The sequence below is a fragment of the Thermophagus sp. OGC60D27 genome, assembly GCF_052400625.1.
Taxonomy (GTDB): Bacteria; Bacteroidota; Bacteroidia; order Bacteroidales; family Marinilabiliaceae; genus Thermophagus.
Genome location: NZ_JBQTGH010000002.1, coordinates 222,837 through 571,341 on the forward strand (window position 1 = coordinate 222,837; position 348,505 = coordinate 571,341).

A 348,505-nucleotide genomic window follows, 5' to 3' on the forward strand; every position below is an offset into this window, starting at 1 on the left:
AAGTCAAACAGAGTGAGGCCAACTGGAAAATGTCACAAAGTGAACTGGAAGCCGCCCAAAATGATTTAGCGCTTAACATCACCGCTTATTATTTACAGGTGCTCTTCGACCGGGAATTGCTTGAAGTAGCAACGCAACAATATAAGGTTGCCCAAGAACAGGTGGATAATACCCAAAAACTAGTAGATGCGGGAAGGGTCTCCGAAAGCAATTTGTTGGAAATTAAGTCCCAGGCCGCACGCGAAGCCCTGAATGTCACTCAGATGGAAAACAACCTAAATCTTTCGCTCCTCAATCTGGCTCAAGCCCTCGATCTCGAAAATCCGGATGATTTTGATATTGCCATCCCCGTAATACCAGAGTTACAAAAACAGCAACTGACGCCTCCTCCCGAGCTTTTTAATACGGCAGTAGATATTATGCCTCGTATTCAGGCCTATCGGTATAATCTGGAAAGTAATTCTTATGCTTTAAAAACCGCCAAAGGGGCTCTTTATCCCTCTCTAACGCTGGATGCCGGTTGGAGCACCAATATTGCCAAAGCCAAAAGCACCCAGAACTTCGACTTTGGTCAAAGTTTCCGGGATAATGCCACGCAATACATCGGCTTAACACTTAGAATACCTGTTTTCAATCACCTGTCGGCCCGTTACAATGTCAAAAACGCAAAATTAGGCATTCAAAGCGCCGATCTGGACCTATTGCAGGAAAAACAAAATCTCAGGAAGGAAATCCAGCAGGCTTATGCCGATGCTGAGGCCGCTTTTCAAAAGTTTTTATCGGCCAAAACAGCCGTTCAGGCTTTTGAAGAATCCCTTAGATATTCCGAAAAAAAATATGCATTGGGACTTGTAAGCCCGGTCGACTATAGCGTTGCACGTGCCGACTATCTTAAAGCCCAATCGGATTTTTTACAAGCCAAATATGAATATGTGCTTCGTACAAAAATCCTGGATTTCTATCAAGGTGAAGAGTTGGCATTAGACTAGTTAAATACCCTCTTGTTTATTTCAATTTAGCCGAAAGGGGATGTCCTTAAAGAAAAAGGACATCCCCTTTTTTGAGCGATTACATTTCACATCCCGGATTGGCGGATTTTGGCATCCTAGTCTTTTTTAATTGATTGCGTATAGGCCAAAATCCCATACTCAAATCGTGTCGTTAAGTCATTTTTCAAATGGCAACAAAAAAGAGACTGCCTTTTTGGACAGTCCCTTTTTCATTCCTAACAAAAGAGAAAAAATATGCTTCTGACGTTTTTATTACGATTATTCAAATATTACTTCAAACTCAAGATCAAAATCATCATAAATTAGATTATCTCCCAAATTATCAAAAAATGATCCGGAGCCATAGCGAACATCGTATTTTGAACGATCAACCGTCAGCTTACCTTTAAAGACCTTGCCATCGGCCTTGGCTTCAAAACTCACAGGATTGGTATGACCTTTAATTGTCATCTTTCCGGCAAATTGATAGGTGCCATCCGATACCATTTCACCACTCTCAATAACAAGGGTGGCGGTGGGATATTTATCCACACTAAAAAAATCATCCGATTTTAGATGACCAATGAGTTTGGCACGCATCTCTTCATCTTCCAGGTCAGTGTCGCTCAAACTGGTCATATCGGCAACAATCTTACCCGCCACAAACCGATCGCCCGATTTGGTAAGATAGCCTGATAATATCTGGATATGACCGGTATGCGAACCGCCTACTTTTTTCCCGGTCCAAACAATTTTGCTTTTGGCAACATTCAATTTCATCTTTTGACCAAAAGCTGAAGGCGCTGTAAAAAACAGCATGACCGAAAGCATTGAAATCACAATTTTTTTCATGATTGTCTCTTATTTAAATTGGTTTCAAACAAGAAACAAACCTCCATTAAAATTGTTCGCCTAATAGCCTCATCTCGGCCCCATTTAACGCCGTCCTATGTCAAATCACCTTCAACTCTTTACCAATCTTAACAAACGCTTCGATGGCTTTATCCAGGTGTGCTTTCTCATGGGCAGCAGAAAGCTGAATACGAATTCGGGCTTGACCTTTTGGTACTACGGGGTAATAAAATCCTGTAACATAGATCCCTTCGTGAAGCAATTTGGCCGCAAATTCCTGCGATAATCGGGCATCATAGAGCATCAATGCCACAATGGCCGAATTGGTAGGTTTAATGTCGAACCCTGCCGCCTGAATTTTATGCTTAAAATAGTCCGCATTGTCCATAAGCTTATCGCGAAGACCTGTAGATTCACTCAACATATCAAACACTTCGGAGGCAGCACCTACAATGACGGGAGCCAGGGAATTACTAAATAGATATGGACGGGAACGCTGCCGAAGCATATCAATAATTTCCTTTTTTCCGGTGGTGAAACCACCCATCGCACCGCCTAAAGCTTTTCCCAGAGTCCCTGTAATAATGTCCACCCGATCCATCACATTGTGGTATTCAGGTGTACCTCTCCCTGTTTTTCCGATGAATCCGGAGGCATGACTGTCATCGACCATCACCAGCGCATCATAACGTTCGGCCAGATCACAAATCTTATCCAGAGGTGCAATGTCTCCATCCATGGAGAAGACACCATCAGTAACGATGATCCTAAAGCGCTGAGCCTGCGAATCTTTTAGCTTTGCCTCCAGGTCACCCATATTCGCATGCTTATATCTATACCTTGCTGCCTTACAAAGCCTTACCCCATCAATAATGCTGGCATGGTTCAATTCGTCGGAAATGATTGCATCCTCATCGGTAAATAAGGGCTCAAAAACACCTCCGTTGGCATCAAAACAAGCGGCATACAAAATAGTATCCTCCATGCCAAAAAAACGGGCAATTTTTTCTTCCAGGGCCCGGTGAATGTCTTGTGTCCCACAAATAAAACGAACCGAAGACATGCCGTATCCATGGGTTTCAAGGGCTTTTCGTGCACCTTCAATCACTCGGGGATGAGAAGAAAGCCCCAAATAATTATTGGCGCAAAAATTCAGAACCGTTTCGCCGGTGGCCACTTTAATTTCTGCACCCTGAGGAGTGGTAATCAGCCGTTCCTCTTTATAAAGACCGGATGCTTTAATACCATCCAGTTCCTTCTGCAGGTGTTCTTTATATCTTCCGTACATATCAAATATTTTATTGGTGGTTAACAAAGTTAAAAGAGAGAGATTGCAAAAAAAATGACAAAAGATGCCATCAGTTATAAAAGCCTAAGATCTTCAACTTTTCACTCCATCAACCTTTTAGTTGACATATCTCATTACCTGGCGGTTTATTTCTTCCCAAACCTGATCGTCGATTTTGGGACCAATTACTTCAATCACTTTTCCGGCCAGCAGCGAACCAATTTCGCCACACTTATCCATGGGCAGGCCATGGATAAGTCCAAAGAGAAAACCGGATGCATACAAATCACCGGCCCCGGTAGTGTCCCTGCTCACCGACTTGGTAGCAGCTACTTTCACCACACGATCATGGTGCTTAATGACCGATCCCCTGCTCCCCAGCTTCAGAACGGCCAGGTCACAGAACTCGGACAATCGATCTAAGGCGGCATCCTCTTTCAGTCCCGTAAAAGCCTTGGCTTCTTCTTCATTGGCAAAGAGGATGTCCACATAATTTTGTGCCATTTCATGAAGAAAGTCCAAATTTTCTTCCACAACATTAAAGCTGGCCAGATCAAGGGATACCTTCAAGCCTTTCTGTTTAGCTAATTGAAGTGCATGGCGAATCAAAGGTCTGTTCTGAACCAGATAACCTTCTATATGAAGGATATGGTACTCTTCAAATAAATGCTCTGCAACATCTTGCGGTTCCAGTTCGATGGCTGCTCCCAAATAGGTGGCAAAGGTCCGCTCAGCATCGGGGCTGATCAAAGCAAAGGCTCGTCCCGACTCTTGCGTTCCTTCCCGCAACAAGGGCTTGATATTTCTTTTTTCCAGATCGGCACGGAAAAAACCGCCCCATTCATCTTTCCCCACTTTCCCGATAAAGGCAGTATCAATTCCCAGACCGGCCAATCCGTGAATGGTATTGGCTGCCGAACCTCCCGAAGCCTGACGTCGAGGAAACGTAGCAGTAGCATTTAATACCCGCTGTATTTCTTCGCGTTCCACCAATTGCATCGATCCTTTTGGCAATGCCAGGTCCGACAAAACATTATCGTCCTCAAGCTGCGTTAAAATATCGACCAGGGCATTGCCCATCCCTATTACTTTATTCATCCGTATAAAATTAGGTTAAATCATTGGTCGGATAGAACTCGCATGACTATTTGTTAATACATGTTCTTGTTGTGAAAATCTCACATTGCCATGTTCGTTACATCCGTATAAATTATCTTTAAGTTATTGATTATGCTGAATTCGCATGGCTCACCATTTGGGATCAACATTGCCATGCTCATTTCATTTCCACTAGTTTTGTTTCATTCTTTAACCCACCAAGAACCCCGAAATGTTGGGGCAAACAAGAAGATTCCCCCAACAGGGTTTATACCCCATCGTATACGGGAACCCAACCTATCAAGGTTAAGATCGATCCATCCTGCAGTCCTTCTATTAATTAAAACGCAAAGATGATCAATTTTACCGAATCTCGTAACCAAAAGGGGTTAATGCCAGACGAGCCAGCTTAAAATGTTGGCGTCCAAACGGAATCCCAATAATGGTAATAAACAACACAACGCCAAAGATCAGATGGGAAAAGCAAATCAACAATCCCCCGGTAAGGATCCATATCACATTCATTATTGTATAAATGCAACCACTGCCACCCCGTATCGGCTCCACTCTTTTTCCAAAAGGCCAGAGCGCCAGAATTCCCAACTTCATGGTCTGAAGCCCGAAAGGAATACCGATGATGGTAATAAACATCACAAAGCTAGATATAAAGTATTCAATGGCGATGAAAAGGCCTCCAAAAATCAACCAAATAATGTTTCCTAGTAGTGACATAAGTGTTTTGTTTAAATGAATAAATCAGTTATTAAAACGGGGTTTTGTGATCGATTCGTTTAAATCACATTCATGGGAGGAAGAAAGGTTATTGTTTTTGCCGTTAAAGTACAAAATAGTTGACAAACCTACGAAAAAACAGAAAAAGACCTTTGGAAGATTCCTCCCCAAAGGCCTTTAAATTATTTCAGTCAGATCGTTCTACTAAAGCATCCATTTATCGCCTAATCCAGATTCAACATTACGCCGATGGAATAAGGATACAACTCAGGGCCCTCGCCATCCTTGAACATAGGCTTAGGGTAATAGGTTCCATAAATCGAGAAACTACCGAAACCGGCTTTGGCCATAAATCCATACCGAAACAGAGGAAGCCCCAAATCATCCCTTTTTTTCTTTTTCTCACTGTGATTGTTTTTTCTATAAACCAGCTTGGTATGTGTTTGAAGACGGACGCCACCAACGACTCCTCCCGAGATATAAAGATTATTGCTATTTTCTCCGTTACGCATTTGAATTTCTACCATTACCGGCACATTCAGATGCATCATCATTAGCTTGCTTTTGGATATAGGAGTCTCTTCCGGATCCAAAACAGGGAACCATTCTCTGCCATTCTCGGGAATATCAGAATAGGACTCCAACTTAAAACGATAATTATTGTATTGCACGCCCAGGCCGGTGGTGAGACCGAACCAATCTCCTAACAAACGAACATTTTCTTCCCAGGGATAAAAGACCACCTCCAGCGACTTTCTCTGATCCAGCTCCATAAATTCATATCCTGCAGGAAGTTCCTCATGTCCTTCGTTATCAAGATATCCATTCAATGCCAACCCGATGCCTGCCAAATGTCCACGAAAATGCTTCGACTTCTTCTTAATCTTTTTATTTTCAATCTGAATACCTTCTCCATCGTGGAAGATTTCCACCTTGTTATCCCCCAAATAAATGAAGGGATGATTTGATCTTATGACCGTTCTTTCATCGGACTCCTCATCTTCCGTTCCGTGCACGGGAAAATTCTTAGCGGATTGTGGATCCAAGGTCTCTATGATGTTACCGTTCTTGTCTATTTTGAAATAGTCGCCGTCAATCACCGCCATTGCTTCACCCTCTTCAAAAGGCCACACCTGATCATAAATGGCGGGAACGACTTCATTTCCCTGATCGTTGACATATCCCATCTTGCCGTCGCGAACCACACGGGCCATTCCCTCCTCAAAATCCCAGATGTGCTGATAAACCACCGGAATCACCATTTCACCTGTTTTCTTAATATATCCGGTCAATCCATCCTTCATCACCTTTATTAAACCGTTGCGGGGCGACCAAACATGCTGGTACTCGCAAGGCACCACAATGCGACCATCCATGTCGGCAAACCCAAACTTGCGATTTTTCATCACCTTGGCCAGGCCATTATCATATTCCCATATCTGATCATACTCAGCGGGAAGAATAATCCCTTTCTTCAAATGGTACAAGCCCGTTTTCATGTTGAGTAAAACCCGAATATATTGATCTTTGGTGGGGGTCCAAACCTGATCGAAACGGCACGGGACAATTTCCCTTCCCCGGCTATCAACCACCCCGATGTGATGATTCTTCATGACACGATAAAGGCCCGGCGTCATTTCCCAGAAATGGTCATATTTCTGCAGGACCGAATCCAGCGACCCCTCTTGAGCTACAGCAAGCCCCTCCACTGCCATAAACAAAATAATCAGACCTGTTTTAAAAGCTTGTTTTAACATTTTATATCCGCATAAAATTAAAATCCAATAAAATAAAAACACTCATGCCATACATCTGCAGTCTGACACTCAAAGACCGGTCACCTCATCACTTTTCAGATTCCACATTGTCTTTCCCGTCTCCCTTTTCCTTCGTTCTTCCTTCTATTCATCAACATCACCCCACGCCCTGTGTCCCACGCTTCAAATCCACTTAAAATTGCAATAGCGTCAGCCCCACGGTCCAGGGATAAACTTCCGGTCCACGATCCTTTTCAAACAAGGGGGTAAAATCCCATTTGGCATATAGCTTAATCCATTTATAGCCGGCCCGCACCATGGCGCCATATTTAAATGCATTAAGGTTCAAATCTTCCCGACTTTTTTCCTTATCACGCCCCCCGCCTTCGTTGTACACCACCTTCAGGTGTGATCCCAATCTGAAGCTACCGTAAAGCCCCGCTGAAATAAAGATGCCCGACTCCCTGTCATGGCTTGGAAACTGATATTCGAAAAGTAAAGGCACGGTGGCAAAACTGGTCACTAGCTTACTCTTTTCGATGGAACGAGTGGATTCGAAGTAAGACGTCATTCCTGCTTCATCTCTATAAGGCACAAATTGAGAATCGAACCGATAGTTATTAATAATCCATCCCAGTCCGGTAACCAGTCCCATATTATTTCTGTTTTTCTGAAGACCTATGTTATACTGAAAGATATTCATTCCAACGGCCACCGATTTTCCTGAGTTCAGGTCGAGCCACGATGCCCCTTGAGGCAACTCACCACTAAAGGGTGCGTCCGAGATATTGGTCAATCCAATATCAAATCCGGCCCAATGCCCTTTGAAGTTCTTTCTTGCTGTTTTAACGACCTGAACGCTGGTATGCTGTCCGGGTCTATCAATTATCAGGTATTGCCGTCGTCCCACGGTAATTCTGGTAATGGTATCGCTTCTTTCGTCCACCACCACCTTTCCGCCGGGGAAAGTGACCCTGGTCCCGTCAACATCTTCCTCAACCGTAACAATATTTCTGATCCGCTCAGATGATTTAGCTTGGATGGTGTCATTCTGAGAATAAACTTCAATGGGAAGAATCAGAATGATGCCCAGCATAACTGTTCCTAATAGGATTCTCTTTCTCATCACAAATAAATTAGATTAAACTACTTTTTTATCAACAATTGTGATGGTGTGACGATTCAATTGGAAAGTTTGTTACAAGACAAAAACTAACAATTTTATCTTCCTTTTATTTTATGATATATATTTTTCACCTCTCCTATCTCTTCTTTTCGAATATGCCCCGTCAGGAACAACGAAAGAATAAAAAGCAGCAATAATAATACTTTGATGGCCCATGCTAGGGGCAAATAATAATCGAAAAATGGCATGCCGCCAAAGGCCAGTGCACCCCAGATAACCAACAAAAGGAAATTCCGCCCCAGTGAGAAGCGAACCGGTTCGGTTTTTCTCACTTCCACATAAAACCAAACCACGGCAAAAAGCTGAGCCGCCACGGTGGATACCGAGGCGCCCATTTTCCCCAGCACCGGCACCAACAAAAAGTTACCACCAATATTGATCACTGCACTTAACACCAATATCAAAGATATCCGCCGCGTCCGTTTATGTTTGTTCAATGGCAACATAAACATCTGCCGTAATCCCGAAAAAAGCATTCCAATCATCAATACCGGCACAATAACCACCGACGACTGGAAAAACTCCCGACCCATGGATACCACATATATTATCTCCGGTGAAAAAAGGACAACGCCCAGTCCGCCAAAAGATATAAAGACCACGAAATAACGAAGGATCTTCTCATAAAACGAGAGGCTCCCCTTTTCATGCAGGGTCTTGAAGTAATAGTTGGAATAGCCCGTAATGAACGAAGAAACTATTACCATTTGTAGAAGGTTAGAAACCTTAAAACCCATACTATAACCGGCCACTTCGCTCAAATTCTGATATTGGTTGATGATATGACGGTCGCTGAGTGTCAGTACCGTTGTCAGAATATTGCTTACAGCCAACGGAAAACCATAATGAAGCATCTCTTTCAGCACCCCCACATTAAACTTCGGAACTGAATGCTTGACCATCATGGGCAAAAGGGCCAAAAAGGTTAAGGAATGAGCAACCATCTGTCCCAGATAGATACCTCTTAACCCCATTCTTTTGACTTCCATAAAATAGAACGTGGTGCCTATCAGCAATACCATATTTAAGAACACCCACCATGTTTGAGCAACAGCTTTCTGTTCTATCTTTAACAAATAATAAGGCATCTCCATCATCAACCGGAAAAAAGTCCCCGCAAGAAAAAAAAACAGAATCGATGAAGAAATGTGATATTGGAATATCTCCTGTGAGTACATAAAGACAACCGCTCCCACGGCACCAACGGTGAGCGTAGTGGTCATGAGATTAAACATGACGGTGGTATAAAACAGTTGCTTCTTGTCACGCCGGCTCTTCATTTCATGATACCAGCGCATAAAGCCGCCCCGGGCACCAAATCCCGATAAGATCAGGCTAAACTGAAAAATGGTTTCGAACAAAGCCACGATGCCGAACTCCTCCTCATTGATATAACGCAGATATAATGGAATGAGGATGACACCGCTAAGCTTGACCAACACATTTCCGATACCGTAAATAACTCCCTGACGGAATATAAACCGTGTCTGGTTCTGCATGTTCTGAATAGTTTGCAACAAAAATAACAGGAATGAAGAGATAAAACAGGAAAGCCATCAAAATTTTAGCCTTTCCCTTCCGATCTCTGTTTTCGAACAATTATTGAAAGCATTTAAAATTTCCCGGTTACTCATGTTTGTCCTTAGCTGATAAAGGAGGGTAAAAAAACCACTCAAAAGCTTCCGAAAGCCCCAGCAGGGCGTTAGAATTTAAGCAGGGAGGGTAAAATTTAAGCAGGACAACGTCAACTTAAGCAGGGCCATAAGAATTTAACCAGGAACGCTTCCAACTCAAGCAGGACCATGTCATTTTAAGCAGGACCATGAAAATTTAAGCAGGACGGGGAGAATTTAAGCAGGGAAGCCAATTTTCAACCTGGGAAGGCTCTTCTTTGATTGGATGAAACCAGCATGGCATTGAAGGTTGGTCATAAAAGAGGATGTATCAACCATTCGTCATTCAAGTTCCATCAGGCCAATGGCTTAACCCAATTTCATACAGGTGAAAAAAATGGTATGCCGGGGAGGGAAAAACCAATTTTCCGCGATGCCCCTCTCCATTCTTTAACCATTAAATCAGGCCATCATTCTGCAATATCCAAAAAAACTTATAAGTTTGCCTTCTACGACCCGGCCGGGGCACTACCAAGCTGCAATGTCCCCATTGGCGGATCCCTCGGGAGGTTTCCTCTCTAATCAGACAGTTTGTTATACATCCTCATATCTATGGCGTTGAGATTTCTTAAAATATCCAGCTATTACAGGGATTTCCTGAATCATTACTACCGGCAAAATCCCCTAATCGTTTCGGCCGGCTACGATGAACAATACCGCCACCTAATGGATCAATATTTTGCGTGGTCGGACAATTACGGTCGTATCCTTGCTGAAAAAGGAATGGAAACCATGGAAATTGTGGCCAATGCGTCTCCTCTGCAAAAGGCGTGGGCCAAAGAAAACGAAGTATCTCCCGATTTACCTGCCGATTCCATTCTGATGCAACAAATTCGGCAATTCCGGCCCAATGTCATTTATTTTCAGGACTCGGTAACCTACAACGGCAGTTTCATAAAAAAACTAAAGGCCGAGCACCCTCAATTGAAACTTTGCATCGGCAATGTTTGTGCTCCCTTTTCGTCGGCGCAGACAGAAGCATTTCGTGCTTTCGACTACTTCACGGTTTGTTCGCCTTTTTTTCAGACATTGTTAAAAAAATATGGTATTCCTTCGGTCAACATACCGCATGCCTTCGACCCACGCATTTTAAATAAAATCCACTCGGACAACCCCTACCCCCAGACCTCCTTGGCCTTCATGGGCTCTATCTTTGCCGGGGAGGGGATGCACAGCACCCGTCGGCAAATTCTTGAACAACTGGTGAATGAGGGGATCTCCTTCACTTTCTATGGCAATTTGCCCGACCGCAGTCTCATTGGATTACTAAAAAAACAAGCCTCCTATCTGGCGGCCCACACACTGGATGGTCTGGGAATGAAAGGGCTCACCGATGCCATCGCCCCCATCCGTAAAGGGCGCGCCCACGACCGGATGCCACAAAGATTATCCCTTTCCAAAAAACTTTACAAGATGGCTCTTCCTCCCGTTTTCGGACTCGAAATGTTTAAAGCCTTATCAAAAGCGGCCATTGGCTTTAACAACCATGGCGACTGTGTGGGTGATTATGCGGCCAACATGCGCCTCTTTGAAACCACCGGCGTCGGAACCTGCCTGATTACAGATTACAAAAGCAATATTTCCGACTTTTTCAAAGTGGACGATGAGATTGTCACCTACCGTTCGGCCGACGAGTGCGTCGAAAAAATCAGATGGTTGATTCATCATCCGGAAGAGTGCCGACAAATGGCTTTAAGGGGGCAACAAAGAACATTAAAAGACCATAACATAGCATCGCGTGTTGAGTTGTTTTACCTTTATTTAATGGAATATCTTAAAAAATAGCGTATCCGAAAAAAAAGAACCCTTTACGGTAAGATAGTTCCCAATGTTTTGGATATTGCACAACACATCAATGCCTAAAATTGTAACTTTGAAAGTTTCAAAATCATATTTTTCATGAGAAAGACAGATACTTCACGTCGTAAAAAAGTTGATTTTCTGGTTATAGGTTCCGGAATTGCAGGACTCAGTTTTGCATTAAAAGTAGCAGACAAAGGTAAGGTTTGCATCATCAGCAAAACCCGAATCGATGAAACCAATACTTCGTACGCGCAGGGAGGTATCTCGTCGGTAACCTATGCGCCCGATAACTTTGAAAAACATATTGAAGATACGCTCACGGCCGGCGCAGGCATTTGCGACAAGACAGTGGTTCGGAAAGTGGTGGAAGAAGCGCCCAAACAAATTAAAGAACTCCTCAAATGGGGCGTACAGTTTGACAAAGATGAATCGGGAAAATTTGACCTGCACCGCGAAGGAGGACATTCCGAAAAAAGAATTCTGCACCACAAAGATCAAACGGGATATGAAATTCAAAGGGGACTGGTGGAATCTGCCAAAAAACATCCCAATATCGAGATTCTGGAAAACCATTTTGCGGTGGAAATCATCACCCAGCACCATTTGGGAGAGTTGGTGCATCGATGGAGACGCGATATTGAGTGTTACGGCGCCTATGTTCTCAACCGCAGAACCAACAGTGTGGAAACCATTCTATCCAAGGTAACCATGATTGCCACCGGCGGCGTGGGTAGCGTTTATCAAACGACCACCAACCCGGTGATTGCCACAGGTGACGGCATTGCCATGGTTTACCGCGCAAAAGGCATCGTTGAAAACATGGAATTTATTCAGTTTCACCCCACTTCACTCTATAATCCGAAGGAGCGGCCTTCTTTTCTGATCACGGAAGCCATGCGTGGCTTTGGAGGGATTCTTCGACGACGAGATGGCAAGAAATTCATGCATAAATATGATGAACGGGAATGTCTGGCGCCACGAGATATTGTGGCGCGGGCCATCGATCATGAATTAAAAACCACTGGCGATGATTACGTATATCTGGATGTGACCCACAAGCCGGCCGAGGAAATAAAGAAACATTTTCCCGGCATATATGACAAATGTTTATCGTTGGGTATCGACATCACCAAAGACTACATACCGGTGGTTCCGGCTGCCCATTTTTCTTGTGGGGGTATAAAAGTGGATCTTCAATCCCGCACCAGCATAGCGCGCTTATATGCTGCGGGAGAATGTAGCTGCACGGGCCTTCATGGCGCTAACCGACTGGCGTCCAACTCACTGCTCGAAGCCACTGTATTTGCCAATGCTGCCGCTAAGGATGCCTCAAAAAATTTTCAACATTATACCTTTTGCAATGAGGTTCCCGAATGGAATGATGAGGGAACATCCCATCCCGAAGAGATGGTCTTGATTACGCAAAGCCAGAAGGAGTTAGAACAGATCATGAGTTACTATGTGGGAATAGTTCGTTCCAATTTGCGATTGAAACGGGCCCTGGACCGACTGGAAATACTTTACCACGAAACGGAAGATCTTTATCAGCGATCTACCGTCTCACAACAACTTTGTGAACTGCGAAATACCATTCAGGTGGGCTATCTGATCATTAAGATGGCACGTCAGAGGAAGGAGAGCAGAGGCTTGCATTACAACAGCGATTATCCTGAGACCATTGACCTCAAACACCATGAGCATCATTGAGTTTTAATTGCCACAAACAATTGGAGACTCTTCAACCGCAAGATTTTTTCGGTCGAAACAAAATTTTTTCGTTAACTCGAAAGTCTGAGGAACACTTCCTCTTGTGAGCCCAATCAGGAAACGGGTGTCTGAAAACTCTGTGAAACAAATAATCATTCAGCGTTTCACAAAGTTTTTAAACACCCATTTTATTTATTAGTTGCTTTCCAGAATGTTCAAGATTTGATCGAGCCGGGGCGTAAGAATGATTTCTGTTCTTCTGTTTTTTCTCTTTCCTTCCGGCGTATCATTGGCGACCAACGGAACGTAGGGGCCTCTTCCGGCAGCGATCACTCTCGAAGGATCGATGCCTGAATTTTCAAGCAGGAGGCGGGTGACGGAGGTGGCCCGTTTTACACTCAAGTCCCAGTTGTCCAGCAATACGCCACTACGATAGGGCACGGGATCGGTATGCCCTTCTACCATGATATTTATATCCTTATTTTCAGCCAAAACCCTTGCTACTTGACGCACGGCCGAAGCCCCTTCGGCACTTACCTGATAACTTCCCGATCCGAAGAGCAACTTCTCTTCCATGGAGACATAAACCTTTCCGTTCTTCATGTGAACGTTGAGCTGGCTTTGGTCAAATCCGGTGAGGGCATCGGCAATGGCTTTTCGCAAAGCATGACTGGCACTGTCTTTTTTGGCAAGCGCCTGTTCCAACTCAAAGAGTCTTTGATTCTTAGCTTCCAGATCGTTCTGGGCAGCTTTTAAACGGGCCATGGCATCATTGAGTTCCTCTTTTCTTAATTTAAGATCCCGTTCGGCCTCAATAAGTGCATCTTCTCGGTTTTGAAGCTCTTCCTGCAATTTTTGCAGATAGGCCAGTAATTCTTCGGTGTCTCCTGCCCCTGTTTGGTTACGCAACTGTGCCAACAAATCATCATACTCTTTTCTCAGCTTATTGAGGTCGTTTCTGCAAATTCTGGCATCCCGCCCCTTTCGGAGGGTGTCGGCAGCCAATTCGGCAACTTGTTTTTTCAGGCGATCGGCAAGCTCTTTCAATTCATTGGTGCGCCCCACTAAAATTTCGTTTTCACTACTCAAACTCTCCACCTTATCGTTCAACTGACGATTGGATTCTTCCAGCTCACGAAACTGATTTAAGGGGACACAGGCGGCAAAAAATAGACTTAGGCCAACGCCGGCAAAATAATATCGGGTTACTCTCATTATTGATAAGTTTTCCTGGTTATTCTTGATGAATTATAAAAGAATCTCTTCTCTCTACTTCCTTGAAAGTAACGAAGGTTCATTCAGATTATTTTACAAATATAAAAAGCAGCGTGCATCTATCATAGTCAAAATATTAACAAACTTCTATCTTTGCAGAAATAAAATGCAAAAGAAGTGCGTTAGATCGTTATATTTCCCCGACAATTCAGACTAAGAGATCTGTTTGATTTCTTAACCTTTGAAAACAATTAGAATCGTTGGGCCTGAATATGTAAGTATTGTCAATCAATTGTCCCGGTAGGTTACCCGACAATTTAAAGAATCATTCAACCAAAAATTAAGGAACACTGGAATGGGAGTTGAAGCAACCCAACTATTAAAAACCATAAACAATCCGGAAGATCTCCGGAAGCTGCCCCCCAAAGACCTGATAAAGGTGTGCAATGAACTGCGGAACTTCATTATTTCCTCTGTGTCGTGCAACCCGGGTCATTTTGGTGCCAGTCTGGGAGTAGTGGAGTTGACGGTAGCACTCCATTATGTTTTTAATACTCCCTATGATAAGATAATATGGGACGTAGGTCACCAGGCCTATGGTCACAAAATTCTGACGGGCCGACGCGACCGTTTCCATACCAATCGGAAATACAAAGGATTAAGTGGTTTTCCCAATATTTTTGAAAGCGAATACGATGCTTTTGGGGTAGGCCACTCCTCCACATCTATTTCTGCAGCCCTTGGTATGGCCATTGCGGCCAGCCGAAAAGGTGAAGATCGCCAAACAGTAGCGGTCATCGGTGACGGAGCCATGACGGCCGGATTGGCTTTCGAAGGCTTAAACAATCTGGCAGCCAGCAAAGCTAATGTTTTGGTGGTCTTAAACGACAACAACATGGCCATCGACCCCAACGTGGGAGGTTTTAGCGAATATCTGGTCGACATCGCCACCAGCCGCACATACAACAAGCTGAGAAAAGAGGTTTTCAAAGCATTGAAAAAATTTAACATTGGCGGTTCCCGATCTCGCGATATGATCATAAAAATCAACAACAGCATCAAAACTTTACTGACGCGACAAACCAACATTTTTGAAGGCTTTAACATACGTTACTTTGGACCGGTTGATGGACACGACGTGGAACGCCTGACCAATGTTCTTAAAGATTTAAAAGAGATTAAAGGCCCTAAAGTACTGCATATCATCACAAAGAAAGGAAAGGGTTTTAAGTTTGCAGAAGAGAACCAGACGGCCTGGCATGCCACCGGCGGAAAATTCGATCCGGCCACCGGACGCCTTCTGGATCCGCCTTCCAACCAACCCCGTCCACCTAAATTCCAGGAAGTATTTGGTCATACCATTATCGAACTGGCTCGTCAAAATGAGAAAATTGTGGGGGTCACCCCTGCCATGCCTACCGGCTGCAGCCTGAATCTCATGATGGAACAGATGCCAGACCGAGCCTTTGATGTGGGCATCGCCGAACAACATGCCGTTACTTTTTCGGCGGGCATGGCCATTTCGGGGCTAGTACCCTTTTGCAACATCTATTCCACCTTTATGCAAAGGGCCTATGATCAGGTGATTCATGATGTTGCACTCCAAAAACTCAATGTGGTTTTTTGCCTTGACAGAGGAGGTCTGGTGGGGTCGGATGGTCCGACTCACCACGGAGCTTATGATCTTGCCTATTTTCGGTGTATTCCCAATATGATCGTCTCCTCACCCATGGATGAATCGGAATTACGAAATCTAATGTATACGGCACAACTTCCTGACATGGGCCCCTTCTCCATACGTTATCCCCGAGGTAGAGGAAGCCTCATCGACTGGCAAACTCCTTTTGAAAAAATTGAACCCGGCACAGGTCGAAAACTTTCGGAAGGCAATGACCTGGTTTTTCTTACCATCGGACCGGTGGGGACGAAAGTGGCCCGTATTGTTGACGAATTGAAACAAGAAGGAATCTCAGCGGGACACTATGACATGCGTTTTATCAAACCACTGGACGAAGTATTACTTCATGAAACATTTACTAAATATCAAAAAATAATAACCATAGAGGACGGTGCCATCATCGGTGGTCTGGGCTCTGCCGTATTGGAATTTATGGCTGAGAACAACTATCGGGCCACCGTAACACGTTTGGGCATTCCCGACCGTTTTATCGATCAGGGCACCCAACCCGAATTGGCCCGCGATTGCGGATTCGACATGGACAATATCCGAAACACGGCGAGAAAAATGGTATCGGGGCAATAAATCCCCAAAAATTAAACTGACTCCCCATTAAAAGAACCACTTCAACCTCAAAGCCCCCTGAAGCGCCACAATTTTTGTCCTATTATCCTGCTGAGCCAGAAACAAATTGAAAAAAGTTGACAAGTAAAGATTCGGTTTCAGGGAATATTCCAAAGTGGGTCCAAGGTAAAAAGCTGTGGAAGGCGGAAAAGCCATCACCGAGAAGCTCCCGGTAAAAAGAGGCGTAAAGGGATACTGTGCAGAAGCGAACACACTGTATTTTGAAAAGCTAAGCTCACGGACAGAGGACTGATCACTAAATAAAGAGGCCCGGCTTCCCACAAACTGTATAAAATTTTCGCCCTCATCCGAAAGATTACTGCTGTATAATCCTTCTATCTGAAGCAGTAAAGAGTTTTTAAAGGTATAATTCATGCCTGCCGAAGCAATATAGGTTGCATTATCCCCGTTAGGAAAAAGCAGGGTGTTTTCACCGTAAAAGGCGGCATCGCCAATCTGTCCGGACCATCCCATTCCCGCCACCCACTCCTGGTCATTTAATCGTCCCCCCAGAAATTGCCAGTCATAGCTCCCGGCATTAAAGCGGTAACGGGCTGCCCACGTTTTCTGCCTTACTCGATTGATTTTTACCACGCCCTCTACTTGTGACGCAACACCGGTATAAAGCTGGAGCCTTACACCATCGATGCCGGGTCTTTCGGGGTAATCGAAGTCAAAATAGGAATAGGCATTAAAGATATCATTGGGGTTCCACACCATTGCCTGGCCCCAGTTAATTCGCTGTCGACCTGCCCTTATCTGCAATTTTCCAACATAGAAATCCAACCACAATCGATCCACCGTTATGTTCATCACCGATGAAGTCCCTGAAGCCAGATTAAATGACATATCCAGAAAACCCGGATCCTTCTCTATCAACCCCGGATAACCGCTTATTTTGTTGACTGTTTCCCCAGAAATATATCGATTTCGAAATTGAAGCACCCCCAAGACCGAAGGTGAAAAGTCATAACTTAAATTCAAACGGTTATGCAATACATTTTCCCACATCTTCAAATCCTGTTGATCAAGGTAGTAAACCGATGGCATCATGCCAATATACCCATCTGCCTTAACTTGAGCTTTTACCTGGATACTAAAGAATACAAACGCAAAAAAAACCAATCGCTTCATTGGCAAACAATTTATTAATTTAAGTTGAATGAAATTCGCATGATCAAATTTTAGACAGACGCCATTGTGACCATCTTAATTACTCATGCTCGTTTCATCATTTTTAACTTTGCCGTCCTGAAGGGTTATCACCCTTCGTGCTTTTTTAACCACCCGCTCGTCATGGGTTGAAAAAATAAAAGTGGTGCTTTGCTGTTGATTGAGCTCATGCATGATGGACAACAAGTTTTCGGCCGAAGTACTATCCAGGTTCGCAGTAGGCTCATCTGCCAACACAAACCGGGGATTGGACGCCAGCGCCCGTGCTACGGCAACTCTCTGTTGCTGACCTCCCGACAACTGACGAGGTCGTACGTCCGCCTTTTCAGGTATACCCACCGCTTCCAGCAACCGGAGACTCCTTTTCTTTCTTTCCGCTTTGGGAATGCCCTGCAATTCGAGGATAAATTCCACATTTTCACGAGCCGTAAGAACCGGAATAAGGTTATAGGCCTGGAAAATAAAGCCAATGTGGTTCAGTCGAAATTTAATCTTTTCATTGCCCGACAGCTTATTAACAAAGACCTCATCAATAATCACATCGCCCCGGTCGGGATCATCCAGACCTCCTAGAACATTTAACAGTGTTGTTTTCCCCGACCCCGAAGGTCCAACAATGGCTGTAAATTCACCCTCTTCAAAAGCCAAATCAATACCATTCAGGGCATGGACAGGGACCTGACGGCTGTTATAGGTCTTATAAATCTTATTTAAAGTTATTATTGACATATTGATTTCTTTTTTACTGTTTATCAATATTTTTAAAGATGAATGTATGAAAATTTATTAAATCACCCTGACCGCTTCGGAAGGTTTTAGTTTCAACGCTTTCCATGCCGGATAAAGAGAGGCCAAAATACCGGTTAGAACCACCAGCATAGCGATATTAAAGACCAATGCGGCATCCCATTCAGGATAAACAATCGGATCAAATCCCATCTCTGTAAGTCCTGTGCTCCAAACGGATAAATCAATTCCTGTAATACTTAGACGCCATACTGCAACCATCCCCAGAAAGATGCCTGATAATCCACCGGCTGAAGACAACATTACTGTTTCAACCATAATCATAAAGAAGATACGGCGACGACTCATGCCTACCGACATCAGCATCCCTATTTCTCTGACCCTTTCCAGAACGACCATAAGCATGGTATTAATGATGCCAAACCCCAACGCCAAAAGGATAATAATCACAAAAAGATACAGATAGGTATTTCCCAACTCGGTCATATATCCCAATTCGGGGCTAAGTTCTTTCCATGGCACCACTTCTTCATCCGAAAGTTGCTTTTGCAGCTCCCCTGCTACTTTAATGGCTCCATCGGCATCCACGAGGCGTACCACCATGGAATGACAGTTATCGGAAGATATTCCCAGCAACTGCGCCAGGCTCTCTTTCTTCACCCACACATTGCTGCCATCAAAGGCGGCATTATTGGTTTTGAAAATACCGGCCACTCTAAAAGCACCACCGGTAATATTGCCTTCCACGTCCTGAAAGCGAAGGATGATTCGCGATTTCAACTTCAATTGCAACTGTTTGGCCAACTTCTCCCCCATGATGATCGGCCGCTTATAAGGTGATTCAAACCAGTTCCCATCAATGATCTTCTCATGAAGATTAAGCACCGCCTTTTCCGCATCAGCATCAACGCCATACACTTTCACCCCTCGTGCAGTCTCGGAGGAGGCCGCCATCCCCTGAACCATCAACCGGGATGACACGCCTTGTACCTTAGGATTTTCTACTACCACCGAATCAAGACGAGCATTAAAATAACGATCCACTTCCGGATGTTTCCGATAACCGTCACGAAAAATCTGAATGTGACCGGTCTCGGTCTCAACCCCATCGTGCAGTCGCTGCATCATCCACCCATTAATAAATGTGGCAGAAAAAATACCGGCAAACATCCCCACGGTTAAAGCAGCAATGATGATCCAGCTTCGAACCGGACTCCGCCAGATGTTACGCCAGGCAATTTTTAATAACATAGTGTTTTCCTATTTAGTCCGTTAAAATCAATTGGTTGTAAAACCCTTCTATTCCAACCACGAAATGATCATTTCTTTATTGCCATTGTGCATTCGTCAAATCAGAACATTCAATTTACACCCGTGACAAAACATTAATAATTAAACTTTAAAGCATCATCATTTAACATGAACCTTAAAAATATTTAGATGAATTCTATTGAACCTACTTTTTCCACCCCCAACCAACTGGTCAATTTTTTTCTCCTATTACAGGGGAAACTTTGAATGCTCTTAAAACCGGATAGAAAGAGATCAGCGTTGTCAGCAGCAATACTGCCACAACCTGTTGAATAAAAACACCCATATCCCAGGCAAAGAACATAAAAGGTTCAAATCCGAGATTCTTCATCCACTCCCCCGCCTGACCAGTAATGGGTAAAGGGTGATAAACAAACCAACTGATCACCGGCATAGTGCCTACAAAACCGGCGATCACCCCCAACAGGCCTATCCACAGTATTTCCATCCATAACATCAGAGCAAGCCTGGACCGAAACATCCCCACGGCCACCATAACACTGAACTCAGCTCTGCGCTCAGCCATCATCATCACCACCGTGCCCAAAATTCCAAAGCCAATCACCACATAAAGAATCATCTTCATGATCAGTGCGGTGGCCCTGTCACTCTCAATTTGCTGAAGAACGGCCGGAAACATTTCCTGCCAGGTACGAATCACCAGCCCACCATCAACCTCTTGCCTTAAGTTGGGAAGAATGTTATCCATTTCGTGCTGTGAATGCCCGGTCAAAGCAAGCGATGTAACCCTTCCAAAAGCCTGAAAAAAGTATTGTGCCTCATCCAGCGTAAGGTAAACCAAACGTCGGTTCAATTCCGGATTAGGATGCTGAATGATTCCTGCCACCCGGTATTGCCCAAAAGCACTCACGCCGTGAAATCCCTGACTTATCATTACCAGGGTATCCCCCACTTCCAGACCAAGATTAGTCGCCAAATCAGCTCCCACCAAAGCGCCACTCGTTTCAAGATAAGTGCCGCTCACCACCTTTTTCGCCAGGGCAGTCATCCGGTCTTCCTTTTCAGGATCGATGCCCATAACCAGTATGCCTTCCGTCTGCTCACCCGATGATGCCAAAGCAAAGCTTTCGAGACGGGGAACAACCATGTCCAGTTGAGAATGCCGGTTGAGTTTCGCCAGTAGTGAGTCGGATGGCACAAAGGAGTTGTTAATGGATTGATGATCGGGATAGTCTCGGTGCTGGATCTGCGCATGACCGGCATAAAACTTGACCACATTTTCGATCATTTTCTGATAGGAGCCTTCCTGCATAGACCCCATCAGGGCAGAAAAAATGACGCCAAAAAATATGGAAGAGACGGTAATGAAGGTCCGACGTTTATTTCGCCACAGATTGCGCCAGGCAATTTTAATAAGACCCGATTTTCCTGCTATAAGGCCCTTCCGGGATGTGGAATAAGGCAGCTTTTTAGATGTCGTCATTGATCGTTGGAATAATTGGTTGGAAAAATCATTATCAGCGCATCTGCTTCATATTCCTAATTGAGAAAAAGGCATCGTCAACCTCAATCTCAAACTTTATTTTTTGAAACTTCAGAGAGGTTTTATATCCCTCCTTATCTACCGGAATCATGGTATACCGTGTAGGAATGGTACGGTCGCCCACATCTTCAATCTCATCAAGAATCTCCTCATTTACCAGTTCCTCGGTTTCGTCATAATACTCATTTCTGAGGGTGATAAACCCATCCTTTGAAATCCAGGACAGCACTTTCCCCCATACCACGGGGGCATCTTCGTGTGGCACCATCTTAATGACATAGCAATCGTATCCTCGCAGCGTCTCGGTGCGCAAAACTTCATGATCATAATCATTAACAATAGATGCGGCATTTACCAGATCATCATTGGTGAGGTCGGAACCCATCCACGACTGCATCATCATGCTTGGCGGAATTTTAATCATCCGATCGATGGCAGGAACGTAGTTCCACATTTCACGCTCCCGCTTCAGAAACCTTTGTCCTTTTTCGCGAGGAGGATGATCTATATAAACCAATGAGAAATCATCCCCTTTTGCCCATGCTCTGAAACGCAAGGTTCGGGTCCAGGAAGGACGGATAATCTGCATCTCCATCTCCGAATAATTGCTTTTCCCTTGCATCAAATCATTTGCCCGTTTTACAATATCGGTGGCAGAAAGCTGCTGGGAAGAGACACTTGAAGAGAGAAGTAAAAGCAAAAGCAAAACTGAAAGGTAATAAATTTTAAACCCTGATTTGGAGTTATTCATAGCATTCCTTTTTTATCTGTTTAAGGCATCATCTTTCAGAAGCCCCTTATAATATTTTATCAACCGATCTACTGCATGATCCAACGGGAAATTGTGAGGATCGACCACATAGTTAACACTTATGCCGTCGAGCATTGCAAAGAAAAACCGGACTTCAGCAATTGGGTTGCCGAAACCATGATGAATAAAAAAATCCTCTGCTTTTTTCATATGAGGTTCGAGGATTTGCCAAAGCTCATTTTCCAATAGCTTATTGACTTTTGGATGTGTTACCGTTGAATAATAGAGAATCAAAAATTCTCTGTTCTCCACCAACCATTTTTTACTTTTTCGGATCATTTCAAAAAATTCACCTTCAGTGATGACTCCGTCATGGTTGGGATCCATCCAATCTACGGCTTCGAGAATGGTGTCAAAAACCACAGCCCGTATAATGGCTTCTTTGCTTTCAAAATAATTATACACCGATCCTTTCGCCACTCCGGCCGCCTTGGCAATCGCTTCGATAGTGGTGGCATGAAATCCTTTGGTGGCAAACAGGGTTAACGCTTCTTTTAATATTCGCTCTCGTTTAATCTCTTTCATCTCAAAAATGACTGACCAGTCAGTCAAAAGTATAAAAAGCTGTTCTATTTAACAAGCAATTTTACATATAATAACAACGACAACTCTCAAACAGAATTGTACAAACACCTTCAAAGGCCCAATTTAAAGACCAGGAACTCATCTGCCCCAAAAGCTTATAGCCTACGAAAAAACAATCAATGATCGTAACAAAAATATACCCGAAGGAGCAAAATCAGCCTTCGGGTATAACCTATTGTAAAAAAGATAATTTCGTTATTTCACTTCAAACCGGCTATCCTCAATGCCGGAATTAATCTCAACAGATTTAACCTGAATTTCAAACATCTGAGGTCCCATTGTCTGCTTCAAAACAGATGGAAAAAGAATCCCATTTACTTCTTCATACTTTTCAAAAATAGTGGCAATAGTGCCCTGAATAGTCTGAGAAACTTCTTTATATTTTAACCCATCCTCCACGCCGAAGAACAAACTTGATTTCATGCCGGAAGGTTTGGTAACGACCACCTTATAGGCATCCACCCCGTTGATGGATTCAATCCCTTCAATTTCAAGCCGGGCGTTATCATTGAGATAATCAAGCTCAGGAAAGAGCCTGGCACTCTCTTTCATATTGGTCAAAGCTTCTCCTTCAAGCATTTGTTCTCCCATCGGCGTTTTCACCTTTCCTTTTTCGCCATCAAATACCTGCATCGATACCACATTCCCATTCATCAAAGTCTCTTGACACAATTTGTTAGGCTTCTTTTGATAAAAATTAATTTCAATCGGCATCCCCTGCATCTCCATTGCCATCTTCATTTTCAAATCATTCACCTGATCCAAAACCTGCTTTCCTCCAACAGCATCAATGTAGGCGGCTATTACTTCCGAAGCATCCACCTTATCACTCACCGCCTTTTTCTCTACCAGGTTACCGTAGTAATCATATTCCTCAACAACTTTCGAGGGACTAAACTTTTCCATTTTATTTTTGATTGAAGCAGCATCTCCCACAGCGAGAATAACCGCCCGCTCCGGCTTGAGGTATTTCATTGCCATTTCACGAACATCTTCTTTGGTGACCTGTTCCACCCTCTGAAGATACTTTTCGTAATAGTCTCGTGGCAAATTGTAACGTTGAATATTGAGGGCAAAGCGAGCAACGGTTTGCGGATCTTCCAGCGATCTTCCGAATTGACCGGAAATGATGTTTTTCACCAATTGGAGTTCTTCATCGGTCACCAACTCATCACGCATTCTCTCCATCTCCTTAAGGATCTCTGTGATAGCACTGTCAGTGACAGAGGTACGCACTTCTGCAGACGCAGTAAAGCGACCAACACGCTCATCGGACTCCAGTTGAGAGTAGGCACCGTAAGTAAATGCTTTATCTTCACGCAGATTTTGGAATAAACGGGCATTAAAGGATCCACCTCCTAAAATGGCATTCATAACACGGGCTTTAACAGCATCGGGATGACCGGGAGTAAGCATCACTTCATGCGTCACCATAACCATGGATTGATTGGCTCCTTCCTTATTGGCAATCACCACCTTAGGCTCATCATAACAATTGGGATAAGGGAACAAGTTTTGGGGGACCGGTGCGTTTTTCCATTTTCCAAAGTACTGTTTTGCTTGTTTTTTGGCTTCTTTCACAGAAATGTCTCCCACCACCACAAGATAGGCTTTGCTCGGACGGAAATAGGAGTCATAATAATTTTTGCAAAGATCAGGGGTAATGTTGTCCAAAGTCTCTTCAGTCATCATCTCCCCATAGGGATCATCTTTGCCGTAAATAAGAACACTGGCCACATTCTCAGCAATGGCACGGGGCTCCTCTTTATTGGCCTGAATAGAGGTTTTATATTGAGTAACCAGTTTATCCAATTCATCCTTTGGGAAAGTAGGATTTAAAAGAACATCCGACATCACATTCAAAAGTTCCTCACTGTGTTTACTTAAGGAACGGGCGTAAATACCCTTGGAATAAGTTTGTAAAGTGGCACCTATAAAGTCTACAGCTTCATCAATTTCTGCTTTGGAACGATTCGTTGTTCCGGCACGCAGCAATTCTCCGGCCAATTGAATGTATCCGGTAGCCTGGCCTTCACGAGGCAATGTGACATCAAACGAAAGAGAATAAGAAACTACCGGCACTTTGTGGTTTTCAACCACAATTACAGTCAATCCGTTGGGGAGTTTAAAAGTTTTATAATCTCCAATTTGTACTTCAGGTGCCGGGCCGGGAACTGGCGGCGTAGAGCGATCGATCTGAGCACTCACGACAGACACCATTAAAACCAAAAGAAGAATGATTGAAATATATCGTTTCATTTTATCAGTTTTTTATTTTGACACTTTTCGTATTTTTCCGGAATCTTCTTAATTCCTTTGACTCTTAGGCAAATAATACAACACTACACGATTATCCTTGGTGAAATACTTTTGGGCAACCCTTTTTATATCTTCACGGGTAACGGCCATGTATTTTTCAAGCTCCGTATTAATTAAGTTCGTATTACCGAAATAAGTATAATACCTTGCCAGATTATTGGCTCTTGTAGAAATCCTTGTATTGCTGTTTATAAAATCGTTTTCAAATTTGTTTTGAAGCTTTTGAAATTCACGTTCATCGATCAAGTTGTTTTTAACTTTCTCTATTTCATCAATCATAGCCTGCTCAAGTTCGGCAACATCTTTTCCCATATTAGGTAGTGCAAGAGTGATGCTGACACTGGGATCACGAAAGGGAAGCGGGAATGAACCAACCTGCATGGCAATTTGCTGTTCATCCACCAATGCTTTATATAAACGAGAGCTGTGACCATCAGAAAGCAGGGTACTTAACATATCCAACGCATAAAAGTCTTCCGTTCCCATTGCCGGTGTACGATAAGCATGTAAAACCAACGGCAACTGAATGTTATCAAAAATGGTATCACGAATTTCGCCATTGAGCGGGGGCTCTACAACCGTAGGACGGAAAATCTCTTCTTTCCCGGATGGGATATCACCAAAATACTTTTCTACCAGATGGCGGGCATTTTCGATTTCAATATCTCCTGCAATTACCAGAACAGCATTGTTCGGAACATAAAACTGATCGTAGAAATGTTGGAACTCTTCATCCTTGGCAGCCCTGATATGATCGGGATCTCCTATGGTAGTCCAACGATATGGATGCTTTTTAAACGCCCGTTTCATCACTTCAATAAGAATGGAACCATAGGGACGGTTATCATAGCTTTGTTTCTTTTCTTCAATAACCACTTTCTTCTGGGTGGCTATTCCGATACTGTCTACCCTCGCATGCAGCATCCGCTCTGATTCGAGCCAAAGTCCCATTTCTAACTGATTTGAAGGAAGGACTTCATAATAATAGGTCCGATCGACCGAGGTGTTGGCATTAAGTGTCCCCCCAGCCTTTTCAACAAATTTAGCATATTCACCTCTGGGGATATTTTTTGTTCCTTCAAACATCAAATGCTCAAAAAAGTGTGCAAATCCTGTGCGGTTGGGCTGTTCATTCTTGGAGCCCACGTGATACATTACACTAACCGACACAATCGGGGTGGAATGATCTTCATGAAGTATCACATGCAGCCCGTTGGTGAGATCAAATTCGGTAAACTCAATCCTCTGTTGCTGCGCTATCATTACGCTTCCTGAAAGCATCAAGACCAACAGAGTTAATAAACTTTTCTTTGTTTTTTTCATATTACATTGCTTTAATAGTTAAGGTTTTGCCTAAAGACCAGGCTGTCAAAACTCAAGATTTTAAAATGTTAAAAAGTTTTTTTGGACTTTGATCGTTTGAAATTTGTTTTCCCTGCTCACAAGCAAGTTATACGGAAGGAGACAAATTCAACATTCGGACCAAACCATTTAACCAACAGTTTTTAAACTGTTTACACAAGCCTAATGCAACATCACAGTCATTAAATCGCACGTTAACGAACATGTTTGTGCACGCTAATGAACACCAAAAAATCACTTTATTTTCTACCTTTGTGCAAAGACAAGCAAACATTAAAATCAAACTTGGTGAAGATCAGATAATCTGAAACCAAATGCAACGGACATAATCATTAGAATTTATCCGGACTTTTTTGGGAAAAATAAATGATTCAATCGAAGTCATGCTAGTTTCCTTAGACCAATATCTAAAATATGAAATTTGTAAACTATTTATTCTTTGCACTAATCATTCTTTTGGCAGTCGTAGCTTGCAATGATGATGAGGCTTGCCTGTCCAATCAGCATTCGGTTCAAGCTAATTTGCTTTCGGCCTGGTGGGCAGAAGACACTGACACAACCCTTACAGAAGTCTCAATAATAGGCCTAAATATGGCCGACAGTATTTATAAAAATGAATCTCTTTCAGATCTGTTTTTGCCTTTAAGTTTTCAATCAGATACTTCTTCTTTTATTATTTCGTCCAAAACGTTGAAAGACACTCTTCATATCATATCAACGAAAGAACTCGATTTCATCTCCGGTGAATGTGGATATATCTTTACATTTGATCTGGACACCGTAATTCATACCAATGCATTCATAGATTCCGTCTCTATCATTTATCCAAAAGTAAAATATGGCGAAACTACAGAGAATATCAAACTATATATTTATTAGTTTCTTGCTTATCTCTTCTGCGGCAAAAGGACAAAACAAGGATCAAAGCCTTTTTCCCATTAATGAAAAGGTTCGAAGGGGACTGACTTTGGGGGTCAACCTGGAAGGTCCTATTGGACACTTATTCGACAACGACAAATCAGCGTTTTCTTTTGTAACGCATATTAACCTGTCGTCCAATTGGTTTTTCCGGGGTGAAGCAGGATTTGAAAACTTAACCTTCTCAGAAAGTCATGCCAAAGAAAGAAACTATCAATATCAGAGCAATGGTTCCTTCCTTAAGGCAGGTATTTTATACGACTTTTTTAATGTGGACGAAAGAGGAAATAACGACAACATCTTTATTGGATTAAATTATGGCTATGCCTTGCAGCAGCATGGCAGTAACAGCCTCACAATACAGAATGGCTATTGGGATGACTACCAGGCATCTATGGACGACTATTTTCTTCAGACCCACTGGTTTGAACTGTTAGCCGGACCGAGAACAGAGTTGCTTAAAAATCTTTACATGGGGTGGACCCTGAATATCCGGGTAAAAGTATTTCAGGATAATTCAAAACCACTTAAACCCTATTCTGTTCCGGGCTTCGGAAATGGTAACAATACCATTAACATAGGTTTCTCATATCTCATTGAGTATTTTATCCCATGGCAAAGTAAGAAACACAGATAACCGTTATGAAACAAAAAAAATTTTTCTTTTAGGGTATGATTTTTAACTACATAACCCATCATAATCCCCCATCTTCAACTCATCATTTTTAAGCTTCAATCATGAATCAAAAAAAGAATATTGCAGTCTTTTGTGCTTCCAGTCCTTTGGTGCCTCGAAAATACTTTGATGCTGCGACCAAAGCATCTTCAGCCCTGATAAACGCCGGATACGGCATCATCTATGGCGGAGGCAGCAATGGTCTTATGGGTGCGGTTGCCGATGAAGCACTCAAACACAACGCTCCCGTAACAGGAGTAATTCCCCGTTTTATGGTTGAAGTGGAATGGCAGCATAAAAAGGTTGATGACATGGTCTTGGTAGATACCATGCACCAGCGGAAAGAGTTAATGGTGAAAAACAGTTCTGGTATTCTGGCCCTACCCGGTGGTATAGGAACGCTGGAGGAACTTTTCGAAGTACTATCCCTTAAAAAACTGGGGCAATACCCACACCCTGTGATTATACTCAACACGGACGGTTACTTTGATGGATTAACCCAACTTTTTCATAAAATGACAGATGAAAGCTTTATGCGTCCAATCCACCAAGAAATGTGGAGCATGGTGCAAAGTCCGGATGAGATAGTCCCGGCCTTGAAAAATTCCAAGCCTTGGGGAAAGGATGCCATCAGTTTTGCAGCCCTTTAGGAAAAGTTTTATTTTTGTTTACCAATCTTGATCTGTATGAACAGCCAAACACACCCTGCAAATCATTCGTCCGTAGCAGCGCAGGATAGCTCTGCACAAATCATCCGTCCGGCTGTTGAAATCCCGAAAAAAATAGAGATTAAAGTAGACAGGCCGGAAATAAAACTACTGCCTTTGGAGCCTGATTCTTCATCCAGTCAACGCAGGAACCTTATCGTTTCTAAAAAAGGAAAAGTGCAGGCAGATACGAATACCCAACAAACCGAAGAAGATGTATTGACAAGGGCTACCGTTCCTGATACACTGGACAATATACTCATATCAGATTGGAAATCAACAGGATTCAAGAAGCAGCTTTGGTCATCTGAAACCAACGACTCTCTTTGTATTGTCCCCCTATTCAAAAACAAAAAAAAGAAGCTCGAAACGAAAATAGATTCTATACCATCCCACAAGGAAAATGTAGAGGAAGTTAAATCAAATTACTATACCGAAGAAGAACCCGGTCCCCAATTCGAATATCACAGCGAATTGCGGACCGACCCCTGGTTCATAAGTACCTTGCTGTTTTTTGTGGCCATAACAGGAATAGTCCGCTTAAAATGGCAAAAATATTTGAATCAAGTTTTCCATGCCATAATTTTTTCTAATCTGGCCATAAAACTCCAAACCTCATCTGAGAATAGTCAAAAACCGGCATCCATACTACTAAACCTTTTGTTTTACGGAAATTTCTCAATCTTTCTTTATGAATTTATGCTATTGAGACAACGCACATTTTTTGATCTCTATGGTTGGAAGTTGTGGCTGGTTATTTTGGGTTTTCTTTTGGTCGTTTTCAATTCAAAAATGATCGTTTACCGATTTGTAGGATGGATATTCAGGATCCAAGATCGAACGACCGATTACCTGTTTCGTTCGGCTGTTATGAACAAATCTTTTGGCGTGATCCTGATGCCGTTAATCGTTTTATTCCCATTCATCACCCCTGATGCACGTCATTTGGTACCTAAAATTGGTTTCTTGATTTTTATATTACTGTATTTAACACAGATAACAAGAGGAATTGTAGCAAATTTAAGGGATACGCTTTCAGGTTATTACATTATTTTGTACCTTTGTGCCCTGGAAATATTACCCTTGTCAATACTATACAAGGTACTGTTTAATTGACCTGATTACTGAAATGGTTTCTGGTTTTGTTGAACTAAAACTTAAGTAAATTGAAGATCAAAAAAATTCTGGTTTCACAACCTAAACCGTCAACGCCAAAATCCCCTTATTTTGAGCTGTCTGAAAAAAATAATGTAAAAATTGATTTCAGACCCTTCATTCAGGTAGAAGGGGTATCATCTAAAGAATTCAGACAACAGAAAATCAATATTCTTGAGCACACAGCGGTGATTTTCACCAGCCGAACGGCAATTGACCATTTTTTCAGAATTTGTGAAGAAACCCGCGTGACCGTTCCTGATGACATGAAGTACTTCTGCATTTCTGAAGCGACAGCCTTTTATCTGCAAAAGTACATTGTATACCGAAAACGAAAAATTTTTCATTCTACCGGGAAATTTCCGGATTTAATTGAGGTCATTAAAAAACACAAACAGGAAAAGTTTTTGGTGCCCCTCTCTGATATTCATAAACCGGAAATTCCGAACCTGCTGACAAAAGCAAAGGTTAAATTTACCAAGGCTATTTTGTATCGTACCGTAAGCAGCGATCTAAGTGACTTAAAAGATATTAACTACGATGTTTTGGTCTTTTTTAGTCCTTCAGGAATAAAATCGCTTCTACAGAATTTCCCGGATTTTAAGCAGAACGACACTCTGATTGCCTCATTTGGCCCGGCAACAGCCAAGGCCGTAAAAGAAGCCGGTCTGCGTCTTGACATTCAAGCCCCCATGCCACAAGCTCCATCCATGACGGCTGCTCTGGAAATGTACATCAAAAAATATAACAAAAAATAAGTTTTTCTAAATTCAAACCTGCCCCTTAATTGGGGCAGGTTTATTTTCCGGCTTGCGACCCATCACTAACCCCGCAAACAATAGGCAATAAGCCAAAACCACTTGCTGAATATTTCCGATAATTCAAAAAGAATTAAACTAGAAAAACAATTCGGATCAAGTGGATTAAAAACAAGCAAAAAAACTACGAATCTCCTGATTATTCTTTTTTGTCAAAAATGAAACGAATCATCCAACAACCCGCTTATTTATTGATCAACGGGGGAGGAGAATTTAGGACAACCAACCAATGCATCGACCAGGATTCACGCTCGGAAAACCGGAAAAGCTCTGTCGTCGAAAAGTAATAGATCAGCTTTTCAATAAGGGGAAGTCATTTCTGGTCTTTCCTTTCCGGGTTCAGTATTTGCCCGTTACCCTTCCTGAGGATGTTTCTGTTCAGGTATTATTTTCGGTATCAAAACGACGCTTCAAACGAGCTGTTAAACGCAATCTACTTAAACGGCGAATGCGGGAAGCCTATCGGTTAAACAAATACCCTCTGTACAACGTTGTCAATGATAGTTCACTTCAGGTGGCGGTCGCGTTTGTTTATATTGGAGATAAAGAACTTGACTATAAAACCATTGAAAAAGGAATGAAAAAAGCTTTGCTCAAACTTTCCGATGAAATAGGAAAAAATGAAATTTATCAGAAAAATATATGACGGAATAATAAAAGTACTGGTTTATATTTTAATCATACCGGTCAAATTTTATCAAATGGTCATCTCGCCTATGACAGGCCCTTCTTGTCGATACACGCCCACCTGTTCTGTTTATTCCATTCAGGCATTAAAAAAACATGGGCCCTTCAAAGGGTTATGGTTGGCCATAAAACGCATTTTATCATGTAATCCCTGGGGAGGCAGCGGATACGATCCAGTACCTTAAAATGTTTTATCTTTATCTCCAAAATGTTTCCCTGTGAATGTCCTTCATATAAATAAATCGGATCAAAATGGAGGTGCTGCTTTGGCATCTGTCAGATTACTCAATGCCCTTAGAGAAAACGGCACAGAGGCACAAATGCTCGTATTGCAGAACCAATCTCTGCATCCGGGTATCAGTCCATTGGCAAAGACACGACGAGATCTTCTTTTTCAGAATCTGAAATTTATGGCTGAAATAGCCTACTTTACAAGACATGAAAAAAATCGCCAACATCGGTTTTCCTTTTCCACTGCCTGTGCAGGAACCGACATCAGTGGTCATCCAATGGTAAAAAAGGCGGATATTTTACATCTTCATTGGATCAACCAAGGTTTTTTATCCCTGAAAGATCTAAAAAAACTTATCGCAACAAGGAAACCCATAGTATGGACCTTACACGATCTTTGGCCTGTTACAGGTGGCTGTCACTATCCGGGAGGCTGTGATGCGTTTTCAGCATCTTGCGGCTTTTGTCCTCTGCTTAAAAGACCCGGAAAAAAAGATTTATCGGCCCGTCAGTTCTCACAAAAACAAAACATCTATTCCGATGCATCCATCACCTTTGTAGGGTGTAGTAATTGGATAAAAAAAATGGCAGAACATAGTTCTCTGGCAAAAACAATTCAGCGTCCGATATATCAGATTTTTAATCCAATTGACATCTCCCTTTTTTCTCCGAAAAAAAAAGAAAAGATAAGACAACAACTAGGTCTTCCATTAAATAAAAAATTGATTCTTTTTGGGGCTGCAAATATTTCTGATCCTAGAAAAGGAACTAACCTATTGCTCAAAGCCCTTCAAAATATGGCATCCATTCAACCGGATTTGAAGCAAAAGGTAGAATTAATCGCTTTCGGAAAAAATACCAATGACTTTCAACACAAATTGAATTTCTACCTGCATAATATCGGCATAGTGAACAGCCAGAAAAAAATGGCAAGTCTTTATCAGGCCGCCGATGCTTTTGTATTGCCTTCCCTACAGGACAATCTGCCCAATACAGTTGTTGAATCACTATCATGCGGCACTCCTGTTGTTGCCTTCAAGATCGGAGGTGTCCCGGAAATGATCCGTCACAAAGAAAACGGTTTTTTAGCTGCCTCAGGAAACTGGGAAGAGCTTTCCATGGGTATTCTTCATGTTTTGAAAGATAATGGAGCCATGTCCTCCAACGCCAGAACATTTGCATTAAATCATTTTTCACCTGAGATAATAGCCGAAAAATACCAAACACTATATCAGTCATTGTCTGGATAGCCATTTTTTCATCTTCTATCTAGGCTAAAAAGCTAACAATAAATTGCGTAAACCATAGGCATCAATTTTCTGAAAAGCTCACGTAAAAGCTCATATAATAATTTCTAATGCATACTAATTTTGACAGAATCGTTTTAAACAAAAACAATTTTCGTAATGCATCATCCTACCGTTAGCATTATTACCGTAGTATATAATGGAGTCGACACTCTGGAATACACGATCAAAGCGGTACTAGCGCTCACATATCCTCATACCGAATTCATTATTATTGATGGCGGCAGCTCTGACGGCACCATTAATATCATAAAAAAATACGAAAAGAAAATCTCCAGATGGACAAGCGGCCCCGATGCAGGTTTATATGATGCCATGAACAAAGGGATGGAACTAGCAACTGGCGATTATTTTTGGTTTATTAACTCCGGTGATGCCCCAGCATCCTCAGATATACTTGAAAAGGTCTTCTCCGGTGATGTTTTCGCCGATATTTACTATGGCGAAACTGTTATCATTGATGCAGCCGGAAAGGAAATAGGGCCCCGACGCCTTTCCCCTCCAAAAAAATTAAAATGGAAAGATTTCAGGATGGGGATGCTTGTCAGTCATCAATCATTCATTGCTTCTCGAAGAATAACTAAAAAATACAATTTACAATACAAATTTTCCGCTGACTACGATTGGTGCCTTCATGCTTTAAAAAAAGCAAAAAAGGTGCGCAATACGCATCTCATTTTATCACTATTTCGAGATGGAGGCCTTACCAAACAAAATATTATCCCAGGCCTAAAAGAACGTTTCCAAATAATGACCAAGAATTATGGATTGATCTCAACCATTCTGGCCCATTTCATTATTGCCCCCAAATTCTTTTGGTATTTGATAAATAACAAACGTTATTAATGGGCATGATATTTAGCAAAATCAAGATGCTTTTTGAAATTTAATAGGACCCAACAAAACCTCTTTTGAGAAAGATCTGGATTCAACTATTCTTTTTTGCAATTTCGGAAGGTCGAAATATATATACCACCCCATATTCGGATGCCTTTTCTCGCTTTTTATCCGGTTCCAAATGGCTATAGAAAGCTTCTACCTCATTCCAGATATTAAGAATCAAATTATCAGCAGTCTCTCTTTCCTGCGCCACTTTTACCTGCATTTTTTGTGAAGTTTTCACCAAATCTTTGTGAACATTATAATTCTCCACAAATTTCTCGAAATGTACTTTCACCATTGCAATTGTAGGATTGAAGACCCTTGACCCCCCTTGAGCCATTCTTTCTTCCTCTCCTTTTATAACCCTCATGCCCCATTGAAGAAGTTGTTGTTCTGTATTGATCTCGGGAAGTGTTTTGTCGATTTCAGAAAGACCGTAAAAAGTCCGCACATTAGGTTTTAATTCTCCCCGAGTTATGGCCATATTAACAACCTGAAGAAAGTGAGAAAGATACATTCGTGCTACCCTGAAATTTTCAGTCAGCTTTTTACCGAAATTTGTTTGTCGATCTTTGCTAAACTGATATTGTCTAATTGCTTGTTCAAACTGGGGAACAAAGACTTTTACATCAAACAGCAATTTGGGAGAAAAGGCGAGATCTTTGGGTTCTGTCTGAACGCCTTTGTTTTGCGCTGTTTTCAATGCTCTCAACCTAGCCTGATCTGTATTTGGAAGTCGTCGGTATGGCATGGGTTCATCTTTTCCTGCGCCTTGAAGATAGAAAAAGTTCAACCAATTACAAAACAAAGAGATAATCCTATTCACAAAGATGGTTAAGAAAAACAAAATCCCGGACCATAAAATTGGCACCGGGATTGTGTTTTATTAATCATTTTGCGTTTATTACTCCTGAAGTTTAGCCTTTAGAAATTCACGATTCAAACGCGCGATATTAGCCAAAGAAATACCTTTAGGACACTCAACTTCACAGGCTCCGGTATTGGTACAATTTCCAAAGCCTAATTCATCCATTTTAGCGACCATATTACGGGCTCGACGAGCAGCTTCGACACGTCCCTGAGGAAGCAATGCAAGATGGCTTACCTTAGCCGACACAAACAACATGGCAGAACCATTCTTACATGCTGCGACACATGCGCCACAACCGATACATGAGGCTGAGTCCATAGCTTCATCTGCGGCATCCTTAGGAATCGGAATGGCATTAGCATCGGGAACACCTCCTGTGCTCACAGAAACATAACCTCCTGCGGCAATAATCTTATCAAATGCACTACGATCAACAATTAAGTCTTTAATGATCGGAAATCCGGCAGAACGCCAAGGCTCTACAGTGATGGTTTCTCCGTCTTTAAATTTACGCATGTGCAACTGACAGGTGGTTACATCATCGTCGGGACCATGAGGACGGCCGTTGATATAAAGTGAACACATACCGCAAATTCCTTCACGACAATCATGATCAAAAGCAACCGGCTCCTTTCCTTCATTAATAAGTTCTTCATTGAGAATGTCCATCATCTCCAAAAAAGAGCTGTCGATGGAAATGTCTTTAAGTTCATAAGTTTCGAACCGGCCTTTGGCTTTAGGACCTGCCTGGCGCCAAACTCTCAGTTTTATATTTATTGTTTTTTCCATGATAAATACTCATTAATATTTACATCCCGGTTATTTATAGTTGCGTTGAACCAGTTTTACCACTTCAAACTTCAATTCCTCTTTATGCAATTCCGGTTCCTGATCTTCCCCTTTGTAAAGCCAGCAGGAAGTATAAGAGAACTTATCATCCTGACGAAGAGCTTCTCCTTCTTCCGTCTGATACTCTTCTCTGAAGTGACCACCGCAGGATTCTTCCCGTTGTAAAGCATCCCTGGCCATAAGTTCACCAATTTCGATGAAATCAGCTAAACGAGAAGCTTTCTCCAACTCTACGTTCATCCCTTCAGCAGAACCGGGAATTCGGACATTGGTCCAAAACTCTTTTTTGATACTCTGAATCTTATCAATGGCTTGCTGCAAACCTTCCTTGTTTCTGGCCATTCCAACAAAATCCCACATTATCAATCCAAGCTCCTTGTGAATGCTGTCAACCGAACGTTTTCCCTGAATGCCCATAATCTTGTTAAACCGTTTTTTAGCGGCTTTTTCGGCTTCCTCGAATTCTTTCTCCTTCGTTGACATACGGGGGGTGGAAATATCGTCAGCCAAATAATTCTGAACGGTATATGGTAACACAAAATAGCCATCTGCAAGTCCCTGCATCAGGGCTGAAGCTCCCAGACGGTTGGCTCCGTGATCAGAGAAGTTGGCCTCACCAGCGGCAAACAATCCCGGAACAGTTGTTTGCAGTTCATAATCGACCCAAAGTCCCCCCATGGTATAATGGATCGCCGGATAAATCATCATTGGGGTTTCGTAAGGATTCTCATCCACAATTTTTTCATACATCTGGAAAAGGTTACCATAACGTGCTTCAATGGCATCGCGTCCCAGACGCTCAATGGCAGATTTAAAATCAAGATAAACCGCCAAACCTGTTGATCCAACACCATATCCTGCATCACAACGCTCTTTAGCAGCACGAGAAGCTACATCCCTCGGGACCAAGTTCCCAAATGCAGGATAGCGACGTTCTAAGTAGTAATCACGATCTTCCTCCGGAATATCCACTGGCTTCAATTTTCCGGCCCGAATAGCTTCTGCATCTTCCTTCTTTTTTGGTACCCATATACGACCATCATTCCGAAGAGATTCGGACATCAAAGTCAATTTACTCTGGAATTTACCATGGACAGGAATACAGGTGGGATGGATCTGAGCAAAACAAGGGTTCGCAAACATAGCCCCTTTTTGGTAGGCCCTCCAAGCAGCTGATCCATTCGAACCCATTGCATTGGTTGAAAGAAAGAATGTATTCCCATAACCACCAGTAGCTAACACCACTGCATGACCAAAGTAACGTTCAAGTTCTCCGGTTACCAAATTACGGGCGATAATTCCTCTTGCTTTACCATCGACCATTACAATTTCAACCATTTCGGTCCGGGTATGCAACTCTACACTTCCCTCATGAACCTGACGCATAAGTGCCTGATAAGCGCCCAAAAGTAATTGCTGGCCGGTTTGACCTTTTGCATAAAAAGTACGACTAACCTGAGCTCCACCAAAAGAACGGTTATCGAGCAATCCTCCATATTCACGGGCAAAGGGAACACCTTGTGCAACACACTGATCAATGATATTATTACTCACCTGTGCCAATCGGTAAACATTGGCCTCGCGTGCTCTGTAGTCCCCACCTTTTACAGTATCATAAAATAGACGATAAACAGAATCTCCATCATTGGGATAATTTTTTGCAGCATTAATACCTCCCTGAGCCGCGATGGAATGGGCCCGTCGAGGCGAATCCTGAATAGTAAATACTTTTACGTTAAATCCCATTTCTCCAAACGAAGCAGCAGCCGATGCTCCTGCCAACCCCGTTCCTACAACAATAATATCTAGTTTTCTTTTATTGGCGGGGTTAACCAGTTTTTGATTAGCTTTATAATTGTCCCATTTTTGAGCAAGAGGCCCTTCGGGAATCTTTGCATCTAATTTTACCATGATCTCTCCGTATTTATTTAGTTAGGCTGATAGAACAAGTATTGAAGAATGGCAATGGAAGAAAATCCAATTCCAATAATCCAGGCAAAAATATTTCCCAGAACATTGAGTCTTTTTCTCCATATTTGATTACTGAAACCAATGGTTTGAAATGCAGACCAAACACCATGAGTAAGGTGAATAGCAAGTCCCACTGATCCAATAACATAAACCACAACAATCCACAGGTATCCAAAGGTGGTATTAACCAATGCATAAGCATTTTCAACCTGAGTTGGAACACCTGCAATTTCAACAGTGGTGTGTTCCAAGGTAGGATCGCCTGTGATTTTCATCTTCACCCAAAAATTGGCAATATGAAGTACCAGAAAAGCAGCTATCGTAATACCAAGCACCAACATGTTTTGTGAAGCCCAAGTAACGCCTGAAGTCTTCTTGCCAGAGGCATAGCGCTCGGGACCTCGTGCCCTACGATTCTCAAGAGTCAGCTTTATGCCATAAAGAATATGGACAATAAAGCCCAGAGCCAACAATGGCTCTATTACTCGGATAGCCGGATTGGTGGCCATAAAATGGGCACCCGCATTAAACAGATCTCCTCCATCGGGGACCAACAAGAATGAGTTCACAGTAAGGTGAACTACAAGGAACAGAATCAGAAAAAGCCCTGATATGCTCATCAACAGCTTTTTCCCAATTGAAGAACCTAGTGTACTGCTCATAAATCAATTTGTTTTATTTGTATCTCGATTGTATTAATTAACCTGTTCGACACTTTATAAACGCAAAGGTAGATGCTACATTCTTTATTCCCCAATAAAATTAAAGAAATTGTTCTTTATTTATATCTAATCTAATTTGCAATCCATCTTACCTCTAAAATAAAAGAATAATTTTAGATATTATTATCCTATTTAACAAATCAGGACAAAAGTAGTATAAAATCAGGTATTTGTAATAAAATGGGTCTAAAAAAATTGGGCTCCTAAAATTACTGGCATTTAATTTCCAAGTAGCCATATTTTCAACATGAAGAACAATCATAAATAAAAATTTCTACTCAAACAAGACACCCAACTCCTATCTCCAATATCGTTTATCAACGGGCAAATAAAAGCCATTATTATCATACCTCTTTCGAATTGTACTAAAGTTTTATATTTTTGTTCACAATTAATCTAAAATCAAACATTAACCAATTGATTTTTGCCATGGAAGATGATGTTCAAATACTGATCGAAAGCGCTGAGGAAAAGATGCAAAAGACCATTAATCATCTTGACCGTGAGCTCGGGAAAATACGGGCCGGAAAAGCAGATCCTCGCATCCTGGAAGGGGTAATGGTGGAATATTACGGAAATATGACCCCTCTAAATCAAGTCGCCAGCATTAACACCCCAGATCCCCGTACAATAGCCATTCAACCCTGGGAAAAAGGAATGATTGCTTCTATCGAAAAGGCAATCATGAATGCCAATCTTGGGCTCAATCCTGACAATAACGGAGATATTATTCGTATTAACATCCCGCCCCTTACCGAAGAGAGACGACACAACCTGGTTAAACAGGTAAAAAAAGAAGGGGAAGAAGCACGTATCAGTATTCGGAGCATTAGAAGAGAAACCAATGATGAACTTAAAAAACTGAAAAAAGAGGGACTGCCCGAAGACATTGAAAAAAATGCTGAAGATGACGTGCAAAAATTAACGGATAAATATGCCAAGAAGATTGACACAATGCTAGAAGAAAAAGAGAAGGATATTTTAACTGTCTGACACGCTCTCTATAAAAGAAACAAATTAAAACCCGAGCATCAAACTGCAAACTGCAAAAGATGTTCGGGTTTTTAATGAAATTTATGGAGAATATGAAAATCTTATATCTTTTCAGAAAGTTTCTTTCTTACATATTCTTCGGTATATTCTATTCGGTTTTGTCGTTCAATATCCATTAGCTCCATCTCACTCTTATTTTGGTCTTTCAAGACCATCAGCGTGCGCACCATTAAATCAATGTTTCCTAGAATCTGATTTATTCTTGAACGCATTTTCTTGGTTTTGGATTCAACCAACCAGTCCTGCATTAAATCACTTATCAAGCCTGGCACAAAATGATCTGCCAACTTGTTAAGGATCAAAATATCCCGTGAGGGAAAAAATGGTTCTACTATAACTGCAAAACATTTTATCTGACTTGCCAAAGATGGTATCATTCCATAAACTTGATCTATTTCACTTGGAGGAATAGCATCATATTTTATTTTTCTGGAGAAAAACATTTCCCAGGAGCCCCAACTCTTTTCGTTTTTAAGATTTTTTACAGCATCCGCCAGTTTCAACTGGATTTCCTTACCCATTTCAAGCGCCTGATCCAAAATCACTTTCCGTGCTTTCACTTCTCCGGCTTTCCCAACAAGATGGAGCATTGAAGAAACTTCCTGATAATAATATTTATCTAATGTGGACTGTTTTATGTTTTTCACAAGTACTCTCAAGCTTCGCGTCTCTCTTTTAGATTTCATCACTGGCGTAATTTTTTCCAGTTCGTCGGAGAATACCTGAATACTATCGGAAAAAGAATTGAGCAACAAATAAGTTACAATAAATCGACGTCTCTTCAGATCCTTTTCATTTTCCTGTTTCTCAAAAACAACATAGAAAAACGACCTTAGACCAGGAATTTGATCCAGATTTCGTGAAGATAAATGAGACAAAACAAGTTTTGAAAATGCCGTATTGGTTTTTTTCTCATTTCTGATCTGCTCCTTCCGGTATTTGGTCAGCATTTCATAATAATTCTGTAGCGCTTCTTGTTTGAATATTTCTCTTTGAGCTTCCTTTATCTGATCTGCAATCCCCTGAAACATGATTTTTTATTTTTTAAGGTTTAAAGTTAACTCTTCGGATCGGGCTATCTAATGGGATCGGGCTACGAAATTGAGAAACCTGAATACATCAATTTTTATATTTCTTCCTTTAAAAAGACAATTGGGAAATACACTGTTTTTTTCAAAAACATCACAATTAAAACCTATACTGACAACAGTCACTGCCTACTTATGTAACATAAATTTTAAAGGGTGTTCTTTGAGACTATAAATATAAACAATTAAACAATTCGTCAAATATTATTTTTGATTAATATGGTTTATGAATTCTTGACCATAAAGATGTTTCAATCTAATATTTCTCTAGAATCAATATATTGAAAGCCTTATAGAATCACGACAAACAGAACGTCTGCAAATAATCTTCAATGACAAACGATTTGGAGAAAAATACTTATTCTCGAAAAATTAAGTTTCCAAATCGCACATTGACTTCTCTATTCTTCCACACCCAATTTTTCGACAATTCATACATAATTAAAATTGACTACTCCTCATGAGCGTACTACTTTTATAAAACTGCCAAAAAAAGAAAATCATCCCCACAATGGCCGGAACAGAAAAAAGCCAAGGGATTGACAACTCATCAGGAGAAGGCTGAAGCGGATTAATTTCAGGATTTGAATACCGGTAATAATAGAACAATATCAACGATAAAAAATTATTTGCAAAATGTCCGACAATAGGGTACCATAAGTTCTCACCCCAAATCATCAGATAACCCAAAGCCAATCCAAGAAAAAATCGAGGTAGAAATGTATAAAACTGCAAGTGTATAGCACTAAAAAGAAACGCTGTTACAAAAACAGCCACATGTGCGTTTCTAAACCATTCTCTGAATATAGGTTGCAAAACGCCCCTAAATAACATCTCCTCTCCCAGTGCCGGCAATACTGCGATCATCAAAACATTCACCAGAAGCAGCCCTAAATGATCGGTATTAAGAAACTGGTATATTAAATCAACAGCGCTCTCCTCCGATTGATGCATCCATCTCTCTATTCCACTCAAAGATTCCGGTAATTGCAGACTACTGTTCCATAATCCAAGATAGTTAACAGCTGGTTGTGATAATACTATGATCAGGAAACTTAATGCAACCATTCTACCATTAGGCCTCCAAAGACCTATTCCCCTCGTATAGTGTCCCCAAAACAAGAAACTCGCCAGTAATGAGGGAATAATAAACAATGAAATACTTTGAACTATTTGAAAATAACGCAACAATCCCGTGGTCAATAAACCATCAATCGATCCCGTATCAAAAAATGAAAAGCCCTCCACAAAAGGAAGTGCCAACAACATAGCCAAAAAAGAAAAAACCATAAAGCTGGTAACTACCAGCAATATGGCCATTACTAATTTGCCAAATCCTCCAAGATGATTCCAAATAGCCTTCATGAAATAGGATTATTCCGCTATGATCAAATAATAGTTTTTCTTACCCTTTTGCACCAAAATATATTTATCATTCAAAAGATCGGAAAGATCAACGGTTATCTCCTCTGACCCTACTTTTTCTTTATTAATTCCGACTCCACCTCCTTTGATGGTCCTCCGGGCTTCACCCTTTGAAGGGAAGATACCGGTCTTTTCAGCCACCAGGTCAATAATTCCAATACCACTATTCAATTCCTGACGATTAATGTTAAAGGTTGGCACCCCCTCAAAAACCGACAGCAGAGTCTTTTCATCCAGCTTTCGCAATGTATCTGTAACATTCTTTCCAAACAATATTTGCGAAGCATCCATAGCCATCTGCAAAGCATCATCTCCATGCACCAAACGAGTGACCGTTTCTGCAAGTCGCTTCTGCAGCAACCGCTGATGAGGCGCTTCAGCATGACGCGTTATAAGATCCTCTATTTCTTCACGTTCTATTCGCGTAAATATTTTGATGTATTTTTCAGCATCACTATCCGATGTGTTAAGCCAAAACTGATAAAATGAATAGGGACTAGTCCGTTCAGGATCTAACCAAACATTCCCGGATTCCGTTTTCCCAAATTTTCCACCATCAGCTTTGGTAATGAGCGGGCAGGTCAGTGCGAAAGCCTCTCCTCCTGATTTTCTTCGAATAAGCTCTGTACCTGTGGTAATATTACCCCATTGATCCGAGCCTCCCATTTGTAATTTACAACCATACTCCTGATATAAATGAAAGAAATCATACCCTTGCACCAACTGATATGTAAACTCGGTAAACGATAATCCCTCTCGCGTTTCATTACTGAGTCGCTTTTTTACCGAATCCTTGGCCATCATGTAATTAACGGTAATATGTTTCCCTACATCCCGAATAAACTCCAAAAAGGAAAATTTTTTCATCCAGTCGTAGTTATTCACCAGAAGAGCACTGTTCTCATTCTCTGAATCAAAATCCAAAAAACGTGATAATTGCTTCTTGATACATTCTTGATTGTGATGCAGGGTCGCTTCATCCAGCAGGTTTCTCTCCTGCGATTTCATAGATGGATCTCCAATCATTCCCGTTGCACCCCCAACAAGAACTATGGGTCGGTGACCAAATGCCTGAAAGTGGCGAAGCATCATAACACCCACCAAATGGCCAATGTGTAACGAATCGGCAGTAGGATCGATCCCCACATAGGCCGTTGTCATCTCCTTTTCCAATTGTTCTTCGGTCCCGGGCATGATGTCGTGAATCATCCCCCTCCATCTTAGTTCTTCTACAAAATTCATAGCTATAATATTCTCTTTCTTATTTAGGAAGCCCAAAATTAAGAATTATTACCAAACCCCATCAAACAGTTACCGAACTTTGATCGGACGCATCCGGTCTCAATAAATGATCCAAATCTTCTTCCATTAAATCAAAAAAATATGGCGCTGCTCTTTTTATGGGTTTATATAAATTCGATCGTTGTTGTTCCGAGGGGGGTATTATACTGGATTCTATTCCAAAAGCATCTAACCCCAGTAGGATGATGCTCAAAATAAACCCAGCCTTCAATACGCCAAAAACTAATCCAAGCAGTCGATTAAACAATCCTAGTGCAATGGCATTTATTAGGGTATGCATCAATCCGGCTATCAAATGAACCATCACTACCACAACTCCAAATGTAACCAGAAAGGCAATAATCCCCATATATTGGGAATGAAAAAAGCCGGACAGAAATCGTCCCGTAACGTCAGAAAACTGGACCGCAAAAATGATCCCCAAGATCAGCGCAGCGAGGCCTGCCAATTCTTTAATAAAGCCGTTTTTCAAACCTTTCAAAGCAGACAGTATTAGTATGATACCTGCAATAATATCAAAATAACTCATACCTATAGATTTTTAGTCCCGCCTATCGGAAAATTAATGCCATTATTCCTCTTTAGGGAATGAATAATATCGAAAAACACGCAGGACAAATATGTGCCCCATCTAAATTTAACCAACATTTGTATACCAAAATCAGGCACATCCATGTACCCCTATCTTACTCATAAAGTGAGAAAAAACAGAAAAAAGATTGCATGAGAAATCTTCACCTGCAATAGCCGAAACAACCTCCTACATCCTTATTTCAGTCAATCTATTGAGCAAAATATTTGACCTACTCGAGACAAAATTATTTATATTTACAAGCAAAACAACAATTAAAATATCATATTTTTGAGTTTCCAGAAAATCAGATAATAAACAATACCTTTAATCTGTTCTGCATTCATTTATTCTTTATTGTCCGGAATTAATTATACAGTTAACATTATGAGCCAATTAATATGTGTGTATCATCATTTGCTGTGCGCAAAAGTAGACAGTCAGACTAAATTAGGAGTGTGAGAATAAGCTGAAAACTAACCTCATCCCTTTTCGTCAGATTTTCAACGAAATTACTAATGCAAAACTCATCATCAAAGCAATAATTATATGCCACTAATATCCAGCATAATCGGTCTATTCAATACGCGTCGTCTTTCACAAATCGATCTTTTCAGAAAAGCTCCAATGGAAGTTCAGGAATCGGTATTCTTTTCTCTCATTGAAGAAGCACAAAACACCGAGTGGGGGAAAAAATATGATTTTTCCTCCATTCGCAAAATCTCACAATTTCAGGAACGAGTACCGGTTCAAGACTATGAGGGCTTTGAACCTTTTGTTCATAGACTCCGAAATGGAGAAAAGAATGTGCTATGGCCTGGTGTTACTCGATGGTTTGCCAAATCCTCCGGCACGACTTCTTCCAAAAGTAAGTTCATCCCCGTCACTAAGGAGGCGTTGGAATCTTGTCACTTCCGAGGAGGACGCGACGTCTTGGCCATTTACCACGACAACTATCCCGATAATGGGGTCTTCTCCGGAAAAACACTGACACTAGGTGGAAGTCATCAAATCAACAACTTCAGCAACGACTCCTTCTATGGCGACCTTTCTGCAATATTAATCGAAAACCTTCCCTTCTGGACGCAGTTTTTCAAAACACCTGGACAGGATGTTGCCCTTATGGAAGAATGGGAAGAGAAGCTGAAAAAGATTACTCAGGTAACCATAGAAGAAAATGTAACCTCTCTGGCCGGAGTCCCTTCATGGTTTCTGGTACTTATCAAGCATATTCTAAAAACGACTAATAAAAACAACTTGTTGGAAGTATGGCCTAACCTTGAACTCTTTATTCATGGGGGTATCAATTTTACGCCTTACCGTAAACAATATCAGGAGATCATCCCTTCCGATCAAATGCATTACATGGAAACCTACAATGCTTCTGAAGGGTTTTTTGGCATTCAAGATGACCCGTCCTCTTCATCCATGCTTTTAATGCTTGATTACGGAGTCTTTTTTGAATTTATGCCGATGAGTCAATTAGGGAAAGATCATCCTAAAACACTTCTATTGGATGAAGTAGAGCTCGATAAAGATTATGCTATGGTGATCTCTACCAATGGCGGCTTATGGCGATACCTCATCGGGGATACCATCCGATTCACAAATCGGTATCCCTTTAAATTCATTATTTCGGGACGCACAAAACATTTTATTAACGCCTTTGGAGAAGAAGTCATCGTCGACAACGCCATTAAAGCAATCAATGCGGCTTGCAACGCCACAGGCGCCGTCATCAAGGATTATACTGCCGGACCTTTATATATGAGTGCAGGAAACAAAGGCGCCCACCAGTGGATCATTGAGTTTGAAAAGAATCCCGATTCATTAGAAAAATTCAAAGAAGTTTTGGACAAAACCCTTCAAAGCGTAAACAGCGATTACGAAGCCAAACGTTATAAAAACATTACCCTCGATCCTCCTGATCTGATCGTGGCTCGCAAAGGATTGTTTTTCGACTGGATGAAATCAAGAAATAAACTGGGTGGGCAAAATAAAGTTCCAAGACTATCCAATAATCGAGATTACTTGGATCCTCTTCTGAAATTAAACCATTAAAACCTTGTAATTATGCACATTGCTATTGCTGGAAACATAGGATCGGGCAAAACAACGCTGGCAGGATTACTGGCCCGTCATTACGGATGGGAAGTCCACTATGAAGAAGTGGACCAAAACCCATATCTGGCTGATTTCTATAATGATATGAAACGATGGGCATTCAATTTACAAATTTACTTTCTCAAAAGCCGATTTTCTCACATCGTCAAAATCAGAGAATCAAAAAGCAATGTCATCCAGGACCGAACAATCTATGAAGATTCGGTAATTTTCGCTGCGAACCTTTTTGATATGGGTTTGATGAGTCCCCGCGATTACGATAACTACACCGGACTCTTCAATCTTATGAGCCGCTTGATTGCCCCTCCCGACTTACTCATTTACCTACGGGCTTCGGTACCTACACTGGTTCGACATATTCAAATGCGGGGTCGCCCCTACGAATCTTCTATCCGTCTTGATTATCTAAAACGTCTCAACGAACGATACGAAGATTGGATCTGTGATTACCAAGCATCCGATTTGCTCATAATAGATGTGGACAAAAACGATTTTATTAAAGATAACGGCAATCTCAGTGCTGTTATTGACAAGGTGGACAGTAAAATAAACGGACTCTTTTAGTATATTTCTGTGAACGAAGCCATAAAAAAATATCCTTTTAAAAAGAGCTTGAAAATGGAATTTGAGATTCTTGAACTACCCCAAATTCTCAGTTCCAAGAAGACTGCGATGACCATTCCTCATCGCGCCCAGTTCTATCATATTCTATGGATCGAAAAAGGGTTCGGCACCCACATGGTCGATTTTAAACCAATCAAAATGGAAGACCATACGGTTATCTTCATCCCACAAAACTGTGTCAACCTATTTGATCCCAAGGGATCCTACCAAGGAAAAGTAATTCTTTTTACCGACCACTTCTTTTCTCAAAACGAAGAAGATCACAGATTTTTAGCTTCATCCATTTTGTTTAGCGACTTATACACTACGGCCCAAATCAATTGGAACACCCCTTCCTCCCGATTAAAAATGTACCTGCAAGCGATGGAAGATGAATGCAGTACTAATTACGACAATGGCCAACCACAAATCTTACATAATCTGCTGCATATTTTTCTCCTTCAAGCCGAACGGGAAATACGAAAACAGGGTTTCAGCGAACTGAAACCCTGTCCTGATCTTGACTATCTAATCGAATTTAAAGAGGTACTGGAACAAACTTTCCGAATTGAAAAATCTGTAAAAAAGTATGCCTTAAAGATGGGACTCTCTGAAAAACATCTAAATAAAATCACAAAGGCATTCTTAGATAAAACCCCTAAGCAAATAATCGACGAACGAGTGATACTGGAAGCCAAGCGGCTACTCATCCACACCAATTTATCCGTCAAAGAAATTGCCTATCAAACCGGGTTTGAAGATCCTACCAACTTTGTGAAATATTTCAAAAAGCATACCTCCCACACCCCCGTTCGGTTCAGAGAACAGTTTTAATCTTCCATTACACCAGTGCATCAACACCAGCTGCCTGCAGCATATAGTTGTGAAGATCAATATTGCGAACGAGCGGTGGCAAAGCTTCTGTCTCTACTCCGTACATTGCCAGCGCCACAAAATCTGCCGAATGATTCATCCCTGACCAAAAGATAGATATATACTTCTCCTGTATCTCTGCAAATTGACGGAACGGCAACTTATAAGCGTTATAAAGCCCCTCATTATCCAGTGCATGATATTCTTTTAACAGAATCTGTGCCTCTTCCCTGGTGATGGTGTAGCCATGTGCATCATTAATACGTTCAATAACATCAGCAGGCGAATCGTTCCGCGTAATTTGGTTCAGAATCCACTCATTGGTATGTTTAAAGTTCTTCAGCAAGTCAAATTTGGCATCGACCTTGGAACTTTTTATCAGTCCTGGGTTGGAATTTCCATGATCAGTGGTGATGATAACCAAGGTGTCGTTCCGGTTCTCCGCGAACTTAATGGCAACATCTACAGCCCCGTCAAAAGCTATCTGATCATACAATAAAGCGCCGGCATCATTGCCATGGGCAGCCCAGTCAACTTTTCCTCCTTCCACTTGCAATACGAAGCCATTGGAATTGGCCGACATCAGAGAAATAGCTTTAGAGGTCATTTCGGCAAGTGTCGGAACCTTTTGCTGCAAATCCTTGTCCGCATTTTGATCAAGTGTATAAGGCAAACCGCTTTCGGAGAAAACGCCAAGCGTTGGTTTTCCGGGCTCAACCAATTCCATTTCACTCCTGGTCTGAACAACATTAAATCCACGACTTTTAAAATCGTCAAATATATTTTTACCGTCTTCCCGTTTGGATCCGTCAAAATATTCACGACCTCCTCCCATCATCACATCAAACTGAAGCTCCAAATACTTATCGGCAATTTTATCCTGCATGTTACGATGCTTCATATTTACGCAGAATCCGGCAGGGGTGGCATGCGTTATAGGAACTGTCGTAACACACCCCACGGCTTTACCAGCCTCCTTGAACTTTTGAAGAATAGGTTTATGTTCCTGACCATTAGGACCGACATTCAATGATCCGTTTTTTACTCGGATACCACCACCCCATGATGAACTGGCAGCCGCAGAATCGGTCACCAATGAATCTGCTGAGGCCGTATCCATCAAGGCATGTTTCACTTTATTCTGACGATACAAAGACATCCACCGACTTTCTCTCCCTTCCTTGCGTTGCAAGAGCAAATCTGCCATGGTAGGAGTACCAATACTCATTCCATCACTCACAAGAAAAATTATATTCTTTGCTTTTCCTTTAAAACCTTTTTTTTCACTGGAATAAACCTGGGTACACCCTGAAGATGCAAAGGCTCCACCCAACGCCGCCAGCATCCCGGCATTTAGAAAATCTCTACGTTTCATAAGTAAAAAGTTTTTTTCATTGACTAAATAGGACTCTTATGATTTCACTTTTAACACTTCCTTACTCTCAAAAGGTAGGAACTTGCTGTGGTAACACAACTTACCAGACTCGTTATGTTTGCAGAAAATTTATTGGATCACTTACCTTCCCCGAAGCATCTATAACTTGATAGGCAGATTTGCCCGGCTGAACATATAATGGTCCTACAGCAACAATCTTTACCACTCCATTTATTTCGTAAATATAATTAATTCAAACAAAATCAAAAGAGATAACCAGCCAGGGATATACTGACACCGGAAGACTACCCGCACCCAAACACATCTGCTTCAATACATTAATTCCATATAATTTGATCCACTCATAAATTGGAGCACTTACACTTACTTTATCGCTTTCGGAAGAAAAATAAATCTTGACCATAGATTAATCCCATAATATATTTTCAATTTTCCGCAGCCATGACCAATTTCTGATGAATTCTTAAGGTATTCCTCCAATCCATTTATCCTGCCCCTTCGGCTCAAAGCCGGCTGAGCAACGATCTGTTCAACGACTAAAAAAGCCATAACTTTGTGTTTCATATTCGAAACACAAATTAATTGTTTAATTTAACCCTCTGCAAAAAGTAGGAATATTTACCTTCTAAATAACTCTATTCTGAATTATGAGAAGATCTTTCATCTTAGACACATTATTTTTTAGTTTGATTTTATTATTGGGATGCCAGACCAGCGAAAAGGCTCCTCATTCTCCGTTTCATCCGGCGATAAGCGCTTTCACCTCCGGACAAATTTCGGTACAATCTCCCATCATGATTGAATTGGCCTCACCTGTTCCCCAAGCGCTGGCCGGTGAACTAGTACCGGATAAGGTCATTTCCTTTTCGCCCTCCATAAAAGGGAGTGCCACATGGTCAGACAATCGAACCATTCTTTTTAAACCATCCGGGATGCTGCCCTCAGGGCAATCCTTCAAATGTGAAGTTAATCTCCCCCGCTTATTACCGGACGAAGACGAATCTTTTTTCTTTACCTTTCAAACCATCCCTCAAAATGTCTGGATAACAACAGAACTGCTAGGGCCTAAATCCGTCAATGACAATAAACAATACGAGGCTATTTTTAATGTCGTTCTGGCCGATGCTGCGGACAACAAAATGGTAGAACGTTTTATTAATATCGATCTTGAAGGGAAAAAACTGACCCCCAACTGGACTCATATTGATGGACGCAATCATCGTCTGGCTGTTGATGGAATAGACCGCAAAAAAAAGGAACAAACCCTGACCGTTACAGTAGAAAAAGGAGAATTATCCTCCCAACAAAAAAAACAACATTCAGTCATTATTCCTTCAATTGATACTTTCAAAATCCTTTCAGCCCGCTTCAGTGCTTCCCCACGAAAAATCATCTCAGTGACGTTCAGTGACCCGGTAGATCCTGCGCAAAATATTTCAGGACTTTTCCGACTTTCTGACCAAGACCTGAATTGGAGCATTGATAAGAACATTGTTGAGCTATATCCCGATGAGAATATGGCCGGAGAGCAAACCCTGGTCATTTCTCCTGATATAAAAAGTCTTTCCGGTCAAAAATTGAACGGAAGAGGTGAATTTACCTTCTCTTTTTCAACCGACAAACCCGCTGTTGAAATTATTGGCGATGGCACCATTATTCCGGGTTCCGATGGATGGTTTCTTCCTTTCAGGGCGGTAAGCCTCAAAGCTGTCAGAATTCGCATCATCAAAATATACGAACACAATATTGGTCATTTCCTGCAAATCAACCGGCTCAATGGAGAAAACCAACTCAAGCGGGCAGGACGACTTGTCCATAAACAAACCATTTTGTTGGACACCGACCCCACTCGAAACCTCCTAAACTGGAACACTTTCTCGTTGGATCTGTCGCGTTTTATTCAGCCTGATCCGGGTGCTATCTATCGAGTAGAACTGGGATTCAAAAAATCCGATGCCATTCTGCCTTGTAATGACAACACAGAAACATCAAAAGGAGATACGGACCCTCAAGATCCCGAAGAAGGATTTTGGGATGATGCAGACAATTACTACGCCGTCTATCCCTACTATTACGGACCTAATTACAGATGGACCGAACGCAATGATCCCTGTTCCGAATCATACTATACCCGCGAGCGATGGGTGGCACGAAATGTTCTGGCTTCTAATTTGGGACTCATGGTCAAAGCCGGGACCAACCGGCAACTACTGGTTACCGCCACCGATTTAATAACCGCCGGTCCTCTGCAAAAGGTCGATATCGACGTTTTCAATTTACAAATGGTGAAAATAGGAGGTGGTACCACCGGAAAAGATGGACAAGTATGGGTCGAAACCGAAGGCATTCCTTTTTTACTGGTGGCCAAACAAGGGAAACAAAGAGGCTACCTCCGGCTGGATGAAGGCCAGGCTCTTCCCAACGATCGGTTTGATGTATCGGGAGAAGCGGTAAAAAAAGGCTTAAGAGGATTTATCTTTGGTGAGCGTGGAGTATGGAGACCCGGTGATTCTATTTTTATCTCATTCATGCCTCTGGAAAGTGAACCGGGAACATTGCCTGCTGGCCATCCTGTGACTTTCGAACTCACAGACCCACGAGGCCGGCTGGTACATCGACAAACACAAGCACAACCCAACAACCGGCTTTATACCTTTCGCACCAAGACCGACAATGATTCACCTACAGGTTTCTGGCTGGCACGAATCCTTGTGGGTGGGATAACCTTTGAAAAAAGCCTGCGCATCGAAACCTTTCGTCCCAACCGCCTAAAAGTGCAACTTATCACTCCCGATGGCATTCTTAATTCCGGAACCACCAGCAAATTTAAAATCAACTCAGCCTGGTTGCACGGATCTCCTGCCAAAGGACTGAAAACGGACGTACACCTTCATCTCCGTAAGGCTAAAACTCTTTTTGAAAATTACAATGACTTCCTTTTCGATGACCCCACACGAACAGTCAACGAATCGGAACTGACCATCTTTGAAGGAACCCTCGACGCCAAAGGGCAAACCGACTTTGAATACCAAATACCCCGAATCAACCGCGCCCCGGGAATGCTCAACGGCATTTTCTCTATGCGCGTATTTGAGAAAAGCGGCGCCTTCAGTGTCGGCTCTAAACCGGTAATCATTTCTCCCTATGAAATCTATACCGGAATTCGTCCTCCCAAAGGAGATGAGAGGGGGATGCTGTTAACCGATCAGGACCATAAGATCGAGGTAGTAACCCTGGATGAGATGGGACAATCCGTTGGTCAACAACAACTCCAATACACCATCTATAAAATTAACTGGCGTTGGTGGTGGGAAAAAACTGACGAAGACCTTGGACGTTACATCTCATCCAACAGCCGTAATATTATTGCCAGAGGAACCGTAACAACCAACAGCAACGGAACCGGTCACTTTAACTTTCGTATCAACCAGCCCGATTGGGGCAGATATCTGATACGTCTGATAAACCCTGCTTCGGGACACTCTACCGCTGCCACCATTCAGGTCGATTGGCCGGGATGGGCCAGAGAATCTCGTGGTGGCGACGGAGCATCACAACTGCTGTTTTCTGCCGACAAGTCAGCTTACCAAGTAGGGGAACAAATCACCGTTACTTTCCCATCGACGGAGGCAGGACGTGCTTTGGTTTCCATCGAATCGGGCAGTAAAATCCTTAAAACTTGGTGGGTAGACCCCCAACCCAAGGAGACCACCTTCTCTTTCGAGGCATCTCCTGAAATGGTCCCCAATATCTATGTAAACATCACTCTGATTCAACCTTTCGGACAAACTGCAAACGATCGACCCCTGCGACTATACGGAATTATTCCCATCATGGTGAATGATCCGGACACGCGTCTGGAACCCACTCTCAAAACCTCTGTCTCCTGGCAGCCGGGCGAGGAGGCCGTCATAGAAGTCAGCGAAGCAAAAAACAGAGAAATGTCTTACGTTCTGGCAGTCGTGGATGAAGGATTACTCGACATCACCAACCACGCCACCCCCGATCCATGGGTTCGCTTCAATGCCCGTCAGGCTCTGGGGGTGAAAACATGGGACTTGTTCGATGACGTTCTAGGGGCTTTCGGAGGTAAAATAGAACAAATATTTAGTGTAGGTGGCGACCTCTCTCTCATTGGCGATAAGGGCAAAAGGACCACTCAACGGTTTGAACCCATGGTCAAATTCTTTGGGCCTTACCAATTGCGCAAGAAAGGGAAAATGAAGCATCAGTTCAAAGTTCCGTCCTATACCGGTTCGGTAAGGGTAATGTTGATCGCAACAAACGGAAAAGCAACAGGAAGTACCGACGCCGTAGTAACAGTGAAAAAGCCTCTTATGGTATGGGCGGCCATGCCTCGTTTAATGGGTCCTGACGAAAAACTGTCTCTGCCCGTAACCATCTTTGTCTCCGACAACAACATAAAAGACGTAACAGTTGCTGTTTCCGGATCCAATCACTTTTCGGTGGGAAACAATGGAAAACAAAGGGTCTCGTTTGATACGCCAGGTGAAAAAACACTCTTTTTTGAGGTTTCCACCAATTCTGCCATCGGGGCATCTCAACTAGTTATTGAAGCCTCTGCAAAAGGTTTTAAGGATCGAATAATTAAGCAGCTGGATATTCGGTTGCCCAACCCGCCGGTAACCCAAACTTTATTTGAAGTGATCAAACCCGGAACGACCAAAAACTTGCCTTATAACCTTCCGGGAATGAAAGGAACAAACACGTTGAAGCTAGAGGCCGGCAACATCCCCGCCATGAACCTGGCGGAGCGCCTGAACTTCCTGATCCAATACCCACACGGATGCCTTGAACAAATTGTTTCCGGTGCATTCCCCCAATTGTATTTAAGCAAGATCACCGATCTTAGCGATACGCTTCAGAAACAAACCCGTACAAACATTGCATCTGTCCTCGGGCGATTGGCCACCTACCAAACAACAGTGGGCGGATTGGCTTATTGGCCCGGACAGTCTCAACCCAATGATTGGGCATCCAGCTATGCCGGCCATTTCATGCTCGAAGCCGAAAAAGAAGGATATCCTGTCCAACCTCGGCTTAAAAAGGCCTGGCTCAAATGGCAAAGAGAGAGAGCTTCCCTCTGGCTGCCACGACCCGAAACACCCGCCTATCCTTCGGAACAAATGATACAAGCCTATCGTCTGTTCACTCTTGCACTGGCCGGAGAACCTGCCACTGCAGCCATGAACCGTCTGCGTCAACAGGACAACCTCATCCCGCAGGCGCGTTGGCTACTTGCTGATGCCTACGCCCTTTCCGGCATGTCTGAAGTGGCCCAAACAATCATTGATCAGGCTCCTAAGATCTCCTCAATCGATATTTTTCCTCAAACCTATGGATCTTCTTTAAGGGATAAAGCAATTTTAATTTATACGCTCAACCTTCTCAACCGTAAAGAGGAAGCTCTTCCTCTGGTACAAGAGACAGCACGCGCCCTCAGCTCTGAACATTGGTACAGCACCCAGACCACCGCCTGGTCGCTCATGAGTGTAATCGCTTTTGCCGGTAATCATACCAGGGAATCTTCGCTTCAATTCTCCTATTCTATCAATGGAGGAGAAACCATTTCTATTGGGTCGGACAAACCACTGTCGCAACGAGACCTCCTCTTCAATTCTGTCCTAAATGGAAACATTGAGGTCTCCAACCTTTCCGATAAAGAACTCTTTGTGACTCTAATGATGAATGGAACTCCCGGTGGTATTGATACAGCCGAATGGTCAGAAAATCTCATCATTGAACGACGTTTTGTTACCCTCGACAATCAACCCGTCAATCCTCTTCGAATCGAACAGGGAACCGATATTAAATATATTGTAAGGGTGACCAATCCCGGCTCGGCAGGAGATGCCTCTCACCTTGCCTTAACCAGCATGATGCCTTCCGGATGGGAAATTCGGAATACACGCCTGGAAGGGATTCATTTAACAGACGATGATCTGCCTGACTACCGAGACATCCGCGACGACAGAGTCCTCACCTATTTCAATTTACCCGCCGGACAGAGTAAACAGTTTGTCGTGGTGGTCCATGCCGCCTTTCCCGGAACCTTCTATCTTCCACCTGTTTCGGTAGAAGATATGTACAATCACACCATTCGAGCCAGAACCCAGGGGGCCACAACAACGGTTGTTGCACCATGACAAAAATCATAAAAATATAATCTTTACTCAAAAAAAAAGGTTCAACAATATATCTCATAGGGTCGTAGGTGGAAAATTCCACCTACCCCTTTATACTTTTTTCTATCTTTGAGAAGGTTAGAAGGGTTTTTTGTCGAAAAATGGAATGTTGGAAAAGTCTGCCCGGGATTAATTGAAAATGGCGAAGCTTTCCACACCCAATGTCCCAACTATTCGGGAATAAGAATAGGTTTTCACTCCGCCGTGCCAATCCCATTCGGCCAATCAATCAAACGAAGTTTTAATCGACACAAACGAGCATGGCAACAAGGCTTTCCACATTTAATAAAAACAAGTGCCTATTAAAGCCATGCGAGTTCCTTCAGACCAATGAATTAACCTAATTTTATACGGATGAAACGAGCATGGCGGCTTTTGCCACAAAAGGACATGTATAAATTTGATTCAGACATGCGAGTTCCATTCGACCAATGACTTAAATAAATTATATACGAATGAAATACATAAATTTTCATACCCACTTCCCTCCTGCCGATACCGAACCGGAAATTGCTATTGTCAGTTGTGTGGCGCCCGAACCTTTGCAGCAATGTCCCTCCAATATCTGGTTGTCCTATGGTATCCATCCTTGGTACATTCACAACACCGACACAAAGAATCTGCTTGAGAAAGTGAAAGAGACCGCCCATAACGAGCAAGTAATTGCCATTGGAGAAGCAGGACTGGATAAAGTAAAAGGTCCGGCACTGGAACTTCAGAAACAGATTTTCTGTCAACAAATCGACATCTCCGAAACTTTTAAGAAACCCCTGATCATTCACTCCGTAAAAGCCAACAACGAAGTGCTGAGCTTACGAAAAAAACGGAAACCTCAGCAACCTTGGATTATTCATGGATTCAACGGAAATAACATGGAGATGGAACAATTAATTAGGGAAGGCTTTTACCTCTCCTTCGGTCCCAGAATCCTTTACCCCGACAGTAAAGCTGCTGAGTCACTGAGAGACATTCCTATTGATCGTCTCTTTTTGGAAACCGACCATACCAATAAATCTATTTCAGCCATCTACATCAGAGCTGCTGAGATCAGAGGGACGTCGGTTAAAAAGTTGGAACATGCTATTAAGAATAATTTCAAACACCTTTTTGGAGACATAGTTGAATAGATTTTTTATGGAGTGGTTGGAACGTACCGAACTGATAATTGGAAAAGACAATCTTAAAAAACTGGAACAATCTCACGTACTAGTAGCCGGCCTGGGAGGCGTGGGATCCTGGTGTGCAGAAATGCTGGCCCGCTCCGGCATCGGACAACTCACCCTGATCGACGGAGACGTGGTGATGCCTTCCAATCGCAACCGACAACTGCCGGCTCTGGTCTCCACTCAAGGCATCGCCAAAACTGAGGTGATGGCGGCCCGCCTGCGAGACATCAATCCCGACATCATCCTTCATCTGCTTCCTCACTTTCATACGGGGGATGATTTTAATGTGCTGATGAATCAATCCTTCGATTATGTGGTGGATGCCATAGACTCGCTCCATCCCAAAGTGTCACTTATTGTTGCGGCCATGCGCCAAAATCACCGTTTAATCTCCTCTATGGGTGCCGGAGGTAAAATCAATCCAGATAAGGTTCAAATTGCCGACATCAGCCGGTCATACCAATGTAAGCTGGCACGTATGGTTCGTAAACGGCTCACCAAGTTTAATATCAAAAAAGGGTTTGACGTAGTGTTCAGCCCCGAGCCCGTTCCAAAGTCGGCCGTGGTATTCACTCAAGCGGAACGAAACAAAAAAACAACAGTAGGAACCATCTCTTACATGCCGGCACTGTTTGGGCTTATGGCGGCCTCTAAAGTGATCAGAGATCTAACAGAAAAAAATCTGCAAAATGCTTCTGCTCATTCGGAGGTTTTCTCTTGAATATTTAGTTATTGCCCGTCAATCCTGTTTCCATTCGTATGGAGTTAATTAAAGGGATTGATCGGACGGAACTTCGCATGATATAAAGTTTGCTACCTACTCTTTGGTGATCCTCCCTACTGAGTATGCTCATTTCAGGCTCCGTTTATTCTGCCTCTTTTTTTGTTTCTTTGCAACATGATAGAATCAATAATAAACCCTTTACATACCGACTGGACGACCTGGTTGGCCACTTTAGTCAGCGCATTGCTGGTGGGGTTGTCCAAAAGTGGGCTGAAAGGCATTGCCATGGTCACCATCCCTTTACTGGCCCATTTTTACGGGGGCATGGCATCAGCAGGGCTACTGGTAACCTTTCTGGTTTTTGGCGACTTGTTTGCCATCCGCTACTATTACAAAAATTTGAGGTGGGAACATATTAAAAAACTTTACCCCTATGCATTGGCAGGCATTATTCTGGCGTTGATAGTGGGCGAAATGATCACCGACAATCAGTTCCGCAATGTCATTGGCATTTCTGTTCTGGCATGTCTGGCTTTAATCTTTTACCGTGACTACTCAGGTGGCCCGGATGGGTTTACCCGCAAAAACTGGTTTGCCCGCATCTTGGGTGTTACGGGTGGTTTTGCCACCATGATCGGCAATGCCGCCGGCCCTATCTTTAACCTCTATCTCCTGTCGATGCGCCTGCCAAAAAATAGTTTTATTGCTACCGGAGCAGTATTCTATTTGAGCATGAACCTGCTTAAAATTCCACTTCATTTCTTTGTGTGGAAATCCATTTCAATGGAAACCTTTCAGCTGAATTTTGTGATGTTGCCCGCCGTATGGATCGGTTCCGTTACCGGTAAATATCTGGTACGCTTCATCCCCGAACGAGAATTCAGAATTTTTGTCACCGTGGTTATTGCAGCCTCGGCCCTCCTGCTCTTCTTCAAATAGAAGTGGAAGCGGCCATTGCTTTTCCCACGCCAAACTCATTTCACCGCACATAAAGCAATCAAAATAATTGGTGCATTCTATCTCCCATTACCATGAGACTAGGTTTCCCCCTCTTATGGGAAACAGATTCCCCCGGTAATGGGAAACGAATTCCCCCGGCAATGGGAAATGAATTCCCTTGTCCTTAGAAATTCTTTTCAACAATATAAAACGGGATTGCGCTCTCTTGAATGGGTGCCCTCTGTCTTTTTCCAACAAAGATGAGACAACATCAATAACTACCTTTGGTTTTTTTAACCCACTGACGTAAAAAATGATCCACACCTAATAATCCCAAAATGAGAAAAGCTATGTAAAAGTAGAACAAGAAGAAATCTTTGTTTTTCAGAGAAAAGAAATTAAAAGATATGAGTTCACCAACATTAAATGAGTAGAGCTCTTTTAATAAGAAAAAGATGCCTGCCAACATCCCCAAAGAGATAATACTTATCAGCAGCAGATTAAGAACATAACTACGTCGTTCCTTCCTCCTGGCTTCAATAAATACCTTTTCCATCACCCTTGCCTCAAACCCTGCCGGTAAAGTCTCAACCTGATTTTTCAGGGCCTGTTCTATTGCTTTATCCTTCTTCATCTCCATATTTATTGATTAAGGCTACCACTTTTTTGCGGATGCGGTATAACTTTACTTTGACATTATCGGTGGTGTAGCCGGTTATTTCCGCCACATCGGCAACCGGTTTGTCCTCGAAATAATACAACGACAAAAATAATCTTTCTTCGGGATTTAATTCCCCTATTGCTTTTTCGAGCTGTGCAATCAGATGTTCATTCTGCTCCTTATTCAGCAGCTCATCAACCGATTCATCCGGAATAGATGCAAACAGTCGGTCATCATCCACCGAAACGACAATTTTTCTTTTGCGAGCATGCGAGATGGCCGAATTCCAGGCTATGCGATAAATCCATGTTGACAGTTTTGATTGTCCTCTGAAGGTGTTCAGCTTTTTATAAACTTTCAGGAATACATCCTGAGTCAACTCCTCCGCTTCTTCTTTGGATGAGACAATCTGGACAATTAATGAAAAAACCGGCTTCTGATAATACCTGACGATGGATGAAAATGCCTGCACATCTCCTTCCAGAACCCGTTTTATCACGATTGTCTCATTCGTTTCTTCCATCTTGCTTTTTTTGACGCATCCAATGGCTTTTGGTTACAGAAACCACATAAAAGCTTTTTCATCCCATTCCGGTTGTAACCAATCGATGTTACCGGCGTCAAAACGGGCAAAGAATCGATTTATTCACTTTTAATCTTATGCTATTATGGATTTTATTATGATTCCTTTGATTGTGGGAATGATCACCCTGGGCATTTACAAATTGTTCGAACTGTTTGTACGACGGAAAGAACGTTTAAAGATCATTGATAAAATGGATGGTAACTTCAATGCCGAGTTATGGCAGAAAAATTACCTGTCTACCGTCCCGCACAACCATTCTTATAACACGCTGAAAATTGCCTGTCTGCTTTTGGGTGTTGGCTTAGGATTGTTGACCGGATTTTATATTCTGGGCTCCTGGGGCAATGATATTCTATTCAATGATTCATGGCAGGCAAGAGAAACGAAAAGCATTGTTTATGGTGCTACCGTTCTCCTCTTTGGCGGCTTGGGGTTATTAATTGCTTTTTTATTGGAGCAGCGCAACGAAAAAAACAAGAAGTAAAGAGACCCTTACAAAATAAATCTTACCGGGCTTCCGGCATCATAGAGAAGACCCGGTAAGATAATTGTTTGAACTAACTCCCGGACGCATAAAAACAAAAAACGTTGCGCGGGATATTTTTCCACGAACCGCAGGCAACCTTATATTTCTGTTTCACGACTCCATTCAATCCCGCTAATATCGGTCAAGACCACTCTGTATTTGCCTTCCGGCACCTCCTTCAGCCGGGAATCCTTAATGGTCAGGATGGCTCTCGCTCCAAGAGGAATAATGAGACTGTGTTTCCCCGGCTTCACTTTGGTGACATATTGATTGGTGATACTCTCTTCCGGAAACGAAGCTAATGCATCGCCATCCAGCTTCAACACCACTTCTCCGTTTTCATCTTCCAACCTGATGCCGATCAGAAAGGATCCGTAAACATCCACCCCTTGCGAGCGGAAAACCTCAAAAGAAAGGGTATTCGCCTCTATCTTTGCATTCGCAATTTCAACCAGGGGTTTCACCGATTTATTATGCAACGAACCCCATACTCCCCCATGAAAGTACTGATTGGTAAAAAGCGTAATGAATATAATTACCAGAGATCCCGTAAGAACCATTTTGCTCAGCAAGGAATGGTTTAAGGGCAGCGAGCCGGACCCTAACCACTTAAACCACCTTTGGCTGCCAATTCCCGGCTTGTTTTTCAGCAGCCAATAATCCAGGGAATATTTGTCACTTCCGGTGAAAAAGATGGTAAAGCCGGCAGCTATGCCCAATACCCCAATCTGCCATTCGTCCAGGCAGGTGGTGCCAAGCCACCCCGATCCCATTAAAATGCCGGTGGCCAGACTCAAAACACCGATACTCATCAAGCGCGTCAGGATGCCAAACATAAAAAGCAACCCTACCACCCCTTCAATAACTGTAAAAACGACCATGGCCCACCACAACAGGTCGGGATGCGTCACCAGATATTCGATGATCGGCTTTATCCCCAATGCATTGGGCAAAAAATGGTTAAACTTCTCCCCGATATACCCTGCCGCTTCAGGGTTTAATTTGTCCGCCAAAATCAATCTTCTCCAAAAGGCTGAGAAATAGGTCCACCCTACCACCAGTCGTAAGGCCAGGATATACAAACCTCCGTTTTCGTTCAATGGTTGATTTTTATTGGTATTCATACTCATAATAGTTTGATTGTGTCAACGCTTTTTTCGAAACTGAACGTCCTCCCTATGGCAACAAGTCTTAGGGAAACAGCTTCGATTCAATTATTTAAAGCATTCTAAAACAAAAAGATTACACTTGAAGTCACAACTTAATTATTCTTGATAAATTGGGAAATAGCACCTGCTGAAACGCCTCCATCAGATATCCTCTTTCCACGCCCGGAAACCACCGATATCTACCACCTATTAAAGGCTGGCTGCAGGCCCATTAAATGGTCGTGAAGAGAAGGATTAAATCCAATCTTTTATCTTTTTAAAAAGAATATAGACCGGTATTTTCAAGGACAGCGGCCATCCCTGAGACGGGTAAAACAGCGGAATGGCAGATGGATAGTCGGGTGAAGAATATTCAACTTCGGCGGTTACAGAAGTCAACAAAGAGGTATCAACGCTCGGTTGTTCTAACGAATGATAACCAACCCGCATTTCATCCAGGCTGCAATGTGCCCCGGTATGAATGGTCGCCCTGGAGGGATTAAGCAGTTTAATAAAAGGCAGATCCAGCTCGTAACTGATAAACTTACGCACCGTACAGGAGGAAAGCACCACCAGAAAGACCATCCCCGCCACCAGAGCAAGGAGCTTTCTATCCTTTAATATGTTTTGATCCTTAGTGTCCATTATTATGGTACGCCAAGTTAAATACTGGCTTTAAGTTTTCTTTCGCTTCAATGAATCGAGCCTAACAAAAAAGATTGTCCCATCAGGAACGTGCATAATCGTGTCTTGCCAATTCCTTCAGCCCATTACTTAGATCCGTCCACTTTGCAAAAATCTCTGTCAAATTTAGCATTTTGGTTCGAATCCAATCCAAACACCAACGAAAAAACCGACAGGCTTTTCGCTTATCGCTGCTCCTTCAAGGAGTCTGGTAAATAAGCTAAAACCACACTACCTACCAAAAAGTTCCCACTTAATCTTTCAAAATGTAAAGCAATATTTTAAACAGCGTATGAACAACCAAAAGGAATATTAAGCGATTCTCTCATTTTCTTACTATTTTAGGCAACCATTATTAACGCAATTTATTTAATCTTTGAAAATGACCTCATTTAAAACTAAGTACCCGAATAAGTTGGGTAAATTTCTACTTCTATTGGTTCCCCATTTTTTATTCCAGACATTCATTGCCAATGCACAATTTACCGATTGGAAAGCAAATTGGATCTGGACATCTCAAAAAGGTCCGAATAATACCTGGGTGGATATCAGGAAAAAAATACATCTGGACTCACAGCCCTCAACCGCCATTGCTCGCATTGCTGCAGAGAATAAATACTGGTTGTTTATCAATGATTCATTAGTGGTTAATGATGGTGGATTGGAAGTACGTCCCGACTTAAACAATACTTATTATGACGAAATAGATCTGGCGCCGTTTCTTCATGCCGGAGAAAATATCATTTGCGCATTGGTATGGCATAAAGGAGGTCCGGAATGCTACACCCAAAGGATGTTGGCAGACGGTGGGTTTCTCTTCGACATGCAGTTAACAGGCACCAAGCCACAACGAGTCGTCTCCGATAAAACATGGAAAATACGGGTCGATTCAGCCTTTCTTAGAGGCGCTTTTCGATATAAATACAATGTTACTGGCTCCATCCTGTTTTCCAATGATCCTTTTGGTGGCGACCCTACGGCCGGTGTGGAAAAAGCCGGCTACCACAAACCCGCCGGAAGCACCGGGCCATGGATCCGGTGTGCGAGAGAGAATGAAACTTTTACCCTTTCACAACCCAGTGATGTCGCCTATGGCAATTCTGAAGAACCCTTAAAACAGTGGAACGACAATAAATGGCTGGCTTATCCCGTCACCTTTGATGCAAGAATTGGGAATTCGGACTGGCATCAGTTAAGCTTTGATGATTCAGAGTGGTCGTTCGCCTCCGAAAAAGGAGTTCCTCCGGTGGCGCCATGGAATCAACTCAAGCACAGAACAATTCCTTTCTTTAAAGACCATGGACTTAAGCCCTTTTTAAATGAAGCGGCCTTTCCAACCCATATAACTAAGGATACCGTTATTGTTGGCAAACTGGCTCTTAACATTCAAGGAACACCCTACCTAAAAGTGAAGGCACCGGCAGGTGTTAACATCAGAATGACCTTGAATGACTTTTATTATCAGGATTATATCACCCGAGAAGGTCTTCAGGCTTTTGAATGCCTGGCATGGCAAAACTCCAGTCAGCACAAAGTGGAATACCATTTCACCAATGTCACCGACGAAGTGGAAATTATCGAATTAAAGTTCAGACAGACTTCATATAATACGGAATTCATTGGTTCTTTTCATTCCAACGATGAAAATCTGAACACCCTTTGGGAGAAGTGCAGAAACACCTCTCTGGTCTGCATGCGGGATTATTTTTACGATTGTCCTGACCGAGAGCGTGGCCAGTGGTGGGGCGATGTCTCAGAACAGATTTTGTATTCATTCTATCTCTATGATCAGGAAAGCACCAAAATGGCCAAAAAGGCTTATCGCGAACTCATGTACACCCAAAAAGAGGATGGATCGCTTTATACTACAGCACCGGGAAAAGCCTTTAATCTCCCTGATCAAAACATTGCAGCAGTGGCTTTATTCTGGAAATATTATCTCTATACCGGCGACAAAGCCCTAATTGAAGAATTGTATCCCTATGCCAAAAAGTTTGTCCAAAAGTGTGCTTCCACCGCCAATGAGGATGGCATGTTAATCCTGGAAAAATCGGCAGGTTGGAATCTGTGGAACTGGATTGACTGGGGCAACAATCGGGATGTTCAGGATGGGAGTGCAAACACCATTTGCAACGCCATGTATATTCATCTTTTGTCGAGTATGATAAATATAGCAGAGGTCATTGGGAAAACCTCAGACATCAACTATTATGAGGCCCTCAGACAAAAGGTACAAGCCAATTTCGACCGCTATTTTTGGCGTCCGGAGGGTTATGTGTTTGGCAACAAAGATGGCATCCAGTCAGAGGTTATAGATGACCGCAGCAATGCCTGGGCGGTTATTGCCAATATGGTTGGTCCGGATAAAAAAGAGAAGGTATTGGAGGTTTTAAAAACGAAATACAATGCAAGTCCCTATCAGGAAATGTACGTCGAATTGGCCATGATTGAGCTGGATGCTACCGAAACCTTACATAGAATCAGGAACCGCTTTTCGGAAATGATTTCCAGCTGGTCCTCTACTTTATGGGAAGAATTCCCCGCCAAAAACAGCAACAATCATGCTTGGTCGGCCGGACCGGTTTACCTTTTGGGCGGTTATTATTTAGGCATTAAACCAATAAAACCCGGCTATTTAGAATTTGAATTTATGCCCAACCCGGGCGATTTAACCTCTATATCCGGAAGCGTCCCTTCGCCTCAGGGAAAAATTACTGCCGGTATCGAAGTTGCCGAAAATGGGCAACCGATTGCCCAGCATATCATCGTCCCCAACAATTCAGTTTGTATAATGGGCATTCCCAAATCCATAGGCAAAGACAACATCTCGTTGGAGAATATTAGGGTCAATTCAAAAAAATTCCTGAAAAAACGAAAAGCTTTTGCTAAAAAGGGAGTGCAGTTCTATGAAGAAACAGATGCGTATATAAAATTCAAATTACTGCCCGGAGATTGGAGTTTTAGCGTAAACAACCCAAAAGGAAAGTAGATTTTGTCAATCAATCAAAAAAACGATTCGAATGCATATCATGGAAGGGCGGAACAGTTGGGTCAATGACCGGGCTTGATCACCTTTTCACCCTTCGTTAGTTTCATGCAGCGCCACAATTCAAAGGTTCTCAACCATTCTTGTTTGCGCTTTCAATGATTTACTAATATCCCACCTGCCCGAAAGTGACATCCCCAACCGGGGGTGACACTTCGGGCAGATGGGAATAAATTTAAAAGCAGCCATCGGTAATCCTATTGGTGCAAAAGGGCCAATTCGATGCGATAGGCGTTTTTTTGCCGGGATGACATCACGTATCAATGATTCACCTTTATTATTGGTTCTCCTCTCAAATCAACACAGTTTCCATCCTCCTTTATGAATCACTAATAATACAATCTTTCCCAAAATAAATTTTCCCGAACCTAACAATCCTCATGTACCATTACGGAAAAATCCTTAACTTTAAGCTCTCTAAATACGGATAGTAAAGTAATTTATCATGAATATAGACTGGTCAAATTTATCATTCAGTTATCTGGATACCGACTACAATGTTCGGTGTTATTATCGCAACGGAAAATGGGGCGAGTTGGAAGTCTCATCGTCTTCTCAGATCAACATTCACATGGCGGCCACGGCGCTGCACTACGGACAGGAAGCGTTTGAAGGCCTTAAAGCCTTTAGGGGAAAAGACGGCAGGATCAGAATTTTCAGGATAGAAGATAATGCACGTCGTTTGTTATCCTCGTCAGACGGCATCATGATGGCCGAGGTGCCGGAAGAGCTGTTTGTCAAAGCGGTGAAGAAAGTGGTAAAGCTCAACGCGCATTTTGTCCCGCCCTATGAATCGGGAGCATCGCTTTATATCCGTCCTCTGTTGATTGGTAGCGGTCCCAAAGTGGGGGTTCAGCCGGCCGATGAATATCTGTTTCTGGTGTTTGTTACTCCGGTAGGTCCCTATTTTAAAGAAGGATTTAAGCTCACCAACATTGCGGTGATGCGGGAATATGACCGTGCAGCACCCCAAGGTACCGGAAACATCAAAGTGGGTGGTAACTATGCAGCCAGTCTGAGAGCCGGTATGCTGGCCAAAGAAAAAGGCTATTCAGCGGTATTGTATCTCGACAGTCGCGAGAAAAAATACATTGATGAGTGCGGACCTGCCAACTTCTTTGGCATCAAAAACAACACCTATATCACCCCTGAATCGCGTTCCATATTGCCGTCCATCACCAACAAAAGTCTGATTCAGATGGCGCAGGATATGGGCCTGAAAACCGAACGGCGTCCTATTCCTTTCGAAGAAATAGGCACCTTTGAGGAAGTGGGACAATGCGGAACCGCAGCGGTAATTAGTCCGGTGGGTAAAATCGACGACCTGGACAACAACAAATCTTACAGTTTCTCCAAAGACGGCAAACCCGGACCCATCAGCACAAAGCTGTATCATAAATTAAGAGCCATTCAGTATGGTGATGAGCCCGATCCGTATGGTTGGGTAACCATTCTCGAATAAAACTCAAAAGGAGGAAAATAAAATTGTTTTCCTCCTTTTTCTTTTCGTCACAAACACAACTGCACCACTCGAATCTGGTTGCAGCGCTCCAATTTGTCCTTTTCGAACAAAAAATTCGTGCCCATCGTCCGGCAGTTTCATGCCCATCATTTGTCCAAATGATGCGCATCATTTTATAATTTCATGCGCATCAAATTCCCGTTCCATAAGCATCTTTTTCGTAATCCTTGCGCATGAACCGGGCATAACGAAGCAAGGTTGTGATAAAAATGAAGGCATAAAGGCTTAAAACCCTTGCATACCCGTTACTTTAAACCCGAATAATGCATTAGAATTTCGTCGTGAGAATTAAAAGTGCAATCAATCAAGAACTTGTTGAAATGAGGCATAGCACCGCTATGGTGAATTGAAACAAGTTAGCTTGCGACTTGATTGGCAGCGATTTTAATTCGTAATAGATTTTCTAATGCATTTTTCGGGTTAACCCTTTTAGCCATAGGAGCCTTTTTGACAAGGGTATTCTGAATGAGGAAAAAAGTTCTGGTGAATTAATACAAAAAGTCCCACCCAAAATGATGGGTAGGACTCAAATCTTTCCTTCAACGAAAAATATTTCTACTTATTCAATCTCCTCGTAATCCACATATTCACCTTTGGGGCCTTTATTTTGAGATGTTTTGGAGCTGCCGGGGGTGTACTCGATGGTTACTTTACCCTCTTCTTTTTTTCGTTGATTAACGAAATCTTTTTGTGCCCTCTCCTGTCTGTTTTGCATATTTCGCACCTGTCGCGAAATAAAGAAAGGAAACAGATACCGAACAATCAGTTTGATCAGGTAATAAATTAGTATGGTATATATAATAACTCGAAACAACATTCCTCTCACAATTTAAATTAACATCAGGAGCCTTTAATACCTACCGATCCGGCTCCGTTTCCCCAATTCCTCATCTACAAGGCAGCGGCAGGGCTGACTTCAGCCTCATCTGCCGGATCCTCTACTGTATGTAAAATAGAATCTCTCACCCCGCTTTTTATCACTTCCAAAGCTTTATTCAACACCTCATCCTGCTCTCTGATGATGGGATAAAAACCTTCATTGTCCAGGATGTTTCGGGCAATGTAGGCCTTGGTCTCATTGACGATGAGTTTTTTGGATATCTGATATTGTGCCGCATTGAATTTCACCTTTTCTTTCTTTGCAAAAGCCACTAATAAATCGCCTATGGGTTGGCTGTCGAGATAAGCCTTCAACTCATCAACGGTTTCAAACCTGGATAGTTCGTTCCGGTTGCGGTCGGAATAATCGAGCGCAAATTTGTAGATAGATCCCGACTCCCGGAGGTTGAAATAGTAGTCGGTGAAATGGGTGGTATCTCTTCCCACAAAAACATCCGGCATGATACCGCCACCCCCGTAAACAATACGTCCGCCCAAAGTTTTGTAGACCAGTGAATCATTAACGGTGATGCTGTCTCTGTTGAAGAATTCGCCATGTTCGTAGCGATAGAAAATGTCTTTATAGTAATCTTCTATGCCTTTGGTATAAGGCTTCTGGATGCAACGCCCACTGGGGGTGTAATATCTGGCCACGGTAAGTCTGAGGGCCCCACCATCGGGCAAGGGAAACTGCTGCTGTACCAGTCCTTTTCCAAACGATCGGCGACCGATGACCAACCCACGGTCGTTATCCTGCATGGCGCCTGCAAAGATTTCGCTGGCCGAAGCACTGAATTCATCGATCAACACCGTCACGTCCATATCTTTACAGGAACCGCTGCCGTTGGCATGCACTTCCTGTCTTGGGCTGTGGACTCCTTCGGTGTAAACAATCATATTGCCCCTATCCAAAAATTCATTGACCATGCTGATGGCAATGTCCAGATACCCCCCCGAGTTTCCTCTCAGGTCAACGATAACATGACTGCAACTGTGAGCTTTCAGTTTTGCCAGGGCCCCTAACAGTTCCTGATAAGTGTTCCGTGCAAAACGATTGATTTTCACATAGCCGATGGAATCATCGATCATATAGGAGACATCCACGCTGTATAACGGAATACTGCCTCTGGTAATCTCAAAATTGATGAGTTTATTTCTGTTTTTTCTTTTTATTCCGACATTTACTTTGGTTCCAATATCACCTCTCAGCATCCCCACGACATCGTTGGTCGGCATGCTTACGCCGGCAATTACCGAGTCGTTAACCGTAATGATGCGATCGCCGGGCAGGATTCCCACTTTTTCGGAGGGGCCACCCGACACCACGCTAATAACCATGACGGTATCGTTCTGCATGCTGAACTCCACGCCGATACCTCCGAATTTACCTTCCAGTTCCTGGTTGGCGGCTTGCAGATCTTTGGGAGGAATGTAAACAGAGTGGGGGTCAAGGTTTTTGAGCACTTCAGGAATAACCTTTTCTTCAAGATTATCCACATTAATACTATCCACATATTGCTCTTTGATCAGGTCAATGATGGACTGAATCTTACCCGATTGCGGATACAGCAAGAGTCGCCGTCCGGGATCGCCTGCGCCGGCAGGCATGGTGATGCGGCCCACCCACATTCCCAAAACCAGAACGATGGCCAGTATGATAGGATAATAAATTTGTCTGGAAGTGTTTTTTTTCTGTTCTGTCATCTTATTTCTTCTATTATGATTTGTTGCTACCCGTCAGGATGGTGGGATAAGGTTCTGTTGGTCAACAATGGCACAAGGTTACCGTCTGTAAATATCAGAGACAACCCGCGCGTCAGGGGCTTCAACCGATACTCCCGACACGGCAATGACCTTTTTTCTTATCAAATATTATACCCAAAACAGCGTCGAGGTGATCATCCTTCTTCCTCTACCTGCACCACTTCGATATGGGCCCGTTTCAAAAGGTTGATGCCGTCTTCTACCCGATATTTTTCGGAAAAGACCACCCTTCTGATGCCGGCCTGGATGATGAGCTTGGCACATTCGATACAAGGCGAAGAGGTCACATAGAGAGTGGCGCCATCGGAGCTATTGCCCGATCGTGCCACTTTGGTGATGGCATTGGCTTCAGCATGTAATACGTAAGGCTTTGTCTTGTTGTTGTGGTCCTCACAGTCGTTTTCGAAGCCTGAGGGTGTCCCGTTATATCCGTCGCTGATAATCATTTTGTCGCGTACCAGCAGAGCCCCCACCTGCCGGCGGCGGCAGTAGCTGTTTTGTGCCCATATTCTGGCCATGGCCAGATATCGTCGATCGAGCAGCTCCTGCTTGGTAACATTTTCCGGTTTTTCTGAGATTCCCATAATAATCATTAAAAGGTAGTGCCACAAAAATAACAAAGAAAGTGACTTGCGGTTGTATGTTGAGATAAGTTTTTCATCTTCAAGAGAAAGAAAACCGCCATGGTCCATGCCCTAATGCCGGAAAAAGAAAAATATAATGACGATAAAAAATGACCGTTTTAACCCGAATAATGCATTGGAACTTCGTCATGAGAATTAAAAGAGCAATCAATCAAGAACTTGTTGAAATGAGGCATAGCATCGCTATGGTGAATGGAAACAAGTTAGCTTGCGACTTGATTGGCAGCAATTTTATTTCGTAATAGATTTTCTAATGCATTTTTCGGGTTTAACTTATTAAATCACAAAGTTATCATCGATATATCCCTGTACTCTTTCTTTATATTGCTCACTGATGGGGATCCGAACCTCGTCAAAGATAATCTGAGATCGTTCAATCATTGTTATTTTATTAAGATTCACGACATAAGACCGATGTACCCGGGCAAAAGAATCAGGCGGAAGGATGCTTTCGATCTTTTTCATGCTCAGCAAGGTCATCACCGGCTTGGCATTTTCAAGAAAGAACCGCAGATAGCCTCTGTTGCCTTCGATGTATCGGATTTTATCCAGTTCAATGCGAATTATTTTATACTCCGACTTAATGAAGATGTGGCTGGGGGTAGAGTTCAGTTTTTCCTCCAAATGTTTCTGTTTAAAATGGGAAAGGGCTTTATTGGCAGCCTTAACGAACGAAGCATAGTCGATGGGTTTCAGGATGTAATCCAGTGCATCCAGCTTAAAGCCATCAATGGCATAATCGCTGTAAGCTGTGGTAAAGATGATGTCCGGGCGGGGCGACAAAGCCTTAACCAGTTCAATGCCGTTGATTTTAGGCATTTGGATATCCACAAACATAAGATCAACCTCATGGTTACTCAAATATTCCATGGCCTCCATGGCATTTTCGAAGGCTCCGGCCAATTCCAGAAACGGGGTTTCATGGATATACTCTGTTATTTGCCGCAGGGCCAGAGGCTCATCATCTATGGCGATACACTTAATCATGACTTAACGGAATTTTCAGGATAACGCCAAATTCCCTTTGGCCATCGGAAATATCCAACGAATAATTGTTCTGGTAAAGCAACATCAGCTGTTTTTTGAGGTTCGTCAACCCCACCCCTGTTTTCCCGGGCGATGGCTGATTAGGCGCCAATTTACTGTTCTTTACTTCGAAAATCAATGTATTCTCCATTACTTGTGCTGAGATGGAGACAAAGCAAGGCACGGAAGAATCGACCCCATGCTTGAAGGCATTCTCCACCAGCGAAACAAAAAGTAAAGATGGAATGGTTTTATGTTTTTCGTTAACATCAAGGGAAACATCCATGTGCACCTTATCCGAATAGCGGATTCGCATTAGGTCGACATACGATTTCAGGAATTCAAATTCTTTCCCGATGGTTGAAGTCCCGCTTTTGGACTCATTCAGCAAATGTCGCATCAGCGTGGATAACTGAACAACCGATTTCTGCGCCTGGTCGGCATCGAACCGGATTAAAGCATGAATGTTATTCAAGGTGTTCATGAAAAAGTGGGGACTGATTTGATTCCTCAAAAAGGAAAGTTCGGTTTGCAGATGCATATTGTCTTTCTGCTCCCGTATTTTTTCTTCCTTTTCTCGTTGAATCAAGAGTTTTATGGCATTATTAAATCCCACCACCAGGAAAGAAATAAGCACATTGGTCGCCAGCCGGTATTCGGCCGACAAGCCCGGCAATCGACGGGGAAACGCCGGCGGGGCCTGGCCAAGCCACTTAAAAACAAGTCCCTGGAATATCTTCAGGTAGGGACTGGCCAAGGCAACTCCTGCCACTAAAAGAGAAACCGAAAGGAAATAAATCAACGTTCTCTTTTTCAGTAACAGTTGTGGAACCAACAAACTGTTGTTGATTAAAAAAACCACGAGAAAAGGGACCAGCCGAATCCATTCCATGTAAACTCTTGAGCTGCTAAAATCACGTGCTCCCTGAAGTGTAAACACCGGCAAAAACATCACAAATAGCCAAATCATGGCATAGATTATATTTTCCCGGTGGTTTTTCAACAATATTCTACCAATGCTTTTCAATAATCTTATTGTTCTAAAATTGCAAATTAATGGATTGTTGGAACTTAGATTTAAAACAAAAGCGAACTATGACAAAAATTTCACCATTAGGACATAGTCACCGCTTTTTTATTCATCGATATTCCTAACGCACCGCACAAAGTTATAAACATATCGGATATCGCCCTGCGGACCAAAATATTGAGGGTAATCCTCCGGGTCTCCACTCTTGGGATCGCTGCGCTGACACCCTGCACCATGCACATCCATAACACTACCGTTCATCTCCCCGAGTCCTTCCCCAAAAGCAACATAGACTGCACTTGAATAGGGATTGACCCCATCCTGATGGGTTGTACTGGTCCAGAAAAACGGGTAATGGCCTCCACTCCCATCAGGATAATTTATTTCGGTGGTTTCAAAAACCGGATCAATGGCAGGGAAATTGGTTGTTTGCGGCGAACGGGAATAATCGACAATACTTTGCAGCTCCTTGGCATTGGGTAAACGCCAGTCGGTATATCCGGCCAACTCCAGGGTTTCGGCATACGCCAACGCTTCCTGCCAGTTCCGTGGCTGACCATCATCGGCCTTTTGCCACATCAATCCCGTAGCCAAATCACTCACCGTTCCATCGCCATTGTCCACAAGGTTGTTTTGTCCGTATTGGGTATTGCCGCGAACCATGCGAAAATACATTTTATTGGGGTCCCCTGTCGCGGGGGAATATTTGGGATACCCTTTAATCCTTCCATCGATAAAGTTGACGCCAAAAACGGTTTCATCGTTTTTCATGGTTCGTCCGACATATTGAGTAGCCGACCATGTTTGAGCATCGATTTCCCGTTCACCTATTGACACATCGCCCAAAGGTTGTTCAAAATAGTTGGTATCAATAAACAACTCCACAGCTTTTTCTCCATTAACCCTCCCACTGAACAAGATGAGTGAATATAACTCTTTAATGGTTGGAACCCGCCAGTCGGTATAGCCGGCAAGCGTAGAACTTTCTGCCTTCTCAATAGCTTCGGCAAAAGATATTTTTTCACCCATCGACAGTTCCCACATCAAACCGGTAACGTTGTCGGTAATGGTTCCGTCGCCGTTGTCGGTATAGTTGGGTTTATTACCTGCATATTGAGCATCTTGCCCGAAAAAGGACTCTCCAGCTTCGGGACAGTCAATCAGCGATGAATTGTCGGAACAAAATTCCTGTTGTGTATCCACTATTGGATAGGTTAAACCGGTGATAGGTCCGGTGGTTCCGAAATGATCTGTGTTCTCTTTATCATCTGTAGGATCCGTATCATCAATACTCTCATTAGAACAGCCCACCAATGAAGCCATTACTATTAAAGCACTGAATGAAAAAGCGCTCAATGATTTTAATTTGTTTTCCAGGTTCATAAGTATCAAGTTTTCTAAAACATCAGTTCGCTCAATCTGTCAAAACAGAGGGCGCCACATCTATTTAATATCCCGAACCATTCTGACGAAATTATAGATTCGGATAACATCTCCCTGCGGGCCATGTCCCTGAGGAAAATCGTCGGGATTACCGGCTTTGGGGTCACTTCGCTGAGCCCCTGCACCATGTACATCCATGAGCTGAACGTTATTGTTCCGTCTGGTTTTCATAAATCCCATTGCCTCACCGAAACAGAAGTATACCGCATTGCGGCCCCCTCTCTGCCCCACATGGGTTGTAGAGGTCCAATAAAAGGGGACGTTGTCTCCGTTACCTTCATCTTTAATTTTAGTCACCTCAAAAACAGGATTAATGGCAGGCTGTGAGTCCACCCGCTGCGAAACGGAATAATCCACCAAACTATGTAGTTCCTTCGCATTGGGAAGTCGCCAGTCACTGTATCCCAAATAGTTTTGCTCATTCATTTGCTGAACCCATGCCAATGCCTCTTCCCAGTTCATCCCTTTCCTGCTATCCTCTTTCGTCCACATCAAACCTGTGGCCACATCGGATATGGTGGCGTCACCGTTATCGACGAAGTTATTTTTACCAAAATCGTGATTCCCTCTGACAAAGCGAACGGTAAACATCTTATCTCCTCTCGGGGAAGTGACGGGATATCCTTTGATGCGCCCGTCGGCAAAGTTGACGCCAAAGACCGTAGTGTTGCGCCCCATGGTTTTACCTGTGTAAAGGGTTGATGACAACATTTGAGTGTCGATAACACGATCGCCGTTGGCACCATATTCAAAATCAAAATAATTGGTATCAATAAAGGGAATTGCCAGAGGGGGTAGCTTCGACATATCCCTGGCACTGACATCTACCCCACTGAAAAGAATTAAAGAATAAGCTTCTTTAATGGTAGGAATCCTCCAGTCGGTATAATTGGCCTGATTAAAGGATCTGACCTTTTCCACCGCTTCGGCATACGTCATCACCTCAAAACCTTTTTGCCACATTAGTCCGGTCACATTGTCGGTGATAGTCCCATCACCATTGTCGGTGTAGGAAGGTTGCAGACCATCGAACTGCGCATCCTGACCATAAAATGCTTCTCCTTTTACCGGTGCGGTAATCTCTGTTTGATTGTTATAACATTTTTTCTGGCCGGTATCCACGATGGGGTACTGACCTATAGCCTCAGTGGTTTGTGCTTCAGCAGGCATTAAACAGCCCCAAAGCACCATTGAGAAAGATAATATTTGACGTCTCATTCGCGTATATTTTTTTATTGGTTTGTTTTAAAGCCTTTTATGTCGAAATCTGAAGAAAAATGCCATCCCGCAACACTGAAATTTTTTTAAATCCCCTTCTGCCTGTGCACGATGATGCAGTTTCTTGTTATGCCAAACTTAAGTTGATCATGGAAAGCCTCTCCAAATTATTTTAGCATAAACACCTTTCCATCGACAGAAACTGTAAGGAAGTCTCCTGCAATAATGACCTCTCCCTTAAACTGTTCCGCAATTTTCGCTTTGGTAGCTGCCTGGTCGATTTCTACGTTGGGAAGATGGGTGATGACCAGTGTTTTAACCTCTGCTTCGGCAGCCATCCTGGCACCTTCTTCAATGGTTGCATGGACACTGTTTCCGGGCCGGCTTTTGGCGGCGGCCAAATTTTCTCGTCGAAAGGTCCTGCTGGCATTTCCTTGTTGAGCACTCGTTCTCGAAACACTTTGCGTTTGTGCTCCATTGCCTCTTTTTCGGATGACCTGGCAGTCGAGTACCAGCACATCCGCCCCTTTGGCGAGTTTTGGCAGGTTGGAGCTATAGGTCAAATCGCCGGATATCACAATCGACTTTCCATTGGCATCGAATCGATAAGCCAGCGTATAAATGGAATGCGGAACTTCGGTGGTGGTAATCTGAACACCCTTATAGGTAAAAGAATGGTCGCCCTCAAGCTCTTTGAGGACCGCATTCATATTGTTTGCATCGAACGATTGCCCTTTGTTGCTCATGCGGTATTCGAGATCTTCCCGATAAAATTCAACGACATAATCGGTCATCTTCCGTATAGGCGGAGGGCCCGTAATCAGGAAGCTCTTCCCGGCCATTAACTGTTGATGGACCATCGGGATAAACTCCTCGTTATGATCTAAATGGTGATGAGTGATCAGCAGCGCATCAGGTCCGTATCGGCGCGTCAATGCCAGTTTTTCAAGTTGGGACCTTGTGCCATTGCCCATATCCACAAGAAATGTGGTACCGTTAAACTGTACCAGAGCCGAGGGTCCCGATCGTTCGGGATTGTAAAGAGGATTCCCCGAACCTATAATGGTAACACTAAAATCGGCGCCTTTGAAGAGCTCTTTCGAATCGTTCCGTTCCGCGGCAGACATGAAACCGGATGGCTCACAGTCCTTCTTCTCTTGGGCATTGACGGGCATAATCAAAAAACACCCCAGTACCCAAAACAATAATTTTCTCATGGCAATAAGTTTTAACCTGATAAGCTACAAACTAACCATTTATTGCCTCGAGAAAAAAAAGGAATTGATGTACCGGGGTATTTTATCTACGTTTAGGTCTATTTCAGCCATCCCTGTGCGATGGGATAGCTTTATCGGCGATGAAGAGTTATCGTTTCATCTTTTTGAGGAAGGCAGTTATTTCAGTGGGCTCGGCACGATTTCGATAGTCGGCATCCAGAAAGGCATACTCAATTACTCCATCTGAATTTATGATATAGGTAGCCGCCAATGGCAGTTCGTTGGATGTATCACCGTTGTAACTGTTTAGGTCAAATTTCTCATTGTAAATTCTGGCTACCTCATCAGTAAGTTTATAGACCACGCCATACTCTCTGGCCACATGGTTGCCCACATCACTCAATACTTCAAAGTCGAGCTGATGTTTTTCACTTGTGGAAATGGACTGGTCGGGCAACTCGGGCGTTAAGGCAATCAAGGTTGCCCCCTGCGCCTTTATGTTGGGTAACTCATCCTGCAGAAACCGCAGATTAATGTTGCAATAGGGGCACCATCCGCCACGATACCATACCAACACAACAGGGCCCTTCGCCAGATAGTCCTGAAGCGAGACCTCTTCTCCTGTCGCATTTTTAAGGGTAAAATCGGGGGCCTTGTCTCCCACATTTTTGGCAGCCTCCACAACTCCGCTCTGTGCCACGGCCATTAATCCTTCGCCGTAAATCTTCTTGATCTTTTCATCAGCGCTCTTCTCAAAGTCACTTTTACGCCCCATCAGAGCCTCGGTCTGAGTAATAATACTTTTATCTTTCATTGCATTTTCTTTTTCTTTCGTTGACCGGTTGCCCGGCTTGGTATTACATGCTGATGCCAACACCAACATACATAAGAGTAAGCTTTTCATTTTCTCCATTTCAACTTTTTTTATTCATGATAAATCTGCCTCCTAAGATTCCAAAGGGCATGATAACAACACTATTAACAAACCAATCAACTTCTTTGTTGCAGAAACCTCTAAACTTACAGCAATCCATAACTTCCCAATTCTTTCCGGACACAACTCATGAGCATTAGCGCATCTATTATGACAAATAGAAGAACTCAAATGGTGTAATAATTCCATCCAATACAAAACAAATTATTTACATATATATTAATTCCATAAGAGTTCAAATACCCTGTTATCCCCTTGAACATTTTCTATATACATGTGTTTTTAACACTTTAAATCATAATCTCTAATCACAAATTATATTTCTTATGAAAAACTATTTACTACTATTTATCGTGCTTTTTTGTTTGTCAAAAACCGCTAATGCGAAAAGCATAGGCATTTACCCTAACCTGTTAAGTGCTTCTTCGGAAGAATCCATTAACCCCTTTACCGGTTCCCCCAACTACTTAATACCCGAAAAATCCGAACTGAAATCAAGTGAGGATACCGGCAGCCGAGAAACCGACTCGCTGGCCCTGGTGGCTTTATATAACCAAAATGGAGGTGAAAGCTGGACCAACAAAGAAAACTGGCTGACAGGTCCGCTGAATACCTGGGAAAACATTACCGTTGAAGATGGACGAGTGACGGCTCTCAAACTTAGCAATAATAATCTATCCGGTGAAATCACATCCGAAATAGGTAGCCTCACGAAATTGGAGCATTTGTCAATACCTGGAAACAACCTGACAGGAACCGTTCCCGAATCCATAAAAAATTTAACCTCCCTTCGAGTAATCAATATGTCAAAAAATAACTTAAGCGGAACATTTCCAAGCATAAGCAATCTCAATGATTTGTTATATTTATATTTGCCCGACAACAATTTTACGGACCTATTATTCTTTCCTGATTCTCTGGAATCGATTAAATATATCTCTTTAAAAAACAATTACCTCTCTTTTGAGGATCTGGAGCCGATTATGAGCTACGCCCCTTCTTTCTCCATTTTCACATACCATCCGCAAAAAACAAAGGATGAAGATACAACAATCGTAGTGGGAGTCGGCCAACCTCTTCAGCTGGATTTCCTGCTCGGAGGATCTCAGAACAAATATGTATGGTATCGGAATGACATCAAGATAGACAGCGCGGGTCACTCTCTTTTCTTTGAAAATGCAGATACTTCCACAGTAGGAGATTACTATTGTGAGGCAACCAGCGAACTGGTACCGGACCTATCCATCCGTTCCAGAACTTTTTCGGTATTTGTTGAATATCCTGCCAACCCCGTCGATTCAATGGCTTTAGTGGCCCTGTATAATCAAAATGGCGGAGAAAACTGGAAAGCTAAAGGAAACTGGCTCTCCGGGCCTATGAAAACCTGGGAAAACGTCACCGTTGAATTTGGTCGTGTGGTGGAACTCAAATTAATGAACAACAGACTTTCCGGTGAATGGTGTGCAGAATTAACCAACCTAACAGAATTGAAAAAACTCAATTTATCCATCAATGATATTTCAGGAAGTATTCCTTCAGACATTGACAAATTGACTAAATTGGAAGAACTCAATTTGAGTTGGACCGACATGACGGGAGAAATACCGACGGCAATCACTAACCTGTCGCAACTAAGGAATCTCAATTTGTCCAATAATCAATTTTCCGGAGAGATACCTGCTAACATTGGCCTCCTAAACCAATTGGAAAATCTTAATCTATTCAAGACTAACCTAACAGGAGAAATCCCGGCTGAAATAGGGAATCTCACCAACCTCAAATTTCTTGACCTGAGCGGCAATGACCTTTCCGGAACCGTACCGCCGACCATTAACAACCTGACGTCTCTGAACAATATGGATCTTTCATCCAACAATTTAAACGGCACATTCCCTGATATCAGCGATATCAGCAATTTGTTGACTCTGGATATCGGAAATAATAATTTCTCTGATATTTCTTCCCTATCCGAATCTTTAGATCAATTAAAATACGTATTTCTACCGAACAATTACCTCGATTTTGAAGATTTAGAACCATTAATGGACAAAGCTTCTTCGCTTTATGCCTTCCAATACTCACCTCAAAAAACCGCAGGTAAGGATACTTCCATTCTTTTATTGCCGGAAGAACCTCTGCAACTGGAATTCTTTGTTGGAGGATCTCAAAACAAATACATCTGGTACCGTGATGACATCAAAATCGACAGCACCGGATATTCTCTGATCATTAACAATGCAGACACCTCCACATCAGGTGTTTACCGTTGCGAGGTTACCAACAATCTGGTGCCTGATTTAACATTTAAATCCGGGAATTTTACAGTTTTCGTCAGATACCCTGCCAATACTACCGATTCGTTAGCCTTAGTGGCTTTATACAATCAAAACGGAGGGGAAACCTGGAAGGCCAAAGAAAACTGGCTCTCAGGCCCACTGGATACATGGGAAAACGTCACGGTTGAAAATGGTCGGGTAACAGAATTGAATCTAAAAAGTAATAACCTGTCCGGTGAATGGTGTCCGGAATTAGATAATTTGTCGAAGCTTAAAACCTTAAATTTAGCATCAAACGATATTTCAGGGAGCCTGCCTGCAGAAATCCACCAACTGACTGAATTGGAAACGTTGGATTTAAGCTGGAATGAATTGGAGGGAACTATCCCGGGTGAAATAACCAATCTGAAAAATCTTAATAGCTTAAACCTGAATCAAAATGATTTTTCCGGAGAATTACCTGCCAACATTGACAATCTCACTCAGTTGGAATATCTGGATCTTTCATGGAACAAATTATCCGGAACCATTCCGGAAAATATTGGGAATTTATCCAACCTTTATTCTCTGAAGTTAAACGCCAATGACCTTTCAGGAGAAATCCCGGAAACCATTGGGAATCTCACCAATCTTAAAGAGCTGTCTTTAAGCTCAAATGATTTACACGGCCCAATTCCCAATTCAATTAATAACCTTTTGTTTCTTTCAAGGTTAGAACTTGCATTTAATCAGTTGAGCGGAAACTTCCCGGACATCAGCAATTTAACTAATCTTTACTACCTTAAACTGGACGAAAATGAGCTTACCGGCATACCACACCTGCCGGAATCCCTTGAATCAATAAGAATCCTTTATTTACAGTATAATTACCTCTCTTTTGCTGATCTGGAACCATTAATGGAAGAATCCTTTTCAATATTCAGATATTCTCCGCAAAGGACTTATGACAAGGATTCATCTGTTGTTGTTTATTCCGGCGATCCACTTAAACTGGTTTTCCCTACCGGAGGAACGCAAACCAATTATGTCTGGTATAAAGACAATAACCAACTAGACATCAGCAACTCTGTTCTATATATCGAAAATACTGACTTATCCCACGAGGGGGTTTACTATTGTGAAGCCACCAATGATCTGGTGTCGAACTTAACCCTATCCTCATGGAAATTCAACGTTTCTGTGCATTTCCGCGCCAATACCACCGATTCTCTGGCTCTGGTCGCCCTATATAACCAATGCGGCGGCGAAAACTGGACCGCTCAAGAGAACTGGCTGACCGGGCCTATGAATACCTGGGAAAACGTGACCACCCAAAATGGCAGAGTAACCGAACTAAACCTGAAGAATGTTGGCCTGTCGGGTAAACTTTGTCCTGAGCTCTCCGACCTCACGGCCTTACAAGTATTGGATTTGTCAGAAAATTACCTAACAGGCGATTTGCCTGATGATATGAATAATCTAACCGAATTAAAATTCCTGGATATTTCAGGAAATGAACTGACGGGACTTTCCAATCTTTCTTCCGTAACAGGCCTCACAAACCTGTTTGTGTCCGACAACTATCTAACCTTTGAAGACCTCGAACCATTAATGGGTCAGGTCTCTTCAATGGACAATTTGGTTTATGCTCCCCAAAAAACGCCGGAAGATACTACCATCAATGTGGTGATAGGCAAAACACTCAATCTGGACTTCTCCATTGGTGGTTCCCAGAACACGTACACCTGGTACAAGGACGATGCCCTACTCGACAACCCCTACCGTTCTTTGGTGGTAGAAACCGCAGTGGAGACGGATGCCGGAACCTACTATTGCGAAGTTTCCAACGATTTGGTCCCCGATCTGACCATCCGTTCGCGAAAATATATTGTAACCGTTTCACCCGACACGTATGTATCGTCGATTGAAGAATATGGTATCCGCATCGCACCTAATCCGTCTACTGGTCGTTTTACGTTGTATAACATCCAGGAAATTCGTGAAATTGCCATTTTCAACATTAAAGGAGAGCAAATCTTCTTTACCCAAAACAGCGACGGATCGGAAAAAATAACGATCCATCTTAACCACAAAGGCCTGTTCATTCTTCACCTTAAAACGGTGAGCGGGGTAATACTGACCGATAAGATTGTGGTTCGTTAAAAGGAGCACAAAAAAGAAAAGGGGGCTGTCTCGTTACATGGAAACGGCCCTTTTTTATTTCCCGATTGCATGAATCGTTTCCCCCAATATAGCCGGTACAAACCGAACTGAAATCATTAATTCCCCATGTACTGATTGTGGATATTTTAAATCGCTATGGCGAGAAAAAAATATTTTTTTCATTTTGAATAAAATTGATACTTTTGCAGCCGTTTTCTCATATGCGCCATAATGCATATAACTGTTAAAACGGGAAAAATGGACGATTATATCAAAACATTTAAGGCTTTGTCGGATATGACAAGGTTGAAAATAATATGGTTGCTTACCAACATCGATGAAAAGATATGTGTTTCGGAGATTGTGGAAGTGTTGGGAGAGCGACAGTATAATGTTTCGCGACACTTGAAAATTTTAAAGGATGCAGGTATGATACGTGAGGTTAAAGAAGGAAAATGGGTTTACTATTACCTCACGCCCATCAACGATAAATTTGGCCATTTGATACAAAGCGCCATCAGCGTTATACCGGAGGCCCAAATGTCGCACGAAAAAGCGAAATGTGAAATGTTGCTGGATCAACGAAAACACCATAACGACTAAATTGAAAACAGATAAAATCAACCGAACAACTAGACTCAACCCCTATTAATATTTCTAAGAATCAGCTCCCAACGCCATCCTGAACGACGGAGGCAGTCAGGAGCACAAGCCAATCACCGTTGATTTAAGTTTTGGTTCCTAACATGCAGGGACAAGCATTAGAGTATTGAACATGTTGTAATATTTTGTCCAAACATATGCGTTTTTGCACATATATTAAATCATAATCAAAAAAACCAGTAATTTATGAACGAAAAACTTAGTTTAGCCTTAAATGAATTTATTCACGTAGGAGTTGCTTTAATTCTGATTATCACCCTTGTATCCATCCTAACAGGAATGGTTCGAACATTTATTCCTCAGGAAAAGCTTCAAAAAAGATTATCAAAGACGGGGAAATACAGCAGTTTGATGGGCGCATTAATTGGCATTCCCACCCCCTTCTGCAGTGCTTCCATGGTCCCTGTTTCCATGGGAATGGTTGAAATGGGCGCCCCTTTCTCCATGGTATTTTCCTTTTTGCTTTCTGCCCCACTGGCCAATTTTGTTGTGGTCGGTTTCATTTTCGGCGTCTTCGGCTGGAAAGTGGCATTGGTTTATTTTGCCATTGTTTTTATCGGTTCCGTTTTAATGGGCGCCCTGGCAGGAAAGACATCGTTAAAACACGAAGTCAAAAGAATTAATCTAAATTCCGGAAAACCTGGTTCAACCTGCACCCCACAACCGGTGACTGGCTGTGATGCTACTTCCGGTAATACAAGCCGGCAAAGTTGCTCAGCAGTATCACAGCCGGTTCAATCCTCGTGCGCCACAATAACAGCGACATCCACCTGCGGGCAGACCGCATCAACCAACTCAAAACTCAAAGAAGCCTTTGCCTTTGGATGGGCCTTGTTCAAGCGCATTTTCCCTTACGTACTGGTAGGCGCACTCATCAGTGCCATATCAGCCATCTTTGTTCCCGACACCTGGGTTCAAAAACATCTGGGAAATGATAGTCCCTGGGCCATCCCCATTGCTGCAATCATTGGCGTTCCGCTATATTTACGTATAGAAATGGCGATTCCCATATTAAAAGCCCTTATCGTGAAAGGCATGAGCATGGGCGCGGCCATGTCGCTCATTATTGGGGGGACAGGTGCCAGTTTGCCGGAGATCGCAATCATCTCTTCGCTGCTAAAACCTAAAGCCATTATAGCCTTCATCATTTCGGTAATGATCATGGCCGTGGTGGGTGGTTTCATCTTCTACTTTTTCTTTTAACGGTCACTCTCTTGTCAACCCGGCATGTTGTGGCCAGCACCACGCAGCGCCTGGTCAAACTCAGTTTCAAAGAGAGAAGGTCAGCAAGACGATACCAGATTTAAAACCGTCTCACAAAACAGAATAGTTATCCCGAAGGAAAACGGGAATTGTCATTCAAAACAAAGAAGGAGGAAACCACAACGTTTCCTCCTTCTTTGTTTTCCTGCCTCTTGAGCGTAGCTAAAAAATCTCCGAAAATCATTCATCCATAAAACAAGAAAGCCTGACAGATGAACTGTCAGGCTTTCTTATGTACCCAGGGCCGGGATCGAACCGGCACGGTATTGCTACCACTGGTGTTTGAGACCAGCGCGTCTACCAATTCCGCCACCTGGGCATTGCTGGTCGCAATGTTTCTTTTGCGGATGCAAATATAAAACATTCTTGTATGGAAACAAACAATTTTTTTTTGAATTGGATCATTTCGATCAGTTATATTTGCACCCGGTAAGTATTTCTGAAATATGAGCAGCCTGATAAAAACCGATGGCATCGTACTGGATCATGTCCTTTATCGGGAGACCAGTGCCATTGTACATATTTATACCCGTGAGCTGGGACGACAAAACTATATGGTCAACCGGGTTCGCGGAAGCAGGAAAAACAAAAAGACCATCCTGCTTCAACCCCTCAACCGACTTTCGATGGAGGTCTATCATTCCAGTAAAAAAGATCTGCACCGAATTAAGGAATTCACCTTAAAAAGTCCTATGAAGCTCATTCCCTATTTTCAGGACACCAGGGCTCAGGCTTTTTTTCTGACCGAGTTGTTCTCGCACATCCTCACGCTTCAGGAAAAGTCTGAAGCGTTGTACGATTTTCTGAACGGCTCTGTGGATTTGCTCGATTCAGAGGTGGAGGGGAGGGAAAATCTCCATTTATATGTCATGTTCGGGTTAACCCGATATTTGGGTTTTCATCCGGAGCCCAACCATGTGGGATCAAATGCATGGTTTGATATAAAAAATGGTACTTTTGTCCCGTACGAACCGGTTCACCCTTTATTTTTAAATCCGGAAAAGGCAGCCCTCTTTAGCCGGTTGTTCGAGGCCGATGTCTTTTCGTTAAAAAAAATAGCTGAAAATATTCGCGAACGTCGAATTCTTCTCAATACCCTTCTCGATTATTTTAATGTTCATGCCCATGGATTTAGTCCTTTAAAAAGTCTTGATGTTTTGAAGCATATGCTACATTCCTGATGGCATAAACCAACACTACCCACCTATTAGTAGTCAATAAAAACAGCCCTTCGGTCAAATAGAGGTTGATAAAGACCTTTAATTGTACTGAAATTTAAGAAATTATCAATAATAAAAGCAGTACTGCGTTTGCCGCTGCTTGCCCTATACCCGGGAATTCAATAACTTAAGTAAATATTTATCAAATGAATCAAACATTGCCAGAAGACCAAACAAAACAAGTTCAGATAGTACCTGAGACATGCGAATACCATTCAACCAAGGAGTTAAATAAATTTTATACTGATGAACCATAAAAGACCACCATAAAACCACCCTTCTCAATGCACAAATATCAATGGAAAATTGTTATAAGAAATACTTCTGATGTTGAAAAAAAGAACATTTTTGCAGGAAATAATAACGTATATTCAGTTCGCCAATGCAGGCCGGAAGGCTTTTGGACAATACCATCAACCGAATCCGCTTAAGAACTATTCCTAAGCCATAAAACCTTAACCGGTAACACCAAAATTTATTTAAACAACACATTAACCATATATCATGATCGCACCAAAACTTATTACCTTGGAGAGCAGTATCGTCAATGCTATGACAGAGTTAGGCAACAGCAATAATGCCATCAACATGGCAGCGGGTTACACCGACTTTCACTGTTCACCCAGGTTGATAGAACTGGTTCAAAAACATATTTCTCAAGGCATTAATGAACTGGCCCCGGCCTACGGAGTTATGCCCTTACGGGAAAAAATTTCTGAAAAAATTGAAACTCTTTACGGACACCATTACAATCCGGAAACCGAAATCACCATTACGGCCGGTGCCACGCAGGCTCTTTTCACCACCATTACGGCGCTGATACGGGAAGGCGACGAAGTAGTCATCTTCGAACCTGCCTGCGACAGCTATGTCTCGGCCATCGAGATCAACGGCGGAAGACCGGTCTTTGTGACTTTAAAAGACGACGATTTCCATATTGACTGGGAAGAAGTACAGAAAATTATTACATCCAACACCCGAATGATCATCATCAATACCCCTCACAGTCCTACGGGGATGGTCTTATCGGAGCTGGACATGCTGCGACTGCAAAAAATCATTAACGGCACACGAATCATTGTTCTCTCGGATGAAATCTTTGAACACATGGTATTTAACGGCTACTCTCACCAAAGCGTGGCACTCTATCCCAAATTGGCCGAACAAAGTGTTATCATCAGCTCATTTGGAGAAACCTATCATGTTTCCGGATGGCAAATCGGATATTGTGCCGGACCGGCCAAAGTCATGGCCGAACTCAGAAAAGTTCAACAGGTGATGATGCAAAGCGTATCTTCCCCATTCCAATGGGCTCTGTCGGAATTTCTTGACTACAAAGAAGAATACCTCCACCTTTCTGACTTTTACGTAAAGAAACGCGATCGCTTTAACGAATTGATGGCAGCCACCAGATTCAAACCCATTTTATCACGGGGATCTTTTTATCAGCTTTTTAGTTATGAAGAAATCTCCGATGAAAACGATAAAGATTTTGCCATCAGATTGGTCAAAGAGGCCAAAGTGGCCACCGTACCCATTAGCGCTTTCTATCATGAAAAATCAAAAAAGTATCTGCTGCGCTTTAACTATGCCCGCACCGACGAGCATCTGGAAATGGTCGCCAAAAGGCTTTCAACCTGGTAGAAACAGTGCGATGCATACGGCCCCGGAGAATGGGATGGTCGGGAAAAACATGCAACTATTAGCAGAATATAAATGAAATCCGTTTTCCAAATACCGGGGAATTTTCTATTTTTGCCCCATCTTTCAACCATAAGGGTGGCCTGTTTCATTAGGCCAAAGGGTTAGAATAATTTGATTCGAATCCAAGACAAAGCCTTATAAACTCTATTGAGAGCCCCATAGTTCAAGGGATAGAACGCGAGTTTCCTAAACTTGAAATCCAGGTTCGAGTCCTGGTGGGGCTACAAAGCACTTTTCCAAAAAGTGCTTTTTTTATATACGTAAGTTTAAAAACAAAGCACTCTATCCATAGAGACATTAGGCCAGAAAAAATCACAACTTTTAAATCCCCTTTCATCTCCATCCTCATTACCAAACTTTTCCTGTTTCTCTGTTTAATTATTTTTATTTTTGTTTACCGAAGTTTTCTAAAATAGATTTATTTCCAAACAAACAATAAAAATGTTAATTTTTTTGCAATAAATTAACCTATAGCTTAATTTTGTCCATGAAGCGCAAAGCAACAATCATCAAATCCTCAAAGGATGGGAAACGAAATATAGCAATTGATAAAGAGAATTATAATGTCTTAATGGAGTTTTTGACTCAAGATAAAAGGCACAAAAGTAAGTTTATTGATATATGCAATATTATACTTAACGGATTAAGAAACTCCCAACTCTACGACAAAGAAGCCATCAACAAGAAATGCAGACACGTTACAGCAATGAAATTCTTTAAAGGACAGGAAAATGCCCGAATTTATTGCCAGGAAGTAACGAGGAAAGACAAAACCTTTGTTGTTGTCGCCTCTGAATTGATAGAAAGAAAAAAATCCGCAAAACTAACTCACAAAGAAAAAAATCTCATTGAAAAAGTCGCAGGCTATGAATTCATCATTGAATAAATCGGAGATAATAAAAGATGCTTTTAATAAGCTTTTTAATGAAAGAACTCCTGAAGAACATCTGGCATCCGAAGCCAGACTTCTAAGCTTCAGATTTCTGGATATCATCGAGCGTAAATATAAACAAGAAGGATTGAGCCGGAAGGAGCTCGCCATGAAGGTGGGAACTTCCCCGTCATACATAACACAACTTTTCAGAGGAGATAAACTTCTTAACCTTCCCATGCTGGCCAGGTTAAAACAAGCGCTCAATATTGAATTTGAAATCAAAGAGGAAGCCTCTTATGAAGACCAAGTAAAAAATTACCAAACACCGGTCTCCGATGGAAAAGGCTTTTGGGTTTATAAACCTTTTTCAACTCCAAACTACAATGAAGCGGAAAAAATTCCGAATTGCTTTCATGACGAAGAATGTGTTGCTTAAAAAAACAGGAATATGTTAGCAAAACCATCAGAAATCCAATTGCAAAATTTTGCGGTGTTGCAATCCCATTTCAACTACACACCCCCAAAGAAATTTCCAAAATATTTGAAAAAACTCTTTGATGATTATGAAATTGATATTGATTTTGCCCACCACCCAATAGAGAATGGAGCCATACAGGTGTTTACGAAAATTTCTATCAATAATGGAGGTAATACCCTTCCCGGTTATAGTCTTTTTATTGAAGGTGCAGGAATATTTTTTATTGAAGAAAAAGAAGGTATTGAGATCAGTGAAAGAAATAATCTGAAATTTTATTCAACTGTAAGTATTTTGATAGGTTACCTACGAAATTCGTTATCCAATATGACCGCCTCAGCCCCTCTTGGACCATATCTATTACCACCAATTGACCTAAAAAATTTATTTAAGCAAAAGAACCAAACCACCCAATTATAACAAAGTAGGAAATTCATATTCTCTCATTACGATCAGGAATGAATTAATCCATAAGAAAGGAATGTTTCGCCAACGGTTTCTTGAGAGTACTTATAAGGTGAATTAAAGCCGGGAAACAGTAAAGGACTATCGGAATTTGAAAGCTTTTCCCCGTCATTTCAACCCCCACCCCGGCTATCGAGCCTCACTCCTGCTTGTCTTTCGCCCGTCCTGGCGTTATATTACCTGTCCTGGCGCGCTTTGACCCGAGCTGGCGAGTAATAAAGGTGCGCTGGCGAAGGAGGTCCCCTTCCTGCCAATGAGATGGTTGTCCTGCCGGGGTGTGGAGCCGTCCTGCCGAACCATTACCCCTTCCTGCCGGGGTGGTGAGGTGCGCTGGCGGGCAGGAAGGGGCAACATCCTGCCAGTGCCACCCCATGCACCGGCAGGAGAGCACAATGTACTGGCAGGAACACCCACCACATGGCCGGAGGGTGCCAGACTACTGCCAGCGCCTGCTAAAGGATCGGCAGGAACACCCCCTATTCTGACAGCCCATGTTGAGGCCATCCCCGCCTCATCAGAGACGCACCGGGAGAAGATGCACCCCATCTTGCCCAAAACCAAAAAAGAAGGGGAAGACGACCTTTTCGTCATCTTCCCCTTCAGAGAACCCTTCTTTCCCCCAAATGAACGCTGCTTATTTCCGATTGTAACGACTATAATACCCCTGCAGTCGCTTCTTATCCTTTCGGAAGAGATACTTACCGCATGCTTTCACCTCATCCACATCCCGCTTCAGGAGGGTATACATGCGATCACGCATCCGCTTGTTCTGATTTTCCTCAAATTTCTCTCCATTGGCCCGTGCCCTTAAATCGGCCATCTCATCAGAAAGAAGGGCGCCCTTTTCCCAAAAAGATTCATCTTTGCCAATCGCTCTGATTAACGTTTCATTTTCTCTTGCCAGAACAGCGGCATCATTCAGGTCCTGAATCATATCGGCATGTCCGTATCCTTCTGCAATCATTGAGACCTTTTCCAACAGATCATCGCGTTGGCGAAACGCATAGCGCATAGTTGCCAGCATTTCGTCGCGATACTCATACGCCTCGGGCGATCTTTCTTTCCATTCCAGTTCGGCCTCATCCCGTTCCCTCATCTCTTTCATCCAGATGGATTGGGCTTCCCGCAAGGCCCCGGCTTTGGATGGAATACCCTCAATGATCCCTTCGGGCAATCCGGCTGCCAACAGTTTTTCTTTGTCTTTTTCGGCCCATTTGGCCAGATCTTCGGCTTCCTGAATATAAATGCCCACCGGCATGTAGGGAACCTTAACATCTGCATCATTAATGGCTAAGGCATCCTCTTTGTGCAAGTCAAAATCAGTACTGTGAGGCATACGCGAAAATTTTTTTGAAAAACCTCAATCCTGCCGACGCATTCTAACAGAATTGAAATCTAAATTTTCACCCGGCATAAAAAAGCTGAGTTCCGGAATGGGTCTGCAGGTTTTCGGTTTTCTGGTTAGACATTGGTTTTTACAGATGAACGGAACTCAATCCAATGAAACGATGCATTCAACAGTCCCGATGGACCGGAACACGTTTGTAGTCCAAATTTAATATCAATACAATATTAATGTCAAGTATTTTTTGTCAAAAAAATTCATACTACTGATAAGCAGATCATGCAAAGTGCTACTTTACTGCAATCGCCTACAAGAATATCATCAACATTATGGAGTTATCCCCACTCGACAACATCAAATAGCGGTGATCACAATACCGATTCCGAAAAGGGCAAGAGCCAGTGCATACCAGAAACGAACCTTATCTTCGAACCGGTCGGTTTTGACGCGGGCCAAACGACGAGGCCCCAGGAGTGCTCCCAATAGGGTTCCGCCGGTGAGAAATAAAATAAGGGTCATGTCAATTCGGCCAACCAAGAGGTGTGCACCAAGGGCAGAAAAGGTATTGGTCGTAACCACAAGCAGAGACGTCCCTGCCACAATTTTCAAGGGCAACTGAAGCGCCAGGAGCCCTGCCAGTACGGGAGCCGTTCCGCTGGTTCCAAACATGCCGGTGACAATACCTGCCAGAAAGCCGTACACAGCGCTCTGAGCCCTCTTGCCCTGGAAGAAACTTTTCGTCTCACTCTTTTGGGTGTTTCGTTTTTGACGATGGCGAATATAAAGCATTTGCAATGCCAGGATAAGACAATAAAACCCAAATATTGCCTGAAACAACGAAGAGGATACAAGGTTGGTCAGCCATGCTCCCACCAACGAGCCGGCGATCCCCGTCAGGATAAAGACCAGCGCAATCTGAAGATCGATATTTTTTTGTCGATAATGACTCCATGACCCGGCCAGACATACCGGTATGGTGGCGGCCAACGAGGTGGTAACGGCGATGGGGCCCGGAACATGAAACATCAGAATTAAAACGGGTAAAATGAAAAAACCACCGCCACCCCCGGTTACAGAAGCTCCGAACCCTATAATGAAACCGATCAGAGGCAGCCAAAGAAAACTCCATTCAAAGGCAGAGTAAAATATCATATAGCTCTTTTTAACGGCCCGCACCGGGCGATTTATCCTTTTGTCTCAATGCTTCTTTCAAAACCCAGTACAAACCTTTTACATCCGACTGCATTTCCGGGATGATGGCCTGAATGGCCATATGTTCCAGAGAAGCTAAAATACCCCAAATCACCATGAAATAGTAGTAGGGCTCCATAAAATGTTTCGTAAAAAGTAAAATAAAGAAAACGCCTTCAATATATCCGCCTGCTTTGGTGGAATAAAGATGAAAACTGGGTAACCGTCCAAATTTTATCAATGATAATAAAATCGGGAGAACCAGGAAAATCACAAAAATAATGAAGCTCTCCAAATGCGGGATCATCACTTCTTGCTTAAAGACGAAAATTCCCAATATGGCCAGCGTATAGGTTAGGTCATCAGCGGCAGAATCGAGGCGGGCTCCCAGTTCGGTTCTTTGTTTCAGGATTCGCGCCAGAAGTCCGTCAAGGATATCGGTAACCAGATTGATAACCAAAAAAACGCCAAATAATGCTTCTTTCCTTGTGACAATCAGATACAAAATCCATGGAAAAGCCAATAAACGGTATAAACTTAAAAGGTTCGGAATCGTAAAAATTTTCTCTTTATTCATGACTTCTCAGATTTTCTGACAAACCGGTCGGTAAAGACGCCTTTTTCTGATCCCCGTTGAAACAGAATTGACTAAAATAGACAATTTTCCTGTTCAGAACAACATGCTTTTGAGAGTCACCCAGAAGAATAAAGTTACTTCAACACCCGAAAGTTACGACTTAAACGATTCCCATCCGGATCGACAATGGTCAGTTGATGGGTCCCGACAGTTGGTGCTATTTCGATTTCATGATTAGCTTGGGTAGATCCGATATAGTGTCCGTCGAGATGCCAGTATATCAGGGCTTCGGGATCTCTGTGTACGGCTTTCAGCACAATATTTTGCCGGTCCCCATCCAGGTCCACCGGCCGAATGAGGGAAGTGCCGCCTTCGGGATAAATGAAGTCCATGGGCATATTTTCTTCATCCATACATCCGGGTTTCAGCGGAGGCAAAGCCTGATATTCGGGATGGCGCCGACTGTAGTACCAGGCCATTACCGGGGGCAAAACAAACCAAGGTTGAGAAAGGATTTGTCCCTCCGGTTCGCCCATGATGGTGGTCCGATAGCGTCTGTCCGGTGTCAGGTGAACTCTGGTATGCCAGGGACAAATGCCGGCATCTTTAACGGTATAGGGTATTGCCATGATCACCGTGTCGGGACAGTTGGGTCCGGCTCTGAAGCCGGACTTTCGGCAGACAGGCACCTCCTTCAGATCGTCGTGCGGTGTTGGGTACCACTGCCCATGAGGCAACAGGCTGAAGAGTTGAAACATCAGCGGGGCGGCAGCCGTTCCCCCCAGCAGGCCGGGGCGTCCTTCTCCGGAAGCATTTCCCACCCACACTGCCACCACATACCGGCCATTGAGGCCCACACTCCAGGCATCACGAAAGCCAAAGCTGGTACCGGTTTTCCAGGCGATGGTTTGTTGAGAGGTAAAGTTCTCCCACCCTTTCTCCTCGGGAGGCCTCACCAGGCTTTCCATGGCTTTAAAGGTCCACCAGATGGCTCCGGCCGACAAAACAGGCGGATAAGCCGTAAAAGCAGTGTCATGTGCCGGCACCGGCATCAACGTCAGAGGATGAAAATCATGGGACCGGTAGCGGCTGTTTTCCCTTGTAAAATGGTTCAGGGTCCGCCCCATGGAAGCATAGCTGCCGGCCAGATCCCAAAGCGTGACCTCCCCACCCCCCAGAATGAGACTCAACCCATAGTGATCAAAGCCTTTATTTAACGTGGTAATGCCGGCATCCGACAGTTTTTTCAGGAATTTATCGCCGCCATATTGTTTCAGAAGTCTCACAAATGGGACGTTAAGGGAACGAGAGAGCGCCTCTCCGGCAGGGACGGCACCGTCGTAGGCGGGATAAAAATTTTCGGGGTTATAACTCCCAAATCGGGTGGGGACGTCCGGGAGGAGCGACTGCGGCAAGATGAGTCCATCCTGAAGAGATGCTGCATAAAGAAAGGGCTTCAATATGCTTCCGGAGCTTCTTTCTGCTCTGATCATATCCACCTGATGGCCGGCTTTAGAGACCAAGGGTTTGCTGTTTCCCACATAGGCCAGCACCTGTCCTGTTTCCACCTCTGCGATTAGGGCGGCAGCATGGCGTATGTGGTTGGCCGCAAGAGATGCGGAATGTCGCTGCAGGGCTTCAGCGGCTCTCATCTGGAGATCCTTGTCAATGGTTGTAAGGATTCTGCTGCCGGGATTGCTCAGAAAGAAATAGTCGACCAAATGGGCCGCATTTTGGGGCAATTTTCGGGTTCCGGAAGGCAACGGTTCGGCAATCGACAATTGTAGTTCTGTGGCCGAGATATACCCTTTTTCAAAGAGTTTTTGCAGCAGTCGATCTCTTTTTTCCTTCAAACCGCTCTGATTGTATCCGGGCCGCAGTAGCCCCGGCGCATTGGGCAGTACCGCCAGACAAGCGGCTTCGGCCCAGGTAAGGTTTTCGGGAGGACGTTTAAAGTATTGCCAGGCCGCGGCATCAAAACCCACAACATTTCCTCCGAAAGGGGCATTGGCAGCATACATCAAAAGGATCTCTTCTTTGCTCTCGGCCAGTTCCAACCTTAACGCCCCCATCATCTCCCACCATTTATTCATCAGGGTTCTGGGCGCCTTTCGTGCCATTCGGGCCACCTGCATGGTTATGGTGCTGCCACCACTTACAACGCGGCCGGAACGAAAATTCTGGACGGCAGCCCTAAAAAGAGATAGTGGATTAACACCGGGATGATAATAGAAATATTCGTCTTCAAAAAGCAGCAAAGCGGTCTTGTACTTCTCCGGCAATTTCTCGGGAGCCGGAAACCGCCATTGTCCGTCGGCAGCAATACGAGCCCCCAAAAGAAGCCCTTCCCGGTCCATAACAACCGTCGAAAAGGGCGAAGCAATACGAGGTGCCGGGATCAGCAGAAAAAGGAAAAAAACAGCCAAAACAGCCCCCCAATAAAGTCCTCGATGTTGAAAATATTTCCCGATCGCCAAAAAGAATCTCCGGGATTGACTTCCGGCGGAGCCATCTCTTTCCATCCCGGCCATCGTCTGTTTGTTGGGGTTCGTTACCACCTAATTATTGCCTTATTTCGTTTCGGTTTGCTTTTTACTGCGGATAATACATTTCAAATTTAAACAAAATCTTGCGTCCGAACTCAGTCTTAACCCACTGCCACAGCATGGATCCTCCCTAATTTCAGGATCGTCTATGTACAGCACCCCAATCTGCTAAAAGAGAGAGAGCAGTTGAGTAAAAATAATCAACAAGACCATTGCTACGGGATAAACAGTGGCATAGGCAATGGCCGGCGCATTGGTTTTGGTCATGGGATCGACGGCAGCCAGCCCCGGAGTGCTTGTCATAGAGCCTGTGATTCCACCCAAAAGGGTCAGGATGTCCATATTTTTCATAAACCGCGCAGCAATCACTGCTAAAATCATGGGCAGCAAAGTAATGGCACCGCCAATAAGGAAGAGCTGATAGCCATACTCTGAGTAGGTATCCACCAGTTGGGCGCCGGCTTGGGTTCCCACTTCCGCCAGGAAGAACATCAGGCCTATCTGTCTCAAAAACTGGGTAGCAGCGCCCGACATACTCCAAATCACCGGGCCGGTTCGTCCGATGCGGCTTAATATCATGGCCACAGCCAATATTCCTCCGGTAAGGCCCAGGTTAAAGGACATATTCCCGAAAGACAATGAAAATTTCCCCACTAAAATGCCCAGGACAATACCTGCGGCCACGGGAAAGAAATCAGTATCGGAGAGTTTTTTATCATCATTCCCAAAGATGCGCATCACCTGTTTCATATTTTCTCGGCTACACGCCACGGTAAGCTTATCTCCCAAATGCAGTCGCATGGATGGCGAGGGGGCAATGTCGATGCCGCTTCGTCGAAGCCGAGTAACGGTCGCCTGATAATTGGTCCACAGATTAAAGGTCCCCAAAGACTGGTTGACGGCTTCTTTATTGGTGACCAGGATAGACTGCACCTCATAAGACTTGTGCAAAGGGATTTCTTCATCGGTTTCGCGGCCTATGAGCAATCTGAAACGACGGAGGGCATCTTCGGTTCCCACCGCCTTCACCAGATCTCCTTTAAAAAGAATGGCTTCGGGCGATGGCACTACCGCCTCCCCCTGATGAAGGATTCGGGAGATCACGGCTTTAGTCATCGACCGAATGCGCAAATCGGAGATGGATTTTCCGTTAACATTTTCATTTTCCACCCGAAAAGTTTTACTCTTAATTTCCGGGAAACCCGATTCATTAATTTTCTCGTATTCTTTTTCCGCCTTTTTGATATCTGCTTTAACAATTTTGGGATAGAGCCGAACAAAAAGGATAACACCAATAACCCCAAAGGGATAGGCGATACCATAACCGATGGATGCCAATGGGGAGGAAGTAGCGTCAATGGCTGCTGCCAACCCCGGCGTGCTGGTGAGGGCACCCGTAAGCAACCCTATGGCCACCGGCATTTCAATACCTGTCAGGTAAAATGCTGCAAGAGTTACGATAGCCCCCGATCCCACAATGATCGTTGCCAACACCGCCAGGTTTCTACCCTGCTTCTGGAACGACTCAAAAAAACCCGGACCGGCTTGCATCCCGATGGTATATATAAACAATACCAATCCCAGCTTTCCGATAATAGAGGGCATGGTGATCCCAAAATGCCCAAAAACCAAAGCAACAAAAATGATCGCTGAAATATCGAGTGAAATGCCTTTAATTCTTATGCTTCCAAGGATAAATCCCAAACAGATGATAACGAAAAGACCAAAATACTCCGTTGTTAATACTTCCATTGATTTAGTTATTAATTAGTTGCCGACAAAGGTACGTCAAAACCTTTTGTAGAAATGTGAGACCACGTTAAATTTTATTAAGCTGCCGATGAAACGAGCATGATCCGAAAAGAAAATCACCAAGGAAGATGAATAAACACTTGTCGTACGAGATCCTTTAGACCCATGAGTTGAATTATTATTGTACGAATATATAATGAAAGTCAAAGCAACAGAAAAGCATTATCTGCATTTATATATTATCTTTGTTAGGATCGGATTTTAAAATTCGTAAAGCACCTCATAATAAACTCATAATTTAAACATGCCATAAATAACCATGCATTGTTCCACATCCATGCAGCTGTTCATTGTACTCCAGTCAGAACATCTGATCATCCGTAATTCTATAAGGTTCATCCTCTGAAGAGAAAATTTTCCAACTCAACCGATAATTCAAATAAAATCATGCATCTTTCTGAAAACAAAATAAATTATGTGTTTCATCATCTGTGGCATCATCTATCAGTCCCCACGCTGAAATCCCATGAGATGGTCATCTTAAAAGAACGCTATCATCCGGCATTGGGCATCAAAAACAAACTCATTTTCCAATTGTCTTCAGATGAAAAACCGCAACCGGTCATAGTCCATTATCAAGGAGCGCCAATTCCCATTTTATTTGGCCTAGAAAAAAAAGACGCTACACTTTTTCAACCCGACCAACAAGGCAATATTATTTTCAATCACGACTTACTCTCTTCGGCTTTCTATCTTCTGTCGGGCCAGCAGGAAACCGAAACCGATCAAAAAGATCAATACGGAAGGTATCCTTATGAATTATCGATCCAAAAACAACTGGATTGCGCTCACCTACCTTTGGTGAACTACTATTTTGACATAATCACCAAAGGAATAGAGGCATATGCCAAAACACATAATAAAAAGGTTGAACACCACCGATTGTTTAATGATTTCGGATTTTTTCTGAGCCATGATGTGGATCGGGTGGCCTACTATCATCCTCTCTACATTTTGTATAGAATTAAGCAATTCTTAGGTTTAGCTCCATCCACCTTTAGTAAACCTAAAATTATTCGTTTATTCTTTCAAGGGGTCTTCCATCACCTAAATCCTTTTAGAGGCCAAGACCCATGGTGGAACTTCGACTGGATGATGAAAATGGAAAAGCAACTAGGAATACGATCCACCTTTTACTTTTTAAAACAGGAAGACCGACTCAACAACGCTCTCTACAAATACCATCATAAAAAGATAAAACACTTAATTACAAGATTACATGAATCAGGTTTTGAAGTAGGGCTTCATGGCACAATGAGATCAGCCACCGAGAAGGAAACGCTGCTCCGACAAAAGGGCGAATTTGAAAAAGCGACCGGCCTTCAACCGGCCGGTATCCGTCAACACTATTTACGTTTTTCGCTTCCTCTGACTTTCAAAAATCACGAAGCCGCAGGTTTACGATACGACACCTCGCTATCCTTTGCGGAGCGTGACGGTTTTCGCAACGGATATTGCTGGCCCTTTCATCCCTACGATTTTGATTCGGACGAAATGATGCAAATCTGGGAAATACCGCTTGTTATGATGGAAGTGTCGGCACTGAACTATCGACAAACAGGATTTTCCGGGTTGCAAAAAGCCGCAGAACAACATATTCTGGAAGCCAAAAAATTTGGCGGGATCTTTAGTCTGCTATGGCACAACTGCCGGATTAACGACATCGAAGTAGCCGGTGTATCTGCTTTTTACAAACTACTACTTAAATTCATCGTTAACCAGGGAGCTGAATCCGCAAGAGGCATAGATATTTGTAACAGGATCACCGCATTGGAGGCCCAACACCCACCAACCTACCCGGAAGTCAGCAAATAGAATAGATCTTTTGTCGGGACTCCGCTCCGGAGCAAAAATCAAAAAAAACAAGCCCCTGCCGGGATTGTTGAAATCACGCGACAGCGGCTTGTTTTTACAACCTATAAATTTTTATGATTCAAATCCTATAAGCAAGCTATCTAAACAAGGGTTTTCAGCAGTTCTTTCATGCTCACCTTCTTGGTAATAATATCGTAAAGGTCTGAGATCTTCACTCTTTCCTGCGCCATGGTATCACGATAACGGATGGTAACGGTATCGTCCTTCACGGTTTGATGATCTATGGTAATACAGTATGGGGTTCCAATGGCATCTTGTCTGCGATATCGTTTTCCGATGGAATCTTTTTCTTCGTACCGGCAGTTGAAGTCGAATTTAAATTGATCGACAATTTGCAGCGCTTTTTCGGGCAGGCCGTCTTTGCGCACCAGAGGCAACACCGCCAGTTTGACAGGCGCCAGGACAGGAGGCAATTTTAACACAACCCTGGACTCAGAAGGTTTACCATCCTTCCCTGGTACTTCCTCTTCGGTATAAGCACCGGCCAGGATGCTCAGGAACATACGATCGACCCCGATAGAGGTTTCGATGACATAGGGCACATAGCTTTTGTTGAGTTCGGGGTCAAAATACTGCATTTTTTTACCCGAGAATTCCTGATGCTGTGACAAATCAAAGTCGGTCCGAGAATGGATCCCTTCCACTTCCTTAAATCCGAAAGGCATTTCAAACTCCACATCGGTGGCTGCATTGGCGTAGTGGGCCAGCTTGTCATGATCATGGAATCGGTATTTGGTGTCACCCATACCGAGCGATTGATGCCATTTCATCCGCATATTTTTCCAGTATTCGAACCATTTCATCTCTTCCCCCGGTCGCACAAAAAATTGCATTTCCATTTGCTCAAATTCGCGCATGCGGAAGATAAACTGCCGGGCCACGATTTCGTTTCTGAAGGCCTTCCCGATCTGCGCAATTCCGAAGGGAAGCTTCATTCTTCCTGTCTTCTGAACATTGAGGAAGTTAACGAAGATGCCTTGAGCCGTTTCGGGGCGCAGATAAATTTTTGAAGCTCCTTCGGCAGTGGAACCTACCTCGGTGGAGAACATCAGGTTGAACTGGCGGACATCGGTCCAATTCTTAGACCCGGAAACAGGACAAACCACATCATAATCGATGATAATTTGTCGCAACTCCTGAAGATCATTGTCATTTAATGCCTTAACAAACCGAGCGTGCACCTCATCCCGTTTTTCCCGGTTGGCTTTCACCCGTGGATTGGTTTCTCTGAACTTGGCCTCATCAAAGTCATCGCCAAATTTTTTCCGGGCTTTATCGATCTCCTTATCAATTTTGGCATCAAATTTCGCCATGAGGTCCTCAATGAGAACATCGGCCCGATATCTCTTTTTGCTGTCTTTATTATCGATAAGGGGGTCATTAAACGCATCCACATGACCGGAAGCTTTCCATGTGGTGGGATGCATAAAAATGGCGGAATCGAGTCCTACCACATTTTCATGAAGCAATACCATGGAATCCCACCAGTATTTTTTGATATTATTCTTCAATTCCACACCGTTCTGACCATAGTCATAAACAGCGCCTAGGCCATCATATATTTCACTAGAAGGAAATACAAAGCCATATTCTTTGCAATGGGCTACTAATTTTTTAAACACATCTTCCCGGGCCATAAACAATCCTTTTATTTTCCGTTATTAAATATCGTCGTTATAAAAACTAATTTTCACAGTCGAATGGACCTCGCATGAACAGGCTATCCTCCATGTCTTTTCCCAAACGGGAAGGAGCAAGTAGCGACAACCATTCTCCGCGCCTAAGACTTTGGCATGACTCTCATCCGGACAGCACAGCGTGCGATTTAAGCTGCCATGACCAGATTTCCGGAATCCGAGCTATTGCAAAACCTTATTGAACGGATGTTTTGTAAACGCCACAAAAATAAGCTAAAAAAATTTCAGATGAACAATTAATTGACTCAATCTTGGAAATCCCTCCTTTTTAGAAGGAAATCATTTTCGCTACAGCTCCCTTGGCAAGCAGGTCTGTAATGTCCGATGGCTAAAACACCCTTCTCACCTTTAGTCCAGTAACGGTTTGTCACGATTTCCGTGTCGACCGAAAATAAGGTTGAGCCCGAAGGAGATGTTCAGATCTTTTTGCCGGTATGCCATGGGGATAGCATCCTCCTCCTCATCGAAATAGACATCGGCATAGTGCAATGGGATGTAATTGGCTGCCAGAAAAAACTGAAGGGGCCCGAACAAAAAGGCGGTGGTCATCCCAAGGCCATTTTCTCCTTTAATGCGCTTACTGTAATTGAAGTTGAGGGCCATAAAAGAATAGGGCTGAAGGTTGGCAGAAAGACAAAAGTCTTGACGAAACCCGTTTTTCTGGAAAACACTTCCAGACAGCAGACCAAATGAAACAGCCGGAGTCCATTGATAAGAAGCCCCCACGTATAAAGAAGAAGTCAACGGAATATTAAATTTTTCATGGGTAACATCATAGTCAATAATGGTCTTGATAGAATCTCCAATATCTTCAAAAGCCTGCTCTATTTCATCGCCATCAGTCCCTTCCGCATTGATACCGTCAAACGAATAGGTGCCCTTAAAAGAAAGAGAATTTAGGTCATCCTTAAACTTAACATATCCTAAATCGTTCAATGCCACCGAGAAAGTCCAGCTGTTATTAAGCTGATATTCTGCACCGAAGTCAAAGGCAATGCCAGTATTACTTAATGAGCTTAAATAGTCGGCCATTTCATCATCTGACAAATCTCTGGCCTCGACCGACTCGGGGAAGTCGCCAGGGGTCCCTTCCTCCACGTCGAAGGGTGCCGAAGTATGCATGGCACCGGCCACCATTAAATCCCATTGGTTTCTCGATGTATTTAACCGCAATCGATCGATATCTGTCACGCCACCAATGATTCCGAAAAGGGGTTTAATTTTAATACCGAGCGTCAGGTGTTGGTTCCAGTGCCGGCTGCATCCGAAAGCCAGCTGATGGAATACGGCCTGCTTGATACGGGTTGGTGAGAAATCAAAACTCTCCCCGTCGGGAAAGCCCATCTCTACCATTTTAAACAGATCGGCGGCAATACTGCTTTGCATCACACTTCTAATACCCATAGAAAAAGTAAAATAGTCTTTGCCCGAACGAAATCCGAAGCCCATAAGATCCACATTCAAATATTGATTAAAATTGGCGGCATTTCCAATAACATTGTAGAGCTCAGAATAATCGAACTGTTGGCTCAGGGGTGTAACCCATTGGTTGCCTTTTTCCTGAAAGATATCGTTAAATGCCACATCGCTTTGGGTCATTAAGTTGACCGAAGGAAGAGCAAAAAAACCGTTGGCCCTGGGTTGAAATGCCGGATTGAGCTGTTGTGACTGGGGAATGGTTTCCATAAAATAAAGCCCCATTAGATTTTGGCTCTTGAGTGGCATCGTAAAAACAAAAGAAACAATGAACAAGATTAAAAAAATATATAAAGTCGTCTTCATTTCACTGGCAGTTTATGGTATAAAATATTGAAAATTAGAAAGAGGGTATTCCACCATTGATTTTAAAAGAAACCACTCCTCTGAAGTCCATATCTTCATAGATTCGGATATAATTCTTTTCCGGGGTATCGTTCTCGGGCGTATCAAAATGGGATTCCAAGACGATTTCCATGGCATTCCGATCCAGATATTCATCAATTTGATCACCGGAAAGAGATACCGAAAAAGTTGATAGTTCCGGTTCGGTAACATAGCCCGTTTGGCCGTCCGGTTCTCCGGCTATAATGACATTTGTGACATCCAGCAAATCGTTAATCTTGTTTCCCTGGTCGTCAATCACCCATGCCCCGGCAGTGATATCCACCGGAATGCGACTATAAAAGTCGAAAAAGATGGTGACCTCATCTATTTCCCTGGCATCGTCTTCATCCTCACCCAAAATATCATGGATATCAAAATTGATGGTATCCAGACGACTGTATTCATCGGTTTTGAACCATGCAGGCAGGATTATTTTCAGGGTCCCTTTCAGGGTATTATCGGGTCCCATAAAATTGGCAAGGGCGGTCTCTCCTTCAGGATTGGAAAAAGAGGTGACATCGAAATGTACCCGTTCGGGATAACAATTCACTATATCGACCATGTTACCGGAAGTATCTCTGTCAAGAGTTAACGTGGTAATGGAATTCACAATGGGGTTACCGTAAGTGGCCGGTTCCATAAAAAGATTAACAACGGTCTCATTGTTTTCTCCAACGAGCAATGTTCCACAAGGGTTGCCCTCATTTTTAAAGAACTGAATATCCTGAACTCTCACATCAAAGGGGACTCCGATACCGCTTTCTACTTCCATCTCAATTTTTAAGTCGTAGAATTTTATTTTTTCCACATCCTCCAAATCATCAAAAACCTCAAAAGAGAGGTCCTGCTCTGTCTTGGTCGCCTCCTGCTGCCCAAAATATCCAAATGTCAGCCCCGGATGCATGTCTGTTAAAGAAAAATCGAGAACCACATTTCCCAGTTCGGCATTGTCGAGATTAACCGTGGTAACAATAGAAAGATAACTGGAATCCTGAGCCTGGGAGGGAATTGTTCTCATTCCAGCCAAATCCTCATCGATCGTAAAAGAATGAGAAGAACCATTCACCGGAAAAGTATATTGCAAAGCTTGACCATTGTTCAAAATTTCCGGTATAATGACAGAAATATCTCCCGAAGTACCATTGGGGACCTCTAACTGAATCTGCAAATGGCCTCCATTCATATAAATCGTATCCAGCCGGATATCGTCCCGATTATTAAGCCTCACCTTTTCTTTAAATTGGCCTGAAGCTGCCACTTTGAGCCCTGGTGAAAGCGAAAGACTCAAAGGAGAATAAACCCATGTTTCAGAAAAATCACTCAGTGTGATCAATGACTCCCATTCAATATCAATATCCTGCGAGAAACGGGCATTGACCAAACCATCTTCATCCACAAAAACATATTCATTGTCAATTTCTTCCAGAAAGTCTGACACTTTATATGTTATCTCCCCCAGCGGGGCTGCTATTTCCAGCTTGCGATTATCCTCATTGTCGGTCTCGACATGAATATCATCACCCTGGCATCTGACAAAAAGAAAACACGATGCCAAAAACAAAAACGTCCCTAATCCTTTAATATTCATAATAAAAAAATTTTCAATCTTTAGTCAATCACTTTAATTTCAACTCTTCGGTTTTGGGCTCTCCCCTCTTCTGTGGCATTAGAAGCAATCGGGTGTTCATAGCCATATCCCACATATTGTATGCGATCGCCCGGTATCCCCTGCGATTCCAGGTATCGTTTCACGGCAAAGGCCCGTTCACGAGACAGGCGTTTATTCAGGGAGGCAGACCCGGTATTGTCGGTATGTCCTGAGACTTCAATTTTCACCGAAGGATTTTCTTTCAGCAAGCGCACCAGCCTGTTGAGCGACTCATAAGAGGCGGCTCTCAGAGTGGCTCTGCCGGAGGTAAACAGAATATTATCAACCACGATGGATGCCCCGGTAGACATGGGTCTCAGTTCAAAATTGGATACCTTAAGGGTGGTATCGGGATGAAACAGAAGAGGCATATTCATGAAAAAATAACCATCCGCATTAACCTCAAGCAGGAAGGGGCCCGGTTCATAGACCGTCAAGGAATATTTTCCTGAAACGGTGTCGGCATAACAAGCCATAAACGGCTGATCCTCGCCGGGTCTGGAAAGATCCAATACGGCGGGTACGGCAAGCCTTGAGTTCTCTTGTGTTACCACCCCGGACAAAGTGTAGGCAGTAACATTTTTTCTGAGCTTAATATTTTTCACTTCCGACAGTCCCATTGTTTTTCGCAAAAGCAAGGAAGATTCCTGCTCGTAATAGTTTTCGGCGGACACCGTCATCTGAACATCTATTTTATCCTCAAAAGTAAAGGAATACATTCCGGTTTCGGGATCGGAAAAAATACGGCTTACCACAGCGTCAGATTTAAGGGCGGTAAAAATAATTTCTGCCTGAACCGGTTCATCGGTCTCCTCATCAGAGATGCGTCCTTTGACCGTATAAGGATGCTTCAGCGGTTTTAATTGTACATCCAGAAAGATCACGCCCTTTCTTTTATGCGGATGAGGGACGGCACTTCTCATCATGGCGAACCCTTCGGCTGCGACTTGCAAAACGTAGGCGGCCGTGTCTTCAACCGATAAATGGTAATTACCGGAAACGGAATCGGTCTGTCCTGAAAAAACCTGAACATTATTTAAGGTATCCACTAAAGAAATCTGAGCCAACAGCGGTCTGCCGTTTTCCTCATTAATCACCTTTCCTTCCAAAGAAAAGGGGCAACGTGTATCTTTGACGATTTTTAAGATGTCTAAGCCACCGAAACCACCCGGTCTGGATGATGAAATAAACGTCGTCAGCGAATCGGAGGAAGAAGGAAAAAAGAACAAATCGTCATACGGTGAATTGTACGGTTGCCCGATATTTTTCGGGGTAGTCCATTCCCCATCTTCATTTAGTTCGCTCTTAAAAATGTCAAAGCCGCCAAATCCGGGATGTCCATTGGATGCAAAAAACAGTGTTTTTCCGTCTGAAGTAAGGTAAACGGCGACCTCATCCCCCGGCGTATTAATCTCAGAACCGGCATTTCGTAGCTTTTTAAAACCTCCGTTCTTTTTTCTTTTAACCTGCCAAATATCTTTTCCCCCCCGACTTTTTTTAATTCGGTCCGAGACGAAAAATACGGTTCCATCGGTTGATTCTGTAAATGAAGTTTCTCTATCGTTTTTGCGATCTATCCGATGGCTGATGGCCAGAGACCTTCTGATTTTATTACGGGAGAGATCCGTCAATCGTATTTGTCCATTTCGCTTTTTCCCCCGGTAAATGAACAGGATGCTTTCATCGGGCGATATCCCTGCAACAGCGGTATTGAACCTTTTATTCAGGGAATTCACTTCCAGCCCTTCCTCTGCCGATTCCCCGTCATAAACAGCCATTAAAATCTGTTCTTTAAAGAGATCCCTTTTGGGGGGTTCTTCCATCAGCCGTTGAGGTCTTTTAGAAGTATAAAAAATTCTTTGACTCTTATGATTTTCCACCGCCGCATAATCGTCATAATAGCTGTTTACGGCCGGTCCCATATTAAAAACAAAGGCAGGAATAGAATCTGCGCTGTTTTTGATTCCATATTCACAATCTCTGATCACCCGGTTAAAGGTGGTCCTGAATTGCCTTTTCCCGGTTTTTGATAACGAATTAAAATACTTTTCAAAAGCCTCTTTTGCCTGTTCATACTTGAGCACGGCCTGCAAGGCAAATCCCAGATGAAGATAATAATCATCGGCTATTTCGGGGTTGCTTTTAAGTAAGTACTCTGCGGCTTCATCCGGATGGTCGCCCAGTAAAGCGCAAATTCCGGTTTTATAATTCAACGAGGGCAACTCATCTGTAATAGCAACCAATTGTAGATACGCTTTATATGCCGGCTGATAATAGCCTTTTTTATACAATGCATCCGCCTCACCTAGCTTTTTTACAATAAAAGCTTCGCCCAGATATTCGGATCGCGAAACAATTTCTCCAGCATCAACAACCGGATTCTCCTGAGCCCAGGCAACAGAAGAAAACAAGATAACCCAGAGACTTACGGACAAAAATGTCTTAACTACCGGAAATGAAGGCAGATAGTCAGAAACAACAATTATCTTTCCTGCCTTAACGGTAATTGTTTTCCATAGTTCCTTCATTCGTAAAAATTTTAAGTTAATCAATATACCCCCAAATCTACCTCGACTGTTTCCATAAAAACCTCATCTATCACCAGATGGGATATTTACATGCCAGCCTGTTGGTTCCACAAATCGGCTGGTCCATTCCTAATATATTCTGCATAATTAGCACAGGAATACCAAGGCTTCGTGAAACCTCAATAAAAAACGGGATAACAAAAAGTCAGGAAAAGAGTCCCAAAAACCTGGGACAGGTAGGGAGTCCCCATCATTAAAATGAACGGGGCATATGGAAAATGCACTGAGGCTTTTTTTCGAAATATGATATAAAATAATCCAGGTAATTAATAAAAATAAAAAACTTGTTTTACTTAACAACAACCCAAAAACTTTTCAAAAACAGCAAATAAAAATATACGGTAAAAACCTCAAAAAGTTCGTTCTGCCGGAACAAAAACCAGTGAAAAGCCCCAAAAGGTTCATCCTGCCGGAACAAAAAACCGGGATATACAAAGGTACATCCCGGTAAAACATTATTATTGAAAGGCTATTTATCTGCGCAAACGATCTCCGGCATGGCTAAGCACAGAGCCGGTCAAAATGCCATGGTATTGGGCGTCATCATTGATAATATCCATAGTTTTTTTAAGGACCTTGTCATCTTTCAGGGCATACTTAATCGCTCCTTCCTGATAGTAGAATCGCTTCAGCAATTCATTCCCCAGAAGATCATCCACTTCATCTCTGAAGTGTCCCAGATCAAAAGAGACATCTACATTGAGTTTCTCTTCCAACGCCATAAATTCTTTTTTATGAAGCTCATAATAACCTTCACCTTTGGCAGCCTCAACCAGCTTTTTGAAGCGTTCCCGGCTGGCAGAGGTATATTTGAAATCGTCGAGTGAAAGCACATAGCCGGTAAAATCGTTATAAATCTCATCGGTCACACTAAATTCCTCGGGAGTAGGAATCGATGTATGTTGGGAACAAAATACATTAGCATACCGAAAGATGGTTTGCTGAGCGATCAATGCATAGGCAATGTTGCTGAAGGTGTCGCGGGGAACCACCACGTCAGGAGAAATTCCTCCACCATCAAACACTGTACGTCCGTTATTGGTTTGATATTCAGAAATGAGGGAATCCGGCACAAACCCGACGCTGCCATCTTCATTTCTGTGTGAATAATCCAAAGCCTGAATACATCTCCCACTGGGAATATAATATTTAGCGGTGGTAATTTTCAGCTTGGTGTTGTAGGGCAGGTTACGAGTGGTTTGTACCAATCCTTTGCCAAAAGATCGGCTGCCTACAATTACCCCTCTATCCAGATCTTGAATCGCTCCAGCCACAATTTCAGAAGCAGAAGCAGACCCTCTGTTAACCATAACCGCCAACGGAATCACAGTATCTACCGGCGCTTTTGTGGCTCGGTAAATCTTATCCCATTGTTTGATTTTTCCACGGGTGCTAACCACTTCGGAACCGCGAGGCACAAAGAGATTCACAACTTTAACCGCTTCATCCAGCAAACCACCCGGATTACCTCTTAAATCAAGAATGATTTTTTCGGCCCCTTGATCTTTAAGCTTCTTAAGCGCTTTTTCGACCTGAGCGGAACAGTTATGCGTGAAGTTACTGAGAATAATAATACCCGTATTATTCTCCACCATTCCATAATAGGGCACCGGATTGATCTGAATATTTTTTCTCACAATGGCCATCTCCAGAGGTTTATCCACCCCATATCTTTCAACTTTGACCTTTACTTCGGTATTGGCCGGACCTTTGAGTTTAATGCTGACCTCTTCAGAATTTTTACCTTTCATATCCTGACCGTCAATAGCGACAATTTTATCGCCTGCTTTCAGGCCAGCTTCATCGGCAGGAAACCCCTTATAAGGCTGGGAAATATAAACATAATCATCCATCTGGGTAATGAGGGCTCCAATACCAGCATACTCCCCTGTGGTCATAAAATTGAAATCATCCATCTCGGTTTCCGGGATGTAGGTGGTATAAGGATCCAGCGATTCCAACATGGCATTAATGGCTTTTTCAATCAACTCGCCCGGATCGGTTTTGTCCACATAGTATGTATTCAACTCACGAAATAGGGAATAGAAAACATCCAAATTTTTAACGATGGAAAAATTTCTCTCTTCATTACCGGCTGATACAAACCCCAGAGAAACAATAAGACCGATCGCAATCCCTGAGGTCCATCCCAACCATTTTTTTCCTTTAAATTTCTTCATTGCTTTTAGTATTGATATCGAAAAACGAATATTCTACAAATCACATTACAACGGTTTCACACCCTAACAAATCGGTAAAACCACCCATCGTAGGGATAAAAAACGATTCATGAACAAGACAGAAATCATGCCAGGGTATGCTCATTCGGCTCTTTAGTATTCCCGCATTGTTGTTTCTTTTTCCAAATCAGGAAGAGCGCCAATATCACCAGCAATCCACCTCCGATAAAAGCCATTGTGTTGGCCAGATGAACCGAAGAGGGTTCAAACCGTAATTCAATCGTATGTTCTCCATCGGGCACCATAATGGCCCGAAGCAAATAGTTCACTCTCTTAATTTCTGTTTTTGTGCCGTCCACATAGGCATTCCATCCCGCCGGATAGTATATTTCACTGAAAACAGCCACCTTATCACCGACGACCTTGGCATGATACACCAGCTTATCCGGCGCATAGTCAATTAACTGAACAGCCCCTTCCCCATTATTGTTTTGGTAATTGCTCCATAGGTCATCTAATCTCTCCGTTCTTATCACCGCCGTTTTATGCAAATCCACATTTTTAAGGCTTGAAATTTCTTCTTCCGCAGATGAAACGGTTTTAAGGTTATCGACCAACCAGGCCTCTCCAAAATTGTGGGTATTAACCAACGGTTCCTGGCCGGGATTGTAAATGATATATTTGGTATTCAACATATTTAAAACCGGCATTCGGGCCAATAAGTCTAGCGCTCCTTGTGGATTACCACCGTTTCTGAAATGTCCCAAAAGAATTTGCCAGTTGTTTTGCAGGTAATAATCAATAATATCCTGGTAAATGCGCAATTTTGCACCATGATAACCTCCAATGGAATGGTGATAATAGGAGGTATTCACCTCTGTAAACGGGTTACGGTAGATGGAAAAAACCCTGAAGTAAGGATCCTCATCTTTCAAAATAAATTTATCCGCAGTCGTTTTTTCAAACTGATTTTCAACCTGTCTTGGCGGCACAAAATCATCACTGCTCAAATAGCGTTTATCCACAGCCCAAAGATCAATCAAGACCAGAATGGTGAGACCGGGGAGAATATATTTTTTTGAAATTCGGTTGGTGGCATACAACCACAGAGAGCCACTACCCAATAAAATAAAAAAGAAAGATCTCAAGGCATCCGATTTAAGCAGCGTCATTCTGGCACTTTGCATATTCTGAATTACCAAATCTATTACCGCTGCCTGATCCGGCAGATTCCTTTTTTGTTGAGCCAGGGCCTTGGCCTCTTCCGAACTAATAAATTTGAAAAATAAATCGGGAAAGAGATACAGGAACAGCGCCACACCCCCGGTTAACCCGAATGCTGCCAGAAACTTACCGCTTTGTTCGCGAATAAAAGCGGGGTTATCAACCAGCTTTTTAAGTCCAAGGAGTCCAAGAAGCGGAATGGTAACGGAAGCGATCACGAGGGTCATCTCCACAGTCCGAAACTTATTATAAAGCGGAAAATAATCGAACATAAAATAGTTAAACCATTCCAGATTCTTTCCCCATGCCAAAAGGATGGAAAGAATGGTGGCAGCCACCAACCACCACTTTTCTGGACCATTGTAAAAAAAGAGCGCCAACACGAAGAAAAAGCAGATGAGAGCTCCCACATAAACCGGTCCGGAAGTAAAAGGCTTACTGCCCCAGTATTGCGATTGCCCGCCAACGATATCCTTCAGTCTGGGGTCCACCTCTTCCATTGCCCGTGCACTCTTAGAAAGGGCTTCGGATGCACCGCCCATCACGTTAGGAATCATCAGGCTCAGGGTCTCCCCTTTTCCATAGCTCCATGCGAAGGCATAATCCCTGTCCAAACCCTTAGTGTTATATTCTTTTTCTCCGGAGGTCGTTTTGAGTTCCGAAGGACCTCTGATACTAAATTTGCCATACTCATAGGTAGGCAATAAGTGTGGAAGGTTAGGAAGTATGGCCAGAATCGCCGCACCGACCAATATCAATGCCCTGTAAAGGAAATCGTTAAGCTGACCATTTTTGATGGCATAAATGAAGCGGCTGATCATTAGGACCAAAACCAAAATAAAGAGATAATAAGTTATTTGCACATGATTATAGGCAATATGCAACCCCAGTGTCACAGCAGTGAAGAGTGCCCCGATCCATTTATTGACGTTAAGGGTATATAAAATTCCTGCAATCACCGGTGCCATCAAAGCTATGGCATAAGCCTTGGTAATATGCCCCGCAATAATGATTATAATATTATAGGATCCAAAAGCAAAGGCAACCGCCCCTAAAAGAGATAACCAACGTCCCGCCTTCAGACTGCGAAGCAATACAAAAAAGCCCAAAAGGTAGAGGAATAATATGGCCACCGTATAAAATGGTAGTCCAACTCGAAAAACGCGGTTTAAATAACTAAAAATATTGGCTGAAGAATCTCCTTTGATCTGATAGGCAGGCATCCCCCCGAACATGGAATTGGTCCAAAAGGAATGGTGTCCGGTTGTTTTTTCATATTCAATAAGTTCCTTTGACATCCCTAAAGCATGAAGATTGTCCATCTGTGGCAACTCATAACCTTTAAGCACCGGACTGAAATAGGCAAAACTCAGCACAACAAATAGTACAATAACACCCGCAAAATTTAGTAACGGCTTAAACCTTTGAAAATTCATTAGTATATAATTTATCTAAAACATTAGTCGAATGGACCCGGTATGATCCTATTTTTTACAATGTCTTTACCAAAAGGAACGTGACAAGCAGAGATAACCACTATGGTCATGCTCGTTTCATTCGTACAATACTTTATGATTTTAAATCGTGAAATATACACAAAAGTTTATGAAGAGATTTCGCCTCAAACATAAACTTTAAATCCGGAACAATCATACTTTTTCGGGCAAACAAAAATTTACCAGACTTCAAAATACTCACCCCAAAATCACTTAACAAGCGGCCATTACGAACTGATTGAATTAAAAATCACTACAATGGCGTATCCTAAACCGCGTATAACCAAATACCGGTATTTTTTGAACTATAAAGTCGTCAATACGAGCATGTAATGATCCTCTGCGACAGGCTGCCAAAAATCTATCCAACTGCATTTCATCCCCCTCTGCATCAATTTCCACATTCTCGCCCGGTAAATTTTTAACATACCCCTTAATCCCAAAATGAAGCGCCTTCTCCTGCACAAAATACCTAAATCCTACCCCTTGGACTCTCCCACTAATGATCACTCTGACACGTTTCATCAATATAAAATTTATCTAATTCATTGGTCGGAAGGAACTCGCATGACCATGAGTTTATACATGTTCTTGCTGTGGCAAACTTAGTGGGTCACGCTCGTTTCATTCGTATAAAATTTATCCATTAATGCTCCTCGCAAACAGGTCTTTATTATATGGCTCTCCCCCGAAAAGAAAAGGCAACTCCCTATAATTCCCGGGCAAGAAACAAAAAGTATTACCATAGCGTTCAAGTCGCAAATGATTGAAGCGACTGATGCAACGAAAACGTCTCAACTCCCCCTGAAAAAGTACTAGAATGAAAATGAGATTGAAAAAATAAACTGCAATAATTCCGGTCTAAAGGCCATCGCATCATCACAAGCAGCCATTATCAGCCAGCACATCATAAAGTCAGCAAACAATTGAATTATTGCAGGCAATTAATATTTCAGGGTCACCGCTTATGCAGTCCGCACTCTTTACTTTCGGGATTTTCCCACCACCATCTACCGGCACGGACATCTTCTCCCGGTTCAATGGCACGGGTACACGGCAAGCAACCGATGCTTGGGAAGCCCTTATCGTGCAACGGATTATAAGGGACTTTATTTTCTTTAATATAGTCCCAAACCTCTTTTTCAGACCAGTGAGCCAAAGGATTAACTTTAATTAATCCATTGTTATCATCCCATTCCACCACCCGAATGTTTTGTCGGGTAACTGCCTGTCCAGCACGCAATCCGCAAATCCATGCGTCCAGTGTTTGGAACACACGCTTTAGAGGTTCAATCTTCCGGATATGACAACATTGTTTTCGATTTTCAATGCTTTCATAGAAAAGATTGATCCCCTTATTATTTACCATCTCTTCCACCTGCTTAAAGTCCGGAAAGAGCACTTCAATTTTAACATTGTATTTTTTATTGGTTCGATCAATCAAATCATAGGTTTCCGGGAACAATCTTCCGGTATCCAATGTAAAGATGCGTGCATCGGATTTTATTTTGAGAACCATATCGGTGAGCACCTGATCCTCAGCTCCCAAGCTGGAAGATAGTGCCACCTTGTTATCATACTCATTTAAAAACCAAGCTATGACGTCCTCAGGTTTTTGATTCTGAAATCGATTATTCAATTCGTCAAGTTTCGATTTATCCATGTAACAAAAAATCGTTTTATAATTAAAAAATCAGGAAATATTTGCGATGAATAATTGGATACGGGAAAAACAATAGACCTATTGTTACCTCTGCATATACCACCTAAACAGATCATCGAAAGATACAGATAAAAGACAAATGTAAAGATTCCCGTTAAAAGGGACAGTTGGTGGAAACTTTATTTTTCTCCAAAACAGACCCCCATGTGCCGTGCTTTCGCCACTAAGCCGTTTTTGGGATCTACCAGGCGAAGGCGACCACCTACTTCTTCGAGAGGAACTCCAACGATTTCATTGCCTCGGATTCCCACCATCTGTCCAAAACTTCCCTTATTAATCAATTCAACGGCATACGCACCATATCGGGTGGCCAATATTCTATCGGAGGGTGTTGGACTTCCTCCCCGCTGGATATACCCAAGAACGGTTTCCCGAGTTTCCAGTCCGGTCATTTTTCTAATTTTTTTAGCAATATAAGCCCCTGCATTTTTTTTCTTTTTGCCGGTTTTAATTCCTTCGGCGACCACCACAATGGAATAAGGCTTCTTTTTTCGACTTCTGTCAATAAGACAATTCGCTACAGACTCCAAATCATATTCTATCTCGGGTATGAGGATAACATCTCCGCCTCCAGCGATTCCGGAATAGAGCGCAATCCAACCGGCATGATGCCCCATAACTTCAATGACCATAACTCTTTTGTGAGAGTTGGCGGTAGTATGCAAACGATCGATGGCTTCAGTGGCAATATGCAAAGCGGTATCAAAACCAAACGTTACATCGGTTCCCCAAACATCATTATCGATGGTTTTGGGAATCCCCACGATATTGAGACCTTCCTTGCTAAGAAGGCTTGCCGTTTCCTGGGTTCCGTTACCACCAATACAAACCAAAGCATCGAGCCCCAGTTCCTTATAGTTTTGTTTTATAAGCTGTGGTTTGTCTGAAACAAGATCCCCTTCCTGGTGCTTAAAAGGTTTCATTCTGGAAGTTCCCAGGATCGTACCTCCCAAGGTGAGAATTCCGGAGAGTAGCTGTTCGTTTAAAGGAATAACATCTTTTTCGAGCAGGCCACTGAATCCATTGGCAATTCCAAGTACTTCCATTCCATATTCAACGATGGCCGTTTTTCCTATCCCTCTGATCGTTGCGTTAATACCAGGGCAATCGCCTCCTGCAGAAAGAATTCCTATTTTCATTTTTTTCGTTCCCATGTTTCGTACTTTAAGTTCCTTCTAAAAATCAATTTTGGGGCATAATTTTGGACGATCTTACCGACCCCCTAATAACCTTAGGGGTGAAATACCAATAAAGGAATATCGGTATGAAATAATATTTTCCTCGTTATTTCGGGGCTAAATAGTTGAGCAATCATATTCCTTTTTCTTTTTGTCATTGCAATCAAATCAATGCCGTTATTGACCACATACTTTTCTAGATCCGGAATAAACTGTTTGCTTATTTCATAATTAAAAATCATCTTCTGGCGGGGGTAGGTAGCCTTACAATAATCCTTGAAATGTTCAAGTTTAAGTAAATCCTCATTATCGGGTTTGTTATGAACAAACCTGATACCGTGAATGACAGAATTGAAAGGGGTAATTAATCGTACCAGTTTATGAATAGAAAGGTAGTCTTTTTCATTGAATTCGGTAATAAATAAAACCTTACTCAACTTTTCAAGATCCACTGCCGAATTTGCCGGGACCGCCAGCACTGGAGCTTCGGCACTTTTCATTACATCGCTGGTAATGCTTCCCAACAGTTCTTTAATGGTTTCTCCTTTACTTTTAGTCCCCATAATAACCACATCGGAATTAAGCTCTTTACAAACGTCAACGATGACTTCCTCGGGATAGCCGAATTCAAATCTGCTTTGCAAGTCGATCTTCTGGGACTGAATATTGGACACCTTTTTAACAGCAGCCTGGCAAAGACGGTTAAGGCGGTCTCTTGCCTCTTTTTCTCTACGTTGAATGCTCTCTTCCGAATTGGGCATCTCAGGAAGCGCATCTTCCTCAATATCCACATATTCTGAAAAACTATGTAGAATGGTGACCTTTGAAGGGAAACGTAATGCCAGTGTCAAAGCATAGGTAAGCGCATTGACAGAGTAATCGGTAAACGTTACAGGAACCAGGATGTTTATCATAGCTCAAAAGGGGTTTAATAAATTACCTGTTTGGGCTTCAAAAGGTACAAAAAAATTAAAAAACCCACATTCTGAAAAAGAGAATGTGGGTCTTTTTTAATTGCAATGGCTATACAATAAGCATTGCATCCCCATAGGTTCCAAACCGATATTTTTCCTTAACAGCCGTTTTATATGCTTTCATGATCAGATCATATCCCCCGAATGCGGCAACCATCATAAGTAAAGTGGAATAGGGCAAATGGAAATTGGAAACCATCGCGTCCGCCACATTGAAATCATAGGGTGGGAAAATAAATTTATTGGTCCACCCTTCAAAAGGGTTCACATGACCATTCGTAGAGACTGAACTTTCAATGGTTCTCATAACAGTCGTCCCCACTGCACAAATTCGTCGACGCTCATCTTTGGCCCGATTAATAATTTTGGTAGCCTCTTCCGGAATAATAATCTGCTCCGAATCCATTTTGTGTTTGGTCAGATCTTCCACATCTACCGACCGGAAACTTCCCAGACCCACATGCAGTGTAATATATGAAAAATCAACCCCTTTAATTTCGAAGCGCTTCAAAAGCTCGCGGCTAAAGTGCATTCCAGCAGTAGGAGCTGCCACAGCCCCTTCATGTTTGGCAAAAATAGTCTGATAGCGTTCCCGATCTTCCGGTTCCACTTTTCGATTAATAAACTTGGGTAAAGGCGTTTCACCCAGGCTATAAAGCGTTTTTTTAAATTCTTCATAAGAGCCATCAAACAAAAAACGCAGGGTACGCCCTCTGGAAGTGGTGTTATCAATGACTTCGGCCACCAATTCATCGTTTTCGCCAAAATAGAGTTTATTGCCAATTCTTATTTTTCTGGCCGGATCAACCAACACATCCCATAAGCGTTGATCTTTATTCAGTTCACGAAGCAAAAACACTTCAATTTCGGCACCGGTTTTTTCTTTTTTTCCATACAATCGGGCAGGAAAGACCTTTGTATTGTTAAAAATCAAAACATCTTTCTCATCGAAATAATTTATGATGTCTTTAAATATTTTATGCTCAATTTTACCGGTGTTTTTATGGACGACCATGAGCCTCGATTCATCACGGTTGGATGCCGGATGCAGCGCGATTAATTCTTCCGGTAATTTGTATTTAAACTTTGACAATTTCATAATGCTGCCTTGATTTTTTGTATGGTTTATAATGTGGTTTCAGGATAAAATAAAGCGTCTGTTATACGTAACAAATAGTGCATTGTTTCGTAGAAGGCATTTTTTATGCATTTTTAAAAGATTAATACACTCGTTTTATTTACAAGTAATTACAATTCTCATTCACCGAACCAATTGGAAAGCCTTTTTTAATCCATCGCTTTACCGTATTGAATAATACCTTTTTCAGCCCATCTCTTTCTCAACTCATCACATTGATTATCGAAATCTTCGATTTTCATCGCCTCATTAACGCTGTACTTACCTATTCCTGTACGTCTTAAGTCGGTTAAATGCGCTCCAGAGTCCAAAGCTTGTCCCAAATCCCGTGCAAAAGACCGAATATAAGTTCCCTTGCTGCACCGGATAAATACATCAGCCTCCACATCCTGAAAATTCATCATATTAATTTCATGAAAAACCACAGTTCTGGCATTCAAACTTATTTCTTCTCCTTTCCGGGCCTTCTGATACGCTCGTTTTCCATCAACCTTAACTGCCGAAAAAACAGGCGGTATCTGTTCCTGCTCACCGTAAAACTGGCCTAAAGTTTGTTTTATAAGGTCTTCATGGATATGGTCAACAGGATATTGACGATCTATTTCCGTTTCCAAATCGAAAGAAGGTGTCGTAGCCCCAAATTTGATCCGGGCAATATATTGTTTCTCATCAGCCATAAAAGTATTAATACTCTTGGTCGCTTTCCCAATACAAACAATTACCAACCCGGTTGCTAGTGGATCCAAAGTTCCTGCATGCCCCACCTTCAATTTTCTGATATTCAAAATCTGCCTAATCCGCGAACGAATCTTATTGACAACATCAAAAGATGTCCACCCAATGGGTTTGTCCACCAAAATAACCATTCCATCCAAAAATTCATTGGGATGTGAAAGGATGGAAAAATCTGAAACAATCTTTTTTTCAAACATAAATAGATCTTCTTTCCCTTAAGGAACAAACTACCACATATAACCAGCAATGGCCAACGATCCTGCAATAACACAATATAATGCAAAATAGATCAGTTTTCCCTTTTTTACAATCTCAATCATCCATTTACAGGCCATTAATCCGCTGATAAAAGCGGCCAAAAAACCGATTAAAAGAATTCCCGGTGCAATAGCAGAGGAGGCCGAGGTTGAAGGAAGATCACTTTTTAAAACGGAAAGGATATTCTCTCCGATAATAGGGACCAGAACCATCAAAAAAGAAAACCGCGCCACTTCACTGCGTTTGTTCCCCAACAGCAAACCCGTTGCAATTGTAGATCCGGAACGAGAGATTCCAGGGATAACAGCAATAGTCTGGGCCACACCAATGATCAATGCATCCCAATAGCCAATATCTCGCTTTCCGGTCTTTCTAAAATAGGAAAAAGCCAGCAAGGATGCAGTGACCAGCAGCATCACCCCCACTACCAGTAATATTTTTTCTGAATCAAATAATTCTTCTACATAATCTTTGAAAAACAAACCAACCACTGCAATTGGAAGCATGGACAATATGATCAATGAAATATATTTGGTCTCTTCATTCCACTGAAATTTAAAAAATCCACCTAATAAATGGATAATATCCTTCCGAAAAACCACCAGTGTACTTAATACCGTAGCACCATGCACCACAACCGTAAAACGTAAATTGTCGGTTGTTTCAACGCCGAGCAAATGTCGTCCAATCTCAAGATGGCCACTACTACTCACCGGCAAAAATTCTGTTAATCCCTGTATTAATCCCAATAATAAAGCTTCAAACCACAGCATCTCTTTTCAATTTACAATCCGTAAAAACGTTAAAATGCCTGCCTTGCGGCAGACATTATCTGCATAACCTTAAAAAACCAAACTATCTGTTTGACTACCGTTATTTCTTTTTTTCGTCCGCAGATGGTTTCTTCAATATCGCATAGATGCCAAACAGGAAACCAAAAAGGACAACCACCGGCGCAAGAGTGATACGGCGAAAACTATATATATCCTCATTAAACACAGTGGGATCATCATTACTTGAACCTGTCATCAGCAAAAAGCCAATAACGACAATTATGAAAGCAATGGCCAACAATCGATAATTTCCTTTGTCAAGAGCCATTTCAAATTTTTTTTTGTCTGTTATTTTTTTTGACATGCCTATAAATTGTAATAATTAGATGAAAAGATTGATATTTTTCAGTTAAAAAATGATTCCTGATCATTTCAGAGTTGATTGTAAACTAAAGATGCTTTTCAATGACAACAAAAACGTTTAAAGACATCAGAACTTTTCAATCATCTCCTAATAATAAAGATCATCTGCATTGAGCCGCAAATATTTATTCACTGCAAAAAAGGTGGATATCAAAGTAATCAAAATCCCCAACAGAATAACTATGGCAAAAAGGGTTCCAACCAACCATATGTTATCAAAACCTATCATGCCTTCCAGTTCCTTTGTTAATCCATAAATTAAAGCGGAAAGCAGAATTAATGCCACCGTTGCTCCTGCAAGTCCATGTAATACTCCTTTCACAAGAAAGGGTTTCCTAATGAACCCTCTGGTGGCTCCAACCAATTGCATGGTTTTAATCAAAAAACGTCTGGAATAGACCGACAACCGAATGGTATTATTAATCAAAGCAATGGCTATTATCATCAATAAAATGACAAATCCCCCCAGAACAATCGTAATTTTTTCAATGTTATCGTTAACCGCATGAAGCAAATTTTTCTGGTAATAAACCTCCTTCACCTGCGGAAAATTCAAAATCTGATTTTCAATTACAGCCATACTGTCCGGATTGGCGTATTGTGCATAAACCTTAACCTCAATACTCGACAACAAAGGATTATATCCTAAAAATTCAATAAAATCTTCGCCCAACTCCTCTTTCATTAAAGCAGCTGCATCCTCTTTACTAACATAAGCCGCCCCTCTCACATAGGGAGAGGCATTCAGAATCTTTTGAAGTCGCTGCACTTCGGCTTCTCTGGAATTATCGTTTATTAAAATTGTAAATCCTAGGTTTTCCCGAACGTAGGTAGATAACCTCTGAGCATTCAGAATTAAAAGGCCAATTATGCCCAAAAGAAAAAGTACCAGTGATATACTTATCACGGTTGTTACATAAGAGCTTCTAAGTTTTCGTTTGGCTGCTGAGTTGCTCATAAATTTTCAACATTATTCCGCATAAAATGCAAATATAACAGAATTTAGTGCCAACCCATTAATTATGACGAAGAATTGTCGCACGGTCAAAATGAAAAATGCCGGCACCATATTATTCTATGTGCCGGCACAAGATGCATCTTGAGGTCAATAGATGTCCACTATTCTGAGAACAAAAATCTTGCGGTTAAGCCACCTACTGACACTTCAAATTCACCGGGTTCGGCAATTGTTTGAAGATCAGAATTCACAAAGGTCAGATCATTGGCTGTCAATGTAAAGGAAATGGTTTTACTTTCTCCCGGCTGAAGAAAAACTTTTTTGAAACGTCGAAGCCTTTTCACATCGGGTGTAATGGAAGCATATAAATCGGAAGTATACAACTGCACAACTTCTTTCCCTGCCCGATCCCCGCTATTGGAAATGTTAAATGTCACAGTAAGCTCTCCATTGGGTGTTAACTTATTGGTACTTAAAGAAAGATCACTATACTCAAACTCAGTATAACTCAACCCAAACCCAAAGGGGTATTGAATGGCAAAATCGGATTCATAATCATACATTCCTGCCATTCGTGCCTGATGTTCTGAGGGTTTATGATCATATGTAACCAATGTATTGACATACATCGGGTATGTATAAGGGAGTTTACCACTCGGATTTACATCTCCAAATATAACATTAGCAACAGCCTCTCCTCCAAAATTACCGGGTAGATAAGCCTGGATAATACCTTTCAATTGCGGAACAATCTCTCGAATGATTCGGGGACGTCCTTCATTCAATATGGCAATCACCGGTTTTCCGGTACTGATGACCGCATTTGCCAGTTCTATTTGATTTTTAGAAAGAGACAAATCATGCAAATCGCCCGGCTTTTCAGTATAAGAGTTTTCCCCTATAGCCAAAATGATGTAGTCAACCTTTTCGGCTGCCCGGACGACTTCATCCAAATTGCCGGGAATTTCTTCCCAATATTTCCCTTCCAAATTATACTCTACTCCGGGAAGATAAACAACGTTTTCTTTACCAATCTCATTCTGAACAGCTTCCAAAATGGTAGAATATTGCTGGGCAAACTGGTCCGTACGATTCCCTTGCCATGTGTAGCTCCAGCCACCATTCAATGGCCGCATGCTATTGGCATTCGGTCCTGTGACCAATACCTTGACATCCTTATCCAACGGCAAAATATCATTTTCGTTTTTTAACAAGGTGATTGATTCTTCTGCACACAGACGAGCAACATTTTCAAATTCTTTGCTTCCAAACAAGGGGTAATCCTGATAATTGGTAACAGGTGTATCAAAGAGTCCCAATTCATATTTCAAATTAAGGATACGTCGAACAGCATCATCGATTCTATCCATGGACACCTCGCCCTCCCGGACCAGCTCTGTTAAATAGTCGCAAAACTCAAAATTATAAGGAATCATAGACATATCTATCCCTGCATTGACAGCCAGTTTTACTGCCTCTTTCTGTGTTGTGGCCACCCGATCTCGATCGTGAAGATTTTCGATATCTTTCCAGTCGGTAACCACAACACCCTTGAACCCAAGTTCTTCTTTTAAAATCTCTGTCAAAATTTTATAACTGGCATGAACCGGCACCCCGTTAATCAACCCGGAATTTACCATGACAGAATGAGCTCCGGCGTCTATTGCAGCCTTAAAGGGAGGAAGATGACGCTCACGTAATTCAATATCCGGGATCAAAGCGGGGGTACGATCCTTCCCCGATACTGGAGTTCCGTATCCCACATAGTGCTTAAGGCATGCTGCCACATGTTTTGGATCGTGCACCTCATTTTCCGCTCCTTCATATCCTTTTACCAATTCAATGCCCATTTGAGAAGTGAGATAAACGTCTTCGCCAAATGTCTCCCACATACGTGGCCACCGAGGATCACGCCCCATATCCAAAACGGGTGAAAAATTCCAGGGGATAGAAGATGCTCTGGTTTCATATGCCGTTATTTCACCTACTTGTCGAACCAGCTCGCGATTCCAGGTAGCGGCCTGACCAATTTGTTGCGGAAAAAATGTTGCTCCATCCGTATAGGAGACGCCATGAATGGCATCAACTCCATAAAGCACAGGAATTCCCAACCGAGTTTCCTTAGTGGCCATATTTTGAATGGTACTAATAACGTCATTCCACTCTTTAAGGGTTCTTGCCTTACCATTGGGTGTATTCAAAACAGAGCCTATTTTGTATTCCACAATGGCTTTGCGAAGCATTTCCTTATCTAGCTTTAAAGGCTCGGCGGTGTGGTAAACACTATTGCCAACTGTCAGAACATCGATGGTCACCTGTGCCATTTGACCAACTTTTTCCTCAAGTGTCATTTTGTTCAGTAATTTTTCCACTTGGGGAATTCTTTTTACCTCCCCCTTCTGGGCTTCAACCGGGATTCCCAGCAACAAAAAGCCGGCAAGTAAAATCATCATTGGTTTCCATTTGCTTTTCATATCTATAATTTTATGGTTAGTAACTCAACAAAACGTCGGATCCAATTTTCACCAATCCACCTCATTGTGTATTTATAACACTTTCTAATATCAAAGTTAAATTATTCTGTTCATTGATAGAATGTTTTTATAAAAATTATTCCCAAATAATTTCCTATTTAATTGAAGTATAACTTGAGAAGAAATGGTAAAAACATATAAATTAAAGTCTACTCCCAATTTTTTTATACTAAAAAGACTAACTTTTCCGAAATATGAACAGAAAAGGCGTTTGGAAGCCTCCGCTTCCGGACCAATCCTCTTATCTCCTTGGAATGAAATTCAAGTAAATCATTGGTTGAATGAACTTAATGTCAAACTATTTATACATATTCTTGCAAGGAAAACTTTTTTTCTATGTTTAATTTCTTTGTGAAGTCATTGCCAAAATCATAAATGGCATTCCAAGTTTGCAAAAGTCGTGTACTACTATGTATCTTTGAATAGCTTTTTTAAAGCTGCTCATAATTACAAATCCACTAACCATACAACTGAAAACGGCAATCCGTATTCGGCTTTAAAACTTAAGAAACTCATGTATAAATACATTTTTGGTCCGGTACCATCCAGACGTCTAGGCATGTCACTAGGTATTGACCTTGTTCCCCGCAAAGTATGTTCTCTCAACTGCGTCTACTGTGAAGTTGGAGAAACCACCAAACTCACCACAGATCGGAAAGAGTATGTCCTGTGTCACAAAGTGATAGAGGAACTAACTTCTTATCTTGAAAATAATCCCGCGCCCGACTTTATAACCTTTTCAGGCTACGGAGAGCCAACATTAAATTTAAAGATTGGCGAAGTATTACAATTTATCAAAGAGAATTATCCCGATATAAAGATAGCAGTGTTAACCAACGGAACGTTGTTTTACGATCGGCATATAAGGCAAGAACTGATGAATGCAGATGTTGTGTTGCCATCTCTTGATGCTGCGACGGATCAGGCTTTCCAGAAAATTAACCGACCCGACATTCATTTATCTGTTGATAAACAAGTTGAAGGACTTATTGACTTTAGAAATAAGTTTAAAGGTGAAATATGGCTTGAAATATTTATTCTGCCAGGATATAACGACCACGAAAAGGAAATTGATTCTCTTAAAGTACTAGTAAAAAAGATCAATCCTGATCGCTTACAATTAAACACTTTGGATCGACCAGGGGCCATCGAAGGGATTAGACCTGCAACAAGAGAAGAATTGGAAAAAATTGGATTAAAACTTGACTATCCAAATGTGGAAATTATCGCGTCTGCTTTGTCCAGAAAAACCACAAAAGTGTACCGTGATGATACCGAAAGTACGATTATGGAAACTATTGCCAGACGTCCATGTACCGTCTATGATTTACGCAGTATACTTGGACTTCATGTCAACGAAATAAACAAATACCTAGGTGTATTGGAGGAAAGTGGTAAAATTACATCAGAAATGGGTGAGCGGGGGATCTTTTACAAAACCACTTAGGCCCAATTAACGTCTAATTTTTTGTGCCATTTCAATGGAACCTGCCTTAAAATTATAGGCTATAAAGTTACCTTCATCGTCATATACAGGCTGAAACTGTATTAATTTACCACCCACTTTATCAAAAAGCTGAAGGCCCTTAAATAGAATTCCTTCATCATTCTGCTTATCCACAGGATTATCTGTTTGCGCCATTAGGACCAGCCGATTATTGTGGATATCAAGATACATAGGCATCATATGCCTAAGTCCTGCCTCATAAGCATTTGGAATATTTACAACAAACTCTTTGATATCTTTTTTAAGGGAAATAGGCTCTAATAACACCAGATCCTCCCCTTTCGCAATTAATAGGTTTTCAGCTCCACTCCCCCTCTTTTCACCCGAAATGCCCCTATGTAATTTGAAATTTTCTGGATGTTTCGTATTTGCATCTTCAGCTCCTTCAAATGTTTTAGCTTCCTCAACAAATAGCTGATCATCCATTCCAACTTCCGGTAATTGAATATTGGTTAGTGGTTTCATCGAAACCATAGGCATTTGTCTTTGGTTAACATCCCAAATGTTCAAAAAACGGTATCCCCAAAATAACATTATCAAAATTACAGCTGCAGCAACCGATCGAATAAACAACTTAAAATGCGGTAAAATCTGTTTCCTCAATAAATTTTCTTTCCAGGGATATGGAATTGGTTGAACAGAAAGACGAGTATTATGAAATTGCAGTCCCTTTTTTATTAGACGATCATCCCTAACAACCAGTTTGTCCAAATCCTTTTTCTCTGATTCGGAAAGACCATCCTCCATTTGCTTAATCAGCAAAAAATCAGAATAAGGAATTTCCATCAAGTCCGCCTCACATTTCAACAAGCTGTCTGACTGCTGAAATGCGAGTCTTTCGGGCTTCAACCGAATATTCCTCACTTGGTTTAATTCTTCAGCCAAATCGGGATTTTTCTCAAGGAACGCAAACAACCCCCGCTTGGATTGATCATCCAGCTTTCCGTCAAGAAAATCGACAAACCACAATTCATAATTATCTCGCGTAATTTCCATCACACCACCACCTCCATCTTAACAATGTATTTTCTTAAAAAAAGACGAGCTCTATATATGTAAACTTTCACCTGACTTTCACTCAACCCCGTCATTTCACCAATTTCCTGATAAGCATACCCTTCATAATCTCTCAACATCAACACCATCTTCTGGTCCGCAGGCAATTGCTCTATTGCTTTATGCAAAATTTCCTGCAAATCGGAATATTGTCGAAAATGGACATGGTCTTTCAGGTCGGCTTCCTCCATCCTGACCGAATGTTTTTCTCTGCGTACAAAATCAATCAGAACATGGTATGCCGTAGAGAAAAGATAACTTTTCCCTTTTCTGGCATCCACATTTTTGTGATGTCTCCACATCTTTTCATAGGCGTCCTGAACAATATCTGCCGCTTTATCCTCATCATGTATATTTTTGAGAATAAATCGATAAACATTATCGGCATGTCGTCTTACACATTCGTTATACTCTTCTAAAGTCATCAGTATGGGTAAAATTGATATGGATGTGACGCATTAAGGATCTCAAAAGTTACAGCAAAAAAATTCCTGGGTCAAGAATCCGATGCATTGATGGATTTTCTTCATAAAAAAACAATCCATCTCCTCCCACACTTTGACATTTTGAAGGAAATCAATGGGCTTCCAACCAGTTTTGCCCGATTCCAATTTCTACTTCAAGTGGTACTTTCAATGATACCGCCGATTCCATCTCTTTCTTAACAATTTCTTTTACCCGATCAACTTCAGTTTTTTCAACTTCAAAGTTCAGTTCATCATGGACCTGCAGAACCATTCTGCTTTTAAGATTTTCCGATTCAAAAACTTTAGCCACAGCTACCATAGCCTTTTTTATGATATCAGCCGCCGTCCCCTGAATCGGAGCATTCACGGCATTTCGCTCTGCAACTCCCCGGACCACGCTGTTGCGACTATTGATATCGGGCAAATAACGACGACGACCAAATAGTGTTTCCACGTATCCAAGCTGTCTGGCCTGTTCAATAGCCCGGTTCATATAATCCTTAACGCCCGGAAAATTTTCGAAATATTCATCGATGATTTCTTTAGCTTCTTTTCGAGAAATATTCAATCGTTCTGAAAGTCCGAACGCCGAAATTCCGTAAATTATTCCAAAATTAGCAGTCTTAGCTTTCCTTCGCATGTCAGAGGTGACCTCCTCTAAATTAACTTTAAAAATTCTGGCAGCAGTAGCTGTATGAATATCTTTGCCATTGATAAATGCATCCAGCAGATGCGCATCACCACTAAGATGGGCCATCAGACGCAATTCAACCTGTGAATAGTCGGCACTCAAAAACAAATGATCATCGTCGGGTACGACAAAAACTCGACGCATCTCTCTGCCTTCCTCTTCGCGAATTGGGATATTCTGAAGATTGGGATTGGAGCTGCTAAGTCTTCCTGTTACCACAACAGCTTGGTTAAACGAAGTGTGCAAACGCCCGGTTTCTTTATTTATCAGTTTAGGTAAAGCTTCCACATAGGTGTTTAACAACTTTTTAATGCCTCTATATTCTAATATATGCTCAATAATAGGATGCCGCTCCTTAAGCCGCTGCAAGATCTCCTCATTAGTACTGTATTGCCCTGACTTGGTCTTTTTAGCCTTGGGATCCAACTTCATTTTATCAAAAAGGACTTCTCCTACCTGTTTCGGACTGGAAACATTAAAATCGGAACCTGCCTCTTCTTTGATCTCCAATTCCAGTTTATCGATGCGAGACTGCAATTTTTGGGCAAATGATTTCAACGCTTCTATATCCAAGCAGACACCTGCATACTCCATTTCGGCCAAAACCTTTAGCAATGGCATTTCAACATCCCAAAAAAGCGACGCAAGGTTATACTTTTCCAGTTCCTTGAGTAATGGATCTTTGAGCTGAAGGGTAATATCGGCATCTTCTCCGGCATATTCGGCAACAACATGCTTATCCACCTCTTGCATACTCTTCTGGTTCTTTCCTTTCGCACCAATCAACTCTTCAATCGATACCGGCGTGTAATTAAGATAGGTTTCTGCCAGAAAATCCATATTGTGTTTAAGGCCGGGTTGAACCAAATGATGGGCAACCATAGTGTCAAAAAAAGGCCCCTGCATCTCCACGCCATAGCGCTTCAACATCAGATAGTCGTATTTCAAGTTTTGTCCGATCTTTAATATTCTCTTATCCTTTAATACACGACTAAACCTCCCAACGATTTTTTGAGCCTCTTCTTGTTTTTTAGGTACAGGCACATAATAAGCCTCCCCTTTTTTAAAGCTAAAAGAGAGTCCCACCAATTCATTATTCCATACATCAAGCGCAGAAGTCTCGGTGTCTATGCAAAACTCTTTCTGGACACTCAGGTCAGCAGCCAAAGAATCAAGGGCTTGCTGCGATTCAACCAAATAGTATTGATGTCTGATGTCCTTAATGGTCGCATTGTTGGTACGTGATGGAATATGTGCAGACGTTTCATTGTCACTTTCGAAGAGAGTCGGCTGTACAGCATTCTTGATCGTTTTGCCAGCAATCTTTTCCCACAGGGTCTTAAACTCGAGTTCTTCAAAAACGGGCTGCAATTTTTCCAGATCGGGATCCCCCTTACTAAATAGTTTTTCATCAAATTGAACCGGCACATCGGTTCTAATTGTTACCAACCTTTTAGACAATTCCACCTGCTCTTTGAAACGGATCAAATTCTCCTTCTGCTTTCCTGAAAATTCATCAATATGTTCATACACATTTTCGACAGAACCATAACGGCCAATGATATCTTTGGCTCTTTTTTCTCCAATCCCCGGACAACCGGGAATATTATCAGCACTATCACCCCACAGAGCTAAAAGGTCAATCACCTGTTCCGGGCTATCCACCGCAAATTTTTTCTTAACCTCTTCCACCCCCATTTTTTCAATCTGATTGCCTCCTGTTTTGGGTTTATACATCAAAGTGTCTTCCGTTACCAATTGTGCATAATCCTTGTCTGGAGTCACCATAAATGTTTTAAATCCTTCTTCCGAAGCCTTCCTGGACAATGTACCCACCACATCATCTGCTTCAAAGCCCTCCACCTCCACCACTGGAATATTAAAAGCTTCAAGAATTTGCTTAATGTAAGGAACAGCCTTTTTTATATCTTCTGGAGTAGCCTCTCTATTTGCCTTGTATTCCTTGTACAATTCATTCCGAAAGGTGGGACCGGAAGGATCAAAAGCTACGGCAATATGTGTAGGATTTTCTTTGTTGAGGACATCAAGCAAAGAATTAGTGAATCCAAAAATAGCAGAAGTATTTAGCCCTTTTGAATTGATTCTAGGATTACGGATAAATGCATAATAAGCCCTGAAGATTAAGGCATAAGCATCCAAAAGAAAGAGTTTCTTTGTGTTTTCTGACATGATTGTTCGGGTTTAATTCCGAAAAATAAGAAAAAAAACCCGGTATTGCCCACAACCAACGAATGAAGGAGTGGCATGAAAAGGACGTTATTCATTATCCTCAGCATACCATTCGGCAAAGGAATTAGCTGTTTCATGAAGTTTTAAACTGAAAAGAGAAACCTCTTCCGGAAGGCGCGCCCTTATTCTCTCAGCAAAATCTACCAAAAGGTTTTCACAGGTTGGCTGGTAAGGAACGATATGAATGCGATCAAACAACTGGGGAACATTAATAAAATTTTTGTAATCTGCTACCCTGTTAAGAACGATAGAATGGTCCATTTTATCCACGATCTCATCCTTAACAATTCTTTTTAAATCACCGAAATCCATGACCATCCCCAATTTCGGATCAGTTTCATTACGGCAAGGTTCTCCAATAACCGTAACCTGCAAAATATAGGAATGTCCATGAATATTTTTACATAACCCGTTATAGTTCCACAAGGCATGAGCCATTTCGAAACGGAACTCCTTGGTTAACCTTATTTTTGCCATTATTCGTTTTCCTTTCAATAAGAAATGAGCACTTTAAAGTCAGGGAATGGATAAAAAAAAGATTACGGGCAATGAACCAGTAGAAATCTTTGCCTGAACCTATGCTATCAACTGATATTAGTCGATAGAACAACGACTGACACATTCCAGAATATTACGCAAACTCTCATGTTTCAAAAAATAGTAGGTATTCTTACCTTCCCTTTTGGATGCCAACACACCTTTGTCCTTCAGAATTCCTAAATGATGAGAAGTAGTGCTTTGCTCAATATTCAATAATTTATGTATTTCCGTAACGGTCAACTTCTTACCATCTTCCAAATGACTTATTATAGCAATTCTCATTGGGTGCGCGATGGCTTTAAGCATGCCGACAGCTCTTTCAAGCTGATTGGCATTAAGGTCTTTAATTTTTATCGTCTGTACTTCCATTTTCAAAACTTTACAATCCTATTATATGGAAAATCTAAGGAACTATTTTCCCGCTACATTTTAATAATAAAATATTCATTTAAGTAATTGGTCTATTGAAACATACAAATAGTGGTCCTGTATATTACCATTTGTGACACTCTCTCTTGCCTTGCTCATGCTTAAAAAGTCAGGCAATGATGCTCCTGTTTATCATCAATTATGCAAATTATAAATCAACACTTTAGCATCAATTGATATAAGTCGATAATCTATATAACTCTACTTTGCCATAACCGTAGATCATTGCCCCCACAACTTCTTTATCCTTCGCCTCCATCCAGTTGAGCGCAAAGATAATGAAGATATTTTGATTGTTAGATATTTGATTTTTTAAAATATGCAAATATTTAGATGATATTAATATTTAAGTTCATGGGCAACACAAATACATATCAAATTGTTATTTTTGAAAATTCTATGCAGTCATAAGAAACGGATGCATAAAAAGCGGCCATAAATGCCAACAGATCCCCATCCCATTGCATAGAGTTTTTTGCACTGGATACGATACCGAAAACCCATATTATATCACCTTAACCTACATCATTTTTAATAAATTAGAATGACCTATTATATTAAAAGATAAGGATATATAATGAAGATATCGTCCAAAATAATTTCGCCGATAGCGGAAGAAATGAAGAAGTTTGGCCCCTATTACAAGAAAAACTTCGACACTAATTATGCCCTTCTTAACGTCATAACCAACTATCTGATACGCAGAAAAGGTAAGCAAATGCGTCCCATGCTGGTTTTTTTGGCGGCCAAACTGAATGGAGAGGTTAGCAAGGCCACATACACTGCGGCGGGATTAATAGAACTCCTTCATAATGCCACCTTAATACATGATGATGTAGTGGATGAAACCTATCAACGGCGAGGATTCTTTTCCATTAATGCTCTGTGGAAATCTAAAATTGCCGTTCTGGTAGGTGACTATTTTCTAGCCATGGGACTCATCAAGTCATTGGAAGAAAACCAGACCGATCTGCTTCATATCATCTCCACAGCTGTGAAAGAAATGAGCGAAGGAGAACTTCTTCAATTTGAAAAATCCAGAAATCTAAGTATTAATGAAGAAGTTTATTACGAAATAATTCGGAAAAAAACAGCAACCCTTATAGCAGCCTGTACTTCGGCCGGAGCTCATTCTGTCGGTGCATCTAAAGAAAACAGAGCCAAGATGCATGAATTCGGAATGAATTTGGGCATAGCTTTTCAGATTCGTGATGATTTACTTGACTATGAACAAACCAATTTTGCGGGAAAACCCACAGGTAACGATTTAAAGGAAAAGAAAATGACCCTTCCTCTCATCTATGTTCTTTCCAAACAGTCGTCTAAGGATAGAAAACAAATTATAAGGACCATCCGAAAACACCACAAAAACGAAAAGAAAATTGCACCGATCCTTGAATTTGTTAAACAACAGGGCGGTATTGATTATGCCAGACAGAAAATGACAGAATATCGTAATAAAGCACTGGACATCCTCAATACCTATCCCGAGAGTGATGCAAGGGAAGGGTTAAAAGAACTGGTTATCTTTACCACCACCCGAAAAGGTTAAAAGCTGAAATCAAAGTCCTTTCCTTCCAGTTTGCCCAGGTCGCCCAGCAGATTATTGGCCAATCGGCTGGCACCGATTCTGAATCGATCAGGGATACACCATTCATTCCCCAAAATTTGCTTAACAATTCCAAAATAGAGTAGTGCATCATCGGTAGTAGAGATTCCACCAGCTGCTTTCAATCCCACAATGCGCCCTGTATTCTCCGACCACGCTTTAATGGCGTGACTCATAACCCAGACCGCTTCAGGCGTCGCGGCAGGATTGATTTTACCGGTGGAAGTTTTAATAAAATCGGCACCCGCTGCCATGGATATTATGGCCGCATCCCAGATATTTTGACTATTAACTAAGGCACCTGTCTCAAGAATAACTTTCAAATGGACATCTCCAATAGCTGATTTTATGGTTTTTATTTCTTCCATTACCACTTCATAATTCCCTTCTAGAAACTCTCCCACCGATAAAACAATATCAATTTCGTTAGCCCCCAGATCCAGTGCTTTTAGCGTTTCTTTAACTTTAAGATCCAAAAAAGTTTGTGCAGAAGGAAAGCCTGCCGAAACCACCGCACGTTTAACGTCAAGCTTGCTCAGCCTGGATTTTAAAACACTTGCAAAAACAGGATAGACGCATACGGCACTCACCAATGGCATCTCGGGATAGAGCTGATGAAAAGAATTAAGCTTTTCGCAAAAATCCTCTACTGAATTGGCGCTATCGGTGGTTTTTAAGGTTGTCAGGTCGATACAAGAAAAAATCGTTTTAAGATCTTCAGGCGTCCTATAATTTTCAAGGTTGGTTGGACGCTTAAATTCAGGCATTTTCTGGTAATGCTCTCTAAACTTTTCAAGTAATTCTTCCATTATCATTTTAGTTTTGGATTGTATTTGTGTCGCAATTTGTCTCGTTTTGTTTTTTTGGCTAGCGATTTATTAAACGCAGCGGTAAGGTCTACCCCTGTCTGATTGGCCAGACAAATCAATACCCAAAGGATATCGGCCATCTCTTCTTCAGCATTCAGTGTCTCTCCTTCTTTTACCGATTGGTCACCATATTGACGTGCTATCACCCGAGCCAACTCCCCGACTTCTTCCGATAAGATGGCCATATTGGTTAATTCACTGAAATATCTCACGCCATGCTCATGGATCCAGTCATCCACAATTTTTTGTGCTTCTTTTAACTCCATTATCACCTTTTGTTTTTCGTATCAATAATAATTGTTACAGGTCCATCATTTACAAGGTCTATAGCCATAGAAGCTCCAAATTCCCCTGAGACGACAGGTTTCCCCAACACTTCCGCCATAGACGCTTTAAAGGCTTCATATAAAGGAATAGAGATCTCGGGTGCAGCTGCATCAACATAGGAAGGACGATTCCCCTTTTTTGTCCGGGCATGCAAGGTAAATTGACTAACCACCATTACGTCACCATTAATGTCTTTAACCGAACAATTCATGATGCCTTGATCATCATCAAAGATACGTAAATTGACAATCTTTTTTACGAGCCAATCAATATCCTCCATCTCATCATCATGGACAATTCCTAACAAAACCATTAATCCTTTTTGAATGGATCTAGTCTCTTTTCCATTAATGGTCACCGATGCCCGGCTTACTCTTTGTATAACTACCTTCATTGATAAAAAATTTTTGTTAGCCTAAGGATTGGTGAAACAAACATCTCCCGCCTGCCATCTATTATTTTCCCATTCCGCAGGCAAGTTTCGGAAAAATATCTGAGAGATGGAATCTGTCAACAACAGAATTGCCAGCCCCAATGAGCTGATATTTTTACAACATGGTCATTGAATCCCTTAGCCATTTTTTTTAATGAACCAAAATTAAGAACTAAAAATTAAAACCATTTACTAAAACCATTGTTTGGCAAGAGTGGATATAGAAAAAGCATACATTCAAAAGCAAAGAAATCTGTTGATGGCTGCTATTTTTGCTATATTGCTTTTTTCAAACTCAAATAGACCCATTTCCGGTTAAAGAGTAAAAATTTTGGATCAGAGCGATAATAAAAATAAATGAAACCAACATATAAAAAGACGACTATTCACAACTCTACATAAATAGATAAAAAAAATTTAAACCCATTTCGTTTCCCAAACGTCGGGAAAAGCCTAAAACAAAAATTTGAAGGGACAACGAAAAGCTTATAAAAATATTTTTTAACTATTTATTTTACAGTCTTTTTATTAGTTTATTTCATCTATTAATTTAATTTTTAAGTGCGCTATTTTTTCATATAAATTTGTTCACCGGTATATGGATAGAAATACTCTTTACATTTTAAGTAAAACGGATGATCCGTCATTCAATTTGGCCACCGAAGAATTATTGTTACGCCATTATAAGGAAAATATAATTTTCCTTTATATAAACAAACCATCGGTCATTGTCGGGAAGCATCAAAATACCCTTTCCGAAATCAATTTATCTTTTTTGGAACAAAATCACATTCCGGTCTATCGACGTCTATCGGGAGGAGGTACCGTTTACCACGATCATGGCAATATAAACTATTGCATCATAGAGAATGGCCAGCCGGGGCAATTGGTCGATTTTGTGAGAGCCTCTACGCCGGTTGTGGAAGCTTTAAAAAGTATGGGTATTGATGCCAGACACGGGAAAAGAAATGATCTTCTTTGTGGTTATAAAAAAATATCCGGTAATGCCTGCCATGTATACAAATCTCGATCGATGCACCATGGGACGCTTCTCTACAAAGCCAATATCCGGCAACTAACAGAATGTTTAAAAACAAACGGATTAAACTTTAAGGATCGATCCGTAAAGTCAGTTAGAAGTGAAGTTATAAATATTTCAAGTTTAATGGAATCCGATAAAAGTCCTTCTGAATTCATGGAAGAAATTGGTGCACACCTAAAACAAAGATACAAGGCCTCTCCCCTAACTTTATCTAAAGCTGATATAAGACAAATAGAACAACTCAAAAAAGAAAAATACGATACCTGGGAATGGAATTATGGATACAGCCCTATTTATGAATTTAAAAAGAGAAGTAAAATAAATGATTACACCTTTTCGTCTAAAATAAAAGTTGAAAAAGGAATCATTACTCAAATAAATATTCGCAGTAATTTCCCTGACAAGGATAAAATTCATGCAGCTGAAACGACCATACATTCGGCAAATCATGACAAAAAACAAATTCAATCCTTATTATCGGATTTCCCAAAAGATATTACTGAAGGAATCATCAATACCCTCTTTTAATGTGATATTTAAACTGCGTATTAAACTTATCAATTAAACCCGAAAAATGCATTAGATAATCTATGACGAACTTATAGTGCATTATTCGCGTTAAAATCATTTCCCAATAAAGTGAAACAACGATTTTCAAATCGTTACGACAAACAGATTCCCTTCTTATGCAGGGAATCCATTGGATTTTTCCCATACAGCATAATGATATGTCCTTGGTCGACTCTCTCGATTGCAGGCAAACGACTGAGTCGACTGTCGGCAAACGACTGAGTCGACTGTGGGAAACTGTTGAAAATAGACTTTTAAATAAAATCAATTATGTCTGTGGAGGCTTTAGAAAAGTGGAAATCTTAAGAGCCCGACTCTCTCCCACCACCTTTTTCAATTGTTCAAAGGAAGCTTGCTCAACCCCCTTGATCGATTTAAAATGACTCAACAATTGTTTAATGTTTTTAGGGCCTACACCAGGTATTTGCTCCAATTTGGATTTCAAAAAAGCATTACTTCTTTTGTTTCGGTGAAAAGTAATACCAAACCGGTGGGCTTCATTCCGCAAATGTTGAATAAGTTTAAGAGAAGGAGAATTTTTGTCGATGTATAATGGAACGGGATCGCCGGGAAAAAAGATCTCTTCCAACCGTTTGGCAATACCAATAACGGTGATCCGATCTAACAGCTCCAGTTCACGTAATATTTTAACTGCAGACCCCAACTGTCCTTTACCTCCGTCGATTACGACCAGTTGAGGCAGAGGCTGACCTTCATTTTTCAGGCGACTATAGCGTCTGTAAACCACCTCCTCCATAGAGGCAAAATCATTAGGTCCTTCAACGGTTTTAATATTAAAATGTCGATAATCTTTTTTTGAAGGTTTCCCATTTTTAAAGACGACACAGGCGGCCACAGGATAATGCCCCTGAATATTGGAGTTGTCAAAACACTCAATATGGACGGGTTTTGTTTTGAGCCGTAAATCTTTTCGCACGGTTTCAAGCAAAACATCTTCTCTGGTAGCTTTGGAACGACTGGCCTGCTGCTTTAACTTTTCAAGTCTGTAATATTTAACGTTTCTTTCTGATAGCTCCAAAAGCTTCTTTTTATCGCCAATTTTTGGAATCAGAAATCTAGCATTTCGTAATTCCACGCTGGGTTTAAAAGGAACAATGATTTCCGGCGAACGACTATGCAGTCGTTCGCGTATATCCACCACCGCCAGGGCCAGCAAGGATTTTATATCTTCATCCATCTTCTTTTTATATTCGATGGTATGTGCCTGAATAATGGCTCCATTTACGACCTTTAAAAAATTTACATAGGCCGATTTATCATCATCGATTATAGAAAAAACATCCACATTATTAATTTTAGGATTAACAATAGTGGATTTGCTTTGATATCCTTCCAGCGTTTCCAGTTTCCGTTTTATCTCATCTGCTTCTTCAAACTTGTAGCTATCGGCCAATTTCATCATGGTTTCCTTCATATACTTGACTACGGAAGAGATATTCCCCTTAAGTATGTTTTTCACTTCAGAGATGTGTTGCAGATACTCCTTTTCAGGCTGGAGTCCTTCACAAGGTCCTTTGCAATTTCCAAGATGGTATTCCAGACAAACTTTAAATTTACCTTCAGAAATATTTTCAGGGGTTAAGGCATAGCGACAAGTCCTTAAAGAATAAAGCTGCCGAAACAGCCCAATTAAAGTTTTCACCATAACGACACTGGTATAAGGACCGAAATATTCACTCCCATCCTTTATCACTTGACGGGTAGAAAAAACTCTGGGAAAGGGTTCATTTTTAACCACAATCCAAGGAAAACTTTTATCATCCTTAAGAAGTACATTATATCGCGGCTGGTATTTTTTAATCAGATTATTTTCGAGCAGAAGCGCATCCTCTTCGGTATCTACGACGATATGCCGAATGTCGTAAATTTTCCGGACCAAAATTCTGGTTTTGGCATTATCGGGTGTTTTATAGAAGTAGGAAGAGACCCTTCTCTTTAGGTTTTTAGCTTTTCCAACATAAATTATTTTTCCTGATTCATCCAGATACTGATATACACCGGGATCCTCAGGCAGGACCTGAAGCAAGCCTTTTAAATAATCGAGTCTGTTACTATTAACCTCATTCATTTAAACCGTTTCGAAAAGTGAAATAAATTCAAATTTTTCCCCATCAAAGATGCCTTTATCCCCTATTTTAAGTTTTGGGATTACCAATAACGACATAAAAGAAAGAGTCATAAACGGTGCTTTAAGCGCGCAACCAAGATTAATTACCTGTTTTTCTATTTCCGAATAGGCAGATGCAACTTCGTAACCATCCCGATCACTCATAATTCCTCCTACGGGTAAAGGAAGAATCTTCGAATCAATATCCGAGACGAAAGATAGCCCACCCTTTTCATTCATAACATTATTAATGGCATGAACAATATGATGATCTTCAACGCCCACAGCCACCACATTATGGCTGTCATGAGCAACGGAAGAAGCGATAGCTCCACTTGTCAATCCAAAGCCCTTAATAAATCCTACAGAAACCGGTTTGTACTGATATCTGTCCACTACAACAATCTTCAACAGATCATTATCAATATTCGATTTCAATATTTTACTATCCCATGGTTTGACGGAAATTTTTTCTGTTACCAAGGAACCGTCAAAACATTGGATAACATTAACCTTTTGCGCTTTCTCCGGAACCGAAACTTCAATATCTGTTTGGTTAAGCACATGCGGAATAAAATGATTCACCACTTCAACATCTTTTTTATCAAAAAGAACGCCTTTGGTATGGTCGAACACTTTTTCTCCATTAATATAGGATTCCAAAACATTAAAAGAAGAAGGATCATCGATAACAATAAAATCGGCAGGATCTCCTTCTCTAAGTAATCCAACCGGAAGCTTATAGTATTCAACCGGAATCAAAGAAGCCGCTCTTAATAGCTTAAAAACATCTATTCCCTTTTCAATACCGATCTTTATTAACTTATCAATATGTCCATCCTTTATCAATTCATGAGGATGGGAATCGTCGGTACATAACATTAGAACATCGGGATGAGAATCAAACAAGGGCGCTAAAGCATCAAAGTTTTTGGCAGCACTCCCTTGCCTTATTTGTATTTTCATGCCATTTTTAATCTTCTCCAAAGCCTCTTTGAGGGTAAAACATTCATGATCGGTGGATATCCCTGCCGAGGCATACTTTTTCAGATCTTCACCCATAATTCCCGGAACATGTCCATCCACCGGGAGATGCCGATCGAGTGCCGATTCAATTTTTCTCCACACATCCTTATCTTTATGAACAACGCCCACATAATTCATCATCTCACTTAAAAGATAAATTTCTTTTTTATCCAGAAGATATTCCACCTCCTCAGGACCAATAACGGCACCAGAAGACTCCAGATTGGTAGCTGGAACACATGAAGGAGCTCCAAAAAAAACCTTCAAAGGTGTATTTTTAGCTTCCTCAATCATATATTCTACCCCCTTCACCCCTAGTACATTTCCAATTTCATGTGGATCTGTTACAACACCAATTGTTCCACGTGGAACAACCAATCTGGAAAATCCAGATGGAACCAACATACTACTTTCAATATGAACATGAGCATCGATCAATCCTGGCAGAATAAAAGGTCCATCCGAAAAAGAAATAGGCCTAATCTTATTTATTCCCTTTGCAGAAAAACACACCTCTCCAGGATAAATTTCAAAATTATGAATATCAATAATGTTACCAGAAATTTTATTCATCCCATTATCTTTTTCAAAAATTACCAGACTAAAACAAAGTAAAATTACATAGAAAAATTACATCACCCTTTAAAAACTATTACAAATATGGTTTAAAAATTTCCAAATAAAAGAACGAGAATTTTATTTAAAATTTAGAAATTTCTAAAACTCAATTGGTATAGGGCAAAAGAATTTAAAAAAACTCGATCGTAGAGAATTCCACAAATAAAAGAAAAAATTAGATCCTTAAGGAAGGTGATTAAAAGAAATAAAAAACATAATGAATAAACCTCAAAATTAATGTTCCACGTGGAACATTATCTACCCATAAGAACCAAAAGAACATTAATGTCGCTCGGAGATACACCACTAATTCTGGAGGCTTGTCCTATCGTTTCAGGATCAATTTTTTCTAATTTTTGTCTCCCTTCGGTAGAAATATTTCCTATAGAGCTATAATTAAACTTTCCCTTAATTTTAAGATTTTCCAACCTTTTCAATTTTTCTGCAATAACCTTTTCCCTGGCAATATATCCCTCATACTTAATGGAGATTTCTACACTATCCAAAATTTCCAGTTTGCGGTTTTCAGGTAAATTAAGACAAATTTCCTTTAAAGGTTTGATATGCTCAACCAAATCAATAAGCTTAATCTGGGGCCGAGTCATCAAGTCTTTAACCTTTATTTTTTGCCTAAGCACAGAAGTATTGCAACTTTCCAGATACTTATTAATTTCATTTGGTGAAACACTATAGGTTTTTAAAAAACTAAATATTCTATCTCTCCACTCCACTTTCTCAGAAAATAACCTATATCGATGATCATCAACCAACCCTATATTTCTTCCTTTAGGTGTTAATCGTAAATCAGCATCATCCTGCCGTAATAATATCCTATACTCAGCTCTAGAAGTAAACATACGATAAGGTTCGTCTACACCCTTTGTAACAAGGTCGTCAATTAAAACCCCAATATAAGCTTCATCTCTTTTCAAAATAAAAGGTTCTTTATCTTTAAGACTTATCGCAGCATTAATTCCTGCCATTAAACCTTGCGCAGCAGCTTCTTCATAGCCAGTAGTACCATTTATTTGCCCTGCAAAATACAATCCAGGAACCATTTTAGTCTCTAAAGAGTGATATAACTGTGTAGGATCAAAAAAATCATATTCAATAGCGTATCCGGGCCGAAAAATAAACGCATTTTCTAACCCTGGAATAGACTTCAAAGCTTCCAGCTGCGTTTCTAAAGGCAAGGAACTACTAAAACCATTTAAATAAAACTCAATTGTATCTTCACCTTCAGGTTCAAGATGTAATTGGTGTTGATCCCTATTTTCAAAAGTAACAATTTTGGTTTCTATACTAGGACAATATCTTGGTCCAATACTTTTTATGGTTCCATTATATAAGGGACTATCCCCAAGTTTGGCCTTAATAGCATTGTGCACCTCAGTATTGGTATAAGTTAGATAGCAACTTCTTTGTTTCAATTTTTTATTCGAAATAGGCAAAAAAGAAAACTTATAAAAATCATTATCACCTGGTTGTTCCTTTAAATGAGAAAAATCTACCGTACGCCCATCAACTCTAACAGGAGTACCGGTTTTCATCCGCCCTGTAATAAACCCTTTTTTGAATAATTTGTCAGATAATCCTTTGGAGGAAGGTTCTGAAATTCTACCACCTTCCATCTGAACTTTACCGATGTGCATCAATCCATTTAAAAACGTACCTGTAGTTAAAATAACTTTTTTGGAATGAAATCGTACATTTTGTGATGTAAAAACAATAAATTCATCAGGTTTAGAAAAATCTATATCAATAACTTTATCCTGCCAAAAGTAAAGATTTTCAGTTTTCTCTAAAATCTTTCTCCACTCAGAAGAAAAAACCATTCGGTCACATTGAGATCGCGGGCTCCACATTGCCGGTCCTTTTGACCTATTAAGCATACGGAATTGAATACTAGACAAATCAGTAACAATCCCCATTTGTCCTCCCAAAGCATCTATCTCACGAACAATCTGCCCTTTGGCAATTCCACCAACAGCAGGATTACAGCTCATTTGAGCTAATTTATTAAGGTCCATTGTAATCAATAATGTTTTGGAGCCCAAATTAGCAGCCGCCGCACTAGCCTCACATCCGGCATGACCACCCCCAACAACGATAACATCATACGTAAAATCCATAATCTAAATAAAAAAATGAATGGTCAAAGAAAATAAACAGTTCTACCGAAAATTTGTTTCAAAAAAAAGAAGTGAAAGATTTTCAGCTGCTCTCATCTCATTCTTTTCCTGATCTGTTTTATCCTTATAACCCATTAAATGAAGTACACCATGAATTAAAACGCGAAGGAGTTCCTGGAAAAAAGGTACATTATACCTTTCTGCATTCATACTAACAGTAGGTATACTAATCAAAATATCCCCGGCAATAAGGCCTTTGGAAGTATAATCAAAAGTAATGATATCGGTTGTATAATTGTGAGAAAGAAATTGACGATTATTTTTTAAAATATATTCGTCAGAACAAAAAAAATAATTAATCTCTCCTACTTTAAAATCTTTATTTTCAATAACTTGCTGAATCCAACTCCGTATATCCTCTTTATTATCGAGTGTATAGTCAATATCAATAGAATGAAATGAAATAGCCACCTTAATTACGTTAAATAAAACCCAATTTTAACTTCATTACCTTTATCATTAAATTCAACCTCATCGGCCAAGTGTTTCATAAGAAAAATTCCTCTACCATGGGTTTTCTCAAGATTTTCAGGTTTGGTTGGATCCGGCAAATTTTGATAATCAAATCCGTTTCCACAATCGGTAATGATAAATTCAATTTTTTCTTTGGTAACTTCATATTGCAAAACTACGATCTTCTCTTTTTCTAATTTATTCCCATGAACAATTGCATTATTAACACTCTCCACAACGGCAAGTAATAACTTACCATAAATATCAGAATGCAAATTATATTTGAAAGATATATCATCAATCAACCTTTCAACAAGGCTAATATTTTTGATTTCGGATTTAAAAATAACTTTATTCACAATATAGCGTTTAAAAACAGCCCTTATTTCATTATCAGACTAAATTACACCAATTTATACTGTTAACAGAAAAAAGAGTTTCCAAAATGCTAGCTTTTTTTTCCGTTAACGTATTAACCAATGCTCTGGATCAAGCTTTTTACTCTCTTCCCAAATTTCAAAATGCAATATTTTTTCATTGTTTCCATTTCCTTTAAAAATTTTCCCCAAATTCTGACCAGCTGAAACAAGATCGCCCTTTTTAACGAAAACTTCAACTAAATTACCATAAACGGTTAAATATTTCCCATGTCTGATAATAACTGTTTTATTAAGACCTGGGATAGCCACAACAGTAGAAACGGTTCCAGAATGAACACAATAAACCTTGTCATGATTAATCAACTGAATATCTACCCCATTATTTTTAATGGTAACATTTTTTAAAACAGGATGAGCGTGTTCTCCAAAAGCGTTAACAATAACACCATCTTCGACTGGCCAAGCCAATTTACCTTTAACATCTTGAAACCCAATAGATTCTTCATGACTAATATTTGAAGATTTTTCGGCTTCAATCAAAGCGCGAATCTTTCTCTCTAACTCATTAGCTGCTTGCTCTTTTTTCTTGAGACTTTGCTGAAGCCATCGCTGTTCTTTTTGCAAATTTTGAACTAAAGTTGTCTGCCTTCTTTTGTTAAGTTCAAGACGATTCAGTTCACCTTCAATTTCATTTAAAACAGTTTGCTTTTCCTCTTTCTGAACTCTAATTTCGCTTAATAGACCTTTAACCTTGTTTTGTGATTCAATAAGCTTTTCTCCCTGTCTTTTTCTATAACCGCTATATTCTTTAAAAAGTCGATATTTATTATACAAATTACTAAAAGATTCAGCACTAAAAAGAAACATTAATTGATTAAGCCTTCCTTTTTGTTTAAATGCATATTGAATTAATCTGGAATATTCTTTTTTTAATTCATTAATATCATCTTCCAAATCATTAATCAACATTTGATTAACTTCAATCTGATTATCCAACTGCGAAATCTCGTTCTTAAAATTATCAATAAGCTTTTGTCTATTTTTAATTTCTCGACCCAAAAGACTTAACTCACGTAAATAATCCTGTCGAGATTCTCGTTTCTTTTCAATCAAACGATGAATATCGGAAATTTCCTTTAAAATGGTTTCCCTTTCATTTCTAAGACCTTCAAGGGTTTGACCATACAAACTTCCGCAGACAAAAAACAAAAAAAATATTCTAACGATAAATTTTATCATATTTCTGAGGTATACTAAAGGAAATCTGTTGATCACCATTAAAAACAATATCCGAAATAACTAAATTACAGTGAAAATTTCGTTCTGCATAATTCCCTTCAATATTCATCACCATTGGAAACAAAAAAGAAGAAAAATCACGTTTGAAATCATCATAATCAATAGTAAGAGCTAAATCCCCTTCCTTAAAATAAAAGTAGTTCTTTTTTAGATTAAAAGATTCTGGCATTAACCAAAACTGATGATAACTAAAATCGTTAAGTAATTGGTTATCCTTCAACTTCTTGATTCTCTTCTCTTTCATAGAGGAGTATTTATACATCCTATTATTGATACCACAGTAAAAATAATCCTCTAAACCTAAATTCATATTCTCGTAAAAACTAAAAGAGCGATTCAACAAAAAATTTTGAAGAAGAAAAAAATCAATATCTAAATGAAATTTCCGGTACAATTCTTCAAAATCGGTATAAATAATTTTCCTATTAATTCGATCAATAACAGTAACTTTTTCAGGCTCAAAAGAAATCCTTGCTACTTCTATACCCACAGGACCTAACACACTAATTCTAATAAAACTATCGACATCTAAAAACAATCGACATTTAAAACTCTTTGTACTATTAGAAGATTTAAAGGTGAAAAAAGCTTTTTTGAAAAAGATGTTTTCAATATCTCTTTTTTCATCTAATTCATTTATCATTCCCACAATTTTTTCCCCACTTAGGGGGGCTATATAATCACCCTCCTTTACTTTTTCAACAGTCCGACAACCAAATAGAAAAGCAATGAAAAATAAAATAGTAAAATATTTTCTATTCATCAATATATTCCCTTTTTTCAATTTTCAGTTTTAACAATTTAGAATGTTCTCCAAAATCCAAAGCCTTATTCCATTGTTCCAAGGCCCCATCCAAATTACCTGTTTTAAAAAGGATATCGCCATAGTGTTCATAAATAACACCATTAGGCTGCTCCAAATTTTCTATAGCTCTTTCAATTATAAATTTAGCTTCGGTATATCTTTTCTTTTTAAACAGAATCCAAGCATATGTATCTAAATAGGTAGAATTTCCAGGTTCTAGCTCAACCGTTTTTGCACTCATCTTTTCGGCTCTGTCCAATTCCTTACCTTCCAAAGCTAAGTAATAACTATAATTATTAAGAACAATAACGTTGTTTTCATCGATTTTTAAGGACTCTTCATAATGGTGGAATGATTGATCAATAATATCCATAGAATGAAAAATATCGCCTAAATAAGCGTGAAATTGGGATTTTAAGGAAGGATTCTGTTTCACTTTTTCCAATCCCAAACCTTTTTCCAAAGTTACAGTGGCTTTTTGGTATTCCTCCAACTGAAATAAAGAAACTCCATGAAACAAATAAAAAACAGGTTCATCAGGAAAGAAAGATATAGCCACTTCCGATCGAGAAACTAATTCTGAATTTTCCCCTAATTGAGATAATAAAAATAAGTAATCTTGCCATAAATTAGCTTGAGATCCGTCTAAATCAAGACCAGTCCGAAAAACATCACGTGCCTTTTTCTCTTTTTTAATACTAATTAAAAAATTACCATAACTGTGATAAATATCCCCTTGATATGGATGCAACTCAATCAATATTTCATAAATACCAATAATATCATTTTCATCCAAGAAACTCTGACCTTCACTAAACTGACCTAAAACCGGCAAGAATCTTCTAAACTTGTTTTCAAACCCTACTGATTTAGACCTAAATCCCTTAAAAAGTTGTTCCTTATAGGAAAGAGAATCACCCTGATTAAAAAAATAATTAGCCAGAGAAAAATAAACATTTCCATTGTCGGGTTGAACTTGAAGCACTTTATCATATTCAGAAAAGGCCTTTTTATATTGATTATTTTCTAAGTAAAAATCCCCAAGCAAAACCCTATAATCACCATAAGTCGGAAACCGATTGATCAATTTAATTAAGGCCCCTTCGGCTCCTTTTAAATCCTTATTTTCTAAATAAAGTTGATAAATCTCAAAAGAAAGACCTTCCTTAATGCCTATTATTTTTTCTATCTTCTCCAAATTGGAAATAGCATCCTCATACAATCCATTTTGAGATTGTAGTTGAGCTACAAAATATAAATCTTCGACTGAAGGCGATTCTGACAAGAAAATTAATTTCTCAGCAGTTTTTACAGCACCAACACTATTTCCTTGATTTTGGTAAATTCTCGACAAAAGAAAAATATAATATCGATTAACAGGATCATATTTTACAGCCCTTTCCATTAATACTTGAGCATCTTCTACTTTATTATTAGCTAATAAAATTCTTGATAATTCATAAGCACAAGCAGCACAAGTAGAATCTATCTTCAATGCTTCGGCGAAATACATAAAACTTTTATTCACCTCATCAATGGCCTTATACCTATTTCCCTCTAAAAAATAATAATCAAATTTTCTCTGATCATTATCACTCAGAATTATGCTTTTAGAATTGGATAATTCTATATTTTCTAAATCATCCTTTCCTGGCACCTCCTTTATAGAAGAACATGATGAAAAGAAAAATATCACTAAGGAAATAAGACCAAAATATTTCATCCCTAAAAAAATTTAAAAATCATGACAACCCAGTATACAAAACCATTCTTGAAATAAACCGATATCTACTAAATACCAGTGTGTCCGAAACCACCGTTTCCTCTGGTCGTATCACCAAGCTGCTCACTAAAATACCACTCAAATCGCTCAAATTTATGAATCACCATCTGACATATCCGATCACCGCTATTAACTACAAACTCATCGTTAGACAAATTAATTAGAACAACTTTAATTTCACCCCGGTAATCGCAATCAATAGTACCTGGAGAATTAAGAACAGTAATACCATATTTAGCCGCTAAACCACTTCTAGGCCTTATTTGTGCTTCCGTACCTTGAGGAAGTTCAATGTACAAACCTGTGGGAATAACCACTCTTTCAAAAGGTTTAATAACAACAGATTCTTCTAAAAAAGCCTTCAAATCAACACCAGCAGCTCCTTCAGTAGCAAATTCAGGTGCACTATTATTACTCTTATTTATCAACTTTACTTTTATCATATCTCTGCATTACAAAAAATGAACCAATAAAAACGACAAATATACTCCCTTTAAAGAGATACAGAAAAAAAACCGACTCAATGGAAATCATTCTATCAACAAAATAGAAAAAACCACCTAAAATAAAATAAATAAGGTATTTATCCGGACGATAAGGAACAGGATAATAATGCTGTCCTAAACCCCATGAAATAATCATAATAAAAAAATACCCACATAAAAGTGCCAATGCAGATCCAATTATACCAATTTGGGGGACTAATAAAATATTTAATGCAACAGTTAAGATGGCACCTATTCCTCCCATTAGGGCACCAATCCATGTTTTATCGGTTAACTTGTACCATAAAGACAAATTAAAGTAAATACCATAAAACAATAAAGCTAAAAGAATAATAGGTATTATAAGATTTCCGCTAACATAAATATCCGTTAATAAAATATTTAAAAAATCAATAAAAAGAGTCACGCCCAAAAAAATACATAAGCCGAAAAATATAAAGTAATCCATTACTTTAGCATATGCTTCTTTTCCCTTTTCACGATTCTTAAAGAAAAAAGGTTCAAAGGCAAACCTAAAGGATTGTGCGAAAAGACTCATCAAAACACCAATTTTAAAATTTGCACCATAAATAGCAAGCTGACTAAATCCATCACCCCCCAACAAAGTTGGGAGTAAAATTTTATCTATATTTTGTGTTATCATGCCCGTAATCCCTACAAACAAAATTGGTAAAGAATAAAGCAATACGGGTTTAAAAATGGAAAATTTAATCCTGTTAGGGTGCAATTTTATAAAAGGAATAAGCAACAATAGAGTAACAAAACTGCTCAACACATTGCTAAAAAAAACATAAAATACCTTATCGAACAGACCATAAATATAAACCCACCGATCTGATAAATAGTTACCCTTAATTAAAAAAGGAATAAATAATAAAAAAGAAAGATTGAAAAATATATTTACTCCAATATTCACTAGTTTTATTACTCCAAATCTAATGGGCCGATTTTCAAGACGAAGCTGTGCGAAAGGAAGGGCTACAAACGAATCAATTGCAAGTATAATAAAAACTAAAAGAATAGTAATATCTTGACGCCCCCCATAATAGGCAGAACTGACATCATCATATAGAAAAAAACCCAAAATCAAAAATAAAAAACTGGTGATTCCCAATAAGGAAAGCAAACTATCGTAAACAACATGCTGATCTTTAGTTTTACCTGCAAACCGAAAAAAACCGGTTTCCAATCCATAAGTAAGAATTACAAGCAGTACGGAAATAACCCCATAAAGATTAACAACAACTCCATATTCATAAGTAGACAACGTCCTGATATAGAAAGGCATTAACAACCAATTTAAAAGGCGTCCTATCATTGTGGACGCCCCATAAATGATTGTTTCACCGGCTAACTTTTTTAAACTTAATAACATTAACTGGTTAAATTATTATTGAATAGTATTTAATTAAAAACCACGTAAATAAAAATTTTTTTAAAAGAAAGAGGTATAAATAATCAAAAACTTAAAAAAAAGATGATTGAGTTGTATCAGGCGTCCTTCCAAAGTGCTGCAATGCTAAAGGTGTAGCAACTCTTCCCCTAGGAGTTCGTTTTAAAAAACCCTCCTTGATCAAAAAAGGTTCATACACTTCTTCAAGTGTTCCTGTATCTTCACCAATAGCAGTAGCAATAGTAGAAATCCCAACGGGTCCTCCATTAAACTTATCAATGAGCGTTAACAATATTTTATGATCCATTTGATCCAAACCGTAATGATCAATGTTTAAAGCTTCCAAACTAATTTTAGTAATATCCATATCGATAGTTCCATTCCCTTTAACCAGTGCAAAATCTCGAACCCTACGCAGTAAAGCATTAGCAATCCTTGGAGTTCCTCTACTTCTACGGGATATTTCACCGGCAGCTTCATCTTCAATAGGAATATTCAATATTTTAGAGGAACGCTTAACAATCCCCTTCAATACATCTGTATCATAATATTCAAGATGGCAATTAATGCCAAATCTAGCTCTAAGAGGACTTGTAAGTAACCCACTTCTTGTAGTGGCCCCTATAAGTGTAAAGGGATTTAGTTCAATTTGAATACTTTTTGCACCAGGACCTTTATCAATGACAATATCAATTCTAAAATCCTCCATAGCCGAATAAAGATACTCTTCAACAATCGGACTTAATCGATGAATCTCATCAATAAACAAAACATCCATTGGTTCCAAAGAAGTAAGAATCCCGGCAAGATCTCCTGGTTTATCCAAAACAGGACCGCTAGTTAATTTAAAACCTACACCTAATTCGTGTGAAATAATATGAGAAAGTGTTGTTTTTCCCAATCCAGGTGGACCATGCAACAAAACATGATCTAAAGCTTCCTCACGCATTAGGGCAGCTTTAACAAATATTTCGAGATTCTCAACAACTTTAAATTGACCTCTAAAATCAGAAAAAGAAAGTGGTCTAAGTTTCTGTTCAAATTCGGGCTCTCTGGATTGCTCTAAATCCGTATCGTGAATATCAAAATCCATTATCAGTTAAACCATACTCATTTTAAATCCAAAACTACTAACAATCTGGTTAAATTGTTCTATATCAAATGGCTTAGCCATATATTCATCCATACCTCCATTAATACATTTATCCCTGTCTGCATCATAGGTGTTGGCAGTCAATCCTATAATTAAATTCTTTTGTCCCCATTCCCTTTCTCTCTGTCTTATTATTCGAGTAGCCTCTAGCCCATCCATAACAGGCATCATAAGATCCATAAGAATAATATCATATCTTTTATTTTTAACTTTATCCACAGCTTCTTTTCCATTATTAGCTACATCAATTTGAAATCCATATTTGGATAGAGTTAAAAAAATAAGCTTCTGATTCAAAACATTATCTTCTACTAATAATAATTTAATATCATTCATGGAAAATTCATTTTTTATCCGGAACTGAAATTTATGGATTTTAAGAAGATAAAGTTAAAAAATAAAGCCCAAACTCACTCTAAAAAAATTTTATTACATAAAAATATAAAACCAGCTTATAAAGGAATTAATCCATAATTCATGATACAAACAGAAATAAAGTTATCCATATCCTCTACTACACTAGAAATCATAACACTTATAGAAAAATCCCCTTCAAATAATTCAAATAATAATTTCTTAAAAAATTTCTCATCCTTGCAAGAATCCTAATCCTTTTTATTCAAAAGTGAACCGGACAATTCAAACATTCTCTGAATTGGTTTAATCGCTTTCAAACGGATATCTTCTTTTACTTGAACTTCAGGAAATTCGTATTTTAGGGTAAGATAAATTTTTTCCAAAGTATTAAGCCGCATAAATTCACAATCATTACATCCACAAGTCGAATCACTAGGTGGAGCGGCTATAAATGTTTTATCGGGTGAAGATTGTTGCATTTGATGCAATATTCCCGACTCTGTAGCCACAATAAATTTTTTGGAAGAAGATTGCTGGGTATATTTCAACAAATTGGCGGTGCTACCAATAAAGTCGGCGATAGTTAAAACAGGCTTTTTACACTCAGGATGCGCTAATATTAACGCATCAGAATGATCTTCCTTAAGTTGAACAATTTTTTCAACCGAAAATTTTTCATGTACATGACAAGCACCATCCCAAATAACCATTTCCCTTCCTGATATACTCTCCAAGTAATTTCCAAGATTTCTATCAGGACCAAAAATAATTTTCTGATCCTTAGGGATACTATTAATAATTTTTACTGCATTTGTAGAAGTAACAACTATATCAGAAAGAGCTTTTACTTCGGCTGAAGTATTCACATAGGTAATAACTATATGGTTCGGATGCTTTTTTATAAATTGCCGAAAATCTTCTTCTGGACAGCTGTCGGCTAGCGAACACCCCGCATTAAAATCAGGAACCAAAACCTTTTTATCGGGAGATAGAATTTTTGCAGTTTCACCCATAAACAAAACCCCAGATAACAAAATAATACTGGCATCCGTTTTTGATGCTTCCCAAGCAAGAGCTAAACTGTCGCCCACGAAATCAGCAATATCTTGAATTTCATTCTTCTGATAATAATGAGCCATAATTAAGGCATTTTTTTTCTCTCTAAGAGAAATAATCTCACTTACCAAGTCCACTCCTTTCGGGATGAGTTCATCCACAAAACCTTTTTTCAACCAATCATTATACATACTAATAAATTTTAAAAGAATAAATAATGATGATAATAGGCTGTCGAAAGTGTTTAAAAGATTTTAGGATATCCCTTGACTTTAATTGTAATGAATACTTTCCTTGCCTTTATCAACGGTTTATTATACTCTTATATTTTTATTATTCAATTTTTTAAAGACTATTATCAACAACTGTTAATACCTGACAAATTTAAAAAATAATTAATGGCTTGTTGTTAATGATGATTGTTTAATCTGTGAAAAACTAAATGGTAAAATCATGCTGTTTTAAGTCGAGAGTTCCAAATGTTCTGGTTAATGCATAAATTTCTTAGTTTGTCAAGAATATTTTATCAGAAATTTATCACAGAAAGACAACATGTTTTCAACATCATATAAAATGGACAAATGAGACCGATTATTTATTATCTTTGAAATCAAAAAAATATGCTGTTCAAGACGATAGGATTAGGTAGTGATCATGCAGGTTTTAACCTTAAAACTTTTATTAAAGGAGAGTTAATTAAGAAAGGAATAGTAGTGATTGACTTTGGTACCGATTCTGATGATAGTACCGATTATCCAGATTATGCGCATCCTTTGGCTAAAGCTGTTGAAAATGGAGAATGTGAAATTGGTATTGCTATATGTGGAAGCGGTAATGGTATTAACATGACTGTTAACAAACATCAGGGTATTCGCTCTGCTTTATGCTGGAATACTGAGATTGCCTATCTTGCCAGGCTTCATAATGATGCTAATATTTGTGCTTTGCCAGGAAGATTTTTGAAACAACAGGAAGCTTTGAAAATTGTTAATGCATTTTTAACCACTGGCTTCGAAGGTGGTAGACATCTGCGGAGAATTAATAAAATTCCTTGTAAATAATACTATCGTAATGGGGGGTACAGAAAATAGAAATTTTTTAAAAGATTCGGAAAGAGTTGCTTTTGATTATAAACATCGAGCCACAATTCGTTTTAATATTTCAAAGTATGATGCAGCAGTAAATAAAGGAAGGCTCCGCTATAAAGATTTGGAATTGGCAAAACAAAAGGCTGCTATCCTGAAAAGAAAGGTACTAAAAGAACTTCCATTCTATTTGCAACAATTTGAAAAAAATGCTAAAGCTAATGGTTGTGAAGTAAAATGGGCTGTTGACAGTGATCAAGCATTGGATATTATTTACGATATTGTTAAGGATTGTGGGGCCAAACTTATTGTGAAGAGTAAATCTATGACCACCGAGGAGGTAGATTTAAATCTTCACATGCAAAAGAACGGAATTCAATCCATAGAAACCGATCTGGGAGAATTTATTGTTCAGGTTGCTGGCGAAAAACCCTATCATATCGTTACCCCGGCCATGCATAAATCAAAAAAAGATATTGCATCTCTTTTTCATGATAAATTTAATCTTTCAGAGGATTCTTCACCTGAAGAGATGACTCGATTTGTTCGTGGAAAACTGAGAAATGCGTTCAAAACTGCAGGTGTTGGCATTACCGGTGCAAACTTCCTTTTGGCGGAAGAAGGTGGTATTGCGCTAACAGAAAATGAAGGAAACGGGATGCTTTCATTTTCATTACCCAAAATTCATATTGTATTGGCAGGAATTGAAAAATTATTGCCTTCCTATAAAGATTTAGATCTGATGTGGCCTTTGCTGGCGGTCCATGGCACCGGCCAGAAAGTAACTGTTTATAATTCGGTGGTTTTTGGCCCGGCAAATAAGGAAGAGAGGGGTGGACCAGAGCGAATGATTGTCATATTGCTGGATAATGGCCGCAGCGATCTCTATAACACAGTTGATCAATCAGAAGCGTTGGCTTGTATAAGATGTGGCGCTTGCCTGAATGCGTGTCCAATTTATAAAAATGTGGGTGGGTATACCTATAATTCCGTTTACAGCGGACCAATTGGATCCGTCATTACACCTCATCTTAAAGGATTAAAAGAATTTCAGCATCTTAGTTTTGCAAGCTCACTTTGTGGTAAATGTGGTGAAGTCTGTCCAGTTAAAATACCTTTGCCTGATCTGCTGTTGAAAAATCGTCGAGATGCAGTGGATAAAGGATTGAGACCCATATCGGAGAAATTGGTAATGAAGGGTATGGGAAAAGGATTAAGTTCTAGAACAATGATGGATTTGACCAAAGGAACATTTAAAAATTTTCTGGTTCGTTTATCAGGTGCTGGTTCATTGGTAGGGAAAAAACGTATGTTTCCTCAATTTGCACCATCCTCTTTTAGCAATCAATGGAAAAAAAGAAAACATAAACATTAAACAGAAAGTCATTATGTTGTCGACCACATGTAAATATGCAGTAAGGGCAATAATTTTTATTGGTATGAAGGGAAGTGAAGAAAACCGAGCCAATGCGCGTATTATTGCTTCTGAATTAGGAATTCCAATGCAATTTTTAAGTAAAATATTGCAGATATTTGTTCGTAAAGGGCTGCTTAAAAGTGTGAAAGGCCCCACAGGAGGATTCTATCTCGCTAAGAATGCGAACGAAATTACTTTGTGTGATATTGTAGAGATTATTGACGGAAAAGATTTTTTTGAAACCTGTTTGATTGGTACAGGGCCTTGTCAGAGTTCTTCACATAAAAAGGAAAAATGTCCGGTACACGATCGCTATAGTGAAATTAGGGAGCAGGTTTTCCAATATTTTAAAAGTGAAACTATAGAGGGGATTATTAAACGTATGGGTCACGACGAAAATATTTTGTTGAAGCTGTAAATTTTTCGCAATACCAGAAAACCTATATAAGCCATAATAATTCCCGAAGTGTTGGCTAAAAAATCCCATATGTCTTGATTTCGATCAGAGAGAATAGGTTGTACTACTTCTATGATTCCGCCGATGATGAAAATCCAAAGAACATAATACCATCTCGTTTGTTTAGTTTTGACTTTAATTTTTAAAAAATGAGTTCTTTCCATCAGGTAAACAAAAGTTAGAAAACCATACATTAAAAAATGAATGACCTTATCGGCATTTTCAAAAGTTAAAAAACGTGGCTTGTGGATATCTTCGCTCGATGACAAACTTAAAAATATAATAATACCTACTGTTGTAATGGTAAATTTATAGTTCTCAAATAGTTTGAGTGTTGTTTTCATTTTAATGAGATTGTTAATAAACTATGAATATTTGTTGATAACTTATTGTTTTAAAGTGTTTCACGTGGAACATTTTAAGTTTAAATGCGGATTGGAAAGGTATTTTTTGTCCTCTCATTTTTTTTATCCATTGTCCTCTATTGTTAAGTGTGAAATATGGCCGGAATTTATATACATATCCCTTTTTGTAAAACACGTTGCTATTATTGCGATTTTTTCAAAAGTACAAAGCTTAATTTAAGAGAACAATTTATTGAAAAGCTTTTTGAAGAGATAGTTGAAAGAAGATCTTTTTTTGAAAATACAGAAAAATCTATTTCCACTATTTATTTTGGAGGGGGTACTCCCAGTCTTTTTTCTGAAAAATATTTTAATGACGTATTAAATCGAATTTCGACCCACTATTCGCTGGAAAATAATGTGGAAATAACCATTGAAGTGAATCCGGATGATTTAAATCTGGAATATTTAAAATCTCTTTATTCAATAGGAATTAATAGACTTAGTATTGGGGTCCAGAGTTTTTATGATGTTGATCTAAAAAAAATGGGACGCAGGCATGATGCTGCCCAAAGTCGTCAAGTCCTTGAATGGGCCTTTCAATCCGGATTTCAAAATGTGGGAGCGGATTTGATTTATGGTCTTCCCTGGTCTAATGCAGCCACTTTCCTTTCCAATCTTGATATTTTAAAGGAGTATCCCGTTAAACATCTTTCGGCTTACCATCTCACTATCGAACAAGGAACCTATTTTGGTAGGTTAAAGCGAAATAACAAACTTGTCGAAATTGATGATTCGGAAAGTGAAGCACTTTTTTGGAAGTTGCATGATAAAACTATCCATATGGGATTTGAGCATTATGAGATTTCTAATTTTTGTAAAGATGGTTTGTATTCTAAACACAATACCGCTTATTGGAATGATGAACCCTACCTTGGTCTTGGTCCAGGAGCTCATTCATTTGACGGAAAAAAAAGATATTGGAATAAGTCGGACTTGCAACAATATATTAAGAACGGGTTTTCTGATGGATTAGCCTCCGAAACATTGGATGGTTATGATCGTTTTAATGAATTTCTTATGTTGAGGTTAAGAACCGCAAGAGGAATTTGTATTAAGCAGGTAGAAAACTGTTTTGAAAACGGGTGGAAAAAAATTGAGACTAAAATAAGAAAATGGGTTAATGATGGTTTTCTGGAAGTCAATGATGGTTTTATTTATGGTTCCAGAAAAGGTTGGTTCGTTATTGATGGTATTATTAAGGATCTTTTTATTGTAGAATAGTATGGTGAAAAGAGTACGAGCAATTAAGGTTGTCACAATAAAGATAGGTATAATACATGTGTCATGAGAGTTCCATTAGACCAATGAATTAACCAAATTTTATACTGATGAATAAGTGGATGCTTTTTTTGATGTTTTTTTTTGTCTGTGTTTTGGGATCCTCTCAATCCTATTTATCTTGCAGTGATTTTTTTGTTATGATGGATACTTGCGATAATGCAGCAATCTTGGATGTTAGAACTAAAAGCGAATATATTAAGGAAAGGATTCCCGGAGCGTTCTTTGTAGGTGAAAAGAAACTGTTGTTACAATTGGTAGACACTTTTGACAAGCAAAGACCTATTTTGATTTATTGCGAGTATGGTAAACGGTCTGAAAGCGTTTACAATATTCTTCATGATAATGGATTTACTAACTTGTATCAATTAAAGAGGGGATTGCATCAATGGAAAAAGAAAGGATATCCCGTTGATCAGGTTCTCGTTGAGAAAAATTAAATATGGCGAATTCTAAGAAGGGAATAATAGCCACTTGGGTTTCTATTATTTTAAATATTGCCTTGTTTATTCTAAAATATTGGGCAGGTTTACTTTCTCATTCCGTTGCGCTGATAGCTGATGCTTGGCACACCCTTTTCGATTCTGTTTCTTCAATGGCAGTTTTATTGGGGTTGAAGTTTTCCAATAAGCCGGCTGATCATCGACATCCCTATGGTCATGGAAGAGCTGAATTGATAGCTTCCCTTATTGTGGGTATTTTACTTGCTGTGGTTGGATTTAATTTTTTGGCCGAATCATTAATAAAATTCAAAGAACAGGCCCCTTTTAATTTTGGTTCTGTGGCAATTTGGGTAACAGTGGTATCTGTGGTTGTCAAGGAAACTATGGCCAGATATTCCATAATTATAGGAAAGAATATTCAATCCAATTCCTTAAAGGCAGATGGTTGGCATCACCGTTCCGATGCCATTTCTAGTGTAGTGATCCTTATTGGAATATTTTTAGGTGGAAGAATATGGTGGATTGACAGTGTAATGGGTATTTTTGTCTCTTTCATGATTTTTTATACGACCTATGGTATTATGAAAGATACCATTAGTATTTTACTCGGTGAAAATATTGAAACGGATATGAAAGAAGAGATAAAAATTATTGGTTCAGGTATCAAAGAAAATTTGTTCCTTGACCCACATGATTTTAAAATTCATCATTATGGGAATCATTCTGAGTTGGTTTTTCATATCCGATTACCTGGTGATTTTAGTCTTTCAAAAGCGCATTCCATTGCCAGTGAATATGAGGCACGAATTGTGGATAAATACAGGATCGGTGTGACTATCCATATTGATCCTGTGGCGGAGGAATAGAAAATGATGGGAATGAATATAAGTACATTTCCTCACTGATAATTGAAAAGTCCAGCATTTAATTACCTTAAATATTCTAAGGTTTATAAATTGCTAAAGACACTGGTTTTATTCAAAAAAATCGATTTGATATTATTTTTGAAGTGATTTTCTAATTTCAGGAACAACTTTTAAACCGTACATCTCAATAGTTTTCATTAATTGTGAATGAGAAGGACCTCCAACATCTATATGTGCAATGAATCTGGTGAGTCCAAACATTTCGATCGTTTGTAGGGTCTTGTCAATGACTTCCGAGGGAGAACCCATATATAAAGCTCCATCAGGTTTTAGTCCATTCAAAAACTGGTTTTTTGTATATGCAGGCCAACCACGATCTTTACCAATCCGATTCATTTGAGCCGAATAATCCGGGAAATAATTTTCCAAAAGGTCGTTACGCGATTCACTTATAAATGAGTGTACATGTACACCGATTTGCATTCGAGTCTTGTCGTGACCCTGTTTTAGGTATTCTTCTTTGTAATATTCGATGAGAGGTAAGAACTGTTTTGGACGTCCTCCGATAATAGCAAAAATGACTGGCAATCCTACAAGTGCAGCCCGAAAAACCGATTCTGGTGTACCTCCAACACCAATCCATATGGGTAATTTTCTTTCCGATATAGGGTAAACAATTTGTTTTTCAAGTGGTGATCTGAATTTTCCTTTCCAGGTGACAGGTGTAGGTGATTCTCTGTTTAACTTTATAAGTAATTCCAGCTTTTCTTCAAACAATTCGTGATAATCATGTATGTTGAAGCCATATAGAGGAAACGACTCTATAAAGCTGCCTCGACCTGCAATAATTTCGGCTCGATGGTTGGAAAGTAAATCTAAAGTTACAAAATCCTGATAGACTTTTACCGGGTCAGATGAACTCAATACTGTTACTCCACTGGCTAATTTGATGCTTTTCGTCACAGATGACAACGCAGATAATACAACTTCAGTTGAAGATACTGCATAATCAGGACGATGATGCTCTCCAAGCAAAAAAATATCAAGCCCTAGATCATCCGCCAGTTTTACTTGTTCTATCATCTCTTTCAATCGATTACTGGCAGACTGAAATTTTTTGTTGTGATTATCAAAGGTGAGATCACCAAACATTCCAATACCTAATTCCATTCTATCTGTTTATCAGGTTTTATCATTTAGAACCTGAGACAATGCAAAAATGTTTAACGAATTAGATTGTTGTCAATAGAATTATCTTTTTATCAGCAGATGGATCAATCATCTTCTTCTTTTAGGTCCGCGTATGGCCTTTTCTTTCCATGGGTCATCTGGCCATACATGTTTGGGATACCTGTTTTTGAGTTCATTCCGTACTTCAAAATAGGTGTTATTCCAGAAACTTCGCAGATCTGATGTGATCTGTACCGGTTTGAATCCCGGTGAGAGTAAATGAAGCAGCACAGGAATTTTCCCTTCGTTAACCCTAGGGGTATCTTTCATTCCAAAAACTTCCTGAAGACGAACCGCTAATACTGGACTGGAACCATCGGGATAATACTTAAGCTTTAATTTTGATCCACTTGGAACCTCCATTATTCTTGGGGCTAGAAGATCCAGTGATTTTTGCTTTTCAGTTGGCAAATGATAGTGTAGAACTTCTAAAAGATTGATTTTTTTTAAGTCTTCATTCCGCTTAATCCCCGTTAGGTAAGGCATTAACCACTTTTCACAATACTCAAGAAGTGTAGTTGTAGAAACATCCGGCCAGTTTTCTTCCGGTCTCCAATGGCGTAAACTGAGTACCCTATTCTGCCATTGTTCCACTTCATCGTTAAAATCCAACAGTTTTTTACCCTCTTTTTTCAATACCTCGCATAAGGATTTAACGACCAATTCCGGATCAGGATTTTCTTTCGGAACGGTTTTTAATACAATGCTTCCAATACATAGATTTTTAACGGCTACCAAACCGCCACTTTTGATATCCCACGCGACAATGTCTGTGGTTTTTGCCATAGATTTTAAATCTCCCGGATCTAAAGGAGATGCCAAAAATATTTTGCCCAATCCATTTCTGGCATCCATATGAGCCACAGAAAGCCATGGTTCATGTGCCAAATCGTCCTCATGTGATGCCATAACATAACTGCCATTGGAAAGTTGAAAACGAGCCCCATTACCGGGTCGTGCAAAGGCAATCCTTTCGGGATAGGCATTAACAAGCAGAAAACCGGTATCATAAGGATCGAATGGACCATTTTCGGGTCGTTTTCCAAACATGTTGGTGTAAAATTCAGCAAGTCGTATAATCTGTTGCCAGCGTTTGATGTGACGTCCTTCTCGTCGTAATCGCCTTAGCATTGCAATTCGAAGGTTTATGTCAATGCCAGTATCTCGTGGCATGGGATCACGTTCTTGGAGTATTGCGGCCAGGTCGGCGGCCAGGGTGAGTTGCCCCATCGTCTCTGCCATCAGCAACATATGAGCAATTCGGGGATGACAGGCTAACTTAGCCATCTCCTTCCCGTGAGTAGTAATTCTATTATTTTCAAGGGCTCCAATGTTTTGTAATGTTTCTATGGACTCCTTTATGTGATTTAATGGAGGCGGTGTTGGCCAATTCAACTCATAGGGATCGGAAATACCCCAAAGTGCTAAATCTAGCATTAGTGATGCTAAATCCGACTCTTCGATTTCCGGAATACGGTGTGACCCCATACGATGTTCATCGGCTGCTGTCCATAAACGATAGCATTTTCCCCGTCCCAGACGACCTGCCCGACCCGCTCGTTGATCAGCTACATCAAGCGTAATTTCTATGGTAGTTAGTCGGGAAAGACCGGTGCCTGGATCATAACGAAGCGTACGGCCAAATCCACTGTCAATCACCACTGAGATACCCTCGATGGTCAGACTGGTTTCGGCAATGGAGGTAGATAAAACTACTTTTCTTCTTCCTTTTGAATGCGGCATGATGGCCGCTAGCTGAGCTTTTTGTGGGAGTTGCCCATAGAGCGGATGTATCGATATTTCTTTAGTTTTAGTTTTTAATATTTCTTCGCATCGACGTATTTCACTTTCCCCGGGAAGGAAAGCCAGAACGTCTCCTTCATCTCTTTTTAATGAATCTAATATGGTATGCGCTACATTTTCTGGAATGGATGCTATATCTCTTGGACCTCTGTGTATTATTTCGATTGGATACTGTTTCCCTTTGCTTTCAATAACTGGGATATTCAATATTTTTTTCAGCTGTGGAATGTTTAAAGTGGCTGACATAATTACCAGTCTCAAATCAGGTCGAAGCACCTGTTGCGATTCTAATGAAAGAACTAGTGACACATCAGCGAAAAGGCTGCGCTCATGATATTCATCGAAAATGATCATTCCAACATCTTCTAATGCATTGTCGGATTGTAACATTCGGGTTAATATTCCTTCTGTGACCACTTCAATACGTGTGATGTTACTAATCCTTTTTTCGAAGCGAATACGATAACCAACTCTTTCTCCGATCTCTTCGTGAAGAAGTGATGACATTCGGTAGGCGATGCTTCTGGCAGCAAGACGACGCGGTTCAAGCATGAGGATCTTTTTGCTACCGAGCCAGGGCTCATTCATGAGTGCTAGAGGAAGAAGAGTACTTTTCCCTGCACCAGGAGGAGCACTTATCATTAACTTGTTTTCCTTCGTCAGCCGTTTTCTGACTTCTGGTATTATTTCTTTTACCGGTAAATTTACCTCTAGGATTTCTAAAATATCAAATGCCATCTTTTTTCTGTCAGAGCGCTAAGATACCAACATCAGGGCAGTTTTTTCTTATTCTTTTATTGACTATTCATTTCTGCCTGTTTTTCCATCCTCTTTGTTGCCTGCGTCCCAATCCTCGACCTTCTCCCCGACCTTGTCCCCGACGATATTGACTTAATTCGGAAATGACTTCCTGAAATCGCTTTTGTTGCTCTGGGGTACATATACTTTTAATTTGAATGAAGTGCTCTGCCGTTGCCTTTTTTAGTGCATATTGCATTTTACCAGACTGTTGGGCAAGAGAATCAAGTTTCTTTAGATCCGGAATTTCCTTTTTTACTTCATTTAGGATGGCCATATCTATTGTGTCTAGTCGAGCAAGATAGATTGCCAATCTTTCACGATATTGAACTTCCATTTGCGAAAATTTACTTATTTGTTCGGCTGATAAATCTAAACTTCGTATCATTTGTCCTAATCCCGATCTTGATTGCACAGTTTCTTTGTTAAAATTATTTCCGTCAGAAGTTGTATTGTTATTATCGCGTTCATTTTCATATTTTGGAAATATATTGCCATAGCGGTATATCCCCCATCCTGCAATGAAAGCCAACATTAAAATGATAATCGTAACAATATTCTTTTTATTATTCATACCTCGTATGTATATAGTTCATTAAACTTTTATGATGACTCCTGGTAGGTGTGCTTGTTAGTTGTTCTTAATGGATATATCAATCAGTATTTTATGGGTTTTGTATCGATAAATCGATCATTCAAATGAATAAGTACTTAGCCAAATTTTTTCTAACTGTGAACCAGGATTATCAGATAAATAGTATTCTGATGCAATGGTTTCTATAGGATCGGTTGTTATCATCTTAGGTGCTGAAATTTTTCTTGCTGATAAAAAACCCAACATTATGAAAAATACAGACATCACTGATATCAAAGAGGTTTTCGTTTGCCATACTCTTTGCTCAGAACTTTTAATTTCTCCTAATATTCGCGTATTGATGAAAGGCGATACCTTTTCTGATTTTTCCTCCAACACTGTTTTGAATAAGTTAAGAAGTTTGGCATGCATTTCTTTGCAAGAAGCACAAACGTCAATGTGATCTCGCATTTCCCGCGTCAGATGATCCACCTCTTTTATTGATGCTAGACGATTGTTGAATTCTTTGCAATTCATGTTATAAATTTTTTCTAATTAATTTGATTTACTTTATCCTGCTCGTTGAATTAAAAAAAGGACAATACTAAGGTCTATTTTAGCCTAAAACTTCCCATTCAATAGCTACTCTTCTTTTATCATGATTGGCGTGACAACACCTTTTGTAATTTTTTCCTAGCTCTAAACACTAAACTTTCAGCCGCTTTGGGGGATATTTTCATCACTGAGGCTACTTCTCTCATGCTTAATTCTTGGTAATAGAACAATATAAATGCTTTTCTTTGATTGGTTTTTAACTGGTTGATGGCTTGCCTGATTTGCTTTTTTTGCTCTTGATTAACTAATTGTGTTTCGGCATTATCTAATGTATAGTTCGAATTTTTGACTTCATTATTAAGTCCAATAAATGACTTTAATTTGTTTTTTCTTACCTCATTAATGGCTCGATTTACTGCAATGCGATATAGCCATGTACTAAAGGAGGATCGCTGGTCGAAGCTTTTTATAGAACGCCAAACCTTTACAAATATGTCCTGTGTCAAATCTTCCGCATCCTCAACATTATGCAAAAAACCCATGCTGGTCTGAAATACTTTTTGTCGATATTTATCAACCAGCTTGGAAAAGGCTTCCATATTGCCTTCCTTGGATTGTTGTACTAATTCCTGGTCGGTTGGTAATAACTGCATCCAGTTGGTTTATAAAAAGTTTTTTTTAATGCATTGGTACGGTTTTCTAAAATTTGTAGCAGAGGAATTTTGTAGGACCCCTGCTACAAATTTTCTATGAGATTGATTGGGCCAAATTTACACTAATTATTATTTTGGCCATTTCCTTTTCCGCTACCGTCTTGTAAAACTTGAGGTCCTGTCCCATTTTCAATACGATCGCATAATCCGTTGTTATTGCTATCGACAAAATTCCCATATCTGATACCTTGTCTGTTATTGATTTTTCCTGAGCCATTTCTCAAACCGATGTGGCCCTTTCTGCCGTGTCCCTGATGGTTTTTACGTACGAGGCCTTTCCCGTTGATCCTGCCTTGTCCATAACCATGACCGGGTCCTAGGCCCTGGCCTGAACGATTACCGTCATAATTGTCGCAAATACCGTCTCCATTGTTGTCAATAAACCCTGTCCGGACGGTTTGACTGGTTTGTTCCTGTGACGAATTGATACCATTGTTTTGAGCCGAAAGGTTTTTTGTGGAAAGAGTAAATCCCACAATCATAGCTAATGTGAATATTAACTTTTTCATAACTGTTAGTTTTTTGTTGTTTATACCTTTTTGACACCGTAATGAGAAAAATCATTCGTTTTTTCAAAAAAAAATCATTAAACTATTTGTAATTTGGATAAAGATGTCCATATTTGCATGCATAACAGTACGAATGAAGAACACTGTATCAAATATTATCCATCCGGTTGCCGCAACAAATACTATTTGCGGAATCTTCTTCACTACCACCACAGGTATGATGATGGGACGAATGTCTATGGCATAAGTCTCGTTGACGCATCATATCTGTATATCACATTATCCAAAAAAGTTTTTTAGTTCAAATTAAATCAGATACCGGTGCGTCAACGCAACCGGAAAGATTGATCTTTTATTTATTAACCTATAAATTTTTAAAAACTATGTCTGATTTTAAATTTGAAACTCTGCAGTTGCATGCCGGACAGGAGGTGGACCCTACAACCAAATCGAGGGCCGTACCCATTTATCAAACTACATCCTACGTTTTCAATGATTCGGAGCATGCCTCCAATCTTTTTGGTTTAAAGGAATTTGGCAATATTTATACCCGTATAATGAATCCCACCACCGATGTGTTCGAAAAACGAATCGCAGCTCTGGAGGGTGGTGTTGCGGCAGTGGCTGTGGCTTCAGGACAAGCTGCTCAGTTTATTGCTATCACCAACTTATTACAGACGGGTGATAATTTTGTGTCTACTTCTAACTTGTATGGAGGTACTTTTAATCAGTTCAAAGTACAATTTAAACGGCTGGGAATTGACGTGAAGTTTGTGGAAACAGAAGATCCGGCTGACTTTGAAGCCAAAATTGATGAAAAGACAAAGGCTATTTATGTTGAAACCATTGGTAATCCCCGATTTAATATTCCCGATTTTGAAAAACTGGGGCAAATTGCTGCCAAACATGGTATTCCTCTGATTGTCGATAATACTTTTGGGGCAGGTGGATATCTCTTCCGTCCCCTTGAGCATGGGGCAAATGTGGTTGTGGAATCCGCTACTAAGTGGATCGGAGGACATGGAACTTCCATCGGTGGTGTTATTGTCGATGGTGGTAATTTCAACTGGGGGAATGGAAAATTTCCGGCCTTCTCTGAACCTTCTGAAGGCTATCATGGGCTTAAGTTCTGGGAAGTGTTCGGTGCTGACGGACCTTTTGGTAATATTGCCTTTTCTATCCGTGCTAGGGTCGAAGGACTGCGTGATTTCGGCCCTGCCCTGAGTCCTTTTAATGCCTTTTTACTTTTGCAAGGTCTCGAGACGCTCTCCCTTAGAGTTGAACGTACTGTCCAAAATGCCCTTGAATTGGCTAAATGGCTGGAAAATCATCCTCAAGTGGAATACGTTAATTATCCGGGATTGCCTTCTAGTCCTTACCATGAGTTGGCAAAAAAATATCTGAAACGAGGATTCGGAGGCGTCTTCTCTTTCAAAATCAAAGGACCTGATGATACAGCGGACAAATTTATTAACAATTTATCATTGGTAAGTCATCTGGCAAATGTGGGCGATGCCAAAACACTGATTATTCATCCTAGTTCCACCACGCACGAACAGCTCTCCCCAGAGGAGCAAAAGGCTGCTGGAGTTGAACCCGGTTTACTTAGGGTATCGGTAGGCATCGAACATATTGATGATATTAAGGCCGATTTTTCCGCCGCTTTTGAAAAAGCCGGAAAGAAATGACCAACATTTACTTATTTTTGAAGCCCCTTATATGGCCCGTGAAGGTTTATAAGGGGCTATTGTTATTTCACTTCCTCATGGCTCAAAAAATTTAAGTAATGTCAAGACAAAGGTTAAATATTGGATTATTTGGATTCGGGGTTGTCGGACAAGGACTTTACGATGTTCTTCAGAAAAGCCCCGCTCAGGATGTTAAGATTATTAAAATTTGCGTCCGTAGAAAAATAAATAGATCTCTTCCTGATAATATGTTCTGCTACAATCCGGATGAGATTCTTGAAAATGAAGATATCAATACCATTGTTGAGCTGATTGATAATGCCGATGATGCTTATCATATTGTTAAAAAGGCTCTTCAGTATGGTAAAAATGTGGTCTCAGCCAATAAAAAAATGTTGGCTGAAAATCTTTCCGAATTGGTGAAGTTGGCCAAAGAAATGAATGTCTCTTTGCTTTATGAGGCTTCAGCTTGCGGAAGCATTCCGGTTATTCGAAATTTAGAAGAATATTACGACAATGACCTATTGCTATCTGTGACTGGCATCTTAAACGGTTCGTCAAACTACATTCTTTCCAAAATTTTTGATCACAATCAGAATTATCAGGAGGCACTCTTAGAAGCTCAAAAATTGGGGTTCGCGGAATCTGATCCTACTTTTGATGTGGATGGGTTTGATTCTTTGTATAAATTGATTATTCTAACAATGCATAGTTTTGGCGTTATTGTGAAACCTGACGAGGTACTCAACTATGGTATTTCCAATATATCAGAGTTTGATATTAATTATGCTAGGGAAAAGGGATACAAAATTAAACTGGTTGGACAGGTGGAGCGATTACAAAATAAAAAAATTACTCTGTTTGTTTTACCACGATTCGTTACCAAAGATAAATATATTTATAGTGTGGAAGATGAGTTTAATGGAGTAGTGATTAAAGGTCTGGCTTACGATAAACAGTTTATGTTTGGAAAGGGGGCCGGAGGACACCCTACCGGATCGGCTGTATTATCCGATATTACTGCACTTGGACATTTTTACCGTTACGAATATAAAAAGGCTACCTATTTTGGAGGATTTCAATATTTTAAAGAAGGGGCTATAGAAGTTTACTTGCGATACAGAAATCCGGATGTGTTACAAAATTTTGAATTTTCTTCCGTCTCAGAAGAATATCATGGTCCTGAGTATCATTACAAAATAGGTTTTATGCCATTGGATAAATTGATAGCCATTAAAGAGAAGTTGCGTACATTGGATATTTTTCTGGCTGCCACAGGTAAAACATTAAACTATTGAGAAAAATTGCGATTAACCTGCAGAATATCCAATGGTTAGTACCGATATTTTTATTCCGGGAACTTCATAAAGAGTATTGCATAATGCTTCAATTGTGGAGCCGGTGGTGACGACATCATCAAGGACAAGGATATGTTTATTTCTGAGTCGTTCATGATCGATTACTTTAAAAATGTTTTTTACATTTTGCCATCGTTCGAATCGCTTGCGACGAGTTTGGCTTTCGCTATGGATGGTTCGAATTACCGTCTCTTTTTCTATTTTTACCTGGATGATATCGCTAATTCCCTGAGCAAGGAGTTCTGATTGATTATATCCTCTGATTCTTTGTTTTCGCGTGTGAAGGGGAACGGGAACCAAGGCATCAATCCCAACGATCATATTGGTTCTTATTAGTATTTTACCGGCTAATCTTCCTAAGTAGAGGCCGGTTTCTTTTCCACCATGATATTTCAAATGGTGTATTAGTTTTTGGAGTAGCTCCCCTTTCCGGTAATAATATAGAGATGCTGCATTTTCTAGGGGAACCCTACCCCAGAACATTTGTGCAACCGGGTTGTCAGACGTGTCACAAAAATTTGTTTTTGGAAGTTTGGATTCACAGGAGCGACAGATAACTTCGCGGGTACTTCCAAGCACAGTTCCGCAACCTTTGCATATGGATGGAAAGAGTAATGCCCAAAAACCCGAGAGATAGTGATTTAGCAATCCTGACATTATATTTCCTTTTTAAGCAATGCTACAATTACGTCTCCTCATGCTTAGGGACTCCCCTTTTAAACCCTGATACAATTTTAGGATTCAAAAAAATTTTTCATTGATTTTACCAAATTGACTGAGTAGAGTATCAGGTTGCGGGTTTCTCCCAGAAATTCCAAATAAAGAATATTAATTCGGGTTTTTCCAGCGCCCAATCGTATCTTTCTTATATGGTGAAGCCGGAAATTTTCGATGAGACTAAATAAGGCTTCCTGGCGTTGAATGAGCTCCGGAAAATGCACGTATTTTTTGTCCTTTTCCAAATGAACCATGTAGTTAAAAAAGGTTGTAGTTTCATCTAACAACGTATTTAAATCTTCTTTTTGGTAGTTGGTTAATCCCTTGTGTTGATTTTTAAAATGAATATAGGCAGGATCTACTAGGGCTGTTAGTGTATTTCCTAATTCAGTAAGATAATCCAGAGCCTGAATGAAAAATTGTCCAGAGTCCTGAGTCTCTTCAGGAATTTGGGCCATAATTGAAAAAAAATCGGTTTTGGCTTCTTGTATCGCTCTTTTCAATTGTCCCGCTTTCTGTGAAATGGCAATCAGTTCCGACTCTTCTTCTTCAAGAACACCTTTTACTAACAGCATATATATTTTGGAGGATTCTAGAATTAATTTTCGGACAGTATCACTCCCATTCTTTCTGAGCCATTCGATATTCTGTGCCTTTTTGTTGGAAATTTTCTGTTTATATTGTTCTTGCTCTTGATGCCTTGTTTTATGATATTGAGTGCTTTTTATTAGATAGATTACCGTCAGAGCAATGGACACAGTGATGGAAACCCAGGTACCCCACCAGATCAAAAGGGTTAGAAAAAAGGCCCCAAGGAAACCCAGAAATGCTGTGATAAACCAGCCACCCAATATGGACAGAACTCCGGATATACGGTATACTGCACTTTCCCTACCCCAGGCTTGATCCGCCAATGAGGTTCCCATGGCCACCATAAATACCACAAATGTAGTGGACAACGGTACGGACCAATAGGTGCCGATACTGATTAGAATACTGGCAACAATTAGGTTTACCGTGGCTCGGATCGTATCAAAATATATCACCTGATCCTCCGAATTGGGCTCGGTTTGCTTATATCGACTCGAAATAAAACGGTGCAGCAACTTGGGTAACTTATTGTCTATCTTATTGAATAGAATAAGGAAGTTCCTGACAATGGTTCGTGATAATTGGGATGGTTCAAAATGTTCCTGACCTACTTGTTGACGTCCCAGATAGACTTCCGTTTCGGTAACGGTGCGCACTTTTTTCGAATAAAAGAGGGTGAGAACCATTACGATACCTGATAGAAGAAAAAAGGCGGCGTAAATACTATCACCAAATCGGTGATTACGCAACCACTCGTTGGTTAAAAAATCTAACCCAAACTGCTCGGCAACATTGCCTCCATCTGAAATTAAAAAGGCTTTAAAACTCTCTATCCCTGCTAGGGGAATGCCAATAAAGTTGACCAAATCATTGGCAGCAAAAGAGAGTGCTAGTGCAAAGGTCCCCGTCATTACTACTATTTGGGGAAGATCTGCCTGGAATAGCATTCTGGAAAATAATAGCAACAAAAGGGTGATTGCAAAAACCAAGAAGAAAAGTTTCTCGGAATAAAAATTTATCTGGTATAATATATCCAAATCTAAGGTTGGCCAGGCTTCTAATCCTTTTTTTATTATTATGTACAGTATCAAGGAAATGGACAGAGCACCAAAGATTAAAAACACAATGCCGGAATGGCCTCGTTTGTTGAATCCAAATAGCAATCGCGTTATAAATTGTACTCCCGCGCCAATTATAAATGAGACGATTATGGAAACCAAAATTCCCGAAAATATCATAAACACGCGGCCGGTATTGATGAAATCGGTAAGAATTATTTCGTCTGGAACAGAATGTTTACTCTTGATTATCGCCATGGCTAATGCTGCACCCGTGAGTTCAAAAACCACCGCTATGGTCGTGGAGGTGGGAAATCCTATGGTGTTATAAATATCGATTAAAATGATATCTATAATCATCACGGCCAAAAAAATGACCATTAGCTCCGTTAAATAAAAATGGTGGGGATATATAACTCCTTGCCTCGCAACCTCCATCATTCCAGCAGAAAAAAAAGTTCCAACTATTATGCCGGACCCTGCTACCCAATATATGGCCCGACGAGGGGCGACTCTGCTCCCAATGGCTGAATTAAGAAAATTCACTGCATCGTTGGAAACTCCTACCACCAAATCTACTATGGCAAGTAAAGAAAGCAATATGGCAATGATCCAGACTAACGTCATATTCCCGTTTATTTCGATTCATTACAAAAATAGCAGCATATTACCTGACTTCTCAGATTCGTATGTTAAGTTTTTGTTAGATTTATTCGTTTTATTTTCTCAAATTTACTCCTAATAAATTTAATCTCAGTAAGCTTATGGACTTAACCTTTAATTAACAATGCATCGAGCTTACCTTTTCGGTGCCTACATCTCTTTTTCATTTATATTTGTGTCCCATGCAGTTGGGAATTGTCTAATTGAGTTTTATGAAGTCTGTTGCCCCTCAACGAATTGTAGGTTTTTTAGCGGTTACCTTTATGGTACTGGCGCTACTCTTTTTTCTGATTAATTTTTTTAGTCCCAGTTTGATGGTTTCTCTCTTAATTACCATCCCTCTATTTTCGGGAATTGCTTTTTCAGCAATCAATTATTTTATTAATTTATTTATCTACGCCAAAATAAAACCCATCTACAAAACCATTTACAACTTTAAACCGGACAACAAAAAATCTTCCCAAAACGAGGATGATATCTTTTATCAGGTAAATAGGGAAGTGGAACAATGGATGAAGGGTAAAACCATGGAAATTCAGCAGCTGAGACAGCTCGAAAAATATCGTAAAGAGTTTTTGGGCAATGTCTCGCATGAACTGAAAACGCCCATATTCAATATACAAGGTTATATTCTCACACTCCTTGAAGGCGGTATTGATGACCCCGATATTAATATGTTATATCTTAAAAGGACAGAACGAAGTATTGACCGGATGATTTCCATTATTGATGACTTGGAAGCCATCTCAAAACTTGAATCGGGGGAGCTTAAACTGAATTTTTCCCGATTTAATATATATCAGCTGGTAGAAGAAGTTTTCGACTTACAGGAAGTTAGAGCTTCCAAACGAAAGATTAAGCTTGTGTTTGGACGAAATGCAGATCGTAATATTTTCGTTTTTGCAGATAAACCCAGAATTTTTCAAGTAGTTAGTAATCTGGTGGTGAATTCTATCAATTATGGAAAAGAGGGCGGGCAAACAACTGTCAGCTTTTACGACTTGGATAACCTGGTATTGCTGGAGATCAGAGACAATGGAATTGGGATCGCGTCTAAAGACCTTCCTCGTATTTTCGAACGGTTTTACCGTGTCGACAAAAGTCGTTCAAGAGATCAGGGAGGAACCGGTCTCGGACTGGCCATCGTGAAACACATTATTGAGGCTCATAAACAAACCATTAATGTCAATAGTAAGCAAGGTAAAGGTACTTCCTTTACATTTACTCTGGAGAAAAAGTAAAGGATCGACTTTCTTGGTATTTTTTGTATCACAATTAGATTTATTATGAGTGAAAAAACAGATTACAAGATTCTTTTAGTAGATGATGAACCGGACATTTTAGAGTTTGTCGGCTATAACCTAAGAAAGGAGGGGTTCCATGTGGAAACAGCTAACAATGGTTCACAAGCCCTTCAAAAGGCCCAATCTTTTAGCCCACATTTGATTATACTGGATGTCATGATGCCGGGAATGGATGGTATAGAAACCTGTGAAGAAATACGAAAATTATCTTCCTTTAAGGAAACTCTGGTTGTTTTTCTGACTGCTCGTGGTGAAGATTATTCACAAATTGCAGGGTTTGATGCCGGTGCCGACGATTATATTACAAAACCGGTTAAACCTAAAGTGTTGATTTCGAGGATTAAGGCTTTGCTTAAACGCCATAAGTACGGAAGTTATCGCGCCCCCGATGGGGAGGAAACGAGAATTTCGGTCGGTGATGTGGTCATTGATCGTGAAAAATATGTGGTTTTTAGAGGGGACCAGGAACTCGTTTTACCAAAAAAAGAGTTTGAATTATTGCTCTTGCTGGCTTCTAAACCCGACCGCGTCTTTTCACGTAATGAAATTTATTCTTCAGTGTGGGGCGATAATATCATTGTGGGTGACCGTACTATTGATGTTCATATCAGAAAATTAAGAGAAAAGATTGGACAAGATCATATCAAAACCATTAAGGGCGTTGGTTACAAATTTGTGGATTGATTTTTTTTAGTTTAGTCACATAGTTATTTTATTTGTAAATTTGTTTTGTAAATTGCAGTCAGAAAGCAATATTTTGACTTTTTTGCCATTCAAATTGCATTATTATGAATAAAATTCTGCTGGTTATTGCCGCTTTTTTATTTTTTGGCGTTGCCTGTAAAAACAAGAAAGAACAGACCAAACCCGTACCCGCTAAACAGGAAATTTCCAAACCTGCTCCAACGGATACTCTTGCTCAGGATGTTGAAGTGGAAGAAACGGTTCCGGAACCCGTAGTTGAACCGGACAAGTATTTCCTCATTGCCGGAAGTTTTGCCAACTCTTCCAATGCCGAATCCTTTAAAAAAGAATTGACTCAACAGGGATTCGATGCCCAGGTCATCATTCGGGAAGGAGGCATCAACAGTGAATTCTACAAAGTTTCATACATGGGCTTTAAAAATAAAAAGGAGGCCATCTCCCGAATGGTGAAAGAGCGTCAATCTCCAGGAAAAGAAGACGTATGGGTACTGGTTAAAAAGTAACGGATTAAAAGGCCGCAAATAATTTTGGTAGGTCCATGTCTGGAGTTACTTGAAGAGTGCGTATTCCAAGTTGTTTTGCAGATTCAATATTTTCAGGTAAATCGTCCGCAAATAGGGTTTCTGAAGGTTGAAGGTGGTTTTGACTTAACACACGGAGGTATAACTCTTGCTGCGGCTTTCGTAATCCTTCCACATGTGAATAGTATATCCTCTTAAATACCTGATCTGGTTCTATGATGCCTGATATGTTTTGTTCGAAATAATCGGCATGAAGTTCATTGGTGTTGCTCAACAGAAACAACTGATAGCGTGCCTGTAATTGGGTCAGCATTTGAGCATGAACCATTGGAAATTCTCCCAGAATTTGATTCCAGGCTTTCGAAAAATCTTCAATAGTTACTTCAGATTTAAAATAGGGCTTTAGACTCTCAAAAAAACGCCTCGTTGAGATTTTGCCCGTTTCATACTGGGTGAAACTATCCAATTGACTCAGTTTTAAGGGATCCGTTATTCCTGTGTGATCCGATATTAGTTTGCGAAACGCCTTGCCTGCTTGTTCCATTTGCAGTGGAATGAGTACGTTTCCCAAATCAAAGATGATATTTTTTATGCCTTCAGGTTTAAGATTGTTCATTGCTGTTAAATTTGTCTTGGTTCTTAGTTTCTGTAAGAGAGGGAAAGCTCCACGAATTACTCTTTTACCATCCCATTTTCTGGTTGATGCTTGTCTTGACACACAAAATCGATTCACCTTCTGCAAAAGTAATTAATTATTTTGGGAGGTAATATTTCCTTAATAAAACGTTAATAATAAAATTTTTAACGTTGGAATTTTTTCCATTGATAGTTTAGGTCAGTTTATAATTTTAAAAAAAATAATGACAATCTAAATAAAATATGGAAGTCTTAAAATGCGGTAGAACAGTATTATATGACTCCTCTCCGATTCTTCATGTCCTGATCTGTTTATCTCTTGATAAAATGGGGTTTGAAAATTACCTTCCTTTTTGTAATTTTGCATCCGCTTGGCAAAAGCCATTTTGACATGTGTCGGGCCCATAGCTCAGTTGGTTAGAGCACCTGACTCATAATCAGGGAGTCGCAGGTTCAAGCCCTGCTGGGCCCACATAGATAATAAGCCACTTATAGACGTTATGCTGTAAGTGGCTTTTTTATTTACTACACATTCTTCTTTTTGCCCCAATATGTCGAAATAACTTTACTGTGCGTAACCCTGACTCCACACCGGCAGATGAGGTACGAAATGATATTTTATATGGACAACATCTGTCCAGAACAAATCATTTGTCTTTTGATATTCAAAAATCTTTCGATCTATTGTATATTTGAAAATTGTTAAGAAAAATTAATTTTTCAAGCTGTAACATTTATGTCCATTTCTTTGAGAAGCAGTGATGAAACTCGATTTAAAGAACTGCTGGATAAATACTTTGTGAGACTGAAAATGTTTGCCATCTCCTTTTTGAAAGAGGATGTTTTGGCCGAAGAAGTGGTGATGGATGTTTTTTTAAAGCTTTGGGAAAGTCGGAAAAAAATCGATCATATCGATAACCTTACGACCTATTTGTTTGTCGCTGTACGAAATACCTGTTATAATTACCTTCGGAAGGAAGTCCCCAATTTTGTTAAATCTTATGATGACCTGGAGGTAGAACTTGCCAGGTATGAAGCTACTCCCGAAGATAAAATGATTTCAGACGAAATGTTGGACAAGCTTAATTCTGTCGTACAGGAGTTACCGCCCAAATGCAAATTGGTATTCAAATTACTTAGAGAAGAGGGCCTTTCACGAAAAGAAACCGCAAAAGTAATGGGTATCTCGGTAAATACAGTTGATAACCAGGTGGCCATTGCTGTCAGAAAAATTGGGGATGCTCTCGGTATTGATCTTACCCTAAAAAGAAATGTCACCCGACTCAGAACTTTCCTGTTGTGTCTGTAATTATATGGTAGTAGGATGTGGCAGATCTTTGTTTTGATTTATCGTACGATTAGGATAGGAAGCTTTTCCCGCTGTGCTTTGTTGAAATGACCAATGGCACTTTCCCCGGGTTTTAACCTTTTTCCCTTTAAACAATTCATCGTCAGGAGCATCTTTATAGTGGTGTTATAACTATGGAACAATGTTTTTGACCTTGTTTTAATTGTCAGTACAAATTCAACGATACATTAAAAAAAATTTCACTTTTGATTGGTAACTTTTTTGAAATAGTGTGTCCTTGTTCTAAAGGCACTTTTGTGTAGAAAATTATTACATAAACAGAATTGTAATAGCTTATAAATAAAACAGTATTGAAAAGAGAGAAAGACATTTCCAAAATAATTGCTCGTCATTTGATGTTTGCCGCCTCCGAGGATGAAAAGAAATTCCTGCGTTCGTGGAGAAACGGCAATGATAAAAATGAGAGAGGCTACCAGATCATGAAGTGGTTACTCCGTGGAGACAGTTTTTCTAAAAGTAGCTCCCAACACAAAGTTCCAGTGGAGGCTTTTTTTCATCGGACCCGCTTCGTTGATAGAAATCATAAAACCATTGGATGGTGGAAAATTGCTGCTTCAATAGCCGTTATTCTGGCATTGGGATCTTTGGCCTCACAATTCCTCTATTTTTTCGACGATACTCATGTTACTTTGGTCGCCGATTCAGGGCAACGTACCCAGGCCATTCTTCCCGATGGATCAAAAGTATGGCTTAACAACTGTTCCCAGCTGGAATATACCCATCGTCCGGGACGTAAACGATATGTGGTGCTTAAAGGAGAAGCCTATTTTGAAGTGGCCAAAGATGCTACCAGACCTTTTTTTGTACATACAGACCACATGGAAGTGAGGGTTACAGGAACGCAATTTAATGTTCGGAATTACGATGATGAATCCAAGGCAGAGGTCGCCTTGGTGGAAGGGTCCGTTAAAGTAATGCCAAAGAATGGTCCTTCTTCCATGCTGGAACCCGGACAATTGCTTACACTGACCAAAAAGACTGGGAGTGTCATTAAAAACAAATCCAATGTGACGGATAGGAGTGCCTGGAGAAACGGTATTCTGCTCATTGAAAATGCCAGCTTCGACGAATTGATCGCACGTTTGGAACGCTGGTATGATATCAGAATTGAATACAAGCCTGAAGACTTTAAAAATATTCATTACACTGGCACCATTCGGAAACTAAGGCTGGATCAGGTTTTTGACTTTATCAATTTAACCGTTCCGGTGGAGGTGCAAATGAATGAAAATCATATTGTTTTAACAAAAAAATAAATGCTTTATGGGTGTATTATTGGAATGATCTAATGTGTAATACATACGGGGAATGCGCCAACATCCCCCGTTAAATTTGGCTTCTCACGCTGCTACTACAGTGTGGAAGATCGTTTTAATTGTGAACTAAAACATTGTAAATCTATGAAAAAAATGTGGATTTGCATAGGGTATGATTCCTATGCCTTTAATCGAATTCTTCGAATTATGAAATTATCCCTCTTCTTTGCTTTGGTTGTGACGATGCAGATCTCGGCGGTGACAACCTGGTCGCAAAATGAAACACTGACACTGAAAATGGAAAATGCTTCCATCGTTGAGGTATTAAAATCCATCGAAAATCAAACCGGACTGAGCTTCTTTTACCAAAATGAACAGTTGAGAGGGGCCGATCGCTTGAATGTCAATGTTCAGGGGGAAACGGTGGAGAGTGTGCTCACAAGAATATTGAGTAAATCCGACTTGGATTTTAGGATTGTCGACAAACATGTGGTGATTTTCCCAAGTCTGAATAAAAAGGAAAATACCCCTCAAGAACAGACCAATGAATTAATTATCCGTGGTATAGTTACCGACGTGGATGGTAACCCCATCCCTGGCGTTACCGTCCAGGTGAAGGACACTCAGTCCGGAACCATTACCGATATGGATGGCCATTATTCATTAACTGTCCCGGATGATGCTCAAAGCATCATTTTCTCTTTTGTCGGAATGCAAACTCAACACATTACTTTAAACGGAAGCACCATTATCAATGTTACGATGCAGGAAAAGGTTCTTGGGTTGGATGAGGTCGTTGTCGTGGGTTACGGAACCATGCAGAAAAAAGATCTTACCGGATCGGTGGCCTCCCTTAATGAAGACGATATTGCATCCCTCTCTGTCCCAAGTGTCAGTGATGCACTGCAAGGAAAAGCATCTGGTGTGCAGGTGATCTCAAACGGGGCTCCCGGTAGTGATGCAACCATTCGCGTAAGAGGTATTGGCACCATTAACACAAGTGACCCCTTGTTGGTGATTGACGGAGTGCCTACAATGTCCGGCCTTAATTTGCTGAATAAAGACAATATTGAATCCATTCAAATATTGAAAGATGCTTCCGCTACAGCCATATACGGGTCCAGAGGGGCCAATGGCGTGGTGATGATTACAACCAAGAGAGGGAACAGCGATCAGAGTAATATTAATGTGAAATATTCCTTTACTACTCAGAAAGCTACAAATATGCTGGATATGTTGAATGCTTCTCAGTTTGCCTCATTGCATAACGAAATAATGGCCAATGCAGGAAGAGAATTGAACCCTGATTTTTCTAACCCCGCTTTGTTGGGGGTTGGAACCGATTGGCAAGAGGAACTTTTCGATATAGCACCAATGCACGATATTTCGGTAGCCTATTCCGGCGGTAATGAGAAAGCTTCTTTTTTCGTTTCCGGAAACTTCCTCGATCAGGAAGGGATCGTTATGAACACCGGATTTAAACGTTACAATCTGCAATTTAATTCTGATACCAAAGTTTTTGAAAACGTAAAATTTGGTAATTCACTCACTTTAACACACGACAATAAATACAGCGGAGCCTATGATATTGGGTCAACCCTGAGAGCGCTTCCTACTCAATCCGTCTTTTACGATGATGGAACATACGCCGGGCCGGTGGGACGCCCCGAATGGGTTGGGGACATCCGAAATCCTGTTGGTGCTGCATCGCTGATCCATAATAGCACAAAAGGATACAATGTTATCGGTTCTGTGTTCACTGAAATTGAAATATTTAATGATTTTACCTTTAAATCAACAGCAGGATTGGAAGCCAAATTCTGGTTCGATCGGACCTGGTCCCCGGCATACGATTGGGATCCCGAACCCGAGGAAGACTCTTACCTTTATCAGTCTTCCAATAGAAGTATTACTTGGCTGTGGGATAATATCCTGACCTATAAAAAATCCATTCATGAAATTCATGACTTTACTCTTATGCTCGGTTCCAGTGCTCAGCAGAATCGATTTGATTTCATGAACGGTTCTATTAAAGAGTTTGCTAGTGATAAAACGCAACAGCTCGACAGTGGAAATGATGAACAGGAAATAGGTGGAAACGCTTCAGAATGGGCATTGATGTCATATATGGGACGGGTTAATTATGGATATAACGATAAGTATCTGGTTACCGCAACCATACGTCGAGATGGATCATCTCGTTTCGGTTCCGGAAACAAATGGGGAATTTTCCCCTCCGGATCTGTGGCCTGGAGAATTTCACAGGAGGATTTCTTCAGCAATATCGATTTTGTGGATGATCTGAAATTGAGGGCAGGTATTGGCTATACCGGTAATCAGGAAATCGGAAACTATGCCTTTGCTTCCAATCTGACCATTGTTAAATACAATTTTAATAACAATGTCGTCCCTGCCGTTGTTCCTCTTATTATGCCTAACCCCAATGTACAATGGGAATCTCAGAAACAAATAAATGTTGGTTTTGACGCCACGATCCTGAATCAGAGAATGAATATCACCGTGGATGCCTACCAAAAAAATACCAGCGATATGTTGGTACCCATGTCGGTGCCTATCTCTACCGGTTATTCCGATGTGGTCGTCCCTGATATTAATGCCGGGGAGATGAAAAATAAAGGGATAGAATTGTCTGTTAGCTCCAGAAATATACAAGGGGATTTTTCTTGGGATACCGATTTCAACATTTCTTACAATAAAAATGAGGTAACCAGCCTCAACGATTCGGTTCCTATGGCCTCCGGCTATCTCGGGTTCGACTTTCAACCTTCTCGTATCGCCGAAGGACATGCAGTCAATGAATTCTACGGGTATGTTACCGATGGGATCTTCCAAAATCAGCCAGAGGTAGATAATCATGCCGTTCAGGTGCCGGGAAATGATCCTTATAATCGTACCTCTCCGGGCGACATCCGGTTCAAAGACTTAAACAGCGACGGAGTCATCGATGATGCAGACCGTACCTACCTCGGAAATCCTAGTCCCGACCTTATCTTTTCTATGAATAATAAGTTTTCTTGGAAGGGGTTCGATTTGTCCATTTTCCTGCAAGGCGTTCAGGGAAATGAAATCCTCAATGCCAACCGTATTTGGAGTGAAGGAATGGCCGTCGCCGTTAACCAGACCACTGCTACGCTGGACCGATGGAAGAAGGAAGGTGACATGACCGATATCCCAAGAGCTGTTTTCAACGATCCCAACAAAAACACCAGAGCCTCCGACCGATGGATTGAAGATGGCTCTTATCTGCGGATTAAGAACATCGTCCTGGGATATCATCTGCCCAATCGATGGATTAATAAATGGGGATTGAAACAGGCCAGAGTCTTTTTCTCTGGAACAAACATATATACGTTTACCAATTACAAAGGTGTGGACCCCGAAGTTGGGGCAGATGGAATCGACAATGGTCTGTACCCCGTTACGCGTACATTGAGCTTTGGTGCTAACATTACTTTCTAATAATTAATGAGCTAATTGAATGAAACGAACATGATTTTGCTGGTTTGTCTCAATACGAACATGTTGAAAGAAGCCTTTTCATGGGAGTCTCATTGGATCAAAATATTTAGATAAATTCTATAATCATGAAAAAATATCTGTTCATAATAACCATATTTCTTGGGTTGGTCGCTTGCGGTGAGGACTTCCTGACCAAAGCCCCCCTGGATTCCATAAATACGGGAAATTTCTTTGAAACAGAAGATGATGCTATATATGCCATTAATGGTGCTTACCAACCGCTACAATGGCCTAAGCTTTATAATATGCGGATGTGGACCACCGATATCATGGCCGGTAATAGTATCGTTGGCGCCGGAGGTGGGGATGATGGACGTGAAACCCAGGATTTGGCAAATTTCGTTACTACCGCCGATAATCCGGGGGTTTTAGACCTGTATCGTGGCCCTTCTCCCGGTATTCTTAGGTGTAATACCGTCATTAAGAATGTCCCTGGCATGGAGATCGATGAAACTTTAAAAAATCGAATTGTGGGTGAAGCCAAATTCCTAAGGGCTCATTACTACTTTATTATGGTACGTTTCTTCGGTGATGTCCCATTAATCCTTGAACCTCAGGAACCGGGTGATGACCTGCGTCCTTTTAGAGATGATAAAGCGCTGGTTTATCAGCAAATCATTGCTGACTTAGGGGATGCGAAAAAAGTGTTGCCTACAAAGTCAGAATATTCTGATGCTGATATGGGAAGGGCTACCAAAGGGGCTGCTGCAGGTCTTCTGGCTAAAGTATATCTTTCCCTTGGCGAGTGGCAAAATGTGGTCGATTTGTGTGAAGAGGTAGCTGCTTTGGGCTATGAACTGAATGATAATTACGCTGATAATTTTAGTGTGAACACCGAAAATTCCAAAGAATCGTTGTTTGAAGTTCAATATGTCGGTGGGGCAGGAGAGGACTTCTGGGCCAACGAAAATCAGGCTTCATGGTTAAGTACTTTCACTGGTCCTCGTAATTCCGGAATGGTGGCCGGTGGGTGGGGGTGGAATCAACCTACTCAGGAGTTTGTGGATGCCTATGAAGATGGAGATCTTAGAAAAGATGTTACGGTCCTATACGATGGCTGTCCCCAATTCGACGGAATGGAATATGATCCTTCTTATTCCGTTACTGGATATAATTTGAGAAAATTCCTCGTTTCTAAATCCATCGCGGATGCCTATGATAACAGTCCCCTTAACTTTCCCGTTCTTCGCTATGCCGATGTTTTGTTGATGAAAGCTGAGGCTTTAAATGAGTTGGGACGAACGACTGAGGCTGAAGCACCCCTTAACGAGGTACGCAACCGGGCCGGTCTCGACGATGTGGCTTCAGGACTTTCCAAAGAGGCGTTCAGAGAAATTGTCTTGCATGAGAGACGTATGGAACTGGCTTTTGAAGGACAACGGTGGTTTGATCTCATTAGAGTGGATAACGGTCAGTGGGGGCTGCAATTCCTCCAATCTATTGGTCGGGTTAATGCGACTGAAAAGCATTTGTTGCTCCCCATTCCTCAGAAAGAGATCGATGCCAATCCCAATCTGGAACAAAACCCCGGATACTAAGTGATCATTTTATTTTTGAATTCGCTGGGCGGGCGGGTACTTCCTGCTTGCCATACCAAACATCAAAAACAGATTATTATGCATACAATTAAGATAAATACCTTTAGGGAATGGAGCATCTTTCAACTTCCTGTCTCCCTGGTGGCACTCTTTTTAGGATGTTTTGTCCTGAGCTGCTCCGACGATTTTGATAAGGTAGATATTACCACTGGGGAAACCGTATCTCTGGATGCGTCGAAAAGTGAAATTGATCTGACCCAAAAACAAGCCGATTCCGAAGCGCTCAGTTTTGTCTGGACGACAGGGACCAATATGGGAACCGGTAGTTCTATCAGTTACAACCTCGAGATTGATAGGGAAGGTAATAATTTCGATTCTGCCATGAATTATAATATGGGAAAGGCCGTTTATATAAAAAGCTTTTCTCATCAGGAACTTAACGCTTTGTTGTTGGAGCATCTTGGAGTGACTGGTGGTGAACAAGTTGTCCTGGATGTCCGAATCACGGCCAATGTAACAGATGAAAATGTTGATGCGCAAACGGATGTTATACAAGTTAAGGTTACTCCCTACGAGCCGGTATCGGAAACCCTCTACATGATTGGAGATGCAACCCCCAACGGTTGGAGTGCCGATAATGCGACGATGCTTACCCCCGATATTTCTGATCCGACGACCTTTACTTATAAAGGGGCCTTGTCTGAAGGGGAGTTAAAATTTATCACTGATATTGGACAGTTCTTACCCTCCTACAATAAAGGCGCTGACGACAATACTTTGGTTTTCCGTACCGATGATGCGCAGCCCGACGATAAATTCAAGATTGAGGAAGCGGGGATTTATGCCATTAAACTTAATTTGGTGGACTTAACCATCTCATTTGAAAAACAGAATGGCCCCGCCTACGAGGTGCTTTATTTGTTTGGGGATGCCACTCCAAATGGTTGGGATATTGCCAATGCCGTCGAAATGACACAAGATCCGGATAACTTATTTTTATTTACCTGGGAAGGCTTCCTTAACCCCGGTGAATTTAAGATCCCGGTTAACAGAAATACCGATTTTGGACAGGACATGTTCATGCCTGATCCGGAGGATCCTTCTCAAGTCTATTTGCATAACGGAGGAGATGAAGATGATAATAAATGGCAAATTGAAAACGGTAACTATTACTATATATCTCTTGATATTTCTCGAATGACAATTTCTATTGAACCTTTCGAACTTTATATGGTGGGGTCTGCCACACCTGTTGGCTGGGATATCGGAAATGCCATTCAGCTTAACCAAGACCCCGAAAACTGGTATATTTTTTCCTATCAAGGTGCTTTAAATGCCGGGGAGTTCAAATTCCCCGTAAACCGTAACAGTGACTGGGGACAAGATATGTACATGCCCGACCCGGATGATCACACAAAAATGTATCGTCATATCGGTGGCGATCCCGATGATAATAAATGGGTCATCCCCGAAGGTGAAGATGGTGATTATCTGGTTACTCTGAATATGCAGGATTTGTCCATTAATATTCAAAAACTTTAGACCGTTCTTTTCATTGGATATTCATTTCCGGACCATCCATAAAACGATGGCCCGGAACTTTCCTTTAATACCCATATTAAACCATTTAAGCTGATTGAATGAACCGGATAAACCATACTGCACTTGTTCTGCTCTTTTTGTTCTTTTACGGATGTGGAGACGATAACGGAGATCTTTCTGGCAACTCGGATTATGATAACGCTGCCGATTCGAATGGGGCCGTTTCCATTTCTACCAATAAAGCACGTTACCTGCCCGGGGAAGTCGTGGAATTCCATGCCAATAGGAATTTGAACGGCCAGGTGTGGGTGCGATATCGTCATTTGAACGAAACCATCGACGAAAAACCTTTTGAGGAGAAAAGTTGGTCCTGGACTTTGCCCAACCAAGACTTCAAAGGTTATTTGGTGGATGTTTACGAAAGAATTGATGACCGGGAAGTCGTTTATGGCAGCGTGGCTGTTGATGCTTCATCCAACTGGACCGTTTTCCCGCGGTACGGATTTTTGTCGGATTTTTCATCGGAGGTTACGTCCGATCAAATGGAACAGCGATTGGCATTCCTAAATCAATGTCATATCAACGCGATCCAATATTACGACTGGCTCTATAAACACCATAGCCCTTTAAAAATGAAGGGGATTGGCCGGCTGATTCATGGTCCGATATTGCCCAAAGGGAGGTCGCATTTAATACGGTGAAGACTTATATCCAAAATGCCAAAGAGATGAATATCGCTTCCATGCAATATAATCTGCTGTATGGTGCCTGGGAAAACTTCCAAAACGACGGTGTCTCTACCCAATGGATGATTTTTAACGACCCTAATCATCAATATATAAATAAGCACGACCTCGATGATAACTGGGCTTTGAGCGATATCTATCTGGCCAACCCCGACAACATCAATTGGCAGAAGTATATTTTTGATAAAACTGCCCTGATCTACGAATTCCTCGATTTTGATGGCTGGCACATTGACCAGTTGGGAGAACGGGGTAACATTTATGATTTCTTTGGTGCGGAGGTAGTCCTCACAGAAGGGTTTCACTCGTTTCTGAACAATTTGAAAGAAAGGTTCCCAAACAAAAAAATGGTGCTTAATGCCGTCGATCAATACGGACAGGAGGAGATTTTAAACGCTCCGACCGACTTTGCCTATTCCGAAGTTTGGTCTTTTAAAAGCTTTGATGCCCTCGCTCAGGTCATTCGTAACAACTATGACATGGGGGGAGATACAAAAAAAACCGTCCTCGCGGCTTATATGAATTATGGCTTGTCCAATTCCTCAGGCTATTTTAATACCCCGGCCGTATTGCTTACCGATGCTGTCATCTTTGCATTCGGAGGGGCACATCTGGAATTGGGTGAACACATGTTGGCCAACGAATACTTCCCAAACAACAATCTGCTGATGCGTTCCGACCTGAAAGATGCCATCGTCAATTATTATGACTTCCTTGTGGCGTATCAAAACCTATTGCGAGACGGAGGTGAATTTTTTAAACCCGTCATCTCTTCGCTCGACGGTCAGATAAGTATTCAAAACTGGCCGCCTCAAGTCGGGGCCATTGCAGTCGTCGCAAAAACAGTGGATCAAAAACAGGTGCTGCACCTCATAAATTTTAATAATGCGTCATCTCTCCTGTGGCGAGATGACAGCGGATCACAGCCCTATCCTGATCAAATCCGGAACTTAAAAGTTCAGATCCTTACCGACAAGGTGGTCAATAAGGTTTGGTTTGCATCTCCCGATAGTAAGGATGGGGTGGCTCAATCGCTGGATTTTACCTTGATAGGAAACAAATTAACGCTTGAAATCCCCGATATGCACTATTGGGGTATGATCGTCATGGAATAATAAGTTGCTTACGTAAGTTTAATTTAGAAGAAGAATGTCTCACCTCTGGGTGATGGCCATATAAAGCCGTAAAATTCTGATTCTTTTGTGTTGAGTTTTTTTTTCGCTCTGAAGATTTTTGGCGCGATAAAACCTGCGTCTTTTTTTTAAACTAATTGTCACTATGAAGAGAATAGTCGTTTTTGCCGCACTCTTAATGGGAACTCTGCTTTTCCCCTTTTCCCATGCTTTCGGGAACTCTCTTGGGAAAATTGTAGCGTATGAAGTGGAAAACAATAAGGTGAAATTTTCATTGTCTGATGGTTCCGGAATGATCGTGGAACTTTTCAGCCAGGACATCGTCAAAATTTGGATCGATCCCGATGGTTCTTTTGTGCGAAACAATCCTTCTTATGCAGTTATTAATAATACACCCCTGTTGAGGCCCAATGTGTCAGAAACACCTCAGGGGTATGAAATCTATACCGCTGCCTTAATTATACGGATCAGTAAATCTCCGTTTCGGATTCGGTTTTTCGACAAGTATCAAAAATTGTTGTTGGACGATTACCAAAATAAAGGCTTTGAAATATCGGAAAATGGAATGTCCGTTTCCAAAACCCTTAGACCTGATGAAAACATTTATGGACTTGGTGAAAAAGCTGGTCCCCTCAATCGAAGAGGGCGATATTATAAAATGTGGAACAGCGATAAACCTTGCTATGGCATCTATGAAGATCCGCTTTATAAAAGTATCCCCTTTTTCATGAGTAATTATGGGTACGGGATTTTTGTCGATAACACCTTTAAAACAACCTTTGATTTTGGATCGGAAAATGAAAACTATTTTACTTTTAATGCTCCTGGTGGTGAAATGGTTTACTATTTCATTTTCGGTCCCACCTTTAAGGAAATCATTTCCCGGTATATTGAACTGACAGGAAAGCCTATTTTACCACCCAAATGGGCCTTTGGCTTTTCTCAAAGCAGGGGAATGCTTACCAATGAAAAACTGACCCGAGACATCGCTGAAGGATTCCGCAAAAGAAATATCCCATGCGATATGATTTATCAGGATATCGGATGGACTCGATATCTTCAGGATTTTGTCTGGAATACCAACAATTACCAAAACCCCGTAAAGATGTTGGATGACTTGGAAAAACAAGGTTTTAAAGTGATTGTTTCGCAGGATCCTGTCGTCGCACAAAACAATGTTGTACAATGGAATCAAGCCGATTCAGCCGGATTCTTTGTCAAGGATATAAGAACAGGAAAATCATACGATATGCCTTGGCCTTGGGGTGGTAACTGTGGAGTCGTGGATTTCACCAATCCAAAAGTCGGCGACTGGTGGGGCGATTATCAGCAAATGGTCATCGACCAGGGCGTTAAGGGTTTCTGGACCGACATGGGTGAACCCGCATGGAGCAATGAAGAAAATACCGACCGGCTGTTTATGAAACACCATGACGGAATGCATGAGGAAATTCACAACGTTTACGGGCTTACTTGGAACAAGGTCGTCACTGAACAGTTTGAAAAACACAACCCGAATATCCGCATTTTCCAGATGACTCGTTCCTCCTTCGCAGGAATGCAGAGATATACTTTTGGTTGGTCCGGGGATGCCGGTAACGGCTACAATGTCAATGAGGGGTGGAAACAGCTGGCCAATCAGATCCCTGTGGGCCTTTCTGCCGGAATGGGGGGAATTCCCTTCTGGAGTTGCGATATCTCAGGGTATTGCGGCGATATCAATGATTACGAGGCCTTTGCTGAACTCTATGCACGTTGGATGCAGTTCGGCGTTTTTAATCCTTTGAGTCGGGCACATCATGAAGGCAATAACGCCGTTGAACCATGGTTGTTTGGTCAACGAGTAGAAGCCGTTTGTAAAGATGCCATAGAACTGAAATATGCGTTATTCCCCTATATCTATTCCTATGCACGTGAAGCTCACGATACAGGCTTGCCGCTGATGAGGGCCATGTTTCTGGAATATCCCGACGACCCTGAAACACAAAACCTCCAAACTCAGTTCATGTTTGGAAAGGAACTGCTTGTGGCCCCCGTCCTGGAAGAAGCCGCTTCCGTAAAACGCGTCTATCTGCCCCAAGGGAAATGGTTCGATTATCATGATCCACGCATTAGTTATGATGGAGAACAATGGATCGACTTCCCTGTAACCCTCGAGTCAATCCCTTTATTTGTTAGACAAGGCGCGGTGATCCCTACCATGCCGGTAATGCAATACATTCATGAAGATCCGCATTATCCATTAATTTATAATGTGTTTCCGGCAACCGTCAATCGTTCCGCCTCTTTCGATGTCTATGAAGACGATGGGGAAACCAATAATTACAAACAAAATCTATTTTTGTATCGCACTTTGAAGTGCAAAACCTTACCAAACCAATACGAGATCGCATTTAAGGTCAACGCCAATAATGGATATAATTTAACCGATAGAAAATCCATTATTCGTTTGCATACCGATAAAAAGCCGACACGTGTGACCAATGGCAAGGGCAATAAACTCAAGAGGGGAAAACGATTCATCCAAAATGAACGTCTTGCCTGGTTCTACGATAATGATATGAAAGTCTGTGTGATACATATTCCCAAAGGTGAGGATATTAAACATCTGGTGGTGACGTTTTAAATTTGATTGGTGCAGGTTAACTTTTGATTGTTTATAGATGCATTTTGATAACAACTTTATAAATACCCATTAAAAATCATGAAACCATTCCGAAATATTTTTTTCTTCCCGCTGATGGTGATGTCACTTTTGGCGTGTAGTGATTTGGATCAACCGTTATATGAATCGGATGCTTTTACCATCTACCCCAATAGGGTGGAACAAGCCGAATTTAAAGCCGTTGCATTAAGTGACCAACAGCTGGCCAGTGATTATCAAAGTCCCGAAAGTCGCTTTTTTTCCCCTCTTATTCAATTTAAATTCAGTATTAATGGACGGGATAATGAAATGCCTTTCAATATCAATCACAGCGTCAATATTTTTCCGCAAGAGGGTGACTCCCTGATCGTGGTCAATACAACCTTTGGAGTACAGGCCAATTTAAGAAGTAATCTTCCCCACAATAAAAGCCTGCCTAAAAATACAAAAGTGCTTTTCAGACTGGATTTCAGTCCGGTACTAATGGCCTTCAAAGATAAAGGGTTTTATGTCGATACATGGGGGAATAAAATCTATAAAGATGATTTCAAAGGTGTTTATATTGCCGGTAGTGCCTATCCGCTTAGCTGGGATTTCGAAAATCTGGCCAATAACCCCAATGCCCAAATGACCGATGACAATGACGACGGAATCTATGAAATCTTGCTCAATTTCAATGAGTACGATCCTTCTGCTCAGCTCTCTTCACAATGGACATTGACCAATAACATTTCTAAATACCCTCGATTCTCCGGCGATAAACCCCTCCTCAATGCCATTTACAACATGTCTCTCGACGAAATGGTGATGCTTCAGGAAGAGGATGGAACCTTTAGAACCGGTAAAGAGTGGGCTGGCGTATGGACGCGCGATATCAGTTACAGTGTCTTTTTGTCTCTGGCATTGCTCGAACCTCAGATCTGTATGAATTCGCTGATGCGTAAAGTAAAAAATAACCGCATCATCCAGGATACCGGGACCGGTGGCGCATGGCCCGTCTCTTCCGATCGGGTGGTCTGGGCACTGGCAGCTTGGGAAGTGTATCAATATACCGGCGACAGAAAATGGCTGGCCAATGCCTATGAAATTATCAGCAACTCCATAACAGATGATGAAAAGACCGTTTTCAACCCTCAATATGGACTCTTCTCGGGTGAGTCCTCATTCCTCGACTGGCGAAAACAGACCTATCCCTTATGGATGGAACCAACCGATATTTTTTCCTCCTTCAATCTCGGCACCAACGTGGTGTTCTACCAAACCTTAAACATCCTGGATAAAATGGCCGGAGAACTCCACTTAAAAGAAACCAATTGGAAGGAGAAGGCACAAAATCTTAAAACAAAAATCAACGACCTTTTATGGATCCCTCAGAATGGATATTATGGTCAGTATCTGTATGGCGATCGCTTTTTGTCACTGTCCTCTAAATCTGAAACGCTGGGGGAAGCCTTGAGCATCCTTTTCGAGGTGGCCGATGATGAAAATCAGGCCCAAATATTGGCGAATGTCCCCAATCTTCCATTTGGTACCCCTTGTATTTACCCTCAAATACCTAATATCCCGCCTTATCACAATAACGGAATATGGCCTTTTGTGCAGACTTACTGGACTTTGGCTGCGGCCAAAGGAGGAAATACCGATCTCGTGCAATTCGGGTATGCCTCCATTTTAAGGCAAGCAGCGTTGTTTCTTACCAACAAGGAGAATTTTGTGGCCCAAAACGGCGATTTTGCAGGTACCGAAATCAATTCCGATCGTCAATTGTGGAGCGTGGCCGGGCAATTGGCCATGAATTTCAGGGTTTTGTTCGGAATACAATTGCAAACCAATGGGCTGGCTTTCCATCCTGTAATTCCTGAAAGTTTTGACGGTAAATATCACCTGAAAGGATTCAAATACCGGGATGCCATCCTTAATATTTCGGTTGAAGGATTTGGAAATGGAGTAAAAGAATGCTATCTCGATGGACAGCGGTTGAACCAATCTTTCATTTCAGCCCATCTAAAAGGGGAACATGACATTCGAATGGTTATGAATCGTCGTGTGAGCGATATGCCGTTTAATCGGGCAAAATTCATGGTTAGCCCCGAAACGCCGGTTGTGGCCGTTGGAGGTGATGCCCTTAGGTGGAAAAGGGTGAATGGGGCCGTACGATATAATGTTGTTCGCAACGGAAAATTATTGGCAGAAACTAACGATACTCTTTTCTTATTGGACAAAAAGAATCCCCAGGGCGAATATCAGGTTATGGCCATCGATCAGGAGCAGAACCGGTCCTTTTTAAGTGAACCTCTCGTGGTGGATGGATACCATAAAATCATCCTGGAAGCTGAAAACTTTAATCTGAAAAAAGAGAATAAACACCCCGGATATAGCGGGTCAGGATATGTTGACTTTCATAAATCAGTGAATTTACCATTGACTGCCACAGTCTTTATTCCCGAGTCAGGTCGATGGTTGCTCTCGTTCAGATATGCCAATGGCAGTGGCCCTGTCAATACCGATAATAAGTGCGCCATTCGATCCCTGTCGGTCAATGGTGATTTTGTTGCATCCATCGTTTTCCCTCAAAGAGGAACCAATGAATGGGCCAACTGGGGGGTGACCAATAACCTCCCCCTGATGTTGGAGAAAGGGGCCTGTCAATTGAATATTGATTTTAATCCCTTTAATGAAAATATGAACGGGGAGGTTAACCGCTTCCTGATGGACCAAATTATTTTGGAAAAATGGTAGTTGGTGTTATGCTTGGAATACCATCTGACTAATTAATTCTTTCAAGCTTAATATCGTCCGAAATCACTTGTGTATAATATCTTCATTGGGAAAACCGGATTTGCATGGTATATCTGCGATCTTTTGGTTTTCCCAATTCCAAACATCTATTATCCCCCAATTTTTTGGTCTCTTTAATGCCTGACCTAATATTTCCTCCAAATTGCCTCCTCCAACAGTGAAAATCCGCTTTGAATTAGGCACAACAACACGAGAACTCCGGAAAAGCAACGCCCCAGTAAATGGAAGCAATGCCTGTGCAACCCGAAGCAACGTCCCCGTAAATAAAAGCAATGCCTGTGCATTCCGAAGCAACGTTCCTGTAACTCGAAGCAATATCTGTGCAACCCGAAGCAACGCCCCAGTAAATGGAAGCAATGCCTGTGCAGCCCGAAGCAACGCCCCAGTAAATGGAAGCAATGCCTGTGCATTCCGAAGCAACGCTCCTGTAACTCGAAGCAGTCCCATTGCAACTCGAAGCAATGCCTCTGTAAATGGAAGCAGTCCCTAAGCAATTCGAAGCAACGCTTGGGAAACCCGAAGCAAACCATGAGAAACGTGAAGCAACGTTCGGGAAACGAGAAGCAACGTTCGGGAAACATGAAGCAACGCATGGGAAACATGAAGCAACGCTCGGGAAACCCGAAGCAAACCATGAGAAATGTGAAGCAATTCTCGGAAAACGTGAAGCAAACCTTGGGAAACATGAAGCAAGGGAGTGTTCAGGGAGTGTTCATCAAACTGTGTCCTGATTAATTTCTCCCCATAGAAGGATATACCAAAGCAACCCGCCATCATTGCTCAAAATCGGGAAAAACGATTGATGACTCAACCATTGAACGGAAAGAAAGCCTGTCGTTCAATGCGCCTGACCGGGATAAAAAGTTAATAAAAACCGATTTCCTTTCAAATTGAACGTTACCTCTGGTAATGACCAGCATGTAACGCCACGGGTGGATTTCACCGGCTTTAGAGATCTCTATTCGGCCTTTTTTTTACTTTTGGAATATTTTCTTGGGGTAAAAAGATAAAAAAGAGTCGCCTCTCCATACCGAATTGCGCTTATTGCTTTATCCGGAATGTATGGAGTGCTGAGTGTTCTTTTCATTGGTGATCGGGAAAGCCGCTGGATTTTGCCGGATACGCCTAATATAATGATGTATGAATCTTGTGACATTTTTCCACTAATTTAAATTTCTATAATATGAAACAATTATTTTTTCTATTGGCATCCATCTTAATGCTGACCGGCTGCGTTTCATCCGGGCGTAAATCAGACAATAAAAATGTTGAAAACAGGGACGCCGTCGACAAATCATCTAGCGTCAATGTAGCAATGGCGGTGAATGTGGATCAATTGATGGATAAAGCGACTGACAACGTCGACAAAGAAGTAACGGTTAAAGGTGTGGTGACTCATGTTTGTAAACATTCCGGTAAACGTTGTTTCCTGAAAGATGAAAGCGGAAAAACCTCTATTCGCGTGGAAGCTAAAGGTGAAATAGGAGGTTTTAATTCTGAGCTTAATGGCACCCGGATGGTGGTGAAAGGCTTCGTGCGAGAAAAACGTCTTTCCGAAGAATACATTAATCAGTGGGAACAAAAAACCATTGAGCAAAAAGAAAAGGCCGAAATCGATGAAAATCAGTGTAGTGCCGAGTTGGCCAACATTGAGGAAATGCGTGACTGGATGAAAGCCAACAACAAAAATTTCTATTCAATTTTTTATTTGGATGGGATAAATTACGAGGTGATAGATTAAATAATATGTTGGCAAAAAATAAAATTCGTTTATGGCTGCGTCGCATTCACCGCGACGCAGGCTATTTCGTGGTAGGAATTACTTTGGTTTATGCCCTTTCGGGTATTTTTCTTCATCACAAGATGGGGGTCAAAACCATAAAGGAGTCGCTTCAATTGTCATCCGGTTTATCCGCCGATCGACTTAAAACTGAATGGACATCCATTGCCGACGGTAAAGAGATTACCTATCTGGAAGAACGTCCCGATCAAGTGGTTTTTTACTTCCCCGGAGGAATGGGTGAGTACAATCAAAACACAGGGATCACCAATTTTGAAACCTATAAAGATCGGCCACTGGTGATTTTCATGAGCCGACTACACGAAAACCAGATTAAAGGATGGGGATTCATCGCCGACATCTATGCCGTGATTTTAATATTCCTGGCAATCTCGGGACTTTTTATGGTGCCCGGGAAAAATGGCTTCTTCCGGCGGGGCGTTTGGTGGTTCCTGGCCGGGGTCATCCTGGTGGTGATGTTCGGGTTTTTGTAATCTGTTTTTTATAGTAAGGGATGTTGCAGAAAAGGAGAACTTTCTTTTTCCAACATCCCTGTTTTTTGTTGGTCTACCTCCTCTCTTTTATATCATCATCCCGTTTTTTGATCATGTTATCGAGTCGTAATTTTTTATCGGGGCAGATATTTTTTCGCCCATAGAAGAAAAGTTGTCTGCAAAAATTTTTTTTACGGTGTTTTCGTGAAGCTTATATTTAGGAATATAAAGGAGAAAGTACTAAATTGTTAAGCGTTATTACCCGAACACTATATTTCGACAAAATAAGGTGCTGATCCGCTCAAAAACACGCATGCGGAGTTTGTGACGTCAGTTTCACGCGTGGGCTTTGATAACCCGGCACCATCGTATTTGTGGGAAATTGTTCTGTGCCAATCAGCAAATCCTGAAATTGAAACAACAGATGACCGTATTATTCAACTCATATGATGCAAAATACCGGAATATCGGATAAACGAAGATGGTTTGAAATCAATGCTGTCATACTTACCGGAGTATTGAAATACATTCTGGTTGACTGGCTGGAATTCCGACTCTTCTATATTAGCAGTGCTGTTTTATTTTGGGTTTGGTATATTTTGTCAAGTTACCAAGCCAATCGGCAAATTTTAATAAACTGGGGTTTTAGAAGAGAAGGTTTTTTTGAAACGTTTAAATATTGTTTCCCTTTTACACTTTTTGCTTTCCTTGTTATTGGATTTTATGAGGTGAGGTATGGAGAAGATGGATTTTTAAGGTGGAGCCTCCTGCCCGTATTGGTGCTCTATCCCATTTGGGGACTTATTCAGCAATTTTTGATGATTGGGATTATTGCCGGAAACCTACGAGACATTAAATCCTTAAAGTTCAGAGAAAACCAGAGTATAATAATTGTGTCCATATTGTTTTCTTTTGCCCACTTCCCCGATCTACTCCTGATGGGCTTTACTCTGGTGATGGAGCTGTTTTTTATTTCCGCCTATTTCCAGTGGAAGAATCTATGGTCCTTAGGAATCCTGCACGGATGGCTGGGTGGTCTGTTCCTGTATCTGGTGTCGCACAGGGATTTGTGGCTTGAATTGTGGGTGGTCTTTTAGATGTGGAAAAAACGTCTCAAATCGGTAACCTTCTTCAGCCTGTAATGAATATATAGCAGAAGGAGCGCAATAAATACGGCCGCGGCAATAACGATGAGGCTCCATCCCAAAAGAAATGGGTCCTTGTGATAAAAAGAAATAATCCCGTCCACGAAAAGACAGAAAACACCTGAACCCAGTATGGCATAAGCAATTATGTTTAGCCCCTTTTGTGGGGTTTTAGCAATTATTTTGCAAATGGAAAATATCAATACATAAGAGGACAGAAGTAAGGGAATGCCCAGGCTTAGACCCCAGCCCGTGGAACCGGTAAAACTGTCCAATATTAATAAAAGCCCCGAAAGAGACAGAAAACTTAATAGCATCCATAGCTGAGCACGGCCTGATATAAGTGATGTTATTATGATATTAAACAACAGGATCGGTGCTATCGCTAACGGATATTGGGACCAGCTGATCGTATTGTTCATGATCAAGTCAATGATCATCGTGATGAGCATGCCTGAGAATAGAATTATGGCTGTTATTTTGTTAAATATCTTTCTCTTTTGTGAAACGGATAATTTTTGATAGTCGGACATTAATTTCTCTTCACTGCTCTTTTTCCGCGACTGCAAGGCCACTTGGTTTTCCTGCTCCTTGGCATTGAATGGTTCACCGCATAAGGAACAATAGTTGGCATTCTCTTCCAACTCTACACCGCAATATGAACATCTTTTCATCCCTATAAATTATAGTTAAGTTATTGGTTCGATGGAACTCGCATGACTCCGGGGTTTTTCCATCTTCTTGGGTGACAACCCTACATTGTCAGGCTCGTTTCATTTTTTGCTGTCTGAGTAAATCGTTTCTATGGAAATATTTTGTGATTTTAAAAAGTTCAGGAAATTTTGTTCAAATTCCCAAGAGGTGGTGATGTTACCAAAGCTAAGAGTCAGTTTATCCTTAAAACCGATGGCGGCACAACTAATTTTTAACAATTTGTTGGGAGGCGGCGCTGTCAATATAAAGTAATCAACCATATTGCCGGTTTCTGGGGGTAAATCTACTTTCCCCAAATTGGTTACAACCCCGCTATATTGGCTGGTACCCAGTGAATTGAATTTTAATTTAAGGATCAGGCTCTTGATAAACAAGGGAATGCTCCTTACATAAATGCTTTTTTCACTGCCCACGTTGCGCGAAATGTTTTTGTTGAGTAGTTTCTCGTCTGTTTCCAGTTGCATTTGATGATATACCGTTTTAAGGATCTCTTCAAATGTGTAATGTCCCAGCCGAAGATCTATCTCCGGCATCACAAACAATGAAAAATTGCGCATCGTACCTGAGGGAAGAATGTTCCTTAAATTGATGGGGACCTGTACGCGAAGAATTTTATGGCGGGACAGTCGCTTTAAGGGATTTAGCTTTTCAAAAATTTCCTGAAGAATATATAAATACACAGCTACCAGATATACTGTGATACTTACTCCCTTTTCTTTGGAGATTCGTTTAATGTCTTCCATCGATACCACCACATTCATTCGTTGAAAGCGCGGTGAAGGCCTAACCGAAAAAGGAACATGAAAAGCTTTCGATCGCTTCACGATTGGGGGTATCTCTTCCTTAAAGTATCGTTTATAGGAATCTTCATATTCCTCTTCCGGGATCTCTTCTCCCGGAGATTTAAATGGATAGTCTTTGGGGATGGTGGCACCACACTCCTGAGAGTAGAGCGTAAGTACCGTTTTGAAAAATTCATACGCACCTGCTCCGTCGGTCAATGCATGGAAAACTTCAAGGCTCACTGAGTTGTGCCAAACCAAAAATCTCAACAATAATTCCCCTCCCGAAAATTTCCTGCTGCATTCCCCATCATCCACTTCGATGGGAATATGTTGAGGTAGATGTTCCAGATAATACCAGAAAAAGCCCCTGCGCAGTTGGACCAAAAAATAGGGATAGCGTTTTTCAGCCTGTAATACTGCCCGCCGGAAGGGCTCCATTTTTAGCGGTTCCTTAAGGATTACGGTGAGACGGATGACTGCTGTTACTTCCTTAGTCGCAATGGCCGGGAATATCTTTGCAGCATTGTCCAGAGGTAACCAGAATTTATTTTTTGGATTAATATTTTGTTGGCTTTTGTTGACCATAAAAGGTATTTTTATGGGCTGAATAGTAATTATCTTGCAATAATCACAAATTTATTAATATTTCCGGAACAGGGGATGTCAATGACAGATTTTGTTCCCTCCGCTTGTGGATGAAGCATTGATTCGTGTGTAGATCTGGAACATGATAAGGTTTAAATAATTTAAATAGAATTGTTTATGAAAAAGTTAAGAATAGGCATTTTGGGAACTTCAAACCATTTCCTGAAACGGATTGTACTGCCATTGATGGAGACTCAATTTTGTGAGGCCTACGCCATTGGATCGCGTAACATTGAAAAATCGGCCGCTATGGCCAAAGAATTTGGAATCCCTTTATGGTATGGTTCGTATGAGGCGGTCTTAAGCGACCCCGAGGTGGATATGGTTTACATTCCCCTACCCAACCATTTGCATCGGGAATGGGTGGAAAAAAGTATTGAAGCAGGAAAGCCGGTGCTTTGTGAAAAGCCTCTTGGCATGAATGCCGATGAGGCTGAAGCCATGATCCAAAAAGCTCAGGATGCCGGGGTCCCGATAATGGAAGGTTTTATGTATCGATTCCATCCCATGTGGGAAAGAGTATGGAATATTGTGCGAACCAATCAGATTGGAGCAATCCAGTATGTCCATACTTCTTTTTCCTACAATAATCCTTCTGCATCAAATATTAGAAACAAGCCTGAATGTGGAGGGGGAGCTTTAATGGATATAGGATGCTATGCCATATCTGTGGCCCGATTTATTTTTGGTAGGGAACCCCAACGCTTAATGGCATTGCAGACCGCTCATCCCGACTTCGGAACCGATATGCATTCGTCAGCCATCATGGATTTTGGAGGTCCTCGGGCCACCTTTACCGTTTCTACCACGTCCCAGCCGTTCCAGAAGGTGGATATTGTGGGTACAGCAGGCAGTATCACCGTTCATATCCCTTTTAATACCTTTGTGGATGTGCCCGCCAAATTCACGGTTGTGGATGGAGTTGGATCCAGAGAGGTGGAATTTCCCGCTTCAAATGCCTATGGGATCATGTTTGATGCTTTTGCAAAAGCGGTGATGGAAGGTTCTTCTTTACCCCTTCCCGCCATTGACGCTATTAATAACATGAAAGTGATCGATGCCGTGCGACACTCGGCAGAAAAAGGGGAATGGGTAATTCTTTAATGGAGTCCCTATCCATCCCCTTCGGGGCTTGGAGGGAAAGGTCCTTCCTTGCAAAAGCCTTCGACCTTTCTTCAGACTTTCGCTCCTTGGGGGCTAAGAATGATTGATTAGCAGGATTGGTCACCCGCCCCAAAGGGGCGTTATGGAGAATCCTTACCTCCTACCTCATAAAAAAAGAGAGACCCCCGCGACGAACGCTAAGAGGCCTCTCCCGACTTCAACAAACGGATGGATTTTGAATAATTTAAAAACGATGACTTATGCCAATGCTCAATTCCCTGCCGGGATGATGTATGCTATAAGGTTGATTTTCCGCTTTATACGATTTAAAGAAACTTTCTCTGGTCTGATCCAGAATATTCGATACTTTGAAATCTATTTTGGTCTTTTTATTCTTTCCCAGCTTCTTGTTTAGGGAAAAATTGAGACTATGAAAACGTTCCGTATAAATGTCCGGAAACACGCCACCGCCTACAATGGAAAGGGTCGATCCCTTTACGTTATAAAACAATCCCGTGGCCCAACCTTCCTCATAATTGTTATAACTGAAGCCGGCATTGATCACATAAGGTGATTGCCCTGCCATATCCCTGTTTTGATCAATGGTTTCTCCGTTTTTTTCGAACTTTTTTCTTGACAAATATTCCGAATTGGTCATTTCAATTTGGGAGCGTGTAAGGGTGACGTTTCCGGAAATATTGAAGTTTTTGACAATAGGTGATATGAAATCCAGGTTCTTACTGAATTCTAATTCAAAGCCATAGAGTTGTCCGTCACCCACATTTCTTGGTTGATATTCGGTACTGGTGAAGGATGAGGTTAGCCTTACAAGTTCTATGGGGTCATCAAATTGTTTATAAAAAACACTGGCAGAGATGTTCTGACCTTTTTCCCCAAACACTTCCCATCGAAGGTCAAAGTTATTTATATAAGTTTCGTGCAGTTCTCCGTCCCAGTCGTCCACAGCATACAATCCACCATTGAAAATGGTGTTGCTGATGGGATCAATAATCTGGGCAAAGGATAATTCTTTAAATGATGGTCTGGCCACCGTTTTGGAATATCCTCCTCTGATGTTTTGATGGTCAGTCACCTCATAAATCAAGTTAATGCTGGGAAACAGATTTGACGATTCCAATACTTTTTCGTTGTTCAGAACTCGTGATCCGTTTTGATCTTGGCCGGTGTGTCTCATACCATAATTTTCCATCCGAATCCCGAGAATGGTTTTTAGCTTTTTTATGGGGTAAAATTCATTGGAAATATAAAATGCAGTATTGTTTACGTTGGAGTTATAACTGTTTGAAGGACTTTTTTCCGGCAAAATGTAAGTGTTTCCGTCGCCATAGCCATAGATGTTTCCCGGTAGAAGAACCAAAGAAGCATCCGGTTCGTCGAACGAGAGATTTAGGTCGGTAAACTGATATCCCATTTTGGTGATGTCATAGTCGCGTGATTTATAGTTATGAGCGGCACCCACTTTTATTATGGCCTCATGATTAAAGATGTTGTATTTTTTGGACAGATCGATTTTTGCCGACACATTGAATTCGCTTAGCTCCCTCCAAATTCTTGATGGAAAACCGGCGGCTCCCGCACTAAAAAGATATTCTCCCCCTTCGTGCGTAAAAGCTGTTTTACGTATGTCGGGATCATCTGAAGTGGAAAAAGTTGGGGAAAAGCGCCAGTCAAGTTTCCATTTATTTTTCTCGAACAGATGGTTGCCATGTAACAGAATGTTAGTCAGAGACCGTTGGTTATAATTTAACTGATCGGAAGTGGCATGATAGCCCGATTGGCCAACGGCCGAACTGTTGTTATTGAGAGAAAATTTTCCGGCGCTGCTGATGCTGTTCTGCAGCCGCATGGCGGTTAATTGAATTTTATGGAGTTTGTTTTTGTAGGCGATGCCCCCTAATAATCCGATTAAATGATGTCTTTCTCCCACCGCACCCGACTGGCGGGTAGAATAAATCATCTCAAAATTATCATCGCCGAGCGTTTTTTGATAATCGGCATATAGAACGTCATCGTCATATTTGTATTTCGATTTGTAGGAAAGCGAGAAGATATATCCCAGTCGCGGCGATTTTCCGCCATTCCCCTTCATCTCAATTTGGTTTCCAAAAGAAAGTGAGGCACTGTAATCCATGAGGCTGTTTCGACGGTTGGCAGCAAGAGTCGGCGAAAATTGGTTGACAAATTGATTGACGGTTGTGGCATTTGAGCTTGATGGAACCAGTTGGTTGGTGGGCGGTATGTAGTCGGGCATCGCACGTGTTCCGTCATCAAACCCTAGAAAATCGGTGCTGCCCCCATCGTAGCTTAGATATTTGGAATTGAAATGAACATTGGGGTTATAGGCGGTGCTGACCGATAAGCTGAAGATCTTTTTATCCGGAAAATCTTTGGTCGTAACATTCATCAGTCCCCCCGTGAAATCGGCCGGTAGGTCGGCTGTGAAGTTTTTGCTCACCACCATATTGTCCATGATGCTGGTGGGAAAAATATCCATCTGAAGAGTGTTGCGGTCGGGATCCAGACCGGGGATATCCATGTTGTTGAGGGTGGTTTTGGAATAGCGGTCGCCCAGACCACGAACGTACACATATTTGCCCTCTTCAATGGAAACTCCTGTTACCCTTTTGGCTGCTTCTACCGCTGTTCCGTCACCGATGAGTTCGATTTTGGCCGCCGAGATGCCGTCCAGTATTACCGACGACTTGGCTTTCATGGTGTTCAGGGCCGCCTCTGTATTCCGGATAACCTTGGCGGTTACTACCACGTCCTTTAGTTCCACGGTACTTTGGGATAATGTAAGGTTGTTTAGCAGGGTTATTTCTCCTTGCCTTACAACCACATCTTTGATGATAAGAGGTTGGAAGGAGATGAAGGATAATTGTAATTGATAGGTTCCCGGAGCAATATCCAGTGAAAATTTACCATCCAAATCGGTGGCCGTGCCGGTGAAGGGATCTTTGATTACGACACTCACTCCTACCAACGTTTCGCCCGTGGATCCGTCAAATACTGTTCCTCTGATGGTCCCTTTCTGTTGGGCGTATGAAGTAAAGGTTAGGATCAATAACAGTGCAGCAATAATAAATGGTTTCATCTTGTACATCCGTTTGTTTTGTTGAATTCTATTTTTATTGCAATAAAACAACAGACTTGCATGTCCGAAGGTGGAAGCAAGTCTGTTTGATACCATTTTATTTAAGATTGATTACCAGGAGATGATTGAATTTTCTGACCAGGTCCATCCGTCGAATACTGAAAGGTCAATGTCGCCGGGTGCGGCGGGAGCTGTACCGGCACTAATGCCTTCAACTGTTCCGTCGATGTGAGGCGTAACATCTGTTACGTTCAAAACAACATTGGTAAATTGGGTGGCAACACCGGCAAGGAAGTCATCCGGCATTGTATATTCGGCAATAACATTGTCGTTGTCATCTTCTTTATCCTGAAGGTTGATCTTTTGTCCATTCTGAACCACATTGAAGAATACATTTTCGAACTGGACAGATGTTTCGGGATCAAGATTCACCAGATCTTTGGAGGTAGCATCATTGGTTTTGGCAATCACATAACCGTTTTTGAAGGTATGAAATCCAAAGGCTTCAATAACCGATTGACTGCTTTTATCTCCTTCAATACCATCCAATTCAAAAACGTGACCCGCAGGCGAAATCACCACAAAATTATCGCAGGTTCCGTTCCATCCCTGGTCGGTATCCAGTCCATCGTCTCCCACGTTCCATACCACCACGTTTTTTATGTTTACGGTTCCTCCAAAGAATTCAATGCCATCGTCCTGGTTAGCGACGATCTCTATGTTTTCGATTTCGGTGGCATCCCCTACTCCACCCAGAGAGAGACCGTTGATTTCGTTGCCTTCGCCAATGTTGGCACCACCGTGACGGATAGAAACATACTTGAACTTTCCTGAATTGTCGTTGGGATCGTCACCACCATATTGACCATTGGTGTCGGTGCTGGGGATACCTTCTATTTGAGCGGTCGTACTTCCGGAAACAGAAATAGGGGCATTTCCCAGAATGATAACACCTCCCCACAATCCGTTGGCATCCGGATCAAGGTTGGGACTGGTGTAATCACCATTGGCAACACTTTCGTAATCGATTTCGTCGGCCACGGATGTAAAAATGATGGGATTATCAGAAGTGCCAACAGCTTCGATTTGTGATCCTTTGGCAATTAACAATGCGGAAGCATTGGCGCCGGTCCCTACTTCCCCTTTGATAATGGTTCCTTCTTCAATGGTGAGCTTGGCCCCGTTGGTAACGGCAATTCTGCCTCCCAATTGATAGATTTTGTCGTTGGTCCAGGTGGTGTTGGTGGTAATGTTTTTAGTTATTATTTCAACGTCATTGCTATTGTTGTTGTCATCTACGTTGCTGTCGTTATCCTCGCTGCAGGAGCTGAATGAAACGACGACTCCTAAGATTAGGAGTAAACTCATGTTTTTGAAACGATTTTTCATGGTCATTTTGGTTTTTAGTTTGTTCGTTTGTTTTGTCTTATCTTATCCTTTTTCAGACAGTACAAAAGAACAATGCTATTATTGCCTGTACCTTAAGCCGTTTTTAATAAACTGTTAAGAATATTTGCCGGACTTAATATTCGGTTAACCTTAAAAATATTTAGGCATAAAGGGTGAGGGAGATAATGGGATGATTACCCCTTTATTTTATTTAAAACAACTATAAATTAAGTGTTTGTCAGTGTAAATGTGCCCTCTTGTGTTTATATTTATACCTCAATATTTTCCATTGATTGGTTGATCTAATATTAATCACAAAGGAGGTTCTTATGAAGCGAAGAGATTTTTTACTTAAAAGTGCAGGCGTTGGGGTCGCAAGCCTGTTGCTTCCGGATTTTGGTGGATTGAATGCCATGGGGTTGTCGGCCGAAGAGGGAGAATACGATCTGGCGGCCGTTAGGGGTGGTGAAGCACCCGATATGTTTGATAAAGCCATGGAAGCTTTGGGCGGAATGAAACGGTTTGTAAAAGCCGGGCAGAAAGTTTTGGTTAAACCCAACATTGGCTGGGATGTCCCCCCCGAAAGAGCTGCCAATACCAATCCGCATTTGATCTCTCGGATTGTTAAGAGTTGTTTGGATGCCGGTGCTTCCGAGGTGGTGGTGTTCGACCATACCTGTGACCAATGGGACCGTTGCTATCGAAACAGTCAGATTGAACCAATGGCCAGAGAGGCGGGGGCCAAAGTGGTTCCGGGTAACACGGAATCTTTTTATCGTGATATTTCTGTTCCCGGAGGACGCCGGTTGAAAAAAGCTAAAATTCACCGCGATCTTCTGGATGCCGATGTTTTCATTAATGTTCCTATCCTTAAGCATCATGGTTCCACAACGGTTTCGCTGGCCATGAAAAATCTGATGGGGGTTATCTGGGATCGTCGCTTTTACCATGGGAATGACTTGAGTCAATGTATCGCGGATTTTTTGACCTATCGTAAACCGGACCTGAATATTGTGGATGGATATCGGATGTTGACACGGAAAGGACCAAGAGGCGTTTCTGAATCAGATGTGGCCGACTTAAAGGCACTCATCGCCGGCAGAGATATCGTGGCAGTGGATGCTGCAGCGACCCTGATGTTTGGTGAAAAACCCGAAAATATTAAACACATCGCCATCGCCAATGAAATGGGGCTGGGAACCATGAATCTTGAACAGCTCTCGATTAAGAGAATTAAAATGTGAGGATATTTTTTTGAGGACGATGGGTAGGGGTATTGCCTGTTTTGACTTTCCTGAAACGAGCTTTTAAAATTGAAGAAATTTGTGCCCAACAGATAATTAACCGATAAATATGCTTTTATATAAGATCTTGAAAAGGAGCCGTGTTATCATTGCTCTGGCGGTACTGATTTTGATCACATCATTGTTTGTTGATATCTATGGATGGATCCCTAATATGGGATTCGACAAAATCACCTACTTGCAGTTTCTGCCTTCAGTGTTGCATTTTCTTGCAGTATTTTCCTTGGTGTCAGCCGGTGGATTTCTGGTGATAATGCTATTGACATTAATAACGGGTCGCATTTACTGTTCTGCCATCTGTCCGTTGGGCATCTTTCAGGATATTGTGAATCATTTTGGCAGAAGGAAATCCAAAAAGAAACGTTTTTTCAAGTTCCACAAAGCAAAGCCGGTTTTAAGGTATTCGTTTCTGGGGATAACCACTATTGCAATTATGGTGGGTGCCGGTTGGTTGGTTACCTGGCTCGATCCTTATAGCATCATAGCGCGTGGCTTTACTTATCTGATGAAACCGGTGGTGATTTGGTTTAATAATGGCATAATGGCCCCTGTTTTGCAGAAATTTGAGGTCTATTCCTTTTACCATCAAAATTTGATGGTGGCAAGTATCTTACCGGCCATTCTCACCTTGGTAGTAATATCTGCCATTGGCTATTTTGCGTGGAAACGTGGAAGACTTTTTTGTAATACCCTCTGTCCGGTTGGAACTTTGTTGGGTGAAATTTCCCGTTTTTCTTTTTTTAAGGTTCAATTCGACCGGGATGCCTGTACCCGATGTGGTAAATGTGCAGGGGTATGTAAAAGTGAATGCATCGATATTAAAAATTATACCGTTGATACAACTCGATGTGTGACGTGTTTTAATTGTCTGGTTACCTGTCCCGAATCGGCTCTTTCCCTGCGGCCCGCCATTAAAGGTGCAACACCTAATACGGTTGCTTCTTCTGATGATACAGGGCGGGATGAAGTAAAGCATGACTCTACTCGCCGGAAATTGTTGATGACCGGCCTTGCCGTAATTAGCGGAAGTAGAATTTATGCTCTGAAAAAAGAAAAACTTCCTGATCATCAAAAAAAACTGGCCAGAAATAAAAAAGATCACCCTGTAGCGCCTCCCGGTTCTGTGAGCATCAAGCGGTTCAATGATATTTGTACCGGATGTTCCTTGTGCATTGCTGCCTGTCCCACCGGCGTTCTTCAACCCGCATTGACGGAATATGGTCTTTCGGGGTTCATGCAGCCACACATGGACTATTCTACCCATTTTTGTAATTACGACTGCAATAAATGCGGAGAGGTTTGCCCCACCGGCGCCATTTTACCGTTGCCGCTAGAAGAAAAACAGGTTACCCAGATGGGGAAAGCTGTGTTTGTTCAACAAAATTGTGTGGTTTATACCGATGGCACTGTTTGCGGTGCTTGCTCCGAGCATTGTCCCACCAAGGCGGTAACCATGGTGCCTTATAAAGATGGGTTGCGGATTCCTCATGTGGATCAGTCGATTTGTATCGGTTGCGGCGCCTGCGAATACCCCTGTCCTGTACCGGCGCCTTTTAAGGCCATCTATGTAAACGGCAATGCGGTTCAACAAAAGGCGGAACAACCTTATGATGAGGGGAAGCAGGAGAGCATCCCTGAGGATGATTTTCCTTTCTAAAAGGTTTTTATCCTGTTTTTTATGTATAAATGGACAAATCGATATTTGCGTATCGGGGTTTATTCATGCTGAGCTTTGTCGTCCATATTTGGGGTAAATTATGACCTTCATGGATAGAGATGTAGGGTCCCTGCTTAAAATCTTGCCGTCCTTCCTGAATTGGACCTTTCCTGCTTAAGGTTGAGCCATTCCTGCTTGAATTCTTGGTCTCCTGCTTAAAATCTTGTCGTCCTGCTTAAATTGAAGTGCCCCTGCTTAAAATGGTGTGCTCCTGCTTAAATTCTTGTGCCCTGCTGCGGGTTTCAGAGGGCTTGCAACCAATAGGAAGCATTAAAATGCAGAAGTTGGAATCAATTCTTGGAAGGTAATGGTGATATTGTCGGAATGATCTTAGGTGAAGATCTATTTTCTGATTATTACCTCAAATATGTTACTTTTGCAGGTTATATTTTATAAAACAATGATTTAAAGATGAAGCGGTTTTTATACTCCTTTTTGCGGAATTATCTGTTTTGGCTGGTTTTCTTCGCTTTTTTCAGGACGGTTTTCATAATTGTCAATTATTCATTTGCTAATGATACGCCTTTGTCGGCCATATTAGCGAGCTATGGACCGGGTTTTCGGATGGATTTATCTTTTTCGGGGTATCTGATGCTGCTTCTCATCGTTTTTCAATTAATTGCTTTACCGGTAACGAAGAGCTTTTGCCATGGATGTATCCGGTGGCTTCACTATTTTCTAATTCCCGTATCGGTAGGTTTGGTGTTGGGTGATATCAATTTGTTTCGTTACTGGGGCGGACATTTGAACCGGGAGGCTCTTTCATTCTTAAAAACACCCGACATTATTTTTAATTCTATCCACTGGAGCGAGGCTCTTTTATTTTTTGCTGTGTGGGGTATTGCATCATGGCTGGTGATATGGATTTTCCAAAATGTTGTTATCAAATATCGGTTTCAGGAAAAATTTCAAGGTAAAAAACTGGCCGTTAACTGGGCGTTTACTTTATTGATTGGCGGATTGATGATTCTGCCCATCCGGGGAAGTTTCAGTGTGGCACCAATAAATACGGGGGTGGCCTATTTTTCCAATTACCTGTTTGCCAATAATGCGGCTGTAAATCCTATTTGGAATCTGGCCTATTCCATGAAGAGGAGTGCCGTAAAAGATGGTGAATACCATTTTATGGATGAACAAACGGCTCAGGATCAGTTTAACGTTTTAATGCATCAGTCAGGGAAATTTCCTAAAATATTAAATACTGACAAACCGGATGTTGTTATCATTCTTCTGGAAAGTTTCTCGGCCCAGGCCATCGAAATACTGGGAGGAGAAAGTGTAACCCCTCATTTTAATAAGCTGATAAAAGAGGGGGTTTTCTTTAACCATACATATGCCACCAGCTTTAGGTCGGATTACGGAATTGTTGGCGTGCTCACCGGTTATCCGGGCATCCCCGGATATTCCATCATGCAGTATCCGGAAAAGTCGCGCCATCTAAATTTTATTCCCCAAAAACTTAAGGAAATAGGATATGACGACCTTAACTTTATGTATGGTGGGGATATGAAATTTAAGAACATGAAATCGTTGATTACCTTGGCAGGGTTTAACCACGTAACGAGTATCGACGATTTTCCTGCCGAATATAGGGGGAAGAAATGGGGCGTGCACGATCAATATACCTTTGAACGCTTATTAACCATTTTGGAAGCGTCTAAAAGGCCTTCTTTTAGTTTTTTCTTTACCCTAAGCAGTCATGAACCTTTTGATGTTCCCATGGAACGTGTGGAGGAGGACGACTATCTTAATTCGGTGCATTACACCGATCGTTGTTTGGGACACTTCTTTGATGAGGTAAAAGCTCGCGGGCTATGGGATAATACGTTGTTTATCTTAGTGGCCGATCATGGGGTTGTGGGTCCTGAAAAATTGGGATATACACAATCCAGAAGATACCGTATTCCTATGTTGTGGACGGGGGGTGCCCTGTCGGTGAAGGATACCATTGTTGATACTTTTGCGTCACAAATTGATGTGGCAGCCACGCTTCTTAATCAATTGGGGGCGGATGTTTCAGATTATAAATTCAGTAAGAATGTTTTGGATGAGGAGGTGAAGGGTTTTTCCTTTTTGCACTATCCCGATGGCTTTGGATTTATTGATGATACCATCTATGAAATGTACGATAAAACCAACTTTAGCCTAATGGAAATGAGGGGCTCCAAGACGCAAGAGGATAGCCTGAAAGCGAAAGTTTTGATGCAAATAATAGCGAAAGATTTTAAGGAAAGATTGAGTAATGGCAGAAAAGAGATTGAAAAATAGTGATTTTGAAGTGATGGCTCCGGTGGGTTCTTATGAATCTCTCATGGCAGCTATTCAGGGAGGAGCCGATTCGGTTTATTTTGGTGCAGAAAAGCTAAATATGAGGTCGCGGTCATCGGCCAATTTTACCACCGATGATTTGCGACAAATTGTTGACATTGCGAGAAAGCACCATGTTAAAACATATCTTACCGTAAATACGGTGTTGTATGACGATGACCTGCCTGTGATGAGGGCGCTTATTGATGCGGCCAAAGAGAGTGGGATATCTGCTATTATTGCTTCCGATCAGGCGGCCATTCATTATGCCAACAGTAAGGGGGTCGAAGTCCATATTTCTACTCAGGTCAATATATCCAATGTGGAGGCGCTTAAATTTTACAGTCGGTTTGCGGATGTGGTTGTTCTGGCTCGTGAATTGAACCTGAATCAGGTAAAAGGCATCCATAAAGCCATCGAGGAAGAGCAAATCAAAGGTCCTTCCGGTGAGCTTATCCGCATTGAAATGTTTTCGCATGGTGCTTTATGTATGGCCATATCAGGGAAATGTTATCTGAGTTTGCACCAAATGAATTCTTCTGCTAATAGGGGAGGATGTCTTCAGTCTTGCAGACGAAGCTATATCGTCACCGAAAAAGAAACAGGGAAGGAGCTGGAGGTGGATAACGAATACATCATGTCGCCCAAAGATCTTAAGACCATCCATTTTTTGAATAAGATGATAGATGCCGGGGTTCGGGTATTTAAAATCGAAGGACGTGCCAGGGGACCGGAATATGTGAAGACGGTGGTGTCATGCTATCGCGAAGCCATCAATTCGGTGTTGGATGAATCCTATTCGCAGGAGAAGATAGCGCAGTGGAATCAACGGCTGGCATCGGTTTTTAACCGTGGCTTCTGGGATGGCTATTATTTGGGTCAGAAACTTGGGGAATGGAGTGCCAATTACGGATCTCTGGCCACCAGAAAGAAAGTTTATATCGGTAAAGGGACCAACTATTTCCCTAAAATCGGAGTCGCTGAATTTTTGTTGGAAACAAAAAATCTAAAAGTAGGCGATGAAATATTAATTACCGGTCCTACCACCGGGGTGGTGGAAATGAAAGTGCCGGAATTAAGACTTGATCTTAACCCTGTTGAAGAGGTTCAAAAAGGGGATCGCTTTTCCATGCCTGTAGGGGTAAAAATCAGAAGGTCGGATAAGCTGTATAAATGGGTTACCGTCCCGAAAAAAGAGCTATCATAATTTTTGTTCAATAGTATTTCCGGTCTTTCCCTTGTTATAAGAAATGCGTATATTGAGATTTTAGAATTTGAAAATTTCATTGTTATGCAAAACCAAGAGAATAAGATAAAGAAAACAAAGAAATCTGCCGGAGCATGGACGATAGGTTGGGGATGGTTTATTGCGGTGCCTGCTCTGTGGTGGTTATCCAAAAAGGCCAAAAGAGTATTGCAAGATGATGAAGACCAACTTTCACCTCTTGCCATCATAAAAAAACGATATGCAAAAGGTGAAATTGACCGTAAGGAATACGAAGAGAAGTTGAAAGATTTGTCTCTGGATTCTATGGGATCCTAATAATATCTTTTTAGTATTGACGCTGGCTTATCAGATTGCCCTTTTCGTCACGAATGGACCACACGCCCGTTTTGGCGCCCCCCGAGTATTCCATTTCGTACCGCAAGGTGCCGTTTTCATCCCAAATCAACCATTTGCCATCTTTTTGGCCATTGTTATATCGGGCTTCAGCCTTTTTGTTGCCGTTCTCGTCCCATGTAATCCAAGTGCCATCCATTAGATTGGCCTTGAAAAAACGAACTTCCTTTTTTTGGCCGTTTGGATAAAAATAAGTGGTTGGTCCGTCTTTTTTGCCATTCAGGAGAGTCATTTCCAGGTGTATAGTCCCGTCTGGGAAATATTCAATGTAAGTTCCGGAATAGGGATGATTGTTGGAATCGAAGTATATTCCATCTTTTTCAACAAGCTGGGCCTGCATCATGGAGGTAGCAGCGACCATTGTAAGCAATAGAATTAATTTTTTCATGGCTTTCTTATTTTTATGATTTTCAAAAGCCTCCCAACTTGTTCCTGTTTGTGTGTTGATGTAAAATTACGATTAAAGTTATAAAATCAAAACCTTGATAAAAAAAAAGGAAGACGATACCGATCGCCTTCCCTGCTATAATATAGATAAGAAATTAATTTATCTGGTAGTAACTGGCTCCAGCTCTATCTTTAGGGCGTGTATTTCGCCGGTGTTTACTTTAATTTTCCGGGTCACCGGTTCATAGGATATGATGGTTGCTTCCACGGAATAATCGCCTGGTTTAATCCGATTGAAAGAAAACTGACCTTCAAAATCGGTGTAGGTTTTGATATCAGTTCCGCAGAGTTTAACCTCCACACCGGTTAATATTTCACCTGAAAGCTCATCTATGATGGAGCCCGAAATGGTGCTATTTACAGCCACTTCTTGAGCGGGGTTTTCTTTTTTGTTTCCGGAAGCTGCATCCATGGTTTGGATGGCAAAGAATCCCAGTAAAATAATTGATAAAATGGTTTTCATGATTTTCTGTATTTATTGACTTCAGCGTGGTTAAATTCTTTGCATCAAAAATACAGTTGTCATGTTAATACAATATTAAATGGGTATTATGGGATAATTAAATTCCGACCTCTTCTACCGCTTCCGATACATTAATCACATAATCAGCGAGTTTTTCACATTCGGAGAAAAGATCATTAAAAATGATGCCTGCTTCATAGGAATAAACTTTATTGGCCAGATTCTCCAGGTGTTCACTTTTTAACTGATTGCGGTAGTTATTGATTTGTCTTTCCAGAAGCCTTGCTTTTGCCAAAGAGACCGCCATTTCGTCTTGCTGAAGGTTTTCTCTCATGACCGAAAGGGCTTCTTCCACCAGGTTAAACATGAGTTCCAGTTTGTCCAAAGCAGAATTTTTGAATTTGATATTTTTTTCCCGCATTCGGTTAACCGTTCTGGCCAGATTAAAATTGCTGTCGGCCACACTTTCCAGATCTCCGGCCATCTTAAGCATAGACCTCAGACGTTTCCGACCGATCTCACTGAGTTTGTATTGTGAAATTTGTGCCAGGTAGTTGGTTATTTCCACTTCCACATTGTCGCTGATGCCTTCATATTTTTGAACCTTTGAAAACTGTTTGTTAAATTTTTTATCCCGATCTTCATTCATCATTTTTCTTACGAAGCCGAACATTTTGGTCGTGTGTTTGGCATAAAATTGAATTTCTTTTTTGGCTTGAAGAAGAGAAAGCTCGGAGGTGGATAGCATCCCAGTGGTAATGTATTTTAATCTAAATTCCTCGTCTGTTTCATTGTCTTTGTAAGGCACCAGATATTCTACAGCTTTTTGTATGAGAGGAGTAAACCAAACAAAGATGAGAACATTTATGATGTTAAAGGCAGAATGGAATATAGACAGAGCAGTAGGAATAGCGGCCGGAGAATCGTTGGGAGAAGCACCTCCGTTGCGGGTCATAAAAGAGTCTATCAGCCCCGTGAATTGGTTAAACACTATCAACATCCAGATGACTCCTAAAAGGTTAAATATTAAGTGGGCTCTTGCCGCTCGTTTTGCGCTGATATTACCAATGGCTGCAGCCAGGTTCGCGGTAATTGTGGTTCCGATGTTTTCGCCCAAGATCATGGCAGCAGCCTGGCTGAATTCAATCCATCCTTCGTTACACATGACAAAGGTCAAAGCTAAGGTGGCCGAAGATGATTGAACAACGATCGTTAAAAGCGTTCCTATGATTAAAAAGAGGAGGGTGGTCCAAATGCCATGGTCTGTATATTGATGTAAAAAGCTAAGAACTTCCGGATTTCCCTGAATATTGGGAACGGATCCTTTCAAATACTCCAACCCCATAAACAGCAGAGCAAAGCCTATCAACAATTCGCCATATGAGCGTCTGGTTCCCGATTTTGAAAAGATAAAAGGCAAGCCTAAACCAATAAGGGGAAGCGAATAGGCGCTGATCTTGACTTTAAATCCGAAAAGGGTAATGATCCAGCCGGTGACAGTTGTCCCAATGTTGGCCCCCATGATGACTCCAATGGATTCTTTCAGGGTTATAAGCCCGGCATTGACAAAACTCACCACCATCACGGTAGTGGCCGATGAAGATTGAATGATAGCCGTTACCATAAAACCTGTAAAAATGCCAAGAAAGCGATTTGAAGTCATGGCCGAAAGAATCGTCCGTAATTTGTTTCCGGCGACTTTTTGTAAGGCTTCACTCATGATCTTCATGCCATAAAGGAACAGACCCAGTGAGCCGATTAATGAGAGAAAATCAAAAAAAGAATACTGCATTGCGTTTTTCTTCTGAAAATCGTTGGTTTAATAATTTTTTGTGAAAATTGGATTGCCAGGATGGTACCTGGTTACAGGGTTGTTCGGACAAGTTCTCATTTACTAGTCTCAGGGCCATTAGTGATCATTATCTTCTTTCATCATAGATAATTTATAAATGTTTACGGGAGTGAAGCGTTATTCCACTCGATAATTGTAAATAAAATTATTTTCACCTCCTGTTATCAGATTAAATCTGTAGGCAGAAGATTTTAAAAATCCTATAGAAAACCGTGTTGTACCTTTTAACGGAAATCCTTTATATAGCGTTGCATCATTGTTGAATAGGTAGATCTTGCGATTGGTTTCGGAAACAAGACCAATCTTAAAATCAGAAGATGAAAATTTATAAATGTCGGCGAACACTTTTATCGGCTGATCAAATGCTTTGTTGACCACTGATCGCAATGAGGTGTTGTATATGTGTAATTGATTGGGGGTTACCAGTATGTATTGTGGATTGTTTTCATGCAGAAGAGTGAAATAGTGTTCACTGTTTTCCACTTTGGTTTCAGATCTTAGTATGGTTTTTCCGGTGGGCAACATTATTTTGGCCAGGGAACCATCAGATGCAGTGGTGATAAGTGCAGATTTATCTGAATTGGGGTATTCCAGATAAAAGGGACTTAGGTTATTTCTGATAAAGACTTTATTCGGTGTAATTCTTGTATTGCCTCTGCGATCCAGAATGTAATTTCGATACTGATCACTGAAAACAATATAATCTTTGCCGCTGTTTCTGAAAAACTGGACTGGTTGTCTGACAATTCCTTCGGTTTGAGGAATATTCCACCCCGGAATTCGGGCTCCGGATTTATCAAAAAGATATATTTTCCTGTCGTTGAGTGCCAGGAAGATTCGGTAATTCCTAGTGTTGTCATAATCAAAGACGGACAAACCATTGGTTGCCTTTGACGGAAGGGTATAGGGAAATCTGGCGACATGATTGCCGTTTCGGTCTAAAAGATATAGCTTCTTCTCCGTATTAAAGAGGTATTGCAGTTTTTTGTTGCGGTAATAGTCAATTTGGAAAATTTCACTTTTGATGGGGCCGTCCAGTGGTTTTTTCCATAAAATACGGCCCATATTATTGATAAGGTATAAATTGTTGGCTTGGTCCTGAACCATGATTTCTTTTTCTCGGGTGTAATGGTTTTCGACTAAAGCCGGTTTCATAATAACGGTGGAATCGAGCCTGCTTTGCCAAATGGTGCGGGGTTCTTTATCGCGATGAGGGGTGTAATCGGCACAGGCAGTAATGTAGTTGAGGCCGGCGCTATGCGACAATTGAAATCCAGCACCATAAAAGTTAAATAGTTCTCTGTTCTGTTCTTTTGTAGGATGGAACTTTTCGGGGTTAAGATGAGGACCAATAAATGAATAGAGGTGGGGAATTTCGGCGAAGAGAAAGAGGTTTTCCTCATAAGCAAAGTTTTCCATGAATGAGGAAAAGTAGGGGTGAGATTGCAAAGTCCGGTTTAAGACGTTATTATATAAAAACGATTGCAGAGATTTCTGACTATCCCCAAAAATCAAATAGTTTCGATAAAACGAAAAGTATTGCAACGGGGTATCCGGAAATAAATGTCCCAATACTTGTTTTACCAATTGTTTTGGAAAACCACGGTAGATGGGGAATGAAGTAGATTCATCCACCTTATATCTGGCAACGGGGGCAGATGCAATTCCGAAATATTCCTGCATCTCTTTAAGCTTTGGAAGCGAAGTGGCCTGTCCTTTTGTTCTGAAAATAAGGAACCGTCCTTCTTTGGGATTGCTTGCATTGAGATTGGAAAAAGCCATGGCAAACTCGCCATCTACCAAATTAAAAAACGCATCGATAAAATGTTGGCCTGTGGCATTTTTAAATTGCTGATTGAAAGTTTCAAAATTGTCCGGATTTTCTGAGTGTGAAATGTGACGTTTCAGGTTTTTGATGAAACGGATATTATCGGAAAAATTATAGCTCAGAAAAAGCTTTATATCAGATGGAAGAACTTCTGCCAGGGTTGGCTTTCGGGATTTAACTCCTTCGAATAGTGAAATAAATTTTGAGGATTCACTGTCCGAAAGAAATCCGTTTAATGTCAGTCGGTCTTTTTTTAGTTGAAGGTCAATGGCCCCCCAGGAACTTATTTGACCGAAAAAGGAGGCATTGTTTTTGGAATCGGATGAAAAAAATGGCTCTAAAAATTCAGGCAAGATTGAGAAATTGATGAAAAGGGAGCCTATTGCACCGGGATTGGTGGTTTTGTTGAGCTTTACAAATTGGTCGTTGCTTCTTAGTGATTTACCGGTTTGCTGCTGACGGATGGATGCCTCCACCATGAGTGGGGAAGGACTTACTGTCAATACTCCGTTTTGAAGGGTCGCAAAAATATTGCTCTCTTTTGAATGCGAGAAGGAAATTTGATAAATGGAGAATCCGGTGTAAATACGCTGATTGGATTGGTGACGATCGATCCAGGATTTTAGTTCGTTTTGATGCGCTTGATTCTGAACTGCAAAATGCAAACTCCATTCAAAAGAGTTTTTCCCTATTTTATGGAATGAGATATAGACCGGGAACTTAAGAAGATCACTGACAGCCCCTGAAGAAAACAGAGATGCAGTGTCAGCAAAGTTGAGAAATTGGAATACCGAAGATAAGCTTTCAAACGTTTCCAACTCCTTCCGATAATTGATTTTGTCACGAAGGTTACCGATCAGATTATTGGCCGAGTTGATTCTCAGAACCATTGGCGAATTCGCCGGCACTGCGTCAAGTGTCCTTTCGGTATTAAAACTTTGATGCCGGTATAAATTCCAAAAGATTGCAGTGATTATCACCAGGAAAATGAAAATAATTCCAATAATGCTCAAATTTCGTTTGGTCATCAACAGCATCTTTTATTACGTTATAACAATCATCTGATTATCGCAACTTTTGCAGTTCCATTTTGCATTCCATCCGGAGATGCCAAAAATATAATATATATACCGGAATTTACTTTTTCTCCCTTAAGATTTTTTCCATTCCAGAGAGCATTGCCCCCAATAGAAGTGGTTTCATATACCAGATTTCCTTGAGTATCTGTAATTTTGACAATTGTTTGATCCATCAATCCGGTAATGGTTATGGGATCATTATATCCGGGTTTAACAGGATTTGGATATACATATATGTTGCTGAAACTTTCTTTTCCATCGATGGCTTCGCCTCTATAAGATATCAATCCCTGATCGGTTGAGAAATAAACGTCACCGGTTTGTCCATCTATTTCAATGTCAAAAATATTGTTGGATGGCATGGGACTATTGTCTGTGGTGAAATGGCTGACAGTTTGTGTCCCGTCTTCAGATAATAAGTAAACACCATTTCCTTCTGTTCCAATGTATTTTCTGTTTGCTCCATCTACTGCGATGGCAGTCACTTTCTCTCCTTCCAGAAGGTAATCGGCCAGTCCGCTGCCATCATTTCTTGGAACTTTTATTCTGGAAAATATTGGTTTTGGATCATCAAAAATTTTTCCCGGGTTATACTGAACGATAACTCCATTCTCGGTGCCAAACCACAAATATCCGTTTTTATCTTTATCAATGCATAAGGCTCCATGGATGGATACCTCGCCATATTCATCCCAAAATTCCAGTAATCCTGCATTTCTATTATCCGTATCCTGATCATTGGTTAATGGGCCTCGGTATCTGTCGTCAGAAAAATTGTCAATGGTGCCGTTATCATCAAAAACAAAAATGCCTTTGTAGCTTTGCAAGATCGGCGCCCATTTGAAACCGTTGTTGTCTATTGTAATTTCACCCACGATAGGGGCAAGGAGTGCCATTGTTCCATAATTGAAGTGATGCCAGATGTTCTCGTATGTATCATAAGCAATAAAGACGTTTGTATTATCCGAATGGGTCATGAAGAGATGGCCCCTTTCATCAAAGGTCAAGCCCCAAATTTTAACATTCGGGTCATTAGAAGAGGGTGAAGTTGAATTATTGAAGTCAACATTGTTTTCTGTGTAGTGATTTTTCAGGTATATGTTGTTGTCATTGTCTTTATCAAATTCGAACACCCCATACCCCCATGAGGAGACGAAGACATTGTCAGGGTTTTGGGGATTGGCTTCAACATTAACCAAATCATAGACGTCTCCAAATTCAGGCGTATTGAAACTATCGAAGTAAATCCATTCTCCATCCTTAAGTATTGAGACGCTGGCAGGTGTCAAAGTGTTTTCGTAAAAGGTTCCAAATCCGCCCGGTATAACCCACAATTCATTTCCAATTTTCTTGGACTTATAAACCGAGTTGGAATAAGGCCCCCCCGGCAGAATCTGTTGGTATTGTTGGTGATTTGTACTGAGGAAAAGTCCGTTTTTCCAGTCGGCAATCCAATGTTTTTGATTCTTGTCTATCATATATCCTCTGAAGGATGGGTGGTATACATTTCCGGTGTTATCTATAATTGTTTCTTGTGAAGAGGAAATATTTAGCAGAAAATCGGAGAAGAGAATTCTGTCCTGTGTGGTAATAATATAGCCCTTGTCAATGGGGGTGGTGCCGTAATATCCTTCAATGGTTGAAAGGTCTGATGTTCCCTGATGGTTAAATAATGTCAGATGACAGTTTGCCCCTCGATAACCCCGGGCTGCTAATATACCGGAGGGATGTGCGATTAAATCACAATATTCTGCATGGTCTTCAGATAGATGTTCCCAGTTTTTATAGTACAAAAGAACTTTGTTCATATCGGCCATTAATAGACCGGCTGAGGTTGCGGCATAAATGGTGTCATTAAGTATAAGGGTTTTATTGACTTTTAGGAAGGATGCATCATCCCCTATTATTAATGTTGAAACTATTTCGTCTTTTTCAATATTCAGTTCTATGACGCCAAAATCAGTGCTGCAAAAGACTCTTCCGTTATGGTATAGGAAATGATTGATTGATTTGCTTTGGCTCATCTGTTCATTTTTCAGGTCCGGAATATTATTTACCCGGTCATCACGAAGGATGTCGATATTTCCGTTTTCATAGCCAACCAGAATCCAGTTTTTGTTGTAGACAGTGGCAATGGCTGAAATGTTCGAATCTGATAGTCCATTGGATTTATTTCTGGTAAAAAGTGATTGGGTTTCCTTATGATATAATATTAATCCCAGCTTGGTGGCTCCAATTACGAATTGGCTATTCTCAGTAATATCGAAACACTCTTTGTAGGAGTAATGGGTTGTCCATTGGTTTTGAGTTTGCCCTGAAAAACAAAATATGAAGAAGAATAATAGAACCAATGTTGTTTTATTTAAGGCATTCATGTGACAATTACAACCAAATATGCCTGAATTTGTTGTCTTTCTGGGCTGTAAATAGTACCGATGGACAGGACCATATCTGCCCCATCTATTGTTCGATAAGAGAACTTCTTCCGCAAAGGGAATTTTTGATAAGGCTTTGGCCCGTTTCATAATGGTCAAATGAACTTTGAAATTCGCATAAAATCCACCAACTGTTGTAGCGCAAACGCTCTGTGGCTCATCTTGTTTTTTTCGGCCATAGACATTTCTGCAAATGATAGGTCATATCCGTCCGGCTGAAATATGGGATCGTATCCAAATCCGCTTAACCCTCTGGGCTCTTCTAGTATTACCCCGTTGACTGTACCCTCAAATAACATCTCTTTATTGTCGAATATTAAGGCTATGATTGTCCTGAAACGAGCTTTTCTATTTTGGGTATTTTTAAGTTCAAGGAGCACCTTTTGCATATTTTTTTTGCTGTTCTTATCCGATCCGGCATATCGTGCCGAAAAAACACCGGGTGCCCCGTTGAGTGCTTCAATTTCAAGGCCTGTGTCATCAGCAAAGCAATTTATACCTAACTGTTTGTATATATATCGAGCTTTTTGCAAAGCATTTTCTTCGAGGGTTCTGCCGGTTTCCGGGAGCTCTTCTTCAATTCCTAATTCTGAAAGAGATTTTACAGCCTTGTCATTGCCAAGAAGACTGTTTATTTCCAGAATTTTATGTTTGTTTTTAGTGGCAAATACGAAATTCATATTTCTCTGTCTAAATTCGATTGCGAAAATACAAAAAATTAATGCCTTGGCAGAGAAATTTGATGAAGTAGAAGAAGAAGGCGGTTTCTGAATTGAATAAAATAGTATAATTTCAAAACATTGACGTATGCTTAAATAAGGGTATAATTCTCGCGAGGAGAAGTATACCCATGCACCTCTGGTATGGATGGTCTAACAATAAGGCCGATCAATATAATGATTTATCAGAAGCTTCCGCCGTAGCCATATTTCATTAAATCGGTTCTGGGATTAATAACCATCACCGGAACTTTTGCACTATTGGCAATAATATCCTGTTCCTGAACGCCCAGAAAATAATCATGAAAAGCGATGTCGCGTGTTGTCATGATAATGATTAAATCGGCTTGGTTCTCTTTGGCAAAATCAATGGTTTCCTGAGAAAATGAAGCTTTGTGCTTGGCAAGAACCAATTCGTAATCAATTTTTTTCTCTTCCAGAAAATTTTTGCAGAAAACCACATTGGCTTTGGTACGTCCGTCTAAAACACCCTCTTTGGAGACGGAAGAGAATAAATATATTTTAGTTTTGAAATAGAGGGACATATATTCCGCCCATCTGAGTTTTTCTTTGTTTTCCGATTTAAAGTCAACGGGGAAAACAATTTTCGTGTAGTCATTTTTTTGTGGGGGTTCCTGCACAACCAAAAAGGGAACTCTGGAACCAACAATCACTTTTAGAGCCCAACTCCCGGTAAGCTTTTGCATTCCTCGCATCCCATGGGTTATCATAACAACCATGGCGCATTCTAGTTCTTCGGATACTTCATTGATGGTTTTAAAAATTGTACCTTCTTTTACCAGAATTTCGAGCTTTATATGAAGTTTCTGTTCTATTTTGTCAGCATCTTGTCGAAGTTTATTTTCCGATGCTTTTATTTCCGATTGTCGTTTAACGATATGCAGTAAAGTGATTTTGGTGTTGAGTACCCGGGAAAGATTTACTGCATGTTGGACTGCATAAATAACAGTATCCGAAAAATCATAAGGCACCAGAATGCTATGCATTAAGCTTTCCATATTTGTTGAATTGGTTGTATTTAACAGGTTAAAGATAGCATTTTTGCATTTACAAACATTAAAGAAATTAAGCCATTTTTTTAAAAGGCCACAAATGATTGACGAATAAAGGATTTTACAAGACTTTATTTTATATTGCAATCATTATTCATTTTAATTGTCAAAGTAATGACTGCGGGAGTTTCTTTAAATATATTTCTGATCTTGTTGGTAATTGTTATTTTGACCTTTACGATTTTCATCTGGATAAGAAATTATATTCTTCAAAAGGTAGAAAAGCTTACTGCAGAGAGACTAGAGTTGGCTTTAAGGGTAAAAGAAAAAGCTCACCGAATTCAGGCACAATATGATAGTGATTCTATCGTTTATACTCATCAGGGACCCAAAAAGAAATCTAGGAAATATCAGAAAGTTACTGTTCTTTTTGCCGATATTCAGGGATTTACCAGAATTGTAGAACAGCTTAACCCGGAGGTGTTGATCGATGAACTGGACCAGCTTTTTTTTTATTTCGATTCAGTTGCTGAAGAATATGGCATCGAAAAAATAAAAACAATAGGTGATGCCTATATGTGCGCCGGCGGCCTCCCCATAAAAAATAGCACAAACCCTGTCGAAGTGGTTTTGGCTGCGCTGGAGATGCAGCGGTTTATGAAAGCGATGCGTCGCGTTAAAGTGATTGAACACAAGGACTATTGGGAGTTGCGAATTGGGATTCATACCGGTCCGGTAATTTCTGGAATGGTGGGTCGCAAGAAGATTTCCTTTGATATATGGGGAGATACGGTAAATACTGCCAGCCGTATGGAATCCTCGGGTATGGCCGGCGAGATCAATGTTTCCGGCACCACATGGCAGTTGGTAAAAGAGTTTTTTATTTCGGAATACAGAGGCAAAATGCCCATTAAATATAAAGGCGAAACAGATATGTATTTCATTAAAGGGATTATTCCCGAATTGTCGGTGGATGGGCTGGGCCAGGAGCCTAATGAGTTATTCCGGATAAAATTGCAGCACATTCGATTTGCAGATGTAGAAGAGGCTGTTCTGAATCGACTCGAAAATGAGTTATCGAAGGATTTGTCTTATCATAATATGAAGCATACTATTGATGTCGTTACTCAGGTTGAAATTATTGGGAGGGGGGAAGGCATCAATGACGAAGAAATGCTTTTGATAAAAACAGCTGCGCTTTTCCATGATCTTGGGTTCCTTATTTCTTATAAAAATCATGAAGATTTCAGTATTGAACTGGCTGAAGAAATTTTACAGATGTATGGCTATTCGGAAGACCAGATAGAAGAAATTAAAGGATTGATCAACGTCACCAGAAAGGATGCCAAGCCACGGAATCATCTTGAGGCTATCCTTAAAGATGCAGACTTGGACTACCTTGGACGTCCCGATTTTATTCCGGTTTCTCAAAATTTGTATGAAGAAATTCAAAAGTTTAATGGGAAAATGACTTTAAAAGAATGGAATAAACGACAAATTAATTTTATTACGCATCACAAGTATTACACCAAAACTGCCCGAAATCTCAGGCAGGTAAATAAAGAGCAACAGCTTAAAGCATTAAAGGAATTACTGAAAGTCCAGTAATTATTGGGTTTTTCTTTTTAATTTTGTAGATCAATTATTTCAGATAGGACAGGAGGTGGGAGAAAAGTAGTATCATGGCTTTTCCGTTGCCAATGCTTAAGATAAATTGTATTATTATTTAAATAGAAGTTCGTAATTATAACCTAAATAAACGTTAATGGACATGGCAAAAAACTTTGAACCAGAAAGCAAGCTGCCGAACATCATTGGACCTGGAACAAAAATAGTGGGTGATATTGAAACCAATGGAGATATTCGAATTGACGGCCAAATTGAAGGAAATATCAATTCCAAAGGTAAGGTTGTTATTGGATCCAATGGTATGATCAAGGGTGAAGTATTCTGTAATAATGCAGAACTATCTGGGTCTCTTGTCGGAAAAATCAGTGTTAGTGAGCTGCTGTCTCTGAAGGCAAGTTCAAAAGTTAGTGGTGATATTAAAACCGGTAAACTCAATATCGAGCCGGGTGCAGTCTTTACCGGAACCTGTAATATGGGAAATCAGCCGGGAAATGATGTTTCTCAAAGTAATTCCAAAGACAACAAAAAATAGATTGATTTATGGCTCCACTTCCGTTTTTGGCATATAAAGTGTTGCTGATCAAAGAGATTTTTTATGGCCTGCTGTTCAAGGGAGTAGCGGGTCTTATTGTTTTTATTGAAGCAGGACATATTCCCAAAAACTGGTTTTATTTGGCCTTAATCATCGTTGTTTTGTTTCCGTTAACAACCTCTATTCTGAAATTTTTCAAAGAGGTTTGGCCTGACTCATCAGGAATGGTTTTAGTAACTATGTCGGTGGTCAAGATATTTTTGATTCCATTGCTGGTGATGCTTTTCTTTGATAAAGAACATGAGGACATTGAGGCATTTGTCATTCCTACAATTATTAGTTATCTTATTCTTTTAACACTGGATACGAAGTGGAAAATTCAGTGGTTGTCAAAGCAGAAATTTTGAAATATGCCTGTTTAAGTATTACCCACTGAAACATCTCTTCTTCTATGCTCGTATAGAAGATTCTATTTAAGATTACTCGCGTTTTTAGAATAGCCAAAGAGAGGATCGAAACTTGAAATATTATATTGTCATATTTTTATTGCTGGTGGGGAATATGACCGCACTATCCGAAGAAGTTCTTTCAGAGGAGGAAGAATCTTTCGATGTTATAGAAGTGGTGATGGAGCACATTAGTGATGCCCACCAATGGCATATCTTGGATTATACCAATCGTCATGGGGACAAAGTTCATTTATCGATGCCATTACCTGTGATTCTTTGGCATGGAGGCCGATTGTGGTTTTATTCTTCTGATCGTTTTTATCATTCTTCTCACCCGGTTCCTATTGGAAATGATTTTGTGATTTTACATCATGAGCATTTTTATTTGACGGATGCTGAAGGGACACTACATTTTGACCAAGAAGGTCATGTGACCAATATTGCACCTTCCGATTTTTCCATTACACAAAATGTGGCCAGCATGTTTTTATCGGTGACCATCATTTTGCTGATGTTTCTTTCGGCCGGACGAGCCTATGCGCGTCATGGAATGGCGCCGCCAAAAGGTTTTCGTGCCGTATTGGAACCGATCATTTTATTTGTGAGGGATGATATTGCCAGAGCCCAGATCAATAAAGAAACGGCCGATAAATTTGTACCCTTTCTTTTGACGGTTTTTTTCTTTATCTGGATTAATAATCTTATTGGAATTGTACCCTTTTTTCCTGGTGGTAGTAATTTGTCGGGAAATATTAGTTTTACAGCTACTCTTGCAGTTTTTGCCTTTTTTGCCATTAATCTCTTTGGATCTGGGTCGTACTGGAAACACACCTTTACAGCACCGGGGATTCCCCTTCCCGTGAAGTTTATTTTAGTACCTTTGGAAATTATAGGCATTTTTACTAAGCCCTTTGCTCTAATGATCAGGTTATTTGCCAATATTACTGCAGGGCATATTATTATCTTAAGTCTTATTTCGATCATTTTTATCCTAAAATCGATATATATCGCCCCGATGTCGGTGGTTTTATCATTGGTAATGTATTTATTGGAATTATTGGTGGCTGTTTTGCAAGCTTATATTTTTACATTGTTAACAGCTTTATTTATAGGAATGAGTACAAGTCAATCGGAACATTAATCTATTAAATTTATAAAAATATGGAGACGATTTCTTTTACAGCTTTAGGGTTAGGCTTAATTGTACTGGGAGCCGGAATCGGTATTGGGAGAATAGGACAATCTGCTCTGGAAGCCATGAGCCGTCAGCCTGAAATGGGTTCCAAAATCCAAACGTTAATGATCGTGGCAGCAGCGTTAATAGAGGGGATTGCGCTCTTCGGAATTGTTGTTGCATGGTTAGTCGGTTAATCAATACCTTTTGTTTCGACCGATTTTTTTAATATAAAAAAATGTCAGAATGGAATTATTAACGCCAAACCCGGGACTGGTTTTCTGGACAACGCTGACGTTTATCTTTTTGTTGATGGTATTGAGAAAGTACGCATTACCATCTATTCTTCGTGCATTGAAGGTTCGTGAGGAAACTATTTCTTTTGCTCTTGAAGATGCCCGGAAAGCACGGGAGGAAGTGGAACATCTTGAGCAAAAAAGAAAAAAAATTCTTGGAGAGGCCAGTAAAGAGAGAGATCAAATCTTGTCGGAGGCCAGAGAGTTGAAAAATAGGATGATAGAAGAGGCCAAAGCCGCCGCTAGAGACGAAAGTCGAAAAGTAATGGAGAAAGTGCAAGCCGACATAAGAAAGCAAAAGGAGGATGCCCTTAACGAAATTAAAGATACAATCGGTAAGTTATCGCTTGAAATTGCAGAAAAGGTTTTGAAAGAAGAGCTTACCGATCAGGAAAAACAGAAAAAGGTAATCAATACTTATCTCAACGAGATGAATCTTAATTAATACAGGACGATTATTATTTATTAAAAATGAATAGAGGACCCGTTACAGTGAGGTATGCCAAAGCTTTGTTTGAGCTTGGTCAGGACAGGGGAATTTTGGAACGACTCTATGCCGATTCCAAAATGCTCCTTGAGCACTGTCGGTCTGTAAAAGATTTTTGCATTTTTCTGGAAAACCCAGTCCTGAAAGGATCTCAAAAGAAAAAGGTACTTAAAAAGGTGCTTTCCGAAGAACAACATCCGATAATGATCCGTTTTCTCGATTTAATTATTGATAAAAGTAGAGAATATCTTTTGTACGATATTATCTTATACTTTGATCACCTTTATAAAAAATACAAAGGAATAAAAAGTATTAAGGTGATTACGGCAGTAGAAATGGATAAGGATTATCAGGATGACTTCCAGTCATTTCTTGAGGAAAAATTTAAATGCCCTATTGAAATGGAAATGCAGGTAAAACCTGATATTATAGGGGGAGTTATACTCGTTGTTGATGAAAAGATTATTGACAACAGTATTTTACATCAAATGAAGACTCTCAGAAAAAAACTATTGAGCTAAAGAATGCCGGTATGGAACAAATACGTCCGTCGGAAGTTTCCGAAATTATAAGAAAAGAAATAGAAGGATTCCAATCTTCCACAGAATTAGAAGAGGTTGGTACTGTATTGCAGATTGGTGATGGTATAGCTCGGGTATATGGGCTCTCAAATGTTCAATCCAATGAATTGGTTGAGTTTGATAATTGTATGGGAGTTGTTTTGAACCTCGAATCGGATAGTGTGGGAGTAGTTTTGTTTGGCGACTCTCAGCTAGTTTCAGAGGGTGATATTGTTCGCAGAACCAACCGGATTGCCTCTGTTAAAGTAGGGGATGGCATGATTGGACGAGTGGTGAACACATTAGGAGAACCTATCGACGGGAAAGGGCCTATTCAGGGTGATAGGTTAGAAATGCCTTTGGAGCGTAAAGCACCAGAAGTGATCTTCCGTCAACCGGTGAAAGAGCCCTTGCAAACCGGACTGAAAGCGATTGATGCCATGACCCCCATTGGGAGAGGACAACGTGAATTAATTATTGGAGACCGGCAAACCGGGAAAACCGCTATCGCAATCGATACTATTATTAATCAAAGAAGGTTTTTTGAAGAAGGGAATCCGGTTTATTGCATTTATGTGGCGATTGGCCAAAAGGGATCTACCGTTGCGCAGATTGTCAATACATTGCAAAAACATGGTGCTATGGATTATACCATAGTCGTATCTGCAACAGCCTCAGATCCTGCTGCTATGCAGTTTTACGCTCCTTTTTCCGGCACTTCTATCGGTGAATACTTCAGAGATACAGGGCGACATGCACTGATTGTTTATGACGACCTTTCTAAACAGGCTATTTCTTATCGTGAAGTTTCTCTTTTGTTGCGGCGTCCACCCGGACGGGAAGCCTTTCCCGGTGATATCTTTTATCTGCATTCCCGTTTATTGGAAAGAGCGGCCAAAATAATTGAATCGGATGAGGTAGCGGCACAAATGAATGATGTGCCAGAATCCTTAAAAGGGAAAGTTAAAGGGGGTGGTTCTCTAACTGCACTTCCTATTATTGAAACACAGGCAGGAGATGTCTCTGCTTATATTCCAACTAATGTGATTTCTATTACGGATGGGCAGATTTTTTTGGAGCACAATCTTTTTAATGCCAGTATTCGTCCTGCCATTAATGTGGGTATTTCTGTTTCTAGGGTAGGTGGTAATGCACAGATTAAACCAATGAAAAAAGTGGCCGGAACACTAAAGCTTGATCAGGCCCAGTATAGGGAACTTGAAGCATTTTCAAGGTTTGGATCCGACTTGGATCCGGCAACAATGAACGTTTTGGATAAAGGAAGAAAAAATGTTGAATTGTTGAAACAACCTCAGTACAGACCCATGTTGGTAGAGCATCAGGTTGCAGTTATTTATTGCGGATCTAAAGGCTTGTTGAAAGAAGTGCCTGTGGATAAAGTGAAAAAATTTGAACAGGAATTTATTGATAATTTGAGCCTGAGATATCCAGATGTTTTTGAATCTATTTTGGGTGGAAATCTGGATGATGAGGTGGCCCGAAAAATTGAAGAGGTTGCCCACGATGTGGCTGCCCATTTTAAAGTTAATGAGGAGGAATAGCATTTAATGGCAAATTTAAGGGACATACGAACAAGAATCAGTGCTGTGAAAACGACCATGCAGGTAACCAGTGCTATGAAGATGATTTCTGCTGCCAGATTAAAAAAGGCACAGGATGATGTGGATCATATTCGTCCCTATACTTCTCATCTTATTGGTATTATCAATGATTTGGTTTCTACCTATCCTGATGTGAAGATTAATTATACTTTTCCGGGTAAAGGTGAAAAGATTGTCCTTTTTGTTTTAGCCTCTGATCGCGGTCTTTGTGGTGCTTTTAACGCTAATGTGGTCAAAGCGGTTCAGAAACTTTTAAAAGGTGAATTAAAAGACGACTATAAAAATGGGAATGTTGAAATACGGGTTATGGGAAAGCAAGCATGGAAAATGCTTCGATCCAGGAATATCAATCCACGTATTTTAGAAGAAGGTCAATTGAGTGATCCCGCTTATTCCAAAATCTCTATGCTTGCCGATGAATTAATTGATGAATACGATTTAGGAATTCTGAAAAAGGCTATCGTTGTTTATAACAGTTTTATTAATGCTGCGGTACAAGAAGTTCAGGTTCAGCAATTTTTGCCTGTAAGCATTCCCGAGATTAAGCCAAACAAAGCCATCTCTGAATATATCCTTGAACCTAACCAGCAAACCATCGTGAACAGTCTTATGCCTAAAGCGCTTCGTTCCCTTTTTTATCAAGTGGTGTTGGAGTCTATAGCATCTGAGCATGGCGCCAGAATGACTTCCATGCATAAGGCTACTGATAATGCAGATGCGCTTACCAAAGAATTGCAATTGTTGTATAATAAAGCCAGACAATCGACGATCACAAATGAATTGATTGAAATTACCTCCGGTGCTGAAGCACTGAAAAAGTAATTTCGCTTTTTCTACTTCAGCATAGTAAAATAAAATGAAGGTGTCCTTAAACGACGCCCTCATTTTATTTTCGGTTTAAATTTTATTTTTCGTTTATCGCTTTACGAATGACTTCTTCACCCGGGAATCCTGTGTATCGGGCAGTCTGCACACCCTCTTTATTAAAAATCATAAAAGTTGGGACACCTTCAATTTGGAATGCTTTATACCAATATTTCCATTGAGCATCACTTACTCTGAAATGGTGTCCGTGTATGTCGGGAATCATTTTGTTCCAGGCGCCGATGGGAGAGGTTTCGCCTGTGAGGTACAGAAATACTACCTCTTTATCTTTCATCTCTTCTTTTAGGGGTTTCATCGCTTCAATGGCTCGGCGGCAAGGACCGCACCAAGTAGCCCAAAAATCAACAACCACAACTTTTCCTTTAAATTGTGAGAGGATGGTTTCAAACATTTTGCTCTGAGGAACATCCGGCGTTTCGTGAATGACAAATCCTTTTCCGGAACTTGCTTTGTTGCTTTCAATGATGTTTTTTAATTGGTCGTTTTCCTGAATTAGTTTGTTGGCCAAGGCCTCATTCGAAAAAAATGTTTTTAACGCTTGTTTGTCTTTATCCGTGAAGAAATGTAGCTGTTGCAGCTCGTGGTTTAATATTTGTGCCTTGGCAATATCTAATATCAAGTGGTTATTAATGCCCAGTAATTGTTCCATCTGTTGGGTGACGGCATGGGCCATTGCAATGCCCGATTTATCCTTACCTGCCTCCTGAATGAATGGCAGATTAATAACTTTTTTTATAGTGGAGTAGAAATTGGTAGAATATGCTAGTTCATCGGTAAGCATTTCTTTTAGGAAAGAATAGTAGTTTTTATCCGGGTTGTCCACATTATATTTTGTTTGACGCCATTGCTCCCGTGGAATGTTATTAGCCTTAAAATATGCTTGAGTTTTTATGCTACTATAAGAGAGGAGATAATTCATAACATTACTCTTGGAAAATGCGGTTAGAATTGTTTTTGAGGAGGGGTCCGGATATTCTTCTTCGATTTTCATTTTTGTTTCCCGCCAATGATCCATAAAGTACTTTTTGTAACTCTCTGGATCCATGTCGACAATATTTTTAAAAATCATGTCTCTTTTGATATAAGAGTTACCTGTATTGTATATTCGAAGAATATTATTAGGTGTTATGTGGCTGCCGGAGGCAAATACAAATATAGAATCGTCCGGTTCTTTATCGGTTCGGTAGCGTGAATCATAGCGTGCTTTCTTTTTCAAATCCAAATAAAGTTTTGTTTCCTTTCCCGGAATCAGAAAAAGGACACCCATCTTATCGGAAAAAACAGTGGTGGGCTGGCAAATAGGTATTTCATCATTAAAAGATCCATCTTCGGCAACTGTAACTTTTGTTTCTTTGAAGGAGGCTGAAAGAAGATCGGGATGATAAAAGGTAATTGTGTAGGGAAGCATGTCATTATTAAATCCCAATATTTTTCCGGATACGATTGCCGGATTGGAGCTGAAGTCTGGTTCAGGAAGAGCTGTTGCTTCTTCGTTTTGTAGCGACAGCGATTTGGAATCTATGTTGATTGATGCTCCGGGAAGAAGAGAAATACCCCAAATTTTGAAACAGGTTTCACAATCACTTTCAATAAAATCAATATTTGTGACCGATGGATTTAACGGGGGAAAGAATAATTGAAATGAAGCTTTTCCGGAGTCAGGCATGAAGAACTTTTCGCCCGGAGTAATCCCAACGGCTTTTGTTAGCATGAGTTTGTTGTCGGTGCCACTTTCTTTAATGTAGGTGTCAGGAGAGATTAATATCCACCACTTAGGCCGGTAAAAAGCATCCATGTGCAGTATGGTGGCGGTGTCCAGTATTTCTATTTTGTCTATTTCCAGGGTGTTGCTGTTCCTTGTCTCAAAAACAGGCCTGTTAACTAAAGCCGGTCTTTTGGGCTGGCACCCCATAATGATCACAATAAGTAGAATAATGAAAGTAGTGTTCTTCATTTGTGTAAATTTTTAAAGTTACGGTTTAAATGGAATATGCTATGTTTGACAATGATTAATACCTTCTTTTTGTGGTAATCCTGCATGGTCATGCTTGTTTTATTTGGCCGCTTAATGGATTATGATATTGGTTCAGAAGAGTATAAAATTAAGAGATTAAATCAAAAGTCATTGTTTTTGGACCTATTTTTTAGCATTATGTTTAAATGATGGCGTTTTGGGGGATAAATTATGGGTGGGTGTGAATGAAATATTTTATGTATTGATTCTAAACTCTGCCTTGGAAAAATTGATGAAAATTGCATGACAATGTGAGATTGTCGCAAAAGAATATGTACAAAACCCTTTGTCATGCGAGTTCCATCAGACCAATGAATTAAACTAATTTTATACTGATGAAAACATCCTTTATTTCATAATGTGATGTACCTTTGTGGCTTCCATTCATACACTAATCGATGAATCACCGTATTAAAGTTTTTGCAGCCCTGACGGGCGCCATGCTTTTTTGGGCCTTTTCATTTGTATGGACCAAAGTGGCTTTTACCGTGTTTACTCCTGTTTCCACCATCTGGCTTCGGTTGGTAATCAGTTCGGTTTTTATTTTTGGATATTTGTTTCTAAGTGGTCGGTATCAGCCATTGCGTAAGAAAGATCTGAAGGGGATGATTGCTCTTTCATTTTTTCAGCCCTTTCTTTATTTTATGGGTGAAAGCAATGGCTTGAATTACCTTTCTTCGACGATGGGGTCGGTTCTTGTATGTACTATACCGTTATTTTCACCTATCCCGGGGATGTTATTTATGAAAGAGCGGTTCTCACCACTTAATTTGTTGGGCCTGGTGATTTCATTTATTGGAGTGGCCTTGATATTGTTTGAGAATGGGTTTGAACTTTCAGCCCCCGTAGAAGGACTTCTTTTTATGGGGTTGGCTATTTTTGCTGCCTTGTCGGCGTCGGTGTTGATAAAGAAGATGGCGACACGGTATTCGCCTGTAAACCTTACTGCTTGGCAAAATTTATTCGGCATAGGCTTTTTCTTTCCTTTCTTCTATTTGAAGGAGTGGGATGGACTTGTTTCCATGCCTGTTAGTAGGGAGGCCATAACAGCCCTTTTATTACTTGCTCTTTTTGCCTCTTCATTTGCCTTTATATTTTTTGCTTATGGAATATCGCAGGTTGGGATAACGCGCGCCAATGTGTTTACCAATATGATTCCGGTTTTTACCGCTGTTTTTGCCTGGATGGTATTGGACGAAATGCTTTCGGTCAGAAAAATTGTCGGTATTGGTATTGTTATCGGGGGGCTCTTTATCTCTCAGTGGCGGTCTCGAAAGCGGGGTAATTGAAATCTCGTGTATTCGGTTTAGGTTTCTTTTTGCGTAGGAATACTTGTATTACTTCAGGTATGTTTTTTGAAGGATCGCACTATCAAAGCTGACAATACTATCTTTGCACTTTTGTCGCTGTTTACGCATTAAGATATGGATTTGGGAAAATTTAAAGCAACGTCGCGAAGCCGATCTGCAGAAAACAAAGCCTTTTTAAAAAAAGTGGGTCGCCGAAAACCGAAGGATTTGGATGAAGTAGTGCATCGACTGCATGAGGAAACCTTTCAGGAAGTTAATTGTCTGGAATGTGCCAACTGTTGCAAGACAACCAGTCCGATTATCATCGATAGAGATATTGATCGTATTGCCAAACATTTGAAAATAAAGCCCTCCGAACTAATACATCAATATCTGAAACTGGATGAAGAGGGGGATTATGTTTTTCGGGAGGCACCCTGCCCCTTTTTAATGGACGACAACTATTGCTTGATCTATGATGTACGCCCCCGTGCGTGTCGCGAATACCCGCATACCGATCGGAAGCGGTTTCACCAGATACTGAATCTTACCTGGAGAAACACCTTGGTTTGTCCTGCTGTGCTTGATATTGTGGAGCGGTTGAAAAAAGAATATTAGTAATACATCTTATTCTTTTTCCAGTACCAACACTACTTTGTTAAAGTCGGCCGCAGCGTTTACCACATTTTTAAATCCTTCGAACTGATCCTTGTCGGCAAAAATACGTTTGTAATACTCATCAATGGTTACTTTATAGCTGTTTCCGGAATAGGAATAATCAGACTTAAAGAGAAAGACGATCTCATCATCTATTTTTTGCGAAACATTTAAAACTGTGCTTTCGGGATTGGCAATTTTATAACCATCGGGTACTTTAAAGAAAATTTCACGATAGTAGGAGCGATTGAATTCGGTTTCTACTCTTGCTTTTCTATCCTGTTCAAAATACATCTGGGCCTGAAGTCCAATGACCAATCCAACTTTTAACAATAGTTTATCGCCTGCCAGTTCCAGATAAGAAGAAGGGCTGACCTTTGAATGTATAATGAATTCTGCATCCTTCATCCGGGAATGAGAATGGCTATCTGACAGCTCAATAAGATTGATTTCAGAATCCGGGATTTCGGACGGCAAAAAGCTTCGCAGCATTTTGGTTTTTGTCTCTTTGTCTACCATTCTGTAATAATATTTCATAAATCCGCCGTTTAAGCCTTTTAGCCCCTGGTAGTTTTCTATATTGACAATGTTGCTGTTCGGATCGACCGATATGTCGATGACCATGTTGTGATAATTGTCTTTGTGGGAAGAAGGTGGAATGTACTTTATCTTACCAATGGCCGAATGGAAATCTCCAATTTGAACCGGTTCAACAAAAAGACCGTCGGTGGCAGTTAATGTCCCACTGACGCAACCCAAACGAAAAGCGATGTTTCCGGGATCTAAATATGTGTCGATATCGGGCAGAAAAATTAAATAATTATTCAGGAAATTCCAGGACTGGAAATCCTTGTCGAACTTAATTTTACTGCGATCGGAGGTAAGGACTAACTGATGCTTAATTCCATGTTTTTTAAAAAGGTTGGCATACAACTTCACGATCCCTTTCTCACTGGTCACTTTGTTTTCCAGAATAAAGGACAAATCACTGAATTGGGGAATATGATAATCCTGAATATAAATGTTGGTTTTCAGGTATTCTTCAATTTGTGCGGCTTTTTCGCGAATTGTGCCGGTAATCGGTCCCACTTCTTTATGCCATTTTTCAATTCCCTTTTGATTTACATTCAGATAAATATCTTCATAAAATGTCTGAGCGGCATCGTCCCAGGTAAGAATTTGGCTTCGTCCTCTGGCATAGTTGTAATCAAGCCGGTATTCAATGCGTGCCTTCCGTGGATTGAGGAATGAATATTTTTCCTCTTTTATCAAGGGGATATCTGTCATACTGCAATAAAACCGGTTGCGTTCATCATTCAGTACGGCATGGGAGGCATCGGGAAAACCGTTGTAACCTTTCACATCGTAAATGAGGTTGGGAGGCGAAATAATTTCAAATGAGGCCGAAAGCATCGGGTAATCGAACTGGAAATAGGTTCTTCCAAAGGAAGAGGGATGTATTTTCCTTACAAAGTAGAATTCCACCTCATCGCCCAGCTCTATGCCATCGATGGCAAAAATGCGAAGGGCCTCACCTTCTTTTTCATCTTTTACTTCCTTCAAATTGTTTTGATCAAAATTTACGATGCGACCATCAGGTTTGATAGCCCGGGCACCGATATCCATCAACTCAATGACATTGTTCATGGAGAAGGATATCTTATTGAATTTATTAATGGCTTGATCGTTATTTAATCTTATTTTACGGTGCAAGACATGGGTGGCTTCAAGGACGTCATAGTCGTTATAGTAAAAACTTATCGATTCGTCGTAGTTAATGCCAATGATCTTTTCTTTGGCGTATTTGTCGGGTATTTCCGAATATACAGGATTTTTTTCCCATGAGAACACGGTTTCATTGTTCTTGGCAAATGTTGTTATAAACAAACCTGAGAAGATAATAGAAAGTAAAGGCTTCATTTTTTTTCTGTCTTTGAAGTTAGGTTATTGGTTCTTTTTCAGGACGATGGTTGATCGGTACTGTTGATTCAGGAATCGAATCAAGTCGTTCCAGAGAGATATCTGGTCATTTGTCAAAACAAAAATACTGAATGTCAGCTGTTGTTTTAACACAATGGCATTGTCCTCTTTAGAGTAATTGAAAACGGCAGTGAAAATGTCACTTTCAAACTTTGCGTTGTCCGGGATATAGGACATCTCATAATTTTCGGGTATTTCAAAACGGGTAATGAAGGTTTCGGTGCAATAAAAGTCATTTTCGATAGGAGTTACAATGCCTGTTGTATCGATTGATAGATTTTGATACTTTTTCAAGAGGTTAAGGTTGACAAATAGTTCATCTCCTATTTGTCGGACATAATCGTGCAGGACGAATTGGTAATCTATTTCGGCAGGCTTTTCAAATTCGAATAGGTTATGAATGTGATGATCCTCAACCCTAAATTTATCGTTTCCTTTTTTCAGTATTCGGGACAGGTTGTTATTGAAATTTTCTTCTTTAACGCCATCCATGGCCTGGGCCAACTCTATTTTGTTGAATCCGGTATGAATAACATTGCCGTCACCTTTGATCAGACCATTTTGTAATGTTATGGAAACAGAGTCGGTAATGGAGCTGAAATTAGCGGGCGAAACAGGAACCTTAAAAATTTCATATTGCTTTTGGTTCTTGGTAATTAGCACTTCTTTGCCTTGAATATGATAGGGGAAAACGCCGTAATCGAGATAATTGAAGGTGCAGTCTAACAGGTATTTTTTTCCGTTGCCGGCGTGGTGAATGACGACCATGTGATTGTCGGCCATAGGTAAAGGCAGCTGTTCATAAGTATAGGGAATATGTCGGGTTCCTACCCATGCCAGGGATGCATTGAGTCCCGCCTGCCGCATCATGCAACATAAAAGGCTGGACATTCCTTTACAATCGCCAAATCGTTTTGTGAAGACCTCATTTGCCGATGCCGGTTTTAACCCCCAATACCCTTGTTCATAAGCTACGTATTTAATGTTGCGTTGAACCCAGTAATAGATGGCTTTAGCCTTTTCTTCCTCCGGTAGGCCGTGGGTCAGATGTTTTACAAGTTCTTTTAGTTCGGGGCTGCATGAGCTGTTCAGATCGGAAATAAATCCTTGGTAATACCGAAACAAGTCATCAATCTTGCCAAAGTATTTTTCAGTATTACCGTTAATATTGGTTGATTTAAGATACAAAATTACATGAGGGCTGAAATGTCTGATGTTAAAGCTTGGTGAGCTGACGTATTTATAAGGAGGTACATCTGTTACTATCCACTCGTGGTAGGTATATTTCCCTTTTGAGTATTGATTGTAGTTTATGTTTAAACCTTCAACATTAAAGAGTTTATAACCTATTTGGACATCACGGTGTACTCTGGCTGTTACTTTTGCCTTTAAAATGGGAATATGTGATTGTAGAAAGCTTTTACGGATAAATCGGGGATCTGTGTAAAACAGTGTATATTCCAGGTTGGTAATGGCGCCCTCTTGCAGCGAAGGATAAGAGAAGCGAATACTTTTTGAATCATCATAAAAAATGTCATCGTTTATGCTGCTGGCTTCATGAAAAACCTGAACATCTTTTTTTTGGTATTTTTCCCCTTGCGGGACAAGGGTATAGGCTTTATGCTTCCCTAACACCGCAAAGGAGTTAAAAAATATTTCGTCATTTGTGAATGCCCTGGCATGGTGGTTTAAAATGGTCGTCTGTGTCTTTTCGGAAAAAGAAACCTTTAAAGAATCTTTAACTACATTAAAATCATAATAATACTCTGTGTTTGTGATAACCGCATTGTAATTGCCATATATATTCTTAAGATGATTAATACCGGGTTTTTCTTCAGCTTCGACAGTGTGTAAGGTTAGTGCGAAAAGAAGAATCAATACAGCTCTCATCTTACAATTCTTTAAGTCCGTTAAATTCACCATTGCGATAAATTTCTATTCTTTCAACTTTTCCGTTTTTTTTGTAAAGCACACGTTCTCCGTCAATTTCATCAGCTTTATAAGAAGTTTCCCGTTTAGGTTTTCCGTTTTTGTAGTATTCAATGAATTCTCCATGATACAGGCCAGCTTTTGCGGTAAACACCTTCTTTGGGGTCCCGTCTAAAAAGTATTCTTTACATTCGCCTTCCATCAGGCCGTTTTGGTAATGATATTCGGAAGCAATCTGACCATTTGGATAGTATTTAACTTTTTTCCCATGCGGGAGGTAATTTTGAAATTGCATTTCAAAACTTTTTTGGCCGTTATTGTAAAATGCTTCGACGGTTTGATTGCCATCGGTTAATTTAATGGTGTCGCATAAAGTTCCATTTAACATATATTGGTAAGCAATAAGCTCATCTGCCGAATAAATTAATTTTACCATTTGTTCCCCACTCTCGTCAAAAAGGATAACATCCCCTTCCAGTATTCCTGAATGGTATTGTGCCACTTCCCGAATATTTCCGTTTTGGTAATATTCGAAGCAAAGAGAATCTTTCTGGTCATTTAAATAGTGATTTACGTATTCCACTTCTCCCGTTTCATAATAAGTTACCCATTTCCCAATCTTGTTATTACTAAGGTATTGTCCCTGTGTAAGAATTTGTCCGTTATCGTAATATCTGAAAAGGTCACCTTCTGCCATATCGTTATAAAAATTCTTTGCAACGATAACGTTGCCTCTTGAACCATACCACTTCATGGGGCCATAAATTACTCCCCCTGTGATTGGAGCGCTGGCTATCACAGTACCATGATCATTGACGATTTGGAAAAGAGAGTCTCGTGTAAAGTCGTTATCAGAGATTATATTACCATTTGAATCGAATTCAATTATTCTGAAAGTCCTTCCATCGATGTTTTTAATTCTGGTACTAAGAGTTCCGTCGACAGCATAATAATTTTGCCATCCAAAAGGAACTCCTTTAAGGAAGTAATTTTCAGTTTCAAGTTCTCCTGTAGGCCGGTAATTATCCCATGCTCCGTCCTGTTGTCCATCTTTATAGTATCCCCGGCTTTTAATATTTCCGTTTTTGTAATATTCTTCATATAAGCCATCCAATAAACCTTCATTATTGTAGTGATATACCGCCTTTATGGTTTCATTGGGGAAATAGACTGTTTGTTTGCCAACAATCTGTCCATCGTTAAAAATACTTTCCTGACTGACATTACCGTTTTTATAGAAGAACACCCATTTGCCGGTCCTTTTTCCGTTTGAATAAGCCCCCCTGGCTAATTTTCGTACATCCGGACCGAAAAGAGTAACTTCAAAAGAACCATCGGGCGAACCGGCTTTATTGATAATCTCTCCCAGTCTGTTAAATGAGGATACAGCCACTAACTTTCCGTTTTCGTAAGTCTCTTCCAGGTAGAAATCACCCTTTGGTGTGAAATATTTATAAGAGCCATTGAGTTCCCCTTCGGAATTGAAATGATATTCTGCTTCAACCTGTCCATTACTATAAAACTGTTGAAATTTACCGATCGGTTTTCCGTTTTGATAATTCTCAATCGTTTTGATATTTCCGTTAGGGTAATAAAACCGCCACTCTCCGGTTTTATTGTCGGCATCATAATGACCACGAACGGATAGTTTTCCATTGGAGAAGGATTCAAGATATTCACCGGATAGTTGGCCTTCGCTAAAATACTGTTTGGAGAGGAGGGTTCCATTGGGGTGGAAACTTTGATATTCTCCATCAGGACTACCATTAGAGTTGATGTACTTGCCTTTTAGCCCATTGTTAGGGTAGAAAATTTTTACCGGGCCATTGTAATTATTGTCTTTAAAGGCTAATTGTTCCGAAATCAGTCCGAAAGGATCAAACCATTTGACGTCACCGATGATATTTCCGTTGGTATAGTTTACTTCGAGTTTTTTGTTGCCATTTTCATGGAAAGAATAGTAAGTGCCATGGAGATTTCCATTTTGGTAGGTTTCAGATTCTTTTATTTGGCCATTCCGATAAAAATATTCCCATTTACCATCTTTTTCGCCGTTAACAAACACTCCTTTTGCCATCATCTCCCCATTGTTGTGAAAATAAATCCACAACCCTTCTTCTTTTTTCTCTTGGTTAAAATTTCCGATGGAATATATATTTCCTTCGTCATAATATTGGCAACTGTAGATTTTCTCTTCACCTTCAAGATTTAATTTTCGGAAATCCTTTATCTTTCCCAAGAATTGTCCTGTCTGGAAAAATTCCTTCAGCTCCTTCCTGTTTTTATTATGGTATTTAATTATTTTATCATTGCCCGACGAGATCAGTATTGTATTGAGGAACGGGACCAGATGTTCACCTTCCTTCACCTGTTTAAAAAAGGGGAAATATAATTGAGCCCAAAAGTCGTCGGTATTGGTTTCGAAAGGTAATACATCCAATAACATTTTGGTTTGCTTTGCCAACGATGCGTCGAAGTCGACAGGAGATTTAAAACGAGGTGTTAATACCATGCCCGATTTCAGGTAATGGTCCGTTTCTTTAAAGAGTCTGTTTTCAAGAACTGGTTCAATGGCTTGTCCGTAAGCAGTATCCAGATAATTATTGGCGATGTTTTCGAGGAAGACCAGTGTTTTATTGCTTCTGTCACTATTGGGTTCCAGAGCCAGGAATGTCTCAAGAGATAAGAATGCTCTGGTATATTGTTTCTGACGTGCCATAAGAATTCCTAATTGGAGGTGGCTGGAGGCATGAAAGGGGTTACACCTTAAAGCTTCCTGGAGGGCCTGGATGGCATCGGCATATTGTTCTTGTCTTAAAAAAGTAATCGCAAGATTAAAATGCAGTAAATAAATAAATGGATACTTTTCTATAGCGTGTTTGAAAACACGTATTGATTCTGAGGGCTTTCCTGCATAGTCCAAAGCCGTTGCTTTTGTCCGAAAAAGGTGAGATTTGTGTACAGATGGTTTGGTCAGTCCTAAATCGGCCATTACAACAGCGCTGTCGTATTTCCCCATTTGTAAATATGTCAGTGCCAGTTCCGACAACATCCAGACATAATTGGAATCATTTTCATTGATTTGATGGTATTGTTGAACTGCTTCCTGATATTTCCCTTCATCATGAAGTTTAATACCTTTTTCGATTATTTCTTCTGAGGATTGTTGTTGGGCATTAGTAGGTTGTGTGAATATGAGCAATACCAATAGGACAGGAAAGATTTTCATAGACAAAGAAAGAAAGGTTTAATTTTAGTGGAAAATTGTTTTGAAGATAACAACTTTTTTAAGCTATTCAAAAACAAACTGAATAACATAACATATAATTTTCTTTATCTCATTTTATTGCTGTAATTGTGGGTGATAAATACTATTCTTTAGATGTAAGAGAAAAAATATTAATATTTTTATACACGAGTGTTCAGAAGTTATGTTTTGAGAAGTGTCGATAAATGTTCCAGTTATTTTGGGTTATTATGTCATACAAATAATATGGCGACATTTTTTTGAGGGGTCTTTCTAAAAAAGTAATCCAAGCGAATTCCTGTTCGGCAATTTATTTAATGAACCTAATTGCGAATAGAGAGTGCTGTTCATAAAGGAGGTCTGTCCCTTTAGCATTACTGTAGTCATCCGGTTATTATTCTTTTTCTTTACTGTTTTATAGTAACTTTGCCGGCAATAAGGCCAATATACAGAGCGTTTATTTTTCAGTGATATCTTAAAAACGGTTGAATGCAGATAAAAAAAATAATCTGTTTTTTCTTGTTCGTATTATTATTCCCATTGTTGTCTTTAGCACAGGTGGGCGGAGAGTCGGTTTTTGGCATTTTATACCTGACGCCCTCTGCTCATATGAATGCTTTGGGAGGTTATCAGGTCGGCCTTTATGACAAGGATCCTTCACTGGCGCTGTTTAATCCTGCTATGGCAGATTCTTCGGTTCACCAATATGCTACCCTAGGTGTTTCTTCTTATATTGCCGACATCAATTTTGGATATGCAGCATTTGCTTGGCATCAGAAGGATCTGGGGACGTTTTTTGGTGGTCTCAATCATCTGGGCTATGGAAATATGATTATGGCCGATCAGGATGGCGTTATCAACGGACGTTTTAGTGCTTCCGAAACAGTTATGTTTTTGGGCTATTCTAAGCGGTTGTCGCCTCGATTTTCAGCAGGTGTAACCTTTAAACCAGTCTCTAGCTCTATTGAAACCTATAATTCCTGGGGAATAGCTGTCGATGCGGGGATACACTTCAAAGATCGTAACGGTCATTTCCAAGCTGGCCTATTGTTGCGTAATGTGGGCCGGCAGCTTAGTTCATATAGTGATAGCCCTACCGAATTTTTATCACCAGACTTGATGGTGGGAGCAACTCTAAAACTTGCGCATGCCCCATTTCGATTTTCGGTAACAGCAAAGGATTTACTTACAGGATCTTTGGATTTCGAAATTCCCGATAATGAATATGGAATTACGGTCTCACAATCCGAAAGCGTCAATGCCGGTATTGGGGATCTTCTCTTGAGACATCTTGTCTTTGGTGTTGAGTTTGTCCCTTCCAGGAGTTTTTATGTTGGTGCCGGATTAAACCCACGGAGGAGACAGGAGCTTAAAGTTGATTCAAAAGTTTCCACAGTAGGTTATTCCTGGGGGTTTGGATTTCGGATTTATAAGTTTCGATTTGGATACAGCTCGGCACGTTATCATTTGGCTTCATCTTCCAACCATTTTTCCATCACCACCAATATTTCCGATTTTTAAACAGGAAGGTTAATGCCTTTCATTATCTTTGCCTAAAACTTCTATGCAAAAAGATATTCGTTCCATAATAATAGCTATAGATGGTCATTCCTCGTGCGGAAAAAGTACCGTGGCACGAGATCTGGCAAAGTTGCTTAATATTGCCTATATCGATACAGGGGCAATGTACAGGGCCGTTACTTTGTTTGCATTGCGTCGCAATATGATCATTGATGGGAAAATTAACGAAGAACAATTGCTGGAAAGTATTGGGAATATTGTAATTGACTTTCGTGCAAACCCCGACAAAAAGGTGAATGAAACTTATTTGAATGGCGAAAAGGTCGAAGACGAAATCAGGAGTTTGGAGGTTAGTAACAATGTAAGTCCTGTAAGTGCTCTTGGCTTCGTTCGAAAGCACCTCGTTGCATTACAGAGGCTGATGGGAGAAAAGGGGGGCGTTGTATTGGATGGACGAGATATTGGTACAGTGGTGTTTCCCAATGCTGATTTGAAAATATTCATGACAGCATCTCCTGAGGTTCGAGCTAAAAGAAGATATGACGAGATGATTGCAAAAGGATTTTCTCCTTCTTTTGAAGAAATCCTAAATAACGTTGAAGAACGAGACAGGATAGATAGTACTCGTTTGGAGAGTCCTTTGAAAAAAGCAGATGACGCAGTTGTCCTTGATAATAGCCATATGACCCGCCAGGAACAATTGGAGTGGATATTGGACAAAATAAAGGAGTTGTAAATGGGTAAAATAATAATTCTTGATTTCAGTTTTTTATTGTGTTGATAAATGAGTTTTTTAACTGAAAGTCATAAGAAGAACAGGCCTCTGCACGTGGAGATCGATGATAAGTCCGGCTTTTGTTTCGGCGTTATTCGTGCAATTGCTAAAGCAGAAGAAGAGCTGGACAGAGGAAGTTTAATTTATTCTTTGGGAGATATTGTGCATAATGATCTGGAGGTTGATCGACTTAATTCAATGGGCCTGAAAGGGATCGATCATCAGGCTTTTGGTCAATTGCAGGAAGGCACGGTTCTGTTCCGCGCCCATGGCGAACCACCGGAATCATATCGTATCATCCGAAACAATAAACTTAAGCTTATTGATGCCACGTGTCCCGTGGTGCTTCAACTTCAAAAAAAAGTTAAGAGTGCATGGGTGGAAATGAAGGAGAAAGGAGGACAGATAGCGATTTACGGGAAAAAGGGACATGCAGAAGTAAGAGGTTTGGCGGGCCAGACCAATTATGAAGCCATAATATTGGAAGGCGAAGAAGATGTTAAATTTGTTGACCCGGAACATCCTGTAGCCCTTTTCTCGCAGACGACCAAAAGCCCCGTCATATTTCATAAAATTGCGGAAGCCTTAAAGAATAGGGCTAAAAATGGTGTTGAGGTAAAGATTCATGATACCATTTGTCGCCAGGTGTCTAATCGTGCTCCTCATTTACAAGAGTTTGCCCAAAGGCATCAAGTTGTGATTTTTGTGGGAGGAACCAAAAGTAGTAATGCCAGATCACTTTATCAGGCGTGTGTTTCGGTTAATCCGAAAACTTTTTTTATTATAGGTCCTGAAGAGCTTCAGACCTCTTGGTTTGAAAGGCGGCCGGCAAGTATAGGCGTTTGTGGTGCGACCTCTACTCCCCAATGGCTAATGGAGAAAGTGGCCGAAAAAATAAGGTCTTTTTAATAATAGATAAAAATAGATTTTACAGATTTGGACCTAAAATTTTTACTATGAGTTCAATTAAATGTGTAGGAGTACTAACTTCGGGAGGTGATGCTCCCGGCATGAATGCCGCTATTCGTGCGGTAGTAAGAGGTTGTATCTATAACAATTTGAAAGTATTTGGTATTAAAAAGGGTTATCAGGGGTTGATAAACGACGAAATGGAGGAGATGTTCTCCAAATCGGTGAGTAATATCATTCAGACTGGTGGTACTATTTTAAAATCGGCCCGTAGTATGGACTTCAAAACCGAGGAGGGAAGAAAGAAAGCGTATGAAAACCTTCAGAATAGAGGTGTTGATGCGCTGGTGGTAATAGGCGGTGATGGGACATTTACTGGTGCCAGGATATTTGGTCAGGAATATGATATTCCTATAGTTGGAATCCCCGGAACCATTGATAATGATCTTTATGGTACCGATTATACTATTGGCTATGATACAGCCCTGAATACCGTAGTAGAAGCTGTTGATAAGATCCGCGATACCGCAACTGCACATAGTCGATTGTTTTTTATTGAAGTGATGGGACGTGATGCCGGGTTTCTGGCTTTGAGGAGCGGTATTGCCTCGGGAGCGGAAGCTATTCTGGTTCCGGAAATCAAAACAGACTATACTCAACTGGACAGTTTTTTACATAATGAATACCGAAAAACAAAATCCAGCAGTATTGTTCTTGTAGCCGAAGGAGATGAAATCGGTGGTGCCATAAAAATTGCTGAAAGAGTTGGCAAAGATCACCCTGAATATGACGTTCGTGTTACCATTCTTGGACATATTCAAAGAGGTGGATCCCCTTCTGCCTTCGATCGGGTTGTTGCCAGTCAGCTTGGTGTTGCTGCCGTCGCTGCACTTCTGGATGATCAGCGCAATATTATGGTTGGTTTATCCGAAAGAAAAGTGGTACATACCCCTTTCAATCAAGCTTTGAAAAACAAAAAGGCGTTGAATCCTCAATTGTTGGAATTGACTAATATTCTTTCTATTTAAGCTATCATTTGCCGGCTTTTCTTATTAATGCTGATTGAGCAGGAGATTAACCGCTGAAATTGTCGCAACTATTACTTTTTAAGCATTGGCTATGCGAGTTCCATTCGACCAATGAGTTAAATAAATTTGATACGAATGAACTATTTGGCACATCTTTATTTGTCAGGAAAAGATCAGGGACTGCTTGTTGGCAATTTTATTGGGGATTATGTGAAAGGCCGGCAATTTACCAGATATTCTGGGACCATTCAGACCGGTATTCTTCTGCATCGTCATATAGATGGCTTTACCGATAGTCATCCGGAATTTTTGAAAAGTGCTTCATTTTTCAAAGAAGGGTATCATCGCTATGCAGGGGTCGTTTGTGATATTGTTTATGATCATTTTCTGGCAGCCTACTGGTCCGGCTATTCAGATATTTCCTTGAATGAATTTGTTAGTCGTGCCCATCGAATATTAATAAAGCATTATTTTTCTCTTCCCCTAAAGGTTAAACAGTTTCTTCCGTTTTTAATTAAAAGCAGAAGACTTGAAAACTATCAGTTTCTGGATGGTGTGGAAAAAACTTTGCGTATCATGTCTTCCCATTCATCTTTGCCGGATAATACAGCATATGCCCTTCGGCAATTAGAGAAGAATTATGGTGCCCTTTGGCAACAGTTCTCGCGTTTTATGCCCGAGATGGAGGCCTCGGTTAGAGGTTTTTTGGAATCACCCCAACGGTTTATCAGCTTTGATCATACGGCACTTTCCGGATAGGTCTTCACGCAATTCAATATTTCTGAATCCGTTTTGGATCAAAAGGGCTTGAATTTCTTCCCCAAAAGCGCTGTTTATTTCAAAAAATAGGTTGCCATTTTTTTTTAGTTGGGTTTTGGCATAAAGGGCTATGGCCCGATAAAATATTAATGGGTCTGAGTCTTTAACAAACAGAGCTAGATGGGGTTCGTATTCCAAAACGTGAGGTTGAATATGTTTTTTTTCCGAATCTCTTACATAAGGAGGATTGCTTACAATAATATCCATTGATGGATCATTGCGGGTGGATGTGCTATTTAATATATCCTTTATTTCAAAATTTATTTTTACTTGGTTGTTTTTAGCATTTTTTGCTGCAGTTTGCAATGCTTTTTCAGAAATATCACAGGCGTGTATTTGGGCATTTGGTAATGTTTTAGCCAGAGCAATAGCAATACATCCACTTCCGGTACCGATATCCAGGATGTCGGCTGACCTTTGTTTGGATGTTGTTTGGATGACCCATTCTACCAATTCTTCTGTTTCCGGTCTGGGAATGAGTACTGAAGGGTTGACCTGGATAGGTAGGCCAAAAAACTCTGTCTCGCCCAGAATATATTGAATGGGTTCATGCTTTTTTAATCTTTCCAGTGTTTTTTGAACAAATAAGTGGTCCGAATCGGTTAATTTTGTGTGATCATGAAGCATCAAATCCGTTTTTGACCAACCGTATAGATGTTCAAAGATGAGCCATGCCATTTGAAAAGCTTCGTGGGAAGGATATATTTCGGACAGTTCATTTCTTATGGTTTGTACTATATCTTTTACTGTTGATGGCATAGATACATTTTTTAAAGCTGTAAAATTAGTGACATGGAACAACAACACCAAGATGAATTGTATATGAAACGATGCCTTCAATTGGCCCGCAAAGCTCAGGGCAATACCTATCCCAATCCAATGGTAGGTGCTGTTATTGTGCACAACGGGGTCATTATAGGAGAAGGATATCATCTTAAAGCAGGGGCCCCTCATGCGGAGGTAAATGCCATTAATGCAGTGAAGAATCCTGCCCTTTTGGAAAAGTCAACCTTATATGTGAATCTTGAGCCTTGTGCTCACTACGGGAAAACCCCACCCTGTTCACTCTTGATTTGTCAGAAAAAAATCCCTCGTGTCGTTATTGGATGCAAAGATACCTTTTCAAAGGTTGCTGGCAAGGGCATTGAAATATTGCGTGCTGCCGGTGCTGAGGTAATAGTGGGGGTGTTGGAAAAAGAAAGTCGGGAACTTAACCGTCGTTTTTTTACATTTCACGAAAAAAAGCGTCCCTTTATTTTATTAAAATGGGCGCAGACCCGTGATGGCTTTCTGGATATTGACCGATCGACCGAGGCGGAACCCAGACCTACGTGGATAACCGATGAATGGGCAAGAAGGATAGTACATCAATGGAGGAGCATGGAACAGTCTATCTTAGTGGGGACCATGACAGCCTTGCGGGATAATCCTTCCTTGACGGTTCGCGATTGGTCAGGGCCTGACCCTTTGAGACTGGTGGTGGATAGGCATGGGAAACTGCCTCATACCCTATCTCTTTTCAAGGGGGAAACCCCAACATTGGTGTTTACAGAAAAGAAGGATATGACTTTAGAAGGTGTCGAAACGGTATTGCTTTCTCCGGGATCAAATACTCTTTCCTGTATTTTGGAGGAGTTGTATCGCCGTGATATTCAGTCGGTGATGGTAGAAGGAGGAAGCATTTTACTGAAAGCTTTCTTAGATGCAGGACTATGGGATGAGGCAAGGGTTTTTGTAGGAGAGAAATGGTTTGTGGCTGGAGTGAAGGCGCCATTGATTCCACAGCAGCCAGTCTCTGAAGAAAAATTCGGAAACAGCCGGTTGTTTGTTTTCCAGAACAAATAATTAACTTAAACACAAAATGAGATGTTTTGTTTTCTATTCAAAGCTATGATGTTTTTCTGGCACATCGTTACTCGCAGTAGCAAGAAGGAAGAACATTGACAGGTAGATATAACAAACCAGGGTTTTAATTATTTCAGAGATGGATTTAGTTAACGGTATTTTTTCCAGTCAGTTGTTGCCTTATGTTTTGCTAGGATATGCCATAAGCATACTTGTGGTGGTGATATTGATTGTATTGGAAAATAGAAGTCCGTTGAAGACCATTTCATGGGTTTTGGTTTTACTTCTTTTACCTGGCTTGGGATTCCTTTTTTATATTTTCTTCGGACAGAATTTCAGAAAGGAAAAAATTATTGCCCGGAAGGGGATGCGCAATCATCATCGTTTAAATTACCTAGCCCATTCTCAGATTATTCAATTAACCGATGGAAGTCTTAAAGGGAATAACATTGCCTCAGACCCAACAGGTATTGTGAGGCTCCTACTTAACAACAGCAGTTCTGTGGTGACTTCCGGCAATGAAGTGACTTTTCTTAACAACGGGAAAGCAAAGTTCAAGGCCCTTTTGCGAGAGCTAGAGAATGCCAAAAGGTTTATTCATTTAGAATATTATATTTTTGAAGAAGACAAAATAGGAAAACAAGTTAAAGAAATTTTGAAGGAGAAAGCCAGGGAAGGTGTTGAAGTTCGATTAATTGTGGATGATGTAGGAAGCTGGAAATTGAAGCGTTCATTCTTTGATGAAATGAGAAGTGCCGGAATTCAAGCGTATTCCTTCCTGCAGGTGCGGTTTCCTTTGCTTACCAGTAAAGTAAACTATCGGAATCATAGAAAAATTGTGGTTATTGATGGTCGTGTTGGCTTTATTGGAGGATATAATATTGCGGACCGATACAAAGATGGGAATCCGAAAAATTATGGAATCTGGCGGGATACTCACATCATGATCCGAGGGAATGCGGTTAATTCTCTTCAATCTATATTTTTGACCGACTGGTATTTTGTTAGTCAGACAGAGCTAACCGACGCTCGATATTTTCCGGCTGCTGAACCCGTAAGTGACAAAGTTATCCAGATTGTTGCAAGTGGACCCGATTCAGACTGGCCGGCGATTATGATGGGTATTTTTCAAATTATCGTCAGTGCTCGTGATTACCTGTATATTGCTACGCCATATTTTATGCCCAGTGAAAGTGTATTGTTTGCCCTTAAAACGGCTGCTTTGAGTGGAGTGGATGTACGTATTATCATCCCTAAAAAGAGCGATGCCTTTATTACATTGCTTTGTTCAAAATCTTATATAAAGGAAATGTTGGAGGCGGGTGTACAGGTCTATTTTTATCAAAAGGGTTTTCTTCATGCGAAAACCCTTGTGGCTGATGATAAGATCAGTATTGTTGGTTCGGCGAATATGGATTTTAGAAGTTTTGAACAAAATTTTGAAGCAACAGCCTTTATCTATGATAAAACTGTTGCACACGAAATGAAAGAAACCTTTTTAAAAGATCAACGAGAGAGCGAAATCGTTCTTTTGCCGGAATGGATTGATCGTCCTTATGTTGAAAAGGTCAAAGAATCTTTTGCCCGGTTGTTTAGTCCTCTCCTTTAGTGATACGATTGAAGTTTTTTTCTGAGATATTTCCTCCACTAATGATGATGCCAACTTTTTTTCCTTTAAAAAGCCTTTTGTTTTCTTCTATGGCGGCCAGAGGAACTGCTGATGAGGGTTCAGCCATTATACCTGTATGCTTAATTAAAAGAACCATGGCTTCCCGAATCGATCGTTCTGATACAGTTAGGATTTGATCGACATATTGTTGGATAATTTGAAAGTTGAGTGTCCCCAGAGATGTTTTAAGTCCATCTGCAATGGTGTTGGGATTGTGAGAAGGAATGATGTGACCTGCTTCAAAAGAACGGTAAGCATCATCGGCATTGGCAGGTTCCCCGGCAATGACTTTTACGTAAGGGATCATGTGTTTCGCTACTATAGCAGTTCCGCTGAGGAGTCCGCCACCTCCAACAGGTGTCATTATAATGTCAAAAGGGCCAAAGTCTTCAATCATTTCCATTGCGGCAGTGCCTTGCCCGCAGATAACATCTTTATAATCGTAGGGATGAATAGTCGTTGCTCCGGTTTGTTTGATAACTTTTTCCAAGCCTTCTTCACGCGCTTCGAGGGTGGGTTCGCAAAAGGTAATCTTCCCTCCATATCTTTTTACATTTTCAATTTTTACTTTGGGTGCATCCTTGGGCATGACAATGTAGGCAGGAATATTTTTGTTGTATGCAGCCAAAGACAATGCTGCCGCATGGTTGCCTGAAGAATGGGTGGCTACCCCCTTTATTGCTTCCTTGCTCGTCAGATTTTGTACGGCATTGGTGGCACCTCTGAATTTAAACGCACCGCTTTTCTGCAGGTTTTCGCATTTGAAAAATAGTTGGGCTTCCAATAGTTCGTTTAAAGTGTCACTCGTCTTTACGGGAGTGTGGTTAATGAAGGTGTGAATGCGCTGGGAGGCCTCTTGTATATTTTGAAAGGTAATAGTGGCTTGCATGAAGAAGCTTTAATTGATATTGGGTCATAAATTTTTGTCGGTCCGAAATAGACACGATAAAAATATTAACATATTCCTTTTGGGTTCGATGGATAATAAAATATAACGGTGTCGCATCTTCCTTTATGTTATTTGTCTGTCCAAAATGAAACAGATAAACGTGGGAAAGTGCGACACCGATTTTTTTAAAAGTTATTTAAAACAAAGAAAAGGCAACGGTAAGACCGGCCATTACAACAGATACCATAGACATCAGTTTGATCAGAATATTGAGTGATGGTCCTGATGTATCTTTAAAGGGGTCACCAACCGTATCTCCAACTACTGCGGCGCGGTGAGCATCACTGTTTTTCCCGCCATGATTCCCTTTTTCAATGAATTTTTTGGCATTATCCCATGCGCCACCAGCGTTGTTGAGCATTATAGCTAGGGTAAATCCGGCGGTTAATCCACCGGCCAAAAGGCCTACAACGCCAGGAACTCCAAATACAACTCCGACAATCACGGGAACGGCAATTGCCAAAAGGGATGGCAAGATCATTTCACGCTGTGCTCCTTTGGTGGATATTTCCACGCAGCGGGCATAATCCGGCTTGCTTTTGCGTTCCATAATGCCGGGTATTTCTTTGAATTGGCGACGCACCTCATCAACCATTTTACTGGCGGCACGGCCCACTGCTTTCATGGTCATAGAGCTGAAAACGAAGGCCATCATGGCTCCAATGAAAAGGCCTGCCAGCAATAACGGATTAAAGAGAGACAGATCGTAGGCCGAGGAAAAGTCTCGAATGGTTGCTGCGGATATCTCTACCGCTTTTTGTCCTTTTTCCACTACGGGTTCAGGTTGATCCGCCAGATAGAATACGTAATTCCCAATTTGCTGGATCCCATCGACAGAGGCTTTGGCCAGTTTGCCCAACCATAAACGAATTTCTTCCATATAGGCCGCCAAAAGAGCCATGGCGGTGAGAGCTGCCGACCCGATGGCAAAGCCTTTACCTGTGGCGGCAGTGGTGTTGCCCAACATGTCCAAAGCGTCGGTGCGTTCTCGTACTTCGTGCGGTAATTCTGACATTTCGGCATTTCCCCCGGCATTGTCAGCAATGGGACCAAACGCATCGGTAGCCAGAGTAATACCCAGCGTGGAAAGCATTCCCACTGCAGCGAAACCGATTCCGTAAACTCCCATGGCAAAATCGGAAAATCCACCGGCAAAACCAAAGGATCCAACAATGCCGGCTACGATGGTTACTACCGGTATCCACGTTGAAAACATACCTACAGAAATGCCTTCAATAATGGTTGTGGCAGGGCCTTGTAAGCCTTGCTTCGCAATCCCTTTGGTGGGGTTGTACTCATCAGAGGTGAAATATTCGGTTCCCTGACCGATAATGACTCCTGCAAGTAAGCCAACTACCACGGAACCAAATAGGCCCCAAGTGATCCAGTCAAAATAGGCAAGTACTGCTAGAGCTACCAATATCAGAAATGAACTACCTCCGGTGCCAAGTAATAAGGAAGTGAGCAAGTTTTTTTGTGTGGCCGACTCTTTGGCTCGAACAAAGAAAATACCTGCAATGGATAGTAATATGCCGACAGCTGCGACGATCATAGGTGCCAAGACTACCTGCATCTGCTCCGTTCCGGTGAGGGCGGGGAGCGAAGCCCCCAACGCGGCTGTAGCAAGGATTGAGCCGCAATAGGATTCATAAAGGTCAGCCCCCATACCGGCAACATCGCCTACATTATCACCCACATTATCGGCAATGGTGGCAGGATTACGGGGATCATCCTCGGGAATTCCGGCTTCTACTTTACCTACAAGGTCGGCGCCCACATCGGCTGCTTTCGTGAAAATGCCGCCACCTACACGGGCGAATAAAGCCTGAGTGGAAGCTCCCATGCCAAAGGTCAGCATCGTAACCGTTATTTCTACCATCTTTTCTCTTTCGGAAATGCCCGGATGGACAAAGGTGAGGCCGGCAAATTCAAGTCCGTTTTGCATGTTTTCCGGCGTGAAAACCCATTCGTTAAGGACGTAAAACCACATGGCAATGTCGAGAAGACCAAAGCCAACCACCACGAGTCCCATCACAGCACCGCTGCGAAAGGCGATTTTCAATCCCTGATTCAAGGATTGAGATGCTCCCTGAGCAGTTCGGGCCGAGGCATAAGTGGCGGTTTTCATGCCCAGATAACCGCATAACCCAGAGAAAAAACCTCCGGTGAGGAATGCCAAGGGAACAAAAGGATTTTGAACATTAAAATAAGCCAGAATGGCCAGCAGAATGACCAACACTACAAAAACCTTACCTACCACCTTGTACTGACTGCGTAAATAAGCATTCGCACCTTCACGCACATGGCGGGCTATTTCTTTCATGGTATCATTGCCTTCCGAGTTCTTCATCATCTGCTTGAAGAAGAACCAGGCAAAAAACAGCGCTATCATTGAAGCGACCGGAACAAACCAAAATACTGGATTTAGCATAGTTCTAAGATTTACTGGTTATTATATTAATACTGATTCTTGTCTTTTGGCCGAAAAGATGAACCCTTTTCCCGCTGTAATTATATTTACTATCCTCCTCTATTCGCCTCAGGTATTCTTGTTTTATTGGGTGATTGGCTTCAAAAAAAGCCAAAACAGCCACAAGATAAAAAATTTTGTCGGTTTGTTATCTTTGGTTGAAAGAGAAAATTTTTTGCCGACAGGATAAGATTGCGGTCTTTCCCGGGAAAGATTAAAGGCCTTTAAATCGACATTGGGGACGCTCAAAATGATTGCAGAAGGTGTGCGGAATGTTAAAGAGTTGTTGGTTTTTCTCTGCATGTGGTAAAATCGCATCGGAGCATGCGATTGAGTCGCATCGGAGCATGTGATGGAGTCGCATCGAAGCATGTGATGGAGTCGCATCGAAGCATGCGATAAGCCGGTCGTATGCTATGATAGTGTTGTACTTTTGTCTATTAATCAGAGAATTTTCAATGGGCGGTTGTATGATATTCGGTTCGTGACAGAGAAAAAAAGTTGACCTGAGAATGGGGTCAACTTTTCAAGATTATGAGTAGTTTTTTGCCCCGGTTAAGCTTCTGATTTAAACTGTTCTAAGAATCGAATATCGTTTTCAAAGAAGAGTCGAATGTCATTAATCTGATATTTCAACATGGCAATCCGTTCAATCCCCATTCCGAAAGCAAAGCCGGTGTATTCGTGTGGATCAATTCTGCAGTTGGTTAGTACCGCGGGGTCGACCATTCCGCAACCTAATATTTCTACCCATCCGGTGTGTTTACAGATATTACATCCTTTGCCTCCGCAAAGAGTACATGAAATATCCATTTCGGCGGATGGTTCGGTAAAGGGGAAGTAAGAAGGACGCAAACGAATCCGAGTGTCCTGACCAAACATTTCTTTAGCAAAATAGAGGAGCGTTTGTCGTAAATCCGCGAATGAAACATCTTTGTCAATGTATAACCCTTCTACCTGATGGAAAATACAATGGGCCCGGGCCGATATGGCTTCGTTGCGAAACACTCTTCCCGGGAAAATGGCTCGGATGGGTGGCTTTTGTTGTTCCATGGTCCGGATTTGAACCGAAGAGGTATGCGTTCTTAGTAAGATGTCAGGATCCTGTGTGATGAAAAAGGTATCCTGCATGTCACGGGCTGGGTGTTCCGGTGGAAAGTTTAGGGCCTCAAATACATGCCAGTCGTCTTCTATCTCCGGTCCTTCAGCGACAGAAAAGCCGATACGTCCGAATATTTCCGCAATCTGGTTACGGATGATGGACAAGGGGTGACGACTACCCAGAGGCATGCTTGTTCCCGGAAGTGTTAAGTCGGAAATTTCTGTTGTTGGCCCCGATTGTTCAAATTGTTCCTTCAGGTGATTAATTTTTTCTTGTGCAATGCTTTTTAGCTGGTTGATGGCCTGACCTACTGCTTTTTTCTGCTCGTTGGGAACATTCTTAAATTCATTGAAGAGGCCGGGAATTATGCCTTTTTTACTGAGATATTTGATGCGCAGTTGTTCGGCTTCTTCTGCTGAAGATGCAGCCAAATCTTTAACCTCGTTCAGTAATTCATGGATTTTATCAAGCATTGTATTGTATTTTTGGAACAATCTGATTTTAGATTGTCTTTTATCAAATTAATAAAATTGTGTGACTGACAAAAGTAATAAATTTTTTGGGGCCAATCTTCACTGATTCTTTTTAGAAGCCATGTTTTAGCCATTTGTTGTTGAACAATGATTAAAAAATCAGTGAATTTTTTTCATGGGATGTTGCGCAAACCCAGACGTTTCTACTCTACCAGTGTCATTGTTATTGAACCCTGAAATACGATACCATTTCTTTCATATGGTGCACCTGTCCAGAAAGTTCCTCAGAACCGGAAGCCAATTCTTCAGATGCTGCGGCATTTTGTTGAATTACCTGATTCAGTAGTTGAATGGCGCTGTTGATTTGGTCGGCCCCTGATTGCTGTTCCAAACCAGAAACAGCAATTTCTTGAACTAGGTTTGCGGTTTTTTCGATATTGGGAACAATAGCGCTTAATTGTTTACTGGCTTCTTCCGAAATGACTACACCTTGTTTTGCCAATTGATCAATTTTATTGGCAGCAATACGGCTTTTTTCGGCCAGATTTCGAATTTCTTTGGCAATAACCGTAAAGCCTTGTGCTTGTTCACCGGCATGTGCAGCCTCTACTGCGGCATTGAGAGCCAGGATGTTGGTTTTAAGGGCGATGTCTTCGATTATAGAAACGTTGGCGGCGATTTCTTGCATGGCATTGGTGGCTGATGCGGAACTTTTGTTTGCTTTTCTGATTTCTTCGGAGGCTTGAGTCGCCATATTCTTGGTCTCTATGGCGTTTTCTGTGTTTTGTTGGATATTTGCCACCATTTCTTCCATGGAAGAAGATATCTCTTCTGCCGAAGAAGCCTGCTCACTGGCACCTTGGGATAATTGTTGTGAGCTTAAGCTCATCTCCTGACCGGCGCCGGAGATGCTTTCGGAACTGTTAATTATATCGCTAATGATTTTCTTCAGTTGATTTACCATATTTTGGAGGGCATTTGCCAGTTGTCCCACTTCATCTTTTTGATTAAGGATATTGCTTGATAAATCTACTGAGAGATTACCTTCTGCTATCCTTTGCGCTAAAGCTACTCCTTGTCCAAGACCCCGGGTGATACTTCTGGTAATGAGAAAGGACAGAATGAAGGATATTGACATTCCTACAATGATGGTGAAGATAATAAGAAGCATGTTAGAATTGAAGGTTTGGGTTCCTTTGCTTTTTTCCGTTCGTACGTAATTTGTGTTAAAGCTTTTTAGTTGTGTGAAACTGTGGTTGAATTTTTTGTATTGGCTTCCCATTTCATTTTCAGAAATTTCAATGATTTGGTTTAAAATCTTCTGAGACTTCTTAATGCCATTTTCGATTTCATAAAATGAATTGAATAATTTTTGAGCGATAGGAATCATTAATTTATTGTAGTGGTCCCTTGCTTCTTGAAATTGTCCTTTTTTCAATAGACTTTTAATTTTGTAAACTGCATTATGGAAGCTGTTATGATAGGGTTTTATTTGTTCTAGATAAGATGACATAATGGTATCTGTCGTGTCAAATGTTGTAAACCACTGGGCAAATTGACAGGTTTTAGACGATTCTCCATCAACGAATTGTCTTTTATTTTCAAGGGAATGCGATACTTTTAATTGGAGATCATAATGGTCTTTCATGAATTCTTCTATTTGCCCTTTCGTTTTAGTGGGATTCATGATGCCTAGTTGCATGAATGCGGTATTCAACTCAAGGATTTGTTGGTCTATCTTTCGCCATTCCTTTAAATCATTGGTTAAATTATCGTACATTTTTTTTTCTTCGTCAGCAATATCTAATCGGGAGAATTTTTTCATTGTTGTTTGCAAACCTTCTCGAAACAACTCAATATCCTTTACCACTTGCTCTCTCTGAAGGCGGGTTAGATTGGGATTGCTTAAGTCCAAAAAGCTTTCATATATTTTTGTTATGGAATGTTCCATATCTCCCATGTAGTAAACGGAAGGAAGACTTTTATTGGCAACGGAATTGAAAGAATCATCCAAGTTGGCCATGGCTGTGATTCCGGATATACCTATTGTTAATCCCATAATGCCCGCAAAAATGTAACCGACGATAATTTTCTGACCAATTTTCAAATTTTTAAAGTTCATATTTAACAATTAAAAAGTTTTTCTTTAGCATCCCGATGAGTAGCCCAGTGGTCTCCATTGTTTGTTCTGTTCAATCGAAGATCTAAATCTGCATGATGTGTTACGGCTAATCTTCTTTTAAATGAACTTTTGGAAAGGAGAAGACGTTTCTTTTTGTTTTCCGGAATTAGCTGAAAATTAAATAGTAATCGTGTTGATTGATATTCAAGATGAAAGGTTCGGATTAAAAATTGCGACTGAAAGTGTACGTTTTAGATGGAAGTTTAGATGTTTAATTTGGGATGATTCTAAGTAATTAAGAAAGTAAAATTTGTCTTTTCATAAGATGAGAAAAGCCTTTTTATTAGGTGATAAGAATCACCCTGTTTTCTTGGAAAAGCTTTTTAATAAATAGTTCTTTTGACGCCATTTGCGATAATTACAAAAGGGAAAGGCGTCGACATCTAAGTTGGGAGGTGTTGAGCATAGTTTTTGATTTATTTAGGTTTGTGATTATCGATGGTTCGTTTTGAGTTGATTTCCCACATTGTTTCCCGATAATCGGTGTCTGCTCAAGGTTTTGATGAAAATTATTGCATTTCCGTGTTGCTTAAATTTGAATAGAAGTGTTGGTTCATACAGAAAACGAAAAGAAAGATGTTCTTTTGTGTTCCCGTTTTTCAAAATATTTATCCGGTGAAGATAAAGAGTTGTTCGAAAGAAATATCGAGATCGTATATTTCAACAGGGGAGAAGTAATATTCAGGGAGGGGACTCCCTTAACCCATTTTATTTGGATAGAAGATGGTATTGTCAAAATTTATTACCGGAATCAAAATGGGAAAGATATTTTAGTTACGTTAAGAAAGGGACTGGAATTTATGAATCTGCTTTCGCTGGCTGATCATCATTTTAATTATTCTTCAAACGCGCTTACGTCTGCAAAAGTGTGCTATGTGGAAAAGAATTTAATGAATGATTTAATGCTTCGAAATCCTGATTTTGCCATTTATTTATTTAAAGAGTCTTCGCGTCAAAGTGTATCCTTATTGCGACAGGTAATTTCACGAAGTAATAAACATGTGACCGGCAGAGTTGCGGAACTTATATTGTTTTTTTATAGTTTTCTGGAAGTTAGGGATGGGTATTTTGAGTTGCCATTGACACGAAAAGAGTTTGCCCAGCTCGCATCCACTTCTAAAGAAAACCTGATTCGAACTTTAAGCGAGTTTAAAAAAGATGGAATTATTGATTTAAACCTGAGACGGATTAAAATAAACAGCATGGAAATCATAGAAAAACTGAGTCGGCTCGGTTAATCGGAAATGATTTAAAAGCCGTTTCTTCCATAGGGCACTATTTCAATGTTTCGTTTATTTTTCCCCATACTCTGAATGTAGTTTGGGTCTTAATTTTATTTTTTGATAATTTCAATTGTCTTGATTCTGATATCGTTTACAGGGCGGTTTTCCCCATAAGTTTTTACTGCAGCAATTTTGTCGACGATTTCCATGCCCCGAATTACTTCTCCAAAAACTGTATAATCCCCATCAAGGTAGGGAGCCCCTCCGACGGTGGTGTATATTTTACGTTGTGAAGGTGTGAATTTAAATCCTTTCTCTTTTTCAATATCGTCCAACTCTTCGTGGGTGAAAATCCTGCCGGATATGATATAGAATTGGGAACCGTCAGAACGATTTCGTGGGTTTCTATCGGCCGGACGTTTGGATGCGGCCATAGCGCCTCTTTTATGAAAACGGGAAGGTACAATTCGCGTAGGAAGATCATATCCTGGGCCCTGCCAGCCTACCACATCGTCTCTTTTTGCATATTTGGAATCAGCCGCTCCCGTCTGTATCAAAAAATCTTTCAGTACCCGGTGTACCAGGAGGCTATCGTAGAAATGATCACTTACCAGTTTAATAAAGTTGTCCCGGAATGTTGGGGTGTCGTTGTAGAGGCGTATGGCAATATTGCCCATTGTTGTCTTGATTCGAAAGCCTGCTATCTTTTTGTATGAGAGGTATTTCTTGTTGGTTTTTGTGCGTAAATCCCAGATTGATTTAGGGTGAGTGTTTTGTCGTCCTGTAAGACGGGTGATATATTGAGTCGGCAAAACAACCTTTTGAATCGTATCTCTGACTTTTCTTTCTTGAACGATCCCATAAACTTCATGATTGAGAGTGAAAACCGGCTTCCCGGGTTTGAAGGCTATAGGTGCCTCCCTGAAGCTGACGCTATCCTGATCATGATATGGGCCAATTTTCCCTTTACGAATATAGAGGTTTCGGGATGGTCTTTTTAATGTGTAAACAGAATCGGGTATCGAAGGGTTATTTGATAGGTTTAAATGTTTGGGATTGTTTCTTTTAACTTTCAGGAGAAGAAGGTCAAGATTATGGTCATAGGCAGTGTACCCTCTTACGTCTCGAAAATCTTTTGTGCCCGGAGGAGCAATTTTTGCTTTGTATGAACCTTTGATCCAATTCAGATTGGTAATCACCAGATCGCGATCGATGAAGAATCCGAATCCTTTTTTCCCTGGACGGTTGTATTGGTCGAAAGTGTGAATCTCAACCATCCCTTTTATGTTTTCCTGAAAAGATCCACGGGAGGAATGTGCAGTCACTTTTTTCTTTGGTGTGGTTTGGCAGGAGGGAAGCATCAATGCCCCAAGAACAATTAGAAAAAGGAAGATTAAATGTTTGGATGTGAGATTGGAGAATGGGTTCATTCGGATAATCTTAGTCGGGTTCATTACTCTAATGGTACTCGAAGAAAACGGGTATGTCATGAGGGTTTGTTTTAACCTGATTTTTCATGTTGCTCTTATTGTGATATTTCCTGAATTTTAATTACAACATCGGTATAGGGGCGGTCGTTTTTATCGGTTTTGAGATTGGCAATTTTATCGATGACATCAAGGCCTTCCACAACCTCTCCAAAAACCGTGTATTCGCCGTCCAGATCGGGGAGTCCTCCTACTGTGGTGTAAGCCTTTCTTTGTTGGTCTGTAAATTTGAGGTAATCGGACAATGAATATTCAAAGTTGATTTTTTCTTTGATTTGCCGAAGAAGTTTATTGAATGCCTTCGGATCCTCTTGTTTAAGCTTTGCCAGTTCTTCTTTGCGAGGCAGATAGTATTTTCGTTTCAGTTCGTTTTTGATAGGGATGTTGTGATTTTTTTCGATTATATTCAGTTCTTCATTGGTCCAAACTCTGCCCTGAACAATATAAAACTGAGAAATGTCCGACATTTTAAATTGATTGATGTTTTCGGGTTGTCGCGGAGCACAAAGTGCCCCTTTTTTATGAAAATGGTTGTCCCGGTATTCGGCATCAATATTAGCTGCAGATGTTCCATAACCGATGTGTTTTCCACGTGGAGCATTTCTTGAATCGGAAGAACCTCCTTGAATGACAAAGTTTTTTATTACTCTGTAAAATAGTGTTCCATCAAAATGGTCGTTGTTCACCAGTTTGAGAAATTCATTACGGTGATTGGGGGTGTCGTTGTATAGCTTTACCTTCATGTTGCCCATGTTGGTTTTTATGAGAACATAGTGCGTGTATTGCTGAGCTGCCAACGATTGGGTCAGAAGAAACAGTGTTATGACATACCGTATGAGTAAAAGCTTTTGCATTTAAATGAAATGGACTTCTGATTGTTGTTTATTCTTAGTTTTAAGAATCGAGTTTGTTAGAACGGTAACCTCCCGGACACGAATCCGGGAGGTTTAAATATATGTGGGTTAATGAATGATGTCTGTTAATGGTTATTCTTCAATGATTTCCATGGTCATTTCCATGTCATCCACCGGACGGTCCATGGCGCCGGTGGCTACTGAAGCAATGGAGTCGATGACGTCCAGGCCTTCTATCACCTCACCAAAAACGGTGTATTCACCATCCAGGAATGGTGTGCCACCAACCGATGTGTAAGCCTCACGCACCTGATCGGGGAAACTAAAACTGGCTGAATCGCCCAACGCTTCTTTGGCTCTTTGCTCAATCTGGGAGATGAGTGCTTCAAAGCCTTCGCGGTCATTTTTTTGTCTCATGGCCATCAGAGTATCTTGGTAGGGCGTGAGCATTTCATACATTTTGGACTGAAGACGACGCTGTGCCAATTGCTCTTCCATTGAACTAAGTTCCTCATTTGAATAGGATTTACCCTGGACAATATAGAATTGGGATCCTGAAGATTTTTTCTCGGGATTAACCTGGTCTCCTTGCCTGGCTGCAGCGAGGGCTCCTTTTTTATGAAAATGGGTGGGATAGTTAATTTCTGCAGGGAGGGTATAACCCGGACCGCCACTTCCTAAACGGGCATCTTTGGCGGCATCCTTTGACTCGGGATCTCCTCCCTGTATCATAAAACCATTAATTACCCGATGAAATAAAAGTTGGTCATAAAACCCTTCTTCTACAAGTTTGAGAAAATTGTCTCGGTGTTTGGGCGTATCATCATACAGTTTTACCTTCATGTTTCCGTATGGGGTTTTTATAAGGACTTTTTTCTCAGGTTTATTATCGCATTGGACAAGAATAAGTCCCAAAAAGACAATTAATAGTGGCAATAGTGACTTTTTTAGCTTTACAATTAAGGTCATAATAAAGAATTTAAAGATTTAGTTGTTGTTTGAGGTATTCGAATGCAGACTTCTTAAGTAAGTGGTTTGTCAGAGAAGGTGTTAAGGATTTTAGAGGCTTAATTTCTTTAAATTTTGGCCACCCATCGTCATCCTTTCCGTTGGGTTCAAGATAGCCTTCGTAAGATAAAAGGGTGCATTTCCCCAAATTGATGAGGTCCATTTTCTCTTGTCGTGAATAGGTGCGCATTCCCTGTCCTAGCTCCTGAATGCCGATTAGAAATAGCATAAAATCAAAATCGGCCGTTACTTTAAAACGTTTACTTAGTTCCAGTACCAACCGGTCCCAATTCTCCTCGTTATATGTCATTTCCATCGATTCTCTTTTGGTTTGGATGATGAGGTAGCTAAAATTTCTTTGTGAAAATCCAAAAATAATAAAAGTTACACATATTCAATAGATCGGTATGTTTTTCCCTGCGTCTCTCGTTTTTCGAGTAGGATTATAGCTTGAGAGCTTTGTGGCTTAACTTTCTTGGACGGTCAGGAGTAGCCAGAATTATTATTCGGAATGATTTGAATTATTTTTTATTGCATTAAAAAAACCGGCCAGAATTATTCTGCCGGTTTTGTGTGGGTTGTACTGGATTCGAACCAGTGACCCCTACCCTGTCAAGGTAATGCTCTAAACCAACTGAGCTAACAACCCGTTATTTCACGGTGCAAAAATATAAAAAATCACCTATTCCCATCAACAGATGATTAGATTTTTAATTTTTCCCTATTGGACTCTATATTAAATTTTGCAACAGAATGGCTGCCGGAAGGCCTCGTTATTAGCGTTAAAATGTATCGGGGGATGATTTTCCAGGGGAAAGAAAAGTTGCATGTCCGCAGACAACGAATTGTTTAATAATTATTATAATGATTCCGAAATAAAAACAAAAAAGGTTCGATTCACATCGAACCTTTTTTTGGATTTTTTCTGATTTAAGGGAAAGGCTGAACTTTCTGTTTGCAAATATAGACAAAAATTAACACATGCAATATTTATCAAGAAATTTTTTTGCAAAAAATAATTATTGCTGGAACTGAACTATAGGAAAATTGATAATTCTTGAAATTGATGGGGGATAGGAGTTAATATGGTATTTTCTTGAATTTTCCATAGTCATTCAAATTGTTAATTACAAATTGGTACAATATTTATTTAGCCCGGACCATAAGTGTTATTAAAATTGTCGGGTGCAAGGGTCCATGACACTTTTTTACATATTATTGAGTTTTTTTCCGATGTAGAATACATATCCATAATAAGCCTTGTACAAATCATATAATTGTGCTTCATGTTGTTGATAAGTCACTAATTCTTCTGCCTTCTTATTGCCTGCATATTTTTTCAGGAAGATATTTTGAGACTTAACCTGAGGAATATAAAAATGGTCTGTCCAACACTCTTCAGGAAGGATAAACGAAGCTATTGGAATATACCCTGCTTTTTGCATCTGGGCAATTTTGTTTGGAATGGTGTCAATTTCCGGATATGCATCCATCCAGAATTTATGGATTTCAGAGGGGCGCTCCTCGGTCAACCATGATGCCTCTGTAACGGCAATATATCCTCCGTTTTTCAGAAATTTACGCCATTCTTCCAATCCTCTTTTATAGCCAATATTATAGATGGCCCCTTCCGACCAAATAAGGTCTAATTCTTCCTCTTCAAAGGGGAGATTTTCCATCGACCCGGAGATGCCTTTTACCCGATCATTCAGGCCCAACCGGGTTGCGTTTTTATTGAAACGGTCAATGAAGGCAGGAAAGAGATCAAGGCCGGTAATGTGACCTGTTACGTGCTTGGCCAGTACCATTGTTTGGCCTCCTGTACCACAGCCTATATCGGCAATTCGCGATTGAGTGTCTAAATTTTCAATAAAACTTAATGCTTTAAGTGTCATGGCGGGGCTCCCGGGACCTTGCCTTTGTAGGATTGAAAAATAATCGCAGATTAGAGAAATGTCATGGTCATGGATTAATGTATTTTCGTTTTTCATGATGTTTAAATTTTAAAATTGGAGACTTGATCAGGGAAGATCTGATCCCATAATCGGGGTGTTCAATTTGTTATAAAGGTAATTTATAGAACAAATAATTTTACTCCGGCCAGAGTTGACCAGGGTATAAGAAAAGTTAACCTTTGGAAAGAGTGCAAAGGTTAATTATATTACCAGATCCAAAATTAATTTAAACATCCAATGGTTTTTAGTTATAACAAAGATAGTTAAATATTTGAATGGAATTCCTTTGGTGACATGCCAAATTTTGCTTTAAAACTTTTAGAAAAGCTTGATAAACTGGTAAATCCGACAGCATACATTACTTCCGTGATATTGCCATCCTTGTTTTTGAGCATGTTGGCAGCTTTTTGCATTCGATAGTTGTTGAGTATATCTCGTGTCGATTGTCCGGTGATGGATTTTAGTTTTCGATAGAGATGGGTGGTGCTTATGCCCAATGTTTTACTGATCACTTCCACTGAAAAGTCGGGATTTGCAATGTTGCGCTCGATGAGGGATATTACTTTTTTCACGAATAGTTTGTCCGGATCTTCCTTTTGATCCTCTTTTTGCGGAGAAAGTAACAATCGAGTTTCAATATACCGGGTAAGCTGTTCTTCTCTTCGGAAGATGCTTTTTATACTTGACCGGAGATATTCTAGGTCAAATGGTTTGGTGATATACATGTCGGCACCTTTTTTCATACCTTCGGTTTTGTCAATGTCGAGGCTTTTAGCGGTTAATAAAATGACAGGAATGTGGGCGGTTGCCGATGTGGTTTTCAAGATGCTGCATAATTCAGTTCCGCTCATCACTGGCATCATCACATCTGAGATAACTAGATCGGGGAATGTTTTTTGTGCTCGGTCGAGGCCATCGGCACCGTCATCTGCAAATTCCAAGTGATAGTCTTGCCCCAGGTTTATTTTTAGGTATTCCAAAAAATCCGGGTTGTCATCGACGATCAGGATTTTTTTTGCATTCGGAGGTGCTGTTGGCAATTTATCGGTGTTGTCAGCGAGTTTCTTTTGGAAAGAGTTTCTAATTTCGGTTTTGAAATATTTGGCCGAAGCGTTAACAAATGGAATTTGCAGAATGAATCTGCTCCCTTTCCCGAGTTCGCTTTTCAGGTTAATATTGCCACCATGTAATCGCGCATACTCCATGGACATAGTGAGTCCTATACCCGAACCAGATTCAGAAACTTTTCTGGCAGGGGATTGATAAAACAGCTCGAAGATCTTTTTTTGATCTACTTCAGATACCCCCATACCTGTGTCGGAAACACTTAATTCAATCGTTTTTTGTCCGGCATCGATGGTTGTTATCTCCAGACCAACGATTATTTCCCCACCTTCAGGCGTAAATTTAAAGGCATTGGAAAGAAGGTTAAAGAGAATGGTCTCTACCTTTTCTCGATCAACACTACAATTGAGAGTAGGTACTTCTGATTGGAACTGATAGGCTATCTTGTGCCTGGAAGCCAAATCGTCAAAAGATTCAAAAATTGACTTTGCAAAACTGACTAATTCCGTATCCTGGAGATGAATTTGTAGTTCTGATGATTCTATTTTTCTAAAATCAAGAAGTTGGTTAATGAGTTTATAGAGTCTCCCAGCATTGCGATGTGCCAATTCGATCATATGTTGCAATTTGGGATCACTGATTCCTGCATTTACCAATTGTTTTAGGGGGGCTAGAATCAAACCGAGGGGTGTCCGGAATTCATGAGAAATATTGGTGAAGAACTGGATCTTTGCCTGGTAGAGGGCTTCGCTGTGTTGCTTTTCAATCTTTACGATTTGTAATTCATTTCGTAACTTTTGGCGATAACTGAAGACCCTGAACACAAAATAGGTCATGGCAACAATGAGCAACAGATAAATTGCCAGGAATCCTTTGCTGAGCCAAATAGACGGGGAAATAATAATTTTTAGCTCTGTGGTGTCGCTCCAAATTCCCAGGTGGTTGGTCCCTTGAACCTGAAAAAGGTACTCTCCTGGTTTTACATTAGCAAAGACTGCAAAATTATTGTTGCCGCTGTTGTAAATCCATTGATTCTGTGCCGGTGTTAGTCTATACCTGAACTGTCCTTTATCCGGAGAAAGGTAATCCAGCGTTGAAAATTCAAAGGTTAAAGAATTCTGGTAATGTTTTAGTTTTAACGTATTGGCATAGGCGATATCGGTTTGCAATATGGGGGTCCGGAAAGGAAGGATGTTTTGATTATTGATCCTTAAGCCCGTAATATGAACTTGAGAGTTTATTTTGGGAAGGTCTATTCGTTTGGGATTAATCTCCACAAAAGCATTATCTCCTCCAAATAAAATGGTTCCGCTTTGAGTTAGAGCGCTGCAACCAGAATAAAAGCCCTTGAATGGCGAGACCTGATTTATAGGAATGGAGATCATTTCATTGTGTAAAACATCAACTCGAAAAATGGCATTTTGGGTGGTGCCCCAAATATTTCCTTCCGGATCTTTTTCCAGGTTTAAAATTTTTTGGGGCGGTGTCAGATTCACATGTATTTGTGTTGCACTATCAGAATGGAGGTCATATTTAAAAAGTAGTTCTTCAGCTGCAAGCCAAAGGTCTTGGGATTCTCCCGAGAGCAAAGCTGTGATGCTTTTCTCCTCCATCAACTGATTAATGATAGGCAATGGTTTTTTTTGGAGTGAAAATCTGTCCATTTTCCATAACCGATCGCCTATGCCATAATAGATATCTCCGTTGTGAGAGAGCAATAGGCCATTGCCTTCCTTGTCCATCAATTTAAATTTCATTTTCTCAGGGATGACGTTCATGTCTATTACCTTAAAAAGGCCTCCTTCCCAGGCGCTTATCCAAAAATTGCCTTTATAATCCTTGGCAAAACCACTGATATAGTTTGAGGTCAATCCGTTTTCCTGGCCCACCGTGACAGAATGCATTTTTTTATTGACCGGATCCCAGATGTTTATGCCCCCGGCTGTGCCAATCCAAATTCGTCCGTAGTCATCTTCATCAAGGGCATAAACATTATCCAGAAGTAATCGTTTGGAAGGGGCAGATGTGGTGGAAAAAGTCTCTCTTCGTCCTGAGGGGTGTCGTTGTACCACTCCGTGAATCGTTGCTAGCCAGATATTGCCGTGATGGTCCGTTAAAATATTACGTATCTGGTTTCCGATCCGTGGTTCCTGAAATCTGAAAAATTCTTCATGTAAATGATAATAGGGGTCACCTCTGTCTGCCAAACTGACACCGCCCGATGTGATGAGCCAGAGTCGGTTCTGCCGGTCTTCATAGATTTCCCATACTACGTTGTTGGCAATGGTATTGTTCACCATGGGGTCGTGGAAAAAAGTGGTTACCACTCCGGATGAGGTATTAAAAATATCCAGTCCGAAGTCGGTCCCAAGCCATAAGAGGGTATCGTTTTGTATGTATATGGTTTTGATTACCTCGTTGCTGAATTCCGTATTGGAAGCATTGAACAGTTCATATTGTCCGGTATATGTGTTGAAACGAGCCAGCCCCGTTTCAGTGCCAACCCATAATAAAGAGTCCTTTGTTTGGGGACAACCATTGATGGAAACGATGAGATTGTTTTTTAACAGTGGTTTATAGTTCCCTTTAACATCAAAAGCAATAATAGTATCGTTGCGATAGCGGTTAAGTCCGTCATAGGTGCCGATCCAGAGATCTCCATTTTGGGCTTCATAGAAAGAGCGGATGGTATTATGCGATAATCCTGAATTGGAAGTGTTATAAAAAGTGTAGACATTGCGTTTTTCGTTATACTTCAATAAACCACTAGCCGTCCCAATCCATACATTTTCCGATCGATCGATATACAATGTACGGATGATCCGATTTTCGCCTACATTGATTTGTTTGACCTGAAAGGTTCTGACATTAATGGTGTAAAGTCCATCCCAGGTTCCTACCCATAAAATATCGTTGTTGCAGGTAAGGGCTGAAATTTCATCCGATGGAAGAGAACCAGGTGTTGCTGACTTTTGGAAAGCAATCATTTTAAAGCCATCATAACGGCATAGCCCTTCTGCGGTTCCTATCCAAATAAAACCATACGGATCTTGTACAATTGAGTTGGTCGTATTTGAAGGTAAACCATGTTCAATGGTTAGGTTTGAGAAATAGAGAGGATGCAATGATTGACTTTTTGTGGCAAAGGGGAGCAACCCTAGAAAAATCAAGGTCAATGGAAATAGGAAAATGTTATCGATTAGAAAGCTTGAAAACAGAGTGATATTTCTATTTAACATTGATGGATGTTTTTGTCTTTCCGAATTAAGAATCGGTTTCACAGAAAATCAAAAATAGAAATATTTTAACAACAATTGTTGGATAGGATTGATTTGAACCAATTTTTGTAAGAATTAGACAATGTTTGTAATCCGCTTTTAAACAAGTTGGTATGGATTGTTGAACTGCGAAATGCGCTATGATGTAAGAAATGAACAAATTTAGGGCAGATAAAGACAAATACACTTTTTAAGGCTTTTTTATATTTGGTCTTGTTTATAAAAAGCTAAATAGAATGAGTAAGCCATCACTTTTTTTCATTGGATTTTCACTGGTGACCATCCTTTCGTATGCTTGTTCGGGAAATGAGCAACCCGCCCCCCCGGAACAAGAAGAACCGAATACGGCGCTCAAGCCATATATTATGGGCGTAGATCTTTCTTATGTCAATCAGATAGAAGATCACGGAGGTATTTATAAAATGGATAATAGGCCGGAAGATCCGTACCAACTTCTGGCAGCTAAGGGTGCCAATCTTGCCCGAGTGAGGATATGGCATAGTCCCAATTGGATAAAAGATATTTATGGTGAAGGAACCGTGATTTATAGTGGACCCAAGGATGTGGCTAAGACCATAAAGAGAGCACATGAAGCCGGAATGTCAGCACTGCTCGATTTTCATTATTCCGACACCTGGGCCGATCCGGGCTACCAGAAAGTGCCTCAGGCCTGGGAAAATATTTCCGACATAGGAATACTCAAAGATTCAGTTTATAATTATACCTATAGTATTTTGGCTTGGTTGAATGATCAGGATGTGCTTCCCGAAATGGTGCAGGTCGGTAACGAAACCAATTGTGGTATGATGATTACCAATACCAGTACCGGATTCCCGGCATTGAATGTTTGTGAAGGAAACTGGAGTAATTTTGGGGAGATCGTTAATGCTGGCATTCATGCTGTGCGTGATATTGAAAGCGAAACCGGCCGATCAATAAAGATCGCTCTTCATGTTGCCGACCCCAAAAATATGGACTGGTGGGTGAAAGATGCCATTGGCAAGGGAAAAATTACGGATTTCGATATTATCGGCTTCTCTTTTTATCCGTTATGGCATACCGATATTGCTTTTGATGATCTGCCTCAAGTGGTTTCAACAATAAAAGAGAGATACAACAAAGACGTAATGATACTGGAAACCGCTTACCCCTTCACCACCGAGAATAATGATCACTACGGAAATCTTTGGTCTGACCAGCATCCGCCCCTTGAAGGTTACCCTTACACTATTGAGGGGCAGAAAAACTTCCTTATCGATTTAAATCATAAAATGGCAGCTGCCGGTGCTTCCGGCATTGTTTACTGGGAACCGGCATGGATAACCAGTGCCTTGCAAGATTTGTGGGGAACCGGATCCAGCTGGGAAAACTGTGCATTGTTCGACTTTCAGGCCAATATTACTGAGGCAGCTGATTATTTGAGTGAAAAATATATAAAGTAAACCGAAAGAGATAGAAAAACTATGCAAAAAAACATTACCGTTTTTCTGAGTGTCCTGTTATTGATCTCGTGCGGGAGATACAGAAACCAGAAAGGAGAATTTCAGCGCGAAAAGTTATTCAATCAAAACTGGGAATTTGTTAAAGATCTGACTACAGAGGATATTAATGAGCTTTCTTCGTTGTCGTCTTCATTCAAGTGGGAAAAAGTATCCTTGCCTCATACGGCTCATATTGAACCTTTGGTGATTAAGGATCAGCAATGGCAGGGCAATTGTTTTTACCGGAAAGTTTTTAAACTTCCCGAGACCCATAGGGGAAAGCACATAGCATTAAAGTTTGAAGGGGCCATGCAGGTTGCGGAAGTCTTTCTTAACGGTGAAAAAATTACCACTCACTATGGCGGTTACCTTCCTTTTTATGTGGTCGTTAGTGATAAAATAAAGTATGACAGGGAAAATATCCTTGTTGTTAAGCTGAACAACGAAAACAACCCACGGGTACCACCGGGAAAGCCTATCGATAATCTTGATTTTAATTGGTTTAGCGGACTGTACAGAAACGTATGGCTAATTGTAAAAGATCCTGTACATATCTCAGATCCCATAGGTGCCGATAGGGTGGCGGCAGGTGGTATTTTTGTTCGCTATCAGGATATAACGAAAGAGCAGGCCACTCTATTGGTTCAGGCAGATGTCAATAACGAAACGACCCAATCGGTTTCCACCAGAATTGAAGTTCAGCTGTTCGATGAGGATGGCAACAAGGTCGCTGAACAAATCTCTAAAATCCAGAAAACCGAACCAGAGACCAATACGATTTTTCAGGTTCCGATAAAAGTGAAGAAGCCCAGACTGTGGTCTCCTGATTTTCCCAATTTGTATGAACTTAGGGTTACTTTGTATCAGGGTAATAAAGCGTTGGATCGTGAGGTGGAAAAAATAGGTATCAGAACCTTCCGTTGGGAGGCGGGGCAGTTTTATCTGAATGGTGAACCATTGTATTTGAGAGGCACCAACCGTCATCAGGAATATCCTTATATCGGATATGCTTTGTCGGATAATGCCAACTATAGGGATGCCTACAAAATAAAACAGGGTGGATTCAATTTTGTGAGATTGTCGCACTATCCTCAATCCAAGTCTTTTATGAGAGCCTGTGACGAGTTGGGGTTACTTACCATGAATGCCATACCCGGCTGGCAGTTTTTCGGTGATAAGATGTTCCAAGACAATGCCATCCAGGATGTCCGCAACATGGTACGTCGCGATCGTAACCATCCTTCGGTGGTAGTGTGGGAAGCCTCATTAAACGAATCGGGCATGTCAAGGGAGTTTATGCAGCAGGCACACAATGCTGTGCATGAGGAATATCCTGGTGATGACGTTTATACTTGTGGTTGGATTGACGATGTTTATGATGTGTTTATCCCGGCCCGGCAGCACAGTAAGCCGCCTTACTATTGGAACCGGTATAAAAAAGATAAACCGCTGTTTATTGCAGAATATGGTGATTGGGAATATTATGCTCAGAATGCCGGATTTAATCAAAAAGCTTTTAGGGATCTTACCTCTGAAGAACGAAATTCTCGTCAACTGAGAGGATACGGACAGAAACGTCTGGCTCAACAAGCCCTTAATTATCAGGAAGCCCACAACAGTAATCTGCAGGGACCTGCCTGCGGCGATGCCAACTGGCTTATGTATGATTATAATCGAGGATATGCCCCTGATATTGAGGCTTCAGGTATAATGGACATTTTTAGATTGCCAAAGTTTGCCTATTTTTTTTATAAAAGTCAGGCTGACATTAAGCCCGATGTAAGCGACGTATTCTACAAACCCTTTATTGAAATTGCCAACTATTATAATGATCCCTCTTTTTCCGAGGTGAAAGTGTACAGTAATTGCGAGGAGGTGGAACTGTTGGTGAATGGACGGTCCTTAGGGAAGCAAAAACCGGACAGCAATCGCATCAGCACTCACCTGAATCATCCTCCCTTTACGTTTCATTTAAAGGCTTTTGAGCCGGGGGAGTTAACTGCTAAAGGATATGTGGAGGATCGGATGGTGGCCTCTGCAGTTCAGCGAACTCCGGGGGAAGCTGCCAATCTGAAAGTTTGGATCGATGAAAGCGGAAAACCTTTGCAAAAAGAAGTGAATGACGTGGTGTTTTTGTATGCTGCTGTCACAGATAAGGACGGGACCATTGTTCCGGATGCCACGCAAAGTGTCACCTTCAAAGTTGATGGTGACGCTGAACTTATTGGAAATAATCCTGTCAATGCCGAAGCCGGGATTGCCTCCATACTGTTGAGGGCCGGTGATCTTGGCGGCCATTTGGCCATTTCTGCCAGTTCGAAAGGACTGAAAACCGGTCAGCTTGAAGTGATTGTTAGTCCCTGATAAGGGATAAGTTACATGGTAAGTTTGCCAATTTGAAAAGATATTAAACGCAATACCAAATTGAAATCTTATGAAGAAGATAACAGCAAAAATAATGTCACCGGGCATATTGATACTATTTTGGTGTTTTACCACCATGGTCAATGCCCAGCAATTGACCGTCGGCGGAACGGTCAGGGATGCAGAAACCGGGGAAACAATTCCCGGTGCCACCGTTCTTATTAAAGGAACGTCCCAAGGAACGATTACCGATATGAACGGTACATTTTCCCTTACCCTGAATGAGGGGAATGTATTGAGGATTTCCTACATCGGGTATAAAACGCTGGAAATACCGGTGGAAGGACAAAGAAACCTGCTTCTGGAGCTGGTCCCGGATATGATCAGTTTCGACGAAGTGGTCGTCATTGGATACGGTCAGCAGCGCAGGGGCGACCTTACCGGATCGATAGCCAATGTGAATAGTAAAGATTTCAAAAAAGGAATCATCAGCACACCAGAGCAATTGATCAGTGGTAAGGTCTCGGGCGTACAGATCATGTCGAACAGTGGTTCCCCCACTGCTGGAAGCTCCATTCGAATCAGAGGGGGCGCCTCCCTCAATGCCAGCAATGATCCGCTGATTGTTTTGGATGGAGTTCCGCTTGAACCGGGAGGTATCAGTGGCAACAGCGGTAATTTTCTAAGTCTGATTAATCCCAATGATATTGAAAGTATGACGGTTCTAAAAGATGCTTCCTCCACCGCCATTTATGGTTCCAGGGCTTCTAATGGCGTCATCCTTATCACGACAAAAAAAGGCTCTGGTGGTGCGTTAAGGATCAACGCAAGTACGACCCATTCTTTGCAAGTGAAAACCAAACTTGCAGAGATGCTTTCTTTCGAGGAGTTTCGTAATGTAGTTGAAAGTCAGGGGTCAGATGCGCAAAAAGCTTTATTAGGCGGTTATAATACAGATTGGAACGATGAAATCTTTAAAGTCGCATATGGGACCGACAACAACTTCAGCATTTCAGGGACTTTAAAGGATATTCCTTTCCGCTTTTCTACGGGGTATTATAATCAGGATGGAATATTGAAAACCGACAATGCTCAAAGGATGACCGGGAACCTGTCGGTTTCCCCTACTTTTTTTGATGACGACTTGAAACTGTCTGTTGGGATTAAGGGCTCTTTGAATAAAAACCGTTTTGCAAATACTGATGCCATCTGGGGCGGGGCTACCTACAACCCAACCATCCCGGTTTATTCGGGGGATAGTGATTTTGGCGGATACAATGAAGCTATAGACAGTAATGGCGTTCCCGTTACCAGGGCTGTTCTAAATCCGGTGGGATTGTTGAATCAGTATGAGTCCACAAGTAGGGTTAGCAGAATTATTGGGAACTTTGATGTGGACTATAAAATGCCTTTCCTTCCCGAATTAAAATTTCATTCAACAATAGGATATGATTATGCCCGGGGAGAAGGTGAAGTATATGTTCCGGAAACGGCTGCTCAGTTCTACCTTTCAGACGGACGCGATTATGAGTACGGACCTGAGAAAAAGGAAAACAGATTGTTGACCACCTATCTGAATTACAATAAAAATCTGGAAAGTATAAACAGTACTTTGGACGTAACAGCCGGATATGATTATCAATACTGGAAGAGAACGAATTCCTATTACGAAGAGTTGAATGTGTTTGGGGAAGTCCAAAACTCATCAGCGGCCACGGACGAACGACATGCTTTAATTTCCTACTACGGACGACTTAATTACGCACTGGCATCGAAGTATATGGTGACGGCCACCATTCGTCGTGACGGAACGTCCCGTTTCAGTGAAGACCAACGGTGGGGAACATTCCCTTCGGTAGCCTTGGCCTGGCGGCTTTCGGAAGAAGCATTTCTGCGCGACATGGATGTTCTTTCCAATTTAAAGATCCGGGCAAGCTACGGAGTTACCGGTCAGCAGGAAGGAATAGGAAACTATAATTATATCCCGGTGTATACCATCAGTCAAACCGGTGCACAATATATTTTCGGTCCGGATATTCTCAATACTTATCGGCCCGAAGCGTATGTTTCCGACCTGAAATGGGAAACGACTAAAGCATGGAATTATGGCCTTGATTTTGGATTCTTGAATAATCGTTTTTCGGGATCCGTCGACTATTATACTCGTCAGACCGAAGATTTGCTGGCAACGGTGCCTTCACCGGCAGGAACCAACTTCGACAAAAATATTCTGACCAATGTGGGGAATGTGGATAGTGAAGGTCTTGAGGTGTCCGTCAATGCGGTTGCGGTCGATAATAATGACTGGACCTGGGAAGTTAGCTTTAATGCGGCCTGGCAAAAACAAAAAATCAAAAATCTATCCCTCTCTGAAGAGGCTGAAATAACGAATACGTCTGTCGGTCCAACCATTGACAGTTATTATTTTCAAGTGCTGACAGAAGGGTATGAACCCTATATGTTCTATGTTTATCATCAGTTGTATGATGAAAGCGAAAAACCCATTGAAGGAGCTTTTGCCGATGTTAATAAAGATGGACTTATAAACTCCAAAGATTTGTATCGTTACCATTCCCCGGCTCCTGATTACATTCTGGGGTTCAGCACTTCAATTCGTTATAAAGATTGGACCTTAAGCACAAATCTTCGGGCTAATATCGGGAATTATGTCTATAACGGTATGGCCATGAACACCGGTGCTTTCGGAACCATGTCTTATAATGCTTTTCAGCTCAGCAATCTGCATGCTAGCTATCTGGAAACAGGGTTCCAGAGCAGACAATACCTTTCGGACTATTATGTGGAGAATGCCTCCTTCCTGAAAATGGACAACCTGGTTTTAGATTATAATTTGGGAGAGATATTCCCGGGATTTAATGTGAATGCTTCTGCTATGGTTCAAAATGTTTTTACCATCACCGAATACACTGGCGTCGATCCTGAAGTCCCTAATGGGATGGACCTCTCTTTTTATCCGCGTCCAAGGATATTCTCTTTAAGTCTTGGGTTGCAGTTTTAACCGAATAAAAAGGAATTTAAAATGAGAAAGTTAATTTATATCATATTGGGAATAACGCTGGGGATTGCAGGAGGTTGCACCGATGATCTGGATCAATATCCAAAGATTCAGGAGACATCCCAATCGGTTTATTCCGACCCCGGCAATTATGTATCCGCTTTGGCAAAATGTTATGCTTCTTACGTTACCGCCGGCCAGGAAAAAGGCGGTGGAAATGCCGACTTGTCCAGTAATAATGGCTACGACTACATGCGCTGTTATTTTAATATGCAGGAGGCCGGAACCGATGAAATTGGTTCTACCTGGATAGAGGGTGATAATACCGCAGATCTCACTTTCCTGACCTGGGATGCCAACGACCCTTGGGTGGCGGATATGTACTATCGCTCTTATTATACCATTTCGTTGTGTAACGAATTTCTGAAGAATTCTACAGATGCGAAAATCGCAGGATTTACGGAACAAGAACAGGCCGAGATAAAAACTTATCGTGCAGAAGCAAGATTTTTAAGGGCATTGGCTTATTATCATGCGCTTGACCTCTTTGGCGATATCCCTTTTGCGGATGAGGAATATATTGGCAGTTCCAAACTGCCCGAACAATGGGACGCGTCGGAGGTGTTTGAATTCATAGAGTCCGAATTGCTTGAATGCAGCCAAAATATGCTTAGTGCCGAAAATACCGTTTATGGCAGAGCGCCCAGAGCGGCTGCTTGGATGTTGCTGGCACGACTCTACCTGAATGCAGAAACCTATAATGCCGGAGGTCATTACGAAGAATGTATGACCTACAGTCAGAAAGTGATGGATGAAGGTTATGCCCTGGAGCCGGAGTATGCCAAATTGTTCAATGCCGATAATCATAATAGGGTTGGTGTCGGCAATGAAATCATCTTTCCGTTGGTTGTGGACAGTCGGTATGTGGTATCCTGGGGCGCTACCACCTATCTGGTTTGCGGAGAGGTGGATACCGATTACGGCGCACCGGCCGATAGTGTGGGCTGCGCCAGTGCCTGGAGTATGTTCCGCATCAGGGGAGAAGTACCGGCATTATTTGATATGGAAAATGATGACCGGGCCATGTTTTACACCGAAGGACAAAACCAGTACATGGATGGAGGAGTGGATGATCGAACAGGTGGTTATTTTGTGTTGAAGTGGAGTAACCTGACCGACGACGGTGCTGTCGCCTCCAATACCAATAACGATGGCGTGGATACTGACTTTCCTTTGTTCCGCCTGGCAGATGCCTATCTGATGTATGCCGAGGCGGCCGTGCGTTCGGGTAATGATATCGATGGGGCGCTTCAATATGTGAATGAATTGCGAAGACATCGTAATGCCGCCGAAGTTACAGAAAGTGAAATAACGGCTACCGTGGATGGCATACCCTATAAGTTCTTTCTTGACGAAAGAGCTCGAGAGTTATACTGGGAAGGGGTTCGACGTACCGACCTCATACGGTTCGACGCCTTTACCACCGATAAATATGTCTGGCAATGGAAAGGCGGTATTAAGGACGGCAAGGCCGTTGACGATAAATATAATCGCTACCCGATTCCGGCAACTGAGTTGTCGGCCAATCCCAATTTGTCCAATCAAAACTATTAAACCGATAGATTTATGAAGCGTATCAAGCAATATATGATCATGCTGATGGCTGTTCTGGCCCTATCGTCCTGTGAAAAAGATGGGGATATGATCATCCTTAAGGGACATGAAGCATCAGAACTGACAGCATCCGAAACCGCGGTGGTTCTTTCCAAAGATAATGATGATGAACCTGTTCTCTCTTTGAGTTGGTCGGGAAGTAGCCTCTCGGCAACCGATGAATCCATGGGTGTTCCGTCCGGTGTCCCGGTATTCCGGCTGCAGGCTTCTGCTTCCGAAGATTTTCAATCGGTTGTTGAACTTGAACCGGACTTCTCATACTATACCTTTAGCGGGGCAAAACTTAATACCTGGGCAAAGGATGCCGGTTTGGAACCCGATGTCTCTTCTCCCCTTTATTTCAGGATTCAATCTCAGCTTGGTGAAAACATTGCGCCCAAATACAGCAATGTGATTTCGGTACATGTCACTCCTTATGTGATTGACATGTCACGACTCTTCTTAATTAGTGCCGACAAGGCCGATACGTTGGGCATATTATATTCTCCGGACTGGAATGGCGAGTATCGTGGCTTTGTTCAGGCTTCTTCGTGGATGAATTTCTACTTTCTGGAAGGTGATGATACTTTGTGGGGTAACGATTCGGATCCGGGAACTCCTTTTGAATTATCCAACGATCAAGAATCCATGTGGAATTGCTGGTTCCCAGGGAATGGGGGTGCATATTTTGTTACCATGAGTACCAACGATTTCTCTTGGAGTGCCACCTGGCTGCCCGAAATAGTGGCTACGGGTGATCTGGTCGAAAACGATACCCTCTCATTTTATAAATCGTTTGATCAATGGGCCGGACTCCTGAATCCTTCAACAGAAAATGCGCAAATAGCTTTGCACAGCGATGCGTTGCTCTACAACGTTTCAACCGGCGATAGTGATGACGGGGCCATTGCCACGACCTTGTATTTTGAAGATGCAGGAAATGGAGTGGTAACTTTTGCTGAATCGCCAGGGTCTTTTACCATTCCAACGGCCAATACGCATACTTTTATATTGGATTTCAGCGATCCAACCCAATGGGCCTATTCCCTTGTGGAAGGAAACCATCTGCCTCAGGAAGAGGAAGAAATCCCTTATCTCTATTTGCCGGGGTCTAAGGATGGTGAAACCGGTGGGGGATGGACCTTCGACAATTATATTTCGCAGGTCAACGATACGATCTATGCCGGCGTGGTTTATGTGAACTCACAATGGGGATTCCAGATGTTTACCGCCAACGATTGGGGTGCTGAATATTATACCATTGGCGAAACCGAAGGTTCATTGGTGAAAAACGGGGATGGAAATATCCCGGCTCCGGAACCGGGTTTCTTCCTGATTACTGCCGATTTAAAGAACCTTTCCTATGCCCTTATCCCACTGGGAGATGAGATCTATCTTTCAGGCGTGAATGATGTCTGGGATTTTAATACAACCATATCGAAAACCGGGGATGGGGTATATTCCGGAAACATAGTGGTCTCGACCCCTTCGGCTTACGGATTCAGAATCTACCCTGAGAAAGATAACTGGAATGATTATTTTGGTGGGGCAGACGGAAGCCTCTATTTCCTGGGAAGTAGTTTAACCGACGATTCGCAGGCCGGAACTTATACCATCACCCTCGATCTAATCAATATGACCTACCAGATGACCTTGAATTGAGTTATGGTTGACTTACAGTAAGGATTGTAGTGTTTTTCTCAAACAATAACCCCTGACATCCCAACCTTTTTGTCAGGGGTTTTATAATCTTCTAAAAGATTATCCTCATGCGAACTAAACTTTTTGTATTGATTTTGATTTGGAATGGTTTCACTTTTTTTTCTCTCCTTGCTCAAAATAATAGCCACGCCTTTGTGGATGGAAAAGGCATCCTGCGATGGAGTAACGACAGTTCGGAAATCCATGGCTTCGGTATCAATTATACGGTCCCCTTTGCACATTCTTTTCGTATGGCCAAGCGGATGGGGATTTCGCATGAAGAAGCGATCAGACAGGATGTTTATCACTTTGCCCGTCTGGACCTGGATCTTTTTAGGGTGCATGTGTGGGATACCGAAATCTCCGATTCCGTTGGCAATCTTTTGGAGAATGAACATCTACGCCTCTTTGATTTTGCCATAAAGGAGATGAAAAAACGGGGAATGAAATTTATTATTACGCCAATTGCTTTTTGGGGGAATGGCTGGCCGGAGCCCGATGAGGAGACCCCCGGTTTTTCCCACCGGTACGGGAAAGCGGCCTGCTTGACCAATCCCGATGCCATAATTGCTCAGCAACGTTATCTGAAACAATTTATTAACCATGTGAATCCCTATACCGAATTGGCTTATAAAGAGGATCCTGATGTGATTGCCTTCGAAATTTCCAATGAGCCCCATCACAATCAACCGAAAGAGGCGGTTCGGGAATACATAAATAAAATGGTGCAGGCCATGAGACATACCGGCACACAAAAACCGATTTTCTATAACATGAGCCACAGTATCCATTTGGTGGATGCCTATCTGGAAGCCGATATTCAGGGTGGAACATTCCAGTGGTATCCTTCCGGGTTGGTGGCCGGTCATGCACTTAGGGGAAACTTTCTTCCCTATGTCGATAAATATGTTCTTCCTTTTGCCGGACATCGCGGATTTCAAAACAAGGCCAAAATAATTTACGAATTTGATCCGGCCGATGTGGCCGGTAATTATATCTATCCCGCAATGGCGAGGAGCTTTAGGGTGGCGGGGTTTCAACTGGCCACTCAGTTTGCCTACGATGCCATGTTTTTGGCACCTTATAACACCAACTACGGAACCCATTTTATGAGCTTGCCTTATGCGCCACAAAAGGCCATTAGTCTGAAAATTGCTTCAGCCGTATTTCATGAAGTGCCTATGAAGAAGGATTTTGGTAGCTATCCCGAAAACACGCGATTTGAGGGCTTCAGGGTCAATTATGAAGCGGATCTGGCGGAATATTTGTCGGAAACCCGTTTTTTCTATTCCAACCACACCCATTCCGAACCTCCTGCGCCCGACCATCTGAAGGAAATTGCCGGATTTGGATGCTCACCACTGGTTCAATATACCGGGACGGGCGCCTATTTCCTTGATAAATTGGAGGACGGCGTTTGGCGACTCGAGGTTATGCCCGATGCTTACTGGTTGGACGATCCTTATTCTCCGGTTAGTCCGAATCATCCAAAAGCCGCGGTGAATCATTCCTTACATGAGATGCAAATTATACTTCCCGATTTGGGCGAAAACTTTTCGGCTCAGAAATTGGCACCTTCCGCCAATAATGAATGGAAAAGCGTCAATGGAAAATGGATGATTTCACCGGGCGTATTCATCCTTAAAGCAAAGAAGGCAAACAGGAAGATTGATCCGACCGATTCCTACAAAAACATTCTCATCAAGGAGTTTGTGGCGCCTGATACCAACCTTGACACGATCATCATAAAAAACCTGACGCCATCCAAGGCAATGGTGGCAGATTCTGTATGCATATCCTTTGAAATTATTGCCTCACCATTGCCGAAACAGGTGAAGGTTTTTATTCAACGTCGCTGGCGTCCCTTCGAAATTTCGGCTTTCAAAACAGGAGGCAACACCTTTCAGGCACTGATACCGGCAGAATTGACCCATGCAGGAAGGTTAGACTATTTTATCTCAATAAAAACAGAAGAGAATCGTTGGTTGACTTACCCTTCGAACTTGGCCGGTCAACCGGATGATTGGGATTTTGTTGCGAAGAATACCTTTCATATAGATTTTTTGCCGGCCACCACGCCAATTCTCCTTTGGAAAGCTGGAACGCATTGGTCTCGAACCCTTTCTGACGGCGTGGGGAACGTCGACCTGAAACCCTCATTTGACGAAGATTATCTCCTATACCAAATAGCATGGCCTGAAACACAGGGGAAGGATGACTTGCCGCTTCATACCTTTAAATATTATTTTGGCGACGACATAAAGGGCTTCAGACATCTTCTAAATGAAAAAGGTTATTTGATGGTTGAAGGACAGAACCTGGGGGACGATCAGCCCGAATTGGAAATTTCCTTGATAACACGAAGCGGTTCCGTTAGAAGTAAAAGGATTAAACTGGATCGTTCAGATCAGAAATACAAAATCCCCCTTCAAACCATGCAGCCCGGGAAACTGGCGCTGGTGCCTCGTGCTTTTCCGACCTTTCTTCCCTACTTTGCAGACGTGGACCATGGTTTGTCTTTTGATTTTAATGACATTGAATGCGTTCAAGTTTCGCTCAAAAACAGGGAAGCTTCAAACCTAAAATTCCGATTGGATAAGATCTGGCTTGAGTAACTTTGAACAAAAGAACCAGTTTTTAGTTTTTTTGTAGCATTACATTTTAAAAACATATCTATGAGAACCATATTTAAACAAGAAAAAGACTTGGCCGCCCTGGTATTGCGCCTGGGCTTTGGATTTTTTATCGCTTTTGGGCATGGATTGGGTAAGCTTCAAATGCTTTTATCGGGGAATATTCAGTTTCCTGCGCTCTTCGGAATAAGCCCCACCATTAATCTGGTATTGGCCATTCTGGCCGAGTTTGTGGCCGGAATTATGGTACTCATTGGGCTGAGGACCCGTCTGGCCTCCATTCCGTTAATGATTACCATGGCCACTGCTGCTTTTCTTGTCCATTCGGCCGATCCATTATTTGCCGCAACGGGAGGGGCCAGCAAAGAGTTTGCGTTAATCTTCCTCTTCGGCTTTGCAGGAACTTTTTTCCTGGGCTCCGGAAAATATTCGGTGGATGCCATTGCCGGCCGAAGGTAAGAAGACTGTATGAGTGATTTAAACCCTGTCAATGGGTTATCTGATATTTTGTAGATGACTTTTGTGAGAATTAATCCAATGACTTTTTGGGAATCTTTTCGGTTAAATTAATGCGATACGATTAGGAACAGGTTCTCCGGAAAATTTCCGGGCAACCTGTTTTTTTTATGTTTATATTATGTATCTTGTAAAATTGCAATGGTCCGATTGGTATTATATGGTCTCATTTTTATGGTTGTAGGGCAATTTGAATTTTAAACCAAATAATTCAATAATCCATAAAGGGCTATTACTCTATAGGCTTTTTGGAGAATCCAATTAAAAAAAGATATCTTTGCCCGCTGAATTTAGAATTGGTAATTCCGTTTTGGTGCAGAATAAAAAAATATACTTTGCTTCTGATGTCCATCTTGGGGCACCAACCATTAAAGATTTTCGTGAACACGAAAAAAGGTTTGTTGCATGGCTCGACCAAATAAAAGGAGATGCCGGTGAGATTTACCTCATGGGCGATATCTTTGATTTCTGGTTCGAGTATCGACATGTTATTCCCAAAGGAAATACCCGTTTTTTAGGAAAGCTTTGTGAATTGACAGATGCCGGTATCACGGTTCATTTTTTTACCGGCAACCACGATATCTGGGTTTTTGATTATTTGCCGCGTGAAACCGGGGTCGTTGTTCATACCAAACCTTATGTCACAACGCTCTACGGAAAAAAATTCTTCTTGGCCCATGGAGATGGCTTAACTCCAGATGAAAAAGGCTACCAACGCCTGAAAGCTGTTTTTACCAATCGTACTGCCCAACGATTGTTTCGTTGGCTGCATCCCGACTGGGGAGTCGCTCTGGCCCGTTTTTGGTCGCGCAAAAGCAGAGAGAGTAACCAGGATTCAGAGATGGCCAAATTTCAGGGTGAAGAAGGGGAATGGCTGGTGAAATTTTCCAAAGAGAAGCTGAAAAATGAACATTTCGACTTTTTTGTTTTCGGTCATCGACACGTGGCCATCGATCTGCCCATTGGGGAACGCAGTCGGGTCTGTTATTTGGGCGATTGGGTGCGTCTATTTACCTATGCCGTATGGGATGGGGAGACATTCGGGTTGAAACATTTCCATTATTAACATTAAGCAATCAATTATGAGACCTTCAAAGATATATTCGGTAATTAAAGGTTCGGGAAGTTATGTGCCACCTTTATCAGTGCCTAACAGTGCTTTTGTGGATCGATTGTTTTTGAATGAAGATGGAACACCGATCCAAAGTTCCGGTGAAGAGATTGTTACTAAGTTCGAGCAAATTACCGATATCTCCGAACGACGACTGGCCGAATCAACGCATACCGCCTCTGATCTGGGGGCTTTTGCTGCTGAAGAAGCCATTAAAGATGCCGGTTATGACCGTGAGAAAATTGATTATATCATCGTTGCCCATAATATGGGTGATATGGAAAGCGGTAGTCTTTATCCCGATATCATGCCCACGTTGGCCTCACGCATTAAGAAAAAACTGGGGATTAAGAATCCCGGAACAGTGGCTTACGATATCACCTTCGGGTGCCCGGGCTGGACGCAGGCCATGATTCAGGCCAATTATTTCCTGAAATCGGGAGATGCAACAAGTGCTCTGGTGATAGGAACCGATACGCTCAGCAGGGCCATGGACCCCCATGATCGGGATGCCATGATTTTTGCCGACGGGGCCGGGGCCGTATTGCTCGAGGCCGTAGAGAGTTCCGAGCCCGTGGGGATCCTGAAGCATGTGTCCAGAACCGATACTGAAGAACACCTTGATCTGTTAACCGTAGGCGACTCTTACAATCCGGAATTGAAGCACGGAATGAAATATGTGAAGATGCTGGGACGAAAGGTCTATAATTACGGGCTTACCTATGTCCCGCTCGTGGCTCAGGAATGCCTCGAAAGTAACAATCTCCATTTATCGCAGGTGAAAAAGATCTTGATTCATCAGGCCAACGCCAAGATGGATGAGGCCATCCTGAAACGTATCTTCAGATTGTATGGCACTAAGGAAGTGGATTACAGCATTATGCCCATGACCATTCGTACTTTCGGAAACAGCAGCGTGGCCACCGTCCCAACCCTATATGATCTTGTGGTAAAAGGAAATATGGAAGGCCACCACATCAACTCGGGGGATTATGTGATGATGACTTCCGTGGGGGCTGGAATGAATATTAATGCCTTTATCTACCGGATGCCCTGATAAAGCATTATGCCAATAAAGCTTCCGCTACCTTTAGATCCAGAGGAGAGGTGATTTTTATGTTTTCACGATTCCCTTCCACCAGGGAGATTTCATGTCCGGCCGCTTCAACCACCGAAGCATCATCGGTAAAGTGCGGATTAAAGGGGAGCTCATAAGCTTCCCGGAGAATTGAGGCCCGGAATACCTGTGGCGTTTGGACGGTCCTGTAGAGGGATCGTTCCAGACTGATGCTTTGGGTCGGATTGTTTTTATCTGTTTTTCGTAGTGACTCCACCACCTCTAAAGCCGGAATGGCAGCTCCTTCTTTTTCGGCAGTATTGAAACAACGTTCAATGGTTTGGTGCGAAACAAACGGACGCACACCGTCGTGAATGGCGATAAGCCCGGAATCGCCAACATGTCTCAGGCCATTTTTTACACTTTGATATCTGGTATCTCCTCCCGGAGCCAGATGGTATTTTACTGTGAAGTTATATTCCCGACACAGAGATTCCCAATAGGGAAAATGATCTTCCGGAAGTACCAGCACCACCTTTATGTCTTGCTTCCAATTCAGAAAGTTCTCGATCGTATGCATCAATATTGGTTTTCCGGCTACGATCATAAACTGCTTGGGAATGTCTGCTCCCATCCTGAGACCTCGGCCTCCCGCGACGAATATAACACACTGCTTTAACGACATTAAGAATAGCTATAAGGTGTGCAAAGATGAACCCGATTCGGATCGTTGATTGAATTCAGTATTTTTTTATTTCGAGAAATGAACTTACCCGTTTTCCCCCATGAGTGGATTAATAACTGGACAGGGCATTTCTCAAATCTTCGAACCGGGATTCATAATCTTTGATCGATAATTTAATGACTTCTCTGGCTTCTTCCGCATTGTAAACATGGGTGATCTCCGATTCCCTGTTCATGCCCGGCATATCCTTGTAGGTGAGGAAGTAATGTTTTAACCGGCGAAGCACCAGCTCCGGAAGATCCGAAATGTCAGAGAAGTTTCCATACACCACATCCCCTTTCAGCACCGAGATGATCTTGTCATCGGCGGCAGTGCCGTCAATCATTCTTAGGCCTCCAATGGGGATTGCCTCCGCAATGATGTCGCCATGGGTGATGTCTTTCTCGGTGAGGACGCAGATGTCCAGCGGATCACCATCTCCTTTGATCTCTTTTTTGCCGGTTTTCTCAGCGCAGTGCTTGCCCACCAGATTGCCGCAATAGGTCTGGGGAATAAATCCATAAAGGGTGGGTACTACATTGGAATATTTTTGGGGACGATCGATCCGCAGATAACCACTTACCTTATCGATCTCATATTTGATGGTATCGGTGGGTACCACCTCGATAAAGCAGTTGACAATATCGGGCGCTTTTTCGCCGATATCGATCCCGTGCCACGGATGTGATTTGTATCTTAGTCCCATAAGTCTTCCTATTGGATCCATTAAGCTGTTTGCCGACATAATTCGATCAGTTTTTTTTCTGGTCATAACTCTATTGAGAAAAGGTGTCCTCTGTTTGCCGAAGGTAAATAAATTAAAAAACTATCCGGCATTTTTGTTTTAAAAGTGACAAAGTTAATAAAAGAGTCTTATCCGCCCCATGATGAACGGTCAAGATTTCGATATTGAACTGCTTCCGCTACATGATGAGCTTCAATGTTTTCACATCCTTCCAGATCGGCTATGGTGCGCGACACTTTCAAGATGCGGTCGTAGGCTCTGGCCGACAAGTCGAGTTTTTCCATGGCATTTTTTAAGATGGCCTGTCCGCTCTCGTCCGGAGTGGCATATTGGCTCAGCAGTCGGGTATTCATTTGGGCGTTGCAATGAACATTTTTAATTTTTTTGAACCGTTCCGACTGGATCTCTCTGGCTCTTATGACCCGCCTTCGGATGGTGTTACTGTCTTCCGCCCTATGCAGGTCCGCCAGCTGGTCGAACGGAACGGGCACCACTTCAATGTGGAGGTCTATCCGATCGAGGAGGGGCCCCGAAATGCGACTCAGATATTTTTGAACCACTCCCGGACTACAAACGCATTTTTTTTCGGGATGGTTGTAATAGCCGCAGGGGCAGGGATTCATGCTGGCCACCAGCATGAAACTGGCGGGGTAGTCGACACTGAAACGGGCCCGAGAGATGGAAATGGTGCGATCTTCCAATGGCTGACGCATGACTTCCAGAACGCTTCTTTTAAACTCCGGCAGCTCATCCAGAAACAACACCCCGTTGTGGGCCAAAGAAATTTCGCCCGGCTGGGGATAGGAACCGCCCCCTACCAGTGCCACATCTGAAACGGAATGGTGGGGCGACCGAAAAGGACGACGGGTGAGCAAGGAGACGTGTCCGCCCAGCTTTCCCGCCACCGAATGGATCTTAGTGGTCTCCAGGGCCTCATCCAGAGAAAGAGGCGGGAGAATGGTGGGCAGGCGCTTGGCCAACATGGACTTGCCGGAGCCGGGTGGACCTACCATCAGCACATTGTGCCCACCGGCCGCTGCTACTTCCAGCGCTCTTTTGACCGTATCCTGTCCCTTGACATCCGCAAAATCAACTTCACTGCGGGCCTGGTCGGTGAGAAATTCGGCGTTGGGATCCACCACCTCCGGATTGAGCGATTGGCGCCCCGCAAGAAAATCCACTACTTCGCTGAATGATTCCACCCCATAAACTTCAAGGCCTTCTACTACCGCTGCTTCACGGGCATTGGCCTGCGGAACGATAAAGCCTTTGAAACCCTCCGCCTTGGCCTGGAGCGCAATGGGTAAGGCGCCTTTTATCGGATGAACAGAGCCGTCGAGAGAGAGCTCGCCCATCATCATATAGGCACCGATGCGGGAAGATGGGATTTGTTCATCTGCTGCCAGTATGCCCACCGCGATGGGCAAATCATAGGCAGAACCCTCCTTGCGGGTGTCGGCAGGTGCCATGTTTACAACAATTCTTTTCCCCGGCCACTTATAGCCCGTCTCTTTGAATACGGATTCTATTCGCTGTTGACTTTCTTTTACCGCATTGTCGGGCAATCCAACCAGGAAAAAACGGATGCCGCGGGTCACATTGACTTCAATGGTGATGGTGATGGCATCAATACCTGTTACAGCAGCTCCAAAAGTTTTAACAAGCATGGTCCGAGTTTTTTAAACAGAAAGTTAATTAAAAATTATCGACTAGGAAAAGTGGCGAGGGAAGAATTTTGAGGCCCCTCCTTTTACCCCTTCCATTTTTCTGGACTAAGATAATGGCCCCTCCAATGGTTGTTTTTTAGTTTCGCAATTGTGCCCGTGTGTCTAACAGCGGATGGATTGACTAAACAACTATGTATTTGGGCGATTTAATCCATTTTTCTTACTCTGTCAGCCGTCTTTTCTTCATCGCAATAGCTCTTTTTAACGCCACAACTGACAGGGTTTCAGCCGCGGGGGATCTTTTTAACCCGACAGGTGACAAGGTTTCAGTCGCGGGCGATCTTTCTAACTCGGTAACTGACAGGGTTTCAGTCGCGGGTGATCTTTTTAACCCGACAGGTGACAAGGTTTCAGTCGCAGGTGATCTTTTTAACTCTGCAACTGACAGGGTTTCAGATGTGGGTGATCTTTTTAACTCTGCAGATGACAAGGTTTCAGTTGCAGGCAATCTTTTTAACTCGGCAGGTGACAAGAGTTCAGTTTTAAATCGCATTTTTAACGCGGCAACTGACTTTTTGTTAGTTTGAGGTCTGTTTGTAGGCTTCGCAAGCGACTTATTACCGTATGAGGGTGCATGGCTGCACTTGTGATGGCTGCTTTTGGGTGTTGAAGAAAGTCGGGGGAGATTTTAACCTGCTCTTCCGGAATATTTAAGGGGATGGATGCGGTTGGCGAAGCCCCGGGGGCTGCCCGTAAGCGATTGGGAAGGGGGCGATCCACCCTTTATTGTAGGGTGATGTTATGAGTTGAAGGTGAGATGATAAAATGTTGATTTGTCTGCGATGTTGTCGCATGGCAGAATCAATTTTCTCCTTTAATCACATTGAATGATGAAAGAGGAAAGGATTTATTACTTTTGTAAGACAAAAGCGCAATTTATGAGATTTATATTTTTTAAACTTCCCAATCACCGGAAATTCCAATATGACCCGATCTATTATAATGCAGAAAAGGAGAAGCGGGAAGAAAGAGAGCGGCGAATACGTCAAGAAATGGGGCTTTCATCCGAAGAGGATAAAGAGACCCGGAGGTATGGCGACCTGATCCGAGGAGGAATGCGTCGACGTATTAAATCGCATTTCGAGGTGACGCGAAGCCAACGAAAAAAGTCTAATTTGCGGCTGATCATTATCCTTATCTTTTTATTTGTTTTGTTTTACTATTTGATGGATTCGGCCAGGGAATGGTATGATCAGTTTCTCATGTAGCCCTTTCTTTTTTTATTGGATGGTTTGAAAATGAACCGGCAAAGTTGAGTGGAAAAACATATTCAGAGAAGAAAATCCCATGTCAGATATAATACAATTACTACCCGATTCTGTTGCCAATCAGATCGCTGCGGGAGAGGTTATTCAACGGCCGGCCTCCGTCGTTAAAGAGTTGGTCGAAAATGCCGTGGATGCCGGCAGCACCGAAATAGCAGTGATTGTCAAAGATGCCGGACGCACCTTGGTCCAAATCATAGACAATGGCCGTGGCATGACCGAAACAGATGCCCGGATGGCCTTTGAACGGCATGCCACTTCCAAAATACGTCATGCCAACGACCTCTTCTCCATCCGAACCATGGGGTTCCGGGGAGAGGCGCTGGCGTCCATTGCGGCGGTGGCTCAGGTAGAGCTCAAAACCCGTCCTCATGAGCAGGAACTGGGAACCAGAATTCTCATTGCCGCTTCAGAAGTGGAAAGCCAGGAACCCGTGACCTGTGCCCCCGGAAGTAATTTTATGGTGAAGAATCTCTTTTTTAATGTACCTGCACGGCGAAGATTCTTGAAAACCAATGCCACCGAATTGAGACATATCGTCAATGAGTTTCAACGAATCGCGCTGGCCAACCCTTCCATTGCGTTTTCATTGGTTCATAACGATCAGACGATTTTTAACCTGCCGCCATCCAATCTGCTTCAGCGCATTTTGGGCGTCATAGGGATGCATTTCAATGCCCAGTTGCTGCCGGTGGAGACGGATGCCTCCTTTATTCAGATTAAGGGCTTTGTCGGGAAACCACGGTCGGCCCGAAAAACAATGGGCGATCAGTACTTTTTTGTCAACAATCGGTATATGCGGAGTCCCTATCTTCATAAAGCGGTGATGGTGGCCTATGAAAACCTGGTGCCGGCAGATCATTGCCCGCCCTATTTCTTGTTTTTTGAAGTGGATCCCGAACTGATTGATGTAAACATTCATCCCACCAAGACTGAGATCAAATTTGAAGACGAGCGAGCCGTATGGAAGATCGTTGTGGCGGCCGTACGGGAAGCATTGGGAAAATTTAATATGGTGCCGTCCATCGATTTTGATGATGCAGGAGACGTTCAGATCCCCACAGTAAAGAAAGACGGACCGATTGCAGAACCGGCAGTTCATATTAATCCCGATTACAACCCCTTCGAAGCCGAGGGGGGATATCGTTCGTCGGACAACAGAAATCCTTCCATGCCGTCCGACTGGCAGTTGCTCTACGAAGGCTTTGAAGGCGATACCGACAACCACAGCGGCGAAAATGTGGATGCTTTGATTCTTCCTTCCAAAGAAAATGCCGATGACGATGGACTCGATGATACCGATGCTCCCGAGATTGGGGAAAACAGCGAGTCCGGGACGTTGTATTTTCAGGTGAAAAATAAATATATCATCACCTCGGTGAAATCGGGCATTATGATCATCGATCAGAGACGCGCCCATGAACGTATTTTGTATGAGGGTTTTTTGAAAAATATTAATGCAGAAGCTTCTGCCTCTCAACACTCTTTGTTTCCGGAGGAGGTCTCTTTCAGTGAGGATGATGCCATCCTGTTGAGAGATATCGTTGACGATTTACGCGTGTTTGGTTTCGATCTTCAAGAAAAGGAGGAGCGCACTTTTGCCATTTTAGGACAACCTTCTTTATTGAGAAATGTTAGTACCGCTAAGGTGATAGATGCTTTGCTGAATGCATTCAAAGGAGGCGAGGTGGATCCTCAACAGGAAATAAAAGAGCAAATAGCCGTTGTGATGGCTAAAAATGCCTGTATGCCGGTGGGAGAAGTTTTGAGTCAGATTGAGATGGCAGAATTGATTAATAAGTTGTTTCTTTGCAATGCTCCTAACTACACACCTGACGGGAAACCGGTTTTCTCCATCCTGGACAATGAGGAGTTGGAAAAACGATTCCGGTGAATCGGCTCGCAATACCGGCATGGTGGCATCGAAAAGGTGCATGGAGGGAGTATTTAATTTGTTAATGTTGACGAAAATAGCATGAATTTAGGCGGATCTTCTTTTGGCGGTATGACCCCCGCTGTGAAAAATCTTATCATTATTAATGCGATCTTTTATGTGGCCAGTCTGGTGTTTTACAGTACTTTTGGCTTAGCCATAGAAGATTATCTGGGGCTTCACTTACCATCGGCCGAAGCCTTTAATCCTTTTCAGCTGGTAACTTACATGTTTTTGCATGCCTATTTTTCACCTGCGGAAGGCATTATCTTTTTCCATTTGTTTTTCAATATGTTTGCCCTGTTTATGTTTGGCCGGATGCTGGAAATGGTATGGGGGACCAAACGCTTCTTAATCTATTATTTTGTGACGGGTATCGGGGCAGCCGTGGTTCATATTTTCACTCAGTATATAGAGGTGATGCCGATGACCAATGCCATCACCGACTATTTGAACCATGCATCGCCCGAAGCCTTAAAGGTATTTTTGAATGAGCATCTTCAGATTCGCTCGTATGAGATGAAGCAACAATATGACCAATTTGCCGAGGCCTATAATCAGGTGGTCAATACCAATCAGGGGAAAGCAATTGCACTTTCCAAAGAATATCTTTTTCAATATCGGGAAGCTTATCTCAACAGTTTTGTAACGGTGGGTGCCTCCGGGGCCGTTTTTGGCATCTTGCTGGCTTTTGGCATGTTGTTCCCCAATACACAGCTCATGCTGTTGTTTCCGCCGATTCCTATCCGAGCCAAATATTTTGTGATTATCTACGGATTGATCGAGCTGTTTATGGGCGTCCGCAATTTTTCCATGGACAATGTGGCCCACTGGGCCCACTTGGGCGGTATGTTGTTTGGCTTTATTCTTATCAAATACTGGAAAAACAAAGGAAATTTTTATTAATTAGCTGATATGAGCATTATAAATGAGATAAAGGCTTCTTTTCGGGAGGGAAATGTCCTAACCAAACTCATCTATGTTAATGTCGGTGTGTTTGTGGTGATAAAATTGCTGCAGCTGACGTTCATGCTTTTTGGTGCCGGATCAGCTTTCGTTCAGATCTTAATAGGATGGTTATCGGTTCCGTCGAATCCTCTCGCTTTGATGTGGCGGCCATGGACCCTTATATCGTACATGTTTTTGCATTACGATTTTTTTCACCTGCTTTTTAATGTGCTTTATCTATATTGGTTTGGGCGCTTATTCGTGGAGCTTGTGGATACCGGAAAATTATTGACTGTTTATATTTGGGGCGGCCTGGGGGGTGCAGCCTTTTATCTTTTGGCCTTTAACCTGTTGCCGGCATTCTATCCGGGAGCGGGGGGGGCTATATTATTGGGGGCCTCGGCGTCTGTTATGGCCATTCTTTTTGCGGTGGCCAGGATCCATCCCAATCATGTGGTTTATCTGTTTTTAATCGGCCCGGTAAAACTAAAATATCTGGCATTGGGCGCTTTTTTGGTGGACTTAATTAGTATTCCGGGGATGGCCAATGCAGGAGGACACCTGGCGCATATTGGCGGAGCGCTTGTGGGCCTTTACTATGGATGGAGATTGACCGAAGGAAAAATTAAAGGAAACTTTTTCGATAAAGTAGCCTACCGCGCGGGAGCTCTTTTTGAAAGGCGTTCTAAAATGAAAGTGACTTACAAACGTCCTCTTACCGATATGGAATATAACGCTCAGAAAGTGAGACGGCAGAAAGAACTGGATCGCATCCTTGAAAAGATAAAACACAGCGGATACGACAGTTTATCCAAAGAGGAGAAAGAGTTGCTTTTTAAAGCCAGTCAGGAGAATTAAATAGTTACAGTTTGAAACGGTTTTTTAAGTCTATATCATTCTTTATAACCCTCGCAATAGCGGTATTTTTGATCGTTTCGGTGGCACCCGTTTATATTAGTCCCGGAAAAATCAACATTCTGGCATTGGTGGGTTTTCTGTTTCCGGCATTGTGGATTTTAAATTTTTTGATGCTGATTATCCACATTTTTCGGAAAAGTGTCTATCTGGTCATTCCCCTGACTGTATTGGTCCTGACGTGGAATCATTGGTGCAATGTATTTCAGGTAAGGGGTGAAGAGCTTCCCAATGGAAGTAAGAACATGGTGAAGGTGATGACCTTCAATGTACGCATGTTCGACTTTTATGAGTTTTCCCATCTCCCCGGCATGCCGTACCGCCTATATGATTTTATTGAAGAGGTTAACCCGGACATCCTTTGCATCCAGGAATTTTTTACCAGCAGACGAAAAGAAGGGTATTTGCCTAATTTTTTAAGAGCGCGATTGGGAATGTACGGTTATACCCATCAGGAGTACCGGGATTATTCCGGTCAGAATATAGGATATGGTATCGCCACTTTTTCGAAATTTCCCATCATCAACAAGGGGAAGCTCAGTTTTGAAGAAAGTAAAAATATGGCGATTTTTACGGATGTGAATATCGAGGGAACCGTTGTCAGGGTGTTTAACAACCATTTGGAATCGATAGGCTTTCAGTCGCAGGATTTTAACGTGATCGATAGCCTGACGTTGGAGCTTGATCAAAGACAGAAGGATGGCCTGAAGGAAATCATGCGGAAAATGTCCCGGGCTTTCAAACAGCGTTCTTCGCAGGCCGACAGAATAGCGAATCATATCAAAAATTCCCCATATCCGGTGGTTGTTTGTGGCGATTTTAATGATATTCCTATTTCATATGTATACCGAAGAATGAGAGGCCATTTAAAAGATGCCTTTCGGGAGTCGGGATCCGGCTTTGGGGGAACCTATAATGGACGGCTCCCTTCCTTGAGAATTGATTATATTTTTCACGATCCCGGTTATGCCTCTTATGAATTTAAGCGATATAAGGTTGAATTCTCTGATCATTACCCCATATCCACAATAATTCGTGTTGATGGGAACGAATAAGACGCGCCACGAAGTGCATTTGGATGGTTTATTAAAAGGATCATCACCGGTGCCGGCATATTTGGAGAAAAGATAGGGATAAACGAATGATCATGCGAGTTCCATCAGACCAATGATTTAACCTAATTTTATACGGATGAAACAATATAAAGAGCTCTTGAAAAGAGTCCTTGACGAGGGCATAGAAAAGAAAGACCGCACAGGAACGGGTACCATTAGTGTATTTGGCCATCAGATGAGGTTTAATTTGCAGGAGGGATTCCCGTTGCTGACCACCAAAAAGATGCATCTTAAATCCATTATTCACGAGCTTTTGTGGTTTATTAAGGGAAGTACCAATGTTCAGTATTTGCAGGAAAATGGGGTTCGTATCTGGAATGAATGGGCCGATGAGGATGGTGGTTTAGGACCCATTTATGGATATCAATGGCGGTCATGGCCCGATTATCAGGGCGGTCATATTGATCAGTTGCAACAGGTGATTGACTCTGTTCAGAATAATCCCGATTCGCGCAGACATATTGTAAGTGCCTGGAATGTGGGACAATTGGATGAGATGAATCTGCCTCCCTGTCATATTCTGTTCCAGTTTTATGTGGCCAATGGCCGGTTGAGTTGTCAGCTTTATCAAAGAAGTGCCGATATTTTTCTTGGCGTGCCTTTTAATATTGCCTCCTATGCGCTTTTAACCATGATGATAGCGCAAGTAGCTCATCTTGAACCGGGCGATTTTGTGCATACCCTGGGTGATGCTCACATCTATCTGAATCACATTGAGCAGGTGAAGCTTCAGCTTACGCGTGAGCCCCGATCACTTCCCGTCATGGCCTTGAATCCCTCGGTTCGCAAGATCGACGACTTTGTGTATGAAGATTTTACCCTCAGCAATTATAATCCGCATCCGCACATTAAAGGAGAAATATCCGTTTGAATATGATTTTGTCTTTGATCGTTGCCGCTGATGAAAATAATGGCATAGGCATTAATGGTAATCAGCCTGCTTTTATCAGTGCGGACCTGAAAAGGTTCAAAAGTATTACGCAGGGGAATACCATTGTTATGGGACGAAAAACCTTTGAAGCCCTGCCCAAAGGCGCCCTGCCCAATAGGCGGAATATCGTTCTAACCCGTCAGCATGATTTTAGGGCTGACCATTGCGAAGTGATTCATTCGCCCGGGGAGATCGATAATATTTGTCAACCCGGAGAAAAGGTCTTTGTGATCGGTGGGGGAGAAATTTACCGCCACTTTTTGACGCGGGCGGGCCATATTTATCAGACATTGATTCACCACACCTTCTCAGAGATCGATACCTGGTTTCCGGAAATTAGTGAAGAAGAGTGGACGGTGGAGGGGCGTGAAGGCCCCTTCCGGGATGTGAAGTCCGGATATTCTTTTAGCTATATTGACTGGGTGAGGATTTAAATGGAACATTATAGCCCCACTTGAAAGTGGCTGGCCACATGGGCATATTCAACTTTGTCCGGAAATTGGTTGTAAAATCTCATGAATGCCGGAAGACCGGTGCAATGGCATAAACCAAAATGGTTAACCTTGAGCGATTCAAAGGCTTTTACAGTTTGTTGAATCCTTTCTTTAGAGGCATTTTTGAGATGGGTGCCGCCTAACACCAACTGAATTTGATCCTTCTTTGTTTCTTGCATTGCCGTGCGACATATATTGGCTATCCCGTTGTGGGCGCAGCCGGCAAATAGGACCATGCCATCATGGTGATCGTACACCATAAAAAGCTCATCTTCAAAAGTGTCGGTTTGTTCTTTCCCCTCTGCATGCACAATCATTGAGGACGATGGTTGCTCAAAAGGATAGAAATGATTGATTTTGGTGATGATCTTTAATCCCGGAGCAATTTCCCGGTTTGCTTCAATGGTTTTGAATCTGGAGCGGTACTTGCTGACCATCTTTTTATCTATCCCGATATATCTGGAACGCCCCGTTGAAAGAGAAAATTTATCTTCCAGAGCTTGCGGTTTCAGATAGACAGGGGCATGGTTATTCACTTCGAAAAAAGCTTCCAGACCACCGGTATGATCATAGTGTCCATGACTAATAACGACCATATCAATGGATGCAAGGTCGATGTTCAGTGTTTTGGCATTCTCGATCAATAAACCGGACTGACCCGTATCAAAAAGAATCTGCTTTCGGTCTGTTTCGATCAGAAATGATAGTCCGTGTTCGCCTTTTGTCCCCTGCCGATAGGCCAGGTTTTCCACCAATGTTACAATTTTCATGATGCCTTGAATTCCATGAATGATCTACCTTTGTTCAAAGGTACGATTCTATTTTGGGAAAGAACATCCTGTTCATGCTTTTTTGTGGCGGATGCAACACACGTTCTTGATTAAGCCCGGCTACATGTATTTGTACCGTTTAATGCTTTTCTTGGGTGTTTTTTCAAATTCCTCGGGGAACAGAACTATTTTTGAGATATTCATAAAGGCCGGGAGTTCCTTGTTTACCTCACTCTTTATGTTCTGAAGAATTTTTTCGAGGTCGTCATTGTTTAGTTTTTGAGCATCTGCGGCTTCATAGTCGGGATAAACCAGAGCTTCAAGTTTCCCGTTGTCGTAACGAACCAGACACTCCTGGACATATTCTTTATTGTTGATGGCCGCCTCTATTTCTTCGGGGTAGATGTTTTGTCCGGACGGCCCGAGAATCATATTCTTGCTACGACCTTTGATGAAGATGAAATTATCTTTGTCGAGGATTCCCAGATCACCGGTGTGCAACCACCCGTCATCATCCAGTATTTCTTTGGTGGCCTGCTTATTTTTGTAATAACCGGTCATGACGTTATCTCCTTTGACGAGGATTTCCCCAACCGTATTATAAGGATCATTGGAGTCGATGCGGACTTCCATCCGGTGGACGATTCGTCCGGCAGAGTGCTGTTTGGTTTCATCCCAATGCGCATAGCTGATCAGGGGCCCGCACTCAGTCATCCCATAACCGACGGTGAGTGGGAATCCGATCTTTCGTAAAAAGATCTCCACATCTTTGTTTAATGCTGCACCACCAATGACTATTTCTCGGAATTCACCACCAAATACTTCCACCAACTTGGCTTTTATCTTTCCAAGAATTAGTTTATTGACAACCGGTACCTTGAGTAAGGTTTTGACCGTGCCTTTTTCAAGCTTGGGAAGTATTTGCTTCTTGAATATTTTTTCAAGAATTAATGGTACGGAAAGAATTAAGTTGGGCTTTACTTTTCTGAAGGCTTCGGTGATTATCTGAGGCGAAGGTGTTCGGGAAAGGAACGTTACATGACACCCTTCGGTAAAGGGCCAAAGAAATTCGAAAAGGCAGCCATAAGTATGAGCCAGAGGCAGGAATGAAACAATACGTTCACCGGGTATAATGTCAAAGGTGTCGCGAGCATATTGAACGTTCGACCAGATGCTTCTGTGGGGAAGCAGTACCCCCTTTGAAAAACCTGAAGTCCCGGAGGTATAAGACAATACCATTAAATCGTCGGGCTTTGGATTAAAGAAGGTTAACTTGTTAATGTCGAAATTGTTGCTTCCGGGCTTTACTTCTTCCCGGGCCTTGTCAAGGGCTTTTTGTACTTTCCCTTTATTGTCGACCAGAACAGACAAATCGTTGACCGAAATGATGCCTTTCAATGCCGGCATTTTAGTTTCATCAATTTTGTCGAATATTTGATCGGTCGTGAAGAGCAGCTCCGATTCAGAATGATTTACAATATGATTGATATCTGCAGGACTAAAATCGGGTAATATGGGGACGACTATTGCGCCGTAGGTAATGGTGCCCAAATAGGCCAGAGCCCAGTTGGTTGAATTCCGCCCGATGAGCGCTACCTTGTCTCCCGGTTTGATTCCCAGTGCTTTAAAAACACGATGACATCGATAGATCGATTGTCCTACTTCCCGAAAGGTAATGGTCTTTCCTTTAAAGTCACTGAAGGCGGGTAAATCGGTGTAATTTTCCAATGCCGATTTTACCAATCCTATGTATCCATATTTTTCCATAGTTCCTAATTATGATTTGTCTGAAAAAACAGATTCAGCATTTTGATCCCTCTGAAATGTCTGTTTCGAGTCAGAGTTTTTCTAAAACCTGCTTATTTATCATGAATTCGGTTATGTCATAGATTTTGTATTGGTGCAAAATCGATAAATGAAATGACCGGGATCTTTACGCAGGTTTCGCGAAATGTTGTGGGTCAGGAGAGTTGCTTTTTGAAATTGATCTCAATTCGCGTTGTGAAATTATTACTTTAATTTTAAAAATGTTTTATCCAATATGATTGTTCAGGAGGCAAAAGTCAAATTTTTTTTTATAACAACCAAACATTAACCGGATAGGGATCATAAAATTTTAACCGAATCGGATCTTTTTGTGAAGCGTTGACGTCAGTATCGCGACTCTGCAGTGTAGATGTTAAATGGTCTTAAAGCTTCTTTTTTCCCGGCCGATGATGGAATCTCTTTTCTTCAATATTACGATTTGGGGTTGACTCCATTAAAAACAGGAAAGACCGCTTTTCAAGGTGATGATAACTTAACACACAAGAATTTGGCTGTCATATCATCGCTTTTTCAAAGTCCCGATATGAAAGTTCTTGTTTCAAAGGTTTACATATCGTCTAAAAAAACTATTGATAAGGGAAGGTTAAGGAAAATGGTGCTGACAAGGTTTAATTGTCTTACAGAAAAAAGGGATTACACATAAACATTGCCAATTTTAATGAGTTTGGGAATGTCTAAAAGTTTTATTTTACGACCATGCAGTTCGATCAGATTATCTGATTTAAATTCTGAAAGAAGCCGGATAACGGATTCAGTTGCTGTACCAACCATATTGGCCAGTTCTTCTCTTGTGAGCGTAATTCGAAGGGTGTTGTCTTCGTCTAGATCAAAAGTATCCATTAAGAGTAAAAGCACTTCAGCCAGTCTTTCCCGAACCGTCTTTTGCGCGATGTCTGTCAGATATTTATTGGATTCGCCCAACTCTCTGCAACTGAGACGCATGAGCGACATGGCGAATTCAGGGTTGGCTTTGATGAATCCGGTCATGACGTCACCGGGGAAATAGCATAGAACGGCGTCTTGGATAACTTTTGCCGTAGTACATGCCAGCTCTTCACTTATAATAGAACGAAAGCCTATTAGATCACCCTCTTTGGCAAACCGTATGATTTGTTCTTTCCCGTCGAAACCGGTTTTATAGATTTTCAGAATACCACTGGTTACAATGTAAGAACCATTAATCCGACTCCCTTCGTTATAGATGATGGAACCTCTTTTATGGGTGTTACAGACCAGATTTTGATGGAGCAGGTCCAGTTCTGAGTCGTTTAGTCCTTTGAAAATTTCAAATGACCGTAAATTAATGTTTTCGGGATTATAAATTTCCTGGGATTTCTTCATAGTACATAATTAAAAGATAGAACATTAGGGAATGACTTCTTTCTTGGATTCTTTAATACAAATATAAAAAGAAAGATTATATTTGCATTATTAACATACAAATTTAGATATGTGTATATCTGTCGTCGTATCTCTCTTTTATATCTCAATGAATATGCCAGATGTGATTAACACTATTGGATGATGTATCATATTGATCAGTCAGGATTTAAAGAGGGATATCAGCCGATATGAGTTTTAATAACTGTTTTTGTCATTTCTGAAAATCTTTTTAGCATGAAATCAACACTAGATCTGAATTGGACAGGGAAAATGTCATTTGAAGCAGACCTGAATGGTCATAAAGTGATTCTTGATGCCGACCCATCGGTAGGGGGCGACAATAAAGGTGTTCGGCCTAAACCATTAATGCTTTTGGCGTTGGCAGGATGCACCGGAATGGATGTTGTCTCTATTCTCCGAAAAATGCGTGTGGAGGTTGAGGATTTTAGGATCAAAGTGGAAGCTGACATGACGGATGACCATCCTAAGCAATACAATCGGATGCATGTGATATACATTTTTAAAGGCAAGGATTTGCCCATTGAAAAAATTGAGAAGGCGGTGAATCTGTCGGATGAGAAATATTGTGGGGTGTCTGCCGTTTACAAAAAAGCTTTGAAGTTGACACATGAGATAAGAATCGAAGAGTAAAAGGTTTTGCTTCGGCGAAGGGCCTAATACTGATACGAAAAAAAACCGGATGGGAATTAAGTTTTCCCGTCCGGTTTTTTTGTGTATACGATTTTGTTAGAAATGTTAACTTGCTTTGAGTCGTCTCAAGTTGGTATGCTCGATCTTTTCTACGGCAAAATCGAGTGTGATAGTAAGCGTTTTCGTGTTCTTTGAAGGGGTGTGAAACATATGGTCGATCATGATGGTTTCACAAATGGATCTTAACCCTCTGGCGCCAAGCTTGAATTCAATGGCTTTATCCACGATGTAATCCAATACTTCTTCGGTAAATTTTAGCTCGATACCATCAATCTCAAACAGCTTTTTGTATTGCCGGATTATGGAGTTTTTAGGCTCTACCAGAATACGTCTCAAAGCATCTCTGTCCAATGGATCCAGATACGTTAATATGGGAAGCCGTCCGATGATTTCCGGTATTAGTCCGAAAGCTTTCAAATCCTGAGGAGAAATGTATTGAAGGAGGTTGTTTTCATCGATGTGCTCGATATCTCTGTTGGCCGAATAACCCACAACTTTGGTGTTGAGCCTACGGGCAATTTTCTGTTCAACTCCGTCAAATGCGCCACCGCAAATAAACAGTATGTTCTTGGTATTTACCGGGATCATTTTTTGGTCGGGGTGTTTACGTCCCCCTTGAGGCGGTACATTAACGACAGATCCTTCCAGAAGTTTTAACAACCCTTGTTGAACTCCTTCACCCGATACATCCCTGGTGATGGAAGGATTATCACTTTTTCTGGCAATTTTATCTATTTCATCGATGAATACGATGCCTTTTTCGGCAGCCTCTGTGTTGTAATCGGCGGCCTGAAGGAGCCGACTCAGGATACTTTCAATATCTTCCCCCACATAACCGGCCTCGGTAAGTACCGTAGCATCCACGATGGTAAAGGGCACATGCAGCATCCGTGCAATGGTTCTTGCCAAAAGCGTTTTGCCGGTTCCCGTTTCGCCGACCAGAATGATGTTGGACTTTTCTATTTCTACTTCATCTCCGGAGTCTTTCTGCATTAACCGTTTATAATGGTTATAAACAGCTACGGAAAGGTATTTCTTTGCTTCTTCCTGGCCAATAACATATTGGTCAAGAAAAGCTTTTATTTCAGCGGGCTTTAATAGTTGTATCTCTTCAACATTGAAGGCACTTTTTTTCTTCATTTCTTCTTCCAGAATGGAGTGTGCCTGTTCGATACAACTATCACAGATATGACCAGAAATTCCGGCAATAAGCAGGTTGGTGTCTTTTCTGGGACGTCCGCAAAATGAACATTTATCCATATACTAATCTTTTCTTTCTATCAGAATTGGTCTGAGGCCCTATGGGGCCGTTTTTTTATTATTCCTGCTTGTCTTTTTTTGTCCGAACAAGAACTTCATCAATCATCCCATATTTTTTGGCTTCTTCGGCGGTCATCCAGTAATCGCGGTCCGAGTCTTTTTCCACTTTTTTGAAGGTGTTGCCGGTGTGTTCGGCAATAATTTCATAAAGCTCTTTTCTAAGTTTGAGGATTTCTCTCGCTGTTATTTCAATATCGGTAGCTTGTCCCTGGGCTCCCCCCATCGGCTGGTGAATCATTATTCTGGAATGTTTCAGGGCCGAACGTTTCCCCTTGGTACCGGCAGTTAACAAAACGGCGCCCATGGAAGCTGCCATCCCCGTACAGATGGTTTGAATATCCGACGAAATAAACTGCATGGTGTCATAAATTCCAAGGCCGGAGTGAACCGAACCGCCAGGGGTGTTAAAGTAGATGCTGATATCTTTGGTAGGATCTACCGAATCAAGATAGAGCAACTGTGCCTGGATGATGTTGGCGACATAATCGTCGATGGGTACCCCTAAAAAGATGATACGATCCATCATCAGCCGCGAGAAAACATCCATGCTGGCAACATTTAATTGCCTCTCTTCAATGATGGTAGGGGAGATATAACTGCTCGTAATGGCAGTGTATTGGTCCAGCACCAAACTGTTAATACCCCTGTGTTTGGTTGCATATTTCTGAAAGTCTTTTGGATCGATCATAGTTAAATGGTATTTGTAATGTAATTACCTGCTAAGGTAGAAATAATTTGATCTGATTGGGACTTATGATTACATTTTAACCTGAAAACATAACCATTGACGAAATTAAAAGTTTTCACCAATCGGGAATATTTTCAGGTTAATTTGAAAATTAGTCTTTTAACGGACCCTCTCTGTTTGTTTTTCTTTTGGTCGCTTTATGGTTGGAAAGAGCGATTACTTCTTTTTACTTTCCAATAGTTTGTTGAACTCTTCGCGAGATATTTCTTTGGTTTCAACTTTTAAAGCACCCTTGATATACTCCATGACCTTGTCATTGATAGCACCTTCGGCAAAATTACGCCGTTGCTCTTCGTTGTTGAGCATGTCCATGGCGTAGCTCTCAATATGTTCGTCAGGTACATTGTTGAGACCGTATTGCATAAACTGCAGACGGGCCGATTTTTTAGCAAAGTTTAAAACGTCGTCCTGTTCAACCTTAAGCTCATTATCTTTAATCAACTTGTTGCGGATAATTTGCCACTTAAGATCTTCCAGGAAGCCCGGCATATCTTTGTCAACTTGTTCTTCTGTGAGTGGATGTTCGTCTTTCCCCTGGTAGCTTGCCAAGAGCCAACGTTTCAGGAATTCTTCGGGGAGTTTTATGTCCACTTTCCCCATTAGTTTATCTCTGGCGTCCACCGAGAATTTATACTCGGATTCCATTTTAAGGGTATTCTCAAGGTCTTGTTTAACCTGGGCAGCGAACTCCTCTTCATTGGTTACTTTGCCGGGGCCAAAAATCTTGTCAAACAACTCCTGATTTAATTCAGGGTCAACATACTTGGTGATTTCGTTAATCTTGAAACTGAAATTCCCTTTTACGTTTTGTGCTTCTTCTTTGGAAATTTTTAATAAGTATGAAAGTTCGGTTTCATTGGGGAACGCCTTTTGCGGATCCAAAACGATTTCATCTCCCACTTTTGCACCCAGAACTTTTTTCTTTTCTTTCTCTTCCTTTATAATTGTTGTGGATAATACGGCATCTTCTGTTTTGATTCCATCTTCCAGTTCTTTACCGTCTTTATCGAGCTGAACAAAATTTCCTTTGAGGAGGCAGTTTTCATCAGCTTCTTCACATTTTTCGGCAGTTGCAAAACGACCGGTAATATTTTTTTTCTGGCCCTCTAACATATCATCTGTTACTTCGATGACATAGTAGGGGAGTTTTTCCCGTTTGGAAAGTTTCACCTCTATTTCGGGACTTAAACCCATATCAAAAGAAAACTTAAACTGTTCTTCATTTTCCAGATCTATGGGTTGATGTTTTTCTGAGGGGAGTGGTTCGCCCAGGATGTCCAGTTTGTTTTCGCTGATATATTTTGATAAGTTTTCCGAAACCAGCTTGTTGACTTCTTCAGCCAGAATTGCCTTTCCATACATTTTTTTTACCAAGCTTGCCGGTACTTTTCCGGGACGGAATCCCGGCATGTTGATCTTTTTACGGTAGTCCTTCAGGACTTTTTCAACGCGTGGTTCATAGTCGTCTTTCTGGACCGTGATGTGTACCACTGCATTCAAATCATCAATTTGCTCTTTTTCAATGTTCATGTGAAAACTTTTTGTTTGTTAGGCCATTTATGGTCCCTTTTTGAGGGCCTATACCGCGTCGAACTTTTAGTTAGTTTGGTGTTTGACACCATTGCTCAATTCTATGCTTCAAAATATGCTTTGATCAGGTGTCTTGTAATCTCTGTTGGTAAAAACGATTGCAAAGATAATGAAGCATTTACAAGTTGCCAAAAAGTTGATTCATGCAATACCCGATTTTGAGAAAATTAACGTCTTTTTTCATTCATCGGGGTGCATAAAAAACCGCCAAAGGGATTAATCCCCGAGGCGGTTTCTTGTGCGGACGGAGGGACTCGAACCCACACGCCTTTCGGCACTAGATCCTAAATCTAGCGCGGCTACCAATTACGCCACGTCCGCTTTTTGCGGATGCGAATTTCAGGAAAATTTTTTCCTTTTCCAAAAATATGGTTAAAAAAATTAGGAATTTTGCGTTTGGTCGAAATTCCTTCGTCGCAGTTCGAAGTCATCTCCCAGGTATACTCTTCTAACATCCGGATCTTCGGCCAGCTCTTCTGCGGTCCCTGCCTTCAGTATATTTCCTTCGAAAAGCAGGTAGGCTCGGTCGGTTATGGAAAGCGTTTCGTGAACATTATGGTCTGTAATCAAAATGCCAATATTTTTGTACTTCAATTTGGCGACAATTTCCTGAATATCCCTTACTGCAATGGGGTCTACTCCTGCGAAGGGCTCATCCAGTAGAATAAACTTGGGATTAATGGCGAGGGCCCGGGCTATCTCGGTTCTCCGTCTCTCTCCACCGGACAATTGGATGCCCATGCTTTTACGGATATGTCCCAACCCGAATTCATTGATCAATTCTTCGAGTCTTTGCTTTTGGTATTCTTTGCTATAATTGGTCATTTGTAATACAGACCTGATATTGTCTTCAACGCTGAGTTTTCTGAAGACGCTTGCCTCTTGTGCCAAATAGCCAATCCCCTTTTGTGCTCTCCGGTAGACCGGTTCATTGGTGATTAAATCCTGATCCAGATAAATTTCTCCACCGTTAGGTTTAATCAATCCGACAATCATGTAAAAAGTGGTGGTTTTCCCGGCTCCGTTGGGGCCTAGCAAACCGACAATTTCGCCCTGCTTTACTTCCACAGAAACGCCCTTTACTACCGTACGGTTACGGTATTTTTTAATTAGTGTGTCTGTATATAATCGCATTCTTTGTTCCGCCATGATCTTAAAATCTAATTCAATTATAAACCTTTGAAAAAGTATCAGGAATATAATTCTTGGTTTTATGTGAATTTTGCCGTTCTCTTATGGAAGTAAGAGAACTTGTTTCCATGTCTTATCCCCAAAAGCTCTGACCGTTTTAGTGTTTTTGTACTTGCTTCATTCAATCTTTTAATCACTAATAGCTAAAATCAATAGAATAACCATGATGATTTATGACTGTTGAAGGATGGTTATTTAAGTTTTAAAGCTTTTTCTTTGCGTGCTTCAACACCTCTTGCAATAATAATGCCTGCTTCATATAAAAGAATCAGGGGCAGACAAACCAGAATTTGACTAATAACATCCGGTGGGGTGATGATGGCCGCAAGAGCCAAAGTGACAACAATTGAATGACGACGATATTTTTTTAATGTGTCTGCAGTGACTAAACCAACTTTGCTTAAAAAATAGATGAACATGGGTAGTTCGAACAATATCCCGCTTGCCAGAATTATTGATGATACGGTACTGATATAAGATCCGAGGTTCACAATGTTGTCTACCTGTTCACTTACTTTATAATTGCCCAGAAAATGAACAGACAAAGGACATATAATATAATAGGCGAACAATATTCCTATCGTGAATAGAATGGATGCAAAAAAGATGGCACCGCGACTCTGTTCAATTTCTTCTTTATATAAAGCCGGTTTAATAAAACGCCAAAATTCCCAGAAAATTAGAGGAAAGGCAGCAATAATTCCTGCGAGGAATGAGATCCATAAATGCGTAGTGAACTGCCCTGTCATGTTGATATTTTGCAGAGAAAGAGGTGTTTGGTTGATGCATAGAGCAGACATCCCGAGATTATTTCCAACCTTACACAGAAAACTATTGGTGAAAAACTCCGGCTTGCTGGGCCCTAATAATATAACATCAAATACAATGTTTTTGGAAATAAATGCCAAAACTGCAAAAACGAAAATATATAATAACGATCTGACCAAATGCCAGCGCAGCTCCTCTAGGTGTTCAAGAAATGACATTTCAGCCTGGCTCTTCTTACTCATATCCGGATAGCTACATTTGAATATTTATTGACCCAATCCTAAACCTTTTTGATCGTACGAAGATAAAAACACTTTCCCAATTATTTGTTTTTACCCGGGCGATTTTATATCTTCAATATGTTTTTATTGAATAATCCGTCCCAATAGGCTTGATTCCTGAATAATGAAATCCCCTAGATGAAATTTTTGGACCGATTAAATGTTATTGAACTCTTTCACTGACTCGCACTAACCATTATTTACCCACCTTTTGAAAATGTTATACATTTTTAAAATGACAAAATGTTATACGGTATTTATAAATATCTATTAATTTTGTTGGTTTTGATGGTCAAGAAGGAAATGAAAAATAACAGTCTGATATTGTGAAGGATATTGTGAAATAGTTAGATTTTGTTATGACTAAACAGGTTGACCTTAAAAGGTATTTAAAAAAGCACTTTGGTTTCGACACATTTAAGGGAAACCAAGAAGACATTATCAAAAATGTTCTTAATGGTAACGATACTTTTGTATTGATGCCAACAGGAGGTGGAAAGTCGCTTTGCTATCAGTTACCGGCATTGATACTGGATGGTACAGCCATCGTCATCTCTCCCTTAATTGCCTTGATGAAGAATCAGGTAGATGCAATGCGGAATTTTAGTGAAGATGATGGAATTGCTCACTTTTTAAATTCTTCTTTGACAAAATCTGCTATTCAACAGGTTAAGGATGATGTGGTTGCCGGGAGAACAAGGCTGTTGTATGTTGCGCCGGAATCGCTGACCAAAGAAGAGAACATTCAATTTCTTAAGCAAGTAAAGATCTCATTCTATGCTGTGGATGAGGCCCATTGTATTTCTGAATGGGGACATGACTTCCGGCCGGAATACAGAAGAATTCGGCCGATTATTAATGAGATTGGAGAAGCTCCTGTCATCGCTTTAACGGCTACGGCTACACCTAAAGTGCAACATGATATTCAGAAAAATCTCGGCATGTTGGATGCTAAGGTTTTTAAGTCATCTTTTAATCGCCCTAACCTCTACTATGAGGTACAGCCAAAGGTTAATGCTACGAGGGAGATTATTAAGATTTTGAAGGATAATCAAGGGAAGTCGGCTATTATTTATTGCTTGAGTAGAAAGAAAGTGGAGGAGCTGGCCGAAACGCTTGTCGTAAACGGAATTAAGGCTCTTCCCTATCATGCAGGGATGGATGCAGGTACCAGAAGCAAAAATCAGGATAAATTTCTGATGGAGGAGATCGATGTCATTGTTGCAACCATCGCTTTCGGAATGGGAATTGACAAACCGGATGTCCGTTTGGTTATTCACTATGACATACCCAAAAGTTTGGAAGGCTATTATCAGGAAACCGGAAGGGCAGGACGCGATGGTGGGGAAGGTAAGTGCATTGCTTTTTACAGCTATAAGGACATCCAAAAACTCGAAAAATTTATGCAGGGTAAACCCCTTGCAGAACAGGAGATTGGGAAGCAATTGTTGCTTGAAACAGTGGCTTATGCCGAATCTTCCTTATGTCGAAGAAAAACCTTATTGCATTACTTTGGCGAAGATTATACCGTTGAAAATTGTGGTGCTTGTGACAATTGTCTTAATCCTAAAGAACAGTTCGAAGGAAAAGATTATATTGTGAAGCTGCTGAAAGTTGTGCATGAACTTAAGGAAAAGTTTAAAACCGAATATGTTGTTGATGTTCTGATCGGGAAGGTCACTAGCGTGGTTAAGTCGTACCATCATCATGAACTGGATATTTTTGGTTGTGGAGATGATGAGGATGAAAAATTCTGGCTGGCTGTGGTTCGACAATCACTTGTGGCTGGTTTGCTGTCGAAAGATATTGAAAACTACGGGCTTCTTAAATTAACCGATAAGGGGCATGAGTATATCAAAAAACCTTATAGCATCCGTCTTGCCAAGGATCATGATTTCGACGAGATGGAGCAGGAGTCTCTTTCTGCTGGAGGAACGGCAGCTCTCGATAGCGCTCTTTTTTCGATGCTGAAAGATCTTCGTAAGAAAATTTCTAAGAAGAAAAATCTGCCACCATTTGTAATCTTTCAGGATACTTCTCTGGAAGCAATGGCGACCTACTATCCCATTACCGTTGAGGAGCTGCAGAATATGCCTGGAGTAGGGGCCGGAAAAGCTAAAAGGTACGGATCAGATTTTATTAAACTGATCCAGAAACATGTTGAAGAGAATGAGATTGAGCGACCTATGGATATGGTCGTCAAAACAGTGGCCAATAAGAGTAAATTAAAGGTTTCCATTATACAAAGTATTGATCGTCAAATTTCTTTGGATGATATTGCAGAATCTAAAGGAATTGATCTTCTTGATTTGCTGAAAGAGATTGAGTCTATTGTTTATTCCGGAACACGCGTGAATATTGATTATTACATTAATCAGGTAATGGATGAAGAACATCGGGATGATATTTTTTATTATTTCAAAGAGGATGCAGAAACTGATGATATCGGCGTGGCCCTCGATGAGTTGGGAGAAGATGAATACTCGGAGGAGGATGTAAGAATGGTGCGGATTAAATTTATCTCTGAAGTTGGAAATTAAGGCAGTTGGAAAAGAACTTTTTTATTCATTCTGTTTAGTGGAAGGCAGTCTCATCCCAATGGCAGTCGGAATTTTCCGTCTTGTTGGGATGCATTAAAGCTATAGAAGAAGATTATATATCCCCTTTTTTTATTTAGAATTTAATTCTTAACTGTAGCGTAAGGTTTGTTTTTTTGTTGGAAAGAATTTGCTGATAGCCACTTCCGATAATATCTCTGTCGTAAAAATGCCACCTGGCCCATCGGAACCATACGTGGGCATTTTTTGTCATTTTGTAATTGAGTAGCAACAGAAAACGGCTGCCTTTTCCTGCATAGGCCGGTACTGAAAGTGAATATAAAACGTCCGGTTCATAGGCATAAATTCGGGTGGCATAATTCGAAGTACTAAATAGTGCATATCGAGACGTTAGGGTGAGTTTCTTTTGGAGGGTTATCCATTTTATGTCTTGTGAAATCAGATGGCCTTCTTCTCTTTGATCTTCGCAACTGATGTATTGCCATTGTAGAAGAGTTGTAAATTGTAATTGCTCTGACAGTTGCTGGCGATATTGTCCTTTTAACTGGTCAATATTTTGGTAGGTTATGGCATTTTCATTATTGGAAACAATGTTTTTCTGTTTTTCTCTGTGACGGAATTTTATGTAGAGGGTCCTGTCTTGGCCAAAGGATTTTTCAATATGTGTCATCCAGTCGAATCCTGAAGAGGGAGCATCTATTTCATATTGAAGCCAGTCAAATCGAAAATAATCAAAATAGGAGGATAATGTGAAGAAAGGAAGTTCCCAGCTTATTCCGGTATAAATTCCCGTTTCGCCGGAAAATTTGCTGCTTTCTGTCAACGGACCTGCCAATGGCGCTTGGTATTTGACAGGAATTTTTCTTTGAGTTATGGCCAATGAAAATCCCGAAGCCGCATTCCAGGTGAAACCATTGTAAAAGGCAGAGTAAGAAAAATTATCAAATGCTGCTTCACCAAAAAAAAGGATGTTTTTTGAAGTTATTATATAAGAGATCCAACTATTTTGGTTTTGTTTTCCTTCAAATGAAAACTGGCTATAGGGGACTTTATTTGGGCATAATGGGTGGTTGAGATTATAGTATAAATGACCGGCTTCCAGTTTAAACCTTTTTCCAGAATAAGAAAGTCTCCCTCCCGAAACAACCTCTTTTGTATTATGTCTTTGTTCAAGTTCTGTTTTGGTGCGATGTAAGCCATCTTCACGCAAACTGGTAATGCAGCTGTCCGAACTGTTCCTTCCGTCTCTTTTTCGTATTGAAAAAAAAGGGGAGAAAGATAGATTCTCTTTTTTTAGGGTAAGAAAACCTCCGTTCAACCCGGATGTTTCTGATGTTGATAAGGAAGGACGAAAAGGCGATTGGCGGTTTCGAATAGAAAGGCTTAATGAGCTTTTTCTAAGGGGAATTCCGGATTGAACGGCTAATCCCTGTCCGGCACTCATTTGAAAACGCCCCATTCCCACTTCTTTGATCCAACTGTTTTTTGGTTTGTAGTAGACATAACCGGAAAGCAAGTCGAAAGTCTTAATCTCTTTGCTGAATATTGGTTCGCCTTCATCTTTTTCAGCGATTAATCCGGCACTTATACCTTTGTTTGTATTTATTTCGAGCCTGTTGAGCCATTTTAGCCGATTGCCGGCGTATGGTGTTTCGCCTTCCTCATTGGGAATGAATCCTTTTGCTTTTTCAGGTTGAAGGAGACCGCGAATAAAGAGATCGCCCCATATTGTTAATGATGAAGGTTCTTTGTCTGGAGGACCAAAAAATATGAGTGGTTCAAGGTATTTGATTGTTTCTATTTTCAACCCTTCCACGGCTTGTAATTCGTAGATAGAAAGATATGGGCCGTTTACATACCTTTGGAAAAGAATGTTTTCTATCTGCTTGTCTGATAAGAAAAAGATGCGTTCCAGCTCTTCCCGATCGGCGGTGTTGATATTGAGGGGGTTTTTAGCTAGAAATAGCAGCTCTTCAATTAACGGAGTAATGTTTTCTTCATCGATTTCTGCGCCATAATCGGAGGCAATGTTTTCAGCCCATTGCTGCAGATCAATTGGGTTTTGTGCATTTAAAATCCCATTGAGCCCACCTATTAGAATTGAAAGGGTTAGCAGTAACGTTTTTTCCAAGCGGATCATAGTTTCTCTCCTTTCTACTTACAAGCTAAATAGAGCATGTTTTTGTTTTCATTAGTAAGGTATTGGGTAAAAGAAGCCATGTTGTTTTTTATTGCTAGCGTCAACTTTCCGGGAGACAAAAACTTTGATAAAGCCAATAAGAAGTTGTTGTGCGATCTCCATTGAATTGGTTACTTATGCGATTTTTTTGTGAATGAATAAATGATCCCCGCTGTAGAGCTCATTCCTAGTTGATCATGGTGATTGGCTGCAAACCGGAATTCAATGTTATTCCAGCCTATATTTGCGCCAACAGCAATCCGGATGGGCTTTGCTGAAATGGCTCCGCATAATTCGACCATTTTATGAGTTCGTGCATTCAGAGCAAATGAATATACCGGTTCAGCGTAGTCGGACCGGTGAAGAATATCTATAGTCAACAGCAATGATGGTGAGATTTTCGTTATACATGCTGCTGATAAAGACGAAGGTATAGGTTGGTTGTTAAAGTCTCCTGAGAAACTTTGTCGTGCAGGATTGTTAATGGAAATAGCAATGTCTGTGTTTCTTAATGCATGATACCTGAAACCGGCATCCACAACCAGAATTCCTAATGTCCGGTCATTTTGGATTTGCCTCATCAGATATTCAAATCGACATCCAAGCTTTAAATTTGGAGAAATAGATCTGGCTGTCGTAACATTTATATATTGGATATTAAAAAGATTGTCACCATACCGGGAATAGGCCAGCCCGACATTGATCAATGGGAATGGAAAAATGGAGAATATAGTTTGTGTGCTTAAGGCGTTTAATCCAAACGCATTGTGGTAGCCCGCCCCTGTAACCGGCCTGCGAATAGTGGATATCCCTGAAGGATTGGTGAATACGGACCAAACTGTAGTGTCGCTGGCTCCCGAAAGTCCTAATGCTGAAGTCGCCGGGGACGGAAAATCATATGTCTGGGCATTTAAACAGAGTGTATTTACAACCAGGAGCCCATAGAAATAAATATTCCTGAACATCTCGGTTTAAAATACTGTTTTGGTTAGTTTGAAATTATTTTGACAAGTTAATGATCTTGCATAAAAGATGCAACTACAGTAATTTATAGGGTAATTAATATCCCTGAGGTAACAACAATTATTCCGGTTAGATAGCCAACATATACCTGACTCGGTGAATGGGCATTTAAATAAAGTCGTGCTGTGGATATTATTCCTGAAATAATAATTATTAGCGAAAGTAAATAAAACAGGTCGAGACTTTGTCCAAACATGATTGCAATGACAAGCCCTGTTATACCACCGGCGGCGAGTGCATGAAGGCTTATCTTCCAATAGTATGAAATGGCGGCGGCCACCATTATTGCAAAAAGAGATGCCAACTGGAATGATTCAACTAAAGTGGAAATATTTAGACGCGAAAGAATGTAGTAGCCTAAGAAATAAAAAACGGCCGAGGCCAGTGCAGGAAAAATCCGTTCTCGAGAAGTCTTCATTTCAAAACTTTTGATGAGTTTGACTTGAAGAAATAAAGGCAAAAGAGACAAGGGCAACAGGCAAGTAGAAGTAAATACTATAATATAAAGCAGTCTTTTTACCGCAAAGGGCAGAAGGGTGTGATGAGGAATGCTGTTCAGTATGAAAAATGTTCCAAGAGTGGGCATTAGCATCGGATGAAACAAAAAGGATAATATTTTACTGAAAAGCTTCATTGGTGTAAGTTTTTCTAAATTGTTGATTGCTTTGGGTTGTCAGGTGAATATTTGAAATTTTAAAGGCAATCTAAAGAAAAAAATCCGAATCCGGATAAATAAATAATTCGGATTTTAGGTCTTACCATTGTTTGCGAAGACGGGCGACAGGAATATTCAGTTGTTCCCGGTATTTAGCTACCGTACGCCGCGCGATATTATAGGATTTTTCTTGTAATATTTTTGCGAGTTTATCATCCGTCAGCGGTTTACGCTTATCCTCATTTTCAATACAATCTTGAAGTATTCTTTTTATTTCGCGGGTTGAAACTTCTTCTCCGGAATCGGTTTGCAAGCCTTCTGAGAAGAAATATTTGAGTGGGAATATTCCAAAGTGTGTTTGAATATACTTACTGTTTGAAACCCTCGAAATGGTGGAAATATCTAGGTTTGTTCTGTCAGCAATATCTTTCAGAATCATTGGTTTTAACTTGGTTTCATCACCTTCCAGAAAGTATTCTTGCTGATAGTCCAGAATGGCCTGCATTACGGTCATAAGGGTTTGTTGGCGTTGTTTGATGGCATCAATAAACCATTTGGCCGAATCCAGTTTTTGTTTGACAAACATCAGAGCCTCTTTTTGTTCTTTGCTTTGGTTTTTTTTATTGGCCTGATAATCCTCAAACATTTCTGAATAAGTATTGCTGATTCTAAGTTCAGGTACATTACGATTATTTAGGGTCAATCTGGGTTTACCTTCTTCCATCTCAAGGATGAAGTCAGGAATAATATGCTGAACCGTTTTTGTTACCGGATTACTATATGAACTTCCCGGCTTTGGGTTGAGTTTCAGTATTTCATCCAGTATCTCTTTGAGCTCCCCCTCTTCCAGATGCATTCGTTTTTCAATCTTATCATAATGTTTACGGGTGAACTCTTCGAAATGGTTTTTTATAAGGTGATAAGCTTTCTGGATGGTGGGATTGTTCTGATCTTTTTTCTTTAACTGAAGCATTAAACATTCTCTTAAATCGCGAGCCCCAACCCCTGGAGGGTCAAAGTCATGAACAATTTCAAGGACTTCTAGTGCTTCAACCTCTTCTATTTCTATGTTTTGGGAAAAGGCTATGTCGTCAATGATTTCATCGATCTCTCTTCTGAGATACCCGTCTTCATCAATGTTTCCAATAATATATTCTGCAATTAATGCCTGCCGGTCGTTTAGAATGCGCAAGCCCATCTGGCTGATAAGATTCTCGTGGAAGGTAGTTCCCGAGGAAAAAGGGATGTCTTCTTGTTTATCATCCTTAGAAAAATTACGGGCACTTAGTTTGTAGGCGGGAATGTCTTCATTTTGGATGTAAGCATCGATAGACATTTCATCCTTTTCATTGTCGTTTTCCGAAACAGGTTCTTCTTCATCATCAGGATCACGAGACTCCCCTTCCAACTCGAGCACCGGATTTTTTTCAAGTTCTTCCTTTATGCGCTGCTCGAGTTGGGTGGTTGGAATCTCCAACAATTTGATCACCTGTATTTGAAGAGGTGAAAGCTTTTGTAAAAGCTTTTGCTGTAAACTCTGTTTTAGCATTCTCTTTTCCTGTTTTATTTGCGGAAGAGATGATTTTTAACCTGTCGGGTTACTACAAAAATACAGTAAATTGGGTAATTCAGAAAACAACAATTTGTATTTAAACCTCTAAATGATCCTTGTTTGCTGATTTTATTCTTTGAGCCGCCCCTGTTTGTTTAAGGAACAGAGTGTTTGGCATCAGAGAATTATTAAAATTCTGCATTTTTGGGCGTTCTGGGGAAAGGTATGACATCCCGAATGTTGGTCATGCCAGTTACAAATAGCATTAACCGTTCAAAACCTAATCCAAAGCCGCTGTGAGGAACTGACCCAAATCGGCGGGTATCCAAGAACCACCACATCTCTTCTTCCGGAATGTTCATCTCCTGCATTCTTTTGACCAACTTCTCATAATCTTCCTCTCTTTGCGACCCACCAATGATCTCGCCAATTTGAGGGAAAAGTACATCCATCGCCCGGACCGTACTGTTATCCTCGTTTAATTTCATGTAAAAGGCTTTAATCTCTTTGGGATAATCGGTAAGAATCACCGGTTTTTTAAAATGTTTTTCCACAAGGTAACGTTCATGTTCTGATTGCAAATCGGTTCCGAAACCTTGAATCGGGTATTGGAATTTTCCTTTTTTATTGGGTTTTGAATTTTCCAATATTTTAATGGCTTCCGAGTAGGTAAGCCTGACAAAACTATTTTCCAGAACAAATCGAAGCTTTTCAATTAATTCAATGGAACGGTCAGCTTCTTTTTTATTCTTCTCTTCATCCTGTTGACGTTTGCTTAAGAACAAAAGATCATCCATACAATGATCAAGTGCGTATTGGATAAGGTATTTCAGGAATTCTTCAGCCAGATCCATATTGTCGTTCAAGTCATAGAAGGCCATTTCTGGCTCAATCATCCAGAATTCAGACAAATGACGGGAGGTATTAGAGTTTTCAGCGCGGAAAGTTGGTCCAAAAGTGTAGATTTCTGACATGGCTAGGGCTGCCAGTTCACCTTCCAGCTGACCTGAAACGGTAAGGTTGGTTGGTTTTCCGAAGAAGTCTTTGGAATAGTCAATTTTATCTTTTTCATCCCTAGGGAGATTGTCCAGATCCAGTGTTGTTACCTGGAACATTTCGCCTGCTCCTTCTGCATCTGATCCCGTAATGATGGGCGTATGAATATTGTAAAATCCTTTTTTGTTGAAGAATTCATGAACGGCAAAGATCATGGCATGCCGCACTCTCGTGATGGCCCCAAATGTGTTGGTCCGAAATCTGAGATGAGCAATTTCTCTCAAAAATTCCAAGGAATGTTTTTTGGGCTGTAAGGGGTATTTTTCGGGATCACAGTCGCCAAGGATTTCTATTTTCTTTGCTAATATTTCAACTTTCTGCGCGGAGCCTTGTGATTCTTGCAATTCTCCTTCAACCGATAATGCAGCCCCGGTGGTGATGCGACGAATTAAGGATTCGTCAAATTGGTTCATGTCAACCACAATTTGAAGATTATTGATCCCCGAACCGTCATTCAAGGCTACAAAATTAACCTGTTTGTTGCCTCTGCGGGTGCGCACCCAGCCTTTGACTGTAAATGTTTTTCCAATTTCATTTGACCGTAGAAGGTCTGCAATTTTTATTCTTTGCATCAGCTTAATTATTTTAGTCCCGAAGTGCACAAAATTAATGATTTGTTTTTAGCCAGACCCATTTCTTGGGATTAATAATCGTTCATTGCCTTTTTAATGGGAGTAAAAAGTTTCAGGGGTTGTATGGTAAATAATGCTTTTCTGGATGATCTGAAGTGTTTTTTTGGGAAAAAACAGAGAGAATGGAAATCATTTGGAAAATAATGAAGGGAGCGGGTGGAGATGGAGTAGATTTTGTTGTTGCTCTCTTAATTTAATTGTTTAATAGATATCTTTTCTTCTTATTTTGAGGAATGCTTTGCCGTGGATGTTATAATTTTGCGATAGAGAACTGCGATATGAAGGAGATAAATTATTTCATTGGGGGGAGATGAAAAGGTTCAGACTTGCCAGAAAGATAAAAAGTTACTATTTTTGCAACCCGAAATATCCGAATGGGTAAAAAAGAGATTCTCGTGTGGAGATCCACCTGTCGGAGAGAACCTTAAAATTTATAGTTCGATGTATGCAATTGTAGCCATTGGAGGTCAGCAATTCAAAGTAGAGAAGGACAGAAAAATCTTTGTGAATCGCCTCAATGCAGAAGAAGGATCTTCAATTGATTTCGATCAGGTGTTAATGATTGATAATGATGGAGACGTTAAAATTGGAACACCTGTCCTTGAAGGAGCTAAAGTTACTGCTAAAGTGCTCTCTCACCTGAAAGGTGATAAAGTAATTGTTTTTAAGAAAAAACGTCGGAAAGGATACCGTAAGAAAAACGGCCATCGACAGTATTTGAGTCAGATTCAAATTGAAAACATTGAAGGTTAACCACGAAAACATTATTTAGATATGGCACATAAGAAAGGTGTAGGTAGTTCCAGAAACGGACGCGAATCAGAAAGTAAACGTTTGGGTGTCAAAATTTTTGGTGGCCAAACTGCTAAAGCCGGAAATATCATTGTTCGGCAACGTGGTACACAGCATCACCCCGGCGATAATGTCGGAATGGGAAAAGATCATACCCTTTTTGCATTGACAGATGGGAAAGTGGTCTTTCGAAAGAAAAAAAACAATCGCTCATATGTTTCGGTTGAACCTTTAGTTTCAGAATAAACTAACGGTTAAAAGATTTCTCAATCTCCTGTATTTGTTACTTTTGTAATAAATACAGGGGATTTTTTTGTTTTTATTTAAAATTAAATACAAGAATATTGACCTTTAAATAGGAGTATTTATTAAACTTGCACGATCCTACAGATCAAGAAAACTTGTAAATGTTTATTCCTCATTTAAATTTTCTAAGGCTTGCAGCGTTTGATATTCTTCTCGGAGATATATTTTAGAGTTAGTATTAAATTTGTTGCCTTTAAGGTTTAAGATGGAATGAATTATTCCCGCTTTTAATAATTAATTTATACCGAAAATATGCTTACACTTAAGTACATTCAGGACCATCAGGACGAAGTGATAGAACGGTTGAAAATTAAGAATTTTGATGCTAAAGAGATTATTGCACAAATTGTAAGCGCTGATAATGAGCGTCGAAGCATTCAAAATGAAGCCGACAAAAAGCAAAATGAATTAAATACCTTGTCAAGGTCTATTGGACAATTATTTAAATCCGGAAAGACCGAGGAAGCCAATGAGGCGCGTGCTAAAACCGGTGATCTTAAAAGTGAAATTCGCGACCTGAATGTTAAACTAGGTGAAGCTGAAAAGAAGATCCAGGAGTTGTTGGTATTGGTGCCTAATCTTCCTCATATTTCTGTTCCAAAGGGCAAAGGAGAGGAAGATAATGAAGTTGTACGTTCGGGTGGGGAAATGCCTGTACTGGAAGATGCTCTTCCGCACTGGGAACTGGCTTCAAAATATGACCTTATTGATTTTGAACTTGGAAATAAAATTACTGGGGCAGGGTTTCCTGTTTATAAAGGTTGGGGTGCTAAGTTGCAACGTGCGCTGATCAATTTTTTCCTGGAGGAAGCCATTGCTGCAGGTTATAACGAGGTTCAGCCCCCGTTGTTAATCAATGAGGATTCGGGGTTCGGAACCGGACAGTTGCCCGATAAAGAAGGGCAAATGTACCATGTTGGGGCAGATAATCTTTATTTGATACCTACTGCCGAAGTACCTGTGACCAATATTTTTCGAGATGAAATACTTGACGAGAAGGATCTTCCAATAAAACAATGTGCTTACTCTGCCTGTTTTCGGAGGGAAGCTGGATCTTGGGGAAGTCATGTGCGGGGATTGAATAGATTGCATCAGTTTGACAAAGTGGAAATTGTCCAAGTGGCGCATCCCGATCATTCTTATGAAGTGCTTGAGCAAATGATTGCCCATGTCCAGACTTTGGTTGAGAAACTGCAATTGCCTTGGCGAATTCTTAAACTGTGTGGGGGCGATTTGAGTTTTACATCGGCTTTAACTTTTGATTTTGAAGTTTTTTCTGCAGCTCAAAAGCGATGGCTTGAAGTTAGCTCTGTCTCTAATTTTGAGTCTTATCAGGCCAACAGGTTGAAGGTGCGTTTTAAGAAGTCGGGGGAAAAGAAAACACAGCTGGCACATACCCTTAACGGCAGTGCCTTGGCTTTGCCTCGCATTGTGGCTGCCATTTTGGAAAATAATCAAACTCCTCAGGGGATAAAAGTCCCTGATGTTTTGGTGCCATTTATGGGAACCGATTTGATAAAGTAAAGCTTTATTGAACGCCCTGAATCTTTAAATCAGAAATATGCAGGCTAAGGGATATATTTTTAACGTTTCGTTTTACGTTGATCCGGACCAATATTCCCGATGGAGAGATTGGCTTGATAAGGTACTTTTTCCTTTTGTGGAGAAAATTTTACCAGGTAACCGACCTCAAGTATTTGAAGTATTGTCAGAAGGTAATCAGGGAATTATGGTGTTCTCCGTTCAGTTTCAATGTTCCGATAAGGTGCAGCTGGAACGCATTCAGGAGGAAACTTTGCCTGTGTTTGATTTATTTAAAAGAGAATTTGGTGAGCAGGTGACTCATTTTAACTCAGTTCTAAGCAGAATCCAATAATCAGTTTTTTATGCAGAATGCCGTAGCGGAAAGAATTATTCTTGGAATTGATCCGGGAACCACCATCATGGGCTACGGCTTAATTGAGGTCAAAGGGAATAGCCCAAAATTAATTACATTGGGGGTTTTAGAATTGTCAAAATATAATGATCATTATTTAAAACTTAGGAAAATATTCGAAAGGGTGGTGGGGTTAATTGATGCTTACCACCCTGACGAACTGGCTATTGAAGCACCATTTTATGGAAAAAATGTTCAATCCATGCTGAAATTGGGAAGAGCTCAAGGTGTGGCTATGGCTGCTGCTCTTTCGAGATCATTACCTGTCTTTGAATATGCTCCGCTTCGGATTAAACAGGCTATTACTGGCCGTGGAAACGCCTCTAAAGAACAGGTGGCTTTGTTTCTTAAGCAATACCTTAATATTGATGAAATACCGGTTCATCTCGATGCAACCGATGGGTTAGCCGCTGCTGTTTGTCACTTCTTTCAAAAGCAAAATCTCGCTAACCAGAGTAGTGGGGCAAAATCGTGGAAAGAGTTTATTCGTAAGAATCCCGGGAGAGTAAAGTAGAACTATTTATTGCTTTATAATGGTTTTTTCCTTCCTTGATTGAGGAGGCCTCTGTTTGTATTATTGGTGGAATTATTTTCTTTATTAAAAAGGAAGAAGCTTTCCCAAAACAATGAATATTGCGTTATTCCTAAAACCAAAACTCACTATTCAGTTCAATGTATAGGAACTTGTCGTTCTGATTTTTCTTTTGCGGCGAGATGATAAAACCGAAAAAGTCTAAAAAGGAAGTCTATTCATTTTCTTTAGGAAAGCTCCTTCGTGGAAGTTTGTTTCTTCTTATACTATTGCATCCAGTTTTGAAGCCAGTGTGGCTTTAGGAACTGCGCCTACTTGTTTGTCAACAACTTCACCATTTTTAAAGAATAAAATTGTTGGTATGTTCCGAATACCAAATTTAACCGAGGTATCCGGGTTGCTGTCCACATCCATTTTTGCAACAACGGCTTTGTCTTTATATTCTTCAGCCAATTCGGCAACAATAGGTCCTACCATGCGACAGGGACCACACCATTCGGCCCAAAAATCTACCAATACCGGCTTGTCTGATTTTAATACTACTTCTTCAAAATTTGAATCTGTTACTTCAATTGCCATAATTTCAATGATTTATAAAATTTCAATAATTTAATTTTAACGTACTCTTAAAAAAGCTTCTTGTTTGATGCGTAATCATTTCTTACAAACATCTCTGGTTTGAGCTTGTTCAAAGATAGATATTTTTTTTACAACCTGTTTTTTCACGATAAGTGGATCTGTAAATCTGCATGCTCGTTAAAGAATTGAAGAACATCTTTTTGTGATAAGTCAATCCGAGCTGTTCTCGATAATAATTGAACACTGTTGTGCTCATTTACGGGGTCAAAAACATGGAATCTCAACGCCACTTTACCGCGATTATCAAGCATTACACTGGCCAGCTCATTAACCAGCTCTTCTGTGATTTTATCTACCGGGATATGTAACGAAAGATTACGGACTTCATTTTCTAGTACTTCATCCAAAAATGAAATGGAGTTAATTTTGATTTCCAGTTCTTGTGGTTTGTATTTTTTGGGTTGTACTCTCCCCTTTATCATTAAAAAGATGCTTCCATCGTCAGGTACTGCATGGAATTTACTGAAGTCTTTATAGTCACGACCAAACAATGCAAAATCAAATGACCCTGAATAGTCCTCAAGGGTGATGATGGCATAGGGATTCTCTTTTACTCTCGTTACTCCCCGCCGGATGCCGGTAACCATTCCCCCCACCACTATGCTTCTTCCATTAAGGTCCGACAAATCATTCAATTCGCTTAGTTCTGTGTTGCAAAAGTATTTGAGTTCCAGTCGGAATCGGTCAAGGGGATGGGCCGAAAGGTAAATACCAATCAGTTCTTTCTCCCGGTTCAGTTTTTCAACGCTTGTGAATTCCGGTACATTGGGCGCCGATGGTCTTTTTACCGCATCTGTCATGTCTGAAACTCCAAACAGAGATGTTTGGTTGCTCGCTTTGTCTGCCTGATATCGGTTGCCATAACGCAATAAACGCTCGATGAAGCTTCCTTCTTCTCCATCAATGGTGGCGAAAAACTGAGCTCTGTTTAGCCCTCCAAAACTGTCAAAGGCCCCTGCCGCTGCCAAGGCTTCCAGGTTCTTTTTATTAACAGTTTGCAGGTTCACACGCTCCACAAAGTCGAAAATGTCTTTGAAGTGTCCACCTTCCTCCCGCTTGCGAATAATTTCTTCCACAGCACCGGCACCAACACCTTTTATTCCTGCCATGCCAAAACGTATGGCACCTTCGGCATTTACCGTAAATTTTCTGAAACTTTCGTTGACGTCGGGGCCAAGAACCTCCAATCCCATACGACGACACTCTTCCATAAAGGTGGTGATCTTGGTAATATCGTTCAGGTTGCGGCTCAAAACCCCTGCCATAAATTCAGCAGGATAATGGGCCTTTAGATAGCCCGTTTGATAGGCTACATAAGCATAACAAACCGAATGCGATTTATTGAATGCATAACTGGCAAAGGCTTCCCAGTCTTTCCATATTTTTTCGATAAGTTGGTCGGGATCACTTTTTACTTTTTTACATCCTTCCAGAAATTCCTCATTCTTTTTACAACCCTCGTAAAACTTAATTTTAAGTTTGGCCATTAGGTCGAATAGCTTTTTCCCCATCGCTTTTCTGAGGGTGTCCGATTCACCTCTGGTAAAACCTGCCAGGGCTCGAGAGAGAAGCATCACCTGTTCCTGAAAGACGGTGATACCATAGGTGTCTTTCAGATAAGGTTCCATCATGGGGTGATCATAGATGGTCTCCTGCTTCCCGTGCTTACGGGCAATGTATTGTGGGATGTACTCCATCGGGCCGGGGCGATATAGGGCATTCATGGCGACCAGGTCTTCAAACCGGTTGGGTTGAAGTGCTCTCAAATGCTTTTTCATCCCCGGTGATTCAAACTGAAAGATAGCGGTGGTATCCCCACGGCTGAATAGCTCAAAAGTTGTTGAATCATCTTGTGGAATTTTATCCACATCGAGATCGATATTTTTCGACAACTTGATGTTTTCAAGAGTCTCCTTGATGATCGACAAAGTTTTCAGGCCCAGAAAGTCCATTTTTAACAACCCGATAGCTTCCACAAACCGGCCATCGTATTGGGTGGTCATGAGATTTTCATCCTTTGTGGGAATCAATGGGATATGATGATCCAGAGGATCTCTTCCGATGAGGACTCCGCAGGCATGGACCCCTGTTTGGCGAACTGAGCCTTCCAGTGTGCAGGCCAGTTTCAGGGTTTTTAAGACCTTTTCTTCGTTATTGTTCCTTGCTTCCCTGATGCGTTCGGCAAATATTTTATAAACTTCAAGTTTGCTTTCTTCTTTTCCTTTGCCGGCACTCCTGGCTGCTTTCAGTTCATGGTCGATTTTTTTGATCGCCTCATCAAGACTTCCGGTATCCCTTTCCCGCTTTAAGACCTCTTCATAAGCATTGGCCAGTTTGGTGCCGGGACGTTCCGGTATTAGTTTGGCCAACTTGTCGGTATCCGGAAGGGGTAGCTTTAGTACCCGTCCCACATCACGAATGGCCAAACGAGCAGCCATGGTACCAAAAGTACATATATGGGCTACCTTGTCTTGTCCATATTTTTTTGTTACCCATTCCAGAACCAACTGCCGACCATCATCATCAAAGTCAATATCCACATCAGGCATTGAAATTCGATCGGGATTGAGAAACCTCTCAAACAGAAGGTCGTGCTTAATGGGGTCTATGTTGGTAATTCCTACGCAATAGGAGACGGCAGCTCCCGCCGCTGATCCTCGTCCCGGACCTACCAGCACACCCATGTTCCGGGCCGCATTGATAAAATCCTGGACAATTAGGAAGTACCCTGGAAAACCCATGCTCTTGATGGTGTTCAGCTCAAAATCGAGACGTTCTTTTACATGCTCAGGAATCGGTTCACCATATCGAGCTGGATCTTTTGCCCCCTGATACGTGAGATGGGTAAGATAATCCGATTCCAGTTTTATTCGTAGCAGATTTTCGTATTCCCCTCCCAGGGCATCGTATCTCACTCCAAATTCCTGACGTAAAGCCTCTTCTGTGTACTTCTCTTTATATCCTTCCAGAGTGCCAAATTCGGAGGGAATAGGAAAGAACGGCATAATGGGTGAGGAGTTCAATTCATACACCTCCACCTTTTCTGCAATTTCCATGGTGTTTTGCAATGCCTCCGGCACATCACTGAACAACTCGTTCATCTCCTCGGTGGTTTTAAACCATTCCTGCCGGGTATAGCGCATCCGGTTCTCATCATCATAGTCTTTGCCGGTATTGAGGCAAATCAGCAAGTCATGTGCTTCGGCATCTTCCGCATTGGTGAAATGAACGTCATTGGTGGCAATTAATTTAACACCCAGTTCTTTTGAAAAAGCTAGAAGCGCTTTGTTTACTTTTATTTGGTTTTCATATACCTCTTGTCTCGATTTGGGGTCTTCGGCCGGATGGCGTTGCAATTCCAGATAAAAGTCGTCACCAAATATGCGCTTAAACCAAAGAATGGTTTCTCTGGCTCCTTCCATATCGCCGGCCATGATCTTTTGCGGAATCTCTCCCCCTATACATGCACTGGAAACAATTAATCCTTCGTGGTGCTGCTCCAGCAGTGCTTTGTCAATTCGAGGTTTGTAGTAAAACCCTTCCACATTAGCTATGGATATGAGCTTGAGTAAGTTCTTGTATCCGGTGCGGTTTTTCGCCAATAATATTAAGTGATCACCCCGCCCGTCCAGTTTGCTGTCCGTCTTGTCATGAACGGAACGTGCTGCGACATATGTTTCACATCCCAAAATGGGTTTTATGTCATTTTTACGACAGGTGTCGAAAAACTCTTTAATGCCGAACATGGTACCATGATCGGTTAGTGCCAGAGCTTTCATCCCGTCTTGCTTGGCTTTGGAAACCAATGCTCCTACTGCAGCGGCTCCATCAAGAATTGAATATTGCGAGTGAACATGAAGATGAGTAAATGGTATTAGTCCCATGGTGTCTCCTTCCGATATCTGTTTGAAACGACAAAATTATCCAAAATTGTGGTGGAATTCATTTTTTGGATAAAAGTAAATTTTAAATTTCTTGCAAGTTGATTGTTGTCAAATGTTTAAGTGCTGTTTTGGAGGCAGGTTGAGGGAGTCGGCTCCTGTGGATGCGCCCTCACAACGATCATATTCCGGATCTCATCTGCCATCTTTGTATCTGGTTATAATTATATTGTTAGCATTCCCCGAGAGTGGTTTGTTTATTTGTTTCGATAAGCCTAAAAAAGGAACACATTTTTTTGCGAAAGGTTTGTTGATGAAACGAAAATTATTGAACTGTTTTCAATTTCCGAAATGATGATTTTCGGGGTGTATGAATAATTTACCGCGGCTTCGTAAACCGCCTTGAATGATCTGTTTCGCCTTGTCATTATCCGGATGAAGGTAAAAATGGGAAAAATGTGACGGAAAAGGATAAAGAAATTTCATAAACCGATAAAACACTGTATATTTGCACTCGCAAAATTGTAGGTTGTTTAATGTAATTTATTTAAAAACATGCCCGTAAAAATCAGATTAGCAAGACACGGACGCAAAAGGTATGCTTACTACCATATAGTAGTAGCAGATAGCAGGGCGCCACGAGATGGTAAATACATCGAGCGGATTGGTTCATACAATCCCAACACAAATCCTGCTACGATTGAACTTGATTTCGAGAAAGCCATGGAATGGCTTGGAAAAGGCGCTCAACCTACGGACACTGCCCGTGCAATTTTGAGTTACAAAGGTGTACTCATGAAAAAACACCTGCTTGATGGCGTTAAAAAAGGTGCTTTTGATGAAGCCGAAGCTGAACGTCGATTCCAAAAATGGATGGAAGAGAAAGAAGCTAAAATTCAGGCTAAAAAAGATCGCCTCTCGTCTGAAAGCGAACAAGAACGCAAAGCTCGCCTTGAGCATGAAGCTAAAATCAATGCTGAGAGAGCTGAAAAACTGGCTAAGCGTGCCGCCGAATTGGCCGCAGAGGCTGAGGCACAGCAAAAAGAAGAAGGTGCCGAAGAAGCCGGTGCTGAAGAAGCTGCTTCCGAAGAAACAACGACTGAACAAGCAGCTGCTCCTTCTGAAGAAGAAACTAAAAAAGAAGAATAGATTTTTTACTTCTTTAAAAACACAAAAAGCCGCTCGAAAGGGCGGCTTTTTGTGTTTTTATGCCTCGCTGCTTTATGATTTTTCTCCTTTTAGAATCCTCATTTGCTGCCAACCATCCTCCATCCTGCCTCCGGCATGCCGATAAAAAGAACCCCCACCGTTTGACCGGCAGGGGTAATGAAAAAGAAAATTAATTCAGATGGTCTATTCTTCTTCACTCTGAAGCAATAGTTTCAGAATATCTATGGCGGCCCGTGATACGGAGGATCCGGGGCCGAAGATTCCTACAACCCCGCAATCATACAGGAATTGATAATCCTGATGAGGAATCACACCACCGGCAATCACCATGATGTCTTCACGACCCAGTTTTTTCAACTCTTCAATCACCTGAGGCACCAGAGTTTTATGTCCGGCGGCCAGAGATGAAACACCCAGTACATGCACGTCGTTTTCAACAGCCTGGCGAGCGGTTTCAGCAGGGGTCTGGAACAAGGGGCCCATATCCACGTCGAAGCCGATGTCGGCATATCCTGTGGCTACCACTTTGGCTCCACGGTCGTGACCGTCCTGACCCATTTTGGCAATCATAATACGAGGCTGACGGCCTTCTTTTTCGGCAAATTCTTTGGCCAGGGCACGGGCTTGTTCAAACTCGCTGTCACTGCCGGCCTCTGATGAATAGACTCCGTTTATTGAATGTATCACAGCTTTATATCTTCCAACTACTTTCTCACAAGCATACGAAATTTCTCCCAAAGAAGCACGTTTTTTGGCAGCATCTACAGCCAGTTCCAGAAGATTACCTTCTCCTGTTTCTACGGCTTTGGTGATCGCTGCCAAGGCTGCCTGTACTTCCTCTTCATTACGTTCGGCACGTAATTTTTTGAGACGCTCAATCTGAGCATTACGCACTGCTGTGTTGTCGATCTCAAGGATGTCGATGGGATCTTCTTTTTCCAGACGATAACGGTTGGTACCAACGATCACCTGTTTTCCACTGTCAATTTTGGCTTGTGTACGGGCTGCAGCTTCTTCGATACGCATTTTGGGAAGACCTGTTTCGATGGCTTTGGCCATTCCACCCATCTCTTCGATTTCCTGAATGTGTGCCCAAGCCTTTTCAGCCAATTCTTTGGTCAGCGCTTCTACATAATAGGAACCTGCCCATGGATCTACTGCCTTAGTGATACCGGTCTCTTCCTGAATGTAGATCTGAGTGTTTCGGGCAATACGTGCCGAGAAGTCGGTAGGCAGTGCAATGGCTTCGTCCAGAGCATTGGTGTGCAGCGACTGGGTATGTCCCAGTGCGGCAGCCATGGCCTCGATACAGGTACGGCCTACGTTGTTAAAAGGATCCTGTTCCTGCAATGACCAACCCGATGTTTGTGAGTGGGTACGCAATGCCATTGACTTGGGATTTTTAGGGTTAAACTGCTTCACGATTTTTGCCCAGAGCATACGTGCTGCACGCATCTTGGCAATCTCCATGAAGTGATTCATCCCAATAGCCCAGAAGAACGACAGTCGGGGGGCAAATGCATCGATATTCAACCCTGACTGAACGCCTGTTCGCAGGTATTCCAACCCGTCGGCAAGGGTATATCCCAGCTCCAGGTCGGCAGTTGCACCTGCTTCCTGCATGTGGTATCCCGAAATGGATATGCTGTTAAATTTGGGCATGTTCTTCGATGTGTATTCGAATATATCGGCAATGATACGCATCGAAAATTCGGGTGGATAAATATAGGTGTTACGAACCATGAACTCCTTAAGAATATCGTTTTGAATGGTTCCACTCAGCTCTTCCAGCTTAGCTCCCTGTTCCAGCCCCGCAACAATATAAAAGGCCATGATGGGCAGTACCGCACCGTTCATGGTCATGGATACCGACATCTTATTTAATGGAATACCATCAAACAGAACCTCCATATCCAAAATGGAGTCGATGGCCACACCGGCTTTCCCCACATCACCAACCACACGTTCATGGTCTGAGTCATATCCTCGGTGTGTGGCCAAGTCGAAGGCTACAGAAAGACCTTTCTGGCCTGCCGCCAGGTTACGACGATAAAAGGCATTGGACTCCTCGGCAGTGGAAAATCCGGCATATTGCCGAATGGTCCATGGACGCATGGCATACATGGCCGAATAGGGACCCCGAAGATAGGGAGGAAGACCTGCTGCATAGTTCAGATGTTCCATGCCTTCCAGGTCCTCTTTTGAATATACGGGCTTCACGGGAATCTGCTCCGGTGTTACCCAATCCTTTTTAATGGAATGCTGTTGCTCCCAGGCTTTGGCATCAAACGAAAGCCGGTCGCTTTTGTAATCTATTTTTGAAAAATCTGGTCTCATGGTAGTAGATTTTTAGATTATTAGATGTAAGATTTAAGATTCAAGATGATCAGGAAAGTCTCTTCTGAAAGGAATAAATCATTTTTTCCAATTCGATACACTTTTCATTTATGTCGTTTAAGACCTCGGTGGTGATATATCCCAAGTCATTGGGTAATATCATTAGGGTTTGTAATTCAAAAAGAGACCCGCGGGCGACATTTAAAAAGTGATTGAAATCTTTTTTTGTTCCTTTCCCTGAACCTTCTGCAATATTTGCAACAATAGAAACAGCAGCCCTGCGAGATTGTCCTTGTAATCCATAAGTTTCTGTTGGCGGGAAAGCTTGGGACACGGTGTAGATAATTTTAACCAGCGCTCTCGCTTTTTGCCAGATTATTAAATCTCTATACTTATGGGGTTTCATTACAGTGAAAATCTGCAGTTTTTAAATCTAATAATCTTACATCTATAAATCTTATATCTTAATTATTATTGAATTTTCAACATTTTATTAAACATCTGCAATGTCTCCAGCAAGTTGGAACGTACATTTATGAAGTACTCAATGCCCTGAGCTTTCAGGTCATCGGAACAGGCGGGGGCGCCTGCCACCACAAAGATGGCTTCTCCGTTCAATGCTTTAAAGGCTGCGGGGGCTGCTTCGGCATATTCATCATCTGATGAGCAAAGCACCACGATGTCGGCTTTTGCTTCTTTTGCTGCCTCTACACCTTTTTCTACCGTGTCGAAACCAAGGTTGTCGATGATTTCATACCCGGCACAACCAAAGAAGTTGCCCGAAAACTGAGAGCGTGCCAGGCGCATGGCCAGATTGCCATAGGTCAGCATAAACACTTTCGGTCGGTTGGGGGCTTTTTCGGTGGCCAAACGGAGAGCTTCAAACTCTTCTGCGCCACGATACAACCGAATGGGTTCGATGTCGCCCGCTTCCGGTGTAGCAGAAAAGGCCTGTTCTTCATTGATCTCAGATGCCACAGATTCCAGATTGTTGGGATATTGATTGGTTCCAAGGAACACTTCTTTGCGGCGGGCCAGATCTTTTTGTCGCTTCCCGGAGATTTCTTTCACCTTCGACTGAATAAATCCGGCTTTCAGGGCTTCCAGATAACCTCCTTTGTTTTCTACCTCAAGGAAGAGCGTCCAGGCTTCATGGGCGATGCTGTCGGTGAGGTTTTCAATGTAGTAGCTTCCTGCCGAGGGATCCACAATCTTTCCGAAATAAGCTTCTTCCTTAAGCAGCAACTGTTGGTTGCGGGCAATACGCTCGCTGAAGTCACCTGTTGGACGGAACACTTTGTCGAACGGTGTTACCGTCAGAGAGTCGGTACCGCCGATGGTGGCGCTCATGGCTTCCGTCTGAGTGCGAAGCATATTCACGTAAGGATCGTAAATAGTCTTGTTCCATTCCGATGTTTCGCAATGTGTGTGCATTTTGTTGGCGCCCTTGTCGGAAGGCTTGTAAGCATCTACGATCTTGGCCCAAAGCAGGCGTCCGGCACGCAGTTTGGCGATCTCCATAAAGTAGTTGCTTCCAATGCCAAAATTGAACCGAATGCTGCGGGCTGCATCGTCGGCGCTAATGCCTTTACCGGTAAGTTGTGCCATGTATTCATTGGCCATTGCCAGCCCAAAGCCCAGCTCCTGAACAATGCTCGAACCGGCATTGGTGAAATGTTTGGCATTAACGGTCAATGGTTGGAACCGGGGCAATTCACCGCCTTCTTTTACCAACTCGGCAGCATTGTCGTAGAGTTCTTCTACCGAAACACATGCCTTGCCGTTAATGGTCAGATTTCCCAGGGGATCAAAATTGAGTGATCCTTTTACCGCTTTTAAATCGGCGTGGGTTTCGTTGAGCCACTCTTTTAAGATTGAAAAGAGTTTTTTGTTGCCGTGGGCAGTGGAAAAGTTAAGCTCCACCTTTGCCGGGTCAATGTCTTTAAGCAGCTCAGATATATTCTCTTTAGTAATCAGTGCATCACTCCCGAAGATGAAACCAAGGGCGTTAACCCCTTTATTCAGGATGTCCTGTGCTTTTGAGTGCGCCGCCTTCACGTCGTCGACTTTTATGTCCTGACGCACCAGCCACTGGTTGTCGGTTTTGGTTCCGCGAACATAAGGATATTCACCGGGAAGAGTGTTCAAGTAATCCAACCCTTTCAAGTCCTCCTCTCTGTAGAAAGGACGAACGTTAAATCCTTCATTGGTTTTCCAAACGAGCTTTCGGTCAAAGTCCGCTCCTTTGAGATCCGCTGTTATTTTCGCCATCCATTCCTCGGTAGAAACAGGTGGAAAGTCGTTAAACAACGGCTGATTTGATTTATCTGCCATAATGTAACTATTTTTTTGTGCAAGTTATCAATGGGCAAAATTAACGAAATTATTCTGGAATAGGGAACAAAGCCGTTGGGTTTGTGGAATGTTATTGAGCAGGTGGAATGAGCTCATTGATCTAATGTGCGTCTCTGGTTCTTATTCGGGAAGGATAAATGTGTGCTATAGGATGATCTTATGGATTGTCATTGTATACCGATACGTCAAATGGGAACATGCATTGCATGATCGTTCACCCCAAACAAAGAGAAATGAACCTATACCATGCGCTTCGCCCAATCAGAATTTATGACCCAGCGGGTTCCATGAATGAGTAATAGGTGAGGTAGAACAATGGAACGCTAGTTCCTCAACTTTAATTTAAGAATGCTTAGAACAGTCGATTGCTTTTGGCATAATAAACCGCCTCCGAAGTGTTCGTTACTTTCAGTTTCCTGAAGATGTTGTGTTTGTGCTGTTTTATGGTCGAGAGTGAGAGTTTTAGCTTTTCTGCAATTTCCGAATTGGTCGCTCCCTGGGTGCTTAAAAACAGTATCTCCTTTTCACGTTCTGTCAATAGGTTGTAATCTCTCAGCTCGAATCGGCGTGTGGTGGGGTTTAACCGGTATTGAATCGGCTTATTCAAATTTTGAATGAGGGCATTTCCCGACAACGAGGCATGAGAAGGCGAAACAAAACAGACGCCGGTTGTCATCCTGTTATTTTCGGTCATCTCCATCGGAACACATTTGTGGTTGATTCGTATGTTTTTCCCATCAGGTTGCTTAATTCTAAAATCGAAGGATAAATAACAGTTCTTCTTCCACTCTAATGAGGGTTTTTCATAAAAAAAGCGGAAGCCTATCTCGTTGATTTTTCTAAACAGAGGCATATCTTCCGGGGCAATGATCTTCTCATAATACGAGAATCCCATTTCCATTACTTCGTCGGGTGGATGGCCGCATAAAAATAATGGATGGTTTGAGACATATAAAAACTTCCCCTTGGTGAAATCCGCAACATAAATGCTTTGATTCATCATCTGGGAGAATATTTCGAAGATGGTCCTAATATCGGTCTTTTCTATTGTCCGGATTCCGGCCATGTTGGCACTCCCTACCGATTTAATAAGATGTTTTACAAAGGTCATAAAAAAACTACAAAAGTTTATTTCAGTGTTTAGAAGTGTCTTGATCAATAAATGAACAAAATTATTGAAAAGCAAAATAGTAAAAACTATACTAAAGTACTATTGATTTGCTTCTAAATAATGAATAACATTGCATTCGTGCTTCCAATGAGCGAATTAAAAATTTTTACCTACCCCGTTTTTTAACCAATTATGTTTGGTGTTCGGATACCCGGGGAAAAATTATGAACCCTTATTTTTTACATTCCCGGGTATCTTCTTTCTTCTGTGTGCACTGACTACTGTTGCATTGTTTTTATTTCTCCGATGTTCAGTTTTAACTTCCCGAAAATTTTTTCCGTTTCGGAGATTAATACAATACCCGATAAGTTTGTTGGTGGAAGTGAAACTTCTCCCCTTCCATTCTCTTTAGATCTTCCGGTGGTGATGTTCTTCTCGATCAACCAGGGAATTCGTTGGTTTTTGCGGGGTCATTATGGATCTGCGGCCTACGAAAAGGGCCTCCCCACCGGATCCTATTGACACGTTTTGGTTGGATTGTTATTATTGTATTGACGTTTATTTGATGTTTAACCCTTTAAAACTATTTTATTATGGTATCTTCTGTATTTCATAGTTTAAAGGTAAAGTTGTATCCCAATAATCTGTCGAATGATTCCAATGATTTTTATGCCAGAGTTGATACTGAAAAAACACTTTACACACGCGATGTCTGCCTCGCGGCAGTGACCCGTGGGGGGGCCGATTCCACGCCTGAAATGATGGAGAAAAATGTGTTGGCCTTTTTAAAGGAAATGGGCTATCAACTTTGCAACGGTTTTTCGATCAGCACCGGATATTTCTATGCTTCTACCGGCATAAGAGGACGCTTTAAAAGTGAGATGGATGCTTACGACCCGGAAAGACACTTGATTTATTTTCAGTTCAATCAGGGACCGCTTTTACGGGAGGAGAGTAAAAACATTAATGTGGAAATTGTGGGGGTGGCGGATACCGGATGCCAAATTGTGGAAATTGTAGATATCAAGAGTGGTTCGGTCAATGATTTGGTAACACCCGGCTGCAATCTTAGAATTAAAGGTTCTCGACTGAAAATTGCGGGCGACCTTGAGGAGGTGGGAATCCGGTTTATTAACGCCGACAGTGGTGAAATATTTGCTGTAGAACCCGTCGATATTATTACCAATATGCCTTCCGAAATTGTTATCCTCACCCCCAAACTGCCCGGCGGCTCTTACCGGTTGGAGTTGGGAACGCAATTTTCCGGCAATACCTCTATCCTTCTGAAAAAGCCCAAGAAAGTAACCTTCGAAGGTCGCCTGACGGTTCGATAGTTCGATGCATCTCCTCAACCTATTCCTTTGTCCTTCTTCATTATTTGGAAAGGGGCTGTTCCATTACTGGGAAAATTATGGTTCCGTTAGATGGAAAAGCACCTTTCCATTGGTCGGAAAGGAACGATTCCGTCGGGAGGAAAGACTTTATTCCGTTGGATGGAAACAGCCCATTCCAATAATCGGAATAGTGGGGTTCCGCTGAATGGAACGGAACTATTCCGTCCTTTGTCGACGAGTTACTTCGTTGATGGGTGGCCTCTGTAGGGAAGGGAAGGGGAGGGTGGTGTCGGCTGTTTTATTATTGCTTCAATGGCACAATGGTCCGACAGATCCATGGTGTGGATTCCTGCCTGTTCAAAGGATTGATAGGTGACGGATGCCGACTGTACCGGATTGAGGTTGCTGAAAATGTAATCGAGCTTGCGGTTCCAGAAGTGTTGAGATGAAGTGGAATGGGTGAAAAACGCCCGGTTGTTGCGTTGGTAAGCAGACAGAGGGATGGCCGGCGAAAAACGGTTATAAAATGGTTGCATCCACTCTTCTTCGCCCGAATAGTCGTCGGCCTCAAACTCTCCCTGGCAGGCTGAGTCGGGAAAGTCTTTAACCTTCATCGTCGCCGGTGGTAAGGTGTTGAAATCCCCTCCTATTACGAATGAGGCGCCGTAACGATCCAGCGAATCGAGGTGTTGAAACACCAGGTCGAGCTGTTTCTTCTTGGTGCCGTCGGTCGAATAGGCAGATAGGTGCGTGTTTAACAGGTGAATGGTGTCGCCGCCTATCACCGTGCAAACATCCAGCAGGTGGCGACGCAGATAGAAATAGCGTACCCAAAAGTGTTGTTCTTCGATCAGCGGCAAACCAATCCTTTGGGCATGGAATAATGGAGTGACCGAGAATATGGCGTTCCCCGAGTTCATTCGTCCTAATCCGTTGGAAGGGATGAGGTCGGCCCTCCATTGAGGGGCATAAACAGCGTAGTGAAAGTGTGTTTTGGAAAGAATCCATTCCACTTGATCAATAAAAGCACTTCGCTTACTGTTGACATCGATCTCCTGAACAAACAAAATATGGGGTTGTGTGGCACGGATGAAGTCAGCTATTCTATTAAGGTGGGTTATGACTTCCGAGGAGTCCATGATGACTCGATCGCCATGACAATCGAAAAAGAAGTCGATGCGTCCTCCACCAAACTTAATATTCCAGGTCATCACTTGGAGTGAGTCCCTCTTGGGGTTAGTCAGCGTATTTTCCCCTGCATCGGCGGTTAAGTAATAACGCACATCCGTTTCATCCAGTACGGTGTGAAAAGGATCGCACCCTGTACAGACGATTACAAGGATAGAAATGAAAGGGATTAATTGTTTCATCGCTGAATTAAAAAGATACCCAATATCAGCATCAGAATGCCGGCAATGCGGCTTAGAGAGACAGGATGAACCGCTACGTTGAAAAAGCCGTAGTGGTCGATCACCGCTGCCACAATCAACTGACCGGCGATGGAGGCGGCCAACATGGTCGTAACCCCAATTCTTGGGATCAGTAGAACTACCGAAGTGACAAACATGGCACCAATGGCACCGCCCAGAAATAAGTACCAGGGGATCGATTTCACCTCGTGAAGAGATGGGATGGAGGTGCGCAGGAAGATATTCAGGAAAATAAGGACAACAGAACCAACCATGAAGTTGGTGAGAGAGGCCTGTAACGGATGCTTCAGATAGGAGGAAAGCTGTGCGTTAATGCTGCCTTGAATAGAGAGAAAACCACCTATGAGCAAAGCTGTTAAAACAAGTACATACTTGGTCATGAACCTGAAATTTTATTTGTATGGGCGCAATTTACAACCAAGCATTCAAACGGACAAATATCACTTTTTTAAAAAGAAGGACATTTGATTGTCGAAGTTTAAATAGTATTCCCCTTTGTTCAGTCCGGCAATGTTGACCGTGTCGTTAATCCCTTTAAATACGATTCGGCCATATATATCATATATCTCGTAAAGGGTTGATCGGGTGAAGACCAGTTGTTCGCTCACTTTGTTGGAGATCAATTCGACGGGTGGTTCGTTGTTGGTAATTACAACCTCGGGAGATAGCTTTCGATTATTGAAAGAATCGGTTTGGCGCACCCTGAATCGATTTTCGCCCGAATGGAGTCGCACGGGAATTTCGTAATGGTGCTGCCCGGGGATGCCCTGGCCTGCCACTTCACCCACCTGAACCCATTTGTTCCATCGGTATTGTTCCACAATAAAAGGGAGTATTCCGGCTTCTTTGGTGGTGCTCCATCTTAAACGATTGTCTTCAACCGTGATATTAATGATTTCGAAGGTAGCTTTTGCCGCAATAACATCGGGATTCACGACCATGGGTTGGCAGCCGTCTTTGTGTTTTAATACAATATGGACAGGTGCGCCAATGGCGAAATTGTATCTTGTTAGGTCTATTTCGAAGGAACTGGAGTTGATTTCATCGGTGGTTGTCATGCCATTGACCATCACCTCATATACACAAAAACCAACCCCCGAGTCAACATACGGATTTTTGACATACAAATTATCGCCCTGGTAGGTGCCTCTCAGCTCAATTTCTCCAGCCAAACAGACCAGAGGAGAAAGACAAAAAACAAGGAACAGGCGGAATGATTTCATGGGACTGGATATGATTATTTTGACTTAACCGACTAACGCTTTGATCAGTGCAAGTTAACCAATATATGCACTACCTGCAAAATGGCAGCAGGTCTACATCCCATGTTTTACACGTTTGTCGTTATTTTTTTGACCAACAGATGTTTTTATTCAACGGGATCAATCCAGTCGCCGTATGATTTGATGAGGTCGACCAATTCGTTTACTGCTTGATCTTCGGGGATGCTTTTCCTTATCAATTCACGGTTGCGGAAGAGAGAGATTCTGCCGGGTCCGGCTCCTACATAACCATAGTCGGCATCGGCCATTTCGCCTATCCCGTTAACGATGCATCCCATAATGGCAATTTTTAATCCTTTGAGATGGCTGGTTTTTTCACGGATCTGCTGAGAGGTTTTTTGTATGTCGAACAGGGTACGACCGCATCCCGGGCAAGAGATGAATTCAGTTTTTGAGAACCGTACTCTGGATGCCTGGAGGATCCCTAATGAGGTTTGCACGACTTGATCCGGTTCTATCTGCGATGCCGCCAGTGATAGACCATCGCCATAGCCATCCAGAAAGAGAAGACCTTTGTCTGTTGCTGCTTTCAATTGGAAGTCGTCGCTGCTTTTATCTTCGTAATGTCCGTGTATAATTACCGGGTGGGTTAGCCCCAGGTTTTGCATAGCCATGAAAAAGGCTCTCTGCTCTGCTGTTGAGTTAAGGTTGTTGGATTTTAGAATTAGAACAATGTTATTTTTCGTCCGTAGGCGCATCACATTGTCATCGGTCAAGTCGGGATAGGTGATTTCAACAAATGCCGGTTCGTGGATTTGATGCCAGTCATCATTGATTGAGCATAGAGGCGCAACCTTTTGGTTAAGGTCTGTCGAACAGGACCGGTGGTCCAGTAATTTTATGGCGTTGGACAAGTTATCGGGTAAGAGATTCAACTGGTCGGGAGTGCAAACAACAATTTCAGGTGGGGTTGTGAACCGGATGTTTTTAGGTTCAGTTCCTCTGAGGTCGCTCATGACAGCTACGGCATTGTCACCGCCAATGCCCATAACGGGATGGGATTGCCGTTTCACATACGAACATGGAGAATAGTGTTGCGGATTTGTCTCGGCAATAGGGGAATGGTTGGCTTTTTCACCCATGTAATGCACCAGCATGCCGGCAACGGGGATCTCATTTTCGGGGGGTTCGGTAAGAGATACACGTATGGTGTCGCCTATTCCGTCGATGAGCAAAGCGCCGATACCAACTGCTGATTTTAACCGACCATCTTCACCGCTTCCGGCTTCCGTAACTCCCAAGTGCAAGGGGAAATGCATATTCTCCTCCCTCATCCGGTGTACCAGCAGTCGGACTGTGTGTACCATGACCCTGGTGTTGCTGGATTTTATGCTTAGAACTACATCATTAAATTGTTCTTCACGACAAATACGCAGGTACTCCATGCACGACTCTACCATTCCTTGAGGTGTGTCGCCATATTTAGACATGATACGATCGGAAAGGCTACCATGGTTCACCCCAATACGAATGGCGGTGTAGTGTTTTTTGCATTGATTGATGAACGGGATCAGCTTTTGCCGAATTTGGTCCATCCCGGCCCGATCTTCTTCACTGTCGGCTTCTATTTGTCTGAACTTTTTGGCTCCACCGGTGAAATTGCCGGGGTTGATGCGAACCTTTTCGATCAGTTGTGCCGCAATATCTGCTGCCGAAGGATTGAAATGGACATCTGCTACCAGTGGCACCTCACAACCGGAACGGGTCAAAGACTCTTTGATGCTTTTTAGATTTATGGCTTCACGGCGTCCCTGCGTAGTAATACGTACCAGCTCACCTCCGGCCTGCGCAATCTTGATCGATTGGTTAACCGTTGCATCGGTGTCCAGTGTATTCGTGGTGGTCATCGATTGAATTCTTATGGGAGAATCACCCCCAATGGTAATATTGCCAACTTTGACCGGCACCGTTTTGTTGCGTCGGTATTGGAAATAGGAATCGCAGAAATGATATTTTTGACTTTGCATCAAAGATGTATTATTATCAGGTTGACAAAATTAATAACTTTGTCGGGATTCGGGGGTAGTTTAGAGAGGTTAGTTTATTCTCGAGTGTTGTTGAAGAATATGGTGTAGAAATTTTATTGATTGAAAAACGAGGAAAGATGTCGATTGTAGTATCAGGAGTAACTAAAAATTACGGGAATCAAAAGGCACTGGATAATGTTAGCTTTGAGGTACCCGACGGACAGATCGTCGGTTTTCTGGGGCCTAATGGGGCAGGAAAATCGACAATGATGAAGATTATTACAGGATATTTACCCGTTACATCGGGGACGGTAAGTGTTTGCGGACTTGAAGTAGGGAAAAATAATTCAGAGGTGCGAAAAAAGATCGGATATCTTCCGGAACATAATCCTTTGTATGTGGATATGTATATTATGGAGTACCTCATGTTTGTGGCAGATATCTATAAGTTGAGCGAGAAGAAGAAACGAGTGGAAGAGATTATTGAACTTACCGGTCTTACTGCCGAACGTCAAAAAAAAATTGGCTCTCTTTCTAAAGGGTATCGCCAGCGGGTAGGATTGGCGCAGGCGCTGCTGCCCGATCCGGATGTGTTGATTTTGGATGAACCTACTACCGGTCTTGACCCCAACCAGATTGTAGAGGTGAGGAACCTTATCCGCCATTTGGGAAAAGAAAAAACGGTTCTTCTCTCAACACATATCATGCAAGAGGTTCAGGCCATTTGCGAAAGGGTCATTATCATAAATCGAGGGCAGTTGGTGGCGAATGAGGAAGCATCTGACCTGGAACAGAGGTTAAAGCATAACCAACAGAAAGTGTTTGTGGAATACGACCGGGAAGTAGCACCCGAAAAGATTAATGCCATTGCCGGAGTTGTGTCGGTTTATCCCAGAGGGAACGGATGGTTGGTAACCGCCAAAGCCAATCAGGATGTGCGTCCGGCGCTTTTTAAGCTGGCTGTGGATAATGACCTGATCATGTTGACACTAAACGTGGAGCATGAATCTCTGGAGGAGGTGTTTCATTCTCTTACGTCATGATGCGAAATAGGAAAGATCTGTTCTTTTAAAATGCCGGCGGGAAAACATACGGAATGGTAGTCTATTTCTCCTGACCGGAATGGGTCCTTCCTTTGTCTTTCTAGGCAGAGATCAGGGAGCCAATCTTCTAACAATCCAACCGTCTTGGGTGAGAGAATATTCAAAACGGTCGTGCATCCTGTTGGCGCCTCCCTGCCAAAATTCTATTCGATGGGGAGTAAACAGGTATCCTCCCCAATGGGGTGGACGGGGAACGGGCTGTCCTTGAAAGCGGGTTTCCAGTTCATTAAACTGTTCTTCCAGTACTTTTCGGTTACTAACCATTTCACTTTGAGGGGATGCCCATGCCCCGATTTGACTTTCACGGGGACGGGTGCTGAAATATTCGTCCGACCGGGTTGCAGGAAGCTTTTCCACAATCCCCTCCATCCTGACCTGTCGTTCCATTAGAGGCCAGAAAAAGAGCACTGAAGCTTTGGGATGGTGCTGAAAATGATTTCCCTTGCGGCTATGGTAGTTGGTGTAAAAAGAAATTCCTCTTTCTGTTATCCCTTTCATCAGAACAATGCGTTGTGAGGGTTGTCCTGATGCATCAACACTGGCCAGTGACATGGCGGTGGGTTCGGTTTGTTCTGATTCCACCGCCTCATTCATCCATTTCATCAACTGTTTCATAGGTAATGGATGCAAATGGTCTCTGTCCAGTGAATATCGGCCGTAATTTTTACGGATATGTTGAAACTTGCTTTGCAAAATCGAAATTAATTAATTGGTTTTGTATTCGAATTTTACCGCCGCCAGCTCTTGGTTGGCCTTTTCAATCTTTTTGGCAAGAGAGGATTTATAGGCAACCATCTTTTGATGAATTTCTTCATTGCCAGTCCCCAGTATTTGAACTGCCAGGATGCCGGCATTTTGTGCACCGTCAAGACCAACAGTGGCTACCGGTATTCCGGGAGGCATCTGAAGAATGGAAAGAATAGAGTCCCATCCATCGATGGAGATAGATGCTTTAATAGGCACGCCAATGACAGGGATCGGTGCGAGGGCGGCAATAACTCCGGGCAAATGGGCGGCTCCCCCGGCCCCGGCAATAATGACCCGAATTCCTCGATCATAAGCTTCGCGGGCAAATTGCATAACCTGATCGGGAGTCCGGTGAGCCGAAAGCGCATTGATTTCAAAAGGGATTTGAAAGTCGTCAAGCACCTTGGCTGCTTTTTCCATCACTGGAAGATCGGAAGTGCTTCCCATAATAATACTCACTAATGGCTTCATTGGTATATTGGTTTTAAGTTAATGGCTTGTGAATTGCACCAATTTAGAATGAGTTCGTTTCCTTTTAAGGGGCTGAGTGAGTTGCTAAAACTCATTCTTAAAGGTCGGGACAATGGTCTGTGATCAAAGGTGAAATTATTTATTACCTTACAAAACTACGAACATTAACATTAATTACCCTGATCTGTTCAAATTTTTATACTTTTGCATCTTTTCAATGCGGCTTATATTAACGTTGCAGAAACAACATGGCGGTTAGGAATGAAGGGATTGGGACTGATAGACGCTACTAATGCAAAGGTTGTTGTAGCTCGTTTGAAATGTTGAAGTGTTATATTTGGTGGCGGGATGAGACTGAGAGAAATGGCAACAAGCCATTTTAGAATAAATTGAAATTGTGAAAATTCCCAAGTTATGGGAGCCGGTCGCCCACATGAATTCCATTTTTCCACTAAGTATGACAAGCTTTAAAAGAAATTGAGTATTTTATAATAGAGTATTAAGAGGCTTTCACCAGTAAATTGAAGCCTAATGAGCGGATCATTAATTTTGAAATTAAATAACACCTAATGAAGCGTATCCAACTGTTAGATAAAGAGTTTGTCCTTTCTATCCCTGCCAGTGACATCAAAAAAGCAATTTGGGAAATGGCCATGAAAATCAATCAGGATCTTCATGATAAAAACCCATTGATGATATGTATCCTTAACGGGTCTTTCATGTTTTCTGCCGATTTGATGAAACTTATTGAATTTCCATGTGAAATCAGCTTTGTAAAGCTCTCTTCCTATCAGGGAATGGGAAGTACCGGAGAGGTTAAACATCTCATTGGTCTTAATGAGAAGGTTGAAGGTCGTACGGTTGTTCTGCTGGAAGATATTGTTGACACGGGTGTGACCATTGAAAATCTGGTGGGACAGCTTGAAAGTCAGAATCCGGCAGATGTGAGAATTGCCACTCTCTTATTTAAGCCGGAAGCATGTACCCGAGATATAAAACTGGACTATGTAGGGATGGAAATCCCCAACGATTTTATTGTTGGATATGGTCTTGACTATGACGGTTATGGCCGTAACTTACCCGATATTTATACTGTTGTAAAATAAAAATATATCGATTACCATGTTAAATGTTGTGATTTTCGGACCTCCGGGTTCAGGAAAAGGAACGCAAAGTGAAAAGATCATCGCAAAATATGGGTTTGCCCACATCTCAACAGGTGATATTTTGCGTCAGGAGATTAAAGAACAGACGGAACTTGGAAAACAAGCCAAAGCCTTTATTGATAAAGGAGAGCTGGTGCCAGATGCGACCATTATAGATATGCTTGAGAAAAAGCTGGAATCATTGACCACTGCTCAGGGAGTCATCTTTGACGGATTCCCGCGCACTGTGGATCAGGCCGGCGCATTGAAAAAAATGCTTCGAAAAAGAGGTGAGGATGTAAATGTAATGCTCAATCTGGAGGTACAGAGAGAAGAGCTTATTCAGCGCTTGCTTAAACGAGGAGAGGTGTCCGGACGTTCCGATGATAATCTGGAGACCATAGAAAAACGTATTCGTGTTTACGAAGAACAGACAGCTCCGGTCATTGAGTTTTACAAGGCTGAGGGGAGCTACCATGCCATACTTGGCGAGGGAGCTATTGACGATATCTTTGGACGGATTAGCAGCGCCATCGAAAATGCCCAATAAATAAAACAAGAATAACATGTCGGGATCGAACTTTGTTGACTATGTAAAGATATTCTGCCGTTCCGGGAAAGGCGGGGCAGGGTCGCGACATTTGCGGCGCGAGAAGTTCGTGGCCAAAGGAGGTCCCGACGGAGGTGACGGAGGCCGCGGCGGACATATTATCCTGCGCGGCAACCGAAACACCTGGACGTTGCTTCACCTGAAATACCAACGACATGTTTTTGCCGGGCATGGTGAGTCGGGAGGTAAACAAACCTCTACGGGTGCCAATGGTAAAGATGTGTACATTGAGGTTCCGCCCGGCACAGTAGCCAAAGATGGTGAAACCGGTGAAGTGCTGTTCGAAATCACGCAGGATAAGGAAGAACGCATATTGGTGCAAGGGGGTAGAGGTGGCTTGGGAAATGCTCATTTTAAAACAGCCACCAATCAAACACCCCGTTATGCTCAGCCCGGAGAACCGGGGATAGAAAGAACTGTTATTCTGGAATTAAAAGTGCTGGCCGATGTCGGTCTGGTAGGTTTTCCTAATGCAGGCAAGTCAACTCTTTTGTCGGTGGTCAGTGCTGCCAAACCGGAAATTGCCAATTATCCTTTTACCACTCTGGTCCCCAATTTGGGAATTGTAAAATATCGCGATCATCGTTCCTTTGTTATGGCTGATATCCCGGGGATTATTGAAGGAGCGCATGAAGGGAAAGGGTTGGGCCTGCGTTTTCTGCGACATATTGAACGAAATTCGGTACTCTTGTTTATGGTGCCGGCCGATAGTGATGATATTCATCAGGAGTATAAAGTCCTTCTCAATGAACTGCGACAATATAACCCCGAACTGCTTGACAAGAAACGTTTACTTGCCATCACCAAATCCGATTTGATTGATGATGAACTGCAGGCCGAAATAGAGGAGGATTTGCCGGAAATCCCGAGGGTTTTTGTTTCTTCTGTTACTCAAAAAGGTCTTTCAGAGCTTAAAGATATGCTCTGGAGAGAACTGGAACATTGATATTTGTGATTGGTCATTAGTGAATCGTTGAGAGTGGATTAGGAAGAATACCAAAGGTGTTTTTACTTTCCTGTTTTCAAAAGGTTAGTCCTATAAGAGAATCTATAAAACTTAGCGATGCGAATTCCATTCGGCCAATAGCTTAAATGAAATTTGCGAATGAAACGAGCATGGCAACAATTGCCGCAAGAAGACCATGCATAAAAGGCTGTGCCATGCTGATTCCATTCGATCAATAGTTTAGGTATTTCAATCAGGCTTCTTCCTGACGACGTCTTTTTTCGAGTTCTGTCATTATTTCTTTCATTTTGGTGTCGCTTAGTTGATAAAAAATCATAATCACCCCAGAAATTAGGGCTGCAATTGCCGGGAAGAAACTAATCATATATCTGATTCCTATTAAGGTTTCGGGTGTTTGTTCCATATTGGCCCTAAATCCAAAAAAGGCCAGGAGCCACATGGTAACCGCACCGCCCAAGGTCCAACCTAGTTTTTGCGACATGCTGGAGGCTGAAAAGATCAGTCCGGTGGCTCTACGCCCGGTCTTGTATTGTGAGTAGTCAGCCGCATCAGCATACATTGACCACATTAATGGGAAAATGATGCCAGCACAAAAGCTGATCAATGCCTGAAGAAGATAGATTAAAAGATAGTTTTCGCGATTACAGAAATAAAACAAAGCACTGAAGAAGGCCGCCATAAACATGGCATAAATAAAAGTTCTTTTTTTCCCGATGCTTGCCGAAACCGGTTTGGCCATCATTACTCCTATCATATTGGCTGCCTGGCCCAGAAAAAAGTATAGTGTGCTATAGGTAAAGGTTGCTGATGAGATGGATAGGGCCGTTTCATCGATAATATAGTACTTGAAGTAGTACATGGCCACTCCGTCGCGGACAGAATTAAAAATCAAAGTCATTACTCCTGCGCCCAGAACGATAAACCATGGAATATTACCAAAAAGGTTTTTTAGGTCTTCTTTTAGGCTGTTTTTCTGGTTTTTGGGAGGGGTTATTCGCTCTCTGGTCCAGGAAAAAGTCATTAGAAAGAAAATTACAGCAATAAGGCCGATAATGGTCATGGTAAGTTGATAGGCAACTTCGGTATTGACGTTAATGGTTTTGTCGAAGAAGTCGACCAACGGTTGATAGATGGCAACCACCAGAAGACTACCGGCAAATGCGAAGACCATGCGATAGGAGGCAAAGGTGGTCCGTTGGTCGGGGTCGGCGGTCATGACCCCCAGTAGACTTGCATAAGGGACGTTGATAGCGGTATAAGCCATCATCATGAGGGTATAGGTAATATAAGCATAGGCAATCTTACCGTTTACACTGAAATCAGGGGCTGAAAATAAGAGAACCCCGATAAGGGCAAAAGGTGCGGCCATCCAGAGAAGCCAGGGACGGAACTTGCCCCAACGGGTATTGGTACGATCTCCAATAATACCCATGATGGGGTCGTTGGCAGTATCCCATATACGAGTGACCAGAAACATTGTGCCTACTGCGGCAGCGGGGATTCCGAAAACATCGGTGTAAAAGATGGCCAAATAAAAAGTAAATATTTTCCAATACATGGATGAGGCAGCATCACCAAAGCCGTACCCGATTTTTTCTCTCAATCTGATGATAGAAGGGTTCATATTTTATAAATCTTTTGAATCTTACTTGCTTAAATTGACAGCGATGGGGTCCGATGCATAAATGCGTCTTAATCGCTGAATACTCTCTATTAACGATCTGGTATTATGATAGGGACATTTCCAAAATCCCGCCTTTATTTCGGAAGGGATTGCAAGACCTCTATCGTTGATTAACTCATGCCATTCACCCTGTTCATGGTCAATCACATTCTGTTGGATGTATTGCCATATTTTCAGAAAAAGGTTAAAATAATCTTGAATTTCGGAGTGTTCAAAAGCATCCAGCAGTCCAACCATCGCCTCGGCCTGTACCCACCAATGGCGCTCTCTGATCCATTGGTTATCTTGGGGGATATATTCATAATAGATTGAAAAATCAGAGGCTAAACCTTCTCTTACAACTGCATTCACCATTTGTAATGTTTTCTGACGGGATTCGGCCATTAGTTCTTTATTCCCTATCAATTTTGCTGCCTCATTTATGAGCCAAGCGCCTTCAATATCGTGTCCGAAAGAAACAATGTTGGACTCTACCTTCCAGTCATGGTTGAAAAACAGATTAAAATGACAGGATTGGTGATCTAATATCTTGTCGAGAAATATTCTTACCAGATCTGTCATTTTATTTTTTAATTCAATGGTGGGCCAAACCTTGAATAGGTTGGAATAAGGCTCCAAAAGGTGGAGATGGGTATTCATACTTTTAGGGGAATTGGCATCTTTTGAGCTTAATCTCATATCTTTCAACGGTTCCCATTCGCGCGAAAGTGCTTCCAGATATCCACCATATTGGGGGTCAAAACTGTATTTTTCAATTAAATCGAACAACTGGATGGCCATATCCAGACTTTCACGTTGGCCGGAAGCTTTAAAATATTCAGAAAAAGCATAGATGCCAAACCCTTGGCCATAAATCTGTTTGCGGGGATGAACCACTTGGCCTTTGAAATCAACGGACCAAAACAGACCACCATGTTTTTTGTCCAAAAAATGATGGATCAGGTAATCGTACGCACGATGTGCCAGCTCCAGATAATGGCGATCACCCAAGAAATTGTAAGCAGCTGAAAAGGTCCATAGAATACGGGCATTCAAAACCAGACTTTTATCAGTGCCTTCCACCATGTTCCCATTGGCATCCACTGTTCCTGCAAAGCCTCCAAAGTGATGGTCGATTGTGTGGGTTTGCCAGAAATGAAGAATGTTTTTTAACTCCTCGTTAAGCTCGTTGAGTAATTGTTCTTTTTCTACCATCATAGTTACTTGCTTTGGGATTTTAAAAAGGCCTTATTTCTGTCTATCAGGTTGTTGATGGTTTCAACAGAACCGGCACTGTGATATTTGTCCTGAGGGGTGTGGATGCAATAATCGACCAGTTGATCGATGGTAGAAGTAGCCACATGTAGCCGCGTATCGGACGAGGCATAATAGATGAAAACTGTTCCATCTTCATCGGCAATCCATCCGCTGGAAAAAAGAACGTTAGAAACGTCGCCGATACGTTCTTCTTTGAGGGGGCTCATAAAATGTCCTGCAGGTTTGTGCGTGACGATCCAAGGTTTTTCCAAATCGGTCATAAAGAGGTAAAGGGTATATCTCAACCCGGCGGCTGTATATCGGACACCATGAGCCAGTTGAAGCCATCCTTTATCAGTTTTGAGGGGAGCCGGTCCTAAACCGTTTTTCATTTCATATATTGTGTGATACCGTTTGGGGTCAACAATAATCTCTTCTTTAATGGCAGCCTGTTCAATGTTGTCGGCCAATCCAAAGCCAATGCCGCCGCCCTTCCCGGTGTCAATAAAGCCATCCTGAGGCCGGGTATAAAAGGCATATTTGCCATCGATTTTGTGAGGGAATAATACCACGTTACGTTGCTGACCACTGGTTGAGATGAGGTCGGGGAGACGTTCCCATGTAACCAGATCGAGGGTTCTGGCAATACCGGCCGATGCCACCGCACTGCTTGTGTCGCCTTCCGGTGCGTTGGGGTCTTTTCGCTCAGTGCAAAATACACCGTAAATAAATCCGTCATCATGACGGGTAAGACGCATGTCGTAAACGTTTATGTCCGGATCTTCATTTTGAGGTAAGGTGATGGGGCGATCCCAAAAGCGGAAATTATCAATGCCATTGGGACTTTCGGCTATGGCAAAAAATGATTTGCGGTCGTTTCCCTCAACTCTTACTGCCAGTAGGTACTTATCTTTCCATTTGATGGCGCCGGCATTAAAGGTCGCATTGAACCCGATGCGTTCCATAAAAAAGGGATTGGTGTCGGGGTTCATATCAAATCGCCAGTGAAGGGGGATGTGATCTCTGGTCAGCACCGGATATTTATATCGATTGTATATGCCATTGGTACTAAACAAGGGTTCATTTGATCTGGCAAGAAGTTTTCCAAGTTCCAGTGATATTGTCTCAAATCGTTCATTAAACAGTTTATTCTTCACAGCCATACAATTTGTAGATGGATATATGATTAGATGTTAGAAATAAGATTATAAGGGGTTCGAGAAGGATATTTGCAGCACGAGTGCCGCTGTTTTTTCATATTGATTAAAATACTTGATCAAATCTTTTCTGTTTTTCCACCAGGCGTAATGAGGTTAATCAAGGTTGTTTTTTTGTTTAAATTGATTCCAATCCTTCAGTAACCATACCTTTTCATTGCGAACAAATGCTTTGAAATCGGTGGCGGAAGGGTGTTCCGGGTAAGTGCTAAAAAAGTGGGTGGTGTCGGCATTTCTCCAAAGCATTACGTAGGCTATTTTACCGGCTTCTTTTCCGGAAAAGATTGATCTCCCAAGTTTTTGTGTGAACCACTTCAAATCGGTCATTTTATCCAGGCCGGATTCGGTAAATGCAGCCACTTTGCCGGTTTTTTCGGCGTATCTGACCACAATTTCAAGTTTGTGACTGGCGGCTTCGATATTTTCCGTGCCGACACGAAAATCTCCGTAATTATCCACGCCGATAATGTCCACCACATCGTTTCCGGGATACCAGGTCAGGTATTCTTCTTCTGTGTTGAAGCGGTTGTCTGGTGAGTAGGCCGATAGGAAATCAAGTCCTTTTTGGTTGCGTAGGTATTCTATGGTAAATCGGAACAGTTGTTTAAACTCTTCGGGCGAACACAAAGAACTTCCCCACCAGAACCAGTCACCATCCATTTCGTGCCATGGGCGGAAAATGAAAGGAACGGGAATGCCTTCGTTGGTTTGAAGTGAGGCCAGAAAGTCGGCGACCCTATCAAGATATTGTTTAAAAATTTGATGATGACTGCCACCGGGAAGAATATGCTTTACAACTTCGGTATCGGTGGTCCATGCATTTTTTGTGGAGTCGAGCGGGCTGAAAGGGTGCCAGCTGAAGGTTAGGACACCTCCCATATTATAACCTTTAACAGCGAGATGCCGCATTAAATGGAAAGGTATGCTATCCAAATTTACAGGCCTGTCAAGTTCTATTCCTCCCAGCTCCCATCCAAAGAGAGCCGGATAATCACCGGCCGTTTCGTAAGTGTCGGACCGTCCTTCTTCATATTTCCAGCCAATGCCATAGGCCAGATCGTCCTGATGCCCAAATAGGACACCATTGTTGCCAATGGATTTTAATTGTTCATATAAAGTGGCTGCAGCGTGTTTTTTTGCTTCGGAAGATTTTCCGGCACCACAGGCAAGCATTAAGCTCCCGGTCAATAATGTAATGATAATTCTTTTCATCCGTATAAAATTTATCTAAGATGTTGCTCTAAAGAAATTCACATGACACAGTCTCATTCAATTTCTTTTATAATAAGCCTACATTGTCATGCTCGTGTCATCTATTTTTTCATCCGTATAAAATTAATTTAACTCATTGGCCGAATGGAACTCGCATGACCTCAGCTTATACATGTTCTTGTTGTGACGACTCTACGTTGTCATGCTCGTTTCATTTATATTCCCTTAGAATAACTTGCCAATAAATATTTCTGCCAGCTAAAATGATCACAGATCCAAACTGGAGTGAATATGTGATATTGATCGGTCTATTCCGTTTTAATCAATAGATAAAAAGGATTTGATCTTTATTTCAATGGGGTTAGTCTCAGCATAATAACATCATGTGGAGGCACCGTCGCATTGAACGCCTTTTTTGTTTTGCCAATATTTTTTTTAGTCCATAGATTACGTATGCTATAGGGTTTTTCATTAAATGCGGTTTCGAAACCAAAGATTTCATCCACTACATTCTCCTTTTTCCATTCAAATTCTATCACTGCCGGTTGATCCCTTCTGTTAAGGAAGCAAACGGCCCATTCATCATGGCTTAATGGTTTGAACCAGACTTCCAGACTGTCAAGGTTATTATATTTGAACCCCTGAATTCCAAGAGAATCTTGATTTACTGCAATAACTTCCTGATTGGTTAGAATTTCTATGGTCTCTTTCGACATATTTCTCAGATCGTTACCGGCAATTAGCGGTGCCGCCAACATGGCCCACATGGAAAAGTGCGCACGATCTTCATTTACCGACAAACCGTTACCTACTTCCAGCATATCCGGATCGTTCCAATGTCCCGGTCCGGCATATTGGCGTAATCCATCCTGCATGTCCAGAATTTTCATGACACCCCAGGAGTACCATCCGCCGTGGTCATGTTTACAATCCCAGCAAACAAAGATATCTCCTGTGGTTCGCCACATGTGGGCAATGTCATTGGCCCACTTCCATGGTTTGCTGGTGCCCCATTCACACATACTGAAAAGAACGGGGCGACCTGCTTTGTAAAGAGCATCTCTCATGGTAGAATAAGCCCCGATGGGATTGATGTTTTCCGTATTGCACCAGTCATACTTTAAGTAATCAATACCCCATTGGGCATACTGAAGCGCATCCTGATATTCGAAACCCCTACTACCCGGATATCCGGCACATGTTTTTGTCCCTGCATCGGAGTATATACCCAGTTTCAATCCTTTACGATGAACGTAGTCGGCAAGTGCTTTCATCCCGTTTGGGAATTTGGAGGAATCGGGATAAATGAACCCCTGGCTGTCGCGACCTCCATGCCAGCAGTCGTCTATCACTATATATTCATAGCCGGCATCTTTCATGCCGCTTTCTACCATGGCATCTGCAATGCTACGAATCAATGCTTCGTTCACCTGGCAGCCAAATTTATTCCAGCTATTCCAGCCCATCGGAGGAGTAAGTGCCAACTCCTCAAATTTTTGGGCTTGAATGAAGAATCCGGATAGAAAGATTAGGATTCCAAGTTTGCTCGTTTTTGAAATCATATTGCAGAAATTTTATTAAAAAGACGGAACCTTCGAAATGACGGTCCACTAAATACAGGACTTTTATTTTTTGTCACAAGTACGATTTTTCCATTTGTTTATATTATTTATCGGTTTCGCGTTTTTTCGAGGGAATTCCTTGTTATTTTGGGCGAAGCGACAGAGAAATTTTTCTGACTGTCATACCTCGATCCAAAAGGTGTAAGATTCAGGACATGAACTATAGCCAATACTGTTTTATCCCTTTACTGTTATTTTAAGTTAGGCATTTCATCTCTGGAAATTACAGCATCATGATTGAAAGCATTTTGCCACCATGCGATATCGGCAAATTCATGATCCGTCTCGTTAAATTTTGCACCATTGGGATCATTGGTCCGCTCATAATCGTACCATGGCATAAACCATGACCATTTGGCCATAGCTGCCCATTGGTCAGAGATGTCCGGTACGCCTCCCATTTCACTTAACGTTATGATTTTATTGGGGAAAGCGGTTTGAATGGATTCAAATTGTGAGGTTATAAACGAAGCATCAGATTCATTGTAAATATCTCTGCCGATGATATCTACATAGTCATCGCCGGGATAAAAAGCCTCATCGTTGGTTTGTGTAGTCCAAACCCAGATGAGATTGTTCAATCCCTGCTCTTCAAAGAACTCAAACATATAGATCCATAAGTTTTTAAAAGCCTCTGCGCCGTCATATCCCCACCAAAACCAGGCAGTACCGCCATCATATTCATAAATATTTCCGGACGCTTCATGAAGAGGGCGCCAGATTATCGGTATGTTCTTGTCTCTGAGAAGTTTTAAGTACCCGGCAATTTTGTTTAGGTCGGCTTTTACCACATCGTTTTCCCATGTTCCATTAACAGTGGCATTGGCTGCACGGAAAGACGTTTCGGCGGAACGATAGGTATATTCCGTGGCACCTTCAGTTTTGGGTACCAACCAGTGCCAGCAGGCACCTACCAGACCATTGTTTTGCCACCACTCTTCCACGACAGTCGTGTTGGAGTAATCAATCCAATTGGCTGGTGAATAAGGTAAATGGATATAATCAAAGTTGGCCATGGCGGGATATTTCCCTGTGTGTAATCTTACCCATTCTGCTTCATTAATGTTCCAATTCACGTTGGCCATAGTGGAAGAAATAAGGGATATCCCATAACTTGCTTTAAGGAAATTGTAAACATTTTGGGCTTCGGGAGAAGGGCTCGTGACAGAAAGTGTCGGGGTTATCGTCACTTCTTGTTTTTCACCCGTTACAAATGAAATGACGATTTCCTCACTATTGACCCCTCCATTGACTGTTTTAATCGCTAGTGGTTGAATGAGAAGCTGATATTCAGTTTCAGGCGTTAGTGAATTCACCTCGATGGTTAACGTGTTGCCATCCACGCTGGCATTGGAGACGCCTTCTTCGTTCAACAAAATTCTCGAAGCTTTAATTAGGAGTATGTCACGATCAAAATACAGTTTAAGAAATTGTAGTTTGTAATCCACATCTTTTTCCTGATCTGAAGGGATAGATGAGGTTAATGCTGGAGCTTCTGTTGTGTCTTTATCAACGTTTTCATTGTTATCCTCTCCGCACCCGGACAAAAAGAATAATAAAAATGTGCAAAAAATCAGAACCCACTTTACCATAAGAAGAATTTTTGTTTAAGCTGTTGTTCCCACAGTATTTTAATACTTGTGAAAGGTGGGGGAATCGCATTGTTGAGCTTGTATCCACTTTCCCTGATGCCAATAGGACAAGGTTTGGTGCATTTGAAAATTACGAAGTTCTTATTATATGCTCAAAAAGCATTTTAGTATGTAAGTTCCGATTGGCATGTCCGTCGGACAGCCAACCGGTAACCAATTGTATCATCTTGTTGATTTTTTCGGAGGTTTAATGCCGTTATCCTGTAACAACTGGGTAGCACCACCGGCATGGCGATACTTATTCCGTTTTTTCGGTTTCTTCCCGATATTCCTTTAATACTTACGGACCAGCCTGATTACGGCACAGGCATTCTATTTAAGGTCGAACCTTAGATTGTCAAAGGAAACACCGGCCGGGACAGGACCTCCGAATAAACCATTGGTGCCGGAAGACATATCTAGTGTGCCCGTAAGGCCAAATATATCAACAGGTATTGAAATGGTCATCCATTGCCCACCGGTAGAAGCTGGTAGTAACCCTTCCCCATACCAGTTCCATTGATCGCCAAAGATAAACTGGAAAGCGCCATTTTCAGCACCGGTCACTCCATCTTCGATTTTTACATCCAGTTTCAATACATAATTTTCAATGTTGTTGATAACAGGGGCGGGGGCACCATTGCTCTGATGATTACAGTTGATAATCCATGAATCAGCACCCAGATTGTCGGTGACTCGCAGGTAACTGTTTCCATCTTCTTCCACTATTTCGGTATTGCCGCTCCAACTGAGGTCCCAGCTTGCATCATGTTCCCCATGGGGTTCATAGTCATTAACAATAATAGTTGAAGGAAGGATTGGATCCGGACCACTGTTGATAACATCCAGAGATACTGTTACGATGCCGTCATCAGAAGTTAATTTTAGATCGAGAATCCCAATGGATACGTTTGAGGGAATAACCAGAAACAGCGTTTCACCACTGCTACTTACTGCGTATTCGCAGGCAGTATTCCCCAATGTTATGCCTGTTAGGGTTACAAAATTTCTTCCTTCAATAGTAAGGGTTGATCCCGGTTCTGTGGAAGCGTCCATTTTGGTTATATAGGCTAATGTTGTTTCTGTGACATCGATGGAAGCGACCGGAAAAGAGGTTCCGTTAATATTTGTAAATGAGATATCCAATCCCATGCCGAATAAATCATAGGGAACCATCACTTCAATGGCTGATTCGGATTGGGAAAGAATATTGACACTTTCATTCCCAATCGCAACGTCAGAAACCAGATCCAGATGCGTTCCATTTATTAGCAGCATATTTCCGGAAACGATAGTCGTTGGATTCAATGAAACAACTTCCGGTTTAACAAAGGTAACTGCTTCCGTTTCGATTGTTTTTGCGGTACTCAGGTGAATGGTTATTGGTCCGTCAACCACCTCATCCGGAACTTTAACTGTAATGCTTTCCAGATCTTCTGAAACATAGGTGAATTCAGAAACAGGTTCTGCGCCAAAAAATTCCACAGAAGTTACGATTTCCAAATCGTTTCCTTTAATGATTACATTTAATCCTGATTTAAATATGGTTTCAGGCTCAACGGAAGTAATAATAGGTAAGGTGGTGGTAATACTTTCTGAGCTCTCAATGGTAATCGATGAATAGGAAATTACAGAGACGGTCCCATCCTGAATTTCTAAAGGGGTTGGTATAGTTACTTTATCCTGTAGAATATCCACAAAATCATCGACAGAGACAGAAGCACCTCCTGAAAAAACAACTGTTTGTACCAAATCAAGGTTTTCTCCTTCAATTTCCAGATTTTTTCCGGCCTTTATTTCACTATGTACAAATCTGCTGATTGTAGGCAGCGCTACTGACAATTCATCATCGGAATATAATTGATTTCCTTCTGCATCCTGAACAATGATTTTTCCCGATCTGGCTTCCTGAGGAAGAGATAATACAATTTCTTCCCTGGATTGAGATATAAAAGAGGCCGAATCAACTACCACATCCATTGGAAAAATGACAGAAACAATGTTGTTGAGATAATCTCCTTTTATGGAAATTTCTTCTCCCGGCCTGACAGTTCGGTCAGCGGGTGAGACCGAAGTTATTTCATAAGGTTCGGAAAATCCAAGAAGCGTTTTGGTTGTAATGCTTCCACCATCGTAATTGAGAATGATTTTTCCTACCTCGGCATTCTGAGGTACAGTTATTTTTATCTCAGAAGAACTGATTACTTCAATGTCGGTGATTTCAATGTTATTGGGGATAATAATGGAGTTAATCCGATTCAAATTTGCCCCAATAAAACTAATGTCGCTTCCCCTGAGCACAGGGGTTGGCCCGAAGGCATCAAGTCTGACAACACCTGATTCATCGTTGTCATCACAGGATGATAAAAGTATCCCTGATAAGGCGACCCAGGTGAGTGCAATGATAATTGGGTATAATATTTTTCTTCTCATGAGTCCAAATTTTAATGGTATTGGCAATTAATCCCTAATGTTTTGTTTAAGGTATAGTTATTTAATCAATTTTTACCAGTCGAATATTGTCGATCCAGACTTTCAATCCGAATTCAGTGGTCGTCTCATCGACTGCTCCGAACCACATTAAGTTGAAATCAACCAGATCATTTATACTCCCGATTTTTCGGGTATCGGTAGATTCTTCCTTATCATATTTAAAGTCAGATAATGGTAACGTTACCGTAATCCATCCATCTGTGGTATAATTTGAGGCAACTCCATTTGTTAAATAAGGTTTCCAATGGTATTGCGCATAGTCGCCGTCCACATTATGGTCGCCAAACCACATTAGGAGGGGAGTATCATGCCACTCGAAAGAAATAAATTCAAATTTCAAAGCGTAATCATCTACTTCTCCTTCCGACACAAGTGGTTCACCGGTAGGATTAATATAGAATAGCTGCAATGCATTTGCCGGCCAAGCCCATGATCCGGTGGTTCCTTCAAACTTGAGATAGGTCCCGTCAATTCCATTCTCAGTTCCAAAATCGGACAAGTTCCATCCGTTCCACTCCGTTGGGTTTTCTCCATTGATAAAAATTCCTGTGTCATCCTTGTAAATAAATTCCGATCTTCCTGTTCCAAAATCATTGGTTACGGTAATTGATCCTTTTACCACTCCGGATGGAACTGTGAATATTATGCCCTCAGAGTCAAATTCCAACACATCGGCCTGAATATTTCCGGGGAACACGACGTTTATCGAACCATCTGCTGTGGGGAAAAAATAAGATCCGTATAGTGTTGCAACGCTTCCTTCAGGAGCCCACTCGCAAGAGATGGATGAAATTTGAGGAGAGGGAATACTTATCTCGAAATCATAAACCACCTGATTGCCCGAAGATGTGAGAAAAGTAATGCTGTTGCTTATCTCTTCAGGGATGGTGCTCGGGATCGTGACAATAATAGACTGATCTGTTACATAGACGGGATTAAGTTTGGCTTCAACATCATTAAATATGATGGTTACTACTTGTTCCAGATCACTGCCAATGATGGCAATAGTTTGGCCCATTGAGGCAGATGCGAGCAAAGAATCTGATTTTAGGGCATCAACAGGACGAATGTATTTTATTTTCGGCACCTTATTGTTGTCATCGTTTTCGCAGGAAACACAGACAATGACGGATATAAATGCAAATATGATTATCCTGATAATATTTTTCATGGCAATTCTATTTTATTCGTTATAATAGTTCACTGCGGGTTCTAGCAATATGGGCGCTTTGGTTGTTACCTCAGCTGGCAAACTCAGATACATAGAAGCATGAGAAAATGAGATATTTTCAACGCGTTCTCCATCCCATTCTCCGTTTTCAGTAGTTTCCCAACCGAATACATAACTGTCGCGTGAATTTTCAAGTTCATATCTTTCTTCGATGCTTACTTCATCCAAATTGTAAGTGTTGTAATCAAACCGGTAAACGCGATCCCGCTCCATGTCATTCAGATATTGCAATGCAGCATCGGGATCCCGATAGTAATATCGTTTTATGTCGTACCATGAAGATCCTTCGAAGGCAAATTCTTTTCTACGTTCTTTAAGCAGGTCTAAATATGAAAGCGGCGCCTCAACTTCATATCCGGCATTTCCTCTTGCCAGCACTTGGTTGATAAATTCAAGAGCTTTAGAATCGGAAGTTTCATTGTTGAGTCCCATGGTGGCCTCTGCATAGAGGAAATATACATCGGACAGTCGAAGGATGTAAACATCATTTGCAGCATCCTGGTTTTGTCCTACTTGTCCTCCATTGTCAGAGGCTTTGCCAATGATATATTTTTTTATATGAGCCAGCATTTCGTTGGGGCTTTCCACCTGAGTTTCCAGATCGTCAGGATCTCTGTAGGAAAACTGATATGTGTATCCACCTTCGTCGACAGCAAGATTGGGATAATAATCGCCGTTGGTCATGTAAACCCATTTCCTTCTGTCATCATTGGGATGTTCTTCATAAAGTTGCTGTAGTGAAATGGTTGGGCCCTTCCCTGCACCCCAAGTCTGGTCTGCAATTCTGGCGCTCCTGCTCCAATTCACATTTCTTGAATTTCCATCTCCATATTCTCCAACCATACATTGGATTGAGAACAAGGATTCGTCACTATTGTCCGCAACAACATCAAACATGGTAGAATAATCGCTGTAGAGTTCCAGCCCTGAATCCTCAATTACCTGGCGGGCATATTCTTTAGCTTTGGTAAAGTATTCAGAGCTAGATTCATAAGCACCTCTCGTGATATACACTTTGGCCAACATACCCAGTGCAGACCATTTGGTGACGCGGCCTGGATCAGGATCTTCTGCGGGCAGAACTGAGGCCGCAAATTCCAAGTCTTCACAAATGAATCGGTAAAGGTTGGATTGGGTGTTTTTATTTACATATATGTCCTGCGGATTATCCGAAGTTATCAGATCAGTTGCATTTTCAATGATAGGGGCTTCACCCCAGTTTTCTGCAATGTAATAATAGGCGACGCCACGCATGAAGTGTGCTTCGCCCAAAGCTTTCTGTATCACATCTTCAGAAATTCCATTGTCTCTTGAAGGTCCGGGCATGTCATTGATTATGGAGTTTGCAAAGGAAACCACACGATAGAGTCCATTCCATCCACTATTATTAAAAGTATTTCCGGCACCTACTGAGTTGTAATAAAACTGTCCTTCTGCGTCATAAGTGTAATACAAATCACCAGCTAATTGATCACCGGTTAGCCACATAAACTGACTTTGAAAGTCCCACCAAGCTTTCCCATAAAGGGATGCCGTATTGGCTCTTACTCTTGCCTCGCTGATATAGTAATTTTCAGCTACCAGGGAATCCTGCGGATCAACTGTGAGAAAGTCCTCACAAGCGAATATGGCCGGTAAAAATCCCAGAAGCAATAATGTCTTTGCTATATTTTTCATGTGTCTGGATTTTAAATTTTGGTAATTACATGGAAATTTGCCTGTAATCTAGTAATCGGTATTTTAAAAACTGTTTTGTGATGCTTTGTTCATTTTTGCTTAGAATCCAATATTGACTCCGAATGTGTATATCCTTGGAGACGGATAGCGTCCCATATCAATATTTTGATATAAAGAAGACTGATTGTAAGCACCTACTTCCGGATCATAACCGGAATAATTGGTCCAGGTATAAATGTTTTGTAGTGTTATATAAACCTTTGCACTTCTAATTCCCATAAAGCCAGTAATATGGGATGGAATGTTATATCCAAGCTTGATGTTTGAAATTCTCAGATAGCTTCCATCTTCAATCCATCGGTCACTCATTCTGTTGTTGCGGTTAAAATCATTTGTTGCAGGCCGTGGAATTGTAGTTTGAGGATTGGTCAGATAAGCATTGCCTTCACTATCCTTTCCGACAATGGCCCTTTGGGTCACTCTTTTAGCCTGATTATCCCAGATTGAAGTCATGGATTCAGTTCTGAATCGGGAAAAATTAAGAATGTCGCTTCCGTATGAACCATTAATTCCAATGGCTAATTCAATGTTTTTATAGCTGAAAGTATTGTTGATGCCGAAGGTGAAGTCAGGGTTGGGATCTCCGATAACGGTTTGGTCCTTGTCATTGACATATCCATCGCCATTTAGGTCTTTGAATTTTATATCGCCTACATAAACCCCTGTTTTTTGGTTGTAAAGATTTACTTTGGGTGTTGACGGGTCTTCCACCTGAACAGGAGCTTCCAGTATGTCCTGTTCACTTGTGAATAAGCGATCTACCTTGTACCCATAGTAAACGCCCATCGACTTGCCAACCATAATGGCTGTGGCCGTTTGGAATTCGCTCCACCAATCTAGATTTCCGAAAATAATCTGACTGTCATCATTCAATTCAACAACCTCATTTTTGTTGACAGAGATGATAAAGTCTGACATCCAGCGGAATGAAGGCCTTTCAAAGTTTACCGTATTTACAGAAATATCAAAACCTTTGTTTCTCGTTTTACCAATATTTACAAAGGGGGCAGCGATTCCGTTGTAAGAATCCTGGTCGCCCAGGTAAGAGGGTATGGAAACCTGCATTAAGAGGTCTTCGCTCTCTTTCTGATAAAGGTCAACAGTCAAACTAATTCTTCCACCCCAGAGCCCCAGGTCAATCCCTGCATTATACTGTTCGGAAGCTTCCCACTTAAGGTTGGGATTAGGAATGTTGGACAATCGATAGGCTGTCCCCATGGGTGTTGACATTGTGTACATGGTTGAGCCATAGCGATAAGTTCCGATATTACTATTCCCAACTTTACCATATCCCAATCTGAGTTTAAGATTGGAGACGACACTTAAATCTTCCATAAACGCTTCCTGAGATACTCGCCATGCCACTGCCGCTGAAGGAAAATACCCCCATTTGTTGTTGGAGCCAAATTTGGAAGAACCATCGGCTCGAAGGGTTCCTGTCACTAAATAGCGTTCATCAAAATTGTAGTTTAATCGTCCGAATACAGAGGCGGTTGTTGCTTCGTCTTTCCAACCGGAATTGGAAACAAAGTCGCCGTCTGTGGTCATTACATAAATATCATCTGTAGAAAAGTTTTGTTTTATCAGTTGGTTGCCGTCCCAGGCACTTTTTGAAGTTTCTGCCCCGGCCATAAGATTGATGCTGTGTTTTTCGGCGAAAGTGTGGGTGTAGGTGAGGAAGTTTTTCCATAACCAAAAAATGGAATGGTCCTCTCTTTGAAGCATTTTATTTAGGTCCGATGAAATCAGTCCAAAATCGTAGGTAGGGATGAAACTCAAATTCTTATTGTTGGAAATATCGTATCCAAATTCTGTTCTAAAGTTTAAATCAGGCAAGATGTCCAAGTCCAGAAATAAATTTCCCATAGTGCGGTTTCTGACCAAGGTGTTATTTTGCATTTTGGCGAGCCAGACGGGATTATACTGAGAGGCGCCATTCACATCATTTGGTCCTGCATAGGTCCCGTCGAAATTGTAAACGGGGATGGATGGCTGCATTGTTAGGGCCTGCATAATTACTCCGTCGGTTCCATCCTGACGAGTTATTATTTCATCTGTATGAGAGAAAGCGATGGTTCCACCCATCGAAATCCAGTCATTAACCTTTCCTTCTGCTTTTAATCTGGTATTGTAACGTTTAAATCCAGATCCAAAGATAATACCGTCTTGATTCAGATATCCACCACTTGCTGCAAACCGAAGGTTATCACTGCCCCCAGATATGGAGATTTGATGCGATTGCATAGGGGCTTCTCTGAATATTTCATCCTGCCAGTCGGTTCCTGTTCCCAGAATGGATGGATCTTTGTAATATTCATCCACTTCAGTGCCTGTAAATTCACTTAATTCATTCTGGTACTGAGCATACTGGCGCAAATTCATCATGTCTAACTTTTTGGCCAGTTTCTGGATAGCGTAATATCCGTTATAGTTTATTTTGACAGACCCCTTTTCTCCTTGCCTAGTGTTTATGATGACGACGCCATTGGCACCAGCCGCGCCGTAAATGGCTGTTGCCGACGCGTCTTTCAATACATCCATTGAGATAATATCTGAAGGGGAAATGGTAGATAGCGGATTCACCTTGTTTTGACCATTAGAGCCGCCGGCCCAGCTGAAACCTCCAATTTCGTCACCATCCCCATTAAAGCGAACTCCATCAATGATGTATAACGGCTCGTTGGAGCTGTTTATCGATGATGCACCCCGAATACGAATAGAGGCAGCTCCTCCGGGGGCACCTGAATTCTGAGTTACCTGAACACCAGCCAGACGCCCTTGCAACATTTGATCGACATTGGATGCTGCAATCTCCTTTAAATCTTCTACCGAAACAGAACTTACCGAACCTGTTACATCACTTTTCCGCATTGTGCCGTAGCCGATAACCACTACTTCATCGATGGCCCTGGTTTGAGGTACCATCTGAATGTTGAGCTCGGTTTGGTTACCTACTTCTATTATTTGATTTTTAAATCCAATAAATGAAAACCTAAGGATATTCTGGTCTTCTTTCAATCTTATGGTGAAATGACCATTCATATCGGTAACCGTCCCTGAGGTTGTACCCTGTATTACTATTGAAACACCCGGTAATGGTGTCCCTGTTTCATCAATAACATTTCCCGTTACGAGCTTTTCTTGCCCAAAAGCAATAAGTTGAAAGGCAAAAAGAAACATCGCTAGAAATAATTGTAGATTCCTTTTCATAAGAAGTATATTAATAATTCAACTAACATATGTGTGCATAATACACTTAAAATATGTATACAAAAATATGCTAATAAATACAATTCGGCTAGTACTATTTTGTCATTTTCTTTTGCTTTTTGATAATTTTTTATTTTATGTGATTTTTTTTTGATGAAGTTGTGTTTTTGTAAAATGAATTAAAAGACTGAAAAAACAGTTTGGTAAAGTGATATGGAAAATGCGTTTTTCAACCGATCAATAGGAATTATTTAATGATATAATTTTAGCAATGTAGTTTTCGATTTCGAATCGAATGTGAAAAAATGTAATGTAAGAACCTTTCTTTAAGTTTGAGTAATGTTTTTTTTATGTTTTGGGTTTAAACCATTAAACTGGACACTTAATGGTTGGCTGTTGGTGTGGTTACGAGTTAAAAGTATTTATCAATTAGTAAAAATCAATCACGAGTGTCCAAAAGATTTTTTATAGAACCTTTTTAAGTTGTTAATATGTAGTTTATTATAAGCAGAAAAGTCA

At 41.4% G+C, this 348,505-nt stretch carries 272 protein-coding genes, 5 tRNA genes and 1 pseudogene; 117 read left to right on the top strand and 161 right to left on the bottom strand.

Annotation, left to right across the window (positions count from 1 at the left end):
* The coding region (locus ACT29H_RS03105; protein ID WP_444820132.1) for a TolC family protein at positions 1–989 on the top strand (989 nt) is incomplete at its 5' end.
* A gap of 279 nt (positions 990–1,268) precedes the next feature.
* Here the strand turns inward: ACT29H_RS03105 and ACT29H_RS03110 are convergent.
* The 7 genes from ACT29H_RS03110 to ACT29H_RS03140 form a co-directional block, all read right to left on the bottom strand.
* Positions 1,269–1,841 (bottom strand): YceI family protein, encoded by a 573-nt coding sequence (locus ACT29H_RS03110; RefSeq protein WP_444820133.1) that lies wholly within the window; start codon positions 1,839–1,841, stop codon positions 1,269–1,271.
* A 100-nt stretch (positions 1,842–1,941) separates the two neighbouring features.
* The gene (gene kbl, locus ACT29H_RS03115) at positions 1,942–3,129 is read right to left on the bottom strand and encodes a glycine C-acetyltransferase (protein WP_444820134.1); all 1,188 of its coding nucleotides are present in this window, start codon (positions 3,127–3,129) and stop codon (positions 1,942–1,944) included.
* Between the two features lie 117 nt (positions 3,130–3,246).
* Complete coding sequence (locus ACT29H_RS03120) at positions 3,247–4,227, bottom strand: adenosine kinase (protein ID WP_444820135.1); 981 nt, start codon at positions 4,225–4,227, stop codon at positions 3,247–3,249.
* A gap of 363 nt (positions 4,228–4,590) precedes the next feature.
* On the bottom strand, positions 4,591–4,959 hold the full coding sequence (locus tag ACT29H_RS03125; RefSeq protein ID WP_444820136.1) for a YccF domain-containing protein: 369 nt from the start codon (positions 4,957–4,959) through the stop codon (positions 4,591–4,593).
* Positions 4,960–5,183: 224 nt separating this feature from the next.
* The gene (locus ACT29H_RS03130) at positions 5,184–6,716 is read right to left on the bottom strand and encodes a WG repeat-containing protein (RefSeq protein ID WP_444820137.1); all 1,533 of its coding nucleotides are present in this window, start codon (positions 6,714–6,716) and stop codon (positions 5,184–5,186) included.
* A 193-nt stretch (positions 6,717–6,909) separates the two neighbouring features.
* A complete protein-coding gene (locus ACT29H_RS03135) occupies positions 6,910–7,842 on the bottom strand; it encodes a PorT family protein (protein WP_444820138.1) in 933 nt (310 codons plus the stop codon).
* Positions 7,843–7,937: 95 nt separating this feature from the next.
* Positions 7,938–9,401 (bottom strand): lipopolysaccharide biosynthesis protein, encoded by a 1,464-nt coding sequence (locus ACT29H_RS03140; RefSeq protein ID WP_444820139.1) that lies wholly within the window; start codon positions 9,399–9,401, stop codon positions 7,938–7,940.
* 726 nt (positions 9,402–10,127) lie between these two features.
* Between ACT29H_RS03140 and ACT29H_RS03145 the strand changes: the two genes are divergently transcribed.
* Positions 10,128–11,360, top strand: a complete 1,233-nt coding sequence (locus ACT29H_RS03145) for a glycosyltransferase family protein (RefSeq protein ID WP_444820140.1) — start codon at positions 10,128–10,130, stop codon at positions 11,358–11,360.
* Positions 11,361–11,474: 114 nt separating this feature from the next.
* Positions 11,475–13,085: an L-aspartate oxidase gene (gene nadB / locus ACT29H_RS03150; protein ID WP_444820141.1), complete on the top strand. Its 1,611-nt coding sequence runs from the start codon at positions 11,475–11,477 to the stop codon at positions 13,083–13,085.
* 195 nt (positions 13,086–13,280) lie between these two features.
* Here nadB and ACT29H_RS03155 read toward each other — a convergent pair whose 3' ends face one another.
* Complete coding sequence (locus tag ACT29H_RS03155) at positions 13,281–14,300, bottom strand: OmpA family protein (RefSeq protein WP_444820142.1); 1,020 nt, start codon at positions 14,298–14,300, stop codon at positions 13,281–13,283.
* 355 nt (positions 14,301–14,655) lie between these two features.
* Here ACT29H_RS03155 and dxs point away from each other — a divergent pair, with 355 nt between their 5' ends.
* Positions 14,656–16,563: a 1-deoxy-D-xylulose-5-phosphate synthase gene (gene dxs / locus ACT29H_RS03160; protein ID WP_444820143.1), complete on the top strand. Its 1,908-nt coding sequence runs from the start codon at positions 14,656–14,658 to the stop codon at positions 16,561–16,563.
* Positions 16,564–16,590: 27 nt separating this feature from the next.
* On the opposite strand, the gene ACT29H_RS03165 is transcribed toward dxs, so the two are convergent.
* The 8 genes from ACT29H_RS03165 to ACT29H_RS03200 all read right to left on the bottom strand — a co-directional run bounded on the left by ACT29H_RS03165 (position 16,591) and on the right by ACT29H_RS03200 (position 26,375).
* Positions 16,591–17,736, bottom strand: a complete 1,146-nt coding sequence (locus tag ACT29H_RS03165; protein ID WP_444820144.1) for a hypothetical protein — start codon at positions 17,734–17,736, stop codon at positions 16,591–16,593.
* 75 nt (positions 17,737–17,811) lie between these two features.
* Positions 17,812–18,504: an ABC transporter ATP-binding protein gene (locus ACT29H_RS03170; RefSeq protein ID WP_444820145.1), complete on the bottom strand. Its 693-nt coding sequence runs from the start codon at positions 18,502–18,504 to the stop codon at positions 17,812–17,814.
* A gap of 57 nt (positions 18,505–18,561) precedes the next feature.
* On the bottom strand, positions 18,562–19,773 hold the full coding sequence (locus ACT29H_RS03175) for an ABC transporter permease (RefSeq protein WP_444820146.1): 1,212 nt from the start codon (positions 19,771–19,773) through the stop codon (positions 18,562–18,564).
* 232 nt (positions 19,774–20,005) lie between these two features.
* Positions 20,006–21,277: an ABC transporter permease gene (locus ACT29H_RS03180; protein WP_444820147.1), complete on the bottom strand. Its 1,272-nt coding sequence runs from the start codon at positions 21,275–21,277 to the stop codon at positions 20,006–20,008.
* Positions 21,278–21,311: 34 nt separating this feature from the next.
* Entirely contained in the window at positions 21,312–22,088 is a 777-nt protein-coding gene (locus ACT29H_RS03185; RefSeq protein ID WP_444820148.1) for an outer membrane lipoprotein-sorting protein, read from the bottom strand.
* Positions 22,089–22,100: 12 nt separating this feature from the next.
* Complete coding sequence (locus ACT29H_RS03190; protein WP_444820149.1) at positions 22,101–22,673, bottom strand: TetR/AcrR family transcriptional regulator; 573 nt, start codon at positions 22,671–22,673, stop codon at positions 22,101–22,103.
* Between the two features lie 255 nt (positions 22,674–22,928).
* Positions 22,929–24,992 carry a M16 family metallopeptidase gene (locus ACT29H_RS03195; protein WP_444820150.1) on the bottom strand — a complete coding sequence of 688 codons (2,064 nt, stop codon included), beginning with the start codon at positions 24,990–24,992 and terminating at the stop codon, positions 22,929–22,931.
* A 48-nt stretch (positions 24,993–25,040) separates the two neighbouring features.
* Positions 25,041–26,375: a M16 family metallopeptidase gene (locus tag ACT29H_RS03200; RefSeq protein WP_444820151.1), complete on the bottom strand. Its 1,335-nt coding sequence runs from the start codon at positions 26,373–26,375 to the stop codon at positions 25,041–25,043.
* A gap of 453 nt (positions 26,376–26,828) precedes the next feature.
* Here ACT29H_RS03200 and ACT29H_RS03205 point away from each other — a divergent pair, with 453 nt between their 5' ends.
* From ACT29H_RS03205 to ACT29H_RS03245, 9 genes are all read left to right on the top strand, one after another.
* Complete coding sequence (locus ACT29H_RS03205; RefSeq protein ID WP_444820152.1) at positions 26,829–27,293, top strand: DUF6452 family protein; 465 nt, start codon at positions 26,829–26,831, stop codon at positions 27,291–27,293.
* Positions 27,253–27,969 carry a DUF6048 family protein gene (locus ACT29H_RS03210; protein WP_444820153.1) on the top strand — a complete coding sequence of 239 codons (717 nt, stop codon included), beginning with the start codon at positions 27,253–27,255 and terminating at the stop codon, positions 27,967–27,969. The genes ACT29H_RS03205 and ACT29H_RS03210 overlap by 41 nt, the downstream gene beginning before the upstream one ends.
* Before the next feature lie 101 nt (positions 27,970–28,070).
* Positions 28,071–28,658, top strand: coding sequence for an LOG family protein (locus ACT29H_RS03215; protein ID WP_444820154.1), 588 nt, complete (start codon positions 28,071–28,073; stop codon positions 28,656–28,658).
* Positions 28,659–28,694: 36 nt separating this feature from the next.
* A complete protein-coding gene (locus ACT29H_RS03220) occupies positions 28,695–29,831 on the top strand; it encodes a DUF4271 domain-containing protein (RefSeq protein WP_444820155.1) in 1,137 nt (378 codons plus the stop codon).
* A 50-nt stretch (positions 29,832–29,881) separates the two neighbouring features.
* Positions 29,882–30,628, top strand: coding sequence for a uroporphyrinogen-III synthase (locus tag ACT29H_RS03225; protein ID WP_444820156.1), 747 nt, complete (start codon positions 29,882–29,884; stop codon positions 30,626–30,628).
* A 289-nt stretch (positions 30,629–30,917) separates the two neighbouring features.
* On the top strand, positions 30,918–31,334 hold the full coding sequence (rnpA, locus tag ACT29H_RS03230) for a ribonuclease P protein component (RefSeq protein ID WP_444820157.1): 417 nt from the start codon (positions 30,918–30,920) through the stop codon (positions 31,332–31,334).
* A complete protein-coding gene (gene yidD / locus ACT29H_RS03235; protein ID WP_444820158.1) occupies positions 31,309–31,560 on the top strand; it encodes a membrane protein insertion efficiency factor YidD in 252 nt (83 codons plus the stop codon). Before rnpA ends, yidD begins: the two co-directional genes overlap by 26 nt.
* 33 nt (positions 31,561–31,593) lie before the next feature.
* Positions 31,594–32,856 carry a glycosyltransferase family 4 protein gene (locus ACT29H_RS03240; protein WP_444820159.1) on the top strand — a complete coding sequence of 421 codons (1,263 nt, stop codon included), beginning with the start codon at positions 31,594–31,596 and terminating at the stop codon, positions 32,854–32,856.
* A gap of 156 nt (positions 32,857–33,012) precedes the next feature.
* Complete coding sequence (locus ACT29H_RS03245) at positions 33,013–33,759, top strand: glycosyltransferase family 2 protein (RefSeq protein WP_444820160.1); 747 nt, start codon at positions 33,013–33,015, stop codon at positions 33,757–33,759.
* An 82-nt stretch (positions 33,760–33,841) separates the two neighbouring features.
* On the opposite strand, the gene ACT29H_RS03250 is transcribed toward ACT29H_RS03245, so the two are convergent.
* The 4 genes from ACT29H_RS03250 to ACT29H_RS03265 form a co-directional block, all read right to left on the bottom strand.
* A complete protein-coding gene (locus ACT29H_RS03250; protein WP_444820161.1) occupies positions 33,842–34,546 on the bottom strand; it encodes a hypothetical protein in 705 nt (234 codons plus the stop codon).
* 153 nt (positions 34,547–34,699) lie between these two features.
* Positions 34,700–35,455 (bottom strand): succinate dehydrogenase/fumarate reductase iron-sulfur subunit, encoded by a 756-nt coding sequence (locus ACT29H_RS03255; RefSeq protein ID WP_444820162.1) that lies wholly within the window; start codon positions 35,453–35,455, stop codon positions 34,700–34,702.
* 30 nt (positions 35,456–35,485) lie between these two features.
* Complete coding sequence (locus ACT29H_RS03260; RefSeq protein ID WP_444820163.1) at positions 35,486–37,426, bottom strand: fumarate reductase/succinate dehydrogenase flavoprotein subunit; 1,941 nt, start codon at positions 37,424–37,426, stop codon at positions 35,486–35,488.
* Between the two features lie 17 nt (positions 37,427–37,443).
* On the bottom strand, positions 37,444–38,148 hold the full coding sequence (locus ACT29H_RS03265) for a succinate dehydrogenase cytochrome b subunit (protein ID WP_444820164.1): 705 nt from the start codon (positions 38,146–38,148) through the stop codon (positions 37,444–37,446).
* Between the two features lie 477 nt (positions 38,149–38,625).
* Between ACT29H_RS03265 and frr the strand changes: the two genes are divergently transcribed.
* A complete protein-coding gene (frr, locus tag ACT29H_RS03270) occupies positions 38,626–39,201 on the top strand; it encodes a ribosome recycling factor (RefSeq protein WP_444820165.1) in 576 nt (191 codons plus the stop codon).
* 101 nt (positions 39,202–39,302) lie between these two features.
* Here the strand turns inward: frr and ACT29H_RS03275 are convergent, their stop codons facing one another.
* From ACT29H_RS03275 to ACT29H_RS03290, 4 genes are all read right to left on the bottom strand, one after another.
* On the bottom strand, positions 39,303–40,292 hold the full coding sequence (locus ACT29H_RS03275; protein ID WP_444820166.1) for a hypothetical protein: 990 nt from the start codon (positions 40,290–40,292) through the stop codon (positions 39,303–39,305).
* A gap of 498 nt (positions 40,293–40,790) precedes the next feature.
* On the bottom strand, positions 40,791–41,714 hold the full coding sequence (locus tag ACT29H_RS03280) for a lysostaphin resistance A-like protein (protein ID WP_444820167.1): 924 nt from the start codon (positions 41,712–41,714) through the stop codon (positions 40,791–40,793).
* 9 nt (positions 41,715–41,723) lie between these two features.
* The gene (tyrS, locus tag ACT29H_RS03285; RefSeq protein ID WP_444820168.1) at positions 41,724–43,016 is read right to left on the bottom strand and encodes a tyrosine--tRNA ligase; all 1,293 of its coding nucleotides are present in this window, start codon (positions 43,014–43,016) and stop codon (positions 41,724–41,726) included.
* Between the two features lie 61 nt (positions 43,017–43,077).
* Positions 43,078–43,605, bottom strand: a complete 528-nt coding sequence (locus ACT29H_RS03290; protein WP_444820169.1) for a CvpA family protein — start codon at positions 43,603–43,605, stop codon at positions 43,078–43,080.
* A 591-nt stretch (positions 43,606–44,196) separates the two neighbouring features.
* On the opposite strand from ACT29H_RS03290, the gene ACT29H_RS03295 reads away from it, so the two are divergent.
* Genes ACT29H_RS03295 through ACT29H_RS03305 form a run of 3 tightly spaced genes read left to right on the top strand, consistent with a single transcriptional unit; the run spans position 44,197 to position 47,208 of the window.
* Entirely contained in the window at positions 44,197–45,708 is a 1,512-nt protein-coding gene (locus tag ACT29H_RS03295; RefSeq protein WP_444820170.1) for a GH3 auxin-responsive promoter family protein, read from the top strand.
* 12 nt (positions 45,709–45,720) lie between these two features.
* Positions 45,721–46,335, top strand: a complete 615-nt coding sequence (locus ACT29H_RS03300) for a deoxynucleoside kinase (protein ID WP_444820171.1) — start codon at positions 45,721–45,723, stop codon at positions 46,333–46,335.
* A 54-nt stretch (positions 46,336–46,389) separates the two neighbouring features.
* Positions 46,390–47,208 (top strand): AraC family transcriptional regulator, encoded by an 819-nt coding sequence (locus ACT29H_RS03305; protein ID WP_444820172.1) that lies wholly within the window; start codon positions 46,390–46,392, stop codon positions 47,206–47,208.
* A gap of 7 nt (positions 47,209–47,215) precedes the next feature.
* Here ACT29H_RS03305 and ACT29H_RS03310 read toward each other — a convergent pair whose 3' ends face one another.
* The gene (locus ACT29H_RS03310; protein ID WP_444820173.1) at positions 47,216–48,622 is read right to left on the bottom strand and encodes an alkaline phosphatase; all 1,407 of its coding nucleotides are present in this window, start codon (positions 48,620–48,622) and stop codon (positions 47,216–47,218) included.
* A 253-nt stretch (positions 48,623–48,875) separates the two neighbouring features.
* Positions 48,876–49,046, bottom strand: coding sequence for a hypothetical protein (locus ACT29H_RS03315; RefSeq protein ID WP_444820174.1), 171 nt, complete (start codon positions 49,044–49,046; stop codon positions 48,876–48,878).
* Between the two features lie 244 nt (positions 49,047–49,290).
* Here ACT29H_RS03315 and ACT29H_RS03320 point away from each other — a divergent pair, with 244 nt between their 5' ends.
* The 4 genes from ACT29H_RS03320 (at position 49,291) to ACT29H_RS03335 (ending at position 57,678) form a co-directional block, all read left to right on the top strand.
* Complete coding sequence (locus ACT29H_RS03320; RefSeq protein WP_444820175.1) at positions 49,291–54,810, top strand: MG2 domain-containing protein; 5,520 nt, start codon at positions 49,291–49,293, stop codon at positions 54,808–54,810.
* Between the two features lie 494 nt (positions 54,811–55,304).
* Positions 55,305–55,976, top strand: coding sequence for a TatD family hydrolase (locus ACT29H_RS03325; protein ID WP_444820176.1), 672 nt, complete (start codon positions 55,305–55,307; stop codon positions 55,974–55,976).
* Positions 55,977–55,983: 7 nt separating this feature from the next.
* Positions 55,984–56,736, top strand: coding sequence for a tRNA threonylcarbamoyladenosine dehydratase (locus tag ACT29H_RS03330; protein WP_444820177.1), 753 nt, complete (start codon positions 55,984–55,986; stop codon positions 56,734–56,736).
* 177 nt (positions 56,737–56,913) lie between these two features.
* Positions 56,914–57,678, top strand: coding sequence for a sulfite exporter TauE/SafE family protein (locus tag ACT29H_RS03335; RefSeq protein WP_444820178.1), 765 nt, complete (start codon positions 56,914–56,916; stop codon positions 57,676–57,678).
* Positions 57,679–57,949: 271 nt separating this feature from the next.
* Here ACT29H_RS03335 and ACT29H_RS03340 read toward each other — a convergent pair whose 3' ends face one another.
* Positions 57,950–58,312 carry a hypothetical protein gene (locus tag ACT29H_RS03340; RefSeq protein WP_444820179.1) on the bottom strand — a complete coding sequence of 121 codons (363 nt, stop codon included), beginning with the start codon at positions 58,310–58,312 and terminating at the stop codon, positions 57,950–57,952.
* Positions 58,299–58,862: an RNA polymerase sigma factor gene (locus tag ACT29H_RS03345; RefSeq protein WP_444820180.1), complete on the bottom strand. Its 564-nt coding sequence runs from the start codon at positions 58,860–58,862 to the stop codon at positions 58,299–58,301. Before ACT29H_RS03345 ends, ACT29H_RS03340 begins: the two co-directional genes overlap by 14 nt.
* A 145-nt stretch (positions 58,863–59,007) precedes the next feature.
* Between ACT29H_RS03345 and ACT29H_RS03350 the strand changes: the two genes are divergently transcribed.
* A complete protein-coding gene (locus ACT29H_RS03350; protein WP_444820181.1) occupies positions 59,008–59,409 on the top strand; it encodes a DUF6249 domain-containing protein in 402 nt (133 codons plus the stop codon).
* A 140-nt stretch (positions 59,410–59,549) separates the two neighbouring features.
* Here ACT29H_RS03350 and ACT29H_RS03355 read toward each other — a convergent pair whose 3' ends face one another.
* Positions 59,550–60,575 carry a TQO small subunit DoxD gene (locus ACT29H_RS03355; RefSeq protein WP_444820182.1) on the bottom strand — a complete coding sequence of 342 codons (1,026 nt, stop codon included), beginning with the start codon at positions 60,573–60,575 and terminating at the stop codon, positions 59,550–59,552.
* Between the two features lie 279 nt (positions 60,576–60,854).
* Positions 60,855–61,244: a hypothetical protein gene (locus ACT29H_RS03360; RefSeq protein ID WP_444820183.1), complete on the bottom strand. Its 390-nt coding sequence runs from the start codon at positions 61,242–61,244 to the stop codon at positions 60,855–60,857.
* Positions 61,245–61,665: 421 nt separating this feature from the next.
* On the opposite strand from ACT29H_RS03360, the gene ACT29H_RS03365 reads away from it, so the two are divergent.
* A complete protein-coding gene (locus ACT29H_RS03365; protein WP_444820184.1) occupies positions 61,666–64,272 on the top strand; it encodes an alpha-L-rhamnosidase-related protein in 2,607 nt (868 codons plus the stop codon).
* A gap of 502 nt (positions 64,273–64,774) precedes the next feature.
* Positions 64,775–65,791 carry a branched-chain amino acid aminotransferase gene (locus tag ACT29H_RS03370; protein WP_444820185.1) on the top strand — a complete coding sequence of 339 codons (1,017 nt, stop codon included), beginning with the start codon at positions 64,775–64,777 and terminating at the stop codon, positions 65,789–65,791.
* Between the two features lie 619 nt (positions 65,792–66,410).
* On the opposite strand, the gene ACT29H_RS03375 is transcribed toward ACT29H_RS03370, so the two are convergent.
* The 9 genes from ACT29H_RS03375 to ACT29H_RS03415 all read right to left on the bottom strand — a co-directional run bounded on the left by ACT29H_RS03375 (position 66,411) and on the right by ACT29H_RS03415 (position 75,985).
* Positions 66,411–66,668, bottom strand: a complete 258-nt coding sequence (locus ACT29H_RS03375) for a DUF4834 family protein (RefSeq protein WP_444820186.1) — start codon at positions 66,666–66,668, stop codon at positions 66,411–66,413.
* 74 nt (positions 66,669–66,742) lie between these two features.
* Positions 66,743–68,434 carry a S41 family peptidase gene (locus tag ACT29H_RS03380; protein ID WP_444820187.1) on the bottom strand — a complete coding sequence of 564 codons (1,692 nt, stop codon included), beginning with the start codon at positions 68,432–68,434 and terminating at the stop codon, positions 66,743–66,745.
* Between the two features lie 194 nt (positions 68,435–68,628).
* Complete coding sequence (locus tag ACT29H_RS03385) at positions 68,629–69,078, bottom strand: deoxycytidylate deaminase (RefSeq protein ID WP_444820188.1); 450 nt, start codon at positions 69,076–69,078, stop codon at positions 68,629–68,631.
* A 336-nt stretch (positions 69,079–69,414) separates the two neighbouring features.
* Positions 69,415–70,125, bottom strand: a complete 711-nt coding sequence (locus ACT29H_RS03390; protein WP_444820189.1) for a LytR/AlgR family response regulator transcription factor — start codon at positions 70,123–70,125, stop codon at positions 69,415–69,417.
* Positions 70,118–71,134 (bottom strand): sensor histidine kinase, encoded by a 1,017-nt coding sequence (locus ACT29H_RS03395; RefSeq protein ID WP_444820190.1) that lies wholly within the window; start codon positions 71,132–71,134, stop codon positions 70,118–70,120. The genes ACT29H_RS03390 and ACT29H_RS03395 overlap by 8 nt, the downstream gene beginning before the upstream one ends.
* Positions 71,135–71,299: 165 nt before the next feature.
* Entirely contained in the window at positions 71,300–72,577 is a 1,278-nt protein-coding gene (locus tag ACT29H_RS03400; RefSeq protein ID WP_444820191.1) for an Lcl C-terminal domain-containing protein, read from the bottom strand.
* Positions 72,578–72,637: 60 nt separating this feature from the next.
* A complete protein-coding gene (locus ACT29H_RS03405) occupies positions 72,638–73,855 on the bottom strand; it encodes an Lcl C-terminal domain-containing protein (protein ID WP_444820192.1) in 1,218 nt (405 codons plus the stop codon).
* Between the two features lie 167 nt (positions 73,856–74,022).
* A complete protein-coding gene (locus ACT29H_RS03410; RefSeq protein ID WP_444820193.1) occupies positions 74,023–75,072 on the bottom strand; it encodes an MBL fold metallo-hydrolase in 1,050 nt (349 codons plus the stop codon).
* A 148-nt stretch (positions 75,073–75,220) separates the two neighbouring features.
* A complete protein-coding gene (locus tag ACT29H_RS03415; protein ID WP_444820194.1) occupies positions 75,221–75,985 on the bottom strand; it encodes a peroxiredoxin-like family protein in 765 nt (254 codons plus the stop codon).
* A 347-nt stretch (positions 75,986–76,332) separates the two neighbouring features.
* Here ACT29H_RS03415 and ACT29H_RS03420 point away from each other — a divergent pair, with 347 nt between their 5' ends.
* The 3 genes from ACT29H_RS03420 (at position 76,333) to ACT29H_RS03430 (ending at position 82,290) form a co-directional block, all read left to right on the top strand.
* Entirely contained in the window at positions 76,333–80,424 is a 4,092-nt protein-coding gene (locus tag ACT29H_RS03420; protein ID WP_444820195.1) for a leucine-rich repeat domain-containing protein, read from the top strand.
* Positions 80,425–80,682: 258 nt separating this feature from the next.
* Entirely contained in the window at positions 80,683–81,027 is a 345-nt protein-coding gene (locus ACT29H_RS03425; protein ID WP_444820196.1) for an ArsR/SmtB family transcription factor, read from the top strand.
* A gap of 246 nt (positions 81,028–81,273) precedes the next feature.
* Positions 81,274–82,290: a permease gene (locus ACT29H_RS03430; protein WP_444820197.1), complete on the top strand. Its 1,017-nt coding sequence runs from the start codon at positions 81,274–81,276 to the stop codon at positions 82,288–82,290.
* Between the two features lie 295 nt (positions 82,291–82,585).
* Here the strand turns inward: ACT29H_RS03430 and ACT29H_RS03435 are convergent.
* Positions 82,586–82,669: transfer RNA gene (locus ACT29H_RS03435), tRNA-Leu, on the bottom strand.
* A 127-nt stretch (positions 82,670–82,796) separates the two neighbouring features.
* Here ACT29H_RS03435 and recO point away from each other — a divergent pair.
* The 6 genes from recO (at position 82,797) to ACT29H_RS03465 (ending at position 87,043) form a co-directional block, all read left to right on the top strand.
* A complete protein-coding gene (gene recO / locus ACT29H_RS03440; RefSeq protein ID WP_444820198.1) occupies positions 82,797–83,531 on the top strand; it encodes a DNA repair protein RecO in 735 nt (244 codons plus the stop codon).
* A 543-nt stretch (positions 83,532–84,074) separates the two neighbouring features.
* Positions 84,075–85,214, top strand: coding sequence for a methionine aminotransferase (locus ACT29H_RS03445; RefSeq protein ID WP_444820199.1), 1,140 nt, complete (start codon positions 84,075–84,077; stop codon positions 85,212–85,214).
* A 212-nt stretch (positions 85,215–85,426) separates the two neighbouring features.
* Positions 85,427–85,498: transfer RNA gene (locus tag ACT29H_RS03450), tRNA-Arg, on the top strand.
* Between the two features lie 263 nt (positions 85,499–85,761).
* Positions 85,762–86,160 carry a hypothetical protein gene (locus tag ACT29H_RS03455; protein WP_444820200.1) on the top strand — a complete coding sequence of 133 codons (399 nt, stop codon included), beginning with the start codon at positions 85,762–85,764 and terminating at the stop codon, positions 86,158–86,160.
* Entirely contained in the window at positions 86,141–86,584 is a 444-nt protein-coding gene (locus ACT29H_RS03460) for a helix-turn-helix domain-containing protein (protein WP_444820201.1), read from the top strand. The genes ACT29H_RS03455 and ACT29H_RS03460 overlap by 20 nt, the downstream gene beginning before the upstream one ends.
* A 12-nt stretch (positions 86,585–86,596) precedes the next feature.
* Positions 86,597–87,043 carry a protein-export chaperone SecB gene (locus tag ACT29H_RS03465; protein ID WP_444820202.1) on the top strand — a complete coding sequence of 149 codons (447 nt, stop codon included), beginning with the start codon at positions 86,597–86,599 and terminating at the stop codon, positions 87,041–87,043.
* A gap of 216 nt (positions 87,044–87,259) precedes the next feature.
* Here ACT29H_RS03465 and ACT29H_RS03470 read toward each other — a convergent pair whose 3' ends face one another.
* The 6 genes from ACT29H_RS03470 to ACT29H_RS03495 all read right to left on the bottom strand — a co-directional run bounded on the left by ACT29H_RS03470 (position 87,260) and on the right by ACT29H_RS03495 (position 94,499).
* Complete coding sequence (locus ACT29H_RS03470) at positions 87,260–87,679, bottom strand: hypothetical protein (protein ID WP_444820203.1); 420 nt, start codon at positions 87,677–87,679, stop codon at positions 87,260–87,262.
* A gap of 43 nt (positions 87,680–87,722) precedes the next feature.
* Entirely contained in the window at positions 87,723–88,424 is a 702-nt protein-coding gene (locus tag ACT29H_RS03475; protein WP_444820204.1) for a hypothetical protein, read from the bottom strand.
* Between the two features lie 363 nt (positions 88,425–88,787).
* Positions 88,788–89,585: a sulfite exporter TauE/SafE family protein gene (locus ACT29H_RS03480; RefSeq protein ID WP_444820205.1), complete on the bottom strand. Its 798-nt coding sequence runs from the start codon at positions 89,583–89,585 to the stop codon at positions 88,788–88,790.
* Between the two features lie 10 nt (positions 89,586–89,595).
* Positions 89,596–90,201 (bottom strand): CDP-alcohol phosphatidyltransferase family protein, encoded by a 606-nt coding sequence (locus tag ACT29H_RS03485; protein WP_444820206.1) that lies wholly within the window; start codon positions 90,199–90,201, stop codon positions 89,596–89,598.
* Between the two features lie 134 nt (positions 90,202–90,335).
* The gene (pbpC, locus tag ACT29H_RS03490; RefSeq protein WP_444820207.1) at positions 90,336–92,759 is read right to left on the bottom strand and encodes a penicillin-binding protein 1C; all 2,424 of its coding nucleotides are present in this window, start codon (positions 92,757–92,759) and stop codon (positions 90,336–90,338) included.
* Positions 92,760–92,915: 156 nt separating this feature from the next.
* On the bottom strand, positions 92,916–94,499 hold the full coding sequence (locus ACT29H_RS03495; protein ID WP_444820208.1) for an aspartate:alanine exchanger family transporter: 1,584 nt from the start codon (positions 94,497–94,499) through the stop codon (positions 92,916–92,918).
* 447 nt (positions 94,500–94,946) lie between these two features.
* Between ACT29H_RS03495 and ACT29H_RS03500 the strand changes: the two genes are divergently transcribed.
* Complete coding sequence (locus ACT29H_RS03500) at positions 94,947–96,374, top strand: polysaccharide deacetylase family protein (RefSeq protein WP_444820209.1); 1,428 nt, start codon at positions 94,947–94,949, stop codon at positions 96,372–96,374.
* 140 nt (positions 96,375–96,514) lie between these two features.
* Here the strand turns inward: ACT29H_RS03500 and ACT29H_RS03505 are convergent, their stop codons facing one another.
* The 16 genes from ACT29H_RS03505 to ACT29H_RS03580 all read right to left on the bottom strand — a co-directional run bounded on the left by ACT29H_RS03505 (position 96,515) and on the right by ACT29H_RS03580 (position 119,764).
* Positions 96,515–98,071, bottom strand: coding sequence for a glycine--tRNA ligase (locus tag ACT29H_RS03505; protein ID WP_444820210.1), 1,557 nt, complete (start codon positions 98,069–98,071; stop codon positions 96,515–96,517).
* Positions 98,072–98,479: 408 nt separating this feature from the next.
* Complete coding sequence (locus ACT29H_RS03510) at positions 98,480–99,913, bottom strand: DUF5723 family protein (RefSeq protein WP_444820211.1); 1,434 nt, start codon at positions 99,911–99,913, stop codon at positions 98,480–98,482.
* A 34-nt stretch (positions 99,914–99,947) separates the two neighbouring features.
* Positions 99,948–101,582 carry a hypothetical protein gene (locus tag ACT29H_RS03515; protein WP_444820212.1) on the bottom strand — a complete coding sequence of 545 codons (1,635 nt, stop codon included), beginning with the start codon at positions 101,580–101,582 and terminating at the stop codon, positions 99,948–99,950.
* A 20-nt stretch (positions 101,583–101,602) separates the two neighbouring features.
* Positions 101,603–104,170, bottom strand: coding sequence for an OmpA family protein (locus ACT29H_RS03520; RefSeq protein ID WP_444820213.1), 2,568 nt, complete (start codon positions 104,168–104,170; stop codon positions 101,603–101,605).
* Positions 104,171–104,703: 533 nt separating this feature from the next.
* The gene (locus ACT29H_RS03525; RefSeq protein ID WP_444820214.1) at positions 104,704–106,410 is read right to left on the bottom strand and encodes a S41 family peptidase; all 1,707 of its coding nucleotides are present in this window, start codon (positions 106,408–106,410) and stop codon (positions 104,704–104,706) included.
* 125 nt (positions 106,411–106,535) lie between these two features.
* Positions 106,536–109,070, bottom strand: coding sequence for a YfhO family protein (locus ACT29H_RS03530; protein WP_444820215.1), 2,535 nt, complete (start codon positions 109,068–109,070; stop codon positions 106,536–106,538).
* A 303-nt stretch (positions 109,071–109,373) separates the two neighbouring features.
* Positions 109,374–109,655 (bottom strand): acylphosphatase, encoded by a 282-nt coding sequence (locus ACT29H_RS03535; protein ID WP_444820216.1) that lies wholly within the window; start codon positions 109,653–109,655, stop codon positions 109,374–109,376.
* 433 nt (positions 109,656–110,088) lie between these two features.
* A complete protein-coding gene (locus tag ACT29H_RS03540) occupies positions 110,089–110,793 on the bottom strand; it encodes a phosphoadenylyl-sulfate reductase (protein WP_444820217.1) in 705 nt (234 codons plus the stop codon).
* Between the two features lie 179 nt (positions 110,794–110,972).
* Positions 110,973–112,007 carry an ATP-dependent 6-phosphofructokinase gene (locus tag ACT29H_RS03545; protein WP_444820218.1) on the bottom strand — a complete coding sequence of 345 codons (1,035 nt, stop codon included), beginning with the start codon at positions 112,005–112,007 and terminating at the stop codon, positions 110,973–110,975.
* Between the two features lie 77 nt (positions 112,008–112,084).
* Positions 112,085–112,945, bottom strand: a complete 861-nt coding sequence (locus ACT29H_RS03550) for a universal stress protein (protein ID WP_444820219.1) — start codon at positions 112,943–112,945, stop codon at positions 112,085–112,087.
* A 109-nt stretch (positions 112,946–113,054) separates the two neighbouring features.
* Positions 113,055–114,104, bottom strand: a complete 1,050-nt coding sequence (gene queA / locus ACT29H_RS03555; protein WP_444820220.1) for a tRNA preQ1(34) S-adenosylmethionine ribosyltransferase-isomerase QueA — start codon at positions 114,102–114,104, stop codon at positions 113,055–113,057.
* A 188-nt stretch (positions 114,105–114,292) separates the two neighbouring features.
* Positions 114,293–115,075 carry a tRNA pseudouridine(55) synthase TruB gene (truB, locus tag ACT29H_RS03560; RefSeq protein WP_444820221.1) on the bottom strand — a complete coding sequence of 261 codons (783 nt, stop codon included), beginning with the start codon at positions 115,073–115,075 and terminating at the stop codon, positions 114,293–114,295.
* 30 nt (positions 115,076–115,105) lie between these two features.
* Entirely contained in the window at positions 115,106–115,909 is an 804-nt protein-coding gene (locus ACT29H_RS03565) for an undecaprenyl-diphosphate phosphatase (protein WP_444820222.1), read from the bottom strand.
* 100 nt (positions 115,910–116,009) lie between these two features.
* Entirely contained in the window at positions 116,010–116,273 is a 264-nt protein-coding gene (locus ACT29H_RS03570) for a DUF3098 domain-containing protein (RefSeq protein WP_444820223.1), read from the bottom strand.
* Positions 116,274–116,420: 147 nt separating this feature from the next.
* Positions 116,421–117,290 (bottom strand): cell division protein FtsX, encoded by an 870-nt coding sequence (locus tag ACT29H_RS03575; RefSeq protein WP_444820224.1) that lies wholly within the window; start codon positions 117,288–117,290, stop codon positions 116,421–116,423.
* Between the two features lie 161 nt (positions 117,291–117,451).
* Positions 117,452–119,764 (bottom strand): glycoside hydrolase family 3 N-terminal domain-containing protein, encoded by a 2,313-nt coding sequence (locus ACT29H_RS03580; RefSeq protein WP_444820225.1) that lies wholly within the window; start codon positions 119,762–119,764, stop codon positions 117,452–117,454.
* Positions 119,765–120,338: 574 nt separating this feature from the next.
* Between ACT29H_RS03580 and ACT29H_RS03585 the strand changes: the two genes are divergently transcribed.
* On the top strand, positions 120,339–121,271 hold the full coding sequence (locus ACT29H_RS03585) for a radical SAM protein (protein WP_444820226.1): 933 nt from the start codon (positions 120,339–120,341) through the stop codon (positions 121,269–121,271).
* A gap of 6 nt (positions 121,272–121,277) precedes the next feature.
* Here ACT29H_RS03585 and ACT29H_RS03590 read toward each other — a convergent pair whose 3' ends face one another.
* From ACT29H_RS03590 to ACT29H_RS03610, 5 genes are all read right to left on the bottom strand, one after another.
* On the bottom strand, positions 121,278–122,216 hold the full coding sequence (locus tag ACT29H_RS03590; protein WP_444820227.1) for a hypothetical protein: 939 nt from the start codon (positions 122,214–122,216) through the stop codon (positions 121,278–121,280).
* A 110-nt stretch (positions 122,217–122,326) separates the two neighbouring features.
* Positions 122,327–122,812 carry an RNA polymerase sigma factor gene (locus ACT29H_RS03595; RefSeq protein ID WP_444820228.1) on the bottom strand — a complete coding sequence of 162 codons (486 nt, stop codon included), beginning with the start codon at positions 122,810–122,812 and terminating at the stop codon, positions 122,327–122,329.
* A 151-nt stretch (positions 122,813–122,963) separates the two neighbouring features.
* The gene (gene polA / locus ACT29H_RS03600; protein ID WP_444820229.1) at positions 122,964–125,735 is read right to left on the bottom strand and encodes a DNA polymerase I; all 2,772 of its coding nucleotides are present in this window, start codon (positions 125,733–125,735) and stop codon (positions 122,964–122,966) included.
* 87 nt (positions 125,736–125,822) lie between these two features.
* Positions 125,823–126,272: a 6-pyruvoyl trahydropterin synthase family protein gene (locus ACT29H_RS03605; RefSeq protein ID WP_444820230.1), complete on the bottom strand. Its 450-nt coding sequence runs from the start codon at positions 126,270–126,272 to the stop codon at positions 125,823–125,825.
* A gap of 117 nt (positions 126,273–126,389) precedes the next feature.
* A complete protein-coding gene (locus ACT29H_RS03610; RefSeq protein WP_444820231.1) occupies positions 126,390–126,704 on the bottom strand; it encodes an ArsR/SmtB family transcription factor in 315 nt (104 codons plus the stop codon).
* Positions 126,705–127,341: 637 nt separating this feature from the next.
* Here ACT29H_RS03610 and ACT29H_RS03615 point away from each other — a divergent pair.
* Positions 127,342–128,316 carry a polyprenyl synthetase family protein gene (locus tag ACT29H_RS03615; protein WP_444820232.1) on the top strand — a complete coding sequence of 325 codons (975 nt, stop codon included), beginning with the start codon at positions 127,342–127,344 and terminating at the stop codon, positions 128,314–128,316.
* Here ACT29H_RS03615 and deoC read toward each other — a convergent pair.
* From deoC to dtd, 3 genes are read right to left on the bottom strand one after another with little or no spacing between them, the layout of a single operon-like run.
* Positions 128,313–129,182 carry a deoxyribose-phosphate aldolase gene (gene deoC, locus ACT29H_RS03620; protein WP_444820233.1) on the bottom strand — a complete coding sequence of 290 codons (870 nt, stop codon included), beginning with the start codon at positions 129,180–129,182 and terminating at the stop codon, positions 128,313–128,315. The genes ACT29H_RS03615 and deoC overlap by 4 nt on opposite strands.
* A gap of 2 nt (positions 129,183–129,184) precedes the next feature.
* Complete coding sequence (locus ACT29H_RS03625) at positions 129,185–129,508, bottom strand: nucleotide pyrophosphohydrolase (RefSeq protein WP_444820234.1); 324 nt, start codon at positions 129,506–129,508, stop codon at positions 129,185–129,187.
* Between the two features lie 2 nt (positions 129,509–129,510).
* Entirely contained in the window at positions 129,511–129,963 is a 453-nt protein-coding gene (gene dtd / locus ACT29H_RS03630; protein ID WP_444820235.1) for a D-aminoacyl-tRNA deacylase, read from the bottom strand.
* A gap of 637 nt (positions 129,964–130,600) precedes the next feature.
* Here dtd and ACT29H_RS03635 point away from each other — a divergent pair.
* Entirely contained in the window at positions 130,601–131,572 is a 972-nt protein-coding gene (locus ACT29H_RS03635) for a lipoate--protein ligase family protein (protein WP_444820236.1), read from the top strand.
* Between the two features lie 310 nt (positions 131,573–131,882).
* Here the strand turns inward: ACT29H_RS03635 and uvrC are convergent, their stop codons facing one another.
* The 13 genes from uvrC to nadA all read right to left on the bottom strand — a co-directional run bounded on the left by uvrC (position 131,883) and on the right by nadA (position 146,954).
* Complete coding sequence (gene uvrC, locus ACT29H_RS03640; RefSeq protein WP_444820237.1) at positions 131,883–133,703, bottom strand: excinuclease ABC subunit UvrC; 1,821 nt, start codon at positions 133,701–133,703, stop codon at positions 131,883–131,885.
* Positions 133,704–135,341 (bottom strand): adenine deaminase, encoded by a 1,638-nt coding sequence (ade, locus tag ACT29H_RS03645; protein WP_444820238.1) that lies wholly within the window; start codon positions 135,339–135,341, stop codon positions 133,704–133,706.
* 299 nt (positions 135,342–135,640) lie between these two features.
* Positions 135,641–137,518: a tRNA uridine-5-carboxymethylaminomethyl(34) synthesis enzyme MnmG gene (mnmG, locus tag ACT29H_RS03650; RefSeq protein WP_444820239.1), complete on the bottom strand. Its 1,878-nt coding sequence runs from the start codon at positions 137,516–137,518 to the stop codon at positions 135,641–135,643.
* A gap of 42 nt (positions 137,519–137,560) precedes the next feature.
* The gene (gene ybeY / locus ACT29H_RS03655) at positions 137,561–137,989 is read right to left on the bottom strand and encodes an rRNA maturation RNase YbeY (protein ID WP_444820240.1); all 429 of its coding nucleotides are present in this window, start codon (positions 137,987–137,989) and stop codon (positions 137,561–137,563) included.
* A gap of 5 nt (positions 137,990–137,994) precedes the next feature.
* Complete coding sequence (locus ACT29H_RS03660; protein ID WP_444820241.1) at positions 137,995–138,390, bottom strand: ATP-binding protein; 396 nt, start codon at positions 138,388–138,390, stop codon at positions 137,995–137,997.
* A 105-nt stretch (positions 138,391–138,495) separates the two neighbouring features.
* Entirely contained in the window at positions 138,496–139,650 is a 1,155-nt protein-coding gene (locus ACT29H_RS03665; RefSeq protein ID WP_444820242.1) for a murein hydrolase activator EnvC family protein, read from the bottom strand.
* Complete coding sequence (locus tag ACT29H_RS03670) at positions 139,631–140,473, bottom strand: DUF4292 domain-containing protein (RefSeq protein WP_444820243.1); 843 nt, start codon at positions 140,471–140,473, stop codon at positions 139,631–139,633. The genes ACT29H_RS03665 and ACT29H_RS03670 overlap by 20 nt, the downstream gene beginning before the upstream one ends.
* A complete protein-coding gene (locus ACT29H_RS03675; RefSeq protein ID WP_444820244.1) occupies positions 140,466–142,238 on the bottom strand; it encodes a tetratricopeptide repeat protein in 1,773 nt (590 codons plus the stop codon). The genes ACT29H_RS03670 and ACT29H_RS03675 overlap by 8 nt, the downstream gene beginning before the upstream one ends.
* Before the next feature lie 68 nt (positions 142,239–142,306).
* Positions 142,307–142,741, bottom strand: a complete 435-nt coding sequence (dut, locus tag ACT29H_RS03680; protein WP_444820245.1) for a dUTP diphosphatase — start codon at positions 142,739–142,741, stop codon at positions 142,307–142,309.
* Positions 142,716–144,179: an oligosaccharide flippase family protein gene (locus tag ACT29H_RS03685; protein ID WP_444820246.1), complete on the bottom strand. Its 1,464-nt coding sequence runs from the start codon at positions 144,177–144,179 to the stop codon at positions 142,716–142,718. The genes dut and ACT29H_RS03685 overlap by 26 nt, the downstream gene beginning before the upstream one ends.
* A gap of 91 nt (positions 144,180–144,270) precedes the next feature.
* Complete coding sequence (gene ruvB / locus ACT29H_RS03690) at positions 144,271–145,290, bottom strand: Holliday junction branch migration DNA helicase RuvB (RefSeq protein WP_444820247.1); 1,020 nt, start codon at positions 145,288–145,290, stop codon at positions 144,271–144,273.
* Between the two features lie 6 nt (positions 145,291–145,296).
* Entirely contained in the window at positions 145,297–145,686 is a 390-nt protein-coding gene (locus tag ACT29H_RS03695; RefSeq protein WP_444820248.1) for a response regulator, read from the bottom strand.
* 269 nt (positions 145,687–145,955) lie between these two features.
* Positions 145,956–146,954, bottom strand: a complete 999-nt coding sequence (nadA, locus tag ACT29H_RS03700) for a quinolinate synthase NadA (protein ID WP_444820249.1) — start codon at positions 146,952–146,954, stop codon at positions 145,956–145,958.
* Positions 146,955–147,383: 429 nt separating this feature from the next.
* Between nadA and rpiB the strand changes: the two genes are divergently transcribed.
* Genes rpiB through ACT29H_RS03715 form a run of 3 tightly spaced genes read left to right on the top strand, consistent with a single transcriptional unit; the run spans position 147,384 to position 149,683 of the window.
* Positions 147,384–147,824: a ribose 5-phosphate isomerase B gene (gene rpiB / locus ACT29H_RS03705; RefSeq protein WP_444820250.1), complete on the top strand. Its 441-nt coding sequence runs from the start codon at positions 147,384–147,386 to the stop codon at positions 147,822–147,824.
* Between the two features lie 10 nt (positions 147,825–147,834).
* Positions 147,835–149,223, top strand: a complete 1,389-nt coding sequence (locus ACT29H_RS03710) for a lactate utilization protein B (RefSeq protein WP_444820251.1) — start codon at positions 147,835–147,837, stop codon at positions 149,221–149,223.
* Between the two features lie 13 nt (positions 149,224–149,236).
* Positions 149,237–149,683, top strand: coding sequence for an RrF2 family transcriptional regulator (locus ACT29H_RS03715; RefSeq protein WP_444820252.1), 447 nt, complete (start codon positions 149,237–149,239; stop codon positions 149,681–149,683).
* On the opposite strand, the gene ACT29H_RS03720 is transcribed toward ACT29H_RS03715, so the two are convergent.
* Entirely contained in the window at positions 149,653–150,066 is a 414-nt protein-coding gene (locus tag ACT29H_RS03720) for a VanZ family protein (RefSeq protein ID WP_444820253.1), read from the bottom strand. The two genes, ACT29H_RS03715 and ACT29H_RS03720, sit on opposite strands and share 31 nt — an antisense overlap.
* A gap of 156 nt (positions 150,067–150,222) precedes the next feature.
* Between ACT29H_RS03720 and hemW the strand changes: the two genes are divergently transcribed.
* The 3 genes from hemW to ACT29H_RS03735 all read left to right on the top strand — a co-directional run bounded on the left by hemW (position 150,223) and on the right by ACT29H_RS03735 (position 152,716).
* Complete coding sequence (gene hemW, locus ACT29H_RS03725; RefSeq protein WP_444820254.1) at positions 150,223–151,350, top strand: radical SAM family heme chaperone HemW; 1,128 nt, start codon at positions 150,223–150,225, stop codon at positions 151,348–151,350.
* A gap of 107 nt (positions 151,351–151,457) precedes the next feature.
* On the top strand, positions 151,458–151,847 hold the full coding sequence (locus ACT29H_RS03730) for a rhodanese-like domain-containing protein (protein ID WP_444820255.1): 390 nt from the start codon (positions 151,458–151,460) through the stop codon (positions 151,845–151,847).
* Between the two features lie 2 nt (positions 151,848–151,849).
* The gene (locus ACT29H_RS03735; RefSeq protein WP_444820256.1) at positions 151,850–152,716 is read left to right on the top strand and encodes a cation diffusion facilitator family transporter; all 867 of its coding nucleotides are present in this window, start codon (positions 151,850–151,852) and stop codon (positions 152,714–152,716) included.
* A 132-nt stretch (positions 152,717–152,848) separates the two neighbouring features.
* Here ACT29H_RS03735 and ACT29H_RS03740 read toward each other — a convergent pair whose 3' ends face one another.
* The 6 genes from ACT29H_RS03740 to ACT29H_RS03765 all read right to left on the bottom strand — a co-directional run bounded on the left by ACT29H_RS03740 (position 152,849) and on the right by ACT29H_RS03765 (position 158,898).
* Complete coding sequence (locus ACT29H_RS03740) at positions 152,849–153,886, bottom strand: LLM class flavin-dependent oxidoreductase (RefSeq protein WP_444820257.1); 1,038 nt, start codon at positions 153,884–153,886, stop codon at positions 152,849–152,851.
* A 108-nt stretch (positions 153,887–153,994) separates the two neighbouring features.
* Positions 153,995–156,487, bottom strand: coding sequence for an ATP-dependent helicase HrpB (gene hrpB / locus ACT29H_RS03745; protein ID WP_444820258.1), 2,493 nt, complete (start codon positions 156,485–156,487; stop codon positions 153,995–153,997).
* Positions 156,488–156,554: 67 nt separating this feature from the next.
* A complete protein-coding gene (locus ACT29H_RS03750; RefSeq protein ID WP_444820259.1) occupies positions 156,555–157,121 on the bottom strand; it encodes a Spy/CpxP family protein refolding chaperone in 567 nt (188 codons plus the stop codon).
* Positions 157,122–157,238: 117 nt separating this feature from the next.
* Positions 157,239–157,658 carry a hypothetical protein gene (locus tag ACT29H_RS03755; protein ID WP_444820260.1) on the bottom strand — a complete coding sequence of 140 codons (420 nt, stop codon included), beginning with the start codon at positions 157,656–157,658 and terminating at the stop codon, positions 157,239–157,241.
* Between the two features lie 119 nt (positions 157,659–157,777).
* On the bottom strand, positions 157,778–158,329 hold the full coding sequence (locus ACT29H_RS03760) for an RNA polymerase sigma factor (protein WP_444820261.1): 552 nt from the start codon (positions 158,327–158,329) through the stop codon (positions 157,778–157,780).
* A gap of 122 nt (positions 158,330–158,451) precedes the next feature.
* Entirely contained in the window at positions 158,452–158,898 is a 447-nt protein-coding gene (locus ACT29H_RS03765; RefSeq protein WP_444820262.1) for a hypothetical protein, read from the bottom strand.
* 383 nt (positions 158,899–159,281) lie between these two features.
* On the opposite strand from ACT29H_RS03765, the gene ACT29H_RS03770 reads away from it, so the two are divergent.
* Together ACT29H_RS03770 and ACT29H_RS03775 are read left to right on the top strand one after the other, a co-directional pair.
* Positions 159,282–160,586 (top strand): O-acetylhomoserine aminocarboxypropyltransferase/cysteine synthase family protein, encoded by a 1,305-nt coding sequence (locus tag ACT29H_RS03770; RefSeq protein WP_444820263.1) that lies wholly within the window; start codon positions 159,282–159,284, stop codon positions 160,584–160,586.
* Between the two features lie 98 nt (positions 160,587–160,684).
* The gene (locus ACT29H_RS03775; RefSeq protein WP_444820264.1) at positions 160,685–161,884 is read left to right on the top strand and encodes a homoserine dehydrogenase; all 1,200 of its coding nucleotides are present in this window, start codon (positions 160,685–160,687) and stop codon (positions 161,882–161,884) included.
* 12 nt (positions 161,885–161,896) lie between these two features.
* Here the strand turns inward: ACT29H_RS03775 and ACT29H_RS03780 are convergent, their stop codons facing one another.
* Complete coding sequence (locus ACT29H_RS03780; RefSeq protein WP_444820265.1) at positions 161,897–162,601, bottom strand: ComF family protein; 705 nt, start codon at positions 162,599–162,601, stop codon at positions 161,897–161,899.
* 77 nt (positions 162,602–162,678) lie between these two features.
* The gene (locus ACT29H_RS03785) at positions 162,679–164,937 is read right to left on the bottom strand and encodes an inorganic phosphate transporter (RefSeq protein ID WP_444820266.1); all 2,259 of its coding nucleotides are present in this window, start codon (positions 164,935–164,937) and stop codon (positions 162,679–162,681) included.
* 248 nt (positions 164,938–165,185) lie between these two features.
* On the opposite strand from ACT29H_RS03785, the gene ACT29H_RS03790 reads away from it, so the two are divergent.
* From ACT29H_RS03790 to ACT29H_RS03800, 3 genes are all read left to right on the top strand, one after another.
* Positions 165,186–166,214: a sensor histidine kinase gene (locus ACT29H_RS03790; RefSeq protein WP_444820267.1), complete on the top strand. Its 1,029-nt coding sequence runs from the start codon at positions 165,186–165,188 to the stop codon at positions 166,212–166,214.
* A 45-nt stretch (positions 166,215–166,259) separates the two neighbouring features.
* On the top strand, positions 166,260–166,961 hold the full coding sequence (locus ACT29H_RS03795) for a response regulator transcription factor (RefSeq protein WP_444820268.1): 702 nt from the start codon (positions 166,260–166,262) through the stop codon (positions 166,959–166,961).
* A gap of 104 nt (positions 166,962–167,065) precedes the next feature.
* Positions 167,066–167,485, top strand: a complete 420-nt coding sequence (locus tag ACT29H_RS03800) for an SPOR domain-containing protein (protein ID WP_444820269.1) — start codon at positions 167,066–167,068, stop codon at positions 167,483–167,485.
* A gap of 4 nt (positions 167,486–167,489) precedes the next feature.
* On the opposite strand, the gene ACT29H_RS03805 is transcribed toward ACT29H_RS03800, so the two are convergent.
* Entirely contained in the window at positions 167,490–168,119 is a 630-nt protein-coding gene (locus ACT29H_RS03805) for an HAD family hydrolase (RefSeq protein WP_444820270.1), read from the bottom strand.
* A gap of 418 nt (positions 168,120–168,537) precedes the next feature.
* On the opposite strand from ACT29H_RS03805, the gene ACT29H_RS03810 reads away from it, so the two are divergent.
* From ACT29H_RS03810 to ACT29H_RS03850, 9 genes and pseudogenes are all read left to right on the top strand, one after another.
* Positions 168,538–168,611 (top strand) — tRNA-Ile (locus ACT29H_RS03810).
* Positions 168,612–168,875: 264 nt separating this feature from the next.
* A complete protein-coding gene (locus tag ACT29H_RS03815; protein WP_444820271.1) occupies positions 168,876–169,448 on the top strand; it encodes an RNA polymerase sigma-70 factor in 573 nt (190 codons plus the stop codon).
* A 350-nt stretch (positions 169,449–169,798) separates the two neighbouring features.
* Complete coding sequence (locus ACT29H_RS03820; protein ID WP_444820272.1) at positions 169,799–170,764, top strand: FecR family protein; 966 nt, start codon at positions 169,799–169,801, stop codon at positions 170,762–170,764.
* Between the two features lie 144 nt (positions 170,765–170,908).
* Positions 170,909–174,244, top strand: coding sequence for a TonB-dependent receptor (locus ACT29H_RS03825; RefSeq protein WP_444820273.1), 3,336 nt, complete (start codon positions 170,909–170,911; stop codon positions 174,242–174,244).
* Between the two features lie 125 nt (positions 174,245–174,369).
* On the top strand, positions 174,370–175,842 hold the full coding sequence (locus tag ACT29H_RS03830; RefSeq protein ID WP_444820274.1) for a RagB/SusD family nutrient uptake outer membrane protein: 1,473 nt from the start codon (positions 174,370–174,372) through the stop codon (positions 175,840–175,842).
* A 78-nt stretch (positions 175,843–175,920) separates the two neighbouring features.
* Positions 175,921–177,384, top strand: a complete 1,464-nt coding sequence (locus ACT29H_RS03835) for a SusF/SusE family outer membrane protein (RefSeq protein WP_444820275.1) — start codon at positions 175,921–175,923, stop codon at positions 177,382–177,384.
* 98 nt (positions 177,385–177,482) lie between these two features.
* Positions 177,483–179,245: pseudogene (locus tag ACT29H_RS03840) on the top strand (glycoside hydrolase family 66 protein).
* A gap of 163 nt (positions 179,246–179,408) precedes the next feature.
* On the top strand, positions 179,409–181,889 hold the full coding sequence (locus ACT29H_RS03845) for a glycoside hydrolase family 31 protein (RefSeq protein WP_444820276.1): 2,481 nt from the start codon (positions 179,409–179,411) through the stop codon (positions 181,887–181,889).
* A gap of 78 nt (positions 181,890–181,967) precedes the next feature.
* Positions 181,968–184,646 (top strand): alpha-L-rhamnosidase-related protein, encoded by a 2,679-nt coding sequence (locus tag ACT29H_RS03850; protein ID WP_444820277.1) that lies wholly within the window; start codon positions 181,968–181,970, stop codon positions 184,644–184,646.
* A 63-nt stretch (positions 184,647–184,709) separates the two neighbouring features.
* On the opposite strand, the gene ACT29H_RS03855 is transcribed toward ACT29H_RS03850, so the two are convergent.
* A complete protein-coding gene (locus tag ACT29H_RS03855; RefSeq protein ID WP_444820278.1) occupies positions 184,710–185,168 on the bottom strand; it encodes a hypothetical protein in 459 nt (152 codons plus the stop codon).
* Between the two features lie 11 nt (positions 185,169–185,179).
* Between ACT29H_RS03855 and ACT29H_RS03860 the strand changes: the two genes are divergently transcribed.
* The 4 genes from ACT29H_RS03860 (at position 185,180) to ACT29H_RS03875 (ending at position 188,077) form a co-directional block, all read left to right on the top strand.
* Positions 185,180–185,437, top strand: coding sequence for a hypothetical protein (locus ACT29H_RS03860; protein WP_444820279.1), 258 nt, complete (start codon positions 185,180–185,182; stop codon positions 185,435–185,437).
* Between the two features lie 452 nt (positions 185,438–185,889).
* Complete coding sequence (locus ACT29H_RS03865; RefSeq protein ID WP_444820280.1) at positions 185,890–186,447, top strand: OB-fold nucleic acid binding domain-containing protein; 558 nt, start codon at positions 185,890–185,892, stop codon at positions 186,445–186,447.
* A gap of 5 nt (positions 186,448–186,452) precedes the next feature.
* Positions 186,453–186,980, top strand: coding sequence for a PepSY-associated TM helix domain-containing protein (locus ACT29H_RS03870; protein WP_444820281.1), 528 nt, complete (start codon positions 186,453–186,455; stop codon positions 186,978–186,980).
* Positions 186,981–187,426: 446 nt separating this feature from the next.
* On the top strand, positions 187,427–188,077 hold the full coding sequence (locus ACT29H_RS03875) for a CPBP family glutamic-type intramembrane protease (protein ID WP_444820282.1): 651 nt from the start codon (positions 187,427–187,429) through the stop codon (positions 188,075–188,077).
* Here ACT29H_RS03875 and ACT29H_RS03880 read toward each other — a convergent pair.
* On the bottom strand, positions 188,074–188,799 hold the full coding sequence (locus ACT29H_RS03880; protein WP_444820283.1) for a DUF6320 domain-containing protein: 726 nt from the start codon (positions 188,797–188,799) through the stop codon (positions 188,074–188,076). The genes ACT29H_RS03875 and ACT29H_RS03880 overlap by 4 nt on opposite strands.
* A gap of 99 nt (positions 188,800–188,898) precedes the next feature.
* Positions 188,899–190,209, bottom strand: a complete 1,311-nt coding sequence (locus ACT29H_RS03885; protein ID WP_444820284.1) for a hypothetical protein — start codon at positions 190,207–190,209, stop codon at positions 188,899–188,901.
* A 177-nt stretch (positions 190,210–190,386) separates the two neighbouring features.
* Between ACT29H_RS03885 and ACT29H_RS03890 the strand changes: the two genes are divergently transcribed.
* Complete coding sequence (locus ACT29H_RS03890) at positions 190,387–191,373, top strand: Gfo/Idh/MocA family protein (protein ID WP_444820285.1); 987 nt, start codon at positions 190,387–190,389, stop codon at positions 191,371–191,373.
* A gap of 244 nt (positions 191,374–191,617) precedes the next feature.
* Here ACT29H_RS03890 and ACT29H_RS03895 read toward each other — a convergent pair whose 3' ends face one another.
* Together ACT29H_RS03895 and ACT29H_RS03900 are read right to left on the bottom strand one after the other, a co-directional pair.
* A complete protein-coding gene (locus tag ACT29H_RS03895; protein ID WP_444820286.1) occupies positions 191,618–194,584 on the bottom strand; it encodes a TonB-dependent receptor domain-containing protein in 2,967 nt (988 codons plus the stop codon).
* Between the two features lie 15 nt (positions 194,585–194,599).
* Positions 194,600–195,877 (bottom strand): hypothetical protein, encoded by a 1,278-nt coding sequence (locus tag ACT29H_RS03900; protein ID WP_444820287.1) that lies wholly within the window; start codon positions 195,875–195,877, stop codon positions 194,600–194,602.
* Between the two features lie 329 nt (positions 195,878–196,206).
* On the opposite strand from ACT29H_RS03900, the gene ACT29H_RS03905 reads away from it, so the two are divergent.
* From ACT29H_RS03905 to ACT29H_RS03925, 5 genes are all read left to right on the top strand, one after another.
* Positions 196,207–197,121, top strand: coding sequence for a DUF362 domain-containing protein (locus tag ACT29H_RS03905; protein ID WP_444820288.1), 915 nt, complete (start codon positions 196,207–196,209; stop codon positions 197,119–197,121).
* Between the two features lie 109 nt (positions 197,122–197,230).
* Entirely contained in the window at positions 197,231–198,838 is a 1,608-nt protein-coding gene (locus ACT29H_RS03910) for a 4Fe-4S dicluster domain-containing protein (protein ID WP_444820289.1), read from the top strand.
* A gap of 471 nt (positions 198,839–199,309) precedes the next feature.
* Positions 199,310–201,166, top strand: a complete 1,857-nt coding sequence (locus ACT29H_RS03915) for an LTA synthase family protein (RefSeq protein ID WP_444820290.1) — start codon at positions 199,310–199,312, stop codon at positions 201,164–201,166.
* The gene (locus tag ACT29H_RS03920) at positions 201,141–202,412 is read left to right on the top strand and encodes a peptidase U32 family protein (protein WP_444820291.1); all 1,272 of its coding nucleotides are present in this window, start codon (positions 201,141–201,143) and stop codon (positions 202,410–202,412) included. The genes ACT29H_RS03915 and ACT29H_RS03920 overlap by 26 nt, the downstream gene beginning before the upstream one ends.
* A gap of 84 nt (positions 202,413–202,496) precedes the next feature.
* Positions 202,497–202,748: an SHOCT domain-containing protein gene (locus ACT29H_RS03925; RefSeq protein WP_444820292.1), complete on the top strand. Its 252-nt coding sequence runs from the start codon at positions 202,497–202,499 to the stop codon at positions 202,746–202,748.
* A 10-nt stretch (positions 202,749–202,758) separates the two neighbouring features.
* Here the strand turns inward: ACT29H_RS03925 and ACT29H_RS03930 are convergent, their stop codons facing one another.
* The 7 genes from ACT29H_RS03930 to ACT29H_RS03960 form a co-directional block, all read right to left on the bottom strand.
* Positions 202,759–203,214 carry a toxin-antitoxin system YwqK family antitoxin gene (locus tag ACT29H_RS03930; protein WP_444820293.1) on the bottom strand — a complete coding sequence of 152 codons (456 nt, stop codon included), beginning with the start codon at positions 203,212–203,214 and terminating at the stop codon, positions 202,759–202,761.
* 159 nt (positions 203,215–203,373) lie between these two features.
* Positions 203,374–203,736 carry a carboxypeptidase-like regulatory domain-containing protein gene (locus tag ACT29H_RS03935; RefSeq protein WP_444820294.1) on the bottom strand — a complete coding sequence of 121 codons (363 nt, stop codon included), beginning with the start codon at positions 203,734–203,736 and terminating at the stop codon, positions 203,374–203,376.
* A gap of 97 nt (positions 203,737–203,833) precedes the next feature.
* Positions 203,834–205,528, bottom strand: coding sequence for a Na/Pi cotransporter family protein (locus ACT29H_RS03940; RefSeq protein WP_444820295.1), 1,695 nt, complete (start codon positions 205,526–205,528; stop codon positions 203,834–203,836).
* 177 nt (positions 205,529–205,705) lie between these two features.
* A complete protein-coding gene (locus ACT29H_RS03945) occupies positions 205,706–208,444 on the bottom strand; it encodes a DUF3352 domain-containing protein (RefSeq protein WP_444820296.1) in 2,739 nt (912 codons plus the stop codon).
* A 29-nt stretch (positions 208,445–208,473) separates the two neighbouring features.
* A complete protein-coding gene (porZ, locus tag ACT29H_RS03950; RefSeq protein WP_444820297.1) occupies positions 208,474–211,020 on the bottom strand; it encodes a type IX secretion system anionic LPS delivery protein PorZ in 2,547 nt (848 codons plus the stop codon).
* Positions 211,021–211,025: 5 nt separating this feature from the next.
* Positions 211,026–211,610, bottom strand: a complete 585-nt coding sequence (locus ACT29H_RS03955) for a non-canonical purine NTP diphosphatase (protein ID WP_444820298.1) — start codon at positions 211,608–211,610, stop codon at positions 211,026–211,028.
* Positions 211,611–211,834: 224 nt separating this feature from the next.
* Positions 211,835–212,668 carry a universal stress protein gene (locus tag ACT29H_RS03960; RefSeq protein ID WP_444820299.1) on the bottom strand — a complete coding sequence of 278 codons (834 nt, stop codon included), beginning with the start codon at positions 212,666–212,668 and terminating at the stop codon, positions 211,835–211,837.
* A gap of 168 nt (positions 212,669–212,836) precedes the next feature.
* Between ACT29H_RS03960 and ACT29H_RS03965 the strand changes: the two genes are divergently transcribed.
* The 9 genes from ACT29H_RS03965 to atpG all read left to right on the top strand — a co-directional run bounded on the left by ACT29H_RS03965 (position 212,837) and on the right by atpG (position 220,233).
* On the top strand, positions 212,837–214,270 hold the full coding sequence (locus ACT29H_RS03965; RefSeq protein WP_444820300.1) for an adenylate/guanylate cyclase domain-containing protein: 1,434 nt from the start codon (positions 212,837–212,839) through the stop codon (positions 214,268–214,270).
* Between the two features lie 163 nt (positions 214,271–214,433).
* Positions 214,434–214,823 carry a bactofilin family protein gene (locus tag ACT29H_RS03970; RefSeq protein WP_444820301.1) on the top strand — a complete coding sequence of 130 codons (390 nt, stop codon included), beginning with the start codon at positions 214,434–214,436 and terminating at the stop codon, positions 214,821–214,823.
* 8 nt (positions 214,824–214,831) lie between these two features.
* Positions 214,832–215,230: a hypothetical protein gene (locus tag ACT29H_RS03975; protein WP_444820302.1), complete on the top strand. Its 399-nt coding sequence runs from the start codon at positions 214,832–214,834 to the stop codon at positions 215,228–215,230.
* 112 nt (positions 215,231–215,342) lie between these two features.
* The gene (atpB, locus tag ACT29H_RS03980) at positions 215,343–216,413 is read left to right on the top strand and encodes a F0F1 ATP synthase subunit A (protein ID WP_444820303.1); all 1,071 of its coding nucleotides are present in this window, start codon (positions 215,343–215,345) and stop codon (positions 216,411–216,413) included.
* 20 nt (positions 216,414–216,433) lie between these two features.
* The gene (atpE, locus tag ACT29H_RS03985; protein ID WP_444820304.1) at positions 216,434–216,643 is read left to right on the top strand and encodes an ATP synthase F0 subunit C; all 210 of its coding nucleotides are present in this window, start codon (positions 216,434–216,436) and stop codon (positions 216,641–216,643) included.
* Between the two features lie 49 nt (positions 216,644–216,692).
* On the top strand, positions 216,693–217,187 hold the full coding sequence (atpF, locus tag ACT29H_RS03990; protein ID WP_444820305.1) for a F0F1 ATP synthase subunit B: 495 nt from the start codon (positions 216,693–216,695) through the stop codon (positions 217,185–217,187).
* Positions 217,188–217,213: 26 nt separating this feature from the next.
* The gene (gene atpH, locus ACT29H_RS03995; protein ID WP_444820306.1) at positions 217,214–217,750 is read left to right on the top strand and encodes an ATP synthase F1 subunit delta; all 537 of its coding nucleotides are present in this window, start codon (positions 217,214–217,216) and stop codon (positions 217,748–217,750) included.
* 11 nt (positions 217,751–217,761) lie between these two features.
* Positions 217,762–219,351 carry a F0F1 ATP synthase subunit alpha gene (atpA, locus tag ACT29H_RS04000; protein ID WP_444820307.1) on the top strand — a complete coding sequence of 530 codons (1,590 nt, stop codon included), beginning with the start codon at positions 217,762–217,764 and terminating at the stop codon, positions 219,349–219,351.
* A gap of 6 nt (positions 219,352–219,357) precedes the next feature.
* The gene (gene atpG, locus ACT29H_RS04005) at positions 219,358–220,233 is read left to right on the top strand and encodes an ATP synthase F1 subunit gamma (RefSeq protein WP_444820308.1); all 876 of its coding nucleotides are present in this window, start codon (positions 219,358–219,360) and stop codon (positions 220,231–220,233) included.
* 82 nt (positions 220,234–220,315) lie between these two features.
* On the opposite strand, the gene ACT29H_RS04010 is transcribed toward atpG, so the two are convergent.
* Positions 220,316–222,250 carry a thioredoxin domain-containing protein gene (locus ACT29H_RS04010; RefSeq protein WP_444820309.1) on the bottom strand — a complete coding sequence of 645 codons (1,935 nt, stop codon included), beginning with the start codon at positions 222,248–222,250 and terminating at the stop codon, positions 220,316–220,318.
* A gap of 458 nt (positions 222,251–222,708) precedes the next feature.
* Between ACT29H_RS04010 and ACT29H_RS04015 the strand changes: the two genes are divergently transcribed.
* A complete protein-coding gene (locus tag ACT29H_RS04015; RefSeq protein ID WP_444820310.1) occupies positions 222,709–223,599 on the top strand; it encodes a DMT family transporter in 891 nt (296 codons plus the stop codon).
* A 135-nt stretch (positions 223,600–223,734) separates the two neighbouring features.
* On the top strand, positions 223,735–224,217 hold the full coding sequence (locus ACT29H_RS04020; RefSeq protein WP_444820311.1) for a YkgJ family cysteine cluster protein: 483 nt from the start codon (positions 223,735–223,737) through the stop codon (positions 224,215–224,217).
* A gap of 9 nt (positions 224,218–224,226) precedes the next feature.
* Here ACT29H_RS04020 and ACT29H_RS04025 read toward each other — a convergent pair whose 3' ends face one another.
* Genes ACT29H_RS04025 through ACT29H_RS04035 form a run of 3 tightly spaced genes read right to left on the bottom strand, consistent with a single transcriptional unit; the run spans position 224,227 to position 231,394 of the window.
* A complete protein-coding gene (locus ACT29H_RS04025; RefSeq protein ID WP_444820312.1) occupies positions 224,227–226,176 on the bottom strand; it encodes a DUF3857 domain-containing protein in 1,950 nt (649 codons plus the stop codon).
* Positions 226,177–226,200: 24 nt separating this feature from the next.
* Complete coding sequence (locus ACT29H_RS04030; RefSeq protein WP_444820313.1) at positions 226,201–228,126, bottom strand: DUF3857 domain-containing protein; 1,926 nt, start codon at positions 228,124–228,126, stop codon at positions 226,201–226,203.
* Position 228,127: 1 nt separating this feature from the next.
* Positions 228,128–231,394, bottom strand: a complete 3,267-nt coding sequence (locus ACT29H_RS04035) for a tetratricopeptide repeat protein (protein WP_444820406.1) — start codon at positions 231,392–231,394, stop codon at positions 228,128–228,130.
* Between the two features lie 507 nt (positions 231,395–231,901).
* On the opposite strand from ACT29H_RS04035, the gene porQ reads away from it, so the two are divergent.
* From porQ to ACT29H_RS04060, 5 genes are all read left to right on the top strand, one after another.
* Positions 231,902–232,933 (top strand): type IX secretion system protein PorQ, encoded by a 1,032-nt coding sequence (gene porQ, locus ACT29H_RS04040; protein WP_444820314.1) that lies wholly within the window; start codon positions 231,902–231,904, stop codon positions 232,931–232,933.
* Between the two features lie 43 nt (positions 232,934–232,976).
* On the top strand, positions 232,977–233,669 hold the full coding sequence (gene cmk, locus ACT29H_RS04045) for a (d)CMP kinase (protein WP_444820315.1): 693 nt from the start codon (positions 232,977–232,979) through the stop codon (positions 233,667–233,669).
* 48 nt (positions 233,670–233,717) lie between these two features.
* The gene (locus ACT29H_RS04050) at positions 233,718–234,617 is read left to right on the top strand and encodes a 4-hydroxy-3-methylbut-2-enyl diphosphate reductase (protein ID WP_444820316.1); all 900 of its coding nucleotides are present in this window, start codon (positions 233,718–233,720) and stop codon (positions 234,615–234,617) included.
* A gap of 47 nt (positions 234,618–234,664) precedes the next feature.
* On the top strand, positions 234,665–235,645 hold the full coding sequence (pfkA, locus tag ACT29H_RS04055) for a 6-phosphofructokinase (RefSeq protein WP_444820317.1): 981 nt from the start codon (positions 234,665–234,667) through the stop codon (positions 235,643–235,645).
* Positions 235,646–235,780: 135 nt separating this feature from the next.
* The gene (locus ACT29H_RS04060; RefSeq protein WP_444820318.1) at positions 235,781–236,404 is read left to right on the top strand and encodes an acyl carrier protein phosphodiesterase; all 624 of its coding nucleotides are present in this window, start codon (positions 235,781–235,783) and stop codon (positions 236,402–236,404) included.
* On the opposite strand, the gene prmC is transcribed toward ACT29H_RS04060, so the two are convergent.
* Positions 236,357–237,223 carry a peptide chain release factor N(5)-glutamine methyltransferase gene (prmC, locus tag ACT29H_RS04065; RefSeq protein WP_444820319.1) on the bottom strand — a complete coding sequence of 289 codons (867 nt, stop codon included), beginning with the start codon at positions 237,221–237,223 and terminating at the stop codon, positions 236,357–236,359. The two genes, ACT29H_RS04060 and prmC, sit on opposite strands and share 48 nt — an antisense overlap.
* A gap of 33 nt (positions 237,224–237,256) precedes the next feature.
* Here prmC and ribD point away from each other — a divergent pair, with 33 nt between their 5' ends.
* Both ribD and cls read left to right on the top strand, forming a co-directional pair.
* Positions 237,257–238,309, top strand: a complete 1,053-nt coding sequence (gene ribD / locus ACT29H_RS04070; RefSeq protein WP_444820320.1) for a bifunctional diaminohydroxyphosphoribosylaminopyrimidine deaminase/5-amino-6-(5-phosphoribosylamino)uracil reductase RibD — start codon at positions 237,257–237,259, stop codon at positions 238,307–238,309.
* Positions 238,310–238,448: 139 nt separating this feature from the next.
* A complete protein-coding gene (cls, locus tag ACT29H_RS04075) occupies positions 238,449–239,918 on the top strand; it encodes a cardiolipin synthase (RefSeq protein ID WP_444820321.1) in 1,470 nt (489 codons plus the stop codon).
* Here the strand turns inward: cls and ACT29H_RS04080 are convergent.
* The 4 genes from ACT29H_RS04080 to ACT29H_RS04095 all read right to left on the bottom strand — a co-directional run bounded on the left by ACT29H_RS04080 (position 239,902) and on the right by ACT29H_RS04095 (position 247,094).
* Positions 239,902–240,867 carry a pyridoxal-phosphate dependent enzyme gene (locus ACT29H_RS04080; RefSeq protein WP_444820322.1) on the bottom strand — a complete coding sequence of 322 codons (966 nt, stop codon included), beginning with the start codon at positions 240,865–240,867 and terminating at the stop codon, positions 239,902–239,904. The two genes, cls and ACT29H_RS04080, sit on opposite strands and share 17 nt — an antisense overlap.
* A gap of 196 nt (positions 240,868–241,063) precedes the next feature.
* Positions 241,064–243,358 carry a sodium-translocating pyrophosphatase gene (locus tag ACT29H_RS04085; protein ID WP_444820323.1) on the bottom strand — a complete coding sequence of 765 codons (2,295 nt, stop codon included), beginning with the start codon at positions 243,356–243,358 and terminating at the stop codon, positions 241,064–241,066.
* A 594-nt stretch (positions 243,359–243,952) separates the two neighbouring features.
* Positions 243,953–244,972 carry a phenylalanine--tRNA ligase subunit alpha gene (gene pheS, locus ACT29H_RS04090; RefSeq protein ID WP_444820324.1) on the bottom strand — a complete coding sequence of 340 codons (1,020 nt, stop codon included), beginning with the start codon at positions 244,970–244,972 and terminating at the stop codon, positions 243,953–243,955.
* A 223-nt stretch (positions 244,973–245,195) separates the two neighbouring features.
* Positions 245,196–247,094: a methyl-accepting chemotaxis protein gene (locus ACT29H_RS04095; protein ID WP_444820325.1), complete on the bottom strand. Its 1,899-nt coding sequence runs from the start codon at positions 247,092–247,094 to the stop codon at positions 245,196–245,198.
* 605 nt (positions 247,095–247,699) lie between these two features.
* On the opposite strand from ACT29H_RS04095, the gene ACT29H_RS04100 reads away from it, so the two are divergent.
* Positions 247,700–248,392, top strand: coding sequence for a Crp/Fnr family transcriptional regulator (locus ACT29H_RS04100; RefSeq protein WP_444820326.1), 693 nt, complete (start codon positions 247,700–247,702; stop codon positions 248,390–248,392).
* A gap of 95 nt (positions 248,393–248,487) precedes the next feature.
* Here the strand turns inward: ACT29H_RS04100 and ACT29H_RS04105 are convergent, their stop codons facing one another.
* From ACT29H_RS04105 to ACT29H_RS04135, 7 genes are all read right to left on the bottom strand, one after another.
* Positions 248,488–249,867 (bottom strand): peptidylprolyl isomerase, encoded by a 1,380-nt coding sequence (locus ACT29H_RS04105; protein WP_444820327.1) that lies wholly within the window; start codon positions 249,865–249,867, stop codon positions 248,488–248,490.
* 35 nt (positions 249,868–249,902) lie between these two features.
* Positions 249,903–250,718, bottom strand: coding sequence for a peptidylprolyl isomerase (locus ACT29H_RS04110; RefSeq protein ID WP_444820328.1), 816 nt, complete (start codon positions 250,716–250,718; stop codon positions 249,903–249,905).
* A gap of 132 nt (positions 250,719–250,850) precedes the next feature.
* Complete coding sequence (locus ACT29H_RS04115) at positions 250,851–251,687, bottom strand: peptidylprolyl isomerase (protein ID WP_444820329.1); 837 nt, start codon at positions 251,685–251,687, stop codon at positions 250,851–250,853.
* 10 nt (positions 251,688–251,697) lie between these two features.
* Positions 251,698–252,042, bottom strand: a complete 345-nt coding sequence (locus tag ACT29H_RS04120; RefSeq protein ID WP_444820330.1) for a hypothetical protein — start codon at positions 252,040–252,042, stop codon at positions 251,698–251,700.
* Positions 252,043–252,300: 258 nt separating this feature from the next.
* Positions 252,301–252,375: transfer RNA gene (locus ACT29H_RS04125), tRNA-Val, on the bottom strand.
* A 559-nt stretch (positions 252,376–252,934) separates the two neighbouring features.
* The gene (locus ACT29H_RS04130; protein WP_444820331.1) at positions 252,935–253,717 is read right to left on the bottom strand and encodes a class I SAM-dependent methyltransferase; all 783 of its coding nucleotides are present in this window, start codon (positions 253,715–253,717) and stop codon (positions 252,935–252,937) included.
* Between the two features lie 227 nt (positions 253,718–253,944).
* Positions 253,945–257,985 carry a hybrid sensor histidine kinase/response regulator transcription factor gene (locus ACT29H_RS04135; RefSeq protein WP_444820332.1) on the bottom strand — a complete coding sequence of 1,347 codons (4,041 nt, stop codon included), beginning with the start codon at positions 257,983–257,985 and terminating at the stop codon, positions 253,945–253,947.
* 275 nt (positions 257,986–258,260) lie between these two features.
* Here ACT29H_RS04135 and ACT29H_RS04140 point away from each other — a divergent pair, with 275 nt between their 5' ends.
* From ACT29H_RS04140 to ACT29H_RS04180, 9 genes are all read left to right on the top strand, one after another.
* Positions 258,261–259,466 carry a glycoside hydrolase family 53 protein gene (locus ACT29H_RS04140; protein WP_444820333.1) on the top strand — a complete coding sequence of 402 codons (1,206 nt, stop codon included), beginning with the start codon at positions 258,261–258,263 and terminating at the stop codon, positions 259,464–259,466.
* A gap of 21 nt (positions 259,467–259,487) precedes the next feature.
* On the top strand, positions 259,488–261,869 hold the full coding sequence (locus ACT29H_RS04145; RefSeq protein WP_444820334.1) for a glycoside hydrolase family 2 protein: 2,382 nt from the start codon (positions 259,488–259,490) through the stop codon (positions 261,867–261,869).
* 70 nt (positions 261,870–261,939) lie between these two features.
* Complete coding sequence (locus ACT29H_RS04150) at positions 261,940–264,888, top strand: SusC/RagA family TonB-linked outer membrane protein (RefSeq protein ID WP_444820335.1); 2,949 nt, start codon at positions 261,940–261,942, stop codon at positions 264,886–264,888.
* Positions 264,889–264,909: 21 nt separating this feature from the next.
* Entirely contained in the window at positions 264,910–266,499 is a 1,590-nt protein-coding gene (locus ACT29H_RS04155) for a RagB/SusD family nutrient uptake outer membrane protein (RefSeq protein WP_444820336.1), read from the top strand.
* A 12-nt stretch (positions 266,500–266,511) separates the two neighbouring features.
* The gene (locus ACT29H_RS04160; RefSeq protein ID WP_444820337.1) at positions 266,512–268,200 is read left to right on the top strand and encodes a DUF5114 domain-containing protein; all 1,689 of its coding nucleotides are present in this window, start codon (positions 266,512–266,514) and stop codon (positions 268,198–268,200) included.
* Positions 268,201–268,307: 107 nt separating this feature from the next.
* Complete coding sequence (locus ACT29H_RS04165; RefSeq protein WP_444820338.1) at positions 268,308–270,854, top strand: cellulase family glycosylhydrolase; 2,547 nt, start codon at positions 268,308–268,310, stop codon at positions 270,852–270,854.
* Positions 270,855–270,914: 60 nt separating this feature from the next.
* Entirely contained in the window at positions 270,915–271,331 is a 417-nt protein-coding gene (locus ACT29H_RS04170) for a DoxX family protein (RefSeq protein WP_444820339.1), read from the top strand.
* 334 nt (positions 271,332–271,665) lie between these two features.
* Positions 271,666–272,454, top strand: coding sequence for a UDP-2,3-diacylglucosamine diphosphatase (locus tag ACT29H_RS04175; protein ID WP_444820340.1), 789 nt, complete (start codon positions 271,666–271,668; stop codon positions 272,452–272,454).
* Between the two features lie 16 nt (positions 272,455–272,470).
* A complete protein-coding gene (locus ACT29H_RS04180) occupies positions 272,471–273,556 on the top strand; it encodes a 3-oxoacyl-ACP synthase III family protein (protein ID WP_444820341.1) in 1,086 nt (361 codons plus the stop codon).
* 7 nt (positions 273,557–273,563) lie between these two features.
* On the opposite strand, the gene ACT29H_RS04185 is transcribed toward ACT29H_RS04180, so the two are convergent.
* The 3 genes from ACT29H_RS04185 to ACT29H_RS04195 all read right to left on the bottom strand — a co-directional run bounded on the left by ACT29H_RS04185 (position 273,564) and on the right by ACT29H_RS04195 (position 276,692).
* A complete protein-coding gene (locus tag ACT29H_RS04185; protein ID WP_444820342.1) occupies positions 273,564–274,241 on the bottom strand; it encodes a 2-C-methyl-D-erythritol 4-phosphate cytidylyltransferase in 678 nt (225 codons plus the stop codon).
* Between the two features lie 109 nt (positions 274,242–274,350).
* Positions 274,351–275,025, bottom strand: a complete 675-nt coding sequence (locus ACT29H_RS04190; RefSeq protein WP_444820343.1) for an inorganic pyrophosphatase — start codon at positions 275,023–275,025, stop codon at positions 274,351–274,353.
* Positions 275,026–275,153: 128 nt separating this feature from the next.
* A complete protein-coding gene (locus tag ACT29H_RS04195; RefSeq protein ID WP_444820344.1) occupies positions 275,154–276,692 on the bottom strand; it encodes a YifB family Mg chelatase-like AAA ATPase in 1,539 nt (512 codons plus the stop codon).
* 197 nt (positions 276,693–276,889) lie between these two features.
* Between ACT29H_RS04195 and ACT29H_RS04200 the strand changes: the two genes are divergently transcribed.
* Entirely contained in the window at positions 276,890–277,279 is a 390-nt protein-coding gene (locus ACT29H_RS04200; RefSeq protein WP_444820345.1) for a hypothetical protein, read from the top strand.
* Here the strand turns inward: ACT29H_RS04200 and ACT29H_RS04205 are convergent.
* Positions 277,248–277,472, bottom strand: coding sequence for a hypothetical protein (locus tag ACT29H_RS04205; protein ID WP_444820346.1), 225 nt, complete (start codon positions 277,470–277,472; stop codon positions 277,248–277,250). The genes ACT29H_RS04200 and ACT29H_RS04205 overlap by 32 nt on opposite strands.
* A 158-nt stretch (positions 277,473–277,630) precedes the next feature.
* Between ACT29H_RS04205 and ACT29H_RS04210 the strand changes: the two genes are divergently transcribed.
* From ACT29H_RS04210 to ACT29H_RS04240, 7 genes are all read left to right on the top strand, one after another.
* A complete protein-coding gene (locus tag ACT29H_RS04210) occupies positions 277,631–277,960 on the top strand; it encodes a hypothetical protein (protein ID WP_444820347.1) in 330 nt (109 codons plus the stop codon).
* A gap of 79 nt (positions 277,961–278,039) precedes the next feature.
* A complete protein-coding gene (gene mutL, locus ACT29H_RS04215; protein WP_444820348.1) occupies positions 278,040–279,911 on the top strand; it encodes a DNA mismatch repair endonuclease MutL in 1,872 nt (623 codons plus the stop codon).
* Positions 279,912–279,992: 81 nt separating this feature from the next.
* A complete protein-coding gene (locus tag ACT29H_RS04220) occupies positions 279,993–280,856 on the top strand; it encodes a rhomboid family intramembrane serine protease (protein ID WP_444820349.1) in 864 nt (287 codons plus the stop codon).
* 9 nt (positions 280,857–280,865) lie between these two features.
* Positions 280,866–281,756: a rhomboid family intramembrane serine protease gene (locus ACT29H_RS04225; protein WP_444820350.1), complete on the top strand. Its 891-nt coding sequence runs from the start codon at positions 280,866–280,868 to the stop codon at positions 281,754–281,756.
* 11 nt (positions 281,757–281,767) lie between these two features.
* Positions 281,768–282,868, top strand: coding sequence for an endonuclease/exonuclease/phosphatase family protein (locus ACT29H_RS04230; RefSeq protein WP_444820351.1), 1,101 nt, complete (start codon positions 281,768–281,770; stop codon positions 282,866–282,868).
* Positions 282,869–283,004: 136 nt separating this feature from the next.
* Complete coding sequence (locus ACT29H_RS04235) at positions 283,005–283,799, top strand: thymidylate synthase (protein ID WP_444820352.1); 795 nt, start codon at positions 283,005–283,007, stop codon at positions 283,797–283,799.
* A gap of 2 nt (positions 283,800–283,801) precedes the next feature.
* Positions 283,802–284,293 (top strand): dihydrofolate reductase, encoded by a 492-nt coding sequence (locus ACT29H_RS04240; protein ID WP_444820353.1) that lies wholly within the window; start codon positions 283,802–283,804, stop codon positions 284,291–284,293.
* A gap of 8 nt (positions 284,294–284,301) precedes the next feature.
* Here the strand turns inward: ACT29H_RS04240 and ACT29H_RS04245 are convergent, their stop codons facing one another.
* From ACT29H_RS04245 to ACT29H_RS04255, 3 genes are all read right to left on the bottom strand, one after another.
* The gene (locus tag ACT29H_RS04245; protein ID WP_444820354.1) at positions 284,302–285,123 is read right to left on the bottom strand and encodes an MBL fold metallo-hydrolase; all 822 of its coding nucleotides are present in this window, start codon (positions 285,121–285,123) and stop codon (positions 284,302–284,304) included.
* A gap of 120 nt (positions 285,124–285,243) precedes the next feature.
* Positions 285,244–286,890: an AMP-binding protein gene (locus tag ACT29H_RS04250; protein WP_444820355.1), complete on the bottom strand. Its 1,647-nt coding sequence runs from the start codon at positions 286,888–286,890 to the stop codon at positions 285,244–285,246.
* 693 nt (positions 286,891–287,583) lie between these two features.
* Positions 287,584–288,291: a Crp/Fnr family transcriptional regulator gene (locus ACT29H_RS04255; RefSeq protein ID WP_444820356.1), complete on the bottom strand. Its 708-nt coding sequence runs from the start codon at positions 288,289–288,291 to the stop codon at positions 287,584–287,586.
* 276 nt (positions 288,292–288,567) lie between these two features.
* Here ACT29H_RS04255 and ACT29H_RS04260 point away from each other — a divergent pair, with 276 nt between their 5' ends.
* A complete protein-coding gene (locus ACT29H_RS04260; RefSeq protein ID WP_444820357.1) occupies positions 288,568–288,984 on the top strand; it encodes an OsmC family protein in 417 nt (138 codons plus the stop codon).
* Positions 288,985–289,089: 105 nt separating this feature from the next.
* Here the strand turns inward: ACT29H_RS04260 and clpX are convergent, their stop codons facing one another.
* The 6 genes from clpX to tatC all read right to left on the bottom strand — a co-directional run bounded on the left by clpX (position 289,090) and on the right by tatC (position 294,903).
* Positions 289,090–290,304, bottom strand: a complete 1,215-nt coding sequence (clpX, locus tag ACT29H_RS04265; protein WP_444820358.1) for an ATP-dependent Clp protease ATP-binding subunit ClpX — start codon at positions 290,302–290,304, stop codon at positions 289,090–289,092.
* Positions 290,305–290,362: 58 nt separating this feature from the next.
* Positions 290,363–291,052: an ATP-dependent Clp endopeptidase proteolytic subunit ClpP gene (gene clpP / locus ACT29H_RS04270; protein WP_444820359.1), complete on the bottom strand. Its 690-nt coding sequence runs from the start codon at positions 291,050–291,052 to the stop codon at positions 290,363–290,365.
* A 216-nt stretch (positions 291,053–291,268) separates the two neighbouring features.
* Complete coding sequence (gene tig, locus ACT29H_RS04275) at positions 291,269–292,642, bottom strand: trigger factor (protein WP_444820360.1); 1,374 nt, start codon at positions 292,640–292,642, stop codon at positions 291,269–291,271.
* Between the two features lie 299 nt (positions 292,643–292,941).
* Positions 292,942–293,023: transfer RNA gene (locus tag ACT29H_RS04280), tRNA-Leu, on the bottom strand.
* 60 nt (positions 293,024–293,083) lie between these two features.
* Positions 293,084–293,851 carry an LPS export ABC transporter ATP-binding protein gene (gene lptB, locus ACT29H_RS04285; RefSeq protein WP_444820361.1) on the bottom strand — a complete coding sequence of 256 codons (768 nt, stop codon included), beginning with the start codon at positions 293,849–293,851 and terminating at the stop codon, positions 293,084–293,086.
* Positions 293,852–294,084: 233 nt separating this feature from the next.
* On the bottom strand, positions 294,085–294,903 hold the full coding sequence (gene tatC, locus ACT29H_RS04290) for a twin-arginine translocase subunit TatC (RefSeq protein ID WP_444820362.1): 819 nt from the start codon (positions 294,901–294,903) through the stop codon (positions 294,085–294,087).
* A gap of 398 nt (positions 294,904–295,301) precedes the next feature.
* On the opposite strand from tatC, the gene recQ reads away from it, so the two are divergent.
* Positions 295,302–297,482, top strand: coding sequence for a DNA helicase RecQ (recQ, locus tag ACT29H_RS04295; protein WP_444820363.1), 2,181 nt, complete (start codon positions 295,302–295,304; stop codon positions 297,480–297,482).
* A 133-nt stretch (positions 297,483–297,615) separates the two neighbouring features.
* Here recQ and ACT29H_RS04300 read toward each other — a convergent pair whose 3' ends face one another.
* The 5 genes from ACT29H_RS04300 to asnS form a co-directional block, all read right to left on the bottom strand.
* The gene (locus tag ACT29H_RS04300) at positions 297,616–299,640 is read right to left on the bottom strand and encodes a ComEA family DNA-binding protein (RefSeq protein WP_444820364.1); all 2,025 of its coding nucleotides are present in this window, start codon (positions 299,638–299,640) and stop codon (positions 297,616–297,618) included.
* Between the two features lie 170 nt (positions 299,641–299,810).
* Positions 299,811–300,644 carry a hypothetical protein gene (locus ACT29H_RS04305; protein WP_444820365.1) on the bottom strand — a complete coding sequence of 278 codons (834 nt, stop codon included), beginning with the start codon at positions 300,642–300,644 and terminating at the stop codon, positions 299,811–299,813.
* An 83-nt stretch (positions 300,645–300,727) separates the two neighbouring features.
* Positions 300,728–301,336 carry a PAP2 family protein gene (locus tag ACT29H_RS04310; protein ID WP_444820366.1) on the bottom strand — a complete coding sequence of 203 codons (609 nt, stop codon included), beginning with the start codon at positions 301,334–301,336 and terminating at the stop codon, positions 300,728–300,730.
* Positions 301,337–301,457: 121 nt separating this feature from the next.
* Positions 301,458–302,906 (bottom strand): RNA polymerase factor sigma-54, encoded by a 1,449-nt coding sequence (rpoN, locus tag ACT29H_RS04315; protein WP_444820367.1) that lies wholly within the window; start codon positions 302,904–302,906, stop codon positions 301,458–301,460.
* Between the two features lie 191 nt (positions 302,907–303,097).
* Positions 303,098–304,537 (bottom strand): asparagine--tRNA ligase, encoded by a 1,440-nt coding sequence (asnS, locus tag ACT29H_RS04320; protein ID WP_444820368.1) that lies wholly within the window; start codon positions 304,535–304,537, stop codon positions 303,098–303,100.
* A 501-nt stretch (positions 304,538–305,038) separates the two neighbouring features.
* Here asnS and rplU point away from each other — a divergent pair.
* From rplU to ruvC, 5 genes are all read left to right on the top strand, one after another.
* Positions 305,039–305,350, top strand: a complete 312-nt coding sequence (gene rplU, locus ACT29H_RS04325; RefSeq protein WP_444820369.1) for a 50S ribosomal protein L21 — start codon at positions 305,039–305,041, stop codon at positions 305,348–305,350.
* A gap of 21 nt (positions 305,351–305,371) precedes the next feature.
* Positions 305,372–305,635 (top strand): 50S ribosomal protein L27, encoded by a 264-nt coding sequence (rpmA, locus tag ACT29H_RS04330; RefSeq protein ID WP_444820370.1) that lies wholly within the window; start codon positions 305,372–305,374, stop codon positions 305,633–305,635.
* 312 nt (positions 305,636–305,947) lie between these two features.
* On the top strand, positions 305,948–307,219 hold the full coding sequence (gene serS / locus ACT29H_RS04335; RefSeq protein WP_444820371.1) for a serine--tRNA ligase: 1,272 nt from the start codon (positions 305,948–305,950) through the stop codon (positions 307,217–307,219).
* Between the two features lie 37 nt (positions 307,220–307,256).
* Positions 307,257–307,571, top strand: coding sequence for a DUF4286 family protein (locus tag ACT29H_RS04340; RefSeq protein WP_444820372.1), 315 nt, complete (start codon positions 307,257–307,259; stop codon positions 307,569–307,571).
* A 10-nt stretch (positions 307,572–307,581) separates the two neighbouring features.
* Positions 307,582–308,145 carry a crossover junction endodeoxyribonuclease RuvC gene (gene ruvC / locus ACT29H_RS04345; RefSeq protein WP_444820373.1) on the top strand — a complete coding sequence of 188 codons (564 nt, stop codon included), beginning with the start codon at positions 307,582–307,584 and terminating at the stop codon, positions 308,143–308,145.
* Positions 308,146–308,424: 279 nt separating this feature from the next.
* On the opposite strand, the gene trxA is transcribed toward ruvC, so the two are convergent.
* Both trxA and dnaE read right to left on the bottom strand, forming a co-directional pair.
* Entirely contained in the window at positions 308,425–308,742 is a 318-nt protein-coding gene (gene trxA, locus ACT29H_RS04350; RefSeq protein ID WP_444820374.1) for a thioredoxin, read from the bottom strand.
* 143 nt (positions 308,743–308,885) lie between these two features.
* Positions 308,886–312,686, bottom strand: coding sequence for a DNA polymerase III subunit alpha (gene dnaE, locus ACT29H_RS04355; protein WP_444820375.1), 3,801 nt, complete (start codon positions 312,684–312,686; stop codon positions 308,886–308,888).
* A gap of 552 nt (positions 312,687–313,238) precedes the next feature.
* Here dnaE and ACT29H_RS04360 point away from each other — a divergent pair.
* Positions 313,239–313,832 (top strand): 30S ribosomal protein S16, encoded by a 594-nt coding sequence (locus ACT29H_RS04360; protein ID WP_444820376.1) that lies wholly within the window; start codon positions 313,239–313,241, stop codon positions 313,830–313,832.
* Positions 313,833–314,036: 204 nt separating this feature from the next.
* Here the strand turns inward: ACT29H_RS04360 and scpA are convergent, their stop codons facing one another.
* The 4 genes from scpA to ACT29H_RS04380 all read right to left on the bottom strand — a co-directional run bounded on the left by scpA (position 314,037) and on the right by ACT29H_RS04380 (position 319,656).
* Positions 314,037–316,190 carry a methylmalonyl-CoA mutase gene (gene scpA, locus ACT29H_RS04365; protein WP_444820377.1) on the bottom strand — a complete coding sequence of 718 codons (2,154 nt, stop codon included), beginning with the start codon at positions 316,188–316,190 and terminating at the stop codon, positions 314,037–314,039.
* Positions 316,191–316,239: 49 nt separating this feature from the next.
* Positions 316,240–316,596 (bottom strand): four helix bundle protein, encoded by a 357-nt coding sequence (locus tag ACT29H_RS04370; RefSeq protein ID WP_444820378.1) that lies wholly within the window; start codon positions 316,594–316,596, stop codon positions 316,240–316,242.
* A gap of 65 nt (positions 316,597–316,661) precedes the next feature.
* Entirely contained in the window at positions 316,662–318,524 is a 1,863-nt protein-coding gene (gene mutA / locus ACT29H_RS04375; RefSeq protein ID WP_444820379.1) for a methylmalonyl-CoA mutase small subunit, read from the bottom strand.
* A 373-nt stretch (positions 318,525–318,897) separates the two neighbouring features.
* On the bottom strand, positions 318,898–319,656 hold the full coding sequence (locus tag ACT29H_RS04380) for a response regulator transcription factor (protein ID WP_444820380.1): 759 nt from the start codon (positions 319,654–319,656) through the stop codon (positions 318,898–318,900).
* Between the two features lie 593 nt (positions 319,657–320,249).
* On the opposite strand from ACT29H_RS04380, the gene ACT29H_RS04385 reads away from it, so the two are divergent.
* Both ACT29H_RS04385 and ACT29H_RS04390 read left to right on the top strand, forming a co-directional pair.
* Complete coding sequence (locus tag ACT29H_RS04385) at positions 320,250–320,990, top strand: DNA-binding domain-containing protein (protein WP_444820381.1); 741 nt, start codon at positions 320,250–320,252, stop codon at positions 320,988–320,990.
* Between the two features lie 90 nt (positions 320,991–321,080).
* Complete coding sequence (locus ACT29H_RS04390; protein WP_444820382.1) at positions 321,081–321,257, top strand: hypothetical protein; 177 nt, start codon at positions 321,081–321,083, stop codon at positions 321,255–321,257.
* On the opposite strand, the gene ACT29H_RS04395 is transcribed toward ACT29H_RS04390, so the two are convergent.
* The 4 genes from ACT29H_RS04395 to ispG all read right to left on the bottom strand — a co-directional run bounded on the left by ACT29H_RS04395 (position 321,230) and on the right by ispG (position 325,670).
* Positions 321,230–322,360, bottom strand: a complete 1,131-nt coding sequence (locus ACT29H_RS04395) for an endonuclease/exonuclease/phosphatase family protein (RefSeq protein ID WP_444820383.1) — start codon at positions 322,358–322,360, stop codon at positions 321,230–321,232. The genes ACT29H_RS04390 and ACT29H_RS04395 overlap by 28 nt on opposite strands.
* Entirely contained in the window at positions 322,357–322,800 is a 444-nt protein-coding gene (locus tag ACT29H_RS04400) for a DMT family transporter (RefSeq protein WP_444820384.1), read from the bottom strand. Before ACT29H_RS04400 ends, ACT29H_RS04395 begins: the two co-directional genes overlap by 4 nt.
* Before the next feature lie 60 nt (positions 322,801–322,860).
* Positions 322,861–323,643: a hypothetical protein gene (locus tag ACT29H_RS04405; RefSeq protein ID WP_444820385.1), complete on the bottom strand. Its 783-nt coding sequence runs from the start codon at positions 323,641–323,643 to the stop codon at positions 322,861–322,863.
* A gap of 146 nt (positions 323,644–323,789) precedes the next feature.
* Positions 323,790–325,670 (bottom strand): (E)-4-hydroxy-3-methylbut-2-enyl-diphosphate synthase, encoded by a 1,881-nt coding sequence (gene ispG / locus ACT29H_RS04410; protein ID WP_444820386.1) that lies wholly within the window; start codon positions 325,668–325,670, stop codon positions 323,790–323,792.
* 137 nt (positions 325,671–325,807) lie between these two features.
* On the opposite strand from ispG, the gene gldA reads away from it, so the two are divergent.
* Positions 325,808–326,713 carry a gliding motility-associated ABC transporter ATP-binding subunit GldA gene (gldA, locus tag ACT29H_RS04415; RefSeq protein ID WP_444820387.1) on the top strand — a complete coding sequence of 302 codons (906 nt, stop codon included), beginning with the start codon at positions 325,808–325,810 and terminating at the stop codon, positions 326,711–326,713.
* A 111-nt stretch (positions 326,714–326,824) separates the two neighbouring features.
* Here gldA and pdxH read toward each other — a convergent pair whose 3' ends face one another.
* Positions 326,825–327,466 carry a pyridoxamine 5'-phosphate oxidase gene (gene pdxH, locus ACT29H_RS04420; RefSeq protein ID WP_444820388.1) on the bottom strand — a complete coding sequence of 214 codons (642 nt, stop codon included), beginning with the start codon at positions 327,464–327,466 and terminating at the stop codon, positions 326,825–326,827.
* Positions 327,467–327,478: 12 nt separating this feature from the next.
* A complete protein-coding gene (gene purE / locus ACT29H_RS04425; protein ID WP_444820389.1) occupies positions 327,479–327,991 on the bottom strand; it encodes a 5-(carboxyamino)imidazole ribonucleotide mutase in 513 nt (170 codons plus the stop codon).
* 569 nt (positions 327,992–328,560) lie between these two features.
* On the opposite strand from purE, the gene hpt reads away from it, so the two are divergent.
* Genes hpt through obgE form a run of 3 tightly spaced genes read left to right on the top strand, consistent with a single transcriptional unit; the run spans position 328,561 to position 330,692 of the window.
* Complete coding sequence (gene hpt, locus ACT29H_RS04430) at positions 328,561–329,097, top strand: hypoxanthine phosphoribosyltransferase (RefSeq protein WP_444820390.1); 537 nt, start codon at positions 328,561–328,563, stop codon at positions 329,095–329,097.
* A gap of 16 nt (positions 329,098–329,113) precedes the next feature.
* Positions 329,114–329,686, top strand: coding sequence for an adenylate kinase (locus tag ACT29H_RS04435; protein WP_444820391.1), 573 nt, complete (start codon positions 329,114–329,116; stop codon positions 329,684–329,686).
* Positions 329,687–329,702: 16 nt separating this feature from the next.
* Positions 329,703–330,692, top strand: a complete 990-nt coding sequence (gene obgE, locus ACT29H_RS04440) for a GTPase ObgE (protein ID WP_444820392.1) — start codon at positions 329,703–329,705, stop codon at positions 330,690–330,692.
* Positions 330,693–330,945: 253 nt separating this feature from the next.
* Here obgE and ACT29H_RS04445 read toward each other — a convergent pair whose 3' ends face one another.
* The 10 genes from ACT29H_RS04445 to ACT29H_RS04490 all read right to left on the bottom strand — a co-directional run bounded on the left by ACT29H_RS04445 (position 330,946) and on the right by ACT29H_RS04490 (position 347,986).
* Complete coding sequence (locus ACT29H_RS04445) at positions 330,946–332,337, bottom strand: MFS transporter (protein ID WP_444820393.1); 1,392 nt, start codon at positions 332,335–332,337, stop codon at positions 330,946–330,948.
* Between the two features lie 21 nt (positions 332,338–332,358).
* Positions 332,359–333,594 (bottom strand): AGE family epimerase/isomerase, encoded by a 1,236-nt coding sequence (locus tag ACT29H_RS04450; protein WP_444820394.1) that lies wholly within the window; start codon positions 333,592–333,594, stop codon positions 332,359–332,361.
* Positions 333,595–333,596: 2 nt separating this feature from the next.
* Positions 333,597–334,796: a glycoside hydrolase family 130 protein gene (locus tag ACT29H_RS04455; RefSeq protein ID WP_444820395.1), complete on the bottom strand. Its 1,200-nt coding sequence runs from the start codon at positions 334,794–334,796 to the stop codon at positions 333,597–333,599.
* Between the two features lie 150 nt (positions 334,797–334,946).
* Complete coding sequence (locus tag ACT29H_RS04460; protein ID WP_444820396.1) at positions 334,947–336,062, bottom strand: glycoside hydrolase family 26 protein; 1,116 nt, start codon at positions 336,060–336,062, stop codon at positions 334,947–334,949.
* Positions 336,063–336,409: 347 nt separating this feature from the next.
* Positions 336,410–337,624 (bottom strand): glycoside hydrolase family 27 protein, encoded by a 1,215-nt coding sequence (locus tag ACT29H_RS04465; RefSeq protein ID WP_444820397.1) that lies wholly within the window; start codon positions 337,622–337,624, stop codon positions 336,410–336,412.
* 251 nt (positions 337,625–337,875) lie between these two features.
* A complete protein-coding gene (locus ACT29H_RS04470; RefSeq protein ID WP_444820398.1) occupies positions 337,876–339,276 on the bottom strand; it encodes a glycosyl hydrolase in 1,401 nt (466 codons plus the stop codon).
* Between the two features lie 372 nt (positions 339,277–339,648).
* Positions 339,649–341,748 carry a glycan-binding surface protein gene (locus tag ACT29H_RS04475; protein ID WP_444820399.1) on the bottom strand — a complete coding sequence of 700 codons (2,100 nt, stop codon included), beginning with the start codon at positions 341,746–341,748 and terminating at the stop codon, positions 339,649–339,651.
* Positions 341,749–341,809: 61 nt separating this feature from the next.
* The gene (locus ACT29H_RS04480) at positions 341,810–342,979 is read right to left on the bottom strand and encodes a glycan-binding surface protein (protein WP_444820400.1); all 1,170 of its coding nucleotides are present in this window, start codon (positions 342,977–342,979) and stop codon (positions 341,810–341,812) included.
* A gap of 12 nt (positions 342,980–342,991) precedes the next feature.
* A complete protein-coding gene (locus ACT29H_RS04485; RefSeq protein WP_444820401.1) occupies positions 342,992–344,716 on the bottom strand; it encodes a RagB/SusD family nutrient uptake outer membrane protein in 1,725 nt (574 codons plus the stop codon).
* A gap of 99 nt (positions 344,717–344,815) precedes the next feature.
* Positions 344,816–347,986, bottom strand: coding sequence for a SusC/RagA family TonB-linked outer membrane protein (locus ACT29H_RS04490; RefSeq protein ID WP_444820402.1), 3,171 nt, complete (start codon positions 347,984–347,986; stop codon positions 344,816–344,818).
* Positions 347,987–348,505: the final 519 nt, after the last annotated feature.

Excerpts from the sequence above, each read along its gene's own strand:
- ACT29H_RS04155 (WP_444820336.1), top strand. The coding sequence starts at position 264,910 with ATGAGAAAGTTAATTTATATCATATTGGGAATAACGCTGGGGATTGCA.
- ACT29H_RS03525 (WP_444820214.1), bottom strand. The coding sequence starts at position 106,410 with ATGAAGAAATTTAAAGGAAAAAAATGGTTGGGATGGACCTCAGGGATT.
- ACT29H_RS03675 (WP_444820244.1), bottom strand. The coding sequence starts at position 142,238 with ATGAAATATTTTGGTCTTATTTCCTTAGTGATATTTTTCTTTTCATCA.
- porQ (WP_444820314.1), top strand. The coding sequence starts at position 231,902 with ATGCAGATAAAAAAAATAATCTGTTTTTTCTTGTTCGTATTATTATTC.
- ACT29H_RS03510 (WP_444820211.1), bottom strand. The coding sequence starts at position 99,913 with ATGAAGACGACTTTATATATTTTTTTAATCTTGTTCATTGTTTCTTTT.
- ACT29H_RS03860 (WP_444820279.1), top strand. The coding sequence starts at position 185,180 with ATGGAAGCAGTCCCTAAGCAATTCGAAGCAACGCTTGGGAAACCCGAA.
- gldA (WP_444820387.1), top strand. The coding sequence starts at position 325,808 with ATGTCGATTGTAGTATCAGGAGTAACTAAAAATTACGGGAATCAAAAG.
- ACT29H_RS03210 (WP_444820153.1), top strand. The coding sequence starts at position 27,253 with ATGGCGAAACTACAGAGAATATCAAACTATATATTTATTAGTTTCTTG.
- ACT29H_RS04010 (WP_444820309.1), bottom strand. The coding sequence starts at position 222,250 with ATGAAGAACACTACTTTCATTATTCTACTTATTGTGATCATTATGGGG.
- dxs (WP_444820143.1), top strand. The coding sequence starts at position 14,656 with ATGGGAGTTGAAGCAACCCAACTATTAAAAACCATAAACAATCCGGAA.
- ACT29H_RS03320 (WP_444820175.1), top strand. The coding sequence starts at position 49,291 with ATGAGAAGATCTTTCATCTTAGACACATTATTTTTTAGTTTGATTTTA.
- tig (WP_444820360.1), bottom strand. The coding sequence starts at position 292,642 with ATGAACATTGAAAAAGAGCAAATTGATGATTTGAATGCAGTGGTACAC.
- ACT29H_RS04145 (WP_444820334.1), top strand. The coding sequence starts at position 259,488 with ATGCAAAAAAACATTACCGTTTTTCTGAGTGTCCTGTTATTGATCTCG.
- recO (WP_444820198.1), top strand. The coding sequence starts at position 82,797 with ATGAGCAGCCTGATAAAAACCGATGGCATCGTACTGGATCATGTCCTT.
- serS (WP_444820371.1), top strand. The coding sequence starts at position 305,948 with ATGCTTACACTTAAGTACATTCAGGACCATCAGGACGAAGTGATAGAA.
- ACT29H_RS03460 (WP_444820201.1), top strand. The coding sequence starts at position 86,141 with ATGAATTCATCATTGAATAAATCGGAGATAATAAAAGATGCTTTTAAT.
- ACT29H_RS03125 (WP_444820136.1), bottom strand. The coding sequence starts at position 4,959 with ATGTCACTACTAGGAAACATTATTTGGTTGATTTTTGGAGGCCTTTTC.
- ACT29H_RS03385 (WP_444820188.1), bottom strand. The coding sequence starts at position 69,078 with ATGGGAATCTCAGAAAAACCGGAAAATGTTACCAAGCAGGAGCTGCTC.
- ACT29H_RS03200 (WP_444820151.1), bottom strand. The coding sequence starts at position 26,375 with ATGAAAAAAACAAAGAAAAGTTTATTAACTCTGTTGGTCTTGATGCTT.
- mutA (WP_444820379.1), bottom strand. The coding sequence starts at position 318,524 with ATGGCAGATAAATCAAATCAGCCGTTGTTTAACGACTTTCCACCTGTT.
- ACT29H_RS03350 (WP_444820181.1), top strand. The coding sequence starts at position 59,008 with ATGGATTTTATTATGATTCCTTTGATTGTGGGAATGATCACCCTGGGC.
- ACT29H_RS03195 (WP_444820150.1), bottom strand. The coding sequence starts at position 24,992 with ATGAAACGATATATTTCAATCATTCTTCTTTTGGTTTTAATGGTGTCT.
- ACT29H_RS03960 (WP_444820299.1), bottom strand. The coding sequence starts at position 212,668 with ATGGAAAGCTTAATGCATAGCATTCTGGTGCCTTATGATTTTTCGGAT.
- ACT29H_RS04130 (WP_444820331.1), bottom strand. The coding sequence starts at position 253,717 with ATGAAAAACGAAAATACATTAATCCATGACCATGACATTTCTCTAATC.
- ACT29H_RS03415 (WP_444820194.1), bottom strand. The coding sequence starts at position 75,985 with ATGGAGAAAATGAAAAGCTTACTCTTATGTATGTTGGTGTTGGCATCA.
- prmC (WP_444820319.1), bottom strand. The coding sequence starts at position 237,223 with ATGCCATCAACAGTAAAAGATATAGTACAAACCATAAGAAATGAACTG.
- ispG (WP_444820386.1), bottom strand. The coding sequence starts at position 325,670 with ATGCAAAGTCAAAAATATCATTTCTGCGATTCCTATTTCCAATACCGA.
- ACT29H_RS03635 (WP_444820236.1), top strand. The coding sequence starts at position 130,601 with ATGGATAGAAATACTCTTTACATTTTAAGTAAAACGGATGATCCGTCA.
- ACT29H_RS03395 (WP_444820190.1), bottom strand. The coding sequence starts at position 71,134 with ATGATTTGGCTATTTGTGATGTTTTTGCCGGTGTTTACACTTCAGGGA.
- ACT29H_RS03130 (WP_444820137.1), bottom strand. The coding sequence starts at position 6,716 with ATGTTAAAACAAGCTTTTAAAACAGGTCTGATTATTTTGTTTATGGCA.
- ACT29H_RS03175 (WP_444820146.1), bottom strand. The coding sequence starts at position 19,773 with ATGTTATTAAAAATTGCCTGGCGTAACATCTGGCGGAGTCCGGTTCGA.
- ACT29H_RS03425 (WP_444820196.1), top strand. The coding sequence starts at position 80,683 with ATGGACGATTATATCAAAACATTTAAGGCTTTGTCGGATATGACAAGG.
- ACT29H_RS04305 (WP_444820365.1), bottom strand. The coding sequence starts at position 300,644 with ATGTTCAGGAATATTTATTTCTATGGGCTCCTGGTTGTAAATACACTC.
- ACT29H_RS04250 (WP_444820355.1), bottom strand. The coding sequence starts at position 286,890 with ATGGAAAAATATGGATACATAGGATTGGTAAAATCGGCATTGGAAAAT.
- ruvB (WP_444820247.1), bottom strand. The coding sequence starts at position 145,290 with ATGGATTTTGATATTCACGATACGGATTTAGAGCAATCCAGAGAGCCC.
- ACT29H_RS03545 (WP_444820218.1), bottom strand. The coding sequence starts at position 112,007 with ATGGGAACGAAAAAAATGAAAATAGGAATTCTTTCTGCAGGAGGCGAT.
- kbl (WP_444820134.1), bottom strand. The coding sequence starts at position 3,129 with ATGTACGGAAGATATAAAGAACACCTGCAGAAGGAACTGGATGGTATT.
- ACT29H_RS03925 (WP_444820292.1), top strand. The coding sequence starts at position 202,497 with ATGCAAAACCAAGAGAATAAGATAAAGAAAACAAAGAAATCTGCCGGA.
- ACT29H_RS04455 (WP_444820395.1), bottom strand. The coding sequence starts at position 334,796 with ATGGCTGTGAAGAATAAACTGTTTAATGAACGATTTGAGACAATATCA.
- ACT29H_RS04185 (WP_444820342.1), bottom strand. The coding sequence starts at position 274,241 with ATGTCGTTAAAGCAGTGTGTTATATTCGTCGCGGGAGGCCGAGGTCTC.
- mnmG (WP_444820239.1), bottom strand. The coding sequence starts at position 137,518 with ATGGATTTTACGTATGATGTTATCGTTGTTGGGGGTGGTCATGCCGGA.
- ACT29H_RS03505 (WP_444820210.1), bottom strand. The coding sequence starts at position 98,071 with ATGGCCCGGGAAGATGTGTTTAAAAAATTAGTAGCCCATTGCAAAGAA.
- ACT29H_RS03830 (WP_444820274.1), top strand. The coding sequence starts at position 174,370 with ATGAAAAAATATCTGTTCATAATAACCATATTTCTTGGGTTGGTCGCT.
- ACT29H_RS03135 (WP_444820138.1), bottom strand. The coding sequence starts at position 7,842 with ATGAGAAAGAGAATCCTATTAGGAACAGTTATGCTGGGCATCATTCTG.
- ACT29H_RS03790 (WP_444820267.1), top strand. The coding sequence starts at position 165,186 with ATGAAGTCTGTTGCCCCTCAACGAATTGTAGGTTTTTTAGCGGTTACC.
- ACT29H_RS03500 (WP_444820209.1), top strand. The coding sequence starts at position 94,947 with ATGCATCTTTCTGAAAACAAAATAAATTATGTGTTTCATCATCTGTGG.
- atpE (WP_444820304.1), top strand. The coding sequence starts at position 216,434 with ATGGAGACGATTTCTTTTACAGCTTTAGGGTTAGGCTTAATTGTACTG.
- ACT29H_RS03405 (WP_444820192.1), bottom strand. The coding sequence starts at position 73,855 with ATGAGACGTCAAATATTATCTTTCTCAATGGTGCTTTGGGGCTGTTTA.
- ACT29H_RS03815 (WP_444820271.1), top strand. The coding sequence starts at position 168,876 with ATGTCCATTTCTTTGAGAAGCAGTGATGAAACTCGATTTAAAGAACTG.
- ACT29H_RS04105 (WP_444820327.1), bottom strand. The coding sequence starts at position 249,867 with ATGACATACCCGTTTTCTTCGAGTACCATTAGAGTAATGAACCCGACT.
- ACT29H_RS03580 (WP_444820225.1), bottom strand. The coding sequence starts at position 119,764 with ATGAAAAGCAAATGGAAACCAATGATGATTTTACTTGCCGGCTTTTTG.
- ACT29H_RS03715 (WP_444820252.1), top strand. The coding sequence starts at position 149,237 with ATGTTGTCGACCACATGTAAATATGCAGTAAGGGCAATAATTTTTATT.
- ade (WP_444820238.1), bottom strand. The coding sequence starts at position 135,341 with ATGAATAAAATTTCTGGTAACATTATTGATATTCATAATTTTGAAATT.
- ACT29H_RS03370 (WP_444820185.1), top strand. The coding sequence starts at position 64,775 with ATGAATATAGACTGGTCAAATTTATCATTCAGTTATCTGGATACCGAC.
- ACT29H_RS04020 (WP_444820311.1), top strand. The coding sequence starts at position 223,735 with ATGGATTTGGGAAAATTTAAAGCAACGTCGCGAAGCCGATCTGCAGAA.
- ACT29H_RS03480 (WP_444820205.1), bottom strand. The coding sequence starts at position 89,585 with ATGATATTTTACTCTGCCTTTGAATGGAGTTTTCTTTGGCTGCCTCTG.
- ACT29H_RS03315 (WP_444820174.1), bottom strand. The coding sequence starts at position 49,046 with ATGGTCAAGATTTATTTTTCTTCCGAAAGCGATAAAGTAAGTGTAAGT.
- ACT29H_RS04095 (WP_444820325.1), bottom strand. The coding sequence starts at position 247,094 with ATGAACTTTAAAAATTTGAAAATTGGTCAGAAAATTATCGTCGGTTAC.
- ACT29H_RS04470 (WP_444820398.1), bottom strand. The coding sequence starts at position 339,276 with ATGGTAAAGTGGGTTCTGATTTTTTGCACATTTTTATTATTCTTTTTG.
- ACT29H_RS04165 (WP_444820338.1), top strand. The coding sequence starts at position 268,308 with ATGCGAACTAAACTTTTTGTATTGATTTTGATTTGGAATGGTTTCACT.
- ACT29H_RS04255 (WP_444820356.1), bottom strand. The coding sequence starts at position 288,291 with ATGAAGAAATCCCAGGAAATTTATAATCCCGAAAACATTAATTTACGG.
- ACT29H_RS04170 (WP_444820339.1), top strand. The coding sequence starts at position 270,915 with ATGAGAACCATATTTAAACAAGAAAAAGACTTGGCCGCCCTGGTATTG.
- ACT29H_RS03420 (WP_444820195.1), top strand. The coding sequence starts at position 76,333 with ATGAAAAACTATTTACTACTATTTATCGTGCTTTTTTGTTTGTCAAAA.
- ACT29H_RS03940 (WP_444820295.1), bottom strand. The coding sequence starts at position 205,528 with ATGCAGTATTCTTTTTTTGATTTTCTCTCATTAATCGGCTCACTGGGT.
- ACT29H_RS03475 (WP_444820204.1), bottom strand. The coding sequence starts at position 88,424 with ATGCCTCACAGTACTGATTTTGACTTGCACAAAGAGGATGCCTTAGCC.
- ACT29H_RS03310 (WP_444820173.1), bottom strand. The coding sequence starts at position 48,622 with ATGAAACGTAGAGATTTTCTAAATGCCGGGATGCTGGCGGCGTTGGGT.
- ACT29H_RS03755 (WP_444820260.1), bottom strand. The coding sequence starts at position 157,658 with ATGAATTGCAAAGAATTCAACAATCGTCTAGCATCAATAAAAGAGGTG.
- polA (WP_444820229.1), bottom strand. The coding sequence starts at position 125,735 with ATGTCAGAAAACACAAAGAAACTCTTTCTTTTGGATGCTTATGCCTTA.
- ACT29H_RS03615 (WP_444820232.1), top strand. The coding sequence starts at position 127,342 with ATGAAGATATCGTCCAAAATAATTTCGCCGATAGCGGAAGAAATGAAG.
- cmk (WP_444820315.1), top strand. The coding sequence starts at position 232,977 with ATGCAAAAAGATATTCGTTCCATAATAATAGCTATAGATGGTCATTCC.
- ACT29H_RS03375 (WP_444820186.1), bottom strand. The coding sequence starts at position 66,668 with ATGTTGTTTCGAGTTATTATATATACCATACTAATTTATTACCTGATC.
- ACT29H_RS03220 (WP_444820155.1), top strand. The coding sequence starts at position 28,695 with ATGAACAGCCAAACACACCCTGCAAATCATTCGTCCGTAGCAGCGCAG.
- ACT29H_RS03145 (WP_444820140.1), top strand. The coding sequence starts at position 10,128 with ATGGCGTTGAGATTTCTTAAAATATCCAGCTATTACAGGGATTTCCTG.
- ACT29H_RS03340 (WP_444820179.1), bottom strand. The coding sequence starts at position 58,312 with ATGAAGAAGGATAAAGCAATAGAACAGGCCCTGAAAAATCAGGTTGAG.
- ACT29H_RS04475 (WP_444820399.1), bottom strand. The coding sequence starts at position 341,748 with ATGAGAAGAAAAATATTATACCCAATTATCATTGCACTCACCTGGGTC.
- ACT29H_RS03165 (WP_444820144.1), bottom strand. The coding sequence starts at position 17,736 with ATGAAGCGATTGGTTTTTTTTGCGTTTGTATTCTTTAGTATCCAGGTA.
- ACT29H_RS03550 (WP_444820219.1), bottom strand. The coding sequence starts at position 112,945 with ATGATAAACATCCTGGTTCCTGTAACGTTTACCGATTACTCTGTCAAT.
- ACT29H_RS04465 (WP_444820397.1), bottom strand. The coding sequence starts at position 337,624 with ATGATTTCAAAAACGAGCAAACTTGGAATCCTAATCTTTCTATCCGGA.
- mutL (WP_444820348.1), top strand. The coding sequence starts at position 278,040 with ATGTCAGATATAATACAATTACTACCCGATTCTGTTGCCAATCAGATC.
- ACT29H_RS03730 (WP_444820255.1), top strand. The coding sequence starts at position 151,458 with ATGAATAAGTGGATGCTTTTTTTGATGTTTTTTTTTGTCTGTGTTTTG.
- ACT29H_RS03885 (WP_444820284.1), bottom strand. The coding sequence starts at position 190,209 with ATGGTCAACAAAAGCCAACAAAATATTAATCCAAAAAATAAATTCTGG.
- ACT29H_RS03585 (WP_444820226.1), top strand. The coding sequence starts at position 120,339 with ATGTATAAATACATTTTTGGTCCGGTACCATCCAGACGTCTAGGCATG.
- ACT29H_RS03260 (WP_444820163.1), bottom strand. The coding sequence starts at position 37,426 with ATGGTAAAATTAGATGCAAAGATTCCCGAAGGGCCTCTTGCTCAAAAA.
- ACT29H_RS03530 (WP_444820215.1), bottom strand. The coding sequence starts at position 109,070 with ATGAATTTTCAAAGGTTTAAGCCGTTACTAAATTTTGCGGGTGTTATT.
- ACT29H_RS03390 (WP_444820189.1), bottom strand. The coding sequence starts at position 70,125 with ATGATTAAGTGTATCGCCATAGATGATGAGCCTCTGGCCCTGCGGCAA.
- ACT29H_RS04390 (WP_444820382.1), top strand. The coding sequence starts at position 321,081 with ATGGAAAAGCACCTTTCCATTGGTCGGAAAGGAACGATTCCGTCGGGA.
- rpmA (WP_444820370.1), top strand. The coding sequence starts at position 305,372 with ATGGCACATAAGAAAGGTGTAGGTAGTTCCAGAAACGGACGCGAATCA.
- ACT29H_RS04385 (WP_444820381.1), top strand. The coding sequence starts at position 320,250 with ATGGTATCTTCTGTATTTCATAGTTTAAAGGTAAAGTTGTATCCCAAT.
- deoC (WP_444820233.1), bottom strand. The coding sequence starts at position 129,182 with ATGGAAGAATTACTTGAAAAGTTTAGAGAGCATTACCAGAAAATGCCT.
- ACT29H_RS03485 (WP_444820206.1), bottom strand. The coding sequence starts at position 90,201 with ATGAATAAAGAGAAAATTTTTACGATTCCGAACCTTTTAAGTTTATAC.
- hrpB (WP_444820258.1), bottom strand. The coding sequence starts at position 156,487 with ATGGCATTTGATATTTTAGAAATCCTAGAGGTAAATTTACCGGTAAAA.
- ACT29H_RS03410 (WP_444820193.1), bottom strand. The coding sequence starts at position 75,072 with ATGAGAAAATTATTGTTTTGGGTACTGGGGTGTTTTTTGATTATGCCC.
- trxA (WP_444820374.1), bottom strand. The coding sequence starts at position 308,742 with ATGGCAATTGAAGTAACAGATTCAAATTTTGAAGAAGTAGTATTAAAA.
- ACT29H_RS04235 (WP_444820352.1), top strand. The coding sequence starts at position 283,005 with ATGAAACAATATAAAGAGCTCTTGAAAAGAGTCCTTGACGAGGGCATA.
- ACT29H_RS04160 (WP_444820337.1), top strand. The coding sequence starts at position 266,512 with ATGAAGCGTATCAAGCAATATATGATCATGCTGATGGCTGTTCTGGCC.
- ACT29H_RS03910 (WP_444820289.1), top strand. The coding sequence starts at position 197,231 with ATGCTTTTATATAAGATCTTGAAAAGGAGCCGTGTTATCATTGCTCTG.
- tatC (WP_444820362.1), bottom strand. The coding sequence starts at position 294,903 with ATGAGTAAGAAGAGCCAGGCTGAAATGTCATTTCTTGAACACCTAGAG.
- ACT29H_RS03945 (WP_444820296.1), bottom strand. The coding sequence starts at position 208,444 with ATGACCAAACGAAATTTGAGCATTATTGGAATTATTTTCATTTTCCTG.
- lptB (WP_444820361.1), bottom strand. The coding sequence starts at position 293,851 with ATGGCGGAACAAAGAATGCGATTATATACAGACACACTAATTAAAAAA.
- ACT29H_RS03295 (WP_444820170.1), top strand. The coding sequence starts at position 44,197 with ATGCCACTAATATCCAGCATAATCGGTCTATTCAATACGCGTCGTCTT.
- ACT29H_RS04190 (WP_444820343.1), bottom strand. The coding sequence starts at position 275,025 with ATGTCGGCAAACAGCTTAATGGATCCAATAGGAAGACTTATGGGACTA.
- ACT29H_RS03445 (WP_444820199.1), top strand. The coding sequence starts at position 84,075 with ATGATCGCACCAAAACTTATTACCTTGGAGAGCAGTATCGTCAATGCT.
- ACT29H_RS04435 (WP_444820391.1), top strand. The coding sequence starts at position 329,114 with ATGTTAAATGTTGTGATTTTCGGACCTCCGGGTTCAGGAAAAGGAACG.
- ACT29H_RS03465 (WP_444820202.1), top strand. The coding sequence starts at position 86,597 with ATGTTAGCAAAACCATCAGAAATCCAATTGCAAAATTTTGCGGTGTTG.
- ACT29H_RS03290 (WP_444820169.1), bottom strand. The coding sequence starts at position 43,605 with ATGAGTTATTTTGATATTATTGCAGGTATCATACTAATACTGTCTGCT.
- ACT29H_RS04245 (WP_444820354.1), bottom strand. The coding sequence starts at position 285,123 with ATGAAAATTGTAACATTGGTGGAAAACCTGGCCTATCGGCAGGGGACA.
- ACT29H_RS04450 (WP_444820394.1), bottom strand. The coding sequence starts at position 333,594 with ATGATGGTAGAAAAAGAACAATTACTCAACGAGCTTAACGAGGAGTTA.
- obgE (WP_444820392.1), top strand. The coding sequence starts at position 329,703 with ATGTCGGGATCGAACTTTGTTGACTATGTAAAGATATTCTGCCGTTCC.
- ACT29H_RS03595 (WP_444820228.1), bottom strand. The coding sequence starts at position 122,812 with ATGACTTTAGAAGAGTATAACGAATGTGTAAGACGACATGCCGATAAT.
- ACT29H_RS04380 (WP_444820380.1), bottom strand. The coding sequence starts at position 319,656 with ATGACCTTTGTAAAACATCTTATTAAATCGGTAGGGAGTGCCAACATG.
- ACT29H_RS03400 (WP_444820191.1), bottom strand. The coding sequence starts at position 72,577 with ATGAACCTGGAAAACAAATTAAAATCATTGAGCGCTTTTTCATTCAGT.
- ACT29H_RS03895 (WP_444820286.1), bottom strand. The coding sequence starts at position 194,584 with ATGGTATCAAACAGACTTGCTTCCACCTTCGGACATGCAAGTCTGTTG.
- ACT29H_RS03205 (WP_444820152.1), top strand. The coding sequence starts at position 26,829 with ATGAAATTTGTAAACTATTTATTCTTTGCACTAATCATTCTTTTGGCA.
- atpG (WP_444820308.1), top strand. The coding sequence starts at position 219,358 with ATGGCAAATTTAAGGGACATACGAACAAGAATCAGTGCTGTGAAAACG.
- clpX (WP_444820358.1), bottom strand. The coding sequence starts at position 290,304 with ATGGATAAATGTTCATTTTGCGGACGTCCCAGAAAAGACACCAACCTG.
- ACT29H_RS03800 (WP_444820269.1), top strand. The coding sequence starts at position 167,066 with ATGAATAAAATTCTGCTGGTTATTGCCGCTTTTTTATTTTTTGGCGTT.
- rnpA (WP_444820157.1), top strand. The coding sequence starts at position 30,918 with ATGCATCGACCAGGATTCACGCTCGGAAAACCGGAAAAGCTCTGTCGT.
- ACT29H_RS03720 (WP_444820253.1), bottom strand. The coding sequence starts at position 150,066 with ATGAAAACAACACTCAAACTATTTGAGAACTATAAATTTACCATTACA.
- ACT29H_RS03575 (WP_444820224.1), bottom strand. The coding sequence starts at position 117,290 with ATGAGCAACTCAGCAGCCAAACGAAAACTTAGAAGCTCTTATGTAACA.
- hemW (WP_444820254.1), top strand. The coding sequence starts at position 150,223 with ATGGCCGGAATTTATATACATATCCCTTTTTGTAAAACACGTTGCTAT.
- ACT29H_RS03850 (WP_444820277.1), top strand. The coding sequence starts at position 181,968 with ATGAAACCATTCCGAAATATTTTTTTCTTCCCGCTGATGGTGATGTCA.
- ACT29H_RS03710 (WP_444820251.1), top strand. The coding sequence starts at position 147,835 with ATGGGGGGTACAGAAAATAGAAATTTTTTAAAAGATTCGGAAAGAGTT.
- ACT29H_RS03155 (WP_444820142.1), bottom strand. The coding sequence starts at position 14,300 with ATGAGAGTAACCCGATATTATTTTGCCGGCGTTGGCCTAAGTCTATTT.
- ACT29H_RS03540 (WP_444820217.1), bottom strand. The coding sequence starts at position 110,793 with ATGGATAAATCGAAACTTGACGAATTGAATAATCGATTTCAGAATCAA.
- ACT29H_RS03245 (WP_444820160.1), top strand. The coding sequence starts at position 33,013 with ATGCATCATCCTACCGTTAGCATTATTACCGTAGTATATAATGGAGTC.
- dtd (WP_444820235.1), bottom strand. The coding sequence starts at position 129,963 with ATGAAGGTAGTTATACAAAGAGTAAGCCGGGCATCGGTGACCATTAAT.
- ACT29H_RS03780 (WP_444820265.1), bottom strand. The coding sequence starts at position 162,601 with ATGTCAGGATTGCTAAATCACTATCTCTCGGGTTTTTGGGCATTACTC.
- nadB (WP_444820141.1), top strand. The coding sequence starts at position 11,475 with ATGAGAAAGACAGATACTTCACGTCGTAAAAAAGTTGATTTTCTGGTT.
- ACT29H_RS03740 (WP_444820257.1), bottom strand. The coding sequence starts at position 153,886 with ATGGAATTAGGTATTGGAATGTTTGGTGATCTCACCTTTGATAATCAC.
- rpiB (WP_444820250.1), top strand. The coding sequence starts at position 147,384 with ATGCTGTTCAAGACGATAGGATTAGGTAGTGATCATGCAGGTTTTAAC.
- ACT29H_RS03785 (WP_444820266.1), bottom strand. The coding sequence starts at position 164,937 with ATGACGTTAGTCTGGATCATTGCCATATTGCTTTCTTTACTTGCCATA.
- ACT29H_RS03355 (WP_444820182.1), bottom strand. The coding sequence starts at position 60,575 with ATGAATACCAATAAAAATCAACCATTGAACGAAAACGGAGGTTTGTAT.
- ACT29H_RS03535 (WP_444820216.1), bottom strand. The coding sequence starts at position 109,655 with ATGAAACGTGTCAGAGTGATCATTAGTGGGAGAGTCCAAGGGGTAGGA.
- ACT29H_RS03970 (WP_444820301.1), top strand. The coding sequence starts at position 214,434 with ATGGCAAAAAACTTTGAACCAGAAAGCAAGCTGCCGAACATCATTGGA.
- ACT29H_RS03430 (WP_444820197.1), top strand. The coding sequence starts at position 81,274 with ATGAACGAAAAACTTAGTTTAGCCTTAAATGAATTTATTCACGTAGGA.
- ACT29H_RS03775 (WP_444820264.1), top strand. The coding sequence starts at position 160,685 with ATGTCAAGACAAAGGTTAAATATTGGATTATTTGGATTCGGGGTTGTC.
- ACT29H_RS03920 (WP_444820291.1), top strand. The coding sequence starts at position 201,141 with ATGGCAGAAAAGAGATTGAAAAATAGTGATTTTGAAGTGATGGCTCCG.
- ACT29H_RS04195 (WP_444820344.1), bottom strand. The coding sequence starts at position 276,692 with ATGCTTGTTAAAACTTTTGGAGCTGCTGTAACAGGTATTGATGCCATC.
- ACT29H_RS04300 (WP_444820364.1), bottom strand. The coding sequence starts at position 299,640 with ATGATCCGCTTGGAAAAAACGTTACTGCTAACCCTTTCAATTCTAATA.
- ACT29H_RS04405 (WP_444820385.1), bottom strand. The coding sequence starts at position 323,643 with ATGAAATCATTCCGCCTGTTCCTTGTTTTTTGTCTTTCTCCTCTGGTC.
- ACT29H_RS03625 (WP_444820234.1), bottom strand. The coding sequence starts at position 129,508 with ATGGAGTTAAAAGAAGCACAAAAAATTGTGGATGACTGGATCCATGAG.
- ACT29H_RS04460 (WP_444820396.1), bottom strand. The coding sequence starts at position 336,062 with ATGAAAAGAATTATCATTACATTATTGACCGGGAGCTTAATGCTTGCC.
- ACT29H_RS04340 (WP_444820372.1), top strand. The coding sequence starts at position 307,257 with ATGCAGGCTAAGGGATATATTTTTAACGTTTCGTTTTACGTTGATCCG.
- dut (WP_444820245.1), bottom strand. The coding sequence starts at position 142,741 with ATGATAAAAGTAAAGTTGATAAATAAGAGTAATAATAGTGCACCTGAA.
- ACT29H_RS04485 (WP_444820401.1), bottom strand. The coding sequence starts at position 344,716 with ATGAAAAATATAGCAAAGACATTATTGCTTCTGGGATTTTTACCGGCC.
- ACT29H_RS03325 (WP_444820176.1), top strand. The coding sequence starts at position 55,305 with ATGAAATACATAAATTTTCATACCCACTTCCCTCCTGCCGATACCGAA.
- ACT29H_RS03875 (WP_444820282.1), top strand. The coding sequence starts at position 187,427 with ATGATGCAAAATACCGGAATATCGGATAAACGAAGATGGTTTGAAATC.
- ACT29H_RS04085 (WP_444820323.1), bottom strand. The coding sequence starts at position 243,358 with ATGCTAAATCCAGTATTTTGGTTTGTTCCGGTCGCTTCAATGATAGCG.
- cls (WP_444820321.1), top strand. The coding sequence starts at position 238,449 with ATGGATTTAGTTAACGGTATTTTTTCCAGTCAGTTGTTGCCTTATGTT.
- ACT29H_RS04050 (WP_444820316.1), top strand. The coding sequence starts at position 233,718 with ATGAGTTTTTTAACTGAAAGTCATAAGAAGAACAGGCCTCTGCACGTG.
- ACT29H_RS03330 (WP_444820177.1), top strand. The coding sequence starts at position 55,984 with ATGGAGTGGTTGGAACGTACCGAACTGATAATTGGAAAAGACAATCTT.
- purE (WP_444820389.1), bottom strand. The coding sequence starts at position 327,991 with ATGAAGCCATTAGTGAGTATTATTATGGGAAGCACTTCCGATCTTCCA.
- ACT29H_RS03190 (WP_444820149.1), bottom strand. The coding sequence starts at position 22,673 with ATGAAAGAGATTAAACGAGAGCGAATATTAAAAGAAGCGTTAACCCTG.
- ACT29H_RS03495 (WP_444820208.1), bottom strand. The coding sequence starts at position 94,499 with ATGGAAGTATTAACAACGGAGTATTTTGGTCTTTTCGTTATCATCTGT.
- ACT29H_RS03250 (WP_444820161.1), bottom strand. The coding sequence starts at position 34,546 with ATGCCATACCGACGACTTCCAAATACAGATCAGGCTAGGTTGAGAGCA.
- ACT29H_RS03380 (WP_444820187.1), bottom strand. The coding sequence starts at position 68,434 with ATGACAGAACAGAAAAAAAACACTTCCAGACAAATTTATTATCCTATC.
- ACT29H_RS03865 (WP_444820280.1), top strand. The coding sequence starts at position 185,890 with ATGAAACAATTATTTTTTCTATTGGCATCCATCTTAATGCTGACCGGC.
- ACT29H_RS04400 (WP_444820384.1), bottom strand. The coding sequence starts at position 322,800 with ATGACCAAGTATGTACTTGTTTTAACAGCTTTGCTCATAGGTGGTTTT.
- ACT29H_RS03685 (WP_444820246.1), bottom strand. The coding sequence starts at position 144,179 with ATGTTATTAAGTTTAAAAAAGTTAGCCGGTGAAACAATCATTTATGGG.
- ACT29H_RS03805 (WP_444820270.1), bottom strand. The coding sequence starts at position 168,119 with ATGAACAATCTTAAACCTGAAGGCATAAAAAATATCATCTTTGATTTG.
- atpH (WP_444820306.1), top strand. The coding sequence starts at position 217,214 with ATGAATAGAGGACCCGTTACAGTGAGGTATGCCAAAGCTTTGTTTGAG.
- ACT29H_RS03735 (WP_444820256.1), top strand. The coding sequence starts at position 151,850 with ATGGCGAATTCTAAGAAGGGAATAATAGCCACTTGGGTTTCTATTATT.
- ACT29H_RS03965 (WP_444820300.1), top strand. The coding sequence starts at position 212,837 with ATGACTGCGGGAGTTTCTTTAAATATATTTCTGATCTTGTTGGTAATT.
- ACT29H_RS03665 (WP_444820242.1), bottom strand. The coding sequence starts at position 139,650 with ATGATAAAATTTATCGTTAGAATATTTTTTTTGTTTTTTGTCTGCGGA.
- ribD (WP_444820320.1), top strand. The coding sequence starts at position 237,257 with ATGGAACAACAACACCAAGATGAATTGTATATGAAACGATGCCTTCAA.
- ACT29H_RS03360 (WP_444820183.1), bottom strand. The coding sequence starts at position 61,244 with ATGGACACTAAGGATCAAAACATATTAAAGGATAGAAAGCTCCTTGCT.
- ACT29H_RS04490 (WP_444820402.1), bottom strand. The coding sequence starts at position 347,986 with ATGAAAAGGAATCTACAATTATTTCTAGCGATGTTTCTTTTTGCCTTT.
- ACT29H_RS03765 (WP_444820262.1), bottom strand. The coding sequence starts at position 158,898 with ATGAAAAAGTTAATATTCACATTAGCTATGATTGTGGGATTTACTCTT.
- ACT29H_RS03955 (WP_444820298.1), bottom strand. The coding sequence starts at position 211,610 with ATGAATTTCGTATTTGCCACTAAAAACAAACATAAAATTCTGGAAATA.
- ACT29H_RS04120 (WP_444820330.1), bottom strand. The coding sequence starts at position 252,042 with ATGGAAATGACATATAACGAGGAGAATTGGGACCGGTTGGTACTGGAA.
- ACT29H_RS04445 (WP_444820393.1), bottom strand. The coding sequence starts at position 332,337 with ATGAACCCTTCTATCATCAGATTGAGAGAAAAAATCGGGTACGGCTTT.
- ACT29H_RS04025 (WP_444820312.1), bottom strand. The coding sequence starts at position 226,176 with ATGAAGCCTTTACTTTCTATTATCTTCTCAGGTTTGTTTATAACAACA.
- ACT29H_RS03300 (WP_444820171.1), top strand. The coding sequence starts at position 45,721 with ATGCACATTGCTATTGCTGGAAACATAGGATCGGGCAAAACAACGCTG.
- ACT29H_RS04395 (WP_444820383.1), bottom strand. The coding sequence starts at position 322,360 with ATGAAACAATTAATCCCTTTCATTTCTATCCTTGTAATCGTCTGTACA.
- ACT29H_RS04015 (WP_444820310.1), top strand. The coding sequence starts at position 222,709 with ATGAATCACCGTATTAAAGTTTTTGCAGCCCTGACGGGCGCCATGCTT.
- tyrS (WP_444820168.1), bottom strand. The coding sequence starts at position 43,016 with ATGAATTTTGTAGAAGAACTAAGATGGAGGGGGATGATTCACGACATC.
- ACT29H_RS04225 (WP_444820350.1), top strand. The coding sequence starts at position 280,866 with ATGAGCATTATAAATGAGATAAAGGCTTCTTTTCGGGAGGGAAATGTC.
- ACT29H_RS04260 (WP_444820357.1), top strand. The coding sequence starts at position 288,568 with ATGAAATCAACACTAGATCTGAATTGGACAGGGAAAATGTCATTTGAA.
- ACT29H_RS03610 (WP_444820231.1), bottom strand. The coding sequence starts at position 126,704 with ATGGAAGTACAGACGATAAAAATTAAAGACCTTAATGCCAATCAGCTT.
- ACT29H_RS03930 (WP_444820293.1), bottom strand. The coding sequence starts at position 203,214 with ATGAAAAAATTAATTCTATTGCTTACAATGGTCGCTGCTACCTCCATG.
- ACT29H_RS04030 (WP_444820313.1), bottom strand. The coding sequence starts at position 228,126 with ATGAGAGCTGTATTGATTCTTCTTTTCGCACTAACCTTACACACTGTC.
- queA (WP_444820220.1), bottom strand. The coding sequence starts at position 114,104 with ATGAAATTGTCAAAGTTTAAATACAAATTACCGGAAGAATTAATCGCG.
- ACT29H_RS04135 (WP_444820332.1), bottom strand. The coding sequence starts at position 257,985 with ATGTTAAATAGAAATATCACTCTGTTTTCAAGCTTTCTAATCGATAAC.
- ACT29H_RS03520 (WP_444820213.1), bottom strand. The coding sequence starts at position 104,170 with ATGAAGGAACTATGGAAAACAATTACCGTTAAGGCAGGAAAGATAATT.
- ACT29H_RS03365 (WP_444820184.1), top strand. The coding sequence starts at position 61,666 with ATGACCTCATTTAAAACTAAGTACCCGAATAAGTTGGGTAAATTTCTA.
- pheS (WP_444820324.1), bottom strand. The coding sequence starts at position 244,972 with ATGCTTGATAAAATCCATGAATTACTGAACGAGGTTAAAGATTTGGCT.
- ACT29H_RS03845 (WP_444820276.1), top strand. The coding sequence starts at position 179,409 with ATGAAGAGAATAGTCGTTTTTGCCGCACTCTTAATGGGAACTCTGCTT.
- yidD (WP_444820158.1), top strand. The coding sequence starts at position 31,309 with ATGAAATTTATCAGAAAAATATATGACGGAATAATAAAAGTACTGGTT.
- ACT29H_RS03670 (WP_444820243.1), bottom strand. The coding sequence starts at position 140,473 with ATGAATAGAAAATATTTTACTATTTTATTTTTCATTGCTTTTCTATTT.
- truB (WP_444820221.1), bottom strand. The coding sequence starts at position 115,075 with ATGTTTGAAAAAAAGATTGTTTCAGATTTTTCCATCCTTTCACATCCC.
- ACT29H_RS04240 (WP_444820353.1), top strand. The coding sequence starts at position 283,802 with ATGATTTTGTCTTTGATCGTTGCCGCTGATGAAAATAATGGCATAGGC.
- ACT29H_RS03935 (WP_444820294.1), bottom strand. The coding sequence starts at position 203,736 with ATGAAAACCATTTTATCAATTATTTTACTGGGATTCTTTGCCATCCAA.
- ACT29H_RS04370 (WP_444820378.1), bottom strand. The coding sequence starts at position 316,596 with ATGAAACCCCATAAGTATAGAGATTTAATAATCTGGCAAAAAGCGAGA.
- ACT29H_RS03305 (WP_444820172.1), top strand. The coding sequence starts at position 46,390 with ATGGAATTTGAGATTCTTGAACTACCCCAAATTCTCAGTTCCAAGAAG.
- ACT29H_RS04150 (WP_444820335.1), top strand. The coding sequence starts at position 261,940 with ATGAAGAAGATAACAGCAAAAATAATGTCACCGGGCATATTGATACTA.
- ACT29H_RS03870 (WP_444820281.1), top strand. The coding sequence starts at position 186,453 with ATGTTGGCAAAAAATAAAATTCGTTTATGGCTGCGTCGCATTCACCGC.
- ACT29H_RS03515 (WP_444820212.1), bottom strand. The coding sequence starts at position 101,582 with ATGAATATTAAAGGATTAGGGACGTTTTTGTTTTTGGCATCGTGTTTT.
- ACT29H_RS04080 (WP_444820322.1), bottom strand. The coding sequence starts at position 240,867 with ATGCAAGCCACTATTACCTTTCAAAATATACAAGAGGCCTCCCAGCGC.
- ACT29H_RS03605 (WP_444820230.1), bottom strand. The coding sequence starts at position 126,272 with ATGGCAAAAATAAGGTTAACCAAGGAGTTCCGTTTCGAAATGGCTCAT.
- ACT29H_RS04210 (WP_444820347.1), top strand. The coding sequence starts at position 277,631 with ATGAGATTTATATTTTTTAAACTTCCCAATCACCGGAAATTCCAATAT.
- rpoN (WP_444820367.1), bottom strand. The coding sequence starts at position 302,906 with ATGCTAAAACAGAGTTTACAGCAAAAGCTTTTACAAAAGCTTTCACCT.
- ACT29H_RS03455 (WP_444820200.1), top strand. The coding sequence starts at position 85,762 with ATGAAGCGCAAAGCAACAATCATCAAATCCTCAAAGGATGGGAAACGA.
- porZ (WP_444820297.1), bottom strand. The coding sequence starts at position 211,020 with ATGAAACGGGCCAAAGCCTTATCAAAAATTCCCTTTGCGGAAGAAGTT.
- atpA (WP_444820307.1), top strand. The coding sequence starts at position 217,762 with ATGGAACAAATACGTCCGTCGGAAGTTTCCGAAATTATAAGAAAAGAA.
- ACT29H_RS03140 (WP_444820139.1), bottom strand. The coding sequence starts at position 9,401 with ATGCAGAACCAGACACGGTTTATATTCCGTCAGGGAGTTATTTACGGT.
- ACT29H_RS03915 (WP_444820290.1), top strand. The coding sequence starts at position 199,310 with ATGAAGCGGTTTTTATACTCCTTTTTGCGGAATTATCTGTTTTGGCTG.
- ACT29H_RS04115 (WP_444820329.1), bottom strand. The coding sequence starts at position 251,687 with ATGACCTTAATTGTAAAGCTAAAAAAGTCACTATTGCCACTATTAATT.
- ACT29H_RS04480 (WP_444820400.1), bottom strand. The coding sequence starts at position 342,979 with ATGAAAAATATTATCAGGATAATCATATTTGCATTTATATCCGTCATT.
- ACT29H_RS03880 (WP_444820283.1), bottom strand. The coding sequence starts at position 188,799 with ATGAAAAGATGTTCATATTGCGGTGTAGAGTTGGAAGAGAATGCCAAC.
- ACT29H_RS03170 (WP_444820145.1), bottom strand. The coding sequence starts at position 18,504 with ATGTCAATAATAACTTTAAATAAGATTTATAAGACCTATAACAGCCGT.
- asnS (WP_444820368.1), bottom strand. The coding sequence starts at position 304,537 with ATGCAAAGAATAAAAATTGCAGACCTTCTACGGTCAAATGAAATTGGA.
- ACT29H_RS03470 (WP_444820203.1), bottom strand. The coding sequence starts at position 87,679 with ATGACGAAAAGGTCGTCTTCCCCTTCTTTTTTGGTTTTGGGCAAGATG.
- ACT29H_RS03905 (WP_444820288.1), top strand. The coding sequence starts at position 196,207 with ATGAAGCGAAGAGATTTTTTACTTAAAAGTGCAGGCGTTGGGGTCGCA.
- ACT29H_RS04310 (WP_444820366.1), bottom strand. The coding sequence starts at position 301,336 with ATGAAGCTTTTCAGTAAAATATTATCCTTTTTGTTTCATCCGATGCTA.
- ACT29H_RS03565 (WP_444820222.1), bottom strand. The coding sequence starts at position 115,909 with ATGCTGTGGTTTGAAGCTTTATTATTGGGATTAATACAGGGATTAACA.
- ACT29H_RS03255 (WP_444820162.1), bottom strand. The coding sequence starts at position 35,455 with ATGGAAAAAACAATAAATATAAAACTGAGAGTTTGGCGCCAGGCAGGT.
- clpP (WP_444820359.1), bottom strand. The coding sequence starts at position 291,052 with ATGATCGATCCAAAAGACTTTCAGAAATATGCAACCAAACACAGGGGT.
- ACT29H_RS03890 (WP_444820285.1), top strand. The coding sequence starts at position 190,387 with ATGAAAAAGTTAAGAATAGGCATTTTGGGAACTTCAAACCATTTCCTG.
- ACT29H_RS03570 (WP_444820223.1), bottom strand. The coding sequence starts at position 116,273 with ATGTCAAAAAAAATAACAGACAAAAAAAAATTTGAAATGGCTCTTGAC.
- ACT29H_RS04180 (WP_444820341.1), top strand. The coding sequence starts at position 272,471 with ATGAGACCTTCAAAGATATATTCGGTAATTAAAGGTTCGGGAAGTTAT.
- dnaE (WP_444820375.1), bottom strand. The coding sequence starts at position 312,686 with ATGGGACTAATACCATTTACTCATCTTCATGTTCACTCGCAATATTCA.
- ACT29H_RS03185 (WP_444820148.1), bottom strand. The coding sequence starts at position 22,088 with ATGAATAACTCCAAATCAGGGTTTAAAATTTATTACCTTTCAGTTTTG.
- ACT29H_RS03180 (WP_444820147.1), bottom strand. The coding sequence starts at position 21,277 with ATGACGACATCTAAAAAGCTGCCTTATTCCACATCCCGGAAGGGCCTT.
- hpt (WP_444820390.1), top strand. The coding sequence starts at position 328,561 with ATGAAGCGTATCCAACTGTTAGATAAAGAGTTTGTCCTTTCTATCCCT.
- ACT29H_RS04140 (WP_444820333.1), top strand. The coding sequence starts at position 258,261 with ATGAGTAAGCCATCACTTTTTTTCATTGGATTTTCACTGGTGACCATC.
- ACT29H_RS03770 (WP_444820263.1), top strand. The coding sequence starts at position 159,282 with ATGTCTGATTTTAAATTTGAAACTCTGCAGTTGCATGCCGGACAGGAG.
- ruvC (WP_444820373.1), top strand. The coding sequence starts at position 307,582 with ATGCAGAATGCCGTAGCGGAAAGAATTATTCTTGGAATTGATCCGGGA.
- ACT29H_RS04220 (WP_444820349.1), top strand. The coding sequence starts at position 279,993 with ATGAATTTAGGCGGATCTTCTTTTGGCGGTATGACCCCCGCTGTGAAA.
- ACT29H_RS03835 (WP_444820275.1), top strand. The coding sequence starts at position 175,921 with ATGCATACAATTAAGATAAATACCTTTAGGGAATGGAGCATCTTTCAA.
- ACT29H_RS03760 (WP_444820261.1), bottom strand. The coding sequence starts at position 158,329 with ATGCAGTTATTACCAACCGACCAGGAATTAGTACAACAATCCAAGGAA.
- nadA (WP_444820249.1), bottom strand. The coding sequence starts at position 146,954 with ATGTATAATGATTGGTTGAAAAAAGGTTTTGTGGATGAACTCATCCCG.
- ACT29H_RS03335 (WP_444820178.1), top strand. The coding sequence starts at position 56,914 with ATGATAGAATCAATAATAAACCCTTTACATACCGACTGGACGACCTGG.
- ACT29H_RS03265 (WP_444820164.1), bottom strand. The coding sequence starts at position 38,148 with ATGAGCAGTACACTAGGTTCTTCAATTGGGAAAAAGCTGTTGATGAGC.
- ACT29H_RS03695 (WP_444820248.1), bottom strand. The coding sequence starts at position 145,686 with ATGAATGATATTAAATTATTATTAGTAGAAGATAATGTTTTGAATCAG.
- ACT29H_RS03795 (WP_444820268.1), top strand. The coding sequence starts at position 166,260 with ATGAGTGAAAAAACAGATTACAAGATTCTTTTAGTAGATGATGAACCG.
- pfkA (WP_444820317.1), top strand. The coding sequence starts at position 234,665 with ATGAGTTCAATTAAATGTGTAGGAGTACTAACTTCGGGAGGTGATGCT.
- ACT29H_RS04035 (WP_444820406.1), bottom strand. The coding sequence starts at position 231,394 with ATGAAAATCTTTCCTGTCCTATTGGTATTGCTCATATTCACACAACCT.
- ACT29H_RS03825 (WP_444820273.1), top strand. The coding sequence starts at position 170,909 with ATGAAAAAAATGTGGATTTGCATAGGGTATGATTCCTATGCCTTTAAT.
- ACT29H_RS03120 (WP_444820135.1), bottom strand. The coding sequence starts at position 4,227 with ATGAATAAAGTAATAGGGATGGGCAATGCCCTGGTCGATATTTTAACG.
- recQ (WP_444820363.1), top strand. The coding sequence starts at position 295,302 with ATGACTAAACAGGTTGACCTTAAAAGGTATTTAAAAAAGCACTTTGGT.
- ACT29H_RS03110 (WP_444820133.1), bottom strand. The coding sequence starts at position 1,841 with ATGAAAAAAATTGTGATTTCAATGCTTTCGGTCATGCTGTTTTTTACA.
- uvrC (WP_444820237.1), bottom strand. The coding sequence starts at position 133,703 with ATGAATGAGGTTAATAGTAACAGACTCGATTATTTAAAAGGCTTGCTT.
- ACT29H_RS03900 (WP_444820287.1), bottom strand. The coding sequence starts at position 195,877 with ATGAAAAATCGTTTCAAAAACATGAGTTTACTCCTAATCTTAGGAGTC.
- ACT29H_RS04110 (WP_444820328.1), bottom strand. The coding sequence starts at position 250,718 with ATGCAAAAGCTTTTACTCATACGGTATGTCATAACACTGTTTCTTCTG.
- ACT29H_RS03750 (WP_444820259.1), bottom strand. The coding sequence starts at position 157,121 with ATGAATAATAAAAAGAATATTGTTACGATTATCATTTTAATGTTGGCT.
- ACT29H_RS04060 (WP_444820318.1), top strand. The coding sequence starts at position 235,781 with ATGAACTATTTGGCACATCTTTATTTGTCAGGAAAAGATCAGGGACTG.
- scpA (WP_444820377.1), bottom strand. The coding sequence starts at position 316,190 with ATGAGACCAGATTTTTCAAAAATAGATTACAAAAGCGACCGGCTTTCG.
- atpF (WP_444820305.1), top strand. The coding sequence starts at position 216,693 with ATGGAATTATTAACGCCAAACCCGGGACTGGTTTTCTGGACAACGCTG.
- ACT29H_RS03275 (WP_444820166.1), bottom strand. The coding sequence starts at position 40,292 with ATGTTTCAGGGGATTGCAGATCAGATAAAGGAAGCTCAAAGAGAAATA.
- ACT29H_RS03280 (WP_444820167.1), bottom strand. The coding sequence starts at position 41,714 with ATGAAGGCTATTTGGAATCATCTTGGAGGATTTGGCAAATTAGTAATG.
- ACT29H_RS03975 (WP_444820302.1), top strand. The coding sequence starts at position 214,832 with ATGGCTCCACTTCCGTTTTTGGCATATAAAGTGTTGCTGATCAAAGAG.
- rplU (WP_444820369.1), top strand. The coding sequence starts at position 305,039 with ATGTATGCAATTGTAGCCATTGGAGGTCAGCAATTCAAAGTAGAGAAG.
- ACT29H_RS04360 (WP_444820376.1), top strand. The coding sequence starts at position 313,239 with ATGCCCGTAAAAATCAGATTAGCAAGACACGGACGCAAAAGGTATGCT.
- ACT29H_RS03345 (WP_444820180.1), bottom strand. The coding sequence starts at position 58,862 with ATGGAAGAAACGAATGAGACAATCGTGATAAAACGGGTTCTGGAAGGA.
- ACT29H_RS03215 (WP_444820154.1), top strand. The coding sequence starts at position 28,071 with ATGAATCAAAAAAAGAATATTGCAGTCTTTTGTGCTTCCAGTCCTTTG.